This is a genomic window from Acidiphilium acidophilum (assembly GCF_033842475.1).
In the GTDB taxonomy this organism is placed as follows: Bacteria; Pseudomonadota; Alphaproteobacteria; order Acetobacterales; family Acetobacteraceae; genus Acidiphilium; species Acidiphilium acidophilum.
Genome location: NZ_JAWXYB010000018.1, coordinates 2,098,853 through 2,558,428, shown reverse-complemented (window position 1 = coordinate 2,558,428; position 459,576 = coordinate 2,098,853). Strand labels below are relative to the sequence as shown.

The 459,576-nt window shown below is 63.9% G+C and carries 427 protein-coding genes, 10 tRNA genes, 1 other RNA gene and 9 pseudogenes (2 of these 447 only partly in view); 255 read left to right on the top strand and 192 right to left on the bottom strand.

Translation table 11 applies throughout. The features are described from left to right. The 4 genes from SIL87_RS14815 to SIL87_RS14800 form a co-directional block, all read right to left on the bottom strand. On the bottom strand, positions 1-432 hold the 5' portion of the coding sequence (locus SIL87_RS14815) for an ANTAR domain-containing response regulator (RefSeq protein ID WP_319614901.1). The gene continues 189 nt to the left of window position 1, outside the view; 432 of the gene's 621 nt are visible here — the first part of the coding sequence; it begins with the start codon at positions 430-432; the stop codon falls past the left edge of the window. 147 nt (positions 433-579) lie between these two features. Then, on the bottom strand, positions 580-2,370 hold the full coding sequence (locus SIL87_RS14810; RefSeq protein ID WP_319614900.1) for a Hint domain-containing protein: 1,791 nt from the start codon (positions 2,368-2,370) through the stop codon (positions 580-582). Between the two features lie 144 nt (positions 2,371-2,514). Continuing rightward, on the bottom strand, positions 2,515-3,375 hold the full coding sequence (locus tag SIL87_RS14805) for a prephenate dehydratase (protein WP_319614899.1): 861 nt from the start codon (positions 3,373-3,375) through the stop codon (positions 2,515-2,517). Beyond that, positions 3,365-4,147, bottom strand: a complete 783-nt coding sequence (locus SIL87_RS14800) for a 3-deoxy-manno-octulosonate cytidylyltransferase (protein ID WP_319614898.1) — start codon at positions 4,145-4,147, stop codon at positions 3,365-3,367. The genes SIL87_RS14805 and SIL87_RS14800 overlap by 11 nt, the downstream gene beginning before the upstream one ends. Positions 4,148-4,214: 67 nt before the next feature. Here SIL87_RS14800 and SIL87_RS14795 point away from each other — a divergent pair, with 67 nt between their 5' ends. From SIL87_RS14795 to SIL87_RS14780, 4 genes are all read left to right on the top strand, one after another. Continuing rightward, positions 4,215-5,639, top strand: a complete 1,425-nt coding sequence (locus SIL87_RS14795; protein WP_319614897.1) for a c-type cytochrome — start codon at positions 4,215-4,217, stop codon at positions 5,637-5,639. Then, positions 5,636-6,412, top strand: a complete 777-nt coding sequence (locus SIL87_RS14790; RefSeq protein WP_319614896.1) for an inositol monophosphatase family protein — start codon at positions 5,636-5,638, stop codon at positions 6,410-6,412. The genes SIL87_RS14795 and SIL87_RS14790 overlap by 4 nt, the downstream gene beginning before the upstream one ends. 20 nt (positions 6,413-6,432) lie before the next feature. Then, positions 6,433-6,855 carry a GNAT family N-acetyltransferase gene (locus SIL87_RS14785; protein WP_319614895.1) on the top strand — a complete coding sequence of 141 codons (423 nt, stop codon included), beginning with the start codon at positions 6,433-6,435 and terminating at the stop codon, positions 6,853-6,855. 87 nt (positions 6,856-6,942) lie between these two features. Further along, positions 6,943-7,530 carry a hypothetical protein gene (locus SIL87_RS14780; protein WP_319614894.1) on the top strand — a complete coding sequence of 196 codons (588 nt, stop codon included), beginning with the start codon at positions 6,943-6,945 and terminating at the stop codon, positions 7,528-7,530. Here SIL87_RS14780 and SIL87_RS14775 read toward each other — a convergent pair. The 6 genes from SIL87_RS14775 to SIL87_RS14750 are packed head-to-tail and all read right to left on the bottom strand — an operon-like array spanning position 7,513 to position 13,776. Then, a complete protein-coding gene (locus SIL87_RS14775) occupies positions 7,513-8,946 on the bottom strand; it encodes an APC family permease (RefSeq protein WP_319614893.1) in 1,434 nt (477 codons plus the stop codon). The genes SIL87_RS14780 and SIL87_RS14775 overlap by 18 nt on opposite strands. A 44-nt stretch (positions 8,947-8,990) precedes the next feature. Continuing rightward, entirely contained in the window at positions 8,991-9,884 is an 894-nt protein-coding gene (locus SIL87_RS14770; protein WP_319614892.1) for a lysophospholipid acyltransferase family protein, read from the bottom strand. Then, entirely contained in the window at positions 9,881-10,831 is a 951-nt protein-coding gene (gene lpxK, locus SIL87_RS14765; protein WP_319614891.1) for a tetraacyldisaccharide 4'-kinase, read from the bottom strand. Before lpxK ends, SIL87_RS14770 begins: the two co-directional genes overlap by 4 nt. Next, a complete protein-coding gene (locus SIL87_RS14760; RefSeq protein ID WP_319614890.1) occupies positions 10,831-12,069 on the bottom strand; it encodes a 3-deoxy-D-manno-octulosonic acid transferase in 1,239 nt (412 codons plus the stop codon). The genes lpxK and SIL87_RS14760 overlap by 1 nt, the downstream gene beginning before the upstream one ends. Beyond that, on the bottom strand, positions 12,060-12,830 hold the full coding sequence (locus SIL87_RS14755; RefSeq protein WP_319614889.1) for a lysophospholipid acyltransferase family protein: 771 nt from the start codon (positions 12,828-12,830) through the stop codon (positions 12,060-12,062). Before SIL87_RS14755 ends, SIL87_RS14760 begins: the two co-directional genes overlap by 10 nt. 7 nt (positions 12,831-12,837) lie before the next feature. Continuing rightward, complete coding sequence (locus SIL87_RS14750) at positions 12,838-13,776, bottom strand: LysR substrate-binding domain-containing protein (RefSeq protein ID WP_405055275.1); 939 nt, start codon at positions 13,774-13,776, stop codon at positions 12,838-12,840. A gap of 243 nt (positions 13,777-14,019) precedes the next feature. On the opposite strand from SIL87_RS14750, the gene SIL87_RS14745 reads away from it, so the two are divergent. The 6 genes from SIL87_RS14745 (at position 14,020) to SIL87_RS14720 (ending at position 20,040) form a co-directional block, all read left to right on the top strand. Then, positions 14,020-14,376 carry a DUF883 family protein gene (locus SIL87_RS14745; protein ID WP_319614887.1) on the top strand — a complete coding sequence of 119 codons (357 nt, stop codon included), beginning with the start codon at positions 14,020-14,022 and terminating at the stop codon, positions 14,374-14,376. A 40-nt stretch (positions 14,377-14,416) separates the two neighbouring features. Next, entirely contained in the window at positions 14,417-14,860 is a 444-nt protein-coding gene (locus tag SIL87_RS14740) for a hypothetical protein (protein WP_319614886.1), read from the top strand. A gap of 155 nt (positions 14,861-15,015) precedes the next feature. Beyond that, positions 15,016-15,870, top strand: coding sequence for a rod shape-determining protein MreC (gene mreC, locus SIL87_RS14735; protein WP_319614885.1), 855 nt, complete (start codon positions 15,016-15,018; stop codon positions 15,868-15,870). A 24-nt stretch (positions 15,871-15,894) separates the two neighbouring features. Then, a complete protein-coding gene (locus SIL87_RS14730; protein WP_319614884.1) occupies positions 15,895-16,419 on the top strand; it encodes a rod shape-determining protein MreD in 525 nt (174 codons plus the stop codon). Next, positions 16,416-18,308, top strand: coding sequence for a penicillin-binding protein 2 (gene mrdA, locus SIL87_RS14725; protein ID WP_319614883.1), 1,893 nt, complete (start codon positions 16,416-16,418; stop codon positions 18,306-18,308). The genes SIL87_RS14730 and mrdA overlap by 4 nt, the downstream gene beginning before the upstream one ends. Before the next feature lie 40 nt (positions 18,309-18,348). After that, positions 18,349-20,040 carry a chloride channel protein gene (locus tag SIL87_RS14720; RefSeq protein WP_319614882.1) on the top strand — a complete coding sequence of 564 codons (1,692 nt, stop codon included), beginning with the start codon at positions 18,349-18,351 and terminating at the stop codon, positions 20,038-20,040. A 45-nt stretch (positions 20,041-20,085) separates the two neighbouring features. On the opposite strand, the gene secF is transcribed toward SIL87_RS14720, so the two are convergent. Beyond that, positions 20,086-21,066 carry a protein translocase subunit SecF gene (secF, locus tag SIL87_RS14715; RefSeq protein WP_319614881.1) on the bottom strand — a complete coding sequence of 327 codons (981 nt, stop codon included), beginning with the start codon at positions 21,064-21,066 and terminating at the stop codon, positions 20,086-20,088. 10 nt (positions 21,067-21,076) lie between these two features. After that, positions 21,077-22,657, bottom strand: a complete 1,581-nt coding sequence (secD, locus tag SIL87_RS14710) for a protein translocase subunit SecD (protein WP_319614880.1) — start codon at positions 22,655-22,657, stop codon at positions 21,077-21,079. A 107-nt stretch (positions 22,658-22,764) separates the two neighbouring features. On the opposite strand from secD, the gene SIL87_RS14705 reads away from it, so the two are divergent. From SIL87_RS14705 to SIL87_RS14670, 8 genes are all read left to right on the top strand, one after another. Continuing rightward, entirely contained in the window at positions 22,765-23,727 is a 963-nt protein-coding gene (locus SIL87_RS14705) for a Gfo/Idh/MocA family protein (protein ID WP_319614879.1), read from the top strand. A 159-nt stretch (positions 23,728-23,886) separates the two neighbouring features. Further along, positions 23,887-24,621, top strand: a complete 735-nt coding sequence (gene minC, locus SIL87_RS14700; protein WP_319614878.1) for a septum site-determining protein MinC — start codon at positions 23,887-23,889, stop codon at positions 24,619-24,621. Positions 24,622-24,632: 11 nt separating this feature from the next. Next, the gene (gene minD, locus SIL87_RS14695; protein WP_319614877.1) at positions 24,633-25,448 is read left to right on the top strand and encodes a septum site-determining protein MinD; all 816 of its coding nucleotides are present in this window, start codon (positions 24,633-24,635) and stop codon (positions 25,446-25,448) included. Continuing rightward, positions 25,445-25,708, top strand: coding sequence for a cell division topological specificity factor MinE (minE, locus tag SIL87_RS14690; RefSeq protein ID WP_319614876.1), 264 nt, complete (start codon positions 25,445-25,447; stop codon positions 25,706-25,708). The genes minD and minE overlap by 4 nt, the downstream gene beginning before the upstream one ends. Positions 25,709-25,808: 100 nt before the next feature. Continuing rightward, positions 25,809-25,884 (top strand) — tRNA-Phe (locus SIL87_RS14685). Between the two features lie 23 nt (positions 25,885-25,907). Continuing rightward, positions 25,908-26,483 carry a DUF4337 domain-containing protein gene (locus SIL87_RS14680; protein ID WP_319614875.1) on the top strand — a complete coding sequence of 192 codons (576 nt, stop codon included), beginning with the start codon at positions 25,908-25,910 and terminating at the stop codon, positions 26,481-26,483. A 176-nt stretch (positions 26,484-26,659) separates the two neighbouring features. After that, on the top strand, positions 26,660-26,929 hold the full coding sequence (locus SIL87_RS14675) for an HU family DNA-binding protein (RefSeq protein ID WP_319615992.1): 270 nt from the start codon (positions 26,660-26,662) through the stop codon (positions 26,927-26,929). A 328-nt stretch (positions 26,930-27,257) separates the two neighbouring features. Then, the gene (locus SIL87_RS14670; RefSeq protein ID WP_319614874.1) at positions 27,258-28,478 is read left to right on the top strand and encodes a Hint domain-containing protein; all 1,221 of its coding nucleotides are present in this window, start codon (positions 27,258-27,260) and stop codon (positions 28,476-28,478) included. Positions 28,479-28,508: 30 nt separating this feature from the next. On the opposite strand, the gene SIL87_RS14665 is transcribed toward SIL87_RS14670, so the two are convergent. Further along, positions 28,509-29,516, bottom strand: coding sequence for an ABC transporter substrate-binding protein (locus tag SIL87_RS14665; protein ID WP_319614873.1), 1,008 nt, complete (start codon positions 29,514-29,516; stop codon positions 28,509-28,511). Positions 29,517-29,831: 315 nt separating this feature from the next. On the opposite strand from SIL87_RS14665, the gene SIL87_RS14660 reads away from it, so the two are divergent. Then, the gene (locus SIL87_RS14660) at positions 29,832-30,833 is read left to right on the top strand and encodes an NAD(P)H-quinone oxidoreductase (RefSeq protein WP_319614872.1); all 1,002 of its coding nucleotides are present in this window, start codon (positions 29,832-29,834) and stop codon (positions 30,831-30,833) included. 298 nt (positions 30,834-31,131) lie between these two features. Next, positions 31,132-32,352, top strand: coding sequence for a hypothetical protein (locus SIL87_RS14655; protein WP_319614871.1), 1,221 nt, complete (start codon positions 31,132-31,134; stop codon positions 32,350-32,352). Between the two features lie 93 nt (positions 32,353-32,445). Here SIL87_RS14655 and SIL87_RS14650 read toward each other — a convergent pair whose 3' ends face one another. The 5 genes from SIL87_RS14650 to SIL87_RS14630 form a co-directional block, all read right to left on the bottom strand. Then, entirely contained in the window at positions 32,446-33,231 is a 786-nt protein-coding gene (locus SIL87_RS14650; protein ID WP_319614870.1) for an ABC transporter ATP-binding protein, read from the bottom strand. A 100-nt stretch (positions 33,232-33,331) separates the two neighbouring features. Beyond that, positions 33,332-34,117 (bottom strand): MlaE family ABC transporter permease, encoded by a 786-nt coding sequence (locus tag SIL87_RS14645; protein WP_319614869.1) that lies wholly within the window; start codon positions 34,115-34,117, stop codon positions 33,332-33,334. A 7-nt stretch (positions 34,118-34,124) separates the two neighbouring features. Next, positions 34,125-35,201: an alanine racemase gene (gene alr, locus SIL87_RS14640; RefSeq protein ID WP_319614868.1), complete on the bottom strand. Its 1,077-nt coding sequence runs from the start codon at positions 35,199-35,201 to the stop codon at positions 34,125-34,127. A 14-nt stretch (positions 35,202-35,215) separates the two neighbouring features. Then, positions 35,216-36,031 carry an EcsC family protein gene (locus SIL87_RS14635; protein WP_319614867.1) on the bottom strand — a complete coding sequence of 272 codons (816 nt, stop codon included), beginning with the start codon at positions 36,029-36,031 and terminating at the stop codon, positions 35,216-35,218. A 29-nt stretch (positions 36,032-36,060) separates the two neighbouring features. Further along, positions 36,061-37,542, bottom strand: coding sequence for a replicative DNA helicase (locus tag SIL87_RS14630; RefSeq protein ID WP_319615991.1), 1,482 nt, complete (start codon positions 37,540-37,542; stop codon positions 36,061-36,063). 171 nt (positions 37,543-37,713) lie between these two features. Here SIL87_RS14630 and SIL87_RS14625 point away from each other — a divergent pair, with 171 nt between their 5' ends. Next, complete coding sequence (locus tag SIL87_RS14625; RefSeq protein ID WP_319614866.1) at positions 37,714-38,994, top strand: GGDEF domain-containing protein; 1,281 nt, start codon at positions 37,714-37,716, stop codon at positions 38,992-38,994. On the opposite strand, the gene SIL87_RS14620 is transcribed toward SIL87_RS14625, so the two are convergent. Further along, a complete protein-coding gene (locus tag SIL87_RS14620) occupies positions 38,995-40,026 on the bottom strand; it encodes an aldo/keto reductase (protein ID WP_319614865.1) in 1,032 nt (343 codons plus the stop codon). 99 nt (positions 40,027-40,125) lie between these two features. Here SIL87_RS14620 and SIL87_RS14615 point away from each other — a divergent pair, with 99 nt between their 5' ends. From SIL87_RS14615 to SIL87_RS14430, 38 genes and pseudogenes are all read left to right on the top strand, one after another. Continuing rightward, entirely contained in the window at positions 40,126-41,106 is a 981-nt protein-coding gene (locus SIL87_RS14615) for an aldo/keto reductase (protein WP_319614864.1), read from the top strand. A 91-nt stretch (positions 41,107-41,197) separates the two neighbouring features. After that, entirely contained in the window at positions 41,198-41,542 is a 345-nt protein-coding gene (locus SIL87_RS14610) for an ArsR/SmtB family transcription factor (RefSeq protein WP_319614863.1), read from the top strand. Then, positions 41,539-41,883 (top strand): annotated as a pseudogene (gene arsC / locus SIL87_RS14605) (arsenate reductase (glutaredoxin)); the annotation flags it as partial. The gene SIL87_RS14610 and the pseudogene arsC, both read left to right, overlap by 4 nt. Positions 41,884-41,945: 62 nt before the next feature. Continuing rightward, positions 41,946-43,265, top strand: a complete 1,320-nt coding sequence (locus SIL87_RS14600) for an arsenic transporter (RefSeq protein ID WP_319614862.1) — start codon at positions 41,946-41,948, stop codon at positions 43,263-43,265. After that, positions 43,258-43,953, top strand: a complete 696-nt coding sequence (gene arsH, locus SIL87_RS14595; protein ID WP_319614861.1) for an arsenical resistance protein ArsH — start codon at positions 43,258-43,260, stop codon at positions 43,951-43,953. The genes SIL87_RS14600 and arsH overlap by 8 nt, the downstream gene beginning before the upstream one ends. 504 nt (positions 43,954-44,457) lie before the next feature. Further along, the gene (gene rpsL, locus SIL87_RS14590) at positions 44,458-44,829 is read left to right on the top strand and encodes a 30S ribosomal protein S12 (protein WP_029312048.1); all 372 of its coding nucleotides are present in this window, start codon (positions 44,458-44,460) and stop codon (positions 44,827-44,829) included. Positions 44,830-44,840: 11 nt separating this feature from the next. Further along, a complete protein-coding gene (gene rpsG / locus SIL87_RS14585) occupies positions 44,841-45,317 on the top strand; it encodes a 30S ribosomal protein S7 (RefSeq protein WP_319614860.1) in 477 nt (158 codons plus the stop codon). Positions 45,318-45,379: 62 nt separating this feature from the next. Next, positions 45,380-46,567, top strand: coding sequence for an elongation factor Tu (gene tuf, locus SIL87_RS14580; RefSeq protein ID WP_029312050.1), 1,188 nt, complete (start codon positions 45,380-45,382; stop codon positions 46,565-46,567). A 101-nt stretch (positions 46,568-46,668) separates the two neighbouring features. Further along, positions 46,669-46,977, top strand: coding sequence for a 30S ribosomal protein S10 (gene rpsJ / locus SIL87_RS14575; RefSeq protein WP_029312051.1), 309 nt, complete (start codon positions 46,669-46,671; stop codon positions 46,975-46,977). A 17-nt stretch (positions 46,978-46,994) separates the two neighbouring features. After that, the gene (gene rplC, locus SIL87_RS14570) at positions 46,995-47,669 is read left to right on the top strand and encodes a 50S ribosomal protein L3 (RefSeq protein ID WP_286702444.1); all 675 of its coding nucleotides are present in this window, start codon (positions 46,995-46,997) and stop codon (positions 47,667-47,669) included. A gap of 4 nt (positions 47,670-47,673) precedes the next feature. Beyond that, a complete protein-coding gene (gene rplD, locus SIL87_RS14565; protein WP_319614859.1) occupies positions 47,674-48,333 on the top strand; it encodes a 50S ribosomal protein L4 in 660 nt (219 codons plus the stop codon). A gap of 41 nt (positions 48,334-48,374) precedes the next feature. After that, positions 48,375-48,671, top strand: a complete 297-nt coding sequence (locus SIL87_RS14560; protein WP_319615990.1) for a 50S ribosomal protein L23 — start codon at positions 48,375-48,377, stop codon at positions 48,669-48,671. 10 nt (positions 48,672-48,681) lie between these two features. Further along, entirely contained in the window at positions 48,682-49,515 is an 834-nt protein-coding gene (gene rplB, locus SIL87_RS14555) for a 50S ribosomal protein L2 (protein ID WP_286702446.1), read from the top strand. Between the two features lie 3 nt (positions 49,516-49,518). Next, positions 49,519-49,797 carry a 30S ribosomal protein S19 gene (rpsS, locus tag SIL87_RS14550; protein WP_029312056.1) on the top strand — a complete coding sequence of 93 codons (279 nt, stop codon included), beginning with the start codon at positions 49,519-49,521 and terminating at the stop codon, positions 49,795-49,797. Position 49,798: 1 nt separating this feature from the next. After that, a complete protein-coding gene (rplV, locus tag SIL87_RS14545) occupies positions 49,799-50,254 on the top strand; it encodes a 50S ribosomal protein L22 (protein ID WP_319614858.1) in 456 nt (151 codons plus the stop codon). Beyond that, a complete protein-coding gene (gene rpsC, locus SIL87_RS14540; protein WP_319614857.1) occupies positions 50,254-50,931 on the top strand; it encodes a 30S ribosomal protein S3 in 678 nt (225 codons plus the stop codon). The genes rplV and rpsC overlap by 1 nt, the downstream gene beginning before the upstream one ends. Positions 50,932-50,946: 15 nt before the next feature. After that, entirely contained in the window at positions 50,947-51,363 is a 417-nt protein-coding gene (gene rplP / locus SIL87_RS14535; protein WP_029312059.1) for a 50S ribosomal protein L16, read from the top strand. A 1-nt stretch (position 51,364) separates the two neighbouring features. Continuing rightward, complete coding sequence (gene rpmC, locus SIL87_RS14530; RefSeq protein ID WP_029312060.1) at positions 51,365-51,571, top strand: 50S ribosomal protein L29; 207 nt, start codon at positions 51,365-51,367, stop codon at positions 51,569-51,571. Between the two features lie 13 nt (positions 51,572-51,584). Beyond that, the gene (gene rpsQ, locus SIL87_RS14525) at positions 51,585-51,860 is read left to right on the top strand and encodes a 30S ribosomal protein S17 (protein WP_029312061.1); all 276 of its coding nucleotides are present in this window, start codon (positions 51,585-51,587) and stop codon (positions 51,858-51,860) included. Between the two features lies 1 nt (position 51,861). Next, a complete protein-coding gene (gene rplN / locus SIL87_RS14520) occupies positions 51,862-52,230 on the top strand; it encodes a 50S ribosomal protein L14 (protein WP_029312062.1) in 369 nt (122 codons plus the stop codon). Position 52,231: 1 nt separating this feature from the next. Further along, complete coding sequence (rplX, locus tag SIL87_RS14515) at positions 52,232-52,552, top strand: 50S ribosomal protein L24 (RefSeq protein ID WP_029312063.1); 321 nt, start codon at positions 52,232-52,234, stop codon at positions 52,550-52,552. 10 nt (positions 52,553-52,562) lie between these two features. Further along, on the top strand, positions 52,563-53,117 hold the full coding sequence (gene rplE, locus SIL87_RS14510) for a 50S ribosomal protein L5 (protein WP_029312064.1): 555 nt from the start codon (positions 52,563-52,565) through the stop codon (positions 53,115-53,117). Positions 53,118-53,235: 118 nt separating this feature from the next. Continuing rightward, on the top strand, positions 53,236-53,541 hold the full coding sequence (rpsN, locus tag SIL87_RS14505) for a 30S ribosomal protein S14 (protein ID WP_029312065.1): 306 nt from the start codon (positions 53,236-53,238) through the stop codon (positions 53,539-53,541). Positions 53,542-53,553: 12 nt separating this feature from the next. Further along, on the top strand, positions 53,554-53,952 hold the full coding sequence (gene rpsH / locus SIL87_RS14500) for a 30S ribosomal protein S8 (protein ID WP_029312066.1): 399 nt from the start codon (positions 53,554-53,556) through the stop codon (positions 53,950-53,952). Between the two features lie 12 nt (positions 53,953-53,964). Next, positions 53,965-54,498, top strand: coding sequence for a 50S ribosomal protein L6 (gene rplF, locus SIL87_RS14495; protein ID WP_319614856.1), 534 nt, complete (start codon positions 53,965-53,967; stop codon positions 54,496-54,498). Next, positions 54,498-54,860 (top strand): 50S ribosomal protein L18, encoded by a 363-nt coding sequence (gene rplR / locus SIL87_RS14490; protein WP_029312068.1) that lies wholly within the window; start codon positions 54,498-54,500, stop codon positions 54,858-54,860. Before rplF ends, rplR begins: the two co-directional genes overlap by 1 nt. Before the next feature lie 12 nt (positions 54,861-54,872). Continuing rightward, complete coding sequence (rpsE, locus tag SIL87_RS14485; RefSeq protein WP_035228985.1) at positions 54,873-55,445, top strand: 30S ribosomal protein S5; 573 nt, start codon at positions 54,873-54,875, stop codon at positions 55,443-55,445. Next, complete coding sequence (rpmD, locus tag SIL87_RS14480; RefSeq protein WP_319614855.1) at positions 55,438-55,647, top strand: 50S ribosomal protein L30; 210 nt, start codon at positions 55,438-55,440, stop codon at positions 55,645-55,647. The genes rpsE and rpmD overlap by 8 nt, the downstream gene beginning before the upstream one ends. Continuing rightward, entirely contained in the window at positions 55,644-56,129 is a 486-nt protein-coding gene (gene rplO / locus SIL87_RS14475; protein WP_319614854.1) for a 50S ribosomal protein L15, read from the top strand. Before rpmD ends, rplO begins: the two co-directional genes overlap by 4 nt. A 163-nt stretch (positions 56,130-56,292) precedes the next feature. Further along, complete coding sequence (secY, locus tag SIL87_RS14470; protein WP_319614853.1) at positions 56,293-57,642, top strand: preprotein translocase subunit SecY; 1,350 nt, start codon at positions 56,293-56,295, stop codon at positions 57,640-57,642. Beyond that, on the top strand, positions 57,639-58,322 hold the full coding sequence (locus SIL87_RS14465) for an adenylate kinase (RefSeq protein ID WP_319614852.1): 684 nt from the start codon (positions 57,639-57,641) through the stop codon (positions 58,320-58,322). Before secY ends, SIL87_RS14465 begins: the two co-directional genes overlap by 4 nt. 238 nt (positions 58,323-58,560) lie before the next feature. Further along, the gene (gene rpsM / locus SIL87_RS14460) at positions 58,561-58,938 is read left to right on the top strand and encodes a 30S ribosomal protein S13 (RefSeq protein ID WP_319614851.1); all 378 of its coding nucleotides are present in this window, start codon (positions 58,561-58,563) and stop codon (positions 58,936-58,938) included. A gap of 82 nt (positions 58,939-59,020) precedes the next feature. Then, a complete protein-coding gene (gene rpsK, locus SIL87_RS14455; protein WP_319614850.1) occupies positions 59,021-59,413 on the top strand; it encodes a 30S ribosomal protein S11 in 393 nt (130 codons plus the stop codon). A 107-nt stretch (positions 59,414-59,520) separates the two neighbouring features. Next, positions 59,521-60,540, top strand: a complete 1,020-nt coding sequence (locus tag SIL87_RS14450) for a DNA-directed RNA polymerase subunit alpha (RefSeq protein WP_319615989.1) — start codon at positions 59,521-59,523, stop codon at positions 60,538-60,540. Positions 60,541-60,571: 31 nt separating this feature from the next. Then, complete coding sequence (rplQ, locus tag SIL87_RS14445) at positions 60,572-61,006, top strand: 50S ribosomal protein L17 (RefSeq protein ID WP_319614849.1); 435 nt, start codon at positions 60,572-60,574, stop codon at positions 61,004-61,006. 73 nt (positions 61,007-61,079) lie between these two features. Next, positions 61,080-61,475: a hypothetical protein gene (locus SIL87_RS14440; RefSeq protein ID WP_319614848.1), complete on the top strand. Its 396-nt coding sequence runs from the start codon at positions 61,080-61,082 to the stop codon at positions 61,473-61,475. Between the two features lie 362 nt (positions 61,476-61,837). Further along, the gene (locus SIL87_RS14435) at positions 61,838-63,625 is read left to right on the top strand and encodes an ABC transporter ATP-binding protein (RefSeq protein ID WP_319614847.1); all 1,788 of its coding nucleotides are present in this window, start codon (positions 61,838-61,840) and stop codon (positions 63,623-63,625) included. A gap of 14 nt (positions 63,626-63,639) precedes the next feature. Further along, positions 63,640-65,301 carry a M3 family oligoendopeptidase gene (locus SIL87_RS14430; protein ID WP_319614846.1) on the top strand — a complete coding sequence of 554 codons (1,662 nt, stop codon included), beginning with the start codon at positions 63,640-63,642 and terminating at the stop codon, positions 65,299-65,301. Positions 65,302-65,387: 86 nt separating this feature from the next. Here SIL87_RS14430 and SIL87_RS14425 read toward each other — a convergent pair. After that, positions 65,388-66,157: pseudogene (locus tag SIL87_RS14425) on the bottom strand (IS256 family transposase). 84 nt (positions 66,158-66,241) lie between these two features. On the opposite strand from SIL87_RS14425, the gene SIL87_RS20170 reads away from it, so the two are divergent. The 6 genes from SIL87_RS20170 (at position 66,242) to SIL87_RS14400 (ending at position 71,421) form a co-directional block, all read left to right on the top strand. Further along, entirely contained in the window at positions 66,242-66,514 is a 273-nt protein-coding gene (locus tag SIL87_RS20170) for a transposase (RefSeq protein ID WP_405055237.1), read from the top strand. Beyond that, complete coding sequence (gene istA / locus SIL87_RS14420) at positions 66,397-67,764, top strand: IS21 family transposase (protein WP_405055274.1); 1,368 nt, start codon at positions 66,397-66,399, stop codon at positions 67,762-67,764. Before SIL87_RS20170 ends, istA (SIL87_RS14420) begins: the two co-directional genes overlap by 118 nt. A gap of 32 nt (positions 67,765-67,796) precedes the next feature. Further along, the gene (gene istB / locus SIL87_RS14415; RefSeq protein WP_319614845.1) at positions 67,797-68,501 is read left to right on the top strand and encodes an IS21-like element helper ATPase IstB; all 705 of its coding nucleotides are present in this window, start codon (positions 67,797-67,799) and stop codon (positions 68,499-68,501) included. 210 nt (positions 68,502-68,711) lie between these two features. Then, on the top strand, positions 68,712-69,047 hold the full coding sequence (locus SIL87_RS14410) for a hypothetical protein (protein ID WP_319612377.1): 336 nt from the start codon (positions 68,712-68,714) through the stop codon (positions 69,045-69,047). A 216-nt stretch (positions 69,048-69,263) separates the two neighbouring features. Further along, the gene (gene istA, locus SIL87_RS14405; RefSeq protein ID WP_319612702.1) at positions 69,264-70,763 is read left to right on the top strand and encodes an IS21 family transposase; all 1,500 of its coding nucleotides are present in this window, start codon (positions 69,264-69,266) and stop codon (positions 70,761-70,763) included. Beyond that, positions 70,750-71,421 carry an ATP-binding protein gene (locus tag SIL87_RS14400; protein ID WP_319614844.1) on the top strand — a complete coding sequence of 224 codons (672 nt, stop codon included), beginning with the start codon at positions 70,750-70,752 and terminating at the stop codon, positions 71,419-71,421. The genes istA (SIL87_RS14405) and SIL87_RS14400 overlap by 14 nt, the downstream gene beginning before the upstream one ends. Here the strand turns inward: SIL87_RS14400 and SIL87_RS14395 are convergent. Next, positions 71,396-72,577, bottom strand: coding sequence for an IS256 family transposase (locus SIL87_RS14395; RefSeq protein WP_319612316.1), 1,182 nt, complete (start codon positions 72,575-72,577; stop codon positions 71,396-71,398). The genes SIL87_RS14400 and SIL87_RS14395 overlap by 26 nt on opposite strands. Before the next feature lie 104 nt (positions 72,578-72,681). Between SIL87_RS14395 and SIL87_RS14390 the strand changes: the two genes are divergently transcribed. Further along, the gene (locus tag SIL87_RS14390; protein WP_319615987.1) at positions 72,682-72,876 is read left to right on the top strand and encodes an ATP-binding protein; all 195 of its coding nucleotides are present in this window, start codon (positions 72,682-72,684) and stop codon (positions 72,874-72,876) included. Further along, positions 72,873-73,112: a hypothetical protein gene (locus SIL87_RS14385; protein WP_319612381.1), complete on the top strand. Its 240-nt coding sequence runs from the start codon at positions 72,873-72,875 to the stop codon at positions 73,110-73,112. Before SIL87_RS14390 ends, SIL87_RS14385 begins: the two co-directional genes overlap by 4 nt. 571 nt (positions 73,113-73,683) lie before the next feature. Here the strand turns inward: SIL87_RS14385 and SIL87_RS14380 are convergent. The 4 genes and pseudogenes from SIL87_RS14380 to lepA all read right to left on the bottom strand — a co-directional run. Beyond that, positions 73,684-74,856 (bottom strand): annotated as a pseudogene (locus tag SIL87_RS14380) (IS256 family transposase); the annotation flags it as partial. Between the two features lie 435 nt (positions 74,857-75,291). Then, positions 75,292-75,381: transfer RNA gene (locus tag SIL87_RS14375), tRNA-Ser, on the bottom strand. Positions 75,382-75,449: 68 nt separating this feature from the next. Then, the gene (locus tag SIL87_RS14370) at positions 75,450-76,829 is read right to left on the bottom strand and encodes a DNA recombination protein RmuC (RefSeq protein WP_319614843.1); all 1,380 of its coding nucleotides are present in this window, start codon (positions 76,827-76,829) and stop codon (positions 75,450-75,452) included. After that, entirely contained in the window at positions 76,829-78,634 is a 1,806-nt protein-coding gene (gene lepA, locus SIL87_RS14365; RefSeq protein ID WP_319614842.1) for a translation elongation factor 4, read from the bottom strand. Before lepA ends, SIL87_RS14370 begins: the two co-directional genes overlap by 1 nt. A gap of 162 nt (positions 78,635-78,796) precedes the next feature. On the opposite strand from lepA, the gene SIL87_RS14360 reads away from it, so the two are divergent. The 8 genes from SIL87_RS14360 to SIL87_RS14325 all read left to right on the top strand — a co-directional run bounded on the left by SIL87_RS14360 (position 78,797) and on the right by SIL87_RS14325 (position 89,814). Continuing rightward, positions 78,797-79,555 carry an ROK family protein gene (locus SIL87_RS14360; protein ID WP_319614841.1) on the top strand — a complete coding sequence of 253 codons (759 nt, stop codon included), beginning with the start codon at positions 78,797-78,799 and terminating at the stop codon, positions 79,553-79,555. A 138-nt stretch (positions 79,556-79,693) separates the two neighbouring features. Continuing rightward, entirely contained in the window at positions 79,694-82,525 is a 2,832-nt protein-coding gene (locus SIL87_RS14355) for a bifunctional transaldolase/phosoglucose isomerase (RefSeq protein ID WP_319614840.1), read from the top strand. A gap of 21 nt (positions 82,526-82,546) precedes the next feature. Further along, positions 82,547-83,545: a phosphogluconate dehydrogenase (NAD(+)-dependent, decarboxylating) gene (gnd, locus tag SIL87_RS14350; protein WP_319614839.1), complete on the top strand. Its 999-nt coding sequence runs from the start codon at positions 82,547-82,549 to the stop codon at positions 83,543-83,545. A gap of 2 nt (positions 83,546-83,547) precedes the next feature. Further along, positions 83,548-85,152 (top strand): glucose-6-phosphate dehydrogenase, encoded by a 1,605-nt coding sequence (gene zwf, locus SIL87_RS14345; RefSeq protein WP_319614838.1) that lies wholly within the window; start codon positions 83,548-83,550, stop codon positions 85,150-85,152. Continuing rightward, complete coding sequence (locus tag SIL87_RS14340; protein ID WP_319614837.1) at positions 85,149-85,970, top strand: Cof-type HAD-IIB family hydrolase; 822 nt, start codon at positions 85,149-85,151, stop codon at positions 85,968-85,970. The genes zwf and SIL87_RS14340 overlap by 4 nt, the downstream gene beginning before the upstream one ends. After that, positions 85,967-86,707, top strand: coding sequence for a 6-phosphogluconolactonase (pgl, locus tag SIL87_RS14335; RefSeq protein ID WP_319614836.1), 741 nt, complete (start codon positions 85,967-85,969; stop codon positions 86,705-86,707). The genes SIL87_RS14340 and pgl overlap by 4 nt, the downstream gene beginning before the upstream one ends. A 13-nt stretch (positions 86,708-86,720) precedes the next feature. After that, positions 86,721-87,983 carry a ribose 5-phosphate isomerase A gene (rpiA, locus tag SIL87_RS14330; protein ID WP_319614835.1) on the top strand — a complete coding sequence of 421 codons (1,263 nt, stop codon included), beginning with the start codon at positions 86,721-86,723 and terminating at the stop codon, positions 87,981-87,983. 37 nt (positions 87,984-88,020) lie between these two features. Then, a complete protein-coding gene (locus SIL87_RS14325) occupies positions 88,021-89,814 on the top strand; it encodes a glycoside hydrolase family 15 protein (protein ID WP_319614834.1) in 1,794 nt (597 codons plus the stop codon). On the opposite strand, the gene SIL87_RS14320 is transcribed toward SIL87_RS14325, so the two are convergent. Genes SIL87_RS14320 through SIL87_RS14310 form a run of 3 tightly spaced genes read right to left on the bottom strand, consistent with a single transcriptional unit; the run spans position 89,809 to position 91,974 of the window. Next, positions 89,809-90,294, bottom strand: a complete 486-nt coding sequence (locus SIL87_RS14320; RefSeq protein WP_319614833.1) for a GNAT family N-acetyltransferase — start codon at positions 90,292-90,294, stop codon at positions 89,809-89,811. The genes SIL87_RS14325 and SIL87_RS14320 overlap by 6 nt on opposite strands. After that, on the bottom strand, positions 90,291-90,800 hold the full coding sequence (locus SIL87_RS14315; protein WP_319614832.1) for a GNAT family N-acetyltransferase: 510 nt from the start codon (positions 90,798-90,800) through the stop codon (positions 90,291-90,293). Before SIL87_RS14315 ends, SIL87_RS14320 begins: the two co-directional genes overlap by 4 nt. Further along, positions 90,793-91,974 carry an IS256 family transposase gene (locus tag SIL87_RS14310; RefSeq protein ID WP_319612316.1) on the bottom strand — a complete coding sequence of 394 codons (1,182 nt, stop codon included), beginning with the start codon at positions 91,972-91,974 and terminating at the stop codon, positions 90,793-90,795. Before SIL87_RS14310 ends, SIL87_RS14315 begins: the two co-directional genes overlap by 8 nt. Before the next feature lie 265 nt (positions 91,975-92,239). On the opposite strand from SIL87_RS14310, the gene SIL87_RS14305 reads away from it, so the two are divergent. The 4 genes from SIL87_RS14305 (at position 92,240) to SIL87_RS14290 (ending at position 96,374) form a co-directional block, all read left to right on the top strand. Continuing rightward, entirely contained in the window at positions 92,240-93,637 is a 1,398-nt protein-coding gene (locus SIL87_RS14305; protein WP_319614831.1) for a dipeptidase, read from the top strand. A gap of 154 nt (positions 93,638-93,791) precedes the next feature. Continuing rightward, positions 93,792-94,385 carry an ABC transporter ATP-binding protein gene (locus SIL87_RS14300; protein WP_319614830.1) on the top strand — a complete coding sequence of 198 codons (594 nt, stop codon included), beginning with the start codon at positions 93,792-93,794 and terminating at the stop codon, positions 94,383-94,385. Then, positions 94,382-95,173 (top strand): ABC transporter permease, encoded by a 792-nt coding sequence (locus tag SIL87_RS14295; RefSeq protein WP_319614829.1) that lies wholly within the window; start codon positions 94,382-94,384, stop codon positions 95,171-95,173. Before SIL87_RS14300 ends, SIL87_RS14295 begins: the two co-directional genes overlap by 4 nt. 46 nt (positions 95,174-95,219) lie before the next feature. Next, positions 95,220-96,374, top strand: coding sequence for a trans-sulfuration enzyme family protein (locus SIL87_RS14290; protein WP_319614828.1), 1,155 nt, complete (start codon positions 95,220-95,222; stop codon positions 96,372-96,374). Between the two features lie 10 nt (positions 96,375-96,384). Here SIL87_RS14290 and SIL87_RS14285 read toward each other — a convergent pair whose 3' ends face one another. Further along, on the bottom strand, positions 96,385-97,008 hold the full coding sequence (locus tag SIL87_RS14285; RefSeq protein WP_319614827.1) for an SAM-dependent methyltransferase: 624 nt from the start codon (positions 97,006-97,008) through the stop codon (positions 96,385-96,387). Between the two features lie 601 nt (positions 97,009-97,609). Between SIL87_RS14285 and SIL87_RS14280 the strand changes: the two genes are divergently transcribed. The 4 genes from SIL87_RS14280 (at position 97,610) to SIL87_RS14265 (ending at position 102,846) form a co-directional block, all read left to right on the top strand. Next, positions 97,610-98,749 carry an IS4 family transposase gene (locus SIL87_RS14280; protein ID WP_405055273.1) on the top strand — a complete coding sequence of 380 codons (1,140 nt, stop codon included), beginning with the start codon at positions 97,610-97,612 and terminating at the stop codon, positions 98,747-98,749. Positions 98,750-98,873: 124 nt separating this feature from the next. After that, positions 98,874-100,262, top strand: coding sequence for a diguanylate cyclase (locus tag SIL87_RS14275; protein WP_319614825.1), 1,389 nt, complete (start codon positions 98,874-98,876; stop codon positions 100,260-100,262). Continuing rightward, positions 100,259-101,482, top strand: coding sequence for an FIST signal transduction protein (locus SIL87_RS14270; protein WP_319614824.1), 1,224 nt, complete (start codon positions 100,259-100,261; stop codon positions 101,480-101,482). The genes SIL87_RS14275 and SIL87_RS14270 overlap by 4 nt, the downstream gene beginning before the upstream one ends. Further along, positions 101,479-102,846, top strand: coding sequence for a sensor histidine kinase (locus SIL87_RS14265; protein WP_319614823.1), 1,368 nt, complete (start codon positions 101,479-101,481; stop codon positions 102,844-102,846). Before SIL87_RS14270 ends, SIL87_RS14265 begins: the two co-directional genes overlap by 4 nt. Positions 102,847-102,868: 22 nt before the next feature. On the opposite strand, the gene SIL87_RS14260 is transcribed toward SIL87_RS14265, so the two are convergent. Together SIL87_RS14260 and SIL87_RS14255 are read right to left on the bottom strand one after the other, a co-directional pair. Beyond that, positions 102,869-104,053 (bottom strand): fatty acid desaturase, encoded by a 1,185-nt coding sequence (locus SIL87_RS14260; protein WP_319614822.1) that lies wholly within the window; start codon positions 104,051-104,053, stop codon positions 102,869-102,871. A 477-nt stretch (positions 104,054-104,530) separates the two neighbouring features. Continuing rightward, a complete protein-coding gene (locus tag SIL87_RS14255) occupies positions 104,531-105,295 on the bottom strand; it encodes a ferredoxin--NADP reductase (protein WP_319614821.1) in 765 nt (254 codons plus the stop codon). Between the two features lie 292 nt (positions 105,296-105,587). Between SIL87_RS14255 and SIL87_RS14250 the strand changes: the two genes are divergently transcribed. Beyond that, positions 105,588-107,189: an L-lactate permease gene (locus SIL87_RS14250; protein WP_319614820.1), complete on the top strand. Its 1,602-nt coding sequence runs from the start codon at positions 105,588-105,590 to the stop codon at positions 107,187-107,189. Positions 107,190-107,208: 19 nt separating this feature from the next. Here the strand turns inward: SIL87_RS14250 and SIL87_RS14245 are convergent. Further along, a tRNA-Tyr gene (locus tag SIL87_RS14245) sits at positions 107,209-107,294 on the bottom strand. A 65-nt stretch (positions 107,295-107,359) separates the two neighbouring features. On the opposite strand from SIL87_RS14245, the gene SIL87_RS14240 reads away from it, so the two are divergent. Then, a complete protein-coding gene (locus tag SIL87_RS14240; protein WP_319614819.1) occupies positions 107,360-108,193 on the top strand; it encodes a TrmH family RNA methyltransferase in 834 nt (277 codons plus the stop codon). A gap of 50 nt (positions 108,194-108,243) precedes the next feature. Here SIL87_RS14240 and SIL87_RS14235 read toward each other — a convergent pair whose 3' ends face one another. Beyond that, on the bottom strand, positions 108,244-108,876 hold the full coding sequence (locus tag SIL87_RS14235; RefSeq protein WP_319614818.1) for a hypothetical protein: 633 nt from the start codon (positions 108,874-108,876) through the stop codon (positions 108,244-108,246). A 309-nt stretch (positions 108,877-109,185) separates the two neighbouring features. Here SIL87_RS14235 and SIL87_RS14230 point away from each other — a divergent pair, with 309 nt between their 5' ends. Together SIL87_RS14230 and SIL87_RS14225 are read left to right on the top strand one after the other, a co-directional pair. Beyond that, positions 109,186-110,487, top strand: coding sequence for an NAD(P)/FAD-dependent oxidoreductase (locus tag SIL87_RS14230; protein WP_319614817.1), 1,302 nt, complete (start codon positions 109,186-109,188; stop codon positions 110,485-110,487). Between the two features lie 78 nt (positions 110,488-110,565). Then, positions 110,566-111,306 carry an alternative oxidase gene (locus SIL87_RS14225; protein ID WP_319614816.1) on the top strand — a complete coding sequence of 247 codons (741 nt, stop codon included), beginning with the start codon at positions 110,566-110,568 and terminating at the stop codon, positions 111,304-111,306. A gap of 305 nt (positions 111,307-111,611) precedes the next feature. Here SIL87_RS14225 and SIL87_RS14220 read toward each other — a convergent pair whose 3' ends face one another. Both SIL87_RS14220 and SIL87_RS14215 read right to left on the bottom strand, forming a co-directional pair. Continuing rightward, positions 111,612-111,938: a sulfite--cytochrome C oxidoreductase subunit B gene (locus SIL87_RS14220; RefSeq protein ID WP_319614815.1), complete on the bottom strand. Its 327-nt coding sequence runs from the start codon at positions 111,936-111,938 to the stop codon at positions 111,612-111,614. Positions 111,939-111,953: 15 nt separating this feature from the next. After that, a complete protein-coding gene (locus SIL87_RS14215; RefSeq protein ID WP_319614814.1) occupies positions 111,954-113,204 on the bottom strand; it encodes a molybdopterin-dependent oxidoreductase in 1,251 nt (416 codons plus the stop codon). Between the two features lie 167 nt (positions 113,205-113,371). On the opposite strand from SIL87_RS14215, the gene SIL87_RS14210 reads away from it, so the two are divergent. Beyond that, positions 113,372-114,040 carry a glutathione S-transferase family protein gene (locus SIL87_RS14210; RefSeq protein WP_319614813.1) on the top strand — a complete coding sequence of 223 codons (669 nt, stop codon included), beginning with the start codon at positions 113,372-113,374 and terminating at the stop codon, positions 114,038-114,040. Positions 114,041-114,052: 12 nt separating this feature from the next. Here the strand turns inward: SIL87_RS14210 and SIL87_RS14205 are convergent, their stop codons facing one another. From SIL87_RS14205 to SIL87_RS14180, 6 genes are read right to left on the bottom strand one after another with little or no spacing between them, the layout of a single operon-like run. Beyond that, complete coding sequence (locus SIL87_RS14205; RefSeq protein WP_319614812.1) at positions 114,053-114,934, bottom strand: diiron oxygenase; 882 nt, start codon at positions 114,932-114,934, stop codon at positions 114,053-114,055. Positions 114,935-114,983: 49 nt separating this feature from the next. Beyond that, entirely contained in the window at positions 114,984-116,018 is a 1,035-nt protein-coding gene (locus tag SIL87_RS14200; RefSeq protein WP_319614811.1) for an NAD-dependent epimerase/dehydratase family protein, read from the bottom strand. Between the two features lie 4 nt (positions 116,019-116,022). Continuing rightward, positions 116,023-117,138, bottom strand: coding sequence for an LLM class flavin-dependent oxidoreductase (locus SIL87_RS14195; protein ID WP_319614810.1), 1,116 nt, complete (start codon positions 117,136-117,138; stop codon positions 116,023-116,025). Positions 117,139-117,190: 52 nt separating this feature from the next. Then, on the bottom strand, positions 117,191-118,204 hold the full coding sequence (locus SIL87_RS14190) for a substrate-binding domain-containing protein (RefSeq protein WP_319614809.1): 1,014 nt from the start codon (positions 118,202-118,204) through the stop codon (positions 117,191-117,193). A 31-nt stretch (positions 118,205-118,235) separates the two neighbouring features. Next, positions 118,236-119,270 (bottom strand): ABC transporter permease, encoded by a 1,035-nt coding sequence (locus SIL87_RS14185; RefSeq protein WP_319614808.1) that lies wholly within the window; start codon positions 119,268-119,270, stop codon positions 118,236-118,238. Further along, positions 119,267-120,058 (bottom strand): ATP-binding cassette domain-containing protein, encoded by a 792-nt coding sequence (locus SIL87_RS14180; RefSeq protein WP_319614807.1) that lies wholly within the window; start codon positions 120,056-120,058, stop codon positions 119,267-119,269. The genes SIL87_RS14185 and SIL87_RS14180 overlap by 4 nt, the downstream gene beginning before the upstream one ends. Positions 120,059-120,293: 235 nt before the next feature. Here SIL87_RS14180 and SIL87_RS14175 point away from each other — a divergent pair, with 235 nt between their 5' ends. Together SIL87_RS14175 and SIL87_RS14170 are read left to right on the top strand one after the other, a co-directional pair. Continuing rightward, complete coding sequence (locus SIL87_RS14175) at positions 120,294-122,063, top strand: cytochrome c (protein ID WP_319614806.1); 1,770 nt, start codon at positions 120,294-120,296, stop codon at positions 122,061-122,063. Positions 122,064-122,074: 11 nt separating this feature from the next. Next, positions 122,075-122,374, top strand: a complete 300-nt coding sequence (locus SIL87_RS14170; protein ID WP_319614805.1) for a high-potential iron-sulfur protein — start codon at positions 122,075-122,077, stop codon at positions 122,372-122,374. Between the two features lie 15 nt (positions 122,375-122,389). Here the strand turns inward: SIL87_RS14170 and SIL87_RS14165 are convergent, their stop codons facing one another. Further along, on the bottom strand, positions 122,390-123,316 hold the full coding sequence (locus SIL87_RS14165) for an NUDIX hydrolase (RefSeq protein WP_319614804.1): 927 nt from the start codon (positions 123,314-123,316) through the stop codon (positions 122,390-122,392). Here SIL87_RS14165 and SIL87_RS14160 point away from each other — a divergent pair. The 8 genes from SIL87_RS14160 (at position 123,291) to SIL87_RS14125 (ending at position 131,630) form a co-directional block, all read left to right on the top strand. Then, positions 123,291-125,153: an ABCB family ABC transporter ATP-binding protein/permease gene (locus tag SIL87_RS14160; RefSeq protein WP_319614803.1), complete on the top strand. Its 1,863-nt coding sequence runs from the start codon at positions 123,291-123,293 to the stop codon at positions 125,151-125,153. The genes SIL87_RS14165 and SIL87_RS14160 overlap by 26 nt on opposite strands. Before the next feature lie 83 nt (positions 125,154-125,236). Next, positions 125,237-125,476 (top strand): hypothetical protein, encoded by a 240-nt coding sequence (locus tag SIL87_RS14155; RefSeq protein ID WP_319614802.1) that lies wholly within the window; start codon positions 125,237-125,239, stop codon positions 125,474-125,476. Positions 125,477-125,795: 319 nt separating this feature from the next. Next, complete coding sequence (locus SIL87_RS14150; RefSeq protein ID WP_319614801.1) at positions 125,796-126,905, top strand: sugar ABC transporter substrate-binding protein; 1,110 nt, start codon at positions 125,796-125,798, stop codon at positions 126,903-126,905. Positions 126,906-126,969: 64 nt separating this feature from the next. Then, positions 126,970-127,779, top strand: coding sequence for an ATP-binding cassette domain-containing protein (locus tag SIL87_RS14145; RefSeq protein WP_319614800.1), 810 nt, complete (start codon positions 126,970-126,972; stop codon positions 127,777-127,779). After that, a complete protein-coding gene (locus SIL87_RS14140) occupies positions 127,776-128,972 on the top strand; it encodes a sugar ABC transporter permease (RefSeq protein WP_319614799.1) in 1,197 nt (398 codons plus the stop codon). The genes SIL87_RS14145 and SIL87_RS14140 overlap by 4 nt, the downstream gene beginning before the upstream one ends. Before the next feature lie 82 nt (positions 128,973-129,054). Then, complete coding sequence (locus SIL87_RS14135; protein WP_319614798.1) at positions 129,055-130,056, top strand: magnesium transporter CorA family protein; 1,002 nt, start codon at positions 129,055-129,057, stop codon at positions 130,054-130,056. 216 nt (positions 130,057-130,272) lie between these two features. After that, the gene (locus tag SIL87_RS14130) at positions 130,273-131,100 is read left to right on the top strand and encodes an SPFH domain-containing protein (protein ID WP_319614797.1); all 828 of its coding nucleotides are present in this window, start codon (positions 130,273-130,275) and stop codon (positions 131,098-131,100) included. After that, positions 131,097-131,630, top strand: a complete 534-nt coding sequence (locus tag SIL87_RS14125; protein ID WP_319614796.1) for a hypothetical protein — start codon at positions 131,097-131,099, stop codon at positions 131,628-131,630. Before SIL87_RS14130 ends, SIL87_RS14125 begins: the two co-directional genes overlap by 4 nt. Here SIL87_RS14125 and SIL87_RS14120 read toward each other — a convergent pair. Together SIL87_RS14120 and SIL87_RS14115 are read right to left on the bottom strand one after the other, a co-directional pair. Then, the gene (locus SIL87_RS14120) at positions 131,623-132,729 is read right to left on the bottom strand and encodes a flavin monoamine oxidase family protein (RefSeq protein ID WP_319614795.1); all 1,107 of its coding nucleotides are present in this window, start codon (positions 132,727-132,729) and stop codon (positions 131,623-131,625) included. The two genes, SIL87_RS14125 and SIL87_RS14120, sit on opposite strands and share 8 nt — an antisense overlap. 5 nt (positions 132,730-132,734) lie before the next feature. After that, complete coding sequence (locus tag SIL87_RS14115; RefSeq protein ID WP_319614794.1) at positions 132,735-133,394, bottom strand: cupin domain-containing protein; 660 nt, start codon at positions 133,392-133,394, stop codon at positions 132,735-132,737. Positions 133,395-133,584: 190 nt separating this feature from the next. Here SIL87_RS14115 and SIL87_RS14110 point away from each other — a divergent pair, with 190 nt between their 5' ends. The 5 genes from SIL87_RS14110 to SIL87_RS14090 all read left to right on the top strand — a co-directional run bounded on the left by SIL87_RS14110 (position 133,585) and on the right by SIL87_RS14090 (position 139,445). Then, positions 133,585-135,933, top strand: a complete 2,349-nt coding sequence (locus tag SIL87_RS14110; protein ID WP_319614793.1) for a xanthine dehydrogenase family protein molybdopterin-binding subunit — start codon at positions 133,585-133,587, stop codon at positions 135,931-135,933. Next, a complete protein-coding gene (locus SIL87_RS14105; RefSeq protein WP_319614792.1) occupies positions 135,930-136,352 on the top strand; it encodes a DUF1489 family protein in 423 nt (140 codons plus the stop codon). Before SIL87_RS14110 ends, SIL87_RS14105 begins: the two co-directional genes overlap by 4 nt. Beyond that, positions 136,349-137,167, top strand: coding sequence for a S49 family peptidase (locus tag SIL87_RS14100; RefSeq protein ID WP_319614791.1), 819 nt, complete (start codon positions 136,349-136,351; stop codon positions 137,165-137,167). Before SIL87_RS14105 ends, SIL87_RS14100 begins: the two co-directional genes overlap by 4 nt. A gap of 182 nt (positions 137,168-137,349) precedes the next feature. Beyond that, complete coding sequence (locus tag SIL87_RS14095) at positions 137,350-137,805, top strand: GNAT family N-acetyltransferase (RefSeq protein ID WP_319614790.1); 456 nt, start codon at positions 137,350-137,352, stop codon at positions 137,803-137,805. Between the two features lie 89 nt (positions 137,806-137,894). Continuing rightward, positions 137,895-139,445, top strand: coding sequence for a S53 family peptidase (locus tag SIL87_RS14090; protein WP_319614789.1), 1,551 nt, complete (start codon positions 137,895-137,897; stop codon positions 139,443-139,445). A 137-nt stretch (positions 139,446-139,582) separates the two neighbouring features. Here SIL87_RS14090 and SIL87_RS14085 read toward each other — a convergent pair whose 3' ends face one another. The 6 genes from SIL87_RS14085 to SIL87_RS14060 form a co-directional block, all read right to left on the bottom strand. Beyond that, entirely contained in the window at positions 139,583-141,655 is a 2,073-nt protein-coding gene (locus tag SIL87_RS14085) for a hypothetical protein (protein ID WP_319614788.1), read from the bottom strand. 64 nt (positions 141,656-141,719) lie between these two features. Then, entirely contained in the window at positions 141,720-143,156 is a 1,437-nt protein-coding gene (locus SIL87_RS14080) for a hypothetical protein (RefSeq protein ID WP_319614787.1), read from the bottom strand. Beyond that, complete coding sequence (locus tag SIL87_RS14075) at positions 143,153-144,028, bottom strand: ABC transporter ATP-binding protein (protein WP_319614786.1); 876 nt, start codon at positions 144,026-144,028, stop codon at positions 143,153-143,155. Before SIL87_RS14075 ends, SIL87_RS14080 begins: the two co-directional genes overlap by 4 nt. 211 nt (positions 144,029-144,239) lie before the next feature. Beyond that, positions 144,240-145,517 (bottom strand): phosphopyruvate hydratase, encoded by a 1,278-nt coding sequence (gene eno, locus SIL87_RS14070; protein WP_319614785.1) that lies wholly within the window; start codon positions 145,515-145,517, stop codon positions 144,240-144,242. A gap of 69 nt (positions 145,518-145,586) precedes the next feature. Beyond that, entirely contained in the window at positions 145,587-146,048 is a 462-nt protein-coding gene (locus tag SIL87_RS14065) for a RidA family protein (RefSeq protein ID WP_319614784.1), read from the bottom strand. A gap of 2 nt (positions 146,049-146,050) precedes the next feature. After that, positions 146,051-147,565, bottom strand: a complete 1,515-nt coding sequence (locus SIL87_RS14060) for a TSCPD domain-containing protein (RefSeq protein ID WP_319614783.1) — start codon at positions 147,563-147,565, stop codon at positions 146,051-146,053. Positions 147,566-147,797: 232 nt separating this feature from the next. Here SIL87_RS14060 and SIL87_RS14055 point away from each other — a divergent pair, with 232 nt between their 5' ends. The 5 genes from SIL87_RS14055 to SIL87_RS14035 all read left to right on the top strand — a co-directional run bounded on the left by SIL87_RS14055 (position 147,798) and on the right by SIL87_RS14035 (position 152,113). Then, positions 147,798-148,208: an NADH:ubiquinone oxidoreductase subunit NDUFA12 gene (locus SIL87_RS14055; RefSeq protein ID WP_319614782.1), complete on the top strand. Its 411-nt coding sequence runs from the start codon at positions 147,798-147,800 to the stop codon at positions 148,206-148,208. Between the two features lie 51 nt (positions 148,209-148,259). Then, positions 148,260-148,823, top strand: coding sequence for an outer membrane lipid asymmetry maintenance protein MlaD (mlaD, locus tag SIL87_RS14050; RefSeq protein ID WP_319614781.1), 564 nt, complete (start codon positions 148,260-148,262; stop codon positions 148,821-148,823). Beyond that, positions 148,820-149,494, top strand: coding sequence for a DUF2155 domain-containing protein (locus SIL87_RS14045; RefSeq protein ID WP_319614780.1), 675 nt, complete (start codon positions 148,820-148,822; stop codon positions 149,492-149,494). Before mlaD ends, SIL87_RS14045 begins: the two co-directional genes overlap by 4 nt. 144 nt (positions 149,495-149,638) lie before the next feature. Further along, the gene (locus SIL87_RS14040) at positions 149,639-150,730 is read left to right on the top strand and encodes an OmpA family protein (RefSeq protein ID WP_319614779.1); all 1,092 of its coding nucleotides are present in this window, start codon (positions 149,639-149,641) and stop codon (positions 150,728-150,730) included. Between the two features lie 294 nt (positions 150,731-151,024). Continuing rightward, a complete protein-coding gene (locus tag SIL87_RS14035) occupies positions 151,025-152,113 on the top strand; it encodes an OmpA family protein (RefSeq protein WP_319614778.1) in 1,089 nt (362 codons plus the stop codon). Between the two features lie 47 nt (positions 152,114-152,160). On the opposite strand, the gene SIL87_RS14030 is transcribed toward SIL87_RS14035, so the two are convergent. The 4 genes from SIL87_RS14030 to pyk form a co-directional block, all read right to left on the bottom strand. Next, positions 152,161-152,928, bottom strand: a complete 768-nt coding sequence (locus SIL87_RS14030; protein WP_319614777.1) for a tyrosine-protein phosphatase — start codon at positions 152,926-152,928, stop codon at positions 152,161-152,163. Beyond that, positions 152,925-153,431, bottom strand: a complete 507-nt coding sequence (locus SIL87_RS14025; RefSeq protein WP_319614776.1) for a hypothetical protein — start codon at positions 153,429-153,431, stop codon at positions 152,925-152,927. Before SIL87_RS14025 ends, SIL87_RS14030 begins: the two co-directional genes overlap by 4 nt. Positions 153,432-153,527: 96 nt before the next feature. Further along, positions 153,528-153,839, bottom strand: coding sequence for an EthD family reductase (locus SIL87_RS14020; protein ID WP_319614775.1), 312 nt, complete (start codon positions 153,837-153,839; stop codon positions 153,528-153,530). 76 nt (positions 153,840-153,915) lie between these two features. Next, a complete protein-coding gene (gene pyk, locus SIL87_RS14015) occupies positions 153,916-155,340 on the bottom strand; it encodes a pyruvate kinase (protein ID WP_319614774.1) in 1,425 nt (474 codons plus the stop codon). Positions 155,341-155,450: 110 nt separating this feature from the next. Here pyk and SIL87_RS14010 point away from each other — a divergent pair, with 110 nt between their 5' ends. After that, positions 155,451-155,753, top strand: coding sequence for a DUF1244 domain-containing protein (locus SIL87_RS14010; protein WP_319614773.1), 303 nt, complete (start codon positions 155,451-155,453; stop codon positions 155,751-155,753). 169 nt (positions 155,754-155,922) lie between these two features. Here the strand turns inward: SIL87_RS14010 and SIL87_RS14005 are convergent, their stop codons facing one another. After that, a complete protein-coding gene (locus SIL87_RS14005) occupies positions 155,923-156,501 on the bottom strand; it encodes a polysaccharide biosynthesis/export family protein (RefSeq protein ID WP_319614772.1) in 579 nt (192 codons plus the stop codon). Positions 156,502-156,646: 145 nt separating this feature from the next. Between SIL87_RS14005 and SIL87_RS14000 the strand changes: the two genes are divergently transcribed. After that, positions 156,647-158,818 (top strand): GumC family protein, encoded by a 2,172-nt coding sequence (locus tag SIL87_RS14000; RefSeq protein WP_319614771.1) that lies wholly within the window; start codon positions 156,647-156,649, stop codon positions 158,816-158,818. After that, the gene (locus tag SIL87_RS13995; protein WP_319614770.1) at positions 158,796-160,217 is read left to right on the top strand and encodes a hypothetical protein; all 1,422 of its coding nucleotides are present in this window, start codon (positions 158,796-158,798) and stop codon (positions 160,215-160,217) included. Before SIL87_RS14000 ends, SIL87_RS13995 begins: the two co-directional genes overlap by 23 nt. Here SIL87_RS13995 and SIL87_RS13990 read toward each other — a convergent pair. Genes SIL87_RS13990 through SIL87_RS13980 form a run of 3 tightly spaced genes read right to left on the bottom strand, consistent with a single transcriptional unit; the run spans position 160,175 to position 162,361 of the window. Beyond that, positions 160,175-160,387, bottom strand: coding sequence for a hypothetical protein (locus SIL87_RS13990; protein ID WP_319614769.1), 213 nt, complete (start codon positions 160,385-160,387; stop codon positions 160,175-160,177). The genes SIL87_RS13995 and SIL87_RS13990 overlap by 43 nt on opposite strands. A 19-nt stretch (positions 160,388-160,406) precedes the next feature. Then, positions 160,407-161,399: an acyltransferase family protein gene (locus tag SIL87_RS13985; protein ID WP_319614768.1), complete on the bottom strand. Its 993-nt coding sequence runs from the start codon at positions 161,397-161,399 to the stop codon at positions 160,407-160,409. Next, positions 161,399-162,361 carry a glycosyltransferase family 2 protein gene (locus SIL87_RS13980; RefSeq protein ID WP_319614767.1) on the bottom strand — a complete coding sequence of 321 codons (963 nt, stop codon included), beginning with the start codon at positions 162,359-162,361 and terminating at the stop codon, positions 161,399-161,401. Before SIL87_RS13980 ends, SIL87_RS13985 begins: the two co-directional genes overlap by 1 nt. An 81-nt stretch (positions 162,362-162,442) precedes the next feature. Between SIL87_RS13980 and SIL87_RS13975 the strand changes: the two genes are divergently transcribed. From SIL87_RS13975 to SIL87_RS13960, 4 genes are all read left to right on the top strand, one after another. Continuing rightward, complete coding sequence (locus tag SIL87_RS13975; protein WP_319614766.1) at positions 162,443-163,711, top strand: outer membrane beta-barrel protein; 1,269 nt, start codon at positions 162,443-162,445, stop codon at positions 163,709-163,711. Positions 163,712-163,803: 92 nt separating this feature from the next. Then, positions 163,804-165,411: a carboxyl transferase domain-containing protein gene (locus tag SIL87_RS13970; RefSeq protein WP_319614765.1), complete on the top strand. Its 1,608-nt coding sequence runs from the start codon at positions 163,804-163,806 to the stop codon at positions 165,409-165,411. Between the two features lie 5 nt (positions 165,412-165,416). Continuing rightward, positions 165,417-166,205 (top strand): enoyl-CoA hydratase/isomerase family protein, encoded by a 789-nt coding sequence (locus SIL87_RS13965; RefSeq protein WP_319614764.1) that lies wholly within the window; start codon positions 165,417-165,419, stop codon positions 166,203-166,205. A gap of 7 nt (positions 166,206-166,212) precedes the next feature. Beyond that, positions 166,213-168,198, top strand: a complete 1,986-nt coding sequence (locus SIL87_RS13960) for an acetyl/propionyl/methylcrotonyl-CoA carboxylase subunit alpha (protein WP_456304830.1) — start codon at positions 166,213-166,215, stop codon at positions 168,196-168,198. A 27-nt stretch (positions 168,199-168,225) separates the two neighbouring features. Here SIL87_RS13960 and SIL87_RS13955 read toward each other — a convergent pair whose 3' ends face one another. From SIL87_RS13955 to SIL87_RS13915, 9 genes are all read right to left on the bottom strand, one after another. Continuing rightward, positions 168,226-169,782: a GumC family protein gene (locus SIL87_RS13955; RefSeq protein WP_319614763.1), complete on the bottom strand. Its 1,557-nt coding sequence runs from the start codon at positions 169,780-169,782 to the stop codon at positions 168,226-168,228. A gap of 6 nt (positions 169,783-169,788) precedes the next feature. Continuing rightward, complete coding sequence (locus tag SIL87_RS13950; RefSeq protein WP_319614762.1) at positions 169,789-171,192, bottom strand: VpsF family polysaccharide biosynthesis protein; 1,404 nt, start codon at positions 171,190-171,192, stop codon at positions 169,789-169,791. After that, the gene (locus tag SIL87_RS13945; RefSeq protein ID WP_319615985.1) at positions 171,189-171,935 is read right to left on the bottom strand and encodes a WecB/TagA/CpsF family glycosyltransferase; all 747 of its coding nucleotides are present in this window, start codon (positions 171,933-171,935) and stop codon (positions 171,189-171,191) included. The genes SIL87_RS13950 and SIL87_RS13945 overlap by 4 nt, the downstream gene beginning before the upstream one ends. Positions 171,936-172,059: 124 nt before the next feature. Then, positions 172,060-174,375 carry a glycosyltransferase gene (locus tag SIL87_RS13940; RefSeq protein WP_319614761.1) on the bottom strand — a complete coding sequence of 772 codons (2,316 nt, stop codon included), beginning with the start codon at positions 174,373-174,375 and terminating at the stop codon, positions 172,060-172,062. Then, a complete protein-coding gene (locus SIL87_RS13935; RefSeq protein ID WP_319614760.1) occupies positions 174,372-175,316 on the bottom strand; it encodes a glucosamine inositolphosphorylceramide transferase family protein in 945 nt (314 codons plus the stop codon). Before SIL87_RS13935 ends, SIL87_RS13940 begins: the two co-directional genes overlap by 4 nt. Next, positions 175,313-176,803: a lipopolysaccharide biosynthesis protein gene (locus tag SIL87_RS13930; RefSeq protein WP_319614759.1), complete on the bottom strand. Its 1,491-nt coding sequence runs from the start codon at positions 176,801-176,803 to the stop codon at positions 175,313-175,315. Before SIL87_RS13930 ends, SIL87_RS13935 begins: the two co-directional genes overlap by 4 nt. Continuing rightward, the gene (locus tag SIL87_RS13925; RefSeq protein WP_319614758.1) at positions 176,800-177,462 is read right to left on the bottom strand and encodes a P-loop NTPase family protein; all 663 of its coding nucleotides are present in this window, start codon (positions 177,460-177,462) and stop codon (positions 176,800-176,802) included. The genes SIL87_RS13930 and SIL87_RS13925 overlap by 4 nt, the downstream gene beginning before the upstream one ends. 30 nt (positions 177,463-177,492) lie before the next feature. Beyond that, on the bottom strand, positions 177,493-179,013 hold the full coding sequence (locus SIL87_RS13920; protein ID WP_319614757.1) for a sugar transferase: 1,521 nt from the start codon (positions 179,011-179,013) through the stop codon (positions 177,493-177,495). A 289-nt stretch (positions 179,014-179,302) separates the two neighbouring features. Continuing rightward, a complete protein-coding gene (locus tag SIL87_RS13915; RefSeq protein ID WP_319614756.1) occupies positions 179,303-180,448 on the bottom strand; it encodes a glycoside hydrolase family 5 protein in 1,146 nt (381 codons plus the stop codon). A gap of 132 nt (positions 180,449-180,580) precedes the next feature. Between SIL87_RS13915 and SIL87_RS13910 the strand changes: the two are divergent. Next, positions 180,581-181,597: pseudogene (locus SIL87_RS13910) on the top strand (glycosyltransferase family 4 protein); the annotation flags it as partial. A 70-nt stretch (positions 181,598-181,667) separates the two neighbouring features. Here SIL87_RS13910 and SIL87_RS13905 read toward each other — a convergent pair. Next, positions 181,668-182,615, bottom strand: coding sequence for an IS1595 family transposase (locus SIL87_RS13905; RefSeq protein WP_319612908.1), 948 nt, complete (start codon positions 182,613-182,615; stop codon positions 181,668-181,670). 162 nt (positions 182,616-182,777) lie between these two features. On the opposite strand from SIL87_RS13905, the gene SIL87_RS13900 reads away from it, so the two are divergent. Both SIL87_RS13900 and SIL87_RS13895 read left to right on the top strand, forming a co-directional pair. Then, on the top strand, positions 182,778-184,031 hold the full coding sequence (locus SIL87_RS13900; RefSeq protein WP_319614755.1) for an NAD(P)-binding domain-containing protein: 1,254 nt from the start codon (positions 182,778-182,780) through the stop codon (positions 184,029-184,031). Then, positions 184,028-185,194 (top strand): ATP-grasp domain-containing protein, encoded by a 1,167-nt coding sequence (locus SIL87_RS13895; protein WP_319614754.1) that lies wholly within the window; start codon positions 184,028-184,030, stop codon positions 185,192-185,194. Before SIL87_RS13900 ends, SIL87_RS13895 begins: the two co-directional genes overlap by 4 nt. A 79-nt stretch (positions 185,195-185,273) precedes the next feature. Here SIL87_RS13895 and SIL87_RS13890 read toward each other — a convergent pair whose 3' ends face one another. Together SIL87_RS13890 and SIL87_RS13885 are read right to left on the bottom strand one after the other, a co-directional pair. Continuing rightward, the gene (locus tag SIL87_RS13890; RefSeq protein ID WP_319614753.1) at positions 185,274-186,758 is read right to left on the bottom strand and encodes a class I adenylate-forming enzyme family protein; all 1,485 of its coding nucleotides are present in this window, start codon (positions 186,756-186,758) and stop codon (positions 185,274-185,276) included. Further along, complete coding sequence (locus tag SIL87_RS13885; RefSeq protein ID WP_319614752.1) at positions 186,755-187,879, bottom strand: thioesterase domain-containing protein; 1,125 nt, start codon at positions 187,877-187,879, stop codon at positions 186,755-186,757. Before SIL87_RS13885 ends, SIL87_RS13890 begins: the two co-directional genes overlap by 4 nt. Positions 187,880-188,079: 200 nt before the next feature. On the opposite strand from SIL87_RS13885, the gene SIL87_RS13880 reads away from it, so the two are divergent. From SIL87_RS13880 to SIL87_RS13855, 6 genes are all read left to right on the top strand, one after another. After that, a complete protein-coding gene (locus SIL87_RS13880; protein WP_319612376.1) occupies positions 188,080-189,252 on the top strand; it encodes an IS4 family transposase in 1,173 nt (390 codons plus the stop codon). 267 nt (positions 189,253-189,519) lie between these two features. Further along, positions 189,520-190,560, top strand: coding sequence for a class I SAM-dependent methyltransferase (locus tag SIL87_RS13875; RefSeq protein WP_319614751.1), 1,041 nt, complete (start codon positions 189,520-189,522; stop codon positions 190,558-190,560). Positions 190,561-190,811: 251 nt separating this feature from the next. Beyond that, on the top strand, positions 190,812-192,113 hold the full coding sequence (locus SIL87_RS13870) for an O-acetylhomoserine aminocarboxypropyltransferase/cysteine synthase family protein (RefSeq protein ID WP_319614750.1): 1,302 nt from the start codon (positions 190,812-190,814) through the stop codon (positions 192,111-192,113). Positions 192,114-192,115: 2 nt separating this feature from the next. After that, entirely contained in the window at positions 192,116-193,111 is a 996-nt protein-coding gene (locus SIL87_RS13865) for a homoserine O-acetyltransferase/O-succinyltransferase family protein (RefSeq protein WP_319614749.1), read from the top strand. A 74-nt stretch (positions 193,112-193,185) separates the two neighbouring features. After that, positions 193,186-193,950 carry a polysaccharide biosynthesis/export family protein gene (locus tag SIL87_RS13860; RefSeq protein ID WP_319614748.1) on the top strand — a complete coding sequence of 255 codons (765 nt, stop codon included), beginning with the start codon at positions 193,186-193,188 and terminating at the stop codon, positions 193,948-193,950. A gap of 1,481 nt (positions 193,951-195,431) precedes the next feature. After that, positions 195,432-197,471 carry a Hint domain-containing protein gene (locus SIL87_RS13855; protein ID WP_319614747.1) on the top strand — a complete coding sequence of 680 codons (2,040 nt, stop codon included), beginning with the start codon at positions 195,432-195,434 and terminating at the stop codon, positions 197,469-197,471. Here SIL87_RS13855 and SIL87_RS13850 read toward each other — a convergent pair. Then, positions 197,425-198,204 carry an SDR family oxidoreductase gene (locus SIL87_RS13850; RefSeq protein ID WP_319614746.1) on the bottom strand — a complete coding sequence of 260 codons (780 nt, stop codon included), beginning with the start codon at positions 198,202-198,204 and terminating at the stop codon, positions 197,425-197,427. The genes SIL87_RS13855 and SIL87_RS13850 overlap by 47 nt on opposite strands. Before the next feature lie 114 nt (positions 198,205-198,318). On the opposite strand from SIL87_RS13850, the gene SIL87_RS13845 reads away from it, so the two are divergent. The 9 genes from SIL87_RS13845 (at position 198,319) to SIL87_RS13805 (ending at position 207,715) form a co-directional block, all read left to right on the top strand. After that, the gene (locus SIL87_RS13845) at positions 198,319-199,974 is read left to right on the top strand and encodes a fatty acid--CoA ligase (RefSeq protein ID WP_319614745.1); all 1,656 of its coding nucleotides are present in this window, start codon (positions 198,319-198,321) and stop codon (positions 199,972-199,974) included. A gap of 113 nt (positions 199,975-200,087) precedes the next feature. Next, positions 200,088-201,587 (top strand): MmgE/PrpD family protein, encoded by a 1,500-nt coding sequence (locus SIL87_RS13840; RefSeq protein ID WP_319614744.1) that lies wholly within the window; start codon positions 200,088-200,090, stop codon positions 201,585-201,587. A 21-nt stretch (positions 201,588-201,608) separates the two neighbouring features. After that, positions 201,609-202,757 carry a bifunctional 2-methylcitrate synthase/citrate synthase gene (gene prpC / locus SIL87_RS13835; protein ID WP_319614743.1) on the top strand — a complete coding sequence of 383 codons (1,149 nt, stop codon included), beginning with the start codon at positions 201,609-201,611 and terminating at the stop codon, positions 202,755-202,757. An 11-nt stretch (positions 202,758-202,768) separates the two neighbouring features. Next, on the top strand, positions 202,769-203,689 hold the full coding sequence (gene prpB, locus SIL87_RS13830) for a methylisocitrate lyase (RefSeq protein ID WP_319614742.1): 921 nt from the start codon (positions 202,769-202,771) through the stop codon (positions 203,687-203,689). Positions 203,690-203,699: 10 nt separating this feature from the next. Continuing rightward, complete coding sequence (locus SIL87_RS13825) at positions 203,700-204,875, top strand: isobutyryl-CoA dehydrogenase (protein ID WP_319614741.1); 1,176 nt, start codon at positions 203,700-203,702, stop codon at positions 204,873-204,875. Further along, on the top strand, positions 204,872-205,921 hold the full coding sequence (locus SIL87_RS13820; protein WP_319614740.1) for an enoyl-CoA hydratase/isomerase family protein: 1,050 nt from the start codon (positions 204,872-204,874) through the stop codon (positions 205,919-205,921). Before SIL87_RS13825 ends, SIL87_RS13820 begins: the two co-directional genes overlap by 4 nt. 22 nt (positions 205,922-205,943) lie before the next feature. Further along, complete coding sequence (mmsB, locus tag SIL87_RS13815) at positions 205,944-206,846, top strand: 3-hydroxyisobutyrate dehydrogenase (protein WP_319614739.1); 903 nt, start codon at positions 205,944-205,946, stop codon at positions 206,844-206,846. Beyond that, positions 206,843-207,592 (top strand): SDR family NAD(P)-dependent oxidoreductase, encoded by a 750-nt coding sequence (locus SIL87_RS13810; protein WP_319614738.1) that lies wholly within the window; start codon positions 206,843-206,845, stop codon positions 207,590-207,592. Before mmsB ends, SIL87_RS13810 begins: the two co-directional genes overlap by 4 nt. Positions 207,593-207,640: 48 nt before the next feature. Beyond that, a tRNA-Val gene (locus SIL87_RS13805) sits at positions 207,641-207,715 on the top strand. Between the two features lie 187 nt (positions 207,716-207,902). Here the strand turns inward: SIL87_RS13805 and tetH are convergent. After that, entirely contained in the window at positions 207,903-208,715 is an 813-nt protein-coding gene (tetH, locus tag SIL87_RS13800; protein ID WP_319614737.1) for a thiosulfate dehydrogenase, read from the bottom strand. Between the two features lie 34 nt (positions 208,716-208,749). Further along, the gene (locus tag SIL87_RS13795) at positions 208,750-210,099 is read right to left on the bottom strand and encodes a hypothetical protein (protein WP_319614736.1); all 1,350 of its coding nucleotides are present in this window, start codon (positions 210,097-210,099) and stop codon (positions 208,750-208,752) included. A gap of 273 nt (positions 210,100-210,372) precedes the next feature. Here SIL87_RS13795 and SIL87_RS13790 point away from each other — a divergent pair, with 273 nt between their 5' ends. Next, complete coding sequence (locus SIL87_RS13790; RefSeq protein ID WP_319614735.1) at positions 210,373-211,368, top strand: SDR family NAD(P)-dependent oxidoreductase; 996 nt, start codon at positions 210,373-210,375, stop codon at positions 211,366-211,368. Between the two features lie 29 nt (positions 211,369-211,397). On the opposite strand, the gene SIL87_RS13785 is transcribed toward SIL87_RS13790, so the two are convergent. Continuing rightward, complete coding sequence (locus SIL87_RS13785) at positions 211,398-212,831, bottom strand: phospholipase C (protein WP_319614734.1); 1,434 nt, start codon at positions 212,829-212,831, stop codon at positions 211,398-211,400. Positions 212,832-213,078: 247 nt separating this feature from the next. On the opposite strand from SIL87_RS13785, the gene SIL87_RS13780 reads away from it, so the two are divergent. After that, entirely contained in the window at positions 213,079-213,960 is an 882-nt protein-coding gene (locus tag SIL87_RS13780) for a YihY/virulence factor BrkB family protein (protein WP_319614733.1), read from the top strand. Between the two features lie 145 nt (positions 213,961-214,105). Continuing rightward, entirely contained in the window at positions 214,106-214,603 is a 498-nt protein-coding gene (locus tag SIL87_RS13775) for a TspO/MBR family protein (protein ID WP_319614732.1), read from the top strand. A 13-nt stretch (positions 214,604-214,616) separates the two neighbouring features. Here SIL87_RS13775 and cynS read toward each other — a convergent pair whose 3' ends face one another. The 5 genes from cynS to SIL87_RS13750 all read right to left on the bottom strand — a co-directional run bounded on the left by cynS (position 214,617) and on the right by SIL87_RS13750 (position 218,128). Continuing rightward, positions 214,617-215,066 carry a cyanase gene (cynS, locus tag SIL87_RS13770; RefSeq protein ID WP_319614731.1) on the bottom strand — a complete coding sequence of 150 codons (450 nt, stop codon included), beginning with the start codon at positions 215,064-215,066 and terminating at the stop codon, positions 214,617-214,619. A 156-nt stretch (positions 215,067-215,222) separates the two neighbouring features. After that, positions 215,223-216,101 carry a sulfurtransferase gene (locus SIL87_RS13765; RefSeq protein ID WP_319614730.1) on the bottom strand — a complete coding sequence of 293 codons (879 nt, stop codon included), beginning with the start codon at positions 216,099-216,101 and terminating at the stop codon, positions 215,223-215,225. Between the two features lie 32 nt (positions 216,102-216,133). After that, complete coding sequence (locus SIL87_RS13760; RefSeq protein ID WP_319614729.1) at positions 216,134-216,445, bottom strand: 2Fe-2S iron-sulfur cluster-binding protein; 312 nt, start codon at positions 216,443-216,445, stop codon at positions 216,134-216,136. A 5-nt stretch (positions 216,446-216,450) separates the two neighbouring features. After that, entirely contained in the window at positions 216,451-217,581 is a 1,131-nt protein-coding gene (locus tag SIL87_RS13755; protein WP_319614728.1) for an acyl-CoA dehydrogenase family protein, read from the bottom strand. Position 217,582: 1 nt separating this feature from the next. Further along, complete coding sequence (locus SIL87_RS13750; RefSeq protein WP_319614727.1) at positions 217,583-218,128, bottom strand: OsmC family protein; 546 nt, start codon at positions 218,126-218,128, stop codon at positions 217,583-217,585. 284 nt (positions 218,129-218,412) lie between these two features. Between SIL87_RS13750 and SIL87_RS13745 the strand changes: the two genes are divergently transcribed. The 18 genes from SIL87_RS13745 to SIL87_RS13660 all read left to right on the top strand — a co-directional run bounded on the left by SIL87_RS13745 (position 218,413) and on the right by SIL87_RS13660 (position 228,742). Then, the gene (locus SIL87_RS13745; protein WP_319614726.1) at positions 218,413-219,036 is read left to right on the top strand and encodes a TetR/AcrR family transcriptional regulator; all 624 of its coding nucleotides are present in this window, start codon (positions 218,413-218,415) and stop codon (positions 219,034-219,036) included. Between the two features lie 507 nt (positions 219,037-219,543). Then, positions 219,544-220,767 (top strand): tyrosine-type recombinase/integrase, encoded by a 1,224-nt coding sequence (locus SIL87_RS13740; protein WP_319614725.1) that lies wholly within the window; start codon positions 219,544-219,546, stop codon positions 220,765-220,767. A 146-nt stretch (positions 220,768-220,913) separates the two neighbouring features. Beyond that, positions 220,914-221,054 carry a hypothetical protein gene (locus tag SIL87_RS13735; RefSeq protein WP_319614724.1) on the top strand — a complete coding sequence of 47 codons (141 nt, stop codon included), beginning with the start codon at positions 220,914-220,916 and terminating at the stop codon, positions 221,052-221,054. Next, entirely contained in the window at positions 221,051-221,716 is a 666-nt protein-coding gene (locus SIL87_RS13730) for a protein kinase family protein (protein ID WP_319614723.1), read from the top strand. The genes SIL87_RS13735 and SIL87_RS13730 overlap by 4 nt, the downstream gene beginning before the upstream one ends. A gap of 105 nt (positions 221,717-221,821) precedes the next feature. Next, positions 221,822-222,019 (top strand): hypothetical protein, encoded by a 198-nt coding sequence (locus SIL87_RS13725; RefSeq protein WP_319614722.1) that lies wholly within the window; start codon positions 221,822-221,824, stop codon positions 222,017-222,019. 113 nt (positions 222,020-222,132) lie between these two features. Further along, positions 222,133-222,402: a hypothetical protein gene (locus SIL87_RS13720; RefSeq protein WP_319614721.1), complete on the top strand. Its 270-nt coding sequence runs from the start codon at positions 222,133-222,135 to the stop codon at positions 222,400-222,402. Continuing rightward, entirely contained in the window at positions 222,399-223,145 is a 747-nt protein-coding gene (locus SIL87_RS13715) for a bifunctional DNA primase/polymerase (RefSeq protein ID WP_319614720.1), read from the top strand. Before SIL87_RS13720 ends, SIL87_RS13715 begins: the two co-directional genes overlap by 4 nt. Beyond that, complete coding sequence (locus tag SIL87_RS13710) at positions 223,142-224,731, top strand: hypothetical protein (RefSeq protein WP_319614719.1); 1,590 nt, start codon at positions 223,142-223,144, stop codon at positions 224,729-224,731. Before SIL87_RS13715 ends, SIL87_RS13710 begins: the two co-directional genes overlap by 4 nt. Further along, complete coding sequence (locus SIL87_RS13705) at positions 224,728-224,913, top strand: hypothetical protein (protein ID WP_319614718.1); 186 nt, start codon at positions 224,728-224,730, stop codon at positions 224,911-224,913. The genes SIL87_RS13710 and SIL87_RS13705 overlap by 4 nt, the downstream gene beginning before the upstream one ends. Beyond that, entirely contained in the window at positions 224,910-225,248 is a 339-nt protein-coding gene (locus SIL87_RS13700; protein WP_319614717.1) for a hypothetical protein, read from the top strand. The genes SIL87_RS13705 and SIL87_RS13700 overlap by 4 nt, the downstream gene beginning before the upstream one ends. 349 nt (positions 225,249-225,597) lie before the next feature. Beyond that, positions 225,598-226,326, top strand: coding sequence for a hypothetical protein (locus SIL87_RS13695; RefSeq protein WP_319614716.1), 729 nt, complete (start codon positions 225,598-225,600; stop codon positions 226,324-226,326). Between the two features lie 9 nt (positions 226,327-226,335). Then, positions 226,336-226,758, top strand: a complete 423-nt coding sequence (locus tag SIL87_RS13690; protein WP_319614715.1) for a ribbon-helix-helix protein, CopG family — start codon at positions 226,336-226,338, stop codon at positions 226,756-226,758. Further along, complete coding sequence (locus tag SIL87_RS13685; protein WP_319614714.1) at positions 226,758-227,234, top strand: hypothetical protein; 477 nt, start codon at positions 226,758-226,760, stop codon at positions 227,232-227,234. The genes SIL87_RS13690 and SIL87_RS13685 overlap by 1 nt, the downstream gene beginning before the upstream one ends. 45 nt (positions 227,235-227,279) lie before the next feature. Further along, the gene (locus SIL87_RS13680; RefSeq protein WP_319614713.1) at positions 227,280-227,579 is read left to right on the top strand and encodes a hypothetical protein; all 300 of its coding nucleotides are present in this window, start codon (positions 227,280-227,282) and stop codon (positions 227,577-227,579) included. A 34-nt stretch (positions 227,580-227,613) separates the two neighbouring features. After that, positions 227,614-227,868: a hypothetical protein gene (locus tag SIL87_RS13675; protein ID WP_319614712.1), complete on the top strand. Its 255-nt coding sequence runs from the start codon at positions 227,614-227,616 to the stop codon at positions 227,866-227,868. Then, entirely contained in the window at positions 227,858-228,304 is a 447-nt protein-coding gene (locus tag SIL87_RS13670) for a DUF5681 domain-containing protein (protein WP_319614711.1), read from the top strand. The genes SIL87_RS13675 and SIL87_RS13670 overlap by 11 nt, the downstream gene beginning before the upstream one ends. Further along, complete coding sequence (locus SIL87_RS13665; protein WP_319614710.1) at positions 228,301-228,567, top strand: hypothetical protein; 267 nt, start codon at positions 228,301-228,303, stop codon at positions 228,565-228,567. The genes SIL87_RS13670 and SIL87_RS13665 overlap by 4 nt, the downstream gene beginning before the upstream one ends. Next, positions 228,557-228,742, top strand: a complete 186-nt coding sequence (locus tag SIL87_RS13660) for a hypothetical protein (protein WP_319613441.1) — start codon at positions 228,557-228,559, stop codon at positions 228,740-228,742. Before SIL87_RS13665 ends, SIL87_RS13660 begins: the two co-directional genes overlap by 11 nt. 852 nt (positions 228,743-229,594) lie before the next feature. Here SIL87_RS13660 and SIL87_RS13655 read toward each other — a convergent pair. The 6 genes from SIL87_RS13655 to SIL87_RS13630 form a co-directional block, all read right to left on the bottom strand. Next, positions 229,595-229,670, bottom strand: a tRNA-Glu gene (locus tag SIL87_RS13655). Between the two features lie 35 nt (positions 229,671-229,705). Further along, positions 229,706-231,490, bottom strand: coding sequence for a single-stranded-DNA-specific exonuclease RecJ (recJ, locus tag SIL87_RS13650; protein WP_319614709.1), 1,785 nt, complete (start codon positions 231,488-231,490; stop codon positions 229,706-229,708). Further along, on the bottom strand, positions 231,475-232,461 hold the full coding sequence (gene glpX / locus SIL87_RS13645) for a class II fructose-bisphosphatase (protein ID WP_319614708.1): 987 nt from the start codon (positions 232,459-232,461) through the stop codon (positions 231,475-231,477). The genes recJ and glpX overlap by 16 nt, the downstream gene beginning before the upstream one ends. 30 nt (positions 232,462-232,491) lie before the next feature. Continuing rightward, positions 232,492-233,775 carry a homoserine dehydrogenase gene (locus tag SIL87_RS13640; RefSeq protein ID WP_319614707.1) on the bottom strand — a complete coding sequence of 428 codons (1,284 nt, stop codon included), beginning with the start codon at positions 233,773-233,775 and terminating at the stop codon, positions 232,492-232,494. Beyond that, positions 233,772-234,983, bottom strand: a complete 1,212-nt coding sequence (locus tag SIL87_RS13635; RefSeq protein ID WP_319614706.1) for an LL-diaminopimelate aminotransferase — start codon at positions 234,981-234,983, stop codon at positions 233,772-233,774. Before SIL87_RS13635 ends, SIL87_RS13640 begins: the two co-directional genes overlap by 4 nt. Before the next feature lie 41 nt (positions 234,984-235,024). Beyond that, positions 235,025-235,675: an OmpA family protein gene (locus SIL87_RS13630; RefSeq protein WP_319614705.1), complete on the bottom strand. Its 651-nt coding sequence runs from the start codon at positions 235,673-235,675 to the stop codon at positions 235,025-235,027. Positions 235,676-235,738: 63 nt separating this feature from the next. On the opposite strand from SIL87_RS13630, the gene SIL87_RS13625 reads away from it, so the two are divergent. The 12 genes from SIL87_RS13625 (at position 235,739) to proB (ending at position 250,924) form a co-directional block, all read left to right on the top strand. After that, positions 235,739-237,562 carry a PHA/PHB synthase family protein gene (locus SIL87_RS13625; protein WP_319614704.1) on the top strand — a complete coding sequence of 608 codons (1,824 nt, stop codon included), beginning with the start codon at positions 235,739-235,741 and terminating at the stop codon, positions 237,560-237,562. Positions 237,563-237,591: 29 nt separating this feature from the next. Next, entirely contained in the window at positions 237,592-238,638 is a 1,047-nt protein-coding gene (locus SIL87_RS13620; RefSeq protein WP_319614703.1) for a glycosyltransferase family 4 protein, read from the top strand. 7 nt (positions 238,639-238,645) lie between these two features. Beyond that, positions 238,646-239,959 (top strand): O-antigen ligase family protein, encoded by a 1,314-nt coding sequence (locus tag SIL87_RS13615; protein WP_319614702.1) that lies wholly within the window; start codon positions 238,646-238,648, stop codon positions 239,957-239,959. Then, complete coding sequence (locus tag SIL87_RS13610) at positions 239,956-240,966, top strand: CobW family GTP-binding protein (RefSeq protein WP_319614701.1); 1,011 nt, start codon at positions 239,956-239,958, stop codon at positions 240,964-240,966. Before SIL87_RS13615 ends, SIL87_RS13610 begins: the two co-directional genes overlap by 4 nt. Positions 240,967-241,138: 172 nt before the next feature. Next, positions 241,139-242,167, top strand: a complete 1,029-nt coding sequence (locus SIL87_RS13605; protein ID WP_319614700.1) for a WD40 repeat domain-containing protein — start codon at positions 241,139-241,141, stop codon at positions 242,165-242,167. 84 nt (positions 242,168-242,251) lie between these two features. Then, positions 242,252-243,235 carry a ferritin-like domain-containing protein gene (locus tag SIL87_RS13600; protein ID WP_319614699.1) on the top strand — a complete coding sequence of 328 codons (984 nt, stop codon included), beginning with the start codon at positions 242,252-242,254 and terminating at the stop codon, positions 243,233-243,235. After that, on the top strand, positions 243,232-244,065 hold the full coding sequence (locus tag SIL87_RS13595) for a class I SAM-dependent methyltransferase (protein WP_319614698.1): 834 nt from the start codon (positions 243,232-243,234) through the stop codon (positions 244,063-244,065). Before SIL87_RS13600 ends, SIL87_RS13595 begins: the two co-directional genes overlap by 4 nt. Positions 244,066-244,391: 326 nt before the next feature. Beyond that, positions 244,392-247,895: a Hint domain-containing protein gene (locus SIL87_RS13590; RefSeq protein ID WP_319614697.1), complete on the top strand. Its 3,504-nt coding sequence runs from the start codon at positions 244,392-244,394 to the stop codon at positions 247,893-247,895. A 186-nt stretch (positions 247,896-248,081) separates the two neighbouring features. Next, positions 248,082-248,396, top strand: a complete 315-nt coding sequence (gene rplU / locus SIL87_RS13585; protein WP_265635621.1) for a 50S ribosomal protein L21 — start codon at positions 248,082-248,084, stop codon at positions 248,394-248,396. Positions 248,397-248,411: 15 nt separating this feature from the next. Continuing rightward, positions 248,412-248,681, top strand: coding sequence for a 50S ribosomal protein L27 (gene rpmA / locus SIL87_RS13580; protein WP_029310665.1), 270 nt, complete (start codon positions 248,412-248,414; stop codon positions 248,679-248,681). Between the two features lie 84 nt (positions 248,682-248,765). Beyond that, complete coding sequence (gene obgE, locus SIL87_RS13575; RefSeq protein ID WP_319614696.1) at positions 248,766-249,764, top strand: GTPase ObgE; 999 nt, start codon at positions 248,766-248,768, stop codon at positions 249,762-249,764. After that, positions 249,761-250,924: a glutamate 5-kinase gene (gene proB / locus SIL87_RS13570; protein ID WP_319614695.1), complete on the top strand. Its 1,164-nt coding sequence runs from the start codon at positions 249,761-249,763 to the stop codon at positions 250,922-250,924. The genes obgE and proB overlap by 4 nt, the downstream gene beginning before the upstream one ends. Here the strand turns inward: proB and SIL87_RS13565 are convergent. The 4 genes from SIL87_RS13565 to SIL87_RS13550 all read right to left on the bottom strand — a co-directional run bounded on the left by SIL87_RS13565 (position 250,884) and on the right by SIL87_RS13550 (position 254,600). Next, positions 250,884-251,678, bottom strand: a complete 795-nt coding sequence (locus SIL87_RS13565) for an EAL domain-containing protein (protein ID WP_456304829.1) — start codon at positions 251,676-251,678, stop codon at positions 250,884-250,886. The genes proB and SIL87_RS13565 overlap by 41 nt on opposite strands. A 104-nt stretch (positions 251,679-251,782) precedes the next feature. Further along, positions 251,783-253,015, bottom strand: a complete 1,233-nt coding sequence (locus SIL87_RS13560; protein ID WP_319614694.1) for an aminopeptidase — start codon at positions 253,013-253,015, stop codon at positions 251,783-251,785. Continuing rightward, positions 253,012-253,830, bottom strand: a complete 819-nt coding sequence (locus tag SIL87_RS13555; RefSeq protein WP_319614693.1) for an MBL fold metallo-hydrolase — start codon at positions 253,828-253,830, stop codon at positions 253,012-253,014. The genes SIL87_RS13560 and SIL87_RS13555 overlap by 4 nt, the downstream gene beginning before the upstream one ends. Then, positions 253,827-254,600: a TatD family hydrolase gene (locus SIL87_RS13550; RefSeq protein ID WP_319615983.1), complete on the bottom strand. Its 774-nt coding sequence runs from the start codon at positions 254,598-254,600 to the stop codon at positions 253,827-253,829. The genes SIL87_RS13555 and SIL87_RS13550 overlap by 4 nt, the downstream gene beginning before the upstream one ends. Positions 254,601-254,721: 121 nt before the next feature. On the opposite strand from SIL87_RS13550, the gene gpmI reads away from it, so the two are divergent. The 10 genes from gpmI (at position 254,722) to SIL87_RS13500 (ending at position 265,665) form a co-directional block, all read left to right on the top strand. Continuing rightward, positions 254,722-256,254 (top strand): 2,3-bisphosphoglycerate-independent phosphoglycerate mutase, encoded by a 1,533-nt coding sequence (gene gpmI / locus SIL87_RS13545; protein ID WP_319614692.1) that lies wholly within the window; start codon positions 254,722-254,724, stop codon positions 256,252-256,254. After that, entirely contained in the window at positions 256,238-257,494 is a 1,257-nt protein-coding gene (locus SIL87_RS13540) for a murein hydrolase activator EnvC family protein (RefSeq protein WP_319614691.1), read from the top strand. Before gpmI ends, SIL87_RS13540 begins: the two co-directional genes overlap by 17 nt. An 87-nt stretch (positions 257,495-257,581) precedes the next feature. Further along, positions 257,582-258,943 carry a S41 family peptidase gene (locus tag SIL87_RS13535; RefSeq protein ID WP_319614690.1) on the top strand — a complete coding sequence of 454 codons (1,362 nt, stop codon included), beginning with the start codon at positions 257,582-257,584 and terminating at the stop codon, positions 258,941-258,943. Positions 258,944-258,953: 10 nt separating this feature from the next. Beyond that, the gene (locus SIL87_RS13530) at positions 258,954-259,925 is read left to right on the top strand and encodes a divergent polysaccharide deacetylase family protein (protein ID WP_319614689.1); all 972 of its coding nucleotides are present in this window, start codon (positions 258,954-258,956) and stop codon (positions 259,923-259,925) included. Then, positions 259,922-260,416: an RNA pyrophosphohydrolase gene (locus tag SIL87_RS13525; protein WP_319614688.1), complete on the top strand. Its 495-nt coding sequence runs from the start codon at positions 259,922-259,924 to the stop codon at positions 260,414-260,416. The genes SIL87_RS13530 and SIL87_RS13525 overlap by 4 nt, the downstream gene beginning before the upstream one ends. 2 nt (positions 260,417-260,418) lie before the next feature. Further along, the gene (locus SIL87_RS13520) at positions 260,419-261,084 is read left to right on the top strand and encodes a dienelactone hydrolase family protein (protein WP_319614687.1); all 666 of its coding nucleotides are present in this window, start codon (positions 260,419-260,421) and stop codon (positions 261,082-261,084) included. A gap of 69 nt (positions 261,085-261,153) precedes the next feature. Continuing rightward, the gene (gene guaA, locus SIL87_RS13515; protein ID WP_319614686.1) at positions 261,154-262,713 is read left to right on the top strand and encodes a glutamine-hydrolyzing GMP synthase; all 1,560 of its coding nucleotides are present in this window, start codon (positions 261,154-261,156) and stop codon (positions 262,711-262,713) included. A 284-nt stretch (positions 262,714-262,997) separates the two neighbouring features. Continuing rightward, complete coding sequence (locus SIL87_RS13510) at positions 262,998-263,561, top strand: hypothetical protein (protein WP_319614685.1); 564 nt, start codon at positions 262,998-263,000, stop codon at positions 263,559-263,561. A gap of 13 nt (positions 263,562-263,574) precedes the next feature. Further along, positions 263,575-264,705 carry a flagellar motor protein MotA gene (locus SIL87_RS13505; protein ID WP_319614684.1) on the top strand — a complete coding sequence of 377 codons (1,131 nt, stop codon included), beginning with the start codon at positions 263,575-263,577 and terminating at the stop codon, positions 264,703-264,705. 3 nt (positions 264,706-264,708) lie between these two features. Beyond that, positions 264,709-265,665 (top strand): peptidoglycan-binding protein, encoded by a 957-nt coding sequence (locus tag SIL87_RS13500; RefSeq protein WP_319614683.1) that lies wholly within the window; start codon positions 264,709-264,711, stop codon positions 265,663-265,665. A gap of 95 nt (positions 265,666-265,760) precedes the next feature. On the opposite strand, the gene SIL87_RS13495 is transcribed toward SIL87_RS13500, so the two are convergent. The 18 genes from SIL87_RS13495 to SIL87_RS13410 all read right to left on the bottom strand — a co-directional run bounded on the left by SIL87_RS13495 (position 265,761) and on the right by SIL87_RS13410 (position 283,865). Then, positions 265,761-266,282: a cupredoxin domain-containing protein gene (locus SIL87_RS13495; protein WP_319614682.1), complete on the bottom strand. Its 522-nt coding sequence runs from the start codon at positions 266,280-266,282 to the stop codon at positions 265,761-265,763. Positions 266,283-266,306: 24 nt separating this feature from the next. Beyond that, complete coding sequence (locus SIL87_RS13490; RefSeq protein WP_319614681.1) at positions 266,307-269,414, bottom strand: efflux RND transporter permease subunit; 3,108 nt, start codon at positions 269,412-269,414, stop codon at positions 266,307-266,309. After that, positions 269,411-270,355 (bottom strand): hypothetical protein, encoded by a 945-nt coding sequence (locus SIL87_RS13485; RefSeq protein ID WP_319614680.1) that lies wholly within the window; start codon positions 270,353-270,355, stop codon positions 269,411-269,413. The genes SIL87_RS13490 and SIL87_RS13485 overlap by 4 nt, the downstream gene beginning before the upstream one ends. Then, entirely contained in the window at positions 270,352-271,749 is a 1,398-nt protein-coding gene (locus SIL87_RS13480) for a TolC family protein (protein ID WP_319614679.1), read from the bottom strand. The genes SIL87_RS13485 and SIL87_RS13480 overlap by 4 nt, the downstream gene beginning before the upstream one ends. A 78-nt stretch (positions 271,750-271,827) precedes the next feature. Continuing rightward, positions 271,828-273,285 carry a heavy metal sensor histidine kinase gene (locus SIL87_RS13475; RefSeq protein WP_319614678.1) on the bottom strand — a complete coding sequence of 486 codons (1,458 nt, stop codon included), beginning with the start codon at positions 273,283-273,285 and terminating at the stop codon, positions 271,828-271,830. Further along, positions 273,278-273,958, bottom strand: a complete 681-nt coding sequence (locus SIL87_RS13470; RefSeq protein WP_319614677.1) for a heavy metal response regulator transcription factor — start codon at positions 273,956-273,958, stop codon at positions 273,278-273,280. The genes SIL87_RS13475 and SIL87_RS13470 overlap by 8 nt, the downstream gene beginning before the upstream one ends. After that, positions 273,955-275,463, bottom strand: coding sequence for an LssY C-terminal domain-containing protein (locus SIL87_RS13465; RefSeq protein WP_319614676.1), 1,509 nt, complete (start codon positions 275,461-275,463; stop codon positions 273,955-273,957). Before SIL87_RS13465 ends, SIL87_RS13470 begins: the two co-directional genes overlap by 4 nt. Before the next feature lie 11 nt (positions 275,464-275,474). Beyond that, positions 275,475-275,615 (bottom strand): hypothetical protein, encoded by a 141-nt coding sequence (locus SIL87_RS13460; RefSeq protein WP_319614675.1) that lies wholly within the window; start codon positions 275,613-275,615, stop codon positions 275,475-275,477. A gap of 35 nt (positions 275,616-275,650) precedes the next feature. Then, positions 275,651-275,965: a hypothetical protein gene (locus tag SIL87_RS13455; protein ID WP_319614674.1), complete on the bottom strand. Its 315-nt coding sequence runs from the start codon at positions 275,963-275,965 to the stop codon at positions 275,651-275,653. 32 nt (positions 275,966-275,997) lie between these two features. Continuing rightward, positions 275,998-276,576 carry a chemotaxis protein CheD gene (locus SIL87_RS13450; RefSeq protein WP_319614673.1) on the bottom strand — a complete coding sequence of 193 codons (579 nt, stop codon included), beginning with the start codon at positions 276,574-276,576 and terminating at the stop codon, positions 275,998-276,000. Further along, positions 276,573-276,968: a response regulator gene (locus tag SIL87_RS13445; RefSeq protein WP_319614672.1), complete on the bottom strand. Its 396-nt coding sequence runs from the start codon at positions 276,966-276,968 to the stop codon at positions 276,573-276,575. Before SIL87_RS13445 ends, SIL87_RS13450 begins: the two co-directional genes overlap by 4 nt. Next, a complete protein-coding gene (locus SIL87_RS13440) occupies positions 276,968-278,005 on the bottom strand; it encodes a protein-glutamate methylesterase/protein-glutamine glutaminase (protein ID WP_319614671.1) in 1,038 nt (345 codons plus the stop codon). Before SIL87_RS13440 ends, SIL87_RS13445 begins: the two co-directional genes overlap by 1 nt. Then, positions 278,002-278,895, bottom strand: coding sequence for a protein-glutamate O-methyltransferase (locus SIL87_RS13435; protein ID WP_319614670.1), 894 nt, complete (start codon positions 278,893-278,895; stop codon positions 278,002-278,004). The genes SIL87_RS13440 and SIL87_RS13435 overlap by 4 nt, the downstream gene beginning before the upstream one ends. Beyond that, positions 278,892-279,356 (bottom strand): chemotaxis protein CheW, encoded by a 465-nt coding sequence (locus SIL87_RS13430; protein WP_319614669.1) that lies wholly within the window; start codon positions 279,354-279,356, stop codon positions 278,892-278,894. Before SIL87_RS13430 ends, SIL87_RS13435 begins: the two co-directional genes overlap by 4 nt. Positions 279,357-279,359: 3 nt before the next feature. After that, positions 279,360-281,639 (bottom strand): chemotaxis protein CheA, encoded by a 2,280-nt coding sequence (locus SIL87_RS13425; RefSeq protein ID WP_319614668.1) that lies wholly within the window; start codon positions 281,637-281,639, stop codon positions 279,360-279,362. Between the two features lie 11 nt (positions 281,640-281,650). Then, positions 281,651-282,016: a response regulator gene (locus SIL87_RS13420; RefSeq protein WP_319614667.1), complete on the bottom strand. Its 366-nt coding sequence runs from the start codon at positions 282,014-282,016 to the stop codon at positions 281,651-281,653. Beyond that, the gene (locus tag SIL87_RS13415; RefSeq protein WP_319614666.1) at positions 282,013-282,342 is read right to left on the bottom strand and encodes an STAS domain-containing protein; all 330 of its coding nucleotides are present in this window, start codon (positions 282,340-282,342) and stop codon (positions 282,013-282,015) included. The genes SIL87_RS13420 and SIL87_RS13415 overlap by 4 nt, the downstream gene beginning before the upstream one ends. Positions 282,343-282,347: 5 nt before the next feature. Then, entirely contained in the window at positions 282,348-283,865 is a 1,518-nt protein-coding gene (locus SIL87_RS13410; RefSeq protein WP_319614665.1) for a methyl-accepting chemotaxis protein, read from the bottom strand. 296 nt (positions 283,866-284,161) lie between these two features. On the opposite strand from SIL87_RS13410, the gene SIL87_RS13405 reads away from it, so the two are divergent. The 3 genes from SIL87_RS13405 (at position 284,162) to speE (ending at position 287,705) form a co-directional block, all read left to right on the top strand. Continuing rightward, positions 284,162-286,069 (top strand): methyl-accepting chemotaxis protein, encoded by a 1,908-nt coding sequence (locus SIL87_RS13405; protein ID WP_319614664.1) that lies wholly within the window; start codon positions 284,162-284,164, stop codon positions 286,067-286,069. Between the two features lie 238 nt (positions 286,070-286,307). After that, positions 286,308-286,772, top strand: coding sequence for an adenosylmethionine decarboxylase (speD, locus tag SIL87_RS13400; RefSeq protein ID WP_319614663.1), 465 nt, complete (start codon positions 286,308-286,310; stop codon positions 286,770-286,772). Between the two features lie 69 nt (positions 286,773-286,841). Next, on the top strand, positions 286,842-287,705 hold the full coding sequence (gene speE / locus SIL87_RS13395) for a polyamine aminopropyltransferase (protein ID WP_319614662.1): 864 nt from the start codon (positions 286,842-286,844) through the stop codon (positions 287,703-287,705). 35 nt (positions 287,706-287,740) lie between these two features. Here speE and gpt read toward each other — a convergent pair whose 3' ends face one another. The 4 genes from gpt to ribA all read right to left on the bottom strand — a co-directional run bounded on the left by gpt (position 287,741) and on the right by ribA (position 290,205). Continuing rightward, the gene (gene gpt, locus SIL87_RS13390; protein WP_319614661.1) at positions 287,741-288,211 is read right to left on the bottom strand and encodes a xanthine phosphoribosyltransferase; all 471 of its coding nucleotides are present in this window, start codon (positions 288,209-288,211) and stop codon (positions 287,741-287,743) included. Further along, a complete protein-coding gene (locus tag SIL87_RS13385; protein WP_319614660.1) occupies positions 288,211-288,555 on the bottom strand; it encodes a tRNA-binding protein in 345 nt (114 codons plus the stop codon). The genes gpt and SIL87_RS13385 overlap by 1 nt, the downstream gene beginning before the upstream one ends. Positions 288,556-288,620: 65 nt before the next feature. Then, positions 288,621-289,124 (bottom strand): L,D-transpeptidase family protein, encoded by a 504-nt coding sequence (locus SIL87_RS13380; RefSeq protein ID WP_405055236.1) that lies wholly within the window; start codon positions 289,122-289,124, stop codon positions 288,621-288,623. Then, entirely contained in the window at positions 289,117-290,205 is a 1,089-nt protein-coding gene (gene ribA / locus SIL87_RS13375) for a GTP cyclohydrolase II (protein ID WP_319615981.1), read from the bottom strand. The genes SIL87_RS13380 and ribA overlap by 8 nt, the downstream gene beginning before the upstream one ends. A 409-nt stretch (positions 290,206-290,614) precedes the next feature. On the opposite strand from ribA, the gene SIL87_RS13370 reads away from it, so the two are divergent. Beyond that, the gene (locus SIL87_RS13370) at positions 290,615-291,331 is read left to right on the top strand and encodes a response regulator transcription factor (RefSeq protein WP_319614659.1); all 717 of its coding nucleotides are present in this window, start codon (positions 290,615-290,617) and stop codon (positions 291,329-291,331) included. Positions 291,332-291,364: 33 nt separating this feature from the next. Next, positions 291,365-291,441 (top strand) — tRNA-Arg (locus tag SIL87_RS13365). Positions 291,442-291,696: 255 nt separating this feature from the next. Here the strand turns inward: SIL87_RS13365 and SIL87_RS13360 are convergent. After that, positions 291,697-292,182, bottom strand: a complete 486-nt coding sequence (locus SIL87_RS13360; RefSeq protein WP_319614658.1) for an OmpA family protein — start codon at positions 292,180-292,182, stop codon at positions 291,697-291,699. A gap of 309 nt (positions 292,183-292,491) precedes the next feature. Between SIL87_RS13360 and SIL87_RS13355 the strand changes: the two genes are divergently transcribed. Together SIL87_RS13355 and SIL87_RS13350 are read left to right on the top strand one after the other, a co-directional pair. Beyond that, positions 292,492-293,157, top strand: a complete 666-nt coding sequence (locus SIL87_RS13355; protein ID WP_319614657.1) for a class II aldolase/adducin family protein — start codon at positions 292,492-292,494, stop codon at positions 293,155-293,157. 104 nt (positions 293,158-293,261) lie between these two features. Further along, complete coding sequence (locus tag SIL87_RS13350; protein ID WP_319614656.1) at positions 293,262-294,581, top strand: ammonium transporter; 1,320 nt, start codon at positions 293,262-293,264, stop codon at positions 294,579-294,581. Between the two features lie 21 nt (positions 294,582-294,602). Here SIL87_RS13350 and SIL87_RS20165 read toward each other — a convergent pair whose 3' ends face one another. After that, entirely contained in the window at positions 294,603-294,827 is a 225-nt protein-coding gene (locus SIL87_RS20165) for a biliverdin-producing heme oxygenase (protein ID WP_405055272.1), read from the bottom strand. Positions 294,828-294,970: 143 nt separating this feature from the next. On the opposite strand from SIL87_RS20165, the gene SIL87_RS13345 reads away from it, so the two are divergent. After that, positions 294,971-296,152, top strand: coding sequence for an IS256 family transposase (locus SIL87_RS13345; RefSeq protein WP_319612316.1), 1,182 nt, complete (start codon positions 294,971-294,973; stop codon positions 296,150-296,152). Positions 296,153-296,164: 12 nt separating this feature from the next. Here the strand turns inward: SIL87_RS13345 and SIL87_RS13340 are convergent, their stop codons facing one another. Continuing rightward, positions 296,165-296,692 (bottom strand): biliverdin-producing heme oxygenase, encoded by a 528-nt coding sequence (locus tag SIL87_RS13340; RefSeq protein WP_319614655.1) that lies wholly within the window; start codon positions 296,690-296,692, stop codon positions 296,165-296,167. 83 nt (positions 296,693-296,775) lie between these two features. Between SIL87_RS13340 and ppsR the strand changes: the two genes are divergently transcribed. From ppsR to SIL87_RS13325, 3 genes are all read left to right on the top strand, one after another. Next, positions 296,776-298,086 (top strand): transcriptional regulator PpsR, encoded by a 1,311-nt coding sequence (ppsR, locus tag SIL87_RS13335; protein WP_319614654.1) that lies wholly within the window; start codon positions 296,776-296,778, stop codon positions 298,084-298,086. A gap of 114 nt (positions 298,087-298,200) precedes the next feature. After that, the gene (locus SIL87_RS13330) at positions 298,201-300,402 is read left to right on the top strand and encodes a GAF domain-containing protein (protein ID WP_319614653.1); all 2,202 of its coding nucleotides are present in this window, start codon (positions 298,201-298,203) and stop codon (positions 300,400-300,402) included. A 166-nt stretch (positions 300,403-300,568) separates the two neighbouring features. Next, positions 300,569-301,273, top strand: coding sequence for a hypothetical protein (locus tag SIL87_RS13325; RefSeq protein ID WP_319614652.1), 705 nt, complete (start codon positions 300,569-300,571; stop codon positions 301,271-301,273). Between the two features lie 103 nt (positions 301,274-301,376). Here the strand turns inward: SIL87_RS13325 and SIL87_RS13320 are convergent. Then, positions 301,377-301,452: transfer RNA gene (locus tag SIL87_RS13320), tRNA-Ser, on the bottom strand. 537 nt (positions 301,453-301,989) lie between these two features. Between SIL87_RS13320 and SIL87_RS13315 the strand changes: the two genes are divergently transcribed. From SIL87_RS13315 to tnpC (SIL87_RS13300), 4 genes are all read left to right on the top strand, one after another. After that, the gene (locus tag SIL87_RS13315; RefSeq protein ID WP_319614651.1) at positions 301,990-302,643 is read left to right on the top strand and encodes a helix-turn-helix transcriptional regulator; all 654 of its coding nucleotides are present in this window, start codon (positions 301,990-301,992) and stop codon (positions 302,641-302,643) included. Further along, the gene (locus SIL87_RS13310; RefSeq protein ID WP_319614650.1) at positions 302,640-303,197 is read left to right on the top strand and encodes a hypothetical protein; all 558 of its coding nucleotides are present in this window, start codon (positions 302,640-302,642) and stop codon (positions 303,195-303,197) included. Before SIL87_RS13315 ends, SIL87_RS13310 begins: the two co-directional genes overlap by 4 nt. A gap of 33 nt (positions 303,198-303,230) precedes the next feature. After that, the gene (locus tag SIL87_RS13305) at positions 303,231-305,114 is read left to right on the top strand and encodes a hypothetical protein (protein WP_319614649.1); all 1,884 of its coding nucleotides are present in this window, start codon (positions 303,231-303,233) and stop codon (positions 305,112-305,114) included. A gap of 865 nt (positions 305,115-305,979) precedes the next feature. After that, on the top strand, positions 305,980-307,032 hold the full coding sequence (gene tnpC / locus SIL87_RS13300) for an IS66 family transposase (protein WP_319613188.1): 1,053 nt from the start codon (positions 305,980-305,982) through the stop codon (positions 307,030-307,032). Between the two features lie 18 nt (positions 307,033-307,050). On the opposite strand, the gene SIL87_RS13295 is transcribed toward tnpC (SIL87_RS13300), so the two are convergent. The 6 genes from SIL87_RS13295 to SIL87_RS13270 form a co-directional block, all read right to left on the bottom strand. After that, positions 307,051-307,620, bottom strand: coding sequence for a hypothetical protein (locus SIL87_RS13295; protein WP_319614648.1), 570 nt, complete (start codon positions 307,618-307,620; stop codon positions 307,051-307,053). Beyond that, positions 307,617-308,336 (bottom strand): hypothetical protein, encoded by a 720-nt coding sequence (locus SIL87_RS13290; protein WP_319614647.1) that lies wholly within the window; start codon positions 308,334-308,336, stop codon positions 307,617-307,619. The genes SIL87_RS13295 and SIL87_RS13290 overlap by 4 nt, the downstream gene beginning before the upstream one ends. After that, complete coding sequence (locus SIL87_RS13285; RefSeq protein ID WP_319614646.1) at positions 308,333-308,653, bottom strand: hypothetical protein; 321 nt, start codon at positions 308,651-308,653, stop codon at positions 308,333-308,335. The genes SIL87_RS13290 and SIL87_RS13285 overlap by 4 nt, the downstream gene beginning before the upstream one ends. 352 nt (positions 308,654-309,005) lie before the next feature. Next, positions 309,006-310,187, bottom strand: coding sequence for an IS256 family transposase (locus SIL87_RS13280; RefSeq protein WP_319612316.1), 1,182 nt, complete (start codon positions 310,185-310,187; stop codon positions 309,006-309,008). Positions 310,188-310,587: 400 nt separating this feature from the next. Then, positions 310,588-311,235 (bottom strand): Flp family type IVb pilin, encoded by a 648-nt coding sequence (locus SIL87_RS13275; protein ID WP_319614645.1) that lies wholly within the window; start codon positions 311,233-311,235, stop codon positions 310,588-310,590. A 59-nt stretch (positions 311,236-311,294) separates the two neighbouring features. Further along, positions 311,295-311,720 (bottom strand): hypothetical protein, encoded by a 426-nt coding sequence (locus SIL87_RS13270; protein ID WP_319614644.1) that lies wholly within the window; start codon positions 311,718-311,720, stop codon positions 311,295-311,297. Here SIL87_RS13270 and mobF point away from each other — a divergent pair. The 3 genes from mobF (at position 311,707) to SIL87_RS13255 (ending at position 315,482) form a co-directional block, all read left to right on the top strand. Continuing rightward, complete coding sequence (gene mobF / locus SIL87_RS13265; protein WP_319614643.1) at positions 311,707-314,508, top strand: MobF family relaxase; 2,802 nt, start codon at positions 311,707-311,709, stop codon at positions 314,506-314,508. The genes SIL87_RS13270 and mobF overlap by 14 nt on opposite strands. A 160-nt stretch (positions 314,509-314,668) precedes the next feature. Continuing rightward, entirely contained in the window at positions 314,669-315,025 is a 357-nt protein-coding gene (locus tag SIL87_RS13260; RefSeq protein ID WP_319614642.1) for a hypothetical protein, read from the top strand. A 73-nt stretch (positions 315,026-315,098) separates the two neighbouring features. Continuing rightward, positions 315,099-315,482, top strand: coding sequence for a hypothetical protein (locus tag SIL87_RS13255; protein ID WP_319614641.1), 384 nt, complete (start codon positions 315,099-315,101; stop codon positions 315,480-315,482). 15 nt (positions 315,483-315,497) lie between these two features. Here the strand turns inward: SIL87_RS13255 and SIL87_RS13250 are convergent, their stop codons facing one another. From SIL87_RS13250 to SIL87_RS13240, 3 genes are all read right to left on the bottom strand, one after another. Further along, positions 315,498-317,657, bottom strand: a complete 2,160-nt coding sequence (locus SIL87_RS13250) for a DotA/TraY family protein (RefSeq protein ID WP_319614640.1) — start codon at positions 317,655-317,657, stop codon at positions 315,498-315,500. A gap of 81 nt (positions 317,658-317,738) precedes the next feature. After that, positions 317,739-317,915 (bottom strand): hypothetical protein, encoded by a 177-nt coding sequence (locus tag SIL87_RS13245; RefSeq protein WP_319614639.1) that lies wholly within the window; start codon positions 317,913-317,915, stop codon positions 317,739-317,741. A gap of 625 nt (positions 317,916-318,540) precedes the next feature. Next, positions 318,541-318,684: a hypothetical protein gene (locus tag SIL87_RS13240; protein ID WP_319614638.1), complete on the bottom strand. Its 144-nt coding sequence runs from the start codon at positions 318,682-318,684 to the stop codon at positions 318,541-318,543. A gap of 1,347 nt (positions 318,685-320,031) precedes the next feature. Here SIL87_RS13240 and SIL87_RS13235 point away from each other — a divergent pair. The 4 genes and pseudogenes from SIL87_RS13235 to SIL87_RS13225 all read left to right on the top strand — a co-directional run. Next, entirely contained in the window at positions 320,032-320,427 is a 396-nt protein-coding gene (locus SIL87_RS13235; RefSeq protein ID WP_319614637.1) for a hypothetical protein, read from the top strand. Positions 320,428-320,971: 544 nt separating this feature from the next. Then, on the top strand, positions 320,972-322,024 hold the full coding sequence (gene tnpC / locus SIL87_RS13230) for an IS66 family transposase (RefSeq protein WP_319613188.1): 1,053 nt from the start codon (positions 320,972-320,974) through the stop codon (positions 322,022-322,024). 36 nt (positions 322,025-322,060) lie between these two features. Then, positions 322,061-322,504 (top strand): annotated as a pseudogene (locus SIL87_RS20160) (DNA-primase RepB domain-containing protein); the annotation flags it as partial. Next, positions 322,456-323,004, top strand: a pseudogene (locus SIL87_RS13225) (transposase); the annotation flags it as partial. The pseudogenes SIL87_RS20160 and SIL87_RS13225, both read left to right, overlap by 49 nt. Before the next feature lie 37 nt (positions 323,005-323,041). On the opposite strand, the gene SIL87_RS13220 reads toward SIL87_RS13225, so the two are convergent. Beyond that, positions 323,042-324,223 (bottom strand): IS256 family transposase, encoded by a 1,182-nt coding sequence (locus SIL87_RS13220; RefSeq protein WP_319612316.1) that lies wholly within the window; start codon positions 324,221-324,223, stop codon positions 323,042-323,044. Between the two features lie 115 nt (positions 324,224-324,338). Between SIL87_RS13220 and SIL87_RS13215 the strand changes: the two are divergent. Then, positions 324,339-324,998, top strand: a pseudogene (locus SIL87_RS13215) (IS256 family transposase); the annotation flags it as partial. A 72-nt stretch (positions 324,999-325,070) separates the two neighbouring features. Next, on the top strand, positions 325,071-325,487 hold the full coding sequence (locus SIL87_RS13210; RefSeq protein ID WP_319614634.1) for a hypothetical protein: 417 nt from the start codon (positions 325,071-325,073) through the stop codon (positions 325,485-325,487). A 676-nt stretch (positions 325,488-326,163) separates the two neighbouring features. Here SIL87_RS13210 and SIL87_RS20155 read toward each other — a convergent pair. The 4 genes from SIL87_RS20155 to SIL87_RS13195 form a co-directional block, all read right to left on the bottom strand. After that, positions 326,164-326,382: a type II toxin-antitoxin system MqsR family toxin gene (locus SIL87_RS20155; RefSeq protein ID WP_405055235.1), complete on the bottom strand. Its 219-nt coding sequence runs from the start codon at positions 326,380-326,382 to the stop codon at positions 326,164-326,166. Between the two features lie 43 nt (positions 326,383-326,425). Next, positions 326,426-327,475: a tyrosine-type recombinase/integrase gene (locus tag SIL87_RS13205; protein WP_319614633.1), complete on the bottom strand. Its 1,050-nt coding sequence runs from the start codon at positions 327,473-327,475 to the stop codon at positions 326,426-326,428. A gap of 98 nt (positions 327,476-327,573) precedes the next feature. Beyond that, positions 327,574-327,650, bottom strand: a tRNA-Arg gene (locus SIL87_RS13200). Positions 327,651-327,683: 33 nt separating this feature from the next. Further along, positions 327,684-328,688 (bottom strand): alpha/beta fold hydrolase, encoded by a 1,005-nt coding sequence (locus SIL87_RS13195; RefSeq protein WP_319614632.1) that lies wholly within the window; start codon positions 328,686-328,688, stop codon positions 327,684-327,686. 30 nt (positions 328,689-328,718) lie between these two features. On the opposite strand from SIL87_RS13195, the gene SIL87_RS13190 reads away from it, so the two are divergent. Next, the gene (locus tag SIL87_RS13190; RefSeq protein WP_319614631.1) at positions 328,719-328,913 is read left to right on the top strand and encodes a zinc-finger domain-containing protein; all 195 of its coding nucleotides are present in this window, start codon (positions 328,719-328,721) and stop codon (positions 328,911-328,913) included. Then, positions 328,910-331,648, top strand: a complete 2,739-nt coding sequence (gene polA / locus SIL87_RS13185) for a DNA polymerase I (RefSeq protein ID WP_319614630.1) — start codon at positions 328,910-328,912, stop codon at positions 331,646-331,648. Before SIL87_RS13190 ends, polA begins: the two co-directional genes overlap by 4 nt. Positions 331,649-331,681: 33 nt before the next feature. Here polA and SIL87_RS13180 read toward each other — a convergent pair whose 3' ends face one another. Further along, positions 331,682-333,352 carry a formate--tetrahydrofolate ligase gene (locus SIL87_RS13180; RefSeq protein WP_319614629.1) on the bottom strand — a complete coding sequence of 557 codons (1,671 nt, stop codon included), beginning with the start codon at positions 333,350-333,352 and terminating at the stop codon, positions 331,682-331,684. A gap of 92 nt (positions 333,353-333,444) precedes the next feature. On the opposite strand from SIL87_RS13180, the gene SIL87_RS13175 reads away from it, so the two are divergent. Next, a complete protein-coding gene (locus tag SIL87_RS13175) occupies positions 333,445-333,846 on the top strand; it encodes a hypothetical protein (RefSeq protein ID WP_319614628.1) in 402 nt (133 codons plus the stop codon). On the opposite strand, the gene SIL87_RS13170 is transcribed toward SIL87_RS13175, so the two are convergent. Then, positions 333,843-334,460 (bottom strand): hypothetical protein, encoded by a 618-nt coding sequence (locus SIL87_RS13170; protein ID WP_319614627.1) that lies wholly within the window; start codon positions 334,458-334,460, stop codon positions 333,843-333,845. The two genes, SIL87_RS13175 and SIL87_RS13170, sit on opposite strands and share 4 nt — an antisense overlap. A gap of 164 nt (positions 334,461-334,624) precedes the next feature. Here SIL87_RS13170 and SIL87_RS13165 point away from each other — a divergent pair, with 164 nt between their 5' ends. Next, positions 334,625-335,470 carry an SDR family NAD(P)-dependent oxidoreductase gene (locus SIL87_RS13165; protein ID WP_319614626.1) on the top strand — a complete coding sequence of 282 codons (846 nt, stop codon included), beginning with the start codon at positions 334,625-334,627 and terminating at the stop codon, positions 335,468-335,470. A 92-nt stretch (positions 335,471-335,562) separates the two neighbouring features. Beyond that, complete coding sequence (locus SIL87_RS13160) at positions 335,563-336,066, top strand: DsrE family protein (RefSeq protein WP_319614625.1); 504 nt, start codon at positions 335,563-335,565, stop codon at positions 336,064-336,066. Here the strand turns inward: SIL87_RS13160 and otnK are convergent. The 4 genes from otnK to SIL87_RS13140 are packed head-to-tail and all read right to left on the bottom strand — an operon-like array spanning position 336,056 to position 340,081. Continuing rightward, positions 336,056-337,321 (bottom strand): 3-oxo-tetronate kinase, encoded by a 1,266-nt coding sequence (gene otnK, locus SIL87_RS13155; protein ID WP_319614624.1) that lies wholly within the window; start codon positions 337,319-337,321, stop codon positions 336,056-336,058. The genes SIL87_RS13160 and otnK overlap by 11 nt on opposite strands. Beyond that, positions 337,318-338,091 carry a 2-oxo-tetronate isomerase gene (otnI, locus tag SIL87_RS13150; protein WP_319614623.1) on the bottom strand — a complete coding sequence of 258 codons (774 nt, stop codon included), beginning with the start codon at positions 338,089-338,091 and terminating at the stop codon, positions 337,318-337,320. The genes otnK and otnI overlap by 4 nt, the downstream gene beginning before the upstream one ends. Before the next feature lie 41 nt (positions 338,092-338,132). After that, positions 338,133-339,035 (bottom strand): L-threonate dehydrogenase, encoded by a 903-nt coding sequence (gene ltnD, locus SIL87_RS13145; protein WP_319614622.1) that lies wholly within the window; start codon positions 339,033-339,035, stop codon positions 338,133-338,135. Further along, positions 339,032-340,081 (bottom strand): LacI family DNA-binding transcriptional regulator, encoded by a 1,050-nt coding sequence (locus SIL87_RS13140; RefSeq protein WP_319614621.1) that lies wholly within the window; start codon positions 340,079-340,081, stop codon positions 339,032-339,034. Before SIL87_RS13140 ends, ltnD begins: the two co-directional genes overlap by 4 nt. 249 nt (positions 340,082-340,330) lie before the next feature. Between SIL87_RS13140 and SIL87_RS13135 the strand changes: the two genes are divergently transcribed. Further along, positions 340,331-341,227, top strand: a complete 897-nt coding sequence (locus SIL87_RS13135) for an NAD(P)-dependent oxidoreductase (protein WP_319614620.1) — start codon at positions 340,331-340,333, stop codon at positions 341,225-341,227. Beyond that, a complete protein-coding gene (otnC, locus tag SIL87_RS13130; protein WP_319614619.1) occupies positions 341,224-341,859 on the top strand; it encodes a 3-oxo-tetronate 4-phosphate decarboxylase in 636 nt (211 codons plus the stop codon). Before SIL87_RS13135 ends, otnC begins: the two co-directional genes overlap by 4 nt. Here the strand turns inward: otnC and SIL87_RS13125 are convergent. Then, on the bottom strand, positions 341,849-342,424 hold the full coding sequence (locus SIL87_RS13125; protein ID WP_319614618.1) for a DUF2889 domain-containing protein: 576 nt from the start codon (positions 342,422-342,424) through the stop codon (positions 341,849-341,851). The two genes, otnC and SIL87_RS13125, sit on opposite strands and share 11 nt — an antisense overlap. A gap of 169 nt (positions 342,425-342,593) precedes the next feature. Here SIL87_RS13125 and SIL87_RS13120 point away from each other — a divergent pair, with 169 nt between their 5' ends. From SIL87_RS13120 to SIL87_RS13110, 3 genes are all read left to right on the top strand, one after another. Further along, entirely contained in the window at positions 342,594-344,045 is a 1,452-nt protein-coding gene (locus SIL87_RS13120) for an MDR family MFS transporter (RefSeq protein ID WP_319614617.1), read from the top strand. A 149-nt stretch (positions 344,046-344,194) separates the two neighbouring features. Further along, positions 344,195-344,599, top strand: a complete 405-nt coding sequence (locus tag SIL87_RS13115) for a PRC-barrel domain-containing protein (RefSeq protein WP_319614616.1) — start codon at positions 344,195-344,197, stop codon at positions 344,597-344,599. 328 nt (positions 344,600-344,927) lie between these two features. Next, positions 344,928-345,452, top strand: a complete 525-nt coding sequence (locus tag SIL87_RS13110; protein WP_319614615.1) for a hypothetical protein — start codon at positions 344,928-344,930, stop codon at positions 345,450-345,452. Between the two features lie 221 nt (positions 345,453-345,673). On the opposite strand, the gene SIL87_RS13105 is transcribed toward SIL87_RS13110, so the two are convergent. Then, positions 345,674-345,862, bottom strand: a complete 189-nt coding sequence (locus tag SIL87_RS13105; RefSeq protein ID WP_319614614.1) for a YqaE/Pmp3 family membrane protein — start codon at positions 345,860-345,862, stop codon at positions 345,674-345,676. Between the two features lie 293 nt (positions 345,863-346,155). Here SIL87_RS13105 and SIL87_RS13100 point away from each other — a divergent pair, with 293 nt between their 5' ends. From SIL87_RS13100 to rpoC, 7 genes are all read left to right on the top strand, one after another. Continuing rightward, entirely contained in the window at positions 346,156-346,761 is a 606-nt protein-coding gene (locus SIL87_RS13100; protein ID WP_319614613.1) for a hypothetical protein, read from the top strand. A gap of 442 nt (positions 346,762-347,203) precedes the next feature. Next, positions 347,204-347,638, top strand: coding sequence for a 50S ribosomal protein L11 (gene rplK / locus SIL87_RS13095; protein ID WP_319614612.1), 435 nt, complete (start codon positions 347,204-347,206; stop codon positions 347,636-347,638). Positions 347,639-347,640: 2 nt separating this feature from the next. Beyond that, entirely contained in the window at positions 347,641-348,333 is a 693-nt protein-coding gene (gene rplA / locus SIL87_RS13090) for a 50S ribosomal protein L1 (protein WP_319614611.1), read from the top strand. A gap of 433 nt (positions 348,334-348,766) precedes the next feature. Continuing rightward, positions 348,767-349,303 carry a 50S ribosomal protein L10 gene (gene rplJ, locus SIL87_RS13085; protein WP_319614610.1) on the top strand — a complete coding sequence of 179 codons (537 nt, stop codon included), beginning with the start codon at positions 348,767-348,769 and terminating at the stop codon, positions 349,301-349,303. Positions 349,304-349,522: 219 nt separating this feature from the next. Next, the gene (gene rplL / locus SIL87_RS13080) at positions 349,523-349,900 is read left to right on the top strand and encodes a 50S ribosomal protein L7/L12 (RefSeq protein ID WP_319614609.1); all 378 of its coding nucleotides are present in this window, start codon (positions 349,523-349,525) and stop codon (positions 349,898-349,900) included. 218 nt (positions 349,901-350,118) lie between these two features. Beyond that, the gene (rpoB, locus tag SIL87_RS13075) at positions 350,119-354,300 is read left to right on the top strand and encodes a DNA-directed RNA polymerase subunit beta (RefSeq protein ID WP_405055234.1); all 4,182 of its coding nucleotides are present in this window, start codon (positions 350,119-350,121) and stop codon (positions 354,298-354,300) included. Positions 354,301-354,367: 67 nt separating this feature from the next. Beyond that, positions 354,368-358,534, top strand: coding sequence for a DNA-directed RNA polymerase subunit beta' (gene rpoC, locus SIL87_RS13070; RefSeq protein WP_319614607.1), 4,167 nt, complete (start codon positions 354,368-354,370; stop codon positions 358,532-358,534). A 1,494-nt stretch (positions 358,535-360,028) separates the two neighbouring features. On the opposite strand, the gene SIL87_RS13065 is transcribed toward rpoC, so the two are convergent. From SIL87_RS13065 to SIL87_RS13050, 4 genes are all read right to left on the bottom strand, one after another. Further along, a tRNA-Val gene (locus SIL87_RS13065) sits at positions 360,029-360,103 on the bottom strand. A gap of 13 nt (positions 360,104-360,116) precedes the next feature. After that, positions 360,117-360,701, bottom strand: coding sequence for a hypothetical protein (locus tag SIL87_RS13060; protein WP_319614606.1), 585 nt, complete (start codon positions 360,699-360,701; stop codon positions 360,117-360,119). Beyond that, complete coding sequence (locus tag SIL87_RS13055; RefSeq protein WP_319614605.1) at positions 360,698-361,726, bottom strand: SAM-dependent methyltransferase; 1,029 nt, start codon at positions 361,724-361,726, stop codon at positions 360,698-360,700. Before SIL87_RS13055 ends, SIL87_RS13060 begins: the two co-directional genes overlap by 4 nt. Before the next feature lie 66 nt (positions 361,727-361,792). Next, positions 361,793-362,590 carry a DUF1295 domain-containing protein gene (locus SIL87_RS13050; RefSeq protein WP_319614604.1) on the bottom strand — a complete coding sequence of 266 codons (798 nt, stop codon included), beginning with the start codon at positions 362,588-362,590 and terminating at the stop codon, positions 361,793-361,795. 108 nt (positions 362,591-362,698) lie between these two features. Here SIL87_RS13050 and moaB point away from each other — a divergent pair, with 108 nt between their 5' ends. Beyond that, complete coding sequence (gene moaB / locus SIL87_RS13045) at positions 362,699-363,241, top strand: molybdenum cofactor biosynthesis protein B (protein WP_319614603.1); 543 nt, start codon at positions 362,699-362,701, stop codon at positions 363,239-363,241. 27 nt (positions 363,242-363,268) lie between these two features. On the opposite strand, the gene SIL87_RS13040 is transcribed toward moaB, so the two are convergent. The 8 genes and pseudogenes from SIL87_RS13040 to SIL87_RS13005 all read right to left on the bottom strand — a co-directional run bounded on the left by SIL87_RS13040 (position 363,269) and on the right by SIL87_RS13005 (position 371,883). Beyond that, on the bottom strand, positions 363,269-363,571 hold the full coding sequence (locus SIL87_RS13040; RefSeq protein WP_319614602.1) for a hypothetical protein: 303 nt from the start codon (positions 363,569-363,571) through the stop codon (positions 363,269-363,271). Between the two features lie 100 nt (positions 363,572-363,671). Further along, positions 363,672-367,103, bottom strand: coding sequence for an indolepyruvate ferredoxin oxidoreductase family protein (locus SIL87_RS13035; protein ID WP_319614601.1), 3,432 nt, complete (start codon positions 367,101-367,103; stop codon positions 363,672-363,674). A gap of 483 nt (positions 367,104-367,586) precedes the next feature. Beyond that, positions 367,587-367,757, bottom strand: a pseudogene (locus tag SIL87_RS13030) (cytochrome b); the annotation flags it as partial. 34 nt (positions 367,758-367,791) lie between these two features. Then, complete coding sequence (locus SIL87_RS13025) at positions 367,792-368,403, bottom strand: YceI family protein (RefSeq protein WP_319614600.1); 612 nt, start codon at positions 368,401-368,403, stop codon at positions 367,792-367,794. Positions 368,404-368,640: 237 nt separating this feature from the next. Next, positions 368,641-369,984, bottom strand: a complete 1,344-nt coding sequence (gene accC, locus SIL87_RS13020; protein WP_319614599.1) for an acetyl-CoA carboxylase biotin carboxylase subunit — start codon at positions 369,982-369,984, stop codon at positions 368,641-368,643. After that, on the bottom strand, positions 369,984-370,445 hold the full coding sequence (gene accB, locus SIL87_RS13015) for an acetyl-CoA carboxylase biotin carboxyl carrier protein (RefSeq protein ID WP_319614598.1): 462 nt from the start codon (positions 370,443-370,445) through the stop codon (positions 369,984-369,986). Before accB ends, accC begins: the two co-directional genes overlap by 1 nt. Further along, positions 370,442-370,891: a type II 3-dehydroquinate dehydratase gene (aroQ, locus tag SIL87_RS13010; protein WP_319614597.1), complete on the bottom strand. Its 450-nt coding sequence runs from the start codon at positions 370,889-370,891 to the stop codon at positions 370,442-370,444. The genes accB and aroQ overlap by 4 nt, the downstream gene beginning before the upstream one ends. Before the next feature lie 44 nt (positions 370,892-370,935). Continuing rightward, positions 370,936-371,883, bottom strand: a complete 948-nt coding sequence (locus SIL87_RS13005) for a lysine-2,3-aminomutase-like protein (protein ID WP_319614596.1) — start codon at positions 371,881-371,883, stop codon at positions 370,936-370,938. 23 nt (positions 371,884-371,906) lie between these two features. Here SIL87_RS13005 and epmA point away from each other — a divergent pair, with 23 nt between their 5' ends. Both epmA and SIL87_RS12995 read left to right on the top strand, forming a co-directional pair. Beyond that, positions 371,907-372,911: an EF-P lysine aminoacylase EpmA gene (gene epmA / locus SIL87_RS13000; RefSeq protein WP_319614595.1), complete on the top strand. Its 1,005-nt coding sequence runs from the start codon at positions 371,907-371,909 to the stop codon at positions 372,909-372,911. 73 nt (positions 372,912-372,984) lie between these two features. Then, positions 372,985-373,356, top strand: coding sequence for a hypothetical protein (locus SIL87_RS12995; protein ID WP_319614594.1), 372 nt, complete (start codon positions 372,985-372,987; stop codon positions 373,354-373,356). A gap of 9 nt (positions 373,357-373,365) precedes the next feature. On the opposite strand, the gene SIL87_RS12990 is transcribed toward SIL87_RS12995, so the two are convergent. The 4 genes from SIL87_RS12990 to SIL87_RS12975 all read right to left on the bottom strand — a co-directional run bounded on the left by SIL87_RS12990 (position 373,366) and on the right by SIL87_RS12975 (position 376,447). Further along, positions 373,366-373,857 (bottom strand): DUF302 domain-containing protein, encoded by a 492-nt coding sequence (locus SIL87_RS12990; RefSeq protein WP_319614593.1) that lies wholly within the window; start codon positions 373,855-373,857, stop codon positions 373,366-373,368. 440 nt (positions 373,858-374,297) lie between these two features. Continuing rightward, positions 374,298-375,554, bottom strand: a complete 1,257-nt coding sequence (gene murA / locus SIL87_RS12985) for a UDP-N-acetylglucosamine 1-carboxyvinyltransferase (RefSeq protein WP_319614592.1) — start codon at positions 375,552-375,554, stop codon at positions 374,298-374,300. Between the two features lie 6 nt (positions 375,555-375,560). Continuing rightward, the gene (dcd, locus tag SIL87_RS12980) at positions 375,561-376,115 is read right to left on the bottom strand and encodes a dCTP deaminase (RefSeq protein ID WP_319614591.1); all 555 of its coding nucleotides are present in this window, start codon (positions 376,113-376,115) and stop codon (positions 375,561-375,563) included. Further along, positions 376,106-376,447 (bottom strand): hypothetical protein, encoded by a 342-nt coding sequence (locus SIL87_RS12975; protein ID WP_319614590.1) that lies wholly within the window; start codon positions 376,445-376,447, stop codon positions 376,106-376,108. Before SIL87_RS12975 ends, dcd begins: the two co-directional genes overlap by 10 nt. A gap of 154 nt (positions 376,448-376,601) precedes the next feature. Between SIL87_RS12975 and SIL87_RS12970 the strand changes: the two genes are divergently transcribed. The 5 genes from SIL87_RS12970 (at position 376,602) to SIL87_RS12950 (ending at position 384,076) form a co-directional block, all read left to right on the top strand. Then, positions 376,602-378,701 carry a 3-hydroxyacyl-CoA dehydrogenase NAD-binding domain-containing protein gene (locus tag SIL87_RS12970; protein ID WP_319614589.1) on the top strand — a complete coding sequence of 700 codons (2,100 nt, stop codon included), beginning with the start codon at positions 376,602-376,604 and terminating at the stop codon, positions 378,699-378,701. Beyond that, positions 378,698-380,386, top strand: a complete 1,689-nt coding sequence (gene pimA / locus SIL87_RS12965; protein ID WP_319614588.1) for a dicarboxylate--CoA ligase PimA — start codon at positions 378,698-378,700, stop codon at positions 380,384-380,386. Before SIL87_RS12970 ends, pimA begins: the two co-directional genes overlap by 4 nt. Before the next feature lie 9 nt (positions 380,387-380,395). Beyond that, positions 380,396-381,577, top strand: coding sequence for an acetyl-CoA C-acyltransferase (locus tag SIL87_RS12960; RefSeq protein WP_319614587.1), 1,182 nt, complete (start codon positions 380,396-380,398; stop codon positions 381,575-381,577). A 10-nt stretch (positions 381,578-381,587) separates the two neighbouring features. Then, a complete protein-coding gene (pimC, locus tag SIL87_RS12955) occupies positions 381,588-382,799 on the top strand; it encodes a pimeloyl-CoA dehydrogenase large subunit (RefSeq protein WP_319614586.1) in 1,212 nt (403 codons plus the stop codon). 158 nt (positions 382,800-382,957) lie between these two features. Continuing rightward, positions 382,958-384,076: an acyl-CoA dehydrogenase family protein gene (locus SIL87_RS12950; protein ID WP_319614585.1), complete on the top strand. Its 1,119-nt coding sequence runs from the start codon at positions 382,958-382,960 to the stop codon at positions 384,074-384,076. On the opposite strand, the gene era is transcribed toward SIL87_RS12950, so the two are convergent. From era to lepB, 3 genes are read right to left on the bottom strand one after another with little or no spacing between them, the layout of a single operon-like run. Continuing rightward, a complete protein-coding gene (gene era / locus SIL87_RS12945) occupies positions 384,073-384,960 on the bottom strand; it encodes a GTPase Era (RefSeq protein ID WP_319614584.1) in 888 nt (295 codons plus the stop codon). The genes SIL87_RS12950 and era overlap by 4 nt on opposite strands. Beyond that, entirely contained in the window at positions 384,957-385,625 is a 669-nt protein-coding gene (gene rnc / locus SIL87_RS12940; protein WP_319614583.1) for a ribonuclease III, read from the bottom strand. The genes era and rnc overlap by 4 nt, the downstream gene beginning before the upstream one ends. Further along, positions 385,622-386,407 carry a signal peptidase I gene (gene lepB, locus SIL87_RS12935; RefSeq protein ID WP_319614582.1) on the bottom strand — a complete coding sequence of 262 codons (786 nt, stop codon included), beginning with the start codon at positions 386,405-386,407 and terminating at the stop codon, positions 385,622-385,624. Before lepB ends, rnc begins: the two co-directional genes overlap by 4 nt. 152 nt (positions 386,408-386,559) lie before the next feature. Between lepB and SIL87_RS12930 the strand changes: the two genes are divergently transcribed. Continuing rightward, positions 386,560-387,792: a D-alanyl-D-alanine carboxypeptidase family protein gene (locus tag SIL87_RS12930; RefSeq protein WP_319614581.1), complete on the top strand. Its 1,233-nt coding sequence runs from the start codon at positions 386,560-386,562 to the stop codon at positions 387,790-387,792. A gap of 80 nt (positions 387,793-387,872) precedes the next feature. Here SIL87_RS12930 and SIL87_RS12925 read toward each other — a convergent pair whose 3' ends face one another. From SIL87_RS12925 to trpB, 3 genes are all read right to left on the bottom strand, one after another. Further along, a complete protein-coding gene (locus SIL87_RS12925; protein ID WP_319614580.1) occupies positions 387,873-388,247 on the bottom strand; it encodes a hypothetical protein in 375 nt (124 codons plus the stop codon). 89 nt (positions 388,248-388,336) lie between these two features. Beyond that, on the bottom strand, positions 388,337-389,164 hold the full coding sequence (gene trpA / locus SIL87_RS12920; protein WP_319614579.1) for a tryptophan synthase subunit alpha: 828 nt from the start codon (positions 389,162-389,164) through the stop codon (positions 388,337-388,339). After that, positions 389,161-390,375, bottom strand: a complete 1,215-nt coding sequence (trpB, locus tag SIL87_RS12915; protein ID WP_319614578.1) for a tryptophan synthase subunit beta — start codon at positions 390,373-390,375, stop codon at positions 389,161-389,163. The genes trpA and trpB overlap by 4 nt, the downstream gene beginning before the upstream one ends. 362 nt (positions 390,376-390,737) lie before the next feature. Between trpB and SIL87_RS12910 the strand changes: the two genes are divergently transcribed. Then, positions 390,738-391,919, top strand: a complete 1,182-nt coding sequence (locus SIL87_RS12910; RefSeq protein ID WP_319612316.1) for an IS256 family transposase — start codon at positions 390,738-390,740, stop codon at positions 391,917-391,919. A 295-nt stretch (positions 391,920-392,214) separates the two neighbouring features. Here SIL87_RS12910 and SIL87_RS12905 read toward each other — a convergent pair whose 3' ends face one another. Beyond that, on the bottom strand, positions 392,215-392,775 hold the full coding sequence (locus SIL87_RS12905; protein ID WP_319614577.1) for an HNH endonuclease: 561 nt from the start codon (positions 392,773-392,775) through the stop codon (positions 392,215-392,217). A 150-nt stretch (positions 392,776-392,925) separates the two neighbouring features. Then, the gene (locus SIL87_RS12900; protein ID WP_319614576.1) at positions 392,926-393,585 is read right to left on the bottom strand and encodes an alpha/beta hydrolase; all 660 of its coding nucleotides are present in this window, start codon (positions 393,583-393,585) and stop codon (positions 392,926-392,928) included. 48 nt (positions 393,586-393,633) lie between these two features. Here SIL87_RS12900 and gluQRS point away from each other — a divergent pair, with 48 nt between their 5' ends. Together gluQRS and SIL87_RS12890 are read left to right on the top strand one after the other, a co-directional pair. Continuing rightward, complete coding sequence (gene gluQRS / locus SIL87_RS12895; RefSeq protein WP_319614575.1) at positions 393,634-394,479, top strand: tRNA glutamyl-Q(34) synthetase GluQRS; 846 nt, start codon at positions 393,634-393,636, stop codon at positions 394,477-394,479. A gap of 5 nt (positions 394,480-394,484) precedes the next feature. Then, positions 394,485-395,885, top strand: a complete 1,401-nt coding sequence (locus SIL87_RS12890) for a trypsin-like peptidase domain-containing protein (RefSeq protein WP_319614574.1) — start codon at positions 394,485-394,487, stop codon at positions 395,883-395,885. A gap of 96 nt (positions 395,886-395,981) precedes the next feature. Here SIL87_RS12890 and SIL87_RS12885 read toward each other — a convergent pair whose 3' ends face one another. The 8 genes from SIL87_RS12885 to SIL87_RS12850 are packed head-to-tail and all read right to left on the bottom strand — an operon-like array spanning position 395,982 to position 405,838. After that, on the bottom strand, positions 395,982-396,662 hold the full coding sequence (locus tag SIL87_RS12885) for a metallophosphoesterase (RefSeq protein WP_319614573.1): 681 nt from the start codon (positions 396,660-396,662) through the stop codon (positions 395,982-395,984). After that, positions 396,659-397,981 carry an MFS transporter gene (locus SIL87_RS12880; RefSeq protein ID WP_319614572.1) on the bottom strand — a complete coding sequence of 441 codons (1,323 nt, stop codon included), beginning with the start codon at positions 397,979-397,981 and terminating at the stop codon, positions 396,659-396,661. The genes SIL87_RS12885 and SIL87_RS12880 overlap by 4 nt, the downstream gene beginning before the upstream one ends. Beyond that, positions 397,982-399,208, bottom strand: a complete 1,227-nt coding sequence (locus tag SIL87_RS12875; RefSeq protein WP_319614571.1) for a cyclopropane-fatty-acyl-phospholipid synthase family protein — start codon at positions 399,206-399,208, stop codon at positions 397,982-397,984. Continuing rightward, positions 399,205-399,972: a DUF1365 domain-containing protein gene (locus SIL87_RS12870; RefSeq protein ID WP_319614570.1), complete on the bottom strand. Its 768-nt coding sequence runs from the start codon at positions 399,970-399,972 to the stop codon at positions 399,205-399,207. Before SIL87_RS12870 ends, SIL87_RS12875 begins: the two co-directional genes overlap by 4 nt. Beyond that, on the bottom strand, positions 399,969-401,276 hold the full coding sequence (locus tag SIL87_RS12865; protein WP_319614569.1) for an NAD(P)/FAD-dependent oxidoreductase: 1,308 nt from the start codon (positions 401,274-401,276) through the stop codon (positions 399,969-399,971). The genes SIL87_RS12870 and SIL87_RS12865 overlap by 4 nt, the downstream gene beginning before the upstream one ends. Beyond that, positions 401,273-402,691: a cryptochrome/photolyase family protein gene (locus tag SIL87_RS12860; protein ID WP_319614568.1), complete on the bottom strand. Its 1,419-nt coding sequence runs from the start codon at positions 402,689-402,691 to the stop codon at positions 401,273-401,275. Before SIL87_RS12860 ends, SIL87_RS12865 begins: the two co-directional genes overlap by 4 nt. Continuing rightward, a complete protein-coding gene (pdeM, locus tag SIL87_RS12855; protein WP_319614567.1) occupies positions 402,691-403,359 on the bottom strand; it encodes a ligase-associated DNA damage response endonuclease PdeM in 669 nt (222 codons plus the stop codon). Before pdeM ends, SIL87_RS12860 begins: the two co-directional genes overlap by 1 nt. A gap of 28 nt (positions 403,360-403,387) precedes the next feature. Further along, complete coding sequence (locus SIL87_RS12850; protein ID WP_319614566.1) at positions 403,388-405,838, bottom strand: ligase-associated DNA damage response DEXH box helicase; 2,451 nt, start codon at positions 405,836-405,838, stop codon at positions 403,388-403,390. Between the two features lie 54 nt (positions 405,839-405,892). On the opposite strand from SIL87_RS12850, the gene SIL87_RS12845 reads away from it, so the two are divergent. Further along, complete coding sequence (locus SIL87_RS12845) at positions 405,893-406,912, top strand: ligase-associated DNA damage response exonuclease (RefSeq protein WP_319614565.1); 1,020 nt, start codon at positions 405,893-405,895, stop codon at positions 406,910-406,912. A gap of 166 nt (positions 406,913-407,078) precedes the next feature. Next, positions 407,079-408,656 carry a cisplatin damage response ATP-dependent DNA ligase gene (locus tag SIL87_RS12840; RefSeq protein WP_319614564.1) on the top strand — a complete coding sequence of 526 codons (1,578 nt, stop codon included), beginning with the start codon at positions 407,079-407,081 and terminating at the stop codon, positions 408,654-408,656. An 8-nt stretch (positions 408,657-408,664) separates the two neighbouring features. On the opposite strand, the gene cydC is transcribed toward SIL87_RS12840, so the two are convergent. From cydC to SIL87_RS12815, 5 genes are read right to left on the bottom strand one after another with little or no spacing between them, the layout of a single operon-like run. After that, complete coding sequence (cydC, locus tag SIL87_RS12835; RefSeq protein WP_319614563.1) at positions 408,665-410,374, bottom strand: thiol reductant ABC exporter subunit CydC; 1,710 nt, start codon at positions 410,372-410,374, stop codon at positions 408,665-408,667. Beyond that, on the bottom strand, positions 410,371-412,137 hold the full coding sequence (cydD, locus tag SIL87_RS12830; protein ID WP_319614562.1) for a thiol reductant ABC exporter subunit CydD: 1,767 nt from the start codon (positions 412,135-412,137) through the stop codon (positions 410,371-410,373). The genes cydC and cydD overlap by 4 nt, the downstream gene beginning before the upstream one ends. A gap of 2 nt (positions 412,138-412,139) precedes the next feature. After that, positions 412,140-412,355 (bottom strand): hypothetical protein, encoded by a 216-nt coding sequence (locus SIL87_RS12825; protein ID WP_319614561.1) that lies wholly within the window; start codon positions 412,353-412,355, stop codon positions 412,140-412,142. 13 nt (positions 412,356-412,368) lie between these two features. After that, on the bottom strand, positions 412,369-413,424 hold the full coding sequence (locus SIL87_RS12820) for a cytochrome d ubiquinol oxidase subunit II (protein ID WP_319614560.1): 1,056 nt from the start codon (positions 413,422-413,424) through the stop codon (positions 412,369-412,371). Positions 413,425-413,438: 14 nt separating this feature from the next. Then, positions 413,439-414,881: a cytochrome ubiquinol oxidase subunit I gene (locus SIL87_RS12815; RefSeq protein ID WP_319614559.1), complete on the bottom strand. Its 1,443-nt coding sequence runs from the start codon at positions 414,879-414,881 to the stop codon at positions 413,439-413,441. Positions 414,882-415,118: 237 nt separating this feature from the next. Between SIL87_RS12815 and SIL87_RS12810 the strand changes: the two genes are divergently transcribed. Together SIL87_RS12810 and SIL87_RS12805 are read left to right on the top strand one after the other, a co-directional pair. Beyond that, positions 415,119-415,709, top strand: coding sequence for an ISAs1 family transposase (locus SIL87_RS12810; RefSeq protein WP_319614530.1), 591 nt, complete (start codon positions 415,119-415,121; stop codon positions 415,707-415,709). Further along, on the top strand, positions 415,661-416,251 hold the full coding sequence (locus SIL87_RS12805) for an ISAs1 family transposase (RefSeq protein WP_319615980.1): 591 nt from the start codon (positions 415,661-415,663) through the stop codon (positions 416,249-416,251). The genes SIL87_RS12810 and SIL87_RS12805 overlap by 49 nt, the downstream gene beginning before the upstream one ends. A gap of 277 nt (positions 416,252-416,528) precedes the next feature. On the opposite strand, the gene SIL87_RS12800 is transcribed toward SIL87_RS12805, so the two are convergent. The 4 genes from SIL87_RS12800 to SIL87_RS12785 form a co-directional block, all read right to left on the bottom strand. After that, positions 416,529-417,173 carry a VC0807 family protein gene (locus tag SIL87_RS12800; protein ID WP_319614558.1) on the bottom strand — a complete coding sequence of 215 codons (645 nt, stop codon included), beginning with the start codon at positions 417,171-417,173 and terminating at the stop codon, positions 416,529-416,531. Then, positions 417,170-419,110, bottom strand: coding sequence for a S9 family peptidase (locus tag SIL87_RS12795; RefSeq protein ID WP_319614557.1), 1,941 nt, complete (start codon positions 419,108-419,110; stop codon positions 417,170-417,172). Before SIL87_RS12795 ends, SIL87_RS12800 begins: the two co-directional genes overlap by 4 nt. A 184-nt stretch (positions 419,111-419,294) precedes the next feature. After that, complete coding sequence (locus SIL87_RS12790; RefSeq protein ID WP_319614556.1) at positions 419,295-419,795, bottom strand: hypothetical protein; 501 nt, start codon at positions 419,793-419,795, stop codon at positions 419,295-419,297. A 212-nt stretch (positions 419,796-420,007) separates the two neighbouring features. Next, positions 420,008-421,438, bottom strand: coding sequence for a helix-turn-helix domain-containing protein (locus SIL87_RS12785; protein WP_319614555.1), 1,431 nt, complete (start codon positions 421,436-421,438; stop codon positions 420,008-420,010). Between the two features lie 250 nt (positions 421,439-421,688). On the opposite strand from SIL87_RS12785, the gene aceA reads away from it, so the two are divergent. Beyond that, positions 421,689-423,074, top strand: coding sequence for an isocitrate lyase (gene aceA, locus SIL87_RS12780; protein WP_319614554.1), 1,386 nt, complete (start codon positions 421,689-421,691; stop codon positions 423,072-423,074). Between the two features lie 417 nt (positions 423,075-423,491). On the opposite strand, the gene SIL87_RS12775 is transcribed toward aceA, so the two are convergent. Continuing rightward, entirely contained in the window at positions 423,492-424,589 is a 1,098-nt protein-coding gene (locus SIL87_RS12775; protein ID WP_319614553.1) for an A/G-specific adenine glycosylase, read from the bottom strand. 11 nt (positions 424,590-424,600) lie between these two features. On the opposite strand from SIL87_RS12775, the gene SIL87_RS12770 reads away from it, so the two are divergent. The 6 genes from SIL87_RS12770 (at position 424,601) to SIL87_RS12745 (ending at position 434,311) form a co-directional block, all read left to right on the top strand. Next, on the top strand, positions 424,601-425,074 hold the full coding sequence (locus SIL87_RS12770) for a DUF721 domain-containing protein (RefSeq protein WP_319614552.1): 474 nt from the start codon (positions 424,601-424,603) through the stop codon (positions 425,072-425,074). Positions 425,075-425,159: 85 nt separating this feature from the next. Continuing rightward, positions 425,160-426,653, top strand: coding sequence for a CoA-acylating methylmalonate-semialdehyde dehydrogenase (locus tag SIL87_RS12765; protein WP_319614551.1), 1,494 nt, complete (start codon positions 425,160-425,162; stop codon positions 426,651-426,653). Between the two features lie 16 nt (positions 426,654-426,669). After that, on the top strand, positions 426,670-427,425 hold the full coding sequence (locus SIL87_RS12760) for an HpcH/HpaI aldolase family protein (protein WP_319614550.1): 756 nt from the start codon (positions 426,670-426,672) through the stop codon (positions 427,423-427,425). Positions 427,426-427,428: 3 nt separating this feature from the next. Continuing rightward, the gene (locus tag SIL87_RS12755; protein ID WP_319614549.1) at positions 427,429-428,886 is read left to right on the top strand and encodes a flavin-containing monooxygenase; all 1,458 of its coding nucleotides are present in this window, start codon (positions 427,429-427,431) and stop codon (positions 428,884-428,886) included. A 182-nt stretch (positions 428,887-429,068) separates the two neighbouring features. Beyond that, the gene (locus SIL87_RS12750; RefSeq protein WP_319614548.1) at positions 429,069-432,998 is read left to right on the top strand and encodes an amino acid adenylation domain-containing protein; all 3,930 of its coding nucleotides are present in this window, start codon (positions 429,069-429,071) and stop codon (positions 432,996-432,998) included. 2 nt (positions 432,999-433,000) lie between these two features. Then, positions 433,001-434,311 (top strand): glycosyltransferase, encoded by a 1,311-nt coding sequence (locus SIL87_RS12745; RefSeq protein WP_319614547.1) that lies wholly within the window; start codon positions 433,001-433,003, stop codon positions 434,309-434,311. Here SIL87_RS12745 and SIL87_RS12740 read toward each other — a convergent pair. After that, the gene (locus tag SIL87_RS12740; protein WP_319614546.1) at positions 434,288-435,556 is read right to left on the bottom strand and encodes an MFS transporter; all 1,269 of its coding nucleotides are present in this window, start codon (positions 435,554-435,556) and stop codon (positions 434,288-434,290) included. The two genes, SIL87_RS12745 and SIL87_RS12740, sit on opposite strands and share 24 nt — an antisense overlap. Before the next feature lie 203 nt (positions 435,557-435,759). Beyond that, a complete protein-coding gene (gene nudC / locus SIL87_RS12735) occupies positions 435,760-436,665 on the bottom strand; it encodes an NAD(+) diphosphatase (RefSeq protein ID WP_319615979.1) in 906 nt (301 codons plus the stop codon). 64 nt (positions 436,666-436,729) lie between these two features. Between nudC and ffs the strand changes: the two genes are divergently transcribed. The 6 genes from ffs to SIL87_RS12705 all read left to right on the top strand — a co-directional run bounded on the left by ffs (position 436,730) and on the right by SIL87_RS12705 (position 441,688). Beyond that, positions 436,730-436,827, top strand: an RNA gene (gene ffs, locus SIL87_RS12730) — signal recognition particle sRNA small type. Between the two features lie 29 nt (positions 436,828-436,856). Next, positions 436,857-438,659 carry a DNA polymerase III subunit gamma/tau gene (locus SIL87_RS12725; protein ID WP_319614545.1) on the top strand — a complete coding sequence of 601 codons (1,803 nt, stop codon included), beginning with the start codon at positions 436,857-436,859 and terminating at the stop codon, positions 438,657-438,659. After that, positions 438,656-438,979: a YbaB/EbfC family nucleoid-associated protein gene (locus SIL87_RS12720; protein ID WP_319614544.1), complete on the top strand. Its 324-nt coding sequence runs from the start codon at positions 438,656-438,658 to the stop codon at positions 438,977-438,979. The genes SIL87_RS12725 and SIL87_RS12720 overlap by 4 nt, the downstream gene beginning before the upstream one ends. A 304-nt stretch (positions 438,980-439,283) precedes the next feature. Further along, positions 439,284-439,874: a recombination mediator RecR gene (gene recR, locus SIL87_RS12715; protein ID WP_319614543.1), complete on the top strand. Its 591-nt coding sequence runs from the start codon at positions 439,284-439,286 to the stop codon at positions 439,872-439,874. Between the two features lie 10 nt (positions 439,875-439,884). Then, on the top strand, positions 439,885-440,988 hold the full coding sequence (locus SIL87_RS12710) for an OpgC family protein (protein ID WP_319614542.1): 1,104 nt from the start codon (positions 439,885-439,887) through the stop codon (positions 440,986-440,988). A 37-nt stretch (positions 440,989-441,025) separates the two neighbouring features. Beyond that, the gene (locus SIL87_RS12705) at positions 441,026-441,688 is read left to right on the top strand and encodes an SGNH/GDSL hydrolase family protein (RefSeq protein WP_319614541.1); all 663 of its coding nucleotides are present in this window, start codon (positions 441,026-441,028) and stop codon (positions 441,686-441,688) included. A 141-nt stretch (positions 441,689-441,829) separates the two neighbouring features. On the opposite strand, the gene SIL87_RS12700 is transcribed toward SIL87_RS12705, so the two are convergent. From SIL87_RS12700 to SIL87_RS12685, 4 genes are read right to left on the bottom strand one after another with little or no spacing between them, the layout of a single operon-like run. Next, positions 441,830-443,848: a hypothetical protein gene (locus tag SIL87_RS12700; RefSeq protein ID WP_319614540.1), complete on the bottom strand. Its 2,019-nt coding sequence runs from the start codon at positions 443,846-443,848 to the stop codon at positions 441,830-441,832. Continuing rightward, positions 443,845-446,556, bottom strand: coding sequence for a DUF4159 domain-containing protein (locus SIL87_RS12695; RefSeq protein ID WP_319614539.1), 2,712 nt, complete (start codon positions 446,554-446,556; stop codon positions 443,845-443,847). The genes SIL87_RS12700 and SIL87_RS12695 overlap by 4 nt, the downstream gene beginning before the upstream one ends. Further along, positions 446,553-447,410 carry a DUF58 domain-containing protein gene (locus SIL87_RS12690; protein WP_319614538.1) on the bottom strand — a complete coding sequence of 286 codons (858 nt, stop codon included), beginning with the start codon at positions 447,408-447,410 and terminating at the stop codon, positions 446,553-446,555. Before SIL87_RS12690 ends, SIL87_RS12695 begins: the two co-directional genes overlap by 4 nt. Continuing rightward, positions 447,403-448,458: an AAA family ATPase gene (locus tag SIL87_RS12685; protein WP_319614537.1), complete on the bottom strand. Its 1,056-nt coding sequence runs from the start codon at positions 448,456-448,458 to the stop codon at positions 447,403-447,405. Before SIL87_RS12685 ends, SIL87_RS12690 begins: the two co-directional genes overlap by 8 nt. A gap of 235 nt (positions 448,459-448,693) precedes the next feature. Here SIL87_RS12685 and SIL87_RS12680 point away from each other — a divergent pair, with 235 nt between their 5' ends. Both SIL87_RS12680 and SIL87_RS12675 read left to right on the top strand, forming a co-directional pair. Then, on the top strand, positions 448,694-449,245 hold the full coding sequence (locus SIL87_RS12680) for a DUF1285 domain-containing protein (RefSeq protein WP_319615978.1): 552 nt from the start codon (positions 448,694-448,696) through the stop codon (positions 449,243-449,245). 52 nt (positions 449,246-449,297) lie between these two features. After that, the gene (locus SIL87_RS12675; protein ID WP_319614536.1) at positions 449,298-449,885 is read left to right on the top strand and encodes an NUDIX hydrolase; all 588 of its coding nucleotides are present in this window, start codon (positions 449,298-449,300) and stop codon (positions 449,883-449,885) included. Here the strand turns inward: SIL87_RS12675 and SIL87_RS12670 are convergent. Continuing rightward, positions 449,862-450,326, bottom strand: a complete 465-nt coding sequence (locus SIL87_RS12670) for a hypothetical protein (RefSeq protein WP_319614535.1) — start codon at positions 450,324-450,326, stop codon at positions 449,862-449,864. The genes SIL87_RS12675 and SIL87_RS12670 overlap by 24 nt on opposite strands. A gap of 171 nt (positions 450,327-450,497) precedes the next feature. Between SIL87_RS12670 and SIL87_RS12665 the strand changes: the two genes are divergently transcribed. Next, positions 450,498-451,649: a CCA tRNA nucleotidyltransferase gene (locus SIL87_RS12665; protein ID WP_319614534.1), complete on the top strand. Its 1,152-nt coding sequence runs from the start codon at positions 450,498-450,500 to the stop codon at positions 451,647-451,649. Here SIL87_RS12665 and SIL87_RS12660 read toward each other — a convergent pair. Both SIL87_RS12660 and SIL87_RS12655 read right to left on the bottom strand, forming a co-directional pair. After that, positions 451,628-452,302, bottom strand: a complete 675-nt coding sequence (locus tag SIL87_RS12660) for an RlmE family RNA methyltransferase (RefSeq protein WP_319614533.1) — start codon at positions 452,300-452,302, stop codon at positions 451,628-451,630. The two genes, SIL87_RS12665 and SIL87_RS12660, sit on opposite strands and share 22 nt — an antisense overlap. A 25-nt stretch (positions 452,303-452,327) precedes the next feature. Beyond that, entirely contained in the window at positions 452,328-453,425 is a 1,098-nt protein-coding gene (locus SIL87_RS12655) for a Ppx/GppA phosphatase family protein (protein ID WP_319614532.1), read from the bottom strand. Between the two features lie 134 nt (positions 453,426-453,559). On the opposite strand from SIL87_RS12655, the gene SIL87_RS12650 reads away from it, so the two are divergent. Beyond that, a tRNA-Gln gene (locus SIL87_RS12650) sits at positions 453,560-453,633 on the top strand. Positions 453,634-453,779: 146 nt separating this feature from the next. Then, complete coding sequence (locus SIL87_RS12645; RefSeq protein WP_319614531.1) at positions 453,780-454,121, top strand: carboxymuconolactone decarboxylase family protein; 342 nt, start codon at positions 453,780-453,782, stop codon at positions 454,119-454,121. A gap of 202 nt (positions 454,122-454,323) precedes the next feature. Here the strand turns inward: SIL87_RS12645 and SIL87_RS12640 are convergent, their stop codons facing one another. Next, positions 454,324-454,824 (bottom strand): ISAs1 family transposase, encoded by a 501-nt coding sequence (locus SIL87_RS12640; protein WP_319615977.1) that lies wholly within the window; start codon positions 454,822-454,824, stop codon positions 454,324-454,326. Positions 454,825-454,865: 41 nt separating this feature from the next. Further along, on the bottom strand, positions 454,866-455,456 hold the full coding sequence (locus SIL87_RS12635; protein WP_319614530.1) for an ISAs1 family transposase: 591 nt from the start codon (positions 455,454-455,456) through the stop codon (positions 454,866-454,868). Between the two features lie 152 nt (positions 455,457-455,608). Here SIL87_RS12635 and SIL87_RS12630 point away from each other — a divergent pair, with 152 nt between their 5' ends. Next, positions 455,609-455,893 (top strand): ArsR/SmtB family transcription factor, encoded by a 285-nt coding sequence (locus SIL87_RS12630; protein ID WP_319614529.1) that lies wholly within the window; start codon positions 455,609-455,611, stop codon positions 455,891-455,893. Positions 455,894-455,908: 15 nt separating this feature from the next. Here the strand turns inward: SIL87_RS12630 and SIL87_RS12625 are convergent, their stop codons facing one another. Continuing rightward, positions 455,909-456,193 carry a hypothetical protein gene (locus tag SIL87_RS12625; RefSeq protein WP_319614528.1) on the bottom strand — a complete coding sequence of 95 codons (285 nt, stop codon included), beginning with the start codon at positions 456,191-456,193 and terminating at the stop codon, positions 455,909-455,911. A gap of 223 nt (positions 456,194-456,416) precedes the next feature. Between SIL87_RS12625 and SIL87_RS12620 the strand changes: the two are divergent. Further along, a pseudogene (locus SIL87_RS12620) lies at positions 456,417-457,304 on the top strand (NAD(P)/FAD-dependent oxidoreductase); the annotation flags it as partial. 332 nt (positions 457,305-457,636) lie between these two features. On the opposite strand, the gene SIL87_RS12615 reads toward SIL87_RS12620, so the two are convergent. After that, a protein-coding gene (locus SIL87_RS12615) for an IS5 family transposase (protein WP_319614527.1) occupies positions 457,637-458,475 on the bottom strand; the annotation gives its coding sequence in 2 pieces (ribosomal slippage) (positions 457,637-458,103 and positions 458,103-458,475; 840 coding nt in all). A 225-nt stretch (positions 458,476-458,700) separates the two neighbouring features. On the opposite strand from SIL87_RS12615, the gene SIL87_RS12610 reads away from it, so the two are divergent. Both SIL87_RS12610 and SIL87_RS12605 read left to right on the top strand, forming a co-directional pair. Beyond that, positions 458,701-459,141, top strand: a complete 441-nt coding sequence (locus tag SIL87_RS12610) for a YeeE/YedE family protein (RefSeq protein WP_319614526.1) — start codon at positions 458,701-458,703, stop codon at positions 459,139-459,141. After that, positions 459,141-459,576, top strand: partial view of a DUF6691 family protein gene (locus tag SIL87_RS12605; protein WP_319614525.1) — the 5' portion only. Its footprint extends 11 nt past the window's final position; 436 of the gene's 447 nt are visible here — the first part of the coding sequence; it begins with the start codon at positions 459,141-459,143; its stop codon lies off the right edge, out of view. The genes SIL87_RS12610 and SIL87_RS12605 overlap by 1 nt, the downstream gene beginning before the upstream one ends.

The window sequence follows — 459,576 nt, the reverse complement described above, 5'->3', positions numbered from 1 at the left end:
ACGCTCGATCAACCGCCGGTCCGCCAGTTCCGCTTCCGCTGCCGCCAACCGCTTCTCGCGCCGGCTGGCGTAGCGGTACAGCGCGATCGCACTGCGCAGAACCGGCTTGATATCAACGTTTGTGGCGGCGTTGACATGATACGACACCACCCCGGCTGCGATTGCCTCTTCCATGAACGCCGGATCGTCCTCGTCGATGAACAGCGTCACCGGGGCCAGCTGAGCCGTGATACTGCGCAACTGCTCCAGGCTGTCGCGATCCGGGCGTGCCATGTCCACGATCACGATGTCCGGCTGCTCGACCGCGACGATCGCGGCGAGGTTCTGATCGGCCGGGGCGATGCGGATGCGCCCGGTCCCGGTCTGGCCGGCGAGCCGCGCGGCCAGCGCCGTCGCTCGTGCCGGATCGGTGTCGGCGATCAATATGTCCACGTCCTGCTGTCAGCTCCGCCTGGTCGATCATGGGGGAGCGATGCAAGATCACGGCCAAACGCCGAACCCGGGCCTGTGGCGAGGCGCAAGACGGAATGGCCGATATCAGCCTCGTTGCGAATCGCAACCGGGTTTGTTGGCGTCCGCTCAGCCGATCCGCGGCGTCCAGAGCAACGGCACCGCCGCAAGCTCGAACGCGATGGATCGCGCGGCCGGGGGCAGCAGGATCGTGCCGGCACCATCGGTCCACCGCGCTCGGTCGCCGGAGGCGCGTGGGTGGAAGCCGCTTGCCGCAATCTCGTCGATATCGAGGCGGCACCGTCCGGCACGGAGACCCGCGATGGCGACACCGAGTTCGCGCCGGTCGTCCGATGCGGGGTCGACTTCCGCGGGGATGAAGCGTTTCGAGCGCAGGACGGCGGTGCCGTGTCGTGATGCAGGAAGATCGTAGCGTCCGGATGTTCCGGGCATGATCCGTCTCCCATCGATCCAGACGCCGATGTCGTGCTCCGCATTGACGGTGAAACCGAGTGCAAGGGCGCGCTGATGCAGCGCGACGCGCACCCCGCGCAAGGCCGCCCCGCCGGTTATCAGACGGCCACAGGCATCGCGATCCCAGCGCTTCGGGCGGATTGGCCAGGAGCCGGCGGTGCTGAACCCCTGCCGATTGCCGGTATCGAGGTACGTCTCGCACGGCGTGGCTTCGGCAAGGACCACGTCATGGCGTGCCAGCTCGATATGATGATAGGTGACGGCCAGCGTGTCTCGTTCCTGGATGATGGTCGCGCCGTTGACCAGCAGTTTCGCCGGGATCAGGACGCCATCGAACCACAGCGCATGGTCGGGCGACAGCCGAAGCACGCGGCGGGGAACACCCGGGGCCAGTGCGCCGGGAGCGATGCGGATCGGCAGTACGTTACGTGGCGCAGGATGCTGTGCGAGGTCGAGTGCATGCGAGCCCACCCACATGACCGGCAGGACACCGCCTTGCGCAGTCACCACGCGATCCCCGGCGACAAGGGTTTCAACCGGTCGATAGCCGGCAGGGGTGAGGATTGCGGTGCCACGGGCGAAACACGGCGGGTCGGATGGTACTGGCTGGACCGCGAGAATGACGCTGCCGCTTCCGGATGCCGTCATTCGAAGATCGACAGGCACCGCGAGTTCGAACGATCCGTCGATGCCGCCGTTGCGGTTGAGGATCGTTACATCGGTGCCGGCCTGCACGATGCTGCCATCGGCCAGGGTGCTCAAGTCGATCGCATCGCCGATCGTGAACCCGTTGAGGGTGACGCCGGGACCGAGCAGAGGGTCGGCAAGGTCGATCGTGCCGCCCTCGCCGGTGAATGAAAAATGCTGATCGGCGACACCATCACCGAATTCGGCCAGGGCAGCGGCACTGAGAGCGATGGTGCCTCCCCCGCCGATCGCTCCCCCCGTCACCGCGAGCGTGCCGCCGGTGAGCGTGACCAGCCCGGTATTCTCGAATTCGGTTCCGCCGATGTCGAGCGCGGCGCCTGCGGAAAGGGCGATCATCCCTGCATTGGCGAAGCTCGCCGCGGGGGCGCCGGTCAGCCCGGAGATTGCCCCGAGATCGACCACCACGGCGAGGTCCGATGCGGTCCCGACCGCAACGACGCCCTGATTGACTACTGAATCGTCGGCGTAGAGCGCTGCGGTTCCGCTGACCGACAGGGTGGACGATCCGCCCAGCACCACCGCGCCGAAATTGCCGCTCAGTGCCGCTCCATGACCACCCGAGGAGTCGAGCGTCAGATCCGCCTCGATGGTCACGCCCGGATCGACTACGGCAGCGATCCCGCTGATCGCGGCGGCAACGCCCGCGCCCGGTACGGCACCGCCGGACCAGTTGGTGGCGGCACTCCAGTCCGATGCGGGTGTGGTCGCAGGTTGAAAGGCTTCGGTCACGGCCGCCATGGCAATCCCCCGGCAGATCAACGTCGCATTCTGCGCCGATCGCTGCCCATCGAGACGGTTTTTCGGTCCCCGCTACCAGTCCTGTTAGCGAAAATCACCCAAGGGTTCAATAGAATTGCGCAGACCAGAGGCGAATAATGCAGATTAGTCCGCGCCCGCCGCCGCGCGCTGGGCGAGGCGGAACGCCGCTGCCGGATAGACGCCGAGAATCCGGATCTCGCGTGAGAAGAAGTCGAGTTCTTCCAGAGCGAGCCGCACGTCGCGGCGCTCCGGATGGCCGTCGATCTCGCAGAGGAACTGTGTGGCAGCGAACTGGCCGCCGACCATATAGGATTCCAGCCGCGTCATGTTGACGCCGTTGGTCGCGAAGCCGCCCATCGCCTTGTAGAGTGCGGCGGGTACATTGCGGACCCGGAAGACGAAGCTGGTGATCAGGTTTTCCGCGTCGACCGGCGGCAGGCGGGGTGTTTTCGCCATCACGTAGAAGCGCGTCGTGTTGTGCGCTGCATCTTCCACGTTGGCACGCAGGATATCGAGGCCGTAGATTTCGGCGGCGAGCGAGGAGGCCACGGCGGCGCTCTGGGGGTTCCCCCAGTTTGCCACGAGGTGAGCGGAGCCGGCGGTATCCGCCTCGACCACGGCCGCCGCCCCGAGATCGCGGATCAGCGCCCGGATCTGCCCGAGTGCCACCGCGTGGGAGTGGATTTTCCGGATATCCTCGATCCGCGCGCCGCGAACCCCGAGCAGGCAGTGTTCGACCCGCTGGAAATGCTCGCCGATGATCGAAAGTCCCGAATCCGGGAGGAGGGTATGCATGTCCGGCACCCGGCCCGAGAGCGAATTCTCGGTTGGCAGCATCGCCAGCGTGGCCTCGCCGCCTCGTACCGCATCAATCGCTGCCTCGAAGGTCTGGCAGGGCAAGGTTGCCATGCCGGGAAATGCCGTGCGGCATGCCAGGTCGGAATACGCGCCGGGGATGCCCTGGAAGGCGATTCTATCGGTCATGTTTGAGCTCCTGACGGGCGCGGGCGAGATCTTCCGGGGTATCCACCCCGAATGGCGCGCGTGCAATCCGTGCCGCGCCGATCCGCAGTCCGAGTTCCAGCGCACGCAGTTGTTCGAGTTTTTCGCGCCGTTCGAGCGGTGAGGGCGGGGCGGCGACAAATCGCTCCAGCGCGGCGCGGCGATAGGCGTAGACGCCCACATGATGCCATAAAGGCCCGGCGCCGAACGGGATTCGCGCGCGGGAAAAATAAAGGACCGGGGCGATGTCGCTCGCTTCGAAGCCACATGCGGCCTTGACCACCGACTCCGCTGCCGCTTCGGCATCGCTCGTGATCGGTGCGACCAGTGTTGCAATGTCGAACGAAGAGTCGGCTAGGACATCGAGTAAAGCCGTGAGCGCGCCCGGTTCGAACCCCGGCAGATCGCCTTGGAGATTGATCACGATTTCGTGATTTCGTGTGGGGTCGATCGTTGCGAGTGCGGCATGAATCCGGTCCGATCCGCTCGGCAGGTCCGGCGGGGTCATTACCGCGGTTCCTCCTGCTGCAATCACGGCATCGGCGATCTCCTGCTCGGCGCATGCGACCACGACCCGGCCAAGCCCGGCAGCCTCGGCGCGGTGCAGAACATGGACGATCATTGGCACACCGCCGATGTCGGCAAGAGGCTTTCCCGGCAATCGGGTCGAACCCATGCGGGCAGGAATCAGCACAATGGGTGATGGTGCCGAAATGGTCGTTGGGGAAATGACAGCCTCCGTGCGCGCGAACATGTTACTCTTGTCGCACTTTCCTAAATCGTTATACATCCTCCGGTAAAGCTATGGAGGATGCCGTCTGATGAGTACCAACCCGCATGCGCCTGGTCCCGGCAAAAAGGGTCGTGATCCGCTATTGCTGAACAAGATTGCCGGCGGCATTCTGTCGGCAGGGTTGGTCGCGTGGATCGTGATTCAGGCACCTGGCATTCTGTCCGGCAAGGACGCCGCCAAAACCAGAGCGGAGGTTGCCAAAAATGCACCGGCGACCGCTGCTGCAGCCGGTGGTGGTGTGCCTTCGATCGATCCGCTGATCATCAAGGCGGATGTCTCGAAGGGGCAGCAATTCGTGGCGCAGCAATGCGCGGCCTGTCATACTGTGGACAAGGGCGGTGCCAATGGGGTCGGCCCCAACCTTTATGGCGTGATGAACGACAAGATGTTCGCCAAAGCGGGTTATGATTTCTCATCCGCCGTGAAATCCAAGGCGTCGGGCGTCTGGACGTATCAGAAGATGAACGAATGGCTGGTTGATCCGCAGAAATTCGCCCCCGGCACCCGCATGGGGTACACCGGCATCAAGAACGATGTCCAGCGGGCCGATACGATCGCTTATCTCCGCACCCTCTCGACCGACCCGATTCCGCTGCCCAAGCCGGGCCAGGGTGCCGCCGCGACTTCCGCCGTGGCGATGTCCGGTCCCAGCAGCGGTGCCCCTGCGATCGCGCCGCTTTACGCCAGCGCTGTCGCGGGGAAGGGACAGAGCTTTTTCGAGCAACAATGCTCGGCCTGCCACACCATTACCAAGGGCGGTGCCAACGGTGTCGGTCCCAACCTTTATGGCATTGTCGGCGCGCCGATGTTCGCCAAGGCGGGTTACACATTCTCCGGCGCTGTGAAAAAGGCGGCTTCCGGCAACTGGACGCCTCATAAGCTGAACGAATGGCTGTACGATCCGATGAAGGACGTGCCGGGTACCCACATGGCCTATCCCGGAGTCAAGAATAATCAGGTCCGTGCCGATCTGATTGACTACCTCAACACGCAATCCGCCAGCCCGGAAAAGCTGCCGACAACCAGCGCCAGCGCCACCCCGGCGGCGGCGGCAACCCAGACCGCGAGCGCCGGGCTCGATACCGGCGCCCCCACGATCAAGCCGGTTCTCGCCAGCGCGGTCATTGCCAAGGGCCAGAGTTTCTTCGAGCAGCAGTGCTCGGCATGCCATTCGATCGACAAGGGCGGGGCCAACGGCGTCGGGCCTAACCTGTATGGCGTGGTGGGTGCCCCGATGTTCGCGAAAGCCGGATATTCGTTTTCCAGTGGAGCGAAGAAAGCCGCCGCCGACGGGAAATGGACACCACACGAACTCAACGAATGGCTCTACGATCCGGTCAAGGCGGTTCCCGGCACCCATATGGCATATCCCGGGATCAAGAATACGCAGGTCCGCGCTGACGTGATTGCTTATCTGAACGCCCAGTCGGCCACCCCTGAAACCTTGAAATGAAACTCGATGTCGCCGCCGTGGCCCACACGGCGGCGGATGCTGCGGGAGACGTGATACAGCGTTATTTTCGTCTCCTGCCCGAGGTCGAGACCAAATCGGACGACAGTCCGGTTACTCTGGCGGATCAAGGTGCCGAGTCGGCGATCCGCGCCGTTCTCACCACCTACACGCCGGAATTCGGCATCATTGGCGAGGAGATGGGCGGCAACGCCACGGGCCGCATGACCTGGGTGATCGACCCGATCGACGGCACCCGCGCATTCATCACAGGCCGGCCGATTTTCGCCACACTTATTGCCTTGCTCGATGACGGTGTGCCGGTTCTCGGGCTGATCGACCAACCGATCACCGGCGAACGCTGGCTCGCGCATGATGGCAGGCTCCATTTTACCGGTCGGCATGGGCGGCCCGGCACGCGCCGGATCTTCAGCCTCGCCGACGCGGAACTCTCATGCACCTCGCCTGACATGTTCAGCCCGGCCCAGCGCGGGCAGTTTTCCAATCTTGCCGGAACCTGCCGCCGCGTTACCTACGGCGGCGACGCCTATGCGTATGGGCTGCTCGCCCTCGGTCAGATCGACGTCATTGCCGAAGCGGGGCTCAAGCCGTGGGATTGGGCCTCTATCGTGCCGATCATCGAAGCCGCCGGGGGCGCGGTGACCGACTGGCAGGGCAGGCGCCTCGCTCTCGACGGCCCTGGCGAAGTCCTCGCCCTCGGTGACCGGGCGCAACGTGATGCCGCAATCGCGGCCCTGAACCAGTCAGCCGCATGACACGCGAGGTTGTTCATCTTATGGCCGACAGCCCTGACCTCATCCGCTGGCTGGAGGGTGCCGAACCGCTGCACCGCATGCTCCGCCCGCAGATGGAAGCCGGCTATGTCTCGAAGATGCAACGCATTCTCGGCGAGGGCGCTCACCTCGCTTTGGTTCACCAATCCGGTGTAATCCGCGCGCTCGCGATGTTCCGGGCCTTCCATAATACGTGGAACGGCTATCGCTTCTATATAGACGATCTGGTCACCGATGACTCACAACGCAGCGCGGGTCATGGCCATTTCCTGATATCTTGGTGCGAAGATCTTGCCCGCGGCTGGGGTTGCACCGCCCTCACGCTCGAATCGGGCGTCCAGCGCGGAGCCGCTCACCGGTTTTATTTCCGCGAGCGTATGACGGTCGAGGCCTTCAGCTTTATCAAGACGATCACGCAGCCGTGAATGGTTCGGCCCTTATGGCGGACTTCTGCACGTAGCAATCCGGGATCGTTTCGCTTTAGATCGTAATTGAGTAAAGGGAACGCTGGGATGAGCAACAGGTTCGGCGCGGCGGGTGTGGCTATCGCCATGGCCTTCACCCTCAACGGTTGCGCCATCCCGTTTTACGTATCGGCACCGCAGATCACGCCCGATCTGGCATCCGACCGGGCGCTGGGCTCAAGCCCGAACCCGAACACATCCGCGTTCTGTGTGAACGATCTCAAATCGTCGCATCTCGTGGCGTTCGGCTACGCGGTCAAAATACCGGCGACGGTCATGGCTCAGGCTCTTGTAGGGGGGCTTGCCAGCGGGGGGTTGCTCGCCAAGCCGGGGCGATGCCGATACGCGATCGCGGCCCAAGTGATCGCCTTGCGCGACCAGTTCGTCAACCTGCCGTTCGCGCCCCTGCCGATCACCAGCGTCGTGACCTACACCATGACTGATCAATCATCGTCCAGGACCGTCACCAGCCGCACAATTACCGAGCATTTCAGGGAGCCGTATGTGGTCACCCTTCCGCTCGATGTCGGCAGCGAAGAGACGGTTCACCGCGCCATTCGCGGCGCGATCCAGGCCAATCTCAAGCGATATATTGACTCGCTGATCGATATCCCGGCGTCACCGCCGGTCTCCTGATGATGGTTCGTAGTCGGCATCCGCGACGTAGCTGCCGATTTTGCGCACCAGGTCGGGATCGCGCTTTGCCAGCACGACCCCGTAGGCGATCGAGAGCACCAGCACGCCAAGCGAGATCCACGGGAATAAATTCAGCGGGCTCGGCTGGCCTGGTTGGATCAGCCCCCATAAGGGAAACAGCATCAGCACCGTGCCGACGATCGGAACGGCCGCGTGCCGGACCGGGCTGAAATCGCCGCGATGGTGCCGCAGCATATAGACCGGCAGCGCCAGATTGGTGATCAGATACGTGATGATGACCGGAATCGTGCCGAGCGAACCGGTATCGAAGAACAGGTCGACCGGATCGATCCGCCAGCCGAACACGATCACGATGGCGAAGGCCACCAGCACGTATGCCCACATCGCCACATACGGCGTGCGAAACCGCGGATGGATTTTGCCGAAAAATCCCGGCAGGAGCCCCTCGCGGCTCGAGTTGAACAGAATGCGCGCCTGGCTGTTGGTCAGTCCGAGCAGCGAGGAAAAAATGCTGGTCAGCCCAGCCAGATAGGCGAGGATCAGCAATCCGGCAGCAGAGGCCTTGATCGCATCGACGAAGGGGATGGTCGATTTGCCGATCGCGGCGGCGTTGTTGTGAAACGCGATTTCGGTCGCGTAGGCCAGAAACAGGTACAGCACGCCGATCGACAGCGTCCCGATGATCAGCGCGCGCGGCACGTTCCGTCGGGCATCGCGGGTTTCCTCGGCGAGGGTCGCCGAATTTTCCCACCCGATGAACAGATAGATCGCAATCGGAAACCCTGCGCCGATCCCCTTCAAACCGCCTGAGAGGTGGCTCCACTCGAACGGAGCGAGCGAAAGGTGGCCCCAGTTTACGACCAGCATGACCACCGCGCCGATGAGCAGCAGTGCGAGTTCGAAGTAAAAGAAGATCGCCGCCCAGGTTGTCGAAAGCGCAACCCCGCGAGCCACCAGCACACCGACGATGCCGGTCGCGATCAGACTGAGCAATTGCCACGGTACATCTATGCCGAGGAACAGTTTCAGCGTGTCATGCGCCCACCCACCGGAAATCACCACGACCGACGACGCCGCGACGACATAACCGAAGACCACGAACACCGATGCGGCAGCTCCTGCCGCCGGTCCGAATGCCATGCCGATGAAGGTCACGAACGACCCGGTCGAGGGCCGGTATTTCGAAAACTCGGCCAGCGTATTGGTGAGGAACAGTATGACGACCATAGCGACGAGAATGGTGATCGGCGCGGCCACCCCGGCACCGCCCACGATGCCGCCGAATCCGAAAAAAAAGCTCATCGCGGGCGCAATGTTGGCCAGTGTCGAAGCGACGATCTGCGGCAATCCAAGCGCATCGCGCTGGAGCCGATTGGTCGAGCCGATCGCGGTCATAAAGCCCCCTCGTTGTTATCCCGCTCGCAATCCTAAACGAAATGTTACAACTCCGCCACTCGTTTCGGCCAGCGGCGGTGCAGCCAGAGCCACTGGCCCGGCTGTGCGCGCACCCAGCGCTCGATCGTCTGGTTCATCCACAAGCTCGTCTCGGCGATATCCGCAGCTTTGTCCTCGCTCGCCTGCGCATGAACAGCGGGTTCGATCACCACCCGCAGCCGTGCGGCCCCGATCCGTTCGACATGCACCGGCAGGATCGGACAGCGGAATTTCCGCGCAAATACCGCGAGTGCCGGGGCGGTCATCGCCGTCATCCCGAAAAACGGCACTTCGATACCGTCATTTAGTTTCTGGTCGGTCAGCATGCAGAGCATCCCGCCCCTTGCGAGATGCGCGTAGGCACCGCGCGCGCCCGCCGCACCCTTGGCGAACATCGGCACCGGCTCGCCCATCGCCGCCGCGCGCAGGTCGATGATGAGTTGGTCCACCGCCGGATTTGCGGCAGCCCGATAGAAGAACCCGAACCGCAGCCCGAGTGAGCGCAGGGCCACCGGCAGGATTTCCCAGTTGCCGCAATGCGCGGTGAGCAGAACCGCCGGCCCACCTCGTGCGGCCAGGGTGCGCCCATGCTCGGCACCCACGATCTCGAACCCTGGTCCAACACTGGTCTCGCGCAATCCGGCCAGATGTGGAAACTCACCCGCATTGCGCGCCAGATTATCCCACACCGCGCCGATCACCTGCCGCCGCTCCGCCCGGTCGAGCCCCGGCATCGCCGCTACCAGATTGGCCTCCGCGACCCGCGAGGTCGGGATCATGGGCCCTAATCGGTGCCCGATCGCACCGGCGAGGTTGCTTGCCGCCGCCGGTCCGAGTGCGCGGAACAGCGCGAGAAATGCCCGCGCCACCGCATATTCCAGTCGTTGCAGCATGGTCATGGCAATAAATCGTTCAGCGCCGCGGGATCATCGAAGACGAGCCCTGCCCGGATGATCAGGCAGTCTGCCAGAAACGCATCCGGCAGCTTCACGGCATCCTTCTCGGTCGTGGCCAGTCGCGCTCGGTGGTGTGCCGCAAAGCCGCGCAGCCGGGCGAGGTCGGCCACGGTATAGCGATGATGATCGGGAAAGCCGCGCGTGGCTACGAGTTCCACCCCTAATCCCGCAAGGCTTTCGAAAAACTTGTCCGGTCGACCGATTCCCGCGAAGCCCACGACACGCCGCCCCCGCAGGGGAACCGGCCCGCGCACGACGATCCGTGCGGTCAGCACCGGCAAGGTATGAGGCAGCATTGCCCGTGCGCCGCGCGCATCATTCCCGATCATGACGGCGGCATCGCATCGCGCCGCGGCCGCCACGACGCTCTCGCGCAGCGGACCGGCGGGGAGCAGCCGGCCGTTGCCGAAGCCGGCTCCGCCATCGATCGTCAACAGGGTGACCGATTTGACCAGGCCAGGATTTTGCAACCCGTCATCCATGACGATGACACGCGCTCCCTCCGCCACCGCGAGCCGCGCTCCGGCGGCGCGATCGCGTGCCACAATGGTCGCCGCCGTCGCAGCGAGAAGCAGCGCTTCGTCGCCGACATCCCCGGCGCTGTGCCGCGCCGGATCGACCAGCGCCGGTCCGTTGACCCGACCGCCATGTCCCCGGCTCAGCGCACACGGAAGCACCCCGCGCGCCTCGTAAATTCCCAGGACGTGCCGCGCCAGAATCGTCTTGCCGGCACCACCGACCCCGGCATTGCCGATGCACACCACCGGAACCCCACAATCGAAGCCGGTCCGCGCCATGCGCCGCGCCGTGATGGCGCTCGTCACTGCCCCCAACGGTGCCAGGGCCCGGCTCAGCACCCCGTCGTGTTTCCAGAATTCCGGTGGCCGCATCACGGGATCACCTCGATGACCCGACGGGCCAGCCGCTGTGGCAGGTCCGCGAAGCCTTCGCATACGCTACGCCCCGCCGCCCCCATTTCGGCAAGCCGTGCGGTGTTGCTCATCAGCCGCGCGAGCGTCGCTTCCAGTTCCATGAAATCCATCACATCGACCAATGCGCCGACCGCGTGCAAGGTCTTCATCGCCTCGAAATGATTCTCGTAATGCGGCCCGATGACCACGGCACATCCGAGTTGCGCTGCCTCGATCATGTTATGCCCACCGACCGGCACCAGCGTTCCGCCGATGAACGCGAGGGGACACAGACGATAGAATAACCCAAGTTCGCCCAGCGTATCGGCGAGATAAATCCCGCCGGGGACCGGCATCTCGCCCCGGGAGCGCCGGGCCAGCGGAAAGCGGCGTGCCAGATCGACGATCGCCTCGGCGCGATGGGGATGGCGCGGCACGATTACCGTGGTCAGGCTCGGATGCAGCCGGGTCAGTGCGCCATGAGCCTCGATGATCGGAATATCCTCGCCCGGATGGGTCGAAGCCGCGAGCAACCACGGGCCGGGACAAGCTGCGTTCAGCGCCGCGCGCGCCGCTTCATTGTCTGGCAGATCGGGGGCCGCGAACTTCAGATTGCCCCAGCTCTCCACCTCGCGCAGCCCGAGGCCGCGCAGCGCTGCGGCATCGTGGCGGGACTGGGCCGCGATCACCGCGAACCCGCCGAACACCTCGTTGGCCACCTTGGGGAACCGCTTCCAGCGCGCAGCACTCCGCGCTGAGAGCCGCGCGTTGAACAAAAATCGCGGGATGCCCCGTGCATCGAGCCCGGTGAGCATATTCGGCCAGAGTTCGGATTCCAGAAACACCGCCGCATCCGGTTTCCAATGTTCGAGAAACCGCGCGACATAGGCCTGTACATCGAGCGGTACGAATTGATGGATCGCGAGTGCCCGCTGCGTCGCGAGTTCCGCCGAGGTCACGGTACCGGTGGTCAGCAGCACGTTCGCATGAACCGCAAGCGCGCCGATCAGCGGCAGGGCGGACATCGTTTCGCCCATGCTCGCACAATGTACCCAGACCAGCCTTCCCGCAGGCCGCGCGATGCGCGCGATGCCATAACGCTCGCCGAGCCGGGCCTCGATTTCCTTGCCCCCGCGCATTCGCCGCGCCAGCCACCACGGCAGAAACGGTGATGCCGCCGTGGTCGCGGCCCGGTAGAGAGGCAGTCCTAGCGACATCGGATTTGCGCGCGCGCAAGGTTGGCGGTCAGTTGCGCCTCTATATCCGCGCGCGCCGCCTCCAACCCCCCGCGAGTCACCGAAACCCCGGCGCCGGCCACCACGGCACCACGGCTGAACGGAAGAGGAATCCGCATGGCATCCCAACTGCCCAGCGTGATCGCTCGCGAGGTAGCGGCGGCGACGCAGAATACCGGTGCCCCGGTGAGAACCGCCAGTTGTGCAACGCCCGGTGCCGCTCGTCGGCGCGGCCCGCGCGGCCCGTCCGGCGTCAACCCGACCGGATGACCAAGACCGATCAGCCGCACCAGCTCGCGCAAACCGGCCGCCCCGCCGCGCGAGGTCGAACCGCCGATCGCACGTACGCCGAACCGTCCCATCGTTCGCGCGATCAACTGCCCGTCGCGGTGGCGGCTCGCCAGCACATAGCCGGTCGGCCCCGTTGCGATCCGCCCGGCGGTGCGCCACAGCACCGGCATTGCTGGCAGGCATTCGTGCCAGAAGGCAATGATGCAGGGCGTTCCCTGCCGGAGCGTGTCGAGCAGATCGTCGGCCTCGATGGTCCAACGCGTCGTATTCATTACTCCTGCCAGATACAGTCCCGCAGCGTCGCCGAGCCATCCCCGCACCAGCGGTGATTTCAGTGGCGAGCCGAAGGTGAAACGATCTGGGCTGTCCTGCATCGGCGCGGCGGTAGCATCTGCAATCGCGCTCGTCATCATTGCCTCGTGCAATGTCGCGCCAGCGCTGAGTTCGGGCACGGGGCTGTCATCCCTCGGCGGCTGCGGGTCGGGTCGTTGCCGGGCGCATGGCGGCCAGAACCGATGCGAGGGTGCGAAACGCGGGTGTCCTGGGGTCCGATCCGCGCCACACCAGCGCGATGGTCCGCCCCGCTGCGGCATCCGCCAGTTCCTGGCATACGACCAGATCGTGCAGTTCCGGGCGTGCCGCAACCGCGAGCGCCGGGAGCAGTGAATATCCCTCGCCCGCGGCGATCATCTGCCATAGCGTCTCGAGGCTGGTGGCGTGGCGTGTCGCGGGCTTCGCGTTGCACAGGCTCAACGCCTGATCGCGCAGGCAGTGCCCATCCTCCAGCAGAAGCAGGTCCTCGGCGGGCAGATCATCCAGCGTCAGCCGGTGCAGCCCTGCGAGCAAATGGCCGGGCGGCGTTGCGAGCAGAAACGGCTCGAAGAATAACGGCACCGAAACCAACCCCGCGCGCGGCACCGGCAAAGCAAGCAGCGCCACATCCAGCATACCGCCGACCAGACGTTCGATCAGCCGCACCGTCCGCGCCTCGGTAAGCCGCAGCGAGAGATCGGGTCGCTCCGAGCGCATCAGTCGTAAAACACCCGGCAGATAATAGGGCCCCAGCGTCTCGATCGCGCCCATCGCCAGTACGCCTTCGAGCAACCCCGGCTGCCCATGCGACAGGGCGAGCAGATGCCGCGCCTCGGCCATGACCCGCTCGATCTGGGCGAGCAGGGTCGCCCCGGCAGCGGTCGGCGCGACCCTGCGCTTGGTCCGCTCGAACAACGCGACGCCGAGCAGCGCCTCGAGTTTGCGGATCTGCTCGGAAAGGGCGGGCTGCGACACGCCGCATCGCTCGGCGGCCTGTCCGAAATGGCGTAACTCCGCCACGGCCTGCGCGTATTCGAGGTCGCGCAACGACAGGCCGGCGAGCGAGCGGTTGGGGTGCGTCGGCATCTGGCTCATGGGTCGATCAGTAATCGACAAATCCAATCAGGAAAAGGTGAAAATTAGCGAAATCCTATAATGGTCGGAAGTAGCGCGTTCATTGTCTTGGCACAGCATCGCGACGCGACATCCGTTGCCGGTTCAGGACGGTTTCATTACCAAATTCGACGGTTGAAGCCGAAGGCATGAACCCCCATTCCTGAAAGGCAACAGGCGGCAACTTCGCCGCGCTTTCAGCGAAGGGGATTTTCAATGGCGTATTGGGGCGGCAAGCGTAAGGATGCGATGGGCACACTCACCCATGAGTTCGATCGGTTTCAGGACGAATTCGAAGATCTGCGTACCAAGCTGGTGCGCCTCGCTGGCGATACGATGAAAGAATTCAACGACAGTCCGGAAAAGCTTGCGGAACTCAAGCATGCAATCGACCTGCGCCTCTCTTCGATCGAAGGCGAAATGACCGACCTTGGCAAACAATTGCGTGTTCAAGGCAGCAAGGCCGCCGGGAAGGTCGAAAAGAAAGTGCATGAACAGCCCTTCGCCGCGCTCGCGATCGCTGCCGGTGTCGGTTTCATTGCGGCCAAGTTGATCAGCCGCCGCCGCTCCTGATGTCCGGGCGCGGCGCAGTACCGCGTCGCGCAGCCGGCTTTTGCACGTTATTCATTCGTTACATCAGGGGCGTCCCTTGCTGAGAGTTCTATTCAACCTGTTCGACGGGTTCACGATCCGCCATCTGACGCAACGGATCGCGATGAGCGTGATGGGTCTCGGCGTCGGCTTGATCGGCATCGGCTTTCTGATTGCGGCAGCCTATGAAGCGGTCGCCGATGCACTGGGTACACTCGATGCGTCGCTGATCTTCGCTGCCGTGTTCATCGTTCTTGCCATCGCTTTGTTTGGTTTGGCCAGCTTTCGTTGGAACCGTCGCCCCCGCCCCATGTTGGCGCGGGCGCGGCTTGGCGTCGTCGCGGAAGCGATTGCCCTTGCCCAGACGCTCATACGCAAGGATCCGGCCAAGGCCGTGTTCGCAGCTTTGGTGCTCGGCGCGATCACTGAGTACACGCGCAAGCGTGATGCCGATCACACGGATTGATCGGCGGCCACTCCTCGTGATCAAATTTCGTCCGCTCATTGCACGATCGGCATTGGCGCGCTGCTGCATGTAGCGTAAGACGGGAAATCGACGCGGCGGCACGGTTTGTCACCGAAACGCTACCTTTGTATCGATTTTTCAACGGAGCCCGCCGCATGCTGCGGCTATCAATTCCCGTCCGCCAAGCGCTGTCCCGCCTCACATTACCGGTGATGCTGCTGGCGTCTCTCGGCCTGATCCTGGCTGGTCGGGCTGATCGTCATCTCGGTGACATGTTGCGTACCGGGCTCGACGATGCCCTGGCTCCGGTGTATCGCGCCGCAGCCGCTCCGGTCGCTGCCATCGAGCAGGATCGAGGCGCGCTCGGTAGTTGGTTCCGCCTCCATGCCGAAAATCTGGCCCTCACGAAACAGAACGAAGCCCTGCAGCGCTGGCGGGCCGTGGCGCTCGCCCTTGCGGCACAGAACGCCGCGCTGAAATCACAACTTCATTTCGTCCCGACCCCCACCCCCAATTTCTTCGCCGCGCGCGTTATCGCCGATCTCGGCGGGCTCTATGCGCGCTCCGTGCTGGTGACAATCCCGCGCGAGGCCCACGACATCGTCAACGCCATTGCGATGGACGGGCGCGGCGTGGTGGGGCGCGTCGTTCAATCCGGCTCACGTAGTGCGCGCGTCCTGCTCATCACCGATCTCAACAGCCGTGTCCCGGTCGCGATCGGCCGACACGGCGAACGTGCGATCATGGAAGGCCAGAACAGCGCCACGCCGCGCCTGATTTACTGGGCGCCGGGCGATCCGCCGCGTGAGGGACAGATCGTGCTGACCAGCGCGGTCGGCGGCGTGTTTCCCTACGGATTGCCGGTTGGCATCGTGCGCTACAAGGGCCGTAACGATCCGGTCGTCGTCCCGTTCGCCGGGCTGACGCGTCTGCGCGTCCTTCGCCTGTTCGAGTACGACACCCAGTCCGCCGCTCCGGCAGACCCGCCGGGCAATCCGTCCCATCCATGAGTCAGCCCGGTCAGCCGACCTGACATGGACGGTGTGGAACTCTGGCGTGGCCTCGATCGGGCGGCTCGCCACGCCTTGCCAGCCACCAGCATTCTGATCATGGTGGTGGTTCTGGGCATTCCGGGCCTGCTGCCCTGGCAACCGGCGTGCCGCGCCGGCTTTGTCGTTGCTTCGGTCTTCTTTTGGACGCTGTATCGGCCCGCGTCTCTGCCGGCACCGGTGGTTGCCCTGCTCGGTGTCCTGCTCGACCTGCTCGGCGCCTCGCCGCTCGGCATGTGGGCCGCTCTGTTGCTGATCGAGCAGGCCGGTATCGCCGCGGTACGTCGATCGCTGGTCGCTCAGGGATTTCCGCTTGTCTGGCTTGCCTTTGCCGGCGTGGTTCTCGCCGTCGCTGCCGCGGAATACGCGACGCGCTCCCTGCTCGATCTCGCGATCCTGCCCCCGGGCCCGATCATCACCCAGGCAATCATTGCGATCCTGCTCTACCCGCTGCTCGCCGTCGTACTGATCCGCGCACATCGAGGTGCCGCGGCGCCGGAGCAGGCATGAAGCGCGAGCGCGAACTTCGCCCGGTGTTCAGCCGCCGCGCTCTGCTCCTTGGCGCAGCCCAGGTCGCTGGATTCGGCGCTCTGGGCATCCGCCTCTACCGCATGCAGGTGCTCCAGCATGGGAAATACGCCACGCTTGCGAAACAGAACTCGGTCAACGAGCGCATGCTCGCGCCGCTACGCGGTGTCATCACAGATCGCACCGGCCTGATCCTTGCTGGCAATAAGCAGCACTGGCGCGCCCTGTTCATGATGATCCAGGCGCCCGATCCTGAAGCGGTGATCGATCAGTTCGCCCACCTCATCCCGCTTTCGCCGGCCGAGCGCACCCGCATCGCCCGCGACATCGCCGGCAAACCCCGCTACGTCCCGGTCCTGCTGAAGGACTATCTGGACTGGTCGGATATGGCCAAAATCGAGGTGAACGCCACAGCGCTTCCGGGCGTGTTCGTCGATGTCGGGGCGTCGCGCACTTATCCGCTGGGCGATATCACGTCCCACACGATCGGGTATGTCGCCCGTCCCACCCAGGCCCAGGCGCAGGACAACCCGGTCTTCGCCCTGCCGGGCATGCGCGTCGGGCGTGCCGGTGTGGAACGTGCACGCGACGATGCGTTGCGCGGCAATCCCGGTATCGTGCAGACCGAAGTCAACGCCCACGGCACCGTCATCCGGGTACTCGATCGTGACAACGGCACCCAGGGCGCCACGGTTCAGCTTACGCTCGATGCCGGGCTCCAGCGCCTCGCGGCGGAGCAACTCGCCGGTCAGGCCGGAGCCGCCGTTCTTCTCGACGCGACCAATGGGGCCATTCTCGCAATGTCCAGCCGGCCCGGCTTCGACCCGACCTATTTCGATGCCGGCGTGCCGGAAACGGTCTGGAAATCCTGGATGACCGACCCGAAGCGTCCGCTGAACGACCGAGCGACCGCCGGCCTCTACGCGCCCGGGTCCACGTTCAAACCCAATGTCGCGATGGCCGCTCTCGAATGCGGCGCCATCACGCCGAGCACAACCTTCTACTGCCCGGGCTACCTCAAGCTCGGCAATCATACGTTCTACTGCTGGCGTCATCAGGGCCACGGCACGATCAATGTGATCAATGCGCTCCAGCAGAGCTGCGACGTGTTTTTCTACCACACCGCGCTCGTGGCCGGGATTGACCGGATTGCTGCGATGGGACGCAAACTCGGCCTGATCGGCGCACTCCCGCTCGACCTGCCCGGCGTCTCTCATGGATTCCTGCCGACCCGCGCCTGGGCCCGGCAGCGGAAACTGCTCTGGACCAAGGGCAACACCGTCATCCAGGGCATCGGTCAGGGTTTCACCCAGGTCACCCCGCTCGGGCTCGCGACCATGACCGCACGCATTGCCACCGGTCGTGCCATCGGCCCCCATATCGCCAATGCGGTCGGCGAGATCGTGCAATCGGGCCGTGCGCCGGATGACTGGCCCTCCCTCGGCTTCGACATCCGCAATCTCGCCGCCGTCCGTCAGGGCATGTTCGATGTGGTGAACACCCAGCTCGGCACCGGCTATGCCTCGCGCCTGACCATTCCCGGAGTGTTCATGGCCGGCAAGACCGGGACCGCCCAGGTCCACGACCTGACCCAGGCCCAGGAAAAGGCCAATTATGACGACGCCAACCTGCCGTGGAAATTCCGCCCCAATGCGTTCTTCATCGCTTTCGCGCCAGCCGATGCCCCCCGTTATGCCGCTGCGGTCGCGGTCGAACATGGCAATGAGGGGGCCTCGGTCTCGGCGCCGATCGCTCAGGCTCTGATTACCGCTGCCTTGACCCGCGACCTCACGCCGGCACCGCCCGGTACCATCCGCAACGCGCCCCAGGCCGCACGTTCATTGGTCGACCACACCGCCGGTCCGGCGTGACGGCAGATTTCCGAAAGCAACCGAGCGGGTGGCCAATCGGATGAACGCGGGACGGCTGCTCCAACCCAACGACGCGCCCGGGCAGGTTTCGTTTCAGTTTTCGGTTCGATTCTGGCTGATGGTGGGCTTGACCGGCATCGGCACCGGGCTCGGGGCCGGGCTGCTGATGGATCTGCTGCGGCTGATCCAGCACGGCTTGTTCGATTACAGTACCGGAGATTTTCAGACGGCCGTCGAACGCGCTTCGCCGATGCGCCGTATCGCGGTCGTCACCGGTGGGGGCATCGTCGCCGCTTTCGGGGTGTGGGCGCTCCGACGTAGTCCGGGCGGCAAGGCCGGGGCCATCGATGAGGCGGTGTGGTTCAAGGCAACTCACATCGCCGCGATCAAAACGCTCCTGCAGGGCGTCCTTTCGATTGTCATCGTTGCGATGGGCGCCTCCCTTGGCCGTGAAGCCGCACCGAAGGAGACCGGGGCGGCGATCACCAGCAAATTGTCCGAATGGGCGGGGCTGTCCCCGGCGGAAACCCGGTTTCTGACCGCCTGCGGCGCCGGTGCCGGACTGGGTGCGGTGTATAACGTTCCTCTCGGCGGCGCGTTGTTCGCGCTCGAAGTCATGCTCGGCACGCTCGTCCTGCCTCTGATCGCGCCGGCGCTGGCCACGGCATATATCGCGACCGCGGTGTCATGGTTGCTGCTGCCGGCGCAGCCGACCTATCTGATCAGCCACTTCGTCCTCGCACCGAGCCAGATCGTCTGGGCCGTGCCGTTCGGCCCGATCGCCGGGCTCGCCGGCGTCGGGTTCGTCCGCCTGATCGTGAAGGCATCGCGGGTCAGGCCGAAAGCCGGTGTCTCACTCATGGCACCGGTCGTGGTGTTCGGGGCCCTCGGCATCGCTTCGGTCTGGTTGCCGCAATTGCTTGGCAACGGGCGCGGCATGACGCAACTCGCCTTTCAGGGTCAACTGGGACTCGCTCTCCTGTTCGGGTTGATCGTGGCTAAACCGTTGGCGACGGCTTCCTGTCTGGGCAGCGGCGCGCCCGGCGGTTTGTTCACGCCATCGACCATGTTCGGCGCCATGCTTGGCGGAGCGCTCGGCGGCGTCTGGGCGCTGGCATGGCCCGGAGCGACGGCCGGGAGCTACGCGGTGATCGGCGCGGCGGCCGTTCTGGCTGCCACCATGCAGGCCCCATTGGCCGCCATCGTTCTGGTCATCGAACTCACCCATCATGTCATCACGATTCTGGTGCCGATGCTGATCGCGGTCGGCGGTGCGTCCGTGACCATGCGGCTGTTCGACCGCCGTTCGGTCTATACCGGCCAGATCAGGATCGAAAGTCCCGATCGGCACGACCCAACCGCTCCGCCACCATGGTCGTCCGCCGGATTGATCATCATGGCAGGACCAAGCTTACCGATCTGGGCCGGATACCGCGATGTCCTGGAACAACTCCTCGCGGACGAAGCATCTCAACATCCGGTTTACGTCGTCGATGAAAACGGTCGTCTGGTGGGCCGGATCACGCCGGACCGGGTCAAGGCAGTGCAGCCGCTGACCCGCATGCTGGTTACCGGCGCCGCCGCCGACCTTATGACCAACGTCGAACCGGTCCTGCAGTCGCACGACCCAGACGCGGTCAAGACGCAGGTATTGAACGACCTTTGGCACGAAGCGCCGGTGGTGGACGTGCAAACCGGGACCTTGATTGGCGTGGTACGGTGCGGGGCGTAGTCGCACATAAGGCCGCACGCCGCCGGGCGCCCACCGATTCGGCAGTCAACGCGTCCGGCTGACTGCTTTACCCTTGGCGACGGTGGGATCTTCATTGGTCCGGGGGCCACGCCGCAGACGATGTTCGCCCAGCAGGAGGAGAATGGGGGCGGCGATGTAGATGCTCGACGAGGTGCCGACGACGATGCCGAACAGCATGATCCAGGCGAAGCCCGAGAGTGAGGCGCCGCCGAACAGGGCCAGCGGCAATGCGGCGAGGAAGACCGTGCTGGAAGTGCCGAGTGTGCGGTTAAGGGTCTCGTTGATCGACAGGTCGATCAGGTCGCGTAGCGGCATGGTTTTGTATTTGCGGAGGTTTTCGCGCATCCGGTCGTAGACCACGACCTTGTCGTTCGTGGAGTAGCCGATCACGGTGAGAATGGCGGCGATGGTCACGAGGTCGAACGGGATCTGGGTGATCACCATGAAGCCGACGGTTTTGGTGACATCGAGGATCAGGGTCGCAACCGCACCGACCGCGAACTGCCATTCGAACCGGAACCAGATGTAGACCAGGATCATCAGGAAGCTCAGGCCCAGTGCGATGATGCCTTGGCGGAACAAAGTCGCGGAGACCGATGCGCCGATTGCCTGGGTCGATTGGATCACGGCGCCGGGCAGCGAGGTTTTCACCACGGTTTCGGCTGCGGTGAGAGATTTTTCGGTCGCCTGGGCGTTGGCTTTCGATTCGAGGCTGATCAGGACACCCTTGCCGTTGCCAAACCCTTGGAGCGACGCTCCCTGCAGATGCACGGCATCGAGCCCTGAGCGAAGTTTCCCGAAATCGGGCTTGGTCGGGGTGGCAACCTGGATCACGACGCCGCCCTTGAAATCGAGGCCGAGGTTGAGGCCGGGATGGAAGAATAGGATGATCGAGGCGGTCGAGAGCACCGCCGAGACCATCAGGCCGATGAAGCGGCCCTTCATGAAGCGGATGCGGGTGCCGTCAGGCACCAGGCGGAAGGCAGGGGTGGTAAGGAATTTCATGTCATGAGCCTCAAAAGACCGGCAGGGCGGCGGGGCGGCGGGCGATATACCAGCGTGCCGTTATCAGCCGTACCAGAACGGTGGAGGTGAATAAGGTCGTGACGATGCCGACGCAGATGGTCACGGCGAAGCCGCGCACTGGCGGCGAGCCGAAGATGAACAGCATGATGTGCGCGAGCAATGTCGTGACATTGGAGTCGATGATGGTGCCGTAGGCGCGCTTATAACCCGCTTCGAGCGCGGCGAGGGGCTTCCGACCGAGCTTGACCTCCTCGCGGACACGCTCGTTGATCAGCACGTTGGCATCGACTGCCATGCCGAGGGTCAGCAATATCCCGGCCATTCCGGGGAGGGTGAGGGTGGCTCCGAGGAGGGACAGGACCGCGACGAGAAGAAGCAGGTTCACCACCAGGGCAATGTTCGCAAACCAGCCGAACAGGCCGTAGAAGCTTGCCATGAAGGCGATCACGAGCACGAACCCGACCGCGAGCGAGATGATGCCGGCGCGGATCGCATCCGCGCCGAGTTCGGGGCCGACACTCTGCTGTTCGACCACCTTGAGCGGTGCAGGCAAGGCGCCCGCGCGCAGCAGTAACGCGAGATCGGTTGCGGATTGGGCGGTGAAATTGCCGGTGATCTGGCCCTGACCACCGATGATCGGTGTCTGGATTACCGGGGCTTCGATGATCTTGTGGTCGAGTTCGATGGCAAACAGCTTACCGACGTTTTTGGTCGTGATTTCGGCGAATTTGCGGGCGCCGACGCCGTTGAAGGTGAAATTGACCACCCATTGCCCGGATTGGGGATCCTGACCGGCCTGCGCGTTGGTGAGATCCGCGCCATCGACCGCGACGCGCGACTGGATCGCCATCGATTGCGTGGGGTCGTTCAGCATCGGCAGGATTTCGACGCCGGGGGGAGGGATCTTGGTGGCCGGATTCACATTCTGCGCCACCATGTGGAACGTCATATGCGCGGTTTTACCGAGCAGGCGCTTGATCCGGTTGGGGTCCGATACGCCAGGCAACTGGATGACGATCTGATCGGTGCCCTGACGCGCGATCTGGGGGTCGACCACGCCTGAGCCATCGATCCGGCGCCCGATGATGGTGATGGACTGAGCGAGCGCTTGGGATTCCTTCGCGATCAGCCCGGCGCGTGAGAGGGTGAGGGTTACTGCACCGGAAGGGGTGATCTTAATGTCGAGATCGGGGGCTCCCCCCGCGGCATCGACCGGATTGATCAGTTTTTCGAGGAGCGGCTTGGCGGCGGCGGCGTCCGACGGTTTGAGCAGATTGAACTGGACCCGCTTGGCCAGGACATTGGCACCGAGATCGGTGTAGCCGATATCGGCTTTAAGCAGCGTATGGCGGACATCGTCGGTCAGGCCGGCGAGTTGCTCCTTGATCACGGCGTTCATGTCGATCTGCATCAGCAGATAGGAGCCGCCGCGCAGGTCGAGCCCGAGATGGATCTGCGGCCAAGGGATATCCGGCAGCGGCCGCTTGATCAGGTTCGGCAGAGCGAGCAGCACGCCGACCGCGCAGAACAGCACGATCAGAGTGGTTTTCAGGCGCGAGAAATAGAGCATGGCCGGCGTTGGGTCCTTGAACTTGCCACGATGGCGAGGCGGGGGTGGTATGGCGGGGCCGGCTTGCGCGTGCAAGTGTGGCGCAAATGCGGGAGGATCGGGAGCTTATGTTGAAGGTCGGCGTGATCGGTGCGGGGCATTTCGGACGGTTTCATGCGCTCAAGACCGCTGCGGCGGAGCGCGCGTTGCTGGTCGGGCTGCACGATCCTGATGCGGCCCGGGCAGAACAGGTAGCGGTGGAAGCGGGCTGTGCCGCGCTCGGGCTGGATGAATTGATTGCCGCGGCGGATGCGGTGATCGTCGCTTCGCCCGCCGATACGCATTTTTCGATCGCCATGCGCGCGCTGGGGGCAGGGCGGCATGTGCTGATCGAAAAACCGATCGCGGCAACGCTGGACGAGGCGGATGAACTGGCCGCGGCGGCGGCGGTATGTGGAAAGGTGTTGCAGGTCGGGCATCTGGAGCGGTTCTCTGCGGCCCACGGTGCCGTTGCGGCGCGGATGGGACGGCCATTATACATCGAAGCGGTGCGGGTGGCGCCGTTCAAGCCGCGCGGCACTGATGTTTCGGTCATTCTGGATCTGATGATCCATGATCTGGATCTGGTGCTGGCCTTGGTGGGGCAGACGATCGAGAGCGTTGACGCGGTAGGTGCGGCGGTCGCCAGCGCGCATGACGATATCGCCAACGCGCGGGTGCATTTTGCCGATGGGTGCGTGGCGACCATTACCGCAAGCCGGATTTCGTTGAAGACCGAACGGAAAATGCGGATATTTTCGGAAGCGGGATATCTCACGGTCGATTTCGCGGCGAAGAAGCTCACGCTGATCGGGCGGGACCGGGGTATGAAACTGCCGGGTTTCGAGGAATTCGGGCTGGAGACGGCATCGTGGGAGGATCATGACGCGCTGGCGGCGGAACATGCCGCGTTCCATGCAGCCTGTCTTGATGGTGCGCCGGTTCTGGTCGGGGCGGCGGCCGGGCGGTTGGCGCTGGAGGCGGCAATTGCCGTAAGCCGCTCTATCGCGGCCAGCCGGGCGCGTGCGGTCGCCTCAGGATTGATCCGGTGAGAGCACAATGGGCTGCGAGTCGAGCACATGGCGGGAGCGGTGCGTGATCGGTTGGTAAAGTCATTGAATCGTAAACATGTTTTTGAAAATCGCGATCAAAATTTCACTCCGTTGTTGACGGGGTGAAGCCGGGACCGCTACGTGCTGAGCGTGTCGAACATGACAATTCCGCTACCGACCATTCGAATCCGCGGGCGCTCGTTCATGGCGTTGATCGTGGTGCCCGAGCCGCCGTTCGAGGCATGGCTGGCAGCGCTCGACCAGCAGATGGCGCGTTCGGCGGGATTTTTCGTGGACCGGCCGGTCGTGGTCAATCTGGCAGCGATGACCGAGGCCGATGACGATCCGGCGACAATTCTGGCTGCGCTGGAGGCCCGCGACCTGCGGATCATCGGGGTCGAAGGGGTCGACATGGCGTTGCTGCGCGGAACGCCGTGGTTCGGCGCGACGTTGGCCGCACCCGGGCGGGAAGGCAGGCCGGATAAGTTCATTGACGTACCGGAGACGATCGAGCCAGTCGGAGTCGAATCAGTTGTCGAACCTGAAGCCGCCACCGTGGAGCGGCGACCTTCGCTTCTGATCAACCGCCCGGTCCGGTCCGGGCAATCAGTCGTTTTCGAGGAGGGCGATGTCACTGTGATCGGGCCGGTGTCGTCCGGGGCGGAGATCATCGCCGGAGGCTCGATTCACGTGTATGGCACCCTGCGTGGGCGGGCGGTGGCCGGGTTGCTCGGCGGGGCCGATGCGCGGATTTTCTGTTCGAAACTGGCGGCGGAACTGCTCGCGATCGACGGGTTGTACCGTACGGCAGATCACTGGGGTCATGGGTTGCAGGGCAAAGCCGTGCAGATCTGGCTGGACGACAAGGAATTGCGCCTCGCGGCGCTGGATTAGGGAAGCACGCTATGTCGAAGGTTCTGGTCGTTACATCGGGCAAGGGCGGCGTCGGCAAGACAACGTCATCGGCGGCGCTGGGCGCGGCGCTGGCGCAGGCGGGACAGAATGTCGTTGTCGTCGATTTCGATGTCGGGTTGCGCAATCTCGACCTGATCATGGGAGCGGAGCGGCGGGTGGTGTTCGACCTTGTCAACGTGGTGCAGGGCGACGCCAAGCTCGCGCAGGCGCTGATTCGCGACAAGCGGGTCGAGACGCTGTCGCTGCTCCCGGCTTCGCAGACCCGCGACAAGGACGCGTTGACCCCGGAGGGTGTCGAGCGGGTGATCGGGGAACTACGCGAGAAATTCGACTGGATCGTATGCGACAGCCCGGCCGGGATCGAACGCGGGGCGACGCTTGCGATGCGTCATGCCGATATGGCGGTGGTGGTGACCAATCCCGAGGTCTCCTCGGTGCGGGATTCGGACCGGATCATCGGATTGCTGGATTCCAAGACAGCGCGCGCCGAAGCGGGCGAGACGATGGAAAAACATCTGTTGCTGACCCGCTACGATGCGGCACGGGCGGCGCGTGGCGAGATGCTGAAAGTCGAGGATGTTCTCGAAATCCTGGCGATTCCACTACTGGGGATCATTCCCGACAGTGAGGATGTGCTGAAAGCATCGAATGTCGGCTGCCCGGTCACGTTGCATAACCCGGCATCGGGGCCGGCGCGGGCTTACGCCGAGGCGGCGCGACGCTTGTTGGGCGAAGCGGTGACAGTGACCTTGCCGGTGGAAAAAAAGGGCTTCATGAGCCGGTTGTTTGGGCGGAACGTCGCATGAGCATCTTCAGCTTCTTCTCGCGCTCTCGCAACACGGCACCAGTGGCGCGGGAACGGTTGCAACTGTTGCTCGCTCATGAGCGAGCCTTGTCGGGTAAGTCGGATCTGGCAGCGATTCTGCAGGAGGAAATCCTCGCAGTGATTGCCAAGCACATCGCAATCGATCGGGAGAAGGTTAAGGTGAAACTCGACCGGGATGGCACGATATCGACTCTTGAGATCGACATCGAGATGCCGGAGGCGGTCGCGCTTAAGAATTGAGATATCAGGGTTTCTTACCCCCTTCTGCCAAAATGGACGCCGTTTTCGCCGTTGCCCTTGATGACGGTGCGCGCATCGGCTAGACCCCGTTTCACGCGTGGCCCAGGTAGCTCAGTTGGTAGAGCATGCGACTGAAAATCGCAGTGTCGGTGGTTCGATTCCGCCCCTGGGCACCATCTTCTTCTTTCTGGTGAGTGACATGGACGGGATCGAGACTGCAACGGACAGTCTGGAGCGACACCAGCATTTGAAGGAGCATCCCGAGGCGCATCACGCGCGGCGGATGGCGTTGCTGATCGGTATCCTGGCGGCATGCCTTGCGATCTGCGAGATGGGCGAGAAATCGGCGCAGAACGATTACATCGCCAAGCAGATCGCCGTGAGCGATACGTGGGCGTTTTATCAGGCGAAATCGATCAAGGCGGATATCGCGGCGAGTCAGGCCTCGACCTTGGCGGCCATGGCGCGAGGAAACGATCCGGCGGTGGCCGCGCTGGCCGAGGCGGCGCAGGCACATGCCGCCAAGGAGATTTCAGACCCGGCGGGGCGGGAAGGCAAAGCGCAGCTGAAACAGCAGGCGCTGCGCCAGACCGAGGCGCGCGACCATCAATTGGAGCGGTACCATTTGCTGGAAATAGCGGTGGGAGCCTTGCAGATTGCCATCGTCCTTGCTTCGGTATCAGTGGTGACCGAGATCGTCGGCTTTGGGTTCGTCTCGCTCGGGCTGGGTCTTCTGGCATTTATCGGCGGCATGGCGGTGATGGCGTTGCTTTGATTTTTTGCAGGCATCACCTACCCCCTGTTCAAAGTTTCTGCGAATCGTTACAAGAATCGGGGCTCGCCGATTCGTTCTTGGCGGGTGCGTAGGATTCTTCAACCAGCCGGAAGCCCGGCATCGGTTCGTCCATCATGGCGATGGGGCCGATCAAGAACAGGAAAGGGGCTTCGACCATGTCGAAAGCGTTTCTCGCGGAAGTCATTCAGAAGTCGGCAAACCTCACCGGCGTGGCCTCGAACCGGACCGCGACCGAGCTGATGGAAGCGATCGTCAAGGAACTTAAGAAGAACGGCAAGTTCACTCTGCCGAGTTTTGGAACCTTCACCGTCCGCAAGACCAAGGCGCGAAAGGGCGTCAATCCTCGCACCGGCGAGGAGATCAAGGTGAAGGCGGGCAAGACGGTTCGGTTCAAGGCTTCGCCATCGCTCAAAAAGATGGTCTGATCGGTGGGCTGGTGCCGTATGACGGCTTGAATTGATCGAGTTGAACGATTGAATATAACGGCCGGATGTAAGTTCGGCTGTTATTTCCGGATTATATAAATTAAAATAGCAAACACCGCCGGGCTGGCTCAGGGACGTTGTTATCCGAGGAATCGTAGGCGTAACATCATTTAGACACGGAATTCTGGCGAGAAATAAAATTTGAAACGTGTCTTTGTTAAAAAATACTCTGTTATCAAAAGTAGAATAAACAAAATGTAAATAGATTGCAACCGATCGGTGCTCCTGATACGTAGTGATTACGCAGGGTTTAGTGCAGGAGCGGACAATGGGTGACATAACTGTAATCTCCGCCGCCATCGGTCGTTCAACGATCGCCGGTACCGTCGGCAAAGGCGACGCCTCCGTCGTTTCCGGGGAGCTTGCTGCGGGTCGTATTGTCGAAAACGTCACGCCGGAACCATGTGGCCGCTCTCCAGACGCGACGGAAGGGGGCGGCGTCGATCTGACCGTGTGTTTCCTTGAGGGCACCCGATTACTCGGTCTGCATGGCGACATCGCGGTCGAGGATATGGAACCGGGGGATCGGCTGATTACCGACAGCGGCGCAATGCGGCCCGTCAAATGGGTCGGTCGGCGCCTGATCGAAGCCACGCGCCATCCGCGTCCCGAAACAGTCTGGCCGATCCGGATCGAAGCCGGGGCGATCGACCATGGGTGGCCGGAGCGCCCACTCTACCTGTCGCCCGATCACGGCGTCTATCTCGATGGGTGCTTGGTTCCTGCAAAGGCGCTCCTGAATGGCCGGTCGATCATTCAGGAAAAGCGCGATCGGATCATTTATTATCACGTCGAACTCGAGAGCCATGACATTCTGCTGGCGGAATCTCTGCCGGTCGAATCCTATCTCGATACCGGCCATCGCGACTTCTTCGAGAACGGGACCGGCGCGATGGTTCTGCATCCGCACCTGACGCAGACGACCCGCATGGCCGGCTGTGCGCCATTCATCGATGACGGCGATGGCCTCGACCGGATCAGACAGCGCCTGATGGATCGGCTTCCAGCGTTGCAGCGCAGCGCCGACTGCCGTCTGCGCGCACTGCGTAACTCGGTCGAACTCCCGGTGACCGCGATTGACCAGTTGAACTTTCGGGTTGACCTAGCCGATAGTCAGGGCGATCTCGTTCTTCTCTCGAACGCTATGGTGCCGGCTGAGTGCGATGCAGCCTCACGCGATCGCCGCCGACTCGGGATTGATGTTGCATCTCTCGAAGTCGAGACCGTGGCGGGTAACCGGAGGGTCGCCCTGTCCGACCGGTCGCTGCGCTCGGGATGGCACAACGATGAATTCACCCATCGCTGGACCAATGGGGAGGCGGTGATTCCCGCAGCGATGCTCGAAGGCGGCCATGCTCTGTCGATCCGGCTGAACGAAACGGCGCGATACGTGGTCGATCCTGCAGCCGAGTGCCATGCATCCCGCGTCGCCGATCTGGTCATGACCCGCCAGATGAGTGCCCTGCGCCAGCTCGGGTTACTAGAATAGCCGGAGTCGTCGGGCTCGTCGCCTCCTGCGTCATAGCGACGTGCGCGGAGCTTTCGCACCTTCGATCGACGGATCGATCGTGACCAACGCTCCAGATCGCCATTGCTGCAGCGTGGCGAAGCTCGCGCGGTTTTGGCCGTCGGCATCGAAATCGACCCCCCAACCGTTCGCCAACGCACCGCGCTTGCGTTTGAGTGCGGTCAGTGCCGCTCCAAGACTCCGGCCCTGATCGAGGGCGGTAATGACGAGCATGGTCCCCACGTAAGTCGTGAGGCTGATGCTGCTGTGCGGCGGCGTTGCATAGCGATCGCGGTATGCCCGCAAAATCGCCTGCGCGGGTTTATCATAAAGCGGTGCATCGACGACCATGGTGTGCTCGATGCGATGACCAAGAGCATCACCGATTGCCGACATGCCATACCCGCTTCCGGCGCCGATGATCATGCGCGGTCGCCATGCCGCGATCGCCAAGGCTTCGTAAAGCAGTATGACGTGCTCCGGTTGCCCGGCATGGATCAGTAAGTCGATTTGGGCGCGCTGCATCCGCTCGACCTGATTGGAAAGGTCCAGCTTGTCCGAAGCATATCCCATCACGAGCAGGACCGGGAGCTTCGCCTGCTTCGCCTGGGCGAGCATAGATGCGGCAAAGGCCCCATCGGTAGCACCGTCATCGAACAGGAGTGCCACGCGCAGCGTCCCAGGGGCGCGATGCCATGCCGGCGCCAGCAGGCCCGTAATTGCTGCAACGGTACGAATTGCGAGATCGGTCGTCGTAAGCCCCGTCCGATGGAGCATTTTGAACCCGCGTGTGGTGATCGCATCGGCTGGCGCATCGAGTTCGACGTAGGGGATGTTCGCAAGTTCCGCAGCCGCCGTCGCTGCAAAAGAGCGGGATGAGGACATTGTCCCGAGGCAGGCGGTCGGCGGGGTTGAGGCTGCCAGGGCAGCGATGCTCTTCGTGGGGTCCGCCGCGTCGGCGCGGATCAGCCGGATAGGGTTCGGCCGAGACCGATTGGCGGTATCGAGGGCAAGAGTCACGCCGCGCCACGCCTCGTCACCTGCAAGCGCTTCCGGACCTGAACTGGGAAACAATCCGCAGAGGGTTGGTTGAGACGGGGGCGACGGAGCCTTTGCGCCACCGGCGGCGATCGCGCTCTCCGGGGAGACCGCTACGGCAGCGAGACCGGCAAACCCCGCACCGATCAGAGAGCGACGATCGAGCCGGGAACCGTAAGGTGAATGTGGGGGCGGTGGCGCGGTCATGCTGCCTATATATAGAGTGTGTTCGCGAGAGCGATGGGTGCCGACCCGTGCCGGTCGTTTCGCGCATTATCATGAATCAGGAGCCCCGCCATGAGCATTCCCGCCGAGATGCGTCATATCACCTTCAATCAACCAGGCGGTCCGGACGTGCTGTATCTGACCACCGGGCCGGTGCCTTCGCTGCAGTCCGACGAAATCCTCATCAAGGTGGCGGCTGCCGGGGTGAACCGACCTGACATCCAGCAACGGAAAGGTGCTTATCCACCGCCGCCCGGTGCGAGCCCCATTCTTGGACTGGAGGTTGCCGGGGAGGTGGTGGCCTGTGGGCCAGGGGTTACGACCTGGAATCGCGGCGATCATGTCACGGCTCTGTGCAATGGCGGCGGATATGCCGAATTTGTCGCCGTGCCGGCTGGACAGTGCCTGCCTTGGCCCGCTGGCTTCGATGCGGTTCAGGCGGCCTCTCTTCCCGAGACTTTCTTTACCGTTTGGGCCAATTTGTTCCAACTCGGACGACTCGCGCCCGGAGAGACGGTTCTGGTTCACGGCGGAACGTCCGGGATTGGCGTGACTGCAATTCAACTGGGCGTCGCCTTCGGCGCGGAGATGTACGCAACCGCCGGATCGGGTGCGAAGTGCGCAGCCTGCCTCGAATTGGGTGCGACTGGCGCCATCAATTATCGGGAGGCTGATTTCCTGTCCGACATCAAGGAAATGACCCAGGGAGCCGGAGTCGATGTGATCCTCGACATGGTCGGTGCGCCTTATGCGCAGCGCAATCTTTCCGCCCTCAAGCGGGACGGCAGGCTGGTGCAGATTGCGTTCATGCAGGGAAACGTGGCGCAGGAGTTCGACCTGCTGCCGATCATGATCAAGCGGCTCACCGTCACGGGATCGACGATGCGGCCCCGTACCGCTGCGGAAAAAGCGGCGATTGCGACCCAACTTCACGAAACCGTGTGGCCGTGGTTGGAGGCAGGCCGCGTCCGACCCGTCATAGCGGAAACTGCTTCGTGGGAGAGTGTATCAAAAATGCATCAAGTGATGGAAAATAGCTCTCACGTCGGCAAAATTATTCTAAAAATCAGTTAGGGAGAATTGGGTCCGGATCATTAAAATCGGAGACTTTTGCGCGAGAGTTAGGGAATCTGCACTAACTCTGGCCGACTATCGAACCCGATTGTGCGCTGCAGGAAACGTAATGATCTGGAAGGGAGGCTTTCCGTTACCGGCAAGGGGTTGCCCGAAAATGAGGCATATATTGCGGTTTTCTGGTGCTGGTTAGTCTGGGTGCCATCAGAAGTTAATAAATGACCGTGAAGTTTTCCTTGCTTTGCAGCATCGGGTCAGTTATCTGGAAACCATAAATTAAGTTTTTGGAGGCTTCCCGATGAGTAGTTCCGTTACGGTTGTAGGCGGTGTCAACAACACGACGATTTCAGGCACTGTCAGTGTCCCGGTGTCGGGCCTTTCGACGTCTGCATTGACCAGCCTGCAATCGTCGCTGAGTGCTCTCAGTCTCAGCGTAGTTGGTGGAACTGAAGGTCTGACCAACAGTGATCTCGCGAATGGTTCGGTCTACGGCTCCACGGTTTCCGGCACCGGCAATCTCCTCGTCCTGTCCAACACCGATTCGGTGGGGGCAACGACGGCGGGTTCGGTTTCGAATGTCGTCGGTGTATCGAGTATCTACAGTTCAGTTGTGGTGCAGGCTCCCGGCGCATTGACGCTCAATGGCAGTGGCGCAACTAACGCCAATTATCTTCTCGGGGCATCGAGTAACGTCGATCTCTTCACCGGCACTGGTAAGAACAGTGTTGTCGCGGCCGGTGGGACTGATACAATCAATATGCTCGGTAACACTGCCGTTACGGTCAGCGCCGGTGAGGATACCGTCAAAACATATGCCGGTTCGAACACGGTCGTCGCGACAGGTTCTGCCTCAGTCTACGCGGGAACACCGACCGGCTATGCCGGCAGTGTCGATTTCATCAACGGGTCGGTTGCCGGCTCAATGAATGCCGGTGCTGGTAAGGCCACGGTATTTGGCGGTAACGGCGGCGGCACGTTCATCGGCGGTACCTCCGGCAGTAACTCGCTGGTCGGCGGCAACGGCAGCGTCTTCCTTGTCGGCGGCGGCAACAATGACACATTGGTGGCCGGCGGCGGTGGCGCGACAAGCTCGAGTGGTGCCAATTATCTCTTCGCCGGTTCGGGCAATGAGACGCTTATGGCGACGTCGGTTACGGGCACCAACCTTTTCGCCGCGGGCAGCGGAACGGACGTCATGATGGGTTCCGGTAAGGACACCCAGTATTTCTTCGGGTCGACTGGTTCGGCAACCATGACCGGCTCGACCATGACGGGTTCGTCGAACATCTTTTTCTTCGGAACCTCCGGCAATTCCGGCGGCAACGACGTGATCACGAATTTCGGCAAGACCAGTCAACTGTTCGCGGTCGACGGCACCAACATTGCCGCGATCACTCAGGTTACCACAAGTGGCTCGCCGGGAGCGTTGGTCACTCTGAGCGACGGTACGCACATCACCCTGACCGGTGTTTCTGCGGCAAGCATCCAAGGCTCGATCGGTACGAGTTCGATCGCCTGATATCTGCAATCGATATAACGGCAAAACCCGGGACATCGTCCCGGGTTTTTTTTGGTCACGGATCAACGCGTCGATAGGTTTCGCCCCGTATCATCACTTTCGCAACGCCATCTTTATCGGCCCCTCACTACGGCCGTGAACGAATTGGTCGACCATGGGGTTGCCGCTGTTCATCACCGACGCGGCATCGCCTTGCCAGATCAATTTACCGTCGAGCAGCATGGCGATCCGATCGCCAATCCGAGCCGCGCTCGCCATGTCATGGGTGATTGCAATCGAGGTGGATCCAAGGCGCTTGACGCAATCGACGATCAGGCCGTCGATCACCGCGCCCATGATCGGGTCGAGACCGGTGGTCGGTTCGTCGAAAAACATGATCGAGGGTTCGGCTGCGATCGCACGGGCGAGGGCAACCCGCTTCTGCATGCCGCCCGAGAGTTCGGCGGGGGAAAGATCGCCCACACTCGCATCGAGCCCGACTTGTGAGAGCACTCGTGCCGCGACAGTACGCGCTTCCGAACGGGTCACCTTGCCCCGGGCCAGAAGCCCGAACGCAACGTTCTCCCATACCGTGCGACTATCGAACAAGGCGCCGTTCTGAAACAACATGCCGATCTGATCACGCAATACCCGGGCACGCGCCGGCTTTGCCTTCAAGACGTCTTCGCCGTCGATCAGGATTTCACCCGCATCCGGCCGGATCATGCCCAGAATGCATTTCAGAAGCACGGATTTTCCCGTGCCGGACCCGCCGATGATAACCATGCCGGTCCCCGGCATTACATCGAGGTCGATGCCGTCGAGCACGCGTTTGGCACCGAATGCCTTTTTCAGGCCGCGGATGCGAATTTTTGGTTGATTTGCGGGGGATTGGCTCATGGCGCGACTGACGCCTCCAGTTTGATGTCCGGTGCGCGCCGACGCGATCGTCGCATGAGCGCCATAAAGATGGGTTGATCGCCGTCGATGATGATTATGCTCAGGGGGTGAAGAAGGCCTGGGTCAAGACATAATCGAAAGCAAGGATCATGATGGAAGCGGAGACCACGGCGGCAGTGGTTGCGCCGCCGACGCCTTGCGCACCGCCGCGTGAGCGATAGCCATGGAAACATCCCATCAACGCGATGATGAAGCCGAACACGGCTGATTTGATCAATCCCGAAACCACGTCCGCCGCTTTAAGATAGCTCAACGTATCCTGTAGATACGCGGTCGGGTCGAAGCCGAGCCGTACCGTTGATACCAGAAAGCCGCCTGCCACCCCCAGAATATCGGCGACGACAACCAGCAACGGCAGCGCGATCACGCCGGCGAGGAGTCGTGGTGTCACAAGGTAGCGCATCGGATCGGTCGAAAGCGTCGAGAGCGCATCGATCTGGTCGGTGACGCGCATGGTCCCCAGTTCGGCTGCCATGGCGGAACCGGCGCGGCCGGCAACCATCAACCCGGCCAAAACCGGTCCGAGTTCCCGCGTAAGCGACAAGACGACGACGCTTGCGATTACACTCGAACTGTCGAACCGGGAGAACCCGACATAGCTCTGCAGTGCCAGTACCATACCCGTGAACACAGCGGTCAGGGCCACCACGGGCAGGCTGAAAAAACCGATCTCCATCAAGGCCCGCCCGAAATTACGCAAATAGAATGGCGGGCGAAATAAACCTGCCAGCGCCGCGACAGTGAATATCGCCAGTTCGCCAAGCAGAGTGATGATGGAAAGGACAAATCGGCCGAGCGTGGCCACCGGATCGAGCACGAGGTTCATGTGTTGATTATACCGATTTTGCGACGCGCCGATAGCGGCGCCCCAGGCTGGTCAGAATCTCGTAGCCGATCGTGCCGGCTTCGGTCGCGATGTCGTCGATTCCGTGGTTGGGGCCGATCAACTCGATAGCGTCGCCCACCAAGATATCCGGATAATCGGTGACATCGAATGTCATCAGATCCATCGAGATCCGGCCGACGGACCGAATGCCGCGGCCCTGATGCTGTGCAACAAGGCGGCCGGCCAAGGCCCGGGGCATGCCGTCGGCGTAACCGACTGCGATAGTGGCGATCCGGGAGGGGCGCATTGCCTGCCAGCTCGCATCATAGCCGACCGTCTCTCCGGCCTCGATGGCCCGAACCTGCACGATCGGAGCTGCGAGATGGACGACGGGACGCATCGGATTGGCCGAGCCCGGTGTCGGATTACCACCGTACAGCGCGATCCCCGGACGTGCGAGATCGGAGGCGAAATCCGGGCCGAGAAACAGCCCCGCAGAGTTCGCAAAACTCGTTCTGAGTCCTGGAAACGAAGCAGCCACTGCTGCGAAGCGTTTGGCCTGGATTTCTGTTTCGGCAGCTTCGGGGCGTTCCGCCGAAATGAGGTGACTCATGACGTATTGCAGGGAAGCGCCTCCAATACGCTCCGGTTCGGTAACAAGCCGGGCGAGATCGGCGCTGTCGACTCCGAGGCGGTTCATCCCGGTGTCCACGTGAAGCAGAGCCGGAAACCGCCTGTCCGATTTATGCGCGGCATCACTCCACCGGATTGCGTCGGCCAGGGAGTTCAAAGCGGGGATCAGGCTATGGCCGGCGAAATCGCGTTCGGCACCCGGCGGACATCCGTTCAGCACCGCGATCCATGCGGTTGGCAGCACGCTACGGAGTGCAGCGCCTTCATCTGCGGTCGCGACGAAAAATCGTCGGCATCCGGCTTGTGCAAGAGCGGGTCCAATCAGGGCCGCACCAAGACCGTAGGCATCCGCCTTCAATACGGCGGCGGTCTCGCCGGCGTGGCGTGCGGCGAGACGCGACCAGTTCGCGATCACCGCACCGACATCGATCGTAAGAGTCGGCGCAAACATCCGGTCAGGCAGGCTCAGGCGGCATTACGAAACAGATGTTTTCGCTGCCGGTATTCCTCGACATGTCGATCGAAACAGGCGCGCACGGCCTCGGCATCGCCATATTTCCGTTCGAGCGACCGAAGCGTGAAATGAACCTGCGCCATCGTCTGAAAATAGCCCATGAACAGGTAGTTCACTCCCGCACCGGCCACCGCGCCGACGACCGGAACCATCGAGGCCAGCACCTGATCGGACATCACGACCGAAAACCGCGAGGCCACGGTTCGCAGAAAAATCGAGATCGGTGCATGGGTCATGGCGCCGCGCACCGCCCAGTAGCTCGCCTCGATATCCTCGTTTTCATCACGGATGGTGCCGAAACCGAACACTTCGAGGCAGGCGCGGCGGGTTTCGAAATCATCGAGATCCTCGCCATGGCTGCGGGCGATTTCGGCAATCGAGCGGAACATCATCGTCATCGTGAAGGGAATGTCGGCAAGTCCCAACACGCCCCCCGATAACCCGGACAGCGCCCCGCTCACCGCAACCGCATTTCGGTAACGCTGTTCGGGCGCGACACCCACATGCTTGCCCGCCAGCCCGAAACGCGACGCGCTGAGCAGCGACCACATGGCTTCAGAGGCATATTCCTCGACCGCGCGCCGACCATTCGGCGCAATCCAGTTGATCGCCCGCTCGACCGCACTGCCTGCGGTACGACCCACCCGGTTGAGCGCGCGGGTGAACAGACCGCGCGAGGCGACGAAGCGGGCGGCCGCCTGATCGACCAGAAGGCGGTCAGCCTCTGAAAAACCTGCGCAAGCGTTGTTGCCGATCATTGTCGCCATAGGGTGGAGTCCTTTTTCCCGATCCGAGATTATTCATGTTGGGTGTCCAGATCGGCAAATCGAGTAAATTCGGCTTCAAAAAATAACTGGATCGTCCCGGTGGGCCCATGTCGCTGCTTGGCAAGCAGCAATTCCGCCTTGTTGTGAACCAGTTCCATCTTGCGTTGCCAGTCATCCAACGCCGTCTGGAAATCGGCGTCCTTCATGTCGGTCGGCTTGGGCATGCGCATCTGCAGATAGTATTCGTCGCGATAAACGAACATCACCGCATCAGCATCCTGCTCGATCGTGCCCGACTCCCGAAGGTCGGACAGTTGAGGCCGCTTGTCCTCGCGGGATTCGACGGCGCGCGACAGCTGCGACAGGGCCAGCACCGGTACGACCAGTTCCTTGGCGATCGCCTTGAGACCCTGGGTGATCTGGCTGATTTCCAGCACCCGGTTGTCCGGTTTGGTCCCGGCGGCGGGTCGCATCAACTGGAGGTAATCGACCACGATGAGCGCAAGCCCGCGTGTGCGCTTGAGTCGACGGCAGCGCGTCCTCATGGCGGAAAGGGTGATTGCCGGGGTATCGTCGATCACCAGCGGCAGGCGCGAAATCCGCCGTGACACGGCGACAAAATTGTCGAAATCCTTCTGGCCGATCTCGCCCCGCCGGATACGATCCGAGGAAACCCGCGCTTCTTCGGCGAGCAAGCGGGTCGCGAGTTGCTCGGCGCTCATTTCGAGCGAAAAAATCACCACTGCCTGCTTGGCCTCGGCGTTGGCATTATCCACCCGTGCCTCATTCAGGAGAGCCTGGGCCGCACCGTAGGCAATCTTGGTCGCCAGAGCGGTCTTGCCCATGCCGGGGCGTCCGGCGAGAATCAGCAAATCGGAGGGGTGGAGGCCGCCGGTTTTGTTGTCGAGGTCGGTCAGTCCGGTGGTCAGTCCCGACACCTTGCCGTCGCGCTCGAACGCCTTGGCTGCCGTATCGATTGCCATGGTGAGTGCGGTCTCGAAGCTCATCGCGCTGCCTTCGGCGCCGCCGCGAGTTGCCAGATCGAACAGCGCCTGCTCCGCCGCCTCGATCTGCGATGAACCGTCGAGTTCGGGTTCGGCCCCGAAGGCGCGGTTGACGGTCACTTCGCCGAGATCGATCAGCTGGCGCCTGATCCAGGCATCATAGATCGTCCGACCGTAATCCCCGGCATTGATGATGCCGACCATGGCCGATAGTAGCTGCGCGAGATAGGCGGGACCGCCGACTTCATCCAGCAGGCCGGAATGTTCGAAGGTCGAGCGCAGCGTCACCGGATCGGCCAGTTGCCCGGCTTCGATGCGCCGGGCGATCGCCTCGAAAATCCGCCCATGCACGGCGTCGGCGAAATGCTCGGGAGCGAGGAACTCCGAGACCCGCTCATAAGCCTTGTTGTTGGCAAGTAGGGCTCCAAGCAAGGCCTGCTCGGCCTCGAGATTGGCCGGGGGCTGGCGTTGGGACAGGCCGAACAGCGGGGGATCAATGGCATTCATCATGCCCATATTACCCATCCCCGGGCGATCAAGACAGACCCGTGATCCTCTGAGTCGGGAGAAAAGGGTGGATAACTCGCGGCAGGCGCGGCCGAGACCGGGCGCGACTGCGGATGAGAATTAACTCTTCCATAATTTGTTGGAGGCATAATACCGGAATGGCATCGAATCATGAACCGGAATGATCTGTACGATCGCAAGAGCGCGGTGCGTGGGGGGCTGCAGGTTGCCGAAGCAATGAAACGGTCGATGATCCTACGACAATGGGTAGCTGGCAATCTGATCAGGTTGATGATGAACGTGCTGACAAGCATGGATGAGCGCAATCATCCGATCGAGGTGCGGGAGTCACTCATCAACGCCCTCTTTGGGCGGATCGCCAACGTCCTGCTGGTCGGCGTTGCCGGGTTCGGGTGTGGCGTGTTCAGCTTCGAGCGAAGCGGTGCAATTCTGCCGCTTTGGTGCGGTGGTCTCGGGTTCGGCTTCGTTGTCGCCCGGGCAACTCTGATCAGGCAGTTTCAGCGGCAACTGGTCAAACCTGATGGACGCGGGCTCGACCGATTGACGGTCGGTTTCGGAATTCTCGCCATCGCCTCGTCACTATGCTGGGGCATCCTGTGCTTCGACTGTCTCGCTCTCTCCGGGGACCCGGTACTGTATACCATGGTGCTTGTAACCACGGTCGCTTCGGCGGGTGGCGTGGCAGCCCGCAATGCCGGAGCACCGCGAATTGCCAAGCTTCAGTTGCTCACGAGCCTGGTACCGATCATGGCCGGTGCACTGTTTGCCAATGACGATGCCTATAGTTTTCTGCTGCTGCTGATACCGGCTTTGCTCTATGGGCTCTTTGAACTGATCGCTGAGATCAACCAGCAACTCGTTCAATCATTTCGATCCGAACTCAAGCTGTCGAGGATGTCGAATATCGATCACCTTACCGAGATACCCAACCGGCGTCAGTTCGCAAGCCAGTCGGCGGCTGCGCTGGCGACATGCCGCGATCTACGCCAGCCACTTTCCGTGATGATGATCGACGTCGATTTTTTCAAAGCGTTCAACGACAATTACGGGCACCAGGCAGGAGATCGCTGCCTTCAGCAAGTCGCCCGCGTGCTGCGTGATAATCTCCGCCACGAGGGCGATCTGGTCTCGCGCTACGGGGGCGAGGAATTCGCGGTGTCATTGCAGAATGCGACCGAGACGGAGGCTGAATCCGTTGCCGCGAGATTGTGCGGCGCTATCGCTGCCGCAGCAATAGCGCATCGGCATCGGGACGATGCGATCGACATCGTGACCGTCAGCATCGGGGTGGTCGCGAGCGACCGGTCGTTCGAAGGCATCGATCAACTGGTCAACGCGGCGGACAAGGCGCTTTACGCCGCCAAACGCAGCGGCAGAAACAAGGTTGTCGTTGCTCGGCACGCGTATCCGCCCGATCTCGCTGTCGTATGATCAGGTGACGACGCGTCCTTCGAGTGGATAAGCCGGGTCGGTGTAGCCTGGAGTTGAAGGGTGACCCGGCGGAACCAGACGGTCGACCAGCGCTTCGTCTTCGGCGGTGAAACGATAGGTCAATCCGCCCTGGTAGTCGTCCCACTGCGCTTCCGTGCGGGGACCAGCGATGGGTGCGGTAATCAGGCGGTTGTTGAGCACCCAGGCGATCGCAAACTGTCCGGGCGTGATGCCGCGTTCAGCGGCATGCGTTACGATGGTTTGCGCGATGTCGAGACTTTCCCTGCGAAATTCGGTTTCCATGATGCGCTTGTCGCCCCTCCCCGCGCGGCTGTCTGCAGCAGGCGCCGCGTTGGGGGCATATTTGCCGGTCAACACGCCGCGCGCCAGTGGACTATACGGGGCCACCCCGATGCCGAAATGGGCGCAAGCAGGCAGGATCTCGACTTCGGGCATCCGGTTCAATGCGTTGTAATAGGGTTGGCTGACCACCGGGCGCGCAATACCGATATCGTCGCATAGGCGGCAGATCTCGGCGATCCGCCACGCTCTGACATTGGACACTCCGAAATGACGGATCGCACCGGTCCTGATCAGATCTGCAATGGCGCCGATAGTCTCAGCGAGAGGTGTCGCCGGATCTTCACGATGAATATAGAGGATATCGATCGTCTCGGTCTTGAGACGCCTAAGGCTGTCGTGCACAGCCCGGAATGCGTGTACCCGGGACAGGCCGCGATCGTTGGGTCCCGGGCCGACCGCATTGGCGAATTTCGTCGCCAGTACCCACTGGCTCCGGTTTGACGCGATTGCGCGACCGGTGATTTCTTCGGAGCGGCCGCTATTATAGACGTTTGCGGTGTCAATAAAATTGATGCCCTGGTCAGCGGCCCGATCAATGATCCGCCGCGCTGTCGCCTCATCGGTCGCGCCGCCGAACATCATCGTACCGAGGCAAAGCGGTGACACCTTCAGTCCTGAGCGGCCGAGGTTGCGGTATTGCATCGTGCTGTCCTCATATTGCTGGTTCAAGTCCCTCATGTCCGTGAAGCCCGACGCTCCGACAAGGGGTGGATCGCGGACCACCCATGCTCATATGGGTGAAAGCATCGTGCAAAGGATCAATCACGTATGGAATACGTCAAACTGGGCCACACCGGCCTTGATGTCTCACGGATCTGCCTGGGTTGCATGAGTTATGGTGTTCCCGATCGCGGCCCGCACGCCTGGACGCTCGACGAAGCCACCAGTCGCCCCTTCATCAAGGCGGCGCTCGAAGCCGGTATTAACTTCTTCGACACTGCCAACGTTTATTCCGATGGCACCAGCGAGGAAATCGTCGGGCGTGCTCTGAAGGATTTCACAAGCCGTCACGATGTGGTGATCGCGACCAAGGTGAATGGCCGGATGCACAAGGGGCCCAATGGTGCCGGGCTGTCGCGCCGCGCGATCATGGCCGAAATCGATAACAGCCTGCGCCGCCTCGGCACCGATCATGTCGATCTCTACCAGATCCACCGCTGGGATTATCGCACCCCGATCGAGGAAACTCTCGAAGCGCTGCATGATGTCGTGAAAGCCGGCAAGGCCCGCTATATCGGTGCATCCTCGATGTACGCTTGGCAATTTGCCCAGGCATTGGCAATCGCCGAACGCCACGGCTGGACTCGTTTCGTCAGCATGCAGAATTACGTCAATTTGCTCTATCGCGAGGAAGAACGGGAGATGTTGCCACTCTGCCGCGCCGAAGGCATCGGCGTGATCCCGTGGAGTCCGTTGGCTCGCGGTCGCCTTACCCGCGACTGGGATACCAGTAGCGCGCGCTCCGAAACCGACGAATTCGGCAAAACCCTCTACGCCGGCACCCAGGACGCCGATCGCAAGGTCGTCGAAGCGGTCGCAGCCGTGGCGGGTGGGCGCGGCTTGTCGCGCGCTCAGATTGCCCTGGCCTGGGTCCTGGGCAAACCGGGCATCACATCGCCGATCATCGGAGCCACCAAAATCGAGCATCTGAATGACGCCGTCGCTGCGGTGAAAATCAAGCTGAGCGAGGACGAGATCGTTCGCCTTGAGGCACCCTACGTGCCTCATCAAGTGGTTGGTTTTTCCTGACCAATTGACCAATCTGGCAGAATTCGATAATTCATTGTTTATGGAATTATCGAATTCATTGGCAGATCATTCATCCGCCGACGCGACTTGGATGGTCACCGCGCTGGCCGCCCTTGCCCACCAGCATCGTCTGGCCGCGTACCGCTTGCTGGTCGAGGCCGGCCCGCCTGGGATGGCGGCGGGAGACATCGCCGCGCGGATAGGTGTCGCCCCCTCTTCGTTGACGTTTCATGTCCAATCCCTGTTGCGAGCTGGCATCGTCACCCAGCGCCGCGCAAGCCGTCAGATCATCTACGCCGCTGATTTCGCCGCCATGAACGCGTTGATTGGCTTTCTGGTCCGGAATTGCTGCGGTCAGGACGAGGCGTCCTGTACGCCAGTCTGCAATCCCGCGCGTCCCGCATCAACGATCACTGTGATCCCTCGATCCGCATGAATGTCGCCATTTACCACAATCCTGCCTGCGGCACCTCGCGCAACGTGCTTGGCTTTATCCGGGAAGCGGGCATCGAGCCCACGATCATCGAATATTTGAAAACCCCGCCCACCCGCGCCGAACTGATCGAACTGATCGCCCGTATGGGTATCCCGGTCCGCGCCCTGCTGCGTGAGAAGGATACGCCCTATGCCGAACTAAGGCTTAATGACCTGTCCCTGACCGACGACGCGTTGCTCGACGCCATGATGGCCCACCCCATTCTGATCAACCGACCCATCGTGGTCACGCCGACCGTGGTTAAACTCTGCCGCCCCTCGGAGACGGTTAAATCCCTCCTGTCCTGAACGACCGGACATTCTTCGGGTCTTTCTTCCAGGGAAACGATTATCGCCAAGGTCCCATGCTCGCTCTCGCGCTCTTCATCGCCACCCTGATATTCGTCATCTGGCAACCACGCGGCCTCGGCATCGGCTGGAGCGCCATGGCTGGCGCGTTCGTCGATCTTGCACTCGGCGTCGTCCACTGGCGTAATATTCCCACCGTATGGCACATCGTCTGGAACGCGTCCTTCACTTTTGTCGCCCTGATCATCATTTCGCTCCTGCTTGATGAAGCCGGGTTGTTCCGGTGGGCAGCACTTCATGTCGCCCGCTGGGGTCGCGGACGCGGTCGCATTCTGCTGCCGCTGATCGTCCTGCTCGGTGCGGCCATTGCCGCCGTGTTTGCCAATGACGGCGCCGCCCTGCTGCTCACCCCGATCGTGATGGCGATCCTGGTCAGTCTCGAATTCCCACCCGCCGCCGCGCTCGCCTTCATCATCGCAACCGGCTTCGTCGCCGATACCACCAGCCTGCCTCTGGTGATCTCTAATCTGGTCAACATCGTCAGCGCCAATTTTTTCAAAATCGGCTTCACCCGCTACGCGACGGTGATGGTCCCGATTGATGTTGTGTCGGTGATCGTGACCCTCGCGGTTCTAGGCACGATGTACCACCGTACTGCGGACCGAACCTATGTCGTTGCAGCACTCGATGTCCCTGCATCCGCCATCCGCGATCCGCTGGTGTTCCGGGCCGCCTGGCCGGTTCTACTACTGTTGTTGGCTGCATATTTTATTACGGCACCGTTCGGTGTGCCGGTTTCCTTTGTCACGATCATCGGCGCCGTCGCACTGTTGGCTATCGCCGGGCGCCTGGGCACTCGTAGTGCTCCAGTCATCGATATCCACCGGGTCCTGCGCGGTGCGCCCTGGCAGGTCGTGATCTTCAGCCTCGGAATGTATCTGGTGGTGTATGGCCTGCGCAATGCCGGGCTCACCAACGACATCGCCCGGGCGCTCCGGTTGTTCGCAGCGCATGGCATATGGACAGCCTCGTTCGGTACCGGCATTCTGGCTGCCCTGTTGTCATCGATCATGAACAACATGCCGAGCGTGCTGGTCGGCGCATTGGCCATCAACCATCTGCCACACGTCGCCCCGCCTATTCGCGAGGCCATGATTTACGCGAATATCATCGGCTGCGACCTTGGCCCGAAATTCACCCCGATCGGCAGCCTTGCCACCCTGCTATGGCTTCATGTGCTCGCGCAAAAGGGGACCACCATCACATGGGGAAAATACATGAAGATCGGCCTGCTCATCACCCCGCCTGTCCTGATCGCCACTCTCACAGCGCTCGCCCTGTGGTTGCCGATCGTGGGATCAAGTACCCATGGATGATCTGCCCGCCTTGCTGCCCGATCTCCTCAATCCGCCCGATTTCGCGCACCTCGAACCTGCGGTGCGCGCCATTCATAAGCCCCGAGTCCTGCTGCTTTACGGCTCGCTGCGCACCCGATCCTATTCCCGCCTGCTGATTGAGGAAGCCGCCCGCCTGCTCGATTTCATGGGGGCAGAAACCCGCATTTTCGACCCGCGTGACCTGCCCGTGACCAACACTGTTCCACCCGACCATCCCAAGGTGCAGGAACTGCGCAACCTGTCGGTCTGGTCCGAGGCCCAGGTCTGGTGCAGCCCGGAAATGCACGGCGCGATTACCGGGGTGATGAAAAACCAGATCGACTGGATCCCGCTGGAACTCGGCGCTGTCCGCCCGACCCAGGGTCGCGTCCTCGCCGTGATGCAGGTCTCGGGAGGATCGCAGAGCTTTAACGCCGTCAACACACTCCGCCTGCTCGGACGCTGGATGCGGATGGTCACCATCCCCAATCAGTCGAGTGTCGCGAAGGCCTACGAACAATTCGACGAGTCCGGCCGGATGCTGCCCTCTCCGTATTACGACCGTGTGGTCGACGTCATGGAGGAACTGCTCCGATTCACCTGGTTGCTGCGCGATCGCACTGCCTATCTCGTCGACCGTTACAGCGAACGGAAAGCCTCCCAGCGCCACGATCTTCTTCGCTTGTGAAGCCAATCTCCGCACAATAAGGGGCATAATGTATCAATCGGCTTTGTCGATCCGCACTGCGCGAGTGTGCGGCCAATTATCCGGAGTCAGCCTGAGACGGCGTTCGGGACTCCGGGTGCGGCTTTGAGCCTGTCATACCCATCATCTGGCCGCCTACCTCGGTCGTCGTGTGATCCATCATCGTCAGCGCGCGCTGGAAAACCATTAGAGAGGGCAAGGCCAAGAGCCCCAGTCCGATCAGGCCAAAATCCCGGCCTTCCTGGGGCGGGAATCGACTTGACTCTGCCGCAGTCGCCTCTTAAGGGTTGCGTCTCAGCGAGACGCGGGGCGTTCCGGTCGCGCCGTTCATTATTCTCATGCTTGCGGCGCCGTCGCTCACAGGGGTGACTTAGGTTGCGGGTCTGGGTTGCCGCAGGTGGAGTATTCTCCGCCCTGCGGTGTTTGTATGAGCGCGCGACGGGTGGCGCCGGCGAGACGGATTTAGGCCAGAAGGACGACGAGTGCATGCCGACTATCAATCAGTTGATCGCCAAGGGGCGTGAAGTTCGGGCCAAGCGCAACAAGGTGCCGGCGCTGCAGAACTGCCCGCAGAAGCGCGGTGTTTGCACCCGCGTTTATACCACGACCCCGAAGAAGCCGAACTCGGCGTTGCGTAAGGTTGCCAAGGTGCGTCTGACCAACGGTTACGAGGTAGTGAGTTACATTCCGGGTGAGGGGCATAATCTGCAGGAGCACTCGGTGGTGCTGATCCGTGGTGGTCGCGTGAAGGATTTGCCGGGCGTGCGTTATCATATTCTGCGTGGCGTGCTCGATACCCAGGGCATTGCCAAGCGTCGTCAGCGTCGTTCGCTGTATGGCGCGAAGCGGCCGAAGTAAGGAGAGAGTTCGTGAGCAGACGTCATTCCGCGACCAAGCGCGAGGTTTTGCCCGATCCGAAATTCGGAGACGTGGTGATCAATCGCTTCATGAACGTACTGATGTACGATGGCAAGAAATCGGCCGCTGAGAGCATTGTTTACGGCGCGCTCGATAGTTTGAAGAAGCGGGGCGGCAACAACGCCGATCCGGTTCGGATGTTTCACGAGGCGTTGGATAATGTGAAGCCAGCGATCGAGGTGCGGTCGCGCCGGGTTGGTGGTGCGACGTATCAGGTTCCGGTCGAAGTGCGGACCGAGCGGCGCCAGGCTTTGGCGATCCGCTGGATCATCGAGAGTGCACGCAAGCGTGGCGAGCATACGATGGAAGACCGGTTGTCGAACGAATTGCTGGATGCGGTGAACAACCGTGGTGCGGCAGTCAAGAAGCGTGAAGACACGCATCGCATGGCCGAAGCCAACAAGGCGTTCAGCCATTATCGCTGGTAAACGGAAACTGATCTGTCGCCGGTCTGATGCGGCGCTGACCCTAATACGAGACGGAGATACCCATGGCCAAGGCTAAATTCGAGCGGAACAAGCCGCACTGCAACATCGGTACGATCGGCCACGTCGATCATGGCAAGACGTCGCTCACCGCGGCCATTACCAAGGTGCTGGCAAAGTCGGGCGGGGCGACGTTCCGCGCCTATGATAGCATCGATGCGGCGCCGGAAGAACGCGCTCGTGGCATCACGATCGCGACCGCGCATGTCGAGTACGAGACGGCGAACCGGCATTATGCCCATGTCGATTGCCCCGGCCATGCTGACTATGTGAAGAACATGATTACCGGTGCGGCGCAGATGGACGGTGCCATTCTGGTGGTTTCGGCCGCCGATGGCCCGATGCCGCAGACCCGGGAGCATATCCTGCTCGCCCGTCAGGTTGGCGTGCCGGCGCTCGTCGTGTTCCTGAACAAGATGGACATGGCCGATCCCGACCTTGTTGAGCTGGTCGAGATGGAAGTGCGCGATCTGCTGAACAAGTATGAATATCCCGGCGATGATATTCCCATCATCAAGGGTTCGGCGCTGTGCGCGCTGGAAGACAAGCAGCAGGAAATCGGCGAGCAGGCCGTGATCGAGCTGATGGCGGCGGTCGATGCGTATATTCCGCAGCCGGAACGCCCGATCGACAAGCCGTTCCTGATGCCGGTTGAAGACGTGTTCTCGATCTCGGGTCGTGGCACCGTGGTGACCGGCCGCGTCGAGCGCGGCATTGTCAAGGTTGGCGACGAAGTCGAGATCGTGGGTCTGAAGGCCACCGTGAAGACGATCGTCACCGGCGTTGAAATGTTCCGCAAGCTGCTCGATCAGGGCCAGGCAGGCGATAACATTGGTGCGCTGCTGCGCGGCACGAAGCGTGAAGATGTCGAGCGTGGCCAGGTTCTGGCGGCGCCGGGTTCGATCACGCCGCACACCAATTTCTCGGGTTCGGTGTATATTCTGAACAAGGAAGAGGGTGGCCGTCATACGCCGTTCTTTACCAACTACCGCCCGCAGTTTTACTTCCGCACCACCGATGTGACCGGTGTGGTGACCTTGCCGGATGGCGTCGAGATGGTGATGCCGGGCGACAACGTGACCGTGGACGTCGAGCTGATCGCGCCGATCGCGATGGATGAGGGCTTGCGTTTCGCCATTCGTGAAGGCGGCCGGACCGTTGGTTCGGGCGTCGTTGCCAAGGTCACGAAGTAGACTTCGGTTTGATACAGCCCCGCCTTCCGGTTCAAGCCGGTGGGCGGGGTGGTTTTTTGGCTTTCTACCCCCGCTCTTTGTAACGACTATAGGTTTGTACGATGGACAATCAGAATATCCGTATTCGCCTCAAGGCGTATGATCACCGGGTGCTCGACAACAGCACCAAGGAGATCGTGAACACCGCACGGCGGACGGGCGCGCAGGTTCGGGGACCGATTCCCCTGCCGACGCATATCGAGCGTTTCACCGTCAACCGTTCGCCACATGTCGACAAGAAGAGCCGTGAGCAATTCGAAATCCGCACTCATCTGCGGCTGCTCGACATTGTCGATCCGACCCCGCAGACGGTTGACGCGCTGATGAAGCTCGACCTTGCGGCCGGCGTCGATGTCGAAATCAAGATCTGATATCTGGAAGTAGTGTGATGCGCACCGGTATTATTGCAAAGAAGCTGGGGATGACCCGGTTGTTCAGGGATGACGGCACCCATGTGCCGGTCACAGTTCTGCACATGGACGACGTGCGGGTGGTGATGGCGAAGACTGTGGAATCCGACGGCTATGCGGCGGTTCAGCTGGGGTTTGGCCATGCCAAGACCAAGAATGTGTCCAAGCCGATGAAGGGTCATTATGCGAACGCGAAGGTCGAACCGGCGATGAAGCTGGTTGAGTTCCGCGTGGCGGATGATGCCGTGCTGGAGACCGGTGCGGTGCTGTCGCCCACGCATTTCGCGGCGGGCCAGAAGGTCGACGTCGCGGGCATCAGCAAGGGCAAGGGGTTTGCCGGCGGCATGAAGCGCTGGAACTTTGCTGGTCTTGAAGCCTCGCATGGCGTTTCGATCAGCCATCGTTCGCTGGGCTCGACCGGTAATCGTCAGGATCCGGGCAAGACCTTCAAGAACAAGAAGATGGCGGGTCATCTGGGTGACAAGCGGATCACCACGATGAATCTGGAGATTGCAGCGGTCGATGAGGCGCGCGGCCTGATCATGATCAAGGGCGGCATTCCCGGTGCGAAGAACGGCTATGTGTTTGTGCGTGACGCGGTGAAGAAAGCCCGTCCGGCCGATGCGGCCTATCCTGCCGCGTTGAAAGGCTGAGACGATGGAATACGATATTTATAATCTGCAAGCCGAGACCGCCGGCAAGATCGAACTGCCGGAAGAGTATTTCGGGATGGCGCCGCGGCCGGATATCATGGCGCGTGTCGTGCATTGGCAGCTGGCGAAGCGCCGCGTCGGCACGCACAAGACCAAGGGCATGGGCGAGGTGCAGGGCACCACGAAGAAGCCGTTCCGTCAGAAGGGTACCGGTAATGCGCGCCAGGGTTCGTTGCGCGCGCCGCAGTTCCGTACCGGTGGTGTGGTGCATGGTCCGGTCGTGCGGGATCATGGGTATTCGCTGAACAAGAAGGTGCGCCGGCTTGGGTTGATTTTTGCGCTGTCGCAGAAGGCGCTCGAGGGCAAGCTGGTCGTGCTGGATACGGTTGCGGGTGTCGCCAAGACGTCCGAGCTGAGCAGCAAGATCAAGAAGCTCGGCTGGGGCCGGACTTTGGTGGTCGATGCGGTGGTCGATGACGGGTTTGCCCGGGCGAGCCGCAATCTGATCGGGATCGATGTGCTGCCGGTGGTGGGGGCGAACGTGTATGACATTCTGCACCACGATATTCTGGCGATCACGACGGCCGGTCTTGAGGGTTTGAAGCTGCGCCTGGCGGGGAAAGTTCCGGCTGGCGAAGCCTCGCATGAGGAGATCGCGGCATGAGCACCAGTGTGAGCAAGGCACCGGCGGCAAAGAAGCCCGTGTTGTCGCGCGAGGCGATGTTCGATGTGATCCGCGGACCGCTGATCACCGAGAAGGCGACCGCCCTTTCGGAGCGGAACCAGGTCGGGTTCAAGGTTGCGATCGATGCGACCAAGCCGATGATCAAGGCCTCGGTCGAGGGGTTGTTCGGCGTGAAGGTGACTGGCGTGAACACGCTGATCCAGAAGGGCAAGGCGAAGCGCTTCAAGGGTCGGCCGGGCAAGCGGTCTGACATGAAAAAAGCGTTCGTGACGCTGGCCGAAGGCCAGTCGATCGATTTCACGACGCGTCTGGCGTAAGGCGAATCCGATGGCATTGAAACATTTTAAACCGGTCACGGCGAGCCTGCGCGGCACCGTTCTGATCGATCGCTCGGAATTGTGGAAGGGCAAGCCGGTCAAGGGTTTGACCGAGGGCAAGCACTCCACCGGCGGGCGCAACAATCATGGCCGTACCACTAGCTATTTCCGGGGCGGCGGACACAAGCGGACTTACCGGTTGGTCGATTTCAAGCGCCGCAAATTCGATGTGGCGGCGATTGTCGAGCGGTTGGAATATGATCCGAATCGTTCGGCGTTCCTGGCGCTGGTGAAATATGCCGATGGCGAGCTTTCGTACATTCTGGCACCGCAGCGGCTCAAGGTTGGCGATCAGGTGGTGTCTGGCTTGAAGGTCGATATCAAGCCGGGCAATGCGATGCCGCTGTCTGCCATTCCGGTCGGCACGATCATTTGCAACATCGAGCTGAAGGCGGGCGCCGGCGGCAAGATGGCGCGGTCGGCGGGGACGTTTGCGCAGCTGGTCGGCAAGGATCAGGGCTATGCCCAGGTCAAGCTGATGTCGGGCGAGCTGCGGTTGATCCGTGGCGAGTGCATGGCGACGATCGGTGCGGTGTCGAACCCGGACCATTCGAACCAGGAACTTGGCAAGGCCGGGCGTAATCGCTGGCTGGGCCGGCGGCCGCATAACCGTGGCGTGTCGATGAACCCGGTCGATCACCCGTTGGGTGGTGGTGAAGGCCGAACCTCGGGCGGCCGTCATCCGGTGACGCCGTGGGGCAAGCCGACCAAGGGTTACAAGACACGTTCGAACAAGCGGACGGATGATCTGATCATCCGGCGCCGTAAGGTCGGGAAGGGCTGATCGATGACACGCTCCGTATGGAAAGGCCCGTTCGTTGACGGGTATATGCTGGCCAAGGCCGAGACCTCGCGCGCTTCGGGCCGAAACGAGATCATCAAGATCTGGTCGCGCCGCTCGACCATTCTGCCGCAGTTCGTGGGATTGACATTCGGCGTTTACAACGGCCGGAAGTTTCTGCCGGTTCAGGTCAACGAGAACATGGTCGGCCACAAGTTCGGCGAATTCTCGCCGACCCGCAGTTTCACCGGCCATTCGGCCGACAAGAAGGCGAAACGAGGCTGATATGAGCAAGCCCAATCATCCCCGCATGCTGGCGGAAACCGAAGCCGAGGCGGTATTGCGCAACATTCGCGTCAGCCCGCGCAAGCTCAACATCGTTGCGACCTCGATTCGCAACCTGCCGGCCGGCCGCGCGATTGCCGAACTCACGTTCAGCAAGAAGCGGATCGCCCAGGACGTGAAGAAGCTGTTGCAGTCGGCGGTGGCCAACGCCGAGAATAATCATCAGCTCGATGTCGATCGTCTGGTCGTTACCACGGCGGAAGTCGGTCGCGGCATCGTGATGCGCCGGTTTCAGGCGCGTGGTCGCGGCAAGGCGGCGCGCGTCGAGAAATGGTTCAGCCATTTGCGCATCGTGGTCGCTGAACGCGATATTATCACGAAGGCGGAAAAGCGTGCGGCGGGTCGTAACCGGCCGGTCGGCGCAGAAGGTCCGGTCATTGAAGGGGCGCAGGCGTAATGGGTCACAAGGTCAATCCGATCGGGCTGCGGCTCGGCATCAACCGCACCTGGGACAGCCGGTGGTTTGCGGGTACCGATTATGCCAAGCTGCTGCATGACGATTTGAGGCTGCGCGAGCATCTGATGACGCGGCTGTCGGGCGCGGGCATTTCCAAGGTGCTGATCGAACGCCCGGCGAAGAAGCCGCGCGTGACGATTTACGCGGCGCGCCCTGGCGTGGTGATCGGCAAGAAGGGCCAGGATATCGACGTTCTGAAGAAGGAATTGTCGGTGATGGCGAAGGCCGAGGTGTCGCTGAACATCGTCGAAATCCGCAAGCCGGAAATTGATGCTGTGCTGGTCGCACAGAACATTGCTCAGCAGCTCGAGCGCCGCGTGGCGTTCCGCCGGGCGATGAAGCGGGCGGTGCAGTCCGCGATGCGGCTGGGTGCACAGGGCATTCGGATCAATTGTGGTGGCCGCCTCGGTGGTGCTGAGATTGCGCGGATGGAATGGTATCGTGAGGGCCGGGTGCCGTTGCACACGTTGCGCGCCGATATCGATTTCGGCACCGCGACGGCCAAGACGACTTATGGCACCTGCGGCGTGAAGGTGTGGATCTTCAAGGGCGAGATCATGGGTCATGATCCGCTTGCGCAGGACCGCCGGGCCGCCGAACAAGCGCCGCAGCGTTAAGCGAGGATTGAGACTATGCTGTCACCAAAGCGAACCAAGTTCCGCAAGGCGCACAAGGGCCGTATCCACGGCCTGGCCAAGGGGAATACTCAGTTGAACTTCGGCACGTTCGGGCTGAAGGCGATGGAGCCGGAACGGATTACCGCGCGGCAGATCGAGTCGGCGCGTCGTGCGATCACCCGCCAGATGAAGCGTGCTGGCCGCGTGTGGATCCGGATTTTTCCGGATCTGCCGGTTTCGACTAAGCCGGCCGAAGTGCGTATGGGCTCGGGCAAGGGTAGCCCGGAGTTCTGGGTGGCGCGGGTGCATCCGGGTCGCATCATGTTCGAGATCGACGGCGTGGCCGAGGGTATCGCGCGCGAGGCGTTGACGCTGGGTGCGGCGAAACTGCCGATCAAGACGAAGATTGTTACCCGCATCGGGGAGGCGTGAGATGACCAAGGCAGCCGATATACGGGTCAAGACGCCGGATGAGACGAATGATTTCCTGCTCGATCTGAAGCGTGAACAGCTCAATCTGCGGTTCCAGCGGGCCACCGGCCAGCAGGAGAATACCAGCCAGATGCGCAAGACGCGCCGTGACGTGGCACGGGTGAAGACGATTATGGCTGAGCGCCTTCGCGCTTCGGCCAAGGTTTGAGGGGTTACGAGTTATGCCGAAGCGCGTCCTGACCGGGCGGGTCGTGAGTGACAAGATGGACAAGACCGTGACGGTCTTGGTCGAGCGTCGCATCATGCATCCGCTGTACAAGAAATTCATCCGCCGCTCGAAGAAATATGCGGCGCATGACGAGGCAAACATCTGCGCCACCGGTGATCTGGTGCGTATCGAGGAATGCCCGCCGATCAGCAAGCGCAAGGCGTGGCTGGTGACCGCACGAAATGGCGAGTCCCTGACCCCGGCCTCAGCCGAAGCACAGGTGGCCTGATATGATTATTGTTGAATCCAATCTGGATGTTGCTGACAATTCCGGCGCGCGCCGGGTGCAGTGCATTAAGGTGCTGGGCGGTTCCAAGCGGCGGATCGCCTCGGTCGGCGATGTCATTGTCGTGTCGATCAAGGATGCGATCCCGCGTGGCAAGGTCAAGAAGGGCGACGTGCATCAGGCCGTGGTGGTGCGAACCGCCTATCCGGTGCGCCGGGCCGATGGCAGCGTGATCCGGTTCGACCGCAATGCGGCCGTGCTGATCAACAAGCAGATGGAGCCGATCGGCACGCGTATTTTTGGGCCGGTGACCCGTGAGCTGCGCGCGCGCAAGTTCATGAAGATCATTTCTCTGGCACCGGAGGTGCTGTAATATGGCCGCACGTATCCGCAAGGGCGACCAGGTGGTCGTGATTTCCGGCGCCAGCAAGGGCCGCCAGGGTGAAGTGCTGCGCGTGTTGCCGACCGTGAACAAGGCTGTCGTTCAGGGTGTGGCGGTTGCGAAGAAGCATACCAAGGCGCGCGGTATGGGCGAGCCGGGCGGCATTATCAGCAAGGAAATGCCGATCCATTTGTCGAATATCGCATTGATCGATCCCGAGACGAAGAAGGCCACGCGTATCGGCTTTCGCACGCTTGAGGACGGTCGCAAGGTCCGGGTCGCGCGCAAGAGCGATTCCGTGATCGACGGTTGAGGGTAGTATCATGAGCGAGGCCAGTGCCAAGACGAGGCTGCACCAGCATTACCACGATGTGGTGCGCGAGGCGTTGCAGAAGGAATTCGGCTACACGAATGTGATGCAGGTTCCGAAATTGGAAAAGATCGTCATCAACATGGGTGTTGGCGAGGCGGCTGCCGATCAGAAGAAGCTCGACCAGGCGGTGGCCGAGTTGACGCTGATTGCCGGGCAGAAGCCGGTCAAGACCGTCGCCAAGAAGGCGATCGCCGGGTTCAAGATCCGCAAGGGTCTGCCGATCGGGTGCAAGGTGACGCTGCGCCGGGCGCGGATGTATGAGTTTCTGGACCGTCTGGTCACGATTGCTCTGCCGCGCGTGCGCGATTTCCGCGGGATTTCGGGTAAGGGTTTCGATGGCCGTGGCAATTTCGCCATGGGCATGAAGGAACAGATCGTGTTTCCGGAAATCGAATACGACAAGGTCGATACCGTGCGCGGTATGGACATTGTGTTTGTCACCACGGCGAAGAACGACGCCGAGGCGAAGGCACTGCTCAAGGGGTTCAGCATTCCCTTCGTTTGAGCGGATCGCCCGGGTTGGTGCCCGGGGGAGATGTTTCGGCGAGGGTGGGTTGGACGCGTACACAGTTTTTAGGGAAAACCGTCGGCAGGTGCTGACAGGTTCCGGAGGATAGAAGACGATGGCGAAGACCTCTCAGGTCAATCGGAATAAGCGGCGGGAAAAGATGGCGGCGCGCGACAAGGGCAAGCGCGCGGTGCTGAAGGCGATCGTGATGGATCGCACCCTGCCGGTTGAGGACCGTTTCGATGCGACGATGAAACTGGCGCAGCTGCCGCGCAATGGTGCGGCGGTGCGGGTTCGTCTGCGTTGCGAGCTGACCGGCCGTTCGCGCGGCAACTATCGTAAATTCAAGCTTTGCCGCATCGCGTTGCGCGACTTGGCCAGTGCCGGGCAGATCCCCGGCATGGTCAAGGCGAGCTGGTAAGGAGGGCAAGCCATGTCGATGTCTGATCCGTTGGGTGACATGCTCACCCGTATCCGTAATGCGCAGCGCGCGCGCCACACGATGTGTGTCGCTCCGGCCTCGCATCTGCGGGCCAATGTGCTCGAAGTGTTGAAGCGCGAGGGGTTCATTCGCGGGTTCTCGAAAGAGGATCTGCGCCCTGGTGTGGCGCAGCTGCGCATCGAGCTGAAGTATAACGAAGGTGAGCCGGTTATTAAGGAGATTACGCGTATCTCCCGCCCGGGCCGCCGGGTGTATTCGAAGATCAAGGAACTGCCGCGGGTTTACGCCGGGTTGGGGATATCCATCCTGTCGACGCCGCGCGGTGTGATGAGCGATGTCGAAGCGCGCACTGCCAATGTTGGTGGTGAAGTGCTGTGCCGCGTATTCTGAGGAGGCAGCATCATGTCACGTGTAGGTAAATATCCGGTTCCGCTGCCGCAGGGCGTTTCGATCACCGTGGTCGATGGCATTCTGACCGCCAAGGGCAAGCTGGGCGAGTTGACCATGCCGGTTTCCGAGCGGGTCGAGGCGAAGATCGAGGACGGCAAGCTGGCGGTGACTCCGCGCAACAAGGAAGCCGCATCACGCATGATGTGGGGGACCACGCGCGCGAATGTGGCCAACATGGTCGAGGGTGTCTCGAAGGGTTATGCGAAGGTTCTGGAAATCACCGGGACGGGTTTCCGCGCTTCGGTGCAGGGCTCGAATCTGGTGATGAACCTGGGGTTTTCGCATGATGTGGTGTTTGCGGTGCCCCCCGGCATCAAGATATCCTGCGAAAAGCCGACCTTGATCAAGGTCGAGGGGATCGACAAGCGGCTGGTGGGTCAGGTTTGTGCCGAGATCCGCGCCTTCCGTCCGCCGGAGCCCTATAAGGGCAAGGGCGTGAAGTTCGAGGGCGAGGCGATCCGGCGTAAGGAAGGCAAGAAGAAGTAATGACCGCGACATATGACAATGAAGTGCGGCGCCGGCAGCGCCTGCGCTACCAGCTGAAGCAGAAATCGGGCGGAAGGCTGCGGCTTTCGGTGTTCCGGTCGGGCAAGCATATTTATGCCCAAGTGATCGATGATGCGGCCGGGCGTACGCTCGCCGCGGCATCGTCGCTCGATGCCGGGTTGAAGGCCGATCTGAAGACTGGTGCTGACCGGGCTGCTGCGGCGGCGGTGGGTAAGCTGGTTGCCGAGCGCGCCAAAGAGGCCGGGATCACCAAGGTCGCGTTCGATCGTGGTGCGTATAAATATCATGGCCGGGTGAAAGCCTTGGCCGATGCCGCTCGCGAGAGCGGTTTGGACTTCTGAGGAGCATAGCGCATGGCACGTGAAGCACGAGACGGCGGTCGTGGCCGCGAGCGCGAGCGGGACCGGGACGGCGATGAGCTGATCGACAAGCTCGTCACCATCAACCGTGTCGCCAAGGTGGTGAAGGGCGGACGCCGGTTTGCGTTCGCCGCCCTGGTGGTGGTTGGTGACCAGAAGGGTCGCGTTGGTTTCGGCGCCGGCAAGGCGAAGGAAGTGCCCGAAGCGATCCGCAAGGCGACGGAACGTGCCAAGCGCGGCATGATCCGGGTGCCGATGAAGGAAGGCCGTACGCTCCATCATGACATCGAGGGCCATTACGGCGCGGGTCATGTGGTGTTGCGATCGGCGCCGGCTGGAACCGGGATTATTGCCGGCGGGCCGATGCGCGCGGTATTCGAGACGCTGGGGATCGGCGACGTGGTTGCCAAGTCGCTCGGCAGCCGGAACCCGCACAACATGGTGAAGGCCACGGTCGCGGCGCTGGCGAACTGCGCGAGCCCGCGCACGGTTGCGGCGCGGCGCGGCAAGAAGGTGGCGGATCTGTTCGGCACCAAGCGTGAGAAAGAGGTGGCGGCCGATGTCTGATCCGATCAAACGCGTTCGCATCACCCAGACTGGGTCGGCGATCGGGCGCAAGCCGGGGCAGCGGGAAACACTGGTCGGGCTGGGGCTGCGGCACATGCATTCCACGCGTGAGCTTCCGACCACGCCCGAGAATATGGGGCGAATCAAGAAGGTTGCGCATCTTTTGAAGGTCGAGGAATTGACCTCAGGGAGTAAGTCATGAATCTCAATGAATTGCGTGACAACAAGGGGTCGCGTCTGAAATCGAAGCGGCTCGGCCGAGGTATTGGGTCCGGCAAGGGCAAGACATCCGGCAAGGGTGTCAAGGGTCAGAAGGCGCGTGAAGGCGTATCGCTGAACGGGTTCGAGGGCGGTCAGCTTCCGATCTATCGGCGGATGCCGAAGCGCGGCTTCACCAATGTGAACCGCAAGGATTACGCGCCGTTGAATGTGGGGACGCTGGCAATGTTGATCGAGTCGGGCAAGCTCGATGCGTCCGCGCCAATCACCGAGTCTAATCTGCGGGCGGCAGGGGTTTACGCCGGTTCCAAGCTGGCAGGTGTGCGGCTGCTCGGGCGCGGCGAGATTTCGACCAAGGTGGACATCGAAGTATCCGGCGCATCGGCCACCGCGATCGCCGCGATCGAAGGTGCCGGCGGCACGGTGAAAACGCTGGTCGCGAAAGCCGAAGCGGCAGCGGCCTGAACTGGCCAAAGTTTTTTGATTCTCTTAGACACGAAGAGATACTTTTTCTTATAAGAAGTAGCAAAAAACTTTGGGTGTTTTGGTCTTTGCCCGCGCTGGCGCAACGCATATAACCAACGGCGTCTCATCCGCATGAGGCGCCGTTGCTATTTGGGGATCATTCATGGCTTCCGCTGCTGAACAGCTTGCGTCGAGTTTCAATCTCGAAACCCTCTCGAAGGCGACCGATCTCAAGAAACGGATCTGGTTCACGCTGGGGGCTCTGATCGTGTTCCGGTTGGGAACGTATATTCCGATCCCCGGCGTCGATCCGACCGTGATGGAGCATATGCTGTCGCAGAACGGCGGCGGCGTGCTCGGCATGTTCAACATGTTCACCGGCGGGGCGCTGGGGCGGATGACGGTGTTCGCGCTGAACATCATGCCGTATATTTCGGCCTCGATCATCATGCAGCTGCTTCAGGCGGCGGTGCCGACCCTTGAGACCCTCAAGAAGGAGGGGGCGTCGGGGCAGCAGAAGCTGACGCAATATACCCGGTATCTGACCGTCTTCATCGCGCTGGCGCAGTCCTACGGGATTGCGATCGGGCTGGAGCATATCACTTCCTCGGTCGGGCCGGCGGTGATTGAGCCAGGCGGGTTCTTTCTGGTCACCACTGTGATCACGCTCACGGGTGGCACGGTGTTTTTAATGTGGATCGGCGAGCAGATCACCTCGCGCGGAATCGGTAATGGGTCGAGCCTGATCATCTTTTCTGGCATCGTTTCGGCATTTCCCGGCGCGATCGCAAGTGTGCTGCAACTTGGCGCGACAGGCGGACTTTCGACCGGATTCGTGATCGGTTTTTTCGTTATGGCGCTGGTGGTTGTGGCGTTCGTGGTGTTCATGGAGCGGGCGCAGCGGCGGGTACTGATCCAATACCCGAAGCGTCAGGTCGGCAACCGGATGTTCGGCGGCGACTCGTCGCATCTGCCAATGAAAGTGAATACGTCGGGGGTGATCCCACCAATTTTTGCCAGTTCGCTGTTGCTGATCCCGGCGACCATCGTGGGGTTCAGCCACGGTACCGGGCCGGCATGGCTGCAGTTCATGGCGCGCCAGCTTTCGAACGGGCAGCCGGGCTATATGATTCTCTATGCCGGGCTGATCATCTTTTTCTCTTATTTTTATACGGCTGTGGTGTTCAACCCAGAGGAGACCGCTGATAATCTCAAGAAATATGGCGGGTTCGTTCCCGGCATCCGGCCGGGGGCAAACACCGCGAAGTATTTCGATACCGTTCTGACGCGGCTGACCACGATCGGCGCAGGATATCTGGTGATCGTGTGCTTGATTCCGCAATTCCTGATCGGCCAGTTCGATCTTGCGGCGGGGTATTATTTTGGTGGCACATCGCTGCTGATTGTGGTTTCAGTGACGATGGATACTGTGGCGCAGATACAGTCACATTTGCTTGCCCATCAATATGAAGGCCTGATCAGAAAAGGCCGCGGAAGGACGCGAACCAGATGAACATCATTCTCCTCGGACCCCCGGGTGCCGGAAAGGGAACGCAGGCCAAAATTCTGCAGGATCGCTATCATGTCGGGCAGATCGCGACCGGCGACATGCTGCGCGCTGAGGTCAAGGCTGGCACAACGCTGGGCAGGATCGCCAAGTCGGTGATGGAGGCAGGGGAACTGGTGTCGGATGATCTGATCATCGACATGCTGCGCAACCGCCTGGCGCAGGAGGATTGCCGGCACGGGTTCATTCTCGACGGCTTTCCCCGCACGGTGCCCCAGGCCGAGGCACTCGATGCCATGCTGGCGGTGGAAAAGCAGGATCTGCGAGCGGTGATTCTGCTCAAAGTTGATGAAGACGTACTGGTAGAGCGGATCGCAGGACGATTTTCCTGCGCAGCGTGTGGTGCCGGCTATCACGACACGATGCATCCGACCGCCAAAGCGGGGATTTGTGACAAATGCGGCGGCACGGAGTTCATTCGTCGGCCCGACGATAATCCGGTGACGGTGAAGCAACGGTTCGCGGCGTATAACCGGCAGACCGCTCCGATTCTTCCGTATTACCAAGCCAAACATATTTATTACGAAGTCGATGGCATGGCCGATATGGACGATGTGACGATCGCGATCGAGAGGGCGCTGCGGCAGGCCGGTATTTCGATGCCGGAAGCCATGTCGGCGGATTGAGCTGTGCGGCTATTTGTGACGTGATCACGAAAAAGTGATGTTGTTCGATTGACTCAACTAAGTGTCGGCGATAGACAACGCCATCAGCGGCGCTCCCTGGCGGGGCGCCGTACTTTATTCCGATGATGATCTCCGGGATCGGTACCGTTGTTATACGGGTTCGGTTTCTGGCTCATTGTCTATCGTTTGATGACAGCAATCCGCAGCGTCGAGCTGACGGGGACCAAGGAGCAGCAGCGTGGCGCGTATTGCCGGCGTAAACATACCTTCGAACAAGCGCGTGCTGGTCAGCCTGCGCTATATTTACGGCATCGGGCCGACCAAGGCGCGTGACATCTGCACGACGTTGAGCATCGGCGAGGACAAGCGGGTCAACCAGCTGTCGGACGACGAGATCGCGAAGATCCGCGAACTGATCGACAAGGATTACCGCGTTGAAGGTGATCTCCGCCGCGAGGTCGCGATGAACATAAAGCGATTGGTCGATCTGGGATGCTATCGTGGGCTGCGCCATCGCAAGGGGTTGCCCGTTCGCGGTCAGCGGACCCACACCAATGCCCGCACCCGCAAAGGCAAGGCCGTTGCCATCGCCGGCAAAAAGAAGGTCACGAAGTAACCTTTCGGATCTTCGCATCGATGCAATGGCCCGTTACCGGCAGGATTGCCGGCCCTGAGCCGAAAGAAAGACAGGAATTTTCATGGCCAAACCAGCCACCACGCGGCCCCGCCGTAAAGAACGCAAGAACATCAGTTCCGGCGTCGCCCATGTGCTCGCGAGCTTCAACAACACGATGGTGACCATCACCGACGCGCAAGGCAATGCCATTTCGTGGTCGTCCGCCGGAAGTCAGGGGTTCAAGGGCAGCCGAAAATCCACACCCTATGCCGCGCAGGTTGCCGCCGAAGATGCTGGACGCAAGGCGCGCGAGCATGGCATGGAGACGCTGGAAATCGAAGTCAGCGGTCCGGGTTCGGGACGTGAGAGCGCGCTCCGGGCCTTGCAAACCGTAGGGTTCTCGATCACCGCGATTCGAGACCTGACACCGATCCCGCATAATGGTTGCCGTCCGCGCAAGCGCCGCCGCGTCTAAGGTGTCGGCGACGTTTGCCGATGGCGTGCCTGGCGGAAGTTGCGTTTTTTGGATGGTGAGGGCGGTACGCTGCCCAACCGGAGGAATTGATGTTGAAAGACACACATTTGGCGATGCAGCGTAACTGGCAGTCGCTACGCAAGCCTGAGAAACTCGACGTCGAGCCGGGCTCGGATGATCAGCGTATGGCGACAATCATTGCCGAGCCCCTGGAGCGTGGTTTCGGTATTACGCTTGGCAACGCGCTGCGTCGGATCCTGCTCTCGTCGCTGCATGGCGCTGCTGTGACCGCCGTGCGGATCGACGGCGTGCTGCATGAGTTCTCTTCGATTGCCGGTGTCCGTGAAGACGTGACCGACATCGTGCTCAACATCAAACAGATCGCAGTGCGGATGCATGGCGATGGGCCGAAGCGGATGACGCTGGCGGCCAAGGGACCGTGCGAAGTGACCGCCGCGATGATCCAGGCGGGTCATGATATCGAGGTGATGAACCCTGATCTGGTGCTCTGCACGCTCGATGATGGCGCGACTTTGGGGATGGAGTTCACAGTCGATTCCGGGCGCGGCTATGTGGCTGCGTCGGCCAATCGGCCGGAGGACGCTCCGATCGGGTTGATTCCGGTCGACTCCATCTATTCGCCGGTGCGCAAGGTTTCGTATCGCGTTGAGCCGACTCGCGTGGGGCAGGTCACCGACTATGACCGGCTGATTCTCTCAATCGAGACCAACGGCGCGGTGACGCCGGAGGATGCTGTGGCTCTGGCCGCGCGGATCCTGCAGGACCAACTCGGCATGTTCGTCAATTTCGAGGAGCCGCAGCGGTTGCGCTCGGAGGAGCCGCGTCCGGAACTGCCGTTCAATCCGAACCTGCTTCGCAAGGTCGACGAACTGGAGCTCTCGGTACGTTCGGCCAACTGCCTGAAGAATGATAATATCGTCTATATCGGCGATCTGGTGCAGAAATCCGAACAGGAAATGCTGCGCACGCCGAATTTCGGTCGCAAGTCGCTTAACGAAATCAAGGAAGTACTGACTGCCATGGGCCTCGGCCTCGGTATGCTGGTGCCCGATTGGCCCCCCGAAAATATCGAAGATCTGGTCAAGCGTTCAGACCAGCCGTTCTAATCGTTTCTTTTTCTGATCTGGAGTCACCCCTATGCGTCACGGACTTGCTGGACGTAAACTCGGCGTCACCACGTCCCACCGTGCGGCGATGTTTCGCAACATGGCGGTTGCTCTGCTCAAGCATGAGCAGATCACAACGACCCTGCCGAAGGCCAAGGAACTGGCACCGGTCGCGGACCGGCTCGTCACGCTCGGTAAGCGCGGCGGGCTTCATGCGCGCCGGCAGGCCCATGCGGTTCTGCGTGACGAGGTAATCGTCTCGAAGCTTTTTGATGCACTGGCCGAACGTTATCAGGGACGACAGGGTGGTTATACCCGCGTGCTGAAAGCCGGTATGCGCTACGGCGATGCGGCTGATATGGCGGTGATCGAATTGGTTGATCGCGATCCGGCGGCCAAAGGGATCGACAGCGGGCCAAAGCCAGAAGTCAAGGATGACGAGGACGACGTCGCGCAGGCAGCTTGAACTCAATCTTTGTTGAGCGGCACCTGTTCGTGGTCCATCGTCGCGAGTTTTCTATTGCGAATCGGCTCCGATCTTGTATCGTTATGGCATGAAAATTAGTCCGCTCCTGCCTGTTCCTGTCATTCTTCTCCTTGCCTCATGTTCCGGTGGCATGTCGTCCGGACCACTGACGGCGAGCGCGGCTAAGGCCGATAACGCCGCGTTTCTGTCCGGCTTGTCGCCCGCGTCGCGCCAGACCGCCATGTTCTGCCAGGTCCAGATGCAGAACAAACTTGGCGGTACGGTTTATCTTGTGGCGGCACCGTCTTTGCAGGGCAGCGACATCACGGCCAATGCATCTACCAATGCGATGCGGCAGCATCTGTCAGTAGTGTATGATCGGGTCGATAACGGCGCCGTGACCTCGGCAGCGCAGGAATGCCAGCTTCACTCCGAAAACTTGGTCGTGCGGCCATCGCACGGTGAGTAATTTTCGGGCGAAGTTGCGGCGATTTCCGCCGTATCGTTACCATAAATCTGTGACGTCCGACACTTTCAATTTATTCTAGCGCGTTTTTGCTCTGCGGATCGAGTCGCCCTAATCGCTGAAGTACTTTTTTTGCTGGACAGGGCATTCGCTTGTCCGTACTGCTCCTACTCTAGGCAACATTGACCAAGGAGGCATGATGAACATCGTTGTGATTACCTCCTTTTGCAGCGATCGATTTACGCGACCAGCGCGCGTTCGATAGGTCTGCCTGCAGCACCCTTATCCGGGGCGCAGATTCCACTATTTCAGTTCATGTCGACTTTTGAGGGATGATTGCGCGCAAGCGCGATCCTGTTCATTCCATGTTTTCGTCTGAAAAAAATCTGAAATCACCGTTCCGTTCGGTGTTCGGCTTTGTCGGCCGACGTTGGCTCCATCATCGTGTCGTGTTCGGGCTTTGTGCTCTGGCCATGGTGGCTGCAACCATAACCGACGTGTTTATGCCGCTCTATGCCGGCGATCTCATCAATGCGGTGACGGTGCGGAGCACGGCCTCGCTGCATGCGGCGGTAATTGCCCTCGGGATCATTGCGGCCCTTGGCGTGGCGCAGACCGCGCTGCGCTTCGTGGGATATCGCTCGGTGGTCGGGCTCACGCTTGCGATGATGAGCGAAATGGCGCGCGATTCGTTCTACCGGGTCCAGCGCTTCGCCTCGGACTGGCATGCCAATAATTTCGCCGGCGCAATCGTGCGAAAGATCACCCGCGGGATCTGGGCAGTCGATCTGCTCAACGACACCATCCTGATCGCGTTGCTGCCGGCGCTCGCGGTGCTGGCCGGGACCTCCGTGATGCTCGGGGTGAAGTCAATCGCGATGGGCAGCCTGATCGCCGTGGGCGCACTGATTTATGTCGGTGCCACGGTATGGCTGCAGATGCGCTACGTTTCGCCTGCCTCGCAACTATCGAATCGCTGCGATACCGCGATGGGAGCCGCGTTGGCCGATGCGGTTTCGTGCAACGCCGTGGTCAAGGGGTTTGCCGCAGAGACCCGCGAGGATGCGATTCTGGCGCGGGTGGTCGGCAAGTGGCAGCACCGTACCCGGCGGTATTGGTATCGCGGCAATCGGGTCGGCACCGGGCAGGGAGCCGCGCTGATGGTGCTGCGAGTCGCGATCATCGGGTTGGCGCTGTATCTGTGGTGGATCAGGCGGGCGACGCCCGGCGAGGTCGCGACCGTGATCACCGCCTATCTCATCGTGCTCGGCTATCTGCGCGACGTCGGCTATCATATCGCCAATCTCCAGCGCACCGTGAACGAGATGGAGGACATGGTGCGGATGGAGAGCCAGCCCTTCGCAATCGCGGATCGGCCCGGTGCGATGCCGGCGCAGATCCTGCAGGGCGAGATCGTGTTCGATCAGGTCGATTTCACGTATGGCAAGCATGTAGCGCCGTTGTTCGATGATCTTTCGGTAAGGATCGCCTCCGGTGAACGGGTCGGGCTCGTCGGGCATTCGGGATCGGGCAAGACGAGCTTCGTTAAACTGATTCAGCGGCTGCACGATGTGACGGGTGGGGAAATCCGGATCGACGGGCAGAATATCGCGCGGGTGACGCAGGAATCGCTGCGTGCCTCGATCGCGATCGTCGCGCAGGAGCCGATTTTGTTTCATCGCTCGCTCGCGGAGAACATTGCCTATGGGCGGCCCGATGCGAGCATGGCGGAGATCGAAAACGCGGCGATGATGGCCAATGCCCACGAGTTCATCATGCGGCTGCCGAGCGGCTACCGGACACTCGTGGGCGAGCGCGGTGTGAAACTCTCGGGAGGTGAGCGCCAGCGGGTTGCGATCGCACGTGCGTTTTTGGCAGATGCGCCGATCCTGATTCTCGATGAGGCGACCGCAAGCCTCGATTCGGAATCCGAGGCGCTGATCCAGCAAGCGGTTGAGCGATTGATGACCGGCCGCACAGTGATCGTGGTCGCTCACCGACTCTCGACCGTCCGGGCGCTGGACCGCATTCTGGTTTTCGATCAGGGTCGCATCGTGGAACAAGGAACCCATGAGACGCTCACCGAGGCCCATGGCGGGATCTATCGACGGTTGTTCGAGCGCCAGGCGCTGGGATTGATGACGCAACAATGAAGAGGGATCAGTTGATGAAGTTCGATGAGATCGAAGCGGTCAAGCCGACCCGCGAAAGTCTGGCCGAAGCCTATGCAGTGTTGAACGGCTTGCTGGATCGTGGCGCGGTGACCGAGGCGCTGGCGGAATGGGAAGGGCTGCGCCGCGCCACCAGTACCTGGTCCTCGCTGACCCATCTGCGGTTTTCGCAGGATACTTCGAATGCAGAGTACAAGGCCGAACGCGAATATGCCGATGCCCTGGGTCCGGTGATCTCGGATCATGAGACCAGTTGGAAGAACCGGCTGCTCGCGCTCGATCCTGCGTTGATCGAGGGGCAATATGGCAGGCACGCGGTGGATATCTGGCGCAACGACGTGACGACGTTCTCGCCGGCGATCGCTGCGGATCTGGAGGAGGAATCGAAGCTCGAAGCCGACTATACTGCCCTGCTGGCTTCAGCGACTTTCGTGTTCAATGGCGAAACCGTCAATCTGGCTGGGCTGACGCCGTACGGCGAGAGTCTGGATCGCAAGATCCGGCATCAGTCGGCTGCCGCGCGCTGGGGATTTTTCTCCGAGCATGGCGCGGAGTTGGACAATATCTACGACAAGCTGGTCAAGCTGCGCCACAAGATGGCACGGGCGCTGGGCGATGAGAATTTCACCGCGCTCGGTTATCGGCGGATGGGCCGGTTGGATTACGGGCCGGCACAGGTGGCGACCTACCGCGCCGAAGTGCTCAAACATGTCACGCCGCTGGTCGCGAAACTGATCGAGCAGCGGCGGGTCGCCAACGGGCTGGATACGCTCTACGCATGGGACGAAGCGCTGGTTGATCCCCAGGGCAACCCCAAACCGCAGGGCGATCACGACCAACTGGTGGCCCGTGCGAACGAAATGTTCGATGCAATGGACCCGCGCCTTGCCGCTTTTTATCGCCAGATGAACGAGGGTGGGTTCATGGATTTGAAGAACCGGCCTGCCAAGGCGGGCGGCGGGTTCTGCTCCTCGTTTCCGGCGGTAGGGATGCCGTATATTTTCGCTAATTTCAACGGCACGCATCATGATGTTGATGTGTTCACCCATGAAATGGGCCACGCCTTCCAGAACTACCAGAGCCGGAACCAGCCGTCGCTCGACTATCTCTGGCCGACCTCGGAATCCGCCGAAATCCACTCGATGAGCCTGGAATTCCTCGCGTATCCGCACATCGCCCCGATGTTCGGGGAGCAGACGGCGCGTTATCAGCGGATGCACCTGATCGGGGCGCTGGAGTTTCTGCCATACGGTGTGTGCGTCGATCATTTCCAGCATGAAGTCTACGCCAACCCCGAGGCGAGCCCCGCCGACCGCCATGCGATGTGGCGGAAGCTCGAATCGATGTATCTGCCGTGGCGCAACTGGGGTGACCTCGACTACCCGGCGATGGGCGGGCGCTGGCAGGCCCAACTGCACATCTATCGCGCGCCTTTCTACTATATCGATTATACCCTGGCACAATGCTGCGCGTTACAATTCTGGGTAAAATCGCAGCAGGATTATAAGGGCAGCTTCGATACTTATGTTGATCTCTGCGGCCTTGGTGGTTCTGCACCGTTCGGTAAACTTGTCGCGGCCGCAAAGCTGAAATCGCCGTTCGAACCGGGGGCATTGCAGGCGGTGGTGAAAACTGCCGAGGCTGCCCTCGCGGTGTAACAAACGATTGATGATGTAAGGGTGGCGTCTCGGGTTGTGTGGAAATGGCCTTGGGCGGCGTCTCCGGCTGGAGGAACATGACGGGGTCAGGCGACGAGATCAAGATGTATTGAGGCGGGTGGTTCGGCGAGCGTCTGCCACCCGTCGACTTTGCGCATGGCGATCTGCCCGGATGCAAGCAACGACCAGAACAACATCGCTGCGGTTTCGGTCGAGGGCAGGACGGTCTGGGTCTTGATCCGGCGCTTGAATTCCTCATGCAGACGTTCGATCGCATTCGTCGTTCTTGCTGATCTCCACTGGCTTGGGGCAAGCGAGTGAAGGTGAAGAGCCGATCGCCGGCTTCTTCGAGGCTGTCGGCCAAGCCGCAGCATTTCAGACGCCATTTGGCGAGGAACAGCCGGCGCCCGCGCATCACCTCGGCACTGGTTTCGGCGTAGATCATGTCGTTGTAGTCGGCGGTGACCTCCTCGTGCAGGGCGTCTGGCGCATGGGCCAGCAGATTTCGATGCTTGTGCACGGTGCAGCGCTGCGTCGGCGCGTTTGGCCAAAGCCCGGCCAGCGCACGTTCGAGGCCGGCGCCGCCATCGATCAGCAGCAGTTCCGGGGTGCGCAGGCCCCGCGCGATGAGATAATCGAGCACGGCGCGCCAGGCGGCTTCGCTTTCGCCTCCCATGTTCTTCACCGCCAGCAGCAGCTTCTGCCCATCGCGGCGGACACCAAGCACGACCAGCAGTGAGATGTTGGTCGCTTTCCGGTCGAGCCGGACCGTCACCACGGCACCGTCCAGGATCAGCCGGACGATGTCATCATCGGCCAGACTGCGCCGGTTCCAGCCTTCCCAGTCCGCCTTCACCTTTCGCCAAGTACGACTAACCACGTCCTTGCCCCCCCCCCCCGGCCCTTTGGCCCCTTTGGTCGCAAGAGCCCGTGGGTGAAAATGTCCTTCGTCGACGGAGGTTATCAGGGGGATGAAGCCCAGTGCGCAGCCTTCGAGGTGAGCCGTATTTCCCTCACCGTCGTCAAGCGAACTGATAAAGACGTGAAAGGGTTTATCGTGCTGCCGAAACGCTGGGTCGTCGAGCGAACGTTCGGCTGGATGACGAGCGTCTGGAGGCGCTGTTGTTTCCGCCGGTGCCGGACGTGCCGCATGACCAACGCCCGGTGCCGGATTGGTCGGCTGTTCATCGTGATCTGCGCCGGCCGAACATGACGCTTGCGCTGGTGTGGGAGGAATATCGAGCGACCTCGGTGAACGGGTTCGGGTACTCGTGGTTCTGTGATCTTTATCGGGAGTGGGCGGGTCGGCTGAAGCCGACGCTGCGCCAGGTGCACACGGACGGGGAACGGCTATTCGTCGACTTCGCCGGTCAGACGATGGAAGTCATCGATGGGGCGACCGGAGAAGTGACCCGGGCCGAGATCTTCGTTGCGGTCCTCGGTGCATCGAGCTTCATCTACGCGGAGGCGACCGCGAGCCAGGGGCTGGCGGATTGGATTGGCGCGCATGTGAACACTTTGGCCGCGCTGGGCGGGGTTCCGCGGCAGATCGTCAGCGACAACCTCAAATCCGGGATCACCAAGGCCTGCTTTTACGAGCCGGTGGTGAACCGCACCTACGCCGACATGGCAGCGCATTACGGCACCGCGATCATCCCCGCGCGCCCCTACAAGCCGCGCGACAAGGCCAAGGTCGAAGTGGGTGTCCATGTGGTTCAGCGCTGGATTTTGGCCCGGCTACGCAATCGACGGTTCTTCTCGCTGGCAGAACTGAACCAGGCGATCCGTGAGCTGACCGCGCAGTTGAACGATCGGCCGATGCGGGGATGGGGCACAACCCGGCGGGCTCTGTTTGACCAGCTCGACCGCCCGGCGCTGCAACCGCTACCGGCGACGCCCTACGAATATGCCGATTGGAAGCGATGCAGGGTGAACCTCGACTACCACATCGAGGTCGACAAGCATTTCTATTCCGTGCCGTATCGCCTGCTGCGCCAGGAGGTCGAGGCGCGGATCACCGCCAGGACGGTGGAAGTGTTCCATCGCGGCAAACTGGTCGCCGCCCATCAACGCAGCAACCGCCCGCATCGGCCAACGACGCTGGCCGAGCACATGCCGAGTTCGCATCGGCGCTACCGCGATTGGACCCATGAACGCATCCAGCGCGAAGCTGCGGCGATCGGCGATGACACGGCTGCTCTGGTCGAGCTGATCCTGCGCTCACGGCCGCATCCGGAACAAGGCTTCCGCTCGTGCATCGGTATTCTTCGGCTTGCCAAGCAATACGATGCCGAACGCCTCGATGCCGCCTGCGCGCGGGCGCTGGGCCTCGGCACACGCTCCTACAGCTCGGTGGCGGCGATTCTGAAGAATGCTCGGGAAAGGAAGGTCGCGAGCCCGTCTCAACCCGAACAACCCAGCCTGTTCCACGAGAATATCCGTGGCCCCGGCTATTATCATTGACCCGGCTCTTATCATTGAAAGGAACCAACACGATGCTGATCCATCCCATGGTGGAACGCCTGCGCGGCCTGGGCTTGGCTGCGATGGCCGATGCCTTCACCGAGATGCAGCACCAGTCCGCGGCCGACGATCTGCCGCGCGAGGACTGGCTCGGCCTGATGATCGACCGCGAGGTTACCGCACGCGACAATGCCCGCACCTCCCGCCGGCTGCGCCTCGCGAAATTGCGGCAGGCTGCAGCGGTCGAGGATGTCGACCTGCGCACACCCCGTGGCCTCGACCGCGGTCTGTTCCAGTCGCTGACCACCTGTCGGTGGATCCGAGAGGGCCAGCACGTGCTGATCAGCGGTCCGACCGGTGTGGGGAAATCATGGATTGCCTGCGCTTTGGGCAACAAGGCATGCCGTGAGGGCGTCTCCGTTCTGTACCGGCGCGCCCCGCGCCTGTTTGCCGATATCGCCACGGCCCGCGGCGAAGGCAGGCTCGCGAGGCTGATGACCACGCTCGAACGCACCCGCCTGCTGATCATCGATGATTGGGGACCCGAGCCGCTGACCGCCGAACAGCGCCGCGACCTGCTCGAGATCGTCGATGATCGCGACGGCAAGGGCGCCCTGCTGATCACAAGCCAGGTTCCCATCGGCCGCTGGCACGAAATCATCGGCGATCCAACCCTGGGCGATGCCATCCTCGACCGCATCGTTCACCGTGCCCACCGCATCTGTTGGCGGCGGTGAGAATCCGCGCATAAACGGCGCGGGGCGCTTGGAGCGGCAATAATTGCCTTGTGCGGCACCCTGTAGTCGGGTTGCGCTTCCTGCACTGGTTTCGATGGCTCCCGAGGGATTTCGTGGTTGTGTGGACGGCGCGGTGGGTGAGGTGACGCGCTGTCAGGTGCTGGGGTAGGTTTGCCGCTATTGAGGGGCAAGCACGGCGCCGATCTCGACTTGGCGGTTCTGCTCGACGCCGTGCCCCGCACGGTGCCGGAGCACGCATGCAAGGCCAGTATTTCCGCAATCATAATCAGCGTCTACAGGGGAATTGTGACTGTGACGGTGCGGCCCCGATATCGGCCCGGATGTTTTTATGTGCAGCCTGCCGCGTGCAGGTGGTGGTGTGTCGGTCTTGTGATCGCGGCCAGATTTATTGTGCGGGAGAATGCGCCCTCCTGGCGCGTTGTTTGGCGCAACGCGCCGCCGCTCAACGTTACCAAACCAGCCGACGTGGGCGATTTACTCATGCAGCCCGGGCACGCCGATATCGGGCTCGATGCAAAAACGTGACGCATCAGGGTTCACTGCCAGCTCGATCTGGTGATCTGCTGGCGTCGAACTCGCCAGCGAGTGCGAGCGGCGCAACGCCTCAGGCAGTCTGCGTCCAGCGATCCGTTGCGCACTGCCACTGGTGCGGGCAGCGATGCTCTGGGCTGGTCCGCCAAGGTTTCCTGCGCCGCCGCGGTCCCGTGCGAGATGTGATGCCATCCCGCGGGAGATCTGGACATGGTGATACCGGCTGACATCGAGGCACAGATCCTCCGCTACTATCATGCCGAGAGATGGACCATCGGCACGATCGCCCAACAATTGCATATTCATCATAGCGTGGTGCGCCGAGTTCTGGGGCAAGCTGGTCTTCCCAGGATTGGTTCACCGGCCCGCGCGTCGCGGATCGATCCCTATCTGCCGTTCATTCACCAGACCCTGGAGACGTTTCCCAGCCTGACCGCGAGCAGGCTTTATGCGATGGTCTGCGAGCGCGGTTATCGCGGCAGTCCTGACCATTTCCGCCACATCATCGCCTGCCACCGACCCCGGGCAAAAGTCGAGGCCTATTTGCGCCTGCGGACGCTGCCCGGCGAACAAGCGCAGGTGGATTGGGGCCATTTTGGCCACCTCGAGATCGGGCGCGCGCGGCGACCGCTGATGGCCTTCGTCATGGTGCTGAGTTATTCGCGCCAGATATTCCTGCGTTTCTATCCGGACGCGCGGATGGAGAACTTTCTGCGCGGCCACGTTGGGGCCTTTTCTGCCTGGGGCGGGGTTCCTCGTGTTTTGCTCTACGACAACCTTAAAAGTGCGGTTCTGGAACGGCGCGGTGATGCCATCCGCTTCCATCCCACCTTGCTGGGTTTTGCCGGGCATTACCGCTATGAGCCGCGCCCCGTGGCGATCGCCCGCGGCAACGAGAAGGGGCGGGTCGAGCGGGCGATCCGCTACGTCCGCGATAGTTTTTTCGCCGCGCGCCGCTTCACCGATCTTGCCGATCTCAATACCCAGGCCGATGCTTGGTGCAACGGCCCGGCTGCCGACCGCCGCTGCCCCGAGGAATCACTGCGCAGCGTCCGCGAGGTCTTCGCCGAGGAAGCCAAGCGGTTGCTCGCGTTACCCGACAACCCGGCACCTCTGCTCGAGCAGGTGGCGGTCAGGGTCGGCAAGACGCCCTATGTCCGCTTCGACCTGAACGATTACTCGGTTCCCCACGATCATGTCCGGCGCGGGTTGACCATCCTCGCCGATCCGCAAGAGGTACGAATCGTCGATGGTAGCGCAGTGATTGCCCTCCATCCGCGCTGTTACGACAAGGGTGCGCAGATCGAGGAGCCGGCCCATGTTCAGGCTCTGGTCGATCAGAAACGCTCGGCCCGCAAGCATCGCGCGACCGATCGTCTGGTGCGGGCGGCACCTGCCAGTCAGACCTTGTTGATGCGCGCCGCCGAGCGCGGCGAAAATCTCGGCGCCATCACCGCCACCTTGCTGCGGTTGCTCGATCGCTATGGGGCGGGTGAACTGCAAGCCAGTATTTGCGAAGCGCTGACTCGCAACGTTCCTCATCCCAATGCCGTCCGCCTCGCTCTCGATCGGCGGCGCGAGGAACGGGGCGCTGCGCCGCCGGTCGCTGCCGGACTGCCCGCCCATGTTCAGGCCCGCGATCGACCGGTCAAACCGCATGCCCTCGAAACATACGACCAGATCAAGGATTGTTCCGATGACAACAACTGAACCTGAAGCCCTGCGGGCCCGCGCCGAGGCACTGCACCTGCATGGCCTGATCGCACATTGGCCCGAGGTTGCAACCCAAACCTGGTTACCCCCGCTGCTTGCCTGGGAGGAACAAGAGCGATCCTGCCGCAGCCTAGAGCGCCGGCTGAAGACCGCCCACATCGGCCGCTTCAAGCCGCTTTGCGACTTCGACTGGTCCTGGCCAAAGCGATGCGATCGCGCCGCCATCGATGCCCTCATGGCGCTCGACTTCCTCACCGACGCCTCCAACATCGTCTTCGTCGGCCCAAATGGCATCGGCAAGTCGACGTTGGCCCAGAATATTGCACACCAAACGTTGATCGCGGGGCATACCGTGCTGTTCACCAGCGCCGGCCAGATGCTCGGCGACCTCGCCGCACTCGATAGTGATTCCGCTCTGCGCCGTCGGCTCCGCCACTACGCCCGCCCTCAACTCTTGGTCATCGATGAGGTCGGCTACCTGGCCTACTCCAACCGTCATGCCGATCTCATGTTCGAGCTGATCTCACGGCGGTATCAGAACAAGAGTACCATCGTCACCACCAATCGACCGTTCGCTGAGTGGCGCGAGATTGAGCAACCTGATGTCTGGAAAATAGGGCGAGCGGGGGTCAGGCATCCTGGTAGTCCCACTTGATGTAGCCCTTGGTGTCGGCGGCCCATTTTTCATCGATTTCGACGAGGACGGCGCTGACGAGGCGTTCGAGGGAGGCTTCGTTGGGGAAGACCCTGATTTTGGTGGTGCGGCGTTTGAGTTCCTGCTGGATGCCGCGTTCCATGGGGTTGGAAGTGCGAAGCCGGCGCTGGTGGGGTTCTGGCAGTGTGAAGACGGTGAGGCCTTCGGGGATATTTCGTTCGAGCCAATCGGCGAGCTTTGGTGCGGTGTCGCGATAGGCATTGACGAGGGTTGTGAGAGCGATCTGGGCAGCGGCGAGGGAATTTGCGTTCCAGACGGTCCGGAGTTCTGCGCCGATGCGTTTGCGGATGGCGTGGTTGGGGGCGTGGTGGATGGCGTTTTGGGCGAGGTGGAACTGGCATCGTTGCCAGTGTGCGGCGCCGAAGACGGCGCGGCGTGCGGCGTGCAATCCGGCATGGTCATCGGAGACGATGAATTCGACGCCTCGCAGGCCACGCTGATGGAGGCTTTCGAGGAAGGCACGCCAATGGACTTCGGCCTCGGAAAGGGCGACCGAGACGCCGAGGACACGGCGGCGTTCATCGGGTCCGATGCCGATGGCCGAGAGCACGGCGGCATCGCGGACGACGCCATTATCGCGCATTTTTTCATATCTGGCGTCGAGGATGAGGTAGCGGATCTCGGCGAGGGGTCGGGTGCGCCAGGCGGCGAGTTCGTCATCGAGCAGCTTGCTGGCGCGGCTGACCTGAGCGGAGGAGAGGCTTTCGATGCCGAATTCGCGCATGACGGCCTCGACGTCGCGGGTGGAGACGCCTTTGATGTACATTTCGGCGACGGCGACCATGACGGCGCGGACCGAGCGTCGGCCGCGTTCGAGGGACTGTGGGTAGAAGGGTTCGCCCACGTGACCGGCGGTTTTGGGGACATCGACGGTGATCGACCCGGCCGGGGTATCGATCCGCTTGGGCTTGTAGCCATTGGCGTAACCCTGACGATCGGGGTTGCGCTCGTAGTGACTGGCGTGGAGGAAGCGTTCGCGCTCGATCTGCATGGCGAGTTCGAAGGTCCTGGCAAATACCGTGGCGATATCGCCTGCGCCGTTTTCGATCAGATGTTCCAAAAGTGCCTCGATAATCGTATCCTTTTTGGCGTCCATTCATCGGTCTCCATGTTGGTGTGAACAACTGCATGGAATACCAGAATGAACAGCCCTTGCCGGGGCATGCCCCGGCAAGGGCACCAACTCCCAACCCAAAATGAATTTCCAGACGTCAGGTTACACCACCGTGGCGCGAGGTCTTCCCCAACGCGGCCTGCGTCGTGTCCCTGGTTGATCGCCTGATCCATAACGCCGAAATCATCGCGCTCGACGGCGAGTCCTACCGCCTCAAGGAAGCGCGCGAACGGGCGGATCAGCGCGCCGGCCAGCGCCGCGCCCGCAATGCAAAATCATGACAAAATCCCGAAAGGGCCGTGCAAAGAATCCGGCGCACTTGCAACCAATTATCCTCGAAATCCCGATCCACTGGACGCCAGATCAGGCCCTTGCGATCTTCGAGCTACTCGACGATCTGAGAGAAAAAATCTGGGTCCGTTATAATTGCCAGATTCAGCGCATGATGCGCGAGCAACACCAAGCTGATCATTTCGAGGATATCGCCCCAATCGGCGGACCACCTCAGGTCTTCTGATCAACCGCCTCCGCGCCTTGGTGTGACGACCCCCCAGGCCGATTGTACACCGCCTCCGCGCTTCTCTTCAGCAACCATCCTGTGGTTCGACTAAAGCGGCCATCCTGTCGTCCCGACCTGCATACCAAAACACCGTCGCGCGCAGTGGCGGTCAAGGATGGCCGGAGGCCACCGCGCTCTTGCGCGGCGCGCAGCGTCCTTGACGGCCGCGAGCACGGCGGAACCATCAAAGCAGAAGGGCAGCACATCACCACCGCTCCATCAGGATCAAGCCGCCTTCGAAATCAGCCGATATATCTTCCCGCGCCGTTTATGCGCGGATTCTCACCGCCGCCAACAGCATCGAACTGAAAGGAGAAAGCCTGCGAAAACGCCAAACCCTCACCCCTTCACCCGACTTGACGAACACCGGAAAGAAATGACACCTGTTCAACCGTCAGTGGTAGCCCACAACACCGCGTCATGCCGTTCCCCACGCCAGCCTCAGGCATGGTGAACATCATGATCGCGATCACCGGAATCAGTGATCGCGATCGACCGGAATGGATGATCGCGATCAACGGAATACGCACTGGACGGTCCATTCGTCGTTTTGTTCGAGCAGGATGGCGCCGACGAGGCGACGAATGGCGGGTTCATTGGGGAAGATGCCGACGACATCGGTACGGCGTTTGATTTCGCCATTGAGACGCTCGATGGGATTGGTCGAGTGGATTTTGGTGCGGTGTTCCCTGGGGAACCCCATATAGGCCAACACATCATCCTCCATTTCATCCATCATGGCGGCGAGTTTGGCGGCTTTGGGGCGTAACTGGTCGGCGACCTGGCACCATTGGTTGCGAGCACTGGCGGCATCGTCCTGGGCAAAGGCGGTGCCGACGAAGGCGGCGACAACGCTACGCCCCTGGCGGCCGGCATGGGCCAGCAGGTTGCGCATCATATGGACACGGCATCGCTGCCAGGTGGCGTGCAGCACTTTGGCGATGGCGGCCTTCAGACCCTCATGGGCATCCGAGATCACCAGCTTGACGCCGCGCAGACCGCGCCGGGCGAGGCTGCGGAGGAATTCGGTCCAGAACGTTTCCGCCTCCGACGCACCGATCGCCATGCCGAGGACCTCGCGACGGCCATCACCATTGACGCCGGTTGCGATGGTGACGGCGACCGAGACGATCCGGCCGGCCTCGCGCACCTTCAGATAGGTGGCATCCAACCTCCGGGGCGTTTCCAGCCGCGCTTCGCACGACTGGAACCTTGCGCCCCTCCGCCACACATACGGCCAGTCGCCCTCAAGGGGACGGTTCAGAAAATCGTTGATCTTGTCGTCGATCTCGCCGCACAGGCGTGAGACCTAGCTTTTGCTGATCCCGCTCATGCCGAAGGATTGCACGAGTTCATCGACCGAGCGGGTCGAGACGCCCTGGATATAGGCCTCCTGGATTACGGCGGCCAGCGCCTTCTCGGCGATCCGACGGGGCTCAAGAAAAGCCGGGAAATAACTGCCGTGGCGCAACTTGGGCAGGCGCAACTCGATCGTTCCGGCCCGGGTTTCCCAGGTCCGGTCGCGATACCCGTTGCGCTGGTTGACCCGCTCGTCGCTGCGTTTGCCATAGGGCGCGCCGGTCAGGCTTTCGGCTTCCAGCTCCATCAGCCGTTGGGCCGTAAAGCCCACCATCTCGCGTAACAAATCGGTGTCGGAGCTCTTCTCCAGCAGCGCGCGAAGGGCCATTGTGGGGTCGGTCATCGTTCGGATCTCCTCGGATCTTTGTTGGTCGGTTGCAATTCCAACCATAACCGAAGACCGACGATGACCACCGCTGTGGATAAGTAGCCCGCCTGCGCCAGACTCGTTGCCCGGTCGCTCCGGCGGGCTACTTACCCACAGCTCCTACACCACCCAAGGGGACGCAACCCCTCGAAATCTTCGAATCCGTCGCGCGAGCCGCCCGCTCGCGCAGCGCCATAGCCGACAAGTCCAAACGCGTTATCGCTACCGTCATCGCAAACCTCCTCCAGGGAAGTTCAGCGAATCATACCCGCCCGAGCCGCGACAACTCACATTCGAGTCAACGGAACCTCAGGTTGGTATTAGGGCAAATCCGGGTCGATGTGAGTGGACGAAAACGCCAATCAACCCATTAAAGTCAAAGACTGTATGGGACAGTGCTGGATATAGGGGTGGCGGAGGGAGTGGGATTCGAACCCACGGTACGCTTTCACGCACACACGCTTTCCAAGCGTGCGCCTTAAACCGCTCGGCCATCCCTCCTGCGTGCGCGGTTCATAGCCAACAAGTTCGAGGGCAACAAGTGGCGGGCGCGGGCGAGGGGGCAGGTATTACGGTTCGGCCTGGGAGGGCAAGCCTAGCAGAGGCGAGGCCTCGGCGTCGTCGATGGCTTCGACTTCGCGCAGGGTGCGGCCCACGGCGCGGATGCGGATTTGGGTTTTGTCGATTTCGGTGCCGATATCGGTGGCCCGTTTGGCGAGCTTGTCCATCGCCTCGCCCAATTTGCCCCATTCCGCTTTGACCGCGCCTAGGATTTTGCCGATTTCGCCTGCTTTGCGTTCGAGTTGCACCGTAAAATGGCCGACACGAATCGTGTGCAGCAGGGCCGGGAGCAGGCTGGGGCTCTGAATCAGCACGCGGGTTTCGCGCTGGATGGTCTCGATCAGCCCGGGCACCCGCGCCACCTCGGCGAACAGGCCCTCGCTTGGCAGGTAAAGAATAGCGATGTCGGTGGTGCGGGGGGGACGGATGTATTTCTGGGCGATTTTCCGGGCTTCATTGCGGATGCGGGTAGCGAGCGCCGCGATCGCGCTATCCTCGGCAGCGCGATCGCCGGCCTCGGCGGCGAGCAGCAGGCGATCGTAATCCTCGGTCGGGAATTTCGCATCGATCGGCAGATAGACCGGTTGCTCGCCTTCCCGCACCGGCATGCGGAGCGCGAATTCGACCGTCTCGGCGCTGTTCGGATCGGATTTGAAATTCGCTTCGAACGTGCCGGGAGGCAGAGTGTCTTCCATGGTCTGCCGGATCTGCGCCTCGCCCCAGCCGCCGCGGGACTTCACATTGGCGAACAGGCGTTTCAGGTCGCCGACCTGCACGGCGACGTTCTGCACCTGGCCGATCGCCTGCTGCACTAGGGCGAATTGCTCGGAAACGCGCTGGAAGCTTTCGCCGATCCGCTTTTCGAGGGCGGATTGCAATTGCTCATCGACCGCCGCGCGCATCGCTTCCAGCTTCGCCTCGTTCCCGACGCGGATTGTCTCCAGCTTGCTCTCGACCTGAGCGCGCAGCTTTTCCTGCTCGTCGCGCAATGCCACCGAGACACCGGCGAGATCGCGGCTGACCCGGTCGGCGAGCCCGGTCTGGCTTTCCGTCAGGCGCGCGATCACAGCGAGGGTTTCGCTCAACGCCTGGGCCCGTCCGGACTGGGCGGCGGCTTCGGCCTCGCCCAGCCTCTGGGTCACCAGAAGCGACAGGTCGCCGATCGTGCCGTTGATCGTGCCGAAGCTGCGTGCCAGATGCTCAGCCTGGCTCCGTGCCCCGTCCTGCAACCGCTCGATGCCGCCCGCCAACGCCGCCCGCGCCGGTTCGGCCATCGCTGCGGGCAGGGTTTCGAGGACCGAAAGACGTCGCACCTGCCGGAGCAGCAGGGCGAGGATGACCAGCAGCAGCAGGCCGATGACGGCCAGCCCCACCTCGATCGGCAGCATCAGGCGTCCATTTTCAGGGCGGCGAGGAACGCGGATTGCGGGATTTCCACCTTGCCGAACTGGCGCATCCGCTTTTTGCCCTCTTTCTGCTTGTCGAGCAGCTTGCGCTTGCGGGAGATATCGCCGCCATAGCACTTCGCCGTCACATCCTTCGACAGCGCGCTGATGGTCTCGCGCGCGATCACCCGGCCGCCGATCGCCGCCTGGATCGCGATTTTGAACAACTGTTTGGGAATTAGGTCCTTGAGTTTGGCGCAGATCGCCCGGCCACGTGTTTCCGCGACCGATTTGTGAGCGATGAACGACAGGGCATCGACCGGCTCAAGGTTCACCAGGATCGAAATTTTCGCAAGATCGCTCTCGACGTAATTATCCATCTGGTAATCGAAACTGGCATAGCCGCGCGAGATCGATTTCAGACGGTCGTAAAAATCGAATACCACCTCGTTCAGCGGCAGCCGATACACCGCCATCGCACGGTTGCCGACATAGGTGAGATCGACCTGATGGCCGCGCCGCTCGTTGCACAGCGTGAGCACCGCGCCGAGGTAATCGTCCGGCACCATGATGGTCGCCTTGATCCACGGCTCCTCGATATGGTCGATCACCGAGCCGTCCGGCATGTCCGCCGGGTTGTGCAGGTCCATGGTTTCGCCATTGGTCTTGGTCAGGCGATAGACCACGGAGGGCGCGGTCGCGATCAGGTCGAGGTCGAACTCGCGCGAGAGGCGTTCCTGAACGATTTCGAGGTGCAGCAGGCCGAGAAAGCCGCAGCGGAAGCCGAAGCCCAGCGCCGCCGAGGTCTCCGCCTCGTAATGGAAACTCGCATCGTTCAGCCGCAGGCGGCCGAGGCTTTCGCGCAGTTTTTCAAAATCATCGGCATCGACCGGATACAACCCGCACCAGACTACCGGGATCGAGGGTTTGAAGCCGGGCAGGGCTTCGGTCGCCGGGTGACGGTCATCGGTGATCGTGTCGCCGACGTTGCAATCCGCGACGGTCTTGATGGCGGCGGTGATGAAGCCGATTTCGCCGGGCCCCAGATCGGGTTCGGGGCGCAGTTTCGGCGCGAACACCCCGACCTGTTCGACGGTGTGCACCGCCCCGGACGACATCATCCGGATTTTCATCCCCTTGCGCAGCCGGCCGTTCTTGATCCGGACCAGAATGATCACGCCAAGGTATTGATCATACCAGCTATCGACCAGCAGCGCGGTCAAGGGCGCGTTTTCATCCCCGACCGGGGGCGGCAGGCGCGTGACCAGCGCTTCGAGAACGGTGTCGATCCCGAGGCCGGTCTTTGCCGAGATTTCCAGCGCATCGGACGCATCGAGCCCGATCACGTCCTCGATCTGCTGCTTGACCCGCTCGGGTTCCGCCGCCGGCAGATCGACCTTGTTGAGCACCGGCACGATCTCGTGGTTGGCGTCGATCGCCTGATAGACATTCGCCAGCGTCTGCGCCTCGACGCCCTGCGAGGCATCGACCACCAGCAGCGAGCCTTCGCAGGCGGCGAGCGAACGGCTCACCTCATAGGCGAAATCGACATGGCCGGGCGTGTCCATCAGGTTGAGGATGTAGGTCCTGCCGTCTTTGGCTGGATAGCTGAGCCGCACCGTCTGCGCCTTGATGGTGATGCCGCGCTCTTTTTCGATATCCATGTTGTCGAGCACCTGCTCGGTCATTTCGCGTGCGGTCAGCGCGCCGGTGGCCTGGATCAGCCGGTCCGCCAGGGTCGATTTGCCGTGGTCGATATGGGCGATGATCGAGAAATTGCGGATCAGTTCGGTGGGGGTCGTGGTCATGTGTGTCTCTTAATCGAAAATCACCCCCGTGTCAGCGCATCGGCTCCACGGCGCCGGGGGTTCAGCCGGGGGCCGATCCGTGCGACAGTTTCGCGTTGCGATTGAAAACGAGGATCGTGCGCGCCACATCGGCGGGACGGGACACAACCCGGAGATCAGACCATGGACCATCCGCTCCAGACTTCAGGGCCGGTCGGCGAAGTGACGCCGGACCCGGTCACGTTGGGCATCGATATCGGCGGCAGCCATATCAAGGCGGCGCTGGTGGCGCCGGATGGTGCGCTTCTGACCAATTACGAGCGGGTGGTAACCCCGCTCGGCAAACCGCCGGACCTCATCGTCGATACGATCAGCGCCCTGATTGCGCCCTTGGGCGGTTTCGACCGGGTCTCGGTCGGGTTTCCCGGAGCGACGCGTGGTGTGACGGTGCTGACCGCGCCCAATCTCGGCAACGATCAATGGCATGGCTACAAGCTGGCCGACCGGCTCGCGGCCCGCCTCGCGCGGCCGGTCCGGCTCGCGAACGACGCGACGGTGCAGGGGCTGGGGGCGATCGCCGGACGGGGTCTGGAGTGCACGATCACGCTGGGTACCGGGATGGGATTCGCCCTGTTCACCGATGGCAGGCCGGCACCCCATCTCGAACTCGGCCAGCACAACGCGCACAGGAAACACACCTACGATCAGTATGTCGGTCACGAGGCCCTGAACCGCGACGGGGCCAGAAAATGGAACAAGCACGTGCTGCGCACGATCGATGCGTTGCGGGTGCTGGTGAATTTCGACCTGCTCTATATCGGCGGCGGCAACGTCACCGCCATCACCTTCGCGTTGCCGGCGGATGTGCATCTGGTTTCGAACGAAACCGGCATCACCGGCGGGGTGCGGCTGTGGGACGGGGTATCCCCCCGGCGCGCATGATCACGATCCGGTCACCATGAGCGTTCCGGCAATGATTTCGCCCCGCGCAGGCCCCATCTGCCGATCCGGATGACAGGGTCCGGCCCTTAACGAGACGGCAATAACATTCATCCACGACTGACTTCAGGAGATCTTCCGATGAACCCTCTCAAGCAACTTGCCGAAACCGGCCAGGCCCCCTGGCTCGATTTCGTCCAGCGCGAACTCATCGAGGGGGGCGATCTCGCGATGATGATCAAGCGGGATGGGCTGAAGGGGGTCACGTCCAACCCGTCGATCTTCGAGAAGGCGATCGCCCACGCGCCGGAATATACCAAGGAGTTCGAGCGCTACGTCCATAGCGGCGATCATGAACCGATGGCGATCTACGAGCATCTCGCGATCGGCGACATCAAGGCGGCGGCGGATGTCCTGCTGCCAGTCTATCATGAAACCAAAGGGCGTGACGGTTACATCAGTCTCGAAGTATCGCCCTATCTCGCGCTCGATACCGAGGCCACGGTGAACGAGGCACGCCGCCTGCACAAGGCCGTGGGCAAGCCGAACCTGATGGTCAAGGTACCGGCGACAAATGCCGGGATTCCCGCGATCCGCACGCTGATCGGCGAGGGGATCTCGATCAACGTGACCTTGCTGTTCGCCGTTCCGGTCTATGAGCAGGTTGCCCGCGCCTATATCGAGGGGCTCGAACATTTCGCCTCCAAAGGCGGGGATATTTCGAAAATCGGCAGCGTCGCGAGCTTTTTCGTCAGCCGGATCGACAATGTCATCGACAAGCAGTTGCAGGACAAGATCGACGCCGGCGGCGATGCGGCGGCGCTGAAGCCCTTGCTCGGCAAAGCCGCGATCGCCAATGCGAAAGTGGCTTATGCCGCTTACAAAAAATGGTTTTCCGGTGCGAAGTGGCAGGCGCTGGAAGCCAAGGGAGCGCATACCCAGCGGCTGCTCTGGGCCTCCACCAGCGTGAAGAACCCGGCGTATCCGGACACTCTGTATGTCGAAACGCTGATCGGGCGCGATACCGTCAACACCATGCCGCCGGCGACGATGGATGCGTTCCGCGATCATGGCAAGGCGACGCCGGATGCGGTGGAGCAGGATCTGGCCGGTGGCATCGATATTTTGAAATCACTTGAAACACACGGCATTTCTCTTGAAAAAGTCACAATCGATCTGGTTGCCGACGGGGTGCGCCAGTTCGCCAACGCGTTCGACCAGTTGCTGGGCGCTGTGGCGAAAAAGCGGACGGCGCTGATCGATCTCAACGGGGCCGAAATCGAGGCTGATGCGGCGCTGCACGCCGCTATCGAAAAAACTGCCAAACGCTGGCTCGCGGAGGGCACCATCCGCAAGCTCTGGGCCGGAGACAAATCGGTCTGGACCGGCACGGACGAGGATAAATGGCTCGGCTGGCTCACCATCGTCGGCGAGGAGCACACCCATGTCGCGACGCTGGAGCGGTTCGCCAAGGCGATCCGCGAGGGCGGATTCAAGCATGTCGCTCTGCTCGGCATGGGCGGCTCCAGCCTCGGGCCGGAAGTGCTGGCCCGGAGCTTCGGCCATCGTGACGGCTGGCCCGAATTTCATATGCTCGATTCGACCGACCCGGCCCAGATCGCCACGCTGGAATCGAAGCTCGATCTGAAGACGACGATGTTCATCGTCTCATCGAAATCGGGCTCGACGCTGGAGCCCAATATTTTCCTCGCCTATTTCAAGGCGCGGATGATCGAGACGGTGGGGCAGGGCGATTGGGCCAGGCACTTCACCGCCGTGACCGACCCGGGATCGGCGATGGAGCATGTGGCGAAGCACGATCATTTCGCGCATCTGTTCCACGGGGTGAAATCGATCGGCGGCCGCTACTCGGTGCTCTCGAAATTCGGCCTGGTGCCGGCGGCGGCGATGGGGATCGATGTTGCAAACTTCCTCGCTCTGACCTCGCACATGGTCAAATCCTGCTCGGCGAGCGTGCCGGTCGATCAGAACCCGGGCGCGCAGCTCGGCCTGTTGCTCGGCGTCGCGGCGAAAGAGTTCAAGCGCGACAAGGTGACGATCATCGCCTCGCCCAAAATCGCGGATCTCGGCGCATGGCTGGAACAGTTGATCGCGGAATCCACCGGCAAGCAGGGTCACGGGCTGGTGCCGATCGATGCCGAGCCGCTGGGCGATGCCGCCGTTTATGGCCATGACCGGGTGTTCGCCTATCTCTGTCTGAAAGGCGACGAGCAGGCGAAGCAGGCAGCACATGTGGCGGCGCTTGCAAAGGCGGGGCATCCGGTGGTGCGGATCACGGTGAACGATGTCGCGCAGATCGGTCAGGAATTCTTCCGCTGGGAGATGGCGACCGCGATTGCCGGTGCGATCATCGGGATCAATCCGTTCGACCAGCCCGATGTCGAAGCCAGCAAAATCAAGACCCGCGCGCTGACCGACGCCTACGAAAAGGGCGGCTCGGCACCCCATGACGAACCTTTGTTCCACGAGCACGGCGTGGCGATATTCGCCGATCCGAAAAACGCAGCGGCGCTCGGAACCCACACCACGCTGGCCGCATACCTCAAGCAGCATTTCAACCGGGCGGACGCAGGCGATTATATTGCGATCCTCGCCTATATCGAGCGCAACGGATCGCATATGGCGGCGCTGGAGCAGATCCGCACCCATCTGCGCAATACCCGCAAGGTGGCGACCTGCCTCGGCTTCGGGCCCCGGTTCCTGCACTCGACCGGTCAGGCCTACAAGGGCGGACCCAACAGCGGCGTGTTTCTCCAGATCACGACCGATGATGCGAAGGACATTCCGGTCCCAGGCCACGCCTACAGTTTCAGCCAGGTCAAGGCAGCGCAGGCCGAGGGCGATCTGAGCGTGCTGGTCGAGCGGGACCGGCGCGTCATCCGGGTGCATTTCCAGAATGTCCAGCACGGCCTCGAAGCGCTGCACAAAGCGATCATCCACGCGTATCACTGACAACAGCGAACGGAACAGCAGATGAAAATCGGAATTATCGGCCTTGGCCGGATGGGTGCGAATATCGCGCGCCGCTTGATGCGCGATCATCATGAGTGCGTGGTGTTCGACAAATCGGCCGATGCCGTCAAGGGACTTGAAAAGGATGGCGCAACCGGCGCTGCCGACGTGCCGGGCATGATCAAGGCATTGCCGACGCCGCGCGTGGTGTGGGTCATGCTGCCATCCGGCAAGATCACCGAGGACACCATCGAGGCGCTGGCCGCGATAATGGAGAGCGGCGACATCATCATCGACGGTGGCAACAGCTTCTACAAGGACGATATCCGCCGCGCCGAAACCCTGAAGGGGCGGGGGCTGCACTATGTCGATGTCGGAACCTCGGGCGGAATCTGGGGCATCGACCGGGGCTATTGCATGATGATCGGCGGCGAGGCCGATATCGTCAAACATCTCGATCCCATCTTCAAGACTCTGGCCCCCGGTATTGGCGCGATCGACCGCACACCCCATCGTGACGGTCACGATCAGCGCGCCGAACACGGCTATATCCACGCCGGGCCGGTCGGTGCCGGGCATTTCGTCAAGATGGTCCACAACGGGATCGAATACGGTTTGATGCAGGCCTATGCGGAAGGCTTCGACATCCTGCGCAACAAGGCGTCGGCCGATCTGCCGGAATCGCAGCGCTATGATCTCAACCTTGCCGATATTTCCGAAGTCTGGCGGCGCGGCAGCGTGATTTCGTCCTGGCTGCTCGATCTGACGGCATCCGCTCTGGCCAAGGATGAGAAACTCGCCGATTTCACCGGCTTCGTCGAGGATTCCGGCGAGGGCCGCTGGACCATCGAGGCGGCGATCGAGGAAGCAGTGCCGGCGGAAGTGCTCACCGCCTCGCTGTTCGCCCGCTTCCGCTCGCGCCAGGACCATACATTCGGCGAAAAGATGCTCTCCGCGATGCGCCAGGGTTTCGGCGGCCATCTCGAACAGGGTCATACTCCGGTCAAGAAAGGCGATTGATCATGGCAGATCTCATCCCTCATCCGCATGGCGAACCCGCGACTGCGGCGAAACCGGCATCGGCCAAGCCTCCCGGCCCGTGCGCCATCGTCATTTTCGGGGCAGGGGGTGACCTGACCAAGCGGTTGCTGATGCCGGCGCTGTACAATCTTGCCAATACCGGCCTGACACCGGAAAAATTCGTGCTAATCGGCGCCGATATCGCCAAGCGCAGCACGGATGACTGGAAGTCCTCGCTGCACAAGACCCTCGAAAGCTTCATCGGCGATCCGAACGCGGAAGACCAGATCAAGGCCATCGACGAAGCGAACTGGTCGAAGCTCGCAGCGCACATGTCCTACGTTCAGGGCGACTTCACCGATGCGGGCTTCTACACCGCGCTGAAGACCGAGCTTGAAAGTCTGGAATCCCAGCACGGCACCGGCGGCAACCGATTGTTCTACCTTGCCGTGGCGGACCGGTTTTTCGGCACCATCGTCGAGCATCTCGGGGCGGCCGGTCTGGTCGAGCACAAGGATGACGAAAACGCGCCCTGGCGGCGGGTGGTGATCGAGAAACCCTTCGGCCACAGCCTCGATTCGGCCAAGGCGCTCAATGCCCAGGTGCTGAGCGTGCTCAACGAGAAACAGGTCTACCGGATCGATCATTTTCTCGGCAAGGAGACCGTCCAGAACATCATGGCGCTGCGCTTCGGCAACGGCATGTTCGAACCGATCTGGAACCGCGACCGGATCGATCACGTCCAGATCACGGTGGCGGAGACTGTGGGCGTCGAAGGCCGCGGCAAATTCTATGAACAGACCGGCGCGCTGCGCGACATGGTGCCCAACCACGTGTTCCAGCTTCTCGCCATGGTCACGATGGAGCCGCCGGTCGGCTTCAAGCCCGAGGCGATCCGCGACAAGAAATACGAGTTGTTCGCCGCGATCGAAACCCTCGCCGACAACGATGCTGTTCGTGGCCAGTATGGCAAAGGCACGGTCGCCGGCAAGCCGGTGATCGCCTATCGCGAGGAGCCCGACGTCGCGAAAGACTCAGCGACCGAAACCTATGTCGGCATGCGGCTTAAGATCAATAACTGGCGCTGGGCCGGCGTGCCGTTCTACATCCGCACCGGCAAGCACATGTCCTGCCGGATGACCGAGATCGCCATCCAGTTCAAGAAAGCGCCGCTCGCCGCCTTCCAGGATACCTCGCTCGATACCCTGCCGCCCAACTGGCTGGTGCTGCGGATTCAGCCGGATGAAGGCATCGCCCTGCAATTCGAAGTCAAGCACCCCGGCCAGACCATGCGGCTCGCGCCGGCCAATATGGAGTTCCGCTACCGCGACTGGTTCACCCCGGAACCGAACGTCGGATACGAAACCCTGCTCTACGACTGCATGATCGGCGATCAGACCCTGTTTCAGCGCGCCGACATGGTCGAGGAAACCTGGCGCGTGGTGCAAGGCGTGCTCGACCATTGGGGCAGCACCACGCCTGCTGATTTCCCCAATTACGAAAGCGGCGGCCCGGGGCCGGACGCGTCCGATGCCCTGCTCTCCGACGACGACCCCACCCGGCACTGGCGTCCGGTCGCCCTGCCGGCCAAGGACCCGCGCGCATGAGCCGTGCGATCGATCTGGTTCTCGCCGATGTCGATGGGACGCTCGTGACAGGCGAGAAGGTGCTCACCGAGGCAGCGAAGCGCGCGGTTCATGACCTCCATGCGGCGGGGATCAAATTCGCGATCACCAGCGGTCGCCCACCGCGCGGCATGGCGATGGTCAGCCGGCCTCTCGCCATTGACACGCCGATCGCCGGGTTCAACGGCGGCGTGCTGATGGCGCCCGACATGGAAACCGTTCTCAATTCCTACGACCTGCCCGGGGACGTCATCCAGACCGCGCTCGATCTGCTCGGCGAGCATGGGCTCGATGCCTGGGTGTATACCAAAAAGCGCTGGCTGATCCACGACGTTTCGGCCCCGCACGTCGCGCGCGAGGCAAAGACCGTGCAGTTCGAGGCGGAGGTGGTGGCGCGATTCTCCGCCGACGATCTGAACTCGGTGGTCAAGATCGTCGGCGTCACCGACGATAAATCCAGGATGCAGGCAGCGTTGCAGGCCGCGACGAAGGAATTCGGCAATCGGGTTACGGCGGCCTGTTCGCAACCCTATTATCTCGACATCACCAACGCCAAAGCCAACAAGGGTGCTGTGGTTGATGAACTTTCGCAGCGGCTCGATATTCCGCGCGACCGTATCGCGACCATCGGCGACATGCCGAATGACGTGACCATGTTCAAGCGCAGCGGCATGTCCATCGCGATGGGCAACGCGGATGACGAGGTGAAATCGAGCGCCAAATTCACCACCGACAGCAACGAAGACGAAGGCTTCGCCAAGGCGATTCGCAAATTCATCCTCGATGGAGCGACATCATGACACCCGCTCGTGGCGAACTCATGGTGGTCGAGACCGCCGAAGCATTCGCGGAAGCGGGAGCGCGGCTGTTCGCCGATGCCGCCGCTGCGGCACAGGGCCGGTTCGTCGCCGGACTTGCCGGGGGCTCGACCCCGAAATCGATCTACCGGCGGCTTGCCGAGCCCCCTTACCGCACGTCGCTCCGCTGGGACGCCATGGACCTCGTGCTCGGCGATGAGCGCTTCGTCGCCCATGACAGCCCCGACAGCAACCTTCATATGATCAGGGGCGCGCTGATCGATCGTCTGGACCATCCGGTCGGCGGGCTGCACGCCGTGCCGTTCGAGGGACTAACCGTCGATCGCGCCGCCGCCGCCTACGAGCAGACGCTCAAAGCTCTTTACGGTCATCAAACCCTCAGACCGGAGCAGCCGTTTTTCGATATCTGCTTCCTCGGCATGGGCGATGACGGGCACACCGCATCGCTCCTGCCGGGCCAGTCCGATCTGCTCGATGAACGGCAGCGCTGGGTTCTCCCGGTCACCAAAGGCCGGCCCGAGTCACGCGTGACCCTGACCTACCCGGTGCTCGAAAGTTCCCGTGTCGTGGTGTTTGTGGTCTCCGGCGAAGGCAAGCGCGCGATGCTGGATGCGATCCTGTCGGGGCGGGACACCACGGTTCCCGCGGCACGGCTTCAGCCGCAGGGGCGGCTGATCTGGCTCGCCGACCGCGCCGCCGCAGGCCGCTGGGCATCGTAGATAGCGTAATCCCGTGACAGACACCGACACCCAGAAGCGCAATGCGGCCACCGAGGCAGCGAAGCTGGTCTACTCCGGCATGCATGTCGGGCTCGGCACCGGCTCCACCGTCGCGCATTTCCTGACGGCTCTCGCCGCGCGGATCGCCGCCGAAGGCTTGTCGATCAGCTGTGCTGCCACCTCGCACGCAACCGGGCAACGGGCGCGCGAACTCGGCATCCCGGTAATCGACCTCGCGCAACCGCTCGATCTCGCGGTCGATGGTGCCGATGAAATCGAATTCGGCTCCCTCCGTCTGATCAAGGGGCTCGGCGGGGCGCTGCTGCGGGAAAAAGTCGTCGCCCAGTCCGCCCATCGGTTCGTGGTCATCGCCGATCAGGGCAAGCTGGTCGGCCGCCTCGGCGCGCATGTGAAACTGCCTGTGGAACTGGCGAATTTCGGGGCCGAACGAACCTTCGGGCGGTTGACCGCGCTCGGTCTGGAACCCGCCTTCCGAATGGCGGCGGATGGTACCCGATTTGTCACCGATAACGGCAATGTCATTGCCGATTGCCGTCTGCCCGCCGGGCGTGACGCCGCTGCGGTCGGCGCGGCGCTGAAAACCATGGCGGGGGTCGTCGAGACCGGCCTGTTCCTCGAAGGATGCGCGGCCGCCTTTGTCGGCTTCGCGGATGGTACGGTGCGCACATTCGAGGGCGATTGCTTCGCCCGCGCCGGGGTTGCGGGCGAGATCGCGACCTTGCGGGCACTGGGTGTCGCGCCGGTTTTCCCCAAGCCGCTCCTCGCCGTGATGGGCGTGACCGCCTCGGGCAAATCGACGATCGGGGCGATGCTGGCAGGCTGCCTCGACATTCCGTTCGTCGATGGCGACGATCTGCACAGCGAGGCGAACCGCGCCAAGATGCACGCGGGCCACCCGCTCGACGATAACGACCGGATGCCCTGGCTGCACCGGATCGCCAGCCAGATCCGCGCCTGGCGGCAGGCCTCCTCGGGCGGGGTGATCGTCAGTTCCCTGCTCACCCGCCAGTACCGCGATCTGGTGCGCGGCGATTGCACCGAACTGGTCCTGGTCAATCTCCAGGGCAGCCGCGCAGTGCTCGAAGCCCGGATCGCGGCACGGCGCGGCCATTTCATGCCCTCGCGATTACTTGATAGCCAGATCGCATTACTTGAACCCCCAGGCAGTGACGAAGCGGTTATTACCGTCGATACCGGGATGACACCCACCGCGATCGTCGAAGCGGTCATCGACCGGCTCGCCGCGCACACCTGACCATCCCCCGGACAAACTCCAATGAAGGAGGGCCCTCATGGCTCTACGCATCGAAGATTACGGCCTGATCGGCGACCGCCAGACCACCGCACTCGTCGGCAAGGATGGTTCGATCGACTTCCTGTGCCTGCCCCGTTTCGATTCCGATCCCTGTTTCGCCGCCCTGCTCGGCACCAGCGACAATGGCCGCTGGCTGATCGCCCCCGAAGGCGAAATCATCAAGACCCACCGGTATTATCGCGAGGATACCCTGGTTCTCGAAACCGAAATGACCACCGCGACCGGCACGATCCGGCTGACCGACTGCATGGTGCCGCACCCGCACGACACGACCCGCCTGGTCCGTCAGGTCACCGGGCTGGACGGCAATGTCGATATGAAAACCGAGCTGGTGTTCCGGTTCGGCTTCGGCAAAATCGTCCCCTGGGTGCAGCGCCTGCCGGACGGCAAGGGCATCACCGCAGTCGCGGGACCGGACATGGTCGTGATCTGGTCGGAGGTGGAACTCGAAGGGCGCGATCACCACACCGCCGGCGAATTTTCGGTCGCTGCCGGCGAAACCGTCACCTTCGGCCTCGAATGGCTGCAATCGCACCGCCGGGTTCCCCATGAATTCGACGTGAAGGCAAGCATCGCCACCGCCACCGAGAAATGGCAGAGCTGGGCGCGGCGCGTCCCGGTCGAGGGCCGCTGGGTCGAGATCGTCAAGCGCTCGCTGATCACCCTGAAGGCGCTCACCCACTGGGAGACCGGCGGCATCGTCGCGGCGGCCACCACCTCGCTGCCGGAGGAACTCGGCGGCGAACGCAATTGGGATTACCGCTATTGCTGGCTGCGCGATGCGAGCTTCACCCTTCAGGCGTTTCTCGCCGCCGGATATCGCGAGGAGGCCAAGGCATGGCGCCTCTGGCTCGACCGTGCCGTGGCCGGCAACCCCGACGATATCCAGATCATGTATGGTATCGCGGGCGAGCGCCGCCTCGCGGAATGGACCGTCGACTGGCTCGCCGGTTACGAAAACTCCCGCCCGGTCCGCGTCGGCAACGCAGCGGCGGAACAGCGCCAGCTCGACGTCTATGGCGAACTGCTCGACACCCTCTATCAGGGCCATAAAGGCGGGCTGAAGCACGACGAGAACAGCTGGCAGGTCAGGTGCAATCTGCTCGGCAATCTCGAAACAATCTGGGCCGAACCGGATGAAGGCATCTGGGAGGTGCGCGGCGGGCGGCAGCAATTCGTCCACTCCAAGGTCATGGCCTGGGTCGCGTTCGACCGGGCAATCCGCTCGATCGAGGAATTCGGCTATGAAGGCCCGGTCGAATGCTGGCGCGGGATTCGCCAGCAAATCCACGATCAGGTCTGCGCCCACGGGTTCGATACCTCGATGAACAGTTTCGTGCAGGCCTACGGCTCGACCCTGCTCGATGCCAGCCTGCTGCTCCTCACCATGGTCGGCTTCCTGCCGCCGGACGATCCGCGCATGATCGGCACGGTTGCGGCAATCGAACGCGATCTGCTGCAGGACGGCTTCGTCCGCCGCTACAACACCTCCGGCGGCAATGACGGGCTCAGCGGCACCGAGGGCGTGTTCCTCGCCTGCAGCTTCTGGCTGGTCGACAACTACACATTGATGGGCCGCAAGGACGACGCGGAAGAATTGTTCGGGCGGCTGATCGCGCTGCGCAACGATCTCGGCCTGTTCTCCGAGGAATACGACACGAAAAACAAGCGCCAGATCGGCAATTTTCCGCAGGCGTTCACCCATGTCGCCCTGGTGAATGCGGCCTTGCGGATGCACGCCGCCGAACACGGCAAGCCCGCGCCGTTATAGGCGCAGGCGGGCCATGGTGAGGCTGTCGATGAAAACCCCGTCGCGCAGCACATCATCGCGCAGCACGCCTTCGGTCTCGAAGCCGAACTTGCGGTAAAGATGGATGGCGCGGTCGTTATCGGCATTGACCGTGAGGCTGACGCGGTGGAGGCCGAGCCAGTTATCCGCGAGGTCGAGCACTGCCGTCATCAGGGCATGGCCGACGCCGGCATTGGTATGATCGTCGTGGACGAACAGCAGGATCGAGCCGGTATGGGCCTGCCGGCCGCTGCTGCGGGTCAGCGCGGTGGTGCCGATCACGTGAGCGTCACGTTCGGCGACCAGCGCGGCGGCCCAGGGGTGGCCGACCCAGGTTCGGGCGAAATCGACCGACACGAACGGCACCCGCAACGTGCCGTGCCGCACGCCGGGCAGGTTCATCAGCGCGGCGATCGCAGCGGCGTCGGACTCTTCGCGCGCGCGAATGGATACCGTGCTCATGGTGTCCCGCTGAATTTGGGCGGGTCGAACAGCCGGGCCATCATGTAGCCATCGGCGTATCGTCCCATCCGGAACACCCGGCGGCGCATTGTGCCCTCGATCTCGAATCCGAATTTCCGGTACAACGCAATCGCGGGGTCGTTGTCGGTGAACACTTCAAGGCTGATCCGCGTCAGGCCGAGCCAGTTATGAGCGGTGTCGATCATCGCGGCCATCAGCGCGGAGCCAACCCCGCGCCGCCACCAGTCTTCATGCACGGCGAGGCCGAACCAGCCGCTATGGCTCTCAAACCCCTTGCCGCGAAACAGCACGATATGGCCGATCACCGCGCCATCGGTGTCGCTGACCGCGACGATATTGAAGGTTGTGGCGGCGGCGTCCATGTGCGCCGTCGCAGCGGATTCGCTGGTATACGGCGCGAACACCATCGTGCCGTGGCGCACCGCAGGGCGCATCAGATTGAGCAACCTGATGTCTGGAAAATAGGGCGAGCGGGGGTCAGGCATCCTGGTAGTCCCACTTGATGTAGCCCTTGGTGTCGGCGGCCCATTTTTCATCGATTTCGACGAGGACGGCGCTGACGAGGCGTTCGAGGGAGGCTTCGTTGGGGAAGACCCTGATTTTGGTGGTGCGGCGTTTGAGTTCCTGCTGGATGCCGCGTTCCATGGGGTTGGAAGTGCGAAGCCGGCGCTGGTGGGGTTCTGGCAGTGTGAAGACGGTGAGGCCTTCGGGGATATTTCGTTCGAGCCAATCGGCGAGCTTTGGTGCGGTGTCGCGATAGGCATTGACGAGGGTTGTGAGAGCGATCTGGGCAGCGGCGAGGGAATTTGCGTTCCAGACGGTCCGGAGTTCTGCGCCGATGCGTTTGCGGATGGCGTGGTTGGGGGCGTGGTGGATGGCGTTTTGGGCGAGGTGGAACTGGCATCGTTGCCAGTGTGCGGCGCCGAAGACGGCGCGGCGTGCGGCGTGCAATCCGGCATGGTCATCGGAGACGATGAATTCGACGCCTCGCAGGCCACGCTGATGGAGGCTTTCGAGGAAGGCACGCCAATGGACTTCGGCCTCGGAAAGGGCGACCGAGACGCCGAGGACACGGCGGCGTTCATCGGGTCCGATGCCGATGGCCGAGAGCACGGCGGCATCGCGGACGACGCCATTATCGCGCATTTTTTCATATCTGGCGTCGAGGATGAGGTAGCGGATCTCGGCGAGGGGTCGGGTGCGCCAGGCGGCGAGTTCGTCATCGAGCAGCTTGCTGGCGCGGCTGACCTGAGCGGAGGAGAGGCTTTCGATGCCGAATTCGCGCATGACGGCCTCGACGTCGCGGGTGGAGACGCCTTTGATGTACATTTCGGCGACGGCGACCATGACGGCGCGGACCGAGCGTCGGCCGCGTTCGAGGGACTGTGGGTAGAAGGGTTCGCCCACGTGACCGGCGGTTTTGGGGACATCGACGGTGATCGACCCGGCCGGGGTATCGATCCGCTTGGGCTTGTAGCCATTGGCGTAACCCTGACGATCGGGGTTGCGCTCGTAGTGACTGGCGTGGAGGAAGCGTTCGCGCTCGATCTGCATGGCGAGTTCGAAGGTCCTGGCAAATACCGTGGCGATATCGCCTGCGCCGTTTTCGATCAGATGTTCCAAAAGTGCCTCGATAATCGTATCCTTTTTGGCGTCCATTCATCGGTCTCCATGTTGGTGTGAACAACTGCATGGAATACCAGAATGAACAGCCCTTGCCGGGGCATGCCCCGGCAAGGGCACCAACTCCCAACCCAAAATGAATTTCCAGACGTCAGGTTACACCACCGCGCATCAGCAGGGCAGCGGTTGCCGGTGCATCGGTCTTTTCATGTGCGCGCAGGGAAAATCCGCTCATGCCATGCCCTTTCCTGTTCGATGCACCGCGTCTATCTCTGGGCCATCATAACCAAGGGGACAGGCAATGGACAATTCGTCGCTCGACGCGGTTCTGGCTCATATCGACGCCAATATCGACTCCTCGCGCGCCCGCTGGTTCGACCTGCTGCGAATTCCTTCGATCAGCGCGCAACCGGCGCACAAACCCGATTGCATCCGCGCCGCGGCGCACATGCGCGACCTGCTGACCGGCATGGGGTTCGAGGCGCGGCTGTCGGAAACCAAAGGGTTGCCCGGTGTGATCGCCACACACCATCACGCCGGCGGCAACGCACCGCGTGTGTTGTTCTATGGGCACTACGATGTTCAGCCCGCCGACCCGATCGCATTGTGGCATTCCGATCCGTTCGACCCCCAGCTCGTCGAAGGACCCGATGGCGCGCGCGTGGTGGCGCGGGGCGCGGTGGACGACAAGGGCCAGGTGATGATGGTGCTCGAAGCGATCCGCGCGCATCTCGCGGTCAACCGCGCCCTCCCGGTCAATCTGACCGTGCTGCTCGAAGGCGAGGAGGAATGCGGCTCCCCCTCGCTGGAGGCGATGCTGGACGCCGAGCGGGCAGCGCTGGCGGCGGATTTCGTGCTGGTGGCGGACACCAATATGTGGAACCGCGACACACCGGCGATCACCACCTCGCTGCGCGGTCTCGCCGCGCTGGAATTGCGGATTACCGGGCCCAACCGCGATCTGCATTCCGGCCTGTTCGGCGGCCCCGCGCTCAATCCGATCCGCGCGCTCACCCGGATATTGGGCGATCTGTTCGACGAAACCGGCACCATCGCGATCCCCGGCTTCTACGACGGCATTGCCGAAATCCCGGCGGATGTGCTCGCCTCGTGGAAGGCGACCGGGTTCGACGAGGCGGGCTGGCTTGCCGCGATCGGGCTGGATCGAGCCAGCGGTGAGCAGGGCCGTTCGGTGCTCGAACAGAACTGGTCGCGCCCGACCGCTGAAATCAACGGCATCTTCGGCGGCTATCAGGGCGCTGGCAGCAAAACCGTCATTCCGGCGGAAGCCGGAGCCAAGCTCACGTTTCGCCTGGTGCCCGGCCAGAACCCCGACGCGGTGATCGCCGGGTTCAAACGCTTCGTACAGCAACGGCTGCTGCCGGGTGCCCAGGCCCATTTCGAGGTATACGGCGCGTCACCCGGGCTGATGGTGCCGATCGATGCGCCGTTCGTCCGCGCGGCGCGGGGAGCGTTGGCGGCGGAATTCGGCAAGGCGCCGGTACTGGCCGGGTGCGGTGCCTCGATCCCGGTGGTCGAGGCGTTCGAGCGTCAACTCGGCCTGCAAACCCTGCTGGTCGGCTTCGGGCTGGATGACGATTGCATCCATTCGCCCAATGAGAAATTCGAAATGCGCTGCTTCCATCGCGGCATGCGGGCGGAGGCGCGGATGCTGGCGGCGTTCGGGATGGAGGGGTGAGGGAAGCAGGAGAAGACTTCTTTTTTGTAAAAAAGAAGCAAAAAACTTTCGTTTACCTGGGTCCGTGTCGGTTTCAACAGCGTAGTCCCAGAGTCCAGAAGTTTTTTTGTTTCTTTTTTTACAAAAAAAGAAATCCTTTCCTTCCCCTGCCTTCATGAGACTCCGCACCCAGGCCCTGAAAGGTGCCGCCGGTGGCCCGTTCGATTTTGCGCTCGGCGCCGGGGACGCCATGGCGATCACCGGCCCGTCGGGGGCCGGAAAGTCGGTATTGCTCCGCATGATCGCCGATCTCGACCCACATGAAGGAACGGTCGCGCTGGATGGTGTGGAGCGTGCGGCGTTCACCGCGCCGGACTGGCGGCGGCGTGTCGCTTATCTGGCCGCCGAGCCGGGCTGGTGGCATGACGACACAGCGGCGCATTTTCCGGATCGGGCGCGCGCCGTGGCGTTGATGCCGGATTTGGCGCTGGATGCCGCCTTGCTGGCCCAGCCGGTGCATCGGCTGTCCACCGGCGAGCGGATGCGCCTCGCCCTGATCCGGACCCTGCTGAACGATCCACCGGTTCTGCTGCTCGATGAGCCGACCGGCGCGCTCGACCCGCAGGCGACAAGGCTGGTCGAGGCCATCCTGTCGGCGCGGCTGCGTGCGGGTGCCGCGCTGGTGATCGTGACGCACGATATGGATCAGGCTGCCCGTCTGGGGGCGCGGCACTATCATCTGCAAGCCGGAACCCTGACCCCGCAATGACCCCGATCCTGCTGACCCCGACCGACCTGATCATCGCCTCCTCGCTGGTGGTGCTCGATGCCGTGGTATCGGTCTGGCTCGGGTTGCGGCTGCACAAGCAGGTACTGGTCGCGGCGGTGCGCTGCGCGGTGCAACTCACCCTGGTCGGCTACATCCTGCGCTTCGTCTTCGCGATCGACACGCCGCTGCTCACATTGGGATTGATCCTGGCGATGGTGGCAATTGCCGGGCGCGAGGTCGCGGCGCGACCGGAACGGAAACTGGCGCGCTACGGCAATCAGATCGCCGGGCTTTCGGCGGTCGCGCTGGCGACCTTCGTGACCGCGACCTTTGCCCTCGCGACCGCCCTGCGGCCCCACCCCTGGTACGCCGCGCGCTATGCGATCCCGCTGGCCGGCATCATGCTGGGCAACGCACTCAACGCCGCGTCGCTCTCCCTCGATGCGCTGTTGTCCGGCGTGATGCGCGAGCGCGCCGCGATCGAGGCGCAGCTGGCGCTCGGCGTGCGGTTCCGCGAGGCGACCAAACCGCTGATCCGGGCATCGGTGCGGCGGGGCATCCTGCCGATCATCAACGTGATGTCGGCGGCGGGAATCGTGACGCTTCCGGGGATCATGACCGGCCAGATCCTCGCCGGACTATCGCCGATCGAGGCGGTGAAATACCAGATCCTGCTGATGTTCCTGCTCGCCGGGGCCACCGGAATCGCCGCCGTCGGCGCGGCCTATTTCGCGATGGCGCGCCTGACCGATGGCCGGGAACGCCTGCGGGTGGACCAACTGCGATAGCCAAGCGCCTAAATTCGAAACGCCCCGTACCAGGAGATACCAGACGATGAACGAGACCGATCTTCATCCCGCCACGCGGGTCGCCCAGGCGATGGGGCGGATCGATCAGGCGACGCGGGCGGTGATCGCGCCGATCCACGTCTCGACCACCTTCATCCGCGATCCCGACAATCAATATAGTTCGGGCTTCGTCTATGGCAGGCCGGACAACGCGACGGTGCGCGAGGCCGAGGCGGTGCTCGCGATGCTGGAGGCTGCCCCCGCCGGCGCGCTGTTGTTCGGCTCGGGCATGGCCGCCGCGATCGCGGTCTTCGCCGTGCTGAACGCGGGGGATCACGTGCTCGCGCCACGGATCATGTACTGGGCGCTCCGCCATTGGCTGATGACCGAGCTACCCCGCCGGGGCATCGCGGTCGATTTCGTCGCGATGGACGATCCCGCTGCCGTCGCCGCCGCCGTTCTGCCCGGTCGCACCCGCCTGATCTGGATCGAAACCCCCGGCAATCCGCTCTGGACCATCACGGACATCGCCGCGATCGCCGGCATCGCCCACGCGGCAGGTGCGCGGCTCGCGGTCGATGCCACGGTCGCGTCACCCTATCATCTCCAGCCCCTCGCGCTGGGCGCGGATTTCGTGATGCACGCCGCGACCAAGATTCTCAACGGCCATTCCGATGTCGTGGCCGGTGTGGTCGCGGGTGCGCGCGACGATGCCGACTGGCAGCGCATCGTCACCGCGCGCCGGTTGGGCGGCGCGATCCTCGGGCCGTTCGAGGCGTTCCTGCTGATGCGCGGCATGCGCACCCTGTTCCTGCGCGCCGCCGCCCAGGCCGCCAATGCCGCCGCCCTGGCCGCGCGTCTCGCCGCGCATGATCATGTCGCCCATGTCCTGTATCCCGGCCTGCCGGATCATCCGGGCCACGCGATCGCGGCAGCGCAGATGCGCGACGGCTTCGGCTCGATGCTGTCAATCCGGGTGCGCGGCGGTGCCGCCCATGCCATCGCCACCGCCGCCGCCGTGCGGGTCTGGCACCGGGCGACCTCGCTCGGCGGGGTCGAAAGCCTGATCGAACATCGCGCCTCGATCGAGGGTGAAGGCACGCCCTGCCCGGACGATCTGCTGCGCCTCTCGGTCGGGATCGAGCATGTCGAGGATCTCTATGCCGACCTCGACCGGGCGCTGCGCGCTGCTTCCGGTTAGGCGCGCTCGCTCAGCCCGGCTTGCGGGCGACCAGATCGATCAGGGCCGAAATGCCGGAATGGCCGGCCCCTTCATCGAGCACGGCATCGTAGCTTTCGAGGCGTTCGATTTCGAGCCCGGCGAACGCCTCGCGCAACATCGCCTCGGTGTAGCAATGCGCCGGATCGGTGGGACCGCCGGTGCGGTTGGCGACCTGTTCCGGCCGGTAGCCTTCGAGCAGGAGCAGTCCACCGGGCTTGAGCGCGTCGATCAGCTTCGTGAAAAACCCCGGCCGCTCGTCGGGCCCGACGAACTGCACGAAAATCGCAGCGACGGCGTCGTACTGCCCCACCGGCCAGGTCCAGCGGAGCAGATCGGCCTGTTCGAACCGAAGCTCTATCCGTCGGCTTTCCGCAAGGCGCTTGGCCTTGGCGATCGCGGTGGCCGAAACCTCGACGGAATGGACATCGAGGCCGAGCCCCGCGAGGAACACCCCGTTGCGTCCTTCGCCATCCGCCACCGAAAGCACCGATCCGCCGGGCGGGATCGCCGCGGCGGTCCGCGCCAAAAACGCGTTGGGCGCGGTGCCGAACACATAGGTATCGGAGGCGGCGAACCGCGCCTCCCAGCGATCTTCGCGCGACAGGTCTGCCATGTGAGCGTGTCCTTTGCGGATTGCGGCGGGCCAGGAAGGCGGGCCAGTGAAAATGTGGTCACAGCATGTCGGGGCCGACATATTTATGACGCACCGGCTTCGCAGATATGGGCGGCACCGGCAATCATGAAAGAGCATACCATCCACCCCTGCACGCGATGCCCGACTCCTCGCGACGAGAGAAATATCGTCTCAAAAAGTGAATAAACTTCGTATCTTTCGATCAACGTTCGACTTCATAGACCAAGGCATCGATTATGAAGCCCCGCTCTGCGTCATTGCGATTTGATGCAATTGTGGTAGCATCGAAAGAATTAGCCGTTCAAATGAGAATTCAGCCATTTTATAAGATTTACATAGATATACATTGCCTGACTAATTGATAATCGCCTCATTCATCCCCTCATATTGAATGCGCAACTATCGTTTAAAGAGAATCGAGAGCGCTGGGTTGGATTTTCGGAAGGAATCGGGATCGGTTGATCCAGGTTCTTTTCGTTCGAATTTTCTGGCTGCCCTTGTTCCTCGGTGCACGATTCCAAGGTTGCCCGGCAATCAGTCCTGGTTTCTGGAGGATCGGATGGCTGCCAAGAGGACACATATGTCGTTTGACGATGTTCAGCGCTTTCTGGAAGGTTTGCTGGGGGAGGACCTGCATGCCAAGCGGATCCTGTCCCTGGCAGGAGCAACGCTGGGGGTCATCGAGACCGCATCGCTGGCGATTGGGGCGATTGGCCAGGGGCTGGCTCTGGCACGTGGGCGACTGACCAAGCATGCGATCAAGCAGGTCGATCGCATGCTCTCGAACCCCGGGATTGATCTGGACGTCGTGCTGCGGCGTTGGGTATCGTTCGTGATCGGTGCGCGTGAGCGTATCGTTGTCGCGATGGATTGGACCGAATTCGACCCTGATGGTCAGGCGACCTTGATGCTCTCGCTGCTGAGTTCGCACGGTCGTGCAACGCCGCTGATCTGGCATACGGTTGATAAGGCCAATCTGAAGAACCGGCGCAATGAAGAGGAATACCGCCTGCTGGTCGCGCTGGCGGAAATCGTGCCTGCCGAAACAAGCGTCTGCATCGTCGCCGATCGTGGGTTCGGCGATCATAAGCTCTACCGGGTGCTGACAGAGGAGTTGAAGTTCGACTACGTGATCCGCTTCCGCGGCAATATCCTGGTTACCGCGGCGAGCGGCGAGGCCAGACCAGCCGCCGAGTGGGTGATGGCCGCCGGACGCGCCAGAACACTCCGCGCAGCCGCGGTCACCGCCGAACGGTTCACCGTCGGCACGGTGGTTTGCGTGCGGGACAAAGGTATGAAGGAACCGTGGTGCCTGGCCGCGAGCACCACCGATGATACCGCGCGCCAACTGATCAATCTCTACGCGAAACGCTGGACCATTGAACCGGGTTTCCGCGACACCAAAAATTTGCGCTTCGGCATGGGGATGGGCGCCATCCACGTCAGCACCCCAGAGCGGCGCGATCGCCTGTGGCTGCTCAATGCCTTCGCCGTCGCCCTGCTCACTCTGCTCGGCGCCACCGGAGAAGCGCTCGGCTATGACAGGCACCTCAAATCCAATACCTCAAAGCTGCGGACCCACTCGCTCTTCCGGCAAGGATGCATGCTCTACGAACTCATCCCTAATATGCCAGAGCATCGCCTCCGCCCATTGATCGAAAACTTCGCCAAAAACCTCGCTCAACAGTCAGTTTTCAACGGAACATTCGGTACGATATAGGAATGAGGGGAGTCCTGAGGATAATCGCCTATTTCGACAATAGATATTTGGAAGTTTCGCTCTATCGAAGTGAATATCGTGCCTGCCATGAGGAGCGATGGTTTCTCCCGTAATGGAGTAGATTTTGACTGCACGAATACTGGTCGTTGACGACGTATCGCCCTTCGCGCGGATGCTGGAAAGCCGCCTTGCCACCGAATATTATGAGGTGAAGGCAATTTCGGTCGGCTGCGATGCGCTGGCGATCGCTCATGACTGGCAGCCGGATGTGATTTTGCTCGATATCATGATGCCCGGCATGGACGGCTATGAAATCTGCCGCATGCTCAAGGCCGGGCGGTCCACCGCCCATATTCCGGTCATCCTCATCACCGGCCTCCAGAACTCGCCCGATCGCTGGCGCGGTCTCAGCAGCGGGGCCGACGATTTCATGAGCAAGCCGATCGAATACGGTATCCTGCTCGCCCGCCTGCGCGGCATCATCCGGTTCAAGCGGTTGATGGACCAGTGGCGCGCCCGCGACGAGACCGCCGCCGCCCTCGGGTTCCGGGTCGAGCGACCGGACGACACCTCGATCGCCGATGCCCGCGTGCTGCTGATCGATCATCTCGCCAGTCGTGCCGCGCGGATCAGCGCGGTTCTTGCGTCAGAAGGCATGGTCGTCGTGCCCTCCGGCGCCGATCGCGATGCCGACGACAGTGCCGACGACGACGGCTTCGACCTGATCGTGATCAGCCTGTCCCTGCTCGATGGCGATCCCCTCCGCCTGGTCGCCCGGCTGCGGGCGAGCGCTGCCACCCAGGACACGCCGGTGCTGCTGCTCGCCGAGCCGGACGAACGCGACACGCTGATCAGCGCCCTCGATCTCGGAGCGACCGATTGCCTGATGCTGCCGCTCGATGAGAACGAGTTGCTCCTGCGCGCCAGCAACCACATCCGCCGCAAGCGTCATCACGACCGGCTGCGCGTCGATGTCGGGAGCGCCCTGCATATGGCAGTGATCGATCCGTTGACCCAGCTCTACAACCGCCGCTATGTTCACAGTTATCTCGACCGGCTGTGCGCGGACCCGCTGGGTGGCACCTTCGCGCTGCTGATGCTCGATGTCGACCGGTTCAAGGCGATCAACGACCGTTTCGGCCACACGGTCGGCGATAATGTGCTGCAGGGCGTCGCGGACACGCTGCGCACCCATCTCCGCCAGAGCGACCTGCTCGCCCGCTTCGGCGGCGAGGAGTTCATCGTGATCATCACCGCCCTCGACGATCCGGGCGTCGCCATCACCGTCGCCGAAAAACTGCGGGGCGCGATCGAGGCAATGACCGTCGCGCCGGGTGTGATGGTTACCGCCAGCATCGGCGTGACCATCGCCCAGGCGCCGGTTGTCGCGGCGGAATTGATCGACCTGGCCGATGCCGCCCTCTATGACGCCAAGCGCAACGGGCGTAATCAGGTCATGCTCCACGGGCCGCAGTACGGCCCTTCGCTCCAGCGCAAGGAACGACCGGCATGACCGCCACGATCAGCACGGGATACGCAGCCGGCATCGACGTCGCGGCCACGGTCGCCCGGTGCCGCGAGCAACTCCCCGGTCCGGCTGATCTCATTCTCGCCTTCGTCGGCGGCAAGCACGACCCAGAGGCCGCCCTTGCCGCGCTGCGCGCCTCGTTCGGAGATATCCCGCTCGCCGGCGGCTCGGCGGCGGGTGCCATCGCCGGCGGCGGGACCGGCGTCGGGACTGGCGGATTCGGCTATTCCGGCCTCGAAATCGGCATCATCGCCTTCAGCGGCCCCGACGTCACCCCGAAAATCCTGACCAATCGCGACCTGCTGGAGAGCGAGGAAGCAGCGGGCCAAGCCCTCGGGCGGGCGGTGCGCGCGCAGGCCGCGCCGGGTTCGGCGGTTCTGATCCTGTTCGACAGCGTCGCGGCATCGGCCCCGCTCCGCCTGCATCCGGCGAGCCGGATCATGGCCGGTTTCCACGCCGCGCTCGACGGGCTGCCCCTTCACGTGATCGGCGGTGGCCTGCTGACCGACATCAATTTGTCGGATGGCTGGATGTTCGATGGTCATGCCATTGCCAAGCACGCCATGACCGCCCTGGTCTTTCCGCCCGGCCTGCACGCCGCCACCGCCATTCTCCACGGCTGCCGCCCGGTGAGCAGTTTTTTCGAAATCACCCGGGTCGAGGGTGCCGAAGTGCTCGAACTCGATGGTCAGCCCGCCCTGACCGTGATCGAACGGACGCTCGGCCTCGAACTCGGCACCACCAGCGGCCAGCAATTATCCCTGGTCGCCACCCTCGGCCAGAAACAGGGCGATCCCTTTGCCCCGTTCGACGAAAACAACTACGTCAACCGCCTGATCCTGCAGGCCGACCCGGCGCGCGGCTCGATCACGCTGTTCGAACCCGATTTCTCCATCGGCACCCGGGTTCAGATCATGAGCCGCGACAACGCCCTGATGCTGGAGTCGGTCACGCAGGGAATTGCCGATCTTGAGGCCGGGCTGCACGGCGAGTGCGCCTTCGGCCTCTATATCGACTGCGCCGGCCGCGCGAGCGTCATGACCGGGGCCGAAACCGAGGAGGCCGATCTCGTCCTCCGTACGCTGAAACCCGGCTTTCCGTTCATCGGCTTCTATTCCGGCGTGGAAATCGCGCCCTTCGCGGGCGATTACAGCCGCCCGCTCGACTGGACCGGCGTTCTGACGGTGTTCCAGCGCACGGCATGACCGACGGGCCGAACCCCAGCTTCGAGCAACTGGAACGCGAACTTCAATATTATCGCCGCGAATATAACGAGATCGGTGCCCGCCTGCTGCGCGCGCAGGAAGAGCAGAGCCGCGTCGCGCGCGAAGCCCGCCGCAGCCGCACGGTCGCCCGGCTGGTCCGGGAATCCTATCAGATCATCGACCACGATATCCCGGCGGAAACCATCGGCCCGCTGATGCTGGCGACCATCGCCGATACCGCGGTGTGCGATTGCGCGGCGTTGCTGCTGGTCGATCCCGCGGCGCCGGAGCGCTTTCTGGTCCAGCACGCCTTCGGAACGACGACCCCGACATTGCTCACACTGCCCGATCCGCCCGACCACCTGTACACTGCCGGACGCACCCCGCCGGTCGCGGCGGCGGCCCCGATGATTGATCTGCTCGGCGTCCCCTTCATCCTGTGGGCGTACGACCCGGCGACCGGTCGCGCCCTGCTCCTCGGCAATCGCACCGAAAGCAACATCCACCGTGCCTTCGAAGCCGGCGATCGTGAACTCGTCGAAGTATCCCTTGCGGTCTATAACGACCTGCTGGTGCGCAAGCGGGCCGAGATCGCCCTGCGTGAGGCCAAACAGGCGGCGGAAGACGCCAATGCGGTTCGCGCGCGTTTCCTCGCCACGCTCAGTCACGAGTTCCGCTCGCCGCTCGAAGCCGTGATCGGGTTTTCCGAGTTGCTGCTGCAAACCGGGCGGCAGACGCCGGGACCCGAGCAGAAGGACGAATTCGCCCGCCAGATCCTCGATTCCGGTCACCGGCTGCTCGCACTGGTCAAGGACATCCTCGATTTCTCGCGCTTCAACAACACCGTGCCCTACCTGCGGCGGGACTGGCTGTCGCTCGGCGTGCTTCTGCGCAATGCGGTCAGGAGTTTCGCCGCCGAGGCCGCGAGCCGCGAGATCAGGATCGATGTTGCGGTTCCGGAAATGCCCATCGAGGTCTCGATCGATTACGAGCGGTTCCGCCAGATCCTCGCCAATCTGATCGGCAACGCCCTGAAATTCACCCCGGCGGGCGGCGTGATCACGGTCGGCGGGATCGCCTCGGCGGGAGACGGCGCATCGATCACGGTGAGCGATACCGGCATCGGCATCGCCCCGCAGGATCTGCCCCGCACGCTGGAACCCTTCGTGCAGGTCTACGACCCGGCCGGTCCCCGGGTATCGGGCGCCGGGCTGGGACTGCCGATCGCCAAGCAACTGGTCGAAGCCCACAACGCGACCCTCACCATCCGGAGCGCCCCGGGCGCCGGGACCAGCGTGATCATCACCCTCCCCGCAAGCTATGTCCGGTGCGGCGGGCGGCAATCCGAACCGGCAGGCGGGTGAGCGGCGTGTCGGGCCGGGCACCTCAGCCGAACAGATCGGCCGGCGCCCGCGCCATCGCCGCAAAATTCTGGTCGATCGCCGTGAACAATCCCCAGCTTTCGACGTAATTGGCCGGGAAGCCCGGGCACCCCGCATCGGCATCCGATTGACGGGCATGGGTGTAGTCGGTCCAGCGCTTGCCGGGGCGGCGATGATGGAAATCATGGCACGGCGCATCGCCGACCAGGACGAACACGCGAACGAACAGCTGGATCGTCAGCATGTCGGCCCACCAGAGCGTCCAGCCGCCGAGGCGGCGCAGCGTCGATTGCCTGGCAGGCGGCGGATACCGGCCCGGAAACACTCCTGCGGTCGCCTCGCAGACCAGTTGCTTGCCCCGGAGCGCGATGATCTCCGCCGAGGGCAGCCGGTGTTCGCACAGGATCCGGAAGACGGTGGCGATCTGGAGCAGCACGGTGACCGGCAGTACCCAGGCGACCAGCACGATCGGCAGGACATGCAGGAGCAGGCCCCCGATCAGCAGGGTGCCCCACACGCCGAGCCCGATCAGATTATGGCGGCGCTCCTTCGACATCAGACTGCCCTGAATGCGCTTGACCATGAAGCGCCCGTGAAACCAGGGCGAGACCAGCAGGATCAGCAGCTTGCGCCACAGGGCCCGGCGGTCCAGCGCGGTGTGCAGATCACAGATGCCGACCACGAAATCGGTGAATTCGTCATCGTCGGTGAACAGCTTGTTGGCATTGTGGTGCAGCATGTGCTCGCGCTGATACATGTCGAAATGCTTGAACAGCAGGATCGCGGAAACCCAGCGTCCGACCATGCGGTTGCGTTCGCGGGTGCTGAACACGGTTCCGTGGGAGCAATGATGGAAAATCACCACCTGGAACAGGCCGAGCCCCGAACTCGTCGCGAGCAGCCCGCAGAACAGCAGCGCCCAGAACGCGACGGAGTCCAGCGGCAGCACGGCCATGGCCAGGGAAGAAGCCGCGCACCCGCCGAGCACGAGCAGCACGGCCTCGCGGACATAGGAAACCGGCGGTCGCGGTGCCGCGGGTTCGCCGGGGGCCGGTTTGGCGGTCAGCCAGGTCAGGAACGGCTGGAGTGAGGCGGGAAGGCGCGCGGCCATTTCCACGCGCGGATCGGACCGGGTCGGCGCATCGGCCAGGCGGGTGACGGTCTCGATATCCAGTTTGGTGATATGCATCGGGTTACCTTTCAGGATCGACAGACGAGCGGGGAGTCAAGACTTCGAACGTAGTGTTATTGGCGGGAAAGTCTTAAAATCATCAAATGTATAAATATTGATTGTTACTTATTGGTCGGTGGACGAGATCAATTTTACGATATTTGTTAAATCAATAGGGATATGAGTGTCAAAGCAACATTTGATCGGTCAGAGGATAATCGATTGTCGATGACAAAACTTACGATCACGTAAATGTGAGGCTCAGTTTTTGATATAATTGAATAAATAATGAAACAGACTGGCGGGTTATTCGACTCAAATCGTCCGTGATAATGCCGGTGGTCCGGAAGTTATGCAACTATTGATTGCATCAACCCGGCTATCGTCGAAGGGGCAGCAACGGGCGCTCGGCGGGCTTGCGGAGCACGTTGGTGGTGGGTCGGGCGAAAGCGAGGGGCATTTCAGCAGTCGTGATGACTCCTGAAATGCGGATCGTTACTTCTCGACGAAAGCCTTTTCGATCACGTAATCGCCAGGATGCGAGGAATTGCCCTCGGCGAAGCCGCGCTGTTCGAGCAGGGCGACCACATCGGCGAGAAATGCCGGGCTGCCGCACAGCATGACGCGATCCTGTTCGAGCGACAGCGGCGGCAGGGCGGACGCGGGATCGAACCCCTCGGTCAGGAGGGTCGTGATCCGGCCGGTGTGGCGGAAGGCTTCGCGCGTCACTGTCGGGTAATAGACCAGTTGATTGCGCACCTGTTCACCGATGAACTCGTCGGCGGGCAGGGTTTTGGTGATGAAGTCCTCATAGGCCAGCTCGCTGACGTGGCGGCAGCCATGAACGAGCACGATCTGCTCGAACCGGTCGTATACATCCGGCTCGCGGATGATGCTCATGAACGGCGCGAGGCCGGTGCCGGTGCCGAGCAGGAAGAGACGCCGTCCCGGTTTGAGATTGTCGGCGACCAGCGTGCCGGTCGGCTTGCGCCCGACCAGGATGCGGTCCCCCGGCTTGATATGCTGCAACCGCGAGGTCAGTGGGCCAGACGGCACCTTGATGCTGAAGAATTCAAGATGTTCGTCATAGGTGGCGCTGGCCATCGAATAGGCGCGCATCAGCTTGCGCCCCTCGACATCCAGCCCGATCATGGTGAACTGCCCCGCCACGAACCGGAACGACGGATCGCGCGTGACCGTGAAGCTGAAGAGACGGTCGGTCCAGTGCTGGACTGTGGTGACGACCTCGGTGTTCTGCATGCCAACTATATTCCCGTTGCAACAAATATGTTCAACCCTGCCGGATAGCCGCACACGAGGGGGTGGGGCAAGGTGGTCCGGCAAGACGGGGCCATGCCCCCAGCGCACCTATACCCGATCCGGCACGGTCATGCAGCGGCAGCTGCGCCGGGCCGGGCGACGTGGCAGGCATGGCGGGGGACTTCGGTCTTTCGATGCCGAAAAAAATATTCGACGGCTCTTGTGTCGGTGATGGACTTATCGTTTACGATCACGGTTTCGTGCTGACAATAAATGAGTTTGGGGAGTCAACATGTTTCATCAATTGCTTACGCCGGTCGCGGGAAGCCTCGGCGCGTCCTTCGCCGTTGCGGCCCTGCCGATCGCGGTCGTGCTGGTCATGCTGGGCATTTTGAGGCGGCCGGCGTGGCAGGCCTCGCTGGGCGGCCTGATCTCGGCCCTCATCATCGCCATTCTGGTCTGGCGGTTCCCGGCGGGCCTTGCGCTCGACAGTGTTGCCGCCGGTGTGGTCTTCGCGCTCTGGCCGATCATGTGGATCGTGGTCAATGCGTTGCTGCTCTATAATATCGCGGTCGCATCGGGGCATTTCGACGCGTTTCGCGAATGGATCATCGAACATCTGCCGAACGACCGGCGGGTGGTGCTTGTGGTGGTCGGGTTCTGCTTCGGCTGTCTGCTCGAAGGCATCGCAGGCTTCGGTACGCCGGTTGCGATTACCAGCGCGCTGCTGATCATGGTCGGGTTTCCGACGCTGGAGGCGCTGACCTTCACGTTGATTTTCGATACCGCGCCGGTCGCGTTCGGGGCGCTCGGCGTGCCGATCACCGTGCTCGGTCAGGTCACCGGGCTGCATCCGGATACGCTCGGCCAGATGGTCGGGCGCCAGTTGCCGTTTTTTGCGTTCCTCCTGCCGTTCTATGTGATCGGCATCTATGGCGGGCTGCGCTCGGTGCGCGCCCTGCTGCCGATGCTGCTGGTGGCGGGAGCCAGTTTCGCGCTCACCCAGTTCGTCACATCGAACTATGTCAGCTATGCCTTGACCGACGTGCTGTCCTCTCTGGTGTCGCTGATCGTCACCATCGGGTTTCTTCAGGTCTGGCGCCCGGCGCACGACGATCAGTTCGCGATCCGTGCGGATGTGCTTGCCCTGCACAAGGCCAGCGGCATCGCACGCTGGCGCGGCTGGATCCCGTGGGTCGTGGTGTCGGCGGTGGTGATCATCTGGACCGATCTGAAGATATTTGCGATCGGCCAGCAGGTCATTGCGTGGCCCGGGTTGAACAATGCCGTGTTCATCACGCTTTATCACAAGCCCTACGCGGCGGCCTGGGTGTTTCAGCCGCTCGCGACCGGTACCGCCATCCTGCTCGCCGCCGTGATCACGTCCGTTCTCGTCGGGGTCGGTCCGGCAGTGTTCATCAAGGCGATCGGGACCACGTGGCGCCAGAGCCGGATTGCGATTTTCACCGTCGCCCTGATCATCGGGCTCGCCTATCTGATGAACTATTCGGGGATGAACTACACGCTCGGCCTCGGCGTCGCCTCGATCGGCGTGCTGTTCCCGCTGGTCTCTCCGTTTCTCGGGTGGGTGGCGGTGTTCCTGTCGGGCAGCGACACGTCGGGCAATGCGCTGTTCGGCAATCTGCAGGTGGTCGCGGCCAACCAGCTGCATCTCAACCCGATCCTGATTGCGGCCAGCAACTCCTCGGGCGGGGTGATGGGCAAGATGATCTCGCCGCAGAACATCGCGACCGGGGTTTCGGTGACTGATCTGAAAGGCAAGGAGGGCGTGGTGTTCGCGCGGACGTTCAAGCACAGCATCCTGCTGACCGCGCTGCTCGGCCTGCTCGTGATGGCGCAGCAATATCTGATGCCGTGGATGATCCCGCACTGAGGGGTCTGCGAAGGGGGGATGGTGGAAGAGGTTGGATTCGAACCAACGTAGGCGTACGCCAGCGGATTTACAGTCCGCCCCCTTTAGCCACTCGGGCACTCTTCCGCTGCCCGTATTCTGCGATTGGCACGGCGTTGTCAACGCCGTGTTCCGCAGGGTAGAGAGCGCCGATGGAACAGCGTGATCAGCTTCGGAAATCCGGCAAACCGCGTCCGCAAGGGCAGAATCAGGGGGGCCGGCCGGAGCATCGGGGGCGGCAGGATGCCCAGCGCGATCGCCGGCCGAGTGCGGGAACCGCGTCCGGATTGTGGCTCTACGGGGTTCACCCGGTCGAGGCGGCGCTGGCCAATCCGGCGCGGCGGTTGCGGCGGCTGGTGCTGACCGAGGAGGGCGAGGCGGCGCTTGCGGCCCGGTTGCCGAAGCCCTGGGCGATTCCGGGCGAGCGGATCGAGCGGGACAAGCTCGATGCCATGCTGGGGCGCGGGGTGGTTCATCAGGGGATCGGGTTGCAGGCCGATCCGCTGGCCAATCCCTCGCTGGCCGATGCGCTGAAGCGGCGTGGCCCGGTGGTGGTGCTCGATCAGATTACCGACCCGCGCAATGTCGGGGCGATCATGCGTTCGGCGCAGGCCTTCGGGGCGGCGTTGGTGATTGCGCAGGAGCGCAATGCGCCGGAGGAAGGCGGGGCGCTGGCCAAGGCGGCATCGGGCGCGCTGGAACGGATTCCGCTGTTGCGCACGGTGAATATCGCCCGCGCGCTGATCGCGCTGAAGGCGGCGGATATCTGGGTGATGGGGCTGGATGCCGGCGGGACGACGCGGCTTTCGGGTGCTGCACTCGGCGGGCGGCGGGCGGCGCTGGTGCTCGGCGCGGAAGGCGAAGGGTTGCGGCGGCTGACCCGCGAGACCTGCGACGAACTGGTTTCGCTCGCGATGCCGGGCGGGATGGAGAGTTTGAACGTCTCGGCGGCGGCGGCGGTCGCGCTTTACGAGATCATCCGGTAGGCGCGATCGCGTTTTTCGTTGTGATATCGTAACGAAATCGGCGTGACTGATCATGCGGGGTTGTTTCGGTATTTTCGTCTGGGTGGCCAGAAGCGGTTGCCGGGGCCGAAATGGACGCCGTGGTAGTTGGCGTCGGGGACGCGGATATCGGCGGGGTCGAGGGGGATCGGCCAGATGATGCGTTTGGGTTTCGGGTTGGGGTTGGGCTTGCGCTGGCGTCGCTCGCGGGGTGGCGGGCGGAGATGGTCGGGGAGTTCGACCCCGAACATGCGGCAGATCGGGCGGAGGATGCGACCGAGGCTCGGTTTGGCGGCGAGCAGGGCGATCAGCTCGGGCGAATTGACGAACGCGATCAGGTCACGATGGGCCTGTGCGGCAACGACGCCGGTGGTCGGGGTGGTCGGCAGCAGATGCAGCAGCCAGGCGAATTGGGTGGAGAACGGCGACGGTTTGCGCGGGCGGGATGGTTTCGGCGGCGCGGTCTCGGTGTTGTCTGGTGCGGGTTCGCGGATCGGCTTGGGTGGCGCTGCGGGTTTGCCAGCGGAGCGGGCGAAGCGGATCACGACGCGGTTGAAATAACCCAGCAGCAGCGTGACCATCGGCATTGCGGCCCGGTGGTGCTGGGCCAGCCGGACCGCCTCGCGATGGAAACCCGCAAAGATGGCTTTGAGGGTTTCGGTCAAGGCTTCATGAGGGCGGGGTGCTTCGGTCACATGGGACTATAAGCATAATGGGTGGGGGTGAGAAAGCGCCAATCGGATAAACGCATCGGCAACGGGATTCTGACCCATTCACGCGTCAGCCCGCCTCAGCGGCGTTTTGGCCCCATCTTCCGGAAAGCGTCGGGCGCACTAAGCGGACAAGTTTAAAAAAGATTTTTTCCATATTCTTTTCTCTTGATATGTCAAAATTGGAAGAGTAGCTAAAGATTTGTGCCATCAAACGAGATGCGCAGTAAATATATAATAATTAGAATATGTCGGAGGATATAGATGGCTGAAGTCGTCGTTATGGGCGCCGGACTTGGTGGTAGCCTGATGGCCTATGAACTTGCACTGGAACTCCGGCCAGGGGATCGAATTACCCTTATCGGCACCAGTTCATCCTATCAGTTCTATCCTTCGAACCCGTGGGTTGCGGTCGGGTGGCGGAAGCGCAAGGATGTCGAGGTCGATCTGACTTCGGTCATGAAGAAAAAGAAGGTCAACTTCATCCCCCATGCGGCGCAGCGGGTCGATCCTGCGAACAACAGTATAACTCTGCATGACGGCACCGAACACAAGTACGATTATCTGGTGATCGCAACGGGACCGGAGCTTGCGTTCGACGAGATTCCAGGGCTGGGGCCGGATGCTCATACGTTTTCGATCTGCGAGACCGGACATGCGGTGCAGGCCTATGAAGGGTTCGAGGAATTATGCCGCAATCCCGGGCCGGTGGTCATCGGCGCGGCGCAGGGGGTTTCGTGCTTCGGGCCGGCTTATGAATTCGCGTTGATCCTCGATACCGAACTGCGCAAGCGCAAGCTGCGGAGCAAGGTGCCGATGACGTATGTGACGCCGGAACCTTATATCGGGCATCTCGGGCTCGATGGTGTCGGCGACACCAAGGGGTTGCTCGAAAGCGAATTGCGCAACCGGCATATCAAATGGATCACCAACGCGCGGGTGAAGGAAATCACCGCCGGGAAAATGGTCTCCGAGGAGATTAACCCGGATGGCAGTATTCTCAAGACCCATGAACTGCCCTTCAAGTTTTCGATGATGATGCCGCCGTTTCGTGGCGTCGCGGCGGTCAAGGGCATCGAGGGGCTGGTCAATCCGCGCGGGTTTATTCTCGCCGACGAGCACCAGCGCAACCCGACATTCCGGAACGTGTTTTCCGTGGGCGTGTGCGTTGCGATCCCGCCGATCGGGCCGACGCCGGTGCCGGTCGGTGTGCCGAAAACCGGTTTCATGATCGAATCGATGGTGACCGCCACGGCGCATAATATCGGTGCCCTGCTGCGCAATCGGGAGCCGACGGAAAAGCCGACCTGGAATGCCGTTTGCATTGCGGATTTCGGCGATGGCGGCGTCGTGTTCGTTGCCCAACCGCAGTTGCCGCCGCGCAATGTGAACTGGGCGGCCGATGGCAAGTGGGTGCATCTCGCCAAGATCGGGTTCGAGAAATACTTCATTCGCAAGATCAAGGGCGGCACCAGCGAGCCGCTTTATGAGAAATTCGCGATGAAGACAATGAAGATCCATAAGCTGCAGGCCAAGGCGAAGCATACCTCCGCTGCCGCCGAGTGAGCTTCAAGGTTGTAACAAAGGCTATCCGACTCCACTGACGCACAATGTCGAGCGTCGATCATTCAGGAGCACCACAAGATGTATACGCCGGAACGCAGCCACATCACCCCGACCCGCAGGCGGTATCAGGACGCCGCCGAGACCGGGCTGCAACTCGATTCACGACGGGCGCCGACGGGGGCGTCCGAGACAATTGCCTACGCTTTCGTCAAGGTTCTTCGCTTCACCGCGGATACATTCTTTGCCAAGCGATATGGCAATCGCGCGGTGGTGCTCGAAACCGTTGCGGCGGTTCCGGGCATGGTCGGAGGGGCGTTGCAGCACCTTACCTGCTTGCGGCGGATGAGCGATGATCGCGGGTGGATCTACACATTGCTCGACGAAGCCGAGAACGAGCGGATGCATCTGATGACGTTCATGGAGATCGCGTGTCCGTCCCGCCTCGAACGGACGCTCGTTTTCATGGTTCAGGGCATATTCTACAATTCGTTTTTTCTCCTGTATCTGTTCTCCCCGAAAACGGCGCATCGGGTCGTCGGCTATTTCGAGGAAGAGGCGGTCGTCAGCTATACAAGGTATCTCGAACAGATCGATGCCGGACTGGTCGAGAATATTCCCGCGCCGCGTATTGCGATCGATTACTGGCAACTCGCTCCGGATGCACGGCTTCGGGATGTGGTGCTCGCCGTCCGTGCCGATGAGGCGCTGCACCGGGACGTCAATCATCAGTTTGCCGATCACTTGGCGGGGATGATGCCGGGACCGGTGAGCGACGATCCGCGTCACACCGACATCGTGGATGGTCCGACGGTTCACTGAGACTGATCGAAAGCGAGGTCCGGTCACACGGACCTCGCCACAGGCACGGACCCTGATTCAAAGAGTTTTTGTGTCTTTTCCTTGCGGCAGGGCAGGGCAAGGTAAGGAAGGGCTACTTTTTTGAAAAAAAGTAGTAAAAAACTTTTGTTATCTGGGGCGTGGGCGTTCGAGAGGGCACGGGCCTAGATTCAAAAGAGTTTTTTGCTTCTTTTTTGCAAAAAAGAAGTGCTTTCTTGAGCTTTCTTCTTTGGGCAGGACGGCGAAAGATGGATAGCGCGGGCTACCCATCTTTCGGAGTGGCGATGTTAGTTGCCTGCTTTCTGGCGGGCGACCAAGGCGTCGACGATGGAGGGGATTTTGGCGGTGTCGTAGGGGGCGCCGAAGGCTTTTTGCATTTTGGTGACTTCGGCGGTCCAGGTTGCGGGGGAGAGGGTGGGTTGGTCGTTGACGAAGTTGGCGGAGTGGCAATAGGCGCAGTTCTGGTTGAGAATGGCGGCATCGGTGCCCTGGAAGTAGGCGCCGGGGACCGGGATTTTGACCGATTCTGATTTGAAGACCGGGGTTGCGGCGACGGCGATTGCGGTGAGTGAGAGGGCGGCGCCGGCGAGCAGGGCGATGGTTTTGTATTTCATGGCGGGGGTTCCTGCTTATGCGACGGTGACGTCGACGTGTTCGATGCCGTTGTACATGAAGCCGCCGGGGTTCCAGCCGGCGACCGGGGGCTGGACGTGGCCGGCGGCGTTGGTGGCTTTGACCATCAGGCGGTAGGTGCCGGGTTTGCCGAGTGCGGCTTTGATGTGCCACTGGCGGAAGCCGTAGGCGCCGTAGTTTTTGCCGAGCATGGCGGTGCGCCAGGTTTTGCCGCCGTTGAGGGAGACCTGGACGGTTTTGAGGGCGCTGCCGCCGCCGAAGGCGAAGCCGGTGAGGGTGGTGGTTTTGCCGCGCGGCAGTTTTGTGCCGTTTTCGACGCTGGTGAAGAAGCTGCGGGGCTTCATTTTATTGATCGGCACCATTTTGACGCCTTTTTGGCCGGGCGTCATTTCACCGGTGGGGGTGTCGGGGATTTTGTAGGCGACGGCCATCCAGAAGCCGGTGCCGGGGTGGTCCATCACTTCGATTTCGGTGAGCATTTTGACCCAGTAGGTGGAGTACCAGCCGGGGACGATCAGGCGGATCGGGTAGCCGTTCAGGAGGGGGAGGTTTTCGCCGTTCATCTGGTAGGCGATCATGACTTCGCCGTCGTTGGCGCGTTTGATCGGCAGGACTTTTTCGAAGGTGGCGCTGGGCGGGTAGAGGCCGCCGCCCTGTTCGAGGCTGCGGAAGGCGACGTGGGTGCCGCTGGACTCGATCCCGGCGCGTTCGAGCAGGCGGCTCAGGGGCACGCCGGTCCACATGGCGTTGTACATGGCGCCGTTGCCCCATTGGGCACCGGGGACGCGGGGGTCGATGAAGCCGCGTGAGTTGCCCGAGCATTGGTTGATCGCGGCCATGCGTTTGGCGGGGAATGCCTTGACGAGCTCTTCGAGGCTGATTTCGAACGGTTTTTTGACCTTGCCGGAGACCCTGATTTTATAGGTGCCGGTGTCGATGCTGGTGGGGAAGTCGGCCATGTGCCAGCGGACATAGGCCTGATCGTTCGGGGTGAAGAGGTGGTGCTGGAAGACCGGCCAGGGGGTTTCGAGCAGGGGCGCGCGGGTGCGCTGGAGGATCATTTCGCCTTTTTGCGGAAAGGTGCCGGCGGCGAGGACTTCGCGCTTGCCCTTGGCGAAGGGGAGGGTGACCGAGCCGGACTCGGCGGCGGCGGCATTGCGCGCGGCGATGGTGAGGGCACCGAGCGAGGCCGCGCCGATCATCATGCCGCGTCGGCCGGAGGCGAGCAGGGGATTATCAGTTTGCATGGACGATTTCCTGGTTTTTGGGATATATTACAGTCTTCAACGCACGCGGCGACGAATGTAACTTACCGGTTATATATGTAAAGCGTTAATCGTAATGTGTCGGGGGATTGGGGTGCGACCTGACGGGCGATTTGCAGGAGCGGGGGCAGATGGCATAAGCCGGTGTCATGCGTATTCTGTATCACCTGCCGTTATCGCCCTATGCGCGGAAAGTGCGCCTTGCCCTTGCCGAAAAGCGTCTGCCGTTCGAGTTGCGGCTGGAAAAGACCTGGGACCGGCGGCCGGAGTATCTCGCGATGAATCCGGCGGGGACGGTGCCGACGCTGACCGAGGAGAATGGGCTGGTCATTCCGTATTCGAACACGATTTGCGAGTATCTCGATGAGGCGTATCCGGATATTTCGCTGATCGGGCGGACGCTGGGCGAGCGGGTGGAGATCCGGGCGGTGACGTCGTGGTTCGACGAGCGGTTCGCGCAGGAGGTTTCACGCAATCTGCTTTATGAGAAGGTGATGAAGCCGGCGGCGAAGCGCGGGGCGCCGGAAGCGGGGCGGTTGCGCGAGGGGTATGCGGCGCTGCGGGTGCATCTGACCTATATCGGGCATCTGGCGGAGACGCGGAAATATCTGGCGGGGGCGAATTTGTCGCTCGCGGATTTCACCGCGGCGGCTCATCTGTCGTGCCTCGATTTTATCGGCGATGTTGATTGGGCGGCGGTGCCGGCGGCGAAGGAATGGTATGCGCGGATCAAGTCCCGCCCGTCGTTCCGGGCGCTGCTGGCGGATCGGGTGTCGGGGTTCAATCCGCCGCCGCATTACGCCGATCTGGATTTTTGAGCGGGGTTCGGCTCAGAGGTTGAAGCCGCTGTCGCGCAGGGTTGCGCGGCTGGGGGCGGCGCATTGGGCGCGCAGGGCGATGCGGTGCGGGTTGCTTCGGGCTTCGGCGGCGCGCGCGCGGGGTTGATCGAGCCCGGCGGCGCGGTAGACGCGTGGCGAGGGGTAGAACGCGGTATCGAGAAACTGGCGCATGATTTCGCGCAGCATCAGGGCGGTCGCGGCTTTCTGCCATGACGGCATGGTTGTGGTTTTGCGCGCGATCATGGTGCGGGCGAAGGCGATGTGGCGGGCTTCCTCGCGGCTGTGCAGCCGGGTGATGGCGAGGACGGCTTCGGGGAGGGTGCGGTCGGCCACGATCAGGCGGCCCATGCGGTCCGGCACGTCTTCGCCGATCAGGATGGTTGCCCAGAAGGCGGCGGCGTGCTGGGGGGCGAAGCGGGCGAACAGGCGGGCGAGGGGTGGGCGTTCGTGCGGCGGGGTCATGAAGTCGATGCCGCTGCGGCGGCGGGTTTCGAGGAACATCAGGCTGTGGCCGACTTCCTCGCGGAGCTCGTGGAGCTGGTAGTGGTAATCGTCGGGGTCGCGATAGAGCTGGGTGAGGCTGTTGCCGCCGAGGCGCTGGATGAACAGCATTTCGAGCCAGAGGCCGAGTTCGCAGAAGGCGACGAATTCGCAGTGCGAGAGGCGGCGGCGTTGCGCGGGCGTCATTCGGTCGAAGGTTTCGGTGCCGTGGAGCGAGATGAGGTGGTCGGGGAGCCAGGGGAGGTTCGGGTCGAGCGTGTCCCACGGGATGCTCTGCACCGGGTCGCGGTAGCGGGTGCTGTGGGTGTTCAGCCGGTCCACGAGATCATCGTGGTCGGGGGCCGGAGCGCGGGTCAGGGTGCTCGGGGTCATGCGGTCTTTTGCCACGGGTGAGGGCAGGGAGAAATGGGCCGGGGTGGATTTATTCGGGGTTTCGCATGGATGTGGTCGCGGGATGCCGCGCGGATGTTATCGCGCTGGCGACGTTGTGGGCGGCGTGCCAGCCGAGTTCGGCGGCGGCTTTGCGGGTGTCGACGATCAGGGGGTGGCGGAGGCCGGCGAGCCAGCCGGGATCGCCCAGTGCATCGGTGAAGGGCCAGGCGAGGCGGTGGAGGGCTTCGGCGATGGCGGGCGGCAGGGGCAGGGTGAGGCGGCGGGGGATGGCGTTCCAGGGGATCGGGGTCGGGGCGGCGATGTTGTAGGTGCCGCCGGTGCGGGCGTGGAGGGCGGCGATGATGGCGCGGGCGGCATCGGATTCGTGGAGGCATTGGATCGGGGGCGGGGTGGGCGAAAGGCGGAGGGCGAGCGGCGCGGTGGCGAGGGCGTTGACGAGGGGCTGGGCGGCGGGGCCGATGATGGCGTGCAGGCGCAGGCGGGTGATGCGGGGCGTGGGGTGGGCGAGGGTGAAGCGGTCGAGCCATGATTCGACGGCGGCTTTATCTTCGCCATAGGCGAAGCCGGGCTGGGGGCGGAGCGGGTGGGATTCGGGGATCGGGGTGGGGTTGTCCGGCCAGGCGCCATAGACCGCGACGCTGCTGGAATAGACGATGTGGCGGGTGCCGGCGCGGGCGGCCGCTTCGAACAGGGATTGGGTGGCGCCGAGGTTGATCGCACGCATTGCGGCACGGTCGGTGGCGCGGGTGGTGGGGGAGAGGCGGCGCGCGATGCGGTGGAGGGGGTGGGGTTGCGTGTGGGGTGGCTGGGTGAGGGTGCGGTAGCGGTCGGCGCTCGCCTGGAGGACGACGAAGGCGAGGTGGATGAGGGTGTCGATGCCGTCGAGATGGGGGGTGGGGTCGGTGGTGGCGAGGTCGGCGATGCGGGGGGTGATGCGGGGGTGGGCGAGGATGGGGGGATGGCGGTCGAGCGCGATGATTTCAGTGATCGCGGGGTCGGCGGCGAGGAGCGGCAGGAGGGCGCGGGCGAGGTGACCGCTGGCTCCGGTGACGAGAACGCGCATCGGGTCAGGCGGTGGTCATGGTGGCGGTGGTCATGGTGGTGGCGGGGAGACGGGCGAGATGGGGCAGGACGTCGCGGGCGAGGACGTGGAGCGAGCGCTGGGTGATGCTGCTCGGGACCATGCCGGCGCCGACCGCGAGGATGAGGGTGTCGACCCCGGCGGTGGCGTAGGCGGCGAGGCGGCGGCGGCAATCTTCCGGGGTGCCGACCACGACCATGCCCATGGTTTCCAGCAGGCGGAGGCTGAGGGTGCGGCGGAGCAAAGGTTCGAGGAAGCGGAGGCGGTGGTAGTATTCGTAGCTTTCGCGGAGCTGCATCAGGATCGGGCGGGTCTGGTCGAGCAGGCGCTGGTAGTACCACACGAAGCCCTGAGCGAGGCGGCGGGCTTCGTCGCCGTCTTCGAGGCAGAGGCAGCCGATGGTCATGGCGAAGCGGTTGTTCTGGCCGGGGGTCGGCGGGAGGTCGCCATGGGCGGTGCGCCAGGCGCGGCGGTAGGATTTGATGTCCTGACGGGTCATGAACCAGGGTTTGAACGGGCCGGCGAGCACGCCGAGTGCTTCCTGCGCGGCCCAGAGGAAGCTGGCGGGGCTGACTGCGGCGGTCCAGAGCGGGGGGTGCGGGCGCTGGAGCGGTTTGGGCAGGATGTCGAGATCGGTGAAATTATGCAGGGTGCCGTGATGGCTGAACGGGGCGCCGGGGGCAGCGCGGAGGATGGCGAGGCCTTCCTGGACGTGGGTGCGGCTGTCGGCCATTTTTGCGCCGAACAGGGCGTATTCCGGGGCGGAGAAGCCGCGACCGAGGCCGATTTCGAGCCGTCCTCCGCTCAGGATGTCGAGCGTGGCGCAGCGTTCGGCGACGCGGACCGGGTGGTGGTAGGGCATGACGACGACGGCATGGCCGAGGCGGAGGCGGCTGGTGCGCTGGCTGGCGGCGGCGAGGATCAGCTCGGGGCTGCTGGAGTGGGAGTATTCGCGCATGAAATGATGTTCGACGAACCAGGCGCCGTGAAAGCCGAGGTGATCGGCGAGGGCGAGTTCGTCGAGCGTTTCGGCAAGCACCTGCGCTTCGCTGCGGCCGAGATGCGCGGGGACGGCGAGTTCGTAAAACAGATCGACTTCCACGCCGCGTCATAACCGATCTGACGCGGCGCGGAAACCGGGAGGGATGGTCTGGTCAGTAGACGCCCTGTTTGATCAGGGGGAGGATTTTGGAGACCATGGCGGCGTCGTCGGTGCCGGCGGCGGTGTTGGTGTTCATGCCTTCGAGGCCGAATTTTTTGGTCAGCACGCATTGGGCGACCGGGAGGAAGCCCTGGAGATAGAGCTGCTGGTTGAGGGTGACGGTGATGTAGTGGCTTTTGAGGCCGGCGATGGTGGCGGGGGCGAGGTCGATGCCGCCGACAGTGATCTGGCCGGGTTTTTTACCGGCTTCCTTCAAGGCTTGCGGGATGAAGGAGGTGACGAGGCCCTGCTGGGTGCCGATGGCCTTGATGTCGGGGTGGCGTTCGATGAAGGCGACCATGATCGGGACGGCGAGGGCGGGGTCGGCGTTGACCTTGTTGGAGATGTTGAGTTCGTAGACTTTGAGGCCGGCTTTTTTCAGGCCGTGGGCGAGGCCCTTGTCGGACAGGCCGCGAATGCCTTCGGCGAAGACGCCGTATTCCAGCGCGACGTCGCCTTTTTTCAGGTGGCCCGCCTTGATCATGGCCTCGGCGGTGGTTTCGCCGCCTTTGAAGAGATAGGTGCCGGCGTAGCCGAAGCCGTTGGCGCGGTAGAGAGCTTCGAGCTTGGGCAGGGGGACGTTGCCGGCGGTGACGACGATGCCCTGTTTTTCGGCCTGGGCGACCAGCGGCATGAAGGCGCGGTTGCCGGGATGGCCCATGATTTCGATGCAGTCCGGGCTGGCCGCGAGGGCCTGGCGGAACTGGGTGATCATGGTTTCGGGCTGCCAGTTGGAATATTGCTCGATGAGTTTGACGCCGAAGGCCTTGGCGGCGGCTTTGGCGCCGATTTCGCGCGGCAGGGTCGAGCCGTCGCCGGGGCTGCCGCCCATCTGGAAATACATGGTCAGGCCGGCGCCGAGTTTGTCGCTCGCGGGGGCTGCGTGGGCGGTGGGGACGGTGGCGAGGGCGGTGGTGGCGAGGGCCATCAGAGCGGTGGTGGCGAGGGCGGTTTTGAGGGGTTTCATGGTGGTTTCTCCCGGTGGTGTGGTTTGATGTTCAGGGTTTGGTGAACAGGCGGCGCTGGAGCTGGCGGATGCGGGCGGGGTCGTCGATGCCGATATGCAGGACGACGGCGCCGACGAAGACGAGGCCGACGATGACTTCGACCCAGAAGCCGGCGACGCCGGTGGCGACGATGCCGGCATCGAGCATGCCGATGATCAGGGCGCCGAAGACGCTGCCGATGACGGTGGCGGTGCCGCCGAAGACCGAGGTGCCGCCGATGAAGACGGCGGCGAGGGCGGAGAGCAGGATGCCCTGGCCCTGGGTGGGGAAGTAGCTGAGGTTTTCGAGGGTGAGCAGCACGCTGGCGAAGCCGCCGAGCGCGCCCATCAGGGTGAACAGCTTGATCCGCTCGCGCACGGTGTTGATGCCGACGACGCGGGCGACTTCACGGGAATCGCCGATGAAGAGGAGGTGTTCGCCGAAGCGGTGGCGGTTGAGGATGAACCAGACCGCGACGGCGACGCCGAGCGCCCAGAAGGCTTCGGTCGGGATGCCGAACAGGGTGCCGGAGAAGATGCCGTTGATCGCGCTGCCGGTGAGGCGTTGCAGCGTGTAGGACATGCCGCCGGACAGGACGGTGGCGATGCCGGACCAGAAGAAGCTGGTGCCGATGGTGATGATGATCGACGGGATGCCGATGACGGCGACGAGGAGGCCGTTGACCACGCCGATCAGCGCGCCGCCCGCGATGGCGGCGAGCAGGCCGATCCAGGCGGACCAGGGCGCGCCGTAGGTGCGGGTGACATGGGCGAACAGGAAGCCGGAGAGGGCGATGACGGCGGGGAAGGACAGGTCGATTTCGCCGGCGGCGATGACCAGAGTGAGGCCGAGGGAGAGGATCATCATCGGGGGGATGGTGACCAGGAAGGAATTGTAGATCGGCCAGTGGAGAAAGACGGTGGGGGCGAAGAAGATGAACAGGCCGATCAGGACGAAGAAGACGATGATGATCGGCAGGCCTTCGAGCTTGATCGCGGCGCGCGGGTTGAGGGTGGGGATGGGGTGTTTCAACGGGGTGTCGCTCATGCGGCGGCCTCGATCTTGGTTTTCTGGAGGTCGATCAGGAAGAGGGTGAGATCTTCGAGGGAGAGATCGGCGGGGCGGAGATTGGCCACGATGCGGCCACGGTCGAGCACGATCAGGCGGTCGGCCAATGCGTGGACGTGGGCGAGGTTGTGTTCGATGTAGATGGCGGCGCGGCCGGAGTCTTTGATGCGGCGGACGAAGTCGAGCACTTTTTGGACTTCCTTGATCGCGAGTGCCGTGGTGGGTTCGTCGAGGATGATCAGGTCGGCGTCGAAATGCATTGCGCGGCCGATCGCGATGCCCTGGCGTTCGCCGCCGGAGAGTTTGGCGACGGTGGAATCGGCATCGATGCCGACGCCGCGAAAGCCGAGCTGGCGCTGAAGGATTTCGTTGGCGATGCGGCGCTGTTCGCGGACCCGGATGAAGCCGAAGCGGTTGGTGATCTGGCGGCCGACGAAGAAATTGCGCCAGAGCGGCTGTTTTTCGCCGAGGGATTTTTCCTGATAGACGGTTTCGAAGCGGAGATCGTGGGCGCGGCGGACCGAGAAATTGGCCCAGTCGACCGGCTGGTCGCGGATGAACAGGCGGCCTGCCGAGGGCGGGATGACGCCGGTGAGGGTTTTGATCAGGGTGGATTTGCCGGCCCCGTTATCGCCGATCAGGCCGACGATTTCGTTGCGACCGATCGCGAGGTCGATCTCCGCGAGGGCGCGGACCTTGCCGAACGAGACGGACAGGTTTTCGGCACGGACGATGTGCTCGTAGGTGCGGGCTGCCGTGGACTCCATTGTCGTTTCCCCTGCGTTTCGAACCGCGATTTTTGTTTTTTATCGAGTGAGGACACGGGGAAGTCAATCGCCATTTGCGGGAATCTGGGAGAAAGTTTCGTATTGCGGAACTTAAGGTGGGGAAATGATTATCACGTTGTCGGCATGACGCTTGGAGGGCCGGAATATCGGCTTGCGGAACGGTTGAAATTTCCCGTGTCAACCTCCTTTTACGTAGGGTCTGGAGGGTGAGCGAATGTCTGGAACGGGTGAAAAAAAGTTCAGTAAATTGCAACGAATTCTGCTTGCGGGCGGGGCGGTCGTGGTGCTGGCAGGGGCGGGATTTGCGGTGAGTGCGGGGGTTCGGACCGCGCGTGCGGCGATGGCGGCGCAGGGCGGGGTGACCACATGGCCGAGCGCGGAGACCGCGATTGCCGCGAAGCCCGCGAAGGGGATGGACGGGTGGGATATTCCCCAGCCGGTTCATATGCCGAGCGATCCCAAGCAGGCGGCGCTGGTGAAGAAGGGCATGTTCCTGACCGTCGCGGGGGATTGCATGCCGTGCCACAGCGTGGCGGGCGAGCCGGAATTTGCTGGCGGGCGCGCGGTGGGGACGCCGTTCGGGTCGGTGTTTTCGACCAATCTGACGCCGGACAAGAAATACGGCATCGGCAGCATGACCGACAAGCAGTTCTATGCGGCGGTGCATGGCGGGATCGATCCCGGCAGTTCGCTGGTGGTGTTTCCGAAATACGAATATCCGGTGATGCCCTACACCGCCTATTCCAAGCTGACCTATTCCGATGTGATGGCGATCAAGGCGTATCTCGATACGCTCAAGCCGGTGGCGATCAAGAACCGGCCGGATACCATGTTCTTTCCGACCGATCTGCGGGCGGGGATGCTGGCGTGGCGGCTGCTGTTTTTCCATCCGCATCCGGTGCGCTACCAGAAAGGGTGGAGCCAGAACGTCAGGCACGGGGCGTATCTCGTGCAGGCGCTGGAGCATTGCGATGCGTGCCATACGCCGCGGAACATCGCGATGGCCTCGATCCATTCGCGGTATCTGGCGGGCGGGCATATCATCGATCAGGCGTGGTATGCGCCGAATATCACCTCGTCGAAGAGCGACGGGTTGGGGTCGTGGAGCGACAAGGCGATTTATACCTATCTGCACGACGATGGCGACATGAAGCAGGGGGCGCCGTTCGGCAAGATGAAGGCGGTGGTCGATGACAGCCTCAGCCGGATGCCCAAGCAGGATGTTCAGGATATCGTGGATTACCTGCGGACGTTGAAGCCGCTGAAGAGCCATATTCCGCCGGCGATTCCGGATGCCGCGGCTTCGGTGGCGGCGGGCAAGACGCTTTACGATGACGAATGCGCGCGCTGCCACATGAAGACCGGCGAAGGCGTGAACAACAATATTCCGAATCTCGCCCATAATCAGGCGGTGTGGAACGGCAGGCCGATCGATGTGATCGGGATGATGCTCGCCGGGTTCGAGCCGTGGCACAAGGATCAGACCGCGATGCCGATGTTCGGCGCGACGCTGAGCGATGCCCAGATCGCCGATATCGCGAATTACGTGCGGACGGCGTGGGGCAATCGGGGCGAGCCGGATGCGACGGCGAATACCGTGGCGGCGCTGCGCTCGGAGGCGACCATCGAGGTCGATCTCGATACCGGCAGCACCAAGGCGAGCCTGAGCGCGGACGGCAAGACCCGGCAGTTCAATGATATTTCCGGGCGGGTGTGGGTGAACGGCAACCGCACCGATTGCCGGATGACCGCGAATTTCTCGACCCAGTACGGCAAGAACCCGGTGCTGCTCGGCGGGGCCTGTGCCTCGCAGGGCAACGAGTTCGCGGGGCGGGTGACCGTGGATGGCAAGGTGACGCCGGTGGTGCTGATGGTGCGGCAGGTTCTGCATGACAATCATGTGGTCGGGCTACATCTGTTCGGGCCGATCGGCGACGGGCGGACGCTCGATGCGAACATTGCGCTCCAGACCGTGAATTACTGAGGGAGATGACGATGAATACGATGAAGCGGCGCAATGTCATCGGCCTCGGGGGTGCGGCGGTGGCGATGGTGGCGGGTGCGGGTGTGGCGGAGGCGGCGGCGCGGCCGACTGCGGCGCAATTGAAGGACATGGTGCCCAGCCTGTCGAAAGCATCGGTCGGGTATCGGGACATTCCGTGGGACGGGCGGGTGTGCGGGGCCTGCGTGTGGTTCAAGCCGCCCGATGCCGGGAGCACGGTGAGCCATTGCCACCTCGTCGCCGGGCCGATCAGCGCGGGCGGGTGGTGCCAGGCGTGGATGAAGCGGGGCTGAACGGCGCGGCTTTGCTCAGAACGGCTCTTGCGCGGCCAGGGCGGTGGCGATGGTGCCGCCTGGGTCGGGCAGGATTTCGTGGCGGAGCAGGAAGTCGATCAGGACGAGGTTGACGTTGAATTTCACGAGGTCGTCGGCGGCGAGCAATTCGAGGATTTCGGCGGCGGGGCGGAGTTGGAAGCTTTCGACCTCGCCATCCGCCGGGGTGGGGATGAAGCTTTCCGGTAGTTCGACATCGTAGCAGACCAGCAGGTCGCGGCGGAGGCCTTCGGCCCGATCCATCATGTAGGCGATGCGGGAAACTTCGTTGGCGTGGGCGAGGGTGGCTTCCGGGATCGCGGCTTCCTCGGCGGCTTCCTTGAGCAGGGTTTCACGCGGGGTCATGCCTGCCGAGATGCCGCCGCCGACGATGTTGTCGTATTTGCCGGGGTCGAGTTTTTTGGTGGCGCTGCGTTTGGCGATCCAGAGGTGGATGCCGTCCGGGCGGCGGCAGTAGCCGTTGAGGTGGACGCCTAAGCCGATGACGCCGAAGGCGGGCAGGGCGCCGCGATCGAGGATGGCGAGGACAGGGCCTTCGGGGCGGCTGCGGACATCGAAATCCTCGCGGCGGATGCGAAAGCCGAATGTCGGGGCGAGGGCAGCGGCGATCTCGTTGAAGCGGGGAGTGTTACGCGGGTCGATGGAGAGGCCGGTATCGGTTTCGGTGGCGAAACCCTGAAGCGCGGCGGCAAGGGCGGGTTTGACGTAGCCGATGTGGTCGGCGCCGATCGAGAGGCGGATGCGCTCGCCGGGGAGGCGGGCGTTGCGGCAGCGGGCGATCAGGTCGAGGCAGAGGGCGGTGGTGAGCTGACTGGTATGTCGTGCTTCGTTCTGTTCACCCATTTGCAATCCCGCGCTGCCATGCCATGTCGTTGTGATGGCCCGAACCGTCGAGATTGCCAAGAGCGACAGCTCCTGGACCACCGTGAAATCCCTGCTGCCGTATTTGTGGCCGAAAGGCGAACTCGGGCTGCGGGTGCGCGTGGTGCTGGCGGCGGCGGCGCTGATTCTGGCCAAGGTGGCGACCGTGATCGTGCCGATCATCTATTCGCACGCGGTCAATGCGCTGTCGCCCAAGGCGGGGCCGCTGGTGGTGCCGGCGGCGCTGATCGTGGCGTATGGGCTGGTGCGGATGGGGGCGGCGGGGTTCAACGAATTGCGCGATGCGCTGTTCGCCGCCGTGCAGCAGCGGGCGGCGCGCTCGGTCGGGCGGGAGACGTTCGAGCATCTGCATTCCCTGTCGATGCGGTATCATCTGGACCGGCAGACCGGCGGCTTGTCGCGCGTGATCCTGCGCGGGACCACCGGGATCCAGAACGTGCTGCGGCTGACCACGTTCAATGTGATCCCGACCCTGTTCGAGCTGTTCCTGACCATGGGGATTTTGTGGACGTTGTTCGACTGGCGCTACGCGGCGGTGACGCTGGCAGCGGTGGGCGGCTATATGGCGTTTACGTTTTCGTTCACCGCGTGGCGGATCAAGTTCCGCCGGCAGATGAACGAGACCGATAACGCGGCCCAGACCAAGGCGATCGACAGCCTGCTGAACTTCGAGACGGTGAAGTATTTCGGCAACGAGGCGCATGAGGCCGCGCGGTTCGACGAGAGCCTTGCCGCCTATGAGAGTGCCGCGGTCAAATCGCAGGTGTCGCTCAATGCGCTCAATCTCGGGCAGGCGATCATTATCGCGGCGGGGCTGGCGGTGATGATGCTGATGGCGGCGCAGGGGATCGTGGCGGGCAAGCTCAATATCGGGCAGTTCGTGCTGGTCAATACCTATCTTATCCAGCTTTATCAGCCGCTGAATTTCCTCGGCGTGGTGTATCGCGAGGTCAAGCAGGGGTTGATCGACATGGAGCAGATGTTCTCGCTGCTGCGCACCCCGCAGGAGATTACCGACCGGGCGGACGCGAAGAGCATCGCGCCGCAGGGCGAGGCGGTTTCTGTCGAGTTTCGCGATGTGCGGTTCGGCTATAATCAGGACCGGGAAATTCTTCACGGCGTGTCGTTCCGGGCCGAGCCGGGGCAGAAGATCGCGCTGGTCGGGCCGACCGGATCGGGCAAGTCCACGACCTCGCGGCTGCTGTTCCGGTTCTGTGACGTGAGCGAGGGGGAAGTGCTGGTCGATGGTGTCGATGTGCGCGATTTCGCCCAGCATTCGCTGCGCGCGGCGATCGGGGTGGTGCCGCAGGATACCGTGCTGTTCAACGATTCGATCCGCTACAATATCGCCTACGGGCGACCGGGTGCGACCGCGGCCGAGGTGGAGCAGGCGGCGAAATTCGCGCAGATCCATGATTTCGTGATGTCGCTGCCGCAGGGCTACGAGACCAGGGTGGGCGAGCGGGGGTTGAAGCTCTCGGGTGGCGAAAAGCAGCGGGTGGCAATCGCGCGGACCATGCTGAAAAATCCGCGCATTTTGATACTCGACGAGGCGACCAGTGCGTTGGATACCGCGACGGAGCAGGAAATCGGGATCGCGCTGCGCCAGGTGGCGCGAGACCGGACCACGCTGGTGATCGCGCATCGGCTCTCCACGGTGATCGATGCCGATGAGATTCTGGTGCTGCGGGATGGGGTGATCGTGGAACGCGGCACCCATGCCGCGCTGCTGGCGATGGATGGGGTTTATGCCACGATGTGGGCGGCGCAATCGGAGATTGCGGAGGGTGAGCATGTCGAGCAGGATCTGGCGACCGGGCTGGCTGCTCGCGAAATGGTGAGCGATCGGGCGGAATAATGGCGGCGGGCGCTTTATTTTGCCATTGGTTGTCCTTAGGTCAGGCGCTGAGATAGACATCAGGAGCACCGGACGTGACGGACATGGACGAGTTTGCGACCGAAGAGCAGATCATGCAGGCCGGATCGATGATCGACCGGATGGTCAAGCATATGATCGAACAGAAGATTCCGCCGATCGCGGTGGCGTCCGCCCTGCTTGGCGGGGCGCTGAACGTGTTGAGCGCGTCACTCCCCGATGAGGCGATTTTGCGGATTTTGCACAATGCGGTGGAGAGTGTGCAATCGGGGGAATTGCGGGAGATCGACGAGACGCGGCAGTAGGACCGGGCGGGGAGGGAGCGCTTCTTTTTTGTAAAAAAGAAGCAAAAAACTTCTTCTGATCCGGGTCGCGGGCGTTGGAACCGGCACGGGCCTGAAGGAATCAAAGTTTTTTTGCTTCTTTTTGTTCACAAAAAGAAGTGCTTGTTTTCGCTGTTCCTTCGTTTCCCGCGCCTCACGCCGTGATCGTTCCGCACCCTCATCTTATTGCTTGACAATGAACCGGGGTTGACGTTAACGACCGATTTACTACAAGGGTCAAATTAATTTGGTGCGCCGCGCAACCGGTGCACGGCTTTGGCGTCAAACCAGGGGAAACACCATGAAAATCTCTTATCTCAGTCTCATTGCGGGCGGCGTTCTGGCGGTGGCCGGGCTTGGCCTGTCGGTCGCGCATGCCGACACGATCAGCAAGCCGAAGCCGGTGAAGATCAGCACCAAGAAGACGACGATTGCGTTTCTGTTGCCGGAGAATTCCTCGCCGCGTTATGAGCAGGTCGATCGGCCGTGGTTCATCAAGATGGCCAAGGCGGCGGACCCCAATGCCAAGCTGATTGTCAGCAACGCGAATTCCAGCCCGGATACCCAGCTCAATCAGGCGCAGTCGGCGATTTCGAACGGGGCGGATGTGCTTGTGGTCGATCCGGTCGATGGCAAGGCGGGGGCCGCGATCGTGAATTATGCGGCGCGGAATCATGTGAAGGTGATTTCGTATGACCGGCTGATCCAGGATTCCAAGCCGGATTATTACGTGTCGTTCGACAATGTGCAGGTCGGCAAATTGCAGGGCAAGTATATTGCGGCGCACACCAAGGCCGGTGGTCAGGTGATGATGATCAATGGCGCGCCGACCGATCCGAATGCGTTCGATTTCCGCAAGGGCGCCATGGATGTGCTGGGGCCGCTGTTCAAATCGGGCAAGCTGCATCTGGCCTATACGGTGATGACGCCGGATTGGAGCCCGCAGAATGCGTTCGAGGAGAGCCAGCAGGCGCTGACCCGGTTGCATAATAATGTCAATGCGGTGCTGGCGGCGAACGACGGCACGGCTTCGGGGGCGATCCGGGCTTTGCAGGCGGTGGGGCTGGCGGGCAAGGTGCCGGTGACCGGGCAGGATGCGACCAATGGCGGGTTGACCTTCATTCTGGAGGGTCTGCAGTCGATGACCGTGTTCAAATACGTGCCGGATGAGGCGGCGGCGGCGGCGGAACTGGCTGTGGCGGTGGCGACGCATTCGAGCCCGCCTGCCGGGTTGCTGAACGGCAAGACCAACAACAAGATGATCGACGTGCCTTCGGTGCTGCTGACGCCGATCGTGGTGACGAAGAAGAATCTTGCTGCGACCGTGATCAAATCGGGGTACACGACGTGGCCGGCGATTTGTGTCGGCCCGGCGGCGAACGGGTCGATCTGCAAGGCGCACGGCCACTAAAAGGCCGCAGGTGAGTGCGGCGGGCGCTTGAGGCGTCCGCCGTTTTCGTTCGGGAGGATACGCGATGAGTGCCGCCATCGATACCACGGCGACGGGGATGCCCCTGCTGTCCGTGCGGGGTTTGCAGAAGCGTTATGGTGCGGTGGTCGCGTTGCGGGATGTGAGTTTTTCCGTCGCGCGCGGCGAGGTGACGGCACTGCTCGGGGATAACGGGGCGGGGAAGTCGACCACGATCAAGGCGATTGCCGGGGTGGCGCCGATCGACGAGGGCGAGATATTGCTGGAGGGGCGGCCGGTTTCGATCCGGCATCCGTCAGAGGCGAATGCGCTCGGGATTCAGACGGTTTATCAGGATCTGGCACTTTGCGATAATCTCGGGATCTGCGCGAATTTGTATCTGGGGCGGGAACTGGTGTCGAACCCGACGCCGTTCGGGCCGCATGTGTTGCGCGATGTCGATATGGAGGCGGAGGCGCGGCGGGTGTTGAAGACGCTGCGGATCAATCTGCCGGCGCTGGATACGCCGGTTGCGTCGCTTTCGGGCGGGCAGCGGCAGGCGGTGGCGATTGCGCGCGCGGTGCTGTGGGATTCCAAGCTGGTGATCATGGATGAGCCGACCGCGGCGCTGGGGGTGGCGCAGACCGCCGAGGTGTTGCGGCTGGTGCGCGATCTGGCGGGGCAGGGGTATGGGGTGATTCTGATCACGCATAACATGCAGAATGTGTTTCAGGTGGCGGATAATATCGCGGTGCTGCGGCTGGGAGCGACCGTGCTGGAAGCGCGGCGGTCGGACCTGACGCCGGAGCAGGTGGTGGGGGCGATTACCGGGACGCTCGCGATACCGGGCAGGACAGGCGCAGGAGCGGTGGCATGAGCACGACGACGGAGACCGCGCCGCAATCGGCGTTCAAGCGCTGGCTGTCCGGCGTGACCAATGCGGCCGATCTGGGGATGCTGCCGGTGATTGCGGCGCTGATACTGATATGGATCGTGTTCGAGGTATTGAATGCGAACTTCCTGACGCCGCGGAATCTGTCGAACCTGGCGGCGCAGATCGTGGTGACCGGGACGCTGGCGCTGGCGGAGATTTATATCATTCTGCTCGGGATGATCGATCTGTCGATCGGGTGGAATTCGGTGCTGGCGGCATCGGTGTTTTCGCTGAGCACGGTGTTTTTTCATGTGCCGGTGCTGGCGGGGCTGGTGCTGGGGGTGGCTTGTGCCACGGCGCTGGGGTTTCTGCAGGGGATGCTGGTGTCGCGGGTGGGCGTGCCGAGTTTCGTGGTGACGCTGGGCGGCGCGATGGTGGCGGAAGGGGTGACGCTCGGGATTTTGACGCCGCATGGCGGGTCGGTGCCGCTGGCGGATAATCTGACCACGGCGATCGGGACGCTCAACCTCGATCCGGTGTGGAGCTGGGTGGCGAGTGTCGCGCTGTTCGGGGTGTATGCGGGCTTGACGCTGAACAGTATTCGCAAGCGGGCGGCGGGCGGCAGCGAGGGCGGTTATGCGGCGGTGATGCGGCTGATCGGCGTGGGGGTGATGCTGTTCGGCGCGGTGTTCATGCTCAATGCGTATCGCGGTGTGCCGTTTTTGTTGATGATTTTTCTGATTGCGCTGTTCGCTTCGGCGTTCGTGACGAAATCGACCCGGTTCGGGCGGCATTTGTATGCGGTGGGCGGCAATGCCGAGGCGGCGCGGCGGGCGGGGATTTCGGTGCGGGGGATTCAGCTTGCGGTGTTCGTGATCGCGGGATTTCTGGTCGGGCTCGCGGGCTACCTCGATGCGGCGCGGCTCGGCGTGGCTTCGGCTTCGGTGGGGAACGGCGATATCATGCTGAACGCGGTGGCGGCGGCGGTGATCGGCGGGACCTCGCTGTTCGGGGGGCGCGGCAGTGTTTACGGCGCGCTGTTCGGGGCGCTGGTCATCGAGAGCGTGAGCAACGGGATGAATTTGCTCGGGGCGGCATCGTCGGTGCGGTTTATCGTCGAGGGCGGGATTTTGCTGGCGGCGATCACGATCGATACCGTGCTGCGGCTGAAGCGGATGCGGAGCGGGCGGGCGTAAGGGGGGCTAAGCAGAGTCGCTTGACGGGGGGTGCAAACCTCCTCACGGTTGGGCGATGAACTCCGGCCTTCCGACCCAGTGCATGATCCGGTCCATCGTTCGGGGCGATGCCGGTGTGAGCAGGCTCGATGATGAGGCGGCGCGGGCTCGTCTCGGCGAGGCGGTGTGGATCGACCTCGTCAATCCGGCGGATGCGGATGTCGCGCTGGTGACGGCGGCGACCGGGCTTGCGGTGCCGAACGAGGCTGATTTAATGGAGATCGAGACGTCGAGCCGGTTGTCGGTCACGACGCCGCCGGGCGGGGCGGTTCTGACCATGTCGATGCCGATGATGTATTCCGGGAATGACGGGGTGATGCCGGCGCCGCTTGGCATTGTGCTCGCCCCCGATCGTCTGGTGACGATCAGGTTTGCGCCGAGCCGGGCGTTTCAGGGGTTCTGGGAACGGCTGGATGCGACCGCCGAACCGGCGAGTGCCGATATTCTGGTCGGGCTGCTCGAAGCGCTGATCGATCGTCAGGCCGATGCGCTGGAGCAGGCGCGCGGGCAGATCGATCGGTTGTCGCACCGGATATTCCATCTCAAGCTCTCGCCGGACGGCCGCCATGCCGGGGCCACGCGGCGCCAGCAGGAAGGCGAGTTGCGGGAGACGGTCTCGACGCTGGGACAGCTTTACAACACGGTCTCGCTGGTGCGGGATTCGCAGCTCGGTATCGGGCGGATCGTGCCGTATATGGGCTCGGTCGCGACCTGGGTGCCTGAGACGATGACGGCGCGGCTGAAGACGGTGACGCAGGATGTCGCCTCGCTCAACGAGTTCATCACCCATCTGACCGACAAGATCCAGTTCGTGCTCGATGCGACGCTGGGACTGATCAATATCGCGCAGAGCGACCTGATGAAGGTGCTGACGATCGTTTCGGTGATCGGGATTCCGCCGACGCTGATTGCCGGGATCTACGGGATGAACTTCGTGCATATGCCGGAACTGCATTGGCGGTTCGGCTATCCTTACGGACTCGGGCTGATCCTGATCACGGCGGTGGCGCCTCTGTTCTGGTTTCGGAAGAAGGGGTGGTTGTAGGGGAGGGAGGGAAGGCTTCTTTTTTGTAAAAAAGAAGCAAAAAACTTCTGTTATTCTGGGCCACGGGCGATTTCAACTGCAGTCCCAGACTCAAAAAGTTTTTTGCTTCTTTTTTACAAAAAAGAAGTACTTTCCTGATCTTCCTTCTTGCCCCACCCGGACGCTTGACAGGCCGGTGCCGTCGCGAAATGATCGGGCGGTAACAGGGAGTTGTTCATGGCGATCACGCGGCAGGTCATTACCACGCTCAAGCCGGATGGCACGGATGCGATGGGGCCGAATATTCTGGCTTATAAATATCCCGATGAGAATATCGTTTCGGGGTCGTTGCTGACGGTGGAGAGCAATCATTTCGCGGTTTTGAAGTCGCGGGGTGCGGTTTTGAATGTTTATGATACCGGGCAGTATCCGATCACGACGCCGGACAAGCCGTTGCTGGGGTCGATCACCCAGGCGTTCTTTTCGGGGGCGAGTCCGTGGCAGTATGAGACGATTTATATCAATCGGGCGAAGATCGTGGCGCGGGCGAAGGGGATTGCGACCTCGCGCGAGATGGCGGAGCTGATTTATCAGGTCGATTATTACATCCACATCGACACCAAGGACGATGCGCTGAAGCTGGTGACGCATATGCCGTTCGCCGGGCTGTATATCAATGCGCAGGAAGTGACCGATTATGCCGGGCCGGTGGTGGAGCAGGCGGTCAATCAGGTGGTGCAGGTGACGCCGCTGGAGAACGTCAATGAGCATATCGGCGAGATTGCGGAACTGCTGAAGCAGCATCTCGGGGATTTTCTGGATATTTACGGTATCCGGCTGAACGACGTGAAGCTGCTGATTTTGCCGAAGGACGAGCGGATGCGCGAGTTGATTTCGCTGCGGGCGTTCGGGCTGACGCCGTTGGAGGCGGTGCGGTATTACACTGCGTTGCGGATGGCGGAGCGCGGGCTGGTTTCGGCGCCGAATATGGCGATCGGCGCGCCGTTCAATATCGGCGGGATGGGGATGGTCCCGGCGGGCGAGTGGGACAAGCCGGTCAAATGATGTCGGCCAGTGAGACCGCGACGCTGTTGCTGAACGGGTGGGGGTATAACTGGTATCGGGCGGAGAACCGGCTGCGGGCGGATGATCTGCTGATCCGGGCGAAGCTTTCCGAACTGCTGGGGTTGGCGCGGGCGCATCTGGCGGCGTTGGAGGCGGGGTATCGGCGGGTGCATCTGCCGCCGCCGACGCGCGAGCAGCCGTTTCCCGATCGGGCCGCCGTCGCGCATGTGCAGGCGCTGACGCGGGCGGGCGAGGCGATCGGGGCGGTGGAGACCAGTATTCGCAATGCGCCGGTGCCGGAGATGGACCGCGTGTGGCAGGCGCATCGCGATGAGGGGCGGTTATTGCGGGAGCTGGTGGCGCGGGATTCGGCGCTGGTGGAGACGGTGGCGCGGTTTCATGACTGGGTGGTGGCGGCGCGTGCCGAGGATGCCGAGGACGCGCAATTTGCCGAGCGGGTGCGGGCGGGGTTGCCGGTGATCATGGCGGCGCTGGCGGCGCGGCGGGATGCGGTGGACCGGGTCAATTGAGGGGGCCTGCCGGGGTTGCGGCGAGTGGGTCGGTAGCGGTCGCGGCGAGTGGAACGGCGGCGGCGGCGGCGAGGGCACCTTCGAGGTAGCCGCCGAAATCGGGGGCGGATTCGGCGCCCGACAGGATGAGCCGGGGGTGCCAGGGCGGCGGCAGGGCGATGGGTTCGTAGGATGGGTGGCTGGTGGGGCTGGCGGCGTCCGACCTTGTGGCGGTGTGGGGTTCGGTCGACCAGTCCTGGATGTTCAGGTCGCGCGGGGTGGCGGCTTCGGGGCCGAACATTGCGGCGAGCTGGGTGGTTATGGCGGATTTCAGGGACAGGGTGCGGGCGGCGCGGAGATCGGCGGGCCAGGCGAAGAAGCCGAACAGGGCCGCTTCGGCGGCGACGCCGGGGATGCTGGCATCGTGGATTTCGCCGAGTGGGCCGATCTGGCTGAAACCGTCGCCGGAGAGGCCGGTGCTGTGCCAGAAGGCGGTGTCGTACAAGGCGAGGGCTTTGGCGTGTCCGGCCATCCAGGTCGGGGTGGCGGCGAGGCGGCGCTGGAGTGGTTCGGGCAGCGACGGGGTGAAGGCGAGGGTGGCGGCGAGGCGCGGCGGCAAAGCGAGGGCGATGCGGCGGGCGTGGAATGTGGCGGTGCCGGCAGGCGTGGTGCAGGACAGGGCGATGGCGTTTTCCGAGGCGGTCAGGCCGGTGACGTTGTGGTTCAGGCGGAGTGTGCCGGGCGGCATGCCAGCTTCGTAATGTGCGGCGAGGGCGGCGATGCCGCCGAGGATGCGCATGCTCGGCGGGTTCTGGGCGAAGCCGTGGGGCAGGCGCTGGATGGTGCCGCTGCGGTCCTGCACGACGAGGCCGCCGGTTTCGCTTTGGGGAAACAGGGCAAGCCCTGCCTGTGCGACGGCGCGGGCGAGCAGGGGCTGCATGCCGGGCCAGATCCAGGCGGGTCCGAGATCGTAGGTGGCGTGGGCGGTGCGGTGGGCGAGGATGCGCCCGCCGGTGCGCGGGCGGGCTTCGAGGATGACGACGTCGAGCCCCGTGGCGGTGGCGCGGGCGGCTAGGGCGAGACCTGCGAGGCCGGCACCGACGATGATCAGGTCATGCATGTGGGTCAGCGCGCGGCGAGATGGCCGGTTTTGCGGTAGATCGTGGCCTCGGCGGCGCTGGCGAGGCGGAGCGTGGCACCGGGCGGGAAACGCAGCCATGTGCCGCTCGAACGGGGGTGATCGTCGATCGTGGCGCTGCCGGTGACGATGAAGATTTCGACGCCGCCGGGGAAGGTTTCGGGCGCGCCGGTGTGGCCGGGGGCGAGGCGCAGGAGGTCGACCTGTTCCCACGGAGCGTCGAACAGCATGGCGTGTTCGAGTCCCTCGGCGATGGGATGCCAGAGGGCGGGGTTGCGCGTGTCGATCCGGAGGGGTTGGGTTTCGGCCTCGGGCATCTGGCGGAGTTTGACCAGGATGATCGCGCCGGGTGCGCTGGCGGGGGTGTGGCGCGAGCCGGGCGGGTTGCGGATGTAGTAACCTTCGGGGAAGTCTCCGGTTTCATCGGAAAAGACGCCGTCGAGGACGAGGAATTCCTCGCCGGCATCGTGGCGGTGGGGGCTGAAGGCGGAGCCGGGGGCGTAGCGGACCAGGGAGGTGGCGCGGGCGACCTCTGCGCCGTCGCGTTCCAGCATGCGGCGTTCGATGCCGGCGATGGGGGAGGGAACCCAGTCGAGCGTTGTGGAATCGACGATGGCGGGGCGGGTCAGGTCGGCGTTGATCTGCATGGTGATCTCCTCGTTGCGGAGATGGGGTATTCCGGGCGGGGCGGCAAGCGGCGGTTCGGGGCGGAGCGGCAGGTTGGGAATGTCTATTGTATTTTCGGGACCACCCCATATCCTGTGGCGGATGACGCGGTGTCGGCCCGGTGGCTGCGGTTGGCGGGTGCTTTAAAATCAACATGATGGGGTTTCGGCGATGGTGAAATTCGGCGTGGCGCAACCGGTCAAGCGGGTCGAGGATTCGCGGCTTCTGCGGGGGGCGGGGCAATATACCGACGATGTGCCGAATGACGGCGCCTTGTACGTGCAGGTGGTGCGTTCGCCCCATGCGGCGGCGGCGATCGTTTCGCTCGATGTCGCGGCGGCGCGGGCGATGCCGGGGGTGATGGGCGTGTTCACCGCGGCGGATCTGGCGGCGGATGGCATGGGGGCGATTCCCTGCATGGTGCCGATCAAAAATCAGGATGGCACGCCACGGGCGGATGCGGATCGTCCGGTGCTGGCCTCGGGCGTGGTGCGTCATGTCGGTGAGGCGGTGGCGTTCGTTGTGGCTGAGACGGCGCAGGCGGCGCGGGATGCCGCCGAGGCGGTCGATGTGGTTTATGACATGAAACCCTCGGTGACCGAACTGGCGCGCACGCAGGAGCCGGGGATGCCGCGCGTGTGGGACGGGGTTGCGGATAATCTGGTGTTCGACTGGGCTGTGGGTGATGCGGCGGCGGTGGAGGCGGAGTTTGCCAGGGCCGCGCATGTGACGAAAATTCGTGTGGTCAACAACCGGATCATCGTCAATTCGATGGAGCCGCGCGCGGCGCGGGCGAGTTTCGAGGACGGGCGGTGGACGCTGACGACCAATACCCAAGGCGGCTGGCTGCTCAAAGGGTGCCTGAGCCAGGCGGTGTTCAAGGTCGAGCCCGACCGGTTCCGGGTGATCACGCCGGATGTGGGCGGCGGGTTCGGGATGAAGCTGTTCGTGTATCCTGAGCATGCCATGGTCTGCTACGCGGCGCGCAAGCTGGGGCGGGCGGTGAAATGGACCTCCGAGCGGGGTGAGGCGTTCCTTTCGGATACCCATGGGCGGGATCACGTTACTGAGGCGGAGCTGGCGCTGGATGGCGAGAACCGGTTTCTGGCGATGAAGGTGCGCAACATTGCGAATATGGGGGCGTATCTGTCGAATTTCGGGCCGTTCATTCCGACCATGGCGGGGACCAAGGTGCTGGCCGGGGTTTACGGGTTCAAGGCGATCCATGCGCAGGTGCGCGGGGTGTTCACCAATACCGTGCCGGTCGATGCCTATCGCGGGGCGGGGCGGCCGGAGAGCAATTATCTGGTCGAGCGGCTGATCGATGCGGCGGCGCGTGAGGTCGGGGTGGATCGGGCGCAACTGCGGCGGCTGAATTTCGTGCCCGCGAGTGCGATGCCGTATCGTTCGGCGATGAACCAGCCTTATGATTCGGGCGATTTCCATCAGGTGCTGGAGCGGGCGCTCGATATCATGGATTGGGAAGGGTTCGCCGCGCGGCGGGCGGTTTCGGCGGCGGCGGGCAAGCGGCGCGGGATCGGGATGGCTTATTATCTGGAGGCGACCGGAGGCGCGCCGGAGGAACGGGCGGAAATCAGGTTCACGCGGGATGGGTTCGTGGACGTGTTCGTCGGTACCCAGTCGACCGGACAGGGGCACGAGACCGCTTATGTGCAACTGGTCAATGACCGGTTGGGGATCGATCCCGGGAAGATCCGCATCCGTCAGGGCGATACCGATGCGATACCGCAGGGCGGTGGCACCGGCGGGGCGCGCAGCCTGTATTCCGAGGGGCAGGCGATCGTGCTGACGGCGTCGAGCGTGATCGAGAAGGGGCGTGCGGCGGCTGCGGAGCATCTGGAGGCGGCGATTGCCGATATCGAATTCGAGGCGGGGCGGTTCCGGATTGTCGGGACCGACCGCGAGATCGATCTGGTGTCGCTCGCAGCGGTTCTGCATGAGAGCGCGGGGGAGGGTGCGGCGGGCAATCCGCTCGATACCGCCGAGATCGCGAAGATCGACAAGCATACCTTCCCGAACGGCTGCCATATCGCGGAGGTCGAGGTCGATCCGGAGACCGGGGTGGTTGCGGTGGTGCGCTATCTGGTGTGCGACGATGTCGGCACGATCGTGAATCCGATGATCGTGCGCGGGCAGGTTCATGGCGGCGTGGCGCAGGGGTTGGGGCAGGCTTTGCTGGAAAACACTGCCTATGATTCCGAGACCGGGCAACTGGTTTCGGGCAGTCTGATGGATTATGCGCTGCCGCGCGCGGATGATCTGCCGGATATCGAGGTCGAGTTCGTCGAGATTCCGTGCGCGTCCAACCCGTTGGGGGTGAAGGGCGCGGGCGAGGCGGGGGCGGTGGGGTCGCCGCCGGCCCTGATCAATGCGGTGATCGATGCGCTGGCGGAGGACGGGGTGCGGGCGATCGACATGCCGGCGACGCCGGAGCGGATCTGGCAGGCGATTGCGCAAAGCCAGGGTGGTGGACATGGTGACGGGCGACGTGCCGCGTGATTCATCTGCTCAAGCTGGCGGTCGGGGTGCGGGATGTCTTGCATCTGGCGGACATCCAGCGGGAGCGGGCGGTGGTGCGGCCGCCGCTGCGGCATCAGACGCGCAGTTTTCCGCGCCGGGCGGCTGAGCTGGTGGATGGCGGGTCGATCTACTGGGTCATCGGCGGGGCGATTCTGGCGCGGCAGCTTGTCCTCGACGTGATCGAGGATCGGTGGGATGATGATACGCGTTGTGCCGGGGTGGTGCTCGACCCACATCTGGTCCGGGTCGCCGCGCGGCCGATGCGGCCGTTTCAGGGCTGGCGATATCTGACCGAGGAGGACGCGCCGATGGATATCACGATGAGCGAAGCGATGCGCGCGGATGCGCTGCCGGCGGAGATGCAGCGCAGCCTGCGGGCGCTGGCGCTGCTGCCATGATGGATCTGGCGACGCTGCGCAGGAAACTCCCCTGGACGCCGCGGACTGTGCCGGTGATCCGCATGTCCGGCGTGATCGCGGCGCGGGAGGGAGCGGTCAATCTGGACCGGTTTGCGGCACCGCTGACCCGGGGATTCGATGCGGCCAAGGCGGGGGAAAACCTGCTGATCCTTGCGATCGAAAGCCCCGGTGGTTCGCCGGTGCAATCGGATCTGATCGGGCGATTCATCCGGCGCAAGGCAGCGGAGACCGGGGTGCGGGTGGTTGCGATCATCGGCGATGTCGGCGCGTCGGGCGGGTATTGGATCGCCTGTGCGGCGGATGAGATTCTGGCGAACCGGATGAGCATCGTGGGCTCGATCGGGGTGATCGGCGGCGGGTTCGGGGTGCATCAGTTGATCCGGCGCTACGGGATCGAACGGCGGGTGATCACGGCGGGGGAGAACAAGCTGCGCAACGATCCGTTTTCGCCGGAGCGCGAGGAGGACGCCCAGTTCAATCGGGAATTGCTCGACGATATTCATAATTCGTTCAAGGACTGGGTGCGGACGCGGCGGGGGGCGGCGATCGAGGGGCATGAGGCGGCGATTTTCGATGGGTCGTACATGCTGGGCGACAAGGCGAAGGATCTCGGGCTGATCGATGGGTTCGGCGATGTGCGCGGCGTGATCACCGAGCGGGCAGGAGAGCGGGCGAAGCCGGATTTCATCGGGCCGAAGAAGAAATTCAGCCTGATGCGGTTGATCGGACGGGATGCGGGTGCGGCGCTGCTCAATGCGATCGAGGCGGAGACGATGAGTGCGCGGATGCGGTGAGGGTGGGGCGAGGGAAGGCGAGGTAAGACTTCTTGTTGTGAACAAAAAGAAGCAAAAAAACTTTTTTAATCTGGATCACCGCCCGTGAAAACGTCAGAGACCCAGAAAACAAAAGTTTTTTGCTTCTTTTTTACAAAAAAGAAGTACTTCTTTACTTACTTCCGTCCATGACCGCGCCCGCTTTGTCCCCGTTGACGGCGACGCTCGCGCGACCGGATGATATTCCGGTGCTGTTGGCGTTGGCGCGGGCGTTTCATGTCGAGGATGGGCATCCGATGGATGCGGCGGCGGAGGCGGCGACGGCGGCGAGTGTGCATGGTGTGGGGGATGCGGCGTTGGCGCCGACCTATTTGTTGCGGTGGCGGGGCGGGGTTGTGGGGTATTTCGTGTTGTCGCTCGGCTACAGTCCGGAGCATGGCGGCACGGATGCGTTCATCGATGATATCTATCTGGTGCCGGAGGTGCGCGGGCGCGGGTTGGGGCGGGTGGCGGTGGAGGCGGCGGTTGCGGCGGCGCGGGAGCGCGGGGTGCGGGTGATGATGCTGGAGGTCGAGAAACATAATGAGCGGGCCTACCGGCTTTATGAGAGCCTCGGGTTTCGCGATACCGAACGGCGGCTAATGCGTCGTTATTTATAGAAACATTAACTTGTGGAAAACTAACGGATTGCGCTTGCCCACCCGGGGGTGTTTCCGGCATGGTTCGCCCCGTCAATCAGGAGTGACCCATGGCCGAACAGCATTATGTCGAGTTTCCGGATAGCCGCCACGAGATGCCTGCGCGTGCCCATCGCCACGAGAAGCTGGCGGATGGCGAGCGCGTGGAGGTTAGTGTCTATGTCAAGCCGCGACCGGTTTCGGGCCGTTTCGTCTCGCATGAGGCGGTGCTGGCGGATCGGGCGGAGCGGCATCATGACGATATCGAGACGATCAAGGCGTTTGCCGCCGATCATGGGCTGGAGGTGATCGAGGCGGATGCGCGCCGTCGTCTGGTGCGGCTGGCGGGCAGTGCTTCGGCGATGCAGGCGGCGTTCAAGGTTGATCTGCACTGGTTTTCCGGCGATCAGGCGAAATTTCGCGGGTATACCGGGGCGTTGAAGCTGCGATCGGATATTGCGGCGATCGTGGAATCGGTGCTCGGGCTGGATACCAGGCCGGTGGCGCAGCCGCGGTTGCAGCGGCTGATCAAGAGCGCGCAGGCGGCTTCGGCGACGTATCTGCCGAACCAGGTTGGGGGGTTTTACGGGATTCCGACCTCGCCGGACGGGGCGGGAGAGTGCATTGCGATTATCGAGCTGGGGGGCGGGTATCATGAGAGCGATATCACGACCGCCTTCGCGGCGATGGGGTTGAAGCCGCCGACGGTGGTTGCGGTGAGTGTTGATGGCGGGAGCAATGCGCCCACGACGCCGGATTCGGCGGATGGCGAGGTCGGGCTCGATATTCAGGTGGCCGGGGGCATTGCGCCGGGGGCGAAGCTGGCGGTGTATTTCACGCCGAATACCGATGCCGGGTTTACCGATGCGGTGACTGCGGCGGCGACCGATACCACCAACAAGCCATCCGTGATGTCGATCAGCTGGGGCGGGCCCGAGTCGAGCTATTCGACGCAGGGGCGCAATTCGTTGAACTCGGCATTGCAGGATGCGGCGATGGCGGGCGTGACCGTGACGGTGGCTTCGGGCGATAACCTTGCGACCGACGGGTTGAGCGATGGGGCGGTGCATGTCGATTTTCCGGCATCCAGCCCGCATGTTGTGGGCTGTGGCGGGACCGCGATTACGGTTTCGGGGGGGACGATTACCGCCGAATCGGTGTGGAACAATGGGACCAGCGGTGGGGGTGGCGGGATTTCGACGGTGTTTCCGGTACCCGCCTTTCAGGCCGGGGTGAAGCTGCCGGTGAATGCCAGCACCGGCGGGAGCGGGCGCGGGGTGCCGGATGTGGCGGCGGATGCCGACCCGAATACCGGGTATCAGGTGACGGTGGATGGCCAGACCTTCGCGGTGGGGGGGACGAGCGCGGTGGCACCGTTATGGGCCGGGTTTTTCGCGCTGGTGAACGCGGCGCGGGGCAGCCGGCTCGGGTTCGTCAACCCGGCGCTTTATGCGCATGAGGCGGCGTTTCGGGATATCACCCAGGGTAATAATATTCCGGCGGGTTCGACGCTCGGGTATAGCGCAGGGCCGGGATGGGATGCCTGCACCGGGCTGGGGGTGATGAAGGGCGGGACATTGTTCTCGGCGCTCAAGGCGGCGGCTTCGACGCCGGTGGCTTGACGTAAAGGAAGGGAGGACTTCTTTTTTGTAAAAAAGAAGCAAAAAACTTTTTTGATCTGGGCTACGGGCGGTTGAAAGGCTTGAGCCAGGATAAACAAGAGTTTTTTTGCTTCTTTTTTTGCAAAAAAAGAAGTCCTTTACTTCTTTTGGCTTCCGCTCAGCGGCACGATCCAGAATTGCGGGGTCGATTGGAGGCCGGCGGTGTTGGTGTAGGGCGCGCCGCTATGGATCACCCATTGGTAGCCTTGCAGGGCGGTGGGGGCACCGGTTGCGTTGAAGACGCTGGCGAGGGCGGCCATGCGGGTCATTCCATAGTCGCCGTTGCTATGAGCCCAGCCGGTGCCGTTGGATTGGCCGCCCTCGCGGGTGGCCTGATCGAGGGCGGCCCAGGTGGTGACGGGCTGTTTGGTCTTCGGATTTTCGATGAAGAGATTGTAGGCGATGCCGTTGCGGCGGTTGTAGCCGGGCGTGTTGGTCAGGACGCTGCCGGCGAGGAAGTGGTTTTCCCAGAGCATTACGGCTTTGGCCCCATGCACGTGCTCGCGCACCATGGTGGCCATGGTGGTCGCGAAGTAATCCTGCTGCCAGGGCGCCATGGCGACGGTGCCGCTGCCGTAGGTGCCGACGATGTAACCATAGGGCTGGCCCTGCTTTTTGGTCCAGGCGGGGATGTTGCGTTTCAGATAGGCCATGTTGTTGGCGATCATGGTCTGGAAATAATGGCGCATCGGTGAACCGTCGGGGTCGATATAGGCGGCGTCGGCGACTTCGCGCAGGCTCCAGGCAGCGCCGCGGACCTGTTCGCCGGGGCCGACGATGATGCCTTCGCCTTCGTTGCGCGCCTGCGGTGCGGGCCATTGGCCGACTTCGGAGTAATCGGCCTCGGCGTTCTGCTGGTCGAGATAGTAGCGCCGGCCGGTGAGGAGATAGGGGATGAAGGCGAGGTCGGGTTCGTGGGCGACATCGGGGTGCCAGCCGGTTTTGGGGTCGACCTGCTGGGTGAGGCCGGTGGTGTAGGAATGCGGGCCGCCGCGACCGTCGGTCCAGAGATTGGGGTAATCGGCGGTGGTGACGAAAGCGCCGGTTTTTTCGTCGACGAAATGCCAGGGGACTGCGCCTGAGGCATCCGCCTGACCGATGGCGTATTCGGCGGCGACCGGATTCTGGGTGATCAGCCAGACCGCGTTGGCGGCGGTGGTCGGGCCGATACTGCCACGGCCACCGACCATCGGCATGTATTGGGTGACGCCATTGACCGCGAGCGGGGCATCCCAGCCGGGGGCGCTGACGTCCTTGAGTTCGCGGAGGAGGTCGGCGCGGGGGATGCCGATGCCGAGATCGTAGGCGGGGATGATGCCGGTGCGTTCCATTGCGGCGATGTCGTGGACCACGTTGATCGGCACCCGGCCCCCGGAGCGGATGATGGTGTGCCAGTCCTGATACTGGAATTGGTGGATGCGGGGCACCGCGAAGACCGGTTTGCCGTTCTGGGCGATCGTGATGCCGTAGGTTTCGGCACCCCCCTTCGGGCTCATCGCGATGTCGTTGTCGAGTTGCACATCGGCGGCGATCGTGCCGCTGGCGTAGGCGCGGATGTCCAGCACCAGGCGGAGCGAGCCGCGGATATGTTGCGAGACGCGGGTTTCGGAGACGAGGTCGCCGGTGAGCCATGGGCTCGTCCGGTCGGCGGACCGGGCGCTGGCGAGGAGTTTGGCGGCATCGACGGTGACATAGCTGGTCGGCATGCCGGGGTTGGTCAGGGCGAGCGTGATGGTGATGTCGTGTTTCTGCAGGGCGGGGAGGATGGCGATGGCGCCGGGGGTCAGGGCGGCCTTGCGGAGCATGACGGCGGCATCGGCACCGCTGGCGATCGACGGGGTGCGCAGGGTGACGATGCCGAACAGGGCCGAACCGTCCGGGTAGCGGTTTTTGACGTCGATCTGGGCGGGTTCGGTCCTGCCGCCGACGATCGCCGCGATGCCCTCGCCCTGGGGGAGTTGCCCCGGAGCGAAGGCGGTGCCGAACGTGATGTAGCGCGGCGGCTCGGCACGGGTGAGGGTGTTTTCGAGGACGATGCCGACCAGATCGCCGGGGGCGGTGGGCTGCGGCACGGCGGGGGCGCGGATGAGACCGGCGGCGAGGGCGGGACCGCTCAGTGACAGGGCGGCCAGACCGATGAGGCCGGTTTTGATGGCGTGAGCGCGTCGCATGGAATCTTCCCCCGAAATTCGGCGCTATCGTGCCCGAACCGGCGCGGGGACGCCAGAGGCGGCGTTATGCGGGCGAGGGGCTTTCGATCGGCCAGTCCATGGTCGTGAGGCGCCGGGGAGCGATGCGGGACATGGCGAGGCCGCAGGCGAATATCATGATCGTGGCGGCGATCGCCCAGAGCCTGGGGCTGTGGTGCAGGAGGCCGGTGCCGAGTATCTCCATCGTGCCCAATCCACCGGCGAGAGCGAGTGCCATGGTGAAGCCCCGGCCGCCGATTTCGTGCCAGAGCAGGGGCAGGCTCGCGCCGTAGCTCGTGCCGAAGATCAGGGCGAAACTGGACAGGGCCGTTGGTATCGCATCCGGGGGATCGATGATGCCGAGAGCGAGGGCGGCACCGGTGAGCAGGAGGGCATCGATGAGGGCGAGTTCGATCGCTCTCATGCGAAAGGCGTTCGCCATCGCCTGCGAAAAGCCGCTTCTGCCGCCGTAGCGCCCGGCCATGAACAGGGGCGGCCAGTCCGAGCGGTCGAGCAGCCATTGGCCGGAGCCGAAGATGGTGATGGCCCCGAAGAAGCCGAGGGATTGCGGAGCGATCTGGATGAGGGCCTTCATGAAGTCATGGCCCTGAACCCAGGCGAAGGCGGGCATGTAGAACAGGAATAGCGCCATCTGGAGGCCCTGGACCAGAACAGTGCCGATCGGACCCGATCGGACGCCGAGCGTGCCCGGCATCGGTCGGTCGGCCATGAAGGCGGGTTTCCAGGTGATGACGCGGAAGATCACGTCGAACAGGGTGACGATCGGGCTGGTGCGACGAGGCCGGGCAGCGGCCAAATCGGCGCGATGTTCGGCGCGCTCGGCTTCTTCGGCGGCGCGGGCCGGGTAGAACCGCAATCCTGACACGATGAACGCGGCGGCGGCGAGTGTGATCACGCTCGCTGGAAGCGGGGCGGCGAACAGGATGAGCCTGAGGTATTGCGGTTGGGAACCGGCCAGCATGAGGGGGAGAAAGAGAACTGCCTTGGACAGAGCCACCTTTCGGGACTGCCCGTTCGGAACACCGAAGCTCATTACGCTGCCGCCCGCCATGGCTACCGTGGCAAGGGCGATGGCACCCCAAACGGGGGCGTGGAGCAGGATCAGGGGGGCTGCGAATGCGATGCAGACCGGCACGAGAAGAAGCACGAGCGCGGTGAACTCGGTGTCTTTGAGATGCGGTATCGAGACGGCGAGGTTGGAGCGCACCTGCCGCCAATAATGGAACATCAGGCAGGCGGGGAGATAGAACGCGACATACCACCAGAAAAACACGAAGGCGGTGCGGTGGGCAAACAAGGCGGTGGCGCCGCCATGCGCCGCGATGCGCGAGGCCTTTTCGAAGGCCGCCGTGGCTGCGACCGTCATGAACACGGCCGATATCAGCATGGGATTTTCGCGGATGAAGACCGCCGAGGCGTAGTTGCGCAGGGCGGCGCGGATGAGGCGGGGGCTGTGGCTCACCTTGTCATTTCCAGGAAGGCGGTTTCGAGATCGGGGATGCGGATTTCGGGCGTGGTGCCGAGGGTGGCGGTGAGGAGGGTGGCGTGATGGTCATCCCAGCCATCGACCAGCAGGGCGCCGGTCGCGCGGTCTTCGGCGAGGCAGGCGAGGGTTTCGGGCAGGGCGTCGCGCGGGGCGGTGATCCAGCGGGCGGAGCTGCGGAAGCGGCTCATCGGCGTGTCGTGGATGAGGCGACCGTGGCGCATGAAGATCGCGCGGGTGGCGATTTTTTCGAGATCCGAGAGGATGTGGGAGGAAATGATCGCGCTGCGGCCCTCCTGCGCGCAGAATGTCACCAGCAGGGCCATGAAGTCGCGCCGGGCCTGCGGGTCGAGGCTGGCCACGGGTTCGTCGAGGATCAGAAGGTCGGGGCCGTGGCGCATGGCGAGGACGATGGCGAGGCGCTGTTTCTGGCCTCCGGAGAGGGATTTGACCCGGGCCTTCATGTCGAGATCGGCCCAGTCCAGCAGCCAGGCGGGTGGGAGTCCGGGATCGGTGGCGTAGAATTTACCGAGATAGGCGATCAGTTCACCGACCTTGAACCAGCCGAAACCGGTCATGGTCTGGGGGACGAAGCCGGTGCGACCGCGACCGGCGGGTGAGAGCTCGGCGGCATTTTCGCCGAACAGATGAACGCTGCCTGATGATGGCAGCAGGAAGCCGAGCAGGCAGCCGATCAATGTGGTTTTGCCGGCCCCGTTGGGACCGAGAAGGCCGACGATTTCACCGGGACCGACGACGAAGGAGATATCGGTCAGCGCGGTGCGGGCGCCGTATTGTTTGGTAAGATGCGTGACGGTGGTGAAAGGGATCGTGTTGCCGTCGTACATCATGCCTCCTATGCGCTGGAAGCGAGGCTAGGGGCGGAATGTCGGCAGAGTCAAAGGTTTGGAACCGGTGAGCCGCCCAAGGAGGGGACACTTTTTCTTGATCGGTGCGGATTGGAAATAAGTTGAGGCTGATCGAATGGGAGGCGACATAAAATTTCTGGCTTGCGGTGACGGGGGCCGACCCTGCTCATCGGCCCCCGTTGATCGCATGTGCCTATCGACGGAGGATGGTGCGGCCGGCGAAGCGGGCGGTGGTGCCGAGTTCGGCTTCGATGCGCATGAGCTGGTTGTATTTCGCGGTGCGGTCGCTGCGGGCGAGGCTGCCGGTCTTGATCTGGCCGGCGTTGACCGCCACGGCGACGTCGGCGATCGTGGCGTCTTCGGTTTCGCCGGAGCGGTGGCTGATGATGCAGGCCATGCCGGCGCGGTGGGCGAGGCCGACGGCTTCAAGGGTTTCGGTGATCGTGCCGATCTGGTTGAGCTTGATCAGGATGGCGTTGGCGGAACGTTCCTCGATGCCGCGGCGCAGGCGGGTGGGGTTGGTGACGAACAGATCGTCGCCGACCACTTGCAGTTTGCCGCCGAGTTCGTTGGTGAAATGGGCCCAGCCGGCCCAATCGTCTTCCGCGAGCGGGTCTTCGACCGAGATGATCGGGAATTTGCCGGCGAGGTCGGCGATGTAGGCGGTCATGCCGGCGGCATCGAGCACCTTGCCCTCGCCTTCGAGGTGGTATTTGCCCTCTTTGTAGAATTCGTTGGCGGCGCAGTCGAGCGCGAAGGCGATATCTTCACCGGGGCGGTAGCCCGCCTGCTCGACCGCGCGGCTGATGAAGCCCAATGCTTCCTCGGCGGATTTCAGGCCGGGGGCGAAGCCGCCCTCGTCGCCGACATTGGTGTTGTGACCGGCATCGTGGAGGATTTTTTTAAGCGCGTGGAATACCTCGGACCCCATGCGGACGGCATCGGCCAGGCTGGCGGCGCCGACCGGCTGGATCATGAATTCCTGGATGTCGATCGGGTTGTCGGCGTGCTGGCCGCCGTTGATGATGTTCATCATCGGCACCGGCAGGGTGCGGGCGAAGCTGCCGCCGAGATAACGGTAGAGCGGGATGCCGAGATCGTCGGCGGCGGCCTTGGCGATGGCGATGGAAACCCCGAGGATGGCGTTGGCACCGAGGCGGGATTTGTTGGAGGTGCCATCGAGATCGATCATCAACTCATCGATCATGACCTGCTCGGAGGCGTCCATCCCGCCGATCGCATCGAAGATTTCACGTTCGATCGCGGCGATGGCCCTGGTGACGCCCTTGCCGCCGTAGCGGGATTTGTCGCTGTCGCGCAGCTCGACCGCTTCATGCGCGCCGGTCGACGCGCCGGAGGGGACGGCGGCGCGGCCCATGGCGCCGGAATCGAGCATCACGTCGACTTCGACGGTGGGGTTGCCCCGGCTGTCGAGGATTTCGCGGGCGACGATATCGGCGATGGCGCTCATAAGTGACTCCTGGGCTGTCGGTTCTGCCGCGAGATACGCGAGCGGACGGCGCGGTGCAATCGAGCGGGATCAGCGCAGCAGGAACATCCCTTCGACCTCGACCGGGGCATCAAGCGGCAGGGACGCGACGCCGATGGTCGAGCGGGCGTGACGGCCGGCCTCGCCGAAGACATCCACCGCGAGGTCCGACGCGCCGTTCATGATTTTGGCGTGGCCGGTGTAGCCGGGAGTGGCGGCGATGAAGCCGCCGAGGCGGACGACCCGGGCGACCGAGGCGAGACCGTCGATCAGTTCGGCATCGAGCTGGGCGAGGATGTTGATGAAGCAGGCGCGGGCGGCGCGGATGCCGGTTGCGTCATCCACGGTATCGCCGAGCTTGCCGGTGGCGATGAGGGCGCCGGCGTGGAGCGGCAACTGGCCGCTGACGATGGCGACGCCGGCGGCGATCACCACCGGAACGTAGTTGGCGACCGCCCTTGCCGGTGTCGGCAGGACGATGCCGAGTTCGGTCAGGCGGGCGGTGATGCTCATGATCAGCTCACCAGCTTGAGGGCGGGGCGCTGGCGCCGGGGGCGCATTTCGGATTCCGGCAGGTCCAGCGGCAGACGCGGCGGCGGCGCGGGTGTGTCGGGCAGGTCCTCGGCCGCGCCGGACAGATCGTGACGGCCGAGATAATTGGTTGCGAGGTGGCGGAAGATGTAGTCGAGCAGGGAACTGGCCTGGGTGATGGCGGAATCGCCCTCGACCGGGCCGGAAACGCCGAACCGGGTGAAGGCGAATTCGTCGACGAAGTCTTCGAGGGGGACGCCATGCTGCAGGCCGAGGCTGACGGCGCTGGCGAAGGCTTCTGCCATGCCCCGGAATGCGGCGGATTCGCGGGGGAGGGTGACGGCGATTTCGCCAAGCCGGCCATCGGGGTATTCGCCGGTGCGCAGATAGAGTTTGTGACCGCCGATGGCGATTTTCTGGGTGTAGCCGCCCCGGCGGGTGGGTAGTTTGTCGCGCCCGATGCCGGGCTGGGCGGCGCGCTGGGGCAGGGTGGTCGGCAGTTCCGGCAAGAGGGCGCAGAACGGGGCGACGGCGGCGTGCATGGTCTGCGACGCAGCGCGGTCGGGGACGCCGAACGGGTCGCTGCCGGCGAGGGTGGCGGCGAGGGCGGATTCGGCGGGGCAGCCTTTCGCGGCGAGACGTGCGCATGCCCAGAACGCGAGCGATCCGTCACCGGAAAGGGCCGAGAGCGGGGCGGCGATGCCGATGGTCTCGACGCCGAGCAGGGCTTCGACCGGGCCGGGGGGCATGATGCCGGTGAGGCTGCGATGCTGGCGCAGCGCGAGACGGGCTACCTGCGTCTGGGCGGCGGTTGCGGCCTGGGTGAGGCCTGCGATCGCGCAGCGTGCGGGCAGCGGGGCGCCGGTGATCGGGGTGCCGGGGGCGATGCCGCGGGCGAGCAGGCCAGCCGATGCGATATCGGCGTGGGCGGCAAGCAGGCCGGCCAGGGTGGCCGCGACGGCGCGGGCGGCCTCGCTTGCGTAATCGAGATCGAGGCGCGCGAGCAACAGCGCCAGATCGGCCATGCCGAGCGCGAGACGCTGGGCGGTGGGGTTGGCATGGCTGAGCGCCGTGACCGCGAGTTCGATCGCGCGGGTGAATCCCTCGATGTCGAATCCTGCCGTCTCATCGAGAAACATTGGCAGATTGAACACGAAGCCCGGGATTGCTTCCGGCTGGCCATGCCACAGGCCGGGGGAGGGTGCGGCGCGCCGGCTGATCAGGAGGTCGTGCAGGGCGGGGCCGATCGGCTCATTGTCTGTCATGGTCGCGGCGATCGGGTCGATCCAGGCGGCGGCGGCTTCGGCGGCGGTGATCGCGCGGGGCGAGCGGCGCAGGGCGACCAGGCCGGCGGCGGACTGGTCCGGCCAGGCGGCGGGGATAATGACCGGTTCGGCGGGATGATCGGGGTCGGCCCCGATTTCGAGACGACGCAGGCGAACGCCGCGCCATGCCGATGGGACAGGGGGGCGACCGGAGGCTGTGCGATCTTTGAACATAACGTAACTCTAACCTGTTTCGACCGCTGGTTCCAGATCGGATTTGCGGCATGTTGTGGATAAGCGGGGAGCGCACCACAAAATATTGTGGATAACCCGGCTTCGTGCTGCGACGCGACATGGATGGACCGATCCCGACCGTTCCTATATAAAGACATTCATGAAGTCTTTCGACCCCAAAATGCCGTCGCTTCGGAGCCGGCGGCACGGCAGGAAAGCCCGATCACCGGGCGTGCATGAGGCGCCGAGCCTCGCGTCGCTGGGTGGGTGGCGGGCGTTGCTGGCGAATCCCGGTCTTGTGCTGAACACGTGGCGGCATGGCGGGGCGGTTGGGCGGGACGGGGTGGGCAATCAGTATTTCGAGGAACGCCATGCCACACGGCCGGATGGCCGGGCGCGGCGGTGGGTGATGTATGCCGGCGGGGCGCGCGAGGCGTCGCTGGTGCCGCCCGAATGGCATGCGTGGCTTCACTTCACCACCGACGCACCGTTGTCGGAGGCGGGCCGGCGCGACTGGCAGCGCCCGCATCAACCGAACCTGACCGGGACACCTTGGGCTTACCGTCCGCGCGGGCATGATTATCTCGGCGGGCAGCGGGCCGGTGTCTCCGCAGACTATGAACCCTGGACGCCGGACGCCTGAGCGGCGCACGTCGTGCCGCAGCCGCGTGTCCCGCCCACAAGAAAGTAGCAGATGCAGCGTCGTCTTTCCGAAGTTATCGCCGGTCTTGCCGTTATCGTGGTTGCCGTTGCGTTTCTCGTATTCGCGTTTTCGCGCACGCATACCACGGCGACGAACGGGTATGTGCTCCATGCCCAGTTCGGCAGCATCGGGCCGTTGAAAGTCGGCTCGCCGGTCAAGATTGCGGGAGTGACCGTGGGACATGTCGAGAAGACCACGCTCAATCAGCAGACCTATGCGGCGATCGTCGATTTCATGATCGATCCGGCGGTGAAGATCCCGAAGGACAGCAGTGCGGCGATCGAAAGCGCCTCGCTGCTGGGCGGGGATTATCTTTCGATCGCGCCGGGTGGCTCCGATACCATGCTCAAGCCGGGCGGGCAGATCGTGGTGACGCAATCGGCCATCAACATCGAATCGCTGCTGGGTAAATTCGTGTTCAGCGCGGCGAATTTCGCAAGCAGCACCGCGAAGGGCGCGGCGGGTAAATCGGGTGGGGCCGCCACCGATCCGGCGGCGGGGGCGGGTGGAAAGACCGCGCTTCCCGGCTTGACCGGTCCCGCGAAATCGCCGTGAGCGGGCGCATCGCCCTGATCTGCGGCGTGGCGATGCTGGTCGCGCTGCCGGGTTTGGGCCGTGCCCAGAACTCGGCCTCGGGCGAGATGGCGCCGATGCCGCTTTCGCCGGGCGTGACTTCCGTGCCCGATGCGCCGTTGCCGGCACCGGCACCTTCGACAACGGCACCGCTGCCCGCGCCGGATCTGCCGCAATCCTCGCTCACCGTGCCGCCGGGATTGACCGGTGGCGCGCCGTCATCCGACCAGGCGGTCGCGAACCGGCAGGATTCGAGCGGAACGCAATCCAGCCATGCGGAAGCGCCGGTTCAGGTGCCGCCGGTGTGGCTGCGCCGCCCGGTCGCGGTGCTCGATGTGCTCGACAAGGAGGATGGCGCGGTACGGCGGATCAAGGTGCCCGTGGGGTCGAGCGCGACCGAGGGGCGTCTGGCCGTCGCTGTCGGGGCGTGCGTGGTCCGTCCGCCGGATATGACGCCGGATGCGGCGATTTTTGTGACCGTGATCGCGCAGAGGGTGGGAGCAACTGTGTCCGATGCCAAAGATCAAGGTGGTCAGGATGTTAGTGCGCCCTTGTTCAGGGGATGGCTGATCCGCTCCGAACCGGGTGCCACAGTGGTCGGGGATGCGGCAGTGACGTTCCGGTTGATTGGGTGCGAGGGGGGATCGCGATGAGTTGCCGTCCTGCATCAAAGTGTAAATACCGCTGAAATGACAAGATCTTAATTGACAAAGCCATATCAGAGGCAGATCAGTTTGTTGTAACCAGCGCTTTGTGTTCCCAGTTATGGCTGAACGACGTTAACGAATGGAGGCTTTATGAAATATCGCTCAATACTTTTCGCGGCGACCTGTGGCGCTGCGATCGTTGCGGCAGCGCCGTTGGCGCATGCGCAGATGGCGACCGGTGGCCCGGCGCCCGTGACCGGCCCGTATGTTGATCTGGGCCTCGGCACCAGCATCATGCAGAGCCAGAAATATTCGGTGGCACCCGCATTCACCGGTAACAACGGCAGCCTGGTGTTCCGCCCAGATGTGGCTGGTCAGGTCGGCGTCGGCTACGGGTTCGGAAATGGCTTCCGGGTCGAGCTCGATGGTAATTATTTCCGCAACAGCACCCGCAAGGCCGATAGCGCGATTTACGGCGGCACGCGTGTGCATGGTGGCGTGAACACCTATGGCATGTTGCTGAACGGGTATTACGACATTCCGACCGGCACCAACTTCGTTCCGTTCGTCGGTGGCGGTGTCGGTTACATGTGGCAGAAGTTCCAGCATGTCAGCCTGCCGCCGGGTCCGGACGACCAGATCGGCGGTACCTATGGCAGCTTTGCGTTCGATGTCGGGGCCGGTGTTGCCTATAACGTTCCTGAAGTTCCGGGTCTCGCGCTGACCGCGCAGTATCAGTACACTGAACTGACGCATGATCGTAAGTATAACGATTATGGGACTGTCGTGAATGTCGGTCATTCGGGGAATCACGAGATTCTGCTTGGCGCACGTTACGAGCTGTTCCCGCCCGCGCCGCCGCCGCCGCCTGCTCCGGCACCGACCCCGGTTGCCGCTCCCGCTCCTGCGCCGGCCCGGACCTATCTGGTGTTCTTCAACTGGAACAAGGCTGATCTGACGCCGCGTGCCACGCAGATCGTTGCCGAGGCCGCGCAGGCTTCGCAGACGACCCATGTGACCAGCCTGAATGTGAACGGCTACACCGACACGTCGGGCAGCCCGGGCTACAACATGAAGCTCTCCTATCGCCGTGCCGACAACGTTGCCGCCCAGCTGGTGACCGACGGCGTGCCGAAGAGCGACATCGTGATCAAGGGCTTCGGCGAGACCCATCTGCTGGTTCCGACCGGCCCGGGTGTGCGCGAGCCGCAGAACCGCCGCGTGGAAATCATTCTTCACTGATTTCGGCGTGTCTTCGATCTGACGCGGAGCGCAAGCGCCGCGTTGCATGAAGCCTCTGAAAACCCCCGGCTCAGGCCGGGGGTTTTTGTTGCGTCATGGCTTTGTCATAAAAGCCACATTGGATTCGTAATATGTGGCGCTGGCGCAACATGGGCCTGAAATCAAGCCATATCGGCCGCGCCGAGGGCGATCTGCCCTGCACCGGGCCGGTTAGCGATGCTACATAGGCCTCATCGTTTGGTTAATCCGGTTCGAATTTCTCAACACGGGTCCGGGCGCACGAGGAGACAACAGATGAAAATCCGCTCAACACTTCTGGTTGCAAGCTTTATTGCAGCCCCTGCGCTGTTGCCCATCGCTGCGAAGGCGCAGCCGGTGACCGGCCCCTATGTGAGCGCCGGGCTCGGCTACAACGTGATGAACAGCCGCAAGGTCGAAAGCTACGCGATCAATGGTGTCAGCACCAATCTCGGTGGCAAGGCCTTGTTCAGCAACGGATTTACCGGCGAGGCCTCGATCGGCTACGGGTTCGGAAATGGTTTCCGGGTTGAACTCGAAGGCGATTACTTTAATAACCAAGTCAAGAAGCTCGATGTCGGCCCCAACCAGTTCGTCGCCAGCGGCAACGAGAAGAAGTTCGGCGCGATGGTCAACGGGCTGTACGATTTCGACATCGGTATTCCTTACCTTTACCCGTTCATCGGCGCGGGCGTCGGGTATCAGTTCCTCGACTGGCGCAATGTCGAGATCCCCGGCACCGGCAGCTACATTAACGGAACACCGGGCTCATTCGCCTATCAGGGCATCGTCGGCATGTCGTTTCCGATCCCGGGCGCGCCTGGGCTCGCGGCGCAGGTGCAATATCGCTACATGTCGACCATCGGCACGCAGCATTACAAGGCGATCGAGGATGGCCATCCCGCGACCTTCAAGGTTGGCCGCGATTCCAACAATATGGTTCTGGTGGGCTTGAGCTACGAGCTGTTCCCGCCGATGCCGCCCGCAGCGCCGGCTCCGGCACCGACCCCAGTTGCCGCTCCGGCGCCTGCGCCGGCCCGGACCTATCTGGTGTTCTTCAACTGGAACAAGGCCGATCTGACGCCGCGCGCCACGCAGATCGTTGCCGAGGCCGCGCAGGCTTCGCAGACGACCCATGTGACCAGCCTGAACGTGAACGGCTACACCGATACGTCGGGCAGCCCGGGCTACAACATGAAGCTCTCCTATCGCCGTGCCGACAACGTCGCCGCCCAGCTGGTGACCGACGGCGTGCCGAAGAGCGACATCGTGATCAAGGGCTTCGGCGAGACCCATCTGCTGGTTCCGACCGGCCCGGGTGTGCGCGAGCCGCAGAACCGCCGCGTGGAAATCATTCTTCACTGATTTCGGTATCATGGCTCTGAAAAGCCCCGGCTTCGGCCGGGGTTTTTTTATGCCAGCAACCGGGCCTGGAGACGTTCGCGACCGCTCGCAGTGAGGCCGAGCGCTTCGAAATAGGCAATGACGCCACCCCATTGCCGGTCGATCGCGGTGAACATGGTCTCGATATAGGCCGGGTCGGCCCGGCCGAGACAGTCGAGCGTTCCCGGGTCGATGGCGCGACCGAGCAGGTTGCCGAGAGTCCGGGCGACGTGTTTCGTCTCGGCTTCGATATCGATCCGGTTTGCAGTTTCGAGATAATCCGCGATGATCGCATCGCGCTCGATGCCGAGTGCGGCGAGCAGGAGGGCGACGGTGACGCCGGTACGATCTTTTCCGACGTGACAATGGACCAGAAGGGGAATGCCCCAGCCGCTGATGATCGCTTCGGTGGTGTCGCTCAACACGGGGGCAACGAGCCGCGGCAACGCCGCATAGAGGTCGAGCATCGCGCGATACGCCCCTTCGGGACCCGGCTCGCGGGCGAGGCGGTCGATCAGGGGTTGCATGCCGGCTTCGCGGTCGGTCGTGCCGGGCATCACGATGGTACGGGCGGGGGCGAGACTGGGCCATCGGCTCGGAAAGCGGTGGCGCTCCGCGCTGCTGCGCAGGTCGCAGATCAGCTTGACGCTGAGGGTTTCGACGACAGCGAGGTCCGCTTCGGTCAGGTGGGCAAGAACACCTGACCGGTACAGCGTATCGGGTCGCAAATGGCGGCCATCACGGGTGGGCAGAGGGGCGACGGCGCGAAAATTAGGCGCGCCGGCAAGGCTCGTCACGGCTTGGGCGCGAGGCGCTCCATGCGGCGGAAGGCGCTGCTTTCCACGATACCGCAAGCGACCACCACGATGGGTTGCACTGCCGGAGCGCGACGGGCGAAATCGTCGAGTTCATGTTCGGTGTTCAAGGTGAGGACCTTGCCGAACAGGACTTTGCTCTGGTTGCAGAAATCGGTGCCTTCGTGGATGCCGGCCGAAGACTGCACGTTGGCGAGGCTGGTGATGTAGGTGTCTTCATATCTTTGGAACAACCGCCCATGTTCCTGGCGGAAATAGGCATCCACATCGTGCTGTTCGGCGAGGATGTGCGGCTGGAACCGCTTCATGAACGTGTCGTAGTCGCTGCGCTGGTCGCAGGTGAGGGCGCTGACCATCAGGGTGCTTTTCAACCCGATCACGTCGAGTGCCTGCTGCGTCGTCGGCACCATGCAGGCCATGGCATTGCCGGCGGCGAACATGGTGGCGATCAATCCGAAAGCGAAGCGGCTGGCGGTGCGGCGCATGGAACATCCTCAGAAACAGGGACCGACGCCCGGGCTGGCGCCCGAGCGTCTTCACATAGTCGGGGAACTGCCTAGAAGTAAAGTAAAATATTGGCTTCAGACCGCGATCTCGTTGAATTGCAGGATCGGGCTGACATCGGTGAAATTGGCGATATCGCCCATGATTTCCGCGCCATGGGCCTCGGCGGCCTTGCCGAAGGCGACCATGCTTTCGAATTCGAGGATGGTGATGACGGCATAGGTCGGCGCGCCGCCGTCCGGGCCGGGGACGCCGTGCATCACCCGGCTGCCGTGCAGCCCCATATGGCTCCATCGGGCATCGACCAGCTTCATGTGGCTGTCGTGATAATACGCGGTATCGAATTTCGACGTCGCGGTTTTCGGGTACAGGACCGAGATGGCGATCATTGGCGTGTCCTCAATTTATTGGTGCGCCATTGTGGCGCTGCCGACACGCTCATGCAAGCAGCGCGCTGGCGGCGCCCTATACTTTTGCCACCCGCAGCGCGTTGGTCGAGCCGCTCTGGCCGAACGGCACGCCGGCGACGACCACGATTTCCTCGCCCGCCTGCACGAAACCTTCCTGGCGCGCGAGTTTTGCCGAGAGGTTGACCGCTTCGCTCATCGAGAACACCTCGTCGGTGACCAGGGCATGGACACCCCAGACCACCGCCATGCGCCGGGCGGTGTCGATCGAGGGGGTCAGGCCGATCACCGGGCAGTTCGGGCGCTCGCGGGCGACCCGCAACGCGCTGGCACCGGAATTGGTGAAGGCGACGATCGCGCTGGCGCCGATGGTGCGGGCGACCTGATCGGCGGCCTGGGCGATGGCATCGGCGGATGACGCCTCGGGGGCGGGGCGTTTGGCATCGATGCCGCGCCGCCAGTCCTCGTCGCGTTCGACCCGGGCGATGATGCGGTCCATCATGTTGACCGCCTCGCGGGGGTATTGGCCGGCGGCGCTTTCGGCGGAGAGCATCACGGCATCCGCGCCGTCGAACACTGCCGTTGCGACGTCGGAAGCTTCGGCACGCGTGGGGGCGGGTGCCGAGATCATGCTTTCGAGCATCTGGGTTGCGACCACGACGGGCAGGCCGCGCGACTGGGCGGCGCGGATGATGCGCTTCTGGGCGATCGGCACTTCCTCGGGCGGGAGTTCGACGCCGAGGTCGCCACGGGCGACCATGACGGCGTCGGAAGCGTCCATGATCGCGTCGAGATTGTCGAGCGCCTGGGGTTTTTCCATCTTGGTCATGATCAGGGCGCGGCCGGCGGCGATTTCCCTTGCTTCGAGCACGTCTTCGGCGCGCTGGACGAAGGACAGGCCGATGTATTCGACCCCGTGTTCGAGGGCGAAGGCGAGATCGATCCGGTCTTTTCTGGTCAGGGCGGGGATCGGCAGGACGACGTCCGGCACGTTGACGCCCTTGCGGTCCGAGAGCGGGCCGCCGTTGACGATTTCGGTCAGCAAATGATCGTCGCGCTTGCGCAGGACCCGCAGACGGAGTTTGCCGTCGTCGAGCAGGAGTGTGGCGCCGATGCTGGCGGCTTCGATGATCTCGGGGTGCGGCAGGTTGACGCGGCGGGTGTCGCCGGGGGCGGGATTGAGGTCGAGCTGGAATTCGGCGCCGGTCTGCAACTGGATGCGGCCGCCGCGAAACTGGCCGACCCGCAGCTTCGGTCCCTGAATGTCGGCCAGAATGCCGATCGGGCGATCGAACTTGCGTTCCAGGGCGCGGATCATCTCGATACGGCTGAGGTGATCCTCATGCGTGCCGTGGCTGAAATTGAGGCGGAACACGTCGGCCCCCGCCTCGAACAATTGTGCCAGCATGTCCGGGGTGGCGCTTGCCGGACCGAGAGTGGCGATGATCTTGGTGCGCCGGTGACGCCTGAGCCGAGAGGCCATGTCCGTATCCTTTGATCGCGTGTGCGGGGGCGTCGTGCTACAATCCGGCATCGCAAACAAGTGCGGCGCGGCTGCGTGGTCGCGCCGGAGAGGAAGTGGACGCAAACGACATGACAGAGATAAATGACGCGCAGCGCACCGAACTCGAAGCGGCGGCATTCCGCACTTTGGTCGCGCATCTGCGCGAGCGGAGCGACGTGCAGAACATCGATCTGATGAATTTGGCGGGATTTTGCCGCAATTGCCTTTCGCGCTGGTATCGCGAAGCCGCCGACGCGCAGGGCGTGGCGATGTCCGACCCGGAGGCCCGCGAAATCGTGTATGGGATGCCCTACAAGGAGTGGCAGGCCCTGCATCAGAAGGCGGCATCGCCCGCGCAGCAGGAGGCGTTTGCCAAGGGTGGCCATTCCTGAAAGGTAAGATAAGGAAAGGGGAGAAAGGGCTTCTTTTTTGTAAAAAAGAAGCAAAAAACTTCTATGAGTTGAGGCACGGGCGCTTTTAACGATATCGGCCAAGATTAATAAAGTTTTTTTGCTTCTTTTTGTTCACAAAAAGAAGTCTTATCCTAAACTTGAACTGACCCTAAAAATGCCGCTCCATCACCTTGACCACATCGCCCGGCGCGATCAGCGTGGTCGGTGACGCGCGGTATTCGCGCGAGACTCCATGACTGACCCGGATGACGCCGAAGCGTGACTCGATGGCGCGGTAGGTGAAGCCGCCGGCGATCGAGACGGCGGTGAGCACGGTCATGCCGGGCTGGAACGGGTATTGGCCGGGTTTGTTGACTTCGCCGAGGATCGAGAAGGGCCGGTAGGATTTTACCTCGACCGCGACTTTCGGGTCGCGCAGGAAACCGCGCCGGATCAGGCCTGCCGTGATGGCATGGGCGACGCCGCTGGTGGTGTGACCGGCTGCGGTGACCGGGCCGAGCAGCGGAAGGTCGATCGTGCCGGAATCGCCGATCCGATAATCGGCGCTCAGTTGTTTCTGATCGAACACGATGACCCTGATATCGTCGCCGGTGCCGAGCCGGTAGGAATGCGTGGCACCGGGCGGCAAAGGCGGCAGGTCGGCACCGTCGGCACAGCCCGCGATGGCGGCGATGCCGACCAGGGAGGTGGCGCGGAGCAGAAGGCGGCGTCGCGGCTGGGATGGCATGGTGAACTCAACCCTCGGGCGATTGCGGTGACACACAACTTTAGATTGACTCTTGGGCGAAATGACAGAATAATCGAGCCACTGCGTGCATCGCATATTATGCGGAGGTCAACCAATGCCCGATCCGAATTCGCGCCCGATCTGAATGTCCGAAGCGGTCCCGCGCATGCATGGGCTGGCGTTATCGGCGGGGAGGGCCGAGCGTGCCGACCCGTTGGTGCCGTTGCGGGCGGTGCGCCGCCATTGGCGGCTGGCGTGCAGTGTGGCGATCGGGCTGCCGCTGTTGACGGGATTGGCGTTGTCGCGCGTGGCACCGGTTTATACCGCGACCGGTACGCTGTTGTACGCCCCGGTCGATTTCAATCCGAAATTGCTCCGTGGCGTGCTGGAGACCAGCCAGGTCACCGATTCGCTGATGGCGAGCCAGAGCGAGGTGGTGCGCAGCCTGCCGGCGATCGATCAGATGGTCGGGTTGGTCGATTTTCGGGGTGATCCGGTGTTCAACCCGCAGGCGGGGCGGGCACCGCTGTGGCGGCGATGGTTCGGACGGTTGTTCGGCCTGCCGGCGTGGCATCCGAAGCCGCTCACGCGGCGGGATCTGATCGAGCGGGTGCGGGCATCGCTGCGGGTGAGCGTGCCGGACGGGTCGCAACTGCTCGATGTCAGTTTTGACAGCCGCAGTCCGGCGCTTTCGGCGGCGGCGGCCAATGCGGCGATGCGGGTCTATCTCGCGCGGCAGCGTGACGCCAATCTGGCCGTGCTCGATCATGCGCAGGCCTGGTTGACCCGGCGGGCGGCGGCGACGGCACGGTCGGTCGAGGTGCTCGATGTCGAAATCGCGCGGGCGCGGGCGCGGGCGGGCACCGAGCATGGCAGCGGTGCCGCGCCGCTGACCGATCAGGAGGCGGGGCAACTGACCGACAGCCTGGCGGTCGCCGAGACCGATCTGGCGACGGCGCGCGCCGCGATGGAACGTGGCAAGGGCGGCATGCCGGCAGCGGCGGCGCAGGCGGCGATTGCGGCGAATGTTGCGCCGATGCGCGCGCGGGCGGCGGAACTTGCGTCACAACTCGCGTCATTGTCGGGCACCGAGGGGCCGAATTATCCGGCGGTGCGCGCGGCGCGGGATGCGCTGGCGGCTTTGCGGGGGCAGATCGCGGCGGCGACCGCCCGGCAGATGACGGCGTCCCGCCTCGCGGTGCGGGCCGATGAGGCGCGGGTCGCGACGCTGGAATCCGCTCTGGCCGCGCTGCGCCATCGGACCGCGACGGAATCGATCCGTGCCGCGCCGCTCGCGAGCCTTGAAGAGCAGCGCAGCGCCGAACGCAGCCTGCTGCGCGCGCAGACCGAACAGATCGGCACGCTGGAAAGCCAGAGTGTGCTGACCCGGCCGGATGCGCGGGTGATTTCACCGGCCACCCCGCCCGGAAGCCCGAGCGCGCCTCATAGCGTGCTGATCGTGGCGGGGGCGGTGCTGCTCGGGCTCTGCCTCGGGGGCGTGGCGGCTCTGGCGGCGGATGCGCTCGATGCGACGTTCAGGACCGGCGGGGATGTCCGCGCCGATCTCGGCCTGCCCTGCGTGGCGCTCATTCCCGAATTGACCCGCAGGACCCGGCGTGGGCTGAGCGTGGCGGATTATGCGCGGCTGCATCCGTTTTCGCCGTTCAGCGAGCAGATGCGGGCGTTGCGGACCAGCCTGTGGCTCGATCCCACCGGGCCGCGCAGCCTCGCGATCACCGCCGCGCGACCCGGGGAGGGCAAGACCACGCTCGCGGTCAGTCTCGCGGTGTCGCTGGCGGCGGGGGGGATGCGGATTCTGGTGATCGATTGCGATATTCGCCAGCCGAGTTTCGATGCGGTCTTCGACCTCGGCGGGATGCCGGGCCTGACCGATCATTTATCCGCGCGGGTCGAACTCGATGGGGCGATTCACGCGATGACCGAACTGGGACTCGATGTGATGCCGGCAGGATCGGTCGCGACCGATGCGCTTTCGCTGTTCATGTCGCAGCGGTTGCCGCTTTTGATGACGGCGCTGGGGCAGCGGTATGACCTGGTCATTCTCGATCTGCCGCCGGTCTTCGCGCTCGCCGAGGCGCAGGTGCTCGCGCGGGTCGCGGATGCGACGCTGCTGTGCGTCCGTTGGTCGGACACGCCGCGGCGGGTTGTGGCGGCGGCGATCGGGCTGCTCGATCAGGCGGGTATCCGGCTCGCCGGTACGGTGCTGACGCGGGTGGACGGTGCGCGCCATGCAAAGGCAGGTTTTGACGATTCCGAACTCTATCATCCACGCTATGGCGGCTATTTCAGGTCTTGACGCCCGCGCGGGCGGTGACGCGGCTGCTGGGTTCGGCGAGGCCGGACTGATCGCGGCGGGCGCGGCGCTGATGCTGTGGCCGGCGCTCCATAACGGCTTTCCGCTGATTTTCTCGGATACCGGCACGTATATTTCGCAGGCGATGGAGTTTCATCTCGGCTGGGACCGGCCCCCGTTTTATAGCTTTTTCATTCTTGCGCTGGATTGGGGGCGCAGCCTGTGGCCGCCGGTTCTGGCGCAGTGCCTCGCGACATCCTGGCTGATCCGGCGGACGCAGTTGATGGTGGTTCCCGGTGCGGGATTGGGGGCCGGGGCGGTGCTGCTGGGCGGGCTGTCGCTGGTGACGTCGCTGCCGTGGACGGCGGCGCAGATCATGCCGGATATTTTCACCCCGATGATGGTGCTGGCCTTTGCGCTGCTGGTGCTGGAAGCGGACCTGTCGAACGTCGAAATCCGGGTGTTGGCGGGGATCGTGACGCTGGCGCTGATGGTGCATCTGAGCAACCTGCCGATCTATGCGGGCTTGTGCCTCACCGTGCTGGCGGCGCGCGTTTTGCGGCGCGGCTGGGTGCGGTGGCGGGCGTTGCTGCTGCCGGTGGTGATCGGTACGGCGGCGCTGATCGGGGTCAATCTGATCGCTTCGGGCCGGCCATCGCCCTCGCCGTATGGCGCGACGTTCATTCTGGCGCGGCTGCTTGGGGATGGGCCGGCGCGTGTGGTGCTTGCGCGGGATTGTGCGGCGCGGGATTGGGCGTTGTGCGCGTATCGGCATGAGATTCCACATACTGCGGATGCGTTTCTGTGGCGGGCGGGCAGTCCGCTGTATCGCGCCGGCGGGCCGGTCCGGTTGATCGGGCAGACCAAGGCGATCGTTACGGCGACCCTGGTCGCCGAGCCCGGATGGGTGGCGCGGGATGCGGGGCGGGATTTTCTGCGCCAGATGATGACGTTCGCGCCCGGGAGCGGCCTGCGGCCCTGGTATGCCACGGCGTGGCAGACGATCGCGCGCGATATGGCGCGACCCGACGTGCGCGCGTTCATCGGAAGCCTGCAGGCGCATGGCAGGCTGAGGGTTCCGGACTTGCTGATGTCGGTGGTGCAGGGGCTTGCGGTGATCGGGATGGCGCTGACCGGGGCGGTGGCGCTCGCTTTTCCAGTGGCAGGGTTTTGCGGTGCCGGGTGGTGGCCCGCGACCTTCGGGCGGGGCGGCCGGCTGGTTGCGTTGGCCTGGATCGTCGGCCTTGCGCTGATCGGCAATGCCGCGGTCACCGGCGCGCTTTCCGGACCGCATGACCGCTATCAGAGCCGGATCGTCTGGCTGGCCGTGATGGTGGGGATGTTGATCGCCCAGAGGGTTCAGGCAGGATTGCGATCCCGCCCGATCAGGAGAACGGCGTAGAGCCTGAAGCGGGCGATGCCGAAGCGGTGCCGCCAGTCGATCAGGTGGCGGGCGCGGTAGCGCATGCCGAAATGCAGATCGATCGCGGCGAGCTGGGCATCGGAGAAACTGCCGGCGAGATCGGTCGGCAGACGGTCGAGGAAGCGCGCGACCGCGCTGGAACGAGACATGAAACCGGACATGGCCCGATCATCCGGTCATCCGGTCGAGCGGGGGGATGGCGCGCAGCACCGTGCGTTTCAGCACGATCGGGCCGATCATGCCGGTGGTCATCATCGCGACCAGGAACAGGAGAAAATGATCGCCGTTCCAGGAGGTCAGGTGCAGCAACACCCCTTTGGTGAAGCCGATGAAGATCGTGTTGAACAGGTAGATCATGAGTGAATATCGCCCCATCGTGACCAGGATACGATCGGAGGATAACCACGGACGTCTTACCAAAGAATGAACGGCCGGCATCGAAATGATGCCGAGCGCGAGTAACCGGAGGTCGAACGGCCAGGCGTGGCCGAACCGGGCGACGAGGACGAAGCCGGTGGCGAAGACGGCCATCAGGGGGCGATGCCAGCGATCGATCCAGTCGGTCCAGCGTGCCCCGGCGGCTCCGGCGCCGATGCCGATGACGTAGAACAGGCCGTAGCGGCAGATATCGGCGAGGTAGAGATGCCATGGCGGCGTGGCCCATTCGAGAGCGACAAACCCGAGCAGGACCAGCCACAGCCGGTTGCGGGCGAGCCAGACCGCGACGGGGGTGGTGATGCCGAGGACGAAGAGCACCGCGAGGTACCATAGCGAGTAAGCGGGGCTGCGCCCCGGGTTCCACACGAGGTCGATCATGCCGGCGAGCACGCTGTGGGGGGGATTGTCGACATACATGAACCGGGCGGCGGCGAGTTTGCCCGCGATGATCAGCAGACCCATCACGGCGAAAGGCAGCAGGAGGCGGCGCGCGCGGGATTTCAGCAGGCCAGCCCATGCGCGTGGCGGGACCCGGACGTGACTGGCGAGGGAGGCGACCATGCCGCTCAGATAGAAGAAGAACGGCATGTGAAACCCGTAGATTCCACGGCGCAGCGGCGGGTACCAGGCGACGTGGGCGGGGTCCTGGCGGGCGACGATATGGCCGAACACCACGAGCATGATCGCGAGGCCTTTGGCGCGATCGATGTCGAGCCGTCGCATCAGGCGGAGGGAACGCGGTCCGGCGCGTCGGTCAGGATGCCGTGGACGAAGCCGGCGGCGAAGGCGGCGGTGCAGCGCAGGGTGAGAAGGGCGGTGCTCGATTTTGGCCAGAACAGCAAAGGCGCCAGCAGGATGGTGTGGGCCGCCATGCGCCATGCCTTGCGCGCCCGGGGTTCGGCGAGCGCGCCGAGCATCACGGCTTCGGAAACCCCGCTCCAGTACTGACGGTCGATCAGCCAGGCGGGCTGCAGGCGTTCGCGGGCGATTTCGTGGTGCACCACCAGATGCGGATTGAACCGGACTTTCAGGCGGGCGCGGCGCAGGCGGCGGATGATGTAGGTTTCCTCGTTCGACAGCAGGCGGACGCCGTGCCGGCCGAGGCAGGCCGGGAAACCGCCGAACCTTGTGAGGATGTCGCGGCGGAAGGCGATGTTCGCGGCATAGGGTTCGGTGTCGGCAGCGCCGGGGTCGTCGGGCTTGACCGTGTCGATGATGGTGAGCACCGCGCGCAGCGACGGCGGCCACCAGGATGGCAGGCGGGACTGGAATTGCGGCAGGATGCTGCCGCCCATCGCCGCGATGTCGGGATCCTGCGCGATCGAGCGGGTGAGGACCTCGACCCAGTCCGGCGCGGGGGTGGCATCGTCGTCGAGATAGGCGATCCAGGTGCCGTGGGATGCGGCGAGGGCGGCGTTGCGGGCGGCGCTCAGCCCCATGGCCGCGAGGCGGATGTGCTGCGCACCGAACCGGGTACTGATGCGCTCGATCGCTTCGGCCTCGGTGGCGTTCGACCCGGAATCGATGATCAGAATGTCGATGTCGGACCGGGGGGCACCGAGCCCGGCGAGGCAGCGGGCTGTGGCGAGGCTGCGGTTATGGGTGCAGATCGCCACGCTGAGCAGGGGGCGCGGGGGCTGCGATGACCGGGGGCTGGTCGATGGATCGGGGTGGCTTGCGGGCATCGCAACATCCTGTTGACCGGCGACATTCAATTAAAGGTTGTGTATGATGGCCTGAAATGCAACCGAATTGCAATTGAAATCATGTCGCTATCGGATCGCTTGCGGGATATTTCGTCTCTGGTGCTGCTGATCGGGTTGATCGGCTCGGTGCGCATTGGTGTGGCGCAGTCGATCGGGGATGCATTGCCGCTGGCCGTGCCGGGGTTTGCGGTGGCACCGGGCGTGACCGCGCTCTCGCGGCTGCATCGCGACGATCTGCCCGCGGGGATCGCGTTGCCGGGTTTTCCGCCGGATGTTGACGTCTATCCGTCGCTGGGCGCGGGCATCGGGGGCGACAGCGCGCCGGGCGCCGGGCAGGCGGCTTCGGTTGTCGGGCAGATCCAGCCGGCGGTGCGGCTCGACGATGCGGCGCTGGGGCTGGTGATGTATGCCGGGGCCGATCTGACGCGCTATGGTCACGATGGCGCTGCTGATTCCAACGATATCTCCGCCGGGGCCGGGATGGAGATCCCGCTCGGGCCGGAGACCCTGACCCTCGGGGCGGCGCGGGTGGCGACGCAGGATTCGGCGCTCGGTCTGACGCAGAGCGGCGGCAGCGCGCCCTTCGGCGTGGTGGTCGATGCGGTGCGGCTGGCGGTCCGCCGCCCGGTGGGGGCATTCGATGTCACGGCGCGGATTGCCGCGACGCAGGCGGGGTTGAGCGTGATCGGCGGGGCGGTGCCGCCGGGGTTTCGCGCACGCACCTCGTTGACGACCGGTGCCACGATCGAGACCGCCGATGATGCGGTGCTGCGCTGGCTGGTGACCGGACATGTCGATGTGGTGCGCTATCGCGATGCGGTGGCGGGCGCGGGATTTGCCGATGGCGATGATCTGGCGCTGATCGCCGGGGTCGAGACCGAACCGGCTGCGGTGACACGGGTGCGGCTGCTCGCGGGCGTGGTGCGTCAGGCATTCGCTGCCGGAACCGTGCGGGATGTGACGAGTCCGGTGGTATCGGCGGGGTTGGGCTGGGCGCCGGATGGTCTGGTTTCGCTCGAACTCGACGTGACGCGCGATGCCGGGCTGGCCACCACGCTCGGGACGCCGGGAACGGCGGTAAATACCGCCCGGCTCGCGATTGCCGAGGCTTATGCGCGCAATCTGCTGTTCACCTTCGGCCTTGATGCGCGCAGCGGTGTGGTGGCGAACCGGACGGCGACGGAGATCGACGCGACCGTGGCGGCGCACCTTCAACTCTCGCGCAGCCTGACGATCGCGCCGTCGCTGCTGGTGGCGCGTCGGCACGATCTGCCGGGGTCGGCGCCGCGCGAGGCGCGGGTGATGCTGCTGCTGATCTGGTCGCGGTAGGCTTCCGGCGGCGATGATCGTGCGGTCGTCGCCTTGCCGATCATCGGTATCTGCGTAATAAAATAACGCGACGACCAAAACGGGGGAACGGCATGAGCGGGTTGCGCTCGGCGATCGATCGGCGTTCGGCGGATTTCACGGAAAATCGGACGGCGATGCGGGGGTTGGTCGAACGATTGCGCGCCGATGTCGCGATGATCAGCACCGGTGGCGGCGAAGCGGCGCGGGCGCGGCATGTCGGCCGGGGCAAGCTGCTGCCGCGCGACCGGGTGCGGCTGCTGCTCGATCCGGCCTCGCCGTTTCTGGAGTTTTCGCAATTCGCCGGGCACGGCATGTATGACGAGGACGTGCCTGCCGGCGGCATCATTACCGGGATCGGCCGAGTTAGCGGACGGGAATGCGTGATCGTCGCCAATGACGCGACGGTGAAGGGCGGGACGTATTTTCCGGTCACGGTCAAGAAGCATCTGCGGGCGCAGGCGATTGCGGCGCAGAACCGGCTGCCGTGCATTTATCTCGTCGATTCCGGCGGGGCCAATCTGCCTCGTCAGGACGAGGTGTTTCCCGATCGCGAGCATTTTGGCCGGATTTTCTATAATCAGGCGCAGATGTCGGCGGCTGGAATTCCGCAGATCGCGGTGGTGATGGGCTCCTGCACGGCGGGCGGTGCCTACGTGCCGGCAATGGCCGATGAAAGCATCATCGTGCGGGATCAGGGCACGATTTTTCTCGGGGGACCGCCGCTGGTCAAGGCCGCGACCGGCGAAATCGTGACGGCGGAGGATCTCGGAGGGGCGGATGTGCATACCCGGCTCTCGGGTGTCGCGGATCACTTTGCCGAGAGCGACGCCCATGCGCTCGGGATTGCGCGGCGGATCGTGACAGCGCTGAACGCGGGGACGGTTGCGGCGGGTGAGACGCGCCCGCCGCGTGCGGCCCTGGGCGAGCCCGAGGATATCTATGGCGTGGTGCCCGCTGATCCGCGCGCGCAATACGATGTGCGCGAGGTGATCCGGCTGATCGTCGATGCCGGGGAATTCGACGAGTTCAAGCAGCGTTACGGCACCACGCTGGTGACCGGTTTCGCCCATGTCTGGGGCTATCCGGTCGGGATCGTCGCCAATAACGGGGTGCTGTTTTCGGAATCGGCGCTCAAGGGGGCGCATTTCATCGAATTATGCGCGCAGCGCGGGATTCCGCTGGTGTTTCTGCAGAACATCACGGGCTTCATGGTCGGGCGGAAATACGAGGCGGGTGGGATTGCCAAGGACGGCGCGAAACTGGTGACGGCGGTTGCGACCGCCGCAGTGCCGAAATTCACCGTGATCATCGGCGGTTCGTTCGGGGCGGGGAATTACGGCATGTGCGGACGGGCCTATGATCCGCATTTCCTGTGGATGTGGCCGAATGCGCGGATTTCGGTGATGGGCGGCTTTCAGGCGGCTTCGGTGCTCGCGCAGGTCCGGCGCGACAATATCGAGGCGAAAGGCGGGGCCTGGAGCGCGGAAGACGAGGCGGTGTTCAAGGCACCGATCGCGGCGCAGTACGAGAGCCAGGGACATCCCTATTACGCGAGTGCCAGACTGTGGGATGATGGGATCATCGATCCCGCCGATACCCGCATGGTGCTGGGTCTCGGGCTTTCGGCAAGCCGGAATACCGAGGCGCGGCCGACGCGGTTCGGCCTGTTCAGGATGTGACGCTCATGAATGGTCCCGTGGAACTGACGATCGATGGTGCTGGTATCGCAACCGTGATGCTCGACCGGCCGGAAATTCACAATGCGTTCGACGATACCATGATCGGTGCGTTGAACGAGGTGTTCGCCCGCATCGCCGCGGACCGCTCGATCCGGATGATGTGTCTGGAAGGGCGGGGGCGGAGTTTTTCCGCTGGTGCGGATCTGAACTGGATGCGCCGGAGTTCCGACTACTCGCCAGCGGAAAATCTCGCCGATGCCGAGGATCTGGCGCGGCTGATGGCGGCGCTCGACCGGTTGGAGATTCCGACCATCGCGCTGGTGCAGGGGGCGGCGTTCGGCGGCGGGGTCGGGCTCGTCGCGTGCTGCGACATCGCGATCGCGGCGGAGGGCGCGCGGTTCGGTTTTTCCGAGGTGCGGTTGGGGCTGATCCCGGCGGTGATCAGCCCCTACGTGGTCCGGGCGATCGGGGCGCGGCAGGCACGGCGGTATTTTCAGACCGGCGAGGTGATCGATGCCGCGACGGCGTTGCGGCTCGGTCTGGTGCATGAGGTCGTGCCATCGGGCGCGGTGGCGGCCACACGGGCGCGGATCATCGATGCGCTGCGACAGGGTGGACCCTCGGCGATGCGGGCGGCGAAAACTCTGGTGGCCGATGTTGCCAACCGACCGATCGAGACCGGCCTGATGAGTGCCACCGCGCAGTTGATTTCAGCGCATCGTGCATCGCCCGAGGGGCGCGAAGGGCTGGCGGCATTTCTGGAAAAACGCGCGCCGTCCTGGCGGATCGATTGAACGAGGCATGATGTTCGACTCTGTCTTGATCGCCAATCGCGGCGAGATCGCCTGCCGGATCATCCGCACCGCGCGGCGGATGGGACTGCGCAGCATCGCGGTGTTCTCCGAGGCGGATCGCGATGCCGCCCATGTCGCACTCGCCGATCAGGCGGTGGCGATCGGGCCGGCACCTGCGGCGGAGAGTTATCTGGCGATCGAGCGCATCATTGGGGCGGCACGGGCGAGCGGGGCTACGGCGGTGCATCCCGGCTATGGGTTTCTCAGTGAGAACGCGGCCTTTGCCGAAGCCTGTGCGGCTGCGGGGTTGATCTTCATCGGGCCGCCCGCCGCCGCGATTCGCGCGATGGGCTCGAAATCGGCGGCGAAGGCGCTGATGGCCCGTGCCGGTGTGCCGCTGGTGCCGGGGTATCACGGCGATGATCAGGACCCGGTGCGCCTCGAAGCCGAGGCTGCGGTGATCGGCTATCCGGTGCTGATCAAGGCCTCGGCGGGCGGCGGCGGCAAAGGGATGCGGATCGTGACGGCGCCGGCGGATTTCGCGGCTTTCCTTGCGCTGGCCAAGGGCGAGGCGCGCGCGGCCTTCGGTGACGATCATGTGCTGATCGAAAAATACCTCACCCGGCCACGGCATATCGAAATCCAGGTCTTCGCCGACCGGTTCGGCAATGTGGTCTCGCTGTTCGAGCGGGATTGTTCGATCCAGCGCCGCCATCAGAAGATCATCGAGGAAGCGCCCGCGCCGCTGATGAGCGAGGCACAGCGCCTGACCATGGGCGAGGCGGCGTGTGCGGCGGCGCGGGCGATCGATTACGTCGGGGCGGGAACGGTGGAGTTCATCGCCGAGGGTGGCGAGTTTCATTTCATGGAAATGAATACGCGCCTGCAGGTCGAGCATCCGGTCACCGAGATGATCACCGGGCTTGACCTCGTGGAATGGCAGTTCCGGGTGGCGGTGGGCGAGGCGCTGCCGCTGACCCAGAACGAGATCGAGCGGGTGGGTCACGCGATCGAGGTGCGGATTTACGCTGAGGACCCCGCGCGGGACTTCGCGCCATCGACCGGCACGCTGCATCATCTGCGCCTGCCGGAGCCGTCCCGCCATGTCCGCATCGACTCCGGTGTGCGGGAGGGCGATGCGGTTTCGGTGCATTACGATCCGATGATCGCCAAGTTGATCGCCTGGGACACCGACCGTGACGGGGCGATCCGGCATCTGGCCCAGGCGCTGGCCGGGTTCGAGATCGACGGGGTGCGGAACAATATCGGGCTGCTGCGGCGGATCGTCACCGAAGCCGATTTTGCCGTCGCCGACCTCGATACCGGGTTCATTGCGCGCCACGAGGCGGCGCTGATGGCGGCGGCGCCCCAGGCATCGGCTGTGGTGTATGCGGCGGCGATCGATCGCTGGCTGCGTGATCTGCCGGTGTCAGGCGATCCGGCATCGCCATGGAATGTGCGCACTGCGTGGCGGCTCAACGGTGAGGCGTTTCAGGACCTGATGGTGGAGGCTGACGGGGCGGCGTGTTCGGTGCGGGTTTATCCCCGGTCCGAATGCGCGTTCGGGTTCGATCTGGAGGGGCACATTCATCAGGCGAACGTCACGGCGGTGGCACCTGATCGGGTGCGCGTGATGGTGGGCGGTGAGGTCGTGACGGTCACGGTGTTGCGGCGCGAGGATCTGATCGTGGTGTTCGCGCACGGGCATCGTCATGCGATGCGGGTGATCGATCCGTTCGCAGCGCGGGGCGAGGCTGCCGCAGGGGGTGGACGTGTCGTGACGACGATGCCTGGGCGGGTGATGGCGATCGGGGTCGCGCCCGGCGATATCGTGGCGGCCGGTGATCTGCTGGTGACGATCGAGGCGATGAAGGTGCAGTTCCGCATGACGGCGCCGGGGGGCGGCGTGGTCAGGCAGGTGTTGTGTTCCGTGGGTGAACTCGTCGAGGATGGCGCGGAACTCGTGACCATCGAGGCGGAGGAGAGGGCCTGACCTGCGGCAAGCCGCGCCCTCCGTTCGTCAGCGGCTGACCTTGATCTGGTGCATCTGGGTGAGGCCGAGTTCCGGGATGATGCCAAGGAGCGGGATGTCGGTATCGGCTTCGAGGACGCGTCCGAACAGGGCGCCCTTGCGGAAGAAGTTGCCGAGGATGACGATGAGAACGGCACCGAACAGCGCGAGGATCACGGCGGCCAGCATGATCAGCTTGCGCAGCGGTGCGGGGTTGAGGGGCACGACCGGCGGTGAGAGGACGCGGACATTGGCGCGTTTTTCGGCATCGACCTGTTCGACGAGCTGCCGTTCGCTGAGGGTTTTGGCGGCATTGGCGTAGTTGGCGGCGGCGAGATCCTTCTGGCGTTCAAGATTGCCGAGCTTAGCCTTGAGCGCATCGAGCCTCGTCAGTTGGGTTCCGATATGGGCAAGGCCCGCGCTGTCCTGTTGGGCGCGGGTGCGGGCGGCGGCCAGGGATGCCGTATCCTGCATCAGATCGAGGTCGATCTGGCCGAAGACCGGGTTCTGGCCGCTTTCCAGACTGGATGGCGCGCCATTGGCGGTGGCGTGGGCGAGCAGGGCGGTTTCGGTGGCGATCTGGGCGCGGAGGTCTTGTGCTTCCGGGCTGCTGGGGCGGTAGTTGGACAGCATGGTGGCAAGTTTGGTCCGCAGCGCATCGAGGCTCGAACGCAGGGCCATGGTGCGTTCGCCGATATTGGTGCTCTGCCGGAGCGGGATCGAGCGGGGCACCGAGGAATGGGCTCGGCGCAGCGCGGCAAGGCTGGTTGAGAGCTGCGCGACTTTCGAACGGGTTGCCATCAGGTCCTGTTCCATCCCGCCCTGCTGGCTGAGCAGGATGGATTCGCGGGTCTGGAACTGGGTTACGTTGTGGGCGGACTGGAATGCGGTGAGATTGTCTTCGGCGGTCGCGAGCGCGCGGCGCTGGACGGCGACGGCAGCGGCGACGGCGCGGGACTGACGATCCGTGAAGATCGCGCGGCGGCGTTCGAGATAGAGTTTCTGGAGGGTTGCGACGACCTGACGCGCGACCTCGGGCCTGGGGTTGCCAAAGCGGATGGTGATCACGTCGTTATCCGCCCCGGCGATGACATCGAGATGGCTTTCGAATACGGGGATGGCGCGTTCGATGAGCGCGCCGGAGCCGCTCGATGGTTTCGGGGGGACGACCAGATTGTGAATGGTGGTGATCAGGCGGTCGAGCAGGCCGGGCTTGCGGGCGAGGGCGGGGTAGAGCGTCCTGACGCCGATCGTGGCGATCACCTGATGCGCCAGATCGGCCGAACGGATGATCGCGACTTCGGAATCCATCATGTTCTGGAGCGACAGGGCCTCGTTGGCGAGAGAGCGCGATCCGGCGGTGGGGCGGAACGTGTATTCGGTGCTCGGCAGCACGACCATCTGCGATGTCGCGATGTAGCTGGGTTTGACGTAGAGCGCGAAACCGAGGCCGATCGCCAAGATCAGCAACGCGAATTTCAGCAGACGCCGCCGCAGCATGAACCCGGTTTCGACCAGTTCGTGAAGATTGTCGGCGGAGGTGAAGCGGTGGGTCGTGGACGACATGGCGGTTTACTTTCGGGACAGGGACGCGAGCGGGGTGAGCGCGCGGTGCGGCGGAACGGGACGGGCGAAACCGGCGGAGCGGGGCTTGGCCGCGATCGGGGCGCGGCGTGGTTCGGCGTAGCCCGAGCAGGCGACCAGGGCGCCGGTGAGCACGAACAGCACGTTGCTTTTCGCCCCAAGGGAGTTGCTGGTCGAGGCGACCATGATGACCACCACGAGCATCACGCGCCCGAACAAGGGCGAGCGCCGCCAAAGATCGATCATCAGGGACATGAAGCCGAGCAGATAGACCGAGAAGCCGATCAGCCCGAGATTGACGAAGGCGACCAGCCAGAAATTTTCGATGCCGGTGAAGGGCGGGTGCAGCCCGACCTCTGACAGGAGTTGCGGCATGCGGTTGACCTCGATGCCGAGCAGGATTTCACGAAAATCCATCAATCCGGGGACCAGAAACTGAATCTCGCGGACTTTGGCGCTGGTATCGACGTAATCCTGGCTGACGATGCGATCGGCGATCGATGTCTGGGTGATGACGAACCAGGCGAGGGCGAAACTGAGCACCAGGCCGCCGAGGATCGCGGCGAGTTTCAGCGCCGTGAGGCGGCGGTTCAGCAGATCGAGCGCCAGGAACCACGCGCCGAGCGCGAGGAGAGCGGCGACGGTGGCAACCAGCGCCGCACGGCCTCCGAAGGCGAACAGACCGACCAGTGAAAGGCCGAGCAGGACGGTGGTGAATAGCGGGCGCAGGCGCATCTGGAGCAGCAGGAAGATCGCCATCGACGTCATCATCGCGCCGGTCAGCGGATGGTCGTACAGGGCGACGCCCCGGAACACCTGGAACGGCGCTTTATACTGATAGGTGCCGATATAGAGTCCGACCAGTAGGTGGCGGGTGAGGCTCTCGGTGATCGCGATGACCACGTTGAGCATGTAGAGCGAGAGCATGACCGCACCGAGGACGCGGCGTTCGGCGATCGAGATGTCGCAGAGCACGAGGAGCAGGATGCCCGCCGAGAGGTAGCTGTCGATCAGGGCGGCGGAACCGGTGACGCCGATCGTGATCAGCGAATAGGCGATGCAGGATATGAATGCGATGACGAAGGTGGCGATCAGGCGGTTGGCGGCGAACAGGCGCATCAGGGTGCCGAACGGGTCGCCGCCTTCGAACAGGCGGATCGCGAGGGCAAGGACCGCCACATAGGTCGCCGGGTTGATTTTGACGATCGGGCTGCCGCCGGGAATGTCGTAGTGAATGCCCATGATCATCAGCAGGTTGGCCGAGATGGTCAGCTGCATCGCGAGCGAGAGCATGGCCAGCGCGACACTGAGGCGCGGGGCCACGGGCGGCGCGTAAGGCGGCCGGCGGGAGGGGATCAGCGGGCGCAGGGCGCGGGACGCAGGAGGCGTCATGAGCGGGAGCCTCGCAGATCGGCGGCAATCGCGCCGGCAAACCGGAAGGCACCGAGGCCGTAGCGGCCGGCGAGTCGGCGCGGTTCCTGCAGCAGTCGCCAGAGCCATTCGGCATGCAGGGTCCGCACCGCCGGCGGTGCGCGGCGCACCAGGCCGAGTGCCATTTTGACGCCCTGGCCGATGCAGAGCGCCCAGCAATCGGGCAGGTCACGATGATACCGGTCGATGAAGATTTCACTCTGGGGCGCGCCGACGCCCATGATCAGGAGGCCTGGCCGATGGTGCGCGATGGCGGTTGCGAGCGCACTGCATGCGGCGGGCTGGGCGATGAAGCCGACGGGCGGAATCGCGGTGGCCACCTGATCGATCATGCCGTGCGCGCGCGCCCAGGCGGCTACCGCCTCGGCGGTTTCCGGGCGATCGACCACGAACATCAGACGCATGGGGGGGTCGGGATGCTGCATCACTCGCGCGATCAGCCCGGAACCGGTGACCCGGTGCGCATGGTGACCCCGCAGGCGTGCATAATACTGCACTGGAAATCCATCGCACAGAATGAGGACGGCGCGGCGATAGGCGGCGCGAAACGCGGCATTGCGACGGAGTTGCACGATATGGTCCAGATTGGGGGTCACGATGAGGCAGGCACCTGCGCCTGCCGGAGAGGATGTGGCGAGGCGCAAGGTGACGCCGGCTTCATCGAGCGTGCTGGGGATCAGTCCGAAAATAGGGTGTGCGGTCATGGCAGACAAAGGAAAGGCCGCCTGTGCGCAAAATGGAAGCGGAAAATTCTGCGGGATCGAGGCTGGATCGGGCACCGCGCGCGCGAGTCCCGCGAACGAAAATCGGGATTCGCCATCATGTCCTTCATGATACCGCCCGCCGGTCCATCAGGCGGGCGAACAGGGAACGGTAGCAGCAAGCGGATGCGGCGAGCGTGTAATGATCGGCCCGCGCGCGCAGGGCTGCCGCGGGCCAATGCCGCCGGAGGTCGGGGTCCAGTGCGTCGGCCAGCGCTTCGATATCGCCGGGCGGGACCAGTGTTCCGTAAGTGCCGTTATCGAGGATTTCGGCAGGGCCGTGGGGACAATCGGTGCTGATTACCGGCGTGCCGCAGGCCATGGCTTCGACCAGCACGTTGCCGAACCCTTCGTAGCGCGATGCGAGCACGAAGCCGGTGGCGGCGGCGAACCAGGGGAGCGGGTTGGCGACGTAGCCCGGCATCTGCACGGCATCAGCGAGACCATGCTCGGCGATCAGGGCTTCGAGCCTCGGGCGCAACGGGCCTTCGCCGAGCATGATCAGGCGCATTTGATGTCTGGCGCGGGCGATGGCGAAGGCGCGGATCAGGGTTTCGGGGTCTTTCTGGGCGACCAGGCGACCGGCGGTGACGAACAGGGGTATTGTCGCGGCCTCGCTGATCCACGGGTGTTGGCCCGGGGCAGCGGTGCGGGCGGCGAAACCGTCGTCGACGACGGGATTGTTGATGACGCTGATGGCCGCGCGGTCGAGCCCGGCGCAATGGGCCAGATCGTCGGCAACCCCTGCCGATACCGCAACGATTCCGGCGGCGCGGGGAGCGAGAATGCGGTAGGCCAGCGGCAGCAGGCGGTATTTCAGGCTCGGCATGGCAGAGGCTTCGGCGCTCAACGCATTGTGCTGGACGATGACCAGCCGCGTGCCGGTTCGCGCGATCAGGCTTGCCAAGGTGGCGATCAGATTGTTGTGGTCGAGGTTGGCGAGCAGGATATCAGGCCGGTTTCGGCGCAGATAGCGGATGAGCGGCGGCAGGTCCGCGATGGTCCGGCCGGTGGCGAAATTCACCACCGGCAGGTCGGGTGGAAGCCTCCCGCGCAGTTCCCCGGCATCGGAATGGACCAGAAGGGTGACATCGATGCCTCCGGCGCGGAAGGCGCCGATCAGGCTGAGAACCGCGTGTTCGACCCCGCCGCTGCTGAAGTCGTGCATGTAGATCGCCAGCGACAACGGCCGACCGGCAGGGGTAATCACCGCGCGATAGGCCGCCATGCTGGCCTCGACCGTGAAATCCGCCGCGCGATGACGCAGTGCGGCGCGGTCGTGATCGTGATCGAGCGCGTGAGAGATCGCGCCGGCGATCGCCGGGGCGTCGCCGACCGGTACTAACGTGCCGAAAGCGCCGCCAGCCAGGATTTCCCGTGGGCCGACCGGGCAGTCGGTTGCGACGATCCTGGTGCCGCAGGCAAGCGCTTCGGCGATGACATTGCCGAATCCTTCGAAGCGGGAGGTACTGACGAATACATCGGCACGGGCGAGCAGGGCGGGCAGACCGGTCACGAACCCAGGCATTTCGACATCGCTCGTGATACCGAGAGCGGCGGCGAGGGCCATGAGGCGGGGGCGCTCGGTTCCTTCCCCGGCGATGACGAGGCGGGCGGGGATTTGCACGCGCAGCAGGGCGAAGGCGCGAAGCAGGGTCGCGAAATCCTTCTCGGGCGCCAGCCGCCCTGCCGCGACGATCAGCACGGACCGCGCCGGATCGGGCTCAGGCGGCGGGGTTGGTTCGGCGGATGAAAGAACTTTGGAGACGATCGGGTTGAAGATCGTGTGGATCGGGGTGCGAACCGGCAGGGTGGCGCGAAGCTCGGTCGCGATGCCGCTGGAGGCGCAGACCACCGCGTCGGCCATCGGGTAGAGCCACCGTTGCATGAGCGGCAGGATACGATAACGAAATCCGCGGTTGGCGGCGATCAGAGCGCCGATCGGGGCGTGTTCGGTCACGACCACGCGCAGATGTCTGCGATAGCGGAGGTGGGCGATCCGGCCTGCGAAAATGGCGGCGAGATTGTTGTGGGGCAGCGCCGCGATCATCACATCCGCACCCCAGGCGACGGCGAAACGCGCCAATGCGAACGGGCTGGCCCAGGTGCGCCGGATGCCGAGCACGATCAGTTCGACCTCTGGCGGCAGGGGGATAGTCTCGCCGGTAACCGATGTCTGCACCACGACCGCAACGCGATCTCCGGTGGCGGCGAACCCTCCGGCAAGGCGGATGAGAGATATTTCAGCGCCGCCGATGGTCAATGACGGCAGGAAGATCACGATCGAGGCTGGCGGCGGGGGTGAAGCGCCAGAGGGTACTTCGGCTGTGTCGGACCCGGTGGTGATCCGGTCGAACGCGGTATGGTCGAGGGGCGGGTTCATGCCACCAGCCTCAGTGTACGGGGGCGCGTGGTCAGGCGGCGCGCGATTTTGCCCGCGACTACACGCGGGTCGAACACCATGCGCTTGCCGTCGACGAAGCAGCGTTCGCCGTCCGAGGACAAAGTGTGCAGCCCGTCGGGAAACGGACCGTTCCGGTCGGGGGCGAGCCGGCAGACGATGCGTTCGGCGAAAACATCCGGCGTCAATGCGGTGATTTCGGTGATGATCAGCGCGCCGCCATAGGTTTCGCTACAGTCCTGTGCCGGGCGGAAGAAGCGGCCCGCGTGATGAAAGGGCGTGCCGCCGCTTCGGGCGGTGCGGCGGTGGGTCACGACCGGGTTCAACGCATGGGCCAGCCAGGGGCCGGCCGGATGATCGGCGTGATAAAGGCAGAGATTGTCGTTGGTGCCGTATTCGAGATCGGTCGCCGCGATCCAGAGACGCGTGCCGGCCCGAAACATTGTGGCATCGACCAGCCGGCGGCCGGGAGCGATGGTGGTGACGGTTTGGAGACGCAGATCGGGCGTGATGCGATAGAGTATGGTCGGCCCGCCGGCAGAAGATTCGGGGAGCAGAAAACTCTCGCCGCCGTCCTGCCAGATAAACGGGTACGACCGGTGGATACCGTCGTCGAGCAAGGTGCGCACCGGCGCGAAGCTTCCATCATGCGCGCGCAAGGCCACGATACGCCCGATGCCGCTTGCGAGCGGCACCTCCTCGCACAATAGCAGCCCGGTGCCGGGCAGGACGAACGGATCGGCCCGGTAGGCGGCACCGCGCGCGGGTTCCAGCCAGTGCACCGGCCCCAAGGCACCGTGATCCAGCACCTCACCGATCGAACGCGCGCAGATGCCGATCGACCACCATTCGCAGAGGAGCCGGTCGCGCCAGACGCGGCGGAAGCTGCGCGGAGGATCGATCGAGGTGTAGGCCGCGCTCATGCCCGCCCCTGAACGGTGACACCGCGACGAAGCCGTGTGGCGAGCATTCCGCGCAGGCCGCCGAGATCCACGGCGACCAGCATGACCGCGTAGGTGAGGATGCTTCCGAGCATGATCACGGCGAGATGAAGCCACGGGTTGGAGAGCGTGATCATGCGCGCGAGCACCACCATCGGGATCATGGCGACCGCGACACGCACGATATCGGCCAACGGCAGCAGAAGCGGAAAAACCCGGCGGGCCAGGATCGCGCTGAGCAGGCATTGCAGGCTGAGGCAGCCGAACGCGGCCCAGGCGGCACCGAGTACGCCGTAGCGGGGGATCAGCACGACATCGATACCGAGATTGAGCACCGCGAGCGGGCCGTAAGCCAGCAGCATCAGGTCGGACCGGCGGGCGAGGTGATAGGCATGATCGATGAAATGGGCCGACATCATGCGGACCAGCGCGGTCGCGGCCACGATCGGCAGCAGTTTCACCAGCCCGGTGCGGAACGCGGAGCCAACCGAAATGAACGCGAGTTGCGGGGCGATCAGCATGAGGCCGAGGCAGGCCGGTGCGGCGACCGCGAGCAGGAGGATGCCGTTGAACCCGAGCTGCGTGCGCGCGGTTTCGACCCCCTCGTTTTCCATGATGTGCACGACGCGCGGGAATGTCGCCGTGGTGATGGCCATGCCCGCAAGCGAGGTCGGGCGGTCGACCAGGACCGTCGCTACGGTATAGATGCCCAGCGCCTGAACCCCGGCAAGCCCGGCGACCATGAAGCGGTCGCCGTATTGCAGCGCGGCACTGACGGCGTAGGTCGCGGCGAGCGGCGCGCAGAACACCCAGGCATCGCGCCGCAGGGTGGCGTCGAACCGCCCTGCGAGGAAGGCGCGCCAGAAATCCCGCGCGCCGATCGCCAGCATGGTCGCGGCGCCGATGATGAGGCCGAGCATGACATTGATGGCCGTGGGGCCGCGCAGGATCACCAGCACGACACCCGCGCTGAAGCCGATGATCGACTGCCCGCATTCGACGATCGAATAAGCGCGGACCGAATCGCTGGCGCGGCGCACCGCCTGCCCGGCCGAGACGGTGGCGCGCAGCAACAGGAGCGGCACCGCCAGCCAGAGCACCGGAACCAGCCGGGGCGGGAGCGGAACGAACAGCAGAACCGCAACCGTCGCACCCGCTGCAACCAGGCCTACAACCAGGATGCCGATATAGCTGGTTCGCACCAGATCCGACGTGGTGCCGTTTCGCGCCGCTATCGGGTAGAACCGTACGATCGCGAGGCTCAACGTGTAGAACAACGAGACCTGCATGACCGTCAGCGCGGTGAATGCTAGACTGTACCGGCCGTATTCGGCGGGGGACAACAGGCGGGTGAACGCGAGCACGACGCCGAGCGAGACCACGGCAGGAATGATCGTGGCCGGCAGATAGCCCGCGATCAGGCGGTGGAGGTTGCGGCGTTGCGGTTCGGCGCAGGGTCGCGACGTCAACCTTGTCCCCCCAGCCAGCGCGGGCGATAGCTGCGCTCGCGGTTGAACACCGCACCAAGGATCTGACCGCCGACCTGCGTGATGGCATCACGCGCGGCAAGCATTTCGCGGGCTGAAGACCGCGCGGCGGCGGCGATCAGTGCGGTTCCATCGCAATGGCGGGCGATGGTGACGGCTTCGGCGGAACGGCCGAGGGCGGGGCAGTCGATCACGATGGCATGGTAATGGCGGCGCAGATCGGCGAGGCGGTTTTCGAGGCTGGTTTCCGCCGGATCGATGAAAGGCTCGGCCCGGGGCCGGAGGGTGGATTTCATGAGATAGGCCGTATCGGTCGGAACCGGCTCCAACGGGCCGGCGGCATAAGCGGCACCGGCATCGATGAGCAGGACCGGACGACGGTAGGATTGCGCTGCGGCGATGGCGAAGCCGGCTGCGACCGTGGAGGTGCCGGCACCGGGGTGCGGTGCCACGAACTGGATGATGAAGCTGCGATCCGGCACCCTCAGGGTTTCGATCGTCTGAAACAGCGCGATGAACCCGTATGGCAGCGGTTCGGTATGGATTGCTGTCGTGGTGGTCAGCGGGCGCGCGGTCGTGGAGTCGCCGAGGTGATCCCGAACGGGGTGTTCACTTTGGACGGGACGGAAATGGGTGTTCATGCTGTTCGACACTCTCGGGAAAGGGGCGGTTCAGAACGCCTGATCGTCGCGGATTACGCACAGGATGGTGCGCAGCAGAATCGAAACATCGAAGCCGAGTGACCAGTTTTCGATATAATAGAGGTCGTGGTCGACCCGGTTCTGCAGGGCGATGGCGGTGTCGAGAATGCCGCGACGGCCATTGATCTGGGCCCATCCGGTGATCCCGGGCGGGACCGCGAAGCGCGCGGTGTAGTCGGGTACCAGTGCTTCGAGGCGCATGCCCTCGACCGTCATGTCGGCCGCGTGCGGGCGGGGGCCGATGATCGACATATCGCCGCGCAGCACGTTGAAAATCTGGGGCAGTTCATCGAGGCTGTGCCGGCGTAATACCGCGCCGAGGCGGGTGATGCGCCGATCGTTGCGCGCGGTTTGTAATTGATCTGGCACCGCCCCGTGATCCTGGCCCGGATCACGGGGGACCTGATGGTGCATGGTGCGGAACTTCAGGATTTCAAACAGCGCACCGCCGCGACCGACCCGCAGCTGGCGAAACAGCACCGGACCCGACGAATCGAGCCGGATCAGGACCGCGATGATCGCCATGACCGGGGCGATGACGAGCAGGACCAGCCCACCGAGCAGGAGATCGAACAGGCGCTTCTGCACCATGAAGCCGGGCGGCAGGCCCGTCGTCTCGCGTTGCAGGACTGGCACACCGCCGAGGGTGGTGAAGCCGGCGGCGGGGTTGCGCCGCAGCGACCGGCCGGGGAGGGCCACCGTGGTGACCCCGCAACTCTGCGCGGCGGCGGCGATCGCGGCGGTTGCATCCTGCGGCGTGTGCGGCAGCGCGATCAGGATTGCATCGATCGCCTCGCGCTCCAGCATTGCGGCAAGCCGGTCGTGACCCGATAGAGTGGGTTCCACGGAAGCCAAATCCGCCGTGGCGGATCGAGCGATCGTGTCGTCGCGATAGTCGAGCGTGGCGACGAGATGGATCGTGTCCTCCTCGTGCAACTGGGCGAGCAGACGGCGGCTCGCGTCGAGCGCGCCGATGAACAGGACCCGCGGCACGGCATGAATCGCGAATCGCGGGCGAACGACCGCCCATGCAACCCGGCCCGCGAACAGCGCGCCGAGCCCGGCCCCGAACAGGACGGCGAGTTCCGGCGGCACCATGCCGATTTCGTGCAGGCGCACCGGCTCGATGCTCCGGGCGAGCGTGGCCAGCACGATGGTGGTCGCGAACGCCCCGATCCAGGCACCGGTCAGACGCAGTGGCTGGAATCGCGCGAACAGGAGATTGTGAGCGGCATAGAACTGCCGCTGGGCGAGAATAGCCACGGTGGACAGCGGCAGACCGATCAGGGCGACCCAGCTTGCCCAGCCGAGAGAACTGGTGGACCGGAACAACAGGAGGGCGGCGGCGACGGCCCCGGCGATGATCGCGGCTTCGCCGAAGGCTGCCAGAAGCGAGAAGCCGGTGCCGGGCGAGAGCCGCCCGGCAACCGGCCTGCCAGAATGCGTCTGCTGAAATAGGCTGGTCGGGCTGGAATAATGATCCGAAGACAATGCAGTCGCCTCGTTTTGAAATAATCTGCCGGATTCTTCGACCCGCGAGGGTCACGTTCATGAAAAGATCGGCACGACAGCCAAGAAAATTCTGCAGAAAATCATTGTAACAGTTGAAAGGTGCAGCGCAGCAATGGATTAATTACTAGCTAAATTGCGCTCCCAAAACAACAGAAAAAAATGTAAATAAATAGAACTGAAACTTTAAAAACAAATACAATTGGTAATTTATAGGTATCGAAATCTCTTTCTGAGCGTTTTCTATTTAATAAGCATGATTTGGGCTGATTTATCCTGGCTGACGCGCCGGATCAATCGGCAGGAGTTGTTGCCAAACGCGATATTGTGAACGTCGCAAACCTCCGGCGGCGTTGAGCGTGCCATCGGGCGCCTGACCCGGCAAATAGCCCCAGGCCCACCAGTCACCCGGCACGGGCTGTTGCCCGGCGGTGAACACCGGGCCGCCTTCGGCACCATCCTGCCCGTTCATGTACCCCAGAAGCGTCGCCGCCCAGGCGCGGTCATTGGCGGTTTTCATGCTGCTGCCCATCTCGCCGATCCAGACCGGTGCGATATGACCGGTCACCAGATAACCCCAGACACGGTTCATCTGCGCAATCGCTGCCGGGCCCGAATCGGGGCGGAAATTCGAAATCCCGGTTGGATAATCGTGAACTGAATAAACCACGTGGTCGGGGATCGTGAGCACCACCGGCATCGAGCCGGCCACGGTCAGATCCCCGACCGGTGCCGGGCCGCGATGGGCGAAGGACGTTCGATAATTCTGCGGACCTTCGGCGATGATCAGCACGCCGGGATCGATGCGCTGGATCGCGTCGCCCACGGTCTGGTACATCGCGTGAATGTCGGTCGGGCCGCCACCGCCCCAGGTGATGTGACCGTTGGCGGTCGGTTCATTATCGAGATCGAAGCCGATGACGGTCGGATTACCGGCGAAAACCCGCGCGATGGTGAGCCAGTCAGCCTCGAAGCGTGCCGCGCTGACGGTGCCGGGGACGCCCGCGCCATTGGTGTTGTTGGTGCCCGGCCCGCGATCGAACCAGAGCCCGTTGCGTTGCTGGGCGCCGTAACCGTCACGCGGGTTGGTGAAGCCTTCGTTGTTATGGTGATCGATGATCACCTTCAGCCCCGATCTGGTGGCCGCCGCTACGATATGGGCGAGCAGAACGCGGTCGGCAGCCAGATCGGCGTCGTCCCACGAAACCCGGATGGTGTTGAACCCCGAGGCCGCGATCGCGTTCACCGTGGCTGGAACGTCACCGAAATGCTGGTTCCACCCGACGCTTGCTATCCGCACCGGGCGACCCGCCGCATCCACGATCTGACTGCCCGACGTATGAAGATATCCAGGTGGCAGTCGACTGGCGGCCGCGACGACGGTGGGCAGCGCCGCAATCACTGGCGCGGCAGCCATGCGGAAACGTCGTCATCGAAATCAATTGCGTGTTTCATTTTAATCATGCTAGCAAACCAATAAAGCGAAAAACAGTATATTTATTTTTATACTTTATTATAATTATTGAGATTTTTTCCAGTGCGCAAATCGATGCGACGAAAAGATTGTTTTCTGGTCTGTCCAGTCGCCGCCGTCGGAGGAGGAATGGGGCAGGTCGTGTCTTATCTTATGGCATATGCCCCGGCGGATCTGCCGCTGCGTCTGATCCCGGTCGATGCGCGGGGGCCGGGCTCTGTGGTTTGGTCGCCCTGGTACCTGATGGTCGTACTTGTGCGCGTTATGCTCGGTGCGGCGCGCGGGCGGCTCGGTCTTGTGCATATCCATGTCGCGGAACGCGCCAGCCTGGTCCGGAAGGGGGTGGTGGCGTTTGCCGCCCGGCTGGTCGGCGTGCCGGTGCTGCTGCATCTGCACGCGGCTGAAATCCGGCCGTTCTATGACGGCTTGCCCGGCTGGGGCCGCTGGCTTGCCCGCGGTGTCTTTCGGCAGGCGGATTTGTGCGTGGTTCTCGGGACCGGTTGGCGCGATTGGCTGGTGAACACGATCGGAGTGGCACCCGACCGGATCGCGGTCATCCGCAACGGGGTGCCGGTGATTGCCCTGGGAGAGCCGACCGCCCGGGGGCCGATATTCCGAATCCTGTTTCTCGGCAACCTGACACCCCGCAAGGGCGTGGGCGACCTGTTGGTGGCGCTCGCTGATCAGATGCTCGCCGGATGCCGTTTCGAGGCGATCTTCGCCGGTGGCGGCGCCATCGAAACCTATCGCCGGCAGGCCGGGGAACTGGGGCTGGACGACCGCGTTTCGTTCACCGGCTGGATCGACCGGACGCGCGCCGCCGAACTGACCGCGAGCGCGCATGTGCTGGTGCTGCCCTCCTATCATGAAGGTCTGCCTTTGGTCGTTCTGGAAGCACTGGGAGCAGGCACACCCGTGATCTGCACGCCGGTCGGCAGTATTCCCGAGGTGCTGGACGATGATTCGACCGCCCTGTTCGTGCCGCCCGGCGGCAGCCGCGAGATTGCAAGCGCGCTGCGTCGTCTGATCGACGATGCCGCGCTGGCCGAGCGACTCGCGGCGGGAGGGCGCTGTTTGTACCGCCAGGAATTCACCATGGAGATTTTTGTTGATCGTATCGCGGCTCTCTATCGCCGCCTGGCGATTGCAAATGCATACCTGCTTACCCATAAACCTCCGCCAGTTTCAGCAGTCTGTATGGCATTGGCGGGGCGTGGACGACGGCGTATCCGAGCCTTGGGATCATGCTGGCGAGATCGTATCGGCGATTATAGCGGTACTCGAATTCGGCGAGATATCGCGGCGTGTGTTTGCTGCTGATGGCCCGGTAGGTGCCGACGATCGCGGACTTGATGTTCCCAAGGGTTGTGTTGACCCATCGGAACACCGGGTGACGCGCGGCTTCGGCACCGCCTCCGGTGACGATTGCCTGATGCGCACACCCGGCGTCGGTGACCCGATGAAAGCAGGCCAACCCGTCACTGACCACATTGCAGGCGGGATCGAGACTGCGCAACGCGAAACGCGAAATCTCCTGGCCGGTGAACCCCGCGACCCGGCGCAGTTTCAACTGGACCGCCTTGCCGTCTTCGGTCGTCTCGACCGCCGCGACAAACGGGGTTTTGCCTGGCGCGCCGCGTCCTCGCTTACCACCGGAGCGCTGACCGCCGAGAACCGCGTCGTCGATCTCGATCCGCCCTTTCAGACGTTTGCGTCCGTCACGCTCCATCATCGCCTGCTGCAGCTTGTGCTTGAGCATCCACGCCGTCGTCTGGCGGACACCGAGGCGTCGGCCGAGCTCGATCGAGGAGATCCCCTGTTTGCTCTGCGTCATGTGGTACATCGCCCGGAACCACGTACGCAGCGGCAATTTCGTCGCAGCGAAGATCGTTCCCGCGGTCGGCGAGGTCTGCCGACGGCAGCGCGTGCATTGAAACAGCCCCCGCGATGTGTGGATGCTGTGCGACGTCCCACCGCAGACCGGACAGGAAAAGCCGTTCGGCCACCGCAGCTTGATCACCACCGCCCGGCATTGCTCCTCCGTGCCGTAAAGCCCGTCGAATTCAGCCTCGCTCAGCCCTTTCTGAAATTGCACAGCGTTGCGCGCCATCGAAACCTCCAGATCATATCGCTATGTTCCCGTTTCGTACCGCAGAGAAATCGGCGGATCAAGATGGGTAAGCAGGAATGCATAAATGAAATATTTCCAGAAACTGGCTCAGAAGAATTGATACGACGTAATAATATATTATGAAATAGCAGGTAATATGACATGAAAAAACTTGATGTAGCCATTGTCGGAGCCGGGCCATATGGCCTGTCTCTAGCCGCCTTTCTGAAATCAAGCGATATCGATCATTGCGTGTTCGGCCCGGCAATGTCGTTCTGGCAGGACAACATGCCGCCCGGCACCAAGCTGAAATCGGATGGCCAATCGTCCGATCTGCCGGCACCGGGATCGGGATTTCCGATCAGCCGGTATCAGATCGAAACGACCGGCAGCTTCGTGGTGACACAGCCGATCACAGTGGAGGAATTCCATGCGTATGGCACGCGGTTTCGCGATCGCATGGTGTCGCACGCCGATCCCCGGACTGTTGCCACGATCCGCCGCGACGGCAACGGGTTTTCCCTGACGCTTGAGGATGGCGAGGAGGTCGGTGCGCGTGCCGTGGTCGTTGCGGTCGGCGTGAGATCGTTCACCTATCTGCCGCGTCATCTTGCGGCACTCCCGGCGGACTGCATCACCCACAGCGTCGAGCACGGGCCGGTCGCGGCGCTCGCGGGCAAGCGCGTGGCGGTGGTCGGCTCGGGCGCGTCGGCAATCGATGTCGCCGCCGCGCTGCATGAGGCCGGGGCCGATACCAGGATCATTACACGCCGCGAAAGCGTGGCGTTTCATCATCCGCCGTCGCATCGCCGACCGCTGCGCCACCGCATCCGAAGGCCCGATACCGGGATCGGCGGCGGCTGGGATTTGTGGTTTTACGTGAATTTTCCGGCCTTGTTTCATGCACTGCCCGAAGCGGTCCGGCTGCGCGTCGTCGAGACGACACTGGGCCCCGCGCCGGGCTGGTTCATGCGCGACCGCATTGAAGGCAAGGTGCCGATCCTTTCCGGCATGACCACCATGGCGGTGTCCGCCGATGACGGTGTGGTGACGTTCGCGTTGAAGGACCGGCATGGCGCGGCGCACCGGATTGAGGTCGATCACGTGGTGGCGGCAACCGGGTTTCGGCCCGATGTCGCGCGGATCGCGATGCTGGACCCGGCGCTGGCGAGTGCGATCCGCACCTGTGGCACGGCACCGGCGCTGTCGCGCAAATTCGAAACCTCGGTGCCGGGGCTCTACATGATCGGGCCGGTCGCCGCGCCGAGTTTCGGCCCGGTGATGCGCTTCGTGTTCGGCGCGGGTACCACCACGCCGGTGCTTGGCCGGCATCTCGCTCGCCGATTCCCCCGTGCAGCAAGCACTACCGTGCCGCTCGGCCCCCCGGCGGCGGCTTACGGTCAGGCTGGCGAATGAGTGACGTTGCGTTTCGCGAGGTTGCGCTGGCAGCGACACCGGCCCCACCGGTGGCCGACCAGCAGGCGCGACCCTCAATCATGGAGGCACGCCCGTTGCGCGGCCTGCTGGTATGCGGGTTGTTCACCCTGCCTTATCGCGCGCTGCGCTGCTTCACCGCCGCGGGCGTTACGGTGCATGTGTTGGGAAATACCGGATCGGACGGCCTGCGCCGGTCGCGGTTCTGCGCACGCTATACCGAAACCTCACACACCTTCGATGGCACCTGCGATGATGCGATGATCGCGGCGGTGAACGAGCTGATCGTGCGGGACGACATCGATTTCGTGTTCGCGGGCGATCAGCCGAGCACGCGCTGGTTGATCGCGATGGCGCCATATCTTCGCACGCACTGCTTTCCGATGCCCGACCTCGCGACGTTCGATGTGCTGAACGACAAGGCGCGCTTCACTGCCTTGTGCCAGACGCTCGGGATATTATGTCCGCCGACCCGGGTTTTTGGAGATCGTGCGGAACTGCTGGCAAGCATCGCGCAGGATGAAACTCCGATCCCGGCCGTGATCAAACCCTTGTCGCTCGATGGCAACCGGGGGGTGAGTGTGGTCGCGACCGAGGCCGAGGCGATCGCCGCCACGATCGATTACCAGCCGGTGCTGGTGCAGCGTTTCATCGATGGGGATGACATCGGAGCGACCGTGTTTGCCGATCGCGGCCGGGTGATCGGGTATATCTGCCACCGGCTGCGGCGGGCGACCTATAGCGCCCTCGATCTGCCGGTGGTGCTGGATGCGCTGACCCGGATCGTTGCGGCAACCTCCGCTTCCGGTATCCTGAATTTCGACATGCGCCTCGATCCGGCGGGGCAGGTGCATTTCCTGGAATGCAATCCGCGCGTGTTTTACAAAATGCCGCTGTCGATGCTGCTCGGGGTGAATTTCCCGGCACTGGGACTGGCGGTGATGGCCAATATCCCGACTGACGAACCGCCGGTTGCGCCGAAGCCGGGCGATGCCGTGCGTTCGATCAAAGCGATTCTGGCGGCGTTGCCGACGCCCTGGCGGCTGGGGCGCCGCGATGTTGCCATGCTCGGCTATGTCCTGTCCGATCCGGTGCCCTACATTCGGGAAAATCTCCGGCTCGATTGGGAAGATCGGTCGTATTGACGCGTGAGACGGGATGAATTCGGCAGGTAGCCGACAAGGCGGCTTGCGCGCAATTCCGGTCAGATGAACCGGGCTCGCGTCACGCGATCAGGGCGGATTTCTGGATTTTACCGGTGGCGCCCATCGGCAGGGCCGGGCTCAGATGAATTTCGGTGGGGCGCTTGTAATCGGCCAGGGAGCGAGCCGCATAATCGAGCAGCTCGGCGATTTCGATCTTGGCATCGGCGGCGGGTTCGACGAAGGCAATGACGTCCTGATGCGCGCCGGTGCCCCGTCCGATCACGGCGGATTGCCGGACGCCGGGGTGGGCATTGAGCACCGCTTCGATTTCGACCGGATAGATTTTGAAGCCGTAGCGGATGATCTGCTCCTTGCTGCGGCCGACGATGAACAGATGATCATCGTGAAAGCGTGCGAGGTCGCCGGTGTCAAACCAGCCCTCGTGGTCGAGCACGGAAGCGGTGGCGGCATCGTCGCGGTAGTAGCCGGCCATGATCGTGGGGCCGCGTAGGTGCAGGGCGCCGATTCCGTTCGACTCGCCGGCAAGGCGGGCTTCGAGCCCGGGGAGGAGCATGCCGACCGAGCAATCCCGGCGCGGGCGGTCGATCCGGGTTTGGGCGATGGTGGGGGCACATTCGGTGATGCCGTAACCATTGTTCAGGACGATGCCGAAGCAGGCTTCGACCGTGGACTTCACCGTCTCGTCGAGGGGGGCGCCGGCGCTGGCGATCAGGCGCAGGCGATGCGGCGGCAGGGTCTTCATGCCTTGCAGGGCAGCATATTCGGTAAGCAATGCGAACATCGACGGCGCGCCGATCATGAGCGTGATGTGGTGGTGCAGAATGGCGCGCAGAGCCCCGGGCGGATCGAATCGCGGGGCGAGCATGAGGGTTGCGCCGTAGGTCAGCGTGCCGAGCATGACGCCGGTGAACCCGAGGATATGGCTGACCGGCAGCGGGGAATACACGAGATCGTCAGGGCCGATCGCCCTGATGGCACCGGAGGTGCGCGCCGAGACGGTGAGGTTGCGATGGGTGAGCATCACACCCTTGGGGCGACCGGTCGTGCCGGAGGTGTAGATGAGGGCAGCGATGTTTCGGTCGGGTTCGGGGCGGGCCGGGTGGTCGGTCCTGATGACCGCCACGCCGCCGAGACCGGCGATGACGAGGGGGTCGGCGTTGCAGCGTTCGGCGTGCTGGCGCGTTTTCGCGGAAGCAGAGGTGGCGAACAACAGGCAGGTCGGCGTGGCGTGATGGCCGACCTCGTCGATTTCGCGCTCTGACAAACGGGGGTTGAGCGGCACGATCCAGGCCCCCGCATGGCTTGCGCCAAGGAGCAGGATGATCATGGCGGCGGTGTTATCGCCCATGATGGCGACGCGATCGCCGGGGATGACACCCTGCGCGAGGAGGATGTTTCGCGCCGCCATGACGGCTTCGTTCAAGTCTGCATAGGTCCAGACCCTGGTGCCCTCGATCAGCGCGGGATGCTCGGGTGTGCGAGCGGCCCAATGGGCGAGCGGGGCAGCGATGTGCTCGAATTCGGGCAGAACTGGGGGATTCATGCCGGGCGGCCATCCGCCCGCGCGATAATGCGTGACAGCAGGACGGCAAGATCGGGTGCGTACTCGTCGAGCATCGTGATGTGATCACCCGGGACCGTCTGGACATCGAGTTGCGGCATGAATTTTTGCCAGACGGCGCGTGGCCTTGTGGGGAGAAACACCGAGGCGGTCTCCGGTTTGATGAAAGTGACCGGCTCCTCGAACATCGTCGGCTGGTACTGGTCGATCGCGACGGAAGCGGCCTCGAACACGGCGCGAATCTCCGGGGTGGCGCCGTCGGGGGCGGCGAGCCAGCCGGCACGCGAGGATTTCGCGGAAACCGCGTCGCCCCACAAGCCGAGTCGGTGGCGCACGTAGGCGATCCGGGTGGGCCAGTCGGACGTGCGGAGGGTGGTGAGTTGATTGCGCATGCGGCGGAGGCGGACATCGAGCGCCTGCGCGCGCGGCCAGCACCGGGGCTGGGGATAGGTGTCCAGCAGGGTGATGCTGCAGAACTTGAGTCCGGCGGTGCGCAGGCGGCGGCCGATTTCGATCGCAAGCATCCCGCCGAACGAATAGCCGGCCAGATGAATCGTCTGGTCGGGATATGTCGCGCGGATCAGGGTGAAGGCGTTGTCCGCCATGGTTTCGATCCGGTCGACCGGTGTTTCGCCTGCGGCGAGGCCGCGCGCCCGGAGAGCCGCGATGCTGTGGGGCGACTCGATCATCGCCCCGAGGCGCAGCAGATCGAACACATGGCCGCCGATCCCGTGGATGAGAATGACGGCGCCGTGGCGCGCTTGTGGCTGGGTGGCGGCCTTGAGCGGGATCAGGCACGAGGGGGACGTCTCGGTGGGTCGGATGGCTACGATCCGGGCTGCGAGATCGGTCATGGTCGGCGCATCGTAAATGGTGGTGAGCGGCAGCGCGCAGGCGTAACGTTGTTCGATGGCATCGAACAGGGCCAGAGCGCTCATGGAATCGCCGCCGAGATCAAAGAAATCGTCATCCGGGTGGGGTGCCGGGCCACGTAATATCGATTGAACTTGCGCAATCAGCCAGTTCACGATGGGATCGATGACATCGGCGTGCTGCGGTGCCGGTTGGGACGCGGTTCGGCAGGACAATTCAACGCCCGGCATAAGCGGATACTTTCGTGGTCACGGTAATCAACGTGGCGACCGATCGTCCCCTGCATGAGTGGGGTCTTGTAATCAGAAGTTGCATAATGCGATTCCTCTTACGCGGCTCAGGAATCCCCCCATTTTCCATAGGTCCAGGTATTGCGCCGATTCGCTGCGATTCTCTACCAAGCGTTGGAATGCATGGATGAGGGTGGATCATGGGAATTGCAGCATCGAAAAAGCGTGATGGTGGGCGGTTGAAGGACATCCGCGCATTCATTGACGAGTTGTATGCCCACGATCTCCACGCCAAACGCGTTGACTCCCTGTCTGCTGCGACACTGGGCGTGATGACCGGCGCGTCGCTCGCCGTCGCGATGATCGGTCAGGCGTTGGCACAGGCGCGCGGGCTGGTGACCAAGCACGCGATCAAGCAGGTTGATCGCATGCTCAGTAACGAGAGTATCGACGTCTGGGAAAGCTTCGCCCGTTGGGTACCGCATCTGGTGGGTTCGCAGACCGACATCGTCGTTGCCATGGACTGGACGGATTTCGACGGCGACGATCAGGCAACGTTGGCGCTCAACCTGGTGAGCAAGCATGGCCGGGCGATGCCTCTGTTGTGGCTGTCGATGTGGAAAGAGGAATTGAAAGATCAGCGCAACGCCATCGAGGATACTTGCCTGCGCCGCCTGTCGGAGGTTGTCCCGCCCGGCTGCCGCGTGACCATCCTGGCCGACCGCGGCTTCGGTGACCACAAGCTGTTCGCGTATCTTACGGAGCTTGGCTTTGCCTATATCATTCGCTTCCGCGGCAACATCCATGTCACCGATGCCGCAGGCGAGACGCGAACCGCGGCGGACTGGGTCGGCAAATCGGGCCGGGCGCGCAAACTGCGTGGTGCGCGCGTCACCGCCTCGCACGCCTATCAGGTCGGTGCCGTGGTGTGCGTACATGCGCGTGACATGAAGGAGCCGTGGTGCCTGGCGAGCAGTGACGCCGTGGCGTCTGCAGGGACATTGATCAAGCAATATTCCCGGCGCTGGACGATCGAACCCAGCTTCAGGGACGTCAAGGATTTGCGTTTTGGGATGGGGATGGCTGAGATCCGCATCGCCGAACCAGAGCGGCGCGATCGGCTGCTGCTCATCAGCGCGTTTGCGATGGCGCTGCTGACCATGCTCGGGACGGCAGGCGAGAGCCTGGGAATGGATCGACAGCTCAAGTCCAACACTTCGAAGACCCGCTCACACTCGTTGTTCCGTCAGGGGTGCATGCTCTATGAATTGATCCCGAACATGCCGAAGCACCGGCTACTGCCCCTGATGCGGCGGTTCACGGAAATGCTGCGCAGCAGCGGCATATTCGGCAATTCCATGCCGGCTACGTAATGAGGGGATGAGTGAGCTTACGCGGAAGTAGTAAAATTTATTTTGACACCTGAATTTAGATGGTGCCATCCTTGAATACTTGCAGTATAGCAGGGTTGATGTTGACTTGCACCTCCATGATGTGTGGGAACTGACGCTGTTTTGTTTTATTTTCTGAGTTTATGTTTCGTTTTTGATATTTTTTGTCTTTAGAGGCTGGTCGCTGCGAGTTGGGTGGCTGATTTCGTGATCTTCTCTAATTTTATTTGCACGTACGGGGTCTGATCCATGCTCAGCAACGCCAGCACCGCCGACCGGCTTGATCCCGACCACCCGCTGATCGATTCCGATCCTAACTGCCCCGCCGACCCGCTGCGCACCGATTTGCGGACCATCCTGTGCTGCCCGCGCTGCCATGGCGCGGTCGAGCCGGCGAGCGCGCGATGGGTCTGCCGCGAGGTGACCTGCCTTTATGCAACCGTTGGATTTCCGGTGACGCAGGGCCAACCCGTGCTGGTCGATTTCGAGACGAGCATTTTCGATCGGGCGAGTTACGAAGCCGGGCGTGGTTCGGTTCTGCCGCGAGACGATAGTGGCCGGGGCCTTCGAACGATGCTGCGCCGCGCGGTTCTGGGCCACAACACCGAGGCGGCGCGGATGTGCGGCACACTGTTGCACCATTTGCGCCGCCAAGCGTCTCGCCCGCGCGTTCTCGTGCTGGGCGGCGGCGCGATCGGATCGGGAATCACCGCGCTCTACGAAGATCCCTCCATTGAGGTGGTCGGAACCGATGTTTATGCGTCGGTAAACACGCAATTGGTGGCGGATGGTCATGCCTTGCCATTTCAGGACGGCGTGTTCGATGCGGTGATCGTTCAGGCGGTCCTCGAACACGTGTTGGAGCCGCAGGCCGTCGTGAACGAAATTCACCGCGTGCTGCACCCTGAGGGGCTGGTTTATGCCGATACGCCGTTCATGCAGCAGGTCCACGAGGCGGCATTCGATTTCACCCGCTTTACCCGAAGCGGTCACCGCTGGTTGTTCCGGCGGTTCGACGAAATCGAGTCGGGCACGGTGGGTGGAGCCGGCACCGCGTTGCTATGGTCGATGCGGTATTATCTGCGCGCGTTCGGGGTCCGGAATCCGGTTGCGACAATCTGCGTGGCACCCTTTTTCGGGCTGCGATGGCTGGAGCGATTTGCCCGTGCCGCACCGAACGCCGATGCGGCGAGCGGCCATTATTTTCTGGGCCGGCGCAGCGATCGGCAGAGCGTTCAACCGAAGGATATGGTGACCTACTATGACCGCCAAACCCAAGCACGCGCCTGAACAAAGGGGTGAAGGAACCGTGACGCGCCAAGACCACATTCACGAAAATTGTTGAATTCGTAACGGATCTATTCTAGTGGTAGGTGACGCTGTACCAATATTGTACCAAGCCGTGTTTTTATCATAAATGGATCTAATTTTTTTATAATCGACTGATTGTTATTTCTGAGACTTGATCTCGTATTTGATGGAAGCTTGTTCTGGATGGTCGGATTCGTCACGAAAGACGCTCGTTTGGCTGGAACCGCCCGATGAAGCGGGAAACCATGGCGATCCACGCCGGTTACCAGACCGACCCGACGAGCAGGGCCGTCGCGGTCCCGATATATCAAACTGCGGCATACGCATTTGACAGCGCGGACCATGGCGCGGCGCTGTTCGATCTCACAGTACCGGGGAACATTTATTGCCGGTTGAGCAACCCGACCAACGATGTGCTGGAACGACGCATGGCGGCGCTCGAAGGGGGTGTCGCGGCACTGACCACGGCCACCGGCATGGCGGCGATCCAGTACGCCATTCAGAACGTGACCGAAGTCGGTACGAATATCGTGACGTACCCGCAACTATATGGGGCGACCTATACGTTGTTCGCCCATGTGTTCAAGCGCCAGGGCGTCGATGTCCGGATGGCGCAGGACGATACGCCGGCAGCAGTGGCGGCAATGATCGATGAGCGGACCCGTGCGGTCTATTGCGAGAGCGTCGGTAACCCGGCCGGCAATATTTCGGACATTGCCGGGCTTGCGGCCGTGGCGCACGCGAACGGGGTGCCGCTGATCGTGGACAATACCGTCGCGACGCCGATGTTGCTGCGCCCGATCGAGCATGGGGCCGATGTGGTGGTTCATTCGCTCACCAAATTCGTCAGTGGCCACGGCACCACGATGGGAGGGGCGATCATCGATGGCGGGCGGTTCGACTGGGCGGCGCAGGGCCCGCGATTCGCCATGCTGAACGCGCCCGAACCGGCCTATCACGATGTGGTGTTCACCGAGCAGTTCGGGGTCTCGGCCTTCGTCGCGCATTGCCGCAGCGTATGCCTGCGGAACGGCGGTGCCACGCTGGCACCGCTAAGTGCGTTTCTGCTGTTGCAGGGATTGGAGACCCTGCCGCTGCGGATGGAGCGGCATGTCGCCAACGCCCGTGCGGTCGCCGGGTTTCTCCGCGCCGATCCGCGCGTCGCCTGGGTGAATTATGCCGGATTCTCGGAAAATCCCTATCATGATCTTGGCTTGCGTTACCTCGGTGGTCAGTTCTGTTCGCTGATGACGTTCGGCGTGCAAGGCGGGTTCGAGGTCGGGCGGCGCTTTTTCGACGCCCTCACGCTATTCAAACGCCTAGTCAATCTGGGTGACGCGAAATCGCTGGCGACGCACCCGGCCTCGACGACGCATCGCCAGTTGAACGAGGCCGAACTGGCGCAGACCGGCGTGACGCCCGAGATGATCCGGCTGAGCATCGGGATCGAGCATATCGATGATATCATCGCCGACCTCGATCAGGCGCTGACCGTCGCGGCTGGACACGCCAATTGCGCGACGGCGGCCTGAGAATGTCGGACGTTCAGCGCGCGCCCCGGATTTCGGCATGGACCCCGCCCGGCGCACCGGTGCGCGCGTTATCCGCCGCCGGAGGCGAGGCGCTCAAGATCGGGCTGGTCAACAATATGCACGGGGCCGGGTTTCGCGATGCCGATCGGCAGTTTCGGGCGATCCTCCACGCCGCAGCCGCGGAGTCGATGCCGGAACTGATCGTTCAAGGGTACGTCATGACCGATGACGGTCCGGATGTTGCAGGATCGCGCTATCGCCCGGCGGCAGCGATCGCGGACGAGCAGCCGGACGGGCTGATCGTGACGGGCGCCGAGCCGAGCACAGAGGATTTGCGCGATGAAGCCTATTACCCGGCATTGACCCGGCTGATCGATCACGCGATCGCGCGGCGGATACCAATGCTGTTTTCCTGCCTCGCCTCGCATGTCGCGGTATTGCATCTGAGCGGTGTGGCGCGGCGGCGGCTGGCCCGTAAATGCCACGGCGTGCTGCGGTTCGACGTCATGGGCGAACATCCGCTGCTGGCGGATACGATGGGAAGGATCGCCGTGCCGCATTCGCGCTGGAACAGCCTGGATGAAGGGCCGCTGACCAGGCGGGGTTACCGGGTGCTCGCCGCCTCCGCCCGTGGCGGGGTCGATCGCTTCGTGCATGACCATGCGCCCGGTTGCCTGTTCCTGCAGGGACATCCGGAATACGAAAGCGCCAGCCTGGCGCTGGAATATCGCCGGGATGTCCGGCGCTATCTGACCGGAGCCGCACCCGATTATCCCACAATGCCGGTGGGATATTTCGATGCACCGACCCGCGCGGCCCTGTTCGGGTTGCAGCGCGCGCTGCGCCGGCAACGCGATCCGACCGGATTTGACAGTCTACCCCTGCCGAACGAGGGGGCGGCCGCGCGCCCGGTGTGGCGCGATCACGCGGTGCGGTCGTACCGTAACTGGCTCGATGCCGTAATGGTCGGGCGAAGGTCGAGGGTGGGAACCGGGTAATTCCCTCACGGTTTTTTCAGATCGTGACGTCGCGCATTTCAATTCGGTTCATTTGATATCATTAGGATTAGAGAATGTTTTCTGACCATACGGGCGTTGCCGTTTCGTCGTTGCGGCGGATTGGTATTCTGGGTGTCGCTCTGCTCGGCGGGTGCACTCAATTGCCGCCGCTGCAACCGGCACCAACGGTGCTTCAGGCGGGATCGGCCGTCACGCCGCCAACCAGCCAACCCTATCGTATCGCGGTGGGGGACGTGCTTTCGATCCGCCTGCCGCTCGATGCCGAGTTGAACGAAACGGCGACCGTCCTGCCCGATGGCAGCATATCGACCAGCGTGGTGCAACGGCAGATGGCGGCGGGGTTGACGCTGCCACAGCTCGATACCGCATTATGGGGCGATTACACCAAAGTGCTGAAAAATCCGGTGATTTCGGCGATCGTGATCAAATCGGCACCGACTGTCGTGTATGTGCTCGGCTATGTCGAGAAGCCAGGCGTATATAGTTTCGAGGGGCCCGTGCCGCGCCTTGCTCAAGCCATTGCCGCCGCAGGCGGATTGAAACTCGGTGCCAATCCGGACCAGATTTACATTCTGCGTCATTTGCCGGATGGCAAGCAGCAGTTTTTCGGGACGAATTTTGCGGCGCTGCAATCGGCACGCGACCCCGCTGCGAATGTGCCCTTGGCGACTTCGGACGAGATATTCGTGCCGCGCACCGCCATCGCGCGGGTCTACGGGTATTTCAATCAGTATTTCCAGCAGTTCATCGCGACGAGTGCGAGCGTGAACTATCAGGTCAATTCCAACGGGACGACGAGCGTCATTCCCGGTCACTGATCTGGCGGCCACCGGGCCGAATGCGATCGTCCCGAAGCGAGCGGCGAGCGGCCCGGAGGTCGGTCGCCGACTTTCGAGTCTAATTCACGCGTAATCATCCCCCATCTAACAATCCAGAGATGTGCCGCGCCTAACGTTTCGCGCGTCGGTGCTGACAAGGTATACAATTCTTTGCGTCACATTATGGGAAAAACACAGCGTTTTCGTATATCAATATAGTTTTAGAGACGATTAGCTAAAAAACTGTTGCTCTCATCTTGTCATGCTGCAATTGGTAGTTGCGTTTTCTACTATAACGCAATCTCTAATCAAAAGGCATGACGTGATGCAATCGAATCAATCGCGGGGTCGATCGAACCCCGGCGTGTCCTCGTGACGACCGCAACGCCGCCGGCGACCGAGCCGTCCATGCTGCTGCCGGCGGGTTTTCTGAGCACGAACGGCAACCAGATCGTCGATGCTGCGGGAACTGTTGGCGGCGGTGAGAATCCGCGCATAAACGGCGCGGGATAGTTACCATAGTGAATTGACTTAATGAGTGCGGGGCAGTTTGACACGGTGTGGGAGAGTTGGCGGAGGAGGCAGTGGCAGTGGGTAGCTGTCCCTCTGCTCTGAGGCTGCTGCCGTGCTCGCAGCCGTCAAGGACGCTTCGCGCCGCGCAAGAGCGCGGTGGCCTTCGGCCATCCTTGACCGCCGCTGCGCGCGACAGCGTCGGAATTCGCAGGTCGGGACGACAGGATGGCCGTGCTGATCGAACTACAGGATTGGTGTTGTATCAGTGGCGCTGGCGCTTTCAGGGTGGGCGTCGCGCGCCGGTGTCGTTTTGATCAATCCTGGCAATCCGGCTCGGGCGACGTTGAGGCCGGAGACCTGTCAAGCGCACGAAAGGTGAAACGGAGCGACCGCAACGATGACAGAGGTGATGTCCTGGGGGAGTACTGCTGGTCCAGGGCTTTCGCGAAGCCCCGGCGATTGCCAATCCACGCGAAAGCGCGGTTTCCGGTTGCTTAGCAGGACCATGATCCGTCACGCGGACCGCCCGAGCGCGGTAATGGCGATTTCTCGCCGCATGCATGACACGTCCTCGCGGGGTTGCCTGATAACGTCGGCGAGCTTCTCTTTGCCGTTCACGACGAGCTTCCCGGGCGCAAGTTCGCATGCAGTAGATCTGACCTCGGTCGCACTGTGGGCAGACAAGCACTTGGCACAGACAGCGACTGCAAACGAACATTCTGCAGATTATTCCATCAACGCCTGCGGCCGAGCATGACCTGCTGACGCAATTCACACTGTCTTTGGTCATCTGGTCCAACAACTGCTCACTTCCCCAGCTGATTCAAATCCTCGAACGTTCTGCGTTTCCTGACGGACCTCGTACCCGGCCGATCTGGTTCTCGTGTGATTTAGGCGCCGGGTCCAGGTTGCCGTAAAGGCCGGTCAGTGCCGTCCATTTAAATGGACTCGGCAGCTACGCGCCGTTTATGCGCGGATTCTCACCGCCGCCAACAGGAACGGCGGTCCGGATTGCCAGTGTCGGATGGAATCAGAATTTCACGAATATTCCAGGTACCGTTGCCGCAATGGCCGCGGCGGGATTCAACACGATCCGGCTCGACTGGGTCGATGCAACGCTGTTTCAGGCCAATCCGGTCGATTCGATCAATCTCAACACGATCGAGCAGATCGTGACCGCCGCCGGTGCGGTCGGAATGAAGGTCATCATCGACCATCACACCGACGAGGCGGGAACCGCAGGCGACGGCTATGGCGCGCAGCAGCAGAACGGGCTCTGGTACGATTCCGGTCCGGGCACCAACAACACCAATGGTGTCGGCGTGCCGGGCACGGTGACGCAGGCGCAATTCCAGGCCGATTGGGTCACGGTCGCCAAGGCGTTCGCCGGCAATCCCACCGTCATCGGATTCGACCTCGACAACGAGCCCTTGATGTACGGCTCAGCGGGCCCGACCGGCATCACCTGGGGCCCCTATACCGCAACCGGCACCAATAACGGCGTGGTCGGCGGCCCGACCGACATTCATGCGATGTATCAGACCGTGGGCGATGCGATCCAGGCGGTCGACCCCGGAGCGCTGATCATCGCGGAAGGACCGCAGAATTATGGCGGCGATTTCGCCGGCACCGGCACAGCGCCCGAGGGTGATCTCAGCGTCGCCGCCAAGGACCCGGTGGTTCTGACCGACCCCAACAAGGTGGTCTACTCGGTCCACGAATACCCGACCGAGATTTCGAACATCCCGAACGATTCGGGGGCAGCGGCGGTCGCGCGGATGAACCAGGCCTGGGGCTATCTGGAGACCACGAACACCGCCCCGGTCTGGGTCGGCGAGATGGGCAGCAGCATGATCACCGCGAACTCCCAGGCTTGGGCCGCGACCATGACCGCTTACATGAACGGCCAGGACGGCACACAGGGCGGCCCGGTTTTCACGGGCAAGCAGCAGCCGGTCAGCGGCGACTGGTGGGTTTGGGGCTACCTCCCCGGCGAGGCGCCGGATGGCACATTGAATGCCAATGGCAGCCTCAATGCAGCGCAAAAAGCGGTCTGGAGCCAGTTGCTCCCGATGACCTGCTTCGTCACCGGCACCCTGATCATGACGCGGCGCGGTGAAATTCCCGTCGAGCGGCTCGAAATCGGCGAGATGGTGGTGTGTCATGACGGCACGCTGGCACCGATCCGCTGGATCGGGCGGCGCCATGTCGATCTGACCCGCCACCCGAGCCCGGAGCGGGCAAATCCGATCCGCTTCGAAGCTGGCTCGATCGCCGACGGCGTGCCCCATCGACCGCTGCTGCTATCCCCCGATCATGCGCTATGGCTCGATGGCCACCTGATTCCCGCCAAGGCGCTGGTCAACGGGGCATCGATCAGAATGGCGATGCCCCGTCAGGTGACCTACTACCACATCGAATTGCCGAGGCACGCGGTGCTCTCCGCCGAGGGGACGCCGGCAGAATCCTACCTCGATACCGGCAATCGGGGCGTCTTCGACAACGCCGATACGCCGGTGGTGCTGCATTGCATGTTCGATCAGGCCCGGCGGATCGCGTCGGGGTGCGCGCCCTTCGCCGAGGCGGGGCCAGTGGTCGAGGCGGTACGACGGCGATTGCTCGGTCGGGCGGCGATCGAGACGACCGACGATCCGGCGGTTTCGGTACGGCACGGGCCGGAAGGCGCGGTGATCGCCAGCCGTTCCGCAATCCCCGGCGAAATCACGGCGGACCCGCGAGACCGGCGCCGGTTGGGGGTGAAGCTTGCCGCCCTCGCGGTGGACGGCACCGCCATCCCCCTCGACCATCCAGCGCTGAGCGAAGGTTGGCACGGCATGGAACCGGATGGACGGTGGACCGATGGTGCCGCTTCGATCCCGTCCTGTCTGCTGAAGGGCGGTCTTCACGTCACTGTGGTCGTCGCGGCGAGTCTGCGCTACCCGCTCAGCGGCGCGGATCTGGTCAGATCACCATCGTACCGCCGTCGATCGCAAGGATCTGGCCGGTGATGTGGCCGGAGGCGGCAGAGCAGAACAGCAGGGCCGCGCCTTTCAGATCGTCGTTATTGCCCAGCTTGCCGAGCGGGGTGTGATGGAGCACCTGCGCCTCGAACTGACCGAGGATGCCTTTGGTCATTTTCGAGGGAAAAAATCCCGGCGCGATCGCGTTGACCGTGATGTTGTGCGGTCCCCATTCGGCGGCGAGCGCGCGGGTCAGGTTCACCACCGCGCCTTTCGACGCATTGTAAGGGATCGTGCCGGTGATATCCGGATGATGCCCACGTAGCCCGGCGATCGAGGCGATGTTGAGGATCTTGCCGGCGCGCCGCGGGATCATCGTGCGCCGGGCAATCTCCTGGGTCAGAAAGAACAGGTTGTTGACGTTGAGGTTCATCACCCGCGCCCAGGCGTCCGGGGTGACATCGGCGGCCGGCGCACCCCAGGTGGCGCCGGCATTATTGACCAGAATATCGATCGTGCCGTGCGCGCCGAGCACGTCATCGGCCAGGCCCGGCACAGTTTCCAATTTGCCGAGATCGGCGACATGGGCGGTGGCGGTGATCCCCAGCCCTGCCAGATAACGCACCGCCTCGTCGAGTTCGTCGCGCTTGCGGGCAGATATCGCGATTGTGGCGCCGTATTCGCCGAGCGCTTCGGCAATCTGAAGCCCGAGCCCGCGTGAGCCGCCGGTGATCAGGGCACGCTTGCCGGTGAGGTCGAACAGCGATTTCAACTCGGTCATTCCATTCCCCCGTTTCATGTGTCCGCTGGCGCGGGATATTGACGCGCGCGATACGCTCCTATCCTATGCCGGGCAAGCCCCGGCTGGACCGGAAGAGTAACGAGGAGACGCAGCATGAACGACATCGACCGGCCGTTCGAGTATCAGCTTCTGATCAAGCAGATCCTGAAAATGCCGTTGGCTCAGGCCAGCCGGCGGCAGATCGTCTACCGCGGGGTGGAGCGTTTCACCTATCCCCAATTCGTCGAGCGGGTGAACCGGCTTGGCAACGCGCTCGATGCGCTGGGCGCGGAAATCGGGACCCGGATCGCGGTAATGGATTGGGACAGTCACCGCTATCTCGAAGCCTATTTCGCCGTGCCGATGCTGGGTTCGGTGCTGATGATGGTCAATATCCGGCTCAGTCCGGACCAGATCGCGTATACGATCGACCATTCGGGCGCTGAAATCCTGCTGATCAATACCGATTTCCTGCCGGTGCTGGATGCGATCCGCGATCGGCTACCAAAGCTCCGTGCGATCGTCGTTCTGAGCGACAATGGTGAAACCCCGGCGGTGCCCGGCAGCGTCGGCGGCTACGAAGCCCTGCTCGCCGCTGCATCCGCCCACAAGGAGTTTCCCGATTTCAACGAAAACACCCAGGCCACCACGTTCTACACCACCGGGACCACCGGCCTGCCCAAGGGCGTGATGTTCAGCCACCGTCAACTGGTGCTCCACACGCTGGCGCTGATGTCGACCCTGATGATGGCCGGGCTGAACGGACGGATTTCGCGCGAAGATGTCTATATGCCGCTCACCCCGATGTTTCATGTCCATGCCTGGGGCTTTCCCTACGTGGCGACCATGATGGGGATGCAGCAGGTCTATGTCGGGCGTTTCCTGCCCGACGTGGTGTGCCATCTGCTGCGCACCGAAGGCGTCACCGTGTCGCATTGCGTGCCGACCATCATGCACATGATCCTGAACGCGGCGGCGGCGAAGGATATCGATTTCACCGGCTGGCGGGTGATCATCGGCGGCTCGGCCCTGCCGAGGGCGCTGTGCGAGGCAGGGTTGAAACGCGGCGTCGATATCTATGCCGCCTACGGCATGTCGGAAACCTGCCCGATCATGACGATGACGCAGCTGCGCGGCGATATTCTCGACGCCGAGCCCGACCGCAAGGAGGCCGAAATCCGCCTCCGGCTCGCGGCGGGCATGCCGGCGGTGCTGTGCGAGGTGCGGGTGGTCGACGAGGTGATGAACGACGTGCCGCACGATGGCATCGCGGTCGGCGAGGTGGTCGCCCGGTCACCCTGCCTGACCCCCGGCTACGCCGGCAATGCCGAAGCCTCGGCAGCGTTGTGGCGCGGCGGCTGGCTCCATACCGGAGACATCGGCACGATGGATGCCGACGGGTTCCTCCGCATCGTCGATCGGGTCAAGGATGTCATCAAGACGGGCGGTGAGTGGATCTCCTCGATCGGGCTTGAGGACATCATCCTGACCCATCCTGCGGTATTCGAGGTCGCCGTGGTCGGCGTGGCGGATGAGCGCTGGGGCGAACGCCCGGTTGCCTTCGTGGTGGCGCGACCCGGCGTGACGGTCGATGAGGACGCGGTGCGCGACCATGTCCGTGCCCATGCCGATACCGGCGCGATCTCGCGCTACGCCGTGCCGGATCGGATCATCGTGGTCGAGACGCTCGACAAAACCTCGGTCGGCAAACTCGACAAGAAGCTGATGCGCAACCGCGCGACGGCTTTGCTGGGGGCAGCCATGGCCTGATCGCCGCCGCATCGCTGCGTTCCACCTGCGGGGGTTGCGTTTTACCCGCCCGAGGACAAATCTCGAAGCCAACGGATTAATCATAACGAAACAGGAATGAAAGCCGGAAACGCATGAAACTGCATGAGGTCCGCGTCCATCCGTCGAAATCGTTGCTCAAGCGCGAGGACCAGCTGGCCTGGAAGATTGCCGGCGTCGCGGCGGACAAGGTCGCGGTCGAAAAAGACGTGACCGCCATGATCATAAACCGGATCATCGACAATGCGGCGGTCGCCATCGCGTCGATCAATCGTGATCCGGTGATTGCGGCACGCGGCATGGCGCTGGGCCATACCAAACGCGGCGGCGCCACCTTGTTCGGCCTGCCCGGGCGCAAGACCGTCAGTCCGGAATGGGCAGCCTGGGCCAATGGCACGGCTGTGCGCGAACTCGATTATCACGACACATTTCTCGCCGCCGATTATTCCCACCCCGGCGACAATATTCCGCCGATCCTCGCGGCGGCACAGGCAATGGGGCGCACCGGCCGCGATCTGATACGCGGCATCGCCACCGGCTATGAAATCCAGATCGATCTGGTTCGCGCGATCTGCCTGCACGAGTGGAAAAAGGACCATATCGCCCATCTCGCACCGGCCCAGGCCGCCGGCATCGGCGCATTGCTCGGCCTGAAGCAGGAGGTGATCTTTCAGGCCGTGCAGCAGGCGGTGCATGTCAGTTTCACCACGCGTCAATCACGCAAGGGCGAAATCAGCTCATGGAAGGCGTTCGCCCCCGCCCATGCCGGCAAGCTCGCGATCGAGGCGGTCGACCGCGCGATGCGCGGCGAGGGGGCACCGAGCCCGATCTATGAAGGCGAGGACAGCGTGATCGCGTGGATGCTCGGCGGCAAGGATGCCTCCTATCAGGTGGCGCTGCCCGAAAAGGGCGAAGCCAAACGCGCGATCATGGACAGCTACACCAAGGAACATTCGGCGGAATACCAGAGTCAGGCCCTGATCGACCTCGCATTCCGGATGCGGGAGAGCATCGAGGATTTCGGTGCGATCAGTAAAATCATTATCCATACCTCGCACCACACCCATTACGTGATCGGGACCGGGGCGAACGATCCGCAGAAGATGGACCCGAAGGCCTCGCGCGAAACCCTCGATCATTCGATCATGTATATCGTCGCCGTCGCGCTGCAGGACGGGGCGTGGAATCATGTCGACAGCTACGCGCCGCAGCGCGCGCAGCGGGCGGATACCGTCACGCTCTGGCACAAGATCGAGACGCGCGAAGACCCGGAATGGACGCGGCGCTACCACACCGCCGATGCCAATGAAAAGGCCTTCGGCGGACGTATCGAAATCCAGTTCAAGGATGGCTCGACCCTGATCGACGAACTTGCGGTTGCCAATGCCCACTCGCTCGGCGCACGCCCGTTCGGGCGGGCCGAGTACATCGCCAAGTTCGAAACGCTCACCGCCGGCATCGTCTCGGCCCGGGAATCCGCACGGTTCCTCGATTCGGTTCAGGATCTGGCGAAGCTGCCGGCCGGGGAACTCGACCGGTTGAACGTGGCGCTGCCGGGCGGCGCCCTGCACGTGGGCAAGCCGGGCATCTTCTGAGGACGGACAAAGGAGGTTGCGATGAACGAGGTCGTTCTGCCGAAGCCGAAAAAATCGGTTGCCCTGTCCGGGGTGACCGCCGGCAACACCGCGTTGTGCAGCGTCGGGCGCACCGGCAACGATCTGCATTATCGTGGCTATGATATTCTCGATGTTGCCGAGCACTGCAGTTTCGAGGAGATCGCCCATCTGCTGGTGCACGGCACGCTGCCCAATCAGGTCGAGCTTGCGGCCTACCAGCAAAAGCTCATCCGGCTGCGCGGCATTCCGGGCGCGGTCAAGCGTGTGCTCGAAGCCCTGCCGGCTGCGGCCCACCCGATGGATGTGATGCGCAGCGCGGTCTCCGCCCTCGGCTGCGTGGTGCCGGAAGGGCACGATCACGGCATCGCCGGCGCACGCGACATCACCGACCGGTTGATGGCCTCGCTCGGCTCCATGCTGCTCTACTGGTATCACTACGCAACCAACGGCAAACGGATCGACGTCGAGACCGACGATACGACGATCGGCGGCCATTTTCTGCATCTGCTGCACGGCCATGCCCCGAGCGATGACTGGGTGCGCGCGATGCATACCTCGCTGATCCTGTATGCCGAACACGAGTTCAACGCCTCGACCTTCGCGGCCCGGGTCGTTGCCGGCACCGGATCGGACATGTATTCCGCGATCACCGCCGGTATCGCCGCTCTGCGCGGTCCGAAGCACGGCGGCGCCAACGAGGCGGCGTTCGAGGTGCAGAAGCGCTATGCGACGCCGGATGAGGCGGAGGCGGATATCCGCCGCCGGATCGAGGCGCGCGAGGTCATCATCGGGTTCGGGCACCCGGTCTATACCGTGTCTGACCCGCGCAACGTCGTGATCAAGCGGGTCGCGAAGGCGCTGTCCGATCAGGCCGGATCTCCCCGGATGTTTTCGATCGCCGAACGGATCGAGACCGTGATGCACGACGCCAAACGCATGTTCCCCAATCTCGACTGGTTCAGCGCGGTCTCCTACCACATGATGGGCGTGCCGACCGCGCTGTTCACGCCCCTGTTCGTGATCTCCCGCACCTCCGGCTGGGGGGCGCATGTGATTGAGCAACGCATCGACAACAAGATCATCCGCCCCTCGGCCAACTACATCGGCCCGGAGGATCTGCAATTCGTGCCGATCGAGCGGCGCGCCTGAAGGATGACACCATGACCTATCTGCGCGGCGACGATATGGCGATCCTGCCGGCCGGCGAGCGGTTTCGCGCCCTCGTGAACCGCCCCGGCATCCTGCGGATTCCCGGCGCGCATAACGGCCTTGCCGCGCGGCAGGCGATGCGTGCGGGGTTCGAAGCCTGCTACCTGTCCGGCGCGGCGATGACGGCGTCGATGGGCCTGCCCGACCTTGGCATCATCACGGTCGATGAAGTCTGCTTCTTCATCCGCCAGGCCGCGCGCGCCTCGGGCCTTCCGGTCCTGGTCGACGGCGATACCGGGTACGGCGAGGCGCTGAACGTAATGCACATGGTGCGCAGTTTCGAGGATGCCGGAGCAGGGGCGGTGCATATCGAAGATCAGGTGCTGCCCAAAAAATGCGGCCATCTGAACGATAAAAAACTGGCGAGCCCGCACGATATGGCCGCCAAGGTCGCCGCTGCCGCCCATGCCCGCCGGCATCTGTACATTATCGCCCGTACCGATGCGGCGGCGAGCGAGGGGATCGATGGCGCCGTCGCGCGCGCGAAACTTTATGTCGAATCCGGTGCCGATGCGATCTTTCCCGAAGCCCTGCACAACGCCGAGATGTTCCGGGAGTTCGCGCGGCGGATGCCGGGTGTGCCGCTCCTCGCCAACATGACCGAATTCGGCAACACCCCGTTCTTCACCGCCACGGAATTCGAGGCAATGGGATTTCGCATGGTGATGTGGCCGGTCACCTCGCTGCGGGTCGCGGCCAAGGCAGTCGCCCGGCTTTACGATGCCATCCGCGAGGATGACGGGGCGCAGAACTGCGTCGAGGCGATGCAGACCCGCGCCGAGCTTTACGAGACCATCGACTACGCAGGGTTCGAGGCACTGGACGCCACCATCGTCAAAACCATCGTCCCCCACGGAATGCCGCAAGGCTGAGGACGCCATGATGGACGCCGTGACCGCGACCGACCCGATGCACCCTTTCCAATTGTCCGAGGCGCAGCGGGCCATCGCGGAAATGGCGCGCGACTTCGCCGATCGGTCCATCGCCCCGCATGCGCTCGACTGGGACGAACGCCGTCACTTCCCGCTCGATGTCATCCGCGCCACCGCACCGCTCGGCATGGGGGGCATTTATGTTCGCGACTCCAGCGGCGGCAGCGGGCTGAGCCGGCTCGATGCCGCGCTGATTTTCGAGGCGCTCGCCACCGGATGTCCGGCGATCGCCGCTTATATCTCGATCCATAACATGGTCGCCTGGATGATCGACCGCTATGGCAACGATCAGCAGCGCACGCGCTTTCTCCCCGATCTCGTGAGCATGGCCACGCTGGCGAGCTATTGCCTGACCGAACCGGGCTGCGGGTCGGATGCCGCCGCGCTCACCTGCCGCGCCCGCCGCGATGGCGACGATTACGTGCTCGACGGCACCAAGCAGTTCATCTCCGGTGCCGGTGCCACCGATCTCTATCTGGTGATGGCGCGTACCGGCGGGACAGGGCCCGGCGGCGTCTCCTGTTTCGTGGTGGAGCGCGATGCGACCGGACTGTCGTTCGGCCCGAACGAGCGCAAAATGGGGTGGAACGCACAACCTACCCGTCAGGTGGTGTTCGACGGCGTCCGCATACCGGCAAGCCATCGGCTCGGTGCCGAAGGCGAGGGGTTCCGGATCGCGATGAGCGGCCTCGACGGCGGGCGGCTCAACATCGGTGCCTGCTCCCTCGGCGGCGCGCAGAAAGCGCTGGAGGCCACGCTCGCCTACACGAAGCAGCGCACCGCCTTCGGTAAACCGCTCGATGCCTTCCAGGCGCTGCAATTCCGCCTCGCCGACATGGCGACCACGCTCGAAGCCGCGCGGGTGATGTTGTGGTACGCCGCCGCCGCGCTCGACCGCAGCGCCCCCGATGCAACGCGCCTCTGCGCGATGGCGAAGCGCATCGCCACCGATACCGGGTTCGACGTCGCCAATCAGGCCCTGCAACTCCATGGCGGCTACGGCTATCTGGCCGATTACGGCATCGAAAAGATCCTCCGCGACCTCCGGGTGCACCAGATCCTTGAAGGCACCAACGAAATCATGCGCATGATCGTCGCGCGCAGCCTGATCGGGCGCGAGAGGTGAGCACCAACGACGTCCTGATCCGCCCGGTCGGCAGCTGGGGCCACATCACCCTCAACCGTCCCCGCGCCCTGAACGCCCTGAGCTATCCGATGTGCTGCGCGATCGACGATGCGCTCGCCACATTCGCGTCCGATCCCGCGATCATCGGCGTCCTGATCGATGGGGAAGGGGAACGCGGTTTCTGTGCCGGCGGCGATATCCGGGCACTGTACGATGCGGCGCGTGACGGCAATGTCGATGCCATCGCCACTTTCTTTGCGCGCGAATACCGGTTGAACGCGCGTATCGCATCGTTCCCCAAACCTTATGTCGCCTTGATGGACGGCATCACGATGGGCGGCGGCGTCGGGCTTTCCGCCCATGGGTCGCACCGGGTCGTCACCGAACGCACCACGCTCGCCATGCCGGAAGTCGGGATCGGCTTCATCCCGGATGTCGGGGCGAGCCATCTGCTCGGCCGCGCGCCCGACAATCTCGGCATCCATGTCGCATTGACGGCGATGCGATTGACCGCCGCCGATGCCCTTGCCATCGACCTTGCCGATTATCACGTCGCATCGGCCTCGCTCGACCAGCTCCGCCGCGATCTCCTTGAAATAACCCACCCCGGCGAAATCGGCGCCCTCCTCCGGCGCTACGCAATGCCGCCTGGCCCGAGCGCCCTGATCGCGCAGACATCATGGATCGCGCAATGCTACGCGTTCGAGGCGATCACCGATATCCTGAAAGCGCTTCGCGCATCCGGCCCTGCCGCGAGCGAGGCGGCATCAATCATCACCCGCCAATCGCCCACCTCGGTAAACCTCGCCTTGCGCGTCCTGCGCGAAGCGCGCCGTCTCGGCTCGCTCGAACCCTGTCTGGCGCTGGAATATCGTATCGCGCTCCGCCGCGTTCGGTCCCACGATTTCATCGAAGGCATCCGCGCCGCGGTCGTCGACAAGGACCGCAACCCGCAATGGAACCCCAAAGGGCTTTCCGAAATCGACGATGCCGCGCTCGATGGCTACTTCGCCTCGCTCGGCACCGGGGAGTTGCGGTTCGACTGACAGACCAGCGGGGGAGGGGAGCATGGCAACCATCGGATTCATCGGCCTGGGCAACATGGGGGGGCCGATGGCGGCCAATCTCGTGCGCGCCGGCCATGCGGTGCGCGGCTACGATCTGGTCGCCCCTCTATGTGACGCCGCAGCCGCGCACGGCGTAACCATCGTGGCCGATGCCGTCGCCGCAGCGGCGGGAAGCGAGGCAGTGATCACCATGCTGCCCTCCGGCGCAGCGGTGCGCGCTTTGTATGACGATCCTGCGGGCATCCTGACGGCGCAGAATGATTGCCTGATGATCGACTGTTCGACCATCGATGTCGACACCGCCCGCTACGCCCACGCCGCCGCAGAGCGCGCCGGCAAGCAGGCGATCGACGCTCCAGTTTCGGGCGGTGTCGGCGGCGCGGTCGCGGCGCGCCTTACCTTCATGGCCGGTGGCACGGCACAGGCGTTCGACCGCGCCCGTCCCCTGTTTGAGGTAATGGGCGCCCGCGTGGTTCATTGCGGCGATGCCGGTGCCGGCCAAGCCGCGAAGATCTGCAACAACATGATCCTCGGCATTTCGATGATCGGCGTCAGCGAAGCCTTCGCCCTGGCCGACCGCCTCGGCCTTGCACGTCAGGCGCTGTTCGATGTGGCATCCACGTCGTCGGGCCAGTGTTGGTCGCTGACCAGCTATTGCCCGGTTCCAGGCCCGGTCCCGGAGAGCCCGGCCAATCACGGCTACGCGCCAGGCTTTGCCGCCGCTTTGATGCTGAAGGATCTGCTGCTCTCCCAGGCGGCGGCGGCGCAGACCGGTGCGGAGACCGAACTGGGCGCGCACGCCGCACGCATGTATCAGGCCTTCGCCGATGCGGGACATGGAGGCGAGGATTTTTCCGCGATCTTCCGGATGATCGCCTCCGGGCACCGTGGAGATCGCACATGAATCTTGCAGGCAAGACGGCCCTGGTTACCGGCGGGGGTTCGGGACTCGGTGCCGCAACCGTCGCGATGCTCGTCGAGGCCGGTGCAGCAGTGATGATCGCGGATATCGAGCCGCCGAAGGCGAGCGTTACCACTGCCCGGTTCCATCGCACGGATGTCACCAGCGAATCGGATGGCGCAAGCGCGATCGCAGCCACGATTACGGCATTCGGATCGGTGCATGTCCTGATCAATTGCGCCGGCATTGCGCCGGGCGAACGCGTTCTCGGCCGCGAGGCACCGCACGACCTCGCGCGATTCACCCGCGCGGTCATGGTCAATCTGGTCGGTACGTTCAACATGATCCGCCTCGCCGCGGCTGCCATGGCCGGGAACGCGCCGGATGACACAGGCAGCCGCGGTGTCATCGTCAATACCGCCTCGATCGCGGCGTTCGACGGGCAGATCGGCCAGGCCGCCTATGCGGCATCGAAAGCCGGCGTCGTCGGCATGACCTTGCCGATCGCCCGTGAGCTGGCCCGCTCGGCGATCCGGGTCATGACCATCGCCCCCGGCCTGTTCGCCACGCCGATGATGGCAGGCCTTCCCGCAGCGGTGCAGGACAGTCTCGGCAACACGGTGCCGTTTCCGCCCCGGCTCGGTCAACCTGCCGAATTCGCCGCCCTGGTTCGCCACATCTGCGAGAACGAGATGCTGAACGGCGAAACCATCCGCCTCGATGGCGCCCTACGCCTGCCGCCACGCTGACCCCCGCTTGCGTATCGTCGCATCCGAAGCTATGACCGCGCCAGCAGTGGGCGCGTAGCTCAGCGGTAGAGCATCGCCTTGACATGGCGGGGGTCACAGGTTCAATCCCTGTCGCGCCCACCAGATTTCCGACGAGAATACAAGCAGTTAACCGGAAGTCTGGCCCCGCCCTTTTTCATTTTCCTGAAGTTCCGGATCGTGCCCCATCGCAAGATATGGGTCTGGCCACCTCATCGCGTTCTTGCCACAACAACTGGTGCTCACGAAGACCGCCCAACCAGCCGGCGGACTGTGCCGCCGGCTGCCGGAGTCACTTTGCGTATTCGTAGCCCGCTTTTTGCAGATAGATCATGGTGGCGACCACGCCGGGCGTGAGGACGACACCGGGGATCAGGTGGTTGGTGAATTCCGCGGCAATCTGATGATGAGTGAGCTTGTCCGGATTGATGCCCTTTTTCAAAAGACCGCCGGTCATTTCCCAGATCGCGTTGTGACAGCCCATGAACACAACGCCACGCCGTTGCAGCACGGTGATCGAATTATCGTTCGGCGAGAAGACACCGTTGATGTTGTTGAAATCCTTCGGATCGGTCGACGCGGCTTTCGGGGTGTCGATCAGGGTATTCCGTGCCAGCCTCCCGCCCGCAAATTTTGCGAGCTGATATTTATCCCACAATTCCTGATCGAACAGCGCGAGGTGGGCGAGCGCATGGGTGATCGATACCGCAAGGAAGTCCGGCTTGCGGAACGAGTAGGTCTGCACATTGACCGCATTGCGCATCAGGTTGATCCAGGGACCGGTCAGGTCGGTGTTGTCCCAAACCTGCTTCGGATCACCCTGATAAGCCACCAGTTCCTTGATGGCCTGGGCATCCCAGTCGGCGGGATCGGTCAGGATCATCGGCACGGTTTTAAAATCCCGGCGATGAGGGGCTTTGGCTAGTCTGGCGTGCAGATCCTGAAGGGTCTTTGCCCCCGGGTTGATCAGGCTGGCGTCATCGGCAGCCGCATGAACGGATGGTCCCGATGCCGCGATCAGCCCGGCGGCACCGGCCGTCAGTCCGATGTTACGCATCATGGCACGACGCGGCGTGGCGGGCAGAGTTGGAGTGTTGAGGTTCATGGCGTTTCCTTCAGTTGAGGCAAATGGTGCGGGATCAGAAGCTCAGGACGAGCTCGGCGGTGATCTGGTTGTCGATCGAGCGGGAAATACTGGCGACGATCGGTCGGCTCGCGGGTGGTGCCGCGGTTGGATAAGGGACATCGAGGCTGCGGATCGCGTAATCGACCATGATCTTGTCGAGCGGGGCGAGGTGGTACTGAATACCGGCAGTGACCGTATGAAACACGCGGTTCTGCGCATGGTTGTTCGGCAGACGGTTATAATAATCGTAGCGCAGGTCGAGTTCGAGCTTGGGGGTCACGAAAACGCCGCCCCCGACGTAATAGCCATAGGCCCGGTTGCCGACACCCGGATAAACCTGCGCCTGGGTCAGCGTGGGTGATCTGATCGTGGCCAACTGAATTCCGAAGGCCGGCGAGGTATCGATCATGCCGGACCCCTGCATGTATTCCGCCTTGAACCAGCGGCCACCGGTATGGAACTCGTTCTGCATATACGTCACGCCGAGCCCTTGCCGGCTGAGCGCATAGAACCGGTCATCGAACTGAGGATGGGCATATTGCGCCCAGACGAAGCCGGTCAGGTCGCTGCGGTAAGGGCCGTGACCGCCGAAAATGTAGGATTCCTGCAGCCGCGCCGCGAAGATCGGTCCGTCCCCGGGCTGACCGATGGCGGTCAACGGCGCGAAACTGCCAAGCATCGTATCGTAGGTGAATTCCCACGGTCCGTTGCGAAACCAATCCTCGGCGGCAATTCCGGTATAGCGGAACGCATTCGTTCCCTGCACCCCCGATGCCGGCACAAGATAGCCCCCCGCGCTCGCAACATAACCTTTGGTCGGGCGCGGATTATAGAAAGTCTGGAACATCAGTTGCTGAATGACGGCAGGGAACGCGGTAAAATCATACGCCATGTAGCCCTGCATCGCGTTTTCCGGGCCGGGCGCACGAATGATGCCGGCGGTAACGCGCACGCCGGGCAGATAGCTCAGGGTGACGTGGCCGTCCTGCAGGCGGGGGGCATAGCCGGTCCCGGGGTTGCTGAAGGAGTTGTTGCCGAATTCGCCCGCGAAAAAATACGAGAAATAACGATTGATGTAGCCGCGTACTATCAGGCGGGCACGCAAGATGTTGAAATCACTGCTTGAATTGAGCCCCGGTCCGATCAGATTCTCGTTCGGAGTGGCACCATTGATGGTCGCGGTACCTGACGTGCTGGAGTAGATCGGCTCGATGAAACCGGAAATATGCACAGCCGGCGCGGATGCTGGCGAAACGTCCTGCAATTTCACCCAGTTCGCCGCAGATGAAATGGCTGGGCTGCCGATCAGCCCGAGCCCGAGCCCGAGCATCGACACTGTGAAGCCGTATTTGGCGAGACGCATAAGTAATTTCCCCCGATTTTTTTTTGATAATTTCAAATTATAGACTATAAGTCACATAATTTATTTTTCTTTTCCGATTTGATTGATCCCTCTTCGTTCTGTTCTGTTTTCAATAACAGAACTTCACGAATACGAGAACACATAAACTTATCTACAAATCAAATGGAAGTGATCGCCATATCCGATCGCTTACCGGATGATCCTGGCTGCAACGGGACCATGCTCCGCCTGATCCTTCCGCGATCAGCGACAGCCCCCCCGATCGCCCGAAGCATGATCACCACACCCTGCCGGATGAAACGCGCGCCGGTCCGGGTTCCGTTGATCGGCGGGCGAGGGCTCGCCATCTACGCGTCCAGCATCGGTGGAGTTTTCGAAATGGAGCCGTCTTATCTTGATCGTCTGCAGCTCGATGGCCTTGTCGCCGTGGTAACCGGGGCGGCGCGGGGAATCGGGCGGGCGGCAGCGGTAGCGCTGGCGGCGGCGGGCGCGGATATCGTCGGGATCGACATCGCCGGCCCAGTCAGCCCAACGCTGGAGGTGAAGGTCGCGACGAGCGAGGACCTTGCGGCAACCGGCGCCGCGGTTGAGGCGCTCGGACGGCGGTTTCTCGCAATGACAGCCGATCAGCGCGATCTGGCCGCACTGCGCCGCTGCGCGGACGATGCGGTGGCTCAGTTCGGCGGGATCGATATCCTGTTCGCCAACGCCGGCATCCAGGCGTTCAAGCCCCTGCTGGAAATGGACGACGCCGACTGGCACGACCAGATCGACGTCAACCTGACCGGCACCGCCAATGCGATACGCGCATTCGGCCCCGCAATCGTGGCCCATACCAGCGGACACAGTCGGGGGCGGATCATCGTCTCGTCATCGACCCAGGGGCGTCACGGCACGAAATTCGGCGCGGCGTATTCCGCCTCGAAATGGGGGATCATCGGGCTGATGAAATCGGCAGCGCTCGAACTCGGCACGCACGGCATCACGGTCAACGCCGTGATTCCCGGGCTGATCGACACGCCGTTGACCCGGCACGAAAGCCGCTACGCCCAGGCATTGCAGGAAGGCGGCAAGACGCCGGAAGGCGAGGAGCACCACGACGAAGCCGGTGCGCGCAAGGCGCTGACCGCGAAAACCCCGCTTGGGGTTCCGTGGATCGAACCCCAGGATGTCGCCCCGCTCATCGCCTTCCTCGCCTCCGATGCGGCGCGAATGATCAGCGGGGCAACCTTCGATGTCACAGGCGGGGATAGCGCGCACTATCAATAGCGCCGGCAGCAGCGCCGGACGGTCGCCGGTCAGGGCGAACGGTGGCCGAGGCCGATCCGTTTCGCAACGAATTCGAAGCCTTCCTCCAGCTTCCCGAGCAGACCACCTGAGGTCTGCCGCTCACCGAGGAAGGTGTCGAACCGGTCGGTCGCGAGTTTGGCCTGACTCATGCCATCGATCAGGGCTTCATGCGCCCGCTGCATCAGCAGGGATTTGTGGGTTTCGTGGCGGATCTGGCTCTCCAGGTGATGGCTGAACCCGAACAGCGAGGCCTTGAAACCTTCGAGCGCCGCGAGTGAACGAACCGGCTGAATATCCTGCGCGACGCCCGCTTCGGGGAGATCCGCGCGCGGCGTGGCCCGCCAGGTCAGCGCCGCAAGCGGGTCGTTCGATTGCGTGGCGCGCCGGCCGAGCGGTTCAACCCCGGGCCAGAGCGAACTTGCCATTTTCAACAGGCTGGTGTGGTCGAACACGGTCGATATCACCCCCGGATCGAGCATCGGAGAGACGAACACCGCCGGAACCCGAAATCCGAGAAGATCGAACCCGAAATGCTCGGTGTGATCGTCCGGCGGCACTGTGGCCGGGGGAATGACATGGTCGAAGAACCCGCCATGTTCATCGTACAGGACGATCAGAAGGGTTTTCGCGAACAGCGCCGGGTTTTTCAGCAAAGTGTTGTAGACATCCGCGATCAGCGCATCGCCGCGCATGATGTCGTGGGGTGGATGCTGATCGTTCTGCTCGGGACCGAAATAGCTCGGTTCGATGAAGGTATACGCCGGCAGGTCACCGCGTGCGATATCCGCGTGCCATCGGCCGAACCTCCGGTAATGGTCAAGATGCGACCACTGATGACTGAGCACGAGCGTCTGCGGCACATCGCCGAAATAGATCCGCCAGGGAACCCCGGCCTCGGTCAGTTCATCGTAGAGGGTCCGCTGGTCGTACATGTGCAGCTTGGAGCTGAACAGGCCGCCCGGTTCATTGACGTGGCCGTTGGACGTGCCGCTGTGGGCGAACAGCCGGTTGATCCAGGTCGGGCCGGGCAATGATGAAAACCAGTGGTCGCACACCACGAAATTCTCGGCCAGCGTATGCAGCCCGGGGAGAAAACCGCGCGGGAAATATCCCATGATTTCCTGACGTTCCTCATCCGTACTGTTCGGATGGGTCCGCACGAAATCCGCGACGAATCCGCTATTCGTGCCGTCGGCGTATTGAGCGAGGGAGTTCGCGAGGTAGTGTTTCGGATCGCGGTCGATATTGCGCGATCGGGTTTCCCGCTGCGTCAAAACGGGCTTGCCCGGGGTCGCCGCAGGATTGTGATGGGGTCGGGCGGGATCGATCCCGTCGAGTCCTCGATGAACCGCTGACATCGCCCCGAGCATGCGGTCGAAACCATTGTTTTCCATCATCAGGACAACGACATGCTCGATCGGTACGTTGTTCGCTTCGGCCATGGTCGATCGTCTCCGCACGCTATACCGGCGTCGCCCATTCGCGCCGTCGCTTTAGATGTAGGAAAAAATTTCACGTTTCCGAGACATAAAACGGCAGGCCATGGTTCCGGCGCGGCCTGCGGGGCCGGAGGATACGCTCGCGCCGGGTTGCCGGTCGATTTGCGCGCCCGGCCACCCCACATGCCATCACATCGTCGTCCTCACCCGTCGCGAGCGAAAACGCGAGATACCTTGAAAGAAGTTCCCGATGGCGGCTGCGGCAACCGATGATCCGGGCGAACCCGGCAGACCTCCCCAAAAACTCTCGGTGCGCGACTGGCGGGCGATCCTACTGAACGTCTGGCATGACAGTAACGACAAAAACATCGCGCTCGTGGCGGGAGGTGTGACGTTCTATATCCTGATCGCGGTGGTCCCGGCACTGGCCGCGCTGCTCTCGGTGTATGGGTTGCTGGCCCAGCCGCACCGGATCGAGCAACAGGTGCACATACTGGCCGGGTGGCTGCTGCCGTCCGCGCAGACCCTGATCACTCATCAACTGCACCAGATCGTCTCCGCCGATCCGCGCAGTCTCAGTTTCGGCATCGTGGCCGGGATCGTGGTCGCGATCTACACGATGGGCAGAGGCATGGGCGGCATGATCGATGCCCTGAACATCGCCTACGGGCGGAAGGAGCGGCGCAGCCTGATCCGGTTCTACGCAACCGCGATCGCACTGGTGGCGGGCGGCATGATCTCGCTTGCGCTGGTCGTGGCACTCGTGGTCGTGGTGGTCGGACTGGGCGTGAAGCCGGCGGCAACCTCCCTGCTGCTGCTCGCCGGATGGCCCGCGCTGACCGTGTACATGATCGCCCTGCTCGCCCTGTTGTACCGGTACGGCCCGGACCGCGCGGACAGCGACTGGGAATGGGCCTCGCCGGGGGCGATCCTGGCCGCACTGTTATGGTCGGTCACCACCGTCGCCACCTACGAATACGTGGTTCATTTCGGCGATTACAACCGGATCTACGGGTCGCTGGGCGCGGTCATGATTTTTCTGTCCTGGATGTGGTTTTCAATCTATCTCGTCGTCCTTGGGGCCGAGGTGAACGGCGCGGCGCAGCAGCAGGCGGGTCGCCCGAGGCGCTGATACCATCGGCCTGCGGAAACCCGGTCGCCGCCTGACGGTTCGTGCTCCCCATCATTAATACTTATCAACCCGCGTGCGGCCAGGGTGCGGTGCGAGCGACGACGCGCCACATAGGGATGAGACATGACATGGGGGAGAGATTGAAATGCGTCAGGCGGAAGCATTGAGCGTGAGCGCGGGTGCCGTGGTGGCGGCGCTGGTGGCCGGCGGGCGGTTTGGCCCCGGCCCGGGCCATCCGCGCACCACGGCGTGGTATGCGCGGTTGCGCAAGCCGGATTTCACCCCACCCGGCCTGGTTTACGGTATTGCATGGTCCGCCCTTGGCGGGCTGTTGATCTATTCCGGCAGCAGGTTGCTGATGGCGAAGCCCAAACCCGGGAAACGCACGGCGGTCGCGCTGTGGACCGCCAATGTGGTCGGCATTGCGCTATGGCCCGCTGTATTCTTCGGTCGCAAGGATCTTCCCGGCAGTGTCGCCACCGCAGTCGGAATGAGCGCGGTTGCGGCTGCGGCAGCAGCGGCAGCGGCAAAAGTCGATCGTAAGGCCGGCGTTGCGAGCGTGCCGCTGATCGGATGGCTCGCCTTTGCCAGCATCCTCGATGCCGAAATCTGGCGCCGCAACCGCGGCGGGGGCCGCCGCTAACCCGCCCCCGCCTTCAATACCGCTTGTAGGGCAGGAACTTGCCGCTCATGGTGATTTTGACCCGATCGCCCTTCTGGTCAGGCTGGCGTTCCATGGTCATGTCGAAATCGATCGCACTCATGATCCCGTCGCCGAACTCCTCCTGGATCATTTCCTTCCAGGTCGTGCCATAAACCGAGACAAGCTCGTAAAAACGGTAGATCAGCGGATCGGTCGGCACGGCCGTCGGCAGCGAACCGCGATAGGGCGGCTCGGCGAGCAGGGCGGTCTCCTCATCATCGAGGCCGAACAGGGCAGCGGCCTTTTCGGCGGTTTCCAACGTCATCGACATCTGACCCATACAGGCGGCGCAAACCCAGACCGGCGCATGGCCAAGCCGGGCGGCGATATCGGTCCAGGTCAGGCCTTTGGACTTCTTGATCTTGAGGATCTTCTGGCCGAGAGCGGCTTTTTCGTCGTTCATGTTGGTCCTGTAGAGTTAAGCAAGCGCTTCTTTTTTGAAAAAAAGAAGCAAAAAACTTTTTTGAATCTGGGTCCGAGGCACTTTGACCGAGCGCCTCAGAACCCGCAAATGAAAGTTTTTTGGTTCTTTTTTACAAAAAAGAACCCTTCTTCCCCTTCACTCCGCCGCCTCCGCCAGAACGGCTGAAGCGAACGGCAGCCCTTCCTCGATCGGCAGTGCCGGATCGCGGCTCCACTCGTTCCACGACCCGAAATAGATCGCGGTGTTGGTAATACCGGCTTCCGCGAGGGCAACATAGCTGTTCGAGGCGCGCGCCCCTTTGAAGCAGTAGATATACACTTTCGAGGCCGGGGTGATACCGGCGGTAGCGCATTCGGCCAGGATCTCGTTTTTCGATTTCAGCATCGGGCCGGCGGCGGTGGGCTTCATCATCCGGTACCACTCGATCCAGCGGGCACCGGGCAGGCGGCCCTTGCGCGGGCAGAAATCGGGCCCGTAGGGCGAGGAGCTTTCGCCCACCCATTCATCCACATCCCGAACATCGAGTAGCACGACTGAAGGATCATCGAGTGCCGCGAGAACATCCTCCTTGGTCAGAATCAGGCCCTTGCCTGCGTCGGTCACGGGGAAGGTTGCGGGCGTCGGGGATGCAGCCTCGGTGCTCACAGCCATGCCCGCCGCAATCCAGGCCGCGAGGCCGCCGTGCAGGATTTTGGCGTTCTTGTAGCCGAGATATTGCAGCAGGAAGTAGCCCCGGCAGGACTGGCCGAAACCCGAATTCATCGAACCCTCATAGAGCACGGCGGTTTCGCGCCCGGATAGGCCAAGGTCGCCGAACGCCGCCGCGAATTTGCTGCGCAATTCGGCCATGCCCTCCGGCGTCGATGTCGCGAGGTAGGTAAAGATATCATGCAGGTTCACCGCGCCCGGAATATGTCCTTCGGCGAAGGCGGCAGGGTTGCGGGTATCGATAACGACGATGCCGCCGGCTTTCATCGCGGTGTCGAGTTCGGCGGGAGAAATGAGCACGGTCATGGTCTGGCCTCCTTGGGGTTGGGTGCAGCAGGTCAGCGTTGGGGCAGGCGTAGTTCCAGCCCGTCCAGCGCCGCGGTGATCGCGATCTGGCAGCCGAGGCGGGATGTGGCGGTGAGGTTGAACAAAGTGTCGAGCGTCGCGTCCTCGTCCTCGCCGATCGGCGGCAGGCGGTCGGCCCACGCGGGCGCGACGATGACATGGCAGGTGGCGCAGGCCATCGAGCCATTGCATTCGCCAATGATCGGCAGCCCGGCGGCGCGGCCGACCTGCATCACGGTCTCGCCGGCTTGTGCCGAAAGCCGGTGTTCGGTGCCGTCGAGGTCGCTGATGACGATCATGGGCATGGTGTTCAGCAGTCCGAAAGAGCCGCGATTTCACGGCGCAGCTGGCGGATCGAGGGGGTGATGATCGCGACGAACCAGGCCTCGCGCAGCCGGCGACCGACCGGCGAGCCGTGAATATAGCCGCAGGCACCCCAGTGCAGCATGGCCGACTGGGTCGCTTCGAGACTGAGTTCCGAAACATCGACCCGGGCCTGGAGAACGGTGCGGAGATAACCACGCCCGCGTTCCAGCGGCGTCGCGGCAAGGGCGGCGAGGCGTTCGCGGAGCGCCCCCGCCTTGTCTTCCGCCTCGCGCGCCCCGAGGCGCAGATGGGTATTGCAATGCCCCTGGGTCCGATCGGCCTCATGCATCAGCCCGATCGCGGCATCGACCACCCCGAGCCCCATGCCGGTCTGCAGCATCACGAAGCCGGGCCGGATGCGCGCAACCATCTCGCCAAGCGGATCGGCCAGCAGTTGTTCATCGGCGATAAAGGCACGGCGGAACAGCACGGCATAGGTGCCGGTGCCTTCGAGTGCCACGAAATGCGCATTCTGCTTGATCGACACACCGTCCTGCCCGATCCGCACCATCGCCATCGCGCGGTGGCTGGCATCATCGACGTCTTCGAACATGGTGCCGAACCAATGGCCCTCGCCGAGGTTCGACACCCAGGGCAGAATGCCCGAAACCACATAACCCCCCGCGACCCGCTTGCCCCGCAGGCGGAAGTCTTCGGTGCCGGAGAGCGCCTTCATCGCGTTGGACAGGCCGGTGCCGGCCATGACCTCACCGCTCGCGATGCCCGGCTGCAACCGCGCGCGCAGCTCCGCGTTTTCAGTCTGTTCCAGATACCACCCCGCCGAATCCTGGCACCAGACGCAGAAGCCGCTGGACATGCAGGTGGCCGAAACCACGGCCATCGCCTCGATCGCATCGAGCAGCGAAGGGCGGCCGAGCTTGCTGTGTGCGGCAAGGTGCAGCCCGTAGGCACCGGCCTCGCCCAGACCGCGCAACTGCATCTCCGGGTAAACACCGTCCTGGTCGATGGCGGCGGCGAGCGAAACCAACGAAGCCGTTTCCGCCGCCACGGCATCGCGCGCCTCGCCGCTGGTGAGGGTGGAACGCCGGTTGATCAGTCCGATGCCGCCATCCATATCAGACGGCCTTCACATCGAGCGCCACGGGCTTGATGAACGTATTGGCGACCGGCGACCATTTGGTCGCGTGGGCGATCAGCGCATCGATCCGGTCCTGCGGCGCATCGGCGCGCAGATTGACCTTGACCCGCACCGCATCGAAGCCGACCGGCTTGGGCGATACGTCCCCGGTGCCCCAGACGGCGGTGATGTTGATATCCGCTTCAAGCTCAAGTTCGAGCGACTGAATCGTGATGTTCTGCGCGACCGCATTGGCATGAATGCCGACGGCAAGGCAGGAGCCGAGTGCCGCGAGCGAGGCTTCGGACGGGTTGGGCGCGGTATCATCGCCGAGCAGTCCGGGCGGTTCATCGACGATATAAGGCGGCAGGTTGCGGATCATGTTAAGATGGCGGAACCGGCCTTCGGCAATGGTCTTGCACTTGAGCGTGCGGATCGCGGTGGGATCCGCCTTGCCTTTGGCGATCAGGGCTTCGAGACCGGTGCGGTCGATCGGCTGCAGGCAGGAAATCATGGCGGTCGGTGCGCTGGCGGGCTGGCTCACGGTGGATCCTTTCGGGCTGGTCCGGTTGGCGAGAGCAAGACAGAACGGTCTGTCTTGTCGTAACCAGAACAATGCAATTCGTATGCCAAATCCATCGCAAGGTCGTGCAGCACGCTCTGCACCCCCAGCGCGGCCCCGTTTGAGACAGGAAATCGCTGTTGATTTTTCTTCGCGCTTTCCTGGCACGATTTGTGTAGAACAAGAGACCCGAAGGCCCATCCCGGAGTCGCCGCCGCGTTCGTTTGTATAATTATTAATCATTTGCCTAAGGAATTGATGAGTTCATGAGCAAGATGAAGGCGGCACTGCTACTGAAGTCAGCAGAACCGATAGCTGCCTCGCCGCAATCCCGCATCCTCGATGTCGCCCGCGAATTATTCTGCCGCGATGGTATCCACGCCACCGGGATCGATCGCATCCTGGCCGCCGCCGGAGCCTCGAAAATGACGCTCTATGCCCGTTATGGCTCGAAAGATGCCCTTCTCCGCGCCGTGCTGACCGAGGAAGGCACCGATTGGCGTCAGCGCTTCTTCGCCCGGCTCGACGCCGCCGGCGCCGACCCGCTGGCACAACTGCGCGCCATCGTCCCCGCGCTCGGCGACTGGTTCAGCGGCGGCAAGTTCTACGGATGCGCCTTCATGAACGCGGTCTCCGAGCATCGCAAGGACGAGGTCTGGCTCCGCGAAATGGCCGCGGCCCATCACCGCGAAATCCTCGCACGGCTCGCAACGATCGCAACAATGGCAGGATCTGCCGAACCTGCGGTCCTCGCACGCCAGTTGCTGCTGCTGATCGACGGCACCATCGCAGCCCTGATGGTCAGCGGCGATCCCACCGTACTCGACATCGCCCGCCGCAACCTCGACGCCATCCTGAACTCGACAGAGCATCAATCGCGATCGGCGTGAGGTGTCTCCAACCTTCCGAACAACACCCGCGACCGCCCAACCCATGCGTAACGAAAGGGCGCAGCGATCAGCAAATTGAGGGCAGGGCGCCATAAGGGCTGGTATCCCGTACCGGATTCGAACCGGTGTTGCCGCCGTGAGAGGGTGGCAACCAGCGTCCTATGCCGTCCCATTTCGTGCATGAACACCTAGAAAACCCTGATTATACCGTCCAATAGCGTCCTATGCCGTCCGGTGCCGTGTATGCCGTATAGACATCGCATACGGCATAGGGTAAGGATACCCCTGTAAAATCTCTACGTGTGTGGAGTTGCACAGGGCATAGGGGGCGTAGGGGGTATGAGGCAGCTATTATGACCTTGTGCAATTTCCCGTACGCACGGATGGCACAGGGCATAGGGGGCGTAGGGGGTATCGTGATGAGAATGCAGCGAACTGGATTGCGCGATGCCTCGTAAAGCGCGCGATGAACGTCTGGACACCCGCGCTGCTCGCCTGCGACTGCCAGTGCGCCGCGAGCCGTATTTCAGGACGATCCAAGAGGGCAGGGCGATCGGCTATCGCCGCCTGGCCGGCGGCAAGGCCGGCACATGGATCGCCCGCCATTTCGACCGCGACCGCGAGCCGACCCGGTTCTACAAGAGCCTGGGCAGCGCGGATGACATGCTTGATGCCGATGGCGTGGAAACCCTGACCTTCGCGCAAGCACAGCAGGCCGCCGCCGCATGGTTCGCCGAGCTTGGCCGATCCCATGCCCGCGCGCCTGTGCTGGTGACGGTGGAGGCGGTTATGGCGGATTACGAAGCCGACTACGCCGCGCGGGGCGGCAAGGATGCCAAGGGGCTTAAAACAGCCATCGCCGCACACATCCTGCCGAAGCTGGGGGCGGAGCCGGTGACGAAACTAAGCCCCGCCAAAATTCGGTCATGGTTCCGCGGATTGGCGACCAGCCCAGCCCGCGTTCGGTCGAGAGAAGGGAAGGTTGCCACCCGCGCCCTCGATGCCGCCGATGCCGACGCCACCCGCGCCCGGCGTGCTACGGCAAACCGCTTGCTCACCGTACTTAAGGCCGCGCTGAATCTTGCCTACCGGGAGGGGAAGATCGCGAGCGACGACGCATGGCGGCGCGTGAAGCCCTTCAAGGGCGCCGATGCCCCGCGCATCCGCCACCTTACCGATGCCGAGGCCGTGCGCCTGGCCAATGCCGCCGATCCCGGTTTCCGCCCGATGGTCACCGCCGCGCTACTGACCGGCGCACGTTACGGCGAACTCGTCCGGTTCCGGGTAGCAGACTTCAACCCTGAGAAGGGCACCCTTCATGTCCGCGTGTCGAAATCCGGCAAGCCACGCTCAATTATGCTGACCACCGAGGGCACCGAGTTTTTCAGGCAGCATTGCGCCGGCAAAAAGGGCACCGCCCTGATCCTGACCAAGCCCGATGGCGACCAGTGGGGAAAGAGCGACCAAATCCGCCCGATGCGCGCTGCCTGCGAGGCCGCACAGATCGCCCCAGCTATCGGTTTCCATATCCTGCGCCACACCCATGCAAGCCGGCTGATCATGGCCGGCGTGCCGCTTGGCGTAGTGGCTGCACAACTCGGCAATTCTGAGGCGATATGCGCGAAACACTACGCGCATCTCTCGCCGGATTATGTCGCTGAATCAATCCGCGCCGCGTTCGCCCCGCTCGGGCTCGTGGCCGAAACCAATGTTCGGCCCATGACGGGCTGATCGTCCGCGCTGGCCGGATGCCAGCATGTGCGGGGTGGCGACGGGTGTATCAGACCCGCCGCCGCTGATCCCGCAAAAGGAGGCTAACCGTGAGACAGGATCAAGACGAGACTACCACAAAATCAGCGCGGGACAATTCGCCCCGCGTGGCTGACATCGCCGCCCGCGCCGATCACATGGCGCGCGAACTGGCAGCACTGGCAGCAACGCCATCGCAAGCCGCCATCGTGGCGCAAATCGCCCGCGCCGCGCTCTCCCGCGCCTTTGACGTGCGGGTGGCATCATGAGCGACAGAAAAAAGGGCGTCGTACCGGATGCAATCAAGATCATCCGCCAGAACTCACCCTCGATGCCGAGTGACCTAGAAACCCTGCTCGATAAAATCGAGGGCAGCACCGAAAACGGCAAAGAATTGCGCGACATCATCGAAAAACTGGCAGACGCCGACCCCGACCGCGCCGTCCGACTGCTGCGCGCGTGCTACGAGGCCGGCAGACTATGCGACGGTTTCAAACACATGGTTGCGGCAGAAAAAGCGATGCCCCAAAGATTACAGGACCTACGTGACGCGCTTAAGCTGATTGACCATTTCATCGTCGAAACCGACGCCCCACCTTCTCACCCTCTCGCCGCGCGGGTGGCGTTGGAACCTGGTGAAGCCGATTACCTAAGGACCGCCATTAGTCGCATCGCCGGAATGGTCGAAGCGCGCGGGCGCATCGCAGCCCAGACCCCAACGCGCCTGGGCGCTACGCGAACCGCCAAGACTGACAACGCCGAATACACCGCCGCGATCGGATGGCTTGCCGAAGCGGTCGAGCGCATCACCGGACGCCCCCATCTCGCAAAAACCGCGCACCTAGCGGAACTGCTATTCCCCGATGAGGTGGACATTGGCCGCGTGCGTCACGCACGCCGAACACGCAACCGAGATTGGCGCGGCATATAGTGTCGCGTTCGGGGTCGAAACTATGCCCGAACGCGACACGACTACACGAACGCTCATCGTTATTGTCCCGTCATGTTCAACCCGAACTTTACGGAACAAAACACAATGAAAACGAACACTGAAACCCCGCGCTATGCTCCCATCCCGCTCTGGAACCGTATCTCTGGCACCACCCGCACCTGGACCTACGAAGCCATCAATGACGGCAAGCTGCGCTCCATCAAGGTGGGCCGCCGCCGGTTGATTGACGTGCCGAGCGGCCTGGAACTGCTCGAATCTCTCGATGAAAAAAACGCCGCCTAAACGAAAACCGCGCCCTTGCGAGGCGCGGCGGAACTCGTATCGATGTGCAGACGGCACTGCATTGATAGAGCTTCCGGCGCGAACTTGCAAGGCAAATCCGAAAGGATTGCCCCATGACCGACCATAAAACTCAAGCCGACGCGATGCACGATCGCATCATCGGCAACCTCGAAAACCAAGACCGGCGCACCACCGCCACCATCTCGCTGCCCGTCGCAGACCTTCGCCGCGCCATCCGCTCCCTCGCCTCGCGCGGCGACCAGATACTTGCCCGGCGTGACCGAGACCCCATCCTGCGCGCCGCCGCCGAAGCCGAAGCCGGGCATTGCCGGCGTGTCGCCGCCGCGCTCGATGCGGCGATGAAAAAGGGGGCGGCGCAATGAACACCCTTGATCACGCCCTCGACCTCGCGGCGCGCGGCATCGCCGTTTTCCCGATGACTGGAGCGAAAACCCCCTTGAAGGACAGTCATGGGGTCCATGACGCATCGGCCAACCCGGCGCGCCTGACCGAACTCTTTGCAGATCGGCGCGCCGAACTGGTCGCCATCGCTACCGGCACCCCGTCCGGCCTGTCTGTTCTGGATATCGACCGGCAACATGATGGCCTAATCTGGTGGCAGGCAAACCGGCACCGGATGCCGGCGACATTAGCATGGCGCACCCGGAGCGGCGGCCTGCATATCGCCATGAAGCATCGGCCCGAACTCCGCACCGTCGCTATCGGGCAGATCGGCACCGGCATCGAAATCCGATCGACCGGATCGAGCGCAATCTACTGGCCCAGCGCGGGGTTTCCAGTGCTCTGCAACGCTTCGCCTGCTGACTGGCCCGATTGGTTGCTGCCGCCGCCGAAACCCGCCCCAGCCGCTTCCTATGCCCCGCCCCGCGTTGCTGACGATGTGGCGATCGGTCGGCTCATTCGTTTTGTTACCGAGGCAGGGCAGGGGGAACGAAACCGCCGCCTGTACTGGGCCGGATGCCGGATGCGTGAGTTGGCCGGCACAGGCACGTTGTCCCGCCGCGATGCTGTTTCGATCCTGACCGAGACCGGCGCGCGCATTGGCCTCGACCGGCAAGAGGCGAATCGCACCGCTCGATCAGCGATTGAGGGGGCGCGCTCATGAACGATATGAACCGCGGCATTGACGATGCCGCCGCCGCCGAAATGGTAAGCCGCGCCCTCGATCGGCCGGACCTGGTGGAGCATACCGGCGATCTCCCTGCCACCCAGCGGGCCGCCATGAGGCTGATTGAGGCCCGCGCCATCCCGCTTCGCGTATTCGCCCGCGACGGCCTGCCGACCCGTCTGATGACGCCCCCAGATGAGCCGGCGCGGTTTCACCGCATGACGCATCACGGCATCACGGACCTTGTTCATACGGTTTCGAGGCCGATCCGCATGAAGGTGAACAAACAAACCGGCGAGACCGAGACCGTGCCCGTCACGTTTCCAGAGCGCGCGGCGAAGGCGATGATGGATTCCGCCGAATGGCGATTGCCAGCGATCGACGGTGTAGCGGTAACCCCATTGCTGGAGGATGACGGCACGATCAGGGCGGTAGAAGGCTATGATCACGCGACCCGCCTATGGTGCAGCCGTGTCCCGGATATCCGTGTACCGACCCGCCCCAGCCGCGCCGATGCCGCACAGGGGTTGCGCCTGATCCGCGACGTATTCGCGACGTTTCCATTTGCGGACGCGGCGCGGATGACTGCCAGCGACCTCGATCTTGTCGATACCGATCTGCCGCCTTGTGACGCAGAATCGGCCTTCCTGAACGGGCTGATGACCGCAATCGCAAAGCCCTCGCTCGACCTCACCCCCGGCCTGATGGTCACCGCGCCTGATGTGTCGGGGGCAGGATCGGGTAAGGGGCTTCTAGTGCAAGCCATCTGCGCTATTGCGTACGGCGCACCGCCCGCCGCCTTCACCGCCGGCACCGCTTCGGGGGAACTTGATAAGCGCATCACTTCGGCATTGATCGAGGCCGGCAACGCGATCTTCCTCGATAACGTGAACGCTACCGCCCTGCGATCCGATACGCTCGCGAGCGTGATCACCGAGCGGCCGGCCTGGGGTCGGGTATATGGCGAGACCCGCATGGTCCTACTGAACAGCACCGCCTTTGTCGCGGTCACCGGCAACGGATTGAGTGTTTCGGAGGATCTAGCTCGCCGCTTTCTGGCCTGCGAACTCGACCCGAAATGCGATGATCCCGAGGCGCGCGACTTCCCCGATGGCCGCGATGGGTTCCTGGCGACCATCAGGGCCCGGCGCGGCGAATTGCTTACCGCCGCCCTGACCATCTGGCGATGGGGCAGGCAGAACGATGCCGATTTGACCAAAGGCAAAGCCTTCGGATCATTCGAGACATGGGCACGGTGGGTCCGAGACCCGTTGCTGACATTGGGTTGCGCCGATCCGGTTGAAGCCATCGCCCGCGCCAAGGCACGCGATCCGCGCCGCCTCAAGCTGGTGGAGATGTTCGACCAGTGGTGGGAGGATCATCACAATTATCCGGTCCCAGCCGCGCGCCTCTCCGATGCCGTCAAGGGCATCATCGACCCGCAAAACAGAGGCCGCAATTACATCGTCGCCACCGTCAACGCCTACGTCGGCACGCGGGCCGGCGGTTTCGTACTGACCCGGCAGGATGCCGAGGGCCGGTGGGGCCACGCTACCTACAGTCTCAAACAGGTGCAATCATGACAAAACCGCTCCCCGACGCATTGCACGACGCCGCCGATGCCGTGGCCTCGATGCTGACCCGGATGGACCAAAAACTTGATATGCTGCTCGCCGCCGCAGCCGCCGATGCCTCTGCCGATCGCGCATGGCCGGCACCGCCGAAAGCGAAGGCGAACGGGCACGCCGCAGGGGGGGAGCAATGACGTTGCAACCCCACGAGGGCGGCAACGATGCCGAACCCCTCGACCAGAAACAGCGCAATCCCAGCGGGTTGCGCGCCTCTCTCCCAAGCCCATCGAAGCCATACGGCATAGGTGCGGCATGGGCGGTGCGGAATCGGGTGAAAATGCTGCCGGCAGGCACCCGCGTACGGCTCGATATCGCCGCCATCGGGGGATGGCGCGGCACCGGTCGGCTCGCGTTCGACGTGATCGGGCAGGACGGCCTTTGCGTGATCAACCCGGATGACGCGCCTGACCGTCGCGTGCTGGCCGGACGCGGCGAATGTTCCATCATCGCCCCGGACGGTGCCCGATGACCCAACACGAAACCCTTGTGGACCTCGCCCGGCGCGTGCAGCGCCTCGCCCCAGATCACCGAGACCCGGAACGCTGGCACTGCGAAAAATCCGAAATCGCCGCCGAACTTCGCCGCCTTGCCCGTAATCCCGATCCGCCACGAAAAATAATTCCGAACAGTCACGGACGGACGTGGACAGTATAGGACGGTTTGACGCGCCATGACGCCAAGTGACGCGCTAATATACTATTGCGTAATGGCTAGTATTATCGTAGGTTCGTGGTGCGGCGGGCATCGGCCCCCGCCGTATTATTGGCCGGAGCGTTCCGTTTCACTCCGGGGCGCTCCGGTTACAAGAAAGGATTACGATGAAACCGCTCGCGAACATGGTTGCTGATTTCGAGGCCACCGATAACAACGAAGAAATCCCCGCCTGGGCCGATGCGCTGATGAAGTCGCACAAGTCGGTCATGGACCGGCTCGATGCGATGGAGCGCGATGGCGGCGAAGACCCGACGTTAAACACAAACGGGCAGCGCCGCGATTACGCGGCACCGACCGAAGACCCGACGCTCAATACCAACGGGCAGCGCCGGGCGGACAGCTACCAATCCGCCGCAAATCGTGCCGCAATGGCGAAGATCGCCGCGCTGGAACACCAGATGCGCCGCGTCACCGCCGAAGCGCCGGCCGATGACCGCAACCAGATTGCCGAAGCACGCAGCCGTGCGGATAGCGTTTTTCAGGCCGCGCTTGGTCGCACAGTGCCCGATCCCGTTCCGGGCGAACGCCCCATCGCATATCGCCGCCGTTTGGCCGATGCTTTGAAAAAGTTTAGCCCGACCCTCGCCACCGCCCGCCTCGATAGCGTTGCTGGTGCCGCGCTCGATGTCGTCGAAACCCGCATTTATGCCGATGCGCTTGCTGCCGTGAAAGGCAACACCGTCATTCCGGCTGGCCAAATCCGGGCGATCAAGAAACTCGAACTTGGGCATGAGGTGACGGAATACGTTGGCGATCCGCAAGCCGCATGGGCACCGTTCAGCGCGGGTGCGGGCGGCAAAGTTTTCTTCAATCACTCACTGACCCGTCACTGAGGCACCACCATGTCAGATTCAACCCAAAAGACCCGACCCGTCTCGATCAGCCTGCCCCCGGCAACGCTCGATCGCCTCGACGCGGCAGCCGCCGATGCGGATATTCCGCGCTCGACCCTGGTGCGCCACATCCTCGACCGATCACTTGCCCGGCCCTCCACGAATTACGCCCATGCGCCTTGGTTCGAGACGAAACACGACAACTCACTGCCCGCTCGCTGCACCGCATCGCTTACGCCTGGCGTAGCGGGATGGACGGGACCGGCGATGACCTGGGAGGCCAACCAGAGCGAGAACAGCGAGAATTTCCGCCGCCGCATCGCCGATGAACTCCGCGCCGCTGGCCTCTTTTTGGCCGGTGCCGTGGTGCAGGTCACGGAGCATCCGGCATGGGCGGCATGGGGCGGTCGCGTCCCTGCCGAGTTTCGCTGATGGCGTGGCTGGGCCGATTGCTGGCCGATAGCTTCCCATCCGATCGGCGCGGACGGTTCCGCCAATTCGATGCAGCCGAAACCGGCGCAGATCACCGCGCCCTTGAAAATATCAAAGGAAAATCGATGCCCCATACCGAAACCACGGATGCCGCGATTGCCCGGCACATGATCGATGCCGATGCAGCCGCAAGCCAAACCGGGGCGAACTTTCGCGAATCGATGCGCAAGATCACCGATCTGCAATCGGCAGAGATCGAGCGGTTACGTGCGATCGTTGCCGACGTGACCGCAGAACGGCCCCGCAAGCTGATCAGCATCACTGGCGTTCAGGTGCAGGTCGAAGGCGAGACCCGCCCCCGCGCCCGGATCGTCGGGTTAGCGAACGATGGTAGTCTCTGGACCGGCAACGCCTGGGGGCGCGATTGGGAGCGGTGCGCCGATCTGCCGCAGGCAACCGATGAATTGAACGACTAAAGCCCGGCAACCATTACGACCACAGTCAACTCATAGGAGTAAACCATGCCGCAATATCCCCTCGATATCCCGCTGGGCACGAAGCCCGGCACACCAATTACCGCCAGCACCGGAACACAGGTAAAAACCGGTGGTGGTGTCTTTCTCGGCTTTTCCGTGTTGGCAGGTGGCAGCGGTTGGGTTGCGACCGTCTACGACGGCACCAGCACATCCGGCAAGATGATCGCTGTGGCCTCGCTTAACGACGCTGGCCCGGTCGAGTATACGCCGATCCGGTTCGTCAATGGTCTGTTCATCGAAACGGCCGGGACCGCTCCTGGCTCGGTTGTTCCGGCGTACTTCTGATGCCGCACAATCTATCTGCCACAGCGGGTTACTGATGCCGTCGCACCGCAGGAAGGGCATCGGGGCAGCGCCGGGACAGGGGGCGGGCGATGGCTCCCCCAGCCCCGAGAAACCAACCCGATCCGCGGTTCGGCAGGCGGTGCGCACCGACCTGAAAGCCGGGCGGCGCAGGCTATACGCCCTGATCCAGACCATCGACGCCATCATGGTCATGGCCGATGAGGCCACGCTGATCGAGCGAGGGCAACGGGTGATCGAGGCCGTGCGGCGGTTGCCCGATGCCACCTGATAATTCAGAACCCAAGCAGGATGGGCGGTTCAAGCCCGGTCAATCGGGGAACCCTGCCGGCAAGCCCCGTGGGGCCCGCCACAAGGCTGTGCAGGCCCTCGACATCCTGGGCCGCAATGCCAGCGAGGAAATCGTCCTGGCAGTCATACAGCAAGCCAAGAGCGGCGATATGCGGGCGGCCGAACTGGTGCTGCGAAGGGTCTGGCCTGAGCGCAAGGGCAGTCCGGTAGAACTCGACTTGCCGACGATCCGAACCGCCGAGGACGCTATGCTGGCAATGAGCGTGGTGACCGACGCAGCGGCGGCCGGCACGATCAGCCCGGATGAGGGCGAAGGCTTCGCCAAGCTGATCGAAGCCCATCGCAGGGCGATCGAGACCGCAGACCTGGCCGAGCGCATCGCGGCGCTCGAAGCCGACAGGAGGAACCAACCATGAAGCTGAGTGACCGCGTAGCGGCGCTGGAAACCGCCGCAACCGACATGCAGGAAATCCATGTCAGGGGTGGCCTCGACGATCCTGCCAACGAGTGCGCCGCCGCAAGCCCAACTCCGTCTCTGGAATGGTTCGCCGCGCCGGATGAAATCGATGCAAAGGGCCGCACTACCGCCGCGTTTAAGGAACGGGTGCGGGCAGAGGCGAAGGCGGCAGGGGCGAAGACGGTGTTATGGTTCAGCCCTGGTGTTTCCCATGCGGCTTAAGCAGCGCCTCGACGCCCTGGAATCCCGCGCCGGCACCAAGGCGGATGAAATTACGATCGTTCGCCGCCTGATCGTTCACCGCGATGAAAATGGCGTGCTCGTGGTTACGGGCTGGCGTGAGCGCGACTTACGGACGGGCGAGGTACGGAGCGGCGAAGGTCCCTATGACACCTGACGCCCTCGACCCTGCCAAGCTGGCAGAACTAAAAGCCGATGCAGAAAATCCCCTCATCGCCCCCAGCCGGCGCGTGGCTGCTCGCCTGGTGCTGCGTAAGATACGCGGGCGACTTCCGAGCGCGCCCTGTTCACGCAGCGCCGCAAGGAGGCTTACGAGGCGCTGCATCCGGAGACGAGGCATGGAAACCCTGGCGTAAGTCGCCAAGTTGGCGACACACGCGAGCGAACGGAATCCGACCGCTTCACCGCCGACACCGCAACCCGCACCGGCCAGTCCGAGCGCGCCGTACAGCGAGACGCCCATCGAGGCTCAAAGATCAGTGCGGATGTCCTGTCAGAGATCAAGGGGACCGAACTCGATAAGGGAACAGTTCTCGACGCCATCGCCCTACCATCGCCGCACCATCACCCTGCCATCGCTGGCCTAGCGCCGCTGCATCGGGGCCGCATCAGCCAGACCTCGACCTCGCGTTGCCAGACCTCGACCAGCAAAAGCACAACCCCCGTTTATCTCGCATTTCCGTGAACTGCATGGCTCAGGGATGGCCCCGTAATCATTCGTTCATGTTTGCCAGCGTTTATCGTTTACATGTCGGAACAGTCTCACATATTAGAAACCTAGGTTTTCTGCGGGTTTCAACGGTTAATGTGTTTCGGTTTCGGTATGATACCGCCTATGCCCCCTATGCCCTATGCTATCTCGCGCGTAAGGAAAAAACAGTTAATCTAATCTCACGAAACCGTGAACACGGATGGGCTCGATGCCGTATCCCGCACCGTCCATGCCGTAATCATGCCGTATGCCGTCCGGGTGATGTGTGGATAAATGCGATAAAGCATTGATAATGCTTGGTATCCCGTACCGGATTCGAACCGGTGTTGCCGCCGTGAGAGGGCAGCGTCCTAGGCCTCTAGACGAACGGGACGTTGCGATACGAGGTAGCCGAGGCGGCTGGACCGGTCAAGCGGGGGCGGCATCCTGCACGATCAGGCTGGTAGTCACGCGCCCGTTCCAGCGTTCGGCGCGAATATGGCCGACGAGGTGGAGCGGCGGGCCACCCTTGGTCAGCATGGCGTCGCTCAAAGCCTCGTCCTTGGCTCGAAACAGGATGGTTTTGAGCCGTCCACCCGCTTCGCCGTCGACATAGGCGCGGATCGTCGTACCGGTTCGCCCGATCCGGTCGGCCATGACGATCCGGGCATGCGGGATCGCGAAAAGCGGTTCGGGATTGCCCGCGCCGAACGGGCCGAGCCGGGCAATTTCGCAGGCAAGGGCCTCGGTAACGTTTCCAACCGCGACAATGCCATCAACCGCGAGCACCGGGGCGGCGGGCAGCAGGGTCGCCGCCGCGAGCCGAAGGCACAGGAAGTCGTGCAATTCGCCGAGCCGAGCCGCATCCAGCGTGAAACCGGCCGCCATGGCGTGACCGCCGCCCTTGATCAGCAGCCCCGCTTCACGTGCCGCGATGATCGCGCTGCCGAGATCGATGCCGGTGATCGACCGTCCCGAACCGGTCGCCCGGCCCTGGCTGATCCCGGCGACCAAAGCAGGGCGGTTGAACGCCTCCTTGATCCGCCCCGCAACGATGCCGACCACGCCAGGGTGCCAATCCGCCCCGCTCACCACAGCGACGGCGGCACCGGATGCGAACTGGGCCTCGGCAATGCGCATCGCCTCATCGAGCAGTCCGGCCTCGACTTCCTGACGCTGGCGGTTGATGTCGTCGAGTTGCCGGGCGCGTTCGGTCGCGATGCCCGGTTCCTCAGCAAGCAGCGCCTGCAGCCCGAGATCGGACTGATCGATCCGCCCGGCGGCGTTGATGCGGGGGCCGAGCGCGAAACCGCAGGTCATCGCCCCAGGTGGTTCAACCACGCCGGCCACCTCCAGCAGAGCGGCAATCCCGGGCCGCGCCCGCCGCGCCATGATCTTTAAGCCCTGGGTCACCAGCGCCCGGTTGAGACCCGCGAGCGGCATCACGTCGCAGACCGTGGCGAGGGCGACGAGGTCGAGCAGCGCCATCAGGTCGAGTTCCGCGCGGGTCGCAAAAAAGCCGCGCCGGCGCAACACCCGCTGGGTGCCGACCAACGTGAGAAACGCGATGGTCGCGGCACACACATCGTTCAACCCGGAGCGGTCATCGAGCCGGTTGGGATTGACGGTCGCGATAATGCGGGGAGGGGGCCCATCGAGCTTGTGGTGATCCAGCACGATCGCGTCGGCGATACCTTCGAGTGCCGCGAGCGCATCGTGCGCGGTCGCCCCGCAATCGACGCAGACGACGAGATGCGCCCCCCGATCAGCCAGCGCCCGCAACGCGACGGCATTCGGCCCATACCCTTCGCGGATCCGATCGGGCACGTAATTGATCGTGCGAACCCCGAGCGCTCCGAGGCCGAGCGCCATGATCGCGCCGCTGCAGGCCCCATCGACGTCGTAATCGCCGAAAATCGCCACGGTCTCGCCCCGTTGAACCGCATCGGCCAACCGCTCGGCGGCGATATCCATATCGGTCAGCACCGAAGGATCGGGCAGCCACGCGCGCAGCGTCGGATCAAGAAAATCCGCCGCCCGCTCGACGGTCACGCCCCGCGACGCGATCAACCGCCCTATGAGATCCGCCACCCCCAACCGCTGCGCGATCGCTTGGCCGATCCGTTCCTCCGCCGGCGTCCAGACCCAGCGCCGCCCGGTCAGGCTCCGCTCGACGCCGTAAGCCGCCTCGCCGGTGGTTACGACCCGATCCACTGCTTGGTTTCGAAATTATGATGCGCCTCGATATAGCGCACCGTGCCCGATTTCGAGCGCATCACCGTCGAATGGGTCACCGCCCCGCTGCCCGAGCGCCGCACACCGCGCAGCATCGGCCCCGATGTCACGCCGGTTGCCGCGAACATCACATTGCCCCGCGCCATTTCGGACACGGTATAAATCCGGTTCGGATCGGTAATGCCCATGCCGCGCGCCCGCTCGATCTGCGCGTCGTCTTCATAAAGCAGCCGCCCCTGCATCTGCCCGCCGATGCAGCGCAGCGCCGCCGCCGATAACACGCCCTCCGGCGCCCCGCCCGACCCGATGAACAGATCGATCCCGGCCTCAGGCTGCGACACCGCGATCAACCCGGAGACATCGCCATCCCCGATCAGGCTGATCCGCGCCCCGGCCTCCCGGCAATAAGCGATCTTCTCCTCATGCCGGTCGCGATCGAGGGTGCAGACCATCAGGTCGGACACATCGCATTTCTTCGCCCGTGCGAGATTGCGCAGATTTTCATGAACCGAGGCGTCGAGCGAAACCACGCCCTCCGGCAGCCCCGGCCCGACCGCGATCTTGTCCATATAAATGTCAGGGGCATGCAGAAAATTGCCCCGCTCCGCGAGCGCGATCACCGCAATCGCATTCGGCGCGCCCTTGGCGGTGACATAGGTGCCTTCGAGCGGATCGACCGCGATATCCATGTCCGGCCCGCCGGCACCGACCTTCTCGCCGATATACAGCATCGGCGCCTCGTCCATCTCGCCCTCGCCGATCACCACGAGCCCGTTGATCGCCACCGCGTTGAACGCCTTGCGCATGGCGCCGACCGCCGCGCCATCGGCGCTGTTCTTGTCGCCCCGCCCGATCCAGATCGAAGCGGCAAGCGCCGCCGCCTCGGTGACGCGCACCAGTTCGAGAGCAAGGTTGCGGTCGGACAGGCTCGGACTTTTGTCGACGGTCATGCGTGGGGTTTCCTCAGGTTGATGATTGGGTCAAGCGATCTCGATACGGATCAGCGCAGGCGGTTCCTGCACGGCGGGGAGGGTCGCGAGCCGGGCGAGAGCGGCGGTCATCGCCGCCTCGCCGGTCTCATGCGTCACCATCACCACCGCCACCGCATCGCCGGGGCTGCGGCCATGCTGGAGCATCGACTCCAGTGAAATTCCATAATCGCGCAGCACGGCGGTGACATCGGCGATCACGCCCGGTTCGTCCACCACCATCAGCCGCAGGAAATAGGCCCCGCGATGGGCCCACATCGGCACCGACGGCGCGGCCACGCGCGCCTCATGCGGCACGCCCAGCATCGGGGCCGCGCGCCCCCGCGCCAGATCGATCAGATCGGCAACCACGGCAGACGCCGTAGGTCCGGCACCGGCACCGCGCCCCTGCAACACCACCTGCCCGACCGGATCGGCATCGATCACCACTGCGTTATGCACGCCATCGACCCGCGCCAGCGGCGATGCCAGCGGCACCATCGCGGGATGCACCCGCGTCTCGACCCCCGCTTCGGTTGCCCGCGCAATGCCGAGCAGCTTGATCCGGTAGCCGAGTTCGGCGGCAAACCCGATATCCAGCGCGCTGATCCCCCGGATGCCCTCGACATGAACGGAACCGAACGCCACCGGCCGGCCAAACGCGATCGCCGCGAGAATTGCGAGCTTATGGGCGGTGTCGATCCCGTCAATATCGAAGGACGGATCAGCCTCGGCGTAGCCCTGCGCCTGCGCATCCGCCAGCACGGTCGCAAAATCGAGCCGCTCGGCCTGCATCCGGCTCAGAATATAGTTGCAGGTTCCATTGAAAATCCCGGCGATGCCGCCGATCCGGTTGGCCGCCAGCCCTTCGCGCAGCGCCTTGATCACCGGAATCCCGCCCGCCACGGCGGCCTCGAACCGCACCGATGCCCCCTCCCGCGCGGTGATCTCATCCCCGCGCACCGCAATCAGCGCCTTGTTCGCGGTCACCACCGGCTTGCCCGCCTCCAGCGCCGCCATCACCAGTTCGTGTGCCGTCCCGTCCGACCCGCCGATCAACTCGACAACGACATCAACCGCAGCATCCGCCGCCAGCGCCACCGCATCGTCGTGCCAGCGCAACCCGTCGAGCGAAACACCCCGGTCCCGCGCCCGGTCCCGCGCCGCCACGGCAACCACTGTAATCCTGCAGCCCGCGCGTGCCGCGATCAGATCCGCATTGTCGCGCAACAGGCGCAGCACCCCGGCCCCGACCGTCCCGAGACCGGCGATTCCGACCGACAGCCCATCCTTCATACCGTCTCGGGCTCCGCGGCGGCATCGATGTTGCCCGGCGCCATGAACCCGCGAATATTGCGCACCGCCTGCCGCAGCCGATGCGTGTTCTCGACCAGTGCGATCCGTACATGACCATCGCCATGCTCGCCGAACCCGATCCCCGGTGCCACCGCGACCTTGGCGCGTTCCAGCAGCAGTTTCGAAAAATCGACCGAACCGAGATGAGCATAGCGCGCCGGAATCGGCGCCCAGGCGAACATCGACCCCGCCGGGCTCGGCACGTCCCACCCGGCCTGCGCAAGACCCTTGATGAGAACGTCCCGCCGCTCCTTGTACAGAACGCGCATCTGATCGACGCAATCCTGCGGTCCGTTCAACGCCGCCGTCGCCGCCACCTGAATTGGGGTGAACGCCCCGTAATCAAGATAGGATTTCATCCGTGCCAGCGCGGAAATCAGGCGCGGATTGCCCGCCGCAAACCCCATCCGCCAGCCCGGCATCGAATAGGTCTTCGACATAGAGGTGAATTCTACCGTGAACTCCTTCGCCCCGTCGATCTGCAACACCGAGGGCGGCGGCTCGCCCTCGAAATAGATCTCGGCATAGGCAAGATCGGACAGGATAAAGATCTCGTGCTTGCGCGCGAAGGCCACGATATCCTTGTAGAAATCGAGCGTCGCGAGATAGGCGGTGGGGTTGGACGGAAAATTCACGATCAGCGCGGTCGGTTTCGGCACCGAATGCTTCACCGCCCGCTCCAGCGCATGGAGCATGGTCTCATCCGGCGTCGCCGGCACCGAGCGCACCGAGGCCCCGGCAATGATGAAGCCGAACTGATGGATCGGGTAGGACGGGTTCGGCACCAGAATCGTATCGCCCGGCGAGGTGATGGCGTTGGCCAGATTGGCCAGACCCTCCTTCGAGCCCAGGGTGGCGATCACCTCGGTATCGGGGTTCAGCTTCACGCCGAACCGGCGGTCGTAATACCCGGCCAGAGCGCGGCGCAGACCGGGAATGCCCTTGCTGGTCGAATAACGGTGGCTGCGCGGATCGGCGACGGTTTCGATCAGCTTCGCAACGATATGCGGCGGCGTCGCGCTGTCAGGGTTGCCCATGCCGAGATCGATGATGTCTTCGCGCCGGTTGCGCGCCGCCGCCTTGGCCTGATTGACCTCCGCGAACACATAGGGCGGCAGGCGGCGAATACGGTGAAATTCCTCGGTCATGGTCGGTCCTGATGCGGGCGGGCGCGGCTGGAGTTGAAAGTTTATTTCGTTGTCTCGCCGTATAGCAGTTGTGCCGCCCCTCCGCGACCCATGGCGAGCGCCTCGATGCGGATGGCCGAAGCCGGTACCCCCAGCACGGTGAGGGTATTCGCGATCGCGGTGGCCCGCCTCAGCGCGAGATGCAGCCCCGCCGCTGTCCGCACCGGCGCGAAACCGATCGCGGCGATCGGCAACGCCCCCCGCTTGGCAACCAGCACCGCCAGCGCCGCCCGATCGTGCCGCGAAACAATCGCCCGCCCCGGCACGAAGGCAACCGGCACGGGCGGCTGCTCGACCAGCGGCACCGCCACAGGCTTCGGCTTCGGCGCCACGCCGCCCGCAGGCGCAGCCAACGCATTCTGCCTGTGATTGGCCGCCTCAAGCTGGGCGCGGATGCTGCGCTGAAGTTCCGGCGCAATCGGCTTGGGCTTCGGCGGCACCGAGGCGAGGTTGGGTGACGGCCGGTTCAACCCCGGCGGCGGCGGCGGATTCTTGCTGATCGCCCCGCCCTCGTACTCGTGGAACGCCTTGATCGGGTTGATCGTCGCACACCCCGAACTCGCCAGCAGGGCCAGCATCGGCGCCATCCGCAGCGCCAGACGGCGATACCGGGCGCGCATTTCAGCCTTGGGCAAAACTTCGCTATAGATCACATCGGCTCCTCGTCCGTCCGGCTCCTCTCTAGCGCCTGGATCACGGAGCCGGAAGGAGTGTCCATGGCCGATCAGGAAAATCGTGACCCCACGCGGCCCGAGCGGCCCGATCCCGCGGTCTATGCCCGCACCATGGCCGATATCGGCACCCGTGCGCAGCGGCTCGTCGGCGAATGGCTCCAGCGCCAATCCGCCAACCCCGCCCCGGACAGCCCGGTGTTCGACCCGCTCAACATCGGCAGCGCCTTCATGGAAATGGCCGCCCGCCTCGCCGCCAACCCGGCGAGGCTGATCGAGGCCCAGATGGGCTTCTGGCAGGATTACACCACGCTCTGGCAGCATTCGGCCCGCCGCCTGATGGGCATCGAGACCAGCCCGGTGGTCCCGCCCGACCCGCGCGACAAGCGCTTCGCCGACGAAGGCTGGAAAACCAGCGAGGTCTTCGACTTCATCCGCCAGAGCTACCTGCTCTCCGCCCGGTTCGTGCAGGACGTGGTCACGCGCGTGGACGGGCTGGATGCGAAAACCGCGCAGAAAGTCGATTTCTATTCCCGCCAGTTCATCGACGCGATGAGCCCCTCGAATTTCGCCCTGACCAACCCGCAGGTGCTCCGGAAAACCGTCGAGACCGGGGGCGAAAACCTCCTGCGCGGCCTCAACAACCTGCTGCGCGACCTCGAAGCCGGGCAGGGGAGGCTGCATATCAGCATGACCAACGCGGATGCCTTCACCGTCGGCGGCAATATCGCGGTCACCCCCGGGAAAGTGGTGTTCCGCAACGATCTGATGGAACTCATCCAATACATCCCCACCACCAGATCCGTGCTCAGGACGCCGCTGGTGATCTTCCCGCCATGGATCAACAAATTCTACATCCTCGATCTCCGCCCGAAAAACAGCTTCATCCGCTGGGCGGTCGAGCAGGGCCACACCGTGTTCGTCGCAAGCTGGGTCAACCCCGATGAACACCTCGCCGCCAAGGATTTCGCCGACTATATGAACGACGGCGTTTTCGCCGCCCTTGAGGCGATCGAAGCCGCAACCGGCGAGCGCGAGGTCAATGCCATCGGCTATTGCCTCGGCGGCACGCTCCTCGCCGCGACCCTCGCGGTCATGGCCGCGCGCGAGGATCACCGCATCCGCGCCGCCACCTTCCTCGTCACCCTCACCGACTTCGCGGATGTCGGCGAACTCGGCGTCTTCATCGACGAGGAACAACTCGCCGCGATCGAGGAAAAAATGAACCGCCAAGGCTATCTCGATGGCGCGGACATGGCGACCACCTTCAACATGCTCCGCGCCAACGACCTGATCTGGGGGTTCGTCGTCAACAACTACCTCCTCGGCAACGACAGTTTCCCCTTCGATCTCCTGTACTGGAATTCGGATTCGACCCGGATGCCCGCCGCGATGCACTCATTCTACCTTCGCAATATGTACCAGCAGAACCGCCTGATCGAGCCCTGCGCGCTCGAACTCGGCGGCACCCCGGTCGATCTGGGCCGGATCACCATCCCCGCCTATTTCCTCTCCTGCCGCGAAGATCACATCGCGCCCTGGGCCAGCACCTACAAAGCCACCCAGATCCTTGCCGGCCCCAACCGCTTCGTCCTCGCCGCCTCCGGCCACGTCGCCGGCGTGGTCAACCCGCCCTCCAGCGGCAAATACAATCATTTCGTGAACGATGCGCTCCCGCCCGATCCCCAGTCCTGGATGGAGGGTGCCACCGAAGTCGCCGGGTCCTGGTGGCCGGACTGGCAGCGCTGGATCACCAGCCACGAAAAGCCGCGCGGCAGATCCACCGTGAAACCCCGCATCCCCGGCGACGGCAAATTGCCGGTTCTGGGCGATGCCCCGGGCGATTACGTCAAAGTCCGCTCTGCGTGAATGGCGGATACCGGCGGGGCGGCATCGCGATGGTGCTGCCTGCGCGTGAAGGTTTCGCCCCCGATCGCGCCGGGGCGATCGCGATGGTGGTGCGCCGCCTCGCCCTCGCCGCCGATGCCGTGGTGATCGGCGCGGCCCTCACCCCAGTCTTTTCCGGCATCGCCTACGCCCCCGTCCGCGCCCGCGGCACGCTCGGCTACGCGCTCGGCGTCATCGCCTGTGTGCGCCGCTCAAGCCCCTCGGTCATCGAAGTCCACCAGCAACCGCGCCTCGCCCTCATCCTCGCGCGGCTGATGCCCGATGCCCGCGTCATGCTGGTCCTGCACAACGATCCCAAAACCATGCGCGGCCTGCGATCCCCACGCCAAAGGCGCCGAACCCTCGCCCGCCTGCACCGGGTGATCTGCGTCTCGGCGTTCCTGCGCGATCGCTATGCCGCCAGCCTCGCGGACACAACCCGTCTCGCCATCCTGCCCAACCCGCTCACCCTCGCCGAACTCCCCGAAACCACCCTCCCGCGCCGCCCCGAAATCCTGTTCGCCGGGCGGATCGTCGAACCCAAGGGCGTCGCCGATTTCATCGCCGCCTGCGCGATCGCCCTGCCCACCCTGCCGGGCTGGTCGGTCCGGATCATCGGCGGCGACCGCTTCGGCCCCGCGAGCCCGGAAACCGCCTATGTCAGCGCGATGCGCCACGCCGCTGCCGCCGCCGGGGTGCGGTTCGACGGATACCGGCCCCACGCCGATGTGCTCACCGCAATGGCACAGGCCGCGATCGTGGTCGTCCCGTCACGCTGGGCGGAACCGTTCGGTCTCACCGCGCTGGAAGCGATGGCGAGCGGCGCGGCCCTGATCGCCTCGAATATCGGCGGCCTGCCGGAAGTGACCGGTTCCGCCGGCCTGCTCACCCCGCCGGGCGATATCCCCGCCCTCGTCGCCGCCATCACCAGCCTCGCCCGCGATGAACCCCGCCGCACGAACCTCGCAGCCGCAGGCCGCACCCGCGCGCTGAAGTTCGACACACCCCGCATCGCCGCCCTGCTGCAGGAGTTGCGCGACGCTGAAACGCCGGTATGACCACGCCATGCTTGCCAAACGCCTTGCCCTCGCGGCAGCCCTGATCCTGCCGATCTGCCTGCTCTACGCGCGGGCGGGTGCGGAATTCGCGATCGCCATCATCGACATCGCCTTCCTCGTCACCTCCGCCCGCACCCGCAATTGGGCCTGGGCGCGCCAGCCCTGGTTCCTCATCGCGCTCGCGTGGTGGGCGGCCGAAATGATCTGCTCCCTGCCGATCCCCGCCCTCGGCCTCGGCCCCGGCGGCTGGAAATCCTTCGCCCAGGCGGCGGTCCTGATCCGCCTGCTGCTGCTGCCTGCCGCACTGGCCGGCTTCGTCCTCGATTCCCCCCGAAACCGCTGGTGGTTCTGGCTGGTCATCGCAGCGTCGGAGGCCTGGATTCTGCTCGAATGCTGGCAGCAGGAAACTTTCGGCGTCAACATCTTCGGCGATCATCGCTGGGCCGATGGCTCGCTCACCGGCCCGTTCTGGGCCCCGCGCGCCGGCCCGCCCTACACCCACCTCCTGTTCCTCACCGCGCTGCCGATCGTGGCCGCCCTGATCGCCCGGCGCGGCACCGTCCCCAAACTCGCCGCCGCCGCCCTTGCGATCATCGGCTTCGCCACCGCCCTGATCATCGGCCAGCGCATGCCCTTCCTGCTCGCCGGCCTCGGCCTCGCCGTCACCGCCCTCGCATTCCGCCCGGTGCGACTTCCCGCCATTGCACTCGGCATTCTGGTCATCCTGGCAATCCCGGCCCTCAAAATCGTCTCCCCGCCGAGCTTCGACAAGCTGGTTGGTGAAACCAGCATCCAGATCCGCCATTTCGCCAAAAGCCCCTATGGCGAACTCTACACCCGCGCCACCGTCATGATCGAACATTCGCCCTGGCACGGCTACGGCTTCAACGGCTTCCTCTATTTCTGCCCCGAGCCGAAATTCGACGCCGGGCTCCCGGCGATGGGCATCGGCCCGACCAACCTCGCTCGCGGCGCCTGCAACATCCACCCGCATAATTTCTACCTCCAGGCCGCGATCGATGCTGGATTGGGCGGTCTCGTCCTGTTCGCCGCCCTCAACCTCGCCTGGCTCCTCACCCTCGCGCGCGGCATGCTCCGCCAACCCATGAAACTCGGGGCCTTCATCGGCGTCCTCACCTATGCCTGGCCGCTCGCCTCGACCGATAATTTCGCGGTCCTGCCAATGGCCGGCTGGCTCTTCGTCATGCTCGGCCTCGGCCTCGCTTTCGACCCCGCACGGCTCCAATCTGGCCCGCCCGAGCCGCAATCCCTATATCAGCACCCGAACCAAGCCCTCATCCTGACAGGAGCGCCCCCATGACCGATATCGCGCCCAACCTCGCGCCCAACGCAGTGCCCTCCGCAGCCTCCCACCTCGTCCCGGTCACCGTCCTCACCGGCTTCCTCGGTGCCGGCAAGACCACGCTGCTCAACCGCATCCTCACCGAACATCACGGCAAGCGCTACGCCGTCGTGATCAACGAATTCGGCGAACGCGGCGTCGATAACGACCTCGTGGTCGATACCGACGAGGAAGTCTTCGAAATGAACAACGGCTGCATCTGCTGCACCGTGCGCGGCGACCTCATCCGCATCATCAACGGGCTGATGAAGCGGCGCGGCACATTCGACGGCATCATCGTCGAGACCACCGGCCTCGCCAACCCCGCCCCGGTCGCCCAGACCTTCTTCGTCGATGAGGACGTCAAATCGAAAACCCGGCTCGATGCCATCGTCACCGTGGTCGATGCCAAAAACCTGCCCGCCCGCCTGCGTGACAGTCACGAAGCCACCGACCAGATCGCCTTCGCCGATGTCATCGTCCTCAACAAACTCGACCTCGTCACCCCGGACGAACTCGCCGCGGTCGAAGCCCAGATCCGCAGCATCAACCGTTACGCCGAGATCCACCACGCCACCAAAGCCGACATCGAAGCCGACAAACTCCTCGGCATCAACGCCTTCAGCCTCGACCGCGTGCTGGAATCCACCCCCGATTTTCTCGACGACGACGCCCACACCCATGACGAACACATGACCAGCATCAGCCTCGCCCTCAAAACCCCCCTAGATGCCGAAAAATTCAACGCCTGGATCGGCGGCATCCTGGCCACCAAAGGCCAGGACATCCTGCGCACCAAAGGCATCCTCGATTTCGCCGGCGAATCCCGCCGCTTCGCCTTCCAGGCCGTCCACATGATGGCCGACGGCGATTACATCCGCCCCTGGAAACCCGGCGAAGACCGCGAAAGCCGCATCGTGTTCATCGGCCGCGACCTCAACCGGCCGCAACTGCGGCGCGGGTTTGAAAGCTGCGTGGCGGCGTGAGCAAGATGAGGCAAGCAAGTACTTCTTTTTTTGGAAAAAAAGAAGTAAAAAAACTTCCTTTAATTTGGTCCTCGCAGGTGAAACCGCCCGTGACCCAGATGAATAAAAGTTTTTTGCTTCTTTTTTACAAAAAAGAAGCCTTCTCTTTTTCCCCCAACTCATCCTGTCCCGCATGAACCCCAACGAACTCCTCGAAAAGCGCGGCGCCACCCATGAGTTCGAGGCTCACGTCACCGCCGCCTGTTTCAACCGCGCCGGCACCCATTTCGCCGTCGCTCTGGGCGATGGCCGCGTTGCCCTGCGCGACCTCGCAGCGGGGGTCTGGCACGAGCACCCGATCCATGACGGCGTCGTGCTCGCCCTCGCGCCGGATATCGACCTCACCGGCTTCCTGACCGGCGGCGATGACGGGCATCTCCGCCGCATCGACCCCGCGAGCGGTCCCGTCAGCCTCGCCAGCTACGGCATGAAATGGGTCGAGCACGTCGCGAGCGTGCCCGATCGCAAAGCCCCGCTCCGCGCCGCCGCGATCGGGCGAAATGTCCATCTGCTCGATGCCGCAGGCACCACGCTGCGCACCCTCGCGCATCCCTCCACCGTCTCCGGCCTCGCCTTCGACGCGAAGGGCCGCCGTATCGCCGCCTCGCATTACAACGGTGCCTCGCTCTGGTTCGTCCGTTCGGAAAACGCCAAGCCGCAGGTGCTGGAATGGAAGGGCAGCCATATCGGCGTCGCCCTCCACCCCGATCTCGACGCCATCGTGACCGCAATGCAGGAAAACGCCCTGCACGGCTGGAAACTGCCCGACGGCCAGCACATGCGGATGAGCGGCTACCCGAGCAAACCGGAATCCCTCGGCTTCACCCGTTCGGGAAAATGGCTGGCCAGCGCCGGGGCGGAGGCCATCATCCTCTGGCCGTTCTTCGGCGGCGGCCCGATGGGCAAGGCCCCGCTCGAACTCGCCGCGTCCGCCTCCCTGGTCAAACGCATCGCCTGCCACCCGCAGAACGACGTCGTCGCCGCCGGCTATGGCGATGGCATGGTCGTGGTCGCGGATATCGCGCACGAACGCATCCTGCCGGTCGCCGCCGCCGGCCACGGCCCCATCTCCGCCCTGGCCTGGAGCACGGATGGCGCGCGCCTCGGCTTCGGCACCGAAACCGGCTTCGTCGCGGTGATCGATTTTTCGAGCCGCGCCTGACGCGCATCCCACGGCTTGAACATCCCGCCCACGGGCCTAAACTCTCGCAGAACAAATCGAACCGCCAACAAGGACGATCCTCCGATGAGCGTTGCGACCCCCGATCTTTCGATGCCCGATCTTTCGCGCATCCCCCCCGAAACCGTCGATGCCGCCGACCGCACCGCAAGGTTCTGGACCAGCAAGCAACCCGGCCCGATCAAACCCGGCTCGGAAGCGCACAAGCGCGCGATGTGCGACATGTTCCACGAAACCTTCAACCCGTACAAACCCTCGGTCCTCGCCTGGCCCAAACTCGACCCCGAGACCCGCAACAAGATCACCTCCCTGCCGATCTGGGACATCGCGGTCCAAACCGAAGGCAAAGCCCGCCTGCGCATGGCCGCCTACGCCCGCCAGCTCATGGCGATCGACCCCGATATGGCCAAAACCATCGAATTGAACGGCTGGGAGGAAAACCGCCACAAGGAGGTTCTCTCCCGCCTGGTCGAAGTCTATGAAATCCCTCTCGACCCCGAACCTGCCTATGTCGAACCGCGCGACGCCGAATGGGCCTACATGGTCACCGGCTATTCCGAATGCATCGACAGTTTCTTCGCCTTCGGCCTGTTCGAACTCGCCAAACGCTCCGGCTTCTTCCCCGCCGAACTGGTCGAGACCTTCGAGCCCGTCATTCAGGAGGAATGCCGCCACATCCTGCTGTTCGCCAACTGGGTCGCATGGCACCGCGCCAACCTCCCGCTGCACAAACGCGCCTGGTTCGAATTGCGCGTCGCCGCGGTCTATGCCTTCCTCGGCTGGGAGCGCATCGGCATCGCCCGCGGCATCGACGATGGCAAAGGCAAGCCGCAGGACAACAACTTCACCGTCAACGGCTCGAAATCGGTCAGCAACGAAGACATCAAGGTGCTCGACCTGTTGCGGATCTGCCTTGAGGAAAACGACCGCCGCTTCTCCGGCTACGACCGCCGCCTCCTCCGCCCGACCACCTTCCCAAACCTCGTCCGCCTCGCGCTCAAACTGGTCCCCGCCAGCAGGAAGACCAAATCCGCCGCCCAGCCCGCGTGACGGATAATTCCCGGCAGATCGACTACTGGAACGAGGTCGCGGGCCCGAAATGGGTCCGCGTCCAGGCCTCGATGGAATCCCGCCTCTCCGGCATCGAGGACATGCTGCTCGCCCGCGCCCAGCCGCGCCCCGGCGAGCGCATCCTCGAAATCGGCTGCGGCACCGGCACCACCACCGCCCGGCTGGCCGATGCGGTCGGCCCCACCGGCCATATCGTCGCGGTCGATGTCTCCAAACCCATGCTCGACATCGCGCGCATCCGACTGGCCGGCCACCCCAACGCCACCCTCACCGAAGCCGACGCCGCAACCGCAGCCTTCCCCCACAATTTCGACCTGCTCACCTCGCGCTTCGGCATCATGTTCTTCGAAGACCCCGTCGCCGCCTTCACCAATCTGCGCCGCGCCCTCAAACCGGGAGCGCGGCTGGTCTGCGTCGCCTGGGCCCCGATCGCGGACAACCCGCACTGGTCGGTGCCGCTCGGCCTCGCGATCGACCGGCTTGGTCCGCCCAAACCCCGCCGCCCCCACGCGCCCGGCCCGCTCGGCTTAGACGATCCCGCCTTCGTCACCGAAACCTTGGCCCGCGCCGGCTTCACCCACGCCACGGTGCGCGCCGAACCCGTCACCCTGTTGGGCCGCTCCCTCGATCAAGAAGCCGAGGTCGCCGCCACAATGGGCCCTGCCGGCGCCCTGCTCGACGAAAAAGACGCCGATGCCACCACCCGCGCCGAACTGCTCGCCTCATTCCGCGACGCCTTGCCCGGCTACGCCGATAAATCAGCCCGAATGCGCGCCACAATACATCTGATCACCGCCCACTGTTCCTGATCAACTCAGGCGGGCACCTTCCGGTTGCTTTTTATTTTAAAAGTCCAATGGGTAGCAAGGTATTTAGTGTAAAAAATACCTGTTACTAATCCTCGTCGTACGCGATATTTACAAGCCAAATCAAGGCAGTAGTTTCAAGTGGTCGGGAGCGCTGACCTTCTCCGGTCGCGAAACGACCGCTCCTTGTAAAAACATTAGATCACTAATTATTTGGTCGATGACCGGATCAGAAGTTGTTTAAATTACTGATTGACAACTTTAACGGGTTTTTCTTATTGTTGACTCAACAAACACCAATTTAAAGTTGCAGTTCAGGAGGTCGTTGAATGACGAGTGTGATCAATACCACCGTGACCAATACCGTCACGCTCGGCACCGGAACCTATACCGGAGCGATCTCGATCACCGGCAGTGGAGCGATCGATGTCACGGGCACCGGTGCCGTCGCTCTCTATGATCCGTCTAGTCAAACAGCCGTCTCCATTATCAACGACGGCTCGATCCTCGCCGGTACCGGGGGCACAGGCAGTGCGGGTCTGCTCGGGCTCGGCGGCGCGCTTGGTGGCACCGGCGGGGATGGGGTGGATCTGAAAGGCGCGGGTGCGACCATCGCAAGTACCGGCGCAATCGCCGGCGGTGCCGGTGGGTCCGGCGCGAGCGAAGTGGTCAGCGTGCTCAACCTGCTCGGTGCCACCGCAGGCGGTACCGGCGGCATCGGCCTCTACGGTCAGGCGGCGACTGCGGATGTGACCAATAGCGGAACCCTCGCAGGCGGCGCGGGTGGCGAGGGCGGTACCAACGCCGTGTCGCTGCTGGGTAACGACGCACCGGGTGCCGGCGGCAACGGCGGCGCGGCCCTCGTGATCGATGCCACCGCCGATCGCTTCGGCAACACCGGCATCGTGCTCGGCGGCACCGGGGGCATCGGCGGAACCAACCTGATCTCGGCGCTCGGCGCGGCGGGCACCGGCGGGAACGGCGGCACCGGCGCGATCGTCTCCGGCGGCGGCTATCTCGACAATGCGGCCAGCATCGCGGGCGGCACCGGCGGGGCCGGCGGCTATAACGACATTCTCGGGGTTCTGAGCCGCACCGGCACCGGCGGCGCCGGGGGCACCGGCGTCTATCTCGATGGCGGAACCCTGCTGAACGCGGGCACAATCGGCGGCGGCGCGGGTGGCATCGGTGCGACGAACGGCGCAACCGGCGATGCCATCGTGTTCGGCAGCATCGCCGCCACCCTGATCGCCGACGCCGGCGCGGTGTTCACCGGCGCCGTCGCGGCGAACAGCACGGTGGCTGACGTGCTCGATCTCGCAGGCACATCGGCCGTGGCCCTCACCGGCCTCGGCACCAGCTTCACCGGCTTCAACGACATCACCTTCGCAACCGGCGCGTCACGCACCCTCAGTGGCGATGCCGCAGGCCTCGCCGCCGGCCAGACCATCGCCGGCTTCAGCGGCACCGATGTGCTTGACCTCACCGGCTTCGGCGCGACCAGCGCCAGCTTCGTCACCGGCACCGGCCTCGTGCTGAGCAACGGCGTCACCACCGAAACCCTCGATCTGCTCGGAACCTTCACCACCGCCGATTTCACGGTCTCATCCGCCGGCAACACCACCGAAATCGCGCTCTCCGCCGCCCCCTGCTATCTTGCGGGCACCATGATCGAGACCAAGATCGGCGCGGTCAGGGTCGAATGTCTCGAAATCGGCGACCTCGTCCGGACCCTGAACGGCAGTTTCAAGCCGATCAAATGGATCGGCCGGCGCAACTACAGCCGTGTCGCCGCCCGCGCCAACCCCCGCACCCGGCCGATCCGGTTTCGCGCCGGCGCCCTGGCCGATGGAATTCCCCGCCGCGACCTCCTGGTGTCCGCCGATCATGCACTCTATCTCTCCGGCGTGCTGATCCCGGCAGCTTCCCTCGTCAACGGCGTCAGTGTGCTGATCGCCGACGATATCGACCCCGTAAACTACGTTCATATCGAGCTCGAAACCCACGAGGTGATCTTCGCCGAAGGTGCGGCAGCCGAGAGCTTCGTCGATTGCGACAGCCGCATGCTGTTCCAGAACGTCGATACCTTCCGGACCCTCTACCCGCAGGATTCCCGCCCGTCCTGGACCTTCTGCGCCCCGCGCCACGAGGGCGGATTGCAGGTCGAGCACATCCGCCGCGCCATCGCCGTCCGTGCCGGGATCGAGCAGGCCCCGGTCCCCGGCCCGCTGATCGGCTTTGTCGATCAGGCGCTCCGCAACCGCATCACCGGCTGGGCGATCGATCAGGCGAACCCGGCCGAACCGGTCGAGCTCGAACTGCTCGACGGCGAAGCCCTGATCATGCGCTTCCTCGCCCAATCGTTCCGTCAGGACATCGTCGATGCGGGACTGGGCGATGGCTGCGCCGGGTTCGACCTCGCCCTGCCGATCGCCCTGGCCCCGGACCAGCCGCACGAATTGCATATCCGCCGGGTGAGCGATCACCAGGAACTGACCGGCTCGCCCGTCCTCGTCCCCCCGCTATCGACCTTCGGCGACGCGCGGGACGCCCTCTCGCGCATCACCGAAATCGGCCTCGCGGCAGCCGCGACGGTGACCGAGTTCGATGCCATGCTCAACGATCTCACCCAGGCCATGCAATCGGTGCGCGGCCGCCGGATGCGGGCCGCCGCATCCCCCGCCAGCCGGAACGCCCGCCCCCGGCACGGATCGCGTCGCGCCCTGGTGATCGACGACACCTTGCCCGATGCCCGGCGTGACGCCGGATCGAATGCGATCCTCTCCCATATGGCATCGCTGCGCCGCCTCGGCTTTCAGGTCGAGTTCGTGCCCGCGACCCCCGCCATCGACGCGACCCTCACGGCGGCGCTCACCGCCCGGGGCATCCTGGTCCACGGCCTGCCCGCCGTCAGCACGGTCGAGGACGTGCTGCGCGGCGGCGGCACCGATTACGACCTGATCTATCTCCATCGCCTCGCCAATGCCGAGGCTTACGCCGGCATGGCACGGCGCCACTGCCCGCACGCAAGGCTGGTCTACGCCGTGGCCGATCTGCACTGGCTGCGCCTCGCGCGCCAGGCCGCGCTGGAACAATGGCCGGCGCTGGCCGATCAGGCCCGCAGCCTCCGCATGCGCGATTTCATGGCGATGCGCATGGTCGATGCCGTGATCACCCATTCTCCGGTCGAACGGAACATCCTGCTCGCCGCCATGCCGGAGCTTGCCGTGCAGGTCGTGCCGTGGGAGGTCGCCATCGGCAGCCCCCCGGCCGGTTTCGGAGCGCGCAGCGGTGTCGGTTTCGTCGGGCATTTCGGCCACATGCCCAACCTCGATGCGGTGGACTGGCTGATCGACCAGATCATGCCGCTGGTCTGGCAGGCAGCTCCCGATATCAAGCTGAAGCTCGCCGGCAGCGCCGTCCCCTCCAGCCTGATCCGCTGGGCCGGGCGAATCCCCCAACTCGAACTCTGCGGTCAGGTCGAAGACCTCCCCGGGTTTTTCGACGGAATCCGGCTATCGGTCGCCCCCTTGCGGTTCGGTGCCGGGATCAAGGGCAAAGTGCTGGACAGTCTCGCCGCAGGTCTGCCCTGTGTCATGAGCCCGGTCGCGGCGGAAGGCCTCGCTCTGCCGCCCGACCTCGTTCGCCTGATCGGCGACGATGCCGGGGCGATCGCCACGGCGATTCTCGATCTCCACGCGAACGAAACGGCGTTCCATCAGGCCGCACTGGCAGGGCAGGGGTTCATCGCAGCCGGATACGGCACGCAGCAGGTCGATCCGGCACTGGCCAAAGCGGTCGCCCCGGTCCCGGCGCGGGTGCTGGCGGCGTGAGCAGGGCCTGCGCCAGCCGCCACCCTTTCGTTTGACTTCGCCGCCCGTCCGGCTATAACCCCGCCATCGCCGCGATGCCGCAAGGTTTCGCGCGCCTTCCCTTTGACCGTCGCCCATCTTGATGTTCGTGCCTGTTGTTCGTGACTCAATGCCCTCGTGGCGCGTAGCCAGAATTGGACCCTATCGATGTTCGCAGTGATCCGCACCGGCGGAAAACAATACCGCGTCGTTCCCGACGCCGTGCTGAAGGTTGAAAAGCTCGAAGCCGAGGCCGGCAGCACGGTCACCTTCACCGATGTTCTGGCCCTGGGCGGCGAAGCGGGCGTTACCCTCGGCAAGCCGATCGTCGAAGGTGCCACCGTCACCGCGACCGTGATCGCGCAGGACCGGCTGGACAAGGTCATCATCTTCAAAAAGCGCCGCCGGCAGAACAGCCGCCGCAAAAACGGCCACCGCCAGCACGTGACCGTGCTGCGGGTGTCCGGCATCAACGCCGCCTGATCATAGGAGTTTACCATGGCACATAAAAAAGCCGGCGGTTCATCCCGCAATGGCCGCGACTCGGCCGGGCGTCGTCTCGGCGTGAAAAAATTCGGTGACGAGCAGGTCGTCGCGGGCAACATCATCATCCGCCAGCGCGGCACCAAGGTGAAGCCGGGCACCAATGTCGGCCTCGGTCGCGATCACACGATTTTCGCCCTGGTCGATGGCCGCGTGAAGTTCGCGCGCCGCGCCGAAGGCCGGGTCTCGGTTTCGGTCGAGCCGCTGGCCATCGCCGCCGAGTAAGCCGACCTCCTGTCGGGTTCGGGGAAGGTCGGCTCGCGCCGACCTTTTTTTTCGCATGAACCCTTTTTTCGTATGTGAACCGTTATGAAGTTTCTCGATCAGGCCAAGATCTATCTGCGCTCCGGCGATGGCGGCAACGGCGTCGTCGCGTTCCGGCGCGAAAAATACATCGAATTCGGCGGCCCGGACGGCGGCAATGGCGGTCGCGGCGGTGACATCGTGTTCGAAGCGGTCGAGAACCTCAACACCTTGCTCGATTTCCGCTACACCCAGCATTTCCGCGCCCGCAAGGGCGGCAACGGCGCCGGGCGCGACTGCACTGGCGCCGCCGCCCCCACCATGCTGATCAAGGTGCCGATCGGCACCCAGATTTTCGACGACGACCGCGAAACCCTCCTCGCCGATCTCGACAAGCCGGGCATGCGCATCGTGTTCCTCCGCGGTGGCGACGGCGGGCACGGCAACGCCATGTTCAAAACCTCGACCAATCGCGCTCCCCGCCGCGCCGATCCCGGCTGGCCGGGCGAGGAGCGCTGGGTCTGGCTGCGCCTGAAACTGATCGCGGATGCCGGGCTGGTCGGACTGCCCAACGCCGGCAAATCCACCTTCCTCGCCGCCGCCTCGGCGGCAAGGCCGAAAATCGCCGACTACCCCTTCACCACGCTGCACCCGCAACTCGGCGTCGTTCGCCTGTCGATGACCGAGGAATTCGTCCTCGCCGATATTCCCGGCCTGATCGAGGGCGCGCATGACGGTGCCGGTCTCGGCGATCGCTTCCTCGGCCATGTCGAACGCTGCGCCGCCCTGATCCATCTGATCGATGGCGCGGCGGGCCACGTGGTCGATGCCTGGCGCACCATTCGCGGCGAACTCGGCGCCTATGGCGGCGGGCTCGATGCCAAGCCCGAGCTGATCGTCCTCAACAAAATGGATGCCATGACCCCGCGCGAGATCGCCTCGCGCAAAGCCTCCCTGACCAAAGCCTCCGGTGCCCGCGTCATGGTCATGTCCGCCGCCGGGCAGATCGGCGTCGATGAGGTGCTGCGCGCGGTGTTCGACATGGTGCGCGAGAACCGCAAATGATCCGCCGCCCCGCGCCGAGCCTGACCGATGCGAAATTGCTGGTGGTCAAGATCGGCTCGGCCCTGATCGTCGATCCCGCCGCCGCCGCGCCCCGGGCCGCGTGGCTGGATGGAATGGCCGCCGACATCGCGCAACTCCGCGCCCGCAGCGTCGGCGTCATCGTCGTCTCGTCGGGTGCCATCGCCCTGGCCCGCCGCCAGCTCGGCCTGATGCAGCCCCGCCTGCGGCTTGAGGAAAAGCAGGCCGCCGCCTCAGTCGGCCAGATCCGCCTCGCCCAGGCCTGGAGCGAGGCACTCTCCGCCCACGGGCTGGTCGCGGCGCAACTCCTGCTCACCATGGACGACACCGAGGACCGCCGCCGCTACCTCAACGCCCGCGCCACCCTGCGCACCCTGCTCGAACTTGGCGCGATCCCGGTGATCAACGAGAACGACTCGGTCGCCACCGGCGAAATCCGCTTCGGCGACAACGACCGCCTCGCCGGGCGCGTCGCCGAAATGGTCGAGGCCGATCAACTGGTCCTGCTCTCGGATATCGACGGTCTCTACACCGCCGACCCAAAACGCGACCCCGCCGCGCGCCATCTGCCGATCATCGACGCCCTGACCCCCGAAATCGAAGCCATGGGCGGCGCACCGCCACCGGGATTCTCCTCCGGCGGCATGCGCACCAAACTGGTCGCCGCTCGCATCGCCACCCAGGCCGGCTGCGCGATGGCCGTGGCACTCGGTCATACCGAACATCCGCTCGCCGCGCTGCAGGACGGCGCCCGCTGCACGTGGTTCCTGCCGCAACCCGGTGGCCGTTCGGCACGCAAACGCTGGATCGCCGGCTCCCTTGCCCCGCTTGGCCGCCTGCACGTCGATGCCGGGGCCGCAAGCGCGATCAAGCGCGGCTCGTCTCTGCTTCCGGCCGGCGTGGTCACGATCGAAGGCGATTTCGAACGCGGCGATGCGGTCGAAATCCTGGCCCCGGACGCTTCCAGCCTGGCGCGCGGCCTCGCCGGATATTCCGCTCAGGATGCACGCCTGATCGCGCGCCACCGGACCGACGAGATCGAAGCGTTGCTGGGATGGCGGGGGCGCGATGAAATAGTGCACCGCGACGATCTGGTCCTGCTCACGCCCGATCCGGCCAAAGCGGTGCCGGAAGCGATCTGAAACCGGGACGCGCCACAAGATAGCCCTGGATCAACCCGACGCCGAATTCCACCAGCGTGGCATATTCCGCGGCGGTTTCGATCCCTTCGGCGATCACCTCGATCCCGAGATCGCGGCAGAGTGCTACGCAATGCCGCACGATCGTCTGCCTCACCCGGTCCTGATCGATCCCCACGATGAGGGCCCGATCCAGTTTGACCAGATCGGGATGGAACCGGGCGAGCAGATTCAAATTCGAATGACCGGCCCCGAAATCATCGATCGCGGTCCTGAACCCCATGGCGCGATACGCGGCAACGATGCGGCTCAGATGATCCGGGTCGGCCACCGCCTCGACCTCGGTGATCTCGAAAATCAGCCGGTCGGTGGGAAAGCCGACGCGTGCCGCAGCCTGAAGCGTGGCGCGAATGCACGCCCTCGGCTCGTAAACCGCATTCGGCATGAAATTGATTGAAAGCGCGGCACCCTGGGCGATCAGCCCCAGTTCCGCGGCGGTTTCGATCGCCGTGATCCGGCACGCCTGATCAAACCCGTACAACGTCGCCGGCGTGACGCCCGCAAGCACCGATGCCGCCCCCTCGCCGCCGACGCCGCGAACCAGCGCCTCGAACGCGAAAACGCCCCCGGTCTCAACATCCACGATCGGCTGAAACGCCATGGCCAGAGGAACATCATAGGTCCCGGTCCGGCAGGCACCGCAGCCCCCATCGAAGGGGGCTGTTGTGGGCAGGGAAGCATTCGCTTTCAGGGTCAAGGCAGGCTCTCATGAAGCGGCGCTGAAATCATCATCAGCCTAGTATCTAACGTAAAAGTTAACCGCCGCCTAAATCAATCCTGCCGAATCGAATGAAATTCATGTCATGTCGATATCAAAACAGGTCGCAGGGTGAATTCACCCGCGCGCATGACCGGCACAACCGCGCCCGTTGCAGTCACCCCATCGACATCGACCTGCCCCGACCCGATCATCCAGTCGATATGAATGAGGCTTTCATTGGCCCCCCGCGCCGCATCGCACCCACCCTTCATGTTGAGCGCGAGCGCCTGACCGAGCGCGATATGGCAGGCCGCATTCTCATCGAACAGAGTGTTGCGGAAAATCAGCCCCGAGCGGGCAACCGGCGAGGCTTCGGGAACCAGCGCCACTTCACCGAGCCGTGCGGCACCCTCATCGGTGCCGATCAGGCTGCGGAACACATCCTGTCCCGCGCTCGCATGCGCTTCGACGATGCGCCCCGCCTCGAACCGGACCGAAATCCCCTCGATCAACGATCCGCCATGCACCAGCGGCTTGGTCGCGGCGACCACGCCGTCCACCTTGTCGCGGTGGGGCATGGTGAAAACCTCCTCGGTCGGCATGTTCGGCATGCAGACCGCCCCGTTCGCCGCCTCGACCGCACCCCCGGCCCAGAGATGATCGGTGGCGAGACCAACCCGCAAATCCGTGCCCGGCCCGCGAAACTGCAACGCGGCAAATCGATGACCATTCAGCGTATCGCACCGCTCGCGCAGTCGCGCGACATGGGCCTGCCACGCCCCGACCGGATCGGCCTCGTCGATCCGGCTGACCTTGAAGATCGCATCCCACAATCTGCCGACCGCCGCATCCGGCGCATCATCCGGAAACACCGATTCGGCCCAGCCCGGCGTGGCGAAGGACAGGATCGACCAGTTGGTCGCGAAGCTGCTGATGATGTTGCGCATCGGCTTCATCGCGGCGGCGGCGGCGCGCTGGGCGCGGCCGATCCGCGATGGATCGCACCCGGCCAGAAGCATCGGGTCCGAGCCGGAAATGCTGAGCATCGCAGCCCCCTGATCAAGCGCTTTCGCCACCCCGTCGAACAGCCATGACGGGGCGAAATCGAAACTCTCCTCGTCGGCGTGAATGAACCGGGCGCGCTGGATCACATCGTCGGCGAACAGCGGCACGACCAGTGCGGCCCCGGCATCATAGGCATGGGCGGCCAGCCGCTGGACCAGCGCGCGCGCATCGAGCGGCGCATTGATGACGAGTTCCTGGCCCTTCTGGACATTGACCCCGATCCTGACCGCAATTTCGGCCAGCCGGTCGAGCCGTTCGGCGTGAGTCAAACGAATTCTCCTTCGATGATCATCCCATCGTAACCGGGTTCCATCCGCGCGGGCAATGATGCGCGAAGGGCGGCATAATCCATGTCCGGCCCCATATGGGTCAAAATCGTGCGGCGGGGGCGGAGCTGCGCTTCCCAGGCCACCACCTGCTCCAGATTGGCATGGCTCGGATGCCGGGGACCACGGGTGAAGCAATCGATCACCCAGGTATCGAGATCGCGCAATTGCGCCAGCGCCTCATCGTCGAACCGCACCACATCCGTGCAATAAGCGACATTGCCGAACCGCAGCCCCAGTGTCGGCCCGAACCCGTGATCCTGCCCGATCACATTCACGTTCCATCCGTTGATCGTGTGGATCGCGCCGGGTGCCACCAGACGGGTCTCGATCACCGGGCGAAAAAACGACGGCGGCAAACCCGGCTCCGGCGCCACCCAGGGCTTGAAGGCGTAATCGAACCGGCGGCGCAGTTCCGCCCAGGTCTGCCCAGTACTGTAGCCGGGGATCGGTGCGCCCAGCAGCCGGTTGAGAATCCGGACCTCGTCCAACCCCGCGATATGATCGGCATGCGGATGGGTGAACAGCACGGCATCGATCCGCCCGATCCGGTTGGCGATCAGTTGCAGCCGCAGTTCGGGCGAGGTGTCGATCAGCAGCCGGGACTCCCCGCACGCGACCACCGCACTCGCCCGGCTGCGCGCGTTGCGCGGCTCCAGCGGATCGCACATCCCCCAGTCGCCGGACCCATCGGCCCCGCCGATCTGCGGCAGCCCCGCCGAGCCGCCGGTCCCGAGCAGCGTGAGGGTGAACTTCATGCCGCCTTGGCGAACAGGCGACGAAAATTCGCACTGGTCAGATCGGCCATCGCCGCCTCGCTCATGCCGTGCAGCACAGCCAACACTTTGGCGGTGTGAACCGTATTGGCCGGTTCGTTGCGCCGGCCCCGCAACGGCACCGGCGCCAGATAGGGCGAATCGGTCTCGACCAGCAGCCGCCCCGGCGGAATGTCGCGCGCAATCGCCCGCAGGGCATCGGATTTCGGAAAGGTCACAATCCCCGAGAACGAAACATACCCGCCGATCGCCAGCGCCCGCGCGGCAAGTTCGGGACCGGAGGAAAAACAATGCAGCAGAAACGAAAACGGCGCGGCGGCATAAGCGGCCTCCAGCATCGCGGCCATGTCCTCATCGGCGGCGCGGGCATGGATCGCAAGCGGCAGGCCGGTCATCTGCGCCGCCCTGATATGGGCGGTGAAATTGGCGGCCTGAACCTCGGGGGCCACCGTATCGTGGAAATAATCGAGCCCGGTCTCCCCGATGCCGATCACGCGGGGGTGCGCGGTCATCGCCGCAATCGTCTCGGCCGCCGGAACCGGCCCCTCGGTCCCGGCATGATCCGGGTGAACGCCCACGCACGCCCAGACATTCGCCGCCGCCTCCGCCATCGCGATCGCCTGGCGCGACTGGGCCATGCTGGTCCCGATCGTGACCATCTGACCAACGCCGGCGGCCACCGCCCGCGCAATCACGGCGGTCCGCTCGGGTTCCTCGAAATGATCCAGATGGCAATGGGAATCGATCAGCATGAGGTTCATATAGCGCGACCGGGCGCAGGTCGGAACTGCGGACCGGCCTTGACCTGCGCGCAGGGGCGGGGCCATTTCGCGCCGGTGCCGGTTCGCCGCACCCGACGATCAGGAGGACGCGATGCCTAAACCCGTCATGCTCACGATTCTCGATGGCTTCGGCTGGCGCCAGGATCAGGCGGACAACGCCGTCGCCCTGGCCCGAACCCCGCATTTCGACCGGCTGTGGCAGCACAATCCCCACGCCTTCCTGCGAACCTGCGGCCGCGATGTCGGGCTGCCGGACGGGCAGATGGGCAATTCCGAAGTCGGCCACACCAATATCGGCGCCGGACGGATCGTGATGCAGGATCTGCCGCGGATCGACAGCGCGATCGAAGCCGAGGCGCTCGCCCCCATCCCCGACTTCCAGCGCTTCCTCGCCGCCTTGCGCCAATCGGGCGGTGCCTGCCATCTGGTCGGCCTCGTCTCGCCCGGCGGCGTCCACGCGCATCAGCGCCACATCCTCGCCCTCGCACAAATCGTGGCCGATGCCGGCATCGCGGTCTTCGTCCACGCGATCACCGACGGGCGGGACACCCCGCCCCAATCCGGCACCGCCGCAATCCGCTGGCTCGCGGACTCACTGCCCGCAGGTGCCGAGATCGCGACGATCATCGGCCGCTATTACGCGATGGACCGGGACAACCGCTGGGAGCGGGTCCAGCTCGCCTACGACCTGATGGTCGACGGCTCCGGCGCGGCGGCCCGCGATGCCGTCGCCGCCCTCGACGCAAGTTACGCCGCCGGCACCGGCGACGAGTTCGTCAAACCCACCGTCCTGCCCGGCTATCCCGGCATCAGCGACGGCGACGGACTGCTCGCGGCGAATTTCCGGGCCGACCGGATGCGCGAACTCCTCTCTGCCCTGCTCGACCCCGATTTCGCCGGATTTCAACGCGCACTGGTACCCCGCTTCGCGGCGGCGCTGGGCATGGTGCCCTATTCCGACGCGCTCGACCGGTTCATGCACAGCCTGTTCCCGCCCGACCCGATGGATAATCTGCTGGGCGAAGTGGTCGCCCGCGCCGGCAAGCGCCAGCTACGCGCCGCCGAAACCGAAAAATACCCCCATGTCACCTATTTCCTCAACGGCGGACGTGAGACGCCGTTCGAGGGCGAAGACCGCATCATGGTCGCATCCCCGAAAGTCGCCACCTACGATCTCCAGCCCGAAATGTCGGCACCCGAACTCACCGACCGCGTCGTCGCGGCGATCTCGACCGGTGATCTCGACCTCATCGTGCTCAACTTCGCCAACCCCGACATGGTCGGCCATACCGGCGTGCTGGAAGCCGCAATCCGCGCGGTCGAAACCGTCGATACCTGTCTAGGCCGGATCGCGGCGGCCATCGCCGCGCAGCACGGGCAGCTCATCGTCACCGCCGATCACGGCAATTGCGAAATGATGCGCGACCCCGAAACCGGCGGCCCGCACACGGCGCACACCCTCAACCGCGTCCCGGTCTTGCTGGCCGGCGCACCCCCCGGCACCGTCCTGCATGACGGAAGACTGGCCGACCTCGCCCCCACCCTGCTCGCGTTGCTCGGCATCGCCCAACCCGCCGAAATGACCGGCCAGTCCCTGATCGGACCCGATGCGCCGCCCACCTGATCCCCGCCCACCTGATCCGCGCCGGTCGCGTCGGTGGCGCGGCAGCATCATCGCCGTGCTGATCGCCGGATCGGCAGGGCAGGGGGTCGTGCCCAATTTCGCTTCGGCAGCGCAGGGCAACGGAGCCATCGATCAGGCCCAACGCCGGCTCGATGCCGCCAACCTCGCGGCCCAGCATCACGCGGCGGCGGCGGCGGCCGCCCAGCGCGCGGCCCGGATCGCCGATGCCCAGGCGGGAGCGCTGGTCAGCAGCGAAATCGCCGCCGCCGCCACCCTGCGCGAAACCCAGGACCAGACCGCGCTCATCGTCGCCAAGCTCGACCGCCTGACCACCGCCACCGCCGCCGCCCGCGCCGAGCTGGAAGCGGATGCCGCAGCGATCGCACCCCTGCTGCCCCTGATCGCCCGCCTCGCCCTGCATCCGGCGGCAACCCTGCTCGCCGCCGATGCCGCCCCCGGAAAGGCCGCGGAAGGCGCGCTGGTGATGCAGGGGATCACCCGCGAGATCGGCCAGCGCGCCGCCAACCTGCGTCGCGCCCGCCGTCGCTACGCCCATCTCAGCACCGCGCTGACGGCGCAGCAGGCCGCCCTCACGCTCTCGATCACGACCCAGCAGGCGCAGGAGGCGGTGCTGCAACGCCGGATCGCCGCGGTGCGCCAGCAGGCGGCAACCCTCTCCGCGCGCCGCGCCGCCGAGGCCCGCGAAGCCGGCGCCGATGCCGCCCAGGCGCGCAGCCTCGTCGGCCTGATCGGGCGACTCCGCCACCAGCAGGCGCAGGCCGCAGCGGCACGGGCGCGGGCCGCCGCCGCGCGCATCCCGGCCCCCGCCGGCAATCTGCCGAAATCGCTGAGCGGCGCCCCGGTCGCCGGCACGCTGGTCCGCGGCTTCGGCCAGCCCAGCGCCGCCGGCCCGGCAACCGGGGATACTTTCGCTGCCACCCCCGGCGCCGTCGTCACGGCGGCCTGCACCGGCAACGTCGTGTTCGCCCAGCCGTTCCAGAGTTACGGCAAATTGATGATCATCGATTGCGGGCAGGGATACGATTTCGTGATGGCCGGGTTCGACCGGTTCGACGCCGCCGTCGGCCAGACCGTCCGGGCTGGCCAACCGGTGGGGAGCATGGCACGATACGACCCGCATGATCCAGGCAATCAGCCACGTCTTTACGTCGAATTGCGCCATCACGGCGCAGCGATCGACCCCGCCGGTCATTTCGGCGCCGGCGCTGCCGCGCGCTGACGCGGTGCCTCGCGGCACTGGACTTCCGGTTCAGGCGCATTATGGGATCATGTCAACGCGATCGGGCGGGACAGAAGGATGGCGCGTATGAGGCTTCGGACGAGTTTATTGATCGCGGGTACATTCGTGGTCGGCATCGGGGTCGGCGTGGTCGCGCCGGTCATTCGCGGTGCCGTGGCCGATCAACCCGCCGGTGCCAACACCTATGAGCAGCTCGGCCTGTTCGAGAATATCTTCCAACGGGTCAAAGCCGATTACGTCATGCCCGAGCCCTCGAAAAAACTGGTCTACGACGCCATGAACGGCATGCTCGCCGGGCTCGACCCGCATAGCGGCTACATGAACAAGCGCCAGTATGCCGACATGCAGGCCGAAACCAGCGGCCAGTTCGGCGGCCTCGGCCTCGAAGTGTCCCAGGCGGACGGGTTCATCAAGGTGATCAGCCCGATCGACGATACCCCCGCCTACAAGGCCGGCATCAAGCCCGGCGACATGATCGTCGCGATCAACGGCAAACCGACGATCGGCTACACGCTGAACAAGGCGGTCGATGCCATGCGCGGCCCGCCGGGCAGCGCGATCACCCTGACGATCAAACGCGCCGGGATCGACAAGCCGATCATCGACAAATTGACCCGCGCGACCATCCACGTCCAGGCCGTCAAGGACAAGCTCTACGGCCGGGTCGGCTATATGCGTCTCGCGAGCTTCTCCGAAAACGCCAATCGCGACATCCGCCGCGCCGTCGCCAAGCTGAAATCCGAAAGCCACGGCAAGGTCGATGCCTACGTGCTCGATCTGCGCAACAACCCCGGCGGCCTGCTCAATCAGGGCATCGCAGTCGCCGATGATTTCCTGAATTCCGGCGAAATCGTCTCGACCCATGGCCGCCATTCATCGGATGACGAGGTCTGGTACGCCCATGCAGGCGATATCGCCCATGGCAAGCCGATCGTCATCCTGATCAATTCCGGCACCGCCTCGGCGGCGGAAATCGTGAGCGCCGCCTTGCAGCAGAACCGCCGCGCTGTGGTGATGGGCACCCGCAGCTTCGGCAAAGGCTCGGTGCAGACGATCTTCACCATCCCCGGCCACGGCGCCCTGCGCCTGACCACCGCGCTCTACTACACGCCCTCGGGAAAATCGCTGCAGGATTACGGCGTGCAGCCCGATATCGAGGTTCATGAGAGCAAGAACTCGAAAAACCATTTCCCGAAGATCCGCGAAGCCGACATGCCCAACGCCTTCCACAATCCGTCCGGGATGAAAACGCCGATCCTGCCGCCCAAGCTCGTCCTGCCGCCGATGGCCAAATCCATCGCGCCCCGGCCCCCGGCATCCTGGCCCAAACTGGTCCCCGGCAAGCCCGCAACCGACTACCAGTTGCAGATGGCCCTGAAACTCGCCTCGGCCATGGCTCAGGAAGGCACCGGTCAGGCCGCCCATTGAACCGGACACGATGGACCGCGTAACCACCCCGGTTCCCCGCGCGCTGAAACTCTTCTGGGGCGGTTTCGGCCTCGTGGTGATCGCGGGTGCCGCCTATCTGCAATATCTCGGCCCGATCAAACCCCCCGTAACTTTGCCGGCACGGCAGGCGGATGGCGCGATCCCGGCCCCGAGCCCCATGCTGCTCGCCGCCTCGGCGGTCGATCCCGCCTGGAAAATCCCCCATCCCGGCCCCTACGGCATCACCCCGATGCGCTACTACGCCGCAAGGCCCGCCGCCGCCGCCACTGCCGGCAAGCCCGAAATCGCGATCCTGGTGGCAGGGCTCGGCTACGCCCTCGCGCCGGGTCTCGCTGCGGTCAAAACCCTGCCCCCCGCGGTTTCGCTCGGTCTCTCGCCCTACGGCGCCCACGACGCCGCCCTCACCCTCGCGGCGCGCAAGGCCGGCCACGAGACCATTCTCGGCCTGCCGATGCAGGTAAATAATTCGCCCGACATCACCGAAGGCGATCAGGCCCTGCACGCCGGCGCCTCGCCCGCAACCAATCTCAAACGGCTGGACTGGGCCCTCTCGCGCATCCAGGGCTATGCCGGCGTCACCGATGCGATCGGCATGACGGTTCCCGAAACCTTCATGACCCACCCCCACGCCGCGTCCTGGCTCGCCGGCCAGATTTCGGCGAGCGGCCTGTTCCTCGTCGCCGCAACCCCCGGCGCATCCCTGCCATCCGGCGTGACAGGCCGGTCCGCCACCATCGTGATCGACCCCGACTCCGGCACATCGGCAATCACCAACGACCTCAACCTGCTGGTTTCGACCGCCATCGCCAAAGGCAGCGCGATCGGCGTGATCACCGAACCGACCCGCGCGGGCATCGCAACTCTGGCCGCATGGCTGCGCTCGCCCTCGACCAGCCATGTCAGCCTCGTGCCGGTAAGCACCCTCGCCGATCCCGGAGCGAGCGCCGCAGGATCGCCATGACCGATCCTTCGTCCCTGCCATACCGGCCCAATGTCGGTGCCGCCCTGTTCAACCACGCCGGCAAAATCCTGATCGCGCGCCGCCTCGAGCATCAGGCCGTGCTCAGCCATCCCTGGCAGTTGCCTCAGGGCGGGATCGACCCCGGCGAAGACCCCGCCATCGCCGTCATGCGCGAACTGCGCGAAGAGATCGGCACGAACGCCGCCATCATCCTCGGCTCGATCGCGGAGTGGCTGAGCTACGATTTTCCCCCCGAAATCCGCACCAGCCTCGGCACCCGGCATCGCGGCCAGCGCCAGCGCTGGTTCGCGCTGCGGTTTACCGGCACCGACGATCTGATCCGCCTCGATGCCGATGCGCATCAGGAATTCAGCGCGTGGCGCTGGGCCGATCTCGCCGAAATTCCGGCCTTGGCAGTCCCGTTCAAGCGCCACATCTACGAGCGGATTGCCCGCGATTTCGCGGTCTTCGCCAAACCTGAGGGAGAATGATTTTGGGTGAAATGATCGAACTGACATCGGCCGACGGCCATAAATTCCAGGCCTATGCCGCCGGTGACCCCAAAAGCCCTCGCGCGCTCGTGGTCGTGCAGGAGATTTTCGGCGTCAACCGTCACATGCGCGACGTCGCCGACCGGCTGGCCCAATCCGGCTATTACGTGCTCTCACCGGCGGTGTTCGACCGTGCCGAGCGCAACGTCGAACTCGACTACACGGCGGAAGGCGTGAAAAAGGGCCTTGAGTTGCGCGCCGCGATCGCGGAATCCGATGTCATGATGGATATCGAGGCGACAGCGGCAAAACTGAGCCCTCGCCCGACCGGCATCATCGGCTATTGCTGGGGCGGCACCATCGCCTGGTGGGGTGCCACGAAAAGCAAAAGCTTCAGGGCAGCCGTCACCTGGTACGGCGGCGGCATCATGCAGACCAAGGAAGCCGTGCCCAACTGCCCGGTGCAGATGCATTTCGGCGCGCTCGACAAGGGAATTCCGATGTCCGATGTCGAGGCGATCAAGCAATCCCAACCCGAAATCCCGGTCTTCATCTACGAGAACGCCGATCACGGCTTCGGCTGCGACGATCGGGCAAGCTTCAATGCCGAGGCCAACAAACTGGCCGAGCAGCGCAGCCTCGCCTTCTTCGCCGAACATCTGGTCTGAACATCTGGTTTGATCGGGGCCGCACCTCAGCCTATTGAATCCAGCCGCCGGTCATGCTCATGACACCCCATGAATGAGCTGACCGACGAACGGATTCTGATCCTCGATTTTGGCAGCCAGGTGACGCAACTGATCGCGCGCCGGCTGCGCGAGGCCGGGGTCTATTGCGAAATCTGGCCCTTCGATGCCGACCCCGCCCGGATCGCGGCATTCCGGGCGCGCGGCTTCATCCTCTCCGGCGGCCCCGCGAGCGTCAGCGAGGAAAACTCTCCCCGCGCACCCCAACTCGTCTTCGAGTCCCATGTCCCGGTCCTCGGCATCTGCTACGGCCAGATGACGATGTGCGCCCAGCTCGGCGGCGATGTCAGCAGTGCCCATATCCGCGAATTCGGCCGCGCCTTCGTCGACATCACCGATGACTGCACCCTGTTCGACGGGGCCTGGACCCGGGGTGGCCGCGAACAGGTCTGGATGAGCCATGGCGACCATATCAGCGCCCCGCCGCCCGGTTTCCGCACCGTCGCCACCAGCGACGGCGCGCCCTTCGCCGTCATCGCCGACGATACCCGCCGCTTCTACGGCCTGATGTTCCACCCGGAAGTCATGCACACCCCGCATGGCGCGCAACTCCTCGCCAATTTCGTGCACAATGTCTGCGGCCTGTCGAACGCCTGGACCATGGCGAATTTCCGCGATGTCGCACGCACCAAAATCCGGGCTCAGGTCAGTAGTGGCCGGGTCATCTGCGGCCTGTCCGGCGGTGTCGATTCCTCGGTCGCCGCCGCCCTGATCCACGAAGCGATCGGCGACCAGCTCATCTGCATCTTCGTCGATCACGGCCTGCTCCGCGCCGGCGAGGCCGACGATGTCATCCGCATCTTCCGCGACCGTTTCAACATCACCCTGATCCACCGCGACGCGTCGGACCTGTTCTTCGCCGCCCTCGAAGGCATCTCCGACCCCGAACAGAAACGCAAGATCATCGGCGGCCTGTTCATCGACGTGTTCGAACAGGAAGCCACCAAACTCGGCGGCGCCGATTTCCTCGCCCAGGGCACGCTCTACCCCGATGTGATCGAAAGCGTCTCGGTCAGCGGCGGCCCGAGTGCCGTGATCAAATCCCACCACAATGTCGGCGGCCTTCCCGCGCGAATGCGCATGCAACTGGTCGAACCCTTGCGCGAATTGTTCAAGGACGAGGTCCGCGCCCTCGGCCGCGAACTCGGCCTGCCCGAAACCATGGTCGGCCGTCATCCGTTCCCCGGCCCCGGCCTCGCCATCCGCATCCCCGGCGCGGTCGATCGCGAAAAAGTCAAAATCCTCCAGCAGGCCGACGCCATCTACCTTGAGGAAATCCGCGCCGCCGGCCTCTACGATGCCATCTGGCAGGCCTTCGTCGCCCTCCTTCCGGTCCGCAGCGTCGGCGTCATGGGCGATGGCCGCACCTACGATTACGCCTGCGCCCTCCGCGCCGTCACCAGCACCGACGGCATGACCGCCGATATCTACCCCTTCGACATGGCATTCCTCTCCCGCGTCGCAGGCCGCATCGTCGGCGAAGTCCGCGGCATCAACCGCGTCACCTACGACATCACGAGCAAACCCCCCGGAACCATCGAGTGGGAATGATCGCTACCCGACCATATCGCCGGTCCACGCGATGACGGGGGATGTCGATCGACTCGCCCGCTTCGACACGGTCGACCAAATCGCTCAGATGGGCTTTGGCGTCCGCCAGAATGATCGCACCCATGCCACGCTCCTGACCACGTAGATCGTCATAGAGCGCACGACATCACACCCGCTTCGCCGGCCCCATCGCTCGCCCCCGCTTCATCAACCGCCTCGTTTCCCCGGCCATTGAGGGGGAAGGCGGTTTTACGCTAGTCTGGGACCGTATGAGACGGATCTCGGTGACAATCGCGCTGGGCCTGATCGTGGCCGGCGGCACGTCGGCGGCGATGGCGCAGGTCGTGGTCAATCAGCAGGCGTTGCAGCAACTTTCGGGCAAACCACCGCCGCCACCGGTCGCACGGCCGCGTTATCACCCGATCATCCGCCATCCCGCGCCACGCCGGGCCGTGGTGCATCCGGTCATCGCCCCGCCTCGTCTGCCATTGCCCCCGCCGCCGCCGCCGGTCATCGCCGCGGCACCACCCCCGCGCCCGATTCAGCCCCGCGCGCTGACCCTGATGTTCCCGCATGTCGATGTCGCACTGCCCGCCACCCAGGCAAAGGCGCTCGATGCCTTCATCGCGACCAAATTCGACAAGGCCGCCCATTTCGTGGTGCAGGCCACCGCGCCGGGTGTCGCGAACGATCCCTCGGTCGCGCGGCGGATGGCGCTCAACCGGGGGCTTGCCGTGCGGGCGGTGCTGCGCCACGCCGGGGTGAAATCCGATCACATCATCGTTCAGGCGCTGGGCGATCCGCCGGGACTCGTGCCCGATCATGTTACGCTGACGGAAATACCGTAAGGGTTTTGCCATCATGACGCGACCGAACCGCTACCTCCTTCGCATGCTGGTGTTTCTGGTTCTGGTATACGGGCTGGCCGCGATCATCGCGCCCACGCTCGCGAAATTCTACATGGCGAACCCGGTGGTCAATTCGGTGATCGTCCTGGTCGAGATTTTCGGCATCGGCTGGAATTTGCGCCAGGTCCTGCGCCTGAGCCCGGAAGTGGACTGGGTCGAACGCTTCCAGCGCTCGCGCTCCTCGATCGAACAGGGTCCGAAACCACAGCTCCTGCTCCCGATGGCCCGGATGTTCGGCGGCCGTGGTGACGACGGCAAGCGGATGAGCCTGTCGATCGCGAGCATGCGCACCATGCTCGACGGTATCGCGAGCCGGCTCGACGAAAGCCGCGAAACCTCCCGCTACGTCACCGGGGTGATGATCTTTCTCGGCCTGCTCGGCACGTTCTGGGGATTGCTCAAGACAGTCCATGCCGTGGCCGGCGTGATCGGCGGCATGAATGTCGGCGGCGGCGACGTCAATGCGATGTTCGACCAGCTCAAGGCCGGCCTCGCCGGACCGCTGGCCGGGATGGGCACGGCGTTTTCATCCTCGATGTTCGGCCTGTCGGGCGCACTGATCCTGGGCTTCCTCGACCTCACCGCCGGTCAGGCGATGAACCGCTTCTTCAACGAGCTGGAGGAATGGCTCGCCGGGCTGACGCGGGTTTCGAGCGGTGCCCTCTCGCTGGAAAGCGAAGCCTCGATGCCCGCCTATGTTCAAGCCCTGCTGGAACAGAGTTCGGAGAATATCGAGGCCTTGCAGCAGGTCCTGCTGCGCAACGAGGAAAGCCGCACCCAGACCGCGCAGGTGACACAGGCGCTGAGCGAGCGGATGAACACGCTGACCGAGGCGATCCATAATTCGCACCGCATCATGCTGAAAATCGGCGAAGGTCAGGCCGCGCTGGCGCGACTGGCCGAGCAGGGCGATCAGGGCAGCGATGAAATCTCGCGCGCCCATCTGCGGAACATCGAATTGCTGCTCGCGCGCCTGATTGCCGAATCCGAGCAGGGCCGGATGCAGGGCATGGCCGACCTGCGGCATGACCTGAAAATCCTGACCCGCACCATCGCGGCCCGGCTCGACGATGTGAGGACCTGAACGATGGCACGCCTGCACCGAAGCCGCGGAAACGGGCTGGATATCTGGCCGGGCTACGTCGATGCGCTTTCAACCCTGCTGATGGTAACGATTTTCGTCCTTCTGGTCTTCGTGCTGGCGGAGGCATTCCTGTCGGTGGCGCTGAGCGGCAGCAACAAGACCATCGCGTCCCTGCGCGGCGAGATCGCCCAGTTATCCAACGTCCTGGCACTGGAAAAATCCAAGACCGCTTCGTTACAGGACGAACTTGCGAGCATGGCGTCCTTGATGAAGGCAAAGCAGGCGGCCAGTGCGGCGGCGCTTTCCGGGCAGGTCAAGCTGAACTCGCGGGAAGTCGCGACAGTTGCGCTGCTCGATCAGCAGATAGCGGCGTTGCGCCTGCAACTCGCAAGCCTCGCTGCAGCGCTCGACGCGGCCTCGGCCAAGGACAAGGCCGATCACGTCCAGATTGCCGATCTCGGCAAGCAGTTGAACGAGGCCCTGGCGCGCAAGGTGCAGCATCTCCAGCAATATCGCAGCGCGTTTTTCGGCGAATTGCGCAAGGCGCTGGCCGGGGAAAAGAACATCAAGATCGTCGGCGACCGGTTCGTCTTCGAGAGCGACGTGCTGTTCCCCTCCGATTCGGCACAGCTTTCAAGTGCGGGACGCGCCGAGATCGCCGATGTCGCGACCGCCATCGAAAAGATCGCGCCGAAAATACCGCCCCATCTGAACTGGGTGCTGAGCGTGGGCGGCTATGCCGACAAGGTCGCGATCAACGGCGGCAAATACAAGGACAATTTCGACCTCTCGGCGGCGCGGGCCTTGTCGGTCCTGCATCTTCTGGTCAAGGACGGCGTGCCGAAGAACCGGGTGATCGCGACAGGATACGGCGCCGAGCATCCCATCGCGACGGGGGACACACCGGCGGACCTCGCAAAAAACCGCCGCATCGAATTCCGCCTGACCTCGGCAGACTGAACCCCCCCCCCGAAGCCCCGGGGCAAAAACAGCCCCCGGGGTCCGCATGAACTGACACCCGCGCATCGCCTGCGCCGGTCAGGTCGCCCCAATTCTCATCCGCCGAAATAGCCCGGCAGGATCTTCTCGGCGGCGGTTTTCGGATTGTCGGCAAGGAGTTTCGGATCGGTGGTGACAATGATCGTGCCGGCCATCGGGTCGCCGAAGCCATGAACCCCGGGGCGAACCTTGGCGACGGTGCGGCCGCCGGGCTCCTTGGCCAGAATGGCGTGGACCGAGCAATAATAATGCACGATGCCCTGATGCGCGAAGGTGATCGTGTAGGTGTGAACCTTGTGGCCCGGCCCCTTCGTGCCCGCCACGGCTCCATCGAAGCGGGTGCTGGTCTTGCCGGTCGTGGCGCTGTAGCCGATGATGGTATGCGAGCCGGTGTCTTCGTTGACGAAAACGACCGGCTGGCCGGGGCGCACCGCGACCGGATTTTCGAGGAACATGTTGGCCCCGTTCATGTGAACATAGACCGGTTTCGGTGTCGCGGCGCGGGCCGCGAGCGGCAAACCGAGGCTCGCGGCCAGGATCGGGGCGGCAAACAGAGCGGCTTTGGCGAGACGAGACATGATGGTATCCTTTCGTTGGTGTAATCAGGTGGTTGGCGGGTCGAGTCCGTCATCGACCGCCGGGCCGATCCGCAGGTAGCGGGCGGCGAGGCGGGGCAGCAGAAGCAGGGTCAGCGAGGTCGCGGTCAGCAGGCCACCGAGGATTACAATAGCCATCGGCCCCTCGATTTCATCCCCCGGCGCGCCATTGGCGATGGCGAGCGGCAGCAGGCCGATCGCGGTGACGGTCGCGGTGATCAGAATGGCCGGCAGCCGGTCCATCGCCCCCCGCCGGGCGGTGGCGGCGGACCAGACAAGACCGTCGCTCTGGACCAGCCGCCGATAGTGGATCAGCAGCAGCAATCCGTTGCGCAACGACAGGCCGAACACCGTGACCAGCCCGACCATCGCGCCAAGGCTGATCGTGCCGCCGAGGAACAGCCAGGTCGCGGCAATACCGCCGGACAGGGCGAAGGGCAGGCCGAGCGCCATGAGAGCGACGCCACGGGCCGATTTCAGGGCGAGCGCCAGCAACCCGGCAATGATCACCAGCGCCATCACGGCATGGATCAGCAGAGAGCGCCGCGCGGCCCCCCCGGCCACGGCGCTGCCGCCATAGGTGACATAGGCATTGCCGGTCAGATGGAGCCCATCGATCCGGCGCCGGATCGCGGCGAGCACGGCGTCGCCATCGCCCGCGCGCGTGTTGACGGTGATGACCTGTTCGGTGCGTCCGGCATCGTGCAGGATGAGGGCAGGGGTGCCGGTCTGGCGGATGCGGGCGATGCGGCCGAGCGGGACGATACGATGATCGACCGCTTCGATCGGCAGGTCCGGCAGCGCCCCCGGGTCGGCCCGGCGCGCGGGCGCAAGCGTGATCACGATCGGCTCGATCAGGCTGCCCTGATAGACCTCGCCGACGCGATCCCCCTCATAGCCGGTGCGGATGGCGGTGAGCACAGCACGCGCGGTGACCCCGTAGCGCAGCATGGCGGCGCGGTTCGGCGTGATGGCGAGTTCCGGCATATTGGGCGGAGCAGCGACGGCGGCGACGATAATGCCGTGGATCGGGCGGATCGCGTGCAGGATGCGCCCGGTATCGACCGAAATGGCCGCAAGCGTGTCGCCATAGACCGAAATCACCAGCGGGGCGGTGAAGCCGGACAGGGTTTCATGGATGCGCTCGGTCAGGAAGCTGTTGGCCCACCAGCGCACGCCCGGCACGGTATCGATCGCAGCCAGGATCTTGCGTTCCGCGACGGCATTATGCGCATTGCCGCTGCGGCTCAGCGTGATGTCGACTTCGGCCTTGTTGACGTCGGGATGGCCGTTGCCGAGCGTCGCGCGGCCGACATGCTCGACCACATCGGCCACTTCGGGCATCCGGCCCAGAATCGCGGCGACGTGCCGGCCGATCGCGAGCATGGTTTCGATCGAGGTGCCGGGGGCGGCAAGATAATGGGCGATCATGTCCTGCTCGCGGAATTGCGGCAGGAACCGGGTGCGCACCAGCGGCAGCGAGGCCCCCATGCCGATCACGAACACGAGGGCGATCAGCGCGAGCAGGCCCCCGCGACGGGCGGAGATATCGAGCACGCTTCCATAGGCGCTGCGGGCGGTCGGCATCGGCACATGGGCGGCCCCGCCGGTGCGCCGCGCCAGCAACAGGCCCGCCAGTGCCGGGGTCAGCGTGAGGGCAACGAACAGCGAGGCGATGATGGCAGCGATATAGGCAATGCCGAGCGGCGCGAACAGCCGCCCGGCGACGCCACCGAGCAGCAGCACCGGGGTGAACATCGCCGCGACGCTCAGCGTGGCGAAAATGATCGCCCCACGCACTTCGACCGAGGCATCGCGGATCACCCGCAGCACCGGCAGCGGCGTCGCACGGGCCCGGTTCTCGATCAGGCGGCGATTGATGTTTTCGATATCGACCACCGCATCGTCGACGATTTCACCCAATGCGATCGCGAGGCCCGCCAGTGTCATGGTGTTCATCGTCACGCCGAGGGCGCGGAGCACCAAAGTTGCGATGAGCAGCGCAACCGGGATCGAAACGAACGAGATCAGCGCGATCCGCCAGTCGCGCAGCGCGAGCAGCAACACGATCAGAATGAGCACGGCGCCGATCAGCAGCACGCGCGCGAGATCGCCCAAAGCCTCGCGCACGAAACCCGAGGGGGCGAGGGCGTGGCCGTCGATGTGAATGCCCTGACGGCGGAGTGCGGGGGCGATGGTGGCAAGGGCGCGCTCCGCGCCATGCGCGACGCGCAGCGTATCGGCCCCCGCCAGCGAGGACACGATCAGCAGCAGGCCGGGCTGCCCGTGGATCAGCGCGGCCCCGAACCGGGGCGGCGGCGCAGTCGTGATGTCCGCGATATCACCCAGCGTGACCGGCAATCCGTCGTGTTCCCCCAGCAGGCTGTGCGCCAGAGCGGCGGCGGTGCGGGCCTGGCCATGGGCATCGAGCAGGAGTTGCTGATTCCCGGTATCGATGAAGCCACCGCCCAGCAGGGCGCTGGCGTCATGCGCGGCGGTGGCGACCTGATTGAGCCCGAACCCGCTGGCGAGCAGGGCGCGGCGGTTCAACCGGATGTCGAGCCGCGGCAGCGCGAGGCCGAATACGACGACATTGGCGACCCCCGGCACCGCCAGCAGGGCTGGCCGCACGGTGGTCTCGGTGATCGCGCTGAGGCGCATCAGCGACATGCCCGGCGCATCGAGCCCGATTTCAACCGCCGTGCCGGTGGCGGACTGGCGCGGCACGATCACCGGCACGGTGTGCGGCGGCAGGGAGGCGGTCAGGCTGGCCAACCGCCCGGCGACGCTCGCACGATCCGCGACGATATCGGTGCCGCCGTGAAACACCAGATCGATCACCGACAGGCCGGTGCTCGATTGCGAACGGATCGCGGCGATACCGCGCAGCCCGCTCAGCCCCTGTTCCAGCCGGTCGGTCACGGCGTGCTCGATCTCGCGGGGATCGAGGCCGGAGGCATTGGTCTGGATCTGGACGGTGGGCGGCGCGAATTCGGGAAACACGCCGTAATGCGCCGCGGGCAGCGCCGCCCCGGCGATCAGGGCGACCGCGCCGACACCGAGCACGACGAGCAGGCGATACCGCAGCGACAGGCGGATGATCGCCTCGATCATGACCCGCCACCGGCAGCACCGTGATGGCCCGCGACGATCGAAAGCAGCAATCCGGCCCCGGCGATCGCCACGACCGGGTGTGGCGGCAGGGCAGCGCGGCGGACGAATTCGCCGCCCGACAAGCCGGAAGCGGCCCCCGCATCGCCCAGCGTGATCAGGGTGAAGTGATGCGGCGCGGTTTCAATGAAGATCGCGCGATGGCCCTGCCGATAGATCACCGCCGAGGCCGGGATCACATAGCCCCGGTGCGATCCACCCCGATCGAGATCGAGGGCGAGCGGCTCCCCGGCGGGCAGCAGCGGCGCGCGGTAATAGAACCCCGCACCGATCCGCCCGGCGGGCGCATGGGCCATCGCGCCGATCAATGCGAGCGTGACCGAGGCCCCGGCGGCATCCCGCGCGGTTGCGCGCGGCGCGGGCGAACCGGCCAGCGCAACCGCGACCAGCGCAGCGCTGCCGCTGGCGATGTCGGCGACCGGACCGGTGGGGCGCGCAATCAGTGCGGCCAGCGCCGGGCCGAACTCGGCGATCGCCTGGGCGGTCAGCGCCCGGGATCGCGCGGCGGCGAGGGCCTCGGCGGCTTCGGCCTGTTGCAGGCTGGCGGCGGACACATTCCGGCCAGCGCCATAGAGCTGCCGGGTCCGGGCGAGGGTGGCGGCAGCGAGATGCGCGCGGATTCCGGCGGCGATCAGGTCGGCCCGCAGCGTCAGCAGGCCAGCCGGATCGGTCACGACGCCGTCTGCACTCCGGTGCGGCTGACAGCGGATCAGCGGCAGCGTCGCGGTCCGCACGCCCCCCTCCCGCGCCGGGCCGCTGCCGATCACCGCAACCGGCGCGGTCTGGCCCGCCCATGCCGTTTGCCCCGGCAGGCCCAGCGTGCCCAGACCGCCGGCCCAAAGCAGCGCCCGAACGACCAGCGAAGCGAGCGTCGGGCGGATCATGTCGTGCTCCTGAAAAAACGGTGATGCAGCGCGTCTTCCAGCCGGCCGATCGCCGCGAGGTCCTGCCCCCGGGCGACCAGCGCCTCCTGCCGGGCGACGATCGAGGCTTGCTGCGCGCCGAGCAGCCCGAGCCTGCCGCTCGCACCGGCACGAAACGCCTGCGCGGCGGCCTCGGCTGAACGATCCGCCCCGGCGGCGCTGCGATCGGCGCTGCGCAGCGCGGCGTCACTGGTGCGCAAATCCGCACGCGCCCGATCGATCATGGCAAGCACGCGCTGCTGCGCCGCGTCGAACCGCGCGGCGGCGCGGCGGCGTTCGGCACGGGCGATCGCGATCGGGCCCTGATTCTGGTTGAACACCGGCAGCGGCACCGAGAGGGCGAGCAGGAATTTATTGTCCCCCTGATCGTAGTGATAGCCCGGTCCGATCGTGAAGCCGGGATATTGCCGGTCGATCGCGGCGCGCAGCCGATCCTGCGCGGCCCGGTACTGTTCGAGCGCCGCGCGCACCGAGGGCCGGTCGATCAAGGCGGCGCGCGCCAGCGCCGCAACATCCCCGGTCGGCGGTGCAGTATCGAAAGCGGCAAGATCGAGCCGAACTCCATCCAGCGCCGCCACCGGCATGCCGATGGCGGCGGCAAGGCGCGTCATGGCCAGGCTGGTTCGCCGCGACGCCTCGGTGGCGGCGAAACGCGCCTGTTCCGCCGCGATCTGCCCGGCGGTGAGCAGCGGTGCCGCGATCATGCCCGCCGCGAACCGCTGGGCGAGCACGCTCTGGCTGGCAGCGGCGGTGCGCGCGGCCTGATCCGCAATGGCCGCCCCCGCCCGCGCCTGCCAGACCGCGAGCAACGCATCGCGGACGCGGGCGCGCTCGTGCCAGGCAGCGGTGCGGATCGCCGCGCGCGCCCCCGCGATCCTCGCGCGCGCCGCCGCAGCATCCGCCGCCCGTGCCCCGAAACTGCCGATCACGAAATCCACGATCGGACCGATCTTGATCGGCGAAGGCAGCGACGTGCCGGTATTGTAGGTCGGGCTGAGGCCCAGCGTCGGGTTGGGCAGGGCGGTGGCGGCGATCAGCCCGCCCTGGGCGATCTCGCGGTTCGCCACCGCGATCCTCAGCTCGGGCCGCTCGAACACCGCAACCAGCGTGAGCGTGCCGATGCCCCAGCGCGGCGCGGCATCGCCCATCGCCGCGAGAAACCGCAGCAGCGCCGGATCGTCGAGGCGGCGCGCTGCGAGCCGGGTGGCGGCGGTGGCCGGGTCGATCGGGCGCGGCACATAGCGCGCGCACCCGGCAAGAGTCGCCGCCAGCACCATCGCCGGCAGCACCATCGCCGACAGCATCATCGCGCGCCGATGGCCTCGCCGGCTGGTCGGATCGGATATCGGGTTCATCTCGGATGAGCCGATACCAGCGCTATCTGACGTTTCGTGAACCTGAACCTGACGGAATCGTCAGAAACGAAAATGTGTTCAGGCAGGCTGCAGCGGCAGGCGCAGACTGACCACGGTGCCGATGCCGGGTGTGCTGTCGATCGCGACCGTCCCGCCATGGAGCGTCGCGATGCTGCGGACCACCGCAAGTCCGAGGCCGAAATTGCCGCCGAGGCTCGAACGTGCCGGATCGGCGCGATAGAACCGGTCGAACACGTGCGGCAGGTGCGCGGGGGCGATGCCGCTGCCGGTGTCGGCCACGTCGATCCGGACCATCGGCACGGAAGCGGTCGCCGCATCCGCGACGAGGCCGACCGTCACACTCCCGCCCCGGCCGGTATGGGCGATCGCATTGGCGACCAGATTGCCGACCGCCTGCTGGAACAGGGTGCGATCGCACGGCACGACCGGCCTCGCAGTGGCGCTGAGCCCGAGATCGAGGCCGGCTTCGAGCGCCGCCGGTTCGTAGAACTCCAGGATCGCGGCGAGTTCGGCGGCGATATCGAGCGCCTCGCGCCGCGGCGCGGCCCCGGCGGCCTCGGCGCGCGCGAGAAACAGCAGGCTGTCGATCACCCGGTTGATCCGCCCGCATTCCTCAAGGGCCGAGCCCAGCACGTCGCGATAATCCGGCGCGGAGCGAACCCGCCCGAGCGCGACTTCCAGCTCGCCCCGCAGATTATTGACCGGGGTGCGCAACTCATGCGCGACATCCGCCGAAAACTGCGTGACCTGCGCGAAGGAGGCTTCCAGCCGGTCCAGCATGTCGTTGAACGTCGCGGCCAGCGATTGCAGTTCGCCGGGCAGGCCAGCAGTATCGAGCCGCTCGTGCAGGGTGGTGGCGCGGATGCTGCCCGCCGCCGCCGCGATGCGCTCGACCGGGCGGATACCGCCGCGCGCAATCGCATAGCCGATCGCCGCGCACAGGCCGAGCGACAGGATCAGCATGAACAGCAACCGCTCCCGGTCCTTGATCAGCACCCGCTGATCGCGCGCGCGGTCGATCGCGACCTGTACGATGGTATCGGTGCCATCCACTTTGAAACGCTCGCTCAGCAGGTCGAACGGCGCGCCGTGCCGGTCCTGCACGGTGGTGAACGCGCGCGCGCCGGGGCGGAGCGCGAGCAGTGCGGCGAAATCGGTCAGTGGCACGTCGCGGTCCATGCCGGGGGTTGCGCGCTCGATCCGGCCATCGGGTGCAATCAGCCGGAACCCGATGAACCCCGCACCGGGCGAGACCGGCGGACGGGCCGACTGATCGGGCACCGGCACGGCGGTCGCCAGCAGCCGCAGATTGGAAGCGGTATCGATCAGGATGCGGCGATCCTCCGCGCGCAGATTGCCAGCGACGGTGCCGTACAGCACGCTGGCCGCGATCAGGATGAGCAGGAAACTGGTCCCGGCATACCACGCGGTCATGCGGATCACGATCGAGCCGGTCGTGGGCGGCGGGATCGGCCGCACCGCGCGCGCTGCGGCTGATCCGCCCTGATCAGGCACCGGAGCGATCCTCAAGCACATAGCCGATGCCGCGCACGGTGTGGATCAGCCGGGCGGCGAACGGGTCGTCCACCTTGGCGCGCAGGCGGTGCATGTGGACATCGACCACATTGGCCCCGCTGTCGAAATTGATGTCCCAGACCTGTTCGGCGATCAGGGTGCGGGTGATCACATCCCCGGCGCGGCGGGCGAGCAGGGCGAGCAGCAGAAACTCCTTCGGCGTCAGATCGAGCAGGCGCCCCGCCCGCAGCGCGCGGTGGCGCTGCACATCGATCACCAGATCGGCGACTTGCAACGTCGCGGACTGACGCTGCGGCCCCCGGCGCAAAATGGTGCGGATGCGCGCGAGCAGTTCAGAAAATGCGAACGGCTTGACCAGATAATCATCCGCGCCGAGTTCGAGCCCCTGCACCCGGTCGGCCACCGCATCGCGCGCGGTGAGGAACAGCACGGGCGTCTGGTCGCGGCGCTGGCGCATCTCTTTCAGAAGGGTCCAGCCATCGATGCCGGGCAGCATCGCATCGAGAATGACCAGATCATAGCCGCCGTGGCGGATCAGCGAGCCCGCAATCGCCCCATCGGTCGCGATATCGGCGCTGAAGCCGTTTTCCTCCAGCCCTTTTTTCAGGAACCCGGCGGTCTTGGGTTCGTCCTCGACGATCAGGAGCTTCATGGCGCATCTGTCCGGGACGGTGTCACGAAAGCGAGGCGGAGCGGGGTGTGGCCATCGGCGCGAGCGACCGTGATCGGCGCGCCGAGCGCGCGGATCAGGCAATGCCGGGCCTCGCCATGGCTTCGGACCTCCTGCGGCAGCGCCATGATCGATCCGGGATGGCCGATGCGTTCGAGCGAAACCGCGCCGAGCCAGATACGGGCAAATCCGCCCGTGCGCGACGGCACCAGAACGGGCGAGCGCCACAGGCGGAACACCAGCCGCCGGTTGGCCGGCAGGGTGCCGCCGGTACGGATCAGGACCAGCGCGGGCAGCCGCCCGTCATCGAAGCGGGGCATCACCGGCAGCGCGCCGGGTGGCGTGCCGATGCCGAAAAAGCGCAGCAGCGTCGCGGCATTCCATGGCGGCGGCGGATGCCAGCCATGGTCCGTCAGATCACGCCGCAGCACGCGCGGCGCACCGAGAAACTGCACCGGGAAGGGGCGGCTGTAATCACCGAGCAGCGAGAGCGACCGGCGCGGCAGGCGCGCCCAGCCGCCGTGCAGCCAAATGCTGCGCGACATGATCAGGCTGCCGTGCGCCAGCGTCGCATCGCGCAGCGCGGCCCGCTGATCCAAGGCACCCGACACGCCGCCGACCCCGAGGATCAGGAGCAGGATCGCGACACCCAGCCCCGCCGGGCGAACCGCCTCGGCGGGGTGGACCAGATAGGCAAACCCGAGCAGCGCCGCCCAGGCGGCCCCGAAGGCGACGGTCTCCAGAGCGGTCGAGAGATAATCGGCGCCGAGATAAAGCCGCGCCGCGAGCAGTCCCGTGAGAAACACCAGCATGGCGGCTACCACCGCGATCCGCCCCACCGCGCCGATCGTGCGGCAGATCACCACGCCCATGAAGCCGAGCAGGGCGGTGAGCACCGCAAGATGGGTGCCGGGAAACGGCAGCAGGCTCAGCCCGGTCGGGCGCAGGAACGGCGCGGGCCGGTCCAGCGCGACATCGAGCCCGGCGGTGAACAGGATCGCCCCGATCGCCGCGGTGATCGCATAGGCCATGGCGCGCCAGGCGCGCTGGCGATCGAGCCAGAGCACGATGCCAATTTCGAGCGCCACCACCACGGCACCACTTCCGAGAGCGCTCCACCCCACCGCCAGCCGCACCGCCCAGCCGACCCGGAGCGAGAGCAACAGGTGCAGCACCGCATGATCGGCGTGGACCAGCGGATCGCCCGCGATCAGATCCTGCATCACGCCGAACAGCAGCCACAGGCTCGCGATCAGCAGCACGCCGAGCGTGGCGATACCGGGCAGTTCGGCGCGTGCAGGGTCGAGCAGCGGGTGCAGGCGGCGCGGCACCAGGCGGACCGGCGCGCGAAACCCGGCCAGAATCGGCACCAGAATCGGCACCAGCGCGCGCACCACCGCCTGCGCGGCCCACGCCAGCGCGGCGGCGGCCGCCAGCACAGCGAGACCGGCGAACCCCAGCCCGATCATGATGGTATCCCTCGTCATGCCGATCCCTTTTAGTCCGGCAACGGCAGGCTGCCCACCTCACCGAACATCCGCAACCGGGGACCGGCTCCCTCCGGAGCAGTCTGGCCGCCGGATCGCCGCCCGATCGCCGCCTTGGCGCCGCCTTGGCGCCGCGCGAGGGCGCGGCACAATCAACCCCTCCGGTGAGGCCCGCGCGAGCCCTGCGTCAAAACGCCTCGAATTCACCAGCCGGATGGCTGGATATTTGTTGCGGCACACCGCGCAACCGGCACGCCATATCCCCGAGCGTGACCACCCGCGCCGCCGCATCGGGGTCGATCGCCCATGCCTCCGGCACCGAGGGGCGCAACGCCCGCATGAAATCGCTCAGCCCATAGAGCCGCTGCGTGATCAGATCGATCATCTGCGCCTCATGATGACACGCGAAATCATCCGCCGCCCGCAGCATCGCCGGCCCCAGAACCGTCTGGAACTGCTCCGCGAGACGCCCGAGTTCGACCAGCTCGGCTTCGACATTCATCAACAGCTCGCCGATTGATACCTGTGACTGGCTCAAAACAGCTCCACCGTCCCGACCGTGGCGAACGATGGCGGCGGAGCGCGATTGGCCTCGGCCCGCGACACCGTATCATCGCCACGGCTCAGCAAGGTCTGTCGCGCCCGCCCGGACACCGGCCAGAACTGCACCCGCCGCCCCTGATTGCCGCGCAGGCTGCCCCCCACGATCACGATTCCCTCCGCCTGCAGAAACCGCTCCGCGAATGTCGCGTTCAACCTGCCGACATCGGTCAATCCGGCCATCATGCACGATCCGCCGAACAATTTCGCCTGCAGGCGGCGGCGTTGCGCCCCCTGCCTGAGCAGCCCGTTGACCAGCAGCTCCATCGAATAGGCCCCGTAGCGCATGGCATCGCCATGCACCGCCCCCCGACCCGGATCGGCCCGATCGCCCGGCAGCAGAAAATGGTTCATCCCGCCGATCCCCGCCTCCCGATCCCACAGGCAGGCCGCGATGCACGAGCCGAGAATGGTCGTCAGCACCACAGCCGGGTCGCTCGACACCTGCTGCTCGCCCTGCACGATGTTGATCCTGCGTTCGAAAATGACCTCCGGCGCCGTCGCTGGCCTCATTTCAACGCACCGATCACCGCCTCGATCTTCTCGCGCATCGACTCCGGCGTGAACGGCTTGACCAGATAGTTGTTGACGCCATGCTCCACCGCGGTCAGCACCATCTGCTTGTCGGCCCGGCCGGTCAGCATGATGAACGCGGTCTTGCTGATCGGCGGATGGGCGCGCACGGCCCGCAACAGGCTCAACCCGTTCAGATTGGGCATGTTGTAATCGGAAATGATCAGATGGATCGGTGTCTTGCGGGTCAAAATCACCTTGAGCGCCTCCTCGCCATCGGAGGCTTCGAGTATTTCGCCGATCTTCAACTGCTCCAGCGCCATCCTGGCAAGGCTGCGAATGGTCTGCTGATCATCGACGACCAGAATCGTCAGGGTGCTCGCCTGCGGCATCACACTCTCTCCCTGTTATGAAGGTTGGTGCGGCGAAGAATGTGATCGGCCAATTTTCCGAGCGGCAGTTGCCGGGCGACCGCACCAATCTCGAACGCCACTTTCGGCATGCCATAGACGATACAACTGGCCTCATCCTGCCCGATCGTCTCCGCACCCGCGCGGCGCATGTCCAGCAATCCCTGCGCCCCGTCCCGCCCCATCCCGGTTAGGATCACCCCGAGCGATCGCGCGCCCGCCGCCCGCGCCACCGAGCCGAACAACACATCGACCGAAGGCCGATGCCCGCTGACCCGCTCGCCCTCATGCAACCGGCAGCGTGGCTTGCCCGGATGCGCGATCTCCAGATGCGCACTGCCCGGTGCCAGATAGACATGCCCCGGCAATACCGGCATCCCGTCTTCCGCCTCCGTCACCTCGGGCGCGCACAGCCGGTTGAGCCGCTCGGCAAAACTTCTGGTGAAGGTCGCCGGCATATGCTGCGCGATCAAAACCGGCGGACAATTCGCCGGAAACCGCGACAGCACCGCGATCAACGCCTCCACCCCGCCGGTGGACGACCCGATCGCGACGATCCGCCCATCGGATGCGAACCGTTCGGTGCACCCGCGTTTCACCGGTTCGCTGGGTGCCAGGCTGCGCGGCTGCAGACGTGATTTCGCGGCGGCCCTGACCTTCTCCGGCAGCTGGTCGAAATCGTGGTAATCGCCATTGGATGGTTTCGCGACGCAATCGATCGCCCCGCATTCGAGCGCCCGCAACGTCGCGGCCGCTCCGGCCTGGGTCAGGGTCGAGACCATGATGACCGGCGTTGGACGCAACCGCATGATCTTTTCGAGAAAATCGAGACCGTTCATGTTCGGCATCTCGACGTCGAGGGTGATCACATCGGGATTGAGTTGCTTGATCGCGGTTCGCGCCTCCAGCGGATCGGCGGCGTGGCCGACCACCTCGATCTCGGGATCACGGCGCAGAACTGCGGAAATCAGCTCCCGCATGGTCGCGGAATCATCGACCACCAGCACGCGCACGCTCATCGGCCCGCCTCCGTCTCGCCCCGTAGCCGGTAGGTCGTGATGCCGTCGCTCCGCAGCTTCCGCTCGGCAGGACCGCTCACGCGCTCTGAATGGCCGATATACAGCGCGCCCGCCGGGTCCAGCAGCGTCACCATGCGCGACCAGATCTTCCCCTGCGTCGGATCGTCGAAATAGATCGCGACATTGCGGCAGAAAATCGCCTGGAACGTCCCCCGCATCGGCCACTCGCCAATCAGGTTGAGCCGGCGAAACTCCACGAGCGCCCGCGCCTGATCCGCAATCCGCACCATGCCGCGATCGCCCTCGACCGGAGCGAACCAGCGCTGGCGCAGATCGGACGGAACCGGTTCGATCGCGCTCCGATCGTACAGACCGCTCTTGCCGATCGCGATCATGTTGGGGTCGATGTCGGTGGCCAGAATGCGAATGTCGCGCTGCGCCGCATCCGGCAGCAGCGAAAGCACGGTCAGCGCGATCGAGTAGGGTTCCTGCCCGCTCGAACACGCCGCCGACCATAACCGGACCCGACCGCCCTTGCGGGCGCTCGCGATCAACGGCGGCAGGATCTGCGTCCGCAAATGCTCGAAATGATGCGGTTCGCGATAGAACCGCGTCACATTCGTGGTCAGCGCCGCCAGCATTTCCTGCCGCTCGCCACTCCCCTCGGCACTCGCGACGAGCGCGCAATATTCCGAGAAATCCTTCAGCCCCAGAATCCGCAATCGCTTGGCGAGCCGCGAATACACCAGCGTCGCCTTGTGAGCGGGCATCGAAATACCGGCATCGGCATGGATCATGGCCGAAATCCGCCGAAAATCCTCGGCGGTCAGACAATACTCGCCCCCGTCGATCAGGCTGCGGGCCCGGGCCTGGCTGAGGGTCGGGCTCATGCGGCCTGACGCTCCTCGGTCGGCAGGATATGATCGAGCGATATCACGCTGATCATGCGCCCGTCCACCGGCAGCAGCCCGCGCACGAACGCCTTGACCAGATCGGAAGCGACATCCGGCGTCGGCTGGATCGCGCTCTCGTTCAACGTCAGAATGTCCGAAACCGCATCGACCAGCAGCCCGACCTGCTGGTTGTGGATCTGGGTCACGATGATCACATGCCGCGCGGTCGGTGCCGATCCCGGCAGGCCGAGCCGCACCGCGAAATCCACGATCGGCAGCACCGCACCGCGCAGATTGATGACGCCGCAGATATAGCGCGGCGCCTGGGGCAGGGCGGTCGCCGCCGTCCATCCGCGAATTTCCCGCACCGCCATGATGTTGACGCAGAACTCCTGCTGACCCACGCGAAACGCAATCAGCTCGCGTCCCTCGGCCCCGTTTGTGAGCGGTTCATTCATGACTTACCCTGCCTGTGAAAGAGTTGGTTCGGCCCGCAGCCCGTCACCACGGAGACGTTCGGTTCTCGTCACGGAGACGATCGCATCGACATCGAGAATCAGCGCGACGCGCCCATCGCCCATCACGGTCGCCGCGGCGATACCGGGCACCGCCCGGTAATTCGCCTCGAGGCTTTTGATCACGACCTGCCGCTGGCCCTGAATCGCATCGACGATCAGCACCGCGCGGACGCCGCCCTCGCCCTCGACCAGCAGAGCCACGCTCTTGTCCGCATCGAGCGGCGCGTCGCGATAGCCCAGTGCGACACTGACATCGACCAGCGGAATGTAACGCCCGCGCATCGCGACGACCCGCGCATCCATCCCGAGCGTATGAACAGTCGCCGCCTGCGGCTGCAACGTCTCGATAATCGCACTGAGCGGAACGATCAGCGTATGACCGGCCACGCTGACCACCATGCCATCGAGCACCGCCAGCGTCAGCGGCAGGCTCAGCGTGAAGGTCGAACCCGCGCCGGGCCGCGACGCGATCGAAATCCGCCCGCCGAGCGACTGGACCGAGCGCCGCACCACATCCATGCCGACCCCACGGCCCGAGATGTCCGAAACGGTGCTCGCGGTGGAAAAACCCGGCAGAAAGATGAGATTATCGGTTTCCTCGTCGTTCAACTGGGCGTCCGGCGCGATCAGCCCCTTCTCGATCGCCTTCGCCTTGACCCGCTCGCGATCGATCCCCGCGCCATCATCCGCCACCTCGATCACGATCCGCCCGGACCGGTGCAGGGCGGTCAGCTTGACCACCCCCTCCTCCGGTTTGCCGGCCGCAACTCGCGCCTCGGTCGGCTCCAGCCCATGATCGATCGCGTTGCGGATCATATGGGTCAACGGATCGGCAATCCGCTCGATGACGGTCTTGTCGACCTCGGTCCCCTCGCCGTCGGTCAGCAACCGGACCTGCTTGCCGGTCATCGCCGCCACCTCGCGCACCAGCCGGGGCATGCGCTGGAAAACCGACCGCACCGGCTGCGCCCTGATCGCCATCACGCTGTCCTGAATCTCGCGGGTCAGATGCTCAAGCTCGTCGAGCGCCGCCGCCACCCCCGAGGCTCGCGCCAGACCGGCTTCCATGACGCGCTGCGACAGCATCGCCTCGTTGATCACGAGTTCGCCCACCAGGTCGATCAGCCGATCCACCCGGTCGAGATCGACCCGAATGGTCGCCCCGACCGCCGCGCCGCTATCGCTTCTGGAGGCCGGTCCATCCGTGCCCCCCCGCGCCTCCGGACGCGATTGCGCCGCGACCGGCGCGACCGCGCCGCCTCCAACCGCCACCGGCCGGTCATCATGAGGCGCGGATACGCTCTCCTGCGCCTTGCGGATTATCGCCAGCACATCGGCATCGGAAGGTATATCGGCAAAGGAGCTCGCCGGAGCCGCCTCATCACCATCGAGGACACGGACATCCGCGACCACGCCCGCCGCATCTTCATCGGGCCGTACCTGAACAAGCCCCGCCTCGGCAGGCCGATCCGCAGCACGGCTGATGACCAGATCGCAATCGTCCTCGACGAATTCGAAGGCAGCCCGAATTGCCGCCTCATCGCAATCCGTCTGGAGCATGATCGTCCAGGTCAGATACGCCCCTTCCGGATCGAGATCGCCAAAGTCGGGAAGCGAAGACGTATCGACCGTCACGCTCACCGGCCCGAGCATGCCGACTTCACGCAGCAGCAGGGCCGCTTCATTCGCATTCGCATACAAGGCAGCGAGAGGGCGAAACGTGATGACCCATCCGGCATCCGGCATCGTCTCCTGCTCGACCGCGACCGCCAGGGGCAGAAAATTCAGGTCGCCAAGCCCGTCATCGTCGTCCTCGGCACCAATCCCTTCGGCCATGCCGTCATTGGTCAGGGCCTTCAACGCCGCAGCGAGCGATGTCGTCTGTGCCTCATCCGGCATGGTCCCCTCGCGCGCGCAGCGGACCAGATCGGCGAGCGCATCGGAGGCGCGAAGCATGAGTCGCATCGTGCTCGCCGAAGGATCGAGCCTGCCCGCCCGCACCTGATCGAGTGTCGTCTCGAAGACATGAGCGAAGCGAACCAGATCCTCCAGCCCGAACGCACCGGCACCGCCCTTGATCGAATGAACTGCCCGGAACACCGCATTGACCGTCTCCTGATCGGTCTCGCCGGTCTCCATCCGCATCAAGCCGCCTTCGAGTTCGGATAGCTGCTCCTCGCACTCCTGAAAGAATGTCTCACGGATTGCCGCCATCGGGTCCATGACGTGCCTCCTTACGCCGCCACGCGTCGGATCACGTCGACCAGCTTGACCGGATCGAACGGCTTGACGATCCACCCCGTCGCCCCCGCCGCCTTCGCGCGGCTCTTCTTTTCGGCATCCACCTCGGTGGTCAGCACCAGAACCGGCGTCGATCGCCAGGCGGCATCGCGCCGCACCGCTTCGATGAAGCCGAACCCGTCCATCCGCGGCATGTTGATGTCGGTGACGATGACATCCGGCGTTTCGTCCCGCAGCACTTCGAGCCCGTGGACGCCGTCCTCCGCCTGCACCACCCTGAAACCGGCCTCCACGAGGGACAAGCGCAGCATGTCGCGCATCGTCCGTGAATCATCGACCGTCAAAACTGTCTTGATCAAGCGTCTGTTTCCCTTCGATGATCGAACGCGGCGGGCTCGATGCCCATCAATCTCAGCGTGGCGATCACATCGGGGGAAAATCCCTCGATCAGAAATCTACGCTGATCGGCCTCCCAGCGCGCACGCGCCGCAAGCAACACCTGCAGGCACTGCCCGCCAATTCGCTCAACCGCGCTGGCATCGATTGCGAGATCACCCCCGCGCCTGCTGCTTAACAGCGCATAAAGTGGCGCTGCCGCCTTGATATCGAGCACGGGATCGAGCCTTATTTTCATCTTGCCAATGCTCTTGCCATTGCTCTTGGCTATACGCGTCCGCCTGGTCATGACGCTCAGAACTCCTCCCAGTTATCGGCATCCGCAACGACCGCGAGCTTGCGCGATGTGCCCGCTGCGGCTGCCTTCATCGGGGTCGCCACTGGCCGGGATAGCTTGGCAGGGCGCGCGGCCGGGGCCAGTCGCGCGACAGGTTTGCGAATCACCTGGCGTGACGGTGGCGCGGCAACATCGCCGATCTGGAACTGCGCGATCAATGTCGCGAGCTGCTCGGTCTCCTGAGCCAGCGCATGGCTCGCCGCGGTCGATTGCTCCACCATCGCGGCGTTCTGCTGCGTGACCTGATCCATCTGATTGACTGCGGCATTCACCTGATGCAGCCCGGTCGCCTGCTCCTGGGCAGAGGCCGCGATCTGCACGACGATCTGGTTGATCTCGCCGATCTGAACGACCAGATGCTGCAGCGCCTTGCCGGTCTGCCCGACCAGTTCGACCCCGCTGCCGACCTGCTTCGACGACGTTGAAATCAGCGCCTTGATTTCCTTGGCCGCATCCGCTGAGCGCTGGGCAAGCGCCCTGACTTCCGAGGCGACCACCGCAAATCCACGCCCGGCATCCCCGGCGCGTGCGGCCTCGACCCCCGCGTTCAAGGCCAACAAATTGGTCTGGAAAGCAATTTCATCGATCACACCGATAATATTGCTGATCTGGAGCGACGAGGCCTCGATCCCGCTCATCGCCGCCACGGCCTCACGCACCACCGCCCCGCTGCGTTCCGCATCGGCCTGAGCCGTCCCCACCACGTCACGCGCATGGGTCGCACCCTCAGCGGTCTTGCCCACCGTCGCGGTGATCTGATCCAGCGCCGCCGCAGTCTGCTCAAGGCTGGCCGCCTGCTGCTCGGTACGCCGCGACAGATCATCGGCAGCCGACGAAATCTCACCGGTCCCGGACCGGATCGCCGCCGTATTGGTCGCGACGGTTCTCATGGTTTCCTGAAGTCGGGCGAGCGCCCCGTTGAAGTCGCCGCGCAGCCGTTCGTAGTCCGGGGCGAATGCCTCGTTAATCCGATAGGTGAGCACGCCCGAGGAAAGCCGATCAAGTCCTTCGGCCAGGGAGCGGACCACGTGCTCCAGCGCCCTGGCCGCTGCCTCACGCTCCGCTTCGGCGCGCGCCCGCTGCTCTTCGAGTTCCATGCGCGACGTCAGCCCTTCCTCAGCCTTGTTGCGCGCGATCATCATGGTCCGAAATCCGTCCATCGCCTTGGTCAGCCGTCCCACGCAGTCACGATGCCGGGTGAACCGGATCGGCGAATCGAGATCCCCCGCCGCCAGCGCCTCCATGCGTTCGACCATGATGACATAAGGATAGGCGATGGCCCGCCGCATGACATAACCGAGGCCGATCGAGACCAGCAGCGCGGCGATACCCACCACAAGCGGAACGCTGCTCCGCGCCGGATCGGAGGCGCTCGCCGCCGCACCGAGACAAACGAGCACCAACGCGCTTTCCATTGCAAATGCCACGGTAAGCTTCAAACGGATCGGAGCGGTCTCACGGAACCAGGTCAGCATGTGCGCCTCGCCACTTGTCTTGATGTTAACGGTCGGGATCGAACGCATCGCGTGTCGGCACCGCGCGACTCCAACCCCCATTCATCACGATAGCGACCAAAGATTACCCCATCGTTAACGGCGAGATCCGATTATGGCCGATCGCTCAACGTCCAGCGCCGCTGTCCCCCCTCCGAGTTTGATCCGCCCCCCTGATTGGCTTCAGCACGCAAGACCGCTTGCACCGGGCGCAAACGGAAGGTCTGGCGGTTAACTATCCGTTAATATCTTTGAGGCACAGTTCGGATACATCGATCATGTCGGTCGTGAACGGAGAAGCTTTTCTTGAACAGAAGTCTCACGATCAGCGGGTGCTCCGCAGGGTGGAGGTCTCGGACCGCGGGGAACCGGCCATGAGCTGGCTTCCGCTTGCCCTCTCCGTCGTCGTCGTTGGCCTCGGTGTTTTGATCGAGCGGGTCTGGGCCAGACAACAATTGAAGCCCGTCTGCGACCATATTGCGGCGGTCGTCGCCCGTGCGGCGGAACATGAGCGCATGATGCTGACGCAAAACGCCCTCAGCCAGAATATCGACATGTTGCGTAGTCTGACCCAGGACTATGGTGAAGCGCGCCTGGAGCGCGAGGATCTCTGGTTCGGCGACCACCGGATCAACGGCGATTTCGAGCTCGTCGATCAAGTGAAGGCAAAATTTGGCGGTGCCGCCACGATTTTCGCGCGCGATCGACGCGTATCCACCAACGTCCTGACTCAAGCGGGTACCCGCGCGATCGGAACCACGCTCGCGCCCGGGCCGGTGTATGAGCGCGTGCTCGTACAGGGTCTCAGCTACCGTGGCGTCACCGAGATTCTCGGCGAGTCCTACATCACGGTGTACGAGCCGATCCTGCGGGATGATCGGGTGATCGGTATTCTGTTCGTGGGCGTACCATCCGCATCGATCGTCGGGTCCTCGACCCGGATCCCCCCGACCAGGCCGTGTGTCGGGTCGGTTGCGGCCAACATCGACAATCTGGAGATCATCGGGTCCGGGCAGTTGGCCGCCATGGAGCTTGCGATCGCCAAGCGTCAGGAGGCCGATGACGTAAGTCGACGCCTGGCCGCCGAACAGCGCTCCATCACCCGAAGCCAGACGCTGGCGATCACTGCGGTGGCGGCAGGGTTGGAGCAACTCGAAACGGGCAACCTGACCTATCGGATCGATGGCACGCTGCCCGGCCGATACGAAAAACTCGGGCGCGATTTCAACGGGGCGATCGCGAAATTGCAGACCGCCATGACCGCCATTGCCGTGAGCAGCGCCGGCGTGCGTGCCGGCGCCAGCGAGATCACGCAAGCGTCCGACGACCTGGCGCGGCGCACCGAGCAACAGGCGGCGACACTCCAGGAAACCGCAGCCGCCATGGATCAGATCACCGCAACGGTCCGCACCACGGCCCTGCGCAGCAGCGACGTACGGGATCTGGCCTCGGCTGCCGGGCAGGACGCGAAACAGTCCGGCGACGTCGTGCTCGAAACCGTGAAGGCGATGAGCGCGATCGAAGGATCATCCCGCCAGATCGACAAAATCGTCGACCTGATCGACGAAATCGCTTTCCAGACCAATCTGCTCGCCCTGAATGCGGGGATCGAAGCCGCTCGCGCGGGCGATGCCGGGCGGGGCTTCGCCGTGGTCGCGACGGAAGTGCGCGCCTTGGCGCAACGCTCCGCCTCTGCGGCGAAAGAGATCCAGGGGCTGATCTCCGCTTCCGGGCAACAGGTCGCGGTGGGCGTCCGCCTGGTCGGCGAAACCGGGCAGGCGCTGGGCCGGATCGCGGATCAGGTCGCCCGGCTCAACGTGCTGATCACCGACATCGCCGCCTCGGCCAGCGAACAGTCCACTGGCCTGCACGAGGTCAACGTGGCGGTCAATCAGATGGATCAGGTCACGCAGCAGAACGCCGCCATGGTCGAACAGGCGACGGCCGCAAGCCACGGCCTCTCCAGCGAAGCCGCCGAACTCGCAAGACTGGTCGAGGGATTCGTGATTGGCGATGTCGAGCCGGCACCGGCGCGTCAGCGTCAAGTCGAGCGACGCAATCTGGCCACGCGCCCTTTCGCGTCCGGAGCCGCCAGGCAAAGCACGAACCCCGCATCCGTACCGACCCAAGCGAGACCGAACCTCGTCGCAGTCAGTTCGAGCGACTCGTCGTGGGAGGAGTTCTGAAACGGTCCACTGCTTGTGGACCGCGACATCCCGATCATGCCGACCGGTGTACCGCGATCGACCGCCACCGGCCCCCCGCATGACCGCCCTGTGCGCCATGGGGCAAAATTTCACATAACTATCGGCGCCAAGCCCTTGCGCCTCAGGACATTTCTGCGCATATCGCGCTCTCTTTGGCCCCGGGGGGCGTGGCGCGGTGCTGCGTTCTACAGGCTGTCACTGGTTGAGGGGGTTCGCGATGAACGCACTTGCCCGACTGGGGATGGTCTCGGAAATTCCGAGCGAAAACCAGACGTTTGCTCATGACACGGTCGATGATGTCGCCGTGCCGAAGGATTATTTCGTGGAACGTGACGGCGTGAAGTTCGCCGGTACGCATCTGCTCATCGATCTGTGGGGGGCCGACAGGCTCGACGACCCCGCCCTGATCGACGTGACGCTGCGCGACGGGGCGCTCGCCGCCGGGGCGACGATCCTGCACAGTCATTTCCATCATTTCACCCCCAATGGCGGCGTGTCCGGCGTGGTGGTGCTGGCGGAAAGCCATATCTCGATCCACACATGGCCCGAACGCGGTTTTGCCGCGATCGATATTTTCATGTGCGGCGAATGCGACCCGTACAAGGCGATTCCCTTCCTGCGCGCGGCGTTCTCACCGAACGACGTGCAGGTCGGCGAACAGCGCCGCGGGCTGACCTCCTGATTCCACCAGACTGAAACCGGCACGCCGTCCTGCTCCGGCAGGGCGGCGTTTTGGTATGGAGACCGATCAATGACCGATATGTGGGTGAACGAAACCCTCTACCCTTTCTGGGGCCAGCGCTTCGGCGTCACGCGCGAACTCGCCCGGGCGAAAAGCGCCTTTCAGGATATCGCCATCTTCGAAAGCGAATTCCACGGCCGGGTGATGCTGCTCGACGGGATCGTGCAGATCACCGAACGCGATGAATTCGTCTATCAGGAAATGCTCGCTCACGTGCCGCTGCTCGCCCATGGCGATGCGAAATCGGTCCTGATCATCGGCGCCGGAGACGGCGGCGTGCTCCGCCGGGTGCTGATGCACCCGGGCGTCACCAAAGCGGTCATGGTCGAAATCGACGGCGAGGTGATCCGGCTGTCCAAGGAATTCCTGCCCAACATCGGCGGCGATACCTGGACCGATCCGCGCGCGGACGTCATCGTCGGCGACGGGATCGACTATGTCAGAAAAGCGCCCGATGCGTCGTTCGACGTCATCATCGTCGACAGCACCGACCCGATCGGCGTCGGCGAAGTCCTGTTCACCGATGATTTCTACAGCAATTGCGCCCGCATCCTCACCGGGCGCGGCCTCATCGTGAACCAGTGCGGCGTGCCCTTCATGCAGGCCGACGAACTGCGCGAAACCTCGGCCCGGCGGCGGAAATTCTTCCCCCACGTCACCGCCTATGTCGCCGCCGTCCCCACCTATGTCGGCGGCTACATGACGCTGGGCTGGGCCGGCAAGGACCCCAGCCTCACAACCCTGCCGGTCGCGACCATCGCGGAACGGGCACAGGCGGCGGGAATTGCCGGAACCACGGAATACTGGTCGCCCCAGGTCCATGTCGCCGCCTTCTGGCTACCGCCCTACATCGCCCGCCATCTCCCCGGCTGAGCCGGGCGGCCCACCCGTCGCGCCCGATCGGCGCATCACGCCTTGCGCATGATCGGCGCGACGAACTGCGCCTCGGTGTCCCACGGAAACAGGATCCAGGTATCCTGCGACACTTCGGTGATGAAGGTATCGACCAGCTCTTTCCCGGCGGGCTTGGCATAAACCGTCGCGAAATGCGCCCGGGGCAACAGGGCGCGCACCTGCCGCGCCGTGGTCCCGGTATCCACCAGATCGTCGATGATCAGAAACCCGGTGCCATCCCCCGCGGCGACCGGCGGCTTGGTAATGCGCGGTTCGCCGCGCCGCTCATCATCGTAGGTGACGATCGAAACCGTCTCGATCAACCGGCATTCCAGCTCGCGCGCAATAATCGCCGCCGGGATCAGCCCGCCACGGGTAATCGCCACGATCCCGTCGAACGGCGTCATGGTGCTGAGCCGCCATGCCAGCGCCTTGGAGTCGCGATGCAGCTGGTCCCACGACACGGTATAATAATGTTGAGCCATCAGAATAATTTCCCGCCGACCGGCACGTCGAAATCAGGGCGCACCAGAACGACCGCGCCATTATCGTCCGGCATACCGAGGGTGAGAACTTCCGAAATGAACGGCCCGATCTGCCGGGGCGGAAAATTCACCACCGCGCATACCTGCCGCCCGAGCAGCCGGTCCGGCGTGTAATGCGCCGTGAGCTGCGCCGAGGATCGCCGGACCCCGATCGTGCCGCCGAAATCGATCCACAGCTTGATCGCCGGCTTGCGCGCTTCGGGAAACGGTTTGGCGTCGACCACGATCCCGACCCGGATATCGACCCGCTCGAAATCGGCATGATCTATCGTTGCGCTGTCCATGCGCCGGAATTGGCCAACCCGGCGCGGTTGTCAACTTTCCGATCCCCCGCCGTCCAGCGGCCTCCTCAGCCGCGCGTGTCGATCCCGCCCAGCCCCTGGGCGAGCACGCCGAGCAGGTCGGCGGCGGCCAGCGCGATGCAACCCTCGGTCGGCCGGAAATCCGCCCGCGCGACATGCAGAAAAATCGCCGAACCCCGACCGCGCCGGACCGGATCATCGTTCCAGCCGAGCACCCCGATCACGTCATACAACCCATCGCCGCGCCACAACGCCTCGTGCCGCCCGGGGTGGGGCAGGCGGATCATCCGGTTGTAGTCGGCATGGGCAGGGTCGTCGCACCACCCGTCATCCGGCGCGATCGGCTCGATCGCAACGGCGGCGCGCGGCGGCGCGATCCGGTCGGCCCGATACAGCACCCGGCGCAGCGCCATCAGCGCCGACGGCGTCCCGCTATCGCCTTCCTCCTTGTGCGCCACCACGCCATGCGCGCCGATGGCAGCGGGAAACCGCCGCCCGTCGAACCACAGCGCGCCCTCGCGCAACGTGGCGATGCGCTGCGGCTCAACCAAGCAGATGGCCGAAGCGGCGCGCCTTGGTCGCCAGATACCCGTCATTGACCCCGTTCGGCTCCATGATGTGCGGCACCCGCTCCGCCACATCCACCCCGCACGCCAGCAGCCCCGCCAGCTTCTCCGGATTATTGGTCAGCAGCCGGATGCGCTTCAAACCCAGCGCATCCAGCATGGCGGCGGCGATGTGGAAATTCCGCTCATCCGCCTGCCAGCCGAGCGCGCGGTTGGCATCCACCGTATCGAGCCCGCGATCCTGCAGCGTATAGGCGCGCAGCTTGTTGATCAGCCCGATGCCGCGCCCCTCCTGCGCCAGATAAAGCACCGCCCCGGCCCCCGATTCGGCCATCCGCCTGATCGCCCCCTTCAGTTGCGGCCCGCAATCGCACCGCAGCGAGCCGAGCAGATCCCCGGTGAAACACTCGGAATGAATCCGCACCAGCGGCGCCGCCTCCCGCAGCGGGTCACCGACCAGTATGGCCATGTGCTCGATCCCCTGATCCAGCGCGCGAAACGCAATCAGCCGCGCATCCGGCGCATCGTCGAGCGGGATCGCAACCTCGGCGACCCGGTGCAGCGTCGCCGCGAGTTCGGTCGGATAGGTCAGCAAATCCGCCGCCGGCACCACCAGCAGCCCCGCCCCGAGCGGCAGGGACGCCCATCCCGGCCGCACCGGGGCCACCACCATCGCCGGCAGCAACCGCGCGAGCTTGCCGAGCGCCAGCGCCGCCCCGGCCTGTTCCGGTGGCGCGGTCCGGGTGAAATTCGGCATGATCTGTTCCAGCGTCGGGTCCGCCACCCGCCGCAGCGTCGCCACGTCGATCAGCGGGCGGCTCAGCGCCAGCGCAACCGCCTGCGCATCATCGGCAATCGGCGTGCGCAGCACGGCAGCCGCCCGGCTCGGCGCCAGCACCAGCGAGGCCGGCCCCGCGCTCAGCCGATCGATCAGATGCAACCCCTCCGCGCCCAGCGTCTCGGCCGGCCCGACGATCAGCGGATGCGGCCCCGCCACGATCACCGGCACCCCGCGCCGCGCATCCGCCACCGCGCGATGCACCGCCCGGGTCCGCGGCACCCCCATGGTCGCGTGCGTCTCCACCCCGGAATAGGAGTTGCCGGGGGAGGCGGGCAGATCGGATTGATCGGTTTGCACTGAAATCATGGCAATTCGTTCGTGAGGTCCCAATATCGGTCGGAGTACCGAGGAGTCGTATCGATATGGCGCTGTCCGCGGGATCCGCCAAGGCCGCAATCGACGCAGACACAGCCGCCCCGACGCTGGCGGACGTGCCGGAGCCCGCGCCGCGCGTTTTCCTATCATATCGAACCGTCCGGTCACACGCATGTGAGAGGCCCGGGCGCCGAAACCGGCCCTCCGCGCCTCGAATTCGGCCACCCGGCCCTGTAATCGGGGTGGCCTCGACGGCATCTAGCGTCTATCGCAACAATGACAGAACCCGGATCACCCGGCATTTCGAAGGAACCGCGCAATGACGACCCATCATCCGATCCTGATCGTTGACGATGATCTGGCCCTTCGCACCACGCTGACCGACCAGCTGCGGGCGGATCGCGAGTTCGCGCCGGTCGAGGCCGGAACGATCGCCGAAGCCGAGCAGATCCTCGCCAAGGGCGAAAACCGCTTCGACGCCATCATCCTCGATGTCGGCCTGCCCGATGGCGATGGCCGGGCCTTCTGCGGCCGCCTGCGCGAAGCCGGCCTGAAAATCCCGATCATCATGCTCACCGGCGCCGCCGAGGAGCAGGACGTGGTGCGCGGCCTCGATTCCGGTGCCAACGACTATATCGCAAAGCCGTTCCGCCTTGCCGAACTGCTCGCCCGCCTGCGCGCCCATCTGCGCAATTTCGAGAGCAGCGAGGACGCCGTGCTCCAGATCGGCCCCTACACCTTCCGCCCGGCGATGAAACTCCTCCACGAACCGGTCAAGAACCGCCGCATCCGCCTGACCGACAAGGAAGCCGCCATCCTGAAATTCCTCTACCGCGCCGGGGGCAAATCGGTCGGCCGCCAGATCCTGCTCAACGAAGTCTGGGGCTACAACGCGGCGGTCACCACCCACACGCTGGAAACCCACGTCTACCGCCTGCGCCAGAAAATCGAGCCGGAACCGAACCAGGCCCGCCTCCTGATCACCGAAGGCGGCGGCTATCGCCTGAACCAGGAAGCCACCGAAGCCGCAGCGTGACGCGCCGCCCCGGTGCCGCTATAATCGGCCCACGTCTCCGTAGCTCAGCAGGATAGAGCACAGGATTCCTAATCCTGGGGCCGTGGGTTCGAATCCCGCCGGGGACGCCAGATCGCATAAAATCCTGCATTTACCACTTGCGCTTCATCCGCAGGAACATGGTGGCGGCAAAAACGCCGGTACGATCATTCGTTCGGCATCCGTCACGTCATTCCATGACGCAGGTTCCTGTGGCTATGCTGTCGCCAAATCGTCAGGGTCCATATCGAGGTCTTGTCCAAAGCAATGCAACTTTGACGATCACGATCTGGCCCGACCGCCCAGCCCCTCACCCCATCATGTCACATACGTTTCGAGACAGCCTGTCACTTAGTCGGGGCGTATATAACTATTTGAGCACGGCGGTTATACCGAATGAGCGCTTTGGGTGCATTCCGAACCAGAGGAAATGCACCAGTTGTTTTGACGGTTATCTGGCGCTTTGACACGCCGTCTGCAACGAGCACGTCCACGACATTATCGGCGCGGCGACGTGAGAGCAACATGTCGGCGTTTGTCTTATGCTTGGAAGACGTGTAACCCTGAACCGTCAAAAACGCTCCTTTTTCGTGCTGTGCCGCGTCAGCAGCCTCGCCTATAATTGTAAGGGCGCCCGAATTCAAATCAGCCTGCTTAGCCTTAAAAAATACAAGGAATCTCTTTGGCATTGGTGGCGAACATCCACATCCAACTGTGGGAGGTGATTGTGACTGCGCGAAGGAAAATGACGACAAAAGTAACCCAAAAAATACGATGATGGCCGAAAATTTGATGAAATATTTAGAGTAAATCATAATGTCGGTTGCCTCCACGCGCTACTACGTGAAATCCTTATACTACAAATACCGATCGCCTCCCTCATGGTAGCGAAACGTCCTCCGGAGTATAAAGTTTTTGTGCGGGTGACCGAAATTCCAAATGGACCTCCATGACCTGCGACGATAAATGTTATGGGATCTCCGTTCACGCCGTCATGATAACGAAATTGTGCTGCTGCATCAATAATCGCCGCATAGAGGTCGGCGTCGAACGGTGGCGGTGCGAACCTGCGCAGCGAGCCTCGTAATAGCCCGCTCCCCGGCGAGCCGCCCCGCAACCCCTGCTGAAGAGGGTACCCAACCATGAACGAACCCGCCCTGCGCACCGCCCTGATCCACGCCTGCCGCCAGATGAACGCGCTCGGCATCAACCAGGGCACCTCCGGCAACATCAGCCTCCGCTCCGGCACCACCATGCTGATCTCGCCCTCAGCCACGCTCTACGACGCGCTGGAACCCGACATGATCGCCGCCATGCCGCTCGACGCCGATGACGGGCGCTGGACCGGCCCGAAAAAACCCTCGACCGAATGGCGCTTTCACCGCGATATCCTGCGCGCCCGCCCCGACATCCAGGCCGTCGTCCACAGCCACCCTACCTTCGCGACCACGCTGGCGATCGCCCGCAAGCCGATCGAGGCATGCCATTACATGATCGCGGTCTTCGGCGGCACCGATATCCGCTGCGCCCCCTACGCCACTTTCGGCACGAGCGAACTCTCCGCCCACGCCCTCACCGCCCTGCAGGACCGCATGGGCTGCCTGCTCGCCAATCACGGCATGATCGCGCTGGGCGAAACGATCGACGCCGCAATGTGGCGCGCCGTCGAGCTCGAAACCCTCGCCCGCCAGTATTACCACGCGCTCCTCCTCGGCAACCCGCACATCCTCACCGAAGCCGAAATCGAAGCCACCCGCGCCCAATTCGCCGGCTACGGCCACCATCGCAGCGACCCCCCAACAACCTGAACCCACACCCGGCAACCCGCCTTGGCACGTTTCGTGCTTAACCGCCGCCGTCACACGGGATCACCGCACCGGCAAACGGGCGGATCAACAGGGAGTAGGATTTCATGGCGCGGCATCATTGGGTCGCGGGGGCGCTGTCGCTCCCGCTTGTCGGCTTGTCACTGCCCGCAAAAGCGGCAAACACCGGCTTAAGCGCGGGCGATACTGCCTGGATGTTGGTCAGTTCGGTTCTGGTCCTGTTGATGACCATCCCCGGCCTCGTCCTGTTCTATGGCGGCATGGTCCGCAAGAAAAACGTCCTCGCCATGATGATGCAGAGCGTCGTGATCTGCGCGCTGGTCACGGTCCTGTGGATGCTGATCGGCTACAGCCTGGCCTTCTCCAACGGCAACGCCTTCATCGGCGGCCTGTCGGATGCCCTGCTCGCCAACCTCGCGCATGACTGGAACACCCCGTTCACCCTCGGTGCCGGCCTGAGCGATGCGGTGCATCTGCGGGTGCCCGAAAGCGTGTTCATCATGTTCCAGCTCACCTTCGCCATCATCACCCCCGCCGTCATCACCGGCAGCTTCGCCGAGCGGATGAAGTTCTCCGCCCTCCTCGTGCTGATGGCCTGCTGGTCGATCCTGGTCTACGCCCCGGTCGCCCACTGGGTCTGGAGCCCGGCGGGCTGGCTCTACCGGCTCGGCCTCGCCGATTACGCCGGCGGCACCGTGGTCGAGATCAATTCCGGAATCGCCGGGCTGATCTGCGCCCTCTATCTCGGCCGGCGCCTCGGCTTCGGTCAGGACAACATGATGCCGTGGAACCTGTCCTACGCGGTCATGGGTGCCTCGCTCCTCTGGGTCGGCTGGCTCGGGTTCAACTCCGGCGGGGCAGGGGGGGCCAATCCCAATGCCGGCATGGCGGTTCTGGTCACGCAAATGGCGGCAGCCGGCGCCACCCTGTCATGGTCGGCGGTCGAATGGCTGTTTCAGGGCAAACCCACGGTTCTGGGTGCCATTTCCGGCGCCGTCGCAGGTCTGGTCGCCATCACCCCGGCGGCGGGTTTCGTCCTGCCCGGCGCCGCCATCCTGCTCGGCCTCGCCGCCGGCATCGTGTCCTATATCGCGGTGACCATGGCCAAAACCCGCTTCGGCTACGATGACTCGCTCGATGCCTTCGGCGTCCACGGCGTCGCCGGCATCCTCGGCACACTCTCGATCGGCGTGCTCGCCTTCGCACCGCTCTCGGGCGGCGCAATCCACGCCGGGCTGCACCAATTGCTGATCCAGGCGATCGGCGTCGGCGCCACCATCGCCTATAGCGGTGCCATGACCGGCGCGATCCTGTTCGTGCTCGACCGCACCATGGGCCTGCGCGTCACCCGCGATGAGGAACGTCAGGGGCTCGACGAAGTGCTCCACGGCGAATCGATCGCCTGAGCCCCCTCAAACCGGCCCCGCTCACGCTCCGAACGCGGCCACCGCCCGCGATAGCGCGATATTATGCCGGAACGCCTGCCGCGCCTCCTCGATGATCGCGCGGCTGCCCGCCTCCGGCAGATCGAGCGTCTCGAACCCGCGCCGGTAGGAGGTCGCGAAAGCGGCCGGATCGGCAATGCCGCCGAACTCATAAAACGCCAGCCCCGCCCCATCGAGCCCGAGCGCCCGTGCGACCAGCCGCCGCAGAACCCGCCCGCCAGGTGGTGTAACCTGACGTCTGGAAATTCATTTTGGGTTGGGAGTTGGTGCCCTTGCCGGGGCATGCCCCGGCAAGGGCTGTTCATTCTGGTATTCCATGCAGTTGTTCACACCAACATGGAGACCGATGAATGGACGCCAAAAAGGATACGATTATCGAGGCACTTTTGGAACATCTGATCGAAAACGGCGCAGGCGATATCGCCACGGTATTTGCCAGGACCTTCGAACTCGCCATGCAGATCGAGCGCGAACGCTTCCTCCACGCCAGTCACTACGAGCGCAACCCCGATCGTCAGGGTTACGCCAATGGCTACAAGCCCAAGCGGATCGATACCCCGGCCGGGTCGATCACCGTCGATGTCCCCAAAACCGCCGGTCACGTGGGCGAACCCTTCTACCCACAGTCCCTCGAACGCGGCCGACGCTCGGTCCGCGCCGTCATGGTCGCCGTCGCCGAAATGTACATCAAAGGCGTCTCCACCCGCGACGTCGAGGCCGTCATGCGCGAATTCGGCATCGAAAGCCTCTCCTCCGCTCAGGTCAGCCGCGCCAGCAAGCTGCTCGATGACGAACTCGCCGCCTGGCGCACCCGACCCCTCGCCGAGATCCGCTACCTCATCCTCGACGCCAGATATGAAAAAATGCGCGATAATGGCGTCGTCCGCGATGCCGCCGTGCTCTCGGCCATCGGCATCGGACCCGATGAACGCCGCCGTGTCCTCGGCGTCTCGGTCGCCCTTTCCGAGGCCGAAGTCCATTGGCGTGCCTTCCTCGAAAGCCTCCATCAGCGTGGCCTGCGAGGCGTCGAATTCATCGTCTCCGATGACCATGCCGGATTGCACGCCGCACGCCGCGCCGTCTTCGGCGCCGCACACTGGCAACGATGCCAGTTCCACCTCGCCCAAAACGCCATCCACCACGCCCCCAACCACGCCATCCGCAAACGCATCGGCGCAGAACTCCGGACCGTCTGGAACGCAAATTCCCTCGCCGCTGCCCAGATCGCTCTCACAACCCTCGTCAATGCCTATCGCGACACCGCACCAAAGCTCGCCGATTGGCTCGAACGAAATATCCCCGAAGGCCTCACCGTCTTCACACTGCCAGAACCCCACCAGCGCCGGCTTCGCACTTCCAACCCCATGGAACGCGGCATCCAGCAGGAACTCAAACGCCGCACCACCAAAATCAGGGTCTTCCCCAACGAAGCCTCCCTCGAACGCCTCGTCAGCGCCGTCCTCGTCGAAATCGATGAAAAATGGGCCGCCGACACCAAGGGCTACATCAAGTGGGACTACCAGGATGCCTGACCCCCGCTCGCCCTATTTTCCAGACATCAGGTTGCTCAATCGCCCGCCATTGAGATCACCGAGATACCGCACATAGGCATGCGCGAGCAGACGGAGCGGATCACAAGCCGCCACCGCCGCAATCCGCGCCGCATAATCCCGCCCCTCCGGCAGAACCGGCCACCGCGCGGCCCAATCCGCCCCGCCGAGCGCAGCCAGATCGGCCCGCAACGCCGCGCCCCGATAAAGTTCCTCCCGCGCGAGAGCCCCCACCGCCGCATGATCCCGAGCCGAGTCGAGCCCCGATTCCAGCGCCTCGTACACGGCCAGCAGATTGCGCAGGAACAGCCCATACGCCTCACGCCCCATCCCGCCGGAGAGCATCAGCGCCACCACGCCCGAGCGTTCGGCCTCGCGATGCAAATCCCACGTCGCCTGCCGCAACCGCCCCGCCAGATCGCCCGCCAGATCACCCGCCACATCGCTCACCAACTCGCCCACCAGATCAACCTCCGGTGGCGTCATCCCCCGCGCCACGGCCTCGCCAGCCCCCATTGCCATCAATTCCGTAACAATATTGAAACGGAGATTGGTGTTCCAGCGCCGGATCGGGTATGTTCCATCAAACTCTGATTGAACGTTGCATGAACAGTGTCAACCTCACCCGCCCCGATGTCACGCTGCGTCTCACCCGCGAGGGTCTGATCGTGGCGGCGACGATGATGGAGCACGACCGGATCGAAACCGTCCCCGGCTGGCACGGGCGGCACTGGCACGAAACCGTCACGGCGGCGGGGGTCGAAACCATCCGCCGCCTGGTCGATGAAGCTCTGGCCAGCGGCGTTTCGAGTTTCGCCCCGGTCAACCAGATGTTCCCGGGCGGCGCGGAAATCCCGCTCGAATACACCACCGTCAGCCTCGGTGATGACGGCGGCCTCATCGCGATCGGCCGGCGCTTCAACGTCGTCGCCGATGTCGAGGCACGGCTGATCGAAAGCCGCCGCACGATGGAGAGCAACCATTGGCGGCTGCGCGAAAGCGAACCCCGCGACGATCTGGTGTTCAACGCCGCGGCGGACCCGATGCTGCTGCTCGACCCTGAAACCTCGGTCATCCTGCGCGCCAACCCGGCCGCGCGGCAGGCTCTCGGTGCCGCCTGCATCGGGCGCTTTCTCGATCTGCTGACCGAGCCCCGGCGGCGCTCCTTCGCCGCCACCCTGCGCCAGGTCCGCAACGACGGTCAGGCCCCCGGCGTGATCGCCGCGATCGGGCCGGACCGGATTTCCTGGATCGTCCGCATCTCGCTGATCGAAACCGGCCCCGCCCCGTCGCTGCTCCTGCACCTCAGCCACCCCGACAACCTCAGCGACACGCCGGCAAACCGCGCGATCCACCCGACCCTGATCGCCCGCCTGCCCGACGCGTTCGTGGTGATGGATAGCGAGGGCATCATCGAGCAGGCCAATCTCGCCTTCCTCGAACTGGTCGAGGCAGGCAGCGAGTCCGTCGTCCTCGCCCAACCGCTGGACCGCTGGCTGAAGCGCGGCACCGCCGATACCGCGATCATCCTCGACCTGATCCGCAATCACGGCACCCTGATCCGCCTGCCGGTCGTGCTGCGAGGCGAATTCGGCGCGGAACACATGGTCGAACTTTCCGCCAGCGCCGCGGGCGGCATGATCGGCCTGCTGATCCGCGATATCAGCCGCGAGTCCCGCCCGGCCGACAGCACCAGCGCACCCGGCCCGCTCGCCCGCGCCCTGCAATCCCTGTCATGGGATATCGGCGCCACCACGATCCACGAAGCGGTCGATGAAACGGTCGCGGTGGTCGAACGTCATTTCATCACCACCGCGCTGGCGCAGGTCGCGGGCAACCGCAAGGCCGCCGCCGCGCTGATCGGCCTCAGCCGCCAGAGTCTTTATCTGAAAATGAACCGGTACGGGTTGGAATGAGGCCGGGCGACACCAACAATTAACCCGACCGGTCATTCGGTTCGATCAAGACCATCTGATCCGATCAGGGAATCGACCGGAGCCGTCAACCACCGGTTTGGGGAGCGTCTGGGCATGGCATCGCAAATCGCATCGGCACCCCGGTTCGGAACCGCCGATCTCTCGAATTGCGAGCGTGAACAGATCCAGTTCGCCGGATCGATCCAGCCCCACGGCGCCCTGCTGCTCTGCCGCGAACCCTCCCGCGTCATCGTCCAGCACAGCGAAAACGCCGCCGGATTTCTCGGCCTGACCGGCGATCTGACGGGTCTCGGCCTCACCGATATCCCCGGCACCCTCGCCAGCGCGATCGCCCGCGAAAGCAGCGAAGCCCTCCACATCCGCCCCGTCGCGGTGCGATGCGAAGCCGGATCGCCCCCGCGCCCGATGACCGCCCTGATCCACCGCCCCCCCGGCGGCGGCTTGCTGATCGAACTGGAACCAGCCGATGTTCAGGCCGGTACCCCCACGGCCGAATCCCCCACGGTCGGTGCCCCCAAGGCCGATCTCGGCCCGGCGATCGAGGCGGCGCTCCAGTCGGTTCTCGGTGCCACCTCGCTCAATGCCCTGTGCGACGAGGTCGCCCGCAGCGTCAGGACCATCACCGGCTATGACCGCGTGATGATCTACCGGTTCGACGATGAAGGCCACGGCGAGGTCTTCGCCGAGCAGCGCGAGCCGGGACTCGAACCCTATCTCGGCAATCGCTATCCCGCGAGCGACATCCCGCAGATCGCCCGCCGCCTCTATGAGCGCAACCGCATCCGCCTGCTGGTCGATGTCGGGTTCCAGCCGGTGCCGCTCACCCCGAACCTCTCCCCGCTCACCGGTGCCGAACTCGACATGTCGCTGTGCGGCCTGCGCAGCCCGTCGCCGCTTCATATCCAGTATCTGCACAACATGGAGGTGCGGGCCACCCTCGTGGTCTCGATCATGGTCGGCGGCCAGTTATGGGGGCTGATTTCCTGCCACCATTACCAACCCTATTTCGTCCCGGCGATGACCCGCTGCGCCTGCGAGTTTCTCTCCGAGGCTCTGGCCACCCGCATCACCGCGCTGGAGAATTTCGCCGAAGCCCAGGCCGAGCTGTCGGCGCGGCGGCTGGAGCATCGCATGTTCGAGGTTCTCTCGCGCGAGGGCAACTGGAAGGTCGCTTTGTTCGACAATGCCCAGTTGCTCCTCGCCCCGGTGCGCGCGAGCGGTGCCGCGCTGGTGATCGACGATGAAGTGACCGTCGCGGGCGATGTCCCCTCCACCCACGACATCCGCGCCATCGCCCACTGGCTCGACGAGCGGGGCGAGGAGGGGCTGACCGTCACCGCCTCGCTCAGCCGGCAGCGCGGCGCGTTCGAGAGCATCGTTGCCTCGGCGAGCGGGGTGCTCGCGGTATCGCTGGCGGAATCGCCGGGCGCCTATCTGTTCTGGATGCGGCCCGAGCAGGTCCGCACCGTCACCTGGGGCGGCGATCCCACCAAGCCGGTCGCGGTGGGCGACGATCCGGCGGATCTGTCGCCCCGGCGGTCCTTCGCCAAGTGGCACGAGGTGATGCGCCGGCAATCCGCACCGTGGAGCAAGGCCGACATTGCAGCGGCAAGGCTGATCGGCGCGATGGTTTCGGACGTGATCCTGCAATCGCGTTCGGTGCGGATGCTGATCGCCCATGACCAGCTCGAAGTGGTGCGGCGCGATGTCGTGCGGTCGAGCCAGCCGGTGATCATCGCGGATGTCGCGGGCCAGATCCTGCTGGTCAACGAGGCGTTCTCCCGGCTGATCGCGGGCCACAACCAGAAGCTGGAAACCCTGGCGCAGTTGCCGGATCTGTTCGCCCATCCGGCGCCGGTGGCGGATCGTCTGCAGGCGTTGCAGGCGCATCATCTCAGCTGGCGCGGCGAGGTCACGATGAGGCGCGACGGCGAGCGGTCGGTGCCGCTGCTGATCCGCGCCGACCCGATCTTCGCCGCCGCCGACCGGGTGCTGGGGTATGTGCTGATGGTTTCGGACCTGACGGAACAGAAAGCGGCGGATACGGCGAGGCTGGTCTTTCAGGACGGCATCATGGAAAACAACCGGCGGGCCAGCGGTCTGATCGCGTCGAGCAACGATCTGATGTTCCAGACCCTGCTCAAATCGATGTTCGAAAACGCCCAGCTCGCCGCCCTCGAAATCACCGACCGCGCCGATTCCGCCCGCATGTCGGTCATGCTGGAGAGTGTCCGCGACTCCGTAACCCGCACGACCGAGGTCCTCCGCAACCTGTTCTCCCAAACCCCTCCCTGAGCAGCCCTTTCATTTTGCCTTCCCTAAACTAACAAAAGTTTTTTGCTTCTTTTTTCCAAAAAAGAAGCGCTTTCTTTTTTCCTTCCTTACTTTTCCCCCACCCCACCCCCGCCCGTCACCAAACTAACCCTTTCCCACCCCCCACCCCTCATGCTCTAACGTCGGCATGAACGCGGCCTCACCCCTCTTCACCCGTTTCGCGGGCTTCATAGATCGCCTGAAGCAGACCATCGCCGCCGCCAGCGTGAAGGTGCAGGGCCGTCCCGCACGTCTGCCCGCCCCGCTCGGCCTGATGCTCTACGGTCGCCTCTCCCGCCTCACCACCCGCCTGCGCGACCTCCTCGCCCGCATCGAAGCCGAGCGCACCAAGCCCCGCCGCATCCCCGCGCCCGGCCCCCATCAGCGCGCCCCGCGCAAATCCACCCCCAAGCCACCCCCGGTTTTACCGCGCCGCTTCGGCTGGATCGCCCAACCGATCCCGGAAGCCAACACCCACGCCCAAACCCTCCGCCAGTTCCTCTGCGAGCCCGAAACCGAATCCCTCATCACGAGCGACCCCCGCATCGGCCGCATCCTCCGCCCTCTCTGCCACCTCCTCGGCATCGACCTCACCTTGATCTACCGCATGATCCCCCCACCCCATCCGCAAAACCCCACCCAAACCAAACCCCACCCCCTCCTGCGCACCCCATCCACCAAACCCCGCCCGTCCAAACCCCGCGCGCCCAATCCCAAACCACCCGACCCGCCACTCCGCGCCCCCACGCTGGATGCCATCCAATCCCTCCTCGACCAGACCTTCAGCCCCCGCGCCCAAACCCATAACCCCTGGTTCACCCCACCCGATTTTTTCATCGTCCACCCGAAATAGCCCACTCACGCCTATTTTGTTACGATATAGCAACAAAATACCGCGCAAAATCACCACGCAAGGTGACCACCGCCTATCCAGCCCAGAACTAATGGATAAAAATTGGCGGACCCGGCGCGATTCGAACGCGCGACCTTTGCCTTCGGAGGGCGATCTCACGCGACTCTATATCTACATCCTTTAGAAATAGTACCACGATATCAAGTGCTTATGATACCGGCGGATACCTCTCGATACCGCCGGATACCGATTTTCGGGGGATAATTGGAGCGCAATTGGAGCGCAAGATTCCTACCTTTCGTTCGCTATCCGGAACGGCGTTTACCAGTATCACGCAAACGTGATCCGCTGGGGCCGACCTGCCGCCGTCCGCCGAGCGGGGAGGATTCTGGTAAAGCAGGGCCAGCAAAATATACGCGTTTAAGTAAATCTTGAGCCTCTACTATCCAGGCCTCAGCATCTTCTTTGCTGTAAAACACGCGCGACACGTTCAAAACGGGACGATACACGACGCGATTTCCCTTACGTGACTCGATATTAATCCTACTCATCGAACAATAACCTTTCTTTCTTGCGGCTCGTATCGAAAGCGACTCGGATACCATTTCGTCGATCTCGTTATGCACTGTCAGATGTGAAATGCGCCGAAAAAGATGACTTGACCGCGACAAAATGAGTCTCCATATTGCGATCGAAACATTGGTTTTGGTGTCGCTATGGAAAACGCAGAAAACGCCTTGGAAAACGAATACCTTCAGCAGAATTTTGGTAATTCTTCGGATTTCATCGAGATCGAAGTTGAGCCAGAGTTCGAAGTTGAATCATACCCGCGCCGGTCGCGTCGGTATCGCGAGAGCGATGTAAGTAAATACTTCGATAATGAATCGAGATCGTTATGGCATCACGAGATCGCTGTATCGAAGCACATTGACCACGAAGAGCGACGCCGCCGCTGGCGGCTTGCACGCTCGCGGCCCGCCGAAAAAATGGCGCGTCCCGCATCCGCCGTCGTTGAAATTCAGGCGGCGGGCCGGGGTGGGCGGCGGGCGAGTCACCGGGTCGGGAGTGCGGGCGGCGGCGGGAAAAAAGCGTCTTCCGGCGACGACGGCGGCGGCGGAGAACCACCGCCGCCGTTACTTCTTACTATCGCAGATCTGGCGGCGCGGTGGAGCGTTGCATGTCAAACAATCAAGAACTGCTTATCGAAAGGAGCCGATTTGCCGCCGGCGATCCGGCTTTCGGGCGCGCGCGGACCCCGGTGGCGCTTGGTCGACGTCGAAGCGTTCGAAGCTCGCGCGCCATTATACCGTGAGCCTGCTCCCCGGCCCCGTGGCCGCCCCAGGATTTGCCAAAAAGGGGGCCGGTCATGAGGCCCGATCTCGAAGCTGCTACCCTGAAATGGCTCGCAGAAAACGATCCTCACTATGCAAAGCATGGTGCCCGCGCACTAAAAGCGGTCCGCCATGATGAGTATCGCAAGTCACGCGCTGGCTCTATTCGCTATGACGGCAGTATTCATCACGCACTACTTAACGACCACGATGATATGCTGCCATCACCTGACGATATTGAGTATACGCCTGAAAAACCTGACATCTTTGCAAAATATCGCGATCAGCTTTCAGCGCTACTGCCCGCTCTACTTCCGCACTTCAAGTCACTCGCAAGTAAACGTGCCGTCGCGCTTATAGTACAAACGATCCCGTTCGCAAAAATAGCAGAAAAGGTCGGCCTTACACGGCGACAGATATACTATATACGCGATAAAATGCGCGATTTATTGCCAACGCTGATTAAGAGTATTGCGCTGCCGCTGTTTTCAGCTTGCGGCATCGATCTGCCTATTACACGGGCGTGGCGCAATACTTCATCGATCAAGAAAAACCGCCACGTAACAACAGTAACCCAGCTCGCGTTGCTCTGAACAGCAACGCGAGCGTAGTCACGGAGAAGTAATATGGGTATGATGAAGATAGACAAAGTCGATGACGATGTCAAGGCGAGCACGGAGGATTCCGAGACTCGTACTAAGATCGAGGCGGAAGAGAAGGCTCGACTCAAAGCAGAGCGGCGGAAATTTCTTGAAGAAAACCAAGGATTTATTCCGCTCGGGATCGAAATGACCGATGGCGGACCGCGATACTGGATCTGGTCCAATTATCACCAGGACGCGGTATCGATGAGTGCAACAATGCTTGACAAGGAAGTACACTACTATAGTAACTTCGGGCCGGAATACTGCGATGAGATTCTTGTAGAACGAGTTTGCGTTGTAAAAGAATCGAAGAATAAAGATGCTGAGTACGCGGATCAATTCGTATTAAGTTGCGCGCGAGATAAAGTGATCACGGAGTGTCATAGTAAAGGTCGTTACTCGCTCGACTCGATGCTTCGCGGGGCTGGCGTCTGGTCTGACGGTGAAGGCGGTTTGATTGTCAACGGCGGGCCGGAAATTCATCGTATCGATAAAGACGGGAATGTGTCACAAGTAAAACGACTTTATGGTCGTCACATGTATCCATTGACTAGTCACGGAATCTGGACAGACGTAGAAGCGAGTTATGATGAAGTAAAGATGCTTATCGAAGCAATTGATACTTGGCGTTGGCGCAATCACGTGGATTATGCAATATTTGGCGGCTGGTTGTTAAGTCAGCCGTTTGTAGGTGCGGCGCCGGTGCGACCAGGGGTTTCATTGACTGGGAAGTCGATGAGCGGCAAGTCTACACTTATGTCGCTCGCAAAATCGTTCTGTGAAGGGTGGTCATTTCAAGTACTGGCCGGCAAATCAACAACAGTTGCTGGGGTCCAGCAGGAGCTTAATCAAGATGCAATGACTGTTTTTATTGATGAAACGCAGCCAACCGAAGGCACAAGTCCTGATGAAACCGCGAGAATAAACCGCGTCTTGACTGATATTCGACAACATCTAAAGTCGGCGTATAGTAATCACACGGGTACGCGGATATATGGTGACCTCAAGGGGTCAACCAGTGGCAAATCAATCAGCAGGTCACTCGTTGCTGCATGCATGTATGCGTCTACTGTTCGACTTGATGATGACGAAGCAGACGCGAATAGAGTGCTGAACCTTAACTTGCGGGAATTCCCGCGAGTCGGAAACGGCCCACCTATATTGCCAGATGACCTCGGGCCACGTGTCTATCGTCGAATGTGGTCTCGCTATTCGCAATTTTGCGAGTATTTCAAACTTGTAGTCGATCGCATTGACCATAATGATATTCGTGTGCGACAGACTTTTGGTGCGCCTATTGCTGCACTTGCTGCCGGTCTCGATTTGTCTCTTGATGATCAGTACATCGCTGGTATTATCAAAGCAGTCAACGAGTGTTACTGCAACCCGGAAGTCGAGACGTCAGTGGCGCACGTCGTCGCGCTTGCTAAACTGTTGGCTTCGCCGCTTGAACTTGATCGAGGGGTTAAAATACAGGTCGGGGATGCGCTAGTCGAAGCGATCAAGACGGGGCTGGGGCAGAAGGGGCGGGGATCGGGCGGGGCGATCGGGACCGCGCTCAGAATGAGCGGGATCACTGCGAAACTGTCGTCGACGGGCCAGATCTGGATGTTCGTCGCGAGTACAAAGCATGGCGGGGTCCGGGCTCTGGGGGCAAGGCTCGGCATCGCTGGTCTGACGAGTGTGCTTTCCGAATCGCCCGCCGCTAAACCGAGCACCGTCAGGGTGCGGCTGGGGGCGGGTTCTTTGTGGGCCGGGGTATGGATTCCAACCGAAATCGTCATGAAACAGGTAAAGGCCGGCGGGGTTCAAGAAGCCGAGGCCGAGGCCGAGGACGATATCGTCGAAGAAGATCCGCCATTCTGATCCCGCCACCTGGCCCGCCCCCAGGGCGGGCCAGGTGTCTTACCTCCTGGCCGCCTTTATCAAAACGCACGGCTGCCCGCCGCACTTCTGTATACTGAGCCCAAAGTCCCGGCTCGACAGCACGTCATAAGTATCGCTGTTGATCCGATATACTGGGAGCGGCGAGTATTGGCCATTGTATACCATAAACCCAAAGAACAGCCCCGCCCCGAGCCCCGCCGCGATTGTCAACGCGATTGCATTGTGCAACAACGACTTGCGATGCTCGCGCCTTGTGTAACCATTCACACCCCCCCTTTCTTGCCTCGAATGAAGCGTTAGCCAACGGCCGGTAAAATGTCGAAAGGCTGGGCTTGCTTTTCCACCCGAACCGGACTCTACGATTCTGATGCCCCGTCAGAGAATCCCCGGCCTGAAAGACATTAAACGTACTGATTTATCTGCGATGTCGCGCGTCGAGCTTGAAGAACTGACCTGGGATTTACATGAATTGGCGCGAGCGCTGGCAAACCATGCCGGCGAGGATTCAACAACCAGTTCCCGTCCGCCTTCCAGCGACAATCCCTACCGGCGTAACACCAAGAGCGGGCAAAGTTCTGAGCGCTCCGACCGGGACGACAAAACCGATGGGGGTGGTGGTTCCGCGCCGGGCGGCAACGCTTCCGCCGGCAACCCTGGACCCAAGCCGGCCGGCAAACGGCCAGGGACGAAAGGGTTTTGGCGCCGGTTGCCGATTATAGTCAGCGGTGAACTCCTGCATGCGCCGACAGCGTGCGACGCATGCCGTGCAGTTTTCGGATCTTCCACCGTCTCGCAAAGCCGCCAAGTCAGCGCTCATCTGAGCTTTGAACTCACCCGCGGCGACATGAGCCTTCATGTCGCAGCCACGAAACATTGCTATCTGGCGATACGCTGCGACTGTGGCCACGAGACCATCGCACGCCCCGCAACCGGACTGTGCTCACATGTCGAGGGGCGCCGGCGCGACCTGCTGATGAGCGAGCGCTGCCTGGTTGGCCCGATGCTCGCCACCTTCATCGCGGCGCTGTCGCTGCGTTTCCGCCTCTCGCGCGTCAAGATCGCTGAATTCCTGGCTGACTGGCTGGGCGTTGAGCTCGGGATTGCCACCATCGAACGCTGCATTCACGAATTCGGTCTGGCGAGCGAACCCGTGGTCGAGCAATTGATCGAAGATGTGCGTGCGGCTGACATCGTCCATCTCGACGAAACCCCGTGGTATCAAAAGGCAAGTCTGCTGTGGCTCTGGGTTGCGGTGACGGCAACCACGATCGTCTATCGGATCGGCAGCCGCAAGCACTGCGAATTGGCCGCGCTGATCGGCGAGGCCTTTCTGGGTTGGCTCGTCACCGACGGTTACGGTGCCTATCGCGATCATCCACGCCGCCAGAGATGTCTGGCGCACCTGATCCGTAAGGCCCGCGCGCTGGCAGAGGGGCATTACGGCGCGGGATCAGGCTTCGGCAGCGATCTGGTCCGCGATCTGCGCCGCCTGATCGAGCGCGTGCATGACGGCGACGACCCCGCCGCCATCAAGCGCCTGACCGCGAGCATCAAATGGAACTGTCAATGCAATCGCCATGAGATCGATGCGAAAGTTCGCGGGCTGGCAGGTGAAATCCTCAATGACTGGGACGCAGTGGTCGCCTTCGTCGCCGATCGGGATTTACCGCCCACCAACAATGATGCCGAACGTGCGCTCCGCCACGCGGTGATCTCGAGGCGCATCAGCTTTGGCACGCGATCCGATGAAGGGAGCCGGTTCTATGCCGCCGCGCTCAGCGTCATTGACACCTGCCGCAAGCGTGGCACTGATCCATGGGCCTATGCCTGCGCCCTCATCACCGCCGCACGAGCTAACAATCTGCTGCCCACAATCCCTGCCCAGGTAGCGGTCTGACCCGGGGGGTGTGAACGGTTACCGCCTTGTTGTCTTCACCAGTTCAGCTTGTATTAAAGTGCGGGCGGTATCCGCGAGATCATCGCGGTATCGACTTTGCGCGCTCGCAAATGCGGCCCTCATCTTTGCTTCGATTGAGGTTATATCGAGTGAGAGTGTATCGACTATTGTTGATAGCGCGTTCATCGAGGCTTTCGAGTGACGCTCGACCTCGGGCATCAGGTCGATGAGCATGGATTTTAGGCGGGCGGATACTATCGCGGCGGCGGTCGTTCCCCATGTCGATAGATCGCCCTCAAGGCGCGCGGCGGCGGACGCGGCGGATTCTTCGATCCGGGCTGGCATCGAGTCGAGCAATTGGCGGGCGGCTTCGAGGGCGATGATCGCCCCGGTAGCGCCCGAGGCGGCGCGTTCCGCGTCCGCGACGGCCTGCACGAGAAGCCAGACGGGATCATCGTCTTTGATGCCGTACCGATTCGCGATCTTTAAGAGGTCGGGGTGGTCTTCGAGAAGTTCGTCTTGACCATCTTCGTATATATGATCTGGTGGGATCGGCTCGGTTATTGGATAGCGCGGGGGTGTGATCATTTTTCATCTCCATCATGGAACATCAGCCCGCCGGGGCCGGCGGCGATTGCCGACATCCAATTTTTGATTATCTGCCTCGAAATAACAGACAGTCCCGATGTTGGCGCGATGAGATCAGTGTATCGACCGGGCCGGTCTCGTACCTCGGTCATCACGCGACTTGCGAGCGCCGGCATGATTGTTTCCAGGCCGCCGCTTGATAGCCATGCGTCGCGCGCCGGATGATTCATCCAGACCGATTTTGCAATTTCGCCGAGAGCAGCATTGAACACTGCGATCTTCTTGTCGGCTACGCGGCATATCGCCGATTCACCGGCCAGCCGCGCCGAGTCCGCGCCCGCCCCAATCATCCAGGCCACCCTGATTTCGTATCCGATTTCGCGCGACGCGGCATGAAGGATTTGAGCTTGAGCGTCGATCGTACTTGACGCGCCCGCAGGAAGATTGACGACGATCATCTCTGGCGCACCCGCCGCTTCGATCTTTTCGAAGAGCCCGATAATCGCATCTTCTGAACCGTCCGGTCGCGCGAGATCGATCACCAAGCCAAGCACGTCCGGAATGCCACTGAAGCGGCGGGCGACATCGGCAACTTTTATGTCTCCTTCAACCACGCATATTGGACCGCCGGCCAGCGCGAGGTCGATCAAGGCTGAGGCAAGTGTCGATTTGCCGACCCCGCCTTTATCGCCATGAACCAGTAGGAGTTTCTTCATGAATTTGTTCCCTGAGTAAGATCTTCAAAATTGGACCCGAACGGGCGGGCGGCGGCGGCCAGCGCGGCGGGCCTGGCAACCTTCAGCCCCGCCGATGGTGGTGGTGCAGCAGGGGGGGTCAGCAGGCCGGCGACAATCCGGCGATCAACTCGCTCAAACGCCCGCCGGATTGCCTCACCGGGCAACCCGATGACGATCCCGATTGCCGACCATCTCCACCCTCCGGCGCGCGCGGCCCTGATGTCGTGATAGTGTCTGATTACGACCGCGCGGATATCGGGTTCGGGTGGTGGGCCGCGTAGCTCCTCAATTGCCATGGTACATCTCCTGTCTGGCCGGGGGATGCTCATCACAGGGTTGATGTGAAGTGGTTCGCCGTTTTTCGCCCTACGCCGACCCAGATGCGGCTACAGATCGGTCATCTTCACCGGTTTACGCCGTCCATCACCTCGATTTCGACCGTCTACCCACCAACATCAACTCGAAATCCCCCGATTACAGCCTGACCCCGCCCGTATTCGATGACCACCGGTCGTCATGGGGATCACCTGTGATAAAAAACGGCTCATCTCGTATTGATTCATAGAGACGTACATCCCTGCGGGATGTACTATTGATAATCCACACAGATTGAGCAACCTGATGTCTGGAAAATAGGGCGAGCGGGGGTCAGGCATCCTGGTAGTCCCACTTGATGTAGCCCTTGGTGTCGGCGGCCCATTTTTCATCGATTTCGACGAGGACGGCGCTGACGAGGCGTTCGAGGGAGGCTTCGTTGGGGAAGACCCTGATTTTGGTGGTGCGGCGTTTGAGTTCCTGCTGGATGCCGCGTTCCATGGGGTTGGAAGTGCGAAGCCGGCGCTGGTGGGGTTCTGGCAGTGTGAAGACGGTGAGGCCTTCGGGGATATTTCGTTCGAGCCAATCGGCGAGCTTTGGTGCGGTGTCGCGATAGGCATTGACGAGGGTTGTGAGAGCGATCTGGGCAGCGGCGAGGGAATTTGCGTTCCAGACGGTCCGGAGTTCTGCGCCGATGCGTTTGCGGATGGCGTGGTTGGGGGCGTGGTGGATGGCGTTTTGGGCGAGGTGGAACTGGCATCGTTGCCAGTGTGCGGCGCCGAAGACGGCGCGGCGTGCGGCGTGCAATCCGGCATGGTCATCGGAGACGATGAATTCGACGCCTCGCAGGCCACGCTGATGGAGGCTTTCGAGGAAGGCACGCCAATGGACTTCGGCCTCGGAAAGGGCGACCGAGACGCCGAGGACACGGCGGCGTTCATCGGGTCCGATGCCGATGGCCGAGAGCACGGCGGCATCGCGGACGACGCCATTATCGCGCATTTTTTCATATCTGGCGTCGAGGATGAGGTAGCGGATCTCGGCGAGGGGTCGGGTGCGCCAGGCGGCGAGTTCGTCATCGAGCAGCTTGCTGGCGCGGCTGACCTGAGCGGAGGAGAGGCTTTCGATGCCGAATTCGCGCATGACGGCCTCGACGTCGCGGGTGGAGACGCCTTTGATGTACATTTCGGCGACGGCGACCATGACGGCGCGGACCGAGCGTCGGCCGCGTTCGAGGGACTGTGGGTAGAAGGGTTCGCCCACGTGACCGGCGGTTTTGGGGACATCGACGGTGATCGACCCGGCCGGGGTATCGATCCGCTTGGGCTTGTAGCCATTGGCGTAACCCTGACGATCGGGGTTGCGCTCGTAGTGACTGGCGTGGAGGAAGCGTTCGCGCTCGATCTGCATGGCGAGTTCGAAGGTCCTGGCAAATACCGTGGCGATATCGCCTGCGCCGTTTTCGATCAGATGTTCCAAAAGTGCCTCGATAATCGTATCCTTTTTGGCGTCCATTCATCGGTCTCCATGTTGGTGTGAACAACTGCATGGAATACCAGAATGAACAGCCCTTGCCGGGGCATGCCCCGGCAAGGGCACCAACTCCCAACCCAAAATGAATTTCCAGACGTCAGGTTACACCACCTCCACACAAACGCATCCGTGTCCGGACTAAAGGTCGGGCGGGGCCTACGGCTGAAGGAAGATTGGCTTGCGCCTCCGGCGATGAAGGTTGGTCTGGCGCTGCGCCGGTCGATCTCGCGATTATCTTGCGATGACCTTGCGATGATCTCGCGATCATCTTGTCATGATCTCGCGATCAGCTTGCGATGATGTTGCGATTATCTCGTGATTGAAAGTTGGGCTCAAAAAAAAAGGCCGGGGGCGACCCGGCCTTTTTGGTGCGGAGCCGGGATCAGCCTGCCGGTGCGGCGCACGTCACGACTGAATCGCTCGATGAAAAATTTGAGCCTGCGGTCGCTGTACCATACTGTAGCGAATCAAGCTCATTCGTCGGCGTGTCGCCAATCGACGTAACAATCGCCACCCCGCCCGGCGGCCCGGCGGGTACCTGATGAACGGACGTCGCCGGGACGACGCCAGCGCTGCACGCACTTTTGAGTGCATCGAGCGCCGGCGCATTGTCAACAATCGCGCCCCAGGGCGATCCTGTTCCATTACCGAACGTCGCAATAGATTCGTTGCCGGTCGAACTATACGACGTGCCGAAAGGGCCGATCGGATAAATAGATGCTGCCGCCGGACTGATAATAACGCCGTCGAGACTGCCGGTTGATGTCGCAAATAGTTGATCGCTGGGACCGATATTTGCGACGCTCGTCTGCGGGAACGTAATCGGCAGCGTAGCCGGCGGGGCGGCACTTGCATCTGGGCACGCCGCGCCCCCTATTGCCCCACCCATATTGCAAAATATTTGTTGCAAACTCGCACCGGTTGATATGACCGGCACGAGGATCACCGCGCCGATCAGCGCGAGCAACATCCCATACTCGATTCCGGTCACACCCTTTTTAGCTCTTATCAATCTCATCTTACCCTCCATGCCCGCCGACCTCGACGGGCTTCTGTCGATCACACCAATTTTGTGAAATCCGCCCGCCTTTATCTCCCCGCCAGCCTGGCCCGCCGCGCCTTCGCCAGCCCCATGATCCCGAACACAACCGCCAGCCCGCTAAACGCCATCGCCGCCGCGCGATCATCGAGATGGTAAGTCACACCATGAAGATGCGCCGGGATATAGCTGAATATCAGCCCGGTCCCCAGCGCCATTACGCTATTGATCAGATAATGTTGCGCTTCCACATGATCGACCGCCTTTGTTGTATTGCGGCTGATCGCTCGTCTACTTGTTGATGATTCGATAGTCATTTGCTGTTCTCCTTCCGCCTCGACGGGATGCCGGGCTAATGGAGACAGCAGGCATGTGAAATCGTGGCGGGCGGCGGCGGGGAAAAGGCGGGCTGATTTCACAAAGATGATGTGATTTTCAGCAGGCCGGCGCGGTGCCGGCCTGATGGAGATCATCAAAATGTTGTCGACAAAACCGCTATCAGCCAAAGACGCAAAGAAAATCGTTCGCTATTGTAAACATAAAAAGCCCAGGCCCGAGGCAAAACATGGTTACTATAATAGTGGCGCACCGTCGCAGTGGATCGGCGGGCTGGCAGCCGAAAGCGGTCTGGTCGGCGCGGTCGAAGATCAAGATTTCCTCGCGGCGCTAGAGGGGCGAATCGGCGCTGAGGATCTCGGTAAAACAAGGTCAGATCGCCGCGCGGGCCATGACGTCACCCTGAGCGCGCCGAAGTCAGTCTCAATGATGTGCCTCATCGGTGGCGACGAGCGCATCGCAATCGCGCATGATGCAGCAGTAAAAGAGGCATTAAAATTCGTCGAGCGGGAAGTCGCAAAGTCGCGGTTCGGTAAAAATGGAGTAAAAACGCGATCGGGTGGCGGTATTGCGGCTGCCATTTTCAGACACGAAGATGCGCGATCAGTTGATGGCCGGGCTGACCCGCAGCTACACTCACATTGTATTATCATAAATGCGACACGGGGGCCGGATGGATTACGCGCAGTCGATCTGGACTGGGGTGAGCAAGCTGTTCGGATGAGGCTGGCGGACAGTATATATAAAAGTGCGCTGGCAAGGTCACTGGTCAGGCTCGGGTACGGGATCGAGCCAACGGGGGACGGTTTCGAGATCGCTGGTATCCCGGCAGATGCGATCGAGCATTTTAGCCAGCGCAAGGTCCAAATCGACGAAGCGCTCGAAGATGCCGGCCTCGACCGCGACGACAGCACCGCTGCCCAGCGAACCGCCGCGAATCTGAAAACGCGACAAGGGAAATCCGGCCTGGCCCAACAAGATCAGCAGCAAGAATGGCGCGAGCGGTCGGCGGCGCTGGGGCTGGGGCTGACGTTTGCGGCGCGAGCAGCCATCAAACGCGGGACCATGCCAGCCCCGGAATCGAAGGCGGGCGAGGCAGTTCGATCGGCGGCGCGGCATTTGAGCGAGCGGGCAAGCGTCTTTCCGAGAGACTCGGTCCGGCTCGAAGCGCTCACGTTCGGCATCGGCGCGGCGATGATCGACGAGATCGACCAGGCGATCGCGGCAGGTGAAGCCGGGTTGATCGATGCGGGCGGCGGGCGGCTGGCCACGGAGGACTCCTTATATAGAGAGTCACTGATCCTGGCCGCCGCGCGTGCCGGACGCGAGCAGATTGCGCCGATTACCGAGGCCGACGAAGCCGCCCGATTCATCGCCGCGCGTGAGGTCGACCAGGGGTGGCAGTATGGGCAGGGCCAGCGTTCCGCGATCAGCCTCGCGCTCACCACAAGTGATCGGTATATCGGAATTGTTGGCGCGGCGGGCGCGGGGAAAACCACCGCGATGAACGCCCTCGTTCAAGCGGCCCGCGCCGGCGGGTTCGAAATCATCGGACTCGCGCCATCGACCAGCGCCGCGCGCGAGTTGAGGTCGGCGGGCTGCGACAGCACGACCATCGCAAGTTTCCTCGCAAAACCGCCACCGGGCGGGGGCCGCCTCATCCTGATCGACGAGTCTGGCATGGTCGGATCATCAGACATGGAACGTCTGATCGCACAGATCGAATCGGCGGGCGATCGAGCGATTTTCGTTGGCGACCCGCGCCAGCTTGCAAGCGTCGCGGCCGGGTCACCTTTCGGTCAGATGATTGAGTCTGGCTCCCTCCAAACCGCACGGATCAGCGAGATTCAACGACAAAAAGACCCTAATCTCTTGAAGATCGCCAGCGCGTTCGCGTCTGGCCGGGCAGCCGAGGCCGTAATCGCCGCCCGCCCATTTATGTCTGAAGTCGCAGTTCCGACCGCGCAACGCGGGGCCGACGGCAAGCCACTTCCGACCACCATGGAGCGTCGCGCGGCCATTGCCGCCGCTACAGCGCAAGCATATCTTAGTAAAAACCCAGAAGATCGCGCATCGACCCTTGTACTCAGCGGCACAAATGCGGTCCGCCAGCAAGTCAACGACCTCATCCGTGCTGGTCTAAAACTACAACGTGAGATCAGCGGCGACGAAATCGAGATCATCGCGCTTGATAAAGTCGATGCGACGAAAGAAGCACTATCGCGGGCGGTCACGTATAAATCCGGGATGATCGTGCGACTTTATGAGAACAAGCAGCTTGTGGATTACACTGTCCGTGACGTTGCTGGCGGCGAGGTTATACTTGTTGATGATGCTGGGGCCGAGAAACGATGGAAGCCGGTGGCGGGCGCGCGAGTGTATACGCGGCGGGCCATGACGCTCGCGGGAGGCGATCGGGTGGTGTTCAGGGAGCCAATCGGGCGGGGGAACGAAAGAATTACCAACGGGGCCGGGGGGGTGGTCGAGGAGGTTGACAAGGCGAAGGGAACGGCGGCGGTGCGGTTGGATGACGGGCGACTGACGACGATCGATCGGCGGAAAGGGGTGGCAGTCGACCGAGGCTGGGCGCTGACGACGCATTTGAGCCAGGGAAGAACGGTCGACAGCGTGATCGTCGCCGGGGAATCATCGAGAGTCGCAACGGCAGAGAGCGCATACGTCGCGTGCAGCCGCGAGCGGTATCAGCTTTCGATCATTACTGATAATATCAACAGACTTTCAAAGTCGTGGGCGGGGTGGGCCGAAAGAAAAACGGCGCTCGGGGCGACTGACGGGCCGGGCGAGGTCGATCGGGAAAGGCTGACGGAATTGCGCCAGGCGGCGGCGGAGAAGCTGGCCGAGCCGGTGGTAGCGCCGGTGGTGGTCGGCGGGGTCGATCGGGACCGAGCGCGGGTGCGCCTTCGGTGATGCCGCGTCCGTCGGGACGCGGCAAGGAAGAAAGGAGCCACAGCCGCCGCCGCCGCCGCCGCCGCCGGGCGGGCGGGCGGGCGGAGAATCGGGTCGGACTTCACATCACGAGTGTGATCATCGAAGCCCCGCGCCGTGCGGGGCATAAAGGAGATACACCATGACAACATCACCCTCGAAACCCCGCAAACCCGGCCTCTTCCGCCGCGCAGCCCGGGCCGAAATGCGGTTTTTCAACCCTTTCATCGCCGCCGGTCGAGACACTAAAAGCCGCCTCACCACCATGTCAAAAACCTTGATCGCCCCCGTCGGCGAGAAACAGCACCCGCAGATGCGGATCGCGGCGGTCGAGTGTTACAATAAAATTCTGCTTTCGTTCGCGCTATATGGCCTTGTCGTCGCCTTTGTGCTTATCACACGGGATTATGAGCTTGCGTCGCTACTTGTCCCCGCAACCATTCCGCTTGTCATGGGCGTTGCTGGACTACTTTTGGGACGCCGGCCCGGCCAGTTTTGACTTTAACTTGTGGAATTATGTTGACAACTGCACTGTAACTTGATATAGTGCTGAAATCAAATGAGGTCGCGTGATGTTTCGAACAAGTTATGATTCGCGGGGCAAGCCCCAGGTCAGCTATGACGCCGAATTTGCTGGCAACAGTGCGGCGCTCCAACGCGCTCGGGGCGATCTGCGGGCAGCACAGTCGCAGCTTGAGCAGGTGCGGAACGAATGGAAAAAGGGCGACGACTGGCGGCGAGCAGCCCTGGCGGAGTTGGCATACGTCGCCCAGGACGAGCATGCTGACGCCGTCGCGTTCAAGGCCGGCCTTGAATTTTTGATGTCAGACAGAGATGCCAGTGCCGAGAAGGTGCTTGAGGTCATCGAGGCGACAAAAAAGAGCGCGGCCAGAGACAGGGCCTTGCTCGATAAGTCGGTTACGATCCAGAATAGCCTCCGGCGTCGCTTTCTTTAGCGACGCCGGTTTGCGTCATGTATTCCGTTCAGGAAGAACGTCGGTCTCAAGCGTCTTGGCGGCGGGTGTAGCGTTGCTGCCAGTTTCCCCGCTTTCGTTCCCATTGCCGCCACCACCCGCGCGCTCAGGAAGCGGTTGCACGACCGCCCCCTGGACAGTCCGCGTATGGCTCACCACCCCGCCGTACACCTCCCCATGTACGCCCTCCTCGGACATCGAGATGTCGTTCAACCCGATCCAATCGAGCGCCCGATCCGGCACGAGATTGACAAGTCCAAAGCTCCACTCGCCGAGCTTCCAGTATACCACGACAAGAATCCCGACATATATCAACGTCCCAATTAGCGACATGAGCGCCCCCGCAACACCTTGCGCGACACTACCGCCCATGCTCGACTGTAGAACGCCGTTCGCAACGAAAATGAAAGTCTTGTTGATCAGGTATTCGCCCGCGCTGAACAACAACATTGCGGCGAAGAACCCGAATACAATTAGCGCGGGCTTTGCGAATATTGAGAGCAGCAACTTATAACCTTGCGACGCACCAGCCGGTACAAACCCTTCACCATCCGGGACTGCATGACTCGCAGCCCACAGCGGTGCGCCGACGACCCCAACAAATACAGCCGCGACCCAACCAATGACCGCAAAGGTGTACATAATATAGAGCATCGCAGGAATGACGTATGCAAGTATTCCGCCCGCCAAGATCGGTCCCGCGATCAGCATAAGTGCAACGGGCTTGATAAACCCTATGACGAAACTCGCGGCTTTACCTGCACCCGCAGCATTGCCCACGAGGTTGCCAGTGGCAGCCCCAAGTGAACCAACGCCGAGCAACAGTATCGAGTAAGCCGTCAGGCCGGATACCATCAGCGTAATGCCGAGCGTTTGCAGAGCACCAATCGGGTTACTTGTTGAGGACGACAACGACTTGACATCGCTTAGTATCGAGCCATTCAGGCGGATCAAAACGGGGTCGATTATTCGCGCCATGAGCGATCCCGACTTCAGGTTTCCAAGCGGGTTTGTGATCTGGCCGGCCAGCGAGCCGGGCGTTGCGGCTAACTGATTGTCATTTTCGATGTATGACATAGCGGCTGCGCTGGTCTGCTGATACCCATAGCCCGCCGGTAGGTCTGCGGTCGCCGGGCCGGTGATATCGGGCTGCGCAGCGCTGAAGTCAGCGATTTTCTGGTCGAGCGATGACACCTGAATCTGGAAGCTCCCGAGCGCGCCGAACCCGTCATTTTGGAGCGCGGTCGACCACGAATTCGTTAGTCCGGAGTTGGCGGCGGTGACCTGGCTCGCGACCGCAGATTGCACCGCTTCGCTATACGCCTGGGCTGCGAGACTTACTGCGTTACTTGGAATGCCGGAAGTAGAGCCAGATAATACTGATCCGGTCGAGGTGTTTTGCGTCGGCTGGCCCAGGGCTCCGTTCGTTATTTTGAGCGCGACAGGATTCAATATCGGCATCATCGCGTTGATTCCGTTGATTTCCGCCGATGATTTCGGCTGACTTGCGGAAGATACGATGATCGTGCCGCAAGCAGACGGTGAAATATTCGTGCCAGGTCTGCCACCAAATTCAACACCATGTGTAGTCCCGGACCCGGTACTACTTGACGTCATGAGGGCAGGCCCGCCAGACGCGCCGCTATTATATGTGTCAACGCATACCAGGTCTTGTAGCAGAGACGAGGCGACTTGGCGCGACGACGGCATAATCTGTGGATTGAAGACTAAACCTGTCTTTAATATTGAGATTAGCATAGTATTCGATATGCCGTCCGCGACTGCGATTGCCTGCCCGGCGGTCCACAAAACGATGATCTGCGAGATTGAAAAGCCAGAAGAAACCGGAGCGATCAGCGCGAGCATGATAATGACGCGCATCGGCGTGAAAAAGCCATGGAAACTTTTGCCCAGCCATTCGCCATGGTACGCCGTGCCAACGACGCCTTCGAGCACAATCTTGACGATGTAGAAAAGCGTCAGGCCCATTATCGCCAGGTTGTAAACCATGAAGGCAGGCCCGAAGACGCCACCCCCGGCACTGCCGACCGCGCCGAAATTGAGACCCGAGTTGACGATCGCGGTCCAGATGGGACCAAAGATCATCAGGAACATTGCGTTGACGTAATCTCCGCTCGGAATCACGAAACTGCCCATAAACCACCTCCTGCCCGCCGGATGTGGCGGGTCGATGGTCACGGTATCGATGTGAAATGCGGCGCGCCGGGCCGGGCGGGATCAGCCCTGGTCGGACGGGGCGGCGGGCTTCTTTTTCGCTGGTGGCGGGCCGGAAGCGCCCTCGCGCCGGGCGATCTCGGCATCGACCGCAAGCCGAATAAAATCAGACCGCGCCTCTCTCTCGCGCAGATTTGCGTCGATGCGCGCAAAGGTGCCGGCGGGGAATCTCGCGCTCATGAACTCGTCGTTGATCCGTTTTCTGCCCACGCGATTCGCTATATATGATACCATGATTTGAGTCCAATCGGGTTTTCCTGATACCATATAAAGATAATTCAACGAGATTGATAGATGGTATCAGGTAAACGATAGGTGATACCATGAAAACCCTGTTAGGTGGTATCAGTAATCTGGTACATGATACCATAAAAAACTCCATACCTGGTATCACAAATATCTCTGCGGCTCGGCGGTACATGGTATCAGGTATCGCTGCCCGGATCGTATATGATACCACCTACCCGACGTGATAGATGGTATCGCATATCGTATACATGATACCATATACGCCCCGGTACATGGTATCAGGTATATCTCCGCGCGGCAGATACCCGGTATCACGTATCGATCGCCGTTCCAGCTTAGATGGTATCACAACAGCGTGAGCGGCGGTTATTCATGGTATCAGCTATTGCGTTCCATTCTGATACCAACTATATAACTGATACCATCAACGTCGGTGGCAATCAGGAGATATCTCAATGCGCGCAGTCATCATCTCAATCGTCACCCTTGCAGCCCTCGTCGGCGCGACCAGCCCTGCGTTCGCGCGTTGGGGCTCCCCCGCGCCCCAGTGGTTCGCTCATTCCTGCGCCTCGCCCGGCGCTCGTTTCGCCAATGCGAAGTATTGCAGCCCCAAAACGAAGTCGATCGCGACCGCCGGGAAGGCCGCCGCGCATAAATAATCATCAACTAAATGAAAGGAGTAAAAAGGGGGCTCCATCATCGGAGCCCCCTTTTTCTTATCGTGGTGCGCAGCTTATATCTGGAATAGTAGTGCCCTCAATACTATCCACGCCGTCGGGTAATATCGTACATTCCGGCGGCAATGTATATGCGCCGTCAGCCGAGTTGGCGACATTGTGCGCAGGATCAGCATAATCGATGACAAAGTTGCCGCTCGCGACGACTTGATCGAAGTCTGATTGCGATACTGAATATCGTTGACCGCCCTGGCCCTGCCCACGCGCTGTATTGCCGCGCGAGAAGTATAGATAATACTGTGTCGATGACGCAGCGCCGCCGCCCCCGTTACTCGATGATCCGCCATTGTTCGACGAGGGCGGGGACGAAGCGGGCGGAGTTGATGGCGCAGGCGGAGCGACGCAGTTATCGACCCATGCCGCACCGGTCCAGCTATAGCTGCCACTATACCGGGCAGGACATGACGGCTGGGCCTGGTACTGGCAGCCTGAGACCCAACTGGAACCATTCCAGCTATAGCTGCCGGTGTAACCCGCGCCGGTAGGGCATGACGGCTGCGATTGATATTGGCAGCCTGACACCCATCTCGATCCGTTCCAGTTATAGCTACCTGTATAACCCGCGCCGGTAGGGCATGATGGCTGCGGCTGGTAATTGCAGTACCCACCCCATCCGCTGAATTGGCCGCCCCAGGTATAATGACTTGTGTATCCCGCGCCGGAACAGGCGGGTTCCGGATCTGCAACGCAACCGCCGGTTACCTGCCATCCTTCCTGTTGCTGGTGCGAAATGGCAATCCCGATAGTATAAGCCTCAGACCCCTTGGCCGGCGCGCCAGGCTGCGCCGCCCACCATGTCTGCGACTGCGTAACGGACGGCCAGTACCATGAATACTTGTTGAGTTGATAACCAGAGCACGACGGCAAGGCCGATTGCGGCGGCGGCGGCGATGTCGGAAGTTCATTTGAGTCGTTCGCCTGGGCCAGGATCGCGGAATATAATCCTACCGCAAACGGCGCGGTCGGAAGCTCATTGGCGGGCGGCAACTGGTTCGGTGGCGTCACCTGGAACACCGGCACGACCTTGACCGACGGCTTGCCTACCTGAAGCGGGGCGGCTGGGGCTGGGGTGGGGCCGGCAGCCGTGGCGGCCACGGGCACCGCCAAGCCGCACGCCGTCGCCAGCAAGATTGTCCTGAATTTCATCTGATAACCTCCTTGGGGGCCGGAGCGCCCCCGGAATCTCACATCGTCGATGTGAAGTGGTTCAGCCCGCGCGGGCCGGTTATACTAAAACTGACAATTGGCCCTGCGCTTCACATCGCGGCAGCGAAACGGCAGCGAAATGAGACAGCCACCAGGAGTGACCCATGAGCCTGATTAGAATCATAAAATCGAGCAGCCTTCCGAAAACCGATGCCGCGACGGCCTTTCAAATATATCATCGAGCCGTCAAAGCTGATGCTTACCGTGTTACAAGTCGAAAGGAGAGCGGTCGAACCTGGCATCTAAATAAAGAGGAAGATGGCACACTACCCGGCTACTCACCCGACAAGATCCCATGGTTTATCATTGAGCGTCTAGTGCAATCTAATATAGAACATCTATACCTTACACCGCTATCGAAATCACATCACATCGTACTGATCGACGATACAAATCCCGAGAAGATCGATGCAGCGAAAATGGCCGGCGTCGTCTTCGCATATGTGCAACAAACGGTAACCATTCACACCCCCCCTTTCTTGCCTCGAATGAAGCGTTAGCCAACGGCCGGTAAAATGTCGAAAGGCTGGGCTTGCTTTTCCACCCGAACCGGACTCTACGATTCTGATGCCCCGTCAGAGAATCCCCGGCCTGAAAGACATTAAACGTACTGATTTATCTGCGATGTCGCGCGTCGAGCTTGAAGAACTGACCTGGGATTTACATGAATTGGCGCGAGCGCTGGCAAACCATGCCGGCGAGGATTCAACAACCAGTTCCCGTCCGCCTTCCAGCGACAATCCCTACCGGCGTAACACCAAGAGCGGGCAAAGTTCTGAGCGCTCCGACCGGGACGACAAAACCGATGGGGGTGGTGGTTCCGCGCCGGGCGGCAACGCTTCCGCCGGCAACCCTGGACCCAAGCCGGCCGGCAAACGGCCAGGGACGAAAGGGTTTTGGCGCCGGTTGCCGATTATAGTCAGCGGTGAACTCCTGCATGCGCCGACAGCGTGCGACGCATGCCGTGCAGTTTTCGGATCTTCCACCGTCTCGCAAAGCCGCCAAGTCAGCGCTCATCTGAGCTTTGAACTCACCCGCGGCGACATGAGCCTTCATGTCGCAGCCACGAAACATTGCTATCTGGCGATACGCTGCGACTGTGGCCACGAGACCATCGCACGCCCCGCAACCGGACTGTGCTCACATGTCGAGGGGCGCCGGCGCGACCTGCTGATGAGCGAGCGCTGCCTGGTTGGCCCGATGCTCGCCACCTTCATCGCGGCGCTGTCGCTGCGTTTCCGCCTCTCGCGCGTCAAGATCGCTGAATTCCTGGCTGACTGGCTGGGCGTTGAGCTCGGGATTGCCACCATCGAACGCTGCATTCACGAATTCGGTCTGGCGAGCGAACCCGTGGTCGAGCAATTGATCGAAGATGTGCGTGCGGCTGACATCGTCCATCTCGACGAAACCCCGTGGTATCAAAAGGCAAGTCTGCTGTGGCTCTGGGTTGCGGTGACGGCAACCACGATCGTCTATCGGATCGGCAGCCGCAAGCACTGCGAATTGGCCGCGCTGATCGGCGAGGCCTTTCTGGGTTGGCTCGTCACCGACGGTTACGGTGCCTATCGCGATCATCCACGCCGCCAGAGATGTCTGGCGCACCTGATCCGTAAGGCCCGCGCGCTGGCAGAGGGGCATTACGGCGCGGGATCAGGCTTCGGCAGCGATCTGGTCCGCGATCTGCGCCGCCTGATCGAGCGCGTGCATGACGGCGACGACCCCGCCGCCATCAAGCGCCTGACCGCGAGCATCAAATGGAACTGTCAATGCAATCGCCATGAGATCGATGCGAAAGTTCGCGGGCTGGCAGGTGAAATCCTCAATGACTGGGACGCAGTGGTCGCCTTCGTCGCCGATCGGGATTTACCGCCCACCAACAATGATGCCGAACGTGCGCTCCGCCACGCGGTGATCTCGAGGCGCATCAGCTTTGGCACGCGATCCGATGAAGGGAGCCGGTTCTATGCCGCCGCGCTCAGCGTCATTGACACCTGCCGCAAGCGTGGCACTGATCCATGGGCCTATGCCTGCGCCCTCATCACCGCCGCACGAGCTAACAATCTGCTGCCCACAATCCCTGCCCAGGTAGCGGTCTGACCCGGGGGGTGTGAACGGTTACAACAAACGAGTCAAAGCTCATGGCAAGCGCTCATCAGAATACCGCGTATCCATAACGTCAATGCGCCACATCTCGAATCATCTGTAAAGTCGCAAGAATATCTCGCGTCTGTCGCGCTGGCGCAAGAGCTAAACCGGGAGTTCGGCGATCCCGGACTGACAAATATTATCCAGCCGCATCGCATGCCTGGGACGCCGAACGTCAAAAAGGCACGCCAGATCAACGGTGGAGCACCGATCGTCACCATGATCGAAGCGACAGGCGGGGAGTGGACCGGCGGGTGGTGTAACCTGACGTCTGGAAATTCATTTTGGGTTGGGAGTTGGTGCCCTTGCCGGGGCATGCCCCGGCAAGGGCTGTTCATTCTGGTATTCCATGCAGTTGTTCACACCAACATGGAGACCGATGAATGGACGCCAAAAAGGATACGATTATCGAGGCACTTTTGGAACATCTGATCGAAAACGGCGCAGGCGATATCGCCACGGTATTTGCCAGGACCTTCGAACTCGCCATGCAGATCGAGCGCGAACGCTTCCTCCACGCCAGTCACTACGAGCGCAACCCCGATCGTCAGGGTTACGCCAATGGCTACAAGCCCAAGCGGATCGATACCCCGGCCGGGTCGATCACCGTCGATGTCCCCAAAACCGCCGGTCACGTGGGCGAACCCTTCTACCCACAGTCCCTCGAACGCGGCCGACGCTCGGTCCGCGCCGTCATGGTCGCCGTCGCCGAAATGTACATCAAAGGCGTCTCCACCCGCGACGTCGAGGCCGTCATGCGCGAATTCGGCATCGAAAGCCTCTCCTCCGCTCAGGTCAGCCGCGCCAGCAAGCTGCTCGATGACGAACTCGCCGCCTGGCGCACCCGACCCCTCGCCGAGATCCGCTACCTCATCCTCGACGCCAGATATGAAAAAATGCGCGATAATGGCGTCGTCCGCGATGCCGCGATTGAGCAACCTGATGTCTGGAAAATAGGGCGAGCGGGGGTCAGGCATCCTGGTAGTCCCACTTGATGTAGCCCTTGGTGTCGGCGGCCCATTTTTCATCGATTTCGACGAGGACGGCGCTGACGAGGCGTTCGAGGGAGGCTTCGTTGGGGAAGACCCTGATTTTGGTGGTGCGGCGTTTGAGTTCCTGCTGGATGCCGCGTTCCATGGGGTTGGAAGTGCGAAGCCGGCGCTGGTGGGGTTCTGGCAGTGTGAAGACGGTGAGGCCTTCGGGGATATTTCGTTCGAGCCAATCGGCGAGCTTTGGTGCGGTGTCGCGATAGGCATTGACGAGGGTTGTGAGAGCGATCTGGGCAGCGGCGAGGGAATTTGCGTTCCAGACGGTCCGGAGTTCTGCGCCGATGCGTTTGCGGATGGCGTGGTTGGGGGCGTGGTGGATGGCGTTTTGGGCGAGGTGGAACTGGCATCGTTGCCAGTGTGCGGCGCCGAAGACGGCGCGGCGTGCGGCGTGCAATCCGGCATGGTCATCGGAGACGATGAATTCGACGCCTCGCAGGCCACGCTGATGGAGGCTTTCGAGGAAGGCACGCCAATGGACTTCGGCCTCGGAAAGGGCGACCGAGACGCCGAGGACACGGCGGCGTTCATCGGGTCCGATGCCGATGGCCGAGAGCACGGCGGCATCGCGGACGACGCCATTATCGCGCATTTTTTCATATCTGGCGTCGAGGATGAGGTAGCGGATCTCGGCGAGGGGTCGGGTGCGCCAGGCGGCGAGTTCGTCATCGAGCAGCTTGCTGGCGCGGCTGACCTGAGCGGAGGAGAGGCTTTCGATGCCGAATTCGCGCATGACGGCCTCGACGTCGCGGGTGGAGACGCCTTTGATGTACATTTCGGCGACGGCGACCATGACGGCGCGGACCGAGCGTCGGCCGCGTTCGAGGGACTGTGGGTAGAAGGGTTCGCCCACGTGACCGGCGGTTTTGGGGACATCGACGGTGATCGACCCGGCCGGGGTATCGATCCGCTTGGGCTTGTAGCCATTGGCGTAACCCTGACGATCGGGGTTGCGCTCGTAGTGACTGGCGTGGAGGAAGCGTTCGCGCTCGATCTGCATGGCGAGTTCGAAGGTCCTGGCAAATACCGTGGCGATATCGCCTGCGCCGTTTTCGATCAGATGTTCCAAAAGTGCCTCGATAATCGTATCCTTTTTGGCGTCCATTCATCGGTCTCCATGTTGGTGTGAACAACTGCATGGAATACCAGAATGAACAGCCCTTGCCGGGGCATGCCCCGGCAAGGGCACCAACTCCCAACCCAAAATGAATTTCCAGACGTCAGGTTACACCACCGATGCCGCCGTGCTCTCGGCCATCGGCATCGGACCCGATGAACGCCGCCGTGTCCTCGGCGTCTCGGTCGCCCTTTCCGAGGCCGAAGTCCATTGGCGTGCCTTCCTCGAAAGCCTCCATCAGCGTGGCCTGCGAGGCGTCGAATTCATCGTCTCCGATGACCATGCCGGATTGCACGCCGCACGCCGCGCCGTCTTCGGCGCCGCACACTGGCAACGATGCCAGTTCCACCTCGCCCAAAACGCCATCCACCACGCCCCCAACCACGCCATCCGCAAACGCATCGGCGCAGAACTCCGGACCGTCTGGAACGCAAATTCCCTCGCCGCTGCCCAGATCGCTCTCACAACCCTCGTCAATGCCTATCGCGACACCGCACCAAAGCTCGCCGATTGGCTCGAACGAAATATCCCCGAAGGCCTCACCGTCTTCACACTGCCAGAACCCCACCAGCGCCGGCTTCGCACTTCCAACCCCATGGAACGCGGCATCCAGCAGGAACTCAAACGCCGCACCACCAAAATCAGGGTCTTCCCCAACGAAGCCTCCCTCGAACGCCTCGTCAGCGCCGTCCTCGTCGAAATCGATGAAAAATGGGCCGCCGACACCAAGGGCTACATCAAGTGGGACTACCAGGATGCCTGACCCCCGCTCGCCCTATTTTCCAGACATCAGGTTGCTCAATCGACCGGCGGGCGAGATCGGATCGCCGCGATCATGTCGCAAACCCCGCGCGTGAGGGAACAGACGAGCCCCGCCAGGCCGGCCATCAGGCCGATGGGGCGGCCCGAGGCCGGGGGGACGCCGGACGCGCTATATGAGGTCTTTCTACACGACATCGAGACTACCGTGATGCGCGATGCGCCCGAGCGCGATATGTCCAAAGTGGATTTTATGATCGCGATCCGCTTGCGGGCGATCGGGATCGGGCGCGATGCGATCGCACAGATCATCGAAAGGTCGACGACGAGAGAGGGGCGCAGGCATGACTGGCCCGACTATGCCCGCCGCACCGCCGGCGCGGCGTTCGGGCCGGCGGGAGACCGGAGCCTTGAGAAAACGCGGGCGTACCACACCGGCTGGGCCGAGATCGCCAAGGCGGCTGCGCCGCGCCGCCGGGCGGGCCCGGCGTAAAGACACAGCCGCCGCGCCGGCGGCGCGGCCCGGAGTTTACCTTAACGGCTAAAATGATCACCCCCGGATCATTTTATGATCATTTTAGTGATCATTTTAGTTGTAGATTATACCTGCATCTTTGCCAAAATCGGGCTAAATGATCACGATTCCGGCTCAGCACATACACCCACAGAAATTCGATTCTACGAGATCTGAAATTTTGCAAAAATCCTATATGGTATGTGTTTTTCAGAATATATGATCATTTTATCCTTATTTTGAAAAAGTGAAGGATATATCTACAACTAAAATGATCACTAAAATGATCATAAAATGATCATAAAATGATCGCAATGATCATTTTAGCCTTGAGGTAAACCAGGGGCCGCGCCCGCGCGGCGGCTGTGTCTTCTTCCCCGCCGCCGGCGGGGGCTCACTGCCGGGCCGCCCAAGGCCCGCTCAGGCCCGCCATCAGGCTGCCCGGCACTCCGCTCCCGCCGGTCCCGCCCTGGCCCGCCAGGGCCGCCCCAGCCCGCCCGCCGCCTGACCACACTCCCGCCGTCCCGGCGGCCCGCCAAGGCCCGCCGCCGCGCTGGACGCGCCGACCAACCTCTTGCTTTCCGTGGCTTTCGTGCCGCCTTCTGATCAAATGTGGCGCGGCTTACAAACGTCACATACTGCATATTATGTGACCTTAGCCGTAACAAACATCCTGCCAAATCCGATGATCACCGTGGGAGGTCATGGACTTGTAGAAGTGTGTCCGTTGAATGGTCTGAATCGTGGCTTCGATTTCGGCGCGCCCGAACCCCAGACCAGCCGCCGTTCTCGTCGCAACGATCGTGACCCGCATGCCACCTGCGGCCAACTTGAATGCGTCAAGGTCGTAAGTCGGTTTGCGTTTATCCGTCACCCCAGACACATAACACCATAATGGTGTTATCGGCAATCCTAAATCATCCGCCGCCGCGTCGCTTGCCGTCCAAGCGATCGGCCAGATCGTCTGGGCGCAGATGCGTGTATCGGCTTAGCATCGAGATGGACTTGTGGCCGCTGACCCGGCTGACTTCCAGCGCATCCAAGTCAGTTTGTTCATAGATTCTTGAAATCGCTTCGTGCCTTAGGTCATGTAGTCGCAGGTTTTTTAGGCCGGCGCGGTCGCAGATCCGCGAAAACGCTCTGGTAACAGAGTCTGGCTTTATATTACCCCACACGGGTCCGGCTTCGTGGGGGCCGAGGTCGATCAAGACGGCGACAGCTTTCGATGAAATCGGAATCGTCCTGCCTTTTTCACGCTCGGTATCGGTTTTTGAGTTCGGAATGCGTAGGGTACGGCGAGTCAGATTTACGTGTTCCCATTTCATATTAACCAGTTCAGACCGGCGCATGCTGGTTTCAACCAGGAACCGGATCATGAACACGATCGGCATTGCGTCCTGTCTCTGTTCGTACTGCGTCGCCGCTTCGATCAGCGCTTTTTCCTCTTCGTCTTGAAATCTGCGATCACGCTGATCGTTAACTTTTGGTCTAGAAACCTTCGCCAGTGGATTCTTTTCGAGACTGATACCCCATTCGTCGATCGCTATCGAGAAAACGTGAGACAAGATCGTCATTTCTCTTTTTGTAGTCGATGCAGATACGGCTTGGAGTCGTTCGTTCCGCCATTTGGCAATGTCTGATGACGTGATGGCGGCCATTTTTCGGGATGCGAGCGGATGGTCCATCAAAGCGGTGATTCGAGATATTTCCGGGCCAGACCCCCGCTTTGCCGTCGAAATCTCGGTCTTGTAGCGTTCTAGGACCTGGCGGAGCGTGGTTCGAGACGCTTCTGAGCGATCGACGAACACGTTGCGCTCCATCTCTGACTCAATGGCGTTCGACCAGATTTCTGCATCGCGCTTGTTTCTGAACGTCTTGATTTGTTGTGGATGCCCAGCGCGCCGGATCAACGCCTGGAAGCCGATTATGTTTTTGTCCCGATCTCGCCGCGCCCGAATCGTTGCCATCACCGTCTCCTTGTGGAGCGCAGTTGGACCTTAATTGGAGCGCAAAATCAAATAAATTCCCGGCGCTTTTGCTAAGTCGTTGATTTTCTTGGGGAATTTGGCGGACCCGGCGCGATTCGAACGCGCGACCTTTGCCTTCGGAGGGCAACGCTCTATCCAGCTGAGCTACGGGTCCACGCCGGTCTGATAGCCCGGTTCGGGCCGGGGTTCAATGCTGCGCGCTGAAAATCATGGCGTCGGTCGCGGCATCCGAATCCAGCGGACGGCGCGGGTGGAGGATAAAGCCGATAATGTCGCGAGCCGGAACCCGGCGCTGATGATCGAGCAGCATCAGATGATAATCCGCCGGATAATAGGCGGTGATCACGCCGGAATCCTCCGGCAACCGCCGCCAGCAGCGCGCCATCGCTTCTTTGGGGATCAACTGATCGTGCCCGCCATACAGGATCAGCGCATGAGCGGGGGCGAATGCCGCGCAAGCGTGTTGCGCCCGCCCCATCATACGGACCAGCCCCGCGATCGTCGCGATCCGCGTGGCGTGGATCGTCAGCGGATCTTCCGAAAAGGCGATCAGCGCGGGGATATTGTCGCTCGCCAGTATATGAGCCTGCTTCCCGGTCAGCCGCATCCAGGGCACGAAGGTATCGCCCGCGATCAGGCTCGCGCGCAGCGGCCAGGCCAGGGTCTTGCCGCCCCACACCGCCGGTGAAATCAGCACGTAGGAGTTTATCAACCTGTCGCCCCGCGCACCGAGCAGCAGAGCGACCGCCCCGCCCATGCTCTCGCCCATCAGCGTCAGCCTGACCCCCGGATAGCGCCGGTGCAGCAGGGCGATCATCTGGCGCGCATCCCCCACCAGCCGTGCCGTCCCCGGCCACCGCCCCCGATCCGGCGCCGCGCCGAAGCCGCGCTGATCCGGCGCGTAGATCGCAATCCCCGCCTTGGTGAATTCCGGCGCGATCAGCGCCCAGGCATCCCGGCTGTCGTTGAACCCGTGCAGCGCGAGCACCACGGCACGCGGCGGCCCGGCGGGCAGCCAGTCCCGATAGGGTAGCCGGGCGCCCGATCCGAGCACGAAATAGCCATCGGTCACGATCGGATGATCCACCGTCGCGCGCGGCACCCGAAACGGCACGGCACAACCGGCAAGCGCGATCAGCAGCAGACCCAGCAATCCGGCTCGATAGGCATTCACGGCGCAATTCGGTATCATGGACGCTCTAGATCAAGCAAAGAGGTTCCGATGCCAGATGCCCCGCTTTCGCCCGCTGCCGAGACCTTCGAGGTTCACGATCGTGTGGTCGCCTGCGATGGCGGGGGCGAGCCGCTCGGCCATCCGCGCGTGTTCCTGAAAATCGAGGATGAGGCGATCATCTGCCCCTATTGCTCGCGCCATTACATCCTCGCCGCCGGCGCGCCGCGCGGGGCCGCGCATTGAGCAAAAAAAATCTGGTCCTGGTCGACGGCTCGGGCTTCATCTTCCGCGCCTTCCACGCCCTGCCGCCGATGACAAGGCCGGACGGCACCCCGGTCAACGCGGTGTTCGGCTTCTGCAACATGCTCACCCGCCTGCTCAAGGAGCACACCGGCACCCATCTCGCGGTGATCTTCGATGCCGGACGAACCACGTTCCGCAACGCGATCGACCCGCGCTACAAGGCGCAGCGGCCCGAACCGCCCGCTGAACTGATCCCGCAATTCGCCCTGGTGCGCGAGGCGACCCGCGCCTTCGCGGTGCCGGCGATCGAACTCGACGGGTTCGAGGCGGATGATCTGATCGCGAGCTATGCCGAAGCCATGAAGGCGGCAGGCGGCGAGGTCATCATCGTGTCGTCGGACAAGGATCTGATGCAGTTGCTCGGCAACGGCGTCTCGATGCTCGACCCGATCAAATCCACCGCGATCGGACCCGCCCAGGTAATGGAAAAATTCGGCGTCACCCCGGCGCAGATGATCGACGCGCAGGCGCTGATGGGCGATTCGGTCGACAACGTCCCCGGCGTCGCCGGAATCGGGCCGAAAGGGGCAGCACAGCTCATCAACGAATACGGCACGCTCGACGCCATCCTGGCCGCGGCGTCATCGGGTACCATGAAACCCTCGAAGCGGCGCGACGCGCTGATCGCCCATGCCGAGGATGCCAGGATCTCGCGCCGCCTCGTTGAACTGCGGTGCAACGTCGCCCTGCCCTGCCCGATCGATGATCTCGCGATCGCCCCCCATGACGATGCCGTGCTGCACGATTTTCTCGATGCCCAGGGGTTCAAGAGCATCAAGGCCCGGCTCGGCCTCGACGGTCTTGCCCGGCGGCACGAAGAGCGCAGCGCCCCGCCGGTCGCCGCGGTCCCGGTGGTGACCACGTCCGATGCGCCGTTCGGACCCTACGAGACGATCGATACCGAAGCCGCCCTCGATCGCTGGATCGCCGACATCATCGCGACCGGCTTCGTTGCGATCGACACCGAAACCACGGACCTCAACGCAAGACGGACCCGTCTGGTCGGCATTTCGCTCGCAACCGCCCCGGGCCGCGCCGCCTATCTGCCGCTCGGCCATGAAGCCGGCGAGCAATTGCCGCGCGCTCTGGTCCACGCCCGCCTCGCGCCGATCCTGACCGACCCCGCCATTCTCAAAATATTCCACAACGCGAAGTTCGACCTGCACGTGCTCGCCGCCGCTGCCCTGCCCGATGCGGCCCCGTTCGACGACACCATGCTGATCTCCTATGCGCTCGAAGCCGGCGCGCATGGTCATGGCATGGATGAATTATCCGTCCTGCATCTCGATCATAAACCGATCTCGTATGACGAGGTCACCGGCACCGGCCGCAACCGGGTGAGTTTTTCCGCCGTGCCGGTCGATCGCGCCACCGCCTACGCCGCCGAGGATGCCGACGTCACCTTGCGTCTCTGGCAATGGCTCCGCCCCCGCCTGCGCGAGGCGAAGGCGCTCACCCTGTACGAAACCATGGAGCGCGGGCTGGTGCCGGTTCTGCTCGCGATGGAACGCGCCGGCATCATGGTCGACCGCGACGATCTCGTCGCGATGTCCGACGAATTCGCCCGCCGGATGGACGAGATCCAGCGCGATATCGAACAGCTGGTCGGCCACGCCTTCAACCTCGGCAGCCCGAAGCAGCTCGGCGAGATCCTGTTCGGCGAGATGAAGCTGCAAGGCGGCAAACGCACCAAGACCGGCGCCTGGGGCACCGACGCCGCCGCGCTCGAAGAACTCGCCGAAGCCGGGCACGAACTGCCGCGCCGGATCCTCGACTGGCGCCAGCTGCAGAAACTCAAATCGACCTATGCCGATGCGCTGGTCACCGAAATCGATATCGAGGATCGCCGGGTCCACACCAGCTACGCCCAGGCGATCGCCGCGACCGGGCGGCTCTCCTCGAACGACCCCAATCTGCAGAATATCCCGATCCGCACCAGCGAGGGGGCGCGCATCCGCCGCGCATTCATCGCTGCCCCCGGCCACGCGCTGATCTCGGCGGATTATTCCCAGATCGAATTGCGCCTGCTCGCCCATGTCGCGGATATTCCCGCGCTCAAGGCGAGTTTCATCAACAACGAGGACATCCACGCCCGCACCGCCTCGGAAGTGTTCGGCGTGCCGATGGAGGGTATGGACGGCGCGACCCGCCGCCGCGCCAAGGCGATCAATTTCGGGATCATCTACGGCATTTCCGCCTTCGGCCTCGCCCGGCAGCTCGGGATCGATAACGGCGAGGCGAAACGCTATATCGACGCCTATTTCGCCCGCTATCCCGAAATCCGCCGCTACATGAACGACACCCGCGAATTCGCCCGCACCCACGGCTATGTCGTCACCCCGTTCGGTCGCCGCTGCCATGTGCCCGGCATCGCCGACAAGAACCCGGCACGACGCGGCTATGCCGAACGTCAGGCGATCAACGCGCCGCTGCAGGGCGGGGCCGCCGATATCATCAAACGGGCGATGGTCCGCCTGCCGGACGCGATCGCGGCCTCAGGGCTCGACATGCGGATTCTGTTGCAGGTCCACGACGAACTCCTGTTCGAAGCCCCGATCGATCAGGCCCCGGCGGCGGCGGCGGTCGCGCGTGAGGTGATGCAGCAGGCCGCCGTGCTTTCGGTGCCGCTGCTGGTCGAAGCCGGAATCGGGGCCAACTGGTCGGACGCCCACTGAGGATCGGGCGGTGGTTACAGGCAGGGGGCGGGCCTAGAAAATTCCGAATATCTCGCCCGCTTCGTTCACGCCGATACTGTCCGCCGCGGGGATTCGCGGCAGGCCCGGCATGGTCAGGATGTCACCGGCCAGCGCCACCACGAACCCCGCACCGGCGGAGAGGCGGAGTTCGCGGATCGGCAGGGTGAAGCCGGTCGGCGCGCCGCGCCGCGCCGGGTCGGCGGTGAAACTGTACTGGGTCTTGGCCATGCAGACCGGCAGGCTGCCGTAGCCCCGGGCTTCCAGCCGCGCGATCTGTTTCGCGGCTTTCGGGGTCAGTTCGATATCATCACCGCCGTAAATCCTGCGCACCAGGGTCCGCAGCTTGTCGGCAATCGGCATGTCGTCGGGATAGAGTGGGGCGAAGCGGGCGGCTTTCGACTCCGTCGCCGCAACGACCGCCCGCGCAAGATCCGCGGCACCCGCCGAGCCGTCCGCCCAATGGGTGCAGAACACCGCCGTGATGTCATCCGCATCGAGCGCGGCACGCAACGCCGCGCGTTCGGCTTCGGTATCGCCGAGGAATCCGTTGATCGCGACGATCACCGGCAGGCCGAAGGCGCGCATCGCGGCGACGTGACGGCGCAGGTTTGAAGCCCCCTCGGCCACTGCGGACGGGTTGGGGGTGCCGAGATCGGCCTTGGCGGTTCCCGCGTGCATTTTCAGCGCGCGCATGGTCGCGACCACCACGGCGCAGGACGGGGCGAGACCGGCCTGGCGGCATTTGATGTCGAGGAATTTCTCGCCGCCGAGATCGGCCCCGAACCCCGCTTCGGTGACCACGTAATCGGCCAGTTTCAGCGCCGTCGAGGTCGCCATCACCGAGTTGCAGCCATGCGCGATATTGGCGAAGGGACCGCCGTGAACTAGGGCGGCCGTGCCTTCGAGCGTCTGCACCAGATTGGGTTGCAGCGCATCGCGCAGCAGGGCGGTCATGGCGCCGGCCGCGTTGATGTCCGCCGGGGTGATCGCGCTGCCGTCCCGCCGCTCCGCGATCACCATGCGGGCGAGGCGGGTCTGGAGGTCGTCGAGATTTTTCGCGAGGCAGAACACCGCCATGACCTCGGAGGCGACCGTGATGTCGAACCGCTGCTCGCGTGCCGCCCCGTTCGCGCCGTGGCCGAGCCCGAGCACGGTTTCGCGCAGCGAGCGGTCGTTCATGTCGATCGCGCGCTGCACCGCGATTTTCCGGGGATCGACCCCCAGCGCATTGCCCCAGTACAGATGATTGTCGAGCAGTGCCGCAAGCAGGTTGTTGGCGCTGGTGATCGCGTGGAAATCGCCGGTGAAATGCAGGTTGATCTCGTCCATCGGCGCGACCTGCGCATGGCCGCCGCCGGTGGCGCCGCCCTTCTGGCCGAAACAGGGGCCGAGGCTGGGTTCGCGCAGCGCGATCATGGTGCGTTTGCCGGCGGCGCGCAGCGCATCGCCGAGGCCGATGGTCGTGGTGGTCTTGCCCTCGCCCGCCGGGGTCGGGCTGATGCCGACGACCAGAACCAGCGCGCCGTCCGGCCTGGCCTGCAGCGTATCGATGAAACCGAAATCGAGCTTGCCCTTGTAGCGGCCGTAAGGGATCAGGGCGTCGGCGGGGATGCCGGCGGCGGCGGCGATATCGGCGATCGGGCGTAAGGTCGCGGCGCGCGCGATATCGAGATCGGTTGCCATGAAGTCTCCCCTGGTTGGCCGCCCGTTATGTCCGGGGGAGGGGGGTCTGCGCAAGACTTGCCTGCCTTGCCCGCTCGCCGGTAAATAGGGCCATGATATTGCCCTTCACCCTGCCGTCCTGGATGCCCGAGTGGCTTGGCCTGATCCTGCTGCTGGTCGGCCTGCTCTATGCGCTGGCGATGCTGGCGATGCCGTTTTCGGTATTCGGGGTCAAATCCCGGCTCGAAGCGATCGAGGAGCAGCTCGATCAGGTGCAGGAGGAGCTGCGGATTCTGACGATGCGGCTGCCCGAACCGCTGCGCGGTGTTGCGATCGACGAGACCCCTTACGATCCGCTGCCCCGCGCGACCGCCGCAGGCTACGAGCGCGAGCCGGTGCGCCGCCCGCCGCCGGTGGTTTCGGAGCCCTATCGCGAGCCGATCGGCCGTCCCCGCCCCGCTGCGCCGCCGCCCCGCAGCGCGCCGGCGCGACGGATCGAACCCCGGCTGGATTAACGCGTCACCGCCAGCGGATCGACCCGGATGTCCCGGGCGGTGAGCCGCATCCACAGGCCGGCGCTCAGCAAAGCGAGGCCCGAGGTGAGAATCGCGGTGCCGATGAACGGGCCGGAGGGTGCCAGCAGGTAATCCGCGATCACGATCACCGGCACGCCGAGACCGAGCACGATCAGTTCCCAGCCGACCCAGATCCCCAAAATCAGGAGACCCAGCATGATGAAGGTGATCTGAAACAGCACGCCGAGATTCTGCGCGCCGCGCGTCAGACCGCCGGGCCGCACCGGAATGCCGAGGGCCTGCCACAGCACGATCCAGCCGAAGAACGCGGCGAAGCACCAGAACAGTTTCTGCGCGGCATCGGCATGAGCCGGTGAGCGGGCGCGCATCCGGCTGATCCCCCAGGTGCCGAACAGCCCGGCAATTCCGACCGCGAGAGTAACGATACCGACGCGCGGCGCGAGCACGATCACCGCATCGTTCAGCAGCATGATACCGCCCCAGAGCAGCAATATATCCGCGAGACCGGCATAGACCAGCCGGCGCGCGATGCCGCGTTTCAGGCGCGCGACTTCCTCGTCGATATTGGTGCGGGCGCCGATCGGCAGGGGCATGGGGCAAGACAAACCCGGAACCGGAATTTCGTCAATGCCCGGTGCTGCAGTGCCACGGCGCCACGGTGCTGCCGACGCCCGGTCCTTCTTGACCTGATGCCAGCGCGTGCCAATCGTAGGGAGCGAACCAGCGGCGCATCGCGCTGCACTGACCGGAGTTTTCCATGACATCACATCCTGCTTTTGTCGCTGGCCGCGGCGCCGTCATCACGGGCGGCGCGAGCGGCATCGGCCTTGCCACCGCCCACTATTGCGCGGACCTCGGCATGCCGCTGTTCCTCGCGGATATCGATGCGGCGGCGCTCGAAGCAGCCAGCACCACCCTGCGCGCCAGCCATCCCGGGCTGACGATCGAAACCATCGTCACCGATGTGGCGAAACGCCAGGATGTCCAGCGGCTGCACGATCGTGCGGTGAAGGCCGGGCCGATCGGGCTGGTGATGAACAATGCCGGCGTCGAAGGCGGCGGCGGGCTCGCGGCGGATGCCGCGCGCTGGCATGAAATCATCGACACCAATCTGTGGGGCGTGATCAACGGGGTTCAGATTTTCACCCCGACCCTGATGGCGCAGGGCGGCCCGGCGGCGATTGTGAATACCGGATCGAAACAGGGCATCACCATGCCGCCGGGCGATACCGCGTATAATGTGTCTAAGGCGGGCATCAAGGCGGTGACCGAAGCGCTCGCCCATGATCTGCGCGAAGCCGGATCACTGGTTACCGCGCATCTGCTGATCCCCGGTTTCACCTTCACCGGCTTCACGCGAAAGCGCGTCGCCGAAAAGCCCGACGCGGCGTGGACGCCCGCTCAGGTGGTCGATTTCATGGCCGACCGGCTCGGAGAGGGCGATTTCTATATCCTCTGCCCGGACAATGCGGTGACTCCCTCGCTCGATCACAAGCGCATCGCCTGGGCGGCGGGCGACATCATCCATAACCGCCCGGCGCTGTCGCGCTGGCACAAGGATTACCAGGCGGCGTTCGACGCATTCATCAAGCAGGGCGATTGATTTTCAGCTTGCTGCCCGGACGGTCGGACATGTAGGGTGGTTGCAATAAGCGGATCACAACCGTGCAACGAAACTGTCCTGGGGAGACAATAATGTTCAAGAAAACCGCGCGCCTGCTCGCCATCGTTGCGTTCGGCGCGGCGATCGCCTTGTCGAACGCGGGCAGCGCCCGCGCCGCCAATCCGTCGATGCTGAAAGACTTCAACTTCGACCATCCGATTTTCATCCATCCGGCACCGTTCGGCAAAAAACATCTTGTGGTTCAGGTCAGCCAGGGGAACCCGAAACGGTGGAACCTCGCGCTCAATTCGGTGCAGAACATCCTTGATTATTTCGGCGAGGAACGCGTGCAAATCGTCGTGGTCGCATTCGGCCCCGGCCTCGGCATGCTGCTCGCGAAATCGCCGGATGCCGAACGGATCGCGTCGATGAACGCGGAAGGGATCGAGTTCGATGCCTGTCATAACACCATGATGGGGATCGAGCGGGCGACCGGCCACATGCCGGTGCTGCTGCCTTCGGCGGTGATCGTCCCCGCCGGGGCGGTGCGGATCATGCAGCTCGAAGCCCACGGGTTCACCTACCTCAAGCCGTAACACCCATCGCGGCCAGAGCGCGGCGGAAAAAATCCGCCCCGCCGAAATTGCCCGATTTCAGGGCGAACAGCATCGGCGCGCCGCCGATGCTGCGCAGCAACGGCACGCCGGGCGCGATTTCAGGGCCGATTTCCAGCGCTGCGACCCCCAGCCGGTCGATCACCGCGCCGGAGGTTTCACCCCCCGCGACGATCAACCGCCGCACCCCTCGTTCGACCAGCCCGGCGGCCAGCCGCGCCAGCGCCGCCTCGATCCGCGCCCCGACATCATCGCCATGCGCCGCTTTCAACCGCGCGACCACATCCGGCGTGGCGCTGCTCGCGAGCAGCACCGGCCCCTGCGAAAGCTGTGCTTCGGTCGAGGCCAGTGCAGCATCGGCATAGACCGGATCGTTCAACAGCCGATCGATATCGAGGCGATGCACCGGCAGATCCGGCTCAACCGCAGCGATCTGTTCGAGCGTCGCGGCGGCGCAACTGCCCGCGATGATGGCGGCAGGCCCGCCGGGCGCTTCCCATACCGGCGGTGCCGTGCCCGCGCTTTCGCCCCGCGCGGCGCGGGCAAGACCGAGCCCGAGGCCGGAAGCGCCGGTGGACAATGGCAACCTCAGGGCCGCCGCGCCGAGGGCGATCAGATCCGGCTCCGAGATCGCATCGACGATCGCGCTGCGCACACCGGATGTAGCGAGCGCCGCAAGCCGCGCGGCGATGGCGGCGGCTCCCTGGCTGACGACATCGTACGCGACGAGCCCGACACCGTGCCTCGATTGCCGTGCCAGCACCCGTACCAGATCGGAATCGTGCATCGGGTTGAGCGGATGATCCTTCAGCGGGCTTTCATGCAGCGGGCGCGACCCGACGAACAGATGACCCTGGAACACCGTGCGCCCGGTTTCGGGGAAGGCCGGCGTCACCGGCACCACCGGCGCATCGAGGGCGGCGGCCAGCGCTTCGGTCACCGGCCCGATATTGCCGGCATCGGTCGAATCGAAGGTCGAGCAGATCTTGAACATGATATGCCGCGCGCCCTTGCCGCGCAGCCAGTCCAGCGCGGCCAGCGACCGTGCGACGGCGTCCGCTGACGGTATCGAGCGGGTTTTCAGCGCGACCACCACGGCATCGACCGTCCCGAGCGCCAGCCCGGCATCGGGCACGCCGATCGTCTGGATCGTGCGCAGCCCCTGCCTTGTCAGCGTGTTCGCGAGATCGGACGCGCCGGTGTAATCATCGGCGATGCTGCCGAGCATCAGGCTCATCGCCGCAGGGTCTCGAACCAGCCGAGCCCGTCCCGTGTCGCGCCGCGCGGGCGATATTCGCAGCCGACGATGCCGGCATACCCCAACCGGTCCAGCTCCTCGAACAGGAACGGGTAATTGACCTCCTCGCCATCCGGTTCGTGGCGCGAGGGCACGCTCGCGATCTGCACATGGCCGATCATTTTGATATGGCGGCGCAAGCGCATGGTGATGTCGCCGTGCATGATCTGGCAGTGATACATGTCGAACTGGAGCCGGACATTGCCGAGGCCCAACGCGCCGATCAGCGCTGCCGCCGCATCGATGTCGTTGAGAAAATAGCCCGGCATGTCGCGCCCGTTGATCGGTTCGAGCAGCAGATCGATCCCGTGGGCCGCGAGCGTTTCCGCCGTGCGGGTAACCGCATCGCGGTAGCGTGTCATCGCGGCGGGGTCGTGGCGGTCGCCCAGACCGGCCATGAGATGCAGGCGGGTCACCCCGGTCGCGGCGGCGTAGTCGAGGGCGAGGGCGGTGCCCGCGATCATTTCATCGCGGCGCCCCGGCAGGCATGCGAGCCCGCGCTCGCCCGCCGCCCAGTTTCCCGGCGGCAGGTTGAACAGGGCCTGGGTGAGCCCGTGTCGTGCGAGGCGCGCGCCGATCGCCTCGGGCGGATGCTCGTAGGGAAACAGGAACTCCACCGCATCGAATCCCGCATCCGCCGCCGCGGCAAACCGGTCGAGAAACGCGTGTTCGGTGAACATCATCGTCAGATTAGCCGCAAACCGCGCCATGGCCGTGATCCCCTGAATAAGTGAAAAAGGAACGACCTGCCCTATTTGCCGTCCGGCAGATCGATCCCCGAAATCATCGCAAACAACCGCGCCACCGACGCATCGTCGTCCCGCCCCATCCCCGCTGCCGCCGTCATCAGGAACAATTGCAGCGCCGAACCCGCCATCGGCACCGAAAGCGGGGCCGCGCGCGCCATGTCGAGCACGATGCCGAGATCCTTGGTGAAAATATTCACAGCACTGCGCGGCGTGTAATCGGCATCGAGAATATGGGGCACACGGTTCTCGAACATCCAGCTGTTCCCGGCGGACCCGGTGATCACCTCGTAGAGTTTCCGCAGGTCGAGCCCGAGCGACGCCCCGAACGCCACTGCTTCGCACGCGGCGGCGATATGCACCCCGGCGAGCAGCTGGTTGACCATTTTGAAGCCCGCGCCCACCCCCGGCGCATCGCCCAGCTCATGCAGGGTCGCCGCCATCGCATCCAGCGCTGGCCGGGCCGTTGCGAAGGCGGCGGCACTGCCGGAGGCGAGGATGGTGAGCTTGCCCTCGGCGGCTCGTGCCGCGCCGCCGCTGATCGGCGCATCGAGATAATGCTGCCCCTGCGCTTCCAGCCGTGCGGCGAGGCCGCGCACCACATCCGGCGCCATCGTCGCGCAGGAAATGAACACGGCACCCGATTTCATCGCGGCCGCGCACCCATCGGGGCCGAACAGGACTGCTTCGGTCTGTGCCGCGTTCACCACCACGCACACCACCGCCGCCGCGCCGGATGCGGCTTCCGCCGGGGTTGCTGCGATCCGGCCACCGGCCGCCGCGAGGCGTTCGGCATTGGCCGTGACCACATCGTAGCCCGCGACCTCGAAACCGGCATGCAGGAGCGACGTTGCCATGCCGAGTCCCATCGAGCCGAGGCCGATCACGGCGATGCGGGTGGGGGTCATGTGCTGCTGCGGGGTTGGAGGACGAACCCGACATCGATCCGGCGCTGCGGCGGGGGTCTGCCATCGATCCGGCTCAGCAGCATCGCGGCGGCCTGTTCGCCGATCTGCTTGCGCGGCGAGGTGATCGTGGTGAGCGAGGGGGTGACCAGTGCACTCATCGGCAGGCCGTTGAACCCCGCGATCGCAATGCGCCCCGGCACGGCGATCCCGTCGCGCTGGGCGCGCAGGACCGCGCCCACCGCCATTTCGTCATTGGCGAAGAACAGCGCATCGACGTCAGGATGTGTTTGCAGAATATCGCCGAGCGCGTGCCATCCGACATCCTGCCCCGGGCCGCCGGGATATTCGAACAAGACATCGCTCGCCCCGCCCATTTCGGCAATGTGCCGGCGCATGCCGTCATAGCGTTGCCGGGCCCGGTAATCGCCGCGCATCCGGGTACCGACGAACCCGATCCGCCGATAGCCGCGCGCGAGCAGATGCGCTGCCATCGCGGCACCCGCCTGCACGTGCGACAGGCCGACATTCATGTCGATGCAGCGGGCACCGTATTCCATGAATTCGACTACCGGCACATCGGCGTTCTTCAATAAAGTCGTGGTGCGCGGCAGATGCCGCAGCCCTGCGAGCAGAACGCCCGGCGGTGCCCAGCCGAGCAGGGTCGATGCCAGTGCTGCCTCGCGGTCGAGATCGTAATCGGTGCTGCCCAGCAGCATCTGATATCCCGCTGCCTCGATCGTTTCCTGAATCCCCTCGATCACCTCGACGAACACGACATTCGAGAGGGACGGCACGATCACCGGAATCACCCGCGTCTTCGCCGAAGCCAGCGCGCCCGCCATCCGGTTCGGCACATAACCCAGAGCCTCGACCGCGGCATTGATCCGCTCGCGCAAGGTCTCCGAAACCGCCTCCGGCGCGTTCAGGGCCCGCGAGACCGTGATCGGCGACACGTGGGCGGCGGCGGCGACATGGTTCAGCGTCACGGCGGTTCGGCGGCCACGCCGCGATTCGCGCGGGCGCAACGAAGCGGACATCGGGTCCATAACCGGCGTGGTCTCCAGCATTATACCGCGATCGCGCGCGGCTGTTTCGATTAACAATCACTATCGCGAAGTTTCCGCGCCGGCGCAAGGTGGTAGCGCTGTCAGTTCCGGGTTGCCCCACCCCTGCTCAATGCCTATACCAAGCGGATCGGCGCGACGGTCACCGCACGCCGACCATACCAGAACCAGAAATTTTCTCGTCCTTTCGACACCAGGGACAGCTTCCTTCTCCTTCGCAAAAGGCTTCTCATGACCAAAGAGAAAATCGGTTTCATCGGCGTCGGCTTCATGGGCCACGGCATGGCGAAAAACATCATCGAGGCGGGCTATCCGCTGACGATCATGGGCCACCGCAATCGTGTGCCGGTCGAGGAGTTGATCGGGCGCGGCGCCACCGAAGCCAAAACGCCTAAGGCGCTCGCCGAAGCGAGCGATATCGTGTTCCTCTGTGTGACCGGCAGCGATCAGGTCGTGGCGGTGACCCAGGGGGAGGATGGCCTCGCCGCCGCCGGCAAGGCGCTGATCATCGTCGATTGCTCGACCTCCGACCCCTCGGTCACCACCAAACTCGCCGCCAGCCTCGCCGCACAGAACATCACCCTGCTCGATGCCCCGCTCGGCCGCACCCCCAAGGATGCCTGGGAAGGGACGCTCGATGTCATGATCGGTGGCGATGCCGACGATATCGCCCGCGTCCGCCCGATCATCGAAACCTTCTCCCAACGCATGATCCATACCGGCCCGACCGGCACCGGCCATACCATGAAGCTGCTGAACAATTTCCTCTCGCTCGGCTACGGCGCGCTTTATGCCGAGGCTCTCATGCTCGGCGAAAAATCGGGTCTGAGCGCGGAGACGTTCCACAGCGTCATCACCGGCGGCCGGATGGATTGCGGCTTTTATCAGACCTATATGAACTACGTGGTCGGGCGCGATCGCAATGCGCATAAATTCACCCTCTCCAACGCGCTGAAAGACACCTCCTATCTCAATGCCTTCGCCCAGGCGCAGGGGGCGGCCAACCCGATCGCCGCCGCCGTGCGAAATTCCTATGCACTAGCGATCGGCACCGGCCACGGCGACGATTTCGTGCCGATGCTGTCGGATATCATCGCCGAACTGAACGGGCTGCCGCCGAAATCATGAGCGACTCCGCGCTGCGCGAGGCGATCTGCCGGTTTGGCCGCTCTCTGTTCGAGCGCGGCCTGACGCCCGGCGCTTCGGGTAATATCAGCGTCCGCCTCGAAGACGGCGGGTGGCTTTGCACGCCGACCGACGCCTCGCTCGGCTTTCTCGATCCCGCCCGGATCGCCCGGCTGGACCGCAACCGCATTCTGCTTTCGGGTGACAAGCCGACCAAGGAAATCCCGCTGCACGATGCGCTTTACGACACGCGGCCCGATGCCGGTGCCGTGGTTCACCTTCATTCCACCCACGCCGTCGCGCTTTCGACCCTGCCCGATCTCGACCCTGCCGAAGTGCTGCCACCGATCACGCCCTACGTCGTCATGCGGGTCGGGAAACTCGCGCTGATCCCCTATCACATGCCCGGCGACCCGGCGGTGGGCGATGCCATTCGTGGTCTCGCGGGGCGGCATAGCGCGGTGCTGCTCGCTAACCACGGCCCGGTCGTCGCTGCCCGGAAACTCGATGCGGCAGTGTTCGCGATCGAGGAACTTGAGGAGACGGCCCGGCTGGTTCTGCTGCTGCGTAACCTGAACCCGCGTTTCCTCACGCCGGATCAGGTCGCGGCACTCGTGGCAAAATTCAGTCAGTAAGGGCGCGGGCCTTCGCACGTTCACGCACCGCCGCGACCAGCGGGCCGGTTTCGTCGTAAGCATGGCACGAATTGAGCAGAGCCGGGGGGATCTCCCACCGGTCCTCGCTGACGCCGCCTTCACGGGCTGCCTTGTGCGCGCGAAGGCTGAACATGGTCTGGATCGCGACGGTTGCGACCTGCTGGAGCAGTTCGCGCAGATGGGTGCAGCCCTGGGTGCCACCGACCCGTTCCATCGCACCTTTGAGGAAGCCGCGCCCGATGGTGAGGCCTTCGAGCCGGGCGAAGTTCGGGGCGACGCCGGGGCAGATGGCGTGCGGCGTCGAATCCATCGCGGCTTCGGCGCGCTGGACGGTCAGGCCCGTATCCACCGTGAGGCGCAGCCACATGCCGTGCAGGGCTTCGCCGGCGTTGATCCGGCCGCGATCGTGGTTGGCGAAACTGTAGGTCTTGGTATCGGCCATATGGGCTTCGATATCGACCAGTCCGTCGGTGCGGAGGTAGCCGCGAATGGCGATGTCGCGCAGATGGAGCAACTCGCGGGATTCGGCTGGGGTGAGGGGCATCGGGGTCTCTCATCTGTGATGTTGCCGCTTACGGTAAGGCAGCGGCGGGCGCCGCGCAAACGCGGGCCATTGCCATGTGCATGTCAGCCTTGCTGCACCAAATCGGACCCGAGGGATTGCCCGTGCGGCGGGGGCAGACAATGGTATCGCCGGTTCGGAACGGGGCTTCATGGAATATACCCACAAGCAGCGGCTACAGGTTATTACCGGCATCATCCTGTGCATGATGCTCGCGGCGATCGACCAGACCGTGGTGATCCCGGCGGTGCCGGCGATCGGGGCGGATCTGCACGGGTTTTCGCATCTGTCCTGGGTGGTCACGGCCTATCTTCTGACCTCGACGGCGACGACACCGCTTTACGGCCGCCTGTCCGACCAGTTCGGGCGGAGGCGGACCCTGATTCCCTCCATCGTGCTGTTCGTCGGGGCGTCGTGCCTGTGCGCGGTTTCGCAGACATTGCCGGAGCTGGTCGGAGCTCGGGCGTTGCAGGGGATCGGCGGCGGCGGACTGTTCGCGATTTCCCAGGCGGCGATCGCCGATGTGGTTTCGCCGCGCGAACGGGGGAAATATCAGGGCTGGCTCGCGGGCATGTGGGGCGTGGCCTCGACCGCAGGGCCTGTGGTCGGCGGATGGGTGACCGATCATCTGACCTGGCGGTGGATTTTTTGGTTCAATCTGCCCCTTGGCATTGCGGCGCTGGTACTCAGCCAGATCGGGCTGCGGCAATTGCGGCAGGTGACGCGCGGCGGGCGGATCGATTTCGAGGGCGCGGGATTGCTGACCCTGGCGGTGACCGCGTTTCTGCTCGGCCTGTCCTGGGGCGGGCATACCTATCGGTGGGATTCAGTGCCGGTGGTCGGTGTGTTCATCGCGGGGTTCGTGCTGATCGGGGCGCTATGGTGGTGGGAACAGAAGGCGTCGACGCCGCTGCTGCCGGTGCGCCTGTTTGCCAACGGCTCGTTCAACCGGCTCGTGGTGATCGGGTTCATTACCGCGCTGATCATGTTTTCCGCGATCTTTTCACTGCCGTTGTTTTTTCAGCTCGTGTTCCGGGCCAACGCGGCGCAGTCGGGCTGGGAGATCATGCCGTTTCTGGTGGCCAGCACGATCGGGGCGTTTGCGGCGGGCCAGTTGGCGCGACGGATCGGGCGGACGAGGGGGCTGATGCTCGGCGGGTTGGGGGCGACCACGCTGGGGTTTCTGCTGCTCGGGATCCTGCCGGATACGCTGCCGCTCGGCCTGCTGGTTTTCGTGACGTTCATGATGGGGGTGGGGCTGGGATTCGTGCTGCCTTCGACGCTGGTGGCAATCCAGAACGCGGCCTCCCGTGCCGATGTGGGTGCGGCGACCGCGACGCTGCTGTTGTTGCGGGCGATGGGCGGCGCGTTCGGCGCGACGCTGGCGGGGACGATTCTGACGATGCGGTTGGGCAATGCGATCGATGAGCTGGGCAACGCTCATCGGACGGTGGCGGCAGGTTCGGCGCTGCCGGCGGCCTTCCACATCACGTTTCTGGCGGTGGCAGCGTTTGCGGCGGCGGGATTGCTGATCGGGATCAAGGTGCAGGATGTGGCGTTGCGCGAAACCCTGGATCCCGAACCCGAACCGATCGGTCACTGACGGAACGAATTGAGTATACGTAATATCCGCGTCATTCGTTTGCGCTTGTAACAGACGAAGCGAACGCCGACCTCCGTAATTCGAAGAGTTGCTTTGTAGAGCAACGGTTTTGTGAAGAACGCTTTTACACGGAGACCAATATGAACAAGATGATCAAGGCCGGTGTTCTGGCCGGAACGGCGCTTTTCGTCAGTTACGGCATTGCGATGGCAGATAGCGGCACGAGCACCCACAAGCTCGGCGGCACGCTGACTATGACTAACGGAATGCTGCGGACCTCGGGGCTCGACGGCGCCACGATTTACAACAACAGCGGCAAGGATGTCGGGACGCTGAAGAATATTCTGATGAGCGATAGCGGCGGGGCGCCGATGGCGGTGGCATCCGCGGACGGGCGGATGGTGTCGTTTCCCTTCAGCAAACTGAAGTTCGAGAAGAGCGATCCGAAATCGACCGCGAAAAACCCCGATTACAGCGTGGTTTATCCGGGTGCGACGACCGCCAAGCTCAAGGCGATGCCGAAATTCCATTATAACAACGGCACGTCGGATTGATTACCCTTTCGCCGATGTGATTTGTTGAACGGTGGCGGGCCCGGGATTTATTCCGGGTCCGCTTTTTTTTTGGCTCTAATTGTTATTATGTGACAACGTAAGGCCGGGAAGGGAAGGCTACTTTTTTGGAAAAAAGTAGCAAAAAACTTCTGCTCCTTTGGGACACGGGCGTTTTGTACGGCACGGGCCCAGATTGGAGAGAGTTTTTTGGTTCTTTTTTGCAAAAAAGAACCGCTTCCCTCACCTTTCGCCACCCAACTTCTTCCGCAATCCTCGCAATGACACAGCACGAATGTGATATGGAAGGCGTGCATTCGGGAGGGGCGTGGTGGCGGGCGGTCGGGATTGGGTTGAGCAGTATATCGTTGACTCGTTGAGCGGGCCTGATGTGCGGGCGGCGGGGTTCGTTGTCGTGCAGGCGGTTGCCGCAGCGGTGGGCTTGCCGGTTTCGCCGCCGTTGGAGGCGGCGGTGCGGCGGGCACTGTCCTCCCTCAAGCACAAGGGCGCGATTATCCAGACCGGGCGTTACTGGATGCTGGCTGCTGCCTATAAACAGCCAGCGGGTCCTGCAGCGCGCAAGGCGCGTGGTGCGGGATCGGACGGGTCGCGCCGGACCAGCGATGAGCATCGGGACGGCGACGCCTACAAAACGGGCAGCAGGCGGCGCGAGATTCCCCCGCAGAAGCCGGTGGCGGCGCCGGTTACCCCCGAGATCAAACGGCTTGCGGGCGTGCTGGGCATGCTGGGGTCGGAGCACGAGGGCGAAGTTTTGAGCGCGGCGCGACGGGCCGAGACGATCCGTCGGAAGATCGGGAAGGATTGGCTGGCGATTCTTACGCAGTCGAAGGGGTGAGCAGATTTATGACGGGATGACCGATTTCCCGGACATGCTCGGGTTTGCAGGCGCAGGGTTTTTCACCGAGCGGGTTTTTTCCGTTGAACAGCGGGCGGCTTCTCAAGATGATCGAGTTTGATTGCTGCATGGTTAATAACCGCTGTTTGTGAGGGGCGGCCGGGGGATGCCAGTCCGCCGGGTAGAGGGCGCGGGCGAGGGCGCGGTGGCAGGCGCTGTCGTTACCAGCGTGAGGCGTTCCTGATTTTCTCATCGGTCTTGTACTGGCTGAGTGCGTAAACCGACCAGATAGCGGCGGGAATCCAGCCGATCAGGGTGATCTGCAGGACGAGGCAGATAAGTCCGGCGAACGGTCTGCCGATGGTGAAGAACTGGACCCAGGGGAGCAGGATCGCGAGGATCAGGCGCATGTGATGTTCCTTGTTGGTCGAGTTGGAGGCAGTTTATCGATCTTGCGCCGGGCCGACTACGGCGGAAGGTGTGATTTTCCGTGTTTGACCGGGTTGAAGTTGATGGGCTTCGCAAGCGCTCTGCCCATCCTACGCTTGCTACGCTTGCTACGCTTGCTGGACGATTACTGGGCAGATTTCAACGCGATCGATCGGATCGGGAATACGGCGGATGTGTCACCCAAAGCATTCAAAGCAGACGTAACGAATGGCGATAATTGTGCCTGTCAATCAGAACGTGGTATAGTCAGGCAATGCAAGCTGCGATTTTTAGTCAGATTGAAGCTGTTATTCCGACTGCATTGGCCGCCGGCAACGGGGCGATTTTTCAAGCGCCTGACCTGCTGTCTCCCAAGGGATTATCAGGCCGCATTTTGGAGACGCACGCGAAGGTGCGTGGCATGGTGGCAAATTACGAGGAACAGGCCGTTACGATAAAGGGCATTACGGATACGGTGACGGCCTTCAATACGGTGCTGCGGGCGCTGCCGCCTCCGGCGGTTGAAGATGATACCAAGGTTTCCACGGACGATTTAGTGGCCATTGCGCAACTGATCGAGCACACTGCCGATTCACTTGAGCAACGTTGTGGAATGGATGGTTCGGCGTTCAAGAATTTGAAAAAGGGCTTTGCTCCTGTCCTTCGGACTTTCCGGAGATCGGGGAACGGCGATCTAATGACGTTGGCCGCCGATGTACGAGACTGGCTAAATAGTATGTCACTTGCCTTCTCATGTCTGTTTGATCTTGTTTTAGCGCTTCGGGTTCTTCAAGCACATATCGAATCTGAGTTGCCACAACAACGCATTGTCGGCCCCACGGCAAAAGAATTAGACCAGTTTTTAGCAAGCGTCGGCTGATCTAGTGACTGTTGGGATCGGGCATGCCAAGTTACGCCTGACGCAGTCCACCAGAAAGAGATTGAAAAAAGTCAGCGGACCGGATCGGGCTCTTGTTGCATCGGCATTGCAAAAGTTCAGGAAAAACCCGCTGGACCAGAGCCTCAAGTTCGAGAAATATAAGGGTCGCAATAATCTGTATACAATAAGAGCAAGCTATCATTTGCGCGTCTATATGGCCGACTTGAACCAGATGGAAATGGAAATTATTCACATCGGCAACCATGATTTCGGGAAGCGAGTTCGATAGAGCCGCTGCTCATGCTCTTGCGTTCTGACTCGACATCCGCATTCGGGGGTGGTATCGAAAGGGCTTACAGAACGCGGGAGGCTGGGGCAGGGGTGCTCTGGCCGGTTGGACCGCGGTCTATTGGCGTGTTTTCGCCGAGGATGGAGTTGGGTTATGGCTAAGAAGATTGTTGGCTATATCAAGTTACAGATACCGGCGGGCAAGGCTAACCCGTCGCCGCCGGTTGGGCCTGCTTTGGGGCAGCGCGGATTGAATATCATGCAGTTCTGCAAGGATTTCAATGCGGCGACGCAGGGCATGGAGGTTGGCATGCCGGTGCCGGTGGTGATTACCGCTTTCGGCGATCGCAGCTTTACCTTCATCACGAAGACGCCGCCGAACACGTATTTTCTCAAGAAGGCCGCCGGGATCACCAAGGGTTCGACCACGACGGGCAAGGGTGCCATGGTTGGCAAGGTGACGATGGCGCAGCTGCGCGAGATTGCGGCGACCAAGATGGTTCATATGAATGCCAATGACGTCGATGGTGCGGTGCGGATGTTGATCGGGTCTGCGCGATCGATGGGTCTTTCTGTGGTGGAGGGCTGATCATGGCGAAGAACAAGCGTTTGACCAAGGCGACCGCTTCGGTCGAAGCGAACAAGATGTATGCGTTGGACGAAGCGATGGCGTTGGTGAAGACCAATGCGACGGCGAAGTTCGATGAGACGGTGGAATTGTCGCTCAATCTGGGTATTGATCCGCGTCATGCAGATCAGATGGTGCGTGGGTTGATTTCGCTGCCGAACGGGACGGGCAAGACGCTGCGGGTTGGCGTGTTTGCGCGCGGGCCGAAGGCGGATGAGGCGCGGGCGGCGGGTGCGGATGTGGTGGGTGCCGATGATCTGGCCGAGCAGGTGCAGGCGGGCAACATTGCGTTCGATCGTTGTATCGCGACGCCGGACATGATGGCGCTGGTCGGGCGGCTGGGCAAGATTCTCGGGCCGCGCGGGCTGATGCCTAATCCGAAGCTGGGCACTGTGACGATGGACGTTAAGGGTGCGGTGACGGCGGCGAAGTCGGGCCAGGTGGAGTTCCGGGCTGAGAAGGCCGGGATTATTCATGCGGGCATCGGCAAGGCGAGTTTCGACGCGGGATTGCTGATCGAGAACGCGAAGGCGTTGGTCGATGCAATCCAGAAGGCGAAGCCGGCCGGGGCGAAAGGGACGTATTTGCAGAAGGCGGCGCTGTCCTCCACGATGGGTCCGGGCGTTCGGGTTGATGTGAGTTCGCTTTCGGTTTGAGGAGTTCCTAAGGGAAGGGCTTCTTTTTTGTAAAAAAGAAGCACAAAACTTTTGTTGATCTGGGCCACGGGCGATTCAAAGGCTTCGGACCAGATTCATAAAGTTTTTTTGCTTCTTTTTGTTCACAAAAAGAAGTCTTACCTAACTTTTTTACGCCGCCCACGTGTGGCGTTGAGAATGTGCCGGACTTCGGTTCGGCCATGACGGGATTGCCGGCAGTGCTGGCGGTTCCGGACCTGTCCGAGACGGTTTGTCGCCTTTCGGGGCGTTAATGGGTGTGAGCCCGCAGGCCGTAGATGGGGTGTCGGAGGTGCTGAGGCACCGATGGTTCCAATCAGGACAGGCGAACATGCGGCCGGGATGGTCCTGGCCGTTTTGGGCAAACCGGTGTTGCGCGGTCCAAACGCGTGATGCCTGACGAGTGGAGACCGAATTGGATCGCGCACAGAAGCGTGAGTTCGTGGACTCGCTTGCGACCGTGTTCGCCGAGACGTCGATGATCGTGGTGACCCGCAATGAGGGTTTGACGGTTGCCGATGTGACGGCGTTGCGCGTGCGGATGCGGGCGGCGGGCGCACAATACAAAGTGGCGAAGAACCGTTTGGCCCATATCGCTTTGGAAGGCACCAAGTTCGACGGGCTGGTGCCGCTGCTGAAGGGTCCGACTGCGCTTGCGTGGTCGCATGATCCGGTGGCGGTGGCGAAGGCTGCGGTCGAGTTCGCCAAGACCAATGAGAAGCTCGTGCTGGTCGGTGGCGCGTTGGGAACTCAGATGCTCGATGCATCGGGGATCCGCGCGTTGGCCGAACTGCCGTCGCTCGATCAACTGCGTGGCAAGCTCCTGGGTCTGATCCAGGCGCCGGCAACGCGGATTGCGGGTGTGCTGCAGGCGCCGGCGGGGCAGCTTGCGCGGGTCTTTGCGGCTTACGCCAAGGCGAACGGGACTGAAGAGACCGCTGAGGCGGCGTAAGGGGAGGAATGAAGGCTTTTTTTTAAAAAGAAGCAAAAAACTTTGTTGAATTTGGTGCACGGGCGTTTCACCGGCACGACCTAGATTCGTAAAGTTTTTTTGCTTCTTTTTGTTCACAAAAAGAAGACTTCGGATACCCCTTCAGCGTCGCCGTGAGCGAGCCCGAACGGTTCGGGCTTGCATGGAACCATCGCAACGACTATTATAGGAACTGACGAAATGGCTGATCTGGCAAATTTAGTTGACCAACTTTCTTCCCTCACTGTTCTCGAAGCAGCGGAGCTTTCCAAGCTGCTCGAAGAAAAGTGGGGCGTTTCTGCTGCGGCCCCTGTGGCGGCGGCGGCTCCGGCTGGTGCGGCTGCTGCCGCGGCGCCGGTTGAGGAACAGACCGAATTCACTGTCGTGCTGAAGGCTGCGGGCGACAAGAAGATCAACGTGATCAAGGAAATCCGCACCATCACGGGTCTCGGGCTAAAGGAAGCCAAGGATCTCGTCGAAGGCGCGCCGAAGACCGTCAAGGAAGGCGTGAACAAGGACGAGGCCGAGAAGATCAAGAAGGTCTTGGAAGAGCAGGGCGCATCTGTCGGCATCGAATGATTTTCAGCAACGCCGCGTGAGGCAACTCATCGGGGCGTTTAAGATCTGACTATGGCGGGGTGCCCTTCGGCACTCCGCCTGTTTGCTGTTGCGTCTCCAATCGCCGCTGCGTGATGGGGGTGTGATTTGGCTGATACGATACGGCATCGCTGTGTTGGGCGATGGGTCGTTACTGAATTATTGATTGGGGTATGGGCATGAATGCGATTTCGGGTGGCATGAACAAGATTTCCTTTACCAATCGCAAGCGCATCCGCAAGAGCTTCGGGAGAATCCCCGAGACCACGCCGATGCCCAATCTGATCGATGTGCAACGGGCAAGTTACGATGCGTTCCTGCAAATGAACGTGTCGCCGGATTCGCGTTCGGTGTCCGGCCTGCAGGAAGTGTTCAAGTCGGTGTTCCCGATCGATGATTTCGCGGGCCGAGGCCGGCTGGAGTTCGTTTATTACGAGCTCGAAGATCCGAAATACGATGTCGAGGAGTGCATCCAGCGCGGGATGACCTATGCGGCCCCGCTGAAGGTGGTGTTGCGGCTCATCGTCTGGGATCTGGATGAGGATACCGGAGCGCGCTCGATCCGCGACATCAAGGAGCAGCCCGTTTATATGGGCGACATGCCGCTGATGACCGATAACGGCACGTTCGTGGTCAATGGCACCGAGCGCGTCATCGTCAGCCAGATGCATCGCAGCCCCGGCGTGTTTTTCGACCACGACAAGGGCAAGACCCATGCGTCGGGCAAATTCCTGTTTACCGCGCGGGTGATTCCGTATCGTGGGTCGTGGCTGGATTTCGAGTTCGATGCCAAGGATCTGGCGTATGTGCGGATCGACCGGAAGCGCAAGCTGCCGATCACGACGCTGCTGTATGCGCTGGAAGGCAAGGCGACCGAGGCGTTGCGCGCGGCGCGGGCGGCCAAGGGCGAGACGCTGGAACTCGGCGAAATCAAGGGCATGGATGCCGAGGAAATTCTCGGTGCGTTCTACGGCCAGGTGCCGTTCACCCGGACCAAGGACGCGAATGGCGAGAGCGCGTGGGCGCGGCCGTTCGAGCCGGAATTGTTTCGCGGGGCCAAGCTGGTCGAGGATCTGATCGATGCCGAGACCGGGCAGGTGGTGGCGAAGGCCGAGGAAAAACTGACGGCGCGGGCCGCACGCAAGATCGGCGAGGCGACCAAGCATGTGCTGGTCAGCCGGGCCGATCTGGTCGGGCGGTATGTCGCCGAGGATCTGTACGATCCGAACACCGGTGAAATTTTCGCCGATGCGGGCGAGGAGATCGCCGAGGCGAAGCTTGCGGTGTTCGAGGCGGCGGGGCTGGATGTGATCCCGACGCTTGCGATCGACCAGACCAAGGGGCCGTGGATTCGCAATACGCTGGCGGTGGACAAGAACTCCAACCGCGAGGATGCGCTGGTCGATATCTACCGGGTGATCCGGCCTGGTGAGCCGCCGACGAGCGAGACCGCCGAGGCGCTGTTCCGCGGGTTGTTCTTCGACTCGGAGCGCTACGATCTGTCCGCCGTGGGGCGGGTAAAGATGAACATGCGCCTCGGCATCGAGTGCGACGACCAGATGCGGGTGCTGCGCAAGGAAGATATCATTCGCACGATCCAGATCATGTGCGATCTGAAGGACGGTCGCGGGCAGATCGACGACATCGATAATCTCGGCAACCGGCGGGTGCGTTCGGTGGGCGAGCTGATGGAAAATCAGTACCGGGTCGGGCTGCTGCGGATGGAGCGGGCGATCAGGGAGCGGATGGGCTCGGTCGATATCGACGGGGTGATGCCGCACGATCTGATCAATGCGAAGCCGGCGGCGGCGGCGGTGCGGGAGTTTTTTGGTAGCTCGCAGCTGAGCCAGTTCATGGATCAGACCAATCCGCTCTCGGAAGTGACGCATAAACGGCGCCTGTCCGCGTTGGGACCGGGCGGGCTGACGCGCGAGCGGGCCGGGTTCGAGGTGCGTGACGTGCATCCGACGCATTATGGCCGCATCTGCCCGATCGAGACGCCGGAAGGGCCGAACATTGGGTTGATCAACTCGCTGGCGACATTTGCCAAGGTGAACAAGTACGGGTTCATCGAGACGCCGTACCGGATGGTGACCAACGGGAAGGTCTCCGACGAGTACAAGTATCTGTCGGCGATGGAGGAAGAGCGGCTGACGGTGGCTCAGGCGGATGCGCCGAAGCTGGAAGACGGCACGCTGACCGAGGACTTGGTGTCGGTGCGGCGGAACGGCGATTTCCGGCTGGTGCGGCCGGAGGAAGTGACGGCGATTGACGTGTCGCCACGCCAGCTGGTTTCTGTTGCTGCGGCGTTGATTCCGTTTTTGGAAAACGACGACGCGAACCGGGCGCTGATGGGCTCGAACATGCAGCGTCAGGCGGTGCCGTTGATCCGTTCCGATGCGCCGCTGGTCGGCACCGGGATGGAAGCGGCGGTGGCGCAGGATAGCGGCGCGACCATCGTGGCGCGGCGGGCCGGCATCATCGACCAGATCGATGGCGCGCGGATTGTCGTGCGGGCAACCAATGACGACGGCACGACGATGGGCGTGGACATCTACCGGTTGCGCAAGTTCATGCGGTCGAACCAGTCGACCTGCATCAACCAGCGGCCGCTGGTGCGGGTGGGCGATCGGGTGGGCAGTGGCGATATCATTGCCGATGGTCCTTCGACCGAACTGGGCGAATTGGCGCTGGGGCGCAACATTCTGTGCGCATTCATGCCTTGGAACGGGTATAATTTCGAGGATTCGATCCTGATTTCGGAGCGGATCGCGCGGGAAGATATGTTCACCTCGATCCACATCGAGGAATTCGAGGTGATGGCGCGCGATACCAAGCTGGGACAGGAGGAAATCACGCGCGATATTCCGAATGTCGGCGAGGAAGCGTTGCGGAATCTCGACGAGGCCGGGATCGTGTATGTCGGGGCCGAGGTCAATCCGGGGGATATCCTGGTCGGCAAGGTCACGCCGAAGGGCGAGAGCCCGATGACGCCGGAAGAGAAGCTGCTGCGGGCGATTTTCGGCGAAAAGGCGTCCGATGTGCGGGATACCTCGTTGAAGCTCCCGCCGGGGGTGAATGGCACGATCGTCGATGTGCGGGTGTTCAACCGGCGCGGCGTGGATAAGGATGAGCGCGCGCTGGCGATCGAGCGGGCGGAGATCGAGCGGCTGGCGAAGGACCGCGACGACGAGCGGGCGATTCAGGAGCGTGCGTTCCTCAACCGTCTGCGCGAAAAGCTGTTCGGGCAGATTGCCGGTTCGGGTTACAAGGGCGTGCGGTCCGGCAGCGAAATCAATGCCGAGGTGCTGGCGGAGGTGCCGCGCGGGGCGTGGCGGAACCTGACCGTGCAGGACGATCACGTTATGGCCGAAATCGAGACGCTGAAGCGCGAATTCGATGCGGCGGTGCATAAATTGCAGGCGCGATTCGAGAGCAAGGTCGAGAAGTTGCAGCGTGGCGACGAGATGCCGCCGGGCGTGATGAAGATGGTGAAAGTGTTCATCGCGGTGAAGCGCAAGCTGCAGCCGGGCGATAAAATGGCCGGGCGCCATGGCAACAAGGGCGTGGTCTCGAAGGTCGTGCCGATCGAGGATATGCCGTTCCTGGAGGACGGAACGGCGGTCGATATCGTGCTCAACCCGTTGGGTGTCCCGTCGCGCATGAATGTCGGGCAGATTCTAGAGACCCATCTGGGCTGGGCGTGTGCGAATCTCGGGCGGCAGATCGGCGAGATGGTCGATGAGTATCGCCGTACCGGGCAGGAGCGGGCGCGGCTGCATGGAATGCTCAAGGACGTTTACGGTCAGGAGGTCTATGAGCGGCAGATCGAGATCATGGACGATGCCGAAGTCGCCGAATTGTGCGGCAATATCCGCAAGGGCGTGCCGATTGCCACACCGGTGTTCGATGGGGCGCGGATCACGGATATCGAGGATATGCTGGCGAAGGCCGGGCTCGATATTTCCGGGCAGATGACCGTGTTCGACGGCCGGACCGGGGATCAGTTCGAGCGGAAGGTGACGATCGGGTACATGTACATGCTCAAGCTCGGGCACATGGTCGATGACAAGATCCATGCGCGTTCGATCGGGCCGTACTCGCTGGTGACCCAGCAGCCGCTGGGCGGCAAGGCGCAGTTCGGCGGGCAGCGATTCGGCGAGATGGAGGTCTGGGCGCTCGAAGCCTATGGCGCCGCCTATACCTTGCAGGAAATGCTGACCGTGAAGTCGGACGACGTTTCAGGCCGGACCAAGGTTTATGAGGCGATCGTGCGCGAGCAGGACAATTTCGAGGCGGGTGTGCCGGAGAGCTTCAACGTGCTGACCAAGGAACTGAAATCGCTGGGGCTGAATGTCGATCTGACGTTGTCGGCGGAATAATCCACGGAATCGGGTTTGATCATGGCGCGGGATGGCAGCATTCCGTGCTGATGAAAGGGACTATTGCATGAATGACTTGATGAAGATTCTCGGCCAGACCGGTCAGGCCGCGACGTTCGACCAGATCCGTATCCAGGTTGCGTCGCCCGAGCAGATCCGCTCGTGGTCGTATGGCGAGATCAAGAAGCCCGAGACGATCAATTACCGGACGTTCAAACCGGAGCGGGACGGCTTGTTCTGCGCGCGGATCTTTGGGCCGATCAAGGATTACGAGTGCCTGTGCGGCAAGTACAAGCGGATGAAGTTCCGCGGCATCATCTGCGAGAAATGCGGCGTCGAGGTGACTTTGGCCAAGGTGCGGCGTGAGCGGATGGGGCATATCGAGCTGGCCTCGCCGGTCGCGCATATCTGGTTTCTGAAGTCGCTGCCGAGCCGGATCGCGACCATGGTCGAGATGACCCTGAAGGATCTCGAGAAGGTCCTGTATTTCGAGAGCTACATCGTCCTCGATCCGTACACAACCGATCTGAAACGGTTCCAGCTGCTCTCGGAAGACGATCTGTACGCAAAGCAGGACGAATTCGGCGATGACGGGTTCAAGGCCGGGATCGGCGCCGAGGCGATCAAGTCGATTCTCGCCCAGGTCGATCTGCAGACCGAGCAGGCGGTCATGCGCGCCGACCTCAAGGAGGCAACCTCCGAGGCCAAGCGCAAGAAGCTGGTCAAGCGGCTCAAGCTGGTTGAGGCGTTCATCGAGTCGGGCACGCGGCCGGAATGGATGATTCTGGACGTGGTGCCGGTGATTCCGCCCGAGTTGCGGCCGCTGGTGCCGCTGGATGGCGGCCGGTTCGCCACCTCCGACCTGAACGATCTGTATCGCCGGGTGATCAACCGCAACAATCGTTTGAAGCGGCTGATTGAGCTGCGCGCGCCGGACATCATTGTTCGCAACGAGAAGCGCATGTTGCAGGAGAGCGTGGATGCGCTGTTCGACAATGGGCGGCGCGGGCGTGCGATCACCGGCACCAACAAGCGGCCGCTGAAGTCGCTGTCGGACATGCTGAAGGGCAAGCAGGGGCGGTTCCGCCAGAACCTGCTGGGCAAGCGCGTCGATTACTCGGGCCGTTCGGTCATCGTGGTCGGGCCGGAGCTCAAGCTGCACCAGTGCGGCCTGCCGAAGAAGATGGCGCTCGAACTGTTCAAGCCGTTCATCTATGCCAAGCTCGAAAAATACGGGCTCGCCACCACGATCAAGGCGGCGAAGCGGATGGTCGAGAAGGAGCGTCCCGAGGTGTGGGACATTCTCGAAGAGGTGATCCGCGAGCATCCGGTGATGCTGAACCGCGCGCCCACGCTGCATCGTCTGGGCATCCAGGCGTTCGAGCCGATTTTGATCGAAGGCAAGGCGATCCAGCTGCATCCGCTGGTCTGCACCGCGTTCAATGCCGATTTCGACGGCGATCAGATGGCGGTGCACGTACCGCTCTCGATCGAGGCGCAGCTCGAAGCGCGGGTGCTGATGATGAGCACCAACAACATTCTCAACCCGGCGAACGGCAAGCCGATCATCGTGCCGAGCCAGGATATCGTGCTCGGGCTGTATTACCTGTCGCTGGAGACGCCGGAATTTTCCACCGTCGCCGACCAGGATGCGCCGGCGTTCGGCAATGCCGGTGAGATCGAGCATGCGCTGAGCGCCCGGCGGATCAAGCTGCATGACCGGATCCGTGCGCGGGTGCCGGTGACGGCGGAGGATGGCACGGTTTCGTACAAGGTGGTCGCAACCACGGCGGGACGCACCATGATCGGCAATCTGCTGCCGAAGCATCATGAGGTGCCGTTCTCGCTGGTCAACCGCCAGCTGACCAAAAAGACCGTCTCGGACGTGATCGATGCGGTGTATCGTCATACCGGACAGAAGGAAGCGGTGATTTTCTGCGACCGCATGATGGCGTTGGGCTTCACCCACGCGGCAAAGGCGGGCATTTCGTTCGGCAAGGACGACATGGTCATTCCCGCGGAGAAGCAGGAACTGCTGGAAAAGACCCAGGCCGAGGTCAAGGAATTCGAGGCTCAGTACCATGACGGGTTGATCACCGCGGGTGAACGCTACAACAAGGTGATCGATGCGTGGTCGCGCTGCAACGACACGGTTGCAGCCGCGATGATGCGCGAGATTTCCCGCCAGGAGCCGGGCAAGCAGACCAATTCGGTGTGGATGATGAGCCATTCCGGCGCGCGTGGGTCGCCGACCCAGATGCGTCAGCTCGCCGGTATGCGCGGCTTGATGGCCAAGCCTTCGGGCGAGATCATCGAGCAGCCGATTTTGTCCAACTTTAAGGAAGGCTTAACCGTTGCCGAGTATTTCAACTCGACCCACGGAGCCCGTAAGGGGTTGGCGGACACGGCCCTCAAGACGGCGAACTCGGGCTATCTAACGCGGCGACTGGTCGATGTCGCGCAGGATTGCATCATCATCGCCCATGATTGCGGTACCGAACGCGGACTGACCGTGCGGGCGGTGATGGATGGCGGTGAGGTGATTTCGAGCCTGGCCGAGCGCACTCTGGGCCGGACCACGGCCGAGGATGTGTTCGACCCGACCGATGGATCGCTCATCGTCGCCGCGAATACGCTGATCGAAGAGATCGAGGCGGACCGGATCGACAAGACCGGGGTCGAGCAGGTCAAGATCCGCTCGGTGCTGACCTGCGAGTCCAAGATCGGCGTTTGCGCGATGTGCTACGGGCGCGATCTGGCACGTGGCACGCCGGTGAATGCCGGCGAGGCGGTGGGTGTGATCGCGGCGCAGTCCATCGGCGAGCCGGGAACCCAGTTGACGATGCGCACCTTCCATATCGGCGGTGCGGCGCAGCGGGGTGCCGAGCAATCGAACGTCGAAGCCAGCCATGACGGCACGGTGACGATCAAGAATCGCAACGTGGTGGCGAATTCCGCCGGGGTGCCGGTGGTGATGAGCCGCAATTGCGAGCTCGCGATCACCGATGCGGCCGGGCGGGAACGGGCGAAGTTCCGGGTCCCCTATGGCGCGCGGTTGCTGACCGAGGAAGGCCAGAGCGTCACGCGCGGCGAGAAACTGGCCGAGTGGGACCCGTATACCCTGCCGATCATCACCGAGCGGGGCGGCGTGGTCGAATTCGCCGATCTGCTCGAAGGTGTCACGCTGGTCGAACGGGTCGATGACGTGACCGGCCTGACCTCGAAAGTGGTGGTCGATTACAAGCAATCGGCCAAGGGTGCGGATTTGCGGCCGCGCCTGCTGCTCAAGGACGAGAAGGGCGAGATCGTGCGGCTGGCCAACGGCGCCGAAGCCCGCTCGTTCCTGCCGCCGGACTCGATTTTGTCGGTCGAGAACGGGGCCACGGTGCAGGCTGGCGACGTGCTGGCGCGGATGCCGCGCGAAGGCTCGAAGACCCGTGACATCACCGGCGGTCTGCCACGTGTCGCGGAGTTGTTCGAGGCGCGTCGTCCGAAGGATCACGCCATCATCGCGGAGAACGATGGCCGGGTCGAGATCGGCAAGGATTACAAGGCGAAGCGCCGCATCATCGTCAAGAACGATGAGACCGGCGAGGAAACCGAGTACCTGCTGCCGAAGGGCAAGCACATGTCGGTGCAGGAGGGCGATTACGTTCATAGGGGCGATCCGCTGGTCGATGGTCCGCGCGTGCCGCATGATATTCTACGGGTGCTCGGGGTCGAGGCACTGTCGGATTACCTCGTCAACGAAATCCAGGATGTCTATCGACTGCAGGGTGTGAAGATCAACGACAAGCATATCGAAGTCGTGGTCCGCCAGATGCTGCAGAAGATCGAGATCACCGAGCCGGGGGATACCACGTATCTGATCGGCGAACTGGTCGACCGGATCGAGTTCGAGACCGAGAACGAGCGGCGGGTGAAACTGGATGAACGGGCGGCGAGCGGATCGCCGGTGTTGCAGGGCATTACCAAGGCGAGCCTGCAGACGCTGAGCTTCATCTCGGCGGCCTCGTTCCAGGAAACCACGCGGGTGCTGACCGAAGCGGCGACCGCGGGCAAGACCGATCACTTGCTCGGCTTGAAGGAAAACGTGATCGTCGGGCGATTGATCCCGGCCGGAACCGGCAGCGTGATGAGCCGGTTGCGCGCGATCGCGGCAGGACGGGACAAGACGACGCTGGCGCAGACCCGAACGGCCCTGCCGTCACGCCGCGAGGTTGCGGCCGAGTAACGGCGAGTTGAAGTCCTTGAGAAAGCCGGCACCCTTGAGGTGCCGGTTTTTTTTGGGAGCCTGACTCGTGGTTTAATATTCGATTTTCATTAGCGTGCGACGAGTCTGACGATCCGTCGGATGGACGCGTGTTGGCGGCGGTGAGAATCCGCGCATAAACGGCGCGTAGCTGCCGAGTCCATTTAAATGGACGGCACTGACCGGCCTTTACGGCAACCTGGACCCGGCGCCTAAATCACACGAGAACCAGATCGGCCGGGTACGAGGTCCGTCAGGAAACGCAGAACGTTCGAGGATTTGAATCAGCTGGGGAAGTGAGCAGTTGTTGGACCAGATGACCAAAGACAGTGTGAATTGCGTCAGCAGGTCATGCTCGGCCGCAGGCGTTGATGGAATAATCTGCAGAATGTTCGTTTGCAGTCGCTGTCTGTGCCAAGTGCTTGTCTGCCCACAGTGCGACCGAGGTCAGATCTACTGCATGCGAACTTGCGCCCGGGAAGCTCGTCGTGAACGGCAAAGAGAAGCTCGCCGACGTTATCAGGCAACCCCGCGAGGACGTGTCATGCATGCGGCGAGAAATCGCCATTACCGCGCTCGGGCGGTCCGCGTGACGGATCATGGTCCTGCTAAGCAACCGGAAACCGCGCTTTCGCGTGGATTGGCAATCGCCGGGGCTTCGCGAAAGCCCTGGACCAGCAGTACTCCCCCAGGACATCACCTCTGTCATCGTTGCGGTCGCTCCGTTTCACCTTTCGTGCGCTTGACAGGTCTCCGGCCTCAACGTCGCCCGAGCCGGATTGCCAGGATTGATCAAAACGACACCGGCGCGCGACGCCCACCCTGAAAGCGCCAGCGCCACTGATACAACACCAATCCTGTAGTTCGATCAGCACGGCCATCCTGTCGTCCCGACCTGCGAATTCCGACGCTGTCGCGCGCAGCGGCGGTCAAGGATGGCCGAAGGCCACCGCGCTCTTGCGCGGCGCGAAGCGTCCTTGACGGCTGCGAGCACGGCAGCAGCCTCAGAGCAGAGGGACAGCTACCCACTGCCACTGCCTCCTCCGCCAACTCTCCCACACCGTGTCAAACTGCCCCGCACTCATTAAGTCAATTCACTATGGTAACTATCCCGCGCCGTTTATGCGCGGATTCTCACCGCCGCCAACAGACGCGTTGAGGAGCCACGCATCGGCCGAAGCGATAATTGTTTCCCAGTCCTTAAATCTCCCGCGCCCGGGTGCTGCCGAGTTTGGCGACCACCAGCGAACCGGTCTCCAACACCCGCCCTACCAGCGCACTCCCTATCGCCGCACGCCGCGCATCACCAAAATGATCCAGAGCGCCATCCGCAATCGCACATCGTTCCCCGGCAGTCCTAAAATCATCCAGACTCAGAGCCAGATCGGACGGGCAAGCGAAACGCGTGAATGCCGTAACCTTGGCAGGTGGCAGGGCCAGACTTCCCAGTGACTCGCGATGCTCACGTTGGAAACCTGGTGGGCGCGACAGGGATTGAACCTGTGACCCCCGCCGTGTGAAGGCGATGCTCTACCGCTGAGCTACGCGCCCGGTTGGTGCTGATCTAGCTTTCCCTGCGGATTGGCGCAAGGGGCGTCTTGGCGGTGGGGCGGGCGGCGGCGAAGGCGAGGCCGAGAAAGCCGATCAGGCAGGCGACGCTGAAACCATTGAGCGTGATCAGGCTCGAATATTCGGCCTGCTGATAGAGCCGTGGCGGTGATATATCCGCGATGCGCAGGAAGCCGTAGGCTATGAAGGGCAGGGCGGCGATCGCGAGCGAGAGTTTTCGCTCCCGCTGATGAAATCCCAGCGTGGCGAGCACGACGCAGGGGATCAGAAATAGCGCCGTACCGGAGTCGAATCCGAGGATGATGCTGCACCAGATCGTGTTGAGTACGCCGATGGTCGTAAGAAACACCCGGCCCGCCAGCCCGTTGCGGCGCGCGATGGCGGGCACAACCGCCCAGAACGGAAAGGAACACAAAGTCAGCAGAATGACCGGTGAGGCATCGTGCCCCAGCACGGCCCAGAGATAGAGCGGATAGAACGGCGTATTGCCGGCCAGCACCATCGCGACCTTGTTGAGCGCCGCGGTCAGCGGGTCGTCGTGAGCGATGTAGCGCCCCAGCGCCGCGAACAATCCCCTCATCCGACCGGGCGCAGCCGATAATGGCTGACCCCCCAGGCTTCGCCGCCGCGATAGCCGAACAAACCCTCGGTCGCGAGGAAGAACAGGCGCCAGCGGCGTTTCCATAGCGGCGCTTCCTGGCGGTAGACCGATTGCAGGATCTCATCGATCGCGCCTTCATGACGATCGTAATTGTCGAGCCAGTCGCGTGCGGTACGGGCATAATGCGCGCCGCTCCAGCGCCAGTCGGCCTCCAGGGTGAACAGGTCAGGGAACTGGGCGATCAGCCCATGGCTCGGCATGATGCCGCCGGTGAAGAAATGCTGCGCGATCCAGTCGCCACGGTCGTGATGATCGAAGCGGTAGGTGCCGCGTCGATGGGAGAATACGTGGAGGAACAAGGCCCCCTCCGGCGTCAGCCATGAACGCACCCGTTCGAGCAATGCGCGCCAGTTGGACATGTGCTCGAACATCTCGACCGAGACCACCCGGTCGAACCGCGTCGCTGTGTCGAAATCGTTCATATCCGCGGTCACGATCGTCAGGTTTCGAAAGCCCCGCGCCATCGCCTGCGCCTCGATATAGGCGCGCTGCGAGGCAGAGTTCGAGACCGCGGTGATCTTTGCTGACGGGTAATGCTCGGCCATCCACAGGCTGAGCGAGCCCCAGCCGCAGCCGAGTTCGAGAATCGTCTGGCCGTCGGCGAGACCCGCATTGACGCAGGTGCGCTCCAGCGCTGCGACTTCGGCATCGGCCAGACTGCTCTGCGGTGTGTCGTAGAAGCAGGATGAATATTTCCGGCGCGGCCCGAGCACGAGCGCAAAGAACGAGGCTGGCACCTCATAGTGCTGGGCGTTGGCAGCATCCGTGTGCAGGGCGATCGGCAAACGCGCCATGTCGAGCGCGAAGGCCCGTTCGGTGGTGACCGAGGCATCGGCGAGCTTCCGGTCGGTCCGGCCGACCAGCCCGGCGATACCCCTGCGGGTCAGTCCATCGGGGATCGGCAGGCGTTCGGCGGCGTCGGCCATGGCGGCGGCGAAATTCATCGGTGACTCCAGGTGGGGATTCTCTGCTTGAACTACGGTTGAACGCGGCGAACGGATGAGTTCATTCTAACGGCGGCGCGGCGGCAGGGGGATCATCGGACTGACCCGCGCCTGATAATCGCGATAGGCCGCCCCGCGCGATTCGACCATTTCGCGCTCCAGAGGCGGCACGCCGGATATTTTATCGAGCAGCACATACATGAAGACCGGCCCGATCAGTGCGACGAACCCGACCCACCACAATCCCGCGAGCGCAATGAGCGGATAGCTCAACCAGATCAGGAATTCGAAGAAATAGTTCGGATGACGCGACCAGCCCCACAGCCCCGCCTCGCAAACCTTCCCCTTGTTGGACTTATCAGCGCGGAAGGCGTGCATCTGCCGGTCCGCCAGCGCTTCGCCGCCCAGCGAGATCACGAAAACCGCGATGCCGGCCACTGTCCAGCCAGGCGCGAGAGCGTGGGGGTTATTGGCCGCGATCGTGACGCAAATCGCCAGCAGCCATGCGACCACGGCCTGGATCATCAGCAGCCAGAACATGCGCGATTCGAAATTCGCCCCCCATTCCGACCGGAACCGCGCATAGCGCGCATCCTCGTGGGTGATCGCCCGGGTGCGCATCATGATGTAGCTCCCCAACCGCCCGGCCCAGATCAGCACCAGCGCCGCCACCAGCACGCGCCGGCCCCACGGTGCCACGCCGAGCGGCACCATGGCACCGATCGCGCCGGCGATACCGGTTCCGAAGGTCCAGAACACATCGACCCAGCCGGAATTGCGGGTCTGGCGCTGCATCACCCACGCCCCCGTCATCACCAGAGCCAGAAGAACGAACAGCGCGAGTGCGAGAAAAACATAATCCATCGCCTAGACATTCATCGCGCCCGGCCCGCGTCAAGGGTCGCTCTTCGGGGCGACGCCAAAATGTCCTATAGGAGATGCCGGTTCATGCGAGGAAAGGGGATCGTGCCGATGTCGCGCATTGATGAAAGTCGGGCCTTCGTGGCGGTGTCGATCGCGGTGATGACCGTGTCGGACACCCGAACCCTCGACAACGATACCTCGGGCGCGGCTCTCGCCGAACGGGTGGTCGCTTCAGGACATCATCTCGCGGACCGGGTGATCCTGCGTGACGACGCTGATCTCATCGAGCGCCAGTTGCGCGCGTGGATCGGCAATCCCGCGATCGACGTGGTGATCACCACCGGTGGCACCGGCGTCACCGGCCGCGATGTCACGCCTGAAGCGTTCGACCGGGTGGTCGAAAAGCGGATCGAAGGGTTCGGTGAATTGTTCCGGATGCTGAGCTACCAGAAAATCGGCACCTCCACGATCCAGTCCCGCGCGATCGGCGGCGTGGCGGGTGGAACCTATTTGTTCGCCTTGCCGGGATCGACCGGCGCGGTGAAGGACGGGTGGGACGATATTCTGGTCTTCCAGCTCGACGCGCGGCACCGCCCGTGCAACCTCGTCGAGCTGATGCCGCGCCTGCGCGAGCACCTCGTCACGTCATAGCCGGTCCGCGCCGCCGGTCACTCGCGATCAGCGATAGACCCAATGGCCCGGAATCCAGGCACCGGCCCAGTTGCGATGAGGCGGAATCCAGCGCCGTGGCGGTGGCCGGTAATAAACCGGCGGCGGACCGTAATAGGCATAGGCGGGCGGTGGCGGCGGGTAGTAGACCGGCGGTCCCGGCACGACCAGGGGGATCGAAATTCCGATCCCGGCATGGGGCCGCCACCACGCATACGCCGATTGCGGCACAGCGAGGGCGGCAACCGCTACCGCTGCCGTCGCGGCCAGCAGGGTGCGGGTCAATTTCGGGGGTAAAGCGCGACTCCTCATGAGCAGGTCTCCTTCGACAGGCGACGCTGGCAGTGCAGCGCCGGACAGGCTTCATATAGGCGTTCGATCTGTAACGAACTTATGCAATTTGCAACCAACCCTATTCGGCGGCGATGCCGAATTGCGGTGCCGGCGACGGTGAGGGGCACGCCAAAGCGGCATCCAGCGCGGCCCACACCGGCTCGACCGCCGCCAGGTTGCGCGCCTTCACATGGCCATAGCCGCGGATCTGCGCCGGCAGGGTGGCAAGTTCGAGGGCGCGGGCGAAATTCGCCTCGCTCATATGTGTGATCGCGGTGCGGATCGAGGTTTCATATCGCTCGATCAGGCCGCGTTCCATCCGCCGTTCGGCGGTATGGCCGAACGGGTTGAGTAAGGTGCCGCGCAGGAATTTGAAGGTCTGCAGCACGCCGAACACCTTCAGCATCCAGCCCCCGTACGCGCGCTTCTGCTGATGCCCGGTGCGCGCATCCCGCTTCGCCAGCAATGGCGGGGCGAGGTGGAACCGCAGGGTGGCGCCGGGCTCGAAGCGCGCCGCAAGCGCCGCGCGGAACGCGGGGGCGGCGTAAAGCCGGGCGACCTCGTACTCGTCCTTATAGGCCATCAGCTTGAACAGGTTGCGCGCGACCGCCTCGGTCAGACTGGTCGAATCCGGGCGCGCCCGCTGCTCGGCATGGCGGACCTCGGCGAGCAGCGCCATGTAGCGTCCCGCATAGGCGACATTCTGATACGCGATCAGTTCGTCGCGGAAGGCCGCAATGATCCCGTCGTGATCGGAGGGGGCGGGCTTTTCCACCGCAGCGGGGATTTTCGTGGTGACGCGGGGAAGGTCGACCGCTGCGGCGCGGCCCCAGGCGAAGGCCGCGAGGTTGAGCGCCACCGCCTGATTGTTCAGCCGGATGCCAGCCTCGATCGACTGACGCGCCACGGGCACCTTGCCGCGCTGCCAGGCATAGCCGAGCACGAACAGATTGGTCGCGATGGCATCCCCCATCAGTGCCGTTGCGATGCCGGTGGCATCGAGCGTTGCAAGCCGCTCCTCGCCGATGCGTTTGGCGATCACCTGGCGCAGCTTGCGCATCGGCAGTGAAAAATCCGGATCGCGGGTGAACGCCCCGGTGATGGTTTCGTGCAGATTGACCACCGCGGTCGTCGCCTCGCCAAGACAATCGAGGGTTTCATGTTCGGCGGAGACCAGCGCATCACAACCGAGCAGCAGATCGGCGCGGCCCTGCGGAATCCGCAGAGCCTGTCCGGTGCCCGCCGCACCGCCGAAGCGGACATGGGACACCACCGCACCGCCTTTCTGGGCGAGGCCGAGAACGTCGAGCACCGAGACCGGCTTGCCGTCGAGATGGGCGGCCATGCCGAGCAACGCGCCGATGGTGACGACGCCGGTGCCGCCGATCCCGGCGATCACCACATTCCAGGGCCGGTCGAGGTCCGGCAGGATCGGCTCGGGCAGCTCATCCGGGGCGCCGGACAGAGTGATTTCGGGCCTTTTCAGCCCGGCTCCATGAACGGTGACGAAGCTGGGGCAGAACCCCTCGACGCAGGAGAAATCCTTGTTGCAGGACGATTGATCGATCGCGCGCTTCCGCCCGAATGCGGTCTCGACCGGAACCACCGAGACGCAGTTGGAGGTTTTCGAGCAGTCGCCGCAGCCTTCGCAGACCCGTTCGTTGATGAACGCACGCTTGGCCGGATCGACCATGGTGCCGCGCTTGCGGCGGCGGCGTTTTTCGGTGGCGCAGGTCTGATCGTAGATCAGAATGGTCACTCCGGGCGTCTCGCGCAGCCGCCGCTGCACCTCATCGAGCGTGCGGCGGTGATGCACCGCAACGCCGGGCGCCAGATCGGTCACGCTTTGGTATTTTTCCGGCTCGTCGGTGACGATTTCGATGACAGCCACACCTTCGGATGCCATCTGCCGGGTGATCTGCGGCACGGTCAGGGGGCCGTCGACATGCTGGCCTCCGGTCATTGCGACCGCATCGTTGAACAGCACCCGGTAGGTGATATTCGCCCCGGCGGCGATCGCGGCGCGGATCGCGAGGCTGCCGGAATGATGGTAGGTCCCGTCGCCGAGGTTGGCGAATACGTGGCGCTCGGTGGTGAACGGCGCCTGGCCGATCCATGCGGCACCTTCGCCGCCCATCTGGCTGAACACGTCGGTTTCGCGGTCCATCCAGGTGACCATGTAATGACAGCCGATCCCGGCCATCGCCCGCGAGCCTTCCGGCACCACGGTCGAGGTTGAATGCGGGCAGCCGGAGCAGAAATGCGGGGTGCGGTGCGCGCCGAAATCGAGGCCGCGGGACAGCTCAATATTGGCGCGCAGATTGGCGAGGCTGGTGGCGCGGGCGGCCGAGAAATGCACCCGTTGCGCGCGATCTCCCAGGGCCAGGGTAATTTCCGCGGCGGAGAGGTCTGCTTCAGGCTTGAGCAGGGTCAGGCCGCGTTCATCGGTCTTGCCGAGCACGCGCGGCGCGTTGGCCGTGCCGTACAAAATGGTGCGGATCTGATCCTCGATGATCGGCTGCTTTTCCTCGACGACGATGATTTCTTCCAGCCCGGCGGCGAAGCTGCGAATGATGTCGGGCTCCAGCGGCCAGGTCATGCCGAGCTTGAGAAGGCGGACCCCATCGAGCGCGAGATCCGCCTTCGCCTGCTCGACATCGAGGTAGGATTTGCCCGCCGTGACGATGCCGAGCCGCGCGCCGGGCGCGGCATCGATCAGGCGGTTGACCCGGTTGGCGCGGAGGAATTCCATCAAGGCCGGGTGGCGCACCCGCAGCACCCGCGCTTCCTGCGCCAGCACCGGTTCGTGCAGCCGCATCGCCACGCTGGCCGGGTCGATCTCGGGCATCACGATCGGAAAATCGGGGTCCGCGATGATCGAGGCGGTACAGTCGATGATTTCCTCGACCGTCTTGAACCCGATATAGAGGCCCGAATGACGCGAGGCGGCCCAGCCGTACAGGCCGAGATCGAGGATATCGGCCACCGAACTCGGCGCCAGCACCGGCACACCGGCTGCGATCAACGCCTGTTCGGACTGGTTGGCGATCGAGGAGGATTTCGCCGCGTGGTCGTCTCCGGTGACGACCAGAACTCCGCCGAGCCGCGTGGTACCGGCGTAATTCGCGTGTTTCATCGCATCGCCGGAACGATCGACGCCCGGCCCCTTGCCATACCACATGGCGAAGACGCCATCGGCGGTGTGGCCCGGGAATAGCGGCGTCATCTGCGAGCCCCACACCGCGGTCATCGCGAGGTCCTCGTTCAACCCGGGTTTGAACACGATATCCTCGGCGGCGAGCGCCTTGGCCGCCGCGAACGCCGCGATATCGAGCCCGCCGAGCGGCGAACCGCGATAGCCCGATAGAAACCCCGCCGTGTTCAACTGCGCCGCCCGATCCCGCCGGCGCTGGGTGATCAGCAGGCGGATCAGGGCTTGGGTGCCGGTCAGAATCATGCTGCCGGAGGTTGCGGTATAGCGCGCGTCACGCGCGAGTTCGGCGGTCTTCATGGACAATCGCTCCTGCGCCCCAAGGGCGCGCTCGGATGGCGGCAACCGTATCCGGTCTTTTTCCCTTGTCCTGAGTATGTGCAAAGCTGCTGGATTTTGCGAGAGAAATCAGGAGCAGACGACTCCGGTGGGCGCGGCCTTGCGTAGTTTTGGTTTACTGCTTTCCGCCGCACGATCGTACCTTGCGGGCTCCGGCGATCCCGGTTCAGCGCGAAATATTATTGCGCCGACCGGTCGAGCCATCTGATCGCGAGGCCCGAATCCGGTTCGTGCGCCGAGTGATATCACGTCATTGTGATGGCGGACGGCCCGATCGACACATTGTTTATGAGCAAGCGTCGGCAGACCCGGCCAGGGGATCACGCCGTACAGCATGGTCGGGATGTCGAATGGTGAGCCCGAAACTGCGGCCCAACCGGTCAAAGGCAGCGCGACCAGCGCGACATACAGGAGACGGTGACTCCAGATCGCCCCGGCCCGCTTTCAGGCGATCCGCAGGAACGCCGCGAGCAGGATGGTGATGCCGATCGATTTACGCAGATGGAACAACTCGAACTGGGTTTGCAGCGTCAGCTTCACATGCACCATGATCAGCCCGAGTGCCGCGAGACTGATGATCCCCAACGCCATCACCCAGTGAAGGATGATCGCAACCGGACTATACCGGGTCGGGTCGGTCCGGCACGGATTATTTCTGCCGCTCGAACGCGCCGGCCAGGGTCAATGTCACGTCGTCACCGACCATCGGCACATAGGCTTTCACGCCGAATTCGCTGCGCTTGATCACGCCGGTCGCGGAAAATCCCACGGTGTAGGATTTGTCGATCGGGTTGATCCCGGCGCCGATGAACCGCGCCTTGAGCACGATCGGTCTGGTCACGCCATGCAGGGTGAAACTGCCATCGATCGTCGCGGTGGTTTTGCCGGTGCGTATCACCTTGGTGGAGGTGAACGTCGCGTTCGGATATTTTGCCGCATCGAACCACTGCGCGTTGGTCAACTCGGTCGTCAGGGCGGGCACCGTGGTCAGCACCGAACCTACCGGAATCGTGACGCTGAGCTTGTCGCTCGCGGGTTTGGCCGGGTGCAGTACCAGGCTGCCGGAAGCGTTGCCGAACATGCCGGTAAATTCGGTGAACCCGAAATGCGACAGCGTGAAGACGACCTGGGTATGATAAGGGTCGATCCTGTAGGTCCCGGCCTTGACCGTGGCCGGGTTTTTCGAGGCGGTCCGGGCGTGCGCGGACGGTGCGGCAACGATCAAAGCCGAGACCGCAAGAGCCGCGAGAGATAGTTTCATGGGATGTCGTTCCTTGCTGAGACGTCGATACCGGAGGGGGTTGGACGTTGGCCCTGCGAGATCAGGATGCACGATTGTTCACGATCCGTATACTCAGGCTATCCCGATCCTATCGACCGGCCATAACGCGGTACGGAGAGTGAAAAAAGAAGCCGAAAAACTTCTGGTGATTTGGCTCACAGCCCGTGTGGCGGTCACTGGTCGCTATCGGAAGTAATGCGAGCCTTGGCAGGGAGTTTATCTGCCGCCGGACACGAAATTTTCCAGCCAGTGAATGTCATAATGCCCGCTCTGGAAGGCGGGGTCCGCAAGGATGCGCAGATGCAGGGGAATCGTGGTCTTGATGCCCGCGATGGCGAATTCTTCGAGAGCGCGGTGCATCCGGGCGATGGCTTCGGGCCGGGTGCGGCCGTGAACGATCAGCTTGGCGACGAGGCTGTCATAATGCGATGGTACCCGGTAGCCGGTATAGATTGCCGAATCGAGCCGCACGCCGAGCCCGCCAGGCGCGTGGAACATGCTGATCGTGCCGGGGGAGGGCGTGAAGGTTTCAGGATCCTCCGCGGTGATCCGGCATTCGATCGCATGGCCGGAAACCCTGACGTCCGATTGCCCGTAGCCGAGCGCTTCACCATACGCGATACGGATTTGTTCGCGCACCAGATCGACCCCGGTAACCATTTCCGTCACCGGGTGTTCGACCTGAAGGCGGGTGTTCATTTCGATGAAGGCGAACTGGCCGTCCTGATACAGGAATTCGAGCGTGCCGGCGTTGCGATAGCCGAATTTTTCGAGCGCCTGGGTGGCAATGGCGCCCAATGCGGTCCGCTCGGCTTCGGTGATGCCGGGGGAGCCGGCTTCTTCGAGCAGTTTCTGGTGACGGCGCTGCAACGAGCAGTCGCGTTCACCGAAATGGACCACCTTGCCGTAATTGTCGCCCAGCACCTGAAGTTCGATATGTCGCGGCTTGTCGAGATATTTTTCGATGTAGACGGCGTTGTTGCCGAAAGCGGCGGCGGCCTCGGCACGGGCGGTGGAGAAGGCTTCGGCGACTTCGTCGAGCGTGCGGGCGACCTTCATGCCGCGACCGCCACCACCGGCGGCGGCCTTGACCAGAACCGGGCAGCCGATCAGTCGCGCGACCGCCATGGCGGTCTCGACATCGGGCACTTCGCCGTCCGAGCCGGGCACCAGCGGCACGCCGAGTTCGGCCATGGTGGTCTTGGCGGTGATCTTGTCGCCCATCATCCGGATATGGGTCGGGCTGGGACCGATGAAGGCGAGGCCGTGGGCCTCGACCATCTCGGCGAAATCGGCGTTTTCCGAAAGGAAGCCGTAGCCGGGATGGATCGCTTCGGCACCGGTGATCAATGCGGCGGAGAGCAGGGCCGGCATGTTGAGATAGGAATCGCGGGCGAGCGGCGGGCCGATGCACAGGCTTTCATCCGCGAGGCGCACATGCATCGCATCGGCATCGGCGGTCGAATGCACGGCGACGGTGGCGATGCCCATTTCGCGACAGGCGCGCTGCACCCGGAGCGCGATTTCACCCCGGTTGGCAATCAGGATCTTGCTGAACATTATTCGATGATCACGAGCGGCTCGTCGTATTCGACGGGCTGGCCCGCGGTGATCAGGATCGATTTCACCGTGCCGGCACGGGGCGCCTTGATCTGGTTGAAGGTTTTCATCGCCTCGATCAGCAGCAGGGTCTGCCCGACCTCGACGCTGGCCCCCACGGTGATGAAGGGCGGCGCGCTCGGTTCGGGCGCGAGGTAGGCCACACCCACCATTGGCGATTTCACCGCGCCGGGGTGGGCGCCGTGATCGGCGATGGCACTGGCCGCGACCGGTGCGGGCACGGTGGTGACCGGCGCCATCATCGGCGTCATCATCGGGACCGTGGCGGCGACCGGCGGGGCCACCGCGCGGGCGAGCCGGAGCCGGCGATCGCCTTCCTCAAGCTCGATCTCGGCTAGTCCGCTGTCGTTCAGGAGAGCCGCCAACTGACGTAGCGCCTCGGGATCGAAGGACAAACTCATGCTTCCTGCTCCACAATTTCGGCAATCGCCTGCAAGGCCAGCCGGTAGCCGGTGAATCCGAGCCCGCAGATCACGCCGCGCGCCGCCATCGATATATAGGAATGGTGACGAAACGCCTCACGGGTGAAAATATTCGACAGATGCACCTCGATCACCGGCAGATCGACCGCGTGGATCGCATCCATCAGCGCGACCGAGGTATGGGAATAACCCGCCGGGTTGATCACGATGCCGTCGGCCCGGCCTCGGCATTCCTGCACCCAGGTGATCAGCTCGCCCTCGCCGTTGGTCTGGCGGAAATCGATCGCGAGGCCAAGCTGCTCGCCCGCCTCGGCGCAGACCGCTTCGAGATCGTCGAGCGTCTGGATACCATAGATTTCCGGCTCGCGCAGACCGAGGAGATTGAGGTTAGGGCCGTTGAGCACGGCGATCAGGGGTTCAGCCATGCGCCGCGCCTAGCACAGGCGTGTGAGGTGGCCAACTGCCCGCGTCAGGCCAGAACGGTCTTGCCGGTGGAGGCATCCTGGATATAGGCGGGGATCGCGGTGCCGGAGAGCGTGCCGCGCAGCCGCGCGATCAGGGCGCGGCCCTCGGCGACCGGCACGTGGAAACGTGCGGTTCCGGGGGCGGGATCGAGCTGGTGGAGGTAATAGGGTTTCACCCGGTGCGCGATCATGGTTTCGAACAGGTCGCGCAGCGCGGTCTCGGAATCGTTGACCCCGCGCAGCAGGACCGACTGGCCCAGCAGGGGGACGCCGCCGTAGCGCAAACGGGCCAGCGCGTTGGCGGCGGCCGGGGTGAATTCGCGCGCGTGGTTGCTGTGCAGAACGAGAAACAGCGGGGTTTCGGTATCGAGCGCGGCCACCAGCTCGCCGGTGATACGTTCGGGTGCTGCGACCGGGACACGGGTGTGGATGCGCAGGCGGCGAACATGCCGGATCGCGCCGAGCCGGGTAAGGATATCGTCGATGCGGCGGGCGGACAGGATCAACGGATCGCCACCGGTGAGGATGACTTCGGCAATGTCCGGGTGGCCGGCGATCCAGCCGATCGCGGCATCGAGTTCGGCTTCGGAGAGCACGCCGCCATCCGGGCCGACATGTTCGCGCCGGAAGCAGAAGCGGCAATAGACCGGGCAGGCGAGGGTGGGTTTCAGCAGCGCACGGTCGGGGTAGCGGTGGACGATGCCTTTCAACGGCGAGAGCGCGTCATCGCCGATCGGGTCGTTCAGTTCATGGGGGGCCAGGGTCAGTTCGGCGCTGTCGGGGATGAACTGACGGCCGATCGGATCGTCGGGCAGGTCGATCAGATCCGCGATGCCGGCTGGAATCGCGGTCGCGTAGCGGGCGGCAACCGCCGTCAGCGCCGCATGGGCTTCGGGCGGGGCGAGACCGGCGGTAATCAGGTCGTCGGGGGTGCGGAGCGTGCGCAAACTCATCCGGAGGTGCTATCGCCGGGGGCATGAGCGCACAAGAGAGCATGACGCCCGGCTGGGTTCCCGAACGGCTGGCGGCCCGGCTACCGTATCTGCGGCGGCGGGGGTTACTGACGCAAGCGGTGCGGATGTTTTTCACCGCGCGGGGCTATACCGAAGTCGAGACGCCTTGTGCGGTGCCGACGCCGGGCGAAGAAGTACATCTGGCGGCGATGGCCACGGCGCGGCGGGACACCGATGGCGCGGTGACGCCGCTATGGCTGCAGACCAGCCCGGAATTCGCGATGAAAAAACTGCTTGCGGGCGGAGCGGGGCCGATATTTCAGCTCGCCCGGGCCTGGCGGGACGGGGAGGGGTCGGCGACCCATGCGGCGGAGTTCACCATGCTCGAATGGTATCGGCCGGGGGTGACGATGGATGGCCTGATCGCCGAAACGATGACGCTGCTGCGCGCGGTACTGCCGCCGGCCGTGACCTGCAGGGGCGTGACATCGGCGCTCGACCGGTTCGAGGTGATCAGCATCGGCGAGGCGTTCGATCGCTATATCGGGGTGGATGTTCTGGCGAGCGTGGGGGATGCCGACCGGCTGGCGGCGGCGAGCGGGGTGGCGCTGCGTCCGGACGAGAACTGGGAGGATCTGTTCTTTCGACTCATGCTCGGACGCATCGAGCCGCAACTCGGGCGGGACTGCCCGAGCTTCATCACCGGTTGGCCGGTGCCGCTCGCAGCGCTGGCGCGGCGCGATCCCGCGGATGGCCGGGTGGCGGAACGGTTCGAGCTCTATGTGTGCGGGATGGAATTGGCCAATGCCTTCGTGGAACTGACCGACCCTGTCGAGCAACGCGCCCGGTTCGTCGCGGATCGGGCGCGGCGGCACGCGATGAACGGCAAACCGGACTGGCCATTGGATGAGGAGTTGCTGGCGGCCCTGGGGATGATGCCCGATTGCGCCGGGATCGCTCTCGGGTTCGATCGTCTCGCGATGATCGCCAGCGGGGCACCCCGGATCACGGATGTGTTATGGATGTGAAACACTTCCGAAACGGTGGGGTTACGCCAATTCGCTACCATATATCGAGCAACATGTTTCCACGGAGTGCGCGATGCGTAAAATTCTTCTGGCTGCCCCCCTGGCCGCAATCGCTTTGGCGGGCTGTGCGGTTGGCCCCAGCCTGGCTGAACAGATGTCCGGTTACGTCGGACGACCCGAATCGGTCCTGGTCGCACAACTCGGCGTGCCTGACCGCCGGATTCACGTCGGCGGCATGACGTATTTCGCCTATGTCCACAAATCGGTGGATTACCAGTCGGGGTCATATGGGTTCGGCGGCTTCGGCGGATTTTACGGGCCATTCTATGGCCCGTTCTACGGTGCCGGATTTCCGGCGCAGGTGACGACCGACGAATGCACGACCACCTTCGCGCTGAAGGACAGGATCGTGCAGTCGTTCACGCTGCGCGGGAACGACTGCTGAACCACCGCGTCAGTCGGCGGCTTTGGCGCCCGGGATACTGTCGAGCGCGGCCATGACCGATTTGTCGATCTGCAGCCCGACCGCGTGGGCGGATGTGCCCTCGATCATCGGACCCCGCTCGGGATAGGCGATCTCGGTTTTGCCTTTGAGGCTGTAGACGGTCACGCTCAACGGGCAGACGGAGGCGGCCTTGCTGTCGGCGTCGAGCAGTTTGTTGAAATAAACCGGGCTGCAGAAAATGACGGCGGTGACGTTGCTGAAGCCGGGCGTATTGAAGTTCGTGATATGGAGCGCACTGACCTTCGCCTTCACCCGTTTGAGGATATCCACCTTGGTGAAGACTTTGAAGTGATTTTGACCAAGCGCCTTTTTCAGTTCGGGCATGACCTTGGCGGCAGGAGTCGGGATTGCGACTTCGTAGATCGTGCCGGCAGACGCGACGCCGATTGTGAGACCGGATACGGCGATACCTGCAACCGCCCATCGATTGAATTTGTTCACGCGACATCTCCCCCTGTTCGTCATCCGACCCGATGCCGGATGATCGACGGACGGGAATTGGGAAGGAGCATGCATTCGGAAAAGGGAATTTGTAACCGATCTGGACGCAACGTCAACACGAAACCGTGCGATCCCAACTCGGCAGGGGGCGTTGGAAACGTCAGGCAGGCCCGATGGCGAAGCAGATCGGCTCCAAGCCATCGGACCGCGCCCGATTCAGATGACGCCGAGGAGCCACAGAATCAACAGAACAATAATAACGGTGCCAAGACCGCCACCCCAATAAAACATTTTATTCTCCCTTGTCATCGTGATTGTTCAAAGCGCTTCGATATGTAAAATCCCGCGTCGCGCATTCCAGCGATTTTTCATTGCAATACTGTCATCATGCAAAACCATGCGCTACGGCGTCTGGCGACATGAAAGCCGCTTGCGTCGCTTCAGGCGGCCAGGCGTTCGATTTGCGCGCCGCACGCCGCGAGCTTGTGTTCGACGGCTTCATAACCACGATCGAGGTGATAGACGCGGTTGATGATGGTTTCGCCCCGGGCGGCAAGTCCGGCGAGGACGAGCGAGAAGGAGGCGCGAAGGTCGGTCGCCATGACCGGAGCACCGGCGAGGGTGGGAACCCCGCGGACAATGGCGGATGAGCCGTGGACGTTGATGCGCGCGCCCATGCGGTTGAGTTCGGGGACGTGCATGAAGCGGTTTTCGAAGATCGACTCGGTAATCATGGAGGCCCCCTCGGCGACGGCCATGAGGGTCATGAACTGGGCCTGCATATCGGTCGCGAATCCGGGGAACGGTTCCGTCATGGCATCGGTGCCATGCAGGCCGTTGCGGCGCGAGACGTGCAACCCGCCGGGCGTTTCCGTAACGTCGACACCGGCCTGGGCCATGGTCGCGAGAACGGCGCCGAGATCGTTCGGGCGCGCGCCGCGCAGGGTGACGGCACCGCCGGTGATGGCGGCGGCGCAGGCGTAGGTTCCGGTTTCGATCCGGTCGGGGATGATGCTATGAGTGGCACCATGCAGCGATTTGACGCCGACGATGGTCAGCCGGTCGGTGCCGAGGCCGGTGATATCGGCGCCCATGGCGATGAGGCAGGTGGCGAGGTCGGTGATTTCGGGTTCGCGGGCGGCGTTGATCAGAATGGTTTCGCCTTCGGCGAGGCTGGCGGCGAGCATGAGGTTTTCAGTCGCGCCCACCGAAACGAAGGGGAAGGTGATGGTGGCGCCGTGGAGCCCGTGGGGAGCGGTGGCGTCGATATAGCCGGCATCGAGGCGGATTTCGGCCCCCATGGCTTCGAGCCCCTTGAGGTGGAGATCGACCGGGCGGGTGCCGATGGCACAGCCGCCGGGCAGGGAGACGCGGGCTTCCCGGGTGCGGGTGAGCAACGGGCCGAGCACGAGAATCGAGGCGCGCATTTTGCGGACGATATCATACGGCGCTTCGGTGTTGGTGATGGCACCGCCGAGCGAAAGGGTCCGCGCGGAGGGGCGCTCGACCGCGATGCCGTGCTGGGCGAGAAGCTGGCTCATGGTGGTAACGTCCGCCAGATCGGGGACGTTGGCGAGGATGAGGCGGTCATCGGTCAGGAGACCGGCGGCCATCAGAATGAGGGCAGCGTTTTTCGCGCCGGAAATGTCGATGGTGCCTTCAAGGGGGCGACCGCCGACGATGCGGATTCTATCCATGAAACCTCACAGTTTTGGCAGGGACACGCCGGTCTGGCGCATGTATTTGCCGGATTTGTCGGCGTAGCTGACGTCGCACGGGCCGGCGCCCTGCAGGAACAGAAACTGGCAGATGCCTTCATTGGCATAGATTTTGGCGGGCAACGGCGTGGTATTGGAAATCTCGATCGTGACCTGACCTTCCCATTCGGGTTCGAGCGGGGTGACGTTCACGATGATGCCGCACCGGGCATAGGTGGATTTGCCGAGGCAGATCACCAGAATGTCGCGTGGGATTCGGAAATATTCCACCGTATGGGCCAGTGCGAAGGAATTGGGCGGAATGATGCAGACCGGCCCCTTGCGATCGACGAAACTGCTGGGCGAAAAATTCTTGGGATCGACCACGGCGGAATCGACATTGGTGAAAATCTTGAAATCATCGGCCACGCGGGCATCGTAGCCATACGATGACAGGCCATAGGAAATAACGCCGTCGCGCTTCTGCGTTTCGACGAAAGGAGTGATCATCGCGTTGGCCTGGGCCTGATCGCGAATCCAGCGATCGGGCATTACCGGCATGGGTTGAGGCCGCGATTATGGTGGAAAGAAAGGTCAGAGAAGGATTTCTTTTTTTGTGAAAAAAGAAACAAAAAAATTTTTGTTAATCTAGGTCGGTGACGGTGAAAACACCCGAGGCCCAGATCAAAAAAAGTTTTTTGTTTCTTTTTTTCAAAAAAGAAGTTCTTGTCTCCACTGTCCTGCTTCTCAGCGCCACTGTCCGCCATCTGGCCCCGTTCGCGCGACTGCGCCTTCCGCCGCGCAAGATTGGCGCGCAGGGCTTCGGCTTCACGGCGTTTACGGGCGGCGGCGGCGCGTTCCGCGTGGGTTTGGGGTGGGGCGGCTTCGGCCATGGCGGGACAAAGCATCCGGCGGTTCGCCCCGTCAAGCCCGGCGTGGGAGGGTCTTGCGTCGGACCCCGCCGCAAGCGATACAGGGTTAACCAATGGTGCCGCCAAGCGGCATGGGATCAACGAATAGCGCCGCGAAGCGGCCTGCGGAGGGAACATGAGCCGGCAAGTTGTTCATCTCGACGTCGATCAGGGTGTGGCGATCATTGCGATCGACAATCCGCCGGTCAACGCGCTGGGTCATGCGGTACGGGACGGGCTGGTCGAAGCGTTGACGCGGGCCGAGGCCGATCCGGCGGTGAAGGTGATCGTGCTGGCGTGCCGGGGCCGCACGTTCTCCGCAGGGGCGGATATTACCGAGTTTGGCACCCCGCCGCGTGATCCGGGTTTGCATGAGGTGATCGAGCGGTTCGACGAGTGTTCGAAGCCGACGATTGCGGCCCTGTTCGGCACGACGCTCGGGGGCGGGCTGGAGCTGGCGATGGGGTGCCACTATCGGGTGGCGACCGAGTCAGCGCGGATGGGACTGCCGGAAGTCAAGCTCGGTCTGTTGCCGGGCGCGGGCGGCACGCAGCGGCTGCCCCGGCTGATCGGGCCGGAGAAGGCGGTGACCGCGATCGTTTCGGGCAAAATGATCGGGGCCAAGGCGGCGTTGGCGGATGGGCTGATCGACGCGGTCGTGGCCGAACCGGTCCAAGGGGCGGTGGATTTCGCGCATACGATCGGCACCACGTCACCGGTGCGGGTGCGGGATCGCGATGAGAAGCTGGCGGCGGCGAAGGCGGACCCGGCAGCGTTCGAGCGGGCAGCGGCGGACGCGGTGAAGCGGTTGCGCGGGATCGAGGCACCGGCGGCGTGTGTCGAGTCGGTGCGCAATGCGTTCACCATGGATTTCGAGGCGGGGCTGGCGGCGGAGCGCGCGATGTTCATGCGGCTGGTGACCGGAGATCAGTCGCGCGCGCAGCGGCATGTGTTTTTCGCCGAGCGCGAGGCGCAGAAAATTCCGGGCATGGCGTCGGGGCTGAAACCGGCGGCAATCGGGCAGGCGGCGGTGATCGGCGCGGGCACCATGGGTGGCGGGATCGCGATGAATTTCGCCAATGCCGGGGTGCCGGTGACGCTGGTGGAAACCGGCGAGGCTGCGTTGCAGCGAGGGTTGGACCGGGTGCGCGAGACGTATGATATTTCGGTCAGGCGCGGGGCGTTGCCTGCGGGGGCAACCGAGGCGCGAATGGCGCTGGTGAGCGGGACGACGGATTGGGCGCGGCTTGCCGAGGCGGATATGGTGATCGAGGCCGCTTTCGAGGAAATGGACCTCAAGAAGGAGATTTTCGCCCGGCTCGACGGGGTGGCGAAATCCGGCGCGGTGCTGGCGACCAATACCTCGACGCTGGATATCGACGCGATCGCGGCGGCGACGGCCCGACCGGCCGATGTGCTGGGGATGCATTTTTTCTCGCCCGCCAATGTGATGAAACTGCTGGAGATCGTGCGCGGCAGGGACACCTCGCATCAGGCAATCGCGACCGCGATTGCGGTGGGCAAGGCGATGGGCAAGGTACCGGTCGTGGTTGGCAATTGCGACGGGTTCGTCGGCAACCGGATGCTGGCGCGTCGGACCACCGAATGCGAGCGGCTGCTGCTGGAGGGCGCGCTGCCGCAGCAGGTCGATGCCGTGGTGCTGAAATTCGGGTTTCCGATGGGGCCGTTCGCGATGGGCGATCTGGCCGGGCTGGACGTGGGGTGGCGGATTCGCAAACATCGTGGCGTGACAGCGCCGATTTCCGATGTGCTGTGCGAGCAGGGCCGGTTCGGGCAGAAGACCGGGCGGGGCTATTACCTATATGAAAGCGGTAGCCGGACGCCGACACCGGACCCCGAGGTCGAGGCGTTGATCATCGAGACTTCGGCGCGGCTCGGCGTGACGCGGCGGGCGATCGGGGATCAGGAGATCCTCGAGCGGATGACCTATCCGATGATCAACGAGGCGGCGCGGATTCTCGAAGAGGGCATCGCGATCCGGCCATCGGATATCGATGTGGTATGGGTGTACGGGTATGGCTGGCCGGTGTGGCGGGGCGGGCCGTGTTTTCATGCCGATCTGGTCGGGTTGCCGGAGATCGTGGCGCGGCTTGAGCATTATGCCGGGGCGAGCGGCGATGAGGGGGTGCGGCCGGCGGCGCTGCTGCGGCAATTGGCGGAGCAGGGCAAGGGATTTGCCGATATCGGCAAGGATGCAAAGGCCGCTGCGGCGTGAGCGGGCGGCCGTTTCCCTGGGAGCGGAATTATCCAGCAGGATTGTCATGGGATATCGAGATCCCGCATGAGACGATCCCGGCGATGCTCGCGAACACCATTGCGCGGTTCGGCACGGAACCGGCACTCGAATATCGCGGGCATGAGATCAGTTTCGCCGAACTCGGTGTTGCGGTCGATGAGGTTGCCAAAGGGCTGGTTGCGCTCGGGTTGCGGCCGGGCGAGCGGGTCGCGTTGTATCTGCCCAATTCGCCGGGGCATCCGTTCAGTTTTTTCGGCACGCTGGCGGCAGGGCTGGTGGTGGCGCATCTCTCGCCGCTCGATGCCGAACGGGAGTTGATTCACAAACTGCACGATTCCGGCGCGCGGGTGCTGGTGTGCACCAATCTGGGCACGATGCTGGCGACGGCGGTGCGGTTGCTGGAGGCCGGGCATGTCGATCGGTTGATCGTGGGGGATGATGCGCAGTTCGGGGCGATTCCCGGAATGGCGCATCCGCCGATCCCGCAGGACGATCCACGGATCATCACGATACCTGCGTTGCGGGCGCTGGGGCGCGGGGCGGATGTGGTGTTGCCCGCGATCGATCCGGATGGGCTGGCGCTGCTGCAATATACCGGCGGGACCACCGGATTGCCCAAGGGAGCGATGCACACCCATGCGACGCTGCGGGCCTCGGTTGCGATTTATGCGGCCTTTTTCGATGGACAGGGGCGGTTTCCGCCGGGGACGCGGTTTCGGGCGATCTGCGTGCTCCCGTTGTTTCACATCTATGCGCTGGTGGTGTTGCTGTTGTTGCAACTCTCGCGCGGCAGCCTGCTGATGTTGCGCCTGAAGTTCGACGCCGCGACTGTGTTGCACGACATCGAGGTGAACAAGGCGAGTTATTTCCCCGGCGTGCCGACCATGTGGATCGCGCTGGCGAATATCCCCGATCTGGACCGGCGGGATCTATCGTCGCTCAGGCTGGTGGGATCGGGTGGGGCACCGCTGCCGATCGAGATCGGGCAGCGGTTCGAACGGTTGACCGGGATGCGGCTCGGCGGCGGCTGGGGAATGAGCGAAACGGCGTCGGCCGGCACCGGCAACCTGCTCGACGGTATGTTCAAGCATGGCTCGGCGGGAATGCCGTTGCCGGGGGTGAAGCTCGATGTCGTGGCACTCGATGATCCGGCACGGGTCCTGCCGTATGGCGAGACCGGCGAGATCAGGATCAGATCGCCCAATCTGTTCAAGGGCTACTGGAATGCGCCCGACGAGACTGCACGGGTCTTCGTCGATGGGCATTTCCTGACCGGGGATGTCGGGTATATCGATCAGGATGGCATGGTGTTTCTGGTCGACCGCAAGAAGGACATGATCATCTCCGGCGGGTTCAATGTCTATCCGACCCAGATCGAACAGGCGATCTATGAGCATCCGGACGTGGCCGAGGTGATCGTGGTGGGCGTGCCGGATGATTATCGGGGCCAATCGGCCAAGGCGTTCGTGACGTTGAAGGCGCATGCGGCATCGTTCACGATCGAGGAGTTGCGTGCCTTCCTCGCGGACAAGCTGGGACGCCACGAAATGCCGGTGGCGGTGGAATTTCGCGACAGCCTGCCCAGGACATCGGTGGGGAAGTTTTCGCGCAAGGAACTGGCGGCGGAGGCCGCGGCGGATCATCGGAAGCAGACATTCGGTTAGGAGTTGCGCATGGTTGAGGCTGTCATTGTGTCTACTGCCCGGACCCCGATCGGCAAGGCGTATCGGGGCGCGTTCAACATCACCACGGGCCCGACGCTGGGTGCCCATGCGTTGCGCCATGCGATGGAGCGGGCGCAACTCGATCCGCTGGACATCGAGGATGTGGTGATGGGATGCGCAACGCCGGAGGGAACGACCGGTGGCAATGTCGCGCGGCTGGCAGCGGTGCGGGCGGGGGTTGCGGTGAACGCAGCGGCGATGACGGTCAACCGGTTCTGTTCGTCGGGGTTGCAGGCGATCGCGATGGCCGCCCACGAGATTTTGGTCGAGGGTGCGCCGGTGGTTCTGGCGGGCGGGCTTGAGTGTATCAGCCTGACGTCCAACCCGGTCAATAACGGGCGGAATCTCGATCCCTGGCTGATCGAGCACAAACCGGCGGTCTATATGCCGATGATCGAAACGGCGGACATCGTTGCGGCGCGCTATGGCGTGAGCCGGGCGGCGCAGGATGAGTATGCGCTGGAGAGCCAGCGGCGGACGGCAGCGGGGCAGCAGGCCGGACGGTTCGCCGCCGAGATCGTGCCGATCACTACGATCAAGGCGATCGAGAACAAGGAGACCAAGGCGGTTTCGCATGAGGAGATCACCTTGCGCCAGGACGAGGGCAACCGGCCCGAGACCACGCTTGAGGGGTTGGCGAAGCTCAAGCCGGTGCGCGGCGAGGATCAGTTCATCACGGCGGGCAATGCGAGCCAGCTCTCGGATGGCGCCTCGGCATGTGTGCTGATGTCCGATACCGAGGCGGCCGCGCGCGGGTTGACGCCGATGGGCGTGTTTCGCGGGTTCGTGGTGGCCGGCTGCGAGCCGGACGAAATGGGGATCGGGCCGGTGTTCGCGGTGCCGCGCCTGTTGAAGCGGCATGGTCTGACGGTGGATGATATCGATCTGTGGGAGTTGAACGAGGCGTTCGCGAGCCAGGTGATCTATTGTCGGGATCGGCTCGGGATCGATCCGGCGAAGCTCAATGTCGATGGCGGGTCCATCTCGATCGGGCATCCGTACGGGATGAGCGGGGCGCGGATGACGGGGCATGCGCTGATCGAGGGCCGGCGGCGGGGTGCGAAGTTCGCCGTGGTCACCATGTGCATCGGCGGTGGCCAGGGGGCTGCCGGATTGTTCGAGATCAATTAGGGGGCGGGCGATGGAACTGAGTTTTTCGGCTGAGGAACTGACGTTTCGCGATGAGATCCGCGCGTTCATCCGCGACAATTTGCCGCGCGAGGTGCAGCAGCGGATGATCGAGGGGCGCGAGATCGCCAAGCAGGATATCGTTGACTGGCAGGCAAAACTGAATACGAAAGGCTGGGCGACGCCGCACTGGCCGAAGGAATGGGGTGGGCAGGATTGGAGCCCGGTGCAGGAATTCATCCTGATCGACGAGCTGCAATCGGCCCCGGCACCGCAGCCGCTGCCGTTCAATGTCTCGATGGTGGGGCCGGTGATCGCGACCTTCGGGAACGACGCGCAGAAGCGGAAGTTCCTGCCGGGGACTGCGAATCTGGACATCTGGTGGTGCCAGGGCTTCTCCGAACCCGGCGCAGGGTCGGATCTTGCCGGGCTGAAGACCACGGCGCGGCGGGAGGGGGATCATTACATCATCAACGGTCAGAAGACCTGGACGACGCTCGCGCAATATGCCGACTGGATTTTCGTGCTGGCCCGGACCGATTTGCAGGCGGCGAAGAAACAGCAAGGTATTTCCTTCATCCTTGTCGACATGAAAACGCCGGGCATCACGGTGCGACCGATCCAGTTGATCGATGGCGGGCACGAGGTCAATGAAGTGTGGTTCGACGAGGTGAAGGTGCCGGTGGAGAACCTGGTCGGCGAGGAGAACAAGGGCTGGGATTACGCCAAGTTCCTGCTCGGAAACGAAAGGACCAGCATCGCCCGCGTCGGCGTTTCCAAGCAGCGGCTGCGGCGGGTGCGCGAACTGGCGGCGAAGGAACGCGCCGGGGACGGCACGTTGCTGCAGGCGCCGTGGTTTCGCGAGAAACTCGCCACGGTCGAGGTCGAGCTCAAGGCGCTGGAAATCACGCAGTTGCGGGTGCTGGCGGAGGCACGGAAATCGGGCCGGCACGGGGCGCCGGACCCCAAATCATCCGTGCTGAAGATCAAGGGATCTGAAATTCAGCAGGCGACGACCGAACTTCTGATGGATGTGGTCGGACCGCTGGCGATGCCGTATCAACGCTCGACCGATGCCGAGGACGAAGGCAACAACACCCCGATCGGCCCGGACGATGCGGCCTATGCGGCACCGACCTATTTCAATTGGCGCAAGATTTCGATCTATGGGGGATCGAACGAGATACAGCGGAATATCATTGCCAAGGCGATACTGGGGTTTTGAAGGCAGCAGTTCTTTTTTGTAAAAAAGAACGAAAAAACTTTCGGTAATTCCCCACCGTGGAGCACGACCCCTGCCACCCCCGAATCCAAAGTAACAAAAGTTTTTTGCTTCTTTTTTACAAAAAAGAAGCCTTTCTTTTCTCTGCCAAGGAACCCGACATGGACTTCGATTTCACCGATGAACAGCGTCTGCTCCGTGACAGTGTCGGCAAGTTGTTTGCCGCGCGGTACGGTGATTTCGAGATGCGCAAGGCCTATGCGAAACAGCCGGACGGGTTCGATCGCGCGGTGTGGGCGGAATATGCCGAGGCGGGGTTGCTGGCGCTGCCGTTCGACGAAGCGCAGGGCGGGTTCGGTGGCGGGCCGGTCGAGACGATGATCATCATGGAGGAGATCGGCAAGGCGGTGGCGCTGGAGCCGTATCTGGCGAGCGTCGTGTTTGCCGGGGCGGTGCTTCGTCATGGCACGCCGGGCGCTCTGCGCGAGGAAGTGATCGCAAAGATTGCTGCCGGTGAGGCGATCGTGGCGGTCGCCCATACCGAGCGGCATTCGAGGTATGACCTGAACGATATCACAACGACCGCGCGGCGGGACGGGGACGATTTCGTAATCGAGGGTGATAAAACCGTGGTCATTGCGGGCGATTCGGCGGATTACCTGATCGTCAGCGCGCGGATGTCGGGCGGGACGCGGGATCGGGACGGGGTGGGGCTGTTCCTGATCGACGCGAAGGCGGAAGGGGTTTCCCGGCGGGGATATCCGATGCAGGATGCCTTGCGGGGGGCGGAGATTTCGCTTGCCAACGTGCGCGTGCCGGCAGCGCGGCTGATCGGTGATCTTGCCGTGCTGGAGCGGGCGGTCGACGAGGCGATTGCCGCGCTCTGCGCCGAGGCGGTCGGCGCCATGGAGGCGCTGATTGCCATGACCGTCGATTACATGAAGACGCGCAAGCAGTTCGGTGTCGCCATCTCGGCGTTCCAGGTGTTGCAGCATCGCGCGGTCGATATGTATGTCGCGCTGGAGCAGGCGCGCAGCATGGCGATTTTCGCCGCCCTGTCAGCGGCGGACGATGATGCGAAGGTGCGGGGCGAGGCGATCGCGATGGCCAAGGCGGCAGTGGGAAAAGCGGCGAAATTCGTGGGTCAGCAAGCGGTGCAACTGCATGGCGGGATCGGCGTGACGATGGAATACAAGGCCGGGCATCTGTTCAAGCGGCTGACGATGATCGAGATGCAGTTCGGCGACGCCGATTATCATTTGCGGCGGCTGGCCGCCTAACCCTCCAGCCCCAGCGCCCGGAGCCTCGCCGATTCTTCGTCCCAGCCCGGCCGATCCTTGACGTTGAGGAACAGATGAACCCGGCGTTCGAGGAGTTTTTCGAGCTGGGTTCGCGCTTTGGTGCCGATCGACTTGATCTGGGCTCCGCCCTCGCCGAGCATGATTTTCTTGTGGGCGGCGCGGGCGACGTAAATCGTCAGGTCGATCCGTGCCGAGCCGTCGGCGAGGTCCTTGAAGCTTTCGGTTTCGACCGAGGCACCGTAGGGAATTTCTTCGCGGAGTTGCATGAATATCTGTTCGCGGACCAGTTCGGCGGCGAGCATGCGGTCGGTCTGGTCGGTGAGTTCGTCTTCCGGATAAAGGTGCGGGCCTTCGGGCATGGCCTTGCCCATGGCATCGAGCAGGTGGTCGATGCCGTCCCGCTTCAGCGCACTGATCATGAAGACCTCGGCGAAGCTGCCGGCTTTGGCGAGGGTTTCCGCCAGCGGCAGGAGCTTTTCGCGGGGCAGCAGGTCGATCTTGTTGAGGATAAGCCAGCGCTTGCGGCCAGTGCGGGCGAGGGCTTCGAGCGGTTCGGCGAGATCGTCGGGCTTGGCGCGGAAGGCATCGACCAGCATGCACGCGAGATCCGCCCCGGCGACACTGTCCCACGCCGCGGCGACCATGGCGCGGTCGAGCCGGCGCTTCGGGGCGAACAGGCCCGGCGTGTCGATCAGGACGATCTGGGCGGTCTGCCGCATCACGATACCGCTGACCCGGAAGCGCGTGGTCTGCGCCTTGGGCGTCACGATCGAGACCTTGGCGCCGACGGCCTGGTTGAGCAGGGTGGATTTCCCGGCATTGGGCCTGCCGAGCAGGGCAACGTAGCCGCAACGTGTGGTCATGATTTGAGCCGATCGAGAAGGTTACGGGCCGCGTTCTGTTCAGCTTCGCGCCTGGTGCCGGCCTGGCCCTCGGCGGTTTCGGTCCCCACGGTCACCTGGATGTGGAATTTCGGCGCATGGGAGGGGCCGGTGCGGGCGAGAATTTCGTAGGCCGGCAGGATCGGGCTGCGGGCCAGGGCGTATTCCTGCAGCGCGGTTTTCGGGTCCTTGGGCGGTGCCGAATCCTGCGCGTCGATCACGGTGGCGAAGGCATGGCGGATGAAATTGCGTGCCGGGGTCAGCCCGCCATCGGTATAGAGCGCGCCGATCAGAGCTTCGAGCGCGTCAGCGAGCACGGTCGAGCGGTTGCGTACACCGCGGCGGGATTCCCCCGGCGAGACATCGAGCAGATCGGCGATCCCGATATGCTCGGCGATGCCGGCGAGCGAAGGGCGCGAAACCAGATAAGCGAGGCGCGGACCGAGCGCGCCTTCACGTTCGCGGGGGAATCGCTCGATCAGCCATTCCGCGACCAGCAGGCCGAGCACGCGGTCGCCGATGAATTCGAGCCGTTCGTTCGAGCCCGCACCGCCCTGGCCAACCGCCGAGCGATGGGTGAGGGCTTCGGCGAGCAGGTCCTTGCGGGTGAATTCATGGCCGAGCAGGGCCTCGGCCTTCGTGGTCATTTAATGACCTTGAAGATGCGGTCCCATCTGATATCGACCGGCCAGTACCAGATTTCCCACCACGGGTGATCGAGGCGGATCGAGAACCAGATGAACCGGGCGCGGCCGACGAAATTCTGGAGCGGAATGTAGCCCACCGCATCGAGGAAGCGGGAATCTTCGCTGAAATCGCGGTTGTCGCCCATCATGAACAAATGGTCGGGCGGCACGTGATAGACCGGCGTGTTGTTGGCGAAGCCCTTGTCGGTCGCCTTGGCGATCAGGTGGGTGACGCCGTCCGGCAGGGTTTCCTTGTAGAGTTTCACGGTGATCGGCACGCCCTGGCCATCATCGAGCGGGGTTTCGACATAGGTGCCGTCCGGCGTGCGGGGCACCTCCTTGCCGTTGATGTAGAGCTGACCCTTGGTCATCTGCACGGTATCGCCCGGTTCGCCGATGACGCGCTTGATATAGTCGATGCTGGGGTCGCGCGGCAGGGCGAACACCGCGATCTGACCCTGCTTGGGCAACGAGCCGAAAATGCGGCCCTTGAAATCGGGTTCGCCGAAAGGGAACGACCAGCGCGAGTAGCCATAGTTCCATTTCGTAACAAGAATGAAATCGCCTGGCAGAAGTGTTGGCGTCAGGCTGCCCGAGGGAATGAAAAACGGTTCGAACAGGAACGAGCGGATGAAAACCGCAATCACGACAACGTAAACGAGGGTGACGACCCATTCCCGGATCATCGCCCCGGTCGATTGGGGAGCGCTGGACTGCTGGTTGGACGGTGGTTTTGCGGCCATTGAGGTTCGGTTCCTGTTCAGGTGCCGCTTCAACCTTGCGGGGGCGGCGAAGTCAAGGAAGACGGCGCGAGGCAGGTGGCACGGCTGCGTGATTTGCGCCGACACGGCGAGGGATTGTAGGAGATGGCCTCATCACTTGCCTGGACCATGACATGAAGCGCTCCGTCGCCACGCTCCTCAGTTCGATTGCCCTGGTCTCGGCCGCCGCGCCAGCCAGTGCGGCGGTCCCGCACCATATGGCGAAGCCTGCCGCCAAGGTGGCCACGTCGCCGGCGGTCCCGGCCGGTCCGCCGCCGACCGCGCCGCTCGCCCTGCCCGGTATGGCCGCACCGCCGGAATTGCCGGCCCAGGCTTCGTATGTGCTGATGGATGCAAAAACCGGTGCGGTCATCGCCGCGAAAGCGCCGGATCTGGCGTGGCCGCCTGCCAGCCTGACCAAGCTGATGACGGCGTATCTGGTCTATCAGGCGATCGCGCACGGTACGCTGAAAATGGATCAGACCGTGCCGGTGAGCGATGCGGCCTGGCACACTGGCGGGTCGCGCATGTTCATCTCGCCGGGCATGACGGTCACGGTCGATCAGTTGCTGCACGGGCTGATCATCGATTCCGGCAACGATGCGGCGGTGGCGCTGGCGCAGGCGGTGGCGGGCAGCAGATCCTCCTTTGTCGGGCTGATGAACCATGAAGCGAAAGTGCTGCACCTCGACCGGACGCATTATGTCAACGTCGACGGACTCCCGGACCCGACATTGCGGACGACCGCGATGGATGTGGCAAAGCTCTCACGCGCGATCGTGACCGATTACCCGCAATATCTGAAGATTTCAGTGTTGAAGCATTACACCTTCGACAAGATCCGTCAGCGCAGCTGGAACCCGGTCCTGTTCCGCGATCCCACCGTGGACGGGCTGAAGACCGGGCGGACCAACGAGGCCGGACATTGCATCGACGCGACGGCGCTACGCGACGGACGGCGGTTGATCGCGGTGGTGCTGGGTGGCCCGAACTGGGTGACCAGTACCAACGATATCGAATCCCTGCTCGATTACGGGTATCAGTTCTATACCGACGCGACGGTGGTGGATGCAGGCAAGACGCTGGGGTCGATGCCGACGCCGGGATACCAGCAGGTCAGCGTACCGGTTGCGGCGCAGCACGATGTAGTGATGACCGTGCCGAAAGTGGCGGTGAAGGGGTTCAAAACCACCGTGACCTACGATGTGCCGCCGAAAGCAGGCGTCGCGAAGGGTGACGTGGTCGGTACCATCACGGTCAGCGCCGACGGCAAGACGATCGCGACAGTCCCGGCGGTGGCGATGGTGGCGGACCCCGAAGCCGGGTTCATGACGCGGATGGTGCGCCGCATCAAGCATGCGCTCTGAACGGAGCGGTTCGGATCGACACGCCGAACCACCGTGGTGATACGACACGGCGCGTTCTCCGCGCGTTTACGATTGCTTAATCAACAGGGGTCATATCCCTCTCGATCGCATTGAGAGGGATGAGTAATGAGTATTTCAGGCGTTTCTGCGGCCAGCCTCGTCATGCCGCAAGTGAACACGCAGGCCACGGCGAGCACGTCCTCGGCCTCCGGTGCGTCCGGCGCAAAAAGTTCCGCGAGCCAGGGCGCTTCCGGTTCGGGCGGCAGCTCGGGTTCCAGTTCGTCAGCAGATACCACCTCGGTCGTTACCAATCCGGATGGCAGCGTGACAACGACGGTGACGGCACCCAACGGCTCGATCGTCTCCGTCAGCACGTCGGATTTACCGAGCAGCACGCCTTCCGGCGGAACTTCCAGCGGTGGCAGGGGTACTTCCGCGAGCACTCTGTTGAACATCAGCGCCTGACCGCGCGCCGGGGGGCTACATCCTGCGACCGTATCGTTGCCGCCCGTCGCCGCCGAAACGGCGACGATGACCGTATTGCCTACGCCGGGACCGACTCGGCATGCATGGCCCTAGCCAGGGCCGCCACATCCGCGAGGACCGTTTCGATCACGGCGGGTGAGGCGTGCCCGCCTTCAAGCCCGCTTGCCATCCGGTCGATCAGGGCGGAGGCGACCACCGCGGCATCCGCGTGGCGTGCCACAATCGCCGCCTGCTCGGGCGTCCGCACGCCGAAGCCGACCGCGATCGGCAGGTCGGTCGCGCGGCGGAGCCGGGGGATATCGCGTGCCAGATCGGTGGCGGAGGCCGTGCTGGTGCCGGTGATGCCGGTGATCGACACGTAGTAGACGAAGCCCGAACTGTCTTTCAGCACGATGGGCAGACGTTCATCCGAGGTGGTGGGCGCAATGAGGCGGATCAGGTCGAGGCCGTTGGCTTTGACGTCGGCCAGCATCAGATCGGCTTCCTCGGTCGGCAGATCGACCACGATGAGGCCATCGACTCCGGCGGCGGCGGCGTCGGCGGTGAAGCGGGCGACACCGTAGGAAAGGATCGGGTTGAGGTAGCCCATCAGCACCAGAGGCAGCGTGTCGTTGCCGCTCCGGAACTCGCGCACGAGGCCGAGTGTGCCGGCAACGGTGGCACCGGCGTGGAGCGCACGGCGGCCGGCGAGCTGGATGGTCGGGCCGTCAGCCATCGGGTCGGTGAAGGGCATGCCGATTTCGATGATATCGGCGCCGTTTCGGGCCATCCCGGTGAGCAGGGACAGCGAGGTCGCCCGGTCCGGATCGAAGGCTTCGACGAAAGTGATCAACGCGGCGCGACCTTCGGCTTTCAGCCGCCCGAAGGTGGCGGCGATCCGGCTCACAGCTGAGCCCCGAGGTGCTTCGCCACGGTGAAAATATCCTTGTCCCCCCGACCGCACAAATTCATCAGGATGATTTTTTCGGGCTCCATGCTCGGGGCGATCTTGGCGACATGGGCAAGGGCGTGGGCGGGTTCGAGCGCGGGGATGATCCCCTCGGTCGCGCAGCAGAGCTGGAACGCCGCAAGCGCTTCATCATCGGTGACCGCGACATACTCGACCCGGCCGATATCATGAAGATAGGAATGTTCCGGACCGATGCCGGGGTAATCGAGACCGGCGGAAATCGAGTGGGCTTCGAGGATCTGGCCGTCATCGTCCTGCAGCAGATAGGTGCGGTTGCCGTGGAGCACGCCGGGCCGGCCCCGCGACAGCGAGGCGGCATGTTCGCCGGAATCGAGGCCGCGCCCGGCGGCTTCGACGCCGATGAGCTTGACCTCGTCATCGAGCATCGGATGGAACAGGCCGATCGCGTTGGAGCCGCCGCCGATCGCCGCGATCGCGACATCCGGCAGGCGGGATTCGGCTTCCAGCATCTGAGCGCGGGCTTCGGTGCCGATGACCGACTGAAAATCGCGGACCATGGCGGGGTAGGGGTGCGGACCAGCGGCGGTGCCGATGATATAAAACGTGTCGCGCACGTTCGCGACCCAGTCGCGCAGGGCGTCGTTCATCGCATCCTTGAGCGTCGCCGCGCCGGACGTGACCGGGACCACTTCGGCGCCGAGCAGCTTCATGCGGAACACATTGGGCTGTTGCCGCTCGACATCGACCGCGCCCATGTAGATCACGCAGGGCAGGCCGAACAAGGCGGCGACGGTTGCGGTGGCAACCCCGTGCTGGCCGGCGCCGGTTTCCGCGATGATGCGGGTCTTGCCCATGCGCTTGGCGAGCAGGATCTGCCCGATGCAATTGTTGATTTTATGCGCGCCGGTGTGGTTCAACTCGTCACGCTTGAAATAGATTTTGGCACCGCCGAGTTTTTTCGTCAGCCGCTCCGCGAACCAGAGCGGGCTGGGGCGGCCGACATAGTGCTTCATGTAATAGTCGAACTCGGCCTGGAACGCCGGATCGTTCTTCGCGGCCTCGTAGGCGGCCTCCAGTTCGAGGATCAGCGGCATGAGGGTTTCGGCAACGAACCGGCCGCCGAATTCGCCGAAGCGGCCGCGTTCGTCGGGCAGGTTGCGCAGGGAGTTGGGGATCGGTTTGTTCATGTCGGTTCTCCGTTGAGTGACGGATAACCGATAATGAGGCGTTGTAAACTCCGCGTGCTCGCCCTTCCTTGTCCGATCCGTCCAAGGCGCACCTATGGTGTCAGTATTCGACTTGGACCGTCCGCCACCGCCATCCTTCAGCCATCAGACAATGACGTGCCAGAAGCTGATTGGGGCCAACCATTGAGACAGCGGACGAGCCGAAGTTAAGATCGAAGGCAGAGGCGTGGGAGGTGGTGTAACCTGACGTCTGGAAATTCATTTTGGGTTGGGAGTTGGTGCCCTTGCCGGGGCATGCCCCGGCAAGGGCTGTTCATTCTGGTATTCCATGCAGTTGTTCACACCAACATGGAGACCGATGAATGGACGCCAAAAAGGATACGATTATCGAGGCACTTTTGGAACATCTGATCGAAAACGGCGCAGGCGATATCGCCACGGTATTTGCCAGGACCTTCGAACTCGCCATGCAGATCGAGCGCGAACGCTTCCTCCACGCCAGTCACTACGAGCGCAACCCCGATCGTCAGGGTTACGCCAATGGCTACAAGCCCAAGCGGATCGATACCCCGGCCGGGTCGATCACCGTCGATGTCCCCAAAACCGCCGGTCACGTGGGCGAACCCTTCTACCCACAGTCCCTCGAACGCGGCCGACGCTCGGTCCGCGCCGTCATGGTCGCCGTCGCCGAAATGTACATCAAAGGCGTCTCCACCCGCGACGTCGAGGCCGTCATGCGCGAATTCGGCATCGAAAGCCTCTCCTCCGCTCAGGTCAGCCGCGCCAGCAAGCTGCTCGATGACGAACTCGCCGCCTGGCGCACCCGACCCCTCGCCGAGATCCGCTACCTCATCCTCGACGCCAGATATGAAAAAATGCGCGATAATGGCGTCGTCCGCGATGCCGCCGTGCTCTCGGCCATCGGCATCGGACCCGATGAACGCCGCCGTGTCCTCGGCGTCTCGGTCGCCCTTTCCGAGGCCGAAGTCCATTGGCGTGCCTTCCTCGAAAGCCTCCATCAGCGTGGCCTGCGAGGCGTCGAATTCATCGTCTCCGATGACCATGCCGGATTGCACGCCGCACGCCGCGCCGTCTTCGGCGCCGCACACTGGCAACGATGCCAGTTCCACCTCGCCCAAAACGCCATCCACCACGCCCCCAACCACGCCATCCGCAAACGCATCGGCGCAGAACTCCGGACCGTCTGGAACGCAAATTCCCTCGCCGCTGCCCAGATCGCTCTCACAACCCTCGTCAATGCCTATCGCGACACCGCACCAAAGCTCGCCGATTGGCTCGAACGAAATATCCCCGAAGGCCTCACCGTCTTCACACTGCCAGAACCCCACCAGCGCCGGCTTCGCACTTCCAACCCCATGGAACGCGGCATCCAGCAGGAACTCAAACGCCGCACCACCAAAATCAGGGTCTTCCCCAACGAAGCCTCCCTCGAACGCCTCGTCAGCGCCGTCCTCGTCGAAATCGATGAAAAATGGGCCGCCGACACCAAGGGCTACATCAAGTGGGACTACCAGGATGCCTGACCCCCGCTCGCCCTATTTTCCAGACATCAGGTTGCTCAATCGCGTGGGATATACTGATACGATGATCGTTGGCGCGTTCGCACGCATAACGCGCTTTCATGTAGACATTTTGCCCGTACCACGGGTGAATGACGTTATAGACATGGGTTTCAGTGCGGGTCGCGCACCCGGTCAACGCGAATAATACAAGGCAGACCAGCGATTTCGAAGCGGTTCCGGACATCGGCATCCCCATTGGTTTCGGGATGGTGATACCTGACGATTATTTCGGAACTCTAAACGCCGACAAAAATTTTCATGTTTCCAGCTCGCTGTCCCAATAGAGGAAATCACGCCAGCTTTCGTGCAGGAAATTCGGCGGGAAGGCGCGCCCGCGATCCTGAAGCTCCCACGAATTCGGGCGGCGCGGGGTCTCATACGGGAACATCTTGCATTCGCGGGGCAGCTTCGAGCCCTTGCGGAGATTGCACGCGCCGCAGGCGGTGACGACGTTTTCCCAGGTGGTGCGGCCACCACGGGCGCGGGGGATGACGTGGTCGAACGTCAGATCGGGCGCGGGCAGACGATCGTGACAGTACTGGCAGGTAAACCCGTCGCGCAGAAACACGTTGAACCGGGTGAACGCCGGCTGGCGCATCGAGGGCACGAAATCCTTCAGCGCGATCACCGAAGGCAGTTTCATCGAGACGGAGACCGAATGAACCTCGTGCTCGTACTCGGAAAGCACCGAGACACGGTCGAGAAACACCGCTTTCACGGCGTCCTGCCAGGCCCAGAGCGATAACGGAAAATAGGAGAGCGGACGGAAATCCGCGTTCAGCACGAGAGCGGGGAAATTCTGCCCGCCGTCAGGCATTACTCATCCGGTCCCAATAGGGGGACGCAACATAAAGGGCGCTTCGGAAATCGAGTCGCCATATCTGGTGACGGGCCGAGTTCATGAGGGGTTTATGACAAAGACCCGCGCGGGCTGCAAGTCACGCAGCGTCGGCCCCGGACTTTGTCATCAAACTTCAACCGGCGTGGCGAAGCCGCGCTGCAATGCCAGCGCGCCCGCCGAAAGCCCCGCATCGTCGATGCCGTGAGCGAGGTTCGGAACATAAAGTCCCTGCACCGGGACGCCGTTGGCCCGAAGGACCGCCTCGGCGTCGCGCGAGCGCGAGACCGGCACGATCGGGTCCGCCTCGCCATGAACCAGAAGGACCGGCGGGCGTCCTGCGATCTCGCGCGGCAGCGACTCGGGGTCGATCAGCGCGCCGGAAAAGGCGAGGATCGCGCGCGGCGGCACCGCACGGCGCAATCCCGTGAACAGCACGGTCATCGCACCCTGGCTGAATCCCATCAGCGCATAGGCGTCCGGCGGGAGGCCGAGCCGGGCCAGTTCGGCATCGAGAAAGCCATCGAGCGCGGTCTGCGCGCGGCGAACCCCGGCTCCCAGGGTCAGCGGATCGAGATTGCCGATCGGGAACCATTGGCGGCCATGCGGTGCCATGGCGAAGGGTTCCGGCGCATGGGGGGCGACGAAAGCGGCTTCGGGCACCGCCCGCGCCCAGTATGGGGCGAGGTCGATCAGATCGTTCCCGTCGGCGCCGACGCCGTGGCAGAGCACGACGAGCTGCTTCGCGGTGCCGCTCGCCGGCCCCCAACGCGGTCCATCCAGGGTCATTTGCGCCTCACTTTGCAATTCGCGCGGAGCGTATCATCCTGACCGGCGATGTCCATCGTGACCCGCTTTGCTCCGAGCCCGACCGGCTATCTGCATCTCGGCCATGCCGCCTCGGCGCTGACCGGGTTCGCGGCGGCGCGGGCAGGGCAGGGCGACTTTCTGCTGCGGATCGAGGATATCGATGCCGGGCGCTGCCGCCCTGCCTTCACCGAGGCGATCATCGAGGATCTGACCTGGCTCGGCCTGGTCTGGCGCGGCGAAGTGCGCCGCCAGTCGGATCATCTGGCGGATTACGCTGCCGCGCTCGATCGGCTGGCGGCAATGGACCTGTTCTACCCCTGTTTCTGCACCCGTGCCGAGATTGCCGCGGCAATGAGCGCGCCGCACGGGGGTGATGGCCGCTATCCCGGCACCTGCCGCACCCTCGATCCGGCGATCGCCACGGCGCGAATCGCGCAAGGCGACGCCTATGCCTTGCGGCTGCGCACAGATCGCGCGGTTCGGCGCACCGGCGCGCTGCGGTTTCACGAGGCGGGCGAGGGGTGGATTTCCGCCGACCCGGCAGCGCTCGGCGATGTCGTGCTGGCGCGCAAGGATGCTTTGTGCAGCTATCATCTCTGCGTGACGCATGACGATGCGGCGCAGGGGGTGACGCTGGTGACGAGGGGGCAGGATTTGCGGGCCGTGACGCCGATCCACGTGCTGTTGCAGCATCTGCTCGGCTGGCCGACCCCGGCCTATGCCCATCATCCGCTGCTGACCGATCACTCCGGACGGCGGCTGGCGAAGCGCGACCGGGCCGCGACATTGCGGGAGATGCGGCAAGCCGGGGCGACGCCCGCCGGGATCGTGAAAATCATCTCTTGCCGGATCGGCGATATCACATCACTCTGATAGCCATGACATTGCGAAAAACCCTGCCGAACCTGCTGCTCGCCGCCGGCCTCGTCGCGAGCGGACGCGCCGAAGCCATGCCGACGCCGCCGGCGATCGCCAAAATCGCCCGCGCCGCTTTGCCCGCCGTGGTCGATATCGAAAGCATCGACCCGATGAAGGCGAAGCCCGCGCCGGGGGCCGAACTCAAGCCGGGAGCGGGCGGGTTTCAGAAATCGGACGCGAAGAAAGCCGATTCGAACAGCCTGATCGTGCCGCCACGCGCAGAACAGGCACTCGGCACCGGGTTCTTCATCAGCAAGGACGGCTATATCGTCACCAATCATCACGTCATCGCCGGGGCCAGCGAGATCAAGGTCACGATGCATGACGGGCATATCTATACCGCCAAGCTGATCGGGTCGGACAAGAAGGCCGATCTGGCGGTATTGAAGATCGACACCGGCCACCCCGATCCGTTCCTGACATTCGGCGATAGCGGCAAGCTCGAACTCGGCGACTGGGTGGTGGCGATCGGCAACCCGTTCGGTCTCGGATTTTCGGTTTCGGCGGGGGTGGTGAGCGCGTTGCACCGCGATATCGGCTCGGGGCCGTACGACAATTTCATCCAGACCGATGCGGCGATCAACCGGGGTAATTCCGGCGGTCCCATGCTCGATGCCAACGGGCATGTCGTGGGCGTGGATTCCGCGATCTATTCGCCATCGGGCGGATCGGTCGGCATCGGGTTCGCCATCCCCTCCAGCATGGTCGAGCCGGTGGCGAAATCCTTGATCGCGCATGGCAAAATGACGCGTGGATGGGTAGGGCTGCGGATCGAGCACGTCTCGGCGGATATGGAGCGTGCCTGGCATCTGCCGTCCGCGGACGGCGTGGTGGTCGGCGGCGTGGTCGCGGATGGTCCTTCTTCCGGCAAACTCGCGCCGGCGGATGTGATCACCGATGTCGATGACCGGCCGATCCGCGATGTTCATTCCTTCAAGGTGGCGCTTGCCGAAATTCCCGCCGGTCAGACCGCCAGATTCCGCTATCGGATCGATGGCGCGCTGCACGACGCGGCGATCACCATTGCGGTGCCGCCGACCGACAAAAAACCCGCCGCGAAACCGGTTCCGACACAAACCGCCGCGAAACCTGACATGATCGCGTCACTCGGTATCGGCGTCATGACCCATCCGGGGGCGCGGGGCGTGATTGTCGTCTCGGTCGACAAGAACAGTGCCGCGGCACGGGCCGGGCTGCACGCCGATACGCTGATCGAGGCGGTCGGCCCCGATTTCGTGACGACACCGAAGGCCCTGAACGATCGGCTCGCGCGCAAACACACCGTTGCCTTGCTGGTCGATGGGCCGGCGGGGACGTCGTGGATTTCGGTGCCGCTCGATCATGGGGTCCGGACCCACTGAGGTTGATGGAAGATCAGTCGAGCCGGTGAAACCAGCACCGACCCGGATCAAAAAAGTCTTTTGCTTCTTTTTTACAAAAAAGAAGCCCTTCCTTCCTCACTCCACTTCCGCCGGCAGGTCGATCCACGACAGATGCCCTCCCTTGCCAGCCCCCGTATCCATGAACACCGCCTGACCCCCGAGCCTTCCGTGGAGTGTCAGCGGGCGGCCATTGGTACTGCGCTGGTCGTGGCCGCAATAGACGATGTGACCTTCGGGAATGCGATCGACCCACGCGAGCAGACGCTCGGGCTTGCCGGCGCCGGTGACCCGGCCAGTAGTCTGGCCGTAGAGCGCACGGGCAAGCAGGTGGTCGGCGCGGCCGGGGCGCATGGCGGCAGAGGCGGCGGTCAGCATGGCGGGATGAAAACCCCCATGGACGAAGATCGTGGAGCCCGATCGCAGCCAGCCCGGCGCGCGGGTGATTTCATGCAGGGCGCGCGCGGAGGTCGCGTTATCCAGGGCCGCGATCGTGGCGGCGAGGCCCGGTCCGCGCTGCACCGCATCGCCGCGCAGGGCGCGGGCGAGTTTGAAATCGTGGTTGCCGAGCAGGAACAATCCGCGTCCGCGATCGATCAGGTCGAACATGATCCGCAGCGCGCCGGGCGTGTCGGGTCCGTCATCGACGAGGTCGCCCAACTGGACGATGAACCGATCGGTCGCGACGGCGGCGGCAAACCCGGCTGAATCGCCGTGGACGTCGCCAACCACACGCAGAGCGGCGCCGGGGGGGATCATGCCTGCGCGGCGATGGTCGCCCGCAACTCCTGCTGGGCGGCCCGGTCGATCGGGAAGCGCCACATGATCGCGGCGGCCACCAGTTTCAGAGTGGCGGGGATGCCGCAATAGAGCACCATCAGCGTCGCGTCCTGTGCCAGATCATTGCCGCCCCGGGTCGAGAATCCGACGAGGCCGAGCACCGGAAATGCAAAGCCGGGGGCGAGGGCGTTGCCGGCTTTCTGCGCCATGGTGGCGGCGGCGAAATAGATCCCCGCGCGCTGTTCGCCGCTCGCCGCTTCATCGACATCGACCACATCGGCCTGGATTGCGGGCGGAATGGTGAAATCGGCACCCAGCCCGGAACCGGTGAACACGCTGATGATGCCGAACAGGATCAGCACGTGGGGAACGTGCAGGATCGCGGGTACGAAGGCGAAGGCAATGCCGGACATCGCCATCGCCGCCGCCCAGGTCAGGTGCTTGCCGATCCGCGCGGAGGCTTTCAGCCATAACGGCACCGAGAGCACACCTGCCGCGAAATACACCAGCAACAACGGGCCGGAGGCTTTGGGCGCGTGCAGGATCTGGTCGAACACGATCAGGATCAGCGCGGCGGGCAGTCCGTTCGCCAGCCCGTTCACCGCCCAGGCGAGGATCAGGCGGCGGAACGGGGCGTTCGCGGCCAGCAGCCTCAGGGTCGCCCTCAGCCCTGCCGGTGCGGCACGGCGGATCGGCAGCGGGTCGCGCACCCGCAGCAAGGCGAGCAGCACGAACGGGGTGGCGAGGCCGATGGTCAGCAGCGACAGCAGATGCGCCTGCCCGACATGCGAGGTGATGCCCAGCGCGACCGGCGCGATGGCCGAGATCAGGATGCCGATGATGGTCCCGCCTTCGCGCAGCGACGTGATCCGCTGACGCTCGGTATAATCGTCGGACAATTCCGCTCCCCACGCCCAATAGGGCAGGGATAGCGCGGTCCAGCCCCAGGTGACCAGAGCGTAAAAAACGAACAGCCACACCGCACCCGCGCCATGGGGCGGAAAGAACAGGCCGATCGCCCCGACCGCCGCGACCGGCATCGCCACCGCCATGAACGGCTTGCGGCGGCCGAACCGGGACTGCGAGAGATCGGAGAACCGCCCGATCGCGGGATCGACGATGACATCGAAAATGCGGACGGCGGTGAGCACGAACCCGACGGTGACGAGGTTCATATGCATCGGGCCGGCCCAGAAATCCGGCAGAATGACCAGCAGCGGCAGCCCGAGCATCGCCAGCGGCAGCGCGGGCGCTGCGTAGATCAGCTTGGTGCGCAGGCTGAGCTGGTGGCGCGGCAATCAGCCTCGCGCGATCACGAACTGGCCCACATCGGTCCAGCCCGCGCGGAACCCGGCCTCGCAATAGGCGAGGTAATATTCCCAGAGCCGCTTGAACCGGCCGTCGTACTGGCGCGACATCGCCCCGATCCGCGGCCATGCGGTCTGGAAAGCGTGCTGCCAGCGGGCGAGGGTTTCGGCGTAATCCTGCCCGAACCAGAAGCTTTCGCGCAGCTTCAGCCCGGCGCGGGCGATTTCCTGATTGAACCGCGTGGGCGAGGGCAGCATGCCGCCGGGAAAGACGTAACGCTGGATGAAATCGGCGCTGGAGCGATACTCCTCGAAATACCGGTCCGCGATGGTGATCACCTGCAAGCCCGCAAGGCCGCCCTGGTTCAGCCGGTCGCGGACACAGGCGAAATAGGTCGGCCAATATTGTTCGCCCACCGCCTCGAACATCTCGATCGAGGCGATCCGGTCGAAGGTTTCCGTCACGTCCCGATAATCCTGAAGGCGCAGGGTGACGCGATTGCCCAGCCCGGCGCGGGCGATGCGGGCCTGGCCGAATTCGAGCTGTTCCTGCGAGAGGGTGATGCCGGTGACGTTGGCGCCGTAATCGCGCGCGGCGATTTCAGCGAAGCCACCCCAGCCGCAGCCGATTTCCAGCACGTCCATCCCCTCGCTCAGCCCCAGCGCGCGGCACAGCCGGTGGATCTTCCGCTCCTGCGCGGCTTCGAGGGATTGGGTGGCGGGATCGAACACGGCGGCGGAATAGGTCATGGTCTGATCCAGCCATGATCCATAGAAATCGTTACCAAGGTCATAATGCTCGGAAATATTCCGCCGCGCGCCTTTGCGGGTGTTCGGCCGCAGCTTGTGCGCAACGAAGCTGACCGCGCGGGCCCAGAGCTTGCCGCGCAGCATATCTTCCCAGGCCGCTTCGTTCAGCGTGCCGGATCGCAGCACGTCGATCAGGCTCGGGCTGTCCCACCAGCCTTCGAGATAGGCTTCGGCAAGGCCGAGACTGCCACCGAAGACCAGTTTCGCGATCATCCGGGCATCCCGCACGATCATCGTCGCGTTCGGTCCGGGCTCGGTGCCCGCGAAATGATGGACCGAACCATCCGGCAGCACCACTTCCATCGTACCCGCCTTGATCATGCGGGCGATGCCGAGGCCGAGGCGCAACCGGCGGTCGCGGGGCAGGCTGGGGTTCGCACCCGGGCTGGCGATGGTGGCGTCGCTCATACGGCGTCTCCTCGGATGATCGGATGGTGGGTGCGGGCAGGTTCGCGGTGGAATTTTGCGCCGCGCACAAGGGTTCTGATCGCTTCCCAGTGGATCGCGGCGATGACCTTGACGGCGACCAGCGGCATTTTCGCGATCTGGGCGAGCAGGGCCCGGTCGGTGGCCGGAGTGGCGTCGAGCGCCATGGTCGCGTTCATACGCCTGGTCTCGGCCCCGTAGCGCAGGCTCATGCGGAATTTCGGACCCGGCCGCGTGAAGGTGAAATCATACTGGCCCTGCATGTCGAACAGCGGCGAGACATGCATCGCCTTGGCGACGCGCTGGCGGATCGGACCGGGGCCGGGCGAAACCGGGATCAGATAGCCGATCTGGTCGCCGAACGTGTTCTTCACCTGGTGCAGCACGGCACCCAGCCTGCCGTCGGCATCGGCACAGAAATAGAAGCTGATCGGGTTGAATGCATAACCGAGGATACGGGGGATCGTCATCAAACGGATGCGCGCGCCGAACCCGGAGAGGTCGTTTTCCGCAAGGGCCGATTCCACCCAGGGTCGCAGGGCCGAACCGTCGCGGGGGCCATGATCCCGGTCGTTGATGCCGATCAGCCCGAACCGGTTGTGGCGAAACACGCGGCTGCGCGCCGCGAAGGCGTCGAGATCGTCGAGATCGATCGCGAGCATCCAGAGTTTATAGGCGAATTTGGTGCGCGGCGCCGTGTGGCGGACATGACCGACGACGCCGGCATAAATCATCGCTCCGGTCATGCCGCGTGCCGGACTGCGCCGGAGCGGTCCGCGCCGGTCTGCCAGGGCACCGCAATACCCAGTGCACGGGCGACCCGCACCGCCGAGGCGATACCGTCCTCGTGAAATCCCCAGCCAGTCCAAGCGCCGGCAAACCACAGCCGGTCCTGCCCCTGAATTCGCGGCAATGCCTCCTGCGCCGCCATCGCCGCGGTGTCGAAGCGCGGATGGGTGTAATGCCGGGTCAGCAGCACCTGCGCGGGGTCCGGCTCGATCAGCGGGTTGAGGCTGACCAGCAGCGGTTTCGCGGTTCGCAGCCCCTGCAACGCGTTCATCCAGTAGGTCACGCTGATCGCCTGGGCATGATCGCCGGCATCGCGCGCAAGGTAATTCCAGGCGGACCACACCGCGCGCCGCCTCGGCATCAGGGCGGTATCGGTGTGCAGCACCGCGCGGTTGGCCTGAAACCCGACCGCGCCGAGGATATCGCGTTCGCCTTGCGTGGGCTCGCCGATCATCGCGAGGGCCTGATCGGCGTGGCAGGCGAGCACGGCCTGATCGTAATGCTCCACCCCCGCGTCGGTCGCGACACTGAGGCGATCGGCCTCGCGCATCACGCGCCGGACCGGTTGGCCCACGCGCACCCGCTCACCCAGCGCCTCACGCACCTTGGCGACATACATCCGCGATCCGCCGGTCACCGTGCGCCATTGCGGCCGGTCGTTGATGGTGAGCAGACCGTGGTTGTGGAAAAACCGCACGAAATGCCGCGCCGGGAACGCGCGCATTCCCGCCACCGAGGCCGACCAGATCGCGGCCCCCATCGGCAGGATGTGATCATCGGTAAAGCCCGGGCCGTAATGGTTGCGATCGAGATACTCACCGAGCGTTTCGGTGCCGGCACCATCGAGCAGTGCGGGGGCCTCGCGGTTGAACCGGAGAATGTCCTGGATCATCCGCCAGAAGCGCGGGCGCAGCAGGTTGGATTTCTGGGCGAACAACTGGGCGAGGTTGGACCCGCCATATTCGAGCGCGCCGTTGCCGATCGAGACGCCGAACGTCATGTCGGTGTCATGGGTGGCGACGCCGAGCTGTCGGAAGAACCCTTCGAGATGAGGATAATTCCGGTCGTTCAGCACGATGAAGCCGGTATCGACCGCGACCTCCGCGCCATCGAGCGTCACCAACTGCGTGTCGGCATGGCCGCCGAGCCGGGCTTCGGCCTCGTAGAGCGTGACGTCCCACGCATCGCGGGCCAGCCACGCCATCGACATGCCGGCGATGCCGCCGCCGATCACCGCGAGTTTCGGCTTGTCGTTGATCATGAGGGTGAGTTTCCGATTTCCTTCAGTGCCGCCAGCGCGCGATCCCGGCCCGAAGCGAGATCGACGATCGGTTCCGGATAAGTCCTGCCTAAAATGACGCCCGCCCCGCGCAGAACGTGTTGCGGCGCGTCCCACGGCGCATGGATCACCTCGTCCGGCAGGTTCGCGAGTTCCGGCACGAAGCGGCGGACATAGGCGCCGTCCGGATCGAATTTCAAACCCTGCAAAACCGGATTGAAGATTCTGAAATAGGGCGCGGCATCGGCACCGCACCCCGCCACCCACTGCCATGAGGCGGCGTTGGATGCGACATCGGCATCGACCAGACAGTCCCAGAACCAGGCCTCGCCGGTCTGCCACGGGATCAGCAGATGTTTGACCAGGAACGAGGCGGTGATCATCCGCACCCGGTTGTGCATCCAGCCGGTCTGCCAGAGCTGGCGCATTCCGGCATCGACGATCGGAATTCCGGTCCGGCCGCGCTGCCACGCACGCAGTTCCCCGGGCGCATCCCGCCACGGCATCGCGGCGAATTGCGCTTTCATCGGCACGGTGTCGAGGTCTTGGTTGTGCCAGAGCAGGTAGGCGGCGAATTCGCGCCAGACCAGTTCCTTCAGGAAGGTCGTGCGGCCCTCGGCGCGCGTGGTGCGCGCGGCCTCGGTGGCGCGCCAGACCGCATCGATCGCGATTTCGCCCCAATGAAGGTGGGGCGAGAGCATCGAGGTGCCGGATCTGCCGGGCAGATTGCGCTGCCGGTCGTACTCATCGAGGTCGGCGTCGAGGAAGGCGGTGAGCCGCTCATGTGCCCCCGCTTCGCCCGGGGTCCAGGTTTCGGCCAGCCCGGCGGACCAGTCGGGCCGGGTCGGCAGCAATTGCCAGTCATCGAGCGCGTCGCTCGCAACATCCGCGATACTCCCGATCCGCTGCGGTGCCGCAATCGCCGGGCGGGCGCTGAACGCCTCGAAACAGGCGCGTGAAAACGGGGTGTAGACACCATAGACGCCGCCGGTCTTGTTCACGATCTGCTCACCCCCGAACATCAGCGCCGAACGATGACGGTGGAACGCGATATCGCGCTTTGCCAGCTCCTCGGCGACCGCGCGATCCACGCGACGCAGCCACGGCTCGTGCGCCCGCCCGGCATGGACCGCTTCAGCCCCGAGCGTCCTCGCCAGTTCCGCGATGATCGCCGCCGAATCGCCGCGCCGCAGCACCAGTTTCGCGCCCCGCGCCGCACAGTCCTTTGCCAGCGATGCAAGCGAGTGGTGCAGCCACCACAGCGAGGCACCGCCCCATTTTGCTGCGGGATCGAGCACGAAGACCGGCACGATCGAACCGGACTCGAGCCCCGCTGCCAGGGCCGGATTATCGGCAAGGCGCAGATCATTGCGAAACCAGACAAGGCTGATCGCCATTACGCTGCCCTGGCGGCATGAGCGAGCGGAAAGGCGAACACCCGGTCCCGGCTGAGCATGAACACCTGCCCGCCACGCGGAAACAGGGCGCGGATCGGCGCTGCCGTCACATCCAGCCCGCCGGTATAGGCACCGAACGAGGGCAGCAGGACACGGTGCTGGTCGGTCACGAAACAGGGCCGGCCAATGGCGGCGGCACGCGTCGCGATCCGCGCCCTGGGATGAAAATGTCCGGAAAACTCCACCATTCCGGCCCCGACCTCGCCCGCCTCATGACGAAACACGCAGTGATCCTCGTGCCACGACTCCATGCCGCCGACGCCCTGATCGTGATTGCCCGCGATCCACACGAAGCGGTGCGCCGCCTCCAGCCGGGCGAGGCGGGCGGCATCCTCTGTGGCCAGCCGTGCGGGGCCGGCGGCATCGTGAAACGAATCGCCCAGAGCAATCACGGTCTCCGGCGCGTAATGCCGCAATAACAAAGCCAGCCGGTCCAGCGTGGTCCGCGTGTCGTAAGGCGGCACGAGCGACCCGCGCGCGGCACTGGCAGAGGCCTTTTCGAGGTGCAGATCGGCCACGATCAGCGTCCGCCGCGCCGGCCAGATCACCACCCCCGCAGGGTCGAGCATGAAACGGTGACCGGCGCGATGGATCGGGGCAGCATTCATGGGTGCCTCCTTTCCATATTGTTGCGTGTCACGCCAGATGGACACAAGGCGTGACCCCGGCCTCGGCGAGCAACGCCTCCGCTTCGGCGAGCAGCGCGTCCTCGGCCTCGCCGCCGCGCACCTGTTCGCGGCCGATTTCGAGCAGTACCGGCACGGCGAGCGGCGAGACGCGCCTGAGCCGGCGATGGGTGATCCGCCCCTGCACCCGCGCCAGCATCCCGGCGATCCGGGCGAGATCGACCAGCCCATGCGCGGCGTCGGCCCGGGTGGCGCGGAGCAGAATATGGGTGGGGTCGTGTTTGCGGAGCACATCATAGATCAGATCGGTATTGATACTGACTTGTCTACGGCTGCGCTCGCCACCCGGATGCGTCCGCTCGATCAATCCGGCGATCACCGCCACGTTGCGGAAGCTGCGCTTGAGCATGGTGCTCTCATCCATCCAGGCTTCCAGATCGTCGCCGAGCATGTCCTGTTCGAACAGGCGGGCGATGTCGCCCGGTTCGCGCGCGCACCACACGCCCAGCACGTAGTCGGTCGCAACGAATCCCAGAGGCTGGCCGCCGAAGCGTTCCAGCCGCCGGGTGATCAGCATGCCGAGCGCCTGATGCGCCTGCCGCCCCTCGAAGCAATAGGCGACCAGATACCACCGCCCGCCGCGCGGAAACGTCTCGACCAGCAGATCGTCCGGACCGGGCAATGATGAGCGCACCGCCTGTAGATCGAGCCACTCCCGCACGGGTTCGGGAAAATGCACCCATTGCGCGGGGCTGTGCAGCATCGCGCGCACCCGGTCGGCCAGATTGGTGCTCAGCGGCATCCGCCCGCCGACATAGGTGGGAATTTTCGGCTCGCCGCTTCCGCCATCGGTCACGATCACGCTGGTCTCGCGAATCCCGACGAAGCGCAGCCGCCGCCCGGCGAACAGGAACGTGTCGCCGGGGGTCAGCATCGCGACGAAATATTCCTCGATCTCGCCGAGCGTGATGCCGCCGCCGCGCCCGCCGCCCATCCGCACCTTCAGCACCGGCGCCTCGACGATGGTGCCGATATTCATGCGGAACAGCCGCACGATGCGCGCGTTGCGGACATGGACCATGCCCTCGGAATCGCGGAACAGTTTGCGGTACCGCTCATAGACCGACAGCGCGTAGCCGCCATCCTCGACGTAGCGCACCACATCGTCGAAGTCGCGGCGCGACAGGGCGGCGTAAGGAGCGGCGGTGCGGATTTCGGCGAACAGATTGTCGGGATGGAACGGTCCGGCGCAGGCCCGTCCGAGCACGTGCTGGGCCAGCACATCGAGCGCGCCCTCGCGCGGCGGATCGCCATCGAGGTCCAGCGCCGCCACACCCTCGATCGCGGCGGCGCATTCCAGTACCTCGAATCGGTTGGCCGGTACCAGCAGAGCGCGCGAGGCTTCATCGAGCCGATGGTTGGCGCGGCCGAGCCGCTGCATCAGCCGCGAGACGCCCTTGGGCGCCGCGACCTGAATGACCTGATCCACCGCCGCCCAGTCGATCCCGAGATCGAGCGAGGAGGTCGCCACCACTGCCCGCAGCCGCCCCGCCGCCATCGCCGCCTCGACCTTGCGGCGCTGGTTCACATCGAGACTGCCGTGATGCAGCGCAATCGGCAACGTCTCCTCGTTGTGCCGCCACAAGGCCTCGAACATCAACTCGGCCTGGGCGCGGGTGTTGACGAACACGATGGTCATGCGCGCGGCCCGGATCTGCTGCAGGATCGCCTCAGCCGCCATCAGCCCCATATGACCCGACCACGGCATCCGCCCCGGCGCGATCAGCATGCCGATTTCGGGCGGCGCGCCGGCCTCGCCCAGCACGAGCTGCGTGGCCCCGCCATGGCCGTCCGGCGAAAGCCAGTCGAGCATCGCGCCGGGATGCGCGACGGTCGCGGACAGGCCAATCCGCAGCGCGCGAGGAGCCAGCGCATGGAGGCGGGCGAGGCACAGGGCAAGCTGGTCGCCGCGCTTGGTGCCGGCGAGCGCGTGGATCTCATCGAGCACGATCATCGCGAGATCGGCGAAGTACTCAGCCGCCTCGGGCTGATAGAGCAGCAAGGCAAGGCTTTCCGGCGTGGTCAGCAGGATATGCGGCGGATCGCTCCGCTGGCGCGCCCGCCGGTTGGCCGGGGTGTCGCCGGTGCGGGTCTCGACCCGGATCGGCAGCGCCATCTCGGCGATCGGCGTTTCGAGATTGCGCGCGATATCGGTCGCCAACGCCTTCAGCGGACTGATGTAAAGCGTGTGCAGGCGCGGTTGCGGCGCATCGGCCAACGCAATCAGGCTCGGCAGAAATCCCGCCAGCGTCTTGCCGCCGCCGGTCGGGGCGATCAGCAGGGCGTTATCGCCCGCGATGACCGCACCCAGCACCGCCAGCTGGTGGGGCCGGACCGTCCAGCCCCGCCCCGCGAACCAATTGCGGAACCGCACCGGCAGCGATGTTTTTTGTTTGTTCACGTTTTCAGTCTAACCAGACTGGTTTTTTTCGCAATCACGATCCATCTGAACGCCGTGGCACCTCACCCCGAAACCTGGCTTCAACCCCGCCCCGAAGGCCTGTTCTGTATCCCGGGCGGGTTTCATATCGATGCGACGCGCGCGGTCGATCGCGCGATCATCACCCATGGCCATGCCGATCACGCCCGGCCGGGTCATCGGCATGTGCTCGCCAGTGTCGAAACGCTGGCGATCATGCGCGCGCGGATGGGCGAGGGCAGGGCGGGCATCACCCAGCAGGCGCTCGCGATCGGCGAGGTGCTGCGGATCGGCGATGTCGATGTCAGCCTGGTGCCGGCCGGCCATGTGCTCGGCTCGTGCCAGGTGGTGATGACGTATCAGGGCAGCCGCGCCGTGGTGTCGGGCGATTACAAGCGCCGGGCTGACCCGACCTGTGCGCCGTTCACCCCGGTGGTGTGCGATGTGTTCGTCACCGAAGCGACGTTCGGCCTGCCGGTGTTCCGCCACCCCGACGCGGGATCGGAGATCGCCAAGCTGCTCCATTCGATGACCGTGTTTCCCGAACGACCGCATCTGATCGGCGCCTACGGCCTCGGCAAATCGCAGCGGGTGATCGCGCTCCTGCGGGCTTCCGGCTACGATGTGCCGATTTATCTGCACGGCGCGCTTGCGAAATTATGCACGCTCTACGGCGAACTCGGCATCAACCTCGGTGACCTTCGTCCGGCGACCGTGGCGGATAAAGCGGCGCTACGCGGGGCGGTGGTGTTGGCACCGCCCTCCGCCGTGGCGGATCGCTGGGCGCGACGGCTCGATGATCCGGTCGTCGCGGTCGCCTCGGGCTGGATGCGGGTGCGCCAGCGCGCCAAAGCAAGCGGCGTCGAACTGCCGCTGATCATTTCCGATCACGCCGACTGGAACGAGTTGCTCGCCACCGTCATCGATGTACAGGCACCGGAAATCTGGGTGACCCATGGCAATGAGACTGCGTTAATCTACCAGCTCGGTCTGATGGGGCGGCGCGGACGGGCGCTGAGTTTGATCGGGTATGGTGACGAGGGGGATGATACGTGACGGGCGTAAGGCGAGGGAACCACTTCTTTTTTGTAAAAAAGAAGCAAAAAACTTTTGTTAATCTGGGTCATCGCGGGTTTCACCAGTATGGACCAGATGACAAAAAGTTTTTTTGCTTCTTTTTTTTCAAAAAAAGAAGTGCTTCTCCTGCCTTGTCTTTGCGCGCATGAAGGCCTTCGCCGACCTCCTGGAGCGCCTGCTCTACACCCAGGGCCGCAACGCCAAGATCGCCCTCCTTGCCGATTATTTCGCCACCAGGCCGGACCCCGAACGCGGCTATGCGCTGGCGGCGATTGCCGGCAAGCTCGATTTTCCGGGTGCCAAGCCCGCGGTGTTGCGTGCTTTGGTCGCGACCAAGGCGGACCCCGAATTATTCGCGCTGTCCTATGATTACGTCGGCGATCTGGCCGAGGCGATCGCGCTGATCTGGCCGAAGGCCGAAGTTGAAAGCCCGCCGGAATTGCCGTCTGTGGTGGATCAGTTGCGACGAACGCCGCGCGAGGCAATTCCGGCGCTGATCGCCACTTGGCTCGATGCCAGCGATGTTTCGACCCGGATTGCGCTGATCAAGCTGATTACTGGCGGGTTGCGGGTCGGTGCGTCGCTGCGGCTGGCGAAACTGGCGCTGGCGCAGCGTTTCGTGGTCGAGGTCGATTCGATCGAGGAGATCTGGCACGGTCTGCTACCGCCGTATCCCACCCTGTTCGACTGGCTGGAGCGCCGCACCGCGCGGCCCGATCCGGGCACCACGCCGGTGTTTCGCCCGCCCATGCTGGCTCATCCAATTGAGGACACCGATCGCGCTGGGCTTGATTGGTCGGCCTACCGGGCCGAGTGGAAATGGGATGGCATACGGGTTCAACTGGTCGCGACCCCGGGCGGTAAGCGGCTGTATTCGCGCGGTGCGGATGATATTTCAGCGAGTTTTCCCGAAATCCTCGCCGCGATGGAGTTCAACGCGGTGCTCGATGGCGAATTGCTGGTGATCCGCGATGGCGTGGTGGCGCCGTTCGCCGATCTGCAGCAACGGCTCAACCGTAAAATTGTCAGCGCCAAGGCGCGCGCCGAATATCCGGTTGCCGTGCGGCTCTATGACATGCTGTTCGACGGTGCTGCGGATTTGCGCGGCCTGCCGTTTGATCAACGCCGCGCCAGGCTGGAAGCTTGGTTTGCCGCGACCACCCCGGCACGGATGGATATTTCGCCGCAGATCGACTTCGAAACTGAAGCCGATCTCGCCGGTCTGCGCGCCACCGCGCGCGACGACGGCATCGAAGGGCTGATGCTCAAGGCCGCCGCAAGCCCCTATCTCGCTGGCAGACCGAAAGGGTATTGGTGGAAATGGAAGCGCGACCCGCTCAGCCTCGATTGCGTGTTGATGTATGCCCAGCGCGGCCATGGCAGGCGCAGTTCGTTCTATTCGGATTACACCTTCGGCGTCTGGACCGATGAGGGTCGGCTGGTGCCGATCGGCAAGGCCTATTCCGGCTATACCGATGCCGAGTTGCTGGTGCTGGATAAATGGATCAGGTCGCACACCACGGCGAGCTACGGGCCGGTGCGGGAAGTGGAACCCGGCATCGTGCTGGAAATCGGCTTCGATGCGGCGCAGCGATCGGCGCGGCATAAATCGGGCATCGCGCTGCGCTTTCCCCGAATTCTGCGGCTGCGGCTCGACAAACCCGCGAGCGAGGCGGACACGCTGGAGGCCGCGACACGGCTGATCGGCAAGCTGGCCGCCTGACCGGTTCGTCAGGTCCGCAGGCTCGACAACCCGCGTTCACGCGTGCTGGCGCCGCCGATTTCGCGCAGCCGCCCGCGATCGATCCGGACGACGCGATCGACGAAGCCGAGATTTTCAGGACGATGGGTGATCAGCAGCGTGGTGCGCCCCTGCATGAGTGCGTCGAGCGCTGCCATCACCGCGCGTTCGGAGACCGGATCGAGCCCTTCGGTCGGCTCGTCGAGAATAAGGATCGGGGCGTCTTTCAGCACCGCCCGCGCAATCGCCACCCGCCGCGCCTGACCACCGGACAGGCGGGTGCCGGTTTCGCCCACGATGGTATCGAGCCCCTGCGGCAGGGCGAGAATCTCATCGAGGATATTCGCGCGCCGCAAGGCATCGTGCAGGGCGGCATCGTCGGCGTCCGGGCGGGCCAGCAGCAGATTGCGCCGGATACTGGTGTTGAACAGATGGGTCTGCTGCGCCACCACGGCGCAGACCTGCTGCATGGTTTCGCCCGGGATGTCGCGCAGCGAGACCCCGCCGAGCGTGATGGTGCCGTCCTGAAACTCCCAGAACCGCAGCAGCACGTTGATCAGGCTGGTCTTGCCCGCCCCGGTCGCCCCGATGATCCCGAGATGGGTGCCCTGCGGCACCGCGAGGTCGATACCGTCCAGCGCCCACGGCGCATCCGGCGCGTAACGCATCCGTACCCCGGACAAATCGAGGTCGAAGGTAGTGGGCGCCGGGATGGTCCGCGCCGGTTCGGCGACCGCCGGGACGGTATCGACGATTTCGAAAATCCGCCGCGCCGCCGCCAGGGTTTCGCCGAGCACCTGAAACGCCAGGGGCAACGCCGCGATCGCTTCGAAGCTGCCGAGCACGAAAAACGCGATCATCGCGAAATCGGGCGGCGCCAGCGTGCCAGAGACGATCAGCGGGATCGCGACCACCAGCGCAATCCACATGGTCAGGTGCATCAGCAAGCCGCTGAGCGCCGCCGCAGCACCGCTGAGCCGGACCTGCCGGCGCTGCACGCGGATCAGCGCTTCGCTGGCCTCACCGATCGCCCCCGCCTGCCGTGTGGAGGCCTGATACACGATCAATTCGCCGAGGCCGCGTACACTGTCCGCGACGAGGCCGCGCAACCGCGCCCGCAATTCCACCGCCTGCCCGCCGCCGCGCCGGCCGATCACGCGGGTCGCGAGCGGCAGCGCCACCCCGGCGAGGACCAGCCCGGCGAGATCGATCATCCCGATGCGGGCGGAAAAGATCGAGATGAACCCGATCATCAGCATCGTGGTGACCAGCGCCGCGATGCTCGGGGCGATCACCCGCAGGTAAAGATTGTCGAGACTGTCGATATCCGCGCGGATCCGGCTGAGCAGGTCTCCGCCGCGGTAATATTGCAGCCGCGCCGGGGCCAGCGGTTCGAGGTGCACGTAGAACCACACCCGCAACTGCGAGAGCAGCCGCAGCGTCGCCTCGTGCGTCACGAGGCGTTCGGCATAACGCCCCCCCGCCCTGATCACGGCGAGCGCGCGGATCCCGGCGGCGGGGGTGAAGTATTCGATGAGATTGCCGGTCAGTCCCGAAATCGCCATCGCGGCGATGAACCAGCCGGACAATGCGAGCAGCCCGACATTGGCGAGCACCACCAGAATCGACAGCGCGATTCCCGCGGCCATCCAGAGCGCATAGGGGCGGAACAGCCGGAGCAGGCGCAGCAGATCCTTCACATCCGCACCTGTTCGTGCAGGCGGACCATCGCGGCATAGGCACCATTGCGGGCCATCAGCGCGTCATGATCGCCGGCTTCGACGATGCGCCCCTGTTCGAGCACCATGATCCGGTCGGCCTGCCGGATGGTTTCGAGCCGGTGGGCGATGATCAGCACGGCGCGGTCGCGCGCCAGAACCGCGATCGCACTGGTGATCAGGGACGCCGATTCGGGGTCGAGCCCGGTCACCGCCTCGTCGAGCACTACCAGATCGGCGTCCTTCAGAAAGGCGCGGGCCAGGGCGATCCGGTGGATTTCACCGCCCGACAGGCCCTGACCGGCATCGCCCAGAATGGTGTCGTAGCCCGAAGGCAGCGCGGCGATGAACCCATCGGCATGGGCGAGGGTGGCGGCGTGGCGGATTTCGGCCTCGCCCGCCGCCATCCCGAGGCTGATATTGTCGCGCACGGTGCCGTGAAACAAAGTCGGGCGCTGCGGCAGCCAGGCAATGCGCGCCTGCCAGCCGGCGGTGTCGAGATCGCGCAGGTCGGTGCCGTCGATCGTGATCCGCCCGCTCGTGGGTGTGATGAACCCGAGCAGCAATTGCCCGATCGTGGTCTTGCCCGCGCCGCTGGGGCCGACCAGCGCGATGCTCTCGCCGCGCTTGAGGCCGAACCCGATGCCGTGCAGCACCGGAGCCTCCGGTTCGTAGGCGAAACCGACCTCCTCGAATACGATCCGCAGTTCGGGGTGCGCGGCCAGCGCCGATGAGGCTTGTGACGGTGGGCGCGGCTTCGCATCGAGCAGGCGGACGATCTGCTCGGACGCGCCGATCGCGGTCATCCGCGCGTGGTACTGGGTGCCCATGTTGCGCAGCGGGCGATAGAATTCGGGGGCCAGCAGCAGCACGAAAATCCCCGGCAGGAACGCGATCTCGCGGTAATAGAGGTTGAAGCCGATGAACACCGCGATCAGTGCGACGCTGATGGTCGCGAAAAATTCGAGCACCAGCGAGGACAGGAACGCGACGCGCAGCACCGCGATGGTATCGCGGCGGTATTCGTCGGACACCTGCGCGATCATCGCGGCTTCGGCGCGGCTGGCGTTGAACAGTTTGAGGGTCGTCAGCCCCTCGATCGAGTCGAAGAAATGCGCACTCATCCGCGCCAGTTTGCGCCATTGCCGCTGGTTCAGCCGTTCGGTGCCCTTGCCGATGATGATCATGAACACCGGGATCAGCGGTGCGGTGATGACCATGATCAGCCCGCCGACCCAGTAGGCCGGGAACACGAACACCAGGATCGCGAGCGGAATGAACACGGCGAGGGCCATCTGCGGCAGGTAACTGCCATAGTATGATTCGAGCGCCTCGATGCCGTCGACGATGGTGTTGACGATATCCCCGGTCCGTTCCCGGCGCGCCCAGACCGGTCCGAGCGCTTCGAGCTGGGCATAGACCTTGCGGCGGAGATCGCGCTTGATGATGGCCACGGCCTCGAAGGCGGCGATATCGGTGGCGGCGGTCACGATCGCCCGTGCGGCAAAGATGACGAGCAGGGCGATCAGCCACAGCCGGACCGCCGCGAGACCGAGATGGTCGATGATGACGGCATTGAGGATCAGGGCGAGCAGCCAGGCCTGCGCCACCAGCAGCAGGCCGCCGATCGCGCCGAGCCCGATCGCGACGGCGAGGGGGATGCGCACCTGACGCGCCCGCTGGCGCAGCCAGGCATCGAGGGCCTTGCCGGTCGCACGCGGCATCGGGGCGCCGGGACCGGCCATGATCAGCGCCTGGTCTGGTGGTGACGAAGGATACGATATTCGCCCGATAGCAGGATGCTGAACAACCCGACGGTGAGCACGAACACGCCCACCGCCATCAGTTGCAGATCATGCGCGAGGCCGAAGATCAGCGCGACCAGGATCACGCTGACACCGGGCCCGACGATGAACAGGGCCGCGATCCGCTGGTTCCACAAGGCGCGCAGAAAGAGCGGCATGGCGCACCGCCACTCAATGCCCGTAGGCGGCGAGTTTGGTGACGCGGGCGCGGAACACCCAGATCTGATACCAGTTATAGGCCAGCATCACCGGGAAGAATCCGGCCATCGCCATGGTGAAGGTGATGATCGAGACCTGCGGCGTGGCACCGGCGAAGATCGTCCAGGTGTTCGGCACCATCCAGGGATACATCGTCCACATCATGCCGGTCCCCATCAGGGCGAGGGCGGCGTTGAGCCACAAGATGGCGGCGATGTCGTGCTCGCGGTTCGAGGCCATCCGCATCCGGATCACGGTATAGACCACCACGAGGAAGCCGAGGCCCCAGAGGTAGAAATGCGGCCCGAGCCAGCGGTTTGCGGCCCAGGGAAAAATGATCACGCTCCAGGCCGTGGTGATCACCGCCGCTGCGAGAGCGATGAAGAACACGATATTGGTCCAGGTCGCCGCGTGTTTGCGGATGTCCTCCTGCGGTTCGAACCGGGCGCGGACGAACAGGCCCCCGGCCAGCGCGACGGCGATCACCGCGGCAATCCCGGTCCAGATGCTGAACGGGCTGATGAAGCGCAGGGCACCGCCGACATAGGCCGGCACCTGATCAGGCGTATGGGTGAGGGGAAAGCCTTTGAGGGTGGCACCCACCGCCATACCGGCGAAGAAGGCGGTGGTCAGGCTCGAAACGCCGAAGGCATAGTCGCTGAACCGCTTGTAGCGCGGTTCGGCCAGATGGCGGAATTCGAGCGAGACCGCGCGGGTGATGATGCCCCACAGCGCGAGGGCGAGCGGCACCATCAGATAGCTGAACAGCGAGCCGTAGACGAAGGGGAAGGTGCCGAACAGCACGCCCCCCGCGACGATCAGCCAGGTCTCGTTGGCATCCCAGGTGCCGGCCATGGCGGACATGATCGCGCCGCGGTCGTGTTCGTCCTTGACGAACAGGGAGAACACGCCGGCACCGAGGTCGGCCCCGTCCAGCATGAGGTAGAGCATGATGCTCAGACCGAGCGACATCCACCAGATGATGGTGAGGAAATGCTGGGTCTGGGTGAGGGCGTTCATGGTTTGCATGGTCGGCTCTTCCTTTACGCCGGACGCGGATATTCGGGTTGAGCCGGCTCGTGGTGTTTCGGCTCCTCGATGTGGCCGAGCATCTGGTGGCCTTCCTGAACCACCGGGCTGGTGAGGTCGGGGCCCTTGCGGATCACTTTGGCGAGGAAGTACCAGGTGCCGCCGAACACCATCAGTTCGAACGCCATGTAGCCGACCAGCCAGAATACTTCGAGCGGCACCGACATGTGGCTGACGCCCTGCGCCGTGCGCATCAAACCATAGACCACCCAGGGCTGGCGCGCGACCTCACGGGTCCACCAGCCGGTCCAGACCGAGATATAGGGCAGGAAGGCGCTGAACACGACGACGCGGAGGAATAGCGGGTTCTGCGCGATCCGCGCGGCGGTGAGCCGGCGGCGCAAGGCGAGCCAGCCGCCCCAGAACGCCACCAGCATCATGAACATCCCCGCCGCCACCATCACGCGGAACGAGTAGAACGGTACCACGACGGGCGGGCGATCCTCGGGCTTGATGGTGTCGAGGCCGGGAACCTTGCCGGTCCAGGTATGGGTTTCGAGCAGGCTCAGCACGTGGGGGATGGTGATGGCGAAGGCGTTGCCGTCCCCTTTGGCGTTCGGCCACGCGACGATATGCCAGCCGGTATTGACCGAACCGTCCTTGTTATAGGTGTGGTAGTGGCCTTCCATCGCGGCAAGGGCTGCGGGTTGGTCGTGCGCGACGACCTGGCCCAGACCGTCACCCAGATAGACCTGCAGCGGGGCGACGACGACGAGGGCGAGCAGGGCATAGCGCAGCGGGCGGGCGAAAATCTCGATATGGCGCTTGCGGAGCACGAACCATGCCGAGACACCCGCGACGAAGAACAGTGCCAGTTCGAAACAGGCGACCAGCATGTGGGGAAAGCCGAACATCACATCGGGGTTCAGGATCGCCGAAACCCAGTCGGTCACCTGGAACACGCCGTTCTTCAGGGTTACGCCGGTCGGGGTCTGCATCCACGAATTCGCCACCAGAATCCACATCGCGGAGAAGGAGGACGACAAGGCGACGTTGAACGTCGCGAACAGATGCATCTTTTTGCTGATCTTGCCCCAGCCGAAGATCATCAGGCCGATGAAACCGGCTTCGTACATGAAGGCGGTGATGGTCTCGTAGCCGAGCACCTGGCCGAAGAACGGGCCGGCGGCCTGCGAGAACGGGCCGTAGAGAATTCCGAATGCCATTTCCATCGTGATGCCGGTGGCGACACCGGCACCGAAATTGATGATGAACAGTTTTTCGAAGAACCGGGTCAGCCGGTACCATTTTTCATCATCGGTCTTCATCCAGCGCCATTCGAAAAAGAACAGCAGCGTCGCCAGCCCGACCGTGAGCGGCGGATAGAGAATATGAAAGCTGGTGATCCAGGCGAAATCGATCCGCGACAGGAACACGGATAGTGAATTCTCTAGCATCGAACGCTCCTTATGAACCTCGATCGGCACATCATGACAAAGTCGTCTCTGGTATCTCGTCGTGCCCGGCCCCTGACCGATATGGGGTCGATCCCAGGGCTGTTCAACCCTCTGAACTGATGGTTCACTGGGTCCGATATGCAACAGGACGTCGGAAATTGAGGCGTCGAGCATTTTGCGGATTCCCGCCGGGATCGATCTGGGATTCGTGGGGAGGTAACCGATTCGGAGGTTACCATGGCCACGTTCACCCCGTTGCTCGACATCCTGGCTGATGTCCCTGACCCACGCCGCGCGGAGGGCAAACTCTACAAGTTGCCCCACGTGCTTTTGTTTTCGATCCTCGCGATCGTGAGCGGCAGCGATTCCTATCGCGGTATCGTCACGTTCATCGACACCCATCGCCGCACCCTCAACCGCAGCTTTGGTTTGAAATGGCGCCGCGCACCGTCGCATACCTCGATCCGCTACATCCTCCAGGGGCTCGATCCGATCGGGGTGGAGGCGGTCTTTCGTCGGCATGCAGCACTTCTGCACGCGGCCAACGCCAAGCCCGGTGCTGCCAGCATCGCACTGGACGGCAAGACCCTGCGCGGCAGCTTCGACAAGTTCCACGATCGAACCGCCGCTCACGTGCTCAGCGCCTTCGCCACCGACACCAAACTCGTGCTGGCGCACCTCGATATCGATGCGAAATCCAATGAGATCCCGGCAGCTCAGACACTGCTTGCCGAGCTCGGTATCGCTGAGGACGCCATCGTCACCCTCGATGCGCTGCACTGTCAAAAAAACTCTTCGAGGTCGCCCAGGACGCCAAAATCGGCCTGATCGTTCAGCTCAAGGACAATCAGCCGACCCTGAAAGCCGCGATTGAACACCTGGCCGCGACGGCCGCCTCGCACGATCGCGCCCAAAGCCGCAATCATGGCCGCAATCGCGATGAAACCCGTGCCGTCACTGTCTTCGATCCGGCCGACGCACTCGCCGACACCGATTGGCATCCCCACGTCGCCGCGATCATACAAGTGGAGCGCTCGGTCGTGACACGCAGCCCCGCAACCGGGCTGCTCCACTCGACAACGGAAACCGCCTTCTACATCGCGAACCGCCCGATCACCGCCGCTCGGGCCGGCGTGGCCATCCGCGCGCATTGGAAAATCGAAAACACCTCGCATTACACAAGGGATGTCACTATGGGCGAAGACCGGTCGCGCATCCGAACCAACCCGGGCATCTTCGCCCGCTTACGCAGCTTCGGCTTCAATATCCTGATGGTCAGCAAGACTGGCACCATGAAGCAAGACCGATACCGCGCAGCGCTCGCCGGCATCCAACACCTGCTCTCACTCGTCGCTATATCAAAGCGTTGAACAGCCGTGGGGTCGATCCCGATTTCGCCATCATCAGTGGTTGTGCAATGCACAACCACACGGAGAGTTGACGTGAAGCGGTTGCTCGGCATTGCGGTCACGCAGTGACGGGATGCGGGATCGAACGGTGGAGGCGGCCTCACGGAAACTTATTTATATAGATAAGTATTTAACTGTTGGTATATGACCGATCCAGGCGATTGCGCAAGAGCGCCGGGTGCGGGGGAAATGCACCCGGCCATGTGAAATTTGCGGAACTATCGGTGAGGAGGGGTCGTTACGACATCACGCCGCGCTTGTCCGCCGCGCGGCCATACAGGAAGGTCCACAGCATCAGCAGTCCGATCATGCCGTATCCGACGATCGGGCCGATGATCAGGAACCGTCCGACCGGCAGCGAGAATACCAGCACGCTGCGGATCGCGGTTTCGACGATGAAGCCCACGCCCCATACGATGGTCATCACGGTCATCATGCGCCGGAATGCCGGGTCGTCCTTGAAGGTTTCGAATTCGGCGCTGTCCTCGGCGGACTGGCGCTTGAGACTGGCGCTGGCCAGCACATACATCAGCGGGCGGCCGATGAGGGCCGATGCGACGAACACGATGCCGATCAGCCCGGTGATGAGGGATTCGCGCATCAGCAGCAGTTTCGGCGATCCGCCCAGAGCGAAGCCGAGCAGCGAGAGGCCGATGCCGCCGAGGACCATGATGGAAATGGCGTCCACCCGGCGCTTGCGCGCGAATTCGACGAGGCTCCAGACCGTCGGGGGGGCCGCGGACGCCATGATGGCGTGGATTTCGCCGATATGGGGCTTGGCGATGCGGTAGACGATCCACGGCAGCAGGAAGTTGAAGACGATTTCAAGGGCCAGCATCACCCGCTTGCGGGTGATCAGGGGCGGTTTCGGTTCGCTCGTCATCGAAGTGTGTCGGCGCCTTCCAGGATCTGTGCGGTCGACCGCGAAATTTCGTCCGCACCGATCGGTTCGGCGCGGCCGCCGAGATGGGCGGCGAGAAATTGCTCGGTAATCGCGTTGAACGCAATGTTGTTCTCGGGCCGGGCGAAGCCGTGGCCTTCATCCGGGAACAGGACGTAGGTGACCGGGATGCCCTTGGCTTTCAAGGCGGCGACCATCTGGTCCGATTCCGCCTGTTTTACGCGGGGATCGTTGGCACCCTGACCGATCAACAGTGACCGGGCCAGACGGTCGGCGAGGTGGACCGGCGAGCGGTCGCGCAACAGGGCCAGACCATCTGCGGTATCGGGATTGCCGATGGATCGTTGAAAGATCGTGCGTATGGATTCCCAGTAGGGCGGGATGGTGGCGAGCAGGGTTTCGAGGTTCGAGGGGCCGACGATATCGACGCCGCAGGCGAATTTGGTCGGGTTGCGGGTCATGGAGGCGAGGGTGGCGTAGCCGCCATAGGACCCTCCCATGATCGCGACGCGTGCGGGGTCGGCGATGTTCGCGGTGATCGCCCAATCGACTGCGTCGAGCAGATCGTCGTCCATCGCGCGGGCCCATTCGTTGTTGCCGGCGTTGACGAAGCTTTTGCCGAGGCCGGTCGAGGCGCGGAAATTGACCGACAGCACCGCATAGCCCCGGTTGGTCAGCCATTGATGATAGGGATTGTATCCGAACTCGTCGCGCGCCCAGGGGCCGCCATGCACAAGGAGGATCATGGGCAGCTTGCGGGAGGGACGGCCGGGTGTGGCGGCATCGCTGCCCTTGGGGAGGGTGAGGTAGGAGACCAGTTTCAGCCCGTCCCGCGCTTCGATGATCACCGGGTGCATCGCGGCCAGCGGTGCGTCGGCGAGTTCCGGGCGGGAGTCGTAGAGTTTTTCGAGGGATTTCGCCGTGCGGTCGTAGATGTAGGCGGCGCCGGGCGCGGTATCCGCATTGCTGCCGATCACCCAGAGCTTGTCGTCATCGGTGCGCGATTGTGCCACCCAGTCGCCGATATTCGCGGCATCGAGGTAATCGAGATCGGGCTGGACCGCGGGATCGAGCGCGACATAGCGGTTGCGTTCGTAATTGACGCTGTAGGCGAGTGGCGCCTTGGTGATCTGATCGACCAGCACGCCGCCGATATCGGCGCGATCGTCGGCGGCGATCAGCGTCTGTTCGCCGGTGTCGAGCGCCAGGCGGTAAAGGGCCGAGGTGTCGCGCCCGGCGCTCGACCGGATCAGGGTGGTGCCATCGGGGGCGAAATTCTCCTCGATCCCGGAGATCATCGCATCTTCCGGCGCGAATTGCAGGAAGGGTACCCAGCCGGAAGCGGGGTCCGGGCGGAGTGTGATCTGGCTGCCATCCGGCTGGAACGCGATCGCGCAGCGGACATTGAAATCATCGTCGATCGCGAAAGCGGCGAAGCCGGGGTTTTCGGTGATCATGGTTGCGGCGCCGGTGGTGATGTCGACGCGGTAGAGATCGGGGAATTGTGGATTACGGGCATTGTGGCTGAGGATCACTTCGCCCGGATGCTGAAGCGAGAGTTTGGCGATTTCGGCGCGCACGTTCTCGTGCGGCGTCAGGTCACGGGCGTGGCCGGTGGTGATATCGACGGCGTGGACGTGGAAGTTTTCGTCGCCATCGGTATCGCGCCCGACCAGCACATGACCGGAGTCCTGCGCCCATTGATAGAAGGGAACGCCGCGTTTGGTCTCATGGGTGAGGGGCTTTGCCTGATCGAGCGCGCCGCGCGGGGCGATGAAGACGTTCATCACCCCATCGAGCGGGGCGAGGAAGGTGATGTGCCTGCCATCCGGACTGATCGCGGCACCGCGCCGGCTCGGGTTGCCGAACAGGGCGGCGCGGGGGATCAGGGGCGCCTCGGTCGATACGGTTTCCTGCATTCGGGTCTTGTTCCTGCCATGAGTTCGGTTGATCGATGGTTAACGGGTTTATCGGATCGGTGATACTTGGAAGATCAACTTTCCGTCATGTCGCCGCGCCGGAACCGGCGATTATGCCGAAGTTCGGCGGATTCATCCGCATATGTGCGCGATTTCAGTTATGTCGTTATGATATCGTAACGAGTTAGTCGTGCGAAATCGCGTGGAGTGACGCGGTTTTTTTGCGGAAGGGTGGTTTTGGGGGGCGGAAGTGCGCGCGGTAGCTCGAATTGCGGCGCGGGGTTGGCGTGAATTTGGGTTCGATGCGGAAATTGCGGACGGGACGAAGCCGGATCGCCGTGGGCACTGCCGCAAGGTCGCGGGAGACGGTGGCATCATGATCGGGAGCAGCGGCGGCAATGAAGATCGGCTCGCGTCGCACCGGGCGGCGCAGCCCGGCGCATTCGCGCAGCGCGGGGTTATGCGGCACCGGCGCGTCATCACGCGCCGAGGCGGCAGCCGGTTCGCGGGTGGGCGCGAGCGGGTTGGACAAAGCTGCGACGGCTTTGGCGAGGCTGGCGGCGATGCTGTCGAGCAGGAGGAACAGAAGTTCCATGAACTTCATGATGGCGGGATGATGGTGATCGGCGTCCGCCTCGTAGGCATGGCGGAAGTCTTCAAATATGACTTTGAAGTTTTCGGCCAAGGCTTCACGAGGGGGAGATGCTGGGGTCACATGGGACTATAAGCATAGGATCTGGGGGGTGAGAAAGCAAAGGAAGGGCGAGGAAGGGCTACTTTTTTGAAAAAAAGTAGCAAAAAACTTTTGTTAGCTGGGCTACGGGCGTTGTCAGGGGCACGGGCCCAGATTCAAAAGAGTTTTTTGGTTCTTTTTTGCAAAAAAGAACCCTTTTTGCCTCACCTTCTACGGGGCACGTCGCCAGCGATTGCCCCAGAGCGGGCGGGTTCGAAGCGGTAGGGGGATGTGCTGGTTGTGGCGATATCGAGGTTGAGGCGGTGGGCGAGCGGGGGGAAGGCGCGGGAGCGGCAATCGGGGCGGTCGCAGAGGCGGCAGGACAGGCCGATGCCGACGGTGGCGGGTTCGATTTCGATGCCGTCGGCGTAGACGAATTCGGAGGCGCGGCCGATTTCGCAGCCCATGGCGACGACGCGGGTGGCGGGCGGTTCGCCCCAGTGGGCGGCCGGGGCGACGATGGTGCGGGCGAAGCAGAGGTAGGTTGCGCCGTCGGGGAGTTGGGCGATCTGGACGCGCACGCTGCCGGGGGCAGCGAAGGCGGCGTAGATCACCCAGCGCGGGCAGTTGCCGCCGAAGCGGGCGAAGGGGAAGCCGGCGGCGGAGAAGCGTTTGGAGACGTTGCCGGCGGGATCGACGCGGAGGAAGAACATCGGCACGCCGCGCGCGCCTTTGCGTTGGAGGGTGGAGAGGCGGTGGCAGGCTTGTTCGAAGGAGACGCCGAAGCGCATGGCGAGGTGTTCGACATCGTGGCGCAGGCTGGCGGCGGCGGCGAGGAAGGGGGCGTAGGGCATCAGGATGGCGCCGGCGAAGTAGTTGATCAGGCCGATGCGCAGGAGGGAGGCGGCGTCCGGCGTGGTCATGGCGGCGGCTTTGACGATGGGTTCGATCAGGTCGCGGCCTTCGAGCAGGCCGAGCTGGAAGGCCATTTGGAAGCCCCGGCTTTCGCGCGGCAGGATTTCCGAGAGGCGGAGGTGGCGGGCGGCGGGATCGTAGATGCGGAGTGCGCCGGGCAGGGGGCCGACCGAGACGACGAGGCCGTGTTTCTGGCGCAGGCGTTCGGCGAGCGCGTGGTTCATGCCGAGCGAGGCGGCGGGGAGTTCGGCACCGAGGGCTTCGGCGGCGGCTTCGATTTCGGGGAAGTGATTGGCGTGCTGGTGGAAGAAATCGCGGGTTTCCTCGTTCGGGAGCAGGATTTTGCGGCCTGAGGGGAGGGTGATGCCGCCGGTTTCCTCGCGCACCGCCTGGAATGCGCGGTAGAGGCCGAGGATGGCCTGGGCGGCGGCGGGAGCGGAAGCGGCGAGAAGTTGGGCCTCGGATTCGGGGACCGGGGCGGTGCCGAGCAGCGGGTCGGCGAAGGTTTCGCGCAGGGCCTGTTCGATCTGGCGTTCATCCGAGCCGGAAAGGGCGGCGAGATCGACCTGCAGGATTTCGGTGAGTTTGATCAGCAAGGTGGCGGTGACGCCGCGCTGATCGTGCTCGATCAGGTTGAGATACGAGGTCGAGATGCCGAGGCGCGACGCCAGTTTCTGCTGGGTCATGCCCTGCTCCTGACGGAGGCGGCGGACGATGCGGCCGATCAACGGGTTGGACATGGGTTGGCCTTGAACGAGGGTAAAAAGTTTTCAAGCTTTACAGATTGTAAAACTTTACAGTCAATTCCGCCACTGGTTTCGGTGTTTAATGTCGAGAAACCGCGTGACTTTCGCGGATGCAGCGTAAATATTCCACACATGGCGAATACGCCGGCCGACCAGAAACCGCAAACGTCCAGACTGCAAACCAACAATCGACCTCAATCACATTTACGCACGGCCCGTTTACGCACGGCATCAGGAGACCACCATGACAGACTTTCCGACCCCCACCCATTCCCCCGAAGGCCTGCCCGGCGGGCTCGCCGTGGCACCCGACCGGTTTGCCGGCATCCGGCGCGATTACACCACCGCCGATGTCGAACGGCTTTCCGGCAACTTCCGGGTCCGCCACACAATCGCGGAAATGGGCGCCAACCGCCTGTGGAATCTTTTGAAAAACGGGGATTACGTCAACACCCTCGGCGCCCTCACCGGCAATCAGGCGATGCAGCAGGTCAAGGCCGGACTCAAGGCGATCTACCTCTCCGGCTGGCAGGTCGCGGCGGATGCCAACAACTCCGGCGAAATGTACCCCGATCAGTCGCTCTACCCGGTCAACTCGGTGCCGCAGGTGGTCAAGCGGATCAACGCCACCCTCCGCCGCGCCGATCAGATTTCGCGCATGGAAGGCGATACCAATACCTACTGGATGGCGCCGATCATCGCGGACGCCGAAGCCGGGTTCGGTGGCGCGCTCAATGCCTACGAGTTGATGAAGGCCATGATCGAAGCCGGTGCCGCCGGTGTGCATTTCGAGGATCAGCTCGCCTCGGAGAAAAAATGCGGCCATCTCGGCGGTAAAGTCCTGGTGCCGATTTCCCAGCATATCCGCACCCTCAACGCCGCACGGCTCGCCGCAGACGTCGAAGGCGTCTCGACCGTGCTGCTCTGCCGGACCGACAGCCACGCCGCCCAACTGCTCACCGCCGATGTTGATGAACGCGATCGCCCGTTCCTGACCGGCGAACGCACCCCGGAAGGCTTCTACCGGATCAAACCCGGCCTCGGCGTGGAATACGCCATCGCCCGCAGCCTCGCCTACGCGCCCTACGCCGACCTGCTCTGGTGGGAAACCTCCGAACCCAACCTCGACGAAGCGCGCCAGTTCGCCGAAGCCATCCACAAACAGTTCCCCGGCAAGATGCTTGCCTATAACTGCTCGCCCAGCTTCAACTGGAAAAAGAAACTGAGCCCCGAAAAAATCGCGACGTTCCAACAGGAAATCGCGGCGATGGGCTACAAATTCCAGTTCGTTACCCTCGCGGGCTTCCACTCGCTCAACTACTCGATGTTCCAACTCGCCAAAGGCTATGCCGAACGCGGCATGGCCGCCTACTCCGAATTGCAGCAAGCCGAATTCGCCGCCGAACCCCAAGGCTACACCGCAACCCGCCACCAGCGCGAAGTCGGCACCTCCTACTTCGACGCCGTCGCCGTCGCCGTGTCAGCGGGTAAAGCCTCAACCACAGCCATGGCCGGAAGTACCGAAACCGAACAATTCCACGACGAACCCCCGACCCCCACACACCACCACGATCACGACGACGGATTGGTCCACCACCACAGCTGGGCCGTCAGCGCCCCCGATTATTGATCCTATACGACGGGTAGGATTCGGTGACCCCGCCCCAGGCCTCGTGCCTGGGGCTTTTTTGTGGCGTTGGTTTGGGAAGGTAAGGTTAAGTGAAGGTGAAGCACTTCTTTTTTTGCAAAAAAAGAAGCAAAAAAACTCTTGTTAATTTGGGGCTGTGCTGGTGAAATGCCCGTAGCCAAGAGTAAAAGTCTTTCTTTTTGTGGTTATGAGTTTGGGTTGAGCTTGAGTCTCTTACGTCGAAAGGGTCGGGAACCAGAGTCAAGAAGTTTTTTGGTTCTTTTTTTCAAAAAAGAACGGCTTGCTTGACTTGTTTTATTGGTGACTAGAGAGTGATGGGCTTCGCAAGGGCTCTGCCCATCCTACAAATACTCTTTTGACTTTGGGTCTGTGCTGGTGAAAAACGCCCATGCACCGGATTCACAAAAGTTTTTTGCTTCTTTTTTTCAAAAAAGAAGTCTTCTTGCCCTGTTCTTTACGTCCCCCGGACCTCCCGTCGAGACAGGCTATTCCGGCTTCGACGGCTTTGCGCATCAGGCTGGGCAGGGGGGTTGTGGGGGGGGCGTGTTGGAGAGTGGGGGGGAGGTGGGGGGTGGTGGCGGCCATGATGTGGAGGTGGAGTTCGAAGTGGGTGAAAATGTGGGTGATGGTTCCGGCGTCGTGCCAGTTGGCTTGGGTGGGGGGTGGGGCGGCGGGTTTGGTTGGTTCCCATGCGGTTCCGGGGAGTTCGAGCATGCTGCCGAGGAGTCCGGTGGGGGGGCGGCGGCGGAGGGCGATGGCGCCGGTGGGGTCGCGGAGCAGGAAGGCGGTGCCGTAGCGGATCGGGCGGGGGGATTTCGGGGTTTTGCGGGGGAGGGTTGGGGCGATGCCTTCGGCGTGGGCGGTGCAGGAGGATTGCCAGGGGCAGAGCAGGCAGGAGGGGTTGCGCGGGGTGCAGATGGTGGCGCCGAGGTCGAACAGGGCCTGGACGAAGTCGCCGGGGGCGGCGTGGGCGGCGGGTTGGTTGCCGAGGCGGGCGGCGGCGGCGGCGATGGCGGGTTTGGCGGCGGGGAGGGGGGTCTGGATCGCGAAGATGCGGGCGGTGACGCGTTCGACGTTGCCGTCGATCGGGACGATGGGGAGGTTGAAGGCGATCGCGCCGATGGCGGCGGCGGTGTAGGGGCCGATGCCGGGGAGGGCGCGGAGGGAGTCGAGCGTGTCGGGGAAGCGGCCGGTTGCGGCGATGGCGCGGGCGCAGGCGATCAGGTTGCGGGCGCGGGCGTAGTAGCCGAGGCCGGCCCAGAGGGCGAGGATGTCGTTGTCGGGGGCGTTGGCGAGGGTTTCGATGGTCGGGAAGCGGGTGATGAAGCGGTTGAAATAGGGTATGACGGTGGCGACCACGGTTTGCTGGAGCATGATTTCGCTGAGCCAGACGTGGTAGGGGTTGGGGCTGCGGTCGGTCGCGCGCCAGGGCAGGGCGCGGCGATGGGCGCGATACCAGCGGAGCAGGGCGGCGGCGGATGGCAGAGCAGGGTTCACGGAAGCGGTCAATGGGGGCAAAGCTGCCGCCTGTCGAGCCGCCGCGGCATTTTGCGCCGCGCGGGATTGCGGCGCTGGTGGCGCCGATTTTGCGCCCGGCGTTGCGCCGGCGGGGGGCATCGCTCGCGACGTTGATCGAGGATTGGCCTGCGATTGTCGGGGTGGCGATTGCGGCGCGGAGTGTGCCGGTGAAGTGTGCGGCGGGGACGTTGACGCTGGGGTGTGCGGGGCCGGATGCGCTGGAGTTGCAGCATCAGGTTCCGGCGCTGATGGCGCGGATCAATCTGGCGTTGGGTGGGGCGCCGGTGGCGCGGGTGCGGTTCGTGGATCTGCCGCCCGGGGGCGATGGGGGAAAGCCTGTGGCGCGGGGTGGGCGGCGGCGGGCGGTGGGGGTGGCCGAGCCTTGCGAGGGGTTGCCGGAGGGGCCGATCGGCGAGGCGTTGGCGCGGTTGCGGCGGGGGATGGGGCGGCGCGATCGGGCGTGAGTGCGGGTGCTGCGATGTGCGCGCGGGGGTTGCCCTGCGGGGATGGCGGCGACAATATCGGGGCCGATCAAACCGGGGGGACGCCATGAAATCGCACGGTCATTTCATCGACAATCAGCGGATCGAGGGGGCGGGGACGCGGCATCTGCCGGTGTTCGACCCGGCGCTGGGGGTGCAGACCGGGGTGGTGAGCGTGGCGACGCCCGATGAGGTGGAGCGGGCGATCGCCGGGGCGGTGGCGGCGTTTCCGGCCTGGGCGGCGACTCCGGCGCTGCGGCGGGCGCGGGTGATGTTCAAGTTCAAGGACTTGATCGAGGCGCACAAGGACGAGCTGGCGGCGCTGATCACCGGCGAGCATGGCAAGGTGATCACGGATGCGGCGGGCGAGGTGGTGCGCGGCATGGAGGTGGTGGAGTTCGCCTGCGGAATTCCCGATGCGTTGAAGGGCGAGTATTCGCGCAATGTGGGGACCAATGTGGATAGTTATTCGATCCGCATGCCGCTGGGGGTGGTTGCCGGGATCACGCCGTTCAATTTTCCGGCGATGGTGCCGCTGTGGATGTTTCCGGTCGCGATTGCGTGCGGGAATTGTTTTATTCTGAAGGTTTCCGAGAAGGTGCCGTCGGCGGCGCTGCTGCTGGCGGAGTTGCTGAAGGAGGCGGGATTGCCTGCCGGGGTGTTCAGCGTGGTCAATGGCGATCGGGAGGTGGTGGATGCGCTGCTGACCGACCGGCGGATTGCGGCGATCAGTTTTGTGGGATCGACGCCGATTGCCGAGCATATTTTCACGACCGCCTCGGCGCATGGCAAGCGGGTTCAGGCGTTGGGCGGGGCGAAGAACCACATGGTGGTGATGCCGGATGCCGATCTGGATCAGACCGTCGATGCGCTGATGGGCGCGGCCTATGGTTCGGCGGGCGAGCGGTGCATGGCGATTTCGGTGGCGGTTGCGGTGGGCGATATCGCCGATCCGCTGGTGGAGCGGCTGGCCAGGGCGGCGCGGGCGTTGAAGATCGGGCCGGGGGTGGACCGTGAGGCGGAGATGGGGCCGCTGGTGTCGAAGGAGCACAAGGCGAAGGTGTTGTCCTATATCGATCTCGGCGTGACCGAGGGGGCGACGCTGGTGGTGGATGGGCGGGGCCTGACGTTGCAGGGGCATGAGGACGGGTATTTCGTCGGGCCGACGCTGTTCGATCATGTCAGGCCGGGGATGCGGATTCATTCCGAGGAGATTTTCGGGCCGGTGCTGTCGGTGGTGCGGGAGAAGAGTTTCGACGATGCGGTTGCGATCATCAATGCGCACGAGTTCGGCAACGGCACCTCGATTTTCACCCGCGATGGCGATGCGGCGCGGAGTTTCGCCGATCAGATCGAGGTCGGGATGGTGGGGATCAATGTGCCGATTCCGGTGCCGATGGCGTTTCATTCGTTCGGCGGGTGGAAGCGGTCGATTTTCGGCGATCATGGCATGCATGGGCGCGAGGGCGTGCATTTCTACACGAAGCTGAAAACGATGACGACGCGCTGGCCGACCGGGATTCGTGCCGGGGCGGAGTTCGCCATGCCGACGATGAAATAACGATAAAGGGGATACGATGTCACTGAACCGGATCTGGGCGGAAAATCGGGCGGCGTTGAACGGGTGGCTCGCGATACCGGATGGTTTTGCGAGCGAGATCATGGCGCATCAGGGCTGGGACAGCCTGACGGTGGATTTGCAGCATGGCGTGGTCGATTACGCGGCTGCGGTGCGGATGCTGACGGCGATCGGGACGACGGATGTGGTGCCGGTCGTGCGGGTGCCGTGGCTCGACCCGGGGATTATCATGAAATCGCTCGATGCCGGGGCGCTCGCGGTGATCTGCCCGATGATCAATACCGCCGCGGATGCGCGCGTGCTTGCCGATGCGATGCGGTATGCGCCGCAGGGCGGGCGGAGTTATGGGCCGATCCGGGCGAGTTTCGCGCATGGGGCGGATTATCCGAAGCGGGCGAACGAGATTGTGACGGCGTTCGCGATGATCGAGACCAAGCAGGCGATGGCGGTGCTTGATGATATTCTGGCGACGCCGGGGATCGACGGGGTTTATGTCGGGCCGAACGATCTGGCGCTGACGCTGGGGTTGGCGCCGCAATTCGACCCGACGCATCGGACCATGCTCGATGCGTTCGATCATATTCTGGCGCGGGCGAAGCATCACGGCAAGCGCGCCGCGATCCATACCGGGTCGGCGGGGTATGCGAAGACGATGGCGACCAAAGGGTTCGATCTGGTCACGGTGGGGTCGGATGCGCGGTTCATCGCCGCCGGGGCGGCGGCGGAGGTGGCGGCGTTCCGGGCGCGGGACTGACCCATGGCCGTTCCGCATTTCGATGTTGTCGTGGTCGGGGCCGGGCTTTCGGGGATCGGGGCGGCGTGTCATCTCGCGCGGGATTGCCCGGATCGGAGCTATGTGGTGCTCGAAGCGCGCGATGCGATCGGCGGGACGTGGGATTTGTTCCGTTATCCGGGCATCCGGTCCGATTCGGATATGTACACGCTGGGTTATTCGTTCCGGCCCTGGCTCGATTCGCGGGCGATCGCGCCGGGGGCGGCGATTCTGGACTATGTGCGGGAGACGGCCTCGGCCTTCGGGGTGGACCGGCATATCCGGTTCGGGCATCGGGTGACGCAGGCGGAGTGGGATTCGGGCCGGGCGTGCTGGACGGTTTCGGTTTCGCGCGGGGACGGGATCGAGCGGTTCACCTGCTCCTTTCTGTTCATGTGCAGCGGCTATTACGATTACGAGGGCGGGTATCTGCCGGAATTTCCAGGGGCTGAGGCGTTTGCCGGGCGGATTGTGCATCCGCAATCGTGGCCGGACGATCTGGATTACGCGGGCAAGAGGGTCGTGGTGATCGGCAGTGGTGCCACGGCGGTGACGCTGGTGCCGGCGATGGCGAAATCGGCCGCGCATGTCACGATGTTGCAGCGTTCGCCGACCTATATCGTGGCGCGGCCTTCGGAGGATGGGTTTGCGAACCGGGTGCGCCGCCGGTTGCCGAAGCGGCTGGCCTACAGCGTCGTGCGGTGGCGGAATGTGCTGCTGGGGATGGTGTTTTATAATCTGGCACGGCGGCGGCCTGAGCGGATCAAGGCCTGGATCATCGATATGGCGCGGCGTGCGTTGGGGGCGGATTACGATGTCGCGACCCATTTCACGCCGCGTTACCAGCCGTGGGATCAGCGCCTGTGCCTGGTGCCCGATGGCGATTTGTTCGCGGCGCTCAGATCGGGCCGCGCCGAGATCGTGACCGATCGGATTGCGTCGTTCACGCCGTCCGGCATCCGGCTGGAGTCGGGGCGGGACCTCGCGGCGGACCTGATCGTTGCGGCAACCGGGTTGAAGCTCAAGCTGATGGGCGGGTTGCGGGTGGTGGTGGATGGCAGGACGGTCGATTTCGCGAAGACGCTGAGCTACAAAGGGATGATGATCAGCGACGTGCCGAATTTCGCGGTCGCGTTCGGCTATACCAATGCGTCCTGGACCCTCAAATCGGACCCGACATCGGTGTATGTCTGCCGATTGCTCAACCATATGAAGCGGCGCGGGTTCACGACCTGCACGCCGCTGCGGAACGATCCGACCGTGGCGGAGGAGCCGTTCGTCGATTTCAGTTCGGGGTATATTCAACGGGCGATCGCCTCGTTTCCGCGTCAGGGATCGAAGAAGCCGTGGCGGCTCTATCAGAATTATATCCGCGATCTGGCGATGCTGCGCTGGGGACGGCTTGCCGACGGGACGATGTCGTTCAGCCATGCGGGCAAGTGACGGCGCGGCGGGCGGAGGCCGGAACCGGGCGCTGCCGCCGCCTTTTCGCCTGGGTCGATGCCGCTGCGATGCAACCGGGGCACGATAAATTGTACGTGTTATGATAAATGTCATCTTTTTAAGATTGAATTGAACCTTAAAGTAGTATTACATCCAAAAAACATTAATTTTGGATGAAAAAAATGACGGTATCTGACCATTATCTTCCACTTACGGTTGCGCAGCGGGGATTGTGGATCGGACAGAAGATCGCGCCTGCCGGCACGATCTTCAACATTGCGGAATCGATCGAAATTCCGGGGGCGATCGATCCCGACCGGTTCATCGCCGCCCTGCGCGCGGTCGCGGCCGAAACCGACACCATCCGGGTGCGGATCGTCGAGACCAAGGCCGGGCCGCGCCAGATCATCCGGCCTGATTATACCGATGAGTTTCCGGTGTTCGATGTCTCGGGCGAGGCCGATCCGCGCGCGGCGGCGGAAGGCTGGATGTGGCAGGAGCTTTCGGCACCGGTCGATCTCGCGGACGGGCGGCTCTGGATGGGCGCGCTGTTCAAGGCCGGTCCGCAACGCTGGTTCTGGTATCACCGCGCGCATCATATCATGTTCGATGGATTTACCGGGGGACTGGTCGCGCGGCGGGTGGCCGAGACCTACACGGCGCTGGTGCGCGGGCACGAGGTGCCGCCCTGCCCGTTCGGCAGCCTCGATACGCTGATCGCGCATGATCAGGCCTATCGCGAGTCGCCGCGTTTCGCGCGCGACCGGGCGTTCTGGCTGGAGCATCTGGCCGATCTGCCGCCCGCGATGTCGCTCGCGCGCCGCCGGGTGACGGGCGGGGGCGGGTTGCGGCGGCGCACCGCGCATATCGATGCCGCGCAGACCGGGGCGATGCGCGCGCTCGCGAAATCGCTCGGCGCGAGCCTGCCGCAATTCCTGATCGCGCTGGTCGCCGCCTATTATCACCGGGTCACCGGCGCCGATGACCTCGTGATCGGCATGCCGGTGACCGGCCGCCCCTCGGCGCTGCTGCGCTCGATACCGGGCATGATCGCCAATGCCGCGCCGATGCGGCTGCGGTTCGGGGCGGGGATGGATTTCGCGGCGCTGGTCGGGGAGGCGGGCCGCGCGCTGCTGCGGGCGCTGCGCCACCAGCAATTCCGCTACGAGGAGCTGCGGCGCGACCTCGGCCTGTTCGGGGCGGATCAGCAGGTGTCGTTCCTCGGCGTGAATATCGAACCGTTCGACTATGTGCTCGACTTCGCGGGCCACGCCGCGATCACCCATAATCTGTCGAACGGGTCGGTCGAGGATATGATGATCTTTATTTACGACCGGTCCGACGAGCGGGGGTTGCGGATCGATTTCGATGCGAATCCGGTGCTTTATGAAGATGCCGATCTGGTTCGGCACGAAACGCGGCTGCTGCGGGTGATCGAGCAGGTCATGGCCGACCCCCATGCGGAACTCGCGCGGCTCGATCTGTTTGCGACGGGCGAGCGGGCGCTGATGCTCGCGGACTGGAACGCGACCGCGCGCCCGGTGCCCCCCGGCGATGTCGCGGCGTGGATCGCGGCGCGCGCCGTGCAGACGCCCGATGCCGTGGCGGTGATCGCGGCTGAGGGGGCTTTGTCCTATCGCGACCTGATGCGGCAGGCCGACGATCTGGCCGCGCGGCTCACATCCGCCGGGATCGGGCCCGGCGATCTGGTTGCCCTGTTGGTGCCGCGCGGGATCGGGGTGCTCGCCGCCAGCCTTGGGATCATGCGGAGCGGGGCGGCCTATCTGCCGCTGGACCCCGGACTTCCCGAGGCGCGACGGGGGATGATTCTGGCCGATGCGAAACCCTCTATTGTTCTGACCACGACCGGACTGGCCGGTACCCTGCGCGCGGACGCGCCGGTGCTGTGCCTCGATGCGCCGGACCGGGCACCGCAGGGGATCGTTGCGAGCGGAACGCGGGTACCGCGTGATACGATGACGCGGGTACCGCGTGATACGGCCTATGTGATCTTTACCTCGGGTTCGACCGGCCGGCCCAAAGGCGTCGTGATCCCGAAGCCCGCGCTCGCCAATCTCTGCCATGAGTTCGTGCAGCGTCTGCGGCTGACGCCCGCCGACCGGATGCTCGCGGTCACCACGATCGGGTTCGACATCGCGGCGCTGGAACTTCTGGTGCCGCTGATCGCCGGGGCGGCGGTCGTGCTCGCGCCGGGGGATGCCGCGCGCGATCCCGCGAAACTCGCGGCCATGATCCGCGATCGGGCGGTGACCGCGATGCAGGCGACCCCCTCGCTCTATCGCGCCGTGCTGCACCCGCATCCGGACGCCTTCGCCGGTTTGACCCTGCTGGTCGGCGGGGAAGCCCTGCCGCCGCCCATCGCCACCTCGTTGCAGCGTCAGGCCGCACGGCTGATCAATGTGTATGGCCCGACCGAGACGACGATCTGGTCGACCTTTCACGAAATGACCGAGGCCGATTGCGCCGCCCCGCCGATCGGCCGGGCGATCGCCAACACCACGCTCTATGTGCTCGATCAGGCCGGCGAGCCGGTGCCTCCGTGCGTGGCGGGCGAACTCCATATCGGCGGGGCGGGGCTGGCGATCGGGTATCTGGATCGGCCCGATCTCACCGAGGCACGGTTCATCGCCGACCGGTTCGGCGGCAGCGGCTCCCGCCTGTACCGGACCGGGGATATCGCGCGGTTCAACGAAAGCGGGGTTCTGGAATATCTCGGCCGCGGCGACGATCAGATCAAGATACGCGGGTTCCGGGTCGAACTCGGCGAGGTCGAGGCGGTGCTTGCGGGATTGCCGGAGGTCGCCGCCGCCGCGGTCGCGCTGCGCGACACCAGGGGGCAGGCCCAACTGGTTGGGTATGTCGTGCCGCAGGGCGTCACCTGGCCGGACCCGGCGGCGCTGCGGCGGCGGATGGGCGAGATTCTGCCGGATTACATGGTGCCCGCCGCCTTCGTGGTCCTGTCGACCTTGCCGGTGAACCCGAACGGCAAGCTCGACCGCAACGCCCTTCCGGCCCCCGAGGCGGTGCGGGCGGCTTCGGTCAGCGGGGAGTATGTCGCACCGGCCACGCATGGCGAGGAGGTGCTGGCGGCGCTGTGGGCCGAAACCTTCGGGCTCGACAGGGTTTCAGTGCATGATAATTTCTTTGCCCTCGGCGGCGATTCGCTGACGGCGGCCCGGATGGTCGCGGATCTGGCCGGGCGGTTCTCGGCGGACCTGCCGATCGGGGCGCTGTTCCAGGACGCGACGATCGCCAATCTCGCGCCGTATCTCGATGAGGCGCGGGCGAGCGATCCGCTGGCGATGATGGTGACGCTGCGGCGGGGTCACGCGGCCTCCGCGCTGTTCTGCATCCATCCCGTTGCCGGGTTGTCGTGGGGTTATGCCGGGCTGACGCGGTATTTGCCGGAGTCGCTGGCGATTCACGGCCTGCAGTCGCTCGGGTTCAGCGAGCCGTTGCCCGGCTCGATCGAGGCGATCGCCGATCATTACATCGCGATCATCCGGCGGGTGCAGCCCTGCGGGCCGTATAACCTGCTCGGCTGGTCGCTCGGCGGGTTGATCGCCCATGCGATCGCGGAACGCCTGACGGCGGCGGGCGAGGTGGTGAAGACGCTGGCGATGCTCGATTCCTATCCGTTCCGGACCCGCAGCCTGCCGGGGGATGAGCGGGCGATGGTCGCGGCCTCGCTCGGGTTTCTCGGCTATGCCCCCGACCGGCTCGGCACCGGCTCGGACATGGAGGCGCTGGTCGGGCTGCTGATCGCCGATTACGCGCTCGACGAGATCCCGATGCCCGCCGGGCTGGTGCGCGAGACCGTGATGCGGCGGGTGCGCCATGTCGCGGAGACCACGCTCACGCTGGCGCAGCGCTTCGTTCCCGGCACGATCGCCGGTGATCTGCTGTTCCTGCGCGCGGGGCGGCGGCCGGCGCTGGCGGCGGATGATTTCGTCGAGGACGATCCCAATGCCTGGCGGCGTCATGTCAACGGCAACCTCATTCTTCACGATATCGACTGCCGCCATCAGGACATGCTCGGGGCCGCCGCCCTGCGCGATATCGGGCCGATCATCGCGCGCGCCTTCGCCTGACCATGCGCGTTGCGATTTTCTGCGTCGGCACGCGCGGCGACGTTCAGCCCTTTCTCGCGCTCGGGGCGGGGTTGCGGGCGCGCGGCCATGAGGTGGTGATCTGTGCCGCGACGAATTTCGCGGCGATGATCCGCGATGCCGGGCTCGACCATGCCCCGTTGACGGCGGATTACGACCGGCTGATGCGCCGGGCGCCGGAGATGATCGAGAACGGGATGAACGTGGTCCGGGGCGGGCGGATCATGGCGCGGTATCTGGCCGAGATGGCGGCGCACTGGCCGGCGGAGGGGCGTGCTGCGGCGTCGGGTGCGGATCTGCTGATCGGTCAGGGGCCGGCGACGGTGCTGGCCGGATCGTTGTCGCAGGCGCTCGGGATTCCGGTGGTTCAGGCGCAGTTGCAGCCGATGACGCCGTGCCGCGACATTCCGCCCATGGTGCTGCCGCCGCTGCCGGTGCGGCTGCCCGGTGCGGTCAATCGGGGCCTCTATCATGCGTTGCGCTGGTTCATGTGGTCGCTGGTGTGCGGGCCGGTCAACCGGCATTTGCGGGCGCCGCTCGGCCTTGCCGATTACGCGTGGCAGGGGCCGCAGCACGATGCGCCGCGCGCCCATCGCCGCACGCTCTATGCCTACAGCCCGGCGATCCTGCCGCGTTCGCGCGACTGGACCGATGATATCGCCGTGACGGGCTACTGGTTTCACGACCGCGCGCGGACGTGGACGCCGCCGGAGCCGCTCGTGCGGTTTCTCGAAGCCGGGCCGAAGCCGATCTATATCGGGTTCGGCAGCATGTTCGCGCGCGATGCCGAACCCCTTGCCGCCGCCGTGATCGCGTCGGTCAGGCAGGCGGGGCAGCGGGCGGTGATCGCGCGCGGCTGGGGCGGCATCGCGGTCGATGAGGGCCGGGACGATCCATTGATCCATGTGATCGGCGAAGCGCCGCATGACTGGCTGCTGCCGCGCATGGCCGCCGCCGTGCATCATGGCGGGGCGGGCACCACCGCCGCCGCGATCCGTGCGGGCATCCCTTCGCTGATTTTGCCGTTCATCACCGAACAGGCGTTCTGGTCGGTCCAGCTCGAACGGGCGGGCGTGGCCGTGCTCCGGATCGCGCGGAAGGCGGTGACGCCGGATCGTCTGGCGCAGGGTTACCGGCACCTGCTCGCCCCGGCGATCGCGGCAAGGGCGCGGGCGCTGGGGGAGCGCATCGCCGCCGAGGACGGGGTCGGCACCGCCATCGCGCAGCTCGAAGCTTGGGGATTGCTGCGCGCGCCGGTGCGCCAGCCGGTATCAGCCGCGATGATCGCCGATTGAAAAGGCCGGGATCAGCGCGCCGAGCAGCAGGGTACCGGCGAGCAGCAAGGCCAGACCGCCCGCCCAGGGGTGCGCCGGCGACAGGCTGATGGTGGCGGCGTAGATCGAGGTGAACAACAGTGGCCCGATCAGGGCGGCGAGGCTCGAAATGCTCGACAGCATGCCTTGCAGCCCGCCCTGGTCCTCCGCACCGATCCGGCGCGCCATGATCCCCTGCAGAGAGGGCAATGACAGCGCCCAGATCGCGATCACCGGCAGGGCGAACCAGATGTCGTGGCCGTGCGGTGCGAAGGCGAACATCGCGAAGCCCGCGGCACCTCCGATCAGGCCGAGCCGCAGGGTCACCGCTTCGCCGAAGCGCCGCACGCAGGGCCGGACCAGACCGCCCGCGACCACCACGAACCCGACACCGGCCCCGGCGAGGGCAGCCCCGATCAGGGCGGGGCGCCAGCCGAACCGGTTTTCCAGATACAGCACCAGGATCGCCGGGATCGCCTGCTGGGCGAGGATGCCGAGCGCATAGATGATCGCGGGCCGGGTGAGACCGGGGCGTGCGAACAGGCGCAGCGGCGCGAGCGGGTTGAGCCGGCGGCGCGATAAGGGCGGCGGCGGGGTGGAGGATTGCCGCGCCGGTTCGCGCAGCACGAACAGGCCGACCGCTGCATTGAGCACCGCCAGCGCGGCGGCACACCAGAAGGGCAGTCGCAGGCCAATCCCGCCCAGGGCGCCGCCGACCGCCGGGCCGAGGACGAACCCGAGCGCCGCCGCGCCGCCCGTGAGGCCGAACGCGGCGGCGCGGCGCTCGGGGGGCGTGATATCCGCGACGTAGGCGTTCGCGACGGCGATATTGGCCGATGAGATGCCCGAGAGAATGCGGCCCACAAACAGCCACGCGACCGAGGGCGCCATCGCCATGATCGCGAAATCCACCGCCTGACCGAAACAGGACCACAGGATTACCGGACGGCGGCCGATCCGGTCCGACAGGGCGCCGAGCAGCGGGGCGGCGAAGAACTGCATGATCGCCCATGAGGCACCGAACCAGCCGAACACCAGCGCGATCCGCGCCCGATCGCCCGGCATCAGCGTGCCGACCAGCCGGGGCAGGACGGGCAGCACGATCGCCACCGCCATCATATCGAGACAGACGACCGCCATGATCACCCCGAGTGCTGCGGAACCGGTCGTTGGGGTGCGGCGGCGGGCGATTTCGTTTCGGCCTTTGCGATCGTTGACCGGCGGCATCGACGAGGCACCGCAGGACGGGAAATAGGATTCTTCTAAAAAAGTAGCGGATGCGTTGTAGCCATGTCGATGGCACCGCCACAAGCACGACTCGAAATCCACAAGAGTTTTTTGGTTCTTTTTTGCAAAAAAGAACCCTTGATATTTCCTGCGTATCGCCCGACGCAACGAGCCGGTGAGCGCTATATGCCGTGATCCGGGCGCTACTCCGCCATCCACTCCTCGATCAATCGCCGCGCGATCGAATCGCGTGGGGGCAGGTTGAAGCCGGCCTCCTTGCGGTGTGCGAGGTCGGAACGGGTGAACCAGGCGGCGGCGCGCATTTCCTCGGGGTCCAGCGTGATGGTCTCGGTGAGGGCTTCGGCGCGGTAGCCGAGCATCAGGGAGGCGGGGAACGGCCAGGGCTGGCTGCCGATGTAGCTGACATCGCCGACCGTTACGCCGACTTCCTCAAGGGTTTCGCGGCGCACGGCGTCTTCCAGGCTTTCGCCGGGTTCGACGAAGCCGGCCAGGGTCGAGAAAAAATTGCGGTCGACCGGAAATTTATGCGACTGGCCGAGCAGGACGCGGTCGCCCCGGGCGATCAGCATGATCACCGCCGGGTCGGTGCGGGGGAAATGCTCGGTGGCGCAGGCGGTGCACAGCATGGTGTGGCCGGCCCGCGCGAGGCGGCAGGGCGCGCCGCACAGGCTGCAGAATTTGGTGCGGGATTGCCAGTAGAGCAGGGCTTTGGCGGTTGCGAGCAGCCCGGCCTGAGTGGCGGGCAGGGTTGCGGTGAGGCCCCGCAGGTCGAGGAATTCGCCTTCGGGCGAGGCCAGTGCATCGAGCGGCGCATCATCGGCGGAGAGATCGACGGCGAAGACCGGGCGATGGTCGATCAGACCGAGAAAACTGGCTTCGCCCTCGTCGTCGCGGGGGCGCGCGGTGAGGATCGCATGGGGCGAGGGGGTTGCGCCGATCAGCAGCCGGCCCCGCCAATAGGGCACGAACAGCGCATCGGGCCGGGCGCGCGCGGCAGCGATCCATGCGGCATCGGTGCGCCGGTGGCCGGCGCGGTCGAGCGCCGCCGAACTGTAGAGGAGCGCGCTGGTCGGATGGATATCGGGCATCGGGCCAGACTGGCGCACGGGGGCATGCTTGCCAACCCCACCCAAAAATCCGATAACCGCTCCGGGAGATCGGCCACGGACGGGCGCCTCGCCAACCCGGTCAGGGCCGGAAGGCAGCAGCCGCAACGAGTTTCCGCACGGGTCGCGGATCCGGTCTCCCACCTCATTCCTGTCGCAAGCATCGGAGAATCATGGCTGGGTTGTTCGACGACGATGACCAGCCGCCACCGCCTGCGGGACCGTCCCTGTTCGGGGACGACGCCCCGGCGCTGCCGGTGGTCCATGCCCAGGCCTACCGCGTTCTTGCCCGGAAATATCGCCCCGCCACGTTCGATGATCTGATCGGGCAGGACGGGCTGGTCCGCACCCTGCGCAATGCCTTCGCCATGGGGCGGATCGCGCACGCCTTTATGCTGACCGGGGTGCGCGGGGTGGGAAAAACCACCACCGCGCGTATTCTTGCCCGGGCGCTGAACTGCACCGGGGCGGATGGTGCGGGCGGGCCGACGCCCGATCCCTGCGGCGTGTGCGATAATTGCGTCGCGATCCTGGCCGACCGGCACCCCGATGTGGTGGAAATGGACGCGGCTTCGAATACCGGCGTCGATGACGTGCGGGAAATCATCGAGGCGACGCGGTTCCGCCCGATGATTGCGCGGACCAAGGTGTTCATCATCGATGAAGTCCATATGCTGTCGCGCAATGCCTTCAACGCTTTGTTGAAAACGCTCGAAGAACCGCCGCCGCATGTGAAATTCGTGTTCGCCACCACCGAAATCCGCAAGGTGCCGGTCACGGTGCTGTCGCGCTGCCAGCGGTTCGACCTCAAGCGGGTTCCGGTCGATGTCCTTGCCGCCCATTTCGGCAAGGTCGCCGCCGCCGAGGCCATTACGATCGAGGCGGCGGCGGTCGAGGCGATCGCGCGCGCCGCCGATGGCTCGGTGCGCGATGGGCTTTCGCTGCTCGATCAGGCGATCGCCCGCGCCGACGACGGCAGCGCCGTCACCGCCACGCTGGTCGGCGATATGCTCGGCCTCGCGGACCGCAGCTTCGTGTTCGATCTGATGGAGGCGGTGGCGGGTGGCCGCATCGCCGAGGCGCTGGGCGTGATGGACCGCGCCCACGCCCAGGGGGCCGACGCGGTGGTGCTGATGCAGGACCTGCTCGGCCTCGCCCATACCCTCTCGCGCCTGAAGACGATCCCCGACCTCGCCACCGGCAATACCCTCCCCGAACTTGAACGGACCCGGGGGGCCGCACTCGCCGCGTCGCTCTCGGTGCCCTGGCTCGGCCGGCTCTGGCAGATGCTGCTCAAAGGCATCGGCGAGGTCGAACAGGCCAGCGACCGGCGGGCCGCCGCCGAAATGATCCTGATCCGGCTGTGCTTCGTCGCCGATCTGCCGCCGCCCGGCGATCTGGTCCGCCGCCTCGCAAGCGAGCCCGCAGCCCCCCGCGCCATCTTGCCGCGCGACACCCCGGAGCCGGGGCCGCGCGCGGTGGTCAATGGACCGCCCGCCGTCAGCGCCGCACCACGCCTCGCGCGGTTCGAGGACGTCATCGCGCTCGCCGAAGAGCGGCGGGACGCCCTGCTCACCAGCCAGCTCAAGCACGATGCGCGGATCGTGAAATTCGCCCCGCCGGTGATCGAACTCAACCTCTCCCCCGGCGCGCCGCGCGATCTTTCCGCCCGGCTCGCACGATTCCTCGAAGCCGAAACCGGGCACCGCTGGACCATCGCCCTCTCGCGCGAAGCCGGTGCGCCGAGCATGGTGGAAGCGCGCGAGACCGCGCGCGACGCGGCACGGGAAGACGCGCTCGCCCACCCGCTGGTCCAGGCGATCTTTGCAACCTTCCCCGGCGCCAAAATCGCCAGCGTCGAACCGGAAGACCCGGCACCCCTTGCCGACGCGCCGGGGATGCCCCCATACATCGGCGATGACGCCCCCCCGATGTCCGATCAGGATATCGCCGACGCTATGGAGATCGACCCATGAAAAACCTCGCCGGCCTGATGAAACAAGCCCAGGCCATGCAACAGAATATGCAGGATATGAACGCCCGGCTCGAAACCCTCGAAATTCAGGGCGAATCCGGCGCTGGCCTCGTGCAGCTCACGCTCACCGGCAAGGGCGTGCTGAAATCGACGAAAATCGACCCCAAACTGCTCGACCCCAACGATGCCGAAATGCTCCAGGACCTCATCGTTGCCGCCCACCACGACGCCAAAACCAAACTGGAAACCATCGCCGCCGAAGAAATGCAGAAAGCCACCGGCGGCATCTCCCTGCCCCCCGGCATGAAACTGCCGTTCTGAGGGCGATCATGGGGGGTGTGAGCAAGGCTGGGGCGCGGCCCCAGGCCCCGGCAAGGGGGCTTTGCCCCCCTGCACCCCCCACTAAGGACTTAGTCCTTAGAACCCGGTTTTTTCGGGTGAGGGGCCGGAGGGTATGCGCCGGACGCAGGACCATCGCGCGGGCGCGAGGACCGTGGCCGGCGCATACCCTCCGGCCACTCACCCGAACCAATGGATTCCAAAGACTAAGTCTTTGGCGGGGATGCAAGGGGCAGAGCCCCTTGCCGGGGTCCGGGGCCGCGCCCCGGCTTTGCCGACGCCTCCCATGATGGGCCCTGAGATCGAGGGTTTGGTGGCGCAGGTGGCGCGGTTGCCGGGGTTGGGGCCGCGGAGTGCGCGGCGGATTGTGTTGCGGTTATTGAGTGAGCGTGAGGGTCGGTTGATGCCGTTGATGGCGGCGTTGTCGGCGGCGGCGCAGCGTGTGGTGGTTTGTTCGGTGTGTGGCGGGCTGGACAGTGTCGATCCGTGTTCGGTGTGTGGCGATGCGGCGCGGGAGCCGATGATTTGCGTGGTGGAGTCGGTGGCGGATCAATGGGCGTTGGAGCGGGCTTCGGTGTATCGGGGCCGGTATCATGTGTTGGGTGGGTTGTTATCGGCGATTGGCGGGCGCGGGCCGGAGGAGTTGGGGGTGGGGCGGTTGCTGGCGCGGATTGATGGTTCGGTGCGCGAGGTTGTTCTGGCGTTGCCCGCGACGGTGGATGGTCAATCGACCGCGCATTATCTGGCGGAGCGGCTGGCGGGGCGCGGGATTGCGGTCACGCGGCTGGCGCAGGGTGTGCCGGTGGGGGGGAGCATCGAGATTCTCGACGAGGGCACGCTGGCGATGGCGATGTCGGCGCGGCGATCCGCCGAATGACCTCTGCCCGATGAGGCTGGTACGCGGCGGGCGGGATCTGCGGGTCGATTTTTTCCGCGGTATCGCGTTGTTCTGCATTTTTCTCGATCACATTCCGCATGATACGCTGGCGCGGTTTACCGTGCGCAATCTGGCGCTGAACGATGCGACCGAGATTTTCATTCTGCTGGCGGGGTATGCGGCGGCCCTGGTGTATGGGCGCAAGCTGGACCGGGCGGGGCCGGTCCATGCTGCTGCGGATATGTGGAAGCGGACATGGACGCTGTATATTGCGCATATATTCCTGTTCGTGGTGTTCGGCGCGGAGGTGATTGCGGCTTCGCATTGGTTCGACCGGCCGGATTACATCGGCAATATCGGGTTCGATCATTTGCGGCAGACGCCGCTGGCGGCGTTGGTGCAGGTGGTGCCGATGCTGTATCAGCCCTCGTTTCTGAACGTGCTGCCGTTGTATGTTGTGATCATGGGCGGGGTGGCGCCGTTTGTCGGTCTGTTGCGCCGGCCCTGGGTGCTGCTGGGGCTGAGTTTCGCGTTGTATGCGGCGGCGCGGCAGTTCGGGTGGAATTTACCGACCTATGGCGGGCATGGCTGGTTCTTCAACCCGCTGACATGGCAGTTGCTGTTCGTGCTTGGCATGTTGTTCTCGCGGTATGGCCGCCCGGCGCTGCCGTTGATCGCGACCGACATCGTGGCCGTGGTGCTGTTGGTGGTGGGATTTCTGATCCTGTTGACGACCTGGCTGGAACCCTCGCTCGCGCGCCATGTGCCGCCGCTGATCGATCCGTTGATCCGGGGCATCGACAAATCGGGGCTGCATCCCTACCGGCTGGCCTCGATCCTTGCGCTGGCGTGGCTTGCCTCGCGCTATGTGCCGGCGGGGGCGGCGTTCATCGAATCGCGGATCGGCTCGATTTTCGTGCTGATCGGGCAGCATGGGCTGAATACGTATTGCGCCAGCATTCTGTTGTCGTTCGCCGGGCGGGTCGCGCTCGGGATCGACAAGGGGTGGATGATGCAGGTGATCGTCAATCTGGCCGGTCTCGGCGCTCTGTGGGGCGTTGCCGCGATCGGCGCGTGGTACAAGGTGAAAGATGCAAAACCGGCGGTTGCTTAGGCTCCTGTTCCTATTCGCTCTGATCCCCGGGGGGGCTTTGGCGGCTCAGCCAGCGTGTCCGGTCGTGCCGGTGCAGCATCTGGTTCTGCCGCATCTCAGGGCCGCGTTGAAATCGGGCGCGCCGGTGGTGATTGCGGCGCTCGGATCGTCCTCGACCTGGGGGGCGATGGCGCGCGACATCGCGGATTCCTATCCTGCGGAATTGCAGGACGATCTGGCGGCACTGCTGCCGGATGCCGAGATCAGCGTGATCAATCGCGGCATCGGCGGCGAGGATGCCGGGCGGGAAGATGCGCGGATGGCAAGCGACGTGCTGGCCCTGCGGCCTGCCGTGGTGATCTGGCAGGTCGGCGCGAATGCGGCGGCGCGGGCGGAAAGCATCGGGCATTTCAGTGCGCTGGTCCGCAAAGGGCTGCGGACGCTGCGGGGCGCGCATGCCGATGTGATCCTGATGGACAACCAGCGCTCGGCGCGGCTGCTCGCCTCGCCCGACAATGCGCGGATCAATGCGGCGTTGGCACGGCTCGCCCGGCAATCGGGCGTCAGCCTGTTCTCGCGCGATGCGCTGATGCGCGGCTGGGCGCGGACCGGCGCGCCGCTCGATGGGTTTCTGGCCAAAGACGGGCTGCATATGAACGATCATGGCTACGCCTGCACGGCGGCGGCGTTGGCGGCGGCGATGGTGCGGGCGGTTAAGTAAAGGGGAGGGAAGTACTTCTTTTTTTGTAAAAAAAGAAGCAAAAAAACTTTCGTTCCATTGGGACTGTGCTGCTGAAAAGGTCCATGCCCCAGAATAAAAAAGTTTTTTGCTTCTTTTTTACAAAAAAGAAGCGCTTCCTTCCTATCCCCGCTCCCGCCACCACCCCGCCACCAGCAGCAGCGCCGCCAGCAAGGCGGCGGGAATCGCGGGCGGCACCGGGATGTCGCGCGCACCGGTGACCAGGGCGGCGTGGCGGCGGTGCAGCAGGCCGGACCAGCCGGGTTGCGGCGTATGGCCGAGCCAGACGATCCTGCCGCCGGACCGGTCGGCGAGGGGGGCGAATATCCGGTCGGTCGCGGCGAGGTCGGCCTGTTCGGCGGGGTCGTCATTGGCGGCACCGGCATAGGCGGTCATGCCCCTGGCCTTGACCTGCCAGACGCCGGGGGCCGGGGCGGGCAGGGTTGCGGTGTAGCGCCCCGGTCCGGCGTGGTGGAGCGCGATTTTGGTGGTGGCTCCGGCGGGATCGACGATCGTTGCCTGACCGGGCGGTCCGCCGTGCAGCGAGCGGCGTTCGATGGTGAGGGTGGTGCCCTTGAAATGGGCGGTGAGTTGGCGGGCGTCGAGCGAGGGTTCGCCGAGCAGCCAGTGGACGGTGCGGCGGAGCAGGGGTTCGGCGGGTCCGGCCATCGATGTGTCGCCGGCCAGCGCGCCGCGCGCCCAGAGCCAGAACTGATCGGACAGCAGCAGGGCGACGCGGCCTTTCCCGGCATGGGCGAGGATCAGCAGCGGGGCTTTGGCCGGTCCCGATGTGCGCAGCAGGCTGACCCCGGCGGTCTGCTGCACGCTCTCGTAGCGGTACCACGGGCCGGGGTGGTCGTGCGCGAGCGGTGCGGTGACCGGATCGCGCTGCCCCTCGCGGGTCAGGGTGGGGGTGAAGCGGCCGGTAACGGTGCCGGCACCGTAGGGGCGCGCGGGCAGGATCGGCTCAAGGGGCGAGCGGTCGAGCGAATCGATCGTTTCGAATTCGGACCCGGCCTCGATGAGCAGCGCTCCCCCGGCGCGGACATGGCCCGTGATGTTGGCGAGGTAGGGCGGCAGCAGCAGGTCGTCATTGGCGAACTGGTCGAGAATGATCAGGTCGAACTTGCCGAGGTCACGCCCGAACAGCTGGTTCACCGGAAACGGGATCAGCGACATGTCGTGGACCGGGGCGGCGAGCGGCTCGGTGGGCAGGCGCAGGATGGTGAAATTCACCAGGCGCACGGCGGGATCGGCCTTGAGCAGCAGGCGCCAGGTGCGCAGGCCGGGGTTGGGCGCGCCGGCGATCAGCAGCACCGTGAGGCGGCGGCGGACCCCGGCGAGATCGAACACCGCCTGATCGTTGGCGACAGAAACCTCGCCGGGAAGCGGCTGCGCCGCGACCGCGACGACCGAGGTTCCGGCATGGGCGATCCGGAGCTTGACGTTCATGGGCGTGCCGACCGGCGCCATGACGCGCGATGCGGTTTTGCCGTCGACCGTGATGGTGACCGGGACTTTGGTGCCGCGATCGTCCACCCCGTGATCGCGGATGATGAACCGGAGGTCGGCGTGATGGCCGACGAGGCCGTAGCGCGGGGCGGAAATCAGGGTGAGGGCGCGGTCGGTCTGGTTGCCGCGCGCCGCGAGCAGGGCCGAGACCGGAACACCCGGCGGGATCGGGATGGGGGCGTCGGTCGCTTCGCCATCGGTGATCGCGACGATCCCGGCGAGGCGATCGGGCGGGATGGCGGCGAGGGCGTCGTGCAGGGCGGCGAAGAGCGGGGTGCCGTCATTGGCGGCACCGGTCACGGTGACGACGCGCAGCCTCGTGGCGGGCGGCAGGGTGCGCACGAGGTGGTGGAACGCGGCATCGGCGAGGCGGGTGCGATGACCGATCGCCATCGAGGGGGATTTATCGCGCAGGATCACCACGATGTCGGGCAGCGGTGTGGTGGTGCGGATCTGCCAGCGCGGGCCGGCGAGCACGGCGAGCAGCAGGATGAATCCGAGCGCGCGCAGAATTGCCCCCCGCGCGCGGCGGATCAGCCCGGTCAGGACGATCACCAGAGCGAGGAGTCCGAGCGCGATCAGGACGGGCACCGGGAGCAGCGGCGTAAAAATCAGCGGCAGGCCGGTCATTGCGCGAGCCGCCGCAGGATTGCGGGGATCTGGACCTGATCGGATTTATAGGTGCCGGTGAGCGCGTACATCACGAGGTTGACGCCGAACCAGTTGGCCGCCTGACGCTGGCCGGGGGAGCCGGGCAGCAGGGCGCGCATCGGCATGCCCGCGCCATCGAGCGCCCAGGCTCCGGCCCAGTCGTTCGAGCCGATCACCACCGGGCTCACCCCGTCGGCATCGCGCGCGCCTTTGGCCGCGATATAGACCGGCGCACCGTCGAACCGGCCGGGAAAGCTGCGGTTCAGAAAGAAGGTGTGGGCGAGGGTGTCGCGGTCGGTCAGGCGTTCGAGCGGCGGAATCGCGAGGCAGGCGGTGGCGCGGCGCAGGGCGGCGGTGGCGCCGGGATCGAACCCGGCCCCGGAGCCGGGCAGGTCGCTGCCGCCGCCATCGGTGTCGATCACCAGCAACCCGCCCCCGGCCATGAAGGCATCGAGCGCGTGGCAGGCGGGCTTGCCGGGGGGCGTGGTGGTCGCGGTGATCGGCCAGTAGAGCAGCGGGTAGAGGTTGAGGTTGTCGATCCCCGGCGTGACGCCGCGTGGGGCGGCGAGATGGGCGGCGGTTTCCTGATCGACCTGATCCGAGATCGCGGCGAGACCGGCGCGGCTGATTGCATCGGTGTTGGCATCGCCGGTGCGGACGTAGGCGAGCATGGGCGCGAGGGCGCCGGGCGGGACATCGTGCGCGCTGTTATGCGCGTCGTTACTCTGGGCGTGGGCGGGCGGCGGCATTACGAACCACATGAGGCCCGCGAGCAGCAGGGCCGCGCCGCGCAGGCGGATCGCCCCGCGCAGCAGGAGCGTGATGGCGGCATCCGCGATCAGCAGGGCGAGCGCCAAGCCGAGAATATCCGGGCCGAACCTGCGGGCGCGGGGGATCGAGTCGAGGTTGGTGACCGGCACGCCCGCCGGGAGAGGCGCGCGGGCGAGGGGAGGGACGTGATCGCCCAGATTAAGGGCGATGGTGCCGTGCGCATCGCCCCACAATCCCGGCGGATGGGCAGGTGAGATCAGGGCATGGGCAAATCCGCTCGCCTCCAGCGGGCGCACCCCCGACCCAGGCAGGACCAGCGCGCCCGAGCCATCGAGCACCCGGATGGCGTGGAGTCGCCCCGATTTCGGTACGGCCCCTTTGCCGAGATGAACCAGCCGGTCGATCAGGGCCGGGAAATCGGCGCTGATCGGCCAGGTCGACCAGGCGGCGTTGGCGGTGGTGAGGATGGAGACCAGCATGCCGCGCCCCTGCCGCGCGCCGATCACGATCGGGGTGCCGTCCGACAGGCGGGCCCAGACGGTGGCGGGGTCGAGCGTGGCGGGGTTGACCAGGATCTGGCGGGAGACCGTCGCCGATGCCGGAAGCGGCAGGCCGGCCAGCGGCGATCCCCGGTCGAACGCCGCGATGGCTTCGGGCTTGCCCGCCGCCAGCGCGCTGCCGAGCGCGCGAACCCCCGGCAGCAGCGGATCGGGCGTCAGCGCGTCCTTTGTGGCGGCGGTGAGCGGCCCGGCGAAGCGGATCGCGACGCCGCCTGCGGCCATGAAATGATGGAGGCGGGCGATGTCCGCCGGGTTGAGCGGCAGATCGGCCATGATGAGGGCGTTGGCACCCGAGGCGATCAGATCGTCCAGCGAGCCGGTGCGGATCGTGGTGCCGGGCGGCAAGGCGCGGCGCACGTAATAGAGTGTGCCGAGCAGGCGCTGCTCGGGGTTGGCGGTGCCGCCCGAAACCAGCCCGACCACGACGCGGCTTGTGGCACCGTCGAGCAGCGCGACGCCGCCGGGTGCCGCCATGCCGGGCAGGGCCAACCGGGCGATCTTGCCGGCGAGGGCGACCGGCAGATCGAAGGATGCCGAACCCTGGGCCCGGCCCGGCCCGATTTTTACCGTGGCGCGCGCGAGCGCCACGCCGGAGGCGGTTTCGGCGAGCACCGGCTGGTCGATGCGGCCCGGATGCGGCAGGGTCAGGACGGTTGCGACCAGCGCGCCGTTCGCCGCGAGATGCGGGGGCGCGAGCAGGCGGAGGTCGGCGGTATCGCCGGTGATCAGCCGTGCCGGTGCGAGCGCGGCCACGAAGGACGCCGATCCGGGTTCCGCGAGGCCATCGGTCAGGTAGACGCCGGTAAGATCGGCGATATGCCGGCGGATGGCGTCGATCGCCCGGGTATCGGCGGCGCGGTCCGACGGCCAGGGTTCGGCGTGAAGCGCACCGAGCGCGGCGAGTGCGGCGGCACGGGTGAGCACATCGCTGGCGCGCGGCTGCTGGCCGGTTGCGGTTGCGGCGGTCGGGAGCAGCACCACGCCGCGCGTGCCGGCCTGATCGACCAGATGCCGCGCGGCGGTCAGTCGTGCCGGGAAATCCTGCGCGGCACCCCAGCCATTGTCGATCGCGAGCAGGATCGGGCCATGACCGGGGAGCAGCGGCGGCGGCACGATTTCGGGACCGGCGAAACCGATGATGACGAGGGCGGCGGCGAGCAGGCGCAGGAGCAGCAGCCACCACGGCATCCGCACCGGGCTGCGCTCGGTGGGCAGGATATCGTGGAGCAGGCGCAGCGGCGGGAAGACCTGACGGCGCGGCGCGGGCGGGGTCGCGCGCAGCATGAAATAGAGCGCGGGCAGCAGGGCCAGCCCGGTAAGGATCGCGGGTGCGGCGAAGCTGAGCGGCCCGATCATCCGCGCGGGTCCAGCGCGGCGCGGATCGCGGCGAGGGCCGGGCCGGGCGGCGCATCGGTGCGGTGAAACAGAGGGACCAGCCCGACCGCCTCGGCGGCGGCGGCGACCATGGCGCGCTGGGCGGCAATCCGGTCGCGATAGGCGGCGGCGACCTCTTCGGCGCGCGCGACATCCTCGCGCGCGGCACCCCCCGGCTGCTCGAACAGCACGCGGCCATGGAACGGAAAATCGCACTCCGCGCCATCGAGCACCTGAACCAGCACGCCGCCCCGCGTTGCGGCACCGCGCGCGGCGAGGCTGGCGCGGATATCTTCGGGTGGATCGAGCCAATCGCCGATCACGGCGAGGCGGCCGGTGCAGGGCGTGGCGGTCGGCGGGAGCAGGAACCCGGCGGCGAGGCGGTCGAGCGCGCCCGGACCGGCGAGGGACGGGGTGCGCCCGAACAAGGCGATCCGCTCGCCGCCGTCGAGCGCAAGGGCGGCGAGGGCCAGAGCGAGGATCAGGGCGCGGTCGTGCTTGGTCTCGCGCCCGGGTTTCGATGCGAATTCCATGCCGGGGTGGTCATCCACGTCGATCACCAGGGTCTCGACCGCTTCCCATTCCCGCTCGCGGATATAGAGCCGTTCGCCCCGGGCGCTGCGCCGCCAGTCGATGCTGCGCGGCGCATCGCCATCCCGCAGATCGCGGTATTGCCAGAACTGCTCGCCCGATCCGGCGCGGCGGCGGCCATGGCGGCCCGACGCCGCCCCGGCGGCGAGGCGTTGCGCGGCGAGCAGCAGGCCGGGCAGCCGCGCGGCGAGAGCCTCGGCGGCGGCGACGCGCTTTCGGGTAGCGGCGGGGGATCGGTCAGCCAAGCGCTCTGGTCACCACCCGGCCGATCAGGGTTTCGAGATCGGCACCTTCGGCCCGTGCCGTGAAGGACAGGCCCATCCGATGGCGGAGCACCGGCGCAGCGAGGGCGGCGATATCATCGAGGCTCGGGGCCTCGCGGCCATCGAGCAGGGCGCGGGCGCGGCAGGCGAGCATCAGCGATTGCGCCGCGCGCGGCCCCGGTCCCCAGACCAGAGCGTCGCGCAATTCGGGCAGGATGGCGGTTTCCGGGCGCGCGCCGCGCACCAGGCGCAGGATCGCTTCGAGCACGCTTTCACCGACCGGCATGGCGCGAACCAGAAGCTGGGCGTCGCGCAGGGTGGCGGGGTCGAGCGTTGCGCGAATCGCGGCCTCGGCGGTGCCGGTGGTGGCGAGCAGCATCGCCCGCTCATCGGCCAGGGCGGGATAATCGATCCGGATTTCGAACAGGAACCGGTCGAGCTGCGCCTCCGGCAACGGGTAGGTGCCTTCCTGTTCGAGCGGGTTCTGGGTGGCGAGCACGTGAAAGGGCGAGGGCAGCGCGCGGTTCAACCCGGCGACCGCGACGCGGTTTTCGGCCATGGCCTGAAGCAGCGCGGACTGGGTGCGCGGCGAGGCGCGGTTGATTTCATCGGCCATCAGCAATTCGGTGAAGACCGGCCCTTCGATGAACCGGAAGCTGCGGCTCCCGGTGGCGTCGGTTTCCAGGACCTCGCTGCCGAGGATATCGCCGGGCATCAGGTCCGGGGTGCACTGGATTCGGCGGCTGGCGAGGCCAAGGGCGGCGGCGAGGGTTTCGACCAGCCTGGTCTTGCCGAGACCGGGCACGCCGACGATCAGCGCGTGTCCCCCGGCAAGGATGGCGGCGAGGCACTGGTCGATCACCTCGTCCTGCCCGAGGATCACGCGGCGGATCTGGGCGCGTGCGTCGCCGAGGCGTGAGGTGGTCGCGGCGAAACGGGCCAGAACGGCGGTATCAACGGCGGTATCAGGGGTGCCGGGTGCTGCCCGATCCTTTTCGGCAGGGACATCTTTTTGCAACATGCTGGTCATTTGTGATCGCCTTGTAGTTTTACCTGAGGGTCCGCCTGCCTATATCAGCATGTATGAACGATCAGGTCGAAGGATAGAGGCTAGGATTGTGAACGATTTCCAGCGAAGCGCCGACGGTTCGTCTCTCCCGCCAACGAGGATGAGCATGGCCCAGAACCATGGCCGCGACAATTCCGCCGATCGTTTCGGCACCGTGCTGCCTGATGAAAAGACGGCCGAAGATAGCGTGATTCCCATGCGGGCTGACCATACGCTCACCAAACGCGGCAAGCGAACGCCGGTCGATTGCGGCGATCTGCCGTTTCTGATCCGCCGCGACGGGACATGGCTCTACCGGGGATCGCCGATCGGGCGGAAATCGATGGTTTGCCTGTTCGCGAGCGTGCTCAAGCGCGATGCGGAAGGGCAGTTTCTATTGGAAACCCCCGCCGAACGCGGGCGGATCGATGTCGAGGATGCGCCGTTCGTCGCGGTCGAGGTCGATTGGGTCGGGGTCGGCCGCGATCAGGTCCTGAATTTCCGGATCAACACCGATCAGACCATCGCCGCCGGAGCCGAGCATCCGCTCCGCATCGCGCATGACATGCTGACCTGCGAGCCGACTCCTTATCTGCTGGTACGCAACGGCGACGGGATGTTTCCGATCGAGGCGCGGATCAGCCGGTCGGTCTATTACGAGCTGGTCGCGCTCGCCGAGCCGGGGATCAAATTCGGCAAGAACGTGCTCGGCGTGTGGAGCCAGGGGGTGTTTTTCTCTCTCGGCGAATTGTCACCCTGTGGTGACTGAAGCGGTCTGACGATTGATCCTGACCGCTGGCGCGCCCACAACGCTGCCGATCATGAACGAAGACGAAATTCGCTACCGGCTGAACCGGCCTGTCTCCTGTGCCTCGGTTGCATGCGCGTCCGGAACGCGGGCGGCGGCGGTGCTCGTGGCGATCGAGCCGGCCCGGGGCGTGTGGCTGACGAGGCGGGCGACCGGTCTCGCCCATCATGCGGGGCAGGTCGCCCTTCCGGGCGGCACGGTCGACCCGTGCGATGCGTCGCCGGAAGCGGCGGCGTTGCGTGAGGCGTGGGAGGAGATCGGCCTCGACCCCGCCACGGTCGATCTGCTCGGGCGCCTCGATGAATTCGCGACCGGCACCGGGTTCCACATCACGCCCGTCATCGGGCTGATCCGCGGTGCGCCCCGGTTCGTGGCCTCTCCGGGTGAAGTCGCGGCGATTTTTCCGCTCCCCCTCGCGGATCTGCTCGATCCCGCCTTGCCCGAATGGCGCCGTGGCACGTGGCACGGCGACACCAGGGAGTTTCCGGTCTGGCCGCATCCGGATCACGTGATCTGGGGCGCGACGGCGTGGATATTGTACCGGCTGGCGCTTCGGTTGCGCGATCAGCCGCCCGCTTCAGTCGACCGGCTGGGTGGATGAGCCATTGGCCGAACTGGACCCCGGCGATGCCGTCGCGGTTTGCACCGGATTCATGGGAACGGTGATCAGCTTCGGATAGTTATAGGCCGCGCCATCGCTCATATCGACACCCGCACCGATGATGCCGCCGAACAGGAGGTTGCCGAACGCCATGCCTTTCGTGGTCGAGGCGACGGATTGTATCGCGGGCTGGTAGCCTGCCTTGGTGCATTTGACGTTCAGGGCATCATAGCCGCGATGGACGCTGACGGTTCCAGGCGTCCTGACGAACCACGAGCCCTTGTTGCTGGTAAGCGCGCACTCGGCCCCCGCCACGGACTCGCCGTTCGCCTGGGTCTGGACCGAAAGAACCTGGTTGGTACCATCCACGATCGACGCGCAGCCCGCCGCAGGCAAAATGAACAGCATCGGCAGGACGATGCGGCCAGCTAGATTTTTCATTGAGACTCCCTCAGATCCTTGTTTCCAGGCGATAACAGATCGCCTTCGGCAAATTGCACGACATCGCAATAATTACAATATAGTTATTACTATTCGGTTAACATTTTTTCATGGAAAGATCGACCGACGCCAATGGTTTCCGACCGGGGCGAAACTGGGCCATAGAGCGGCATGATCAGCGAGTCCCTGTCGCAGCTTTGGCGCTTCATCCCGGAAGCTCGCATCGTCGGCGGCGCGGTACGCGATCGCCTCGCTGGATTGCCGGTCAGTGACATTGATCTTGCCAGTCCGCTGACGCCCGAGGCCGTGATCGCCCGGCTTGAAGCGGCGGGCGTGCGCGTCATTCCCACCGGTCTCGCGCACGGCACCGTCACCGCCCTGCTCGGCGCGCAGACATTCGAAATTACCACTCTGCGCCATGATCGGGCGACCGATGGCCGCCATGCCGAGGTCATCTTTATCGATGACTGGCAGGCCGATGCCGCACGGCGGGATTTCACCATCAACGCGATGTCGATGGACCGCGACGGCACGATCCACGATTATTTCGGCGGCAAGGACGATCTGGCGGCGGGCCGGGTGCGGTTCGTCGGCGATCCGGCGCGGCGGATCACCGAGGATTATCTCCGTATTCTACGGTTTTTCCGGTTCTTCGCCCGATACGGGCATGGCGGCGCGGATCAAGCGGCAATTGCCGCCATCACGGCCCTGCGCGGCGGGTTGGCGCGCCTGTCCGCCGAGCGGGTGTGGCAGGAGATCGGGAAGATCCTCGCCGCCGAACACCCGCAGGCGGCCCTGCATCTGATGCGCGATACCGGCGTGCTTGCGCAAATTCTTCCCGAAGCCGGATCGCTCGATGCGCTCGACCGGTTGATCGCGCGCGAGGCTCCGGCGGACCGGCTGTTGCGCTTCGCGGCCCTGACGCCGGATGATCCCGGCATCGCGGAGCGGCTGAAACTTTCGGAGGTCGAGCGGACCACGCTCGCCTCGCTCCATCGCGCCCCGCTGCTTGACGCGGATGCCGATGATGCCGCGCTGCGGCGCGCTCTGGCCGACTGGCCGCACGAGGCGCTGATCGGTCGCAGCTGGATGGCGGACGGGCGCGGGGCCATCCGGGCGCGGCTCGCAGCGATGACGCGCCCGGAATTTCCGCTGAAAGGGCGCGATGCGCTGGCGCTGGGTGGCGCGCCCGGCCCGCGGATCGGGCAGGCGCTCGCGGCGACGCGGGCGTGGTGGCGGGAGGGTGGTTGCGTGGCGGATCGCGCCGCCTGCCGCGCGGAACTCGCGCGGCTGATGGCGGTTCAGGACGGATCGGGCCGGTAACCGGTCGCGACGAGATAGAGTTCGCGGCTGTCCTTGCGGCTGGCTGCCGGTTTGGCATGGCGGACCAGTTCGAACCGGCGTTTCAGCAGCGCCAGCATGCCGCCCTGCGCGCCGCCCTGAAACAGCTTGGTCACGAACCCGCCACCTGGTTCGAGCGTCTTGAACGCGAAATCGAGCGCCAGTTCGGCGAGGCCCATGATGCGGAGGTGATCGGTCGCCATGTGGCCGGTGGTGTTGGGCGCCATGTCCGACAACACCAGATCGGCGCGTCCGCCCAGCGCCTCGCGCAGCGCGGTTTCCATCGCCTCGGCCTGAAAATCCCCCTGCAGCAAGGTCGCTCCCGGAATCGGGTCGATCGCCAGCAGGTCGATCCCGACGACGCGCGCCGCCCCCCGCGCCAGCGCGATCTGGGTCCAGCCGCCGGGGGCCGCACCGAGATCGACCACGCGGCTCGATTTGCCGATCAGGCTGAACTTGTCATCGAGCTCGACCAGTTTGAACGCGGCGCGCGAGCGATAGCCCTTGGCCCTGGCCGCCTCGACATAGGGATCGTTCAACTGGCGGGTCAGCCATTTCTGCGACGAGGGCTTGTGCTTGCGCGCGGATTTCAGCCGGACCGTGGTGCGGCGGCCGGGCGAGATGTCATCGGTCATCGGGGTCAGTTCTGGTTGGGGTGGATCAGGCCTGGAAGCGGCGGGGTTTGGCGCGGGCGTTGCGGATCAGGCGCATCAGCATGCCCTCCCGCAGCCCGCGATCGGCGACCGCGAGTTCGCTCGCCGGCCACATGTCTTCGATGGCGGCGAAAATCGCGCAGCCGGGCAGCACGAAATCGACCCGGTCGGGGCCGATGCAGGGGTGTTCTGCGAGGCCGGACGGCCCCATGGCGCGAATCGCCGCAAGACCGCCGGCGACCTGTTCGCGCGCAAGCACCGCCCCGTCGATCGCGCCGCGCCGATACCGGTCGAGATTGAGCGCGATGCCGGCGATGGTGGTGACGGTGCCGCTGGTGCCGATCAGACGCACCCCGCCCTGGCGGATTTCCTGACCGATCCGGTGGATCTGCTCGAACGGCCGCAGCAGGGATTTGATTTCCTCGACCACGGCGGTGAAGCCCATTTCACTTTCGCAACACCCGGCGCAACGCTCCGAAAGCGTCACCACCCCGACCGGAATCGTATGATAGCCGATCAATTGCGGCAATGAGCGGTCGGTGTCGCCGTGCGGGCCGGGCACCCGGACCCAGGCGATCTCGGTCGAGCCGCCGCCGATGTCGAACAGCAGGGCGCGGCGCTCCGCCTGATTGATCAGCGAGGCGCAACTTTCCATCGCGAGGCCGACTTCCTCGCGCGGCGAAATGGTTTCGATCGGCAGGCCGGTGGCGGCGCGGGCGCGGGCAACGAAGGCGGCGCCGTTTTCCGCCTGGCGGCAGGCTTCCGTCGCGATCGCGCGGATATCGCTGACCTGCCAGCGGTGCAGGCGCTCGGCACAGGCGGAGAGCGCACCGATCGCGCGGTCCATCGCATCGTCCGAGAGCGTGCCGGTCCGGTACAGGCCTTCGCCGAGCCGGACCACGCGGCTGAAACTATCCAGAACGTGAAACCCGCCGCCGCTCGGCACGCCCACCAGCATCCGGCAATTATTGGTCCCGAGATCGATCGCGGCGAAGGCCGGAGGCCGGGCACGCCGTTCCACCGCAGCGACGCCGATGGTGGTGCGTCGCTCGGCTGGGCCCCGGATCGGCAGGGGGACGTTCGGCAGTACATAGTCGCTTGCCATGACGTTTATATAATGAGCCCACCTATGGCCGCAGAGCAAGCCAGAATTGCATATCGCATGGATTTGATTGCGTGATGGTGCCGTTTGCTTCGCGGTGTTCGGGATGCTAGGGACATTCCGCACAGGTTTCCGCCTGGGGGATAGTTTAGCGGTAGAACTTCCGGCTCTGACCCGGACAGCCCTGGTTCGAATCCAGGTCCCCCAGCCAGTCAGCGACATTTCACGGTTTCACTGGTGCCCATCCCCCCGAGTCAAAAATTTGTCAGGCGGGAAAAACAATGCCGCAATCCGCGCCGATCGCGCTATAGGTCGGTCAACGCGACATAAACGGCGAAATAAACGGGAGGATGGTTCATGATCGAAGACTGGCCGGAAATGGCAGCGACGCTCGACGCCTCGATTCTCAAACTGCGCGAAGCCAACCCGCAGATCATGAACGCCTTTGGCATGATGGGGCGGTGGGCCCACACCAGTGGCGCGCTGGATCGCAAGACCAAGGAACTCATCGCCCTCGCGATCGGCGTGGTGACGCGGTGCCAGCCCTGCATCGCCTATCACGGGCGGGATGCGGCGCGGGCCGGGGCGACGCGTGAGGAGGTTTCGGACATGTTGGGGGTGGCGATTTTCATGGGCGGTGGCCCGGCAACCATGTACGCCGCGCAGGCGCTGGAGGCGTTCGATCAGGCCGACGCCTAGCAGGTGCGCCCGCCGGCCTCGCTTGACTTTATTTGAATTGACCCGGAAAACTGGAAAAATTACTGACCACGCATAAGTTTACTTAAAACGAGCGTCAGCGAGGATCGCATGACCACGGCTTCACTATCCGACCAAGTCAAATGGGCCGACGAAACCCGACCGGCCGGCTCCACCGGCATCGATGTCCACGCCACACGGCTGTTCAACGCTTTGATATAGCGACGAGTGAGAGCAGGTGTTGGATGCCGGCGAGCGCTGCGCGGTATCGGTCTTGCTTCATGGTGCCAGTCTTGCTGACCATCAGGATATTGAAGCCGAAGCTGCGTAAGCGGGCGAAGATGCCCGGGTTGGTTCGGATGCGCGACCGGTCTTCGCCCATAGTGACATCCCTTGTGTAATGCGAGGTGTTTTCGATTTTCCAATGCGCGCGGATGGCCACGCCGGCCCGAGCGGCGGTGATCGGGCGGTTCGCGATGTAGAAGGCGGTTTCCGTTGTCGAGTGGAGCAGCCCGGTTGCGGGGCTGCGTGTCACGACCGAGCGCTCCACTTGTATGATCGCGGCGACGTGGGGATGCCAATCGGTGTCGGCGAGTGCGTCGGCCGGATCGAAGACAGTGACGGCACGGGTTTCATCGCGATTGCGGCCATGATTGCGGCTTTGGGCGCGATCGTGCGAGGCGGCCGTCGCGGCCAGGTGTTCAATCGCGGCTTTCAGGGTCGGCTGATTGTCCTTGAGCTGAACGATCAGGCCGATTTTGGCGTCCTGGGCGACCTCGAAGAGTTTTTTTGACAGTGCAGCGCATCGAGGGTGACGATGGCGTCCTCAGCGATACCGAGCTCGGCAAGCAGTGTCTGAGCTGCCGGGATCTCATTGGATTTCGCATCGATATCGAGGTGCGCCAGCACGAGTTTGGTGTCGGTGGCGAAGGCGCTGAGCACGTGAGCGGCGGTTCGATCGTGGAACTTGTCGAAGCTGCCGCGCAGGGTCTTGCCGTCCAGTGCGATGCTGGCAGCACCGGGCTTGGCGTTGGCCGCGTGCAGAAGTGCTGCATGCCGACGAAAGACCGCCTCCACCCCGATCGGATCGAGCCCCTGGAGGATGTAGCGGATCGAGGTATGCGACGGTGCGCGGCGCCATTTCAAACCAAAGCTGCGGTTGAGGGTGCGGCGATGGGTGTCGATGAACGTGACGATACCGCGATAGGAATCGCTGCCGCTCACGATCGCGAGGATCGAAAACAAAAGCACGTGGGGCAACTTGTAGAGTTTGCCCTCCGCGCGGCGTGGGTCAGGGACATCAGCCAGGATGTCGAGCAACGGGGTGAACGTGGCCATGGTAACCTCCGAATCGGTTACCTCCCCACGAATCCCAGATCGATCCCGGCGGGAATCCGCAAAATGCTCGACGCCTCAATTTCCGACGTCCTGTTGCATATCGGACCCAGTGAACCATCAGTTCAGAGGGTTGAACAGCCCTGGTCCACGCCATGATGGCAAAGGCTAGTCAGGTTTCGCACTTCCTCAGCATCATGGCCAATCCCCATCGGATCATGATTCTCTGCCACCTGACCTATGGCGAGTTCACTGTAAACGAACTGGAAGAGAAGATAAAAATCCGCCAGTCGCATTTGTCGCAGCAATTGAAGATATTGCGTGCCGAGGGTGTGGTGAAATGCCGCCGCGTATCGCGCTCCATCTATTACTCGCTCGACAGCGATGCGGCACATCAACTGGTCAAGGTGATCTACAAGAATTTCTGCCAGCAATCGTAGTTCGATCCCTGGTTTTCAGCACAACAACCCGAATAACTGCTCATCGAGCATGAATGATTCGAGTTCTTCGAAACCTTCCTCGCTCAGCGAATAGGTTCCACCCCCGCCACAACCACCGGTCTGCATGGCGACGAGCCCCGCTTTCACGAACCCATGCAGAAGGGCACGAATGTCGCTATCCGCCGCAAAACCGTGTTCATCACCAAACCGTGACCGAACCGTCTGTGCGATATCAATAAACCGCAGCGCCTCATCAGAACAACAGGCAAGGATCGCGAACTGAAGTTTGCGGTGGATCATGTCGATCTGCCTTTGGACGTTTTTCCCTTCCGTATGGTGTAGCGTGACTGTTCCCGTCGCTCAACCGATAAACACCGGCACGATTTATTTAGATGGACATATTCTTACCGCTTGATATATCAAAGTCGGCAGAGTAATAAGACTGTGACGTCTAAGAATTCCGCTGCGCTGCACAATAATAATTAAGTTCAAGAGGAGGACGTAAGTGGCTGAAATCGTTGTTATGGGTGCCGGACTTGGCGGAAGCTTGATGGCCTATGAACTCGTGCCCGAATTGCGGGCGGGGGATCGTATAACCGTCATCGGCAGCAGCCCGTCTTATCAGTTCTACCCCTCGAACCCCTGGGTGGCGGTGGGATGGCGGACCCGGAAAGACGTCGAAGTCGATCTCACTGCCGTGATGAAGAAGAAAAAGATCAATTTCATCCCCCACCCGGCGCAGCGGGTCGATCCGGCCAATAACAGCATCACCCTGCATGACGGCAGCGCGTTCAAATACGATTATCTCGTGATCGCGACCGGGCCTGATCTTGCGTTCGATGAAATTCCCGGCCTCGGCCCCGACGCGCACACGTTTTCGATTTGCGAAACCGGGCATGCCGTCCAGGCCTATGAAGGCTTCGAGGAATTGTGCCGCAATCCCGGCCCGGTCGTCATCGGTGCCGCGCAGGGCGTCTCCTGCTTCGGACCGGCCTATGAATTCGCCCTGATCCTCGACACCGAACTCCGCAAGCGCAAGCTGCGCAGCAAGGTGCCGATGACCTACGTTACCCCGGAACCGTATATCGGGCATCTCGGGCTCGATGGGGTGGGCGACACCAAGGGTCTGCTGGAAAGCGAGTTGCGCAACCGGCACATCAAGTGGATCACCAATGCGCGGGTCAAGGAAATCACCGCCGGTAAAATGGTCTCCGAAGAAGTCGGCACTGATGGCAGCGTGATCAAAACCCACGAGTTGCCCTTCAAGTTTTCGATGATGATGCCGCCGTTCCGTGGTGTCGCCGCGATCAAGGGCATCGAGGGGCTGGTCAATCCGCGCGGCTTCGTGCTGATCGACGAGTATCAGCGCAACCCGACCTTTCAGAACGTGTTCTCGGTCGGCGTCTGCGTCGCGATCCCGCCGATCGGGCCGACTCCGGTGCCGGTCGGCGTGCCGAAAACCGGTTTCATGATCGAATCGATGGTCACCGCGACGGCGCATAATATCGGCGCGCTGCTGCGCAACCGCGCACCCGACACCAAGCCGACCTGGAATGCCGTGTGCATCGCCGATTTCGGCGATGGCGGCGTGGTGTTCGTCGCCCAGCCGCAATTGCCGCCGCGCGACGTCAACTGGTCCGCCGACGGCAAATGGGTCCATCTCGCCAAGATCGGCTTCGAGAAATACTTCATCCGGAAAATCAAGGGCGGCACCAGCGAGCCGGTCTATGAGTCCATCCGGGATCATTTTGTTTCCTTACAGAGTTTTCGTACCATCAGCCGGATGGATGCCCAGCGTAGAAATGCAAGTCCGTTTTGGTTGAGGCATTCCCAATCCTTGGCCAACCGGCGACAACGGTTGAGCCAGCCGATGGTTCGCTCAACGATCCAGCGCTTGGGCACAACGACGAACTTTCCGATATCGGAGCGCTTGACGATCTCGACATTGATCTGAGCGCACACGCGGCCCAGCCCTTCCTGGAATTTCGGCCCTTGATAGCCACCGTCGGCATAAAGCTTGAGCAGAAAGGGAAACAGACCGAACAGCGTTCCCATCAGCATCACGCCGCCGTCCCGATCCTGGATGTCGGCGGCGTGGACGATGGCGCAAAGCAGCAGGCCTTGCGTGTCTACCAGGACATGGCGCTTCTTGCCGTTGATCTTCTTGCCCGCATCGAACCCTGACGGATCGATATGACCCCCCCTTTTTCCGCGCTCTTGACGCTCTGGCTGTCAATGATCGCAGCCGTCGGACTGGCCGCGCGGTCAACCTGTTCGCGACATCTGACGTACAGCGCATGATGAATGCGATCGAGCGTGCCATCCTCGTTCCAACGGCGAAAATAGTCGTTCACCGTGCTCCGTGGAGGCAGATCTTTCGGCAGCGACGCCCATTGGCAACCGGTACTCAGGATGAACATCAGCCCGTTGATCACCTGCCGCTCATTCACCGTACGCTTGTTGCCGCCACGCTTGGCGGGCGGGATCAGCGGGCCGATGATCGCCCACTCGTCATCCGTCAAATCGCTCGGATAGCGCAGCTTGCTGCGATCATACCGGGCGCGGTTCTCGTTCGTCCACATCAGGCTGCTCCTGCGAATCGGGCCGCCGCTATGGAATCACAAGTGACTCCAAAGTTTCAAGGTGTTCCCGGATGGACACTATGAGAAATTCATGATGAAGACCATGAAAATCCACAAGTTGAAGCAGAAAGCGACCCAGACCCGCCACGCCGCCGAATAATGGCACGGGCCGGACCTTCAATCCGGCCCGGTTCGCCAAAATTCTGATAGACGAAAGAGTTCAAGATGCTGCTTCCCGTTCCTCCCGCGACCAGTTTCACCCCGGTTTTCTCCCTCTTCGGCGGCGCGCTGATCGGCCTCGGCGCCGCAACCCTGTGGATCGGCAACGGCAGGGTCGCGGGCGTCAGCGGTGTCCTCGGCGGCCTGATCGAGCCGAAGGAGCGGGACTGGAAACTTGCGTTCATCGCGGGAATGTTGCTGACCGGCCTGATCGCCCGGGTGCTCGGGATCGACCCGTCATTCCAACTTTCGGGGCCGCGCCTGCTGCTGGTTCCTGCGGGATTGCTGGTCGGGCTCGGTGCCGCGCTGGCCGGCGGGTGCGGGTCCGGGCACGGTATCTGCGGCCTGTCGCGACTGTCACCGCGCTCCATCGCCGCCACCGCGACGTTCATGGGCGTCGCCTTCGTCGCGGTCTTTCTTACCCGCGTCATCGGCGGGATGTTCTGATGCGAGTGCTCATCGCCTTGGTCGCGGGTGTATTGTTCAGCGCCGGCCTGTTGATTTCCGGAATGGGCGATCCGGCGAAGCTGCTGAATTTCCTGTCGATCGGCCCCCGCTGGGACCCCAGCGTCGCCGTGGTCATGGGCGCGGGAGCAGCGGTGATGGCGTTGGGGTTCCTCACGGCGCGGTCATTGAGAAAACCCTTGTTCACCGATGCGTTTGCGGTGCTGCCGCGCCACGGGATCAACCTGCGTCTGGTCGGCGGGGCCGCGATGTTCGGCCTCGGCTGGGGATTGATGGGCCTGTGTCCCGGCCCGGCGGTGGCGGATCTGGTGCTCCATCCGGGGCCGGTCGGTCTGTTCATCGTGCCGATGATCATCGGCATCTGGGGCTACCGGCTGTTCAACAAGTCGAAATCGGCGGCGGCAGCGCGGGTTGGCG

Bases quoted from the DNA above. Each gene is read 5' to 3' on its own strand.
- SIL87_RS14285 (WP_319614827.1), bottom strand. From the start codon at position 97,008: ATGGCAGACCTGTCGCGCGAAGATCGCTGGGAGGCGCGGTTCGCCGCC.
- SIL87_RS14225 (WP_319614816.1), top strand. From the start codon at position 110,566: ATGTATACGCCGGAACGCAGCCACATCACCCCGACCCGCAGGCGGTAT.
- SIL87_RS14145 (WP_319614800.1), top strand. From the start codon at position 126,970: ATGAGTGCCGCCATCGATACCACGGCGACGGGGATGCCCCTGCTGTCC.
- SIL87_RS13345 (WP_319612316.1), top strand. From the start codon at position 294,971: ATGGACGCCAAAAAGGATACGATTATCGAGGCACTTTTGGAACATCTG.
- SIL87_RS12890 (WP_319614574.1), top strand. From the start codon at position 394,485: ATGACATTGCGAAAAACCCTGCCGAACCTGCTGCTCGCCGCCGGCCTC.
- ribA (WP_319615981.1), bottom strand. From the start codon at position 290,205: ATGGGGGTGCCGCGGACCCGGGCGGTGCATCGCGCGGTGGCGGATGCG.
- SIL87_RS12610 (WP_319614526.1), top strand. From the start codon at position 458,701: ATGCTGCTTCCCGTTCCTCCCGCGACCAGTTTCACCCCGGTTTTCTCC.
- SIL87_RS13935 (WP_319614760.1), bottom strand. From the start codon at position 175,316: ATGAGCGCGGCCTACACCTCGATCGATCCTCCGCGCAGCTTCCGCCGC.
- SIL87_RS14720 (WP_319614882.1), top strand. From the start codon at position 18,349: ATGAACGCGGGACGGCTGCTCCAACCCAACGACGCGCCCGGGCAGGTT.
- SIL87_RS13730 (WP_319614723.1), top strand. From the start codon at position 221,051: ATGAGCGACAGAAAAAAGGGCGTCGTACCGGATGCAATCAAGATCATC.
- tetH (WP_319614737.1), bottom strand. From the start codon at position 208,715: ATGAACCTCAACACTCCAACTCTGCCCGCCACGCCGCGTCGTGCCATG.
- SIL87_RS13640 (WP_319614707.1), bottom strand. From the start codon at position 233,775: ATGAAGGATGGGCTGTCGGTCGGAATCGCCGGTCTCGGGACGGTCGGG.
- SIL87_RS14650 (WP_319614870.1), bottom strand. From the start codon at position 33,231: ATGAGCCAATCCCCCGCAAATCAACCAAAAATTCGCATCCGCGGCCTG.
- SIL87_RS13465 (WP_319614676.1), bottom strand. From the start codon at position 275,463: ATGACGAGGGATACCATCATGATCGGGCTGGGGTTCGCCGGTCTCGCT.
- rplX (WP_029312063.1), top strand. From the start codon at position 52,232: ATGGCCGCACGTATCCGCAAGGGCGACCAGGTGGTCGTGATTTCCGGC.
- SIL87_RS13440 (WP_319614671.1), bottom strand. From the start codon at position 278,005: ATGAGCGTGCGCGTGCTGGTGGTCGATGATTCCGCGACCATGCGGGAG.
- SIL87_RS13945 (WP_319615985.1), bottom strand. From the start codon at position 171,935: ATGACCGCACACCCTATTTTCGGACTGATCCCCAGCACGCTCGATGAA.
- SIL87_RS13210 (WP_319614634.1), top strand. From the start codon at position 325,071: ATGTCGCAAACCCCGCGCGTGAGGGAACAGACGAGCCCCGCCAGGCCG.
- SIL87_RS13790 (WP_319614735.1), top strand. From the start codon at position 210,373: ATGATCACCACACCCTGCCGGATGAAACGCGCGCCGGTCCGGGTTCCG.
- SIL87_RS12645 (WP_319614531.1), top strand. From the start codon at position 453,780: ATGATCGAAGACTGGCCGGAAATGGCAGCGACGCTCGACGCCTCGATT.
- SIL87_RS20170 (WP_405055237.1), top strand. From the start codon at position 66,242: ATGTCCTTCGTCGACGGAGGTTATCAGGGGGATGAAGCCCAGTGCGCA.
- SIL87_RS13255 (WP_319614641.1), top strand. From the start codon at position 315,099: ATGTTTCGAACAAGTTATGATTCGCGGGGCAAGCCCCAGGTCAGCTAT.
- istA (WP_319612702.1), top strand. From the start codon at position 69,264: ATGGTGATACCGGCTGACATCGAGGCACAGATCCTCCGCTACTATCAT.
- SIL87_RS13605 (WP_319614700.1), top strand. From the start codon at position 241,139: ATGAACCCCAACGAACTCCTCGAAAAGCGCGGCGCCACCCATGAGTTC.
- SIL87_RS13525 (WP_319614688.1), top strand. From the start codon at position 259,922: ATGACCGATCCTTCGTCCCTGCCATACCGGCCCAATGTCGGTGCCGCC.
- SIL87_RS13675 (WP_319614712.1), top strand. From the start codon at position 227,614: ATGCCGTCGCACCGCAGGAAGGGCATCGGGGCAGCGCCGGGACAGGGG.
- SIL87_RS14355 (WP_319614840.1), top strand. From the start codon at position 79,694: ATGAACCCTCTCAAGCAACTTGCCGAAACCGGCCAGGCCCCCTGGCTC.
- SIL87_RS13890 (WP_319614753.1), bottom strand. From the start codon at position 186,758: ATGAATCCCCCAGTTCTGCCCGAATTCGAGCACATCGCTGCCCCGCTC.
- SIL87_RS13490 (WP_319614681.1), bottom strand. From the start codon at position 269,414: ATGATCGAGGCGATCATCCGCCTGTCGCTGCGGTATCGCCTGCTCGTC.
- SIL87_RS14155 (WP_319614802.1), top strand. From the start codon at position 125,237: ATGGACGAGTTTGCGACCGAAGAGCAGATCATGCAGGCCGGATCGATG.
- rplE (WP_029312064.1), top strand. From the start codon at position 52,563: ATGAGCGAGGCCAGTGCCAAGACGAGGCTGCACCAGCATTACCACGAT.
- SIL87_RS13025 (WP_319614600.1), bottom strand. From the start codon at position 368,403: ATGAAACTATCTCTCGCGGCTCTTGCGGTCTCGGCTTTGATCGTTGCC.
- rplN (WP_029312062.1), top strand. From the start codon at position 51,862: ATGATTATTGTTGAATCCAATCTGGATGTTGCTGACAATTCCGGCGCG.
- SIL87_RS12755 (WP_319614549.1), top strand. From the start codon at position 427,429: ATGGCCGTTCCGCATTTCGATGTTGTCGTGGTCGGGGCCGGGCTTTCG.
- SIL87_RS13385 (WP_319614660.1), bottom strand. From the start codon at position 288,555: ATGGACAGCGCAACGATAGATCATGCCGATTTCGAGCGGGTCGATATC.
- SIL87_RS14110 (WP_319614793.1), top strand. From the start codon at position 133,585: ATGGTGAAATTCGGCGTGGCGCAACCGGTCAAGCGGGTCGAGGATTCG.
- SIL87_RS12925 (WP_319614580.1), bottom strand. From the start codon at position 388,247: ATGTTCAACAGAGTGCTCGCGGAAGTACCCCTGCCACCGCTGGAAGTT.
- rpsH (WP_029312066.1), top strand. From the start codon at position 53,554: ATGTCGATGTCTGATCCGTTGGGTGACATGCTCACCCGTATCCGTAAT.
- SIL87_RS14125 (WP_319614796.1), top strand. From the start codon at position 131,097: ATGATGTCGGCCAGTGAGACCGCGACGCTGTTGCTGAACGGGTGGGGG.
- SIL87_RS13865 (WP_319614749.1), top strand. From the start codon at position 192,116: ATGTCGGACGTTCAGCGCGCGCCCCGGATTTCGGCATGGACCCCGCCC.
- SIL87_RS13305 (WP_319614649.1), top strand. From the start codon at position 303,231: ATGGGTATGATGAAGATAGACAAAGTCGATGACGATGTCAAGGCGAGC.
- murA (WP_319614592.1), bottom strand. From the start codon at position 375,554: ATGGATAGAATCCGCATCGTCGGCGGTCGCCCCCTTGAAGGCACCATC.
- SIL87_RS13960 (WP_456304830.1), top strand. From the start codon at position 166,213: ATGATGTTCGACTCTGTCTTGATCGCCAATCGCGGCGAGATCGCCTGC.
- accC (WP_319614599.1), bottom strand. From the start codon at position 369,984: ATGTTCAGCAAGATCCTGATTGCCAACCGGGGTGAAATCGCGCTCCGG.
- SIL87_RS12910 (WP_319612316.1), top strand. From the start codon at position 390,738: ATGGACGCCAAAAAGGATACGATTATCGAGGCACTTTTGGAACATCTG.
- SIL87_RS12905 (WP_319614577.1), bottom strand. From the start codon at position 392,775: ATGCCTGACGGCGGGCAGAATTTCCCCGCTCTCGTGCTGAACGCGGAT.
- rplU (WP_265635621.1), top strand. From the start codon at position 248,082: ATGTTCGCAGTGATCCGCACCGGCGGAAAACAATACCGCGTCGTTCCC.
- SIL87_RS13690 (WP_319614715.1), top strand. From the start codon at position 226,336: ATGTCAGATTCAACCCAAAAGACCCGACCCGTCTCGATCAGCCTGCCC.
- secF (WP_319614881.1), bottom strand. From the start codon at position 21,066: ATGAAATTCCTTACCACCCCTGCCTTCCGCCTGGTGCCTGACGGCACC.
- SIL87_RS14115 (WP_319614794.1), bottom strand. From the start codon at position 133,394: ATGCAGATCAACGCCGACCTGACCCGCCCCGCCATCGTCGATTCCACA.
- SIL87_RS13810 (WP_319614738.1), top strand. From the start codon at position 206,843: ATGAATCTTGCAGGCAAGACGGCCCTGGTTACCGGCGGGGGTTCGGGA.
- SIL87_RS13140 (WP_319614621.1), bottom strand. From the start codon at position 340,081: ATGGACCCGATGTCCGCTTCGTTGCGCCCGCGCGAATCGCGGCGTGGC.
- SIL87_RS14625 (WP_319614866.1), top strand. From the start codon at position 37,714: ATGAACCGGAATGATCTGTACGATCGCAAGAGCGCGGTGCGTGGGGGG.
- SIL87_RS12625 (WP_319614528.1), bottom strand. From the start codon at position 456,193: ATGATCCACCGCAAACTTCAGTTCGCGATCCTTGCCTGTTGTTCTGAT.
- SIL87_RS13325 (WP_319614652.1), top strand. From the start codon at position 300,569: ATGAACGCGGCCTCACCCCTCTTCACCCGTTTCGCGGGCTTCATAGAT.
- SIL87_RS13260 (WP_319614642.1), top strand. From the start codon at position 314,669: ATGACAACATCACCCTCGAAACCCCGCAAACCCGGCCTCTTCCGCCGC.
- SIL87_RS14260 (WP_319614822.1), bottom strand. From the start codon at position 104,053: ATGCATATCACCAAACTGGATATCGAGACCGTCACCCGCCTGGCCGAT.
- SIL87_RS14800 (WP_319614898.1), bottom strand. From the start codon at position 4,147: ATGTTCGCGCGCACGGAGGCTGTCATTTCCCCAACGACCATTTCGGCA.
- SIL87_RS13695 (WP_319614716.1), top strand. From the start codon at position 225,598: ATGAAACCGCTCGCGAACATGGTTGCTGATTTCGAGGCCACCGATAAC.
- SIL87_RS13245 (WP_319614639.1), bottom strand. From the start codon at position 317,915: ATGAGCGCGAGATTCCCCGCCGGCACCTTTGCGCGCATCGACGCAAAT.
- SIL87_RS14615 (WP_319614864.1), top strand. From the start codon at position 40,126: ATGGAATACGTCAAACTGGGCCACACCGGCCTTGATGTCTCACGGATC.
- SIL87_RS14600 (WP_319614862.1), top strand. From the start codon at position 41,946: ATGCTCGCTCTCGCGCTCTTCATCGCCACCCTGATATTCGTCATCTGG.
- SIL87_RS13975 (WP_319614766.1), top strand. From the start codon at position 162,443: ATGTCGCTATCGGATCGCTTGCGGGATATTTCGTCTCTGGTGCTGCTG.
- SIL87_RS14140 (WP_319614799.1), top strand. From the start codon at position 127,776: ATGAGCACGACGACGGAGACCGCGCCGCAATCGGCGTTCAAGCGCTGG.
- SIL87_RS13485 (WP_319614680.1), bottom strand. From the start codon at position 270,355: ATGATCCGCCCGACGCTCGCTTCGCTGGTCGTTCGGGCGCTGCTTTGG.
- SIL87_RS13250 (WP_319614640.1), bottom strand. From the start codon at position 317,657: ATGGGCAGTTTCGTGATTCCGAGCGGAGATTACGTCAACGCAATGTTC.
- rpsE (WP_035228985.1), top strand. From the start codon at position 54,873: ATGGCACGTGAAGCACGAGACGGCGGTCGTGGCCGCGAGCGCGAGCGG.
- SIL87_RS14040 (WP_319614779.1), top strand. From the start codon at position 149,639: ATGAAATATCGCTCAATACTTTTCGCGGCGACCTGTGGCGCTGCGATC.
- rplB (WP_286702446.1), top strand. From the start codon at position 48,682: ATGGCATTGAAACATTTTAAACCGGTCACGGCGAGCCTGCGCGGCACC.
- rpoC (WP_319614607.1), top strand. From the start codon at position 354,368: ATGAATGACTTGATGAAGATTCTCGGCCAGACCGGTCAGGCCGCGACG.
- mreC (WP_319614885.1), top strand. From the start codon at position 15,016: ATGCTGCGGCTATCAATTCCCGTCCGCCAAGCGCTGTCCCGCCTCACA.
- SIL87_RS13665 (WP_319614710.1), top strand. From the start codon at position 228,301: ATGAAGCTGAGTGACCGCGTAGCGGCGCTGGAAACCGCCGCAACCGAC.
- SIL87_RS13895 (WP_319614754.1), top strand. From the start codon at position 184,028: ATGAGTGACGTTGCGTTTCGCGAGGTTGCGCTGGCAGCGACACCGGCC.
- SIL87_RS13430 (WP_319614669.1), bottom strand. From the start codon at position 279,356: ATGAATGAACCGCTCACAAACGGGGCCGAGGGACGCGAGCTGATTGCG.
- rplR (WP_029312068.1), top strand. From the start codon at position 54,498: ATGACCGCGACATATGACAATGAAGTGCGGCGCCGGCAGCGCCTGCGC.
- SIL87_RS14775 (WP_319614893.1), bottom strand. From the start codon at position 8,946: ATGACCGCGATCGGCTCGACCAATCGGCTCCAGCGCGATGCGCTTGGA.
- prpB (WP_319614742.1), top strand. From the start codon at position 202,769: ATGACCTATCTGCGCGGCGACGATATGGCGATCCTGCCGGCCGGCGAG.
- SIL87_RS14170 (WP_319614805.1), top strand. From the start codon at position 122,075: ATGAATACGATGAAGCGGCGCAATGTCATCGGCCTCGGGGGTGCGGCG.
- SIL87_RS14250 (WP_319614820.1), top strand. From the start codon at position 105,588: ATGTTTCATCAATTGCTTACGCCGGTCGCGGGAAGCCTCGGCGCGTCC.
- SIL87_RS13600 (WP_319614699.1), top strand. From the start codon at position 242,252: ATGAGCGTTGCGACCCCCGATCTTTCGATGCCCGATCTTTCGCGCATC.
- SIL87_RS13435 (WP_319614670.1), bottom strand. From the start codon at position 278,895: ATGAGCCCGACCCTCAGCCAGGCCCGGGCCCGCAGCCTGATCGACGGG.
- SIL87_RS14680 (WP_319614875.1), top strand. From the start codon at position 25,908: ATGGACGGGATCGAGACTGCAACGGACAGTCTGGAGCGACACCAGCAT.
- SIL87_RS14385 (WP_319612381.1), top strand. From the start codon at position 72,873: ATGACAAAATCCCGAAAGGGCCGTGCAAAGAATCCGGCGCACTTGCAA.
- rplC (WP_286702444.1), top strand. From the start codon at position 46,995: ATGCGCACCGGTATTATTGCAAAGAAGCTGGGGATGACCCGGTTGTTC.
- SIL87_RS14085 (WP_319614788.1), bottom strand. From the start codon at position 141,655: ATGCGACGCGCTCACGCCATCAAAACCGGCCTCATCGGTCTGGCCGCC.
- SIL87_RS13505 (WP_319614684.1), top strand. From the start codon at position 263,575: ATGACGCGACCGAACCGCTACCTCCTTCGCATGCTGGTGTTTCTGGTT.
- SIL87_RS13280 (WP_319612316.1), bottom strand. From the start codon at position 310,187: ATGGACGCCAAAAAGGATACGATTATCGAGGCACTTTTGGAACATCTG.
- SIL87_RS12655 (WP_319614532.1), bottom strand. From the start codon at position 453,425: ATGGCAAGCGACTATGTACTGCCGAACGTCCCCCTGCCGATCCGGGGC.
- mrdA (WP_319614883.1), top strand. From the start codon at position 16,416: ATGAAGCGCGAGCGCGAACTTCGCCCGGTGTTCAGCCGCCGCGCTCTG.
- SIL87_RS12950 (WP_319614585.1), top strand. From the start codon at position 382,958: ATGGACTTCGATTTCACCGATGAACAGCGTCTGCTCCGTGACAGTGTC.
- cynS (WP_319614731.1), bottom strand. From the start codon at position 215,066: ATGAACGACGAAAAAGCCGCTCTCGGCCAGAAGATCCTCAAGATCAAG.
- SIL87_RS13940 (WP_319614761.1), bottom strand. From the start codon at position 174,375: ATGAACCCGCCCCTCGACCATACCGCGTTCGACCGGATCACCACCGGG.
- SIL87_RS14630 (WP_319615991.1), bottom strand. From the start codon at position 37,542: ATGAATGCCATTGATCCCCCGCTGTTCGGCCTGTCCCAACGCCAGCCC.
- SIL87_RS12900 (WP_319614576.1), bottom strand. From the start codon at position 393,585: ATGACCCTGGATGGACCGCGTTGGGGGCCGGCGAGCGGCACCGCGAAG.
- SIL87_RS14400 (WP_319614844.1), top strand. From the start codon at position 70,750: ATGACAACAACTGAACCTGAAGCCCTGCGGGCCCGCGCCGAGGCACTG.
- SIL87_RS13955 (WP_319614763.1), bottom strand. From the start codon at position 169,782: ATGTCGTCCACGACCCACCGCTTCACCTCCGCCGACAATCTTCACGAA.
- speD (WP_319614663.1), top strand. From the start codon at position 286,308: ATGAACGCACTTGCCCGACTGGGGATGGTCTCGGAAATTCCGAGCGAA.
- SIL87_RS14005 (WP_319614772.1), bottom strand. From the start codon at position 156,501: ATGCCATCCCAGCCGCGACGCCGCCTTCTGCTCCGCGCCACCTCCCTG.
- SIL87_RS13850 (WP_319614746.1), bottom strand. From the start codon at position 198,204: ATGACCGAGTTGAAATCGCTGTTCGACCTCACCGGCAAGCGTGCCCTG.
- SIL87_RS13995 (WP_319614770.1), top strand. From the start codon at position 158,796: ATGGCGGCTATTTCAGGTCTTGACGCCCGCGCGGGCGGTGACGCGGCT.
- SIL87_RS13350 (WP_319614656.1), top strand. From the start codon at position 293,262: ATGGCGCGGCATCATTGGGTCGCGGGGGCGCTGTCGCTCCCGCTTGTC.
- gnd (WP_319614839.1), top strand. From the start codon at position 82,547: ATGAAAATCGGAATTATCGGCCTTGGCCGGATGGGTGCGAATATCGCG.
- SIL87_RS14215 (WP_319614814.1), bottom strand. From the start codon at position 113,204: ATGCAAACTGATAATCCCCTGCTCGCCTCCGGCCGACGCGGCATGATG.
- rplL (WP_319614609.1), top strand. From the start codon at position 349,523: ATGGCTGATCTGGCAAATTTAGTTGACCAACTTTCTTCCCTCACTGTT.
- otnC (WP_319614619.1), top strand. From the start codon at position 341,224: ATGAGCGACTCCGCGCTGCGCGAGGCGATCTGCCGGTTTGGCCGCTCT.
- SIL87_RS14750 (WP_405055275.1), bottom strand. From the start codon at position 13,776: ATGCCGACGCACCCCAACCGCTCGCTCGCCGGCCTGTCGTTGCGCGAC.
- SIL87_RS14760 (WP_319614890.1), bottom strand. From the start codon at position 12,069: ATGTCGCTAGGACTGCCTCTCTACCGGGCCGCGACCACGGCGGCATCA.
- SIL87_RS13540 (WP_319614691.1), top strand. From the start codon at position 256,238: ATGCGCCGCCCACCTGATCCCCGCCCACCTGATCCGCGCCGGTCGCGT.
- SIL87_RS12685 (WP_319614537.1), bottom strand. From the start codon at position 448,458: ATGACCAGCATGTTGCAAAAAGATGTCCCTGCCGAAAAGGATCGGGCA.
- SIL87_RS14730 (WP_319614884.1), top strand. From the start codon at position 15,895: ATGGACGGTGTGGAACTCTGGCGTGGCCTCGATCGGGCGGCTCGCCAC.
- rplF (WP_319614856.1), top strand. From the start codon at position 53,965: ATGTCACGTGTAGGTAAATATCCGGTTCCGCTGCCGCAGGGCGTTTCG.
- SIL87_RS14790 (WP_319614896.1), top strand. From the start codon at position 5,636: ATGAAACTCGATGTCGCCGCCGTGGCCCACACGGCGGCGGATGCTGCG.
- SIL87_RS13060 (WP_319614606.1), bottom strand. From the start codon at position 360,701: ATGAGGGGATTGTTCGCGGCGCTGGGGCGCTACATCGCTCACGACGAC.
- rpsQ (WP_029312061.1), top strand. From the start codon at position 51,585: ATGCCGAAGCGCGTCCTGACCGGGCGGGTCGTGAGTGACAAGATGGAC.
- SIL87_RS14090 (WP_319614789.1), top strand. From the start codon at position 137,895: ATGGCCGAACAGCATTATGTCGAGTTTCCGGATAGCCGCCACGAGATG.
- SIL87_RS13040 (WP_319614602.1), bottom strand. From the start codon at position 363,571: ATGAGGAGTCGCGCTTTACCCCCGAAATTGACCCGCACCCTGCTGGCC.
- SIL87_RS14210 (WP_319614813.1), top strand. From the start codon at position 113,372: ATGCGTATTCTGTATCACCTGCCGTTATCGCCCTATGCGCGGAAAGTG.
- SIL87_RS13165 (WP_319614626.1), top strand. From the start codon at position 334,625: ATGACATCACATCCTGCTTTTGTCGCTGGCCGCGGCGCCGTCATCACG.
- SIL87_RS13590 (WP_319614697.1), top strand. From the start codon at position 244,392: ATGACGAGTGTGATCAATACCACCGTGACCAATACCGTCACGCTCGGC.
- glpX (WP_319614708.1), bottom strand. From the start codon at position 232,461: ATGACCGTCGACAAAAGTCCGAGCCTGTCCGACCGCAACCTTGCTCTC.
- otnK (WP_319614624.1), bottom strand. From the start codon at position 337,321: ATGAGCCTGATGCTCGGCAGCATCGCCGATGATTACACCGGCGCGTCC.
- SIL87_RS12660 (WP_319614533.1), bottom strand. From the start codon at position 452,302: ATGACCGATGACATCTCGCCCGGCCGCCGCACCACGGTCCGGCTGAAA.
- tuf (WP_029312050.1), top strand. From the start codon at position 45,380: ATGGCCAAGGCTAAATTCGAGCGGAACAAGCCGCACTGCAACATCGGT.
- SIL87_RS13370 (WP_319614659.1), top strand. From the start codon at position 290,615: ATGACGACCCATCATCCGATCCTGATCGTTGACGATGATCTGGCCCTT.
- minD (WP_319614877.1), top strand. From the start codon at position 24,633: ATGTCGAAGGTTCTGGTCGTTACATCGGGCAAGGGCGGCGTCGGCAAG.
- pgl (WP_319614836.1), top strand. From the start codon at position 85,967: ATGACACCCGCTCGTGGCGAACTCATGGTGGTCGAGACCGCCGAAGCA.
- SIL87_RS13195 (WP_319614632.1), bottom strand. From the start codon at position 328,688: ATGATACCGAATTGCGCCGTGAATGCCTATCGAGCCGGATTGCTGGGT.
- SIL87_RS14135 (WP_319614798.1), top strand. From the start codon at position 129,055: ATGATCCGGTCCATCGTTCGGGGCGATGCCGGTGTGAGCAGGCTCGAT.
- SIL87_RS13125 (WP_319614618.1), bottom strand. From the start codon at position 342,424: ATGCCCCTCACCCCAGCCGAATCCCGCGAGTTGCTCCATCTGCGCGAC.
- SIL87_RS13120 (WP_319614617.1), top strand. From the start codon at position 342,594: ATGGAATATACCCACAAGCAGCGGCTACAGGTTATTACCGGCATCATC.
- SIL87_RS13315 (WP_319614651.1), top strand. From the start codon at position 301,990: ATGGAAAACGCAGAAAACGCCTTGGAAAACGAATACCTTCAGCAGAAT.
- SIL87_RS12765 (WP_319614551.1), top strand. From the start codon at position 425,160: ATGAAATCGCACGGTCATTTCATCGACAATCAGCGGATCGAGGGGGCG.
- SIL87_RS12760 (WP_319614550.1), top strand. From the start codon at position 426,670: ATGTCACTGAACCGGATCTGGGCGGAAAATCGGGCGGCGTTGAACGGG.
- SIL87_RS14290 (WP_319614828.1), top strand. From the start codon at position 95,220: ATGAACGAGACCGATCTTCATCCCGCCACGCGGGTCGCCCAGGCGATG.
- SIL87_RS13905 (WP_319612908.1), bottom strand. From the start codon at position 182,615: ATGGCGCGCAACGCTGTGCAATTTCAGAAAGGGCTGAGCGAGGCTGAA.
- SIL87_RS14295 (WP_319614829.1), top strand. From the start codon at position 94,382: ATGACCCCGATCCTGCTGACCCCGACCGACCTGATCATCGCCTCCTCG.
- SIL87_RS12995 (WP_319614594.1), top strand. From the start codon at position 372,985: ATGCGTAAAATTCTTCTGGCTGCCCCCCTGGCCGCAATCGCTTTGGCG.
- secD (WP_319614880.1), bottom strand. From the start codon at position 22,657: ATGCTCTATTTCTCGCGCCTGAAAACCACTCTGATCGTGCTGTTCTGC.
- SIL87_RS14770 (WP_319614892.1), bottom strand. From the start codon at position 9,884: ATGACCATGCTGCAACGACTGGAATATGCGGTGGCGCGGGCATTTCTC.
- SIL87_RS14325 (WP_319614834.1), top strand. From the start codon at position 88,021: ATGGCTCTACGCATCGAAGATTACGGCCTGATCGGCGACCGCCAGACC.
- SIL87_RS14270 (WP_319614824.1), top strand. From the start codon at position 100,259: ATGACCGCCACGATCAGCACGGGATACGCAGCCGGCATCGACGTCGCG.
- SIL87_RS14280 (WP_405055273.1), top strand. From the start codon at position 97,610: ATGTCGTTTGACGATGTTCAGCGCTTTCTGGAAGGTTTGCTGGGGGAG.
- SIL87_RS13705 (WP_319614718.1), top strand. From the start codon at position 224,728: ATGACAAAACCGCTCCCCGACGCATTGCACGACGCCGCCGATGCCGTG.
- SIL87_RS13005 (WP_319614596.1), bottom strand. From the start codon at position 371,883: ATGAGTTTGCGCACGCTCCGCACCCCCGACGACCTGATTACCGCCGGT.
- prpC (WP_319614743.1), top strand. From the start codon at position 201,609: ATGAACGAGGTCGTTCTGCCGAAGCCGAAAAAATCGGTTGCCCTGTCC.
- SIL87_RS12740 (WP_319614546.1), bottom strand. From the start codon at position 435,556: ATGCCGCCGGTCAACGATCGCAAAGGCCGAAACGAAATCGCCCGCCGC.
- SIL87_RS13405 (WP_319614664.1), top strand. From the start codon at position 284,162: ATGTCGGTCGTGAACGGAGAAGCTTTTCTTGAACAGAAGTCTCACGAT.
- minC (WP_319614878.1), top strand. From the start codon at position 23,887: ATGACAATTCCGCTACCGACCATTCGAATCCGCGGGCGCTCGTTCATG.
- istB (WP_319614845.1), top strand. From the start codon at position 67,797: ATGCTGATCCATCCCATGGTGGAACGCCTGCGCGGCCTGGGCTTGGCT.
- SIL87_RS14220 (WP_319614815.1), bottom strand. From the start codon at position 111,938: ATGAAATACAAAACCATCGCCCTGCTCGCCGGCGCCGCCCTCTCACTC.
- SIL87_RS13160 (WP_319614625.1), top strand. From the start codon at position 335,563: ATGTTCAAGAAAACCGCGCGCCTGCTCGCCATCGTTGCGTTCGGCGCG.
- SIL87_RS14065 (WP_319614784.1), bottom strand. From the start codon at position 146,048: ATGAGCATCACCGCCCGCCTGACCGAACTCGGCATCGTCCTGCCGACA.
- SIL87_RS13425 (WP_319614668.1), bottom strand. From the start codon at position 281,639: ATGGACCCGATGGCGGCAATCCGTGAGACATTCTTTCAGGAGTGCGAG.
- SIL87_RS12860 (WP_319614568.1), bottom strand. From the start codon at position 402,691: ATGGCGATCAGCCTTGTCTGGTTTCGCAATGATCTGCGCCTTGCCGAT.
- SIL87_RS12745 (WP_319614547.1), top strand. From the start codon at position 433,001: ATGCGCGTTGCGATTTTCTGCGTCGGCACGCGCGGCGACGTTCAGCCC.
- SIL87_RS13450 (WP_319614673.1), bottom strand. From the start codon at position 276,576: ATGAGGCCAGCGACGGCGCCGGAGGTCATTTTCGAACGCAGGATCAAC.
- tnpC (WP_319613188.1), top strand. From the start codon at position 305,980: ATGAGCCTTCATGTCGCAGCCACGAAACATTGCTATCTGGCGATACGC.
- SIL87_RS12720 (WP_319614544.1), top strand. From the start codon at position 438,656: ATGAAAAACCTCGCCGGCCTGATGAAACAAGCCCAGGCCATGCAACAG.
- gpt (WP_319614661.1), bottom strand. From the start codon at position 288,211: ATGGCTCAACATTATTATACCGTGTCGTGGGACCAGCTGCATCGCGAC.
- SIL87_RS13240 (WP_319614638.1), bottom strand. From the start codon at position 318,684: ATGATGGAGCCCCCTTTTTACTCCTTTCATTTAGTTGATGATTATTTA.
- SIL87_RS14010 (WP_319614773.1), top strand. From the start codon at position 155,451: ATGACAGAGATAAATGACGCGCAGCGCACCGAACTCGAAGCGGCGGCA.
- SIL87_RS13760 (WP_319614729.1), bottom strand. From the start codon at position 216,445: ATGCCCATGATCGTCATCAGCGACCTCGACGGCACCGAACACCGGCTT.
- SIL87_RS13330 (WP_319614653.1), top strand. From the start codon at position 298,201: ATGGCATCGCAAATCGCATCGGCACCCCGGTTCGGAACCGCCGATCTC.
- arsH (WP_319614861.1), top strand. From the start codon at position 43,258: ATGGATGATCTGCCCGCCTTGCTGCCCGATCTCCTCAATCCGCCCGAT.
- SIL87_RS13885 (WP_319614752.1), bottom strand. From the start codon at position 187,879: ATGCCGGGCGTTGAATTGTCCTGCCGAACCGCGTCCCAACCGGCACCG.
- minE (WP_319614876.1), top strand. From the start codon at position 25,445: ATGAGCATCTTCAGCTTCTTCTCGCGCTCTCGCAACACGGCACCAGTG.
- SIL87_RS12680 (WP_319615978.1), top strand. From the start codon at position 448,694: ATGCGGGCTGACCATACGCTCACCAAACGCGGCAAGCGAACGCCGGTC.
- SIL87_RS13950 (WP_319614762.1), bottom strand. From the start codon at position 171,192: ATGACGCCTCCTGCGTCCCGCGCCCTGCGCCCGCTGATCCCCTCCCGC.
- SIL87_RS13915 (WP_319614756.1), bottom strand. From the start codon at position 180,448: ATGGCTGCCGCGCCAGTGATTGCGGCGCTGCCCACCGTCGTCGCGGCC.
- SIL87_RS13660 (WP_319613441.1), top strand. From the start codon at position 228,557: ATGCGGCTTAAGCAGCGCCTCGACGCCCTGGAATCCCGCGCCGGCACC.
- SIL87_RS13100 (WP_319614613.1), top strand. From the start codon at position 346,156: ATGCAAGCTGCGATTTTTAGTCAGATTGAAGCTGTTATTCCGACTGCA.
- proB (WP_319614695.1), top strand. From the start codon at position 249,761: ATGATCCGCCGCCCCGCGCCGAGCCTGACCGATGCGAAATTGCTGGTG.
- SIL87_RS13295 (WP_319614648.1), bottom strand. From the start codon at position 307,620: ATGATCACACCCCCGCGCTATCCAATAACCGAGCCGATCCCACCAGAT.
- SIL87_RS12870 (WP_319614570.1), bottom strand. From the start codon at position 399,972: ATGACCGGAGCGATGATTTATGCCGGCGTCGTCGGTCATGTCCGCCAC.
- SIL87_RS12810 (WP_319614530.1), top strand. From the start codon at position 415,119: ATGGCCACGTTCACCCCGTTGCTCGACATCCTGGCTGATGTCCCTGAC.
- SIL87_RS13235 (WP_319614637.1), top strand. From the start codon at position 320,032: ATGAGCCTGATTAGAATCATAAAATCGAGCAGCCTTCCGAAAACCGAT.
- rpsJ (WP_029312051.1), top strand. From the start codon at position 46,669: ATGGACAATCAGAATATCCGTATTCGCCTCAAGGCGTATGATCACCGG.
- SIL87_RS13985 (WP_319614768.1), bottom strand. From the start codon at position 161,399: ATGCGACGGCTCGACATCGATCGCGCCAAAGGCCTCGCGATCATGCTC.
- SIL87_RS14675 (WP_319615992.1), top strand. From the start codon at position 26,660: ATGTCGAAAGCGTTTCTCGCGGAAGTCATTCAGAAGTCGGCAAACCTC.
- SIL87_RS13725 (WP_319614722.1), top strand. From the start codon at position 221,822: ATGAAAACGAACACTGAAACCCCGCGCTATGCTCCCATCCCGCTCTGG.
- SIL87_RS14160 (WP_319614803.1), top strand. From the start codon at position 123,291: ATGGCCCGAACCGTCGAGATTGCCAAGAGCGACAGCTCCTGGACCACC.
- SIL87_RS12960 (WP_319614587.1), top strand. From the start codon at position 380,396: ATGGTTGAGGCTGTCATTGTGTCTACTGCCCGGACCCCGATCGGCAAG.
- SIL87_RS13455 (WP_319614674.1), bottom strand. From the start codon at position 275,965: ATGAATGTCGAAGCCGAGCTGGTCGAACTCGGGCGTCTCGCGGAGCAG.
- SIL87_RS12750 (WP_319614548.1), top strand. From the start codon at position 429,069: ATGACGGTATCTGACCATTATCTTCCACTTACGGTTGCGCAGCGGGGA.
- SIL87_RS13555 (WP_319614693.1), bottom strand. From the start codon at position 253,830: ATGAAGTTCACCCTCACGCTGCTCGGGACCGGCGGCTCGGCGGGGCTG.
- rpmC (WP_029312060.1), top strand. From the start codon at position 51,365: ATGACCAAGGCAGCCGATATACGGGTCAAGACGCCGGATGAGACGAAT.
- SIL87_RS13980 (WP_319614767.1), bottom strand. From the start codon at position 162,361: ATGCCCGCAAGCCACCCCGATCCATCGACCAGCCCCCGGTCATCGCAG.
- SIL87_RS12785 (WP_319614555.1), bottom strand. From the start codon at position 421,438: ATGTCCAACCCGTTGATCGGCCGCATCGTCCGCCGCCTCCGTCAGGAG.
- rpmD (WP_319614855.1), top strand. From the start codon at position 55,438: ATGTCTGATCCGATCAAACGCGTTCGCATCACCCAGACTGGGTCGGCG.
- SIL87_RS14180 (WP_319614807.1), bottom strand. From the start codon at position 120,058: ATGGAGTCCACGGCAGCCCGCACCTACGAGCACATCGTCCGTGCCGAA.
- rpmA (WP_029310665.1), top strand. From the start codon at position 248,412: ATGGCACATAAAAAAGCCGGCGGTTCATCCCGCAATGGCCGCGACTCG.
- nudC (WP_319615979.1), bottom strand. From the start codon at position 436,665: ATGCCCGATATCCATCCGACCAGCGCGCTCCTCTACAGTTCGGCGGCG.
- rplV (WP_319614858.1), top strand. From the start codon at position 49,799: ATGAGCAAGCCCAATCATCCCCGCATGCTGGCGGAAACCGAAGCCGAG.
- rpsS (WP_029312056.1), top strand. From the start codon at position 49,519: ATGACACGCTCCGTATGGAAAGGCCCGTTCGTTGACGGGTATATGCTG.
- recR (WP_319614543.1), top strand. From the start codon at position 439,284: ATGATGGGCCCTGAGATCGAGGGTTTGGTGGCGCAGGTGGCGCGGTTG.
- SIL87_RS14315 (WP_319614832.1), bottom strand. From the start codon at position 90,800: ATGCCTGACCCCCGCTCGCCCTATTTTCCAGACATCAGGTTGCTCAAT.
- lepA (WP_319614842.1), bottom strand. From the start codon at position 78,634: ATGACCACGACCCCCACCGAACTGATCCGCAATTTCTCGATCATCGCC.
- SIL87_RS13680 (WP_319614713.1), top strand. From the start codon at position 227,280: ATGCCGCAATATCCCCTCGATATCCCGCTGGGCACGAAGCCCGGCACA.
- SIL87_RS12695 (WP_319614539.1), bottom strand. From the start codon at position 446,556: ATGATCGGGCCGCTCAGCTTCGCCGCACCCGCGATCCTTACCGGGCTG.
- otnI (WP_319614623.1), bottom strand. From the start codon at position 338,091: ATGGCGCGGTTTGCGGCTAATCTGACGATGATGTTCACCGAACACGCG.
- SIL87_RS13035 (WP_319614601.1), bottom strand. From the start codon at position 367,103: ATGAAGACCGCCGAACTCGCGCGTGACGCGCGCTATACCGCAACCTCC.
- SIL87_RS12815 (WP_319614559.1), bottom strand. From the start codon at position 414,881: ATGCTAGAGAATTCACTATCCGTGTTCCTGTCGCGGATCGATTTCGCC.
- SIL87_RS14795 (WP_319614897.1), top strand. From the start codon at position 4,215: ATGAGTACCAACCCGCATGCGCCTGGTCCCGGCAAAAAGGGTCGTGAT.
- aroQ (WP_319614597.1), bottom strand. From the start codon at position 370,891: ATGGCTGAACCCCTGATCGCCGTGCTCAACGGCCCTAACCTCAATCTC.
- SIL87_RS13470 (WP_319614677.1), bottom strand. From the start codon at position 273,958: ATGAAGCTCCTGATCGTCGAGGACGAACCCAAGACCGCCGGGTTCCTG.
- SIL87_RS13775 (WP_319614732.1), top strand. From the start codon at position 214,106: ATGCGTCAGGCGGAAGCATTGAGCGTGAGCGCGGGTGCCGTGGTGGCG.
- SIL87_RS13055 (WP_319614605.1), bottom strand. From the start codon at position 361,726: ATGAATTTCGCCGCCGCCATGGCCGACGCCGCCGAACGCCTGCCGATC.
- SIL87_RS13715 (WP_319614720.1), top strand. From the start codon at position 222,399: ATGAACACCCTTGATCACGCCCTCGACCTCGCGGCGCGCGGCATCGCC.
- SIL87_RS13710 (WP_319614719.1), top strand. From the start codon at position 223,142: ATGAACGATATGAACCGCGGCATTGACGATGCCGCCGCCGCCGAAATG.
- rplD (WP_319614859.1), top strand. From the start codon at position 47,674: ATGGAATACGATATTTATAATCTGCAAGCCGAGACCGCCGGCAAGATC.
- SIL87_RS13880 (WP_319612376.1), top strand. From the start codon at position 188,080: ATGGGAATTGCAGCATCGAAAAAGCGTGATGGTGGGCGGTTGAAGGAC.
- SIL87_RS12630 (WP_319614529.1), top strand. From the start codon at position 455,609: ATGATGGCAAAGGCTAGTCAGGTTTCGCACTTCCTCAGCATCATGGCC.
- SIL87_RS13170 (WP_319614627.1), bottom strand. From the start codon at position 334,460: ATGCCCCTGCCGATCGGCGCCCGCACCAATATCGACGAGGAAGTCGCG.
- SIL87_RS13845 (WP_319614745.1), top strand. From the start codon at position 198,319: ATGAACGACATCGACCGGCCGTTCGAGTATCAGCTTCTGATCAAGCAG.
- mlaD (WP_319614781.1), top strand. From the start codon at position 148,260: ATGCAGCGTCGTCTTTCCGAAGTTATCGCCGGTCTTGCCGTTATCGTG.
- rpoB (WP_405055234.1), top strand. From the start codon at position 350,119: ATGAACAAGATTTCCTTTACCAATCGCAAGCGCATCCGCAAGAGCTTC.
- SIL87_RS13535 (WP_319614690.1), top strand. From the start codon at position 257,582: ATGAGGCTTCGGACGAGTTTATTGATCGCGGGTACATTCGTGGTCGGC.
- SIL87_RS14200 (WP_319614811.1), bottom strand. From the start codon at position 116,018: ATGCGCGTTCTCGTCACCGGAGCCAGCGGTCACCTCGCCCGCGCCCTC.
- rplA (WP_319614611.1), top strand. From the start codon at position 347,641: ATGGCGAAGAACAAGCGTTTGACCAAGGCGACCGCTTCGGTCGAAGCG.
- SIL87_RS14465 (WP_319614852.1), top strand. From the start codon at position 57,639: ATGAACATCATTCTCCTCGGACCCCCGGGTGCCGGAAAGGGAACGCAG.
- SIL87_RS13745 (WP_319614726.1), top strand. From the start codon at position 218,413: ATGAGCAAGATGAAGGCGGCACTGCTACTGAAGTCAGCAGAACCGATA.
- SIL87_RS13415 (WP_319614666.1), bottom strand. From the start codon at position 282,342: ATGACCAGGCGGACGCGTATAGCCAAGAGCAATGGCAAGAGCATTGGC.
- gluQRS (WP_319614575.1), top strand. From the start codon at position 393,634: ATGTCCATCGTGACCCGCTTTGCTCCGAGCCCGACCGGCTATCTGCAT.
- rpsN (WP_029312065.1), top strand. From the start codon at position 53,236: ATGGCGAAGACCTCTCAGGTCAATCGGAATAAGCGGCGGGAAAAGATG.
- SIL87_RS14255 (WP_319614821.1), bottom strand. From the start codon at position 105,295: ATGCAGAACACCGAGGTCGTCACCACAGTCCAGCACTGGACCGACCGT.
- SIL87_RS14075 (WP_319614786.1), bottom strand. From the start codon at position 144,028: ATGATGTACGACGGCAACACGATCCCTTTCACCACCGTCACGCATCTT.
- pimC (WP_319614586.1), top strand. From the start codon at position 381,588: ATGGAACTGAGTTTTTCGGCTGAGGAACTGACGTTTCGCGATGAGATC.
- SIL87_RS13175 (WP_319614628.1), top strand. From the start codon at position 333,445: ATGATATTGCCCTTCACCCTGCCGTCCTGGATGCCCGAGTGGCTTGGC.
- SIL87_RS12670 (WP_319614535.1), bottom strand. From the start codon at position 450,326: ATGAAAAATCTAGCTGGCCGCATCGTCCTGCCGATGCTGTTCATTTTG.
- SIL87_RS14130 (WP_319614797.1), top strand. From the start codon at position 130,273: ATGGCGATCACGCGGCAGGTCATTACCACGCTCAAGCCGGATGGCACG.
- SIL87_RS12825 (WP_319614561.1), bottom strand. From the start codon at position 412,355: ATGCCGCTCTTTCTGCGCGCCTTGTGGAACCAGCGGATCGCGGCCCTG.
- SIL87_RS14120 (WP_319614795.1), bottom strand. From the start codon at position 132,729: ATGCATGACCTGATCATCGTCGGTGCCGGCCTCGCAGGTCTCGCCCTA.
- era (WP_319614584.1), bottom strand. From the start codon at position 384,960: ATGACCACACGTTGCGGCTACGTTGCCCTGCTCGGCAGGCCCAATGCC.
- SIL87_RS13685 (WP_319614714.1), top strand. From the start codon at position 226,758: ATGGCGTGGCTGGGCCGATTGCTGGCCGATAGCTTCCCATCCGATCGG.
- SIL87_RS13970 (WP_319614765.1), top strand. From the start codon at position 163,804: ATGAGCGGGTTGCGCTCGGCGATCGATCGGCGTTCGGCGGATTTCACG.
- SIL87_RS13620 (WP_319614703.1), top strand. From the start codon at position 237,592: ATGGTGCTGCCTGCGCGTGAAGGTTTCGCCCCCGATCGCGCCGGGGCG.
- SIL87_RS12930 (WP_319614581.1), top strand. From the start codon at position 386,560: ATGAAGCGCTCCGTCGCCACGCTCCTCAGTTCGATTGCCCTGGTCTCG.
- SIL87_RS12725 (WP_319614545.1), top strand. From the start codon at position 436,857: ATGGCTGGGTTGTTCGACGACGATGACCAGCCGCCACCGCCTGCGGGA.
- SIL87_RS14185 (WP_319614808.1), bottom strand. From the start codon at position 119,270: ATGAGCGACACCCCGTTGAAACACCCCATCCCCACCCTCAACCCGCGC.
- SIL87_RS13635 (WP_319614706.1), bottom strand. From the start codon at position 234,983: ATGACCGAGGAATTTCACCGTATTCGCCGCCTGCCGCCCTATGTGTTC.
- secY (WP_319614853.1), top strand. From the start codon at position 56,293: ATGGCTTCCGCTGCTGAACAGCTTGCGTCGAGTTTCAATCTCGAAACC.
- SIL87_RS13105 (WP_319614614.1), bottom strand. From the start codon at position 345,862: ATGCGCCTGATCCTCGCGATCCTGCTCCCCTGGGTCCAGTTCTTCACC.
- SIL87_RS13840 (WP_319614744.1), top strand. From the start codon at position 200,088: ATGAAACTGCATGAGGTCCGCGTCCATCCGTCGAAATCGTTGCTCAAG.
- rplP (WP_029312059.1), top strand. From the start codon at position 50,947: ATGCTGTCACCAAAGCGAACCAAGTTCCGCAAGGCGCACAAGGGCCGT.
- SIL87_RS12665 (WP_319614534.1), top strand. From the start codon at position 450,498: ATGATCAGCGAGTCCCTGTCGCAGCTTTGGCGCTTCATCCCGGAAGCT.
- trpB (WP_319614578.1), bottom strand. From the start codon at position 390,375: ATGAACAAACCGATCCCCAACTCCCTGCGCAACCTGCCCGACGAACGC.
- rpsL (WP_029312048.1), top strand. From the start codon at position 44,458: ATGCCGACTATCAATCAGTTGATCGCCAAGGGGCGTGAAGTTCGGGCC.
- SIL87_RS12865 (WP_319614569.1), bottom strand. From the start codon at position 401,276: ATGATCAACGACAAGCCGAAACTCGCGGTGATCGGCGGCGGCATCGCC.
- aceA (WP_319614554.1), top strand. From the start codon at position 421,689: ATGACAGACTTTCCGACCCCCACCCATTCCCCCGAAGGCCTGCCCGGC.
- cydD (WP_319614562.1), bottom strand. From the start codon at position 412,137: ATGGCCGGTCCCGGCGCCCCGATGCCGCGTGCGACCGGCAAGGCCCTC.
- SIL87_RS14000 (WP_319614771.1), top strand. From the start codon at position 156,647: ATGTCCGAAGCGGTCCCGCGCATGCATGGGCTGGCGTTATCGGCGGGG.
- SIL87_RS14670 (WP_319614874.1), top strand. From the start codon at position 27,258: ATGGGTGACATAACTGTAATCTCCGCCGCCATCGGTCGTTCAACGATC.
- SIL87_RS13870 (WP_319614750.1), top strand. From the start codon at position 190,812: ATGAAGCGGGAAACCATGGCGATCCACGCCGGTTACCAGACCGACCCG.
- SIL87_RS14805 (WP_319614899.1), bottom strand. From the start codon at position 3,375: ATGACCGATAGAATCGCCTTCCAGGGCATCCCCGGCGCGTATTCCGAC.
- SIL87_RS14745 (WP_319614887.1), top strand. From the start codon at position 14,020: ATGGCGTATTGGGGCGGCAAGCGTAAGGATGCGATGGGCACACTCACC.
- SIL87_RS12975 (WP_319614590.1), bottom strand. From the start codon at position 376,447: ATGGCCGAAGCCGCCCCACCCCAAACCCACGCGGAACGCGCCGCCGCC.
- SIL87_RS13310 (WP_319614650.1), top strand. From the start codon at position 302,640: ATGAGGCCCGATCTCGAAGCTGCTACCCTGAAATGGCTCGCAGAAAAC.
- SIL87_RS13625 (WP_319614704.1), top strand. From the start codon at position 235,739: ATGGCCGATCAGGAAAATCGTGACCCCACGCGGCCCGAGCGGCCCGAT.
- SIL87_RS12770 (WP_319614552.1), top strand. From the start codon at position 424,601: ATGGGGGCAAAGCTGCCGCCTGTCGAGCCGCCGCGGCATTTTGCGCCG.
- SIL87_RS14060 (WP_319614783.1), bottom strand. From the start codon at position 147,565: ATGTTCAAAGATCGCACAGCCTCCGGTCGCCCCCCTGTCCCATCGGCA.
- SIL87_RS12840 (WP_319614564.1), top strand. From the start codon at position 407,079: ATGAAGGCCTTCGCCGACCTCCTGGAGCGCCTGCTCTACACCCAGGGC.
- SIL87_RS13875 (WP_319614751.1), top strand. From the start codon at position 189,520: ATGCTCAGCAACGCCAGCACCGCCGACCGGCTTGATCCCGACCACCCG.
- lepB (WP_319614582.1), bottom strand. From the start codon at position 386,407: ATGGCCGCAAAACCACCGTCCAACCAGCAGTCCAGCGCTCCCCAATCG.
- speE (WP_319614662.1), top strand. From the start codon at position 286,842: ATGACCGATATGTGGGTGAACGAAACCCTCTACCCTTTCTGGGGCCAG.
- pdeM (WP_319614567.1), bottom strand. From the start codon at position 403,359: ATGAATGCTGCCCCGATCCATCGCGCCGGTCACCGTTTCATGCTCGAC.
- guaA (WP_319614686.1), top strand. From the start codon at position 261,154: ATGAATGAGCTGACCGACGAACGGATTCTGATCCTCGATTTTGGCAGC.
- rpsK (WP_319614850.1), top strand. From the start codon at position 59,021: ATGGCCAAACCAGCCACCACGCGGCCCCGCCGTAAAGAACGCAAGAAC.
- SIL87_RS14310 (WP_319612316.1), bottom strand. From the start codon at position 91,974: ATGGACGCCAAAAAGGATACGATTATCGAGGCACTTTTGGAACATCTG.
- pyk (WP_319614774.1), bottom strand. From the start codon at position 155,340: ATGGCCTCTCGGCTCAGGCGTCACCGGCGCACCAAGATCATCGCCACT.
- epmA (WP_319614595.1), top strand. From the start codon at position 371,907: ATGAGCGCACAAGAGAGCATGACGCCCGGCTGGGTTCCCGAACGGCTG.
- SIL87_RS13720 (WP_319614721.1), top strand. From the start codon at position 222,133: ATGACCGACCATAAAACTCAAGCCGACGCGATGCACGATCGCATCATC.
- SIL87_RS14435 (WP_319614847.1), top strand. From the start codon at position 61,838: ATGTTTTCGTCTGAAAAAAATCTGAAATCACCGTTCCGTTCGGTGTTC.
- SIL87_RS14035 (WP_319614778.1), top strand. From the start codon at position 151,025: ATGAAAATCCGCTCAACACTTCTGGTTGCAAGCTTTATTGCAGCCCCT.
- SIL87_RS12875 (WP_319614571.1), bottom strand. From the start codon at position 399,208: ATGAGCGACGCCACCATCGCCAGCCCGGGTGCGAACCCCAGCCTGCCC.
- SIL87_RS14655 (WP_319614871.1), top strand. From the start codon at position 31,132: ATGAGTAGTTCCGTTACGGTTGTAGGCGGTGTCAACAACACGACGATT.
- ltnD (WP_319614622.1), bottom strand. From the start codon at position 339,035: ATGACCCCCACCCGCATCGCCGTGATCGGCCTCGGCTCGATGGGACTC.
- SIL87_RS13285 (WP_319614646.1), bottom strand. From the start codon at position 308,653: ATGGCAATTGAGGAGCTACGCGGCCCACCACCCGAACCCGATATCCGC.
- SIL87_RS13765 (WP_319614730.1), bottom strand. From the start codon at position 216,101: ATGACCGTGCTCATTTCTCCCGCCGAACTCGACACCGCGATGAAAGCC.
- SIL87_RS14645 (WP_319614869.1), bottom strand. From the start codon at position 34,117: ATGAACCTCGTGCTCGATCCGGTGGCCACGCTCGGCCGATTTGTCCTT.
- SIL87_RS14430 (WP_319614846.1), top strand. From the start codon at position 63,640: ATGAAGTTCGATGAGATCGAAGCGGTCAAGCCGACCCGCGAAAGTCTG.
- SIL87_RS12795 (WP_319614557.1), bottom strand. From the start codon at position 419,110: ATGCAGGAAACCGTATCGACCGAGGCGCCCCTGATCCCCCGCGCCGCC.
- ppsR (WP_319614654.1), top strand. From the start codon at position 296,776: ATGAACAGTGTCAACCTCACCCGCCCCGATGTCACGCTGCGTCTCACC.
- SIL87_RS13275 (WP_319614645.1), bottom strand. From the start codon at position 311,235: ATGGAGGGTAAGATGAGATTGATAAGAGCTAAAAAGGGTGTGACCGGA.
- SIL87_RS13825 (WP_319614741.1), top strand. From the start codon at position 203,700: ATGGACGCCGTGACCGCGACCGACCCGATGCACCCTTTCCAATTGTCC.
- SIL87_RS13290 (WP_319614647.1), bottom strand. From the start codon at position 308,336: ATGAAGAAACTCCTACTGGTTCATGGCGATAAAGGCGGGGTCGGCAAA.
- SIL87_RS14020 (WP_319614775.1), bottom strand. From the start codon at position 153,839: ATGATCGCCATCTCGGTCCTGTACCCGAAAACCGCGACGTCGAAATTC.
- SIL87_RS13050 (WP_319614604.1), bottom strand. From the start codon at position 362,590: ATGGATTATGTTTTTCTCGCACTCGCGCTGTTCGTTCTTCTGGCTCTG.
- SIL87_RS14610 (WP_319614863.1), top strand. From the start codon at position 41,198: ATGGTCACCGCGCTGGCCGCCCTTGCCCACCAGCATCGTCTGGCCGCG.
- SIL87_RS13785 (WP_319614734.1), bottom strand. From the start codon at position 212,831: ATGGCCGAAGCGAACAACGTACCGATCGAGCATGTCGTTGTCCTGATG.
- SIL87_RS13500 (WP_319614683.1), top strand. From the start codon at position 264,709: ATGGCACGCCTGCACCGAAGCCGCGGAAACGGGCTGGATATCTGGCCG.
- rplK (WP_319614612.1), top strand. From the start codon at position 347,204: ATGGCTAAGAAGATTGTTGGCTATATCAAGTTACAGATACCGGCGGGC.
- SIL87_RS12700 (WP_319614540.1), bottom strand. From the start codon at position 443,848: ATGACCGGCCTGCCGCTGATTTTTACGCCGCTGCTCCCGGTGCCCGTC.
- SIL87_RS13990 (WP_319614769.1), bottom strand. From the start codon at position 160,387: ATGTCTCGTTCCAGCGCGGTCGCGCGCTTCCTCGACCGTCTGCCGACC.
- SIL87_RS13480 (WP_319614679.1), bottom strand. From the start codon at position 271,749: ATGAACCCGATATCCGATCCGACCAGCCGGCGAGGCCATCGGCGCGCG.
- SIL87_RS13550 (WP_319615983.1), bottom strand. From the start codon at position 254,600: ATGCTGATCGATTCCCATTGCCATCTGGATCATTTCGAGGAACCCGAG.
- SIL87_RS14635 (WP_319614867.1), bottom strand. From the start codon at position 36,031: ATGGCGACAATGATCGGCAACAACGCTTGCGCAGGTTTTTCAGAGGCT.
- SIL87_RS13860 (WP_319614748.1), top strand. From the start codon at position 193,186: ATGTTTTCTGACCATACGGGCGTTGCCGTTTCGTCGTTGCGGCGGATT.
- dcd (WP_319614591.1), bottom strand. From the start codon at position 376,115: ATGCCGGTAATGCCCGATCGCTGGATTCGCGATCAGGCCCAGGCCAAC.
- SIL87_RS13925 (WP_319614758.1), bottom strand. From the start codon at position 177,462: ATGAACACCCATTTCCGTCCCGTCCAAAGTGAACACCCCGTTCGGGAT.
- SIL87_RS12970 (WP_319614589.1), top strand. From the start codon at position 376,602: ATGAGCCGGCAAGTTGTTCATCTCGACGTCGATCAGGGTGTGGCGATC.
- SIL87_RS14780 (WP_319614894.1), top strand. From the start codon at position 6,943: ATGAGCAACAGGTTCGGCGCGGCGGGTGTGGCTATCGCCATGGCCTTC.
- SIL87_RS13755 (WP_319614728.1), bottom strand. From the start codon at position 217,581: ATGGATGGCGGCATCGGACTGATCAACCGGCGTTCCACCCTCACCAGC.
- SIL87_RS14705 (WP_319614879.1), top strand. From the start codon at position 22,765: ATGTTGAAGGTCGGCGTGATCGGTGCGGGGCATTTCGGACGGTTTCAT.
- SIL87_RS14360 (WP_319614841.1), top strand. From the start codon at position 78,797: ATGGACCATCCGCTCCAGACTTCAGGGCCGGTCGGCGAAGTGACGCCG.
- SIL87_RS14810 (WP_319614900.1), bottom strand. From the start codon at position 2,370: ATGGCGGCCGTGACCGAAGCCTTTCAACCTGCGACCACACCCGCATCG.
- alr (WP_319614868.1), bottom strand. From the start codon at position 35,201: ATGTTTGCGCCGACTCTTACGATCGATGTCGGTGCGGTGATCGCGAAC.
- obgE (WP_319614696.1), top strand. From the start codon at position 248,766: ATGAAGTTTCTCGATCAGGCCAAGATCTATCTGCGCTCCGGCGATGGC.
- SIL87_RS14265 (WP_319614823.1), top strand. From the start codon at position 101,479: ATGACCGACGGGCCGAACCCCAGCTTCGAGCAACTGGAACGCGAACTT.
- rplQ (WP_319614849.1), top strand. From the start codon at position 60,572: ATGCGTCACGGACTTGCTGGACGTAAACTCGGCGTCACCACGTCCCAC.
- SIL87_RS12800 (WP_319614558.1), bottom strand. From the start codon at position 417,173: ATGACGAGCGAACCGAAACCGCCCCTGATCACCCGCAAGCGGGTGATG.
- SIL87_RS13700 (WP_319614717.1), top strand. From the start codon at position 224,910: ATGACGTTGCAACCCCACGAGGGCGGCAACGATGCCGAACCCCTCGAC.
- SIL87_RS14150 (WP_319614801.1), top strand. From the start codon at position 125,796: ATGAAAATCTCTTATCTCAGTCTCATTGCGGGCGGCGTTCTGGCGGTG.
- SIL87_RS14240 (WP_319614819.1), top strand. From the start codon at position 107,360: ATGGAACAGCGTGATCAGCTTCGGAAATCCGGCAAACCGCGTCCGCAA.
- SIL87_RS13965 (WP_319614764.1), top strand. From the start codon at position 165,417: ATGAATGGTCCCGTGGAACTGACGATCGATGGTGCTGGTATCGCAACC.
- mmsB (WP_319614739.1), top strand. From the start codon at position 205,944: ATGGCAACCATCGGATTCATCGGCCTGGGCAACATGGGGGGGCCGATG.
- SIL87_RS13670 (WP_319614711.1), top strand. From the start codon at position 227,858: ATGCCACCTGATAATTCAGAACCCAAGCAGGATGGGCGGTTCAAGCCC.
- SIL87_RS12820 (WP_319614560.1), bottom strand. From the start codon at position 413,424: ATGCAAACCATGAACGCCCTCACCCAGACCCAGCATTTCCTCACCATC.
- SIL87_RS13135 (WP_319614620.1), top strand. From the start codon at position 340,331: ATGACCAAAGAGAAAATCGGTTTCATCGGCGTCGGCTTCATGGGCCAC.
- SIL87_RS14660 (WP_319614872.1), top strand. From the start codon at position 29,832: ATGAGCATTCCCGCCGAGATGCGTCATATCACCTTCAATCAACCAGGC.
- SIL87_RS13615 (WP_319614702.1), top strand. From the start codon at position 238,646: ATGCTTGCCAAACGCCTTGCCCTCGCGGCAGCCCTGATCCTGCCGATC.
- rpsC (WP_319614857.1), top strand. From the start codon at position 50,254: ATGGGTCACAAGGTCAATCCGATCGGGCTGCGGCTCGGCATCAACCGC.
- mobF (WP_319614643.1), top strand. From the start codon at position 311,707: ATGGAGATCATCAAAATGTTGTCGACAAAACCGCTATCAGCCAAAGAC.
- SIL87_RS13190 (WP_319614631.1), top strand. From the start codon at position 328,719: ATGCCAGATGCCCCGCTTTCGCCCGCTGCCGAGACCTTCGAGGTTCAC.
- SIL87_RS13205 (WP_319614633.1), bottom strand. From the start codon at position 327,475: ATGGCAACGATTCGGGCGCGGCGAGATCGGGACAAAAACATAATCGGC.
- SIL87_RS13795 (WP_319614736.1), bottom strand. From the start codon at position 210,099: ATGCGTCTCGCCAAATACGGCTTCACAGTGTCGATGCTCGGGCTCGGG.
- SIL87_RS13900 (WP_319614755.1), top strand. From the start codon at position 182,778: ATGAAAAAACTTGATGTAGCCATTGTCGGAGCCGGGCCATATGGCCTG.
- SIL87_RS13410 (WP_319614665.1), bottom strand. From the start codon at position 283,865: ATGCTGACCTGGTTCCGTGAGACCGCTCCGATCCGTTTGAAGCTTACC.
- SIL87_RS14340 (WP_319614837.1), top strand. From the start codon at position 85,149: ATGAGCCGTGCGATCGATCTGGTTCTCGCCGATGTCGATGGGACGCTC.
- tnpC (WP_319613188.1), top strand. From the start codon at position 320,972: ATGAGCCTTCATGTCGCAGCCACGAAACATTGCTATCTGGCGATACGC.
- SIL87_RS14305 (WP_319614831.1), top strand. From the start codon at position 92,240: ATGGACAATTCGTCGCTCGACGCGGTTCTGGCTCATATCGACGCCAAT.
- SIL87_RS13530 (WP_319614689.1), top strand. From the start codon at position 258,954: ATGGACCGCGTAACCACCCCGGTTCCCCGCGCGCTGAAACTCTTCTGG.
- SIL87_RS12635 (WP_319614530.1), bottom strand. From the start codon at position 455,456: ATGGCCACGTTCACCCCGTTGCTCGACATCCTGGCTGATGTCCCTGAC.
- rnc (WP_319614583.1), bottom strand. From the start codon at position 385,625: ATGACCACGAAGGCCGAGGCCCTGCTCGGCCATGAATTCACCCGCAAG.
- gpmI (WP_319614692.1), top strand. From the start codon at position 254,722: ATGCCTAAACCCGTCATGCTCACGATTCTCGATGGCTTCGGCTGGCGC.
- zwf (WP_319614838.1), top strand. From the start codon at position 83,548: ATGGCAGATCTCATCCCTCATCCGCATGGCGAACCCGCGACTGCGGCG.
- SIL87_RS13495 (WP_319614682.1), bottom strand. From the start codon at position 266,282: ATGTCTCGTCTCGCCAAAGCCGCTCTGTTTGCCGCCCCGATCCTGGCC.
- SIL87_RS14395 (WP_319612316.1), bottom strand. From the start codon at position 72,577: ATGGACGCCAAAAAGGATACGATTATCGAGGCACTTTTGGAACATCTG.
- rplO (WP_319614854.1), top strand. From the start codon at position 55,644: ATGAATCTCAATGAATTGCGTGACAACAAGGGGTCGCGTCTGAAATCG.
- SIL87_RS13220 (WP_319612316.1), bottom strand. From the start codon at position 324,223: ATGGACGCCAAAAAGGATACGATTATCGAGGCACTTTTGGAACATCTG.
- SIL87_RS14370 (WP_319614843.1), bottom strand. From the start codon at position 76,829: ATGCTGCCGATCGAGGTGGGGCTGGCCGTCATCGGCCTGCTGCTGCTG.
- SIL87_RS13355 (WP_319614657.1), top strand. From the start codon at position 292,492: ATGAACGAACCCGCCCTGCGCACCGCCCTGATCCACGCCTGCCGCCAG.
- eno (WP_319614785.1), bottom strand. From the start codon at position 145,517: ATGAGCGCCATCGCCGATATCGTCGCCCGCGAAATCCTCGACAGCCGG.
- SIL87_RS14320 (WP_319614833.1), bottom strand. From the start codon at position 90,294: ATGAGCACGGTATCCATTCGCGCGCGCGAAGAGTCCGACGCCGCTGCG.
- SIL87_RS13180 (WP_319614629.1), bottom strand. From the start codon at position 333,352: ATGGCAACCGATCTCGATATCGCGCGCGCCGCGACCTTACGCCCGATC.
- SIL87_RS13445 (WP_319614672.1), bottom strand. From the start codon at position 276,968: ATGCCGCAGGCGAGCACCCTGACGATTCTGGTCGTCGATGATCAGCAG.
- SIL87_RS13780 (WP_319614733.1), top strand. From the start codon at position 213,079: ATGGCGGCTGCGGCAACCGATGATCCGGGCGAACCCGGCAGACCTCCC.
- SIL87_RS12675 (WP_319614536.1), top strand. From the start codon at position 449,298: ATGAACGAAGACGAAATTCGCTACCGGCTGAACCGGCCTGTCTCCTGT.
- SIL87_RS14205 (WP_319614812.1), bottom strand. From the start codon at position 114,934: ATGACCCCGAGCACCCTGACCCGCGCTCCGGCCCCCGACCACGATGAT.
- SIL87_RS14190 (WP_319614809.1), bottom strand. From the start codon at position 118,204: ATGAAACCCCTCAAAACCGCCCTCGCCACCACCGCTCTGATGGCCCTC.
- SIL87_RS14785 (WP_319614895.1), top strand. From the start codon at position 6,433: ATGGCCGACAGCCCTGACCTCATCCGCTGGCTGGAGGGTGCCGAACCG.
- SIL87_RS14100 (WP_319614791.1), top strand. From the start codon at position 136,349: ATGATGGATCTGGCGACGCTGCGCAGGAAACTCCCCTGGACGCCGCGG.
- SIL87_RS13855 (WP_319614747.1), top strand. From the start codon at position 195,432: ATGCGCGGATTCTCACCGCCGCCAACAGGAACGGCGGTCCGGATTGCC.
- SIL87_RS13340 (WP_319614655.1), bottom strand. From the start codon at position 296,692: ATGGCAATGGGGGCTGGCGAGGCCGTGGCGCGGGGGATGACGCCACCG.
- SIL87_RS12885 (WP_319614573.1), bottom strand. From the start codon at position 396,662: ATGATCCCCCCCGGCGCCGCTCTGCGTGTGGTTGGCGACGTCCACGGC.
- SIL87_RS14230 (WP_319614817.1), top strand. From the start codon at position 109,186: ATGGCTGAAGTCGTCGTTATGGGCGCCGGACTTGGTGGTAGCCTGATG.
- SIL87_RS13610 (WP_319614701.1), top strand. From the start codon at position 239,956: ATGACCGATATCGCGCCCAACCTCGCGCCCAACGCAGTGCCCTCCGCA.
- accB (WP_319614598.1), bottom strand. From the start codon at position 370,445: ATGAGTTTGTCCTTCGATCCCGAGGCGCTACGTCAGTTGGCGGCTCTC.
- SIL87_RS14025 (WP_319614776.1), bottom strand. From the start codon at position 153,431: ATGCGCCGCACCGCCAGCCGCTTCGCTTTCGGATTGATCGCCACCATG.
- moaB (WP_319614603.1), top strand. From the start codon at position 362,699: ATGTCGCGCATTGATGAAAGTCGGGCCTTCGTGGCGGTGTCGATCGCG.
- SIL87_RS14300 (WP_319614830.1), top strand. From the start codon at position 93,792: ATGAGACTCCGCACCCAGGCCCTGAAAGGTGCCGCCGGTGGCCCGTTC.
- lpxK (WP_319614891.1), bottom strand. From the start codon at position 10,831: ATGCGGCCACCGGAATTCTGGAAACACGACGGGGTGCTGAGCCGGGCC.
- SIL87_RS12710 (WP_319614542.1), top strand. From the start codon at position 439,885: ATGAGGCTGGTACGCGGCGGGCGGGATCTGCGGGTCGATTTTTTCCGC.
- SIL87_RS14175 (WP_319614806.1), top strand. From the start codon at position 120,294: ATGTCTGGAACGGGTGAAAAAAAGTTCAGTAAATTGCAACGAATTCTG.
- SIL87_RS13115 (WP_319614616.1), top strand. From the start codon at position 344,195: ATGATCAAGGCCGGTGTTCTGGCCGGAACGGCGCTTTTCGTCAGTTAC.